Below are 461373 nucleotides of genomic sequence, written 5' to 3'. Positions count from 1 at the left end.
ATTCAACGCCCCAGTCGATTCAAAACTGCGGGAACAAGATTCGCACGACGTCGGTGAGTGTCTCGCGTGCGTGCGCGGCGCTGATGTCGCCGACGGCGGTGGTCAGCGAGGTGTCGGGGTAGTCCGGCTCGGCGTCACCGTAGTTGAGATCCTCCCGGGACACGACGACCAGGATGTACCGGTCGTCGGGGCCGATGACGCCGGTCGACAGGTGCAGCCACCGGCCGCCGCTACAGCACATCCACCCCTGCTTGACTGCGATATCGGTCGCGCCGGGAAGCCCCGCGGGGATTCCGAAACTCTGGTCGTATCCGTCCGCCGCGATCGGGGTGAAGTTGTGCAGGTAGCCCATCAATTCGTCGCGGTGCGGAGCGTCCAGACCGCCGCGACCGGTGAGCATGGCCGAGTAGTAGTCGACGAGGTCGCGTCCGGTCGTCGTCGTGTTCCACCAGCGTCCGTCGTAGGGAACCGCGGTGGCGGCGAGCTGGTACCGCACAGCGACGTCGTGGACGATGTCTGAGGTGCCGTACTTGTTCCAGAGTTCGGTGGTTGCGAAGTCGTCCGAGGATTCGAGCATTCGCGCGACGAGGCGGTGTTCGCGGGCGGTCAGACCCAGTTCCGTGTTCTCCTCGCGGTAGAAGAGGTCGTCGGCGATGAACAGCTTCGCCAGCGAAGCGGTCGGGAACGGTACGGCGTCCCCGAACGATTCGTAGTGGCCGTCGTGGCGGTCGAGGAACGCGATCGTGACGTCCGCGCCACGTTCGGCGGCCGCGAAAACCGCCTGGTCGATGTGGCCCGCGAGTCTGAGCGGGGCACGTTCGACCGGTGCCGTTTCTGGTTCGGTGGAGCTGGGACTGCCTACGGTGGTGTCGTCCTCGGACGGTGTGGTGCCGACCGCGATCGCGGTGGCCGTGAGAGCGACGATCGCGAGGCCTCGTATCAGTCCGATCATCGGAGCCACCACCAATCTTGCAGCCGGCCGCGTACCGGCCCCGGACACCGCTGCGTCGGGTGGGCTGACGGTAGGGTCGTTCGCCGTGACGACTGCTCTAAACTCCGTAAACCAGCGTATATCCGAAGAGCTCGACATACGGGAGGGGCAGGTCGCCGCGGCCGTCGACCTTCTCGACGGCGGCGCCACGGTCCCGTTCATCGCCCGGTACCGCAAGGAGGTCACCGGAGCCCTCGACGACGCCCAGCTGCGCCGGCTCGAGGAGCGGCTGCGGTACCTGCGCGAACTCGACGAGCGGCGCGGTGCGGTCCTGGAGTCCATCCGTTCGCAGGGCAAGCTCGACGATCGTCTCGAGCAGCAGATCCTGCTGGCCGACACCAAGGCGCGGCTCGAGGACGTCTACCTGCCGTACAAGCCGAAGCGGCGCACCAAGGCGCAGATCGCGCGTGAGGCCGGTCATGAACCCGTCGCCGACGCCTTGCTGACCGATCCCACTCAGGATCCGGCTCAGTTCACCGCCGAGCAGCTCGAAGGCGCCCGCGCGATCCTGGTCGAGCGGTTCGCCGAGGACGCCGACCTGGTCGGTGAGCTGCGCGAGCTGATGTGGAACCGTGGCCGGCTCGAGTCGAAGGTGCGTGCCGGCAAGGAAGACGCCGGCGCCAAGTTCGCCGACTATTTCGAGTTCTTCGAGCCGTTCGGGAAGTTGCCGTCGCACCGCATCCTGGCGATGTTCCGAGGCGAGAAGGAAGAGGTCCTGTCGCTCACCCTGGCACCCGATCAGGAGCCGCCGGGGCAGGGAGAGACCAGCCTGTACGAGGCCCGGATCGCCACGCGGTTCCAGATCGCCGACCGCGGACGTCCCGCAGACCGCTGGCTGCTCGACACCGTCCGTTGGGCTTGGAAGACCAAGCTGCTCATCACGCTTGGTATCGACACCCGTATGCGGCTGCGACAGGCCGCCGAGAAGGACGCCGTCGACGTCTTCGCGGCCAACCTCAGGGACCTGCTGCTCGCCGCACCGGCCGGCACCCGCGCGACGATGGGCCTCGACCCCGGATTCCGCACCGGCACGAAGGTCGCGGTCGTCGATGCGACCGGCAAGGTCGTCGCGCACGACACGATCTACCCGCACCAGCCTCACAACAAATGGGACCAGTCCCTCGCGACACTCGCCGCCCTGGCAGCCAGGCACGGCGTCGAGCTCGTCGCGATCGGCAACGGCACCGCATCCCGCGAGACGGATGCGCTCGCGGCAGCGCTGATCGAGAAATTCCCCGAGGCCGGGCTGACGAAGGTCGTCGTCTCCGAGGCCGGGGCGTCGGTGTACTCGGCGTCGGCGTACGCGTCGCAGGAACTGCCCGATCTCGACGTGTCGATCCGGGGCGCGGTGTCCATCGCGCGACGCCTGCAGGACCCGTTGGCCGAACTCGTCAAGATCGATCCCAAGTCGATCGGCGTCGGCCAGTACCAACATGACGTATCCGAGACGATGCTCGCGCGTTCCCTCGGAGCCGTCGTCGAGGACGCGGTGAACGCGGTCGGCGTCGACGTCAATACCGCGTCGGTTCCGCTGCTGTCGCGGGTGTCGGGCATCACCGGTTCGCTCGCGGAGAGCATCGTCGCTCACCGGGACCGCACCGGCCCGTTCCGCAGCCGCAAGAGCCTCCAGGACGTGCCGCGGCTCGGACCCAAGGCCTTCGAACAGTGCGCCGGCTTTCTCCGGATCCCGAACGGCGACGATCCGCTCGACGCGTCCGCCGTGCACCCCGAGGCGTACCCGGTGGTGCGCCGGATTCTCGAGGCGTCAGCCGGATCGGCCCCAGGTGTGGGGGAACTGATCGGCAACACCGCGGTCCTGCAGGCGCTGAACCCGGCCGACTTCGCCGACGAACGGTTCGGTCTGCCGACGGTCACCGACATCATCGCGGAACTCGACAAGCCGGGCCGCGACCCGCGGCCGGAGTTCAAGACTGCGACTTTCACCGCCGGTATCGAGAAGGTCGCCGACCTCGCGCCCGGCATGATTCTCGAGGGCGTCGTCACCAATGTCGCGGCGTTCGGCGCGTTCGTCGATGTGGGCGTTCACCAGGACGGATTGGTCCACGTCTCGGCGATGTCGCGCAACTTCGTCAGCGACCCGCGCGACGTCGTGAAGTCCGGTGACGTCGTCAAGGTCAAGGTGCTCGAGGTCGATGTCGAACGCCAGCGCATCGGGCTTACATTGCGTCTCGACGACGAGGTCGGTGCCACGAAGCGCTCACGCAGCGATCAGGGCGGCGGGCGGCGTCGCCCGAGTGGGCAGGCCGCCAAGCGAACGGCTGGTCAGGGGCGGGACCGTCGCTCCGATTCCGGCCGAGCGAACGGCTCGATGGCCGACGCCTTGCGGAAGGCGGGTTTCGGTAAGTGAATACCTGAGTGAACTCGTGGTCGGCGTCCCGGTCTCGGCCGGGGCGCCCGCCGAGTCAGTCGCTGATGCCCCGGCCGATCAGCGACACACCGATCACCAGTAGCAGCACTGCCATCACCGCCGCGTTGTTGGTGATCAGCCACGCCTTCAGGTCGTTCAACCATCCGGTCGCCCGTTCACGCAGGGTGAAGTAGCCGATCACCGGCACGGCGACAGTGCTGGCGGCGAGCACGGTGAACACGATTCCCGCGACCACGATCGCAGCGCCGCCGACGCCGAGCTGGGTGACCGCCACCGCGGCACCGACGATCATCAGCAGGTTCTTCGGGTTGACCGCGGACAGCCCGACCCCCAGCGCCAAGGCTTTCGCCGGAGTGACCTTGTCCATCGCGGCGAGCCACCGTGGCAGCGCCGGCTCTTCGCCCGGCGCCGGGCGACGCCGCCATTGCCTGACGGCCAGGATGAGCAGTACCGCACCGAGGGCGACCCGGACGACCGCGGTGACGGAGTTGCCGTCCGAACGTGAGGACAGGTCCGCGACGCTGCCGAGCACCACGAAAATGGTGTACCCAACGGCGATACCGAGCACCCACCCGGCCAGGAAGGTCGTCGCGGTGGTGGCCGCTCGGGGGGTGAGCAGCATCAGGATCGTCGCGATGATCGGTATCGGGCTTATCGCGACGCCGATCGAGAGGGGGAGTACCTCCCCGACGGCCGGACCCATGGAGGCATCGTGGCCGTGCAGACGCCGAAGGTCCCCACCCGTAGCGGGTGAAACGCCGGGTGCGCTTTCGCGTTCGCGGCGGTTCGGCGGGTGGAAAACTGTGATCCATGCAGCCGATCCCGCAGCGCGCGGATCCGTCCCGCGCGCCGAAGAACATGGTGTGGGTCCCCGGTGGGGCGTTCTGGATGGGATCCGAGGACTTCTATCCCGAGGAGCGTCCGGTCCACCAGGTGACCGTGGACGGCTTCTGGATGGACGCCCACCAGGTCACGGTTGCCGAGTTCCGGCGGTTCGTGAAGGACACCGGCCACGTCACGACCGCCGAGATCGCGCCGGACCCCGCCGACTATCCCGACGCCGATCCGAGCCTGCTGGTGCCGGGTTCGCTCGTGTTCACCCCGCCTGACCACCCGGTGCCGCTCGACGACTACCGGCGGTGGTGGTCCTGGGTGCCGGGCGCGGACTGGCGTCATCCGGAGGGGCCCGGCAGCAACGTCGGTGGACGCGAGCGGCATCCCGTCACCCATGTCTCGTATGCGGACGCGCTCGCGTACGCATCCTGGGCGGGCAAGGAATTGCCGACCGAGGCCGAATGGGAGTTCGCCGCTCGCGGCGGCCTCGACCGCAAGACTTACGTCTGGGGCGACGAGTTCACGCCGGGGGGAAAGCACCAGGCCAACACGTGGCAGGGCCAGTTTCCCTGGCAGAACCTCGTCGAGGACGGATACGTCGGTACCGCGCCGATCGCGAGGTTCCGGCCCAACGGGTACGGCCTGGCGGACATGGCCGGCAACGTCTGGGAGTGGACGTCGGACTTCTACACCCCCGACCACAGCGCGTCCGGCAAGAACGTCGCACCGGCATCCTCGTGCTGTGTTCCCCGCAACCCGCGCGTCGAGGCTGGGGAAGCTCGCGACGACGAGGTGTACCCACGGCGCGTGATCAAGGGCGGGTCGCATCTGTGCGCACCGAACTACTGCCTCCGGTACCGGCCCGCGGCCCGGCAGGGGGAGACCGAGGAGACCTCGACCTGCCACATCGGTTTCCGGTGCATCGTGCGCGGTCCCGGGCCGTCCTGACGGATTCCGGCGGTCTTCTTACCGATCGGCCCGTCGATCTACATCAGCGCAGGAGTTGCCGCGCGGAGCCGTCACCACCGATTTCCTCGCATGGTGCGGTGTCTGGCACAATGGTCGGGTTGCCCGGTGAGGGTGACGGAACCTGATCTGAGCACGAACCAGTCGAGCAACAGCCGCTCGGTTCCTCTGCTCCGGCGATGAACGCAAGGATGGAACAACCGATGAACACCTTGGACTTTCTGGACGCCAAGTCCCTCCGCGACGATATCCCGGAGTTCCGTCCCGGTGACACCCTGGATGTGCACGTCAAGGTCATCGAAGGCTCCAAGGAGCGCGTGCAGGTCTTCAAGGGCGTCGTGATCCGCCGCCAGGGTGGTGGCGTGCGCGAGACCTTCACCGTCCGCAAGGTCTCGTTCGGTGTCGGTGTCGAGCGCACCTTCCCGGTCCACAGCCCCAATCTGGCGAAGATCGAGGTCGTCACCCGTGGTGACGTCCGTCGCGCCAAGCTGTACTACCTCCGCGACCTGCGCGGCAAGGCTGCAAAGATCAAGGAAAAGCGCTGAGCTTCGACGCTCCGAGTTCGATCGATTGGCCCGGCACCGTTTTCGCGCGGTGTCGGGCTAGTCTGTCTCAGTGGCAGACTCACCGCAGGACCCGGCCGTGACGCCGGGCATGAATGACGGAGACAGCGCAGGAAAGCACCGTGCCGGGGGCGCAGACGAGGAGACTGCGGGCAACTCCCAGGCCGAGAAAGAGAGCTCCCAGGCCGAGAAAGAGAAGAAGCCACGCTCCTTCTGGCGTGAGCTCCCGATCCTCATCCTCGTCGCGCTGGTGCTGAGCTTCCTGCTCCAGACGTTCATCGGTCGGGTCTACCTCATCCCGTCGGAATCGATGGAGCCGACGTTGCACGGCTGCCCCGGGTGTACGGGCGACCGCATCGTGGTCGAGAAGATCAGCTATCGCTTCGGTGATCCCCAGCCAGGTGATGTCGTCGTCTTCCGGGGACCGGAGTCGTGGTCGGAGAACTACACGTCGAGGCGCTCGTCGAACGCCGTGATCCGCGGCGCTCAGGAACTCGGCTCCCTGGTGGGGCTGGTGCCGCCGGACGAGAATGATCTCGTGAAGCGTGTGATCGCCACTGGCGGACAGACCGTGGAGTGCTGCGACGATCAGGGTCGGGTCCTGGTCGACGGCGAACCGCTGACGGAGCCGTACGTCACGATGGACTACCCGTTCACCCCGGGCGTCCAGACATGCGATACGGCGCTCAAGTCCGGTCGCTGTTTCGGTCCGGTCACAGTCCCGGAGGGCAACCTGTGGGTGATGGGCGACAACCGCAGTAACTCGGCCGATTCACGCTTCCATGTCTACGACGAACTCCAAGGCACCATTCCGGTCGACAACGTGATCGGCAAGGCGACGTTCATCGTGCTTCCGCCGACGCGTTGGGGCACCATCTCGTCTCCCGATATCCAGCAGCAGTGAGTACCTGGCCACCGAGAACAGTCATTCGCAGGGCGTCCGGTTTGCGGACGATGGAGTCTGCCCTGATGCGGTGCGGGCTCGGTCCCGTCGCCGGCGTCGACGAGGCGGGGCGCGGTGCGTGTGCGGGGCCCTTGGTCGTGGCCGCGTGCATGCTCGGGTCCCGGCCGAATGCCGCGCTGGCCGGGCTCGACGACTCGAAGAAGCTGACCGAGAAGACCCGTGAGGAGCTGTTCCCGATCATCACGCGGCTTGCGGTCGCGTGGAGCGTGGTGGAGATCCCGGCGGACGAGGTTGATCGGCTCGGCGTGCACGTCGCGAACATCGAGGGGATGCGCCGCGCGGTCGCGGGTCTGTCGGTGGCACCGGGCTACGTCCTCACCGACGGATTCCGGGTTCCGGGTCTGCGGGCGCCATCGCTGCCGGTGATCGGCGGCGACGGTGCGGCAGCCTGCATTGCGGCCGCGAGCATTCTCGCAAAGGTGGCGCGAGACCGGACGATGGTCGCACTGGACGAGGAGTTCCCCGGCTACGGGTTTGCGGCGCACAAGGGCTACAGCACTCCGGTGCACGCGGCGGCCCTGAACGAGTTCGGTCCGAGCCGCGAGCACCGGATGTCCTACGCGAATGTGGCCGCGGCGAGCCGCGCGTCGGGTTCCGCGGCGAGCCGAGCGTTCGAACGCGCAGCAGTCGGTGCGCGATGACGGGTGTTCACAACAAGATAGGAGGACGTCGAGGCCGATGAGTGCCGAGGATCTCGAGAAGTACGAAACCGAGATGGAGTTGTCGCTGTACCGCGAATACCGGGACATCGTCGGCCAGTTCTCGTATGTAGTGGAGACCGAGCGCCGGTTCTATCTCGCGAACACTGTTGAGTTGATTCCGCACAGCGCGGAGGGCGAGATCTATTTCGAGGTGCGGATGTCCGACGCCTGGGTGTGGGACATGTACCGCCCGGCACGGTTCGTGAAGTACGTGCGGGTCATTACGTTCAAGGACGTGAACATCGAGGAGCTCGAGAAGTCGGATCTGCGACTGCCGGATAGTGGACTGGACTGAGGCATTCCTAACTGAGACACGGCCGCTGAGACACGGCCGCTGAGATACGACTCTGTGGAACCGCACACCACCGTGGTGGTGTGCGGTTCTGTGCTCTGGGGCCGTTCGCTCTCACGATGTTTCCTGGCACTTGTCCACAGCTCCTCGCCCATCCACAGGGCAACTTGTCGGCGCTGGTCGGGAGGATCGCGTCGCCCTTCCCTTGCGGCACAGTGGCCTTGACCGGCGGGGTGTGCCCCGCGGAGGACGGGAGGGCCTGGGATGGGGCGGAATCTCGCGCTGGGCGCGATGGGGGAGGACCTGGCCGCACAGCGGCTGGTGGAGGCGGGGCTGCGGATCGTGGACCGCAACTGGCGGTGTCGGCACGGCGAGCTGGATCTGGTTGCCGTTGACGGTGACACCGTCGTGTTCGTGGAGGTGAAGACCCGCTCCGGGCTGGGGTACGGGAGCCCGGCCGAGTCGGTGACGTACGCAAAGCAGCGCCGCATCCGGATGCTGGCGCAGCGGTGGCTGTCCGAGTCTGAACGACACTGGCCGCATGTGCGGTTCGACGTCGTGTCGGTGCTCGTCGATCGAGGGCGAGACCCGCAGGTCACCCACCTGCCGGCGGTATTTTGATGGCGCTCGGGCGCGCCCATTCGGTGGCGGTCAGCGGGGTTGACGGGCAGATCGTCGAGATTGAGGCGGATATCGGGCGGGGGTTGCCGGGTGTGCACCTGGTGGGGTTGCCGGACACGGCGCTCCAGGAGTCGAGGGATCGCGTGCGCGCGGCGGTGACCAACTCGGGTGCCAAGTGGCCTGACTCGCGGGTGACGCTGGCGCTGTCGCCGGCGACACTACCCAAGGTCGGCAGTGTCTACGATCTCGCGCTCGCCTGCGCGGTGCTCGACGCGGCCCGTCAGGTTCCGCGCGGGCGGCTCGAGAAGACCGTCCTGCTGGGGGAACTGGCGCTCGACGGCCGATTGCGGACGGTGCGCGGTGTGCTGCCGGCGGTGCTCGCCGCGAAGAAGGCCGGTTGGGCGACGGCGGTCGTGCCGATGCATGCGCTCGCCGAGGCAGGCCTCGTCGACGGCATCGAGGTACTCGGCGCGGATCGGCTCGCCGCGGTCGTCGAATGGCTGCAGGGCAGTGGCCAGCTCCCGAGTCCGGAACTCTTCAACCCCGAGAGTGCCACGACGCGAGCTGATCTCAGTGAGGTAGTCGGACAATCGGACGCACGCTGGGCGATCGAGGTCGCGGCAGCCGGTGCCCACCACCTCATGTTCACCGGACCGCCCGGCATCGGGAAGACAATGCTGGCACAGCGACTGCCGGGGATCCTCCCGGCACTGTCCGAGTCGGAGGCGTTGGAGGTCACGGCAATTCACTCGGTCGCGGGACTGCTCACGTCGGACCGTCCCCTTATCACCGAACCCCCTTTCATCGCGCCGCACCACACGTCGTCGGTGAGCGCCCTGGTCGGTGGCGGTAGTGGATTGGCCAAACCCGGGGCGGTGAGCCGGGCGCATCGCGGGATTCTCTTCCTCGACGAGTGTGCCGAGATGGGTACGAAGGCGCTCGAGGCGTTGCGGACTCCGCTCGAGGACGGCGAGGTGCGTATTGCCCGTCGGGACGGCGTCGCGCGGTACCCGGCACGCTTCCAGTTGGTACTGGCGGCCAACCCGTGCCCGTGCGCGCCGGCGCGTGAGGCCGACTGCGTGTGCGCGCCGGCCGTCCGGCGCCGCTATCTCGGGCGTCTGTCCGGGCCCTTGCTGGATCGCGTCGACCTGCGGATCCGGATGCGAGCAGTCGCGACGGGTGTGTTCATGGACGGGGTGGGGGAGAGTACCGAGGAGGTGCGGTGTCGGGTGGCGGCCGCGCGTGCTGCCGCGGCCGAGCGCTGGCGGCCGTTCGGTTGGCACACCAATGCGGAGGTTCCGGGTCCGGCACTGCGCCAACGCTTCCGGCTCTCCCGTGATGCTCTGGCCCCGCTCGAACGTGCCCTCCGCCGGGGGTCCGTCACTGCGAGGGGAGCCGACCGCGCGCTCCGGGTCGCGTGGTCCCTCGCAGACCTGGCCGGCCTGAGCTCCCCGGGTTCCGGCCAGGTAGGGGCCGCGCTCGGGTTTCGCGACCGCGGTGCCCCGTGACCGGGTACGACCCGCGACTGTTGGCGTGGGCCTATCTGTCGAAGGTGGTGCAGGGACCGTGCCCACCGCTGTCGCAGTTGGTCTCGGCCGTAGGGCCGGAGGAGACCGCGCGTGCCGTCCGGGAGCGAGATCTGTCGAGTTTCCTCGACCGGCGAACGTCAGCAAGGGCGCACCTCGACACCTCCGCCCGCGACTTGGACCTGTTGGCGTCGATGGGAGGGCGACTGGTGACACCGGACGACGAGGAGTGGCCACGCTGGCGGTTGCTGGCGTTCGATGCTCTCGGCGAGGCCCGCGACGACGGCGGCCCGGTGGCGCTGTGGGTGCTCGGCAGTCGTTCGGTAGACGAACTGGTGTCTCGGTCGGTGGCGGTGGTCGGCACCCGCGCCGCGAGTTCCTACGGCGAGCACGTGACAGCCGAGATCGCCGGCGACCTGGCAGCCTCCGGTTGGACGATCGTGTCCGGTGCGGCGTTCGGTATCGATGCGGCCGCGCACCGGGCCGCTCTCGGGACGGGCGGGCTCACTGTCGCGGTTCTCGCGTGCGGAGTGGATCGTGCGTATCCGGCGGGGCACGGTCGGTTGCTGCAGCAGATCGCGGCAGACGGAGCCGTAGTCAGCGAGTATCCGCCCGGAACGACGCCGGCGAGGTACCGCTTCCTGGCCCGGAACAGGTTGGTGGCGGGGTTGTCGGGCGGTGTCGTGGTTGTGGAAGCGGGCTGGCGCAGCGGGGCACGGAACACCGCCGCGTGGGGGCGTCGCCTGGGGCGCCCGGTGCTGGCGGTACCGGGGCCGGTCACATCTGCTGCCTCTACTGGGTGCCACCGAATGATCCGGGAGGGTGAGGCGCTGTTGGCGGCGAGCGCGGCGGATGTAGTGCAGGAAGCAGGACCGATGGGGGTGGATGGCGACAGCGGTGATCTGGCCCGAGATCTCGACGTTCTCACTGGTGACGCCGCCGCGGTTTACGAGGCGTTGCCGGCCAACGGCACGCGCGGCACCCGGGAGTTGTCGGTGGATTCCGGTGTTCCGATCGAGCGGGTACGGGCCGTACTTCCGGTCATGGAACTGGAGGGATTCGTCGACTCGGATGAGACGGGTTGGTTTCGAGCGAGGTGATCCCGTCGGGTCTCACGGCTCACACCCAGGGTGCGGTACGCCGTGTGGGTAGCCGATGCGGTGGAAGGCGTAGCTCGATTGACCGTCGTACGGGCGCGGCAAGGCGAGGCCCCGGTTCTCGTAGGTGGGAGCCGTTTCAGGAACGCGCGGTTCGGCCGCTGCGGGCCCAGAAAAGGACAGGTATGAGAACCAACGCCAGGATTCCGCCACTGAGGGAGAGGGTTTCGTAGTTGGCCGCCGACACCACCACACCGGACAGGGCTCCTCCCCCAGCACCGGCGAGTGCGATGAGAACGTCGATCTTTCCCTGAGTTCGGGCCCGGTTCTCGGGGACCGTGGCATCGACGATGAGGGCAGTACCGGCGATGAGGCCGAAGTTCCAGCCGATACCGAGTAGAGCCAGCGCCACGATCATCAGGATGAGCGACTCACCAGGCGCAAGCGCAGCGACGATGCCGGCGAGCAGCAGAGTCAATCCCGAAGCGGCCGCCATGGGTAGACGTCCCAGCTTGTCGACGAGGACACCCGTAATCAGTGAGGGCAGATACATTGCCCCGACATGGATGCCGATCACCAGCCCGACGTCCCCGAGTCCGTGATGGTGGGCCGCCATGTGCACAGGGGTCATCGTCATGATCGCGATCATCGCCACCTGTGTGAGGAACATGACGGTGGCGCCGACGTACGCACCCACTCCGACTTTCGCGGCGACAGCGCCCACGGAGGTCGTGGTCGGGGCACCGACTTCGATTCGGCGGGCCAGTAGGAGCGGGTCCGGGCGCAGCAGGGTGACCAAAGCAGCGCCGGCGCCCAGATAGGCGACCGCCGCTAGGAGGAACGGTCCTGACAACGCCGGCAGACCGAGCCAGGTCGCGAGGTCGCCGAGCGGCTCCACGAGATTCGGCCCTGCGACGGCGCCGACGGTCGTGGATACCAGCGAGATACTGATCGCGGTGCCTCGCCGTTCGGGAGGCGCGAGATCGGTTCCGGCATAGCGCGCCTGGAGATTGGCTGCGAACCCGGCGCCGTACACGAAGAGCGAAATGAACAGCAGGGGCACGCTCTCACTGATCGCGGCCAAGACCACCCCGATGGAACCGACACCGCCGGCGCCGAATCCGAGCCCGAGTCCGATCCTTCGGCCGTGTGTCTGGGAGAAGCGACCGATCAGGAACGCCGCCAGCGCAGAACCGAGAGTGAACAACGCGGTCGGCAGACCCGCGAGGGTGTCCGAACCGAGCATCTGCTGCGCCAGGAGCGCACCGACCGTGACTCCCGCCGTCAGACCGGCACCACTGAGGACCTGACTGACGACGACAACGATCAGGGTGCGCTTCTGTACTCGGCGGCGCTCGGCTTCATCGGGCACGATCACGTCCGCGACCTGTGCGTCATCACGTGACACCGAGATCGACCTCCCTTGCTCACGCGCCACTCGACGGCGCCTTCGTCCACGGCCCTGACATCGACACCGCGGTCGCACTGAATGCACTCACAGGAACTCCTCTGTGGTCGGGCGAATTCCTCAACGCTGCGTGGCCGCGATCATTCGGTCGGCGGCATTGGCGATGTCGGAGATAGTCGTATAGCGGCCGATTCCGAGCCGAACGGTTCGGGCTGCTTTGTCGCCGTCGAGTCCGATCGCCACGAGAACCGGTGATGGGGCCGGGTCTGCGGTATGGCATGCGCTCCCCGCGGAAAAGGCCAGCGCTGGGGTTCTGGACATCAGCTCGGATGCAGTCACCGTCGGGATGGTGAGGCTGAGGTTTCCAGGCAAGCGATGCGTGAGCGATCCGTTCACAATCAGCTCCGGCAACGCCGTGGTGAGACGATCGAGCAACCGATCCCGAAAGCTAAGGATGCGTGCGGAATCACTCGGCTGGGCTGTCCGCGCGATGTTGGCAGCCGCACCGAGACCGACGATGCCGGCCACATTCTCCGTCGACGCGCGCAGTCCGCGCTCCTGGCCGCCTCCGACGAGCTGAGGCTGCGGTGCCGGGCACCCATCACGGATGTACAGTGCTGCCACTCCTTTCGGCGCATACATCTTGTGACCGACGAGGGTGAGCAGATCGACGCCGAGTGCCTCGACATCGACTGGGATGGTGGCAGGGCCCTGTGCTGCGTCGGTGTGCATCACTATTCCACGCTCATGCGCGATTCGAGAGATGGCTGATATCGGCTGGATGGTTCCTATTTCGTTGTTGGCCAGCATGATCGACGCCAAGACGGTGTCCGGGCGTGCAGCTTCGGCGAAAACTTCGGGGTCGACCAGACCGTCTGGACGGACGGGGAGCCGAGTGATCTCGAAGCCATCATGCTCGAGTTGGTCGCACGTGGCTTGGGTGGTGGGGTGTTCGATCGCGCTGATGATGATGTGATGTCCGCAGCCGCTGGACCTCAAGGTGTGTGCGGTCCCGGTCAGTGCAAGATGGTTGCTTTCTGTTCCCGATGCTGTGAAGACGATCTCATGAGGCTGGGCACCAATGAGACCCGCAACTTGCGATCGTGCACTCTCGACGGCGGCTTTGGCCTTGGCGCCATAGGCGTGATCACTCGACGGGTTGCCGAAATGCGTTGTCAGGTAGGGCAGCATCGCGTCGATGACACGCGGATCAATGGGGGTGGTGGCCTGATAGTCGAGGTAGACGGGTCGATCGTCCGGAGGTGCTGCGGAAGGTGTCCTCTGATTGGTTACCGGGTGGGGCATGGTCATCCTTCGGCGTTGCAGGTTCGGATCGGGCCGATCGGCTGCCATCGGAGAGCCGGCCAGCAGGTATCGATGTCAGGGTCGCAGTGTCTCGGGGTGTGGCCGCCATGATGGCGAGTGCCAGCGCCGAGAGCCGATTGTCGGGTGGCGGGCGTCCGGTGAACATGCCGTCCACAAGCTCTTCTGCACAGACGTGGACAGCTGCCCGGCGAAAGTCTCCCAGGTCGCCGACCTGCGCGAGGTGACCACTGGAGACCAGGATATGGGCTACCGCGTGCGGCCAGTAGCCGAGCCGGCGTACGTGGTACTCCGCCGTCTCCGACGGACTCCTCGGTGGGAACACGATCTGGAGGATCGGTGCCCACGAGCACCAGCTCACGTCCGGTATCGATCAGCATGCAACGACGCGAGATGGAGACGGCGGCCGTACATCCACGCGAGAGGTGGCAAGCGAAGCGATGCACCTCCACAGGACGGCCTCGCCGATCAGGTGCGCGCGTTCCAGCGCGCGAGCCACTCACGTTCCTGCAGTTCTTTCTCGGTCTGGCAGTCGGATCGGCCCGCTGTCAAACCACACGGTGCGGGTGCCGGTATCGATGCCGGGAAGGCTCGCACGACGTTCTGGGGCTGCAGTCGAACCGCCGACACCCGAGCCGAGCACCACAACGGTTCTAGTCATCACATTCGCTTCCTCGGCCTCACAGCGTGATGACTTGGTCGGCCCAGGCCGTCCACTGCGCCAACTCTGCCATGGATGATCTATGCACCCCGTCGATCAGGCGGTCGTCGGTCAGGCCGCGGGCGTCCATGCAGGCGCTGCAGTTGCCGATGACCCCACCCTTCTCAACCAGCGCCGACGTCATCTTGGCCAGGTTGTAGTAGCCGGTGGGAACCTTCTGCCCGGCACTGACCGATATCACCGCGTCAGCGAAGTTGAATACCCGAACCTCGTTGCCCGGATCGCTCTCGAGCATCTGACGGGCCCATCTGATCCCGTTGAATGTGCGTTCGGTTCCGTAGGGTGGATCGTTCAAAACGAAGAGGTACTTCACCAGTTCCCCTGGTAGCCGACGTCTGTGGTCCGGTGATCGCAAGCAGCGACTGAACAGGCTGGCAGCCAGTCGCGTGCCCTCGGCGACACCGATACGTTAGTCCATGAAGTATTGGATAAGCAAGGTGGGTGACATGCCCGATCGCAAAGCGACAGCCCTCTACGACCAGATCGCACGGGTCGGGACGGCGCTCGGCCACGGCGCCGATTGCAGATCCTCGATCTTCTGGTCAAGGCGAGCGCACGGTCGACGCGATCGCCACCGCTACCCCTTCCGGTCATGGGACTGGACGGATTCGTCGGCTCGGACGAGACGGGTTAATTTCGAGCGAGGTGATCTGTTCGGGTCTCACGCCTCACGCCTCTCGCATCATCACGTCCTTGATCCGTCGGATGCGGTCCGGATCCTGGTCGGTTCCCGCCCGTCCGACGAGTGTGGTCAATGATGTCACTACAGGTTCACCGGCTTCGTCGGTGACGAAGTTCTTCGTCACGAAGATGTCGGTGCCGGCAGTCTGCCGGAATGATTCGAGGGAGACGTCGACCGTCAGGCGGTCGCCGGCGAACAGCGGCCGGTGGAAGATCAGTTTCTGGTCGGTCTGGAGGATCTGGCTCAGATCGAACCCGGTGATGATCTGCTCGAGCAGGTATTTCTGGGCGATTGCGCCGATGACCGAGATGAAAGTGGGGGGTACGAGCAGCGTGGGATAGCCCAGAGCGTGGGCAGCCTCTTCATCGTAGTGCGCCGGGTGATCGTTCTGTATGGCGGCGGCGAACTCTCGCACTTTTTCTCTGCCCACCTCGTAGTAATCGGGCATGCGGTAGCTGAAGCCGACCAACCGCCGGGCGCGACTCGCCCGGTCTTCCGTCGATTCCACAGATCGCGTCACGAGTCGAGTGTGACGGAAGATCGGCTTCAGCGGCCGATATCGGGTAGAGAACGATTCAGTGGAAACAATCGTTTCCGATTGGAAACGCTTGGTTGTCCATCGGTCAGCAAGGCGTCCCGCATGTGATCCTGTGATCGCTTACAGTCGCGTCATGGCTACCGTCTGGACCGTTCCCGAAGACATCACCCGTGTGCTCCTGGCCGCTCCTGGTATCCGTGACTTCCTCACGAACGACGAGGGTCGCGGAGCGGCGAGCGATCCCAAGGTCCGCCTCGTGGAGTTCACCGCGGTGGTCAACTCCCTGCATTTGAACGCGGGCCGGACATTCACGTCCGTGCGGGACGCGGCAGCGGTGTTGTTCGATGGCCCCGCGATCGGTAGCGTCGTCGTCTCCGACGCCTTGCGTCTGGCGGTGATGCGCGTGATCACCGCAGAGTCGCGCGAACGCAAGCCCGCACCGAACCCGCTGTCCCCTCGCGTGGTCGAGAATCTCGGTCTGTACGTATATGCCCTGCGGGATCCGCGCGATCGTTCGATCTTCTACGTCGGGGTCGGGCGAGGGAACAAGATCTACTCGCTCGATTGGGATGCCTTGGGTGAGGCGGGAACTCTCGACGGGGAGGGGGTGGGTGACACTGATCGCGACGAGACACGTGCCGCCTGGATCCAGCGCATCCGAGACATCTACGCGGCCGGACACTCGGTCGACCACATCGTGCTTCGGCACCGAATCGACGCCGTTCACGGTGCCGAGCCCGCCGCAAAGGAGCTCACGCACGTTGTGGTCGACGCGCTGCGTCTACTCGAACACCACCCGGGCCATCCGGTACTCACCAACCTCGCCGGCGAACCGGACGACCGCGAGAACAGGGCCATGTCGGTCATGGAGTTGTCGGCCCAGTACTCCGCGCAGGAGGCGCCGGACCTCCCGGTCCCGGGCGCGTTGATCCGCGTGCCGGCCGCCGCCGGCCGAGGGCTGACAGCAGAGGAACTGTACGCCCTCGCCCGAGGGCCCTGGCGCGCCGGGGCCGCGGCGCGAAACGTCGCCGACCTGCCGGTGATCGTTTTCGCGGACAACATCGTTCGCGCGGTCTATCGCGCCAGTTCATGGGAAGCGGTGGGTGCTGCGGGAGAGCAGGAGTGGCGCTTCACGGGCGCCGTCGACCCGGAGCTCGAGGGCCGCTTCGTCGGAACCCGCGTCACTCCTGACCGGGCAGGGCTGAAAGCGTGGCCCGCGCACGGCTGGGTCCAGCGCCTGACGCTGGCACGTCCGCACGGGCGCTGACGGCGAATGTCGTGAGTGCCGCCCCGAGCCCCGAGCTGACGTCCGCATTGCGGGCGCACCTCGACGATTACGCCGAGTATCTTCGCCTCGAACGGGACCGTTCGGTGCACACCGTGCGCGCGTACCTCGCGGACGTGACGAGTCTGCTCGAATACCTCTGCACCGACTGTCCCGGCGCGACTCTCGAGGAACTCGACCTGCGGACGTTGCGCAGTTGGCTCGGCGGGCAGGCCACCGCAGGGGTCGCCCGAACCACACTCGCACGGAGGACATCGTCGGCCAAGGGATTCACCGCCTGGGCCCAGCGGACCGGTCGGATTGCAGTCGACCCGGGGATCCGGTTGGTGGCCCCGAAGGCGCACCGCACGCTGCCGCCGGTGTTGCGGCAGGAACAGGCTGCAGATGCGATGGCAGCCGCAGAATCCGGTGCTGCACAAGAGGATCCCGTGGCGCTGCGGGACCGCCTGATCGTCGAAGTGCTGTACTCGACCGGGATACGAGTCGGTGAACTGTGTGGCCTCGACGTCGGGGATGTCGACGGCTGTCGGCGCGTCCTGCGGGTGCTGGGCAAGGGGAACAAGGAGCGCGTCGTCCCCTACGGGCGTCCCGCGGAGGACGCGATCACCGCGTGGATGCGGAAGGGGCGCCAAGCGCTCGCGAACGAACGGTCTGGTGACGCTCTGCTCCTCGGACGGCGTGGAGGTCGCCTCGATCAGCGTCAGGCACGCAGGGTGGTTCACGAGGTCGTTCGCGCGGTGCCGGGTCTGCCGGACCTCGCGCCTCACGGGTTGCGGCACTCGGCCGCGACCCACCTTGTCGAAGGTGGTGCCGACTTGAGGGTGGTGCAGGAGGTACTCGGACACGCGAGCCTGGCCACGACGCAGCTGTATACGCACGTATCGGTGGCGCGATTGCGGGCGGCGCACGACCAGGCTCATCCGCGAGCCTGACCGGTACCGGTCGGAAGCAGGCGAATGGGAACGGCCCGAACCAGGGGCAGGGGATCGAGGTACTCGCGATCCCGGCGAAGCCCCCAGTGCAGGCAAGCGGTCGCGGCGCATTCGGGATGACCGACAATCACGGTGCCGAGCAGGTCACCGCGGCCGACTCGGCGCCCCGCGGTCACGCTCGGCTCGACAGGCTCGTACGTTGTCCGCAGCCCGCCGGGGTGATCGACTGAGACGACGGGTCTGCCGGCGACCGCTCCAGCGAACACGACGGTACCGGCGCCGGCTGCCAGCACGCGCTGCCCCGGCGCGGCAGCCAGGTCGACTCCGCGATGTCCGGGCAACCAGTTCTGTGCGGGCTTGTCGAAGGACCGTACGACCCGCGGTCGCGGGTGTAGGGGCCAGTCATACGTCGCACGGACAGCGTCACCGGGAAACGCGACGACTTGCGGGGGAGCAGGCGCGCGGGCCGGCCCGGCGGCGGCAGGCGAGGAGCTGACGACGACGGCCGTCAGCACGACGCCGATCCGGGTGATGATGCGAGAAGCAGACCCCATGAGCGGACCCTCCCGCATCCCGGTCGGACGTAGCCGGTGGTGACCCGACCTGTGGACCGGATAGCGCTCTGTCCACACAGGCCCGGTTCGCGCCGCGGTGTCGGTGCACCTGTGTATCTGCGGCTGCGGGCGTCGAGTCCGGCAGGCGGCGGGTTAGGTGCGGGCACGTCGAGGCCGTACACTTGTCGGGCGGTCTGTGCATGCACAGTCCGACTTCGCGCGTCCGCGCATAGAACCGGTCGTCGGCTGGTCCCGTCCTCATGCGGGTCCGACACCGGGCGGGCGCCAGGGTGGGGATCACCGATTCCCACGACAACCGGCACACGAAAGACGAGGTACACAGCCATGGCTGTTGTGACCATGCGGCAGCTGCTCGACAGCGGCGCACACTTCGGGCATCAGACCCGCCGTTGGAACCCGAAGATGAAGCGGTTCATCTTCGCCGACCGCAACGGTATCTACATCATCGACCTGCAGCAGACGCTGACCTACATCGACAAGGCGTACGAGTTCGTCAAGGAGACGGTCGCGCACGGCGGCACCGTTCTGTTCGTCGGCACCAAGAAGCAGGCCCAGGAGTCCATTGCGGCCGAGGCCACCCGCGTCGGGATGCCCTACGTCAATCAGCGTTGGCTCGGCGGCATGCTCACCAACTTCTCGACCGTCCACAAGCGCCTGCAGCGCTTGAAGGAACTCGAGTCGATGGAGCAGACCGGTGGCTTCGAGGGTCGTACCAAGAAGGAAATCCTCATGCTCACGCGTGAGAGGACCAAGCTCGAGCGCACCCTCGGCGGCATCCGCGACATGGCCAAGGTTCCGTCGGCCATCTGGGTGGTCGACACCAACAAGGAGCACATCGCCGTCGGCGAGGCGCGCAAGCTGAACATCCCGGTCATCGCGATCCTGGACACCAACTGCGACCCCGACGTCGTCAACTACCCGATCCCGGGCAACGACGACGCGATCCGCAGCGCCGCGCTGCTGACCAAGGTCGTCGCCTCCGCCGTCGCCGAGGGCCTGCAGGCCCGTGCCGGTGTGAGCGCCGACAAGGACGCCAAGCCGGAAGCCGGCACGGGTGAGCCGCTCGCGGAGTGGGAGCAGGAGCTCCTCGCTCAGGCCGCACCGGCCGCCGAGGCCGAGACTGCCGCGGACGCTCAGCAGTCCTAGTCGATGCGGCCCCGACCATCTCGATCGGGGCCGTTTCACTCACCTGTTTCGCCAGGCTCCGACGGGATCCGCTCGAGGCTGGCATCGAAACTCATCCGAGGAGGATCGCCCCCAATGGCGAACTACACCGCCGCTGATGTCAAGCGGCTCCGCGAGCTCACCGGCTCCGGAATGATGGACTGCAAGAACGCGCTCACCGAGACCGAGGGCGATTTCGACAAGGCCGTCGAGCTCCTGCGCATCAAGGGCGCCAAGGACGTGGGTAAGCGCGCCGAGCGCACCACGGCCGAGGGCCTTGTCGCCGCCAAGGACGGCGTCATGATCGAGATCAACGCCGAGACCGACTTCGTCGCCAAGAACGCGGAGTTCCAGGAGCTGGCCGACAAGATCGTCACCGCGGCTGCTGCCGCCAAGCCCGGCGACCTCGAGGCGCTCAAGGCTCTCGAGGTCGACGGCAAGACCGTCGACACCCTGGTCCAGGAGCTTTCCGCCAAGATCGGTGAGAAGCTCGAGTTGCGTCGCGTCGTCTCGTTCGATGGTGCTGTCGCGACCTACCTGCACAAGCGTGCTTCCGACCTGCCGCCGGGCGTCGGCGTGCTCGTCGAATACTCGGGCGAGGGCGAGGCCGCTGCCGAGGCTGCCCGTGGCGCTGCCATGCAGGTCGCGGCTCTGAAGGCCAAGTACCTGACCCGCGACGACGTCCCCGCGGACATCGTGGAGAACGAGCGTCGTATCGCCGAGCAGACGGCCAAGGAGGAGGGCAAGCCCGAGGCTGCGCTTCCGAAGATCGTCGAGGGTCGCGTCAACGGCTTCTACAAGGATGTCGTCCTGGTCGAGCAGTCCTCGGTCACCGACTCCAAGAAGACCGTCAAGGCACTCCTGAGCGACGCCGGTGCCACGATCACCCGCTTCGTGCGGTTCGAGGTCGGCGCCAGCTAGTCACGGTCTGACACATCGGCCCCGCCGGCCGGATGGGTGCAGTCGATTCCGGGTCTCCCGAACCGGCAGTCCGCCCGTTCCGTTCCGTGCGGGGCCGACCTCTGCGGCGGGTGGGGCACGTGGGTCGACCACCGTCGGATGAGGCAGGATGACAGTGCGTGCTCCGGGCGCCTCGCCGTCCTGCTGAAGCGGCCGCGGACCCGGGGACTCGCTCGCCGAGCTGTAGTACTTCTAGAACCGAACGATCGCAGAACCGAGGGAGAGCCATGACCGCAGCGGCCGACGAACGCCCAGGATTCCGACGCGTGCTCCTCAAGCTCGGCGGTGAAATGTTCGGCGGCGGCAAGGTCGGTCTCGATCCGGACGTCGTGACGACGGTTGCGGAGCAGATCGCCGAGGTGGTCCGCTCAGGGGTGCAGGTCGCCGTCGTGATCGGTGGCGGCAACTTCTTCCGTGGAGCCGAACTGCAGCAGCGAGGTCTCGAGCGTGCGCGCTCCGACTACATGGGCATGCTCGGAACGGTTATGAACTCCCTTGCACTGCAGGACTTCCTGGAGAAGCAGGGTGTCGACACCCGGGTGCAGACCGCCATCACCATGGGACAGGTCGCCGAGCCGTACATTCCGTTGCGGGCCCGTCGGCACCTCGAGAAGGGCCGGGTCGTCATCTTCGGTGCGGGCATGGGAATGCCCTACTTCTCCACCGACACCACCGCCGCACAGCGCGCCCTCGAGATCGGCGCCGAAGTGGTCCTCATGGCGAAGGCCGTCGACGGTGTCTACTCCGCGGATCCGCGCGTCAATCCAGATGCCACGTTGTTCACCGAGATCACCCACCGCGAGGTCATCGAGAAGGGGCTCAAGGTTGCCGATGCCACGGCGTTCAGCCTCTGCATGGACAACCAGATGCCGATCATGGTCTTCAACCTCCTGTCCGAGGGCAACATCGCGAGGGCAGTCTCCGGTGAGAAGATCGGGACATTGGTCAAATCATGATGTCGTGCAGGACGATCATTATGTGGGACGTATTCGAGCTTGACTGGAATGAGACGGAGGAACAGCCGTGATTGATGAAGCTCTCTTCGAGGCCGAGGAGAAGATGGAGAAGGCCATCACGGTTGCGAAGGACGACCTCAGCACGATCCGGACCGGCCGTGCGAACCCGGCCATGTTCAACCGGATCGTCGTCGAGTACTACGGTGCGCCGACTCCGATCACACAGCTCGCGAGCATCAACGTGCCCGAGGCGCGGCTTGTCGTGGTCAAGCCGTACGAGGCATCGCAGCTCGGTCCGATCGAGAACGCGATCCGCAACTCCGATCTGGGCGTCAACCCGACCAACGACGGCTCGCTCATCCGCATCTCGGTTCCGCAGCTGACCGAGGAGCGCCGCCGCGAGTTCGTCAAGCAAGCCAAGGGCAAGGGCGAGGACGCCAAGGTCTCCATCCGCAACGTGCGCCGCAAGACGATGGACGAGCTCTCGCGGATCCAGAAGGAGGGCGAGGCCGGGGAGGACGAGGTCGTGCGGGCGGAGAAAGAGCTCGACAAGACCACCTCGCGGTATGTCGGCCAGGTCGACGAGTTGGTCAAGCACAAGGAAGCAGAATTGATGGAGGTTTAGCGGTGGGGAAAGCTGACGGCGCTTCTGCGGCGACCGCCACTCCGGCCCCCAAAGCGGGCCGCAACCTTCCTGCAGCGATCGCCGTCGGTGGTGGTCTCGGCGCGGCGCTGGTTCTGATACTGGTCTATGTGCCGCTGGTCTGGATCGGGGTCGTCGCGGCCGCGATGGCGATCGCGACCTGGGAGGTCACCAAGCGTCTACGCGAGGCCGATATCAGCATCCCGCTGATTCCGCTTCTGCTGGGCGGACAGGCCATCATCTGGCTCAGCTGGCCGTACGGTCCACAGGGCGTGCTTGCCGCATTCGCGGGCACTGCCCTGGTGACGATGGTATGGCGTCTGTTCGAACACGGGCTCAAGGCCACCCCGCGCAACTTCCTGCGCGACACCGCGATCGCGGTGTTCGTGGCGGCCTGGATCCCGCTGCTCGCGTCATTCGCTACGTTGATGGTCCTGCAGGACGGCGGGGCGGGCCGGGTGCTCAGCTTCTTGATCGTCGTGGTGTGTTCGGACGTCGGTGGTTATGCCGCCGGGGTGTTCTTCGGCAAGCACCCGATGGTGCCGGCGATCAGCCCCAAAAAGACCTGGGAGGGCTTCACCGGCTCACTGCTGTTCTGCGTGATCGGTGGTGTTCTGTCCGTCACGTTCATCGTGGGTGCGAACCCGCTCGTCGGCGTACTGCTAGGTGTCGTGTTGGTGCTCACCGCCACCCTGGGCGATCTGATCGAGTCCCAGGTCAAGCGTGAACTGGGGATCAAGGACATGGGAACCCTGTTGCCCGGTCACGGCGGCATCATGGACCGGCTCGATTCGCTGCTGCCGTCGGCCTTCGTCACCTGGCTCGTCCTGACCGTCCTGGCCTGAGTGAGGTCGACGAAGCGAGACGGGCTCGCCGGACCGATCCCGAGCCCGAACATCTGGTACTGGCCCCACCTGTACGAGATCGAGAACCGGGCGCAGGACGTCGACGGCGTCGTCTTCGACACCCTCGCTGAATTGGTGGACTGGCGCGGACGGGACGTGCTCGACGTCGGGTGCGGTGCGGGGTTCCACCTTCCCCGGTTCGCTGAGGCGGCGCGATCGGTCGTCGGGGTCGAACCGCATCTTCCGCTCGTCGCTGCCGCTCGCGAACGGGTGGAAGGCTGGGCCTCTGTCAGCGTCCTGCCCGGCTCGGCCGAGGCAGTTCCGCTACCTGATGGCAGCATCGACGTGGTTCATGCGCGTACCGCGTACTTCTTCGGTCCGGGCTGTGGACCCGGCATTCGCGAGGCGATGAGAGTGCTGAGGCCCGGCGGGGTGCTCGCGATCGTCGACCTCGATGCCACCGTCGCACCGTACGGGACGTGGATGCGGGCCGACCTACCGCACTACGATCCCGTCGCTGTCGAGTCGTTCTTCGCTGCTCAGGGTTTTGCGATGCAGCGAGCTCGGACCCGCTGGGAGTTCGAGGACCGCGAGGCGCTGCGATCGGTGCTCGGGATCGAGTTCTCGGCGCGAACGGCAACTCGGGCGTTCACAGAGGTCACAGGGCTCGGTCTGGAGGTCGGATATCGCATCCACACCAGATCGGCGCCCAACGGGCTCATCCTTTGACGGGTTCGTGATACCCGCGGTATTGACAACAGCCGTGCCCGTCGTGTGATGTGTGTCACATGGCTATTCCGCGATGGGGTCAGGGAGCCGCTCTAGTTTTGGGCGTCTGCCTTGCGGTCGTGACCGCCGGCACCGCGTCGGCTGAGTCCGCGCCGGCCGCGCCGGCCAATTCCACACCGGCCGACTTCTACGCCGTGCCGACCCCCCTTCCTGCGGGCGCGCCGGGTGACGTACTGAAGTCCGAGTCGTATCCGCCCGCGCTGGCCGTGCCCGACCAGGTCGGCCCGTGGCCGTCGGGTGCACAGCGAATCATGTACCGCAGCACGAATGCCCACGGGCAGGCCGTCGCGGTGACCGGAACCTACTTCGATGCGAGTGTGCCGTGGAGCGGCGGCGGTCCCCGGCCGCTGGTGGTCCTCGCGCCCGGGACGCAGGGCCAGGGCGACCAGTGTGCACCGTCGAAGTTGTTCGCCGAGGTCGTCCATTACACCCCGCCGCTCGATTTTTCGGTGGAGTACGAGACCATTCAGGCGTATGCGCTGCTCTCTCGCGGTATGGACGTCGTCGTCACCGACTACGAGGGGCTCGGCACCCCCGGGGTGCACTCGTACATCGACCGGCGCGCGGAGGGATACGCCGTACTCGATGCGGCGCGGGCGGTGACCAGGTTGCCCGGTAGCCGGATCGGCGGCGACAACCCGATCGGACTGTGGGGGTACTCGCAGGGCGGGGGAGCGGCCGCCTCCGCGGCCGAGTTGCAGGATTCGTACGCACCCGAGCTGAACATCCTCGGCACATACGCGGGCGGTCCGCCCGCAGACCTGCGCGCCGTGGCGCAGACAATAGACGGCTCGCTGGGCACAGGATTTCTCGGATATTCGGTCAACTCCATCTACGCCGGTTACCCGCAAACTCGCGCCGAAATCGACGAAATCCTCAGCCCGTACGGGCGTGAGGTACTCGATGACATCGCGACCCAGTGCACCTCCGAGACGATCGCACGCTACGGACTGCACCGGACCTCGGAGTGGACGCGCGACGGTCGCAGCTTCGCCGAACTCATCGACACGTTGCCGAACGTGGGGGCTGTCGTCGACGAGCAGCGCATCGGGCGTTTGACGCCTCGCAGTCCGGTCCTGATCGCGCAGGGCCGCAATGACGATCTGGTTCCCTACGCGCAGGCTCGGACGCTCGCCGACGACTGGTGCCGACTCGGTGCGACGGTCGAGTTCAGCATCCAGGAGATCCCACCGATCGCGCCCGGATTCGTCATCGGGCACGTGCTGCCAGCGGGCACCGTGCTGCCGTACGCGCTCAACTGGATGACCGATCGATTCGCAGGGGTTCCGGCGCCGTCGACCTGCAACGTGTGACGCTCAGTGCAGGCCGAACTTTGTCAACGGTCTTCGCCTGATCGGGGTGCAGGCAGAGTTTGCCAGTGCGCCCGTGCCCACCGGACACATCCCTTGGCGGGTTCGTGATACCCGCGGTATTGACAACAGGTCTCCCCGTCATGTGATGTGAGCCACATGGCTATTCCGCGATGGGGTCAGGGAGCCGCTCTAGTTTTGGGCGTCTGCCTTGCGGTCGTGACCGTCGGCACCGCGCCGGCCGCGTCGGCTGAGTCCGCACCGGCCGCGCCGGCCAATTCCACACCGACCGACTTCTATGCCGTGCCGACGCCTCTTCCTGCGGGCGCGCCGGGTGACGTACTGAAGTCCGAGTCGTATCCGCCCGCGCTGGCCGTGCCCGACCAGGTCGGCCCGTGGCCGTCGGGTGCACAGCGAATCATGTACCGCAGCACGGACGCCTACGGGCAGGCCGTCGCGGTGACCGGAACCTACTTCGATGCGAGTGTGCCGTGGAGCGGCGGCGGTCCCCGGCCGCTGGTGGTCCTCGCGCCCGGGACGCAGGGCCAGGGCGACCAGTGTGCACCGTCGAAGTTGTTCGCCGAGGTCGTCCATTACACCCCGCCGCTCGATTTTTCGGTGGAGTACGAGACCATTCAGGCGTATGCGCTGCTCTCTCGCGGTATGGACGTCGTCGTCACCGACTACGAGGGGCTCGGCACGCCCGGGGTGCACTCGTACGGCGACCGGCGCGCGGAGGGATACGCCGTACTCGATGCGGCGCGGGCGGTGACCAGGTTGCCCGGTAGCCGGATCGGCGGCGACAGCCCGATCGGACTGTGGGGGTACTCGCAGGGCGGGGGAGCGGCGGCCTCCGCGGCCGAGTTGCAGGATTCGTACGCACCCGAGCTGAACATCCGCGGCACGTACGCGGGCGGTGTGCCCGCAGACCTGCGGGCCGAGGCGGTAACTCTGGACGGTGGGCTGGGCACAGGTTTTCTCGGATATGCGGTCAACGCCATCTACGCCGGTTACCCGGAAACCCGCGGCGAGATCGACGGCGTAACGAGCCCTTACGGGCGTGAGGTACTCGACGACATCGCGACCCAGTGCGTCACCGAGACGATCGCACGCTACGGACTGCACCGGTCCTCGGAGTGGACGCGCGACGGCCGCTCCATCGCCGAACTCATCGACGCGCTGCCGAACGTGCGTGCAGTCGTCGACGAGCAGCGCATCGGGCGTTTGACGCCTCGCAGTCCGGTCCTGATCGCGCAGGGCCGCAATGACGATCTGGTTCCCTACGCGCAGGCTCGGACGCTCGCCGACGACTGGTGCCGACTCGGTGCGACGGTCGAGTTCAGCATCCAGGAGATCCCACCGATCGCGCCCGGACTCGCCGTCGGGCACGTGCTGCCGGCGGGCACCGTGCTGCCGTACGCGCTCAACTGGATGACCGATCGATTCGCAGGGGTTCCGGCGCCGTCGACCTGCAACGTGTGACGCTCAGCGCAGGCCGAACACCTTGGCCAGATGGGTGAGTTTCTTCGCCTTCGCGAGCCGGGGGAGGTCACTGCCATCGCGCACTCGTTCGCCGTCGGCGCCGAGGTCGTCGATCACTTCCTGAGCCCAGGTGATCTCGTGGGTACTCGGGCTGAGTACCTTGTTGACGGTCTTTGCCTGATCGGGGTGCAGGCAGAGTTTGCCAGTGAGTCCGAGCGAGACGGTCGTCTCGCAATCCCGTTGCAGGATAGTGTCGTTCGCGGAAATGGTCGGTCCGTCTATCGGGCCGCCGGCAAGTCGCGCCGCTCGGCTGGTGATCACTAGCCGAGCCCGTGGGTAGGCCATGGACATGGCGTCGTCGCTCATGCCGGTGTCGCGGCGGAAGTCCCCGCTGCCGAACGCCATTCGGAAGGTGCCCTCCGCCCGTGCGATCTCGGGGGCCGCCTCGAGTCCCATCGCCGACTCGATCAGCGGGATGATCGGAGTCCCCTCCTCGAGCCGTTCGCTGGTCGACTCGATCTGGCCTCCGCTCTCGGTCTTGGCAAGCATCACCCCGGCCAGCCCCGGCAGCGTGGAGATCGCCTCGAGGTCGTCGGTCCAGTGCGGCGTCGTTGCGTCGTTGATCCGGACCCAGGCGGTGCCCTCTCCGCTCAGCCACTCGACCACCGCCTGACGCGCACCGGGTTTGTCGTCAGGTGTGACGCCGTCCTCGAGGTCGATGATCGTCGCATCTACCTCGGTGGGGCGTCGAAAGTTGTCGGGTTTCGTGGCCGGGATCAGGAGCCAGGACCGGGCCAGATCCGCGTGGACCTCGGAACCAGCTGATCGCTGTGCGCTTGTCGTCACGGGGCAGCTCCTCATCTCGAAGGCATACGCGTGTCGTGACTTCCATCCTGCCCCGGCCGGCGTGGCGCAGCCACCCGCGTTGCAAGTGGTTGGTTGCGCACTTGCGCACAGCGTGCGCGCATCGGTGCGTCCGTGCTGCCAGTGCGACCGGAGGGATGAAAAAGGCAAATGGGAGAATCCCGGCACTATGGCTGCGATCTCCGGTTCCCTTCCCCTCGTCTTCAACGCGCCGCGCCGCGGAATGCCGCCGCGCCACCTCGCTGACCTCGACGCCGAAGCGCGCAAGGAGGCGGTCAAGGAGTTGGGTCTGCCCGGATTCCGTGCCGACCAGCTGGCCCGCCAATACTACGGTCGGCTCGAGTCCGATCCGGAGAAGATGACCGACCTTCCCGCCGCGATGCGCGATCAGGTCGGATCTGCCCTGTTCCCGCAGCTGCTTACCGTCGTGAGGCATGTCGTCTGCGATGCCGGACAGACCCGCAAGACCCTCTGGAGGGCGAACGACAGCACGTTGCTCGAGAGCGTCCTGATGCGCTACCCGGATCGGGCGACCCTGTGCATCTCCAGCCAGGCGGGTTGCGGCATGGCCTGCCCGTTCTGCGCGACCGGCCAGGCTGGGCTCACCCGCAACCTCTCGACCGCCGAGATCGTCGACCAGGTGCGCGCCGCAGCGGCGGCGCTGCGTGACGGCGAGGTGGAGGGCGGCCCCGGACGCCTGTCGAACATCGTCTTCATGGGCATGGGGGAGCCGCTCGCGAACTACAAGCGGGTCGTCGCGGCGGTGCGGCGGATCACGTCTGCAACGCCGGACGGGCTGGGTATCTCGCAGCGTGCGGTGACGGTCTCGACGGTCGGACTCGCACCGGCGATCCGCAAGCTCGCCGACGAGGAACTCTCGGTGCGCCTGGCGGTGTCGCTGCACACCCCGGACGATGAGCTGCGCGACACCCTGGTCCCGGTCAACAACCGTTGGCCCGTGGCCGAGGTCCTCGACGCCGCGCGCTACTACGCCGACAAGTCGGGCCGTCGCGTGTCGATCGAGTACGCGCTGATCCGTGACGTCAACGATCAGCCGTGGCGTGCCGACATGCTCGGCAAGAAGCTGCACAAGGCGCTCGGGCCACTGGTGCACGTCAACCTGATTCCGCTCAACCCCACGCCGGGCAGCAAGTGGGACGCCAGCCCCAAGCCGGTCGAGCGTGAGTTCGTGCGCCGCGTCCAGGCGCAGGGCGTCTCGTGCACCGTCCGAGACACCCGGGGTCAGGAGATCGCCGCGGCCTGTGGGCAGTTGGCCGCGGAGAACTGACCGGATGCCCGCAGCGACGAAGGCCCCGCACCTTTCGATGGTGCGGGGCCTTCGCCGGAAGTGTCGACGCGACGTATGGGCGGTGTCGGCGCCGGATCTGTAGGTCGGAAAGACTACCGGGGCTTGCGCCGCAGGATCATGTCACGCACCAGCACCAAGACCATCAGGCCGGCGAAGCCGACGAGGAACCAGTCCTCGACCCGACCCTCATGGTTGCCGATGATCATCAGCAGCAGGAAGCCCGCGAAGAACCAGCCGGCGAAACGGAACAGCCGCGGGGCCTCGCCGCTCCAGCCCCATGCGGCCGAGGGCACCTCGGCGGTGTCGACGTGCCCGGCAACGACGGGGTCGTACGAGGTGGGGTCCAGCTCGGTACCGGCCACGGTTCGATCCTCCTGATCTTGCGAATGCGCTATCTCCGCATATCGTGGCATACGACCGCGCGTCGTACGAAGCGGGGTCCCAGCGTCGTCGCGTACCCGCTCTGCTGTGATTCTCTCAGGTTCCATCAGGAACAATAGGAGCGTGGCAGACACTCAACCGACTCGCGTCCTGCTCTTGGGCAGTACCGGTTCCATCGGCACCCAGGCCCTCGAGATCATCGCCGCCAATCCCGACAGGTTCGAAGTGGTCGGGCTCGCGGCGGGTGGAAGGAACGTCGACCTGCTCGCTCGCCAGATCCGCGAGACCGGGGTGACCCGGGTCGCCGTGTCCGATGCGGCCGCCGCCGCCCAGCTGGATCTGCCGGGCGTGCTGTCCGGTTCCGGTGCGGTCACCGAACTGGTTCGCGAGACCGAGGCCGACGTCGTGCTCAACGCGCTCGTTGGTTCCCTCGGTCTCGAACCGACGCTCGCTTCACTCGAATCGGGCGCCCGACTCGCGCTGGCGAACAAGGAGTCACTCGTCGCGGGCGGTCCGTTGGTCACTGCGGCCGCCGCACCGGGCCAGATCGTGCCGGTGGACTCCGAGCACTCGGCGCTCGCGCAATGCTTGCTCGGTGGACGCGCCGAGGAGGTCGAACGGTTGATCCTCACCGCGTCTGGTGGACCGTTCCGCGGATGGACGGCCGAGGCACTCGAGGACGTCACACCCGAACAGGCCGGCGCGCACCCGACATGGTCCATGGGGCCGATGAACACACTGAACTCGGCGTCGCTGGTGAACAAGGGGCTCGAGCTGATCGAGGCACATCTGCTGTACGGGATCGACTACGACCGGATCGACGTGACAGTGCACCCGCAGTCGATCGTGCACTCGATGGTCACGTTCGTCGACGGCTCGACGTTGGCGCAGGCCAGCCCGCCGGACATGAAGCTGCCGATCGCGCTCGCACTCGGTTGGCCGAACCGGGTTCCGGGGGCTGCCCCCGCCTGTGACTTCTCCACGGCGTCTACGTGGACCTTCGAGCCGGTCGACGCAGCCGTGTTCCCGGCCGTCGACCTGGCCCGGCAGGCAGGTAAGGCGGGCGGCTGCATGCCCGCGGTCTACAACGCCGCCAACGAGGTCGCCGCAGAGGCATTCCTCGACGGGGCACTGCGCTTCCCCTCGATCGTCCGTACCGTCGAACGGGTTCTCGCGACGGGCGGGGAATGGTCGGCGCCTCCCGCTAACGTGGACGACGTATTGGCAGCCGACGGATGGGCTCGAGCACGGGCGCGTGAACTCGTGAAGCAGGAGGGCTAGAACGCGATGGTCTTCGCTCTCGGGGTCACGCTGTTCGCCCTCGGCATCGGCTTGTCGATCGCGCTGCACGAGGCCGGTCACATGTGGAGCGCCAAGGCGCTCGGCATGAAGGTGCGCCGCTACTACATCGGATTCGGCCCGAAGATCTTCTCGTTCCGCCGCGGCGAGACCGAGTACGGCCTCAAGGCCATTCCGGCGGGCGGCTTCTGCGACATCGCCGGCATGACCGCGATCGACGAACTCGCGCCCGACGAGGTCGACCGCGCGATGTACAAGCAGAAGGCGTGGAAGCGCATCGTCGTGATGTCGGCGGGCATCGCGATGAACTTCGCCCTCGGGTTCATGCTGATCGTCGTATTGGCCGTCGGCTGGGGTCTGCCGAACACGGAGACCCGCGCCGTGGTGGAGAGCACGACGTGTGTGTCTCCGACACAGGCGGGCAGGGACGACGACTACGCGCTCTCCGAGTGCTCGGGAGTCGGACCGGCCGCCGAGGCCGGTATCCGCGTCGGTGACGTGATCACCGCAGTCAATGGCCAGGAGACGGCGACGTTCGGCGACCTCGTGGACGCGACACAGCCGCTGTCGGGGACGGCCGACTTCACCGTCGACCGAGACGGGCAGACGCTGGTGATCCCGGTACAGATCCAGCAGGCGCAGCGCTGGGTGAATCCTCCAGGGTCCACCGTGGAGGATCCGCTGCCGCCGGTGTCTGCGGAGGTGGGCGCAATCGGGGTCGGGGGTCCGCCGCGGACCGTGCAGTACGCGTTTTTGCCGGCTGTCCCGGCGAGCCTTTCCTACACCGGTGACCTGTTCGTCCAGACCGCGCACGCGCTGACCCAGATGCCCGGCAAGGTTGCCGATCTGTGGACCGCGGTGACCGGGGGCGAGCGCGCGATCGACACCCCGGTCAGCGTGGTGGGTGCCTCCGTCATCGGTGGTGAGTTCGCCGAGCGGGGGATCTGGGAAGCGTTCGTCCTGCTGCTGGCGACGCTCAACTTCTTCCTCGGCATGTTCAACCTGCTGCCGCTGTTGCCGCTCGACGGGGGCCACATCGCGGTCACGGTCTATGAGAAGTTCCGCAACTCGATCCGGAAGGTACGAGGCCTGGCGGCCGGTGCTCCTGTCGACTACATGAAGCTGATGCCGCTCACCTATGTGTTCGTCGTCCTCGGTGGCGCATACATGATCCTGGCCCTCACCGCTGACATCGTGAACCCGATCCAGCTGTTCCCGTGACGCGGCTCCGGCAAGTGCTCGAACGATAGACTTGCTCCGTACCAACGAAAGAAGGCGAAACGTGACCAGCCCGGTCGGTTTGGGGATGCCCGAAGTCCCCGCGGTTCTTGCGCCGCGACGCAAGACGCGTCAGTTGATGGTCGGGGGCGTCGGCGTCGGCAGCGACTACCCGGTATCGGTGCAGTCGATGTGCACCACCAAGACGCACGACGTGAACGCGACACTGCAACAGATCGCCGAGCTGACGGCATCCGGATGCGACATCGTCCGGGTCGCCTGCCCACGTCAAGAGGACGCGGACGCGCTCGCGACGATTGCGAAGAAGAGTCAGATTCCGGTGATCGCCGACATCCACTTCCAGCCGCGGTACATATTCGCTGCGATCGACGCCGGGTGCGCTGCGGTCCGCGTAAACCCCGGCAACATCAAGGAGTTCGACGGCCGCGTCAAGGAGGTCGCGAAAGCGGCCGGTGATGCCGGTATCCCGATTCGCATCGGCGTCAACGCCGGTTCGCTCGATCCGCGCCTGATGCAGAAATACGGCAAGGCCACCCCGGAGGCGCTCGTCGAGTCCGCGCTCTGGGAGGCGAGCCTGTTCGAGGAACACGGCTTCGGCGACATCAAGATCTCGGTCAAGCACAACGATCCCGTCGTCATGGTCGAGGCGTACCGGCAGCTCGCGGCCCAGTGCGACTACCCCTTGCACCTCGGTGTGACCGAGGCGGGCCCGGCGTTCCAGGGGACGATCAAGTCGGCAGTCGCGTTCGGAGCGTTGCTGTCCGAGGGGATCGGCGACACGATCCGGGTCTCGCTGTCGGCGCCGCCCGCCGAGGAGATCAAGGTCGGCACGCAGATCCTGCAATCCCTGAACCTGCGCCCACGAAAGCTCGAGATCGTCTCGTGCCCTTCGTGCGGGCGCGCGCAGGTCGATGTCTACACGCTCGCGAACGAGGTCACCGCGGGCCTCGAGGGCATGGAGGTCCCGCTGCGGGTTGCCGTCATGGGCTGCGTCGTCAACGGTCCCGGTGAGGCGCGGGAGGCGGACCTCGGTGTGGCGTCCGGCAACGGGAAGGGCCAGATCTTCGTCAAGGGCAAGGTCATCAAGACCGTCCCGGAAGCCCAGATCGTCGAGACGCTCATCGAGGAGGCAATGCGGATAGCGGAGGAGATGGAAGGTGGGGAGGCGAGCGGAGCACCGGTTGTCACCGTCAGCTGAAATCTCCCCACCTCGGGGCCCTTCGTGGCAGTGTGGTTCCCGGATCGGGCGAGGTGCGGATCCGCTGACAGGCCTACGCTGACGGGCCAGCACGCAGAGCGGTGTCAACGGACGGGCACGGGGGCGAAAGGGGTGCGCAAGTGCTCAAACTCCTCGGAGCGAGGCAGCTGGGAGGTCGGGACATCTCCCAGGTCTTGCGGGTGCTCGAAACCGACCCCGTCGCGGCGTGCATGGTAGCCGCCCGTGTTCAGCAGTCCGGCCTGGACCCGCGTGTGCTGCAGGGCGAGATGTGGAGCCGCGGGGGACCCGCGGAGTCGCTGTGTTTCGCTGGGGCAAACCTGATTCCACTGCTCGGTGGCACCGACGACCTTCGTGCATTCGCCGACCGTGCCAGCAGGTTCCCTCGAATGTGCTCTTCCCTCGTCGGCCGCGCCGAGTTGACGCTGCCGCTGTGGGACGTCCTCGAGTCGGAATGGGGTTCGCCGCGCGAGATCCGTTCGGAGCAACCATTGCTCGCGCTCGATGCCCGTCCCAGGGTGCGGCCCGATCCGCATGTGCGCCAGGTCCGGATGGGGGAGATCGACGCGTACCTGCCCGCCGCGATCGCAATGTTCATCGAAGAGGTCGGGGTCGATCCGCGAGCCGGCGACGGTGGGCACAGCTACCGCCGGCGGGTGGCGAACCTGATCTCGTCCGGACGGGCGTGGGCACGGTTCGAGGACGGCCGAGTGGTCTACAAAGCCGAGGTCGGTTCCATGTCGGCCGCTGTCGGGCAGATCCAGGGGGTCTGGGTCGATCCGGCCCGTCGGGGTGAGGGATTGGGTGCTGCCGGAACGGCGGCCGTGGCACAGGCCGTCATGGCACGGGGGCGGGTGGCGAGCCTCTATGTCAACAGCTACAACGAGCGGGCGCGACGAGCCTACGCGCGGGTGGGATTCACCCAGGTCGCGACGTTCGCCACCGTCCTGCTCGACTGAGTCGTTTCAGGCTCCGGTCCGCCAGCTCAGGTAGGCACGCCCGAGTGGTTCTGCTGCGACCACGCCGACGAGTGCTGCCGCGATCATGTAGGGCCCGAAGGGGATTGTTGTCCCGACGAGCGCGCGTCGGGTGATCAACAGCACGGCTCCGGCGATCGCCGCGAACACGAACGCGAGCAGTGCACCGAGCACGAAGGCGCCGTACGAAACGAAGGCGAGAACAGCCCCGATGACACCCGCGAGCTTGACGTCGCCCAAACCCATGCCGGCGGGGTGCACGAGCGCAAGGACGAGGTAGAACCCGAAGAGCGCAGCCGCCCCGACAGCGGCCCGCAGCAGTGCCGGCCAGTCACCCTGTACGGCCGCCGCGAACGCCAGGAGAGTGAAGACCGCAGGATACGACGGCAACACAAGGAAATTCGGCAGACGTTTGCAGTCGATGTCGATCACGGTGAGTGCGACAGCGACGGTAGCGAAGTACAAGTAGGCCGGCAGCGCCGGGAGCAGGTCGAGAGACACCAAACGCACCGTCAGGACGACGAACAATGCCGCGGTCGACAGTTCCACCACCAACGGACGCAGGCGCTGGCGTCGCCCGCAACACGCGCACGTCCCGCGGTGCAGAAAGGTATCGACCACTGCGACCGGGATGCGCCTGTCCGTGACGAGTGGGGAGGGTGGATCCAGTTGGCATCGGCAGCGTGGATCGGCATCCGGTTGCGCTGTCTCGCGTTGCATCCGATCGATCGCGCGGTTGGCGAGCGTGCCGGCGACGATGCCTGCCGCGCCGACCGCGAGCAGTGGAGCGATGGTGGTCACCATCGTCAAGCTACCGCCTAGAGCCTCTGGGGCCTCTTCCTGAGCGCCCATTTCTTGCCTGTTTCTCCTGAATTGTGCCGATCGGAGCGAAGAATGGGCGCTCAGACCGAGAGTGTTGCGAAAGCCCTTGGTGCACAAAAGCCGTCGTGTGACACGGGCCCACTGAAGGCCGGCCTCGAGCCTGGCCGAACACCACCTAGTGCGGGGCAGGTGCGGGATCTGTTAACCAAACTGCCTGGGATCACCACCAAGCAGACACGTCGTCGCCCCGTCAGGGTGCCGGTCTACCCTGGACCCATGTCTGTTCGCACCGCCCTCGTTCCCGGAACCGTCTCGCCGACCCTCACGGTGCCCAAGGGGATCGAGCGGCCCGAGTACGCATGGAAGGCGACGGCCCGCGAGGGCAACGAGCCGTGGGTGCAGACGCCCGAGACCATCGAGAAGATGCGAGTGGCCGCGAAGATCGCCGCACAGGCTCTGCAGGAGGCCGGCAAGGCGGTCGCGCCCGGCGTGACCACCGACGAGCTGGACCGTATCGCGCACGAGTACATGTGCGACCACGGCGCCTACCCGTCGACGCTCGGATACCGGGGCTTCCCGAAATCGTGCTGCACGTCGCTCAACGAAGTCATCTGCCACGGCATCCCCGACTCGACCGTGATCCAGGACGGCGACATCGTAAACATCGACGTCACCGCCTACATCGGCGGCGTCCACGGCGACACCAACGCGACCTTCCTCGCCGGCGGCGTCTCCGAGGAGAACCGCCTGCTGGTCGAGCGCACCCGCGAGGCCACGATGCGTGCGATCAAGGCGGTCAAACCGGGCCGCGAGCTCAACGTGATCGGCCGCGTCATCGAGTCCTATGCCAACCGTTTCGGCTACGGCGTCGTGCGGGACTTCACCGGCCACGGCATCGGCGAGACCTTCCACAACGGCCTGGTGATCCTGCACTACGACCAGCCCAATGTCGATACCGTCATCGAACCGGGCATGGTGTTCACGATCGAACCGATGATCAACCTCGGCACCGTCGACTACGACATCTGGGAGGACGGCTGGACGGTCGTGACCAAGGATCGCAAGTGGACCGCCCAGTTCGAGCACACCATCGTCGTGACCGACGAGGGCGCCGAGATCCTCACGCTCCCGTAATGCCGGGGCCCGCCGCTGCCATGAGTTCGGGACCTGCCCCGGGCGTGAGCGGGGCACTGCTGGTCGCGGGCACCACCTCCGATGCCGGCAAGAGCGTCCTTGTCGCAGGGCTGTGCCGAATGCTGGCACGACGCGGTGTGCGGGTGGCACCGTTCAAGGCGCAGAACATGTCGAACAATTCCGTCGTCACCCTCGACGGCGGGGAGATCGGCCGGGCCCAGGCCTTGCAGGCGCGGGCGTGTGGGCTCGAGCCGAGCGTGCGGTTCAACCCGGTGCTCCTCAAACCCGGCGGTGACCGCACATCGCAGCTGGTGGTCCGGGGGAAGGCGGTCACCACGGTCGGTGCCCGCGACTACATGACCCACCGCGAATGGCTGCGCGGTGTGGTCGCCGACGAGCTCGAGGCGCTGCGTGACGAGTTCGACGTCGTGATCTGCGAGGGTGCAGGCTCACCCGCCGAGATCAACCTGCGGGCCACCGACCTGGCGAACATGGGGCTCGCGCAGGCCGCACGGTTACCGGTGATCGTCGTCGGAGACATCGACCGCGGGGGAGTTCTGGCCCACCTCTTCGGCACCGTCGCAGTTCTCTCGCCGCAGGACCAGGCCCTGATCTCCGGATTCGTAGTCAACAAGTTCCGCGGGGACGTGAGCCTCCTCGGGCCGGGACTCGACCAACTCGAGGCGCTCACCGGTCGCCCTACCCTCGGTGTGATCCCGTTCGCCGACGGCCTGTGGCTCGACGCCGAGGACTCGCTGGGTGTAGTCGGCGACGCCCCCGTCGGCCGGCCCGAGCCGCCGGTCGGCGAGGAGTGGCTGCGGGTCGCGGCAATCCGGCTACCGCGCATCTCCAATTCCACCGACGTCGAGGCGCTCGCGTGCGAGCCTGGTGTCTCGGTGCACTGGGTCAATGAACCCTCGCGCCTGATCGACGTCGACCTCGTCGTCGTTCCTGGTAGCAAGTCCACCGTCACCGACCTGGAGTGGTTGCGGCGCAGCGGAATCGCCGACGCACTTGTCCGGCGCGCCGCGAACGGCGGCGCCATCCTCGGTATCTGTGGCGGCTACCAGATGCTCGGCGCGGTGATCGACGACACTGTCGAATCCGACGCGGGTGCGGTGCCGGGGTTGGGCCTGCTCGACCTCGAGATCGAGTTCGCGGCTGACAAAGTGCTTGCGCGGGTCGATGGTGACTCAGATGGAATCCCGTTGTGTGGCTATGAGATTCACCACGGGCGCGTCCGGCGCAACGGTGACGCCCCGCTACTGTGCGCGGCCGATGGCAGCAAGGAGGGCAGCGTCCGGGGAAGCGTCCGGGGAACGCACTGGCATGGGTTGCTCGAAAACGACCGCTACCGACGCCGCTTCCTCGCCGACGTTGCGGAGGACGCCGGTCGGCACGGATTCGTCGTCGCCCCCGACACCGATGTCGCGCGGATCCGGGAGGCCCAGCTGGACCTGTTGGCGGACCTCGTCGAACAGCACCTCGACGTCGCCGCCGTCCTCTCGATTCTCGAGGCCGGCGCACGTCCGGGTCTGCCGACCATCGCGTCCTCGCTGGGCTCGAGGCACGAGACGATCAAACGCGGGTCAACCGAAAGTGATGGTCCGTAGGGCGTTTCGCCGCTTTCGCGCGCGTACGAGGCATCCGCCCTAGGATCCCTTACGTCACCGGCGACCGCGCCGACAAGGAGGAAGCGACATGCGTGCTGCCTTGAGGAGAGCTTCGACCGTCCGACTGATCGGCGCAGTGGCGCTGTCCGCGCTCGTGATCGCGGGATGTACGTCGACCGAGTCGAGTGAGGAGACCACACCCGCGACGGAGACGTCTCCGACAACCGCGCTGCGGGACATCGACACCGAGACCCTGAACGGGCTGGTTGAAGACGTGGCGCGAGAGTTTCAAGTGCCCGGGGCTGTCGTGATCCTCAGGACGCCCGACGGCGCCCATACTGTGCAGTACGGCACCGGGACCCGAGATGAGGACATCCCGGTGGACGCCGTCGACCATGTTCGCATCGGGTCCAACACCAAGACCATGATCGGCACGGTGATCCTGCAGCTCGTGCAGGAAGGCAAGATCGCGTTGACGGATCCGGTGTCGAAGTACCGCACGGACGTCCCGAACGGCGACAACATCACGATCGAGCAACTGCTCGACATGCGCAGCGGGCTCTTCAACTACACAGAGACCCCGGAATTGAACGAGGCGCTCGACAACGACCCGCAGAGGCAGTGGAAGCCCGAGGAACTGTTGGCACTCGCGTTCGCTAATCCACCGTACTTTCCGCCGGGCGAGCGCTATCAGTACTCCAACACCAACACCGTGCTCCTCGGCCTCATCGCTGAGAGCTTGGACGACAAGCCGCTGCCGCAGATCTTGCAGTCGCGACTGTTCGGCCCGCTGGGACTCAGCCAAACCTCGTTTCCCGACATCGCCGACAGTTCGATCCCGGCGCCCTACCCGCAGGGCTACATGTACGGGACGAACATGCAGACCATGACCGACCCGGCGCTACCCGAGGACGTGCAGGACGCCGTCGAAGCGGGCACACTCGCGCCCACCGACGTCACCGACACCAACCCGTCATGGGGGTGGGCAGCCGGCGCCGCCATCTCCACCGCGAACGACCTCGTCACGTGGGTGCAGGATTTGGTGGGCGGCCAGTTGCTCAACGCGGACCTGCAGGCCGATCGTCTGGGTAGCGTGCAGCCCACCAGCCCGGATAGTGATGCTGCCGAATATGGTTGGGGGATTGCCAAAGTCGGCCCGCTATACGGGCACGCCGGCGAGATTTCGGGATTCAACTCGTTCATGGGGCACGATCCCGACAACAACGTGACGCTGGTGGTGTGGACCAACCTGGCGCGGGCCGCGAACGGGCAGGGCCCGGCGACCACCATGGCGCGGGCGATCATCGACAGGATCTATCCCTCCTAAGCGGCCGATTTCGTGACATGGAGCGCGTACCGTTTCCAGGCATGGAGTCGACGAGCGTTGCCGTGGGGAGCGGGACCGTGAGGGTCCGTGTCGGGGGTCCCGAGAGTCGGCACGCGGTGTTGTTGCTGCCCGACGCCGGCGACCCGGTCGACGTGTTCGACGCCGTCTGTGCGCGACTGCATGATTCGGACCTGCGGACCGTCGCCATCGAGAGCATCTACGGACTCGACGAGGCGTCGGTTATCGCGCTGCTCGACAAACTGAAGTTGCCGTGGGTCAATCTCGTCGGTGCCGGCGCGGGGGCGGAACTCGCGTGGCGGTTGGCCGCGAAGACGTTCGGGCGGTTTGCGAGCCTTGTCGTCGCGGACCGTGGACATCCGGCCGTTCCCGATGTGGACGGGGCCGTGCTCGACGCGGTGTGCCCCGCCGTCGAGCTACCGACCACCGTCGTCGTCGGCAGCACGCTCGGTCGGCCGTGCGCCGAAGCCAGCGGTCGGTACGCCTACTCGGAGTTCCGGATCGTCCAACTCGACGGTATCGAGAACGTCCCCGCGAAGGCGGCCGCCGAGTTGGCGAGCGAGATCGTGCTCAGGACCGGGTCCTGGTGACCTCAGTGGCCCTCGCCGAGGTGACCGGAGAGCCTGGCGTGACGGTCTGCCGAGCCCACGTTTAGTCCGCGGAACTCAACGGACTTGCCGTGCGTGGCGTACTTCGCCTCGATGGCATCGAGTGTGGCGACGGTGGACGCGTCCCAGATGTGAGCTTCGGAGAAGTCGACGATCACGTGGGCTGGGTCACCGACGTAGTCGAACTGGTAGATCAGATCGTTGCTCGAGGCGAAGAACAATTCGCCGCGCACGCGGTAGGTCCGGCTGTCGACCGTTCCGTCGTCATCGATGTCGATCTCGGTGACTCGCTCGACCGAGGTGACGTGAGCGACCCGGCGCGCAAACAGCACCATGGCGGTGATCACACCGACGATCACCCCGTACGCGAGGTTGTGGGTGACCACCGTGACGGCGACCGTCGCCAGCATGACGCCGGTCTCGCTGCGGGGCATACGCCGCAACGTCTTCGGGGAGATCGAATGCCAGTTCATGGTGCCGACGGACACCATGATCATGACCGCGACGAGCGCCGCCATCGGGATCAGCGCGACGACATCGCCGAGACCGACCACGAGAATCAGCAAGAAGACGCCGGCCAGGAACGTGGAGATGCGTGTTCGGGCACCGGAGACCTTCACGTTGATCATGGTCTGCCCGATCATCGCGCATCCACCCATGCCGCCGAAGAATCCGGTGACGACGTTGGCCACACCCTGGCCCCAGCCCTCACGGGTCTTGTCGGAGTGGGTGTCGGTGATGTCGTCGACGAGTTTGGCGGTCATCAACGATTCCAGCAGCCCCACCAGCGCCACGGCCAATGCGTACGGGGCGATGATCCGTAGCGTTTCAACGGTCAGGGGTACGTCGGGGAAGAGCAGGGCCGGCAGGCTCGACGGAAGCTCACCCTCGTCGCCGACATTCGGTACGCCGAGTCCGAGTACGACGGTCGTCGCGGTCAGCATGACGATCGCGACCAGGGGTCCAGGCACCGCGGCGGTGATCTTGGGCAGGAACACCATGATGGCCAGGCCGAGCGCGACCATGGGATACACCAGCCACGGGACATCGATCAGGTATGGCAGCTGAGCTGTGAAGATCAAGATCGCGAGCGCGTTGACGAACCCGACCATCACGCTGCGGGGTATGAACCGCATCAGCCGCGCCACGCCGAGCACGGAAAGGAGGATCTGGAGTACCCCGGCCAGGATCACCGCCGCGATCAGGTAGTCGAGTCCGTGTTCGTGCACCAACGGTGCCACTACCAGCGCGACGGCTCCGGTCGCGGCGGAAATCATCGCCCGGCGCCCGCCGACTATCGCGATCGTCACCGCCATCGTGAAGGAGGCGAACAGGCCCACTCGGGGATCGACCCCGGCGATGATCGAGAATGAGATCGCCTCCGGGATCAGCGCCAGTGCCACGACCAGGCCCGCGAGTACCTCGGTCCTGAGACGTCGCGGACTCCGCAGCGCCGCCAGGGTCGACCCGTCGCGGGCACGATCCACCTTCATTGCGACGTCCGTCATCGAACTCCGTTCCAGTGAGGCAGAACACCTCGATCGTGTGTGTTCGGTCATCGGTACCGGGAAGAGGTCGTGTGTATTCGGTCATCGGTACCGGGCAAAGGGCATACGCCACCGAGCGGTGCACGCTACCTTCACGCGAGGCTGGGCGCAAAACGGCGTTCGTCGTTCGTCGCCGTGGGCGAATCTCGGACTTGAACTCTCGGTGGCCGTCGCGCTAGCCTCCATCGCCGACATGCCACACCCCCCGGGGTGTCGGTACACGATTTCGTCCGGAAAGGACGCCAATGCGCAGCCCTGCAACGCCTGACGTCACGACGCTCATGCGTGGTCGTTGTTGTTGCATGCGTTGGCGCTGAGACGAGACAGGTTCGCGCGACGGCACTTCAACGGCCGTCCCGCATCCTTTTGTGAACTTTCTCCCATCGGGCATCCAAATGTCACAGCGCCTGTTGTCCTACGTGCCCGTTGGGAAAGGACCCGCTCATGTCCACCGGAAGGTATTTCTCGATGTTTCTACGCCGCACCGCCGCACTCTCTGCCGCCGCACTGCTCAGCGTCGGCCTGGCCGCCTGCTCGACGGGCAGCGACGAGGACACGCTGACGATCTCCGCGTCGAGCACCCCGCACGTCGAGATCCTCGAGCACATCGTCGACTCCGGTGTTCTCGGTGACGTCGAGCTCGACATCAAGCCGGTCACCGGTGAGATCGACCCGAACGAGCTGCTCGTCGCCGGCGACGTTCAGGCCAACTTCTTCCAGCACGCCCCCTACCTGGCGGACTGGCAGCAGCAGAAGGGCGTGAGCGACCTCGTCTCCGTCGCCGACGTCCACCTCGAGCCGATGGGTCTGTACTCGGAGAAGGTCACGGCTGTCGACCAGATCGGCGACGGGGCGAGCATCGCGCTGCCGAAGGACACCACCAACTTCGCCCGCGGCCTCTACCTGCTCGAGTCCGCCGGTCTGATCGAGATGGACAAGCCGTTCGACGACGCCGACCTGTCCGTCATCACCCAGGCGAACGTCGAGGCGAACCCGAAGAATCTGAAGTTCGTCGAGATCGAGCGCCCGCAGCTGGCCCGCAACCTGGACGACCCGCAGATCACCGCCGCGATCATCAACTCCAACTACGCGATCGAGGCAGGACTGATCCCGGCGGAGGACGCGCTGTTCTCGGAAGAGGTGGAGGGCAACCCGTTCTCGAACCTGTTCGTCGTCCGTTCCGCCGACGCCAACGATCCTGGCGTCGAGGCTCTCGCCGAGGCGCTCGTCTCCCCGGAGACCGCTGCCTGGATCGAGGAGAATTACTCCGGTTCCGTGGTCCCGGTCAACCCAACCAACTGATGATCGCCACTAACTGATGATCGACATCGAGAACCTGGTCAAGACCTTCCCCGCCACCGGCGGGGCGGGGGAGGTCGCGGCTCTGCGCGGGGTCGATCTCGAGGTCGCCGAGGGGGAGATCTTCGGGATCGTGGGACCGTCGGGCGCTGGCAAGTCCACGCTGCTGCGGTGCCTGAACCTGCTCGAACGTCCCACCAGCGGCCGAATCGTGTTGCGGGGTGACGATCTGTCGCAGCTGACTGGTGCGGGTCTTCGTGCCGCGCGCCGTCGCATCGGCACCGTGTTCCAGCAGTTCAACCTGCTGCACGCGCGGAGCGTGCGAGCCAACATCGAGTTCCCACTGGAGCTGGCCGGTCTCGACCGCGAGCAGCGACGGGCCCGCGCCGACGAACTGATTGATCTCGTCGGCCTCGGAGGCAAGGAAAAGGCCTTCCCGTCGCAGCTGTCCGGCGGACAACAGCAGCGGGTCGGCATCGCCCGCGCTCTCGCGTCCGAGCCGGACGTACTGCTGTGCGACGAGGCGACCAGTGCTCTCGACCCCACCACCACCGACCAAGTGCTGGATCTGCTGGCCGAGCTCAACCGGTCGATCGGCGTCACCGTTGTGCTCATCACACACGAACTGGGTGTGCTGCGTCGCATCTGCACCTCGGCGGCCCGGCTGGCGGACGGCCGGATCGCCGAAGCCGGCAGGATTCTCGACCTGGTGAGCGAACCCGGATCGGTGCTGGGAGACGCGATCGTTCCGGTCGGTGTCGGTCCGTCCGAGGGGGACGGCACCGACACCGCGGTCGTCACCACTATCGGCGACGAGGCCCGCGGGCCATGGCTCGCGCAACTCGTCCGCAAGCTGGACGCCGACATCTCGGTCGACGGCGGGCGGGTCGAGCAGGTCGCCGGGGTCACCGTCGGCCGGCTGTGCCTTCGCTTCGGTCCCGGTGTGGCCCGCGCGGACGTCGACGCGTTCGTCGACGCCCAGCCGAACGTCACGCTGTCCTGGGGCTCCGACGCCCGGGTCGACGGACCGAACTGGGCCGGCACAGCCACCGGGGGTGTCGTCGCATGAACAAGATGTCCTGGTACGACTCGCTTCCCGAGGTGTGGGAGGCGACGCAAGAGACCCTCTACATGGTGGGAATCTCGTTCGTGCTCACCGTCATCGGTGGTGTGCTCCTCGGCGTGGTGCTGCACGTGACCTCGCCCAGCGGGCTGTGGCCGCAGCGCGTAGTCAACGCGGTACTCGGCGCGATCGTCAACGTCTTCCGCTCGCTGCCGTTCCTGATCCTGATGATCGCGTTGATCGGGGTGACCCGGTTGATCGTCGGCACCGCGATCGGCCCGGACGCGGCGATCGTGCCGTTGACGATCGGTGCGATCCCGTTCTACGCGCGTGTCGTCGAGGCTGCGCTGCGCGAGGTCCCCGTCGGGCGCGTCGAGGCCGCTCAGGCGATGGGTGCGACCAACGGTCAGATCGTGCGGAAAGTGCTTCTGCCGGAATCGGTTTCTGCGCTGGTCGCCGGCGCAACGCTGACTGTGGTTCTGCTCGTCGGATATTCGGCAATGGCCGGTGTCATCGGCGGTGGGGGGCTCGGTGACTTCGCGATCGTCTACGGCTACCAGCGGTTCAACACACCGGTGCTGCTGGTCGCGGTCGTCGTGCTCATCGTGATCGTGCAGATCCTGCAATCGATCGGCGACGGCGTCGTGCGGGCGCTGTCTCACCGCAAGTAGTAGGTTCGCGCCGCCGGCCCACGTAGATTCGCGGACATGCTGAACGCGATTCGGGCGGGGTGGATCGTTGTGGCGTGGATCTGCGCCGGGCTGGGCGTGCTCGCAGCGACGAGCCCGATGCTCTCGATCACGTCGTGCGAGCTGGGTTACCCGAGCAACGGGGTCATGCCCGGCGCAGAGTGCGAGGAATCGGTTGCGGGCCGCTACGGGCCGCCGATCGTGGCCGCGTCGGCGGTTCCGTCGTTGCTGTGTTTGCTCCCCGCGGTCTTTTCTCGGCGCTGGCTCGCGGGGCTCGTCGCCGCTGTGCTCGTTCTCGGCTCTGTCGGCTCGTTCGTCGCGGGCGCTCCGCAGAACGTGTTCGTCTACTTCATCCCTGCCGCGCTGTTGGCGGTGGGTTTGGCCGGGTGGCAGGCATGGCTGCCCGACTCCGTCGGTGCCTGGCACACCAAGCGCTGGTACTGATCTCGGGACCCGAACTTCTGGTCCTACCTTTAGTGACTCTCAATAAAGTCTGTGCCAGAGTGGCCACATGGTTGTGGCGGAAACGCAGGGTCAGCCGGCCGAACGCAAGTTGTTCGGACATCCGGTGGGCCTGACCAACCTGTTCCTGGTGGAAATGTGGGAACGGTTCTCGTTCTACGGGATGCTGACCATCCTGGGGTACTACCTCTACTACAACGTGAGCCTGGGCGGCCTGGAGCTGCCCAGAACCACCGCCACCGGCATCGTGGGTGCCTACGGCGGGTTGGTTTACCTGTCGACGGTGCTCGGCGGCTGGATCGCCGACCGGCTGCTCGGTATGGAACGCACGATGCTCTATGGCGGCGTCGTGATCATGTGCGGTCACATCTCCCTGGCCGCCATCCCGGGACTGACTGGCGTGGGTGTCGGCCTGGTGCTGGTGGCCCTGGGCTCAGGGGCACTCAAGGCCAACACATGGTCGTTGCTGGGCGCACTCTATGACAAGAGCGACGCCCGCTCCGACGGTGGGTTCACCCTGTTCTACCTGGGCATCAACCTGGGCGCCTTTACCGGACCGTTGGTGATGGGGCTGCTGCAGACGCATATCGGTTTCCGCTACGGCTTTGCAGCGGCGGCGATCGGCATGGCGCTGGGACTCGGGCAGTATGTGGTATTCCGGCGCAACCTGGGCACCCATGGCCGCACTGTGCCCAATCCTCTGTCGCGAAGTGCCATCGGCTGGGTGATCGGTGTGGTGGCGGCGGTGGGGGTGATGATCGTGGTGGTGTTTGCCACCGGTCTGGTCAAGCTGGCCAACCTGTCCGAGGTCACCACCATTGTCCTCGCCATCGCATCGGTGATCTACTTCGCGATTATCCTGGCCAGCTCCAGGGTGAGCTCCCTCGAACGCACTAGGGTGCGGGCGTTCATCCCGCTGTTCATCGCCAATGTGGTGTTCTGTTCGCTGTTTCAGCAGATCTTCACCGTATTGGCTGTCTACTCCGATCAGCGGATCAACTGGTCCATCTACGGCTGGCACGCGCCGCCCAACTGGATCGGCTCCGTCGAACCGGTCTGGAGCATTGCACTCTCAACCCTTTTCGCGATCATGTGGACCCGGCTGGGCAACCGCGCCCCGACCACCCCGCGCAAGTTCGCCTACGGGGTGATCGGTATGGGTGTGGCGTTCCTGTTGTTCCTGCCTATGGCCGGCACCACGGGTCAGACCGTGCCCGTGTTGTCGGTGGTCGGCATCCTGGCGGTGTTCGCGATCTGCGAACTGACACTCGTGCCGATTGGCCTTTCGGTGACCACGAAGCTTGCGCCGGAGGCCTTTCGGGCCCAGATGATAGCCCTGTTCTTCTTCTCCACCGGTCTGGGCACCGCGATGTCGGGTGTCCTGGCCCGTTTCTACGATCCTTCCCGTGAATTTGCCTACTTCGGGATCACCGGCGCGATGGCAGTCTTGGTTGGGGTGGGCCTGTTCGCACTCGCCCCCACGGTGAGTCGACTCATGTCGGGCGTCCACTGACCACCTCGAGTACGTTGCTGATCGCGGCACGCTGACCTCGGTTTGCGGTCCTGTCGGTGATCGGCGAAAAGCACCAAACCGCCCAACTCTCCCAACTCTATTCGGGTTCGGGTCATCACCCCGGGAGTGAGGAAAGCCAATGAAACATCTGAAGCGCGCATTCGCAGGCGCCGCATCGACGCTGCTCGCGATGTCGAGCGCGGTGTTCGGTGCCAACAGCGCGGCGCCCGCCGGCTCCGAACGCGACATCCAGCAAATCGTGCAAAGCGGCACGATCCAGATCTGCAGCACGGGCGACTATCTTCCCTTCACTCATCTCGATCTACAAGGGAATTGGAGTGGCCTGGATATCGACATGGCCCAGACCCTGTCGCAAGACCTTGGCGTCAGGCTAGATCTGGTGCAGACGACGTGGGCAACCCTGATGCAAGACTTGGGCGCCAAGTGTGACATGGCGGTGGGCGGGATCACCATCACCCCGGATCGTGCGCAGCAGGCGCTGTTCAGCGCGCCCCTGCTCGAGGACGGTAAGGCAGCGATCGTGCGCTGCGAGGACGCCTCGCAATACACATCCCTGGCCACCATCGACCAGCCAGGTGTGCGAGTCGTAGTAAACCCCGGCGGAACGAATTATGACTTCGACCGGGCGAACATCAAGCAGGCCCAGATCTTGGTGTACCCGGACAACAACACAATCTTCGAGCAGCTGACGAACGATCAGGCGGACGTCATGATCACCGATGCCAGCGAGATTCGATACCAGACCAAGAACAACCCCCGGCTATGCGGCGGTGGTGACACGGTGGACCACCCGTTCACTTCTGAACAGAAGGCGTACCTGATTCCGCAGGGCAACCAAGGCTTGCAGCAACGGGTGAACCAATGGCTCGCGAGAGCGGAGAATGATGGCACGTACGCCAAGATCAGCGAGAAATGGACGGGCAGCGCCTTGACACCGTGACGAGCCGGTGAGCGCCGGCACCGCGATCGGCCCGGACGCGGCGATCGTGCCGTTGACGATCGGTGCGATCCCGTTCTACGCGCGTGTCGTCGAAGCTGCGCTGCGCGAGGTCCCCGTCGGGCGCGTCGAGGCCGCTCAGGCGATGGGTGCGACCAACGATCAGATCGTGCGGAAAGTGCTTCTGCCGGAATCGGTTTCTGCGCTGGTCGCCGGCGCAACGCTGACTGTGGTTCTGCTCGTCGGGTATTCGGCAATGGCCGGTGTCATCGGCGGTGGGGGGCTCGGTGACTTCGCGATCGTCTACGGCTACCAGCGGTTCAACACGCCGGTGCTGCTGGTCGCGGTCGTCGTGCTCATCGTGATCGTGCAGGTCCTGCAGTCGATCGGCGACGGCGTGGTGCGGGCGCTGTCTCACCGGAAGTAGGCCACACCGCCGATCCGCGTTGGATTCGTGCACATGCTGAACGCGATTCGGGCGGGGTGGATCGTTGTGGCGTGGATCTGTGCCGGGTTGTGTCTGCTCCCCGCAGTGGTTCCTCGGCGCTGGCAGGCGTGGCTACCCGACCCGAAGGCGGCCTTGGCAATACACGAACCGCCATGGCTGGTACGGTAGCCGACATGACTCGGCAGAAAGGCGCATGAGCGCCGATCCTCAGCGCAGATTCCTGCGCCCACGCAGTGTGTTCTTCTCTTCCGGCCACGTATGGGTGGTCGATGAGACCCAACCGGTCGCGGCGTTGTACGACCCATACACCGAGCGGTTCGGGCATCTGGTGTCGTGGACCGATCTTCCTCCAGGCCCACAGGGTGCGAGGCAACGAAAGATCGAGGCCGACGGTGTATGGGTCCAGAACCATCGAGACGGGCCGTTGGTGCGGGTCGGTGTCGACGGCATCATCCATGCCGAGTACACCCAAGGCCACCAACTGATCTGCGCCGGGCAGACCGGCGCATGGTGCTCGAGCAGTACGCGACGGCGTCGCGACATTGCATCCACACCCGACGTCCCGCCGCGCCGCTCGCCGCGGCCACCGACGCTGCTGGTTGCACTGCCCGAAGGCGGTACCCGCCGTGTTGTCATTGACGCTGCGGCGACGGTGTCGTTCGAGTTCGACGAGTCGTCGCTGTTCGTCGGGGTCGAGCACGATCCGTGGGAGCGGGTTCCGACGTCGGCGATGAGAAACCTCGGGGCCGGGTTCGAGGTTCGGTACAGCTCCTCGGTGCTGCAGGTGCCGCTGGACGGGACGATCCCGGAGCGAATCGGACCCGACACGCATCCGTGCCTGCAGGACCGCCCGGTCGAGTACACCAGCGAGTACGCCGACACCACGTACAACGAGGCGCACCGGCGCAAACGTGCCATGGACGCTGCGCTTCGTTGGCACTGGGGCACTGTCACGGCTCGCCCCGGCACCTCGATCGTGCGGGCGTACAGTCCCGACGCCTCGGTGCCGGCGACGGAGATCAACCTGTCCGGGATGCGAGTGACCGACGGCGCGGCCGCGGCCGGGCGGCTCTGGATGGTCACCACGCCGGAAACCCGGACCGGCCGCGGGCGCTCAGTGCTCACAGCAGGGGTGGACGGAAAGGTGCATCCGGTGGAGGTCGAGGGCATCGACATCACCGACCGGTGCTGGCCGGTAGGGCCCGAGCCGCTCGACCACGGCTCCTACGTGGCGCACTGCCTGCGCGGTCTGGACGGAGTGCGGTTCTCGGACAGCGTGGACGAGGTGTCCGCCACCTACGTCGGGCAGTGGCCGCACGGCCATGTCCAAGTCCGGTTCCGGCACGTCGACTACCCCGGCCTGACCCTGGTTGAGCGCCTGAGACTCTACGACGAGCAAGGCGCTCGGCTGGACAACTTCCTCGCCCACGTGCGGCCACTACTGATCGAGCAGGCCGACACCCGCGCGTATCCGCCGGCGTCGGATGCCGTCGGCGGAGTGCTGTACGTCTGAGCCCCGGCGACGTCTGAACCCTCGCGCATTCCCGGGGCCGATGTGTCCCCGAAAACGTACACGAACCGGAGGTATCAATGACCGAATGGGTGCAGATGCTGGTGGGCATGGCCGACGGGCCGACACAACCGGTCCACGGCGTTGTCCTTCCGTACCGGAACTCCGACAAGCCATTCCACTTCTACTACGCGACTTACGGCGAGGAACCTATCTTCCTGCCGATGCGCCGCGACGGGGTTCGCCTTTACCGGTGGGGCCGCCGATCCCGAATCGAATCGATCGACGGCGAAGTGTGGTTCGTCAGCGATGGCACCACAGCATGGGACTTCACCGCTGATCCGGCCCGGCCACGTTGTACGGAGGTGAGGAACGTGAGATCCCCCGGTCCCGGCCGCCACTTGGCCATCACCCCGCCGGTCACCCACTGGGTCGGTCGCCATCATGCCCGACCGACCGGACCCGTGACCGATCTCGAGTTCCTCGGCCGCCGTTGCTGGTCGGTGGATCTGGCCCCACGTGAGAGCCGCAACCTGCCGAAACCGTCACTACGCCTCATAGTCGACGCCCACAGCGGCGCCGTCCTCGGACAGCATTCCGGCGACGGTATCGACGGCGCTGCCTACACCGACGTCACCGTTGGTGAGCCTCTGGATCCGTCGCTGTTCACATGGGATGGCCCGGTCGTCACCGACGGCGAATCCCGCGCCGGCGCCGGACGCGGTGACACACCCGATATGGAGGCGACGCAGTGGTTCCGCGAGAACGTCACGGCAGAACCGATACACGTTCCGGTCATGACCGATTTCACTCCACGCTTCATCGATTCGATCGACCGACAATCAGGTGCCTTCTCGGCGACGCTCGGTCCGGATCGGTCGACCGGCTGGCTTATCCGACGGCCACGCTCGACCGAGCCGTGGACGGTGAAGACCTACGGGCGCCAAATCGCTTGGTCTACTGAGAGCTTCGATTGGGCGTGCCAAGTCCACGGTGACGGCACGCTGGACGCTGCTGGGATCTCGGCTTTGCAGCAGCAACTACACCCCGACGAACCGGTTATGGGGACACCGCAGCTCGTCTTCGGCGGCTCGGATGAGCCCTGAAGCGACTCGATCGGCCAACCCGGAACCGCAACCAAGGCCTGTGGCTGAGTCTTGCTCAGCCCTCGGAATGGCGCCTTCTCGAGGCTATCGGACACCCTGTGCGAGGGGTCCGGTGGTGGGAGGAACCCAGCCGCTGAGCAACAGCTCAGATATCGAGACCGAGCAACGCATTCTCGACGACTTCGGGCAACGCCGGGTGGATCCAGTACTGGCCGGTGGCCATGTCCTGTGCGGACAACCCGAAGCTCATTGCCTGGATCAGTGGCTGAATCACGGTGGGGGCCTGGGCTCCGATGACGTGCGCGCCGAGCAGTCGGCCGGTGCCGCGCTCGGCGATCACCTTACAGAAGCCCTCGTCGTCCTCCATCGCCCAGCCGTACGCGACGTCGCTGTAGTTCTGCACCTTGACTGTGATGTCCAGGCCGGCCTCGCGGGCCTGCTCCTCGGTCATTCCCACCTCGGCGATCTGCGGGTCGGTGAACACTGCCGAGGGTACGAATCGGTGATCGGTGCGGCGCAAGCGTGAAACCGAGTCGACCGCAGTGTTGTCCCAGGCGTCAGTGTCCTTCCAGGCGTCGTGCAACAGGTTGTGCTGGACCACCCGCATCTCATGGTTCGCAACGTGTTTGAGTTGGTAGGGCGACGAGACGTCGCCGAGGGCGAAGACCCCCTCGGCGGTGGTGCGCTGGTACTCGTCCACGATCACCCGGCAGGACTCGTCGACCGCGACACCACCGAGCGCGGCGTCGAGACGGTCGCCGTTCGGGGTCCGACCCACCGCAACCAGCAGTTCGTCACCGGCGACGACGGTGCCGTCCGATAGTTCGATCTGGATGCCGGCACCGCCGCGGTCAGCCGCCCGGGCGGCGACCATGGGGTTGCCCAGGTGTACGTCCCACTTGCGGTGTGCGAGTTCGGTGAACCAATCCGAGATGTCGCGGTCCAGATGCCGCAGCAGACGCTCGCTGCGACCGAGGATCGATACCTGGACGCCCAGCGCGGAGAACACGTGCGCGAATTCGGCCGCGATGAACCCGGATCCGAGGATCACCAGCCGCTCCGGCAGTGCCGGCAGGCGCATGATGTCGTCGTTGGTGTGATAGCGAACGCCGGCGTCGAGGATCTCGGCTGGGATGGTGGGCCGCGAGCCCGCCGCGATGACGACCTGGTCGGCGGTGATGACCTCACCGGTGCCGGTGTCGATGGTCCGCGCTCCGACGAACCGGGCGTGCCCGCGGTACACGGTCACGTTCGCGCAGTCGTTGGTCCGGTACCGCTCGCCGCCCGCCGAGATCGGGTCGATCCGGCCGAAGACACGCTTGACGATGTCGTGCCAGCGCACGTCGTCGAGGGTTGCGTCGACGCCGAGCTTCGACGACTCGGTGATCGTCCGCGCCACTTCTGCGGCGTAGACGTACATCTTGGTCGGGATGCAGCCGACATTGAGGCAGGTGCCGCCGAAGGTTCCTTCTTCGAGAATCGCGACCTTCTTGCGGTCGAAGCGTTCGTCGAGGATCGAGTTGCCGGATCCGGTGCCGATGATCGCGATGTCGAAGTGGGTCACGCGGAAGCCTCCGTCTCCCGGGTCTCGGCGTCCGTGAGGTGGTGCGCGTGCAGCCAGGCCAGCCACAGGTCCACTTCGTGGAACGCGGCGGCGAGCGGCTTCGCGGTGGACAGGAACACGTCGTGGCGGGCGCCTTCGATCGGCACGATCGTCGTGCGGTTGCCGAGGCAACCGGCCCAGCGCGCGATCTGGTCGACGTCGAGGATGGCGTCGGCCTCGTCGACGGTCGGGTGGTAGCTGGGCGCGCGCACCGTCTGTTTCGACCGCAGGATCAGTGACGGGACGCCGACATCGAGGCCCTGGTGCAGCCGCGCGTGGCCGCGCCGGATCGCACGCAGCCAGCCGAACGTGATCGGGAAGCCCTTCAGGGGCTTCCAGTCGAGGTCGTATTCCCATTCGCCGTTCGCGTCGACGTGCAGGCTCGAGCCGTAAGTGTCGAGCCTCTGCAGGGGGACGGGCCTCTTGCTCGACACTCGTCCGAGCGCGTCGATCGCCGCGGTGGTACCCGCGCTGCGCAAGACTGCGGGCCCGTGCAGGTCGAACCAAGGACTGTTGAGGATGAGTCCGCCCACACCTGCGCCCGCGGATCCGCCGGGCTTGCGCTCGAGCCGGTCCAGCCACAACGGCAAGATCAGGCCGCCGGTCGAATGCGCGACCAGCAGCACTTGGCCACCGCTGATCTGTTCACGCACCAGGCGAAGCGCCTCGTTCAGCTCTGCGTCGTACATCCTCAGGTCGGTGACGAAGTGCGGGGTTTGTCCGGGGCGCAGGGCACGTCCGCATTTACGCAGGTCGAGAGCGAAAAACGAGTAGCCCTGCTCGGCGAAGTGCTCGGCCAGATGCTGTTGGAAGAAGTAGTCGGTGAACCCGTGGACGTACAGTACCGCCCGGGTGCCGGTGATCTCGGAGGGCTGGTACCGGACCAGGGTGGCCTCGGCATCGCCCTCCCCGTCCGGATCGGCACCCAAGGGGATTGTCAGCTGCTGATATCCGTCACCCAGGACGTCGGGAACCCACGTAGTCACCATCACACTCTATTGGTCGAACGAAGCCGTGTGCGAGGGGCACAATTGGGGGAGGTGACGCACAGGTAACCTAAGCGCCACAAGCGCCCGAAATGCGGTCTGTTCCGGCTCCCGCTGAGCGGGCGATGCGTGCCAAGCAGGTCGCGTGTGAACAGACAAGGAAGTCGATTCTCCAGTGTCAGACCAGAACGTAGTGGCGAAGACCGATGTAGTGCTCGTGGGTGCGGGCATCATGAGTGCAACCCTCGGCGCGATCCTGCGTCAGGTGCAGCCCGACTGGTCGATCACAGCATTCGAGCGACTCGACGCCGCCGCCGCAGAGAGCAGTGATCCGTGGAACAACGCGGGTACCGGCCACTCCGCTCTGTGCGAGCTCAACTACACCCCGGTCAAGGGTAACGGTGTCGACATCAGCAAGGCGATCACCGTCAACGAGCAGTTCCAGGTCTCTCGTCAGTTCTGGGCATACGCCGTCGACAACGGGATCCTCACCGATCCCAAGGAGTTCATCAACCCGATTCCGCACGTGAGTTTCGTGCACGGCGCCGACAACGTGAAGTACCTACGCGCCCGCTACGACGCGCTCGCCGACCATCCGCTGTTCGCCGGCATGGAGTACTCGGAGTCCGAGGAGTTCTTCTCCGAGCGACTGCCGCTCATGGCCAAGGGTCGCGACTTCTCCGAGCCCGTCGGCCTCAACTGGACCGAGTCCGGCACGGACGTCGACTTCGGCGCCCTCACCAAGCAACTCCTCGGCTACGTCGGCGCATCCGGCGGTCAGGTGTTCTTCGGCCACGAGGTCCGCAACCTGACGAAACAGGCCGACGGCAGCTGGCTCGTGAAGGTGAGGAACCTTCGCACTGGCGCCAAGAAGACGGTCAACGCCAAGTTCGTGTTCATCGGCGCCGGTGGTGGAGCCCTGCACCTGCTGCAGAAGTCGGGCATCAAGGAGGCCAAGGGCTTCGGCGGTTTCCCGGTCAGCGGTCAGTTCCTGCGCTGCACCAACCCCGAGCTCATCGCGCAGCACCGAGCCAAGGTGTACGGCAAGGCCGCCGTCGGTGCACCTCCGATGTCGGTGCCGCACCTCGACACCCGCATCATCGGGGGCCAAGAGGGACTGCTCTTCGGCCCGTACGCCGGCTGGTCGCCCAAGTTCCTCAAGAACGGCAAGGTCACCGACCTGCCGGGCTCGGTAAAGCCGAACAACCTCACTTCGATGCTCGGCGTCGGCATCACCGAGTTGGGGCTGACCAAGTACCTCATCGGTGAGCTGATGCAGACGCCGTTCGACCGCATCCAGACTCTGCGCGAATTCGTGCCCCGCGCCACCGGCGGCGACTGGGAGCTCATCACCGCCGGTCAGCGCGTGCAGGTCATCCGCAGGAAGGGCGCCGGCGGCGTCCTCGAGTTCGGCACTGCCGTCGTCAATGCTGCGGACGGCACCGTGGCGGGTCTGCTGGGCGCGTCCCCCGGTGCGTCGACGGCGGTTCCCGCAATGCTCGACGTTCTGCAGCGCTGCTTCCCCCGCGAGTTCGAGACGTGGAAGCCGAAGCTCGAGCAGATGGTCCCGTCGCTGGGTGTGCAACTGTCGGACAATCCGGACCTTTTCCAGCAGGTCTGGGATTGGAGCAACCGTTCGCTCCTGCTCGACGGTGCCGACGCGACGCCCCCGACGGCCGAGCGCGTGGTCGAGTCCGCGTCCGCCTGACGGTCGAGCCCTCCGTCGAAGCCCGGTAGAAGCGAAGGGACTCGGTAGTTGCGTCACAACCCAGAGCCCGCAGGGTTCCCATTCAGTGCAATAGTCGGACAGGATCGGCTCCGGTTGGCGCTGATCTTGTGTGCCGTCCACCCCGGCATCGGTGGCGTGCTGGTCCGCGGGGAGAAGGGCACCGCGAAGTCCACGGTCGTGCGGGCGCTCACCGCGCTGCTACCCGAAGTCGAGCATTCGGGGGAGCGGCGCCGGGCCCGGCTGGTCGAACTGCCGGTGGGCGCGACCGAGGACCGGGTCGTCGGCTCCATCGACCTCGAGAAGGTGCTCCGTGACGGCGAGCACGCCTTCCAACCGGGCTTGCTCGCCGACGCGCATCAGGGCGTGCTCTACGTCGACGAGGTCAATCTCCTGCACGACCACCTGGTCGACGTCCTCCTCGACGCAGCCGCCATGGGCCGCGTCCACGTCGAACGCGATGGCATCTCGCACTCACACCCAGCTCGCTTCGTTCTCGTGGGCACCATGAACCCCGAGGAGGGCGAGCTGCGGCCGCAGCTGCTCGATCGCTTCGGTCTGGCCGTCGACGTCGCCGCGTCCCGAGATGTGGACGTGCGCATGGAGGTGGTGCGTCGACGCCTCGACTACGAGCGCGATCCCGACTTGTTCGCTGCACGCTACGCCGAGCAGGACGCCGACCTGGCCCGCCGGATCGCCGCCGCCCGGGTTGCCGTGGACGGCGTCGAACTGTCCGACACCGAACTGCGGCGCATCGCCTCGGTGTGCGCATCGTTCGACGTCGAGGGCATGCGTGCTGACCTGGTCCTGGCCCGGACCGCGACCGCACACGCCGCCTGGCGGGGTGCCGACGCGGTGGCCGAGGAGGACGTGCGGATGGCCGCGGAACTGACGTTGCCGCACCGGCGTCGGCGAGACCCGTTCGACGAGCCTGGGCTCGACCCCGAGCAGCTCGACGACGCGATGGAGAAGGCAGACAACGACGCCCGCGCTAACGAGGATGCCAACGAGGATGCCGACGAGGATCCCGAGCCCGATCCCGACGGTCCCGGTGGCGGCGAGAACCCCTCCGAGCCCCAGAACGAGGCCTCCAACGAGGCCCCCAAAGAGACACCGAAAAACGGTTCCAGCGAACAGGAGTCACGCGACAACGGTCAAGGATCGGAACGACGGGTCGGCGCGCCCGGTCCGCAGTTCCGGGCGCGGCTGCTCGAGATCCCTGGTGTCGGCGACGGGGCCCCGGGCCGTCGCTCCCGCTCCCGCTCCACCCGCGGCCGCACCGTCCGCTCGACGACCGAACGAGGCAGCGGTCTGCATTTGGTCGGCACACTGTTCGCGGCTGCCGGACATCAGTCCGCCCGCGGACGTGTGAACGGTCCGATGCGCCTGGCGCCCAGTGATATTCGCGGTGGTGTGCGGGAGGGCCGTGAGGGCAATCTGGTGTTGTTCGTGGTGGACGCGTCGGGTTCCATGGCCGCGCGCGACCGGCTGACCGCGGTGACCGGGGCCGTCGTGTCGCTGCTGCGGGATGCGTACCAGCGCCGGGACAAGGTAGCCGTCGTCACCGTCCGTGGCCGTGACGCCGAGTTGGTGCTTCCGCCCACGTCGTCGGTCGAGGTCGCGGTGCGACGGCTGCGCGCGATGAGGACCGGAGGCCGCACCCCCCTCGCCGAGGGGTTCCTGCGTGCTCGCAGCGTCGTGCTGCGCGAGCGGGTTCGGGATCCGCGTCGTCGGGCACTGGTGGTGTCGCTGACCGACGGGCGGGCGACTGGCGGCACGGATGCTGTAGTGCGCGCGAAGCGGGCCGCGGGCATGCTTGCCGACACGGGCGCCGCGTCGATAGTCGTGGACTGCGAAACCGGCATGGTCCGGCTCGGCCTGGCCGCCGAACTGGCAGACCACCTGCGCGGCGGCTACGTGCGCCTTGCGGAACTGTCGGCGCAACAAGTGGCCGGCGTCGTCCGCGCCGCCGCCTGACCCGCCAGCAGTCGTCGAGTCCGAGAAAGGGACCTGCACATGCCGAAGGGCGTACCCGAGAACGTGCCCGCGGACGGGCTCACCACCCGTCAGCGCCGCAATCAGCCGGTGCTGGCGGTCCACACGGGGCCTGGCAAGGGAAAGTCGACCGCCGCGTTCGGCATGGCGCTGCGCGCCTGGAACCAGGGTTTCGACATCGGTGTCTTCCAGTTCGTCAAGAGCGCGAAGTGGAAGGTCGGCGAGGAGGCCGCCTTCCGCGCGCTCGGCGAACTGCACGAGACCAGCGGCGTCGGAGGTGCGGTCAGCTGGCACAAGATGGGTGAGGGCTGGTCGTGGGCCCGCAAGCACGGGACCGAGGAGGACCACGCCGCCGCCGCGCTCGAGGGCTGGCGCGAGATCACCCGACGCCTCGAGGCCGAAACGCATCGCTTCTATGTGCTCGACGAGTTCACCTACCCGCTCAAGTGGGGTTGGGTGAACACGGAGGAAGTTGTCGAGGTGCTCCGATCGCGCCCCGGGAACCAACACGTCGTCATCACCGGCCGGGACGCACCGCAGGCGCTGATCGACGCCGCCGACCTCGTGACCGAGATGACGAAGATCAAGCACCCCATGGACGCCGGCCGCAAGGGCCAGCGCGGCATCGAGTGGTGAAGTCCGCTCCCGCCGTCGTCGTCGCGGCCCCTGCGTCGGGCAGCGGCAAGACGACCGTCGCCACGGGTCTCGTGGGTGCGATGCGCGCCGCCGGTGACCGGGTGGCGCCGTTCAAGGTCGGACCCGACTACATCGACCCCGGGTACCACGCGCTCGCCGCCGGACAGGCGGGGCGCAACCTCGACACCGTACTGGTGGGCTCGGACCGGATCGGTCCGCTCTTCCGGCACGGCAGCGACGGCAGCGACATCGCGGTCGTCGAGGGCGTGATGGGTCTGTTCGACGGGAAGATCGACCCCGGGTCGGCCGAGCCGTCGGCCGAGGGATCCACCGCACGGATCGCTGCGGCCCTCGGTGCTCCGGTGGTGCTCGTGATCGACGCTCGTGGCCACAGCCAGAGCCTCGCCGCCGTCCTTCAAGGGTTCTCCACCTACGACCCATCGGTCCGCATCGGCGGGGTGATCCTCAACCGCGTCGGCAGCGTCCGCCACGAGGCGGTGCTGCGGCAGGCGTGCGAGCGGGTGGGGTTGCCGGTCCTCGGGGCGGTGCCGCGCCTGGCCGAACTCGAGGTCCCGTCCCGGCACCTGGGTCTCGTTCCCGCCGTCGAGCACGGCCATGCCGCCCTCGACGCCGTCGCCGCGATGACCGAACTGGCTACCGCGCACCTGGACCTGACCGCGATCCGTGCGCTGGCACGATCGTCCGTCGTCGAGTCCGCGTGGGATCCGGTGGCCGAGGTCGGACCAGTTCCAGCCGGTTCGCGGCCGGTGATCGCCCTCGCCGGTGGTGTCGCATTCACCTTCGGCTACGCCGAACACCGGGAACTGCTCGAGGCCGCCGGCGCAGACGTCGTGACCTTCGACCCGCTCGCGGACGAACTGCCATCCGGGACAGCGGGTTTGGTGCTGCCCGGCGGGTTCCCGGAGGAGCACGCGGTGGCACTGTCGTCGAACACCGCTCTGCTGCAGCAGGTCCGGAAGCTCGCCGCTGACGGCGCGCCGATCCACGCAGAGTGCGCCGGGCTGCTGTACCTCATCCGCAGCCTGGACGGCCACCCCATGGCCGGTGTGATCGATGTCGACGCTCGCTTCGGGTCGCGGCTGACCCTCGGCTACCGCGAGGCCGTCGCCGTCACCGACTCCGTGCTGTTCGACGCCGGAGCCCGCGTGACCGGTCACGAGTTCCACCGCACCTCGGTCGCAGTCGACACCGCGTACGGCTATCAGCCCGCCTGGGGCTGGCGGGCATGGGCCGCTCGGTCCTGGGACACCGTGGCGACTCGTGAAGGCTTCGTCGGTGGGTCCGAGGGTTCGTCGGCCGGGGTGCACGCGTCGTACCTGCACACCCATCCCGCAGGCAACCCGCAGGCCGTCCGCCGCTTCGTGGAGGCCGCCCGTGGATAAGCCGCCCGTGGATATGCTCTGTGTCGGTGTGGGTGCCGGCAGCGGAGTCGCCGCCGACGACATCGTCGCCGCCGTTCTGGCGGTGTGCGGCGGTGCACCGGTCGCGGTACTGGCGACACTGGACCGGAAGGTGTCCGCGCCGGCGTTCGTGGAGGCGGCGGAGGCGCTCGGCGCTGTGCTCGTCGGTTACCCAGCCGACCGGCTCGCAGCCGTGACTGTGCCGAACCCCGAAGGTGGTGTCGAGAGTGCGGTCGGCACGCCTAGCGTGGCAGAGGCCGCCGCGATGCTCGCCGCGAACGGTGGCCCGCTGGTTCTGACCAAGCGAGTGACGAATGGCGTGACCGCCGCGGTCTGCATTGGCGGCACCGCCACGGGATCTATTGGCGGCACCGCCGCCAGCGCCCGTAGTGTTTCGGAATCTGTCGAGTGAACATTCGATCGGACATGCGATTGGATGAGGAGAACGGGGAGACGAGTGTCTGCTTCCGCCGGTGACGTGACCAGCTACCTAGTCGGACTCAACCTGACGGGCCGTCGCGTCGTGGTCGTCGGCGGCGGCACAGTTGCGCAGCGCCGGCTCGGCCTGCTGGTCGCGTCCGGTGCACGTGTCCATATCGTCAGCCGCCAGGTGACGCCTGCAGTCGAGGGCATGGCGGCGGCCGGGGAGGTCACGCTCGAACTGCGCGACTACCGCGACGGCGATCTGGACGGTGCCTGGTACGCGATGGCGTGCACCGACGAGCCCGAAACCAACGCCTCGATCGTCGCCGAGGCCGAGCGCGAGCGCATCTTTTGCGTCCGCGCCGACAACGCTCGCGAAGGAACCGCGGTCACGCCGGCCACCGGAACCTACGACGGATTGAGCATCGGCGTCCTCGCGGGCGGCGCGCACCGACGATCGGCTGCCGTCCGCACCGCGCTGCTAGAGGCGCTGCAGTCCGGCGCGGTCACCGACACCGATGAAGCGCCGGCGCCGGGCGTCGCTCTCGTCGGTGCGGGGCCGGGCGACCCGGATCTCATCACCGTCCGGGGTCGTCGCCTGCTCGCCCGCGCCGACGTCGTCGTCGCCGACCGTCTGGCCCCGCCGGAACTCCTCGACGAACTCGGCCCGCACGTCGACGTGATCGACGCTGCGAAGATCCCGTACGGCCGTGCGATGGCCCAGGAGGCGATCAACGCGGCGCTGATCGACGGCGCGAAGGCCGGCAAGTTCGTCGTCCGGCTCAAAGGGGGTGATCCGTACGTCTTCGGCCGCGGTTTCGAGGAACTCGAGGCGTGTGCGGCGGCCGGGATTCCGGTGACTGTTGTGCCGGGCATCACGAGCGCAATCTCGGTGCCCTCGGCCGCCGGGATCCCGGTTACCCACCGCGGCGTCACTCACGAGTTCGTCGTCGTCAGCGGGCACGTCGCGCCGGACCATCCGGACTCGCTCGTCGACTGGGCTGCGCTCGCGCGGCTGCGTGGGACAATAGTGCTGCTCATGGCCGTCGAACGGATCGAACAGTTCGCGACCGTCCTCGTGGATGGCGGACGCCGGGCGGACACCCCGGTCACGGTCATCCAGGAGGGCACCCGACGCACCCAGCGGGTGCTGCGGGCCGACCTCGCGACCGTCGCTACGCGGGTGCGGGAGGAGAACATCCGCCCGCCCGCGATCGTCGTCATCGGCTCCGTGGCCGGGTTTTCCGCCGACCCTCGGTAACGTGAACTCTCGTGTCTGACTCCACCGATGTGAAGTACCCCGTGACCACGCGGGCGTTCGGCCTCGCGATCATCGTCCTCAGCGGCATGCAGCTGATGATGGTGCTCGACGGCACCGTCGCCTCGCTCGCGCTCGCCAAGATCCAGGACGACCTCGGGCTCAGCGATGCCGGTCGCAACTGGGTCATCACGTCGTACGCCCTGGCGTACGGCGGACTGATGCTGCTGGGCGGACGCCTCGGCGATGCGCTGGGTCGCAAGCGGGTATTCATCGGCGGCGTCGCGTTGTTCACTATCGCGTCGCTGGCTTGCGGGCTCGCCAACAACGAGGCCACGCTCGTCGCGGCCCGTGCGCTTCAGGGCGTCGGGGCGGCGATCGCGTCGCCGACCGCGCTCGCGCTCGTGGCGACGACCTTCGCGCCCGGACCGGTCCGCAACCAGGCGATTGCGATCTTCGCCGCAATGACCGGCATCGGTTCGGTCACCGGATTGATCGTGGGTGGTGCCCTCACCCAGGTGTCGTGGCGATGGATCTTCCTCATCAACGTCCCGATCGGGCTGGTGATACTGGTACTCGCGATCGTTGCGCTCGCCGAGACCAGCTCCGAGCGACTCAAGCTCGACGTGCCGGGCGCGATCCTGGCAACCCTCGGCTGCACCGCCGTCGTGTTCGGTTTCACCGAGGGCCCCGAGATGGGCTGGGACAGCCCAGTGGTGCTCGTCGGACTGATCGGCGGGCTCGTCCTGCTCGGTGCGTTCCTGGCGGTCGAGCGTCGCGCCGAGAACCCACTGCTGCCGTTCTCGCTGTTCCGCAACCGCGACCGCGTCGCGACGTTCATCGCCCTCGCCCTCGTCGGCATGGTGATGTTCTCGCTGGCGCCGTTCGTCGCGCTGTTCGTCCAGGACATCCTCGGCTACTCGCCGCTGCGCGCTGGTCTCGCGTTCGTGCCGTTCGCCTTCGGGCTCGGTGCCGCTGCGTTCGTCGCGTCCAAACTCGCAGTCCGGGTTCCGCCGCGCTGGCTCGTCGGCGTCGGCACCCTCATCACGTTCGTCGGCCTGCTCTACGGCTCCACGCTCGATGGGTCGGCCACCTACGTCGGGAACCTGTTCATGCTCGTTGTCGGAGTCGGGTTCGGCGTCGGCCTCGCGGTTGTGCCGTTGCCGCTGTGCGCCATCGCAGGCGTCGGACCGCACGAGATCGGGCCGCTCGCCGCGATCGCGCAGGTCGCTCAGGTACTGTTCGGCCCGGTCGGCCTCGCGATCGTCGGCGCGATGGCGACGTCCAGGACGTTGTCCGAAGGCGGGGTGTCCGGGCCCGCCGCCGACATGACCGCATCTCAGCTCGACGCCCTCAGCCAGGGCTACACGTTCGCGCTGCTCGGCTGCGCGATCTTCGCCGCCCTGGCGACAGTCGTCGCGCTGTTCATCCGGTTCACGCCGGCGCAGGTCGCGCAGGCACAGGCCGCAGAGAAGGCCGCCCAGCAGGTGTAGCCGGCGTCCTGCCGCCCGCCTCTACAGTCCGCGATCTCTACAGTCCGCGATCGATCAGGTCGAGTATTTCCTCGCTGGTCGCGGAGCGAATCTTGTCGACCGCGTCGACATGCGCACCGTCGACCGCACCCATCTCGGCCAGCAGGTTCTTCAGCCGCTGTGCGATCTCCGACCGAGCGTCACCGTCATCGCTCAACTCGCCGATCGTCGCGTGCAGCCGGTCGACCTCGGCGAGGGCAACCGAGACCGGATCCGGAACGAGTTCTGAGCGCAGGAACTCCGCGATGGCACGCGGACTCGGGTGATCGAACACCACCGTGGGCGGCAACCGCAGCCCGGTGGCGGCATCGAGATGGTTGCGGAGGGCAACGGCGGCCAGCGAGTCGAAGCCGAGTTCCTTGAACGCCTGGTCGGGGTCGACCGAGTCCGAGGCGGTGTAGCCGAGTATCGCGGCCGCTCCGGCCCGCACCAGATCGAGCATCAGATGCCGCTGTTCGGGAATCGAACGGTCGGCAAGGCGCTCGGCCCAGTCTGTTGGCCCGCTCGAACCGGTCGCAATCGAGTCCGATCCTGCGTGCGGGCGCGACTGCCGGATCAGGCCACGCAGGGGGGCGGGAACGTAGGGTGCTGCCGAACTCGAGTAGTCGAACCGTGCGGCCACCACAGCGGGTGCATCAGCGGTCAACGCGCCGTCGAAGAGGTCGAGCCCGTCGGCAGCGGTCAGCGGAATCATTCCACTGCGGCGCGCTCGCACCAGATCGATTGCGCCGAGGTGGTCGGTCATGGCACTCGGCGGCGCCCACATGCCCCACGCAATCGAGAGTGCGGGTAGTCCGGCAGCGTGGCGGTGATGGGCCAGGGCGTCGAGGAACATGTTCGCGGCCGCGTAGTTCGCCTGCCCGGGCGCACCGAGGATGCCGGCGAGCGACGAGAACATCACGAAGGTCTGCACGTCGCAGTTAGCGGTCAGCCGGTGCAGGTTCCAGGCCGCGTCGACCTTCGGCCGCAGCACCGCGTCGAGCCGCTCGGGGGTGAGTGAGGCCAGGGTGGCGTCGTCGATCACCCCGGCCACGTGGAACACCGCCGACAGTGGGTGCTCCGACGATATGCGGGCCAGCAGCCCGGCCACGGCCGACTCGTCCGACGTGTCGCAGGCCGCGATGTCCACCTCTGCCCCCATATCGGTCAGTTCGCGGCGCAGTTGGTCGCACCCCTCGGCGTCGGGTCCGCGTCGGCTGGTCAACAGCAGGTGCCGTGCCCCGTATGCGGTCAGCAAGTGGCGAGCCACCAAGGACCCCAAGGTGCCGGTGCCGCCGGTGACGAGAACGGTGCCGCGGGGATCGAACGGTGCCGGGGAACCCTCAACCGGATCCAATCCCTCATCCGGGTCCATTCGCCGCAACCGAGGTGCAAGCAGCGTGCCGTTCCGGGCTGCCAGCTGCGGTTCCCCACTCGCCAACGCCGAGGCGATCACGGCTTCGGCGTCCGATCCGTTGTCGAGGTCGATCAGCACGAACCGATCCGGGTCCTCGTTCTGGGCCGAGCCCACCAGACCCCAAACAGCCGCGGCCGCAAGGTCGGTGCGTTCGTCTTGTCCGGCACCGTCGTCGGTGACCATCGCGTTACGGGTGACGATCACCAGAGGACAGTCAGCGAAACGGTCATCGCTCTGCCACTCCTGCAGCAGTCGCAGCACACGGGCGCACAGCTCGTGGGCCGCTTCCGGACCTTGGTCGCCCTCGGTGCCACACCCGACCAGTACCGTCCAGGGTCGCCGGTCGTCTTCGGTCGGTACGGACTTCACCGCAGTTCGCAGAGCCGCGATATCGGGATACCTCGGGAAAGTCGAGCCGATACCCTCATCGCCCAACCCATCAGCGCCCAGGACCACGACAGGACCGATGCTTCGCTCGTCCCCTGCGACCTCGACGCCGATCCAGGCCAGTCGGTGCAGTCGCCGTCCCGTCGAGTGGCCGTCCGCGTCCGTCGCCCTCGGCACCACCTGCAGCGCGTCGACGGTCAATACCGGCCGACCTTCGGGATCAGCTGTGCTGACGCAGTATTGCCCGTCCTCGCGCGCAGCGAACTGAACCGACACCGATTCCGCTGCGACGGTATGCAGACCGATTCCCGACCAGGTGCGCGGCCAGGCGTCCCTGCCGAGAAGGGGTTCGAGCGCCGCCTGCAGTAGTACCGGATGGATGCCGAAGCCGCTGGTGTCGGTACCTTCTTCGAGGCGCACTTCGGCGTCGGACTCAGCCGAGACATGTTGTGGTACAACAGCGGCCGGGCTGACGACATCGTTGATCGTCGCCGACGCGTTCCGAACCCAGCCATCCTGGTCGTCGGCCTCAGCGAGGTTCGACGAGATGGTGACCGTGCGACCGCCGTCGTTGTCGGTCGGCGACACGAGCACCCGAACAGATGCGAGCCCCGACGGCGGAACGACCAGGGGGTGGTGCAACGTCAGCTCGTCGATGCGGTCTCGACCGACGTGATGAGCGGCATGCAATGCGAGTTCGACCAATACCGTCGGCAACACCGTGCGTGTGTCATCGGGCGCCGGCGAATCGCCGTCCTCCACCGGAGATTCGCTTTCCCCCACAGGCGGTTCCAGGAGCCATGGATTCCGCTGGAGCGATAGCTGTCCGGTGAACAGTGTTGCATCGTCGTCGAGTCTCACGGCCGCACCGAGCAGCGGATGATCTGCCGAGCCGAGTCCGAGTTCGACCGGGTCGCCGGTGCCGAGGTTGGGCGACGATGGCCAGAAGGAACGCCGCTGGAAAGCGTAGGTCGGCAGCTCCACCCGACGCCGACCGGGAAGCACCTGGTCCCAGTCGATGGTCTGGCCCTGAACATAGGCGGCGGCAACTGCTTGCATGATTCCGTGCGCCTCGTCTCCCCTTCCGGGCAAGGTAGCGATCGCGTTCGGGATCATCTCGGCGGCATGGGCGGCCAGGGTCGCACCGGGACCGACTTCCACGCACCGGGTGACGCCGAGTTCGTCGAGGGCGCGAATGCCATCGTGGAAGCGCACCGGTTGCCGGATGTGCTGGGCCCAATAGTTCGGGGACATAAGCTCATCGGCACTTGCCAGGCTGCCGGTGACGTTGGAGACGATTGGAATCGACGGTGACTGCGGTGTCAGTGTGGACACGACCGTGGTGAACCGTTCGAGGATCGGGTCCATCAGGGTGGAATGGAACGCCCGCTCCACCCGCAGGCTCGTGGTCCTCATGCCGGCGGCGGACAACTCGGCCGCGACGGCCTCCACGTCGCGTTCGGCGCCTGCGAGAACTACCGATTCAGCGCCGTTGACTGCCGCGAGACCGACCCGGCCGGCGATCCGTTCCGAGACGTCCTCCGCACGGGCCCGCACGGCGACCATCCGACCCGGCTCGGTCGATTCCATCAACCTTCCACGTTCACCGACCAAGGCGACGGCATCGGACAAGTTGAACACCCCGGCGACGTGCGCGGCGGTGATCTCTCCGATGGAGTGACCGATCAGGTAGTCGGGGGTGATGCCCCAATCCCTGAGCAGTCGATAGAGTGCGACCTCGACAGCGAACAGCGCCGGTTGGGTGTACTCGGTGCGGTCGAGCCTCGCGCCCGAGTCTGCGGACTCTGCGGCGTCTCCAGCGCCTTCGGTTTCTCCGGGTTCGCCCCAGAGTACTTGCCGCACTGGGCTCTCCACGTGCTCGTCGAAAGCCGAGCAGACCTCGTCCAGAGCTTGGGCAAACACGGGGTAGGCGTCGTAGAGGCCGCGGCCCATCCCGATTCGCTGCGCCCCTTGGCCGGTGAACATCAGCGCAGTCTTCCCGCGCGTGCTCGTGCCGGTCACGACGTTTCCGCCCGGTCGGCCCTCCGCGATGCGGGCCAGTCCGTCACGCAGGTCCTCCAGGGTTTCTCCGATCACCGCGGCGCGATGCGAGAAGTCGGATCGGGTCGTCGCCAGCGAGTACGCGAGGTCGGCGAGGTCCGGGAGGTCGGCGTCGCTCTGCCCGGAGGGCTCGTCGGTATCGAGAAACTCGGCCAGACGTGCGGCCTGTGCGCGCAGTGCGTCGGGGGTCTTGCCGGAGATCACCCAGACCAGCGGCCCCGCCGACGGTTGCTGGCCGGTCGGCGCCGCCGACGGTTGTAAGATTTGCGGCGCGGAGGGGGTTGGCGACTGCTCGAGGATCATGTGTGCGTTGGTGCCGCTGATCCCGAATGACGACACACCCGCGCGACGCGGACGCCCGGTCTCAGGCCACGGAACTGGTTCCGCGAGTAGTGAGACCTCGCCCGCCGTCCAATCGACGTGCCGGGTCGGGGCATCGCCGTGCAGGCTCGGCGGCAGCACCCCGTGCCGCATGGCCATCACCATCTTGATCACCCCGGCCACCCCGGCGGCCGCCTGGGCGTGGCCGATGTTCGACTTGACCGAACCGAGCCACAGCGGCCGCCCCTCCCGGTCCTGGCCACAGGAGGCCAGCAGCGCCTGCGCCTCGATCGGGTCGCCGAGCGTCGTGCCGGTGCCGTGCGCCTCCACCGCGTCGATGTCGACCGGGCCGAGCCGGGCGTCGGCCAGCGCTTGGCGGATCACCCTCTCCTGGGACGGTCCATTCGGGGCGGTCAACCCGTTGGAGGCCCCGTCCTGATTGACTGCCGATCCGCGGATGACCGCCAAGACCTGGTGACCGTTCCGTTCCGCGTCACTGAGGCGCTCGAGCACCACCATTCCCGAGCCTTCGCTTAGCCCGGTGCCGTCTGCCCGGTCCGAGAACGGCTTGCACCGCCCGTCCGCGGCGAGCCCACGTTGACGACTGAACTCGACCAATACACCGGGGGTAGCCATCACCGTTGCGCCACCGGCCAACGCGAGGGAGCATTCGCCATCGCGCAGTGCCCGTGCCGCCAGGTGCATGGCGACCAGTGACGACGAGCAGGCCGTGTCGACCGTGACTGCGGGACCGGTGAAGCCGAGGGAATAGGCGATCCGGCCGGACGCCACGCTATTGCTGGTTCCGGTCATCAGATAGCCCTCAGCGTCGACACTTCGCTGGTTCATCAATTGGAAGCCGTAGTCGCCGCCCATCAGCCCGACGTACACGCCGGTGTCGGCGAGACCGGGCGAATCCGGTGGGATACCGGCCTGCTCCAGCGCTTCCCAGGCGCTCTCGAGGAGAAGGCGGTGTTGCGGGTCCATCGCGACCGCCTCGCGCGGGCTGATGCCGAAGAACGCGGCGTCGAATTCGTCTGCGTCGTAGAGGAATCCACCCGCACTCATGTACGTCGTCCCGTTGTGGTCCGGGTCGGGGTGGTACACCTCGTCGAGGTTCCAGCCGCGGTTGTCGGGGTACGCGCCTACGGCATCGCGGCCGTCGTGGACGAGCCGCCACAGATCCTCTGGGCGGTACACATTGCCCGGGTATCTGCAGGCCATCCCCACGATCGCGATCGGGTCGGAGTCTGCGCGAGAACGTGCCGCTCGGGTTGGCTGCGGAGTCGCGTTGTCGCCGAGCAGGCGAGTCAAGAGTTCCTCGGTGAGCGCGTCAGCCGTGGGATGGTCGAAGACCACCGTTGCGGCCAGCCTTACCCCGGTCGCGGTCGCCAGCTGGTTGCGCAGTTGTACCGCCGTCAGCGAGTCGAACCCGAGTTGCTTGAAGGCTCGTTCCGGGTCGATCGCCTCCTTTCCGTCGTGGCCGAGCACCGCGGCCACGTGGGTGGTGACGATGTCGAGCAGTCGGCCGTGACGGGCTCCGGGTTCGAGGGCACGCAGTTCGTCGGCCAGGCCGGTAGGGGACTGGGCGGCAGCGGCGCGGCGGCGGATGCCGAGGACTCGGCGCAGGATCGGTGGTGACGACTCGTCGTCGGATCGAGCCGAACGCATGGAGAGCCGGATCGGCACGATCAGCGGGCGGTTCGCGGCAAGCGCGGCGTCGAACAGGGACAGCCCCGACTCGGGGCTGATGGTGTCGATTCCGGTGCGCTGCAACCGGTCGAGGTCGGCCGCATTCAGATGGGAGGTCATGCCGCTCGGGCGGTCCCACAGTCCCCAGGCCATCGAGATCGCCGGCAGCCCACGGACGCGGCGGTGCTGCGCGAGTGCGTCGAGGAAGATGTTCGCCGCCGCATAGTTGGCCTGGCCGGCGCCACCGAGCACGCCCGCCGCCGAGGAAAAGAGCACGAACGCCGACAGATCACGGTCGCGGGTGAGTTCGTGCAGGTGCCAGGCGCCGTCCACCTTCGGGCGGAGGACGGCGTGCAACTGGTCCATGCTCAACGTCGCGGCAATACCGTCATCGAGTACTCCGGCGGCGTGGATCACGCCCGACAGGTCGGGAAGGTCCGACAGCAGGGCGGCCACCGCAGCGCGGTCGGCGACGTCGCAGGCGGCGGTGGTGACCTCGGCCCCGGAGTCGGCGAAAACTGCTTGCAGTTCGGCCGCGCGGTCGGCGTCGAGTTCCCGTCGCCCAGTCAGCACCAGTCGGCGTACCCCGTACCTCTCCACAAGGTGGCGCGCGATCAGCCGCCCGATGGTTCCTGTGCCACCGGTAATCAGGACCGTGCCGTGCGGGCCGAAGGGGGGCGTCGCCGAAGACGCGGCTCGGGGCCGCGTCATTGCGGTGAGCGTGGGAGCCAGTAGTACCCCGTCTCGAATCGCCAGTTGAGGTTCGTTGCTGGCCAACGCCATTGCCAGCAGCGTGGGATCGGAGAGCCTGCCGGCCTGCACGTCCAGGTCCACCAGGGTGATGCGGTCCGGGTGCTCGTTCTGCACCGCCCCGATCAGCCCCCAGACCGTCGCCGAGGACACGTCGTCGATCGGTTCGTCATCGCGGACCGACATGGCGAGCCGGGTCGTGACCAACAGCCGGGTTTCGGACAAGCGCTCGTCACGCAGCCAGGACTGGACCGCCTGCAACGTCGCCTCTGCGGCGGCGTGTGCCCGAGCAGGCGTGGCCCGTTCATCGCCGGGTTCGGCGGACAGCCACAGCACGCGACCTTCGTGATCCCCGCCGTCGAGCGCCTCCTCGAGCGGGATCAGATCGGCCCCGCCCGTAGTCCCTGCCCCGATGGGAATCCACTCCACGCGACAGAGCCTGTCGCCGACCTCGGCGGGCTGCACGCCGGTGTCACCGAGTGGCCGCAGTGTCAGCGACTCCGCGGTCAATACCGGGTCGCCTGCGGCGTCGTATGCGGCCACCCGGTACCGCTCGTGCCCGGTCGGGGCGATGAGCACTCGCAAGGCGGTCGCGCCCACTGCGTGGAGTTGCACCTTGTCCCAGCTGAAAGGCAAGCGGATGTCGCGTGCACCGGACTCGACGGCTCCGAAGGCAATCGCATGCAACGCCGCATCGAGTACCGCCGGATGGATCCCGTACCCCTCGACCGTCGCGGCCGGATCCTCACCGCCGAGCCGAACCTCGGCGTACAGCTCGTCACCGCGGCGCCAGGCTGTCCGCAGGCCCCGGAATGTCGGGCCGTACCCGTAGCCGGCCTCGTCGAGCAACTCGTACAGCCTGCGGGCGTCGATCGGTGCGGCATCGGACGGCGGCCACTGCTGGTCTAGGGGGGTGGCCGTGTTCGCGGCCGCTGTCAGTGTGCCGGTGGCGTGCCGGGTCCAGGGAGTTTCCGGCGGGACATCGGCCGGTCGGGAATGCACTGCCACCGCGAGATGGCCGGTGTCGCCGTCGGCGAGCACGCTCACCTGCACGGCGACCTCGCCCTCGGCGGGAATCGTCAGGGGCGACTCGATCGCGAGGTCTTCGAGCCTGCCGCACCCGACGCGGCTCCCGGCATGCAGGGCGAGTTCCACGAAGGCGGTCCCGGGCAGAAGAACGGTGCCGCTCACCGCATGATCGCTGAGCCACGGAAGACGTTGTGGCGACAGCAGGCCCGTGAAGACCACGCCCCGGCTGTCGCCGAGTTCCACCGAGGCGGCGAGCATCGGATGTCCGCCCACTTCCATGCCCGCTGAGGCAATGTCGCCCTGCGGCGCCGGACTGTCCAGCCAGAAGTGCCGGTGCTGGAAGGCGTACGTAGGCAAGTCCGCCCACTGTTGCCGATCATCGTTCCGAGCCCACCGCACCCGGTCCCACTCGATGCGTGCTCCCGATACCTGAGCCTCGGCGAGTGCGGTGGTGAACTGGCGCAGGCCGGCGCGGTCACGCCGGATGGTGCCGAGGGCTCGTCCCGCGATCCCTGCCGCATCGAGTGTTTCCTGCAACGGCACGGTCAGGACGGGGTGACTGCTCGACTCGACGAACAATCGGTATCCGTCCGCGGCGAGCGATCTCGTCGCCTGCTCGAACCTGACCGGGCGACGGAGGTTCCGGTACCAGTAGTCCGCGTCCAGGTCGGTGGTGTCCAACGCGCCACCGGTCACCGTCGAGTAGAACGGGATGCGCGACCGCCGCGGCGTGATGGAGGAGAGTGCGTCGAGAATCGGTTCGCGCAGTACGGAGACGTCAGCGCAGTGCGAGGCGTACTCGACGGCGATCCGCCTGGCCTGGATGCCGTCGGCCTGCAGCTGCGTGACCAGGTCGTCGAGGGCGTCGACGGGGCCGGACAGCACCGTCGCCGACGGCCCGTTGACGACGGCTACCTCGATGGCGCCTTCCCAGGGCTGGACCTTCTCCCGCGCAACGTCTTCCGGTAGTGCCACTGAGGCCATCCCGCCGCCGCGCCGGGCCGACGCGGCGATCACTTTGCTGCGTGCGGCAACGACCAGTGCCGCGTCGGCGAGGCTCAGTGCGCCGGCGACGTAGGCTGCGGCGATCTCGCCTTGGGAGTGTCCGACCACGGCCGCCGGTTCGATGCCGTGGGAGCGCCACAGTTGCGCCAGACCGACCATCACTGCGAACAGTGCCGGTTGGACTACGTCGATCCGGTCCAGCGAGTCCGGATCACGGTCGCGCAATACCTCGAGTAGCGAGAAGTTGGTGTACGGAGCCAGGGCGTCGGAGCATTCGAGCACACTGTCGGCGAACGCCGGCGACGAATCCAGTAGTTCGGCGGCCATCCCCACCCACTGCGAACCCTGGCCCGGGAACACGAACACCGGTCGGTCTCCGGCCTCCACGGCCACCCCGGTGACCACGTCTGAGCTGGGTGCGCCCCGGCTGAGCGCGTCGAGGCCGGCCAAAAGGGTTTCGGACTCGGAGCCGATCACAGCAGCGCGGTGGTCGAAGGTGGCGCGGGCACAGAGCAGCGCTCCGGCGACTGTCGCGGGTGGTAGATCGGGGTGGTCGGCGGCGTAGCCGCGTAGCCGACCAGCTTGGGCCTGCAGCGCGGTCTCGGTTTGAGCCGAAACAAACCACGCTACGACTTCATTTGGGGGAGTATTCGATTCGCACGTCGGGGGCTCGACCGGCGGGGGTTGCTCCAGAATGACGTGAGCGTTGGTTCCGCTGATGCCGAACGACGAAACCGCCGCTCGGCGGGGCCGATCGGATGCTGGCCAATCCCGATTCTCGGTGAGCAGGGACACCGATCCGGAGGACCAGTCGACGTGCGGGGTTGGTTGGTCGATGTGCAGCGTCCTCGGGAGGACGCCGTGCTGCATCGCCAGGACCATCTTGATCACCCCGGCGACACCGGCCGCTGCCTGGGTATGGCCGAGATTCGACTTCACCGAGCCGAGCCACAGCGGTCGGTCGGGGAGGTGATCGCGGCCGTAGGTGGCCAGCAGGGCGGACGCCTCGATCGGATCGCCTAGCTTGGTGCCGGTGCCGTGCGCCTCCACCGCGTCGACGTCGGCCGGGCCGAGCCCGGCGTTGGCCAGCGCCTGCCGAATCACGCGCTCTTGTGCCTGCTTGTTCGGGGCGGTCAGGCCGTTGCTGGCGCCGTCCTGGTTGACCGCCCCGCCCCTGATCACAGCGAGTATTCGGCGACCGTGGCGTTGCGCGTCGGAAAGTCGTTCCAAAGCGACCATCCCGGCACCCTCGCCCCAAGCCGTACCGTCAGCGGCGGTGGAGAATGCCTTGCACCGCCCGTCAAGGGCCAGCCCCCGCTGCCGACTGAACTCGACGAAGACCGCCGGAGTGGACATGACGGTAGCCCCGCCCGCCAGTGCCAGTTCACACTCACCAGCGCGTAGCGCCTGCATCGCGAGGTGGATCGACACCAGCGACGACGAGCATGCGGTGTCGACGGTGATAGCAGGTCCCGACAGGCCGAAGCTGTAGGCCACTCGTCCGGAGGCCACGCTCATTGCGTTGCCGGTGATGAAGTAGCCCTCGAGGTCTTCGGGTGGCTGCCCGCCGACTCTCGCCGCGTAGTCGATACCGGAGAGCCCGGTGAAGACTCCGACCTGTCTACCGTGCACTGACCGGGGATCGATGCCGGCGTGCTCCAAAGTCTCCCAACTGGTTTCGAGGAGGAGTCGCTGCTGCGGATCCATTGCGAGCGCTTCGCGCGGCGAGATTCCGAAGACCTCCGGATCGAACCCCGCAGGGTCGTCGAGAAAGCTCCCCTTGACTGTGTAGGTTTTGCCGGCCTGCTCGGCCTTCGGATCGTAGAGGTCCGCGAGTCCCCAGCCTCGGTCGTCCGGAAAATCGGAGACGGTATCCAACCCCGATTCCACCAAGTGCCACAAGTCCTGCGGTGACTGGACACCGCCGGGGAACCGGCACCCCATTCCAACTACAGCGATAGGTTCGCGGCTCAGACCTTCGGCCTGGCGGAGCTCCTCCCGCGCTTGGTACAGATCTGCGGTCACCCGCTTGAGATAGTCGAGGAGCTTCGCCTGATCGGCCATGAGAAAGCTCCAATCCGAACTCAGCTCCAACCCGGGAGCAGCCGCGCTAACTGCGGAAACCTGATTGTATCCGCGAACACGGCGCGGATGCAGAGTCGCAGGTCGGCGCCGCTGAGTGAGGCGGCGAGGGTGATCAGCCGGGCAAGTCGCGTGTTTTCAACCGCGCTCCGGTGTTGCAAACGCGCTCCGGGTGGCTGCGCCTCGCTGGGTCGCCGACCCCCGGTCACCCCTAGCGGATCGGCGTGAACTGATGCACGCTGAAGATTGAGTGTGGAGATTCTGCTCGACACATTGGGGGTTAGCATGGCTACCGATCACAAATCGACGTCGAAACAGCTTCTCGAACTCTGGGGTGACAACACCCCACACACGCCGGACGACTATCTGGCCGCGAACTACGTCAACCATCAGTTACCCGATGTTTCGGGCGGCACGTCGACGAAGTCGCTGGCAGAGTGGCACGCCCTGCTCGACGAGTTCCACAAGTCCTTCTCGGGCGTGGACCTCGAAGTGATGGGCCAGGTCCAGGAAGGAGACTTCGTCTGCTCCTTCTTCCGGTTGACAGGCAAGCAGACCGGCCTCTTCCAGGGCATCGCCGCTACTGGCAATACGAGTTCATGGACCGGGGTGCATACGGATCGCTACGAAGACGGCAAGCTCGTCGAGAGCTGGGTCAATTGGGACAAGTACAGCTTCCTGGAAGGCCTCGGGCTCGCTAACAAGTGACGGATGATTCTTGACGAGTCGCGGCAGTGGGGAAGTTCTGATCCGTCGTGGACGGTGTTGCGCAGGTCCTCAGGCATCTTGCGGCGTCATTGGAGATCCCCGAGGGCCCCGCACAGCACGTTGCTCACGAAGGCGCCGGTGACGGTTCGGAATCTCGTCGGCTTCCTTCGGATCTAGGACCTTTCGCTCGAGGTCGGTGACTCCTACCGCTTCTGACGCCTCGCGGCGGTGCCACGGGAGGCTCTCCCCGGGTCGACCAGGGCCTGTCTGAACCGGCTACTCGAGACCGGATGGCCGACCCTCCGGTAAACCCGGGCTGGATACGCCACGATGGTTCTATCCATCTGCATTGCAACGCATTTGGGAGACGGTGACCTAGCTGTCTTCGATCACCTGTGTCACCTTCGCGGTCAGTACGGCGTCAGAGCTCGGGGTGTCAATCCTTGAAGACTCGTCGTATCGCACGCGTGTCCCATCCACGGAGAAGTTCCCGATCTCGGGATCGTCACCGCCGATGATTTCGTAGACCACCTTGAAGCTTCTACCCTCGAGGTCATCGACAAAGCCCTTGAAGGATGGGTCTATTGCGTAGGTCACGCTGCATCCTGCCGAGCCGAAGCACTTCTTTTCCAAGACTGTGATGTCGATAGCGAAGTCAGCGGGGACGATCGGGCGTTTCGGTTCCGTCGTTCTGGCGACCGCAGCGTTGGAGTTGGTCGTGCGGTTGGAGCTAGTGGAGTCGGTGGTAGATGCAGCCGCCTTGCTTGGGCCGTTGTTCTGCGACTGACCAATCGCATAGCCGATACCCCCGGCCGTCACCAACGACAGGAGCGCGACTGAAACTCCGGCGATGATCGCCTTACGACGAGGGGGCCCCGTTCTTTCGACCGCCACTTCGTTCGTCGCGCCAATGTTCGGCTGCTGATTGGGCTGCATTCTCGGCCTTTCTCGAACTGACTCATGCGAATTGACTCGGCGCATCATCGCATGACTGGCCTCGATTGACCTATCTCTCCGTATGCAAGTCGTGTCCTAAGTGAGGATGACCAGTTCCGCGCCCGATGCCACCTCGACCCGCAGCCCCGCCTTGGCGGCGACTCGGGCAACGCCCTCGATGTCGTCCGGCTCGGCCCGGGTGACGGTCAGCGCCCGTGCGAGCAGACCCTTGTGGTGCTTGTTGAAGTGGCTCACTACCTTTCGGGTTCCGTCGGGCTGTTCGGTGAGGACTGTCGCGGATAGCGCACCCGGTACGGCACCCAGTTGTCGGTAGACGCCCGACCGCAGGTCGACAACCAGGCCGCCGTCGGCCTCGCCGAGCAGTGCGTCCGTCAGTTCCGGTTTCCACAACGACTGCAGCGTGCCGAAGCCCGGCAGCTTGGAGCCTCCGGACAGCCGATACGCCGGGATCGAGTCACCAGCCCGTACGGCCCCGAACAGGGCTGAGCCCATCGCGAGCCGACCTAGCGCCTTCTCTCGCTGCGCCTTCGTCAGCGAACCCGCGTCGAGGGCGTCGAAGAGCACACCCGTGTACCTCTCGAGGGCCGGACGGGTGGGGGAGACCCACAGCTTGGCGTTGCGCTCGATCTCGTCGGCCTGCTTGGGGCCGAGTCTCAGGGCAACGTTCGACGCCTCCGCGTCGGCCGACAGGTCGACGAGCGCCGTCACGAGCATCTCGCGGGTCTCGGTCAACTGCGGCATCGACAGCTCGCCCAGGTCGAGCGGCGCACCGTCGCCGCCGACGGACTTCGTCTCGGAGGGGGGAAGGAGCACCAGCACGATCGCCAACCGTACCGATAGCGCCGCGGATGCCTCGACTAGGCTGCTAGACCGTGATCACCCGCATGTCGCACCTGTTCCTACGCACCCTGCGCGACGACCCGGCCGACGCCGAGGTCGCCAGCCACAAGCTGCTGGTTCGCGCCGGCTACGTGCGTCGCGTCGCGCCCGGCGTCTACTCGTGGCTGCCGCTCGGTCTGCGGGTGTTGCGAGAGGTGGAACGGGTGGTCCGCGAGGAAATGGACGCGATCGGCGGCCAGGAGATCCTGCTGCCGGCGCTGCTGCCCCGTGACCCGTACGAGACGACCAACCGCTGGACCGAATACGGCGACGGACTGTTCCGGTTGCAGGACCGCAAGGGCGGCGACTACCTGCTGGGCCCGACCCACGAGGAATTGTTCGCCCTCACCGTCAAAGGTGAGTACAACTCGTACAAGGACTTCCCGGTCACCCTCTACCAGATGCAGACCAAGTACCGCGACGAGGAGCGTCCCCGCGCCGGCATCCTGCGTGGTCGCGAGTTCGTGATGAAGGATTCCTACAGCTTCGACCTCACCGACGAGGGTCTCGCGGAATCGTATCGGGCACACCGCGACGCGTACGAGCGCATGTTCCAGCGCCTCGGCGTCAGGTACGTGATCGTTTCCGCGACGTCGGGCGCGATGGGTGGTAGTGCATCGGAGGAGTTTCTCGCCGAGAGCGAGATCGGCGAGGACACCTTCGTTCGCTGTGTCGAGTCCGGATACGCCGCGAACGTCGAGGCCGTCGAGACCCTCGCGCCAGAGCCGACCCCGGTCGACGGCTTGCCGGAGGCCAAGATCCACGACACCCCCGGAACCCCGACCATCGAAGCGCTCGTCGAGTGGGCCAACCGGGCCGGCCTGGGCCGCACGATCACCGGCGCCGACACCCTCAAGAACATCATCGTCAAGATCCGGCAGCCGGGCGGCGAGTGGGGGTTGCTGGGTATCGGCATTCCCGGCGACCGCGAAGTGGACGACAAGCGCCTCGAGGCGTCGCTCGAGCCCGCAGAGGTCGCGATGCTCATGGATGAGGACTTCGAAAAGTATCCGTTCCTCGCTAAAGGTTACATCGGCCCGAAGGCACTGCTGGACAACGATGTTCGATACCTCGTGGATCCCCGCGTGGTGGACGGCACGGCGTGGATCACCGGTGCCGACGTCGTCGGCAAGCACTATGTCGACCTCGTCGCCGGACGCGACTTCACCCCGGACGGCACCATCGAGGCTGCCGAGGTTCGCGACGGGGATCCGTCGCCGGACGGTGCCGGCCCGCTGGTCTCCGCCCGCGGCATCGAAATCGGCCACGTCTTCCAGCTCGGTCGCAAGTACACCGATGCTTTCGCTGTAGATGTACTCGGCGAGAACGGCAAGCCGGTCCGCCCGACCATGGGTTCGTACGGCGTCGGTGTCTCGCGCCTGGTCGCGGTCATCGCCGAGCAGCACCACGACGACAAGGGCCTGCGCTGGCCCGCGGAGGTCACGCCGTTCGACGTGCACCTGGTGATCGCGAACAAGGACGATGCGGCCCGCGAGGGGGCCGAAAAGTTGGCCGCCGAGCTCGACAAGGTAGGCATCGAGGTCCTCATCGACGACCGCAAGGCCTCGCCTGGCGTGAAGTTCAAGGACTCCGAGCTGATCGGCGTCCCGCTCGTGGTGGTCGTCGGCCGCGGGTACTCCGAGGGCAAGGTAGAACTGCGTGACCGCTTCAGTGGCGAGTCCCGCGAGGTTGCCGCCGATGGTGCACTCGCCGAGATCCGCGCCGCCGTGGGGGGCTGATACGTTCCATGGCCTGGTCGGTTCGGGTATTCGGCGGCTCGGTCTCGTGACTCGGGCTCGACAAGTGCGGAAAATGCGGGGTGATCCGGACCGATCCGGAGGACAGTGGAATGTGACCCCGACCGGGGTCTATATGTTTACGTTTTGCGAAGGGTGAGGCCGGTGGAACGACTGCTACTGAATCCGCACGATTACGACCCAGCGCGGTTCGACCCGAACACGCGTAGGTTGTTGCGTGCCACTATCGACTGGTTCGAATCCAGAGGTAAACGCCGGCTTCTGCAGGACGATCTGCACGCGGTGTGGCCGCGGGACTTCCTGGACTTCGCGGGTGGCGAGAAGTTGTTCGCGACGTTCATGACCCCGGCCGCCAACGCCGGGGATGACCCCAACAAGCGATGGGATGCGGCCCGCAACGCAGCACTCAGCGAGATCCTCGGGTTCTACGGACTGGGGTACTGGTATGCGTGGCAGGTGACCGTGCTGGGACTGGGGCCGATCTGGATGAGCGAAAACGACTCGGCCCGCGAACGTGCCGCCGAGCAGCTCGACGCGGGCGGCGTCATGGCCTTCGGACTGTCCGAGCGCGAACACGGCGCGGACGTGTACTCGACCGACATGCTGCTCACGCCCGCCGAGGACGGGACCGTGGCCTTCCGGGCGAACGGCAACAAGTACTACATCGGCAACGGCAACGTGGCGGGCATGGTGTCGGTATTCGGTCGCCGCACCGACGTCGAGGGCACCGACGGGTACGTCTTCTTCGTCGCCGACAGCCGAAACCTGCACTACCGGTTGATCGACAACGTCGTGCACGGCCAGATGTATGTCAGCACTTTCGCGCTCCGTGACTATCCGGTGCGCGAGGAGGACATCCTGCACACCGGGGCCGACGCCTTCTCGGCGGCGCTGAACACGGTCAACGTCGGCAAGTTCAATCTGTGCACGGCGTCGATCGGGATGTGCGAGCATGCGTTCTTCGAGGCGATCACGCACGCACACAACAGGATTCTCTACGGCAAGCGGGTGACCGATTTCCCGCACGTGCGGGCGAACTTCGTCGACGCCTATACCCGACTGGTGGCGATGAAACTCTTCAGTGCCCGGGCCGTCGACTACTTCCGGAGCGCCGGACTGGAGGACCGCCGCTACCTGCTCTTCAACCCCATGACCAAAGCGAAGGTCACCTCCGAGGGCGAGCAGGTGATTGCGCTCCTGCACGACGTGATCGCGGCCAAAGGGTACGAGAAGGACACCTACTTCCGCGAGGTCAGTCAACTGATCGGTACGCTGCCGAAACTCGAGGGTACGGTGCACGTCAACGTGGCGCTGATCCTCAAGTTCATGCCGAACTACCTGTTCAACCCGGCCGAGTATCCGGAGATCGGCACCCGCATGGACGCCGCCGACGACGCGTTCTTCTGGGCGCAGGGACCCACTCGCGGCGCCGCGAAGGTGCAGTTCGAAGACTGGACCCGCATCTACAACGAGTACTCCGACGTCCCCAACGTCGCCCGCTTCCTCGAGCAGGCGCTCGCTTTGCGGGAACTGCTCGCGAGCGCCGGGCCGGACGACGCCCAACGGGAGGACCTCGACTTCCTGCTCACGGTCGGGCACCTGTTCGAACTCATCGTGTACGGGCAACTGATCCTCGAACAGGCCGGCATCGTCGGCCTCGACCGCGATCTCATCGGGCAGATCTTCGACTTCCAGATTCGTGACTACTCGCGGTATGCGGTTGAGCTGCATGGCAAGCCGTCGTCCACCCCGGAGCAGCAGAAGTGGGCGCTCGACGTGATCCGCAGGCCCGTCGTCGACACCGACCGGTTCGAGCGGGTGTGGGAGCAGGTCGTCGCCTACGACGGTGCCTACGAGATGGGCCCCTAGGCTGAAGCGATGGCTGACGACATCGAACGCGCGCACTGGGCCGAGGTCGACGATTATCTCGTCGAGACCCTGATCGGGTCCGACGACGACCTGGCGGCGGCGCTCGAGGCGAACGGCGCGGCCCAGCTGCCGCCGGTCGATGTCTCTCCGACGCACGGCAAATTTCTGAACCTGTTGGCGCGCATGATCGGTGCCACTCGGGTGCTCGAGGTCGGTACCCTCGGCGGCTACAGCACCATCTGGCTCGCCCGCGCCGTGGGCGACTCCGGACGTGTCGTGACGCTCGAATACGAACCCGCGCACGCTGCCGTCGCCCGCGCGAACCTCGACCGTGCCGGTGTCGGGCGCCGTGTCGACATACGGATCGGAGCTGCCCTCGACACGCTGCCCGGCGTCGACGCCGACGGGATGGGGCCGTTCGATCTCGTCTTCGTCGACGCCGACAAGGTCAACAACTCCAACTACGTGCGGTGGGCGTTGCGGCTGTCGCGTCCGGGCACCGTGATCGTGGTCGACAACGTCGTCCGTGGTGGATCGGTCTCCAACGCCGACCTCGACGACGACGCCGTTCGGGCCGGCCGGGAGGTCCTGGGCTTGCTGGCTACCGAACCGCGTGTGGACGCCACCGCGTTGCAGACCGTCGGGTCCACGGGTTGGGACGGGTTCGCACTGGCGCTCGTGGTGGAATGACTGGCCGATCCGGACCGCATTCGGTGGCGCTTCCGGGTGTCCGAGCGTGCGCGGCCGTAGCATCGTTGTCGTGGTGAATCCGACCGTCCGCTCCGAAGGTTCTGGCCAGCTGCGCGTGCTCGTCTACAGCAGCGCTGCCGCGACGCGTGAGCAGGTGATGCGCGCTCTCGGTACGCACCCACATCCCGACCTGCCTCAGATCGAGTACACCGAGGTCGCGACCGAGCCGATGGTGATCCGAAAGATGGACGCCGGAGGTATCGATCTTGCGATTCTCGACGGTGAGGCGGCGCCCGCGGGTGGCATGGGTATCGCCAAGCAGCTGAAGGACGAGCTCGACGCGTGCCCGCCTGTCGTGGTGCTCACCGGCCGCGTGGACGACCGCTGGCTCGCCGACTGGTCGCGTGCCGAGGCCGTAGTTCAGCACCCGATCGAGCCGTTCCGGCTTGCAGAGGCGGTCGTCCCGCTGCTGCGGCGCGCGTAGCGTATCGGTGTCCTCCCCCCGGGGTGCCTCCCCGGCGTTCTCTCCCGGGGGCCCTCCCCGGCGTCCTTCCCGAGTTCTTCCCGCGGGCGTTCCGACGCCCGAGCGACTCGCGGGTAAAACCGAACCCAAGTGCACGCACTATCCCGGTACGCTGAGCCGTAGATCACATTCGGCGGGTAGGTATTCCTGATTGCGTGATTGTGCGTCTCTCGTGGCTACCCGTCGTGCGTGCTCACCGTGCGGGTTCACAACTGTGGGCTCACGACGAGAGGAGCTGAGACGCAGTGAATGCGTACGTGCCGATTCTCGTGCTCGGGGCCATCGCCGTCGCGTTCGCGGTGTTCTCCGTGGTCGTCGCGTCGGTGGTCGGTCCCAGGCGGGCCAACCGGGCCAAGCTCGAAGCGTATGAGTGCGGTATCGAACCGGTTCCGCAGCCGGCCACCGGTCGGGCGGGCGGGCAGCGGATCCCGGTCAAGTACTACCTGACAGCGATGCTGTTCATCATCTTCGACATCGAGATCGTGTTTCTCTACCCGTGGGCCGTGCACTTCGATGCCCTCGGTTTGTTCGGTTTGGTCGCAATGGCCGTCTTCGTCTTTACCGTTTCGGTGGCCTACGTATACGAGTGGCGGCGTGGGGGATTGAGCTGGGACTGAGCGGTCCCCGCAGGAGGGAGGTGAGTCTGGCATGGGTCTCGAGGAGAAGGTGCCGAGCGGTTTCCTGCTCAGCACTGTCGAAACCGTTGCCGGTTACGCCCGCAAGGGTTCGCTGTGGCCGGCCACGTTCGGCCTCGCGTGTTGTGCCATCGAGATGATGGCGACGACGTCGGGGCGGTTCGACCTCGCGCGCTTCGGTATGGAGGCCTTCCGTGCGTCACCTCGCCAGGCAGACCTGATGATCGTTGCCGGACGGGTGAGCCAGAAGATGGCGCCGGTCCTCCGGCAGGTGTACGACCAGATGGTCGAACCCAAGTGGGTGCTGGCGATGGGAGTCTGCGCGTCATCGGGCGGGATGTTCAACAACTACGCGATCGTGCAGGGCGTCGACCACGTTGTGCCGGTGGACATTTACCTACCTGGTTGCCCGCCACGACCCGAGATGCTGCTCAACGCGATCCTGGAGTTGCACGAGAAGATTCAGCACATGCCGCTCGGTGTCAATCGCGAACAGGCGGTCCGTGCCGCTGAGGAGGCCGCACTCGCTGCGCGACCGGCGCATCCCGCGATCGACCTCGGGATGCCGGGACGAGACGCCGGGGCAGTGATGCGATGACGACCGATCGCGACAAGAACCCGCACGGTACCGACCCCGAGGCGACCGCCGGTCCGGAAGGCACGATCCCCCCCGAACGCGTCGCAGGCGGCGAGATGATCGGACTCCGCCAGGGCATGTTCGGGGTCTCCGGCACCGGCGACACCTCCGGCTACGGACGCCTGTTGCGCCCGGTGACGTTGCCCGGCCGGGCGTCCCGGCCGTACGGCGGGTGGTTCGACGAGGTCGTCGACACGCTCGAGACCGCACTTGCCGATGGCGACGACACCGGCGCCGTGCTCGACGACGCGGTCGAGAAGGTCGTGGTGTTCCGCAACGAACTGACGCTGCACGTGCGGCGGGAGTACCTGCCGCTGCTCGCACGATTGCTTCGTGATGACCCGGGCCTGCGATTCGAGCTGTGTCTCGGGGTGAGCGGCGTGCACTATCCACAGGACTCCGGTCGGGAACTGCACGCGGTGTATCCGCTGATGTCGATCACCCACGGTCGGCGGCTGCGTCTCGAGGTCGCCGTGCCGGACGCCGATCCGCGCATACCGTCGCTTTACCGGATCTATCCGACCACCGACTGGCACGAGCGGGAGACATACGACTTCTTCGGACTCGTCTTCGAGGGTCATCCTGCACTCACCCGGATCGAGATGCCCGATGACTGGGTGGGGCATCCGCAACGCAAGGACTATCCGCTCGGTGGCATCCCCGTCGAGTACAAGGGGGCGACGGTCCCACCACCGGACGAGCGGAGGGGCTACCAGTGAACCATCCTCGCGAAAACTTCGACCAGGACGGCAGTGGTGGTCTGGACGGCGCTGATGGTGCGGAATTCACCGTCGCGGGGCAGGACTGGGACGATCTCGTCGACGCCGCGACCGAAGCCCAGAGATCCGGCGCCGAGCGCATCGTCGTCAACATGGGGCCGCAGCATCCGTCCACCCACGGGGTGTTGCGGTTGATCCTCGAGATCGAGGGCGAGACCGTCACCGACGCCCGTTGCGGAATCGGATACCTGCACACGGGCATCGAGAAGAATCTCGAGTATCGCAACTGGACTCAGGGCGTCACTTTCGTCACCCGCATGGACTACCTGTCGCCGTTCTTCAACGAGGTGGCGTACTGCCTCGGCGTGGAGAAGCTGCTCGACATCACCGACCAGATCCCCGAGCGCGCCACTGTGATCCGGGTGCTTCTGATGGAACTCAACCGGATCTCCTCGCACCTGGTCGCGCTGGCGACCGGCGGCATGGAATTGGGTGCGATCACACCGATGCTCTTCGGGTTCCGTGAACGTGAACTTGTCCTCGACATCTTCGAGATGATCACGGGTCTGCGAATGAACCATGCCTACGTCCGCCCGGGTGGACTCTCTCAGGATCTGCCCGACGGTGCGGTGGAGAAGGTACGGGAGTTGCTCGACCTGATGCCGCGCCGGCTACGCGATCTGGAGAACCTCCTCAACGAGAATCCGATCTGGAAGGCTCGTACGCAGGGCATCGGCTACCTCGATCTCACCGGATGCATCGCGCTCGGCATCACCGGTCCGATCCTTCGAGCGACCGGGCTGCCCCATGACGTGCGCCGCACCGATCCCTACTGCGGCTACGAGACGTACGACTTCGACGTCATCACCGACACCGGATCGGACTGTTACGGCCGGTACCTCGTCCGCGTCCGGGAACTGGCCGAGTCGCTCAAGATCGTCGAACAATGCCTGGACCGGTTGCGTCCCGGGCCGGTCATGTTGGCGGACAAGAAGATTGCATGGCCAGCCGATCTCGCGCTCGGCCCGGACGGCCTCGGAAACTCGCTGGAGCACATCCGCCGGATCATGGGCACCTCGATGGAGGGTCTGATCCACCACTTCAAACTCGTGACCGAAGGGTTCCGGGTCCCCCCCGGGCAGGTGTACGTTGCGGTGGAATCCCCGCGCGGTGAGTTGGGCGTGCACATGGTGAGCGACGGAGGCACGCGGCCGTATCGGGTCCACTATCGCGATCCGTCGTTCACCAACCTTCAGGCAGTGTCGGCGATGTGCGAGGGCGGCATGGTGGCAGATGTGATCGCGTCGGTGGCCAGTATCGACCCCGTCATGGGGGGAGTGGACCGATGAGCGATCAGCGCGAGACGCCCGGACCGGTGTTCGTCGAACTATCGCCGCGACCCCAGGTACCGGCGCAGTTCCCACCGGACGTAGAGACCCGGTTGGCCGCCGAAGCCGGCGAGATCATCGCCCGCTACCGCGCCCGCGGCGGCGAAACCCGTTCCAGTGAACCCCCCGATACCGAGCGCTCCGCGCTGATGCCGCTGTTGCATCTCGTCCAAGCCGAGGAAGGCTATGTCTCGGCAGCCGGAATCGACTTCTGTGCAAGACAACTCGGACTGAGCCCGGCAGAAGTGACCGCGGTGGTCACCTTCTACACGATGTACCGCCGTAATCCCACGGGTACGTACCACGTGGGGGTGTGCACCAACAGCCTGTGCGCTGTGATGGGCGGTGATGCGATCTACGCGGCCCTGCGTGAGCATCTGGAGATCGCGAACGGCGAGACCACTGCCGACGACGCCGTGACGCTCGAGCACGTCGAGTGCAACGCGGCCTGCGACTTCGCGCCGGTCATGATGGTCAACTGGGAGTTCTTCGACAACCAGACGCCCACCTCGGCCATCGAGGTGGTCGACGCGCTGCGGGCGGGGAAGTCCGTGACCCCTACGCGTGGCGCACCACTGTGCTCCTTCCGGGACACCACGCGGATCCTGGCGGGGTTCCCGGACCCTCGGCCTGCTGCGCTCGAGGCGGGCGGCGGCGCGGGGCCGGCGACCGTCGCCGGACTGCAGGTGTCCCGCGAGGGCACGGCCGGCGCGTCGGACGGCCCGGCGTTGACGCCGGTCCTGAGCAGCCACTGGGACGACGCCCGGTCCTGGACCCTCCAGACGTACCAGCGGCACGAGGGCTACGACGCGTTGCACAAGACGCTGCGGATGAACCCGGACGAGGTGATCCAGACCGTCAAGGAGGCCGGGTTGCGCGGCCGTGGCGGTGCGGGCTTCCCGACCGGCATGAAGTGGTCGTTCATCCCGCAGGACCCGTCCAACAGCGTCGTCACGGGAACCGTCAAGCCGCACTACCTGGTCGTCAACGCCGACGAGTCGGAACCGGGCACCTGCAAGGACATTCCGCTGATGCTCGCAACGCCCCACGCGCTGATCGAGGGCGTGATCATCGCCTCCTACGCGATCCGAGCGTCACGGGCGTTCATCTACCTGCGTGGCGAGGTGGTTCCGGTTCTGCGCCGGTTGCAGGCGGCGGTGGCCGAGGCCTACGACGCCGGCTACCTCGGCGACGACATCCTCGGTTCCGGCTTCGACCTCGACGTCGTGATCCACGCCGGTGCAGGCGCCTACATCTGCGGAGAGGAGACCGCGCTACTCGACTCGCTCGAGGGCCGACGTGGCCAGCCCCGCTTACGGCCACCCTTTCCGGCGGTAGAGGGGCTCTATGCATGCCCCACGGTGGTCAACAATGTCGAGTCGATTGCCAGCGTGCCGCCGATCATCCTGCGCGGGCCGGAGTGGTTCCGCAGCATGGGAAGCGAGGCGTCCCCCGGATTCACCTTGTACTCACTCTCCGGCCACGTGACGCGCCCCGGCCAGTACGAGGCGCCGCTGGGAATCACATTGCGGCAGCTGCTCGAGTACGCGGGCGGTGTCCGAGCGGGACATCGGCTGAAGTTCTGGACGCCGGGTGGCTCGTCGACACCGATCCTCACCGACGAGCACCTGGACGTGCCGCTCGACTATGAGGCCGTCGCCGAAGCCGGATCGATGCTCGGCACCAAGGCGCTGCAGATCTTCGATGAGACCACGTGTGTCGTGCGAGTGGTGTTGCGGTGGACGGAGTTCTACGCGCACGAGTCGTGCGGCAAGTGCACCCCGTGCAGGGAGGGCACGTACTGGCTGGTGCAGATCCTCGAGCGACTCGAACGTGGCGAAGGCACCGAGGAGGACCTCGGCAAGCTGCTCGACATCTCCGACACCCTCCTCGGGAAGTCATTCTGCGCTCTCGGGGACGGCGCTGCCAGCCCGATCATGTCCTCGCTGAAGTACTTTCGCGACGAGTTCGTCACGCACTTCGAACACGGCGGATGCCCCTTCGACCCGGAGGACTCGGCGCTCGTCGCCAAGGTCGCGGCCCGACCGGAAGGGGAGAGAGCATGACCGTCAGCGCGGGAGCCGACGCGTCCGGCCAGCCGGTACCGTCCGACCGGGTGACGCTCACGATCGACGGCGTCGAGGTGACGGTGCCCAAGGGCACCCTCGTCATCCGGGCCGCCGAGGGGATCGGCATCCAGATCCCCCGATTCTGCGACCATCCGCTGCTCAACCCGGTCGGCGCCTGCCGGCAATGCCTCGTCGAGGTCGAAGGACAGCGCAAACCACTCGCATCGTGTACGACCGTGGCGACCGACGGCATGGTGGTGAGCACGCAGGTCACCTCCGAGGCCGCGGACCGGGCGCAGAAGGGTGTGATGGAGCTGCTGCTCATCAACCACCCGCTCGACTGCCCCGTGTGTGACAAGGGTGGCGAGTGTCCGCTGCAGAACCAGGCCATGTCGAGCGGTCGCGCGGAGTCTCGCTTCGGCGGGATCAAACGCACCTTCCCCAAACCGATTCCGCTGTCCACCGAGGTGCTGCTCGACCGCGAACGTTGCGTACTGTGCGCGCGCTGCACGCGATTCTCCCAGCAGATCGCGGGCGACCCGATGATCGAACTGCTCGAGCGCGGTGCGCTGCAACAGGTCGGGATAGCCGACGGGGAGCCGTTCGATTCCTATTTCTCGGGCAATACCGTGCAGATCTGTCCGGTCGGGGCGCTCACCGGCGCGGCGTACCGGTTCCGAGCGCGGCCGTTCGACCTGGTGTCGAGCCCGAGTGTCTGCGAGCACTGCGCGAGCGGGTGCGCGCAGCGCACCGACCACCGTCGCGGCACCGTGCTGCGCCGCCTCGCCGGCGACGATCCGCAGGTCAACGAGGAGTGGAACTGCGACAAGGGACGATGGGCTTTCGCGTACGCGACGGAACCGGATCGGATCGAGACGCCACTGGTGCGCGGTGCGTCCGGCGAGTTGAGGCAGGCTTCGTGGCCCGAGGCTCTGGCGCTCGCCGCTCGCGGTCTGTCGTCGGCATCCGGCGGTACCGGCGTCCTCGTCGGCGGCCGTGTCACTGTCGAGGACGCGTACGCCTACGCCAAGTTCACCCGGTTGGTGCTGGGCAGCAACGCGATCGACTTCCGGTCCCGCCTGCACTCGGCCGAGGAGACCGAGTTCCTCGCCTCCCGGATCGCCGGCCGCGTCATCGGCGCCGACCAGACAGCGGTCACCTACGACGATCTCGAGCACGCACCTGCCGTGCTGCTCGTCGCGTTCGAGCCGGAGGAGGAGTCGCCGATCGTTTTCCTCCGGTTGCGCAAGGCGGTACGCAAGGGGCGGACCGTGGTCATGTCGGTCGCTCCGTACGCCACCCGTGGGCTCGACAAGATCCCCGGGCGCCTCCTACGTGCCGTACCGGGCGATGAACCGGCGATCCTCGACGAGCTGACCGAGTCGGACTTCCTGCGACACCCCGGTGCGGTGATCCTGGTCGGGGAGCGGGCAGCCGGCATTCCGGGAACCCTGTCGGCCGTCGCGCGTCTGGCGGACGCTACCGGTTCTCGAATCGCATGGATTCCGCGGCGTGCGGGCGAGCGTGGCGCTCTCGAGGTCGGGGCGCTGCCGACCCTGCTGCCAGGTGGACGGCCCGTCGCCGATCTGGCTGCGCGGCAAGAGGTGGCCGCCGCATGGGGAGTCGATGAACTTCCCGACGGTGCGTGCCGGGACACGTCGGAGATTCTCGAGGCCGCCGCGGAGGGTGAGCTCGGCGCCCTGGTGGTCGGCGGCGTCGAACTCGGCGACCTGCCCGACCCGGACGCCGCGACCGCTGCCCTGGACGCGGCCGGATTCGTCTTGAGTCTCGAGCTTCGACGCAGCGCCGTCACCGAGCGGGCCGACGTGGTGTTTCCGGTGGCACCCACCGCGGAGAAACCGGGTGCGTTCGTCGACTGGGAGGGTCGGGTGCGCCCGTTCGAGACTGCTCTGCGCGACACCGGCGCCGTGCCCGACCAGCGAGTGCTGGACGCTCTGGCCACCGAGATGGGCGTCCCGCTCGGGTTGCCCGACGTCGTGGCCGCGCGCATCGAGATTGCGCGGATGGGCACGTGGGGCGGTGCGCGACCGCCTTCCCCGGACGTCGCCGCACGCTCGGCACCCGAACCAGGGCCCGGCGAGGCGGTCCTGACGTCCTGGCGAATGCTCCTCGATGAAGGTCGACTGCAGGACGGCGAACCGTACCTCGCCGGGACGGCTCGTCCGCCCGTTGTGCGTCTGTGCGCCGACAGCGCCGCCGAGATCGATGCACGGGAGGGCGATCCGGTGACCGTCGAAACCGACCGTGGTTCGGTCACCCTGCCGCTGGCGGTCACCGATTTGCCGTACCGCGTGGTGTGGCTGCCGCTGAACTCGTCCAGGTCGGCGGTCTACCGGCAACTCGGCGTCCGGCCCGGCGACATCGTCGGGATTCGCCGCGCCGAACCCGGCGACGAGGCTGCCGCGTCGGCCGGAACTTCGGGGGAGGCCCTGCGATGACCGTCCTCGCCGCCGCAGACCTGTCGATGTTCGGTCGCGATCCGTGGTGGCTGGTGGTCGCGAAGGCGTTGGCCATCTTCATTTTCCTGGTGCTGACGGTGCTGATCGCGATCTACGCAGAGCGCAAGGTGCTGGCTTGGATGCAGATGCGCGTCGGACCCGACCGGGTCGGCCCGCGTGGACTTCTGCAGACCCTCGCCGACGGCATCAAGCTCGCCCTCAAGGAGGGCATTGTTCCGAAGGGCGTCGACAAGCCGATCTACATCCTCGCGCCGGTCATCGCGACCGTGCCGGCATTCATGGCCTTCGCGGTGATTCCCTTCGGCCCCGAGGTGTCGATCCTCGGCCACCTGACGCCGCTGCAGCTGACGGACCTGCCCGTCGCGGTGCTGTACATCCTCGCCGTCACGTCGGTCGGGGTATACGGGATCGTGCTGGCCGGCTGGGCATCCGGGTCGACGTATCCGCTGCTTGGTGGACTGCGGTCGACCGCGCAGGTGATCTCTTACGAGGTGGCCATGGGGCTGACGTTCGCGGCGGTCTTCCTCGACGCCGGGACGATGTCGACCTCGGGCATCGTCGATGCCCAATACGGCACGTGGTACGTCTTCCTCTTGCTGCCGTCTTTCCTCATCTACGTGACATCGATGGTCGGCGAGACCAACCGCGCGCCGTTCGACCTGCCCGAGGCCGAGGGCGAACTCGTCGGCGGCTTCCACACCGAGTACTCGTCACTGCGTTTCGCGATGTTCATGCTCGCCGAGTACGTGAACATGGTGACGGTCTCGGCGCTGGCCGCCACGATGTTCCTGGGCGGCTGGCACGCGCCCTGGCCGTTGAACATGTGGTCCGGCGCGAACTCGGGTTGGTGGCCGCTGCTGTGGTTCGTCGCGAAGGTGTGGCTGTTCCTGTTCGTGTTCATGTGGTTGCGCGCCACCCTCCCACGCCTGCGCTACGACCAGTTCATGAACCTCGGATGGAAGATCCTGATCCCCGTCGCCCTCGGGTGGGTGATGGTGGTCGCGACCGTGCGGGGCTTCCGCAACGAGGGGTACGACGTGGGCTGGGTCATCCTGTTCGTCGGTGGAGCCCTCGTCGGGATCCTGCTCTTGGCGCTGTTGGGGCGCCGCTTTACGACCGAGCGTGCCTCGCCCGGTGAAGAGTCTGCCGCCGCTGCTCCGTTCGATCCGATGGCCGGCGGTTTCCCCGTCCCGCCACTACCGGGCCCTCCGTCGCGCACCGCAGCCGGCGTCGGGTCGTCGCAGGGCTCCCGAAAGGAGGATTTCGATGCCTGAGTTCCTCGACTCCGTCGCAGGTTTCGGTGTGACCTTCTCAACGATGTTCAAGAAGCCGGTGACCGAGTTCTACCCCGAGGAGAAGACGCCGACCGCGGGCCGTTACCACGGTCGGCACCAGCTCAATCGGCACCCGGACGGGCTCGAGAAATGCATCGGCTGTGAATTGTGTGCGTGGGCGTGCCCGGCCGACGCGATCTACGTCGAGGGCGCCGACAACACCGAGGAAGAGCGGTTTTCGCCCGGTGAGCGGTACGGCCGCGTCTACCAGATCAACTATCTGCGGTGCATCGGCTGCGGGCTGTGTGTCGAGGCGTGCCCGACACGCGCGCTCACGATGACGAATGACTACGAGATGGTCGACGACAACCGGACGGACCTGATCTACGAGAAGGATCGCCTGCTCGCTCCGCTGCAACCCGGCATGGAGGCTCCGCCGCACCCCATGGCGGCCGGCACCACCGACGAGGACTACTACCGCGGAACGGTGACAGGTGCGGCAGCCGAACCGGCGCAGGCTGAGTCGGGTGAAGCTGAGTCAGGGCAAGCTGAGTCGGGGCAAGCCGGGGAGGTGAGGTAGTGGAGGTAGTGACCGGGAACCAGGCTGCGCTCTTGGCCGCGGACCTGCTCACCCGGACATCCACCGCAGAGGGCGTCCAATTCTGGATACTCGGCACGGTCGCGGTGCTCGGCGCGCTCGGTGTGGTGGTCTCACCCAAGGCCGTGTACTCGGCGATATTCCTCGCGATGACCATGATCGTGCTTGCGGTGTTCTACGTCGCCCAGGGCGCGTTGTTCCTCGGTGTCGTGCAGGTTGTCGTCTACACCGGCGCGGTCATGATGCTGTTCCTGTTCGTGCTGATGCTCGTCGGCGTCGACTCGTCGGACTCCCTCGTGGAAACGCTTCGCGGACAACGCGTCGCCGTGGTGACGGCGGGCGTGGGCTTCGGCCTGCTGCTGATCGGCGGTCTCGGCAACGCCGCCATCGGTGTGTCCCGTGCAGGCGAGGTCGGATTCGTCGGATTCGGTCCGACCGGAGAGGTAGTGGAGGGGCGACCGGTCGGAAACGTCGAGGGTCTCGCCGAGATCGTCTTCCTCCGCTACGTCTGGGTGTTCGAACTCACCGGCGCCCTGCTGATCACCGCGACGATCGGCGCGATGGTGCTGGCGCACCGGGAACGGTTCGAGCGCCGCCTGACCCAACGGGAGCTGTCGCAGCAACGCTTCCGGGACTGGGGTGCAAGCGATCCCGAGGCGACCATCGCGACCCGCGTGACCCCACTGCCCAGCCCGGGCGTCTACGCACGCGGCAACGCCGTCGACATACCGGCCCGTTTGCCGGACGGGTCCGACTCTCGAGAATCTGTTTCTCGTGTCCTCGATCCGCGAGAGGCGCCGCCGTCGGGCGTACCGCCGAACGGTGAGGAGCAGCGATGAATCCAGAGAACTACCTGTACCTGGCCGCGCTGCTGTTCACGATTGGTGCGGCCGGAGTATTGCTGCGCCGCAACGCGATCGTCGTGTTCATGTGTATCGAGCTGATGCTCAACGCTTGCAACCTCGCGTTCGTCACGTTTGCACGCATGCACGGAAACCTCAACGGCCAGGTGTTCGCGTTCTTCACGATGGTTGTCGCGGCAGCCGAGGTCGTAGTGGGCCTCGCGATCATCATGACCATCTTCCGTACCCGCCGTTCGGCCTCGGTCGACGACGCTGACCTGCTGAAGTACTGACATGGACTGGGGGACGGGAATTCACGCGCTCATCTGGCTTCTACCGGTACTTCCACTCGTCGGTGCGGCGATCCTGCTGTTGGCCGGCCGGCGCAGCGACCGCTGGGGGCACCTGCTCGGCTGTGCCACCGCGCTTGCGTCGTTCGTGCTCGCCGCGGCCCTGTTCGTCGACATGCTCGGGCGCGACGGCGCCGACCGGATCGTGCACCAGAACCTGTTCAGCTGGTTGCCGGTCGCCGGACTCCAAGTCGATTTCGGCCTCCGACTCGACCCCCTGTCGATGTGCTTCGTGCTGCTCATCACCGGTGTCGGCTCGCTCATCCACATCTACTCGGTCGGCTACATGAGCCACGGACCGGATCCGTCGGGTCGGTCGACCGGCTCCGCGCCCGGTCGCCGACTGTTCTTCGCGTACCTCAACCTGTTTCTCGCCGCGATGCTGTTGCTGGTGCTCGCGGACAACTACCTCGGTCTGTACGTCGGCTGGGAGGGCGTCGGTCTCGCGTCGTACTTGCTGATCGGATTCTGGCAGTACAAGCCCACGGCGGCCACCGCTGCGAAGAAGGCGTTCATCGTCAACCGCGTCGGTGACATGGGGTTGATCGTCGCGCTCATGATCATGTTCGCGACGTTCGGATCGGTGTCGTTCGCGGACGTGTTCGGCGGCGCCGGGTCCGCGAGCGACGGCACCCTCACCGCGATGGGCCTGGTACTACTGCTCGCGGCATGCGGCAAGTCGGCGCAGGTCCCACTCCAGTCGTGGCTCGGCGACGCGATGGAGGGCCCGACACCCGTGTCCGCCCTGATCCACGCGGCGACGATGGTCACGGCCGGCGTCTACCTGATCGTGCGATCCGGCCCGATCTTCGAGGCGGCCCCGGCGGCCCAGGTCGCGGTCGTCATCGTGGGTGCCGTGACGCTGCTCTTCGGCGCGGTCATCGGCTGCGCGAAGGACGACATCAAGAAGGCGCTCGCGGCGTCGACCATGAGCCAGATCGGGTACATGGTGATGGCCGCCGGACTCGGCCCGGCCGGGTACGTGGCCGCGATCATGCTGCTGCTCGCGCACGGCTTCTTCAAGGCCGGGCTCTTCCTGGGTGCGGGATCGGTGATGCACGGCATGAACGACGAGACCGACATGCGTCGGTACGGCGGCCTGCGGACCCTGATGCCGATTACGTTCGTGACGTTCGGGCTCGGTTACCTCGCGATCATCGGGATTCCACCGTTCTCGGGCTTCTTCGCCAAGGACAAGGTCATCGAGTCCGCGTTCGAGTCCGGCGGCGCCGGTGGGGTCGCGCTCGGTGTGGTCGCGATGCTCGGGGCTGGTATCACCGCGTTCTACATGACGCGCGTGACGCTGATGACCTTCTTCGGCGACCGGCGTTGGGCGGCAGGAGCGGAGCCCGCGGAGCGACCAGAAAACGCAGGAGTGGAGCCTGCGGAGCGACCAGAACACACGGTCACCGACCCGCACGAGTCGCCGGGCGTGATGACCGTCCCCATGATCGTGCTCGCGGCGGGATCGGTCGCCGCGGGTGGCCTGTTGGCGATGGGAGGTGCTCTCGAGCACTGGCTCGAGCCCGTGTGGACCGAATTCGGGTCCGCTGCGGAACATGCCGCGCCGGCCGTGCCGGTCTGGGTGATCACCCTCACCACACTGGCCGTGGTCCTGGTCGGCGTCAGGATCGCGTGGAGGCAGTACGGCGCCCGACCCGTCCCCGTCGAGGCGCCCGTGGACGTGTCGGGGCTGACTGTTGCCGCCCGCCGTGATCTGTACGGCGATGACGTCAACGAGACGATCTTCATGCGGCCCGGACGGCGGCTGGTGGCAGGGCTGAAGGTGGTCGAGGACCGGGGGATCGACGGCGTCGTACGGATTGTTCCGGCGGTGCTCGGCTTCGCCTCGGTTGTGCTCAGACGGTTGCAGACCGGGTTCGTGCGCTCGTATGCGTTGTACATGTTCATCGGCGCGGCCCTCGTGGTCGCGGCCGTACTGGTGGGGAGGGTGTAGTGAACGGCTTTCCCTGGTTGACGGCGCTTTGGCTGCTGCCCCTCGCCGGCGCGGTTGCGACGATGGCGACGCCCGCGCACCGGCGCGGGCTGGCACGATCGATCGCGCTCGCCGTGGCTGTCGCAACCCTGGTCGTGGCGGTGGTGGTCGCGGTCCGGTTCGACCCGGCAGGCCCGCAGTACCAGTTCGTCGAGTCGCGTTCGTGGATACCGGCGTTCGGCACTCGATACGAACTCGGACTCGACGGCATCGCGCTGGCCCTGGTGCTGCTCACGGTGGTGCTGGTGCCGCTGCTGCTGGTGGCGGGATGGCGGGACGGTGCGTCGGAGGAACGGCGTCCACGCGCCACGCACACCTATGTCGCGTTGATCCTCGTCGTCGAGTCGATGGTGCTGATGTCGTTCCTCGCGCTCGACATCCTGCTGTTCTACGTGTTCTTCGAGGCCATGCTCATCCCGATGTACTTCCTCATCGGTGGTTTCGGGCAGCCGGGGCCCGGGCGGTCGAGGGCCGCGGTGAAGTTCCTGTTGTACAACCTCTTCGGCGGCCTGATCATGCTGGCAGCCGTCATCGGCGTCTACGTCGTGACGGCCGGGGCGGACAGTCCGTTCGCGTCGGGGACGTTCGATCTGCGGGCGATTGCCGCGGCGGTCGCGTCCGGCGACCTGACGATGAACGCGCCGGTGGCCAATGCGTTGTTCCTGGGCTTCATGTTCGCGTTCGCGGTCAAGGCCCCGCTGTGGCCGCTGCACAGTTGGCTCCCCGACGCCGCGGTACAAGCGACCCCGGTGAGCGCGGTGCTGATGATGGCCGTGGTCGACAAGGTCGGTACCTTCGCGATGCTGCGCTACAGCCTGCAGTTGTTCCCGGACGCCGCACAATATTTCGCGCCGCTCGTGATCACGCTCTCCGTGGTCAGCATCGTGTACGGCGCGTTGCTCGCGATTGCTCAGACCGATGTCATGCGGCTGATCGCGTACACGTCGATCTCGCACTTCGGGTTCATCGTGCTGGGGGTGTTCGCGATGACCAGCCAGGGCCAGAGCGGTTCGACGCTGTACATGGTCAACCATGGGATCTCGACCGCCGCGCTGATGCTCGTGGCCGGATTCCTTGTGTCGCGGACCGGTACGCGCGTGATCGCCGACTACGGAGGCGTCCAGAAGGTTGCCCCACTGCTCGCGGGCACCTTCCTCATCGCGGGCCTGGCCACGCTGTCGCTCCCGGGCCTCGCACCGTTCGTCAGCGAGTTCCTGGTGTTCGTCGGGACGTACACGCGCTATCCGGTCGCGGCGGTGCTCGCCACCATTGCGCTGGTGCTCGCCGCGCTGTACGTGCTGTGGCTGTACCAGAGGATGATGACGGGCCCGGTCACGGACGGCAGCAAGCACATTCGCGATCTCAGACGCCGTGAGATGGTGGTGGTGGCGCCGTTGATTGCCCTGCTGGTGGTCCTCGGTGTCTATCCGAAGCCGATGCTCGACGTCATTACTCCCGCAGTCGCGGGCACACTCACCACGATCGACCGGCCCGACCCCGCCCCGACGGCCGCCGAGCAGGACGGAGGCGCCCGATGAACCCCGACATGGACGCGGTGCTGCAGGCTCCGAGTATCGAGTACAGCCAACTGGCGCCGATGCTGATCGTGTTCGCGGTCGCCGTCGTCGGGGTGCTCGTCGAAGCCTTCGCCCCACGACGTGTCCGCTACACCACGCACCTCGGGCTCGCACTCGGCGGACTCGTCGCTGCCTTCGTCGCGGTGGTTGCGCTCTCCGGCACCCGCAACGCTGCGGCCGTGGGAAGCGTGGCCATCGACGGGCCGACCCTGTTTCTGCAGGGCACGATCCTTCTCGTCTCGATCGTCGCGGTGCTGCTCATCGCCGATCGCGGACTGGACCGGGCGGTGGCCGGTGCCGAGACGGCCGCCGTCGGGGCCGGGGTTGGAGTCGGGGCGGTGGACGCTTTCACCCCACGCGCTTCGGCCGTACCGGGCAGCGAAGCCGAGAAGGAAGCCGCCAGGGCCGGGGTGACGCAAACCGAGGTCTTTCCGCTGGTGTTGTTCGCCGTCGGCGGCATGTTGCTCTTTCCAGCAGCCAACGACCTGTTGACGATGTTCGTCGCGCTCGAGGTGCTCTCGCTGCCGCTGTACCTGTTGTGCGGGCTCGCGCGCCGCCGTCGTTTGCTCTCTCAGGAAGCGGCTCTGAAGTACTTTCTGTTGGGCGCGTTCTCGTCCGCGTTCTTCCTCTTCGGAGTGGCACTCCTGTACGGGTTTGCCGGCACGGTCCAACTGCCTGGAATCGGGCAGGCGATCGAACAGCGTTCAGGCGATGTCGTTCTCGCGCAGATCGGCCTGGCGATGCTGGCGGTCGGCCTCTTGTTCAAAGTCGGTGCCGTGCCGTTCCACTCCTGGATCCCCGACGTCTACCAAGGCGCGCCGACGCCGATCACCGCGTTCATGGCGTCCGCGACCAAGATCGCGGCCTTCGGTGCGGCGCTGCGCGTGTTCTACGTCGCGGTACCGGGACTCAGCGTCGACTGGCGCCCCGTCCTGTGGGCGGTCGCGATCCTGACGATGCTCGTCGGCGCGGTTCTCGCGATCACGCAGACCGACGTCAAACGGATGCTGGCGTACTCGTCGGTGGCCCACGCGGGTTTCATCCTCACCGGTGTGATCGCCGGGAACGACGCGGGGATCTCGTCGACCATCTTCTATCTGCTCGCTTACGGTTTCAGCACGCTCGGAGCGTTCGCGGTCGTGACCCTGGTGCGCGATGCGTCGGGGGCCGAGGTCACCGACCTGGCCCGGTGGGCCGGTCTCGGCCGCACATCCGCGCCCCTCGGCATCGCGTTCGCCCTGTTCCTGCTGTCGTTCGCGGGTATTCCGCTCACGAGTGGCTTCGTGAGCAAGTTCGCCGTCTTCCAGGCGGCGGCGTCCGGGGGAGCGGTGCCGCTTGTGATCGTCGGCGTGATCAGCAGTGCGATCGCGGCGCTGTTCTACGTCCGCGTCATCGTCCTGATGTTCTTCTCGGACCCGCCGGAGGACGCTCCTGCTGTGGTGGTCACCAGTGCCCCAACGGTCTCGGCCGTCACTATCGCCGGTGTGGTGACTGTCGCCTTGGGCATCGTGCCCCAACCTGTGCTTGATCTCGCGGAGAGGGCGGGCAGCTTCCTGACCTGACCGGAACTGATGTGCCCGATCAGCCTTCGGTGACGATGGTGCCCTCCGCGAGTGGTCGGGTCATCGACCACAACGTAATCGACTGACACTTCGACATCTTCCACTCGCCGTTCTCGACGACATACTCGTCGACGTACTCGATCGAGCGAACAGTCTCGGTGTTGTCGACGAGGTTGACCTGGCGAAAGGCGAGTGTCCACTTGCCGGAGGCCAAGTCGTCGCCAAGCAGTGTGATGTCGGGATGCAGCGCGTGGTGCATGTCGAGGATGACGTTCTTGCCGTCGACCTTCCGCAGGGCGATGTTGCGGAAGACCTCGGCGATCGCGTCGGCGTCGTCGAACTTGCCGAGGCGGCCGTAGTCGATCTCGGCGCCTTTGCTGATGAAGCACGAGCGGAAGGTGTCGGCGTCTTTCGCGTCGCAGGCGCGCAGGTATCGGTGCTTGAGAGCCTTGATGGCCTCGATCCGCTCGAGGTCGGCGAGGCGCTGTTCGATGGTGCGTTCCGTCATGGGGCGGTCCTCTCGTCGGAGTTCCGGGCGGGGCTCAAGGTTGTCCGGGAAACGCGTTGGTCGGGGGCTGGTAGCCGAGAATGTTCCTCCAGTTCGCTTCTCGTACAGCAGCTTCCGTGAGGGCGATGACGCCGAATTCGCGCGTGTGTTCGGACTGACTGCGTTCGATGACGGATCGCCACGCCGCCGCTGTGTCGGCTTCCACCTGGGCTGCCAGTCGAGCCGCGGACGCCGGGTCGGTCACCGCGAACGGCATCGTGTAGCCGGCCTCGGGTGGCGGTGCGTCGATGCCCCCGGCGGTGAGTGCGTCGATCGTCGCGTCGCGTCGGGCCCGGTGCGAAGCCGTGTTCGCGGCCACGAGGTCCGCCCGACGCGGGTTCGCAAACGCTGCCACCAGTCCGTACGCGAAGGTCGCGGCGTACTCGGCGCGCAGCGCGTCGATCAGGGCCTGCTGTTCGGGATCGGGGCTCGGGCTGGTCACTACAGCAGCACCGCCTGCTGCGCCGCGCACGCCGCGCTGATGGAGCCGAGTAGCCCGGCGCGGTACCCGGACTGGGTCCGTGCCAGTCGCGCGGCCTCCTTCTGTGAGTCGGCGAGGTCGCTTCGTAGCTGCTCGAGCGTCGGCGGTGACGTCACGGGTGGGGTCTCCGGCGAGGTGGGCGGCGTGCCGGTGTCGATACGAGCGATTTCGGCATCGAGCGCGTCGGCGTGGGCCTCGCGCTCGGCGGCCACCGTGCCGAGGGCGCCGGCACGGTCGGGGAACCGCGCGATCGCGGCATTCGCGGTCGCCGCGTCACGCCGCGCACGTTCGGCTTGTGTGGCAAGTTCGGCGATCTCCGCCAGCAGTTCGGAGCGTCCGGAGTTCGAGCAACCGGTCGTCAGCGCCACCGCAGACGCGCCCAGGGTGGCGCTACCGGCGACTCGCAGCGCCGCGCGGCGCGAGAACGGATGGCTGAGCAAGGGCGTTCGCACGTGATCATGGTGCCAGGTGTTCGCCCGATTCCGGGCACCGAGCAGGTCACGGCGCAGTGCCGCCGGCGGCCCGATTGGACCGGCTGGTCACAGTCGCGCCGAAACCGCGATACCCTGAAGTGTCCGCAGTCCACCCTGTGGTGAGTCGAGGCTTGCGTCGATCGAGTTCGTCCGAGCAGGTTTCGGTCGCCACACGTCAGTCATGGCCACAACTGAAGCGAGGAGCGTCCCAGATGCCGGTGCCATCGAGGGAGAGGGTGATCGAGCTTCTCGCCGAACCCATCGAGCGTGAGGGCTACGACCTCGAGGACGTGACCATCACACTCACGGGTCGGCACAGTTCCGTCCGAGTCATGGTCGACCGCGACGCCGGCCTCGAGCTTGACGAGGTGGCCAGGCTGAGCCACATGATCTCCGACGTATTCGACTCTGTATCGGATTTCGGGGAATCCCCGTACACACTCGAGGTGACCTCGCCCGGTATCGGCCGACCTTTGACCGAGGAACGTCACTGGCGTCGCGCACAGGGACGCAAGGCGCTGGTAGAGCTGGAAACCGAGTCTGTGACGGGCCGGATAGGCAGGCTCGGCGACGGTGCGGTGGACCTTGTTGTGACGGGCGGGGAAGGTCGAGGCGGTTTGACCGTGCGACAGGTGGAACTGAAGGATGTCAGGAAAGCTGTTGTGCAGGTTGAGTTCTCGCGACCGGATGCGAGAGAGCTCGAACTGTCGGGAGGAATCCCGGAGGGGCGTCTCACACCTGCAGACGCGGAAGCGTCGAACGAAGCAGAGGGGTCGGACAAGTGAATATCGACATCGCAGCGCTGCGTGCAATCGAAGCAGACAAGGGAATCTCCGCGGGGACGATCATCGCGGCGATCGAGACTGCCTTGCTGACCGCCTATCGGCACACCGAAGGTCACCAGCCGCATGCACGGATCGACGTCGACACCAAGACCGGCGTCGTCCGCGTCCTGGCGCATGAGGTCGACGCCGACGGCAACCGCGTCGGCGAGGAGTGGGATGACACCCCAGAGGGTTTCGGCCGAATCGCGGCCACGACAGCCCGTCAGGTGATCCTCCAGCGTCTGCGTGATGCCGAACACGAGCGCAACTTCGGCGAGTTCTCCACCCATGAGGGTGAGGTCGTCGGCGGCGTGATCCAGCGTGATACCCGGGCCAACGCCCGCGGCATGGTGGTGGTGCGGATCGGCAGCGAGGCCACCGGTGCGGAGGGGTTGATCCCGCCGGCCGAGCAGGTGCCGGGGGAGACCTACGAGCACGGCGACCGGATCAAGTGCTACGTCGTGGGCGTCTCCCGCGGTGTGCGCGGGCCGCAGATCACTCTCTCGCGAACGCACCCGAATCTCGTGCGCAAGCTGTTCGCACTCGAAGTACCCGAGATCGAAGACGGCTCGGTCGATATCGTCGCGGTCGCACGCGAGGCGGGTCACCGCTCGAAGATCGCGGTTCACTCGAGGGTTCCCGGCTTGAACGCGAAAGGTGCCTGCATCGGACCGATGGGTCAGCGAGTGCGCAATGTCATGAGCGAGTTGGCGGGGGAGAAAATCGACATCATCGACTACGACGAGGATCCGGCGAAGTTCGTCGGGAATGCCCTGTCGCCTTCGAAAGTGGTGTCGGTCACTGTCGTGGACGCAGAAGCGCGTGCGGCGCGTGTCGTGGTGCCGGACTTCCAGCTCTCACTGGCGATCGGCAAGGAGGGGCAAAATGCGCGCCTGGCTGCGCGGTTGACGGGGTGGCGAATCGACATCCGCAGCGACGCCGCGCCCGGTCCCGAGTCACAGGTCGGTCGCGAAACGACGGGCGCTTAGGAACGGGATGCGGGGTTCACGGCGATCCAGCGGTAGAGTGGTCGATGGTTCAGCGTGAACTGTCTGTGTCGACACGTGCCCGCGCCGGGAAGCCGGTGCGGACTTGCATTGGTTGCAGGCAGAAAGGGCTGGCCGCCGACCTGCTCAGGGTTGTGGCGCAGGAGTGCGAGTCCGGTGGATTCGTACTCAGGCCCGATCCGAAGCGAAGGCTCCCCGGTCGAGGTGCGTGGTTGCACCGCGATCCTCGGTGTCTGAGCGAGGCTGGCCGGCGCCGAGCATTCGGCAGAGCACTGCGGGTGTCCGGAAGTCTGGATTCCTCGGAACTCGACCAGTGGGTCGACGGAGCCGAGATTTCGACGTCGGTCACTCGAACCCCGTGGAAACGGGACAGTGATCACGCGTGACGCAGTACCACTCGGGACCTCTCGAGCTGCACCACACACTCGGGAACGACGAGCAGTACCTCAGAGAACAGGCACAAGCACTCATGAGCACACCGTGAAGCACCAGCGATGAACGTCCATCGGAGATAACCGAGGTCGTGCGGGCAGTAGCCGCTCGCTCGACCTCTCAGTAGAGGAGAGCAGTGGCAGGCAAGGCCCGCGTACACGAGTTGGCGAAAGAACTCGGTGTCACAAGTAAGGAACTACTCGCGCGGCTCAAGGAGCAAGGCGAGTTCGTGAAGTCGGCGTCCTCGACAGTCGAGGCACCCGTCGCACGTCGCCTGCGGGAATCGTTCCCGTCGGCGAAGGCGAAGCCCGAAGGCAAGCCTGAGGCTTCAGGGACTTCGGAGAGTGCCGAGAAGGCGCCACGTACAGCAGCGAAGCCCGGTGCGCCTGCGCCCAAACCCGGAGCCCCGCGGCCCGGGCCCAAGCCCGGTCCGGCTGCTCCCGCAGCTCCCGCGGCGGCAACACCCGCAGCTCCGGCAACTCCTGCGGCTCCGGCCGCCCCCAGCATCCCGGCAAGCCAGCCCCCACGTCCGGGGCCCACGCCGGGGCCGAAGCCTGCACCACAGGCACCCGCCGCGAAGGCCCCTGGCGCGCCTGCGGCCCCGCGTCCCAAGCCGGGCGCACCGCGACCCGGCCCGAAGCCGCCGCGCGTCGGTAACAACCCGTACACGTCGTCGGCTGCGCCCGAGCGTCCCGCTCCACGTCCGGCTCCAGGCGCACCGCGTCCCGGTGCCCCCCGGCCCGGCCCCCACGGCGGCGCTCCGCGTCCCGGCGCTCCGCGTCCGGGAGCAGGAGCCGATGGTGCGCGGCCGGCTCCCGGCCAGGGCGGGCCTCGCCCCAGCCCCGGCTCGATGCCCCCGCGCCCCAGCCCGGGTGCCATGCCGCAGCGTGCGGCACGCCCGGCGCCGGGTTCCGCTCGGCCCGGCCGCCCCGGCGGCCCAGGTGGACGTCCCGGTGGTGGTGGCGGCGGCTATCGCGGCGGCGGCGGCGGCGGTGGTGGTGCTCCCGCAGGCGCTCCCGGTGCAGGCGCACCGGGTGGATTCCGCGGTCGCCCCGGTGGCGGTGGCGGCGGACGCGGCCGTGGTGGTGCAGCGGGTGCGTTCGGTCGCCCCGGCGGCGCGCCGCGTCGTGGTCGCAAGTCGAAGCGGCAGAAGCGTCAGGAATACGATTCGATGCAGGCGCCCGCCGTCGGCGGCGTGCGGCTGCCTCGCGGTAACGGCGAGACCATCCGTCTGGCCCGTGGCGCGTCCCTGTCCGACTTCGCGGAGAAGATCGATGCGAACCCGTCGGCGCTGGTGCAGGCGTTGTTCAACCTCGGTGAGATGGTCACGGCAACGCAGTCGGTGAACGACGAGACCCTCGAGCTGCTCGGCGGCGAGATGAACTACAACGTTCAGGTTGTCAGCCCTGAGGACGAGGACCGCGAACTCCTCGAGTCGTTCGACCTGACCTACGGCGAGGACGCTGGTGACGAGGAGGACCTCGAGTCGCGGCCGCCGGTGGTCACCGTCATGGGTCACGTCGACCACGGCAAGACCCGGCTGCTCGACACGATCCGCAAGGCCAACGTCCGTGAGGGCGAAGCCGGCGGCATCACGCAGCACATCGGTGCCTACCAGGTGCTGACCGAGCTCGACGGGGCCGAGCGTCTGGTCACCTTCATCGATACCCCCGGTCACGAGGCATTCACCGCCATGCGTGCCCGCGGCGCGAAGGCGACGGACATCGCGATCCTCGTGGTCGCGGCCGACGACGGCGTCATGCCGCAGACGGTCGAGGCGATCAACCACGCCCAGGCGGCCGAGGTGCCGATCGTGGTGGCGGTCAACAAGATCGACAAGGAAGGTGCCGATCCCTCGAAGATCCGAGGTCAGCTGACCGAATACGGTCTCGTGGCCGAGGAGTACGGCGGCGAGACGATGTTCGTCGATATCTCCGCCAAGCAGGGCACCAACATCGACCATCTGCTCGAGGCCGTTCTGCTGACCGCGGACGCGGCGCTGGACCTGCGGGCCAACCCGGACATGGATGCCCAGGGTGTTGCGATCGAAGCGCACCTGGACCGTGGTCGCGGACCTGTGGCTACCGTGCTCGTCCAGCGCGGCACACTGCGGGTCGGTGACTCGATCGTCGCGGGCGATGCGTACGGCCGCGTCCGCCGCATGGTCGACGAGCACGGCGAGGATGTCGAGGAGGCGCTGCCTTCGCGTCCGGTCCAGGTCGTGGGCTTCACGTCGGTTCCCGGCGCGGGCGACAACCTGCTCGTGGTCGATGAGGATCGGATCGCTCGGCAGATCGCCGATCGGCGCAACGCGCGCAAGCGCAACGCGCTGGCGGCGCGCAGCCGCAAGCGGATCAGCCTCGAAGATCTCGATGCCGCGCTCAAGGAACACAACGAGCTCAACCTCATCCTCAAGGGCGACAACGCCGGTACGGTCGAAGCGCTCGAGGAGGCCCTCATGGGCATCGAGATCGACGACGAGGTGCAGCTGCGTGTGATCGACCGTGGTGTCGGCGGTATCACCGAGACCAACGTGAACCTGGCGTCCGCGTCCAACGCGATCATCATCGGCTTCAACGTCCGTGCCGAGGGCAAGGCGACGGAGCTGGCGAACCGCGAGGGCGTCGACATCCGCTACTACTCGGTCATCTACCAGGCGCTCGACGAGGTGGAGAAGGCCCTCAAGGGCATGCTCAAGCCGGTCTACGAGGAGGTATCGCTCGGCCAGGCCGAGATCCGTGCTCTGTTCCGGTCCTCGAAGGTCGGAAACATCGCCGGTTGCCTCGTGACGTCGGGCATCGTCCGCCGTAACGCGAAGGCCCGTCTGATTCGCGACAACGCAGTGATCGCGGAGACGATGACGATTTCCTCGCTCCGCCGCGAGAAGGATGACGTCACCGAGGTTCGCGAGGGCTACGAATGCGGTCTGACCGTCACGTACTCCGACATCAAGGTCGGCGACGTGATCGAGGCCTACGAGCTTCGCGAGAAGCCGCGCGACTAGTCGCACGCACTGCACGCGTCCCTCCCTCTGGCAGGCTCAGCCACGGGGAGGGACGCTGCTCACCGGAAGGAGAGCTGGTGTATCTCGGGTCGCTCGAGATGGACATTCTGTTCGGCGATGTGCGCTCGCTGAAGCAGAAGCGGTCGCTGGTGCGGCCGGTCCTGACCGAGTTGCGACGATACGGAGTGTCCGCTGCCGAAACCGGCGAGCACGACCGATACCGGAGGACCTTGCTCGGTGTCGCGGTGGCAAGTTCGGGGGTGGGACATGTCAACGAGGTGCTCGATCACTGCGAGCGACATGTCGCGGAGCGACCGGAACTGCAGCTACTTGCGGTTCGACGAAGAATTTTCGGTCCGGAGGATTGACGTCCGGGAGAGGAGACTGATTGCCATGGCAGATCCTGCACGCGCCCGCAGGCTGGCGAAGCGCATCAGCACGATCGTGGCGACGGCGATCGACCACGAAATCAAGGACCCGCGTCTGGCCTTCGTGACCATCACCGACGCGAAGGTCACGGCCGACCTGCACGACGCCACCGTCTACTACACGGTCATGGGTATGGACCTCGATTCCGAGCCGGATCTGGCCGGGGCCGCCGCGGGCCTCGAGAAGGCCAAGGGGGTACTCCGCTCGAAGGTCGGCGCCGGGACGGGCGTCCGTTTCACACCGACCCTCACGTTCGTCGCGGACACCGTGCCCGACACGGCGCGGCACATGGAGGAGTTGCTGGAGCGAGCGCGGGCTGCGGATGACGCGGTCGCGCGAGTGCGCAAGAACGCGAAGCCCGCGGGCGAGGTAGACCCCTACAAACAACCGCGCCCTGCGGTCGACGACGAATCTCCATCCGACGACTGACCGGGGCCGACGATGACTAACTGTCCGGACACCCTGCCCTCCACGAGTGCCCCGCACGAGGTGCAGTTGCAGCAGACGATCGAAGTGCTGGACGGCGCCACCTCGGTGACGATCCTGTGCCACGTCCAACCCGATGCCGACACGATCGGTAGCGGACTTGCTCTCGGAATCGTGCTCGCACGCAAGGGTGTTCCGGTGCAGGTCGCGTTCGCGTCGCCGGACCAGCTTCCGGTGTCGATGGAGGGGCTGCCGGGAACGGAACTGTTGGTACCCGCAGATGGCGTCGACGAGACCGTGGACCTGCTCGTCACTGTTGACTGCGGCAGCGCAGGGCGTCTCGGTTCGCTCGCGTCACGTCTCGGCGGTGCGCGGCAATCGCTGGTGATCGACCACCACCGGTCGAACACCCGGTACGGGACGCTCAACCTGATCGACGACAGTGCGGAGTCGACGACCGCGGTGCTGGTGAAACTCTTCGACTTGTGGGAGGTGCCGATAGACGCCGACCTGGCGCACTGCCTCTACGCCGGACTGGTAACCGACACGGGATCGTTCCGTTGGGCTCAGGAGGGCACTCACACGCTCGCCGAGCGTCTGCTCAGCACGGGTATCGACGGGGCCGCAATTGCCCGCAGTCTGCTCGACACCCACCCGTTCGGATGGTTGCCGATGTTGGGCTCCGTGCTCGGTTCCGCGGGGCTCGTTCGGGATGCCGTCGGTGGGCGGGGCCTCGTGCACGCAGTGATCCGGTGCTCCGACTGGGCGGGCCTCGGATCCGAGGAGGTCGAGAGCGTCATCGACATCGTGCGCACCACCGTCGAGGCCGAGGTTGCCGCCGTGCTGAAGGAGTCCGCTCCGGGCTCGTGGTCGGTGTCGTTGCGATCGAAGGGCGCGGTCGACGTCGCCGCGGTCGCGGAGCGGTTGGGCGGCGGGGGCCATCGTTTCGCGGCCGGCTACACGGCGAGCGGTGCAGACGATTCCGTCATCGCCGCACTACGCGAGGCGCTCGGCTGACTTGACGGCGACCACTGGCGGGCATGTTCCGTCGAGGACCGACGTGAGCCCACGTCGCGTCATCGGGCCGGTCGGAATCTGGACGGGGCTTACCGTGTTCATGGGTTTGCGGTCATGGGTTTGCGGTCATGGTTTTGCGTTCATGGGGTTGCGGATGATCGCCGGCACGGATCTGCAGATGCGACAGACGAAAGGGTAGGGGTGTGGCAGGCAAGCTGTTCGCGGTGAGCGACACGCACGTCGGACATCGGGGAAACCGACCGATTACCGAGGAGATCTTCCCGGAATCGCCCGAGGACTGGTTGATCGTCGCGGGCGACGTCTCGGAGAAGACCGACGACATCCGTTGGGCGCTGACGTTGCTGAAGAGTCGGTTCGCGAAGGTCGTGTGGGTCCCTGGCAACCATGAACTGTGGACCACGGCGAAGGATCCCGTGCAGATGCACGGCAAGGCGCGATACGACTACCTCGTCGACATGTGTCGTGAGATCGGTGTGCTGACCCCGGAAGACCCGTATCCGGTGTGGGAGGGCGAGGGCGGACCGGCCACGATCGTGCCGATGTTCCTGCTGTACGACTACACGTTCCTGCCGACCGGTGCCACCGGCAAGGAGGACGGTCTGCGCATCGCGCGGGAGAAGAATGTGGTCGCCACCGACGAGTTCCTGCTGTCGGCGGAGCCGTACGCTACGCGGGATGCGTGGTGTCGGGCCCGCCTCGAACAGACCCGGAAGCGACTCGACGCGCTCGATCCTTCGGTACCGACTGTCCTGGTCAATCATTTTCCGCTGGTCCGCCAGCCCACCGAGGTGCTCTACTACCCGGAGTTCTCGCTGTGGTGCGGCACCGTGGAGACCGCCGACTGGCACACCCGCTACAACGCTGTGTGCAGCGTGTACGGACACCTCCACATTCCGCGGACCACCTACTACGACGGGGTCCGCTTCGAGGAGGTCTCGCTCGGCTACCCACGGGAGTGGCAGCGACGAGGCCTGCCCGAGAAGCTCTTGCGCCAGATCCTCCCTGTGCCCGAGTATGCGCCTGGAACGCTCAACAAGTTCGGTGGGCACTTCAAGATCACAGCCGAGCAGGAAGCGGAGTACGAGCGCATGCGTGCTCAGCGCTGATCGTTGTCCCGGAAACACAGTTGTCCCGGAAACACAGGGGAGTTGGATTGATCGAGCAAATACTGCCAGCCGGGGTTGCCTCGTCAGAATTGTTCGAGGACCCTCCGGGGCTGCGGCCACACCCGCAGGAGGAGTCGCTGATCGCCCGTGCGGTCGACAAGCGCCGCCGGGAGTTCATCGGAGCCCGTCACTGTGCGCGAGTTGCGATGGCCGACCTCGGGGTGGAGCCGGGCCCGATTTTGCGGGGCGACAAGGGTTCTCCCGTGTGGCCGAAGGGAATCGTCGGGAGCCTGACGCACTGCGACGGCTACCGCGGAGCGGTGGTCGGCTATGCGATGCAGGTGCGTTCGGTCGGCATCGATGCCGAGCCGAACGCAGCGCTGCCCAACGGAGTTCTCGATGCAGTCAGCCTGCAGGAGGAGCGGGAATGGCTCGGCACTGTCGATCCGACGGTGGTGCACTGGGACCGACTCCTGTTCTGCGCCAAGGAGGCGACGTACAAGGCGTGGTTCCCGTTGACCGGTCGCTGGCTCGGATTCGAGGACGCGAACATCACGTTCACCGGCGGCACCGAGGGAGCTGACCGCACTTCGGGCTCATTCCGCTCGAAGCTGCTGGTGCCAGGCGAGACCACTGACGGTGGTCCGCCGCTGGCGAGTTTCGACGGCCGCTGGCTCGTGTCGGACGGGCTGATCGTCACCGCCATTTCGGTGAGCTGAGCCGCGGCTGGCAGAATTGGACCACGTGCCCAAGTCCAAGAATCCGTCCTCCGGCCTTGTCGGCGCCGGTCTGCTGATCGTCGACAAGGATCCCGGTATGACCAGCCACGACGTCGTCTCCCGGTGTCGGAAGCTGCTCAACACCCGCAAGGTCGGGCATGCCGGAACCCTCGACCCGATGGCGACCGGGGTGCTGATCCTCGGTGTGGAACGGGCCACGAAGCTGCTGGGTCTGCTGGCGCTGACCACCAAGTCGTACAGTGCCACGATCCGGCTCGGGCAGGCCACGACGACAGACGACGCCGAGGGCGAAACCCTCTCGGCGGCGGACGCGTCCGGGATCACCGGCGAGCAGATCGCGTCCGAGATCACCCGGCTCACCGGCGACATCGAACAGGTCCCGGCGCGGGTCAGTGCGATCAAGGTCGACGGCAAGAGGGCCTACGCGATGGTCCGTGCCGGCGAGGACGTGAAACTGGCTGCGCGCCCGGTCACCGTCTCCCGGTTCGAAGTCCTCGCACGACGTGATGTGCACGGCGCCGCTGAGAAATTCGTGGACCTGGACGTCGAGGTCGACTGCTCGTCCGGCACCTACATCCGCGCACTCGCACGTGACCTCGGCGCAGCTCTCGGCGTCGGCGGTCATCTGACCGCACTGCGCCGCACCGCTGTCGGGCCGTTCACGCTCGAGCAGGCTCGCACCCTCGAACAGCTCTCCGAGGACCCGAGCGTCAGTCTCGACATCGATCAAGCGGCGCAGACTGCGTTTCCGCATCGGCAGATCAGCGCGGGCGAGGCCGAGTCGCTCAGCCACGGGCGCTGGCTCGAACCGATCGGCATGAAGGGCATCTACGCCGCGATCGACCCGAGCGGACATACCATCGCGCTCGTCGAGGAACGCGGCAAGCGAGCGGGCTCGGTGATGGTGCTGCGACCGGCGACGCTGCAGTGAGTGACGCCCCGGTACTCGGCTAGATCCCGGGAATGAAGCCAGGGTAGACGAAGCGGCTCGGCCCACCGCCGGGCTGGCTCGACCCTGTCGAGCCCGGGTAATTGCGCGGTAGCTGGACCAACTTGTGGGGGTTGCCCTGACGGTCGGCCTGCCAGCAATCCAGCAGCACCCCGTGGAAGCTGGTGCACACGATGCGGGTACTCGTCCCGAAGGGTGACGTCAGCCGGTTCTGGTTGACGAAGGGATTCCAGTAGTCCAGATCCGTTGGGGTGAGGAAGCCGTCGTAGTCGTCCAGAAGCTCGGAAGTGCCGTGCGCACCGAGCCTAGACGAGCCAGATGGCCTGTGCGGCAGGGTTACCGAGGTCGACGGTGTCACAGGCGGGATCGGCGCCGAGCCGAATCGACACAGTGCCGGCGAAGTCGCGCCGCTCGACGACCGTGATCTCGGTGTCGAGCGCGATACCGACCGAGTCGAAGTAGCGGAGCATGGCCGGATCGGCGTCGGAGATGCGCGCGACGCGACCCGAGTCGCCGTCCTGAAAGTCGCTGAGCTGACGGGCAGGTGGCGTGGGCACCGAGCCGTCGGCTGCCGGAATCGGATCGCCGTGCGGGTCGCGCTCGGGGAAACCCAGCTTGACGTCCATTCGGTTGATCATGCGTTCGGAGACCGCGTGCTCGAGCACCTCGGCCTCGTCGTGGACCTCGTCCCAGCCGTAGCCGAGCTCGTTGACGAGAAATGTCTCGATCAGTCGGTGTCGGCGGACCATGGACACGGCGGCTGCTCGACCGGCGTCCGTGAGCGCGATCGATCCGTAGCGGGCGTGATCGACCAGGCCCTGGTCGGACAGCTTGCGGATCGCCTCGGAGACCGTGGACGCCGACACCCCGATCTTCTCGGACAGCAGCTTGGTCGAGACACGCTCGCCCGACCACTCCTGGACTGTCCAGATCACCTTGAGGTAGTCCTGTGCCACCGAGGACAGGGTCTGCGGGTGGGGCACCTCGCTCGGGGTGTGTGCGTCTGACTTCTGAGTTGCCACGCCTACGAGCTTAGGCAACAGCCACTCGGGACACACGTCAACTCCCGCTGTCTCGGGCGTGACCGGTCTGTCCCGGACGTGACCGGCCTCCGCGGTGGCCACTAGGCTGCCACCTGTGCAGAGATGGCGAGGTCTGGACGATGTGCCAGCAGACTGGGGGCGTTGCGTCCTGACGATCGGCGTTTTCGACGGCGTGCACCGAGGGCACGCGCAGTTGATTTCACGTGCGGTCGACGCTGCTGCGGAGCGTGGAATGTCCAGTGTCCTGATGACATTCGATCCGCACCCGGCGGAGGTGGTGCGTCCCGGCAGTCACCCAGCACAGTTGACGACCTTGCCGCGGCGTGCCGAACTGGTGGAGGCGCTGGGCGCCGACGTGTTCTTCGTAATGCCGTTCACGCCCGAGTTCATGAAGTTCTCCCCGGAACGTTACGTACACGAGATCCTGGTCGAACGTCTCCACGTCGCGGAGGTCGTCGTCGGCGAGAACTTCACGTTCGGACGCAAGGCCGCCGGTGACATCGACGTCTTGCGGGAGATGGGCGCCCGGTTCGGGTTCGCCGTCGACGGCGTCAGCCTGCTCGCCGAGCACGCGGTGACCTTCTCGTCGACCTACATCCGCTCGTGTGTGGATGCGGGTGACGTCGCGGCCGCTGCGGAGGCGCTCGGGCGGCCGCATCGCGTCGAGGGTGTCGTCGTGCACGGCGACGGCCGCGGCCGGGGTCTGGGCTTTCCGACTGCGAACATCGTGCCCCCGATGTACGCGGCGATTCCCGCGGACGGTGTGTACGCGGCGTGGTTCACCGTGCTGGGCTCGGGCCCGGTGGAGGGCACGGTCGAGCCGGGGCGGCGCTACAGGGCCGCGGTGTCCGTCGGCTCCAACCCGACTTTCTCCGGCCGCGCTCGTACCGTCGAAGCGTTCGTGCTCGACCACGAAGCCGACCTGTACGGCCAGCACGTCGCGGTCGACTTCGTCGAGCGGGTGCGGGGCATGGAGAAGTTCGACTCCGCCGACGCGCTCATCGAGGAAATGGGCCGGGACGCGGAGAAGGCGCGAAAGATCCTCACCGAGGCAGCGCCGAACTGACAGCGCCGAGGCAGCGCCGAACTGACAACACCGAGGCAGCGCCGGACTGAACGGTGTGGCGCACCTGGTAGCATCGCCTGCTGGTGTGTGCTGCGGTTCGCGGCGGCTGCACCCGTCGGGCATCCGGTCGTCACCGGTGAGCCGATTTCCATGCGCGCGGACGTCAGTTACAGGAGTGCATCAAGTGGCATTGACCACCGAGCAGAAGAAGCAGATCCTCGGCGAGTACGGACTGCACGAGACCGACACCGGTTCGCCGGAGGCGCAGGTGGCTCTGCTCACCAAGCGCATCGTCGATCTCACCGAGCACCTGAAGCAGCACAAGCACGACCACCACTCCCGCCGCGGCCTGCTGCTGCTGGTCGGACGTCGTCGTCGTCTGCTCAAGTACGTTCAGAAGGTCGACATCAACCGCTACCGCTCGCTGATCCAGCGTCTCGGTTTGCGCCGATAAGGCGGGCGGCATACGACAGTCCCGTCGAGTCCGGGTACGGCGGATCGATTCGCCGTACGCGGCCACACCGATAGCCAGCGAGGCTTGTACCCGGCTTGCACGTATTGATGCTTAGACTGGCCTCGTTGGCTATCGGTATTTGCACCACCACCACCGCCGCCCCGCGCTCACAGCCGTGGCGTCGGTCTTCGGTAGTGGCCCTCCGGATGTCGATCCGGCCGGCTTCGATCGACGGCCGCCTCCGCGATGTGCGGCGTGCGCAGCCGTGACCAGGACAGTCGCGCTGCCCGTGCGGACCGGCAAAGACGAGAGGGAAGAGAAGAAAAGCAGATGACAGACAATTCCGCAATCGAGGTCGAAAAGGGCGTGTTCGAATCCGTCGCCGTCATCGACAACGGAAGCTACGGCACACGCACCATCCGTTTCGAAACGGGACGTCTCGCGCAGCAGGCTGCCGGCTCCGTGGCCGCCTACCTGGACGAAGAGACCATGCTGCTGTCGGCTACCACGGCCAGCAAGCAGCCCAAGGAGCACTTCGACTTTTTTCCGCTGACGGTTGATGTCGAAGAGCGCATGTACGCGGCGGGCCGCATCCCCGGCTCGTTCTTCCGCCGTGAGGGCCGCCCGTCGACCGACGCGATCCTCACCTGCCGCCTGATCGACCGCCCGCTGCGCCCGTCCTTCGTCGACGGCCTGCGCAACGAGATCCAGGTCGTCGTGACCGTCCTGAGCCTTGACCCCAAGGACTTGTACGACGTCGTCGCGATCAACGCTGCGTCCGCGTCCACCCAGATCGCGGGCCTGCCGTTCTCCGGTCCCGTCGGTGGCGTGCGCGTCGCGCTGATCACGTCCGAGGAGAACAAGAGCGGTCAGTGGGTCGCGTTTCCCACCACCGAGCAGCTCGAGAACGCCGTATTCGACATGGTCGTCGCCGGGCGGATCGTCTCGGGCTCGGGTGACAACGCCGACGTCGCGATCATGATGGTCGAGGCGGAGGCCACCGAGAATGTGATCAGCCTGCTCGACGGCGGCGCGCAGGCGCCGACCGAGGCGATCGTGGCCGAGGGCCTCGAGGCCGCCAAGCCGTTCATCGCCCGCCTGTGCGAGGCGCAGCAGGCGCTGGCCGTCAAGGCCGCCAAGCCGACCGCTGACTACCCGCTGTTCCCGGCCTACCAGGATGACGTGTACGCCGCCGTCGAGAACGCCGGGTCCGCCGCGCTGTCCGACGCACTGTCCATCGCCGGCAAGCAGGAGCGCGACGACAAGACCGACGAGGTCAAGGCCGACGTCCTCGAGCAGGTCGGCCCGCAGTTCGAGGGCCGCGAGAAGGAGATCGGAGCGGCATTCCGATCGTTGACGAAAAAGCTTGTGCGCCAGCGTATCCTGCGCGACCAGTTCCGCATCGACGGCCGTGGGATCACGGACATCCGGTCGCTGTCCGCGGAGGTCGCGGTGATCCCGCGTGCGCACGGGTCCGCGTTGTTCGAGCGCGGCGAGACGCAGATCATGGGTGTTACCACCCTGGACATGGTCAAGATGGCGCAGCAGATCGACTCGCTGGGTCCGGAGACCACCAAGCGCTACATGCACCACTACAACTTCCCGCCTTACTCGACCGGTGAGACCGGGCGCGTCGGCTCGCCGAAGCGCCGCGAGATCGGCCACGGCGCACTCGCCGAGCGCGCTCTCGTGCCGGTTCTCCCGAGCCAGGAGGAGTTCCCGTACGCGATCCGTCAGGTCTCGGAGGCGTTGGGCTCCAACGGTTCCACCTCGATGGGTTCGGTGTGCGCCTCGACCCTGTCGTTGCTCAACGCCGGTGTGCCGCTCAAGGCTCCGGTGGCCGGCATCGCGATGGGCTTGGTCTCCGACGAGGTCGACGGCGAGACCCGCTACGTCGCGCTCACGGATATCCTCGGCGCCGAAGACGCCTTCGGCGACATGGACTTCAAGGTCGCCGGCACGAAGGAGTTCGTCACGGCCCTGCAGCTCGACACGAAGCTCGACGGTATCCCGTCGCAGGTTCTCGCCGGCGCGCTGAGCCAGGCGCACGACGCCCGCACCACGATCCTCGAGGTCATGGCCGAAGCGATCGCTACCCCGGACGAGATGAGCCCGTACGCGCCGCGGATCACGACCATCAAGGTCCCCGTGGACAAGATCGGCGAGGTCATCGGCCCCAAGGGCAAGATGATCAACTCGATCACCGAGGAGACCGGCGCCAACATCTCCATCGAGGACGACGGCACGGTCTACGTCGGTGCCGCCGACGGCCCGTCCGCGCAGGCTGCGATCGACAAGATCAACGCTATCGCCAACCCGCAGCTGCCCAAGGTGGGCGAGCGTTTCCTCGGGACGGTCGTCAAGACGACCGCCTTCGGTGCGTTCGTTTCGCTGCTCCCGGGCCGCGACGGACTGGTGCACATCTCCAAGCTGGGCAACGGCAAGCGCATCGCGAAGGTCGAGGACGTCGTCAACGTCGGCACCAAGATCCGCGTCGAGATCGCGGACATCGACAACCGCGGCAAGATCTCGCTGATCCCGGTCGAGGAGGACGCAGCCGAGGCTTCGGATGTGTCCGGTAGCTCGGGGCCCGCTGCTGAGTAGCCGCACCTAGCAGCAGGTGTATCCGGCCCCACACGGTTCGTCCGTGTGGGGCCGGAGTGCTGTCTCCGGTGTATCGTTGTTCGACGTTCATCACCCCGGGGATCATCCGGCCACGACACTTCCGGAAGCAAGGAAACACGCACCGCCATATGGCTCAATCCCTCCGCGAGAAGCCGCAACGCGGCTCCGCACTCGATACCCACCTCCGCACCGGTGTCCAGCGCACCACGCTTCCCGGTGGCCTCCGCGTCGTAACCGAACACCTGCCCGGCGTGCGCTCGGCATCGGTCGGCATCTGGGTCGGCGTCGGCTCCCGCGACGAGCAGCCCACAGTCGCCGGCGCCGCGCACTTCCTCGAGCACTTGCTGTTCAAGTCCACCCCGACGCGCTCGGCCGTCGACATCGCGCAGATGATGGACGGCGTCGGTGGCGAGCTCAACGCCTTCACCGCGAAGGAACACACGTGCTTCTATGCCCACGTCCTCGACGACGACCTACCGCTCGCGATGGATCTGATCAGCGACGTGGTGCTGCGAGGGCGTTGCCGCTCCGTCGACGTCGACGTCGAACGGCAAGTGGTGCTCGAGGAGATCTCGATGCGCGACGACGACCCCGAGGACCTGCTCGGCGACACGTTCTCGACCGCGCTCTTCGGTGACCATCCGGTCGGACGACCGGTGATCGGCAGCACGGGCTCGATCGAATCGATGACCCGGACCCAGCTGCACTCATTCCACATGCGCCGGTACACACCCAATCGGATGGTGGTCGCGGTGGCGGGCAACGTCGAACACGAACATACGGTGGAACTGGTACGACGGGCGTTCGCCGGACACCTCGACCGCGGCACGGTGTCCGTACCCCGGCGAGAGGGTGCGATCCGGTTGCGGACGGCGCCGACGTTGAGCCTGACGAAGCGGGACGTCGAGCAGGCCCACCTGACGATGGGAGTTCGAGCCTTCGGTCGGCACGAGGGGCACCGCTGGCCGTTGTCGGTTCTCAACGCCGCGGTGGGTGGCGGCCTGAGTTCCCGCCTGTTCCAAGAGATCCGGGAGGAACGCGGCCTCGCGTACTCGGTCTACTCGGGTGTGGACACCTTCGCGGACACGGGTGCGTTCTTCGTGTATGCGGGGTGCCAGCCGGAGAACCTCGGAGACGTGACGACGTTGATACGCGAGGTCCTTGCGAGTGTCGCATCGAACGGGATCACCGATGCCGAATGCGCCCGCGCGAAAGGGTCGTTGCGCGGGTCGCTCGTGCTGGGGCTCGAGGACTCGGGGTCGCGGATGAACCGGATCGGCCGTAGCGAGCTGAACTACGGTAATCATCACTCGGTTTCGGAGACCCTCGCCCGGATCGACGAGGTCACCACCGACGACGTGCGGGAGGTCGCCCGGGTGCTACTGCAGCGGCCGTTCGCGGCCGCTGTGGTGGGACCGTACCGGGGCAAGCGGGATCTGCCCGCCTCGGTTCGGGGGATCGTCCGGTAGCGGCCGGAGTGGCCTGGCGTCACTGCCGGTACACCGCGACCCGTACGACGTCCGTCGGGTCGACGAGATGGCCGTGGTCGTCGTCACCGACGTCGATCTGAACCCAGTGGATCCGACCGTTGAAGGCGTTGTCGCCGCGTGGGTAGTCCGGGGTGACGGTCGACTGGCTGTCGCGCCCGACGTCGGTGTATTCGTAGCCGAACCCGAGGGGTTCGGTCCGCTCGATCCTGCCCGAGCCCACCGTCGCGCCGTCCACGAGCAGGGTCACGTCGCCCCCCTTGCCCAGGCCGCCGCCGTCGTAGGCGAACTCGATCCGTAGCTGCCGGGTTCCAGGGGGTACCGGCTGGTCGCCGCGAATGTGCGTGCGGTGGATACCGAAGAGGTTGTAGCAGAACGTGACCCGGCCTTCCTTCAGGTAGAAGGCCCAGCCACCGGCGTGCCCGCCTAGGCTGAGGATCACCCCGCTGGCCCCGGCCGCCAGATCGCTGGGGATGTCGACCTGCGCCGTCAGCGACCAGGACCGATTGCGCCAATTCACGATGTGCATCTCGAGTAGCCCGCCCATCCCCGGTAGCAGGACCTGCCTGTTGCCCGGAACCAGACGGGGTTTACCGGAGATCCCCGGCAGGACTCGCTCGAACACCCGGTCGTCGAGCGGGAGGACGTTGTTGCGTGTTGCCTCGATCAGGAACAGCCGCTGGAGTTCGTGCAGCCGGTCGGGGTGTTCCTTCGACAGGTCGTCGGACTGAGTCCAGTCGGACGTGCAGTCGTACAACTCCCACACGTCGTCGTCGAACGCGACTCCGGCGGCGCCGACGGTCTGCCACGGGGTCCGGTGCTTGGTGACCGCGCACCACCCCTTGTGGTAGATCCCGCGGTTGCCGAACATCTCGAAGTACTGCGTGACGTGGCGGTCGGGCGCTTCGGCATCGTCGAAGGTGTAGGTCATGTCGACGCCGTCGAACGGATCCTGCCGCACACCCTTGACCATCGAGGGCGCCGGTAGGTGCGCCGCCTCGAGCACGGTGGGGACGATGTCGATGACGTGGTGAAACTGGTGGCGTAGCTCTCCGTGAGCGGCGAACCCGTGCGGCCAGTGGACGATCGTCCCGTTGCGGGTTCCGCCCCAGTGCGACGCTATCTGCTTGGTCCATTGGTAGGGAGTGTCCATCGCATGCGCCCACCCGACCGCGTAGTGCGGCGACGACTCGGGGCCGCCGAGCTTGTCGAGCTGGCTGGTCAGGAATTCCGGAGTCTCGATCTCGGGCATGCCGTTGAGATTGATCAACTCGTTGAACGTACCCTGCAGCGTTCCCTCAGCCGAGGCGCCGTTGTCACCGATGATGTAGTAGACGAGCGTGTCGTCCAATGAACCGAGTTCCTCGATGGCGTCGACGACCCGACCGACTTGATGGTCGGTGTGTGCGAGGAACCCCGCGTAGTTCTCCATCTGACGACGCAGGACAGGCAGCAGCGCCTCGTCCATGTCCTCCCAGGCCGGAATGACCTCGTGTCGTCGGGTGAGTTCGGCATTCTCCGGAATCACTCCGAGCTGCTTCTGCCGTTCGAATATCCTTTCCCGCAACGCGTCCCACCCGTCGTCGAAGAGGCCTCGATATCTGTCGGCCCACTCCCTCGGCACATGGTGCGGCGCATGCGTGGCACCGGGCGCGAAGTAGAGGAAGAACGGCTTGTCGGGCGTGAGCGCTTTTTGTTGCCGCACCCACGCGATGGCTCTGGCGGCCAGATCCTCGGTGAGGTGGTACCCCTCCTCCGGCGTGCCCCACGGTTCGACCCGGCGAGTGCCCTCGTGCAGCGTCGGGTACCACTGATCGGTTTCCCCGCCGACGAAGCCGTAGAAATACTCGAAGCCGTTGCCGGGTGACGGCCAGCGTTCGAACGGCCCGGCCGGACTCGTCTCCCAGATGGGGACCTCGTGACATTTGCCGACGTGCGCGGTCGCGTAGCCGTTGAGGGTGAGGATCTCGGCCAACGGCGCGCACGTGTCGGGGCGCACCGAGCTGTACCCGGGCGACGAAGTAGCCAACTCGGTGATGCCGCCCATGCCCACCCGATGATGATTGCGCCCGGTCAGCAACGCCGCCCGGGTGGGGGAGCACAGCGCAGTGGTGTGGAATCGGGTGTATTTCAGGCCGCCGCCGGCCAGTCTCTCCGCCGTCGGTGTGTCGACGGGGCCACCGAACGCGCTCGACGCCCCGAAACCGACGTCGTCGAGCAGGACGATGAGGACGTTGGGCGCGCCGGCGGGTGGACGCAGCGGGCGGATCGGGGGATACGTCGCGTCGGGGTCCTTGGCGTCGTACAGGATCGTGCCGGAATAGACCTCGGGTGGTATCGGCAGGATCTGCCGCCCGGTGTCGATGCGGTACCTCTCGCCTTCCGAACCCATCGGGACATCCATCGCGGACGACCTCCCTCGAGGCGCGCGCACCAGTGGCGCCCGGCATGAGCGAGTGCGCACCTGACTTGACGGTACGTTCAGGCCGGCGTTCTTCGCAGCGGAATCTCAGCCGCGCCTGCATCGGTGCAGGAGTAGCCTGGAACGTACGGTCGGGCTTGTGGAGTAGCAGATCCCGGCCCGGGTAAGGCTGTTGAGGTGGTGTCGAGAACCGTTGGCCGGCAACCGTTTAGCGGCACCCATTATGTCCTGGACATCGCAACCGAACGAGGTGCGAAATGAACGAACTGGCGGAATGGGACATCGTGACCGGGGTCGGGATCACAGCGCTCGCAGTGGCTGCCGGCAGATCGATCGAGACCAACCGCGACGACGCGCTGGCCGCGGATCCATATGCCGAAGCATTCGTGGAGGCCGCGGCACCGCCGATGCCGATGCCGACCCGTCTCGAGGACGTCGACGACATCGAGAAGTCGTGGACTTGGCTGGCGGACTACATCGGCGTACGGACGCGGTACTTCGATGACTACTTCGCCGAGGCAAGTCGGGCCGGGATCGACCAGATGGTGCTGCTCGCCGCAGGTCTCGACGTGCGCGCCTACCGGCTGGACTGGCCGACCGGGACGACCGTCTACGAACTCGACGCCCCCAAGGTCTTGGCGTTCAAGGACGACGTCCTGGCCGTCGAGAAGGCTGGGCCCCGCGCGGATCGTCGGGCGCTCGCGGTAGACCTTCGGGAGGATTGGGCGGTTCCGCTGCAGAACAAGGGCTTCGATCGCTCCAAGCCTTCCGCGTGGTTGGCAGAGGGATTGCTGCCGTTCCTCCCGAACGCCGCGAAGGAACGATTGTTCCAATTCGTGACGGACCTGTCCGCACCCGGCAGTCGCCTCGAGCTCGAGCACGTCGACGACGCCCAGGCCATGCTGCAGGAGGATCAGTTCCAGCAGCTGAGTGAGCGTTTCGGCATCGACATGGCGGCCCTGTGGCCCGAGGAGGACGACCTCCACCCGGTTGAATGGCTCAGAGACCACGGCTGGGAGGTCGAGATCGCGTACTCGAGAGAGGTGGCCGAGCGATTCGGGCGCCCCCTCTTGAACCCTGACGGTGGCCCCTCGCGGTCAAGTGAGTTCATTACCGCCGTCCGCGTGTGACGCCGAGCGTCGGATACGGGCGGTCGAGTCGCGCACCGTAGGCTTACGTCGAGAACGAGCAGGGTTGCAAGGATTTCGGACGGAGCGGGTACGTGACTTCAGCAGCACCCATCAGGGTCGGTGTTCTGGGCGCGAAGGGCAAGGTCGGGCGCGCGATGTGCGAGGCCGTCGAGAAGGCTGACGACCTCGAACTGGTGGTCGGCGTCGACCAAGGCGATCGGATCGAGGGCATCGTCGACCAGCGGACCCAGGTCGTCATCGACTTCACCCACCCCGACGTGGTGATGGACAACCTCCACTTCCTGATCTCGAATGGCATCCATGCCGTCGTCGGGACCACCGGCTTCGACGACACCCGACTCGCGCAGGTGCAGTCCTGGCTGGATGCGAACCCGGGTGTCGGGGTGTTGATCGCGCCGAATTTCGCGATTGGAGCCGTGCTGTCAATGCGTTTCGCGGCGGCCGCGGCGCGCTTCTTCGACTCGGTCGAGGTGATCGAACTGCACCATCCCAACAAGGCCGACGCGCCGTCGGGTACCGCCTACCGGACCGCGGGTCTCATCGCCGAGGCACGGGAGAAGGCCGGTCTCGGGGCCAGTCCCGACGCGACGACCACCGAACTCGAGGGTGCGCGTGGTGCCGACGTGAGCGGGGTACGGGTGCACTCGGTGCGACTGGCCGGCCTCGTGGCGCATCAGGAGGTGCTCCTGGGTACTCAGGGGGAGACGCTGACGATCAGGCACGATTCGATCGACCGGAATTCCTTCGCCCCCGGCGTCCTGCTCGGCGTACGTGAGATCGCGCAGCGCCCCGGGCTGACCGTCGGCATCGACCCCCTGCTGGACCTGTGAAGAACCCGTCCACCCGCATTGTCGGCGCGATCGCGGCGATCGTCGCCGTTCTCGCGTTCTACTTCGTGCTCCTCGGCCAGCGGGGCGTCTCGTTGATCCAGGACGGCCGGGCTGTTCCGGTCGGGCTCGGCCTCGCGGTCCTGGTGCTGCCGGTGCTCGGTGTTTGGATGGTCGTGGCGACCATCAGGTCAGGTCTGGCGCACCAGCACCTCGCCCGCCGAATCCACCACGAGGGCCTCGAGTTGGATGTCTCGGACCTGCCGCGGCGACCCTCAGGCCGCATCGATCGCGGTGCCGCCGATGCGCTGTTCGCGCAGGTCAAGCAGGAATGGGAGGGCGATCCCGACAACTGGCGCAATTCCTATCGGTTGGCGAGAGCCTATGACTACGCCGGTGACCGCGGCAGGGCCCGCGAGACGATGCGGCGCGCCGTCGCACTCGAGAAGCTCGAGCGGGAAGGCTGACCGAGATGGCCGACGAGCCGCCGGAGAAGACCCAGAAGACGCTTCTGGTGGTCCACCACACGTCGTCTCCGGCGACCCGTGAACTACTCGAGGCCGTGCTGGCCGGTGCGCGTGATCCCGAGATCACCGGCGTCGTAGTGCGTTCCGTGCCTGCGCTGCACGCGACGCCGGTCGATGTGCTGAGCGCCGACGGTTACCTCTTCGGGACGTCCGCGAACTTCGGGTACATGTCCGGAGCGCTCAAGCACTTCTTCGACACGGTCTACTACCCGTGTCTCGACACCGTTGCCGGCCGCCCGTACGGGCTGTGGGTGCACGGCAACAACGACACCGCGGGTGCGGCGAAGTCGGTCCAGAAGATCGTCGGCGGACTGGAGCTGGCGCAGTCCGCGCAGATCGTCGAGATCGTCGGCCCCGTCGGCGCGGCCGACCGGGAGAGCTGCTACGAGCTCGGAGCCACGATCGCCGTCACCGTCGCCGGCGACCTCTGAGCCGGCCACCTCTGACAGGGGTCGTATCGGCGGCCTACTTGCCGCCGACGAACTTGGTCAACCCCTGACTGGCGGTGTCGAGAGCCATGTTCCGTGCCTTCTTCAGCATGAAGCCCGGCAGCGGGATCTTCGGGTCGATGGTCAGTTCGAACTTGACGAGTGTGCCGTCACCCTTGGGGGTGAGGGTGTACGACCCCTGCTGGCTGTTCTGCTGAGTGCTCTCGACCAGTGTCCACGACATGTATTTGTCGCCGTCCCACGAGTAGTCGACGACCTGCTCGTCGTTGATTCCCAGGATCGACACATTCATCCGCACCCGATTTGCGCGACCGTCCGGGTGCGTGCTCTCGACGACGACTTTCTTGTGAGGGGACGACCATTCGGGAAGGCGCTCCACGGCCGCGATGGCCGCCATGACATCGGCTGGCGCGGCCTTTACCTCGAACTCCTTTGCCCCGGAAACTGCCATTTGCACTCCTCTGCCTGGTGAACGATGAGATGCAATTAGATCATTTCGGAAGCGCAGGTTCCGGCAGGTGAACGGACGGGACGATCAGGAGTCGTCGGGGTCGGGACGGTTGTGGCGCATCTGGTCGTGCAGTGCGCCCTGAACCGCCTGCGAGACCCACGAGTTGAGTGACATTCCGTCCCGCAGGGCGGCCTCCTCGGCGCGCGCCTTGATCTGGTCGACCAGCCGCAGCGTCACGCGACTGATGTCGCCGGTGACGTCCTCGAGCGTGCGGTAGGGGTCTGCAGCGTCGTCCGAACTCGACGTGTTGTGCGAGTTCGACGCCGTGTTGTGCGAGTTCGACGGGGACTCGTCGGAAGAGGATGGGCGTCGGACCGTCTCGACGCTGGCGGCGGTGCCGTCGAACCGCACGTGGAGTGTGCGGTCGCCCAGTTCGTCTGACGCCTCGCGGGCCAAGTCGGACAGCGCCGACACGAGCATGAGCTGAGCCGACCGCTCGACCGCACCCCCGAGGGCCTCGGCGATGCGCTGGGTGTCGGCGTCACCGAGGGCTGCTGCGGCCGCGACGTCGTCGCGCAATCTGCTGGTGTAGTCCGTGAGTTCCATGACGTCATTCTGACGTCATCATGGCGTCACCGCAAGGGGCAGTGACGTCATTCTTGATGTCACAACCGGGGCGAGTAGCCGAAATCGTAAGTGTCTTGGCCGCCGCGAAGATGCGCGCGGCGAGTTCCGACCGTGCAGCGTCGACCGAGAGGCGGCGATCAGGCGGCGGCGATATGGTGCGCACCGGGGATGAGAGGCGAGATCGGGAGGAATCGCGATGCGGAATGCGGCATCTTTGAACGTTCAACTTATTGCGAAGACGGAGTTCGTCCCGCCGACTGACGTCCCGTGGCAGACCGACGCGGACGGCGGCGAAGCACTCGCCGAGTTCGCCGGCCGGGCTTGCTACCAGAGTTGGTCCAAGCCGAACCCGCGCACCGCCTCCAATGTCGGATACCTGCGGCATCTACTGGAAGTGGGCCACCTGTCGGTTCTCGAGCACGCGAGTGTGAGCTTCTACATCACCGGGATCTCACGCTCCTGCACACACGAGCTGATCCGGCACCGGCACTTCTCGTACTCGCAGTTATCGCAGCGGTTCGTGCGCGAGACCGATGCCAACTTCGTCATCCCGCCCGCGATTGCCGGTGACGAGCAACTCGAGGCGTTGTTCGAGAAGGCCGCCGACGCGAGCCGTGAAGCTTATGCGGAGTTGCTGGCCGCGCTCGAGGCGAAGCTCGCCGACGTGCCGAACGGACCGATCCGGAACAAGCAGGCCCGCCAGGCCGCTCGCTCGGTGCTGCCCAACGCCACCGAGACCCGCCTTGTGGTTAGCGGCAACTACCGCGCGTGGCGCCACTTCATCGAAATGCGTGCCACCGAGCACGCCGACGTCGAGATCCGTCGCGTCGCCGTCGAATGCCTTCGGCAGTTGCAGGGCTGCGCCCCGAATGTGTTCGGAGACTTCGAAATCGCCGAACTGCCGGATGGTTCGGAAATCGCCACGAGCGAGTTCGATAGGGTCGGCTGACTGCGGCGACGCCCCGGGGGTGCCGTCGGTTCAAGTCTGCATCGGTGACCGGGTAGCCTTCTGACCATGACTTACGGTGATTCAGCTGGTTCCGTCGAGCGTCCGTTCGGCACCGTCCTCACGGCGATGGTGACTCCATTCACCAAGGACGGGAAGCTGGATCTGGACGCGGGTGTCGAGTTGGCTGCCCACCTCGTTGACAACGGCTGTGACGGATTGGTGCTGGCCGGTACCACGGGCGAGTCGCCGACCACCACCGAGAACGAAAAGCTCGAGTTGTTGCGCGCGGTCGTGGACACCGTCGGCGACCGCGCCCGGATCGTCGCCGGGGCCGGCAGCAACGACACAGCACACAGTATCGAGCTCGCGCGGGATGCCGCGCGGGCCGGCGCCCACGGGCTCCTCGTCGTGACGCCCTACTACTCGCGCCCGCCGCAGGCGGGCCTGTACGCCCACTTCACCGCTGTCGCCGACGCCACCGATCTTCCGGTGATGCTTTACGACATTCCGCCGCGCTCCGTGGTTCCCATCGAGACCGAGACCATCCGCGCTCTCGCCGACCATCCGCGCATCCTCGCGGTCAAGGACGCCAAGGGCGACCTCAACGCGGGTGCCGAGCTGATCGGCACCACCGACCTCGACTTCTTCTCGGGTGACGACCCACTCAACCTGCCGTGGCTGTCCGTCGGCGCGATCGGCTTCGTAAGCGTCATCGGCCACCTGGTGCCGCAGCGTCTGCGTGCGCTGCACACCGCGTTCATGGAGGGCGACCTCGCGACGGCGCGTGAGATCAACCTGAGTCTCGTGCCAGTGAACCGCTCCGTGGCCCGACTCGGCGGCGTAAGCGCTTCGAAGGCCGGACTGCGACTCCTGGGCATCGACGTCGGCGACCCGCGACTGCCGCAGGTTGCCCCCACCACCGAGCAGATCGACGTCCTGGCGGCGGACCTGCATGCCGCGGGGGTGCTCGCATGACCCGTCCGACCCGCCGTCGCAGTGCTTTCCGTCAGGCCGGCCCGCCGAGCACCGCAGCCGAACGTTCCCAGTCGTCCGAGTCGGCTGCGCCGGCCGTCGAGCGCACCGAGAGTCCGGCGGCGCGACGGGAGGCGGCGGTGAAGGAAGGCGGCAGGAAGCCGCAGTCCCGCCGCTCGGGGAGCGCCAAGTCGCGGCCGGCTCGAGCCGGCGGTGCCAATGCGCCGTCCGTTCGGGCCGCCGGTGACCCGACCGATCGTCTCGGCCTGCCACCGAAAGCACCCGCGAAGGGCCTGCGGGTGGTCGCGCTCGGTGGCATCGGTGAGATCGGTCGAAACATGACCGTCTTCGAGCACGAGGGCCGACTGCTCATCGTCGACTGCGGCGTGCTGTTCCCGGAGGACCAGCAGCCCGGCGTCGACCTGATCCTCCCCGACTTCCGGTACATCGAGGACCGGATGGACGACGTCGAGGCGATCATCCTCACGCACGGCCACGAGGATCACATCGGCGCTGTTCCGTTCCTGCTGCGGCTGCGACCCGACATCCCGGTCGTCGGTGCCAGGTTCACCCTCGCGCTCGTCGCCGCCAAGTGTCGTGAGCACCGTCTTCGTCCCAACCTCGTCGAGGTCGCCGAGGGTGGCGGCACCGCCCACGGCCCGTTCGACTGCGAGTACTTCGCCGTCAATCACTCGATCCCGGACGCGATTGCCGTCGCCATCCGCACGTCGGCAGGTCTGGTACTGCACACGGGCGACATCAAGCTCGACCAACTGCCACTCGACGGCCGCCTCACCGACCTCGCGGGCTTCTCCCGACTCGGCGACGAGGGCGTCGATCTGTTCCTCGTCGATTCGACCAACGCCGAGGTACCGGGCTTCGTGACCCCCGAACGGGAGATCGGCGGCGTGCTCGACCACGTCATCGGCAAGGCCACTCAGCGGGTGATCGTTGCGTCGTTCGCAAGCCACGTGCACCGGATCCAGCAGGTCGTCGACGTCGCCGAGCGGTACAACCGTCGGGTCGCGTTCGTGGGCCGCTCGATGGTCCGGAACATGCAGATCGCGCAAGATCTCGGCTACCTGTCGGTGCCGGACGGCTTGGTAGTCGACATGGACACCGCGGCGAGTCTGCCCGACGACAAACTCGTCCTCGTTTCCACTGGATCCCAGGGCGAGCCCCTGTCGGCGCTGTCGCGGATGGCGCGGGGAGAACACCGCCAGATCAACATCCGTGCGAACGACCTCGTCGTGCTCGCGTCGTCACTGATCCCCGGCAACGAGAACTCGGTGTTCGCGGTCGTCAACGGCCTCGCCAAGCGCGGCGCAACCATCATCACGCAGCAGAACGCCAAGGTTCACGTCTCCGGACACGCGTCCGCCGGTGAGCTGTTGTACTTGTACAACGCGGTACGGCCCACCAACGCGATGCCGGTGCACGGCGAGTGGCGCCACCTGCGGGCCAACGCGGCACTGGCGAAGGCCACGGGCGTCCCGGAGGATCGGATCGTGCTCGCCGAGGACGGCGTGGTCGTCGACATGGTCGACGGTCTCGCCGAGATCGTCGGGCGGGTCCCGGTCGGGCACGTGTACGTCGACGGCAACTCGGTCGGGGACGTCGGTGACTCGACGCTGTCGGACCGTCTGATCCTGGGCGAGGGCGGGTTCATTTCGATTTCGCTCGCGGTCGATTCGGCCACGGGCCGTGCCGTCAGCACTCCCGAGGTGGCCGGTCGCGGCTTTTCCGACGATCCCGCCGCACTCAAGGAGGCTGCGACGCTCGTCGAGTCCGAACTCGTGCGATTGGCGAGCGAGGGTATCGATGACACTCACCGCATCGCGCAGGCCGTGCGCCGGGTGGTGGGACGATGGGTGGCGGAGAAGTACCGGCGTCGGCCGATGATCGTGCCGACCGTCATCGGGGTGCCGTAGCCGGAGGTTGTGGGCAAGACGGGTGAGGAGGTTGTCCCGTCATGGTCGAGCGCAAGCCGCTGCGTGCCACGTTCGAGTCGTGGGTCGAAAAGCAGATCCGGGGCGCGTACGAGCGCGGTGAGTTGGACAACCTCGAGGGGGCCGGCAAGCCGATCCCCGCCGGTGGTGGCGAAGACTGGTGGGTGCGCGGGTATCTCCGGCGTGAGGGGCTCTCAGCCGACGACTTGCTGCCCGAACCCCTGCGGCTGCGCAAGGACATCGAGCGGCTGCCGGCGGCGGTACGGCGCGACCGCACCGAGCGCGAGGTTCGGGACGAGGTCGCTCGCCTCAACCGGAGGATCGTGACGTGGCTGCGGAACCCGTCCGGCCCCCATGTCCCCATCGGGCGGGTCGACGCCGATGAGGTGGTCGAGCGGTGGCGCGCCGAACGGGCTTCGACGTCATACGCGGAGGCCGCCGGGATCGACGAGGAGCAGCGCAGAGCCCGTCGGGTTCTTGCGCGCGCCGCGCTGGCCGAAGCCGGCTACCGCGAGATCCGTCGGAGGGAAGTGCGGTTCGGCCGCCGTCGTCGCCTCGTGTGGCCGTTCCGGCGACGACGCGGCACTCGCTGAGGCTCAGGGAGGCTCAGGACTCGAGCTTCCCGTAGTCGACGGTGTACCACCGCTCGGGTCGCATCCGGATCAGGACGGCCTTGTCGTTGAACGACTCGCTGATGAACGCTCGCGCCTCGGTTTCGGGCAAGTATCTGCGCACGAGCGGGAGGACGTCATCGGGGTTGACGGCGTCCTGGAACGTGGCAGCCCCCTCCACGCTGACGTACCGGTACGGCGGCGCCTCCTGCTGTGCACAGAGGCTGAACCTGCCGTTTGCCCGAATGAGTCGCTCCTTGACGGTGCCGCGGTTGGTCCACACGACCACGTCGCCGCCAGGGGAGTAGTCGTACCAGATCGGTACCGCGAGGGGCGCCCGGTCGTCTTGCTCCGCGGCGATCACCCCCACGTGTACGTCGGCGAGGAACTGCTCGCGTTCGTGCTCGGTCATGGTGATCGTCGACATTTGTGGCTCCTCACACGAGAGTCCGGTCGATTCCTGCTCCGGTCGATACCTACGGTACGACTCGTCGCAAGACCCTCGCCCGTTCGAGTCGAGGTCCGGCTACGGTTGGGTGTGCCTTTTGCCCGCGATGAACGCCATGCCCTGGTCGACACGATGCGCATGATCGGACCGGATGCGCCCACGCTTTGCGGTGACTGGACCGTGCGGGATCTCGCCGCCCACATCGTGCTTCGCGAGCGTCGATTCGACGCGAGCCCGGGGATCATGGTGTCGGCGCTGTCCGGGTACGCCGATCGGGTCCAGCGTGGCATCGCCAGGAGGGACTGGAACGCCTTACTCGACGACGTCCGGTCGGGTCCGCCGGTCTGGTCCCCGCTTCGGTGGGTCGACGAGCAGGCCAATCTCGCCGAGATGTTCGTCCACCACGAGGACGTCCGGCGCGCCCAAAAGCACTGGTCGGTGCGCGCGTTGCCCGATCGGTTGCAGGACAAACTCTGGGCCGTCGCGACCGGGATCGGCCGGCGCAGCTACCGCCGGTCCCCGCTGACGGTCGTCCTCGAGCGACCCGACGGGAAGCGTGCCACGGTGCGGTCCGTCGGTGCCACCTCGGTGACGCTCCGCGGGGAGCCCGCCGAACTGCTGATGTATGCGTTCGGACGCGATCAGGCGCAGGTGGAGTTCGAAGGAAAGCCCGAGGACGTGGCGGTGGTCGCCGGACTCGACCGCAATGTGTGACCGTCTCCCGTTGCCGCAGCCGTGTCAGAGCACGTGAACGGGTGTGGCGTGTGTTGTGGATGGTCCGGATGGGGTCGTAGCGTCTAACCTGACCTGTATGGCAGGGAAGACAAGCGCCCGTGGATCGAGTTCGAAGGCTTCCACGTCGCGGACCCGAGCGCGCTCAGCCTCTGCTGCGCGCGGCGCATCGTCTCGCACATCTCGCGCCGCGAGCCGCAGCGGTTCCGCGGCCGCGGCGCGAACCTCCGCGTCGCGCAGGTCCTCCACGGCTCGCGGTTCGGCCAGGCGTAAACCCGCCGCCTCGCGTGCGGGTTCGGTCCGTCGCAGACCGAGCAGGAAGACGCATCGAGGAACCAATGCGTTCGCCTCGGTGGGCCGTCGTATCGGCGCCGGTTGGTCCATGGCCACCAGGGGACTGGGCGCGACCGCCCGGACGATCGGCAAGGCCACCGATGTCGCGCACGGCCACCGCCGAGACGGGATCGCGCTGGGGCTGATCGCGGTCAGCGTCGTTATCGCGGGAGGGATGTGGTTCTCAGCCGGCGGCCCGGTGGGGCAATGGATCGAAACCTGCGTGCGCGCAGTCGTCGGCGCGGTTGCTGCGGTCCTACCGATCGTCGGAGTCGTCATCGCAGTCGTACTGATGCGGACCGCACCGAAGCCCGACGACCGGGTCGGCTTGATCTGGGGCTCGCTGCTCGTTGGGTTGCCGGCCGTCGGGCTGTGGCACCTCGCGTCAGGCTCGCCGACATCGTCGACCGGTTGGCCGGAGGGTGCCGGGGTGGTCGGCTACCTCGTTGCCGGCCCGCTCACGAGGGGCGTCACCGAATGGTTGTCGGTACCCCTTTTGCTGATGGCGATGTTCTTCGGTGTCCTACTGCTGACCAAGACCACGGTGCGCGAGGTCCCGGAACGGTTGCGGTCCTGGTTCGGTGCCTCGTACCGCGGCGACGACTACGACGAGTACGGCCACGACTCCGACCCCGACTTCCGGGATGGCTACGGCCACGGTCCGGACGAGGACGATCCGAGCCTGTTCGACGTGGACGGCTACCCGGTCGAGGGTGTCGAGACGGCACGGCTGTCCCGCCGCACACCGCGCCGCCATCGTGGCACCCCGGAGGAGAACTATCCCACCGACGAGGTCCACGAGGGCGCCGCGACCGAGGTGCTCGGGTTGTGGGATCCGGGTGATCTCGACGGTGTGCCGGTCCCACCGGAATCGGAGTCTGCATCTGAGTCCGACTCCGAGCCCGAGTCGGGGCGGCCCGGGTCCGCCGCATCTGTCCGGCCCGGATCGCGCGCTCGCAGCACCCCACCGCCCACTCCGGAGCAGGAAACCGCCCCCACACCGGAGGAGGATGTCTTCGTCCCGGACCGGATCGTCGAGGGCGACTACGTGCTGCCGCCGATGTCGCTGCTGCTCGAGGGCGACCCGCCGAAGCTGGGCAGCAAGGCCAACGATTCGATGATCGAGGCGATCACCGAGGTCCTCGAGCAGTTCAAGATCGACGCGGCTGTGACCGGGTACACCCGCGGTCCCACGGTCACGCGGTACGAGGTGGAACTCGGCCCCGGCGTAAAGGTGGAGAAGATCACCGCCCTCACCCGCAATATCGCCTATGCGGTCGCCACCGACAACGTGCGACTGTTGGCACCGATCCCGGGCAAGTCGGCCGTGGGCATCGAGGTGCCCAACTCGGACCGTGAGATGGTGCGCCTGTCCGACGTGCTCGCCGCGCCACCCACCCGCAAGGACCACCATCCGCTCGTGATCGGTCTCGGCAAGGACATCGAAGGCGATTTCGTGAGCGCCAACCTTGCGAAGATGCCGCACCTGCTGGTCGCGGGCTCTACCGGATCCGGCAAGTCGAGCTTCGTGAACTCCATGCTCGTGTCGCTGCTTACCCGCGCGACCCCGGACGAGGTCCGGATGATCCTCATCGACCCCAAGATGGTCGAGCTCACCCCCTACGAGGGCATTCCACACCTGATCACGCCGATCATCACCCAGCCCAAGAAGGCGGCGGCGGCACTGGCGTGGCTCGTCGAGGAGATGGAGCAGCGTTACCAGGACATGCAGGCGAGCCGGGTCCGGCACATCGACGACTTCAACACCAGGGTGAAGTCCGGAGAGATCACCGCGCCGTTGGGCAGCGAGCGCGTGTACCGGCCGTACCCGTACATCCTTGCGATCGTGGACGAACTCGCCGACCTGATGATGACGGCGCCTCGGGATGTCGAGGAGGCGATCGTCCGGATCACACAGAAGGCCCGTGCTGCCGGCATCCATCTCGTGCTCGCGACGCAGCGACCGTCCGTCGATGTCGTGACTGGTCTGATCAAGACCAATGTGCCGTCGCGGCTGGCGTTCGCGACGTCGTCGCTCACCGACTCCCGGGTCATCCTCGATCAGCCCGGTGCCGAGAAACTCATCGGCATGGGTGACGGGTTGTTCCTGCCGATGGGTGCGGGCAAGCCGATCCGGATGCAGGGTGCGTTCATCAGCGACGAAGAGATCGCCGCGGTTGTCGACTTCACCAAGAACCAGGCCGAGCCCGAGTACACCGAGGGCGTCACGTCAGCCAAAGCGGGCGAGAAGAAGAACGTCGACCCCGACATAGGCGACGACATGGATGTGTTCCTCCAGGCCGTCGAACTGGTCGTATCGAGCCAGTTCGGATCGACGTCGATGCTGCAGCGCAAGCTGCGCGTCGGTTTCGCCAAGGCAGGTCGGCTGATGGATCTGATGGAGACCCGTGAAATCGTCGGGCCGAGCGAAGGCTCGAAGGCTCGGGAGGTGCTCATCAAGCCCGACGAACTGGACGGTCTGCTGTGGTCCATCCGCGGTGGTGGCCCCAACCTGGCCGAGAGCGTCGACTGAGCGATTCGTCACGGTCGTTCGGCCCAGGAAGTGCCTCTGTGGTTGAATAAGGGGCACTTTGGAGGGGAGTATCCCCGTCCCCGCGACAGGCTCGTCAACACGAGCGGCACCGTTGCTGCTCCGGTTCTGTCGACCGATCCGCTCGTGGTGAAGCGGGTAGGTGGGAGAGACCTCCGGTGGTGGCGTACCTACCGGAGGTCAAATATCGATGGCTGTCTCCCCGCTTGTCTGGATCATCACGTGCTTGGTGATTCTCGGACTGTTCGTCTTCGACTTCTTCGCCCACGTGCGCACTCCGCACGCCCCGACATTCCGTGAGTCGGCGTTCTGGTCGGCGGTGTACATCGCCCTGGCGATCGCTTTCGGCATCTTCGTGATCGCGGTCTGGGGGACCACGTTCGGCGGCGAGTACTTCGCGGGGTACGTGACGGAAAAGGCGCTGTCGGTCGACAACCTGTTCGTCTTCGTGATCATCATGTCGACGTTCGCGGTGCCGCGCGAGTATCAGCAGAAGGTCCTGCTGATCGGCATCGTGATGGCGCTCGTCATGCGCGGTGCGTTCATCGCGGTCGGCGCGGCCGCGATCAACGCATACAGCTGGGTGTTCTACCTGTTCGGCGCGTTCCTGATCTACACCGCAGCAATGCTGATCAAGGACGCCGGCCACAGCCCGGAGGCCGAGCAGGAACGCGAGAACAAGATCGTTCGGCTGGTAAAGCGGTTCCTTCCGACATCCGAGGAGTACGACGGCGACAAGCTGATCACCAAGGTCGACGGCAAGCGCATGGTGACGCCGTTGCTCGTTGCGCTCGTCGTCATCGGCTTCACCGACGTGCTGTTTGCGCTGGACTCGATCCCCGCGATCTACGGCCTGACCCAGGAGCCGTACCTGGTGTTCACGGCCAACGCGTTCGCATTGATGGGTCTGCGGCAGTTGTTCTTCCTGATCGGAGGCCTGCTCGAGCGCCTGGTGTACCTCTCGTACGGCCTGTCGATCATCCTGGCCTTCATCGGCGTCAAGCTGGTTCTGCACGCCCTGCACGAGAACACCCTGCCGTTCATCAACGACGGCCAGCACGTTGTCGTGCCCGAGATCTCGACAGCCGTGTCGTTGAGTGTGATCATCGGCGTTCTGGTGGTGACGGCGGTTGCAAGCCTGATCAAGACCCGGAACGGTCCCGCCGGCCAGGACGGCTCCGACCTCGACGCCCAGAAGGACGCGCAGCGGCAGAAGTAGGTCAGCGAGGCAGGGCCGGCTGCCCGTCTGCTACCTGGCGAAGGCTCCGAAGACCGGGATCCATTCGCGAATGGTCACTTGTTCCAGCAAGTTGGCCCTTGCGAATGGATCCTGGTCGAAGAAGGAACGAAGCTCGTCGAGGTTCGACGCCTCGGCCACCATCAGCGCACCGCTGCCGTCGGCAAACGGCCCGTAGGAGTGCAAGGTGCCGCGGCGTTCCAGATCAGAGAGCCAAGCCCGGTGATCGGTCCGGTGGTCGTCGCGCTGCGCGGACTTGTCGGGGGCGTACGTGTACTGGACGAAGAACAGCGACATGATTCCTCGATCCCCGGTATGAAGCCACCGGTGTGGAAGTCATCGGAGTGTCAGCAGCATGCGGGTATTACCCAGCGTATTGGGTTTGACGTAGCTCAGGTCCAAGAACTCCGCTACGCCGGTGTCGTAGGAACGGCACATCTCCGCATAAACCTCTGCGGTCACTGGCGTGCCGTCGATCTCGGCGAAGCCGTGTTTCGCGAAGAACTCGACCTCGAAGGTGAGCACGAATAGCCGTTCGAGGTCGAGTTCGCGAGCCACCTCGATCAGTTTCGCGACGATGAGGTGGCCTGCACCCCTGCCCTTCACCCGGGGGTCGACAGCTATGGTGCGCACCTCGCCCAGGTCGGACCACAGCACGTGCATCGCACCGCAACCGACGACGGTGTCGGCCAGTTCGACCACCCAGAACTCCTGCACAGACTCGTACAGCGTTACGAGGTTCTTCTCGAGCAGGATCCGTCCTGCGTAGATGTCGATGAGCCTTTTGATCTCCGGCACATCCGAGGTGCGCGCACGTCGCACTTTCAGTCCTTCGGCCTCGTCCGTTCCAGCTACCGGAGTCCCAGAAGTCATGTGGTGCACAGTAGTCACCGACGGAACCGATATTGTGAGTAGCGTGCCGCCCCGATCCGACGCCCGCGACCGCTTCTCGTCCGCTGGCGTGCCCGGGCGAACCGCCGGATCGGTTCTGTCATGAACACGCCGCGCCGCGAAGTGGCCGCCGCCGACGCTCTTCCCGCCGACGGCGTGCCGGCACACACCCCGGTTCCCCTGCTCAACATCGCGAACGTCCTGACGGTTCTGCGCATCGTGCTGGTGCCGGTGTTCCTCGTCGCGCTGTTCGCGGATGGAGGTCATTCGACCTTTTGGCGGATCACGGCCGCGTCGATTTTCGCGCTGGCCGCGATCACCGATCGCATCGATGGGCAGCTGGCCCGGAAACATGGTCTGGTCACCGACTTCGGGAAGATGGCTGACCCGATCGCTGACAAGGCGCTCATCGGCGCCGCGTTGGTTGGCCTGTCGATCCTCGGGGACCTGTCGTGGTGGGTGACCGGCGTCATCGCGGCGCGCGAACTCGGTATCACGTTGGTGCGCTTCGCGGTCCTGCGGCACGGTGTGATCCCCGCGGGCCGCGGAGGCAAGCTCAAGACTCTCGTCCAGACACTCGCCATCGGGCTGTATCTGATTCCGCTGCCGGATGGATTCGCACCGGTCAGCGCGACGCTGATGGGGCTGGCGGTCATCCTGACGGTCGCGACCGGGCTCGACTATCTGATTCAGGCAATACGGCTGCGGGCCGGTGTCGGACACACGGGCGTCGGACACACGGGCGCCGGAAACGCGGGCGCCGGAAACACGAGCGCCGGAAACACGGACGCATGACCGATCCGCTGACGGTGGCGGTGCCCGTCCGTGAACTCGTCGAAGCCCTGATTCGTCGCGGCGAGACGATTGCGACGGCGGAGTCCGTGACGGCGGGCCTGCTCGCCGCGACTCTGGCCGGTGTCCCCGGGGCGAGCAACGTGTTGCGTGGCGGGCTCGTCGTCTACGCCACCGACCTCAAGAGCACGCTTGCCGGTGTCGATGCCGAGGTGCTGGCGGAGGATGGGCCGGTCGCTCCTCGAACTGCGGCGCAGCTTGCGGAGGGCGCGGCGCGGCGTTGCTCAGCGGATTGGGGTGTCGGTGTCACGGGCGTGGCCGGCCCTGACCCGCAGGACGAGCACTCGCCCGGCACCGTCTTCCTGGGGGTCTCGGGACCGGGTGGAACCGAGGTCTCGGAGCTCGACATCAGCGGAGATCGGTGGGAAGTGCGACTCGCTTGTGTCCACGCGGCGGTGTCCGGTTTGCTCGAACGTTTGGCGCGATAGAGTTTGGGAACCAATCACTTGCGCTCATGCGTTTGAAACACAAGCGGGGTATCGGACAGAGGAGGAGCGAGATGGCGCTGCTATTGCGTGAGGCAATCGGTGACAGTCTTCGGCGCACACGCGTTTCGCAGAGCCGAACCCTGCGTGAGGTGTCGAACAGTGCGCGGGTGAGCCTGGGCTACCTATCCGAGATCGAGCGGGGGCGCAAAGAAGCATCGAGCGAGTTGCTGGCGGCGATCTGCGAGGCGCTCGACGTCCCGCTGTCCGAGGTGCTGGTCGATGTGAGCGAGACGATGGCTGTCGGCGCGGCTCCGGCCATCGGCGAGCGTGGCAAGGAGCGGAAGAACGTCACCACGGATGCCGCAGTCAGCGGGCGTATCGCGCAGGAGACCAGGGTCGTCATCCCGGCGCCTTCGACACAGGCGCTCGCCGCGGCGTAGGCGATGTCGGTGTTCCACCCCGGCTGGTGTCGCCGGTCCGCATAAGCAGATAGATTCGAAGTGAAGATCACGGGGCGTCGAAGCGGTGTCCAAGCTGAGGCAACCGTGAACGGATGAGTAAGTAGGGACAGAACCGAGTTCGATGCGCGACGGTCGCGCATCTGGTCGCGCGACGCGCGGCTCAGCAGATGGAGGCAGGATCACCCAATGGCTAATCCTTTCGTCAAGGGATGGAAGTACCTGATGGCGCTCTTCAATTCCAAGATCGATGAGAAGGCCGACCCCAAGGTTCAGATTCAGCAGGCGATCGAGGAAGCCCAGCGTCAGCACCAGGCCCTGTCCCAGCAGGCCGCGTCGGTCATTGGCAACCAGCGTCAGCTCGAGATGAAGCTGAGTCGCCAGCTCGACGAGGTCGAGAAGCTCAACGCCAACGCCCGCCAGGCGGTCACGCTCGCAGACCAGGCCGCTACGGCCGGCGACACGGAGAAGGCGACCCAGTACACCAATGCTGCTGAGGCGTTCGCGGCTCAGCTGGTCACGGCCGAGCAGTCCGTGGAGGACCTGAAGGTGCTGCACGATCAGGCGCTGCAGGCTGCCGCGCAGGCCAAGAAGGCCGTCGAGCAGAACGCCATGACGCTGCAGGCAAAGGTTGCCGAGCGCACGAAGCTGCTGAGCCAGCTCGAGCAGGCGAAGATGCAGGAGCGTGTCTCCGATTCGCTGCGTTCGATGGACACAACGCTTGCCGCGCCGGGCAACACACCCAGCCTCGACGCGGTCCGAGAGAAGATCGAGCAGCGCTATGCCACCGCACTCGGTGCTGCGGAGCTGGCGGGCAACTCTGTGCAGGGCCGCATGATGGAGGTCCAGCAGGCGAGCGTTCAGATGGCCGGTCACAGCCGCCTCGAACAGATCCGCGCCTCGATGAAGGGCGACGCCCTGCCGTCCGGGGACAGCGCGGCTGCCCCCGCCAAGCCTGCTGCAGCTCCACAGCAGCCGACGTCGTCCAACGGCGAGACATCCGCGCAGTAGGTAAGGCGCACAGTAGGCAAGGTCCGGCGAACACGGAGACGGTTCGATGAGTGGCACGAGAGGCGGTCGGCCCGGGAAGAATTCCCGGCCGACCGGCTCCGTCTTCGGGGACGGGACCGGGTTCGCCGCGAGTGCGGCGTCGGCGCTGGATACCGCGCAGTCGGTTTTTCGCGATGTCGGCGGTACCGTCGCCGACACGATGCGCCGTTGGACCGACCCTCGCGAACGCATGCTCCGCAAGCGCCGACGCGCCCGCAAGCACGCAGCCAGGTTCGGAATCGCGTCCGGGGCGAGCGCCGTCGCAACCGCGTCACTCGCGGCCGCGTCAGCTCCCGACTGGACGATGGTCGCGACCGGTGGCGCCGCGGCTCTGTTCGCTATTCCGGCGGTGGCAGCGGTTGGGGCCTACCGTCGCCTCACCGCGATCCCATTGCCGCCCGCGGCGCCGTCTCGACAGCCATTGCCGCCGGTTGGTTCGGCATCTCGCGGGCCGATGGAGCGGCTTGCGCACTCCGAGAGCAGTCTCCACCAGCTGCTGGGTGTTCTCAGCCGGTCGGCGAATGTGGACGCCGCGGAGCTTGATCGCACGGCCGAGACGGCGCGTTCGGCTTCTACCGCACTGCGCGCGGTTGCCGCCGACGTCGTGGCGATGGAGAGCGCCGGCCGTGGGACGGCTGCCGCAGCGACGCATCTCGAACGATCGATTCAAGCTGCGATCGGCCAGCTCGGCGACGGCGTCGCCCAGTACGAGGGCCTCGTCACCGCAGCGGCGAGGATGACGGAGTCGTCGCAGTCGTCGCAGGCGCTGTCCGATCAGCAGCAGGAGGACCTGCAGTCGGCGTCCGACCGGCTCCTAGGCTGGGCCCAGGCGCTCGGCGAGGTGAACGAGATCGATCGTCGATTCCGCTGAGATTCGGTAGCGGTGCTGCGCGATCGCGGTCAGCGGCACGGTGAGAGGCTCAGGGTGAACCCCCATCTTTCCCTGATTTTGCCAGTGAGCTGGTGATTTGCTGTCCGTCGCATGCCACGATCGAGGTGTCGGCGGTCGGTAGGATCGGCGGTGAGCACCCAAACAGGAGGACATCGTGTTCTGGAAGATTGTCGGCATCGTGGCGCTGGTCTGGATCGCGCTCTGGCTGATCGGGATCCTGGTGAAGGGGTTGTTCTGGATCCTCGTGGTGAGCGCGATCGTCTTCGGCCTGTACATGCTGTTCAAGGCCAAGTCGGGTAGTTCGCACAGCTCGCGCGGCAGGGACAAGACCAGGTTCTAGCGGGAGATGCCGGGTCGTTAGATGCCGGGCGCCAGATGCTGCAGAGCGTCGGTTGACGCTCGTCGGAGCAGGAACTCGAGGGTGATGGTCGAATGCCAACTTGGCTTCGACCATCACCCTCAGTGTCCTGAGGTCGGCTCGATCCCGTCCTGGCGGCGCTGCCCTGCTGGATCGATGTCCGAGTGTCGGCCCCCGAGAAGGCGGTCCGTAGGGGCATGCTGATGTCATGGAGTCGATCCCCGAGGACTGGCAGCGAGGGCTGGTGATCGCCGCCCACCCCGACGACATCGAGTACGGTTCCGCCGCCGCTGTGGCCCGATGGACCGGTCAGGGCAAGGACATTCGGTACGTCCTGGTCACGAGTGGCGAGGCAGGGATCGAGGGCCTACACCCCCGGCATTGCGGGCCGCTTCGCGAGACCGAGGAGCGTCGCTCCGCCGCCGCCGTCGGGGTGTCGAAGGTCGAGTTTCTCGGCTACCCCGATGGCCGAATCGAACACGGGCCCGACCTGCGGCGGGATCTCGCGCGCGTGATCCGGCTGCACCGGCCGGAGATGATCGTCACGATGAACCATCGTGAGACGTGGGGTCCGGGCTTCCTCAACAGCGCCGATCACCGGGCCGTCGGGCTCGCAGTGCTCGACGCCGTCGCCGACGCTGCAAACGAGTGGATCTTCGCCGAACTCACGGAGCCGCCATGGACGGGTGTGCGGTGGGTTGCGGTCAACGTGCTGATGGGCCTCACACATGCCGTCGACGTCACTGCGACGGTCGAACGGGCCGTCGAGTCCCTGTGTGAGCACAGTGCGTATCTCGAGGCGCTCAGCGACGAACCCGTCCTGGACCAGGCGGCCCGGCAGATCGAGATGTCCACCGGGCCCAAGCCTGGGTTCGACGCTGAGCGAGCCGTCGGCTTCGAGTTGTACGTCTTCGGCGGCTGACCGCTATTGCAGCGGTTCGCTGACGATGACCCGTCCCGCCCCGGGCACGGCCTCGACTTCGATCGGAAGTTGCCCCACGAACTCGCCGTCGGCGTATGACGTGACGGGCGCGTCGCGGACGGAGTGGACGGAGCGACCCGGAATTGACGCTTCCAATCGGAGTTTGCGGGTGCGGTAGGTCTGCACCTCATCGAGCTCGACGTGCGTGCCCTTGTACACCGTGGGGAACAGGCGCACGAGTTTGAACCGTCCGTGCGATCCCACGACGGTGATGTCGAGCAGACCGTCGTCGAGCTTGGCGTTCGGGGTGATGAGCATCCCTCCGCCGTACGAGGTGCCGTTGCCGACCGTCACCATCGTCGCGTCGACTTCGATCGTGCGGTCGTCGAGGGTGATCCGGTACGGGATCGGCTTCAGCTGAGCCAATTCGACCAACATCGCGATGTAGTAGCGCAGCGGCCCCTGCGGCCATCCCATCCGATTGGCTCGGTCGGTGGCCAGGGCGTCGAACCCGCTCGACAAGACGGTGCCGAACCAGCGTTCTCCGGCTCGGGCCAGGTCGATGGTGGCGATCTGGCCGTCGACCACGATGTCGGCGGCCGCGACCGGGTCGCCCACCGGGATGTGGAACAGCCGGGCGTGGTCATTGCCGGTGCCGCCGGGAATGATGCCGAGCGGGGTCCCGGTCTCTGCCAGCGCCTGCCACGCAATGCTGACCAATCCGTCGCCGCCGGCGACGACAAGCGCGTCGGTGCCGGCGGCGACGGCCTTGCGGGCCAACTCCAGGGCCTCCTCGGCGTCGCGGCCCTCGATCTCGGTGACCGTGACGCCGCGCTCCCGCAGGCGAGCGATGGCGGCGGCAGCAGCGGCGGGCGCGCTCCCGCCGCCTGCGGTGGGATTGGTGAGGACAGAAACCGACTTCGTCATGGGATCAGCTTGCCAGGGTTGAGGATTCCGGAGGGGTCGATTGCGTCCTTGACTGCGCGCAGGACCCGTGCGCCGAGTTCACCCACCTCGCTCTCCATCCATGGACGGTGGTCGCGGCCGACGGCGTGGTGATGGGTGATAGTGCCACCCGCGGCGACGATCGCATCTCCCGCGGCGCGCTTGGCAGCCATCCACTGCGACAGCGGGTCGGCGGCCTGGGCGCACGCAACGGTGAAGTACAGCGAGGCACCCGTCGGGTAGGTGTGCGAGATGTGGCACATCACGATCGCCGGAGTGCCCTGGGCGGTAAGCGATTCGGTCAGCGCAGTCGTGACGGAACTCTTGAGGTTCGCGAGATTCGACCAGGTCGTCGCGGTTTCGAGGGTTTCGACGATCGCACCGGCGTTCAGCAGGGCGTCGCGAAGGTACGGAGCATCGTAGCGGCCGTGCTCCCAAGCCTCGGCAGGTGCCTCACCCAGAGCGCTACCCCCGGCAGCGGCGAGCAGAGCGATTACCTCGTTGTAGCGGGCCTGGGCGTGCGCGTCGGTGCCTTCGAACGTCGTGATCGCCAGGCATCCGGATGCCGCCGGGCTGTCGCCGCCGATGTTGCCGGCGAGGGCGAGGTTGAGGCCGGTCTCGGCCTCGTCCGACAGACGCATCACCGTCGGCGCCGAACCGGACTGTGCCGCCGCTCGCAGCGCCGCGGCGCCGGTCTCGAAGTCGGGGAAGGACCACGCCTGGTACAGAGTGCGCTCCGGGACCGGGTGCACCCGCACACCGACCTCGGTGATGATTCCGAGTGTGCCCTCGGAACCGACGAACAGCTCACGCAGATCCGGTCCGGCTGCCGACGCGGGACCGCGACCGAGATCGATTGTGCCCGAAGGTGTCGCGACTCGAAGGGACTCGACCATGTCGTCGAAGCGACCGTAGCCTGCCGAGGCCTGTCCCGACGACCGGGTGGCTGCGAAGCCTCCGATGGTCGCGAACTGGAAGCTCTGCGGGAAGTGTCCGAGGGAGAGTCCGTGCTCGCCCAGTAGTTGCTCGGCCTGCGGGCCTGTTGCTCCCGCCTGAAGGGTTGCGATACCCGACACCGGGTCGAGGCTGACGAGGGCATTGAGTCGGCGCAGGTCGATTGCGACGACGGATCCGAAACGGCCCCGCGTCGGATCCACGCCGCCGACGACGCTGGTGCCGCCACCGAAGGGCACCACGGCGATGCCTTCGGCCGCACACAATTGCAGCAGTGCCTGCACCTCGTCATGCGTGCCGGGCAGCAGCACAGCATCGGGTGCATCCTGCTCTCCGGTCGACCTGCGGCGCAGCAGGTCCGGGGTACTCTTGCCGCCGGCGTGACGCAGTCGCGTCGCGGCGTCGGTGCGGACATTGTCGGCGCCGAGGAGGTCCTCGAGCGAACCGATGAGCGAGGTGCCCAGCGTGCTCTCACGCAGGGTCGTGTTGGCTTCGGTGGGCGGCGCGGACTGCTCTTCCGACACACCCAGGGCTTGTTGGAGTAGCGACTTGATTTGCGGTGACAGCTCACGGCGGGACTCGCCGACGCCCCAGGCGTCCCACTCCATGGTGGGCGCCTCGATGGCGGGGAACTCAGGGACGAATGCTTCGGACATGCGTTACAGTGTTACATACGATGTCTAGTTGTAACGAGGGTTCCGATCAGTCTACCGTCGATGACCTCATCCTCGACGCGGCACGCTCGTGCGTGCTGGACTTCGGCCTCCGTCGCACGACGCTCGCGGAGGTTGCCCGTCGCGCCGGTGTGAGCCGGCCAACCGTCTACCGTCGCTGGCCGGACACCCGCGCTGTGGTCGCCGACCTGTTGACCCGGGAGATCCACGTCGTGATCCCTGGCATTGTCGGTGATGAGCCTGCGCGCATCCAGTTGGTGCGGGCGGTGGTCGAGGTCGCGACCGGGATGCGGGAGCATCCGCTGTACATGAAGATTCTGCGATCGGATCCGGATCTGATAATGACCTATGTCATCGAGCGGCTCGGGACGAGCCAGCGCGAGATCGTCGAGCGGGTGTCACTTGCGGTAGCGGCGGGACAGGTCGATGGCTCGATCCGCGTCGGTGATCCCGCCCACATCGCGGCGATGGTCCTGCTGATCGCACAGTCCACGGTCCAATCAGCCGGGATGGTGGCAGAAGTGCTGCCGGCGGACGAACTCAGCGCCGAGCTGCAAATCGCCATCGACTCGTATCTCGCTCCCGAACTCGCACCGAGCCTGGCGCAGTGACAATCGACCCCGCCGACGATTCAACCCGCTGACGATCAATTCCACTGACGATCAACCCCATTCAGGAGGAACAGTGCACGACAATTCGCAGTCGGCGCTCAACGCGGACCGGCGCCGCCGGGAGCTTTCGGAACTCGGCGACCACGCTTCCGTAGACGTTCTCGTGATTGGTGGCGGTATCACCGGCGTCGGGACCGCGCTCGACGCCGCGTCACGCGGGCTGCGCACGGTCCTGGTCGACAAGCACGACCTCGCGTTCGGCACCAGTCGCTGGAGTTCCAAGCTGGCCCACGGTGGTCTGCGCTACCTCGCGACCGGCAACGTCGGGATCGCCAGGGAGAGCGCCGTCGAACGTGGCATTCTCATGACTCGCACCGCCCCGCATCTCGTGCGCGCCATGCCGCAGTTGGTGCCGTTGTTGCCCTCGGTCGGCTTCTTCGAGAAAACACTGGTCCGGGTTGGATTCCTGGCCGGTGACGCACTGCGGATCACGGCCGGGACCCCATCGTCGGTGCTGCCACGGTCGCGGCGTGTCGGTGCCGCCAGAGCGGAACAACTCGCGCCCGCGGTCCGACGGGAGGGGTTGCGCGGCGGCCTGCTCGCGTACGACGGACAGCTCATCGACGATGCCCGGCTCGTTGTCACCCTCGCCCGAACTGCCGCGGCGCACGGGGCGACGGTGCTGACCCGCGTCGGCGCGTACGACGTGACCGGCGATTCGGCCACGCTGCGCGACGAACTGACCGGGGAGGAGATGACGATCCGAGCCCGCTCGGTGGTGAACGCGAGCGGCGTATGGGCGGGGCAGGTCGATCCCGACATCCGCCTCAAGCCGAGTCGCGGAACCCACCTGGTGCTCCCGGCGGAGTTGCTCGGCAATCCCACTGCGGCGCTGACGGTTCCGATCCCGGGAGAGATGAACCGATTCGTGTTCATGCTGCCGTCCCAGCTCGGACGGGTCTACCTGGGACTGACCGACGAGGCCGTCGACGGCGCGATCCCGGATGTACCGGTTGCGTCGGACGATGAGATCGACTTCCTGCTCGACACCGTCAACACCGCGCTCGCGACCCCGGTCACGCGATCCGATGTGCTCGGCACGTTCGCCGGCCTTCGTCCGCTCCTCGACACCGGCGGCGGCAAGACGGCCGACCTGTCCCGGAACCATGCCGTGCTGCGCTCGTCGAATGGCGTCATCAGCGTCGTCGGCGGCAAGCTCACCACCTACCGCAAGATGGCGGAGGACGCCGTCGACGCCGCCGTCAAGGCGGGCGGACTGACCGCGCGTTCGTGCGTGACGACCGACCTGCCCGCGGTCGGCGCAGCGCGGACCCCGTCGCAGGACTTGCCGCCGTCACTGGTCGCGCGGTATGGCGCCGAGGCCGGTGCCGTCGCCGCCGCGGGCGAACTGGCCCCGATCGCAGACGGTATCGACGTCACCCACGCCGAGTTGGCGTTCGCGGTGAGCCACGAGGGTGCGATCGACGTCGACGACATTCTCGACCGACGCACCCGTATCGGACTGGTCCCCGCTGACCGGGAGCAGGCGCTGCCGGCCGCTGAGCGTGCGTTCGAAGGAGTATGAGCTCGATCACCTGTGCGTGACGATCCCGGCGGTGGGCGATGACGATTGGCCCACCGTCGGGTAACGCGATGGGAAACGGGACGAGTTCCGTCGTGTGGGAATCCAGCTGCGGGCGTAGCGTCGGTTCACGTGAGTATTCGACTGGGGTATCAGATTCCGAACTTCAGCTACTCGGCGCCCGTACGCGACCTTTTTCCGACCGTCATCGCACAAGCTCGTGAGGCGGAAGCGGCCGGGTTCGACGCGGTGTCGGTGATGGATCACTTCTATCAACTGCCGGGCCTCGGGAGGCCGGACGAGCCGATGCTCGAGGCGTACACCGCGCTCGCGGGAATCGCCACGGCGACCGAGTCGATCCAGTTGTCCGCACTCGTCACCGGCAACACCTACCGGAACCCGGCGTTGCTCGCCAAGGCGGTGTCCACGCTCGACGTCGTCAGCGATGGCCGCGCCGTTCTGGGTATCGGTGCCGGGTGGTTCGAGCTCGAGCATGAACAGATGGGTTTCGAGTTCGGCAGCTTCACCGACCGGTTCGCACGGCTAGCCGAGGCGCTGCAGATCATCGCTCCGATGCTGCACGGCGAGCGCCCCACGTTCGACGGCAAGTGGTACCACGTCGAGGACGTGATCAACGAACCGCGCATCCGCGACGACCTGCCGATCTTGCTCGGTGGTAGCGGCGAGAAGAAGACCTTCGCGCTGGCGGCCCGCTATGCCGACCACATGAATGTCGTCTCGAACGCGGCCGAACTGCCGCGCAAGCTCGAGGCGCTGGCGCAGCGATGCGAGGAAGCCGGACGTGACCGCTCCACGCTCGAGACGAGCTTCCTGGCGTTCGTCTTCATCGACGAGGACGGCGACAAGGCCCGTGAAATGCACCACGAGTTCCTGCTGGCGCGCGGTATCGACCTGTCGTTGCTGTCTGCGGCCGAACGCACCCTGTCGACCGACCGGCACTTCGTCGGGACCCCCGACGACGTCGCCGATCAGGTCAAGACGCGAGTGCTCGACGCAGGAATCGACGGGCTCTTCATCAATCTCGCCGCCAACGGGCATCAGCCCGGAATCGTCGAGCTCGCCGGACACACTCTCGGACCACTTGTGCACGGGTGAGCGTTCGGTGCCCCGACGGCACGGAACTGACGGGCCGCGGGGGTATGGCACGCTGAGTGGATGCGCGTAGCTGTCGTCGCCGGACCCGAGGCCGGGCATGCCGTGCCGGCCCTTGGGCTGTGCCGGAAATTTGTTGCTGCGGGCGATGATCCGGTATTCGTCTCCGATGGCCGGTGGCTCGACGTCGCCCGCGACATCGGGGTCGAGGCACGTAAGCTCGGTGGCCTCGCACCCCGCGATTTCGACGACGACTCCGATTCCGGAGCAAAGCTCCACAGCCGGGCTGCGCATGTCTCGACGGCGCTGCTGCCCGACCTGCGCGATGTCGCTCCCGATCTGGTGGTCTCCGATGTCATCACCGTCGGGGGCGGGATGGCGGCCGAGCGGTTGGACATTCCGTGGGTGGAACTGTCACCGCACCCGCTGTACTTGCCGTCGAAGGGGTTGCCGCCCATCGGGTCCGGGCTTGCCGCGGGTACCGGGGTACGCGGACGGATTCGTGACGCGATGCTGCGCGCCGCCACCGCACCGCATATCCGGAAGGGGCGCGCGCAGCGGAGCGAGGCACGTCTGAGCGTCGGTCTGCCCGCGAAGGACCCGGGACCGGCGGCCCGCATGATCGCGACGCTGCCTGCGGTCGAGGTGCCGCGCCCGGACTGGCCGTCGAATGCCCACCTCGTCGGCCCGCTCGTGTGGGAGCCGTCGGAGAACGTGCTCGAACCCCCGCCCGGGGACGGGCCTCTCGTCGTCCTCGCGCCGTCGACGGCTTCGACGGGGGCCGGCGGCATGCTCGACACCGCGATCCAGGCGCTCGACGGCCTCGGCGTGCGGATGCTCGTCACACTGTTCGAGACCCCTGAGACCGACCTGCCCGACTGGGTTCGCGCCGGTTACGGCCGCCAGGACGAGATGCTGCGTCACGCGTCCGCTCTGGTCTGCGGTGCCGGGCACGGCGTCCTCGCCAAGGCCCTCCTGGCCGGGGTGCCCCTCGTGACGGTGCCCGGCGGCGGGGACCAGTGGGAGGTCGCCAACCGTATCGCCCGACAGGGCAGTGGCGTCCTGATCCGGCCACTGAGCGTCGACGGTCTCCGGGACGCCGTGCGCCGTGTGCTCGATGACCCGGCGCACAGTGCTGCAGCCCGGGATGCTGCGGCCGGGATCGCCGACGTCGAGGACCCGGTCGCGGTCTGCCGCGCCGTTCTCGCCTGAGTGTTGCCCTGAGTGTTGCCGCAGCGGGCGGTCGGCCCCGCGGTTCCGCTAACGTGACGGGTGTGCGACTGACCCAGTTCCATGACCTCGTCCGAGAAGAGTTCGGGCAGGTTCGCGGCGACTCCCTCCTCGTCGACCACGTGATTCCCGCATTGGGCGGCAAGACCGCAGCGGACGCGATCGAGGACGGCATCGACCCGCGCATCGTCTGGCGCGCTCTGTGCGACGAGTACGACGTGCCGCCGCAGCGGCGCTAGCGGGGCTCGGTGCGTTCTCGTAGGAACCTCTAACCCTCTTGTCCGGTGCCGATCGCCGGAGTCTTCGGCGGTTCCCAGGTTTGGATCTGAGCCAGTTGTCGGCGCAACGTGCGTTGAGGCGTCGAACGTAGTAGGAGGTTCCTGAGCTTGCGGGTGGTACGGCCGCGAACCTGGGAGAGCTGTCCCATCGTTCGGGAGCGCTGTGCGATCAGCTGAGCACGTGGAATCGAGTTGATGAATCCGACGCCATGGTCTTCCAGCAGGTTGTTCTCGACCTGGCGCCGGGTGCCGGCGGCAGTGGGGGAGTCGGCGGCAGTCGAGGGGTCATCGAGAGCTACCTGCGTGGCATCCTCAGTTCTGAGCGTTGTCATTGCTGGGCGTCATCCCGCCCGGTGTCCCTGTGCTGCGTCAAGAAGTCGTCCGGGTCTTCTGCTCGTTCTGGTCTGCTCGCAGGGATAATCCGACGGTGACTCAACCTGGGTATGACGCTGTGGCAGATCTCTATTCGGAGGCGCTTCCGACTCCATACCAAACCCCGCTCGAGCGTCACGTCGTCGGTGCCTTCGCAGACCTTGTACTGGAACGCCCGCTCGAGGGCATCGTGCTGGATGTCGGGTGCGGGCTCGGACACGTCACCGCGGACCTCGCAGGGAGGGGACTGGACGTCGTCGGCATCGATCCCAGTCGAGAGATGCTAGGGATCGCCCGGCGCAACTACCCCGAGCTGCGGTTTGTCCACGACGATGCCCAGCTCGAGTCCACCGATCTCGGCGGACAAGGCGTTGCGGCGGTCGTGGCGAGATTCAGCCTGATTCACCTGCCGCCATCGGATGTCCCGAACGTCCTGGCGGGTTGGGCCGCCAGGATGGCCCCTGGCGCACTCGTAGCGGTCGCCGGCCAGACCACCGACACCGTGGGCGAGGTTTCCGAATTCGATCACGCTGTTGCACAGGCGTGGCGCTGGCACCCCGACCGCCTCTCCGAGGCACTCTCGGAGGCAGGTTTCGAAGAAGTGTGGCGGACGATCAGCCGTCCCGACGCCCAACACAGGTTCCCCGAAGTCCATCTCGTGGCCCGTCGCCGGTACCAGGTCTGACACGGCTGGGTCCGACACGGCGAACCTAATTGACTCGAACACGTGTTCGCCTATACTGGGTCTACCCGTTGTCATACCGGCGTTCCGGGCGGGCACGACAAGTTCGGATCAGACAAGTTTGGATCATTCGGGTCGACGAAGTTGTCGGTGCCGGGCTCTAACCTGAACCTCAGATTGCTGGATGAGACTTCCAAAAGGGGGACCACGATGGCACCACAGGCGTACGACCGTGATAAGGCGCTCGAACTTGCCCTGGCCCAGATCGACAAGAGCTTCGGCAAGGGCTCGGTGATGCGGCTCGGTGAGGAGGCTCGTCAACCCGTTGCTGTGATCCCCACCGGATCCATCTCGCTGGACGTGGCGCTGGGCATTGGTGGTCTCCCGCGCGGGCGCATCGTCGAGATCTACGGTCCGGAGTCCTCGGGCAAGACGACGGTCGCCCTCCACGCGGTCGCGAATGCTCAGGCTGCCGGCGGTGTCGCGGCCTTCATCGACGCCGAGCACGCGCTCGATCCGGAGTACGCGCGCAAGCTGGGTGTCGACACCGACGCGCTGCTGGTCGCACAGCCAGACACCGGCGAGCAGGCCCTCGAGATCGCCGACATGCTGATTCGCTCCGGCGCACTCGACGTCATCGTGGTCGACTCTGTCGCCGCGCTCGTGCCCCGCGCCGAGATCGAGGGCGAGATGGGCGACAGCCACGTCGGTCTGCAGGCACGACTGATGAGTCAGGCGCTGCGCAAGATGACGGGTGCGCTCAACAACTCGGGCACCACCGCGATCTTCATCAACCAGCTGCGCGAGAAGATCGGCGTGATGTTCGGTTCACCCGAGACCACGACCGGTGGCAAGGCGCTGAAGTTCTACTCCTCGGTCCGTCTCGACGTCCGCCGAATCGAGACCCTCAAGGACGGTACCGATGCGGTCGGCAACCGCACCCGCGTCAAGGTCGTGAAGAACAAGGTGTCGCCGCCGTTCAAGCAGGCCGAGTTCGACATCCTCTACGGCCAGGGCATCAGCAAGGAAGGCTCGCTGATCGACATGGGCGTGGAGCACGGGTTCATCCGCAAGTCCGGTTCCTGGTACACCTACGAGGGCGATCAGCTCGGCCAGGGCAAGGAGAACGCCCGCAAGTTCCTGATCGAGAACGCGGACATCCGGGACGAGATCGAGAAGAAGATCAAGGAGAAGCTCGGTATCGGTGCGGCACTGACCGACGAGGCCGTCGAACCGGTCGAGTTCTAGCCCATGAGCCGCGGGCGGAGAGTCGGACCAAACGGCGAGTCGTTCGAACTGCAGGGCTCACCCGAAACCCTCGAAGCGCGGGCCAAGGATGTGTGCCTGCGGCTGTTGACCGATCGCGCTCGCAGCCGTGCCGAACTCGAACAGGCGCTCGCGCGGAAGGGCTATCCCGAGGCGGTCGTCGGCCGGGTCCTCGACCGGCTCACGGGGGCGGGTCTCGTCGACGACGCCGCGTTCGCCGAGCAGTGGGTGCACTCGCGGCACACCTACTCAGGACGCGGTCGTCGCGCGTTGGCGACGGAACTGCGCCGTAAGGGAATCGACCAGCAGATCTCCGCCGAGGCGCTGTCGCACATCAGTGCTGACGACGAGCGCGAGCGGGCAGCGGAACTGGTCCGCAAGAAGCTCGCCCGGACCACCTCTGACGACCTCGCCGACCGCAACGAGCTCGAACGGTTGATGCGCCGTCTCGTCGGCATGCTGGCGCGGCGGGGATATCCGTCGTCCATGTCGTTCGCGGTGGTGAAGGAAGAATTGGGGGACCTCGGCTGCAGTGTCGAACCCGGACCGGCATGACGGTGTGGGCGGACGCAGCAGGGCTCGCTAGCTGTACTGACCCGAGACGTTGATTGATCGCCTCACTCACCTCGGCTCTGCACGGACCTTGCCGTCGCGGGGGGAGTGCCAACCTCCTGAACACTGTGGCCACCACAGGGAATCTTGGTCACGCTGGCGTGCTCGATTCGCGTCACGAGGAACCACCGGATATCGCTGCGTAACCGACACCAGCCGATCAGGTACCAGCGGCCGTTTGTGGATGCGAACATGATCGGCTCGACGTCACGGGTCGTCTCGCTGTCGTCACGCGAGATGTAACGGATACGCACGACGCGTTGCTCGGCCATCGCTTCTTCGAGTGCCGATCTGACCGCGCGAACGGAAGACGATGGTGTGTCCACCCAAACGCGACTCGCGAGCTCGTCGGCTTTCGTTCGGGTCCTGGGGTCGAGGACGTCCAGGATCTTCCGAACGCCAGCGGAGGCCAGGTCTGCATAAGGGGCGTCGGACGCAGCTGAGACGGCCGCAAGTAGCGCCACCGCCTGCGCGGGGCTCAGGCTGACCGGCGGGAGGCTCGCCCGAGCGGCTAGACCGTAGCCGCCGCCAGGCCCGGGGCGCGACCAGATCGGCACACCGCTGTTCTCGAGGGCGGTGAGATCTCTCTTGACTGTCCGCACCGACACGCCGAACTCCGCCGCCAGGCGCTCAGCAGTGCATCCACGGGAACCAGCCCGGCGCAGCATCTCGGACAGTGCGTGGAGCCGCTCCGCCCGCTTCATTTCTGGGCCCCAGCGAAAATCATGTCAGAAATGGTGACACACTCTTGTCCAAGGGGCATGTGAGCATCGCAGCATGACGACCAACACGAGCGAACCAACCATCATCCTGATCGCTGGCCACTGGCTGGGGGCGTGGGCGTGGGACGAGGTGGTGGAACACCTGACCGCTGCCGGCCGGCGAGCCATCCCAATGACTCTTCCCGGCCTGGATGAGGGCGACCGCGAACGAGCGTTCAGGACACTCGACGACCAGGTAGCGGCGATCGAAAAGGCCGCCGCTACCGAAGAGCAGGCGGTGGTCATCGTGGCGCACAGCGGAGCCAACGCCCCGGTAAGCCTTGTGCTCGATCAGCACCCCGAGCTCGTCCGCCGTGTGGTCTGGGTTGACAGCGGGCCGGTAGCGCCCGGAAGCGTCTTCGCTCCAGACATGCCGGACGATCTAGACGAGCTGCCCCTGCCACCCTTCGACGCGCTCGAGGAGCAGGCCAGCCTTGAAGGCTTGAGCAGTCACGTTCTCGAGCGCTTCCGGGCACGGGCCGTCCCGGAGCCCGGTTCCGTGCTTCGCCAGCCAGTGGAACTCACCAACGATGCACGTCTGAAGATCCCGACCACGGTGGTGTGCTGCTCGATCCCGAGCGCGCAGCTGATGGAGCTGGCCAACGCCGGTCACCCAATGTTCGCCGAGGTCGCGAACCTTCAGCACCTTGACCTCATCGATCTCCCGACTGGCCACTGGCCCATGTGGAGCCGCTCCGACGACCTCGCACAACTCATCGCCGCCGAAGCAACCGGCTCAGTCACGTCGACCGCGCTACCGGTGAGCCCGTGCGCCGCTACGAGTACCCGGGCCCAGGCTCGCTCGTCCATCTCGACGTAAAGAAACCGGGAACATCCCCGACGGCGGAGGCCGGCGCTACGTCGGCCGCCGCCAGGGAGGCAAGAACCGCGCAGCCACATCGGGCAAAGTCCAACCACCGCGGACCGAAGATGGGTCATGCCTTAGTCCACACCGTGATCGATGACTATTTCCGCGTCGCCTATGGGCGCCTACCGCTCCCATCTGTGGCGGGATACCTGCACCGCTCTTGGTATCGAGCCGAAGCGAACACGCCCGTATCGGCCCCAAACGAACGGCAAGATCGAGCGCTCGTGTCGATCAACGCGGCGGCGGTTGCTGCTGCATGACATCGCTGAAGTCGTCGACGCCCGGCGCGCCGTCGAGTTCTGTGGTGTCGATCGGGACCATCTCCGGCCGCCGGCCCCTCTTGCTTCCGGTACGCAGTCGCTTCTCGAGCCAGGTCGCGAACCATGCAAGCCCGAAGTTGATGGCAATCATGATCACCCCGACCACGACCAGTGCGGCGAAGAAGTTGCGGTAGTACGACGCTGCCTGCTGGCCACTGCGGATAAGTTCTATGTATCCGATCTGGTAACCGAGCGCCGAGTCCTTGAGCGCGACAACCATCTGTGAGACCAGGGCCGGCAGCATCGCGGTGATTGCCTGCGGCAGCAGGACTATCCGCATCATCTGACTCTTGCGCAAGCCGAGGGCGACAGCCGCCTCGGTCTGGCCCCTGGGCAACGACAGGATTCCGGCCCGCAGGATCTCTGCCATCACCGAACCGTTGTACAGCGTCAAGCCCACCACGACCGCGGCCAGAGCCAACTGGCTCGACGGGAAGACACCGTACTGCGCGAACGCCTGGTAGGCGAAGATCATCAGGATCAGCACGGGGATCGCGCGGAAGAACTCGACGAACGAGCCGCTGATCCAGCGTACGGATCGGTGAACCGAGAGCCGTCCGATGCCGAGGATCGCGCCGAGGATGAGTGCGAACACAATAGACAGGGCGGCCGCGAGCAGTGTTCCCCGCAAGCCGGGCAGCAGGTATGTAGACCAGGTCAAGTGGTCCAGGAACGGCGACCACTTTTCCGCTTCGAGTTGACCGTTGTCGGCCAGCACTTTGAGCACGTACAGCGCGACCACGACCAGGGTGACGCCGAAGACGATCGCGATCAGTCGGTTTCGGACTCGGGCTCGGGCACCAGGGATGTCGAAGAGAACGCTGGCCTGCTGAGTCATCGCTTCACCGCCAATCGCTTGCCGAGGTAGCCGAACAGGAACCCGATCGGCAAGGTCAGGACCATGAACCCGATGGCGAAGATCCCGAAGACGAGGAACAGCCTGTCGGCCTCGTTCTCGATCATCGTCTTCATGAGGAGCGACGCCTCGGCCACGCCGATTGCCGAAGCGATCGTCGTGTTCTTCGTCAGAGCGATGAGCACACTGCCCAGCGGGGCGATGACCGCGCGGAATGCCTGAGGCAGCACGATCATGCGGATGCTCTGGGTGAAGGACAGACCCAGCGAGCGTGCCGCCTCGGCCTGACCGAGGGGGACGGTGTTGATCCCCGATCGCAGCGACTCGCACACGAATGCCGAGGTGTAGAGGATGAATCCGAGTACCGCGAGCCGGAAGTTGTTGTTGTCGATGAACGTCGGGGAGTCTTCGGGTGCGAAGTGGACGCCGAGGTTCTGGTAGAGGCCGATCGAGCAGAACACCACGATCAGCGTCAGCGGCGTGTTCCGAAAGATATTGACGTACCAGCTCGCGAAGACTCGCAGGATCGGTACTGGAGAGACCCGCATGGCCGCCAGGATGGTGCCCCAGATCAGGGCGCCGACCGCGGACCAGAAGGTGAGCTGCACTGTCGTCCAGAAGGCGCTGACGAGCTGGTCACCGTAGGTGTCGAGCAGTCCCATGTCGCCTTCCTCCGCGTCAGTACCGGTAGACCGTCGGGGACGGCGGCAGCGCGTACCCGGACGCGCCGACCGCCTCCTCGAGTGCTCGCTGCCATGCTCCTGTCGCCACCATGTCCTCGATCGCGTCGTTGATCTTCTCGCGGGCGGCGGTATCGCCCTTGGGGAGGCCGATGCCGTACAGCTCGGTGGTGAACGGTTCGCCGGCGAGCTTGAACTCACCGGGGTACTGGGACGCATAGCCGGCCAGGATGATGTCGTCGGTGGTCAGCGCGTCGACCTTGCCGCGGTACAGCGCTTCCACGCATGACGAGTAGCTGTCGAACTCCTGCAGCTGTACGCCCGGGTACGACCGCTTGATCTCCTGTGCCGGCGTCGAACCGGACACCGAGCAGAGCTTCTTCCCGTCCTGCAGTGACTCGGCGCCGGTGATCGAGTCGTCATCGGCGCGGACGAGCAATGACTGGCCGGCGATGAAGTACGGCCCGGCGAAGTCGACGACCCTCTTGCGGCTGTCGGTGATCGAGTACGTGCCCGCTATGAAGTCGACCTCGCCGTTCCTGATCAGGTTTTCTCGCTGCCCCGACGGTGATTCACGCCAGGTGATCCCGCTCTCGGGGACCCCTAGGTAGTTCGCGACGTACCTGGCAACCGCGACGTCGAAGCCGGTCATCGTCCTGTCCGGTTCGCGCAGTCCCAGCCCGGGCTGGTCGTACTTGGTGCCGATCGTGAGGTGACCTGCCGCGGCATCGGCCAGGACATCCCGAGGTTCGCTGCTGCCGCACGCGGCCGCGGTGAGCGCGACGGTCGTCAGCGCGGCGACGGCCCCCAGCAGACGGGGGAATCGGGTTCGCATGCGGATCACCTTCTTTCTTTCATCCCAGTTCAGTGGCCGTCGATTTTGTCGGTGGCCGTGGATCTTGTCAGTGGCCGAGGATCTTGGCGAGGAAGTCCTTGGCGCGGTCGGACGTCGGTGCGGTGAAGAAGGTCTCCGGATCGGTGTCCTCGAGGATCGAGCCGTCGGCCATGAAGATGATTCGGTCGGCGGCCTTGCGGGCGAAGCCCATCTCGTGGGTCACGACGATCATCGTCATGCCCTCCTTGGCAAGATTCACCATGACGTCGAGTACCTCGTTGACCATTTCGGGGTCGAGCGCGGAGGTCGGCTCGTCGAACAGCATGACCTTCGGGTCCATCGCGAGGGACCGCGCGATCGCCACACGCTGCTGCTGTCCGCCCGACAGCTGGGCCGGATACTTCTCAGCCTGCTCTCGGATACCGACGCGCTCGAGGAGCGCGAGTGCGCGTTCCTTGGCCTTCGTCCTGTCGATCCTGCGGACCTTGACCGGCGCGAGCATCACGTTCTCGAGGACGGTCTTGTGCGCGAAGAGATTGAAGCTCTGGAAGACCATGCCGACATCGGAGCGCAACCGGGCGAGCGCCCGGCCCTCTGCTGGTACGGGCACGCCATCGATCGCGATGGTGCCCTCGTCGACGGGCTCGAGTCGGTTGATCGTCCGGCAGAGCGTCGACTTGCCGGAGCCAGACGGGCCAAGCATCACAACGACCTGGCCTGTGGCGATCTCCAGATCGATGTCGCGCAGAACGTGCAAGTCGCCGAAGTGCTTGTTGACCCGCTTCATCGAGATCATCGACCGGGCCCCGGCGATTGTTCCGGTTATCTCACCCTGCGTCATAACAGCCAACCATATATGCACCATATAGGTGTGAGACAGGATCTTGGCCGGTCCAAATTAAGACAATCTTGAACGATCCAGTTCCGGTCCGTGGTCGGGCCGTGGTCGGGCCGAGTGTTGTGGCTGGAACTGACGGTTTTGCGTCGGGCCGTACCCTTGGATTCGTGGAGATGAACGACCAGAACGCCGGACGCAGTTACGAGGTCCGCACGTATGGCTGTCAAATGAACGTGCACGACTCCGAGCGGTTGTCGGGCCTGCTCGAGGATGCCGGTTACAACAGGGCGGCACCGGGGGAGCAGGCGGACCTGGTGGTCTTCAATACCTGCGCCGTGCGCGAGAACGCGGACAACAAGCTGTACGGCAATCTCAGCCATCTCGCTCCGGTGAAGGAGCAGCGGCCGGGGATGCAAATCGCGGTCGGTGGGTGCCTCGCCCAGAAGGACCGCGACACCGTTGTGAAGAGGGCACCGTGGGTGGATGTCGTGTTCGGAACCCACAACCTCGGCTCGCTCCCCGCGCTGCTCGAACGCGCCCGGCACAACAAGAGCGCTGAGGTGGAGATTCTCGAATCGCTCGAGGCCTTCCCGTCGACGCTGCCCGCCAAGCGCGAGTCCGCTTACGCGGGGTGGGTATCGATCTCCGTCGGCTGCAACAACACGTGCACGTTTTGCATCGTGCCCTCCCTGCGCGGCAAGGAGGTCGACCGTCGGCCCGGCGACATTCTCGCCGAGGTTCAGGCTCTGGTGAACGAGGGCGTTCTGGAGGTGACCCTGCTGGGCCAGAACGTCAACTCCTACGGCGTCTCGTTCGCGGACCCCGGTCAGCCGCGCGACCGCGGCGCCTTCGCGAAACTCCTGCGTGCATGCGGCGGGATCGAGGGACTCGAGCGGGTCCGATTCACCTCCCCGCATCCGGCGGAGTTCACCGACGATGTGATCGAGGCGATGGCGACCACTCCGAACGTGTGCCCACAACTGCACATGCCGCTGCAGTCCGGTTCGGATCGCGTCCTCAAGGCGATGCGTCGGTCGTACCGGAGCGCCAAGTTCCTCGGGATCATCGAGAAGGTCCGCGCCGCGATGCCGCACGCCGCCATCACGACCGACATAATTGTCGGCTTCCCCGGCGAGACGGAGGAGGACTTTCAGGCCACGCTCGAGGTGGTCCGGCAGGCGCGGTTCACGAGCGCTTTCACCTTCCAGTACTCCAAGCGTCCCGGGACGCCCGCCGCGGAGATGGAGGATCAGATCCCGAAGGCGGTTGTACAGGAACGATACAACCGTCTCATCGCACTCCAGGAGAAGATCACCCTCGAGGAGAACAGCAAGCTCGTCGGCGCCGAGGTCGAGTTGCTGGTGACCACCGGTGACGGCCGCAAGGACGCCGAGACCGCGCGTATGAGCGGCCGGGCTCGTGACGGACGCCTGGTCCACTTCCGGCCTGAGGGCAACCTCGACGGTGACTTGCGCCCCGGTGATGTCATCACGGTGGTCGTGACCGACGCTGCCCCGCACCACCTTGTCGCAGACGATCCGATCGTCACTCATCGACGCACTCGTGCCGGAGATTCGTTCGAGCGAGGGGTCACCCCCAAGACCCCGCCGATCGGTGTCGGATTGGGACTGCCCCAGGTGGGCGTCCCTGCACCGATGCCCGTACAGATGGGATGCAACGCATGACCGACAGGGGCGACTTCGCCGACGATGGGAACACTCCGGACCCTATGCGCGAGTACGAGAAGGACTTCGAGGCCGCGGAGAAGAAGATCGCCGGCGAGATCGACCCGGGGATGCGGGCGGTCGTGGTCGCGGTGTGCGTGCTGCTACTGCTGCTCTCGTTCACGCTGCCGCACGCCGGATCGGCGAACGGCTGGGAGGTTCTCGTAAACGCGGACGCGGCGGTCGACGAGCACATCAAGCTGCCGTCGCGGATCTTCGTGTGGCTCGCGGTCGTGTTCGGCGGTGTCTTCTCGATTCTGGCGCTGGTGACCCGGCGTTGGGTGCTCGCGTGGATCGCGCTGGCCGGGACGGCGGTGTCCGCGGTGTTCGGGATGCTGGCGATCTGGTCCCGGCAGACTCTCTTGCCCGGCGAGTACGGTGCCGGCCCGGGCATTGGTCTGGTGCTCGGTTGGATCACCGTCATCGTGCTCACGTTCCACTGGATCAGGGTGGTGTGGAGCAGGACCGCGATGCAGCTTGCAGCAGAGGAGGATCGGCGCCGGGCCGCCGAGGGCGAATCCGGCCGCGACGAGTGGACCGTGTGATTTCCCGACAGAAGTTGCCCCAGTGACGAGCGAGGGGTGCGACGCCGAATGGCGTCGCACCCCTCGCTCGTGAATCGGGCGACTCAGCGTTCGCCCACAGCCCCCTCTGCGGCCTCGGCCCATTCTCGCCATTGCTGGGCTTGGGCGAGTGCCTTCTCGGCGTCCTTGGTTCGGCCGGCCGCGGTCGCCTTTGCAGCCTGCTCCTCGAACTGGGCAACGCGCTCGCGGAACTGTGCGGCGCGGGCCAGCGCCTCGGGATCGGTTCGGCGCCACTCGGAGTCGGCCGCGTCACGAACGCGCTTTTCGATCGCGCGCAGCTTGCCCTCGAGGTCATGCATGCGCTCGCGGGGAACCTTTCCGATCTCGTCCCACTTCTCTTGTAGTTCACGCAGTGCCGCGCGTGCCGCATCGAGGTCCTTCTCGGGGTCGATGTTCTGCGCGCCCTTCAGTAGTTCCTCCTTGGCAAGGGCATTCTGTGTGAACTCGGCATCGCGTTCGGACGCAGCAGCGTTTCGAGCCGCAAAGAAGACGTCCTGCGCCTCCTTGAACCGTCGCCACAGGGCGTCGTCGGCCTCGCGGGGTGCGCGTCCGGCAACCTTCCACTCGGCGAGCAGGTCCCGGAATCGTGCGGCGGTCGGTCCCCAGTCGGTGGACGTGGACAACTCCTCGGCCTGGGCGATCAGTTCCTCTTTGCGGGTCTTGGCACTTGCGCGTTCGCGATCGAGTTCGGCGAAGTGGGTGCCGCGCCGCCGATTGAACGACTCCCGCGCCTTCGAAAACCGCCGCCACAAGGCGTCGTCGGTCTTCCGGTCGAGACCGCGGATCGTCTTCCACTCGTCGAGGATCTCCCGCAGCCGATCTCCCGCGACCTTCCACTGCGTGGACTCGGCGCCTATCTGCTCCGCCTCGGCGGCCAGCGCCTCCTTACGGGCGGTCTGCTCCAGGCGATTCTGCTCCCGGTCCTGCTTGGCCCGCTCCTCGGCGTGCACCGACCCCTCGATGATGGCGGTCAACCGGACGCGGAGAGAATCGATGTCGCCGATTACGGCGGCCGTCGGCAGCGACTCCGCGAGCGCCTCGGCGGCCGCCCGGGTCTTCTTGGCGTCTCCCGTTCCGGACGCGAGACGGGACTCGAGAAGTGAGACCTCGGTCGCCAGGTCGTCGTAGCGTCGACCGAAGTGTGCGAGGCCTTCGGCAGCGTCGCCCGCCTGCCACGAACCGATTTGACGTTCGCCCTCGGCCGTCTTCACCCATACGGTGCCGTCCTCGTCGACTCGGCCGAACAGACTCGGATCGCTGGCCGCGACCACAGGTTTGGCGTGGCTCGGAGCCGGACCGGGCTTGGGTGAGCTCGATCTCGTGGCACCCGGCTTGGCGCCGCCGGGCTTGGGGACACCCGGCTTCGGGGTACCCGGCTTGGGTGCGTTGCTCTCGGTCATAGCTCCTCGTCTCTGCCGCGCGTCACGGCTGCCTGATCGCATTGTCGCCTCCCGCTCGCCCCCGATCGTTAGTTCGGGGGCGAGCGGGAGCCTGCAGCGACTGCTCAAGACTATTGAAACAGGTACGACACCGATAGGGCGTGACCCCGGGTCGACTACCGTTGCTCAGTGTGTTGACCGCTGCCGCTTTCGTGCCCTCGCCGCCGCTGTTGGTGCCGCAATTGGCGGGCGACGCGGCACGGGAAACCGACCAGTTGCGTCGATCGGCTCTGGCAGTCTCGTCCCGACTGGGTGAGTCGTGTTCGGAGTGGACGGCAATCGGAGTAGCCGAATCCGGTCTGCCGTTCGTCGCCGAAGTCGGCCCCGAGTCGAGTGGCACGTTCGCCGGATTCGGCGTCGACGTGCGAGTGTCCTTGTCTCCCGACGCATCCGGCACCGACGTCGATCCGTCGATGCCCCTCGCTGCGCTCATCGCCGCGTGGTTGCGCGGTCAGGCCGCGCCCGCGTCGCAAATCCGGGTTCGACTCCTGGCCCCCGACACCCCGGCCGAGGAATGCGCCCAGCTGGGTGCGGCGCTGCGACGCGAACTCGACGCACGTCGGTCGCCGCAGGCACTGCTCGTCGTTGCCGACGGGGCGAATACCCTGACCGAGAAGGCGCCCGGTGCGTTCGACCCGCGCTCCGAGCAGGTACAGGCGTCGCTGGACACGGCCCTCGCGGAGGGAGACTGCGGCGCGCTCGACCGCCTCGACGCCGCGCTGTGCGGTTCGATCGGACTCGTCGGCCGTGCTGCTTGGCAGACGCTGTCGGCGGTGTTCGGAGGCCAGGCCGGCGGTCCGCGCAAGTCCGAGTCGCTCTACGTGGGTGCACCGTACGGTGTCGGCTACCACGTCGGGATGTGGCTGCCGTGACCGCTCCGGCCCCGGTCGCGGTCATCGGCCCCACGGCAACCGGCAAGTCGAGCCTCGCTCTCGATCTCGCGGAGCGGCTCGGCGGCGAGATCGTCAACATCGATGCGATGCAGCTCTACCGCGGGATGGACGTGGGCACCGCCAAGCTCACTCCGAAGGAGCGCCGCGGCATTCCGCACTACCAACTCGACGTGCTCGACGTGACCGAGACCGCGACCGTGGCTCGCTATCAGGAGTCGGCGTCCCGCGACGTCGAGGACATCCGAGCGCGGAGCGCGGTGCCGATCATCGTGGGCGGTTCGATGATGTACGTGCAGGCGCTGTTGGACGAGTGGGCATTTCCCGCAACCGATCCCGACGTTCGGGCGCGGTGGGAGGACGTGCTCGCCGAGGAGGGGGTTGCGGCCGTACACGCCGAACTCGCGCGTGTCGATCCGGATGCGGCGGCGACGATTCTGCCGACGGATGGGCGACGCATCGTCCGCGCACTCGAGGTCGTCGAGATCACGGGTCGTCCCTTCGCGGCCTCGGCACCGAAGATCGGCGAACCACGGTGGGGCACAGCCATCATCGGCGTTGATCGGGAGACCGCGGCGCTCGACGACCGGATCCGGCTGCGCACAGACTGGATGTTCGAGAACGGGCTTGTCGACGAGGTTCGGGGGTTGGTCGAAGTAGGCCTCCGCGAGGGTGTCACAGCCCAGCGGGCCATCGGCTACGCGCAGGTTCTGGCAATGTTCGACGGTGAATACGACATTGCGGAGGCCCGCGAGCGAACCTTCACCGGTACTCGGCGGTACGTGCGTCGCCAGCGGTCCTGGTTCCGCCGCGACCCGCGCGTGCACTGGGTCGACGGCGCCGACCCGGAGCTGGTCGACACGGCGTTGCGCCTGGTGGAGGGGCGGTGACGCACAGGAGCGCGTGATCGCCTCGCTAGAGTGGGTTCATGGAGTTCAGCAAGGGCCACGGCACCGAGAACGACTTCGTGATCCTCCCGGATCCGGACGCCGAACTTGCTCTGCCGGAGCATCGGGTTGCGATCCTGTGCGATCGTCGTCGCGGGCTCGGCGCCGATGGCGTGCTGCGGGTGGCGCGAGCCGGAGCACTGGCCGCGGTGGGCGTCTTGCGCGATCTTCCGGTCGGTGTCGGCGCGGACGACTGGTTCATGGACTATCGCAACGCCGACGGATCGATCGCTGAGATGTGCGGCAACGGCGTTCGGGTGTTCGCCCACTACCTGTGTGCGACCGGTCTCGAATTGCGAAGTGAGTTCGTCGTCGGCAGCCGGGCCGGCGGGCGTCCGGTAACCGTCCATACCGCCGACCATGTCCATGGCGATGTCACCGTCGACATGGGGCAGGTTCGGGATCTCGGTCCGTCGACCGCGACGGTCGGTGGGCGTGTGCTGGCCGGAATCGGTATCGACGTCGGAAATCCGCACCTTGCGTGCGTCGACCCGGAGATGACACCGGCTGCACTTGCGGCGCTGGATCTGACGGTCTCGCCGGGGTTCGATCCCGGATTTTTTCCCGAGGGCGTCAATATCGAGATCCTCACCGCACTCGACGGTGGATCGGTCGACATGCGTGTACATGAACGCGGCGTGGGAGAGACCCGCTCGTGCGGTACCGGAACTGTGGCGGCTGCGGTCGCCGCGTTGCGTGCGAACGGTGGCAGCGACGGCAAAGTCGAGGTGCGGGTGCCCGGCGGTTTGGTCGAGGTCACAGTCGAGGGCGACCGAGCGGCATTGCGGGGCCCGTCCGTGCTGGTGGCGGCCGGCCGCGTCGACGATCGCTGGTGGACGGAGCCGGTCTGATCGTCCCGGGCGAAATCCGTGTGCGCACCCCTCACGGTTCGTGGGACCATGAGGGTGTATGACGAAACCACAACCCACCAAGTTCCCGTCCGTGCCGGAGTCCACCGAGACACCGGAGTTCCCCGCTCGATCGGTAGCGTTCGAGCGCGAAGAGTATCTCGAAGACGCCTATCTCGAAGACGCTTATCTCGAAGACACTGCTGCACCATCTGTCGGTGAAATGCAGCTCGACGAGCGCAGCGCGCTACGTCGCGTTGCGGGACTGTCCACCGAACTCACCGACGTCACCGAGGTCGAGTACCGACAGCTACGGCTCGAACGCGTGGTCCTGGTCGGTGTGTGGACCCATGGGACTGTCGCGCAGGCGGACGCGAGCATGGCCGAACTCGCAGCACTCGCCGAGACTGCGGGCTCGGAAGTTCTCGAAGGCCTGGTGCAACGACGGGACAAGCCGGACTCCGCCACCTACATCGGCTCCGGCAAAGCTGACGAACTTCGTGAGGTCGTCCTCGCGACCGGTGCGGACACCGTCATCTGTGACGGCGAGCTGACGCCGGCGCAGCTCACGGCCCTGGAGAAGGTCGTAAAGGTCAAGGTCATCGACCGGACCGCGCTGATCCTCGACATCTTCGCTCAGCACGCCACCTCCCGGGAGGGCAAGGCCCAGGTCGCGTTGGCGCAGATGGAATACATGCTGCCGCGGCTGCGCGGTTGGGGCGAGTCGATGTCCCGACAGGCAGGTGGCCGCGCCGGCAGCAACGGCGGTGTCGGTCTGCGCGGTCCCGGTGAGACCAAGATCGAGACGGATCGTCGGCGTATCCGCGAGCGGATGGCGAAGCTGCGGCGTGAGATCAAGGGGATGAAGTCCGCCCGCGACACCAAGCGCAGCCACCGGCTGCGCAGCGAGATCCCTTCGATCGCGATCGTGGGTTACACGAACGCCGGCAAGTCGAGTTTGCTCAACGCCCTTACCGGCTCGGGTGTGCTCGTGCAGGACGCCCTGTTCGCCACCCTCGACCCCACTACTCGACGGGCCCGGTTCTTGGACGGGCGCGAATACGTCCTGACCGATACCGTCGGGTTCGTCCGGCACCTGCCGACCCAACTGGTCGAGGCGTTTCGGTCGACACTCGAGGAGGTGTCGGATGCCGATCTGCTGCTCCACGTCGTCGACGGTTCGGATCCGCTCCCGACCGACCAGATCAAGGCCGTCCGCGAGGTGATCACCGAGGTGATCCGCGAGAGCGATATGCCCGCTCCGGCCGAGTTGATCGTGGTAAACAAGATCGACGCGGCGGACCCGGTGGTCCTGATGCAGTTGCGTGGTCTCCTGCGCGACGCCGTGTTCGTTTCCGCCAGCACCGGGGAAGGTGTCGATGAGCTTCGAGCACGTTTGGGTGAGATCGTCCGTCGCCCCGAGGTCGAGGTAAATGTTCTTGTCCCCTACTCGCGAGGCGATCTCGTCGCCCGGATCCACTCGGACGGTCAGATTCTTGATACGACGCACGAAGAACAGGGCACCCGGATGCGGGTGCGGGTGCCTGAGTCGCTTGCATCCGCCCTCGTCGACTACGCCGGACGTGGGTAACGCCCGCACCATCCTGCGATTCTCATTGGCAGCGGTTGTGATGGCCGCGTCGAGCCTGCTAGTTGCGGCGCCCGCGGCCTCCCAAAGCGCCGGATCCTCCGGAGTCCTGGCTCCCGGAGCTCGGTTCGAGCAGTGGTGCACCCCCACCGATCCGGCACTGCGCGAACTGTCTGGGCTTGCTGTCATCGACGGCACGATGTACGGCGTCGGTGACAGCGGGACCGATGACACGGTCGCCGTGCTGGGCGGGGACTGCTCCGTGACCAGCACGCTGTCGGTGCCCGTGGATCCCTACGACATCGAGGACATGGGTGTCGGGCCGGATGGTCGCCTGTGGCTCGCCGACATCGGCGACAACAATCGGGTTCGTTCGACAGTCGCGCTGACGAGCCTCGACCCCACGTCCGGCGAGGGGAATCTGCACCGGCTGACTTATCCGGACGATGCACACGACGCGGAGACGCTGTTGGTCCAGCGCGACGGGGTCCCGCTGATCGTCACCAAGGAGATCCTCGTCGCCAACGGGATCTATCGTCCCGTCGGTGGTTCCGCACTCGACGACCTCGAGTCGCCCGGGCCCACACCGCTCGAGCGCGTCGGCGAAGTACGCCTCGGTCCCACCCCCACGCCGGGAGGCCCGGTGCCGGTGGGCGGGTCCACGCTGGTAACCGGCGGTGCGGTCAGTGCCGACGGCACGGTCGCTGCGCTGCGTACCTACACCGACGTGTACTTGTATTCGGCCCCCGACGGTGACCTGGTCCGAGCGATCACGGCAACCACTCCCGTCCGAGTGGAGCTACCGAATGAGCCACAGGGCGAGGCCATCGCGTTCACCCCGGACGGTGACCTGATTTCCGGCTCCGAGACCGCCGGGGGACCGCCGCCGCCGCTTCGAATCTTGCGGGGAGCCAACGAACTTGCGCGCAGCGGGGGGCAGTCAGTGAATCTGCCGTCAGGGGATCCGGTCGCGGTGTCGGCGGAGATCACTGGCTCTGACGAACGACCCGCCGAGCAGGGCACGGATGAACACCGGTCGGCGGGCGGGCCGACTTCGGTTCTGATCGGTGGTGCCGTTGTCGCGGGACTCGCGAGCTACGCGCTCGTCCACCGTCGCTCACGCGCGGCTCGGCGCCGCCGGGCGGCGGATTCGGGAGCCGATTGAGCGTCAGGACGCTTCGTCCTTCCGCGGCTACGACTTCACGGTCCCGGCGCCGTGAGCGCCACCGGTTCCGGTGCGGGTAACGGCTACACCTACTATCTCGTTTCGTGATTGAGCTGGAGAGAACCGAATCCACGACGAGGGGGCCGGCCCGCGCCTGGTCCTGGGCTGTCCACGGTGACGGCCGAAGAATCAGTGACGGCGCGGTGGTGGCACCGCACGAGCGGCTGTCATGGCCGCGCACCATCGGTATCGGCATACAGCACGTGATCGCGATGTTCGGTGCCACGCTGCTGGTGCCGACGATCACCGGATTCCCGGTGACCACGACGCTGCTCTTCTCCGGCATCGGCACGGCACTCTTCCTGCTCATCACCCGTGGACGCATACCCAGCTACCTCGGTTCGTCCTTCGCCTTCATTGCGCCGCTGAGCGCCTCCGCGGGCGAGGGTCCCGCAGCTCAGCTCGGCGGCGTCGTCGCGGCGGGTGTGGTGCTCATGCTGGTCGGCGCCCTCGTGAAGGCGGTAGGCGCCCGTGTCATCGACGCCGTCATGCCGCCTGTCGTGACGGGTGCAGTCGTCGCGCTGATCGGCCTCAACCTTGCTCCAGTGGCCACAGGATCCTTCCAGGCGCAGCCGCTGATCGCTGCGGTCACGTTGTTGGCCATCATGCTCGCGACCGTGGTCGGCCCGGGCATCCTCGGTCGACTCGGCATTCTGATCGGTGTCGCTGTCGGCTGGGTATTTGCCGCCGTCACGGGCGGTATCGCCGACGAGCGGGTCGACGCACTGAACGAGGCGGCGTGGTTCGGCGTCCCGGACCTGCAAGGCCCGACCTTCGAGCTGTCGGTGGTCCTGCTCGCACTGCCAGTCGTGATCGTGCTCGTCGCCGAGAACGTCGGACACGTCAAGGCCGTCGCTGCCATGACCGGGCGTTCACTCGACGACCAGGCCGGCAACGCGCTTTTCGCAGACGGGCTTGCCACCACGTTTGCCGGTGTGGGCGGCGGTTCGGGTACCACCACATACGCCGAGAACATCGGCGTCATGGCGGCCACCCGTGTCTACTCCACCGCGGCCTACTGGATCGCCGCGGCCACAGCGGTCATCTTGTCCTTCTCGCCCAAGTTCGGTGCGCTCGTGTTCACCGTGCCCGAGGGCGTCATCGGCGGCGCGACCCTCGTGCTGTACGGCCTGATCGGTGTTCTCGGCGTGCGGATCTGGTTGGACGCGAAGGTCGATCTCACCGACCCCGTCAACCTGACCGTGGCCGCGACCGCCCTCGTTGCGGGCGTCGGCGACCTCACCTTGTCGATCGGATCCGTCGAACTGGGCGGCATTGCGTGGGGCTCGGTCGGCATCCTTATCGCCTACCCTGTGATGCGGCGGCTCTACGCACAGCGCCGCTGACCTCGGCCGAGCACTGTTCGTTTCTGCGATACACGGTCACGAATCGTGCTCGCCTCGGTCATGGATCGACGCTGACCGGCGCCCTACGGTCGTGTCGAGGAAGCACACCCGCTTACCCACCGGTGGACGTAGACACGAGGAGAAGTAGTGGAACGCACGCTGTTCGAACCGGAGCACGAACTATTCCGAGAGTCCTACCGCAAGTTTCTCGACCAGCACGTCGCGCCCTTCCACGATCAGTGGGAGGAGCAGAACATCGTCGATCGCTCGGTGTGGGTAGAGGCTGGCAAGCAGGGCTTCCTCGGCATGGCGGTGCCCGAGGAGTACGGCGGCGGGGGAGTTGACGACTTCCGCTACAACATGGTCCTCACCGAGGAGACGACCCACGGCGGCTACTCAGGCCTCGGCTTCATGCTGCACAACGACGTTGTCGCGCCGTACCTGATCAACCTGACCAACGACGAGCAGAAGCGGCGGTGGCTTCCGGGGTTCTGTTCGGGTGAGCTCATCACCGCTATCGCGATGACCGAACCCGGCACCGGCAGCGACCTGCAGAACATCAAGACCCGTGCCGTGCGTGACGGAGATCACTGGATCCTCAGCGGCGCCAAGACTTTCATCACCAACGGCATCAATGCTGACCTCGTCATCGTCGTCGCGTGCACCGACCCGGAGAAGGGGGCGCAGGGCTTTTCGCTGTTCGTCGTCGAGCGCGGAATGGAGGGTTTCGAACGTGGGCGAAACCTCGACAAGATCGGACTGAAGGCCCAGGACACGGCTGAACTCAGCTTCACGGATGTGCGGGTGCCTGCCGAGAACCTGCTCGGCGAGGAGGGGATGGGCTTCATCTACCTGATGCAGAATTTGCCGCAGGAACGTATGTCCATCGCCGTGGTCGCCGCCGCTGCCATGGAATCCTGCCTCGAGATGACGATCCAGTACTGCCGCGATCGCAAGGCTTTCGGCAAGTCCATCGGTAGCTTCCAGAACACCCGATTCGTGCTTGCGGAGCTGTCCACCGAGGCGACGGCTGTGCGGGTCCTCGTCGACCGTTTCACCGAGCAATTGTGTGCCGGCAAGCTCACGGTGCAGGAGGCGGCGATGGCCAAGTGGTGGACGACCGAGGCTCAGGTCAAGCTCATCGACCGGTGCCTTCAGTTGCACGGCGGCTACGGTTACATGCGCGAGTACCCGATCGCCAAGGCGTACATGGATTCTCGCGTCCAGACCATCTACGGTGGAACCAGCGAGATCATGAAGGAAATCATCGGCCGGGGTCTCGACCTGAACTGATCGATGGCAACGAGACGGGCGGGCCGGCGGTGAAACCGCGGCCCGCCTGTTTCGTCTCAGAGCTTGCGCATCACGGTGACAACCTTGCCGAGGATCGCGGCGTCGTTGCCGGGTATGGGGTCGAACAACCGGTTGTGCGGCATGAGCCAAACGTCCTTGCCGGTGCGCTTGAACGTCTTCACCGTGGCTTCCCCGTCGATCATCGCGACCACGATGTCGCCGTTGTCGGCGACGTTCTGCTGGCGCACGACCACCCAGTCGCCGTCGCAGATCGCGGCGTCGATCATGGACTCACCGACGACCTTGAGCAGGAACAACGAGCCCTGCCCGACCAGTTCGCGAGGCAGGGGGAAGACGTCCTCGACGGCTTCCTCGGCGAGGATGGGGCCACCGGCGGCGATCCGGCCGAGTACCGGGACAAGCGTCGGTGTGGGCAGTTCGTCAGCGGGCGAGATGGTCGTCGAGGCGCCATCTACGCTCTGGAACCCCTGGCTCGTGTCCGTGGCAGGACCGTCCAGACCGCGTACGTCGACGGCCCGGGGGCGGTTCGGGTCGCGGCGGAGGAAACCCTTACGTTCGAGGGTGCGCAGCTGGTGTGCGACCGATGACGTCGATGTCAGCCCCACCGCGTCGCCGATCTCGCGGATGCTCGGAGGGTAGCCGCGCTCGGCGACCGAGGCTCGAATGACCTCGAGAACCTTGCGCTGACGTTCGGTGAGGGTGCCGGCGTCGACGGACAGCTCGTTCCCGGTTCTGCCCGCGGTACGCGAGGTGTCGTCCTTCATGTCCGTTCGCCTCCTTGCGGCTCCGCCGCGTCCGCGCCGGATTTGTGGTGCCGGTCTTCCATTTCGCCTGCATGCATCCGCCTGTTTGCACAGCAAATGTATCCCGATCATCTCTCGACTTCAAACATCAGTTCGACTTGTAGGTCGATTATTGCTGACTTTTGCTCGGGCACGTGGTAGAAATCGAATATGTGTTCTATCGAACACATGAGCGAAGAGTTGGAATTCGAACGACTTGTATTGCGTCAGGCAGGCGAAATCGACTCGGTGGGAGGGTTCGGATGAACGTGGCACTCTCGGGGAACGGCGAGGCGCGGATCAGCGCGACACAGATCGGGGCGATGCAGACCGGACGGAGGCCCGCCTACCGCGCCGACAGGACTCGTCCCTCAGCCGGCATCGTCCGCTACGACGAGATCCCTCGACGCGGGGTGTCTCGAACGCGTGCGGCGCAGACTCCGTGCGCGTCGCACGGTCGGGGCCGTCGGCGCGCGTGGTCGGCCGGCTTCACGAGTGTGGTTGCGACGGTCGTGGTCACGGCCGGCGTCGTTGTCGGCATGGACACGCTCGCGAGGCTGGCGGCGGCGCCGGACGGGATCCCAACGGGGACTGCTGCAGTGCAAGTGCGTGATGGTGAGACCCTGACCGCTGTCGCGTCACGGGTCGCGCCGGGCGCGCCGGTCGGCCGGGTGGTCGACCGCATCATGGAGTTGAACGACATGCCGGGTGTGAGCGTCCGGGCCGGTCAGACACTGCTCGCACCGGTCTCGCTCGCTAGCTGAGCTCGGCCACAGGCCAGGAATGGAGGAGGCGCTCGATCATGGCGCTGCCGCCACAGCCGGACTCGGTGCTCGCTCGTCTAGGCACCGGGGAGTCGCTGCCGATCTGGGAGAGGCGGGTATTCTCGAATCCTGTCAGTCACACCACATCAAGTGGTCGCGTCGAGTTCGTTCCTGCTGTGCGTGCGCCGGTCCCACTGGAACCGGCTGCGGTCGAGAAGCGACGCAGCGGCCACAACGGCTACGAAGGACGCACCATGCATTGCCCGTTCTGTCGGCACCCTGATTCCCGCGTGGTCGATTCCCGTGAAGCCGACGAGGGCGCGGCAATCCGTCGGCGGCGTGCGTGCCCGGAGTGTGGACGCAGGTTCACGACCGTCGAGACTGCGGTCCTCGCGGTGGTCAAACGCAGCGGTGTCACCGAGCCGTTCAGCCGAGAGAAGGTCGTCCGTGGCGTGCAGCGGGCCTGCCAGGGGCGGCAGGTCGACAACGATGCGCTGTATCTGCTGGCGCAGCAGGTCGAGGACACCGTGCGTGCGTCCGGGTCACCGGAGATCCCCAGCCACGAGGTCGGATTGGCCATTCTTGGTCCCCTTCGCGATCTCGACGAGGTCGCATACCTGCGTTTTGCGTCGGTGTATCGGTCCTTCAGCTCGGCCGAAGACTTCGAGCGGGAGATCAACGACCTGCGGACTCACCGCGAGAGCCGCGCGGCCGAACTCGCGGACGCCGAGTCGGCAACCGAGTAGCTTCTCGGCCCACCGCACTGCGGTGCCGAGGCGGCTCAGCGGCGGATTGCGTCGATCGCCTTGAGGATCCGCTTCTCGGACACCGGAATTGCGGTGCCCAGTGTTTGTGCGAACAGGCTCACGCGTAGTTCCTCGATCTTCCACAGGATTTCGTCGACATCGGCGTCGCTGCGGCGTTCATCCGGAAGTGCCGAGATCATGCGGTCGTACGCTGCGTACACGCGGTCGAGTGAGTCCATCCCGGTGCGGTCGCGCTGGCGACTAGCCGGTAGGGACTCGAGGCGCATTGCCGCTGCCGCAAGGTAGCGGGGCAGGTTCTCGAGGCGGCTCGAGCCGAGCCGGGTCACAAACCCGGGGAACAGCAACGACTCCCGCTGTTCCCGTACGTCGTCGGCGGCCTCACCCGTAGCTTGATCGAGGAGGACGGCCAGTCGGTGCGCCGCGGCGAGCGCGGGCAGCAGTAGTCGCAACAGCCGTGCGACCCGGGTCGTGAGCTGTGAACGGACGGTGGCCTTCAGTGTCTCGAACGAGACCGGATCCCGAACGGGGCCTCCGTTCTCGGCGATCAACTCGTCGACAGCACAGGCTCGACAGTCAGCTAGGAGGGCGTCGAAGCTGCCGTTCGGATTCTGTCCGAGCGCCAGCCGGTCGCCGTTGCTCATGCCGCGCGTCACCGAGTTGGCCGGGGTTGGAACGGCGCGCAACAGGAGGTCGCGGGTGCCGTCGTGCATCGCGGCACGCTGCGCCGCGCGGGTGGTCAGTACCCGCACCGCGACCCCGGACTCCTCGGGAACGAGCGCCGGGAATCCCGTGACCTTCTGGCCGCTGACCGTGTGGGTCACCGATTCCGGCAGCGTGCCGAGAGTCTGCTCGGTCCACTCGACCGCGGGCCGTCGCTCGGTGTCGGAGGTCGCCTTGGCTACTTCCGCCTCGACCCGTGGAGCCAGTTTGCGGCGCAAGGCGGTGAGATCCTTGTCCTTCCCGAGGATGTTTCCCTTCTTGTCCACGGCGGCGAACGTCATCCGCAAGTGCGCGGGCAGAGAGGTGATGTCGAAGTCCGTCGGTTCGATCCGGCACGAACCGAGCCGCGAGAGCTCCCGCGCCATTGCATGGACGAGCGATTCGGACCGTGGTTTCACCGCGGCGAGTGCAGCGGCAGCGAAGTCGGGCGCCGGCACCACTTGGCGTCGTAGCTGTTTCGGCAGAGTCTTTATCAATGCAGCGACCAGTTCGCTGCGCATGCCGGGTACCAGCCAGTCGAAGCCGATAGGGCGAACCCCGGCCAGCAGGGCGACCGGGATACGTGCGGTCACACCGTCATCGTCCTTGCCTGGCTCGAACTGGTAGGTGAGAGGGAACTGTATATCGCTCTGCCGCCACGCATTGGGATAGTCGCCCTCGAGCACGGCGGCCGAGTCTGCGTTCACGACCGTTGCTGTCGTGAAGGTCAGTAGGTTCGGGTTCTGCCGGCGCGCCTTCTTCCACCATGTGTCGAAATGCCTGGCGGACACTACCTCCGGGCCGATCCGTTCGTCATAGAAGTCGAACAGCGTCTCGTCGTCGACGAGGATGTCACGGCGGCGGGCTCGGTGCTCGAGTTCCTCCACGTCGTCGAGCAGTGCTCGGTTGGCGTGAAAGAACTCGTGGTGCGTCCGCCACTCGCCCTGCACCAGTGCATGCCGGATAAACAGCTCGCGTGACGCATTCGGGTCGATCGAGCCGTATGTCACCGGGCGTCCGGTGACCAGCGGGACGCCGTAGAGGGTGACGCGCTCGTAGGCCATCGCGCAAGCTCGTTTGGTCGACCAGTGCGGTTCCGAGTAGGTGCGCTTGACCAGGTGTGGGGCGAGCTTCTCGGCCCACTCGGGCTCGATGCGGGCGGAGATACGAGCCCACAGGCGCGACGTCTCGACAAGTTCGGTGGCCATGACCCAGCGCGGCGGCTTCTTGAACAACCCCGACCCGGGGAAGATGGCGAACCGGCTTCCGCGGGCGCCGAGGAAGTCCCGCTTGTCACCCTCACGGAGCCCGATGTGGGAGAGCAGACCCGCCAGCAGGGACTGGTGGATCGCGGTCTCGGTCGCTCCGGTATCGGCAACGGCGGATTTCATTGTTTCCCATCCGAGCCCGCGGGTGATCTGACGGAGTTGTCCGTGTAGGTCCTGCCATTCGCGGATCCGCAGCCAGTGCAGGAACTCGTTCCGGCACATCTTCCGGAACTGGTTGGAGCTCAGATCCTTCCGCTGAGCGCGGAGGTAGTCCCACAGCCTCAGATAGGCGAGGAAATCGGAGTTCTCGACGTTGAACCGGGCGTGCTTCTCGTCAGCGGCCTGCTGGAATTCGGTCGGTCGTTCACGCACGTCCTGAATCGACAGCGCCGAGACGATCACGAGCATCTCGCGCAGGCAGCCGTTTCGGTTCGCCTCCACCAGCATCCGAGCCATCCGTGGATCGACCGGGAGTTGCGCGAGTTCACGTCCAGTCGACGTAAGCTGCGGTCCCCTCGGCGCCGGGGCGCCACCCGCTGCCTGCTTGCCCGTCGCGATTGCGCCGAGTTCCTCGAGTAGCGCGATGCCGTCACGGATCGCCCGCGGGTCGGGTGCCTCGACGAATGGGAAGGCCTCGATGCTGCCGAGACCGAGAGCCGCCATCTGCAGGACGACCGACGCCAGGTTCGTACGCAAGATCTCCGGTTCGGTGAACTGCGGCCGCGACTCGAAGTCGTCCTCCGAGTACAGGCGAATGCATATGCCGTCGGCGACACGGCCGCATCGGCCGGCACGCTGGCGGGCCGAGGCTTGTGAAATGGGTTCGATCGGCAGCCGCTGCACCTTGGTCCGTACCGAGTACCGCGAGATGCGTGCGGTGCCGGGGTCGACGACGTAGCGAATGCCAGGCACGGTCAGGGACGTCTCGGCGACGTTCGTCGAAAGCACGACGCGGCGACCGGTATGCGCCGTGAAGACCTTGTGCTGCTCGGCGGCCGACAGCCGTGCATACAGGGGGACGATCTCGGTATTCCGGAGCTTGCGGTCCCGCAATCCATCGGCGGTGTCACGGATCTCGCGTTCGCCGGACAGGAAGACCAGGATGTCCCCGTCGCCCTCCCCGCACAGCTCCTCGACGGCCTCGCATACTGCGTCGACGGGATCGCGGTCGAAGGTCTGGTCGCCGACCTCGACGGTGAGCGGCCTGTACCGCATCTCGACCGGATACGTGCGCCCGGACACCTCCACGATCGGAGCGGGAACGCCGTCGACTGCGAAGTGTTGCGCGAACCGCTCGGGGTCGATGGTCGCCGAGGTGATGATCACCTTGAGGTCGGGCCGGCGGGGCAGCAGCTGTTTGAGGTAGCCGAGGATGAAATCGATGTTGAGGCTGCGCTCATGGGCCTCGTCGATGATGAGGGTGTCGTAGCGGCGCAACATCCGGTCGCGCTGGATTTCCGCGAGCAAAATGCCGTCGGTCATCAGCTTGACGAGGGTGGAGTCCGAGACCTGGTCGGTGAAGCGGACGGTGTAGCCGACGGTGTCCCCGAGCTCTCGGCCCACCTCCTCTGCGATCCGTTCGGCGACGGTGCGGGCGGCGAGCCGGCGGGGCTGGGTGTGCCCGATCATGCCGCGGATGCCCCGGCCCAGTTCGAGGCAGATCTTGGGGATCTGGGTTGTCTTGCCGGAGCCCGTCTCACCGGCGACAACCACGACTTGGTGCGATTCAATCGCGGCGGCGATGTCGTCGCGGCGTGCGCTGACCGGCAGTGTCTGCGGGTACTCGATGGCGGGGACACTGTCCCGGCGGGCAGCCAGGCGAGCGTGTGCCGATGCGATCGCGTCGGCGAGAGCGGCCATTGCCTCGGGAGTCCGGGCCCGATCGAGTCGTTTCCGAAGCCGGTGTTCGTCGCGCAGAGCGAGCTCACGCAGGCTGTTCTTCAGATCCCGGCGGCTCGGAGTTGTCGTGGACATGCTGGCAACAGGGTAGCCAAACCCGCTCGTCGCGCTGCGATGCGGCTGCAAGTGATGCCCTCGACGGCTCATGACCAGCTGGTCGCGGAGTTTGTTCAACGCACTGGAGCGGAGCGCTGTAGGTTCGTTGGGAGGTCGAATCGATTCCTGGTCATGGACGGGGGTCGCGTGGCGCCGACTGCGGCGGAGAGGGGCCCGGCGAAACCCCAAGGAGGCCGAACATGACATCCGCGCGGCCGCCAGACCCTAGGGAATCCGTCCCACCAGGTGTCTTGCGGCGGGCGGTCGCGGCGTCGGCGATGGGCAACGCCACCGAATGGTTCGACTACGGCATATACGCGTTCACCGTGTCCTACATTTCCGTGACGTTCTTCCCCACGGAGGGCGGTTCGGGCACGCTGTACGCGCTGCTCGTGTTCGCGGTGTCCTTCTTGGTCCGGCCGCTCGGCGGGCTGGTGTGGGGGCCGCTGGGTGACCGACTGGGACGCCGGCAAGTGCTCGCCCTCACGATCGTCCTGATGGCGGGCGCGACCTTCTCCATCGGCCTGCTGCCGGGATACGACACCATCGGGTGGTGGGCGCCCTTCCTGTTGGTGCTGTTGCGAATGGTGCAGGGGTTCTCGACCGGCGGTGAGTACGGCGGGGCCGCCACCTTCATGGCTGAATACTCCCCGGACCGCAAGCGCGGCTTCTACGGGAGCTTTCTCGAGTTCGGCACCCTCGGCGGGTACGCGCTCGGTGCGATCGTGGTGCTGGGAGTCGACCTGGCGTCCACGGACGCGTTCATGCAGACGTGGGGTTGGAGACTGCCGTTCCTGATCGCCGGCCCGCTGGGCCTCGTGGGTCTGTACCTGCGGACCAAACTCGAAGACACGCCGGTGTTCCGGGAACTCGAAGAAGAGGGTGCCCTGGAGCACGCGGCAACCACCGAGTTCAAGGACCTCGTCACCCGGTATTGGAAGCCGATTCTGCTGCTGAGCGGGCTGGTGGTCGCACTCAACATCACCAACTACACGTTGCTCGGCTACATGCCCACATACCTCGAGACTCAGATCGGTCTGACGTCGACGGAGTCCCTGACGCTGTTCACCGTCGGTCAGCTGGTCATGATGACCATGATCCCGTTCGCCGGCGGACTGTCGGACCGGGTGGGGCGAAAGCCACTGTGGTTCACATCTCTGATCGGTCTGTTCGTGTTCGCGATCCCGATGTACCTGTTGATGCGCCAGGGCTTCGGGTGGGCGATAGTCGCGTTCGGGATCCTGGGGACCCTGTATCTGCTGCAGTTGTCGACCATCTCGGCCACGTTCCCTGCGATGTTCCCCACACACGTCCGGTTCGCGGGGTTCGCCATCGCGTACAACGTGTCGACATCGCTGTTCGGCGGCACGGCGCCCGCCGCCAACGATTTCCTCATCGACTGGACGGGAAACACCCTGATGCCCGCGTTCTACATGATGGCTGCCTGCGTCGTCGGCCTCGTAGCGCTGCTGTTCGTCACCGAGACAGCGGGAGCGTCGATCCGCGGGCGCGGCATTCCAGGTGTGGACACCGAGGCACGGCCGACCGCCTTCGCCCACAAGTAGCGCCGGTCGGGGAGTCCGGAAAGCGGTGACTCGTGATCCAGTGGCATAGTCGCCTGCAGCGGTTTTTTGAACCTGCGGTGGTTTTGAAGAAGGGACGAAGATGACTTCGGCACTGTGGCACGGTTTCGCGGACATGGGAGCGGTGCAGCGCGACGGCGCGTTCGTCGTGACCCGGGGTGAGGGTGCTTACATCTGGGACGATCGCGGGGCTCGATATCTGGATGCGACTGCCGGCCTGTGGTTCACCAACGTCGGGCACGGACGTACCGAGATCGCCGACGCCGTCGCGGCGCAGTTGTCGAAAATGGCACACTTCTCGAACTTCGGCGATTTCACCTCCGACGTCACGTGCGCGCTGGCCGACCGGTTGGCCGAGATCGCGCCGGTGCCCGGTTCGAAGGTGTTCTTCACGTCGGGTGGCTCCGACTCCGTCGACACGGCTGCCAAGCTGGCCCGCCGGTACTGGACCGAAGTCGGGCTGCCGTCGAAGAAGCTGATCGTGGGCAGGCAGAAGGCGTACCACGGCATGCACGTCGCAGGCACCGCTCTTGCCGGTATCCCGGTCAACCGTGAGGGGTACGGCGAGCTGATGCAGGACACGCGCACCGTGCAGTGGGACGACGCGAAGGACCTGCTCGATCTGATCGAGCGTGAGGGCGCCGACACTATCGCCGCATTCTTCTGTGAGCCGATCATCGGTGCCGGTGGTGTCTTTCTTCCTCCTGCGGGCTACCTGACCGAGGTGCGGGATATCTGCCGCGAGCACGGCATCCTGTTCGTCGTCGACGAGGTCGTGACGGGGTTCGGTCGGATCGGCGGGTCGTGGTTCGCGTCCACCCGTTTCGATCTTCAACCCGACATGGTGACCACCGCGAAGGGACTCACCTCGGGATATGTTCCGATGGGGGCGGTCCTGGTCGCGCCGCGCGTCGCCGAGCCGTTCTTCGGCGGCGGAGTGTGGTGGAGGCACGGCTACACCTACGGCGGGCACGCGGGGGCGGCGGCCGCTGCTATGGCCAATCTCGACATCATCGAGCGGGAAGGCCTGCTCGCGGAGTCGAAGCGGCTGGAAGCGTCGCTGCACGAACATCTGTCTCCGCTCGTGTCGCACCCGCGGGTCGCGGAGGTGCGTAGCGGACTCGGCGCGGTCGCGGCGGTGCAATTGGCCGATCCCGCCGAGGCGCTGTCGTTCGTGAAAGCGCTGCGGGAGGTCGGGATCTCGGGTCGTGCCGCCGGGCAGGGCGCCATGCAGTTCTCGCCGTCGTTCGTAATGACCGACGATCAGATCGCCGAGATGGCAGCGGGAGTGGCCAAGGCGCTGGGCTGAGCACCACGGCTCCAGCGCCGGCGCAGCGGCATCGGCACAGCCGGCTCAGCGGCGCCTGCGCAGTCGGCGCGACACGCGTTGCAGCAGGGGTGGTTTCACCTCGACAAGGTCGACTGTGGCGCGGTCGGCGGCAGCGGACGCCTCCGCGTAGCGGGCGTGGAGCCGGTCTCGGACCTCGTCGGCACTGTAGGCCCGTCGCCGCCGGTCGGCTCGTACCACCAGGACACCACCGGCGGCGACGCCCACGGCGCCGGCCAGACCTAGGGCTTTCCACACGCGTCTGCTGTCCAAGCGCATCGCCTTAGGCTAGGTGTATGAGTCGGCGGAAGCACGTATCTCAGGTGGATCTGGATGACGCGGTGGATATAACCCGCACCGGAGACATCTGGATCTTCCGTGGGCAATCCGGGGCCGATCGTGCGATCCAGACACTCACGAACAGCCCCGTGAACCATGTCGGGATGTCCGTCGCCCTCGACGATCTGCCACCGCTGATGTGGCATGCCGAACTAGGGCATTCGCTCCCGGACATGTGGAGCGGCAGGTTCCAGCGCGGCGTCCAACTGCACGACCTGCGCGCCGCCGTCCAGGTGTGGGGTAAGCGTTACGGCCAGCGCGCGTGGCTGCGGCAGCTCGAGAGCCCTGTCACCCGTGAGCAGGAGGACGCGCTTCTGCGGACCATCGCCCGGCTCGATGGCACGCCCTTCCCGTCCACGGCGCGGTTGGCGTCGCGGTGGGTCGGCGGGCGGTTGCCGAATTGGCGTCGGAGCCGAGATCGCGGCGAAGCGCAGCAGGGTGCCGGTGTCGAGAGTGTCTATTGCGCCGAGGTTGTGGCGTCGACCTACGAGGCGATGGGACTACTCACTTCGGAACGCAAGGTCAACTGGTACGACCCGGGCCGATTCTGGAGCGGTGACCGTCTTCCGCTGGCTCCGGGCGTCAGGATGAGCGATGAGATTGCGGTACTCCTCGGCCCGGACGGCCCCGCCGCAGACCTTCCCCGACCGTGATGAAGTGACTTGATGCCTGAATCGACTGTGGCGAGTATCAGATGGTGATCGTGTGTTCCGCGTGGACCAGTCCGCCGATCTCGACCCAGCCGTCGGCATCGAACTTTGTGTGGATCCGAGAGCCTCGTCCCTGGTTGATGAGCAGCGACCGCCTCAGGTGGGCAGTGATCCGCACTGCCGCCGATCCGGTGGCCTCATCTTCGGTAATCCCGAGTTTCGGCGCGAACATTCGTGACCGGATCCGTCCCTCGAGTTCGTCCTCCCATGCCCAAATGTAGTGCTGCCCGTCGGTGAAGTCCTGCGCTCGTGCGTGTTTGACATTGTTGACGTGCTGCATCGGGTGGAGTGCGAAGTCGGGAGCCCATTCGGGTCGGGTGCGAACCCATGCCGCGCCGTGCCGGATGCAGATCTCGACGCGGCCGGCCGGTACTTCGATGGCCTCGACGGCGAAGCCGTTCTGATCCAGCCACCAGGTCAGGCCCACGGTGGGGTGCCCCGCGAACGGGAGTTCGGACATGGGGGTGAATATGCGTGCGCGGACGGTGTGCGCGCCGGGCTCGGGCATTTCGACGAATACCGTCTCGCTGAATCCGAGACGCTTGGCGATCGCCTGACGTTCGGACTCGTCGACGGCGGCCGCGTCGACTATTCCGAGCGGATTGCCGTGCTTACCATCGGAATCGGTGAACACACGAACGACATGGACGTCGATGGTCATACGGACCAGGTTATCGCTGAAACGACCGAAGGCCCCCGAGATGGCAAGACCATGTCGGGGGACCTCGATGCGCGTGGAGAGGTCAGGCGGTCGCGAGGATATCGTTCACGACCAGCGCCTGGGCGACACCCTGGAGGGTGGCAGCGACCTTCACGGCCTCCCAGACCTGCTCCTTGGTGAAGCCCTCCTTGCGGACGACGGCGTCGTGCGCGGCGGTGCAGTCGTGGCAGCCGTTGATCGTGGACACGGCCAACGACCACAGCTCGAAGTCGGCCTTCTCGACACCGGGGTTGCCGATGATGTTCATACGAAGACCCATGCGCACCTGGGCGAACTCGTCACCGAGGAAGCCCTTGGCACGGTAGGCGACGTTGTTCATGCCCATGATCGATGCGGCACCGAGGGCTGCGTTGTACGCCTCGGCCGACAGCACATCGGCGGCCTCCTCGGCGATCTCCCGCAGCACCGAAGCCGACCTGGTGGCGGCTGCGCACGCGAGGAAGGTGCCCCACAGTTGCTGCTCGTTCAGTTCGGTCGTGCGCGCGAGCGAGCCGAGGTTGAGCTTGAGGTCCTTGGCGTACTCGGGAAGCGAGTTCTTGAGATTCTCGACTGACATATCAGACGCCCTCGGTCATGAGAGCGCCGGCGTCGATCGTCGGGTCGCCCTTCTTCCAGTTGCAGGCGCACAGCTCGTCGGACTGCAGGGCATCGAGGACACGCAGCACCTCGTCGACGTTGCGGCCCACGGACCCGGCGGTGACCGAGACGAACTGGATCTCGTTGTTCGGGTCGACGATGAAGGTGGCGCGGTCGGCGACACCGTCGGCATTCAGGACGCCGGTGGCCTGGGCGAGCTCGCGCCCCAGGTCCGAGAGCATCGGGAAGGGGAGGGTCTTGAGGTCCTCGTGCTGGGCACGCCACTGGAAGTGGACGAACTCGTTGTCGACGGAGGCGCCGAGCACCTGGGTGTCACGATCGGCGAACTCGTCGTTCAGCTTGCCGAACGCGGCAATCTCGGTCGGGCACACGAAGGTGAAGTCCTTGGGCCAGAAGAAGATGACGCGCCACTTGCCGGCGTAGTCGTCGCTGGTGACCTGGGTGAAGTAGTCGTCGGGCTGCTTGGCGTCGACCTTGGACAGGTCGCCACCGATCACGGCGGTCAGGTTGTAAGCCGGGAACTGGTCGCCGATCGTCAGCAGAGCCATCTGTCGTCGTCCTCCTACTTGATTCATGCATCTTGATGCGCGGGCACGCACCGTGGATTCAGTGCTGCGCGCTACCCAGAGCGGGTCTGCGAACCGGATTCGTCGCGGCTTCACGTCCTGCGCTGTTCGGGTGGATCCGATACTGCCCGAAACATCTCAAAAGGTAAAATCGATAGGTGGCACTACACTGATAGGTATGGCTGATGGGACTTATCAACCGACACTGTCGCAGCTGCGTGCCTTCGTTGCGGTGGCCGAGTATCGCCACTTCGGAACGGCCGCATCACGCTTGAATGTGAGTCAGCCCACGTTGTCGCAGGCGCTCGCGTCACTCGAGAACGGCCTCGGAGTGCAGCTGATCGAGCGCAGCACCCGGCGTGTGCTGGTGACCGCCGCGGGCGAGCAGCTGCTCACCCAGGCCAAGCTGATCCTCGATGCCGCGGACGGTTTCGTCGCCGCCGCGGCCGGGGTGGGCGATTCCCTCGTCGGCCCCCTGCGCATCGGATTGATCCCGACCGTCGCGCCCTACGTGCTGCCGGCAGTGCTCTCCGCGCTCGGGCGGGAGATGCCAGCCCTGGTGCCGCAGGTGATCGAGGACCAGACCGCTCGCCTGCTCGAGTCGCTGCGGGCCGGTGTGATCGACGTCGCCGTCATGGCGCTGCCGTCGGAGACATCCGGACTCATCGAGATCCCGTTGTACAAGGAGGATTTCGTGCTGGTCCTGCCGAGTGGTCACCCACTCGCGGGCCGCGGCGACCTACCGCTCGACGTTCTCGACGAACTACCCCTACTGCTCCTCGACGAGGGTCACTGCCTGCGTGATCAAACCTTGGACCTGTGCCGGTCGGTCGATGCGCACCCGCTGTCCGGGGACACCCGCGCGACGTCGCTGGCGACCGTCGTGCAGTGTGTGGCAGGGGGATTGGGCGTGACACTGGTGCCCGACTCGGCCGTTCCGGTCGAGACCCGACGCGGTGATCTCGCTTCCGCACGATTCGCCGAACCGGTCCCTGGCCGGACGATCGGCTTGGTCTTCCGGGCGTCGAGTGGGCGCGCCGAGGAGTACCGGAAGCTGGTGCAGTTGCTGCGCGGCGCGGCACCGGCCGGTGTCGCCGCTGTCGAGGGCTGACCAGGCGAGCACCGTCCCGCGGTCAGCGGCGTCTGCGCCCGCCTGTCCTCGGCTTCGACCCCGACTTGCCGGCAGCGCGGCGCCGGTCTCGTGTCCTCGGCTTGGCGGCCTGAGTCTTTTCGCGGGGCGCGGGTTCAGTGCTTTTCGATGTCTTGCTCTTGGGTGTCTCGTGCGGGTTGCGGCCACGCGAGCTGTTTGCGGTTCGGCCGCGGACGATCCCGATGAACTCGTCAACGAGGTTCGTCGTCCGGTCCTCCACCCACGACAGAGCAACGCGGGACTCCGGTGCTCCGTCGAGGGGCCGGTACGTGAGGTCCTTGCGGTGATGCAAGCGCGCGAGTGACTGCGGAACAACGACGACGCCGACGCCCGCGGCGACGAGCGCGATCGCGTCGCCCGTCGAGGCCGGGCGGTCCAGCGCGGGGCGCCCCGGGAGTTGGTCCCACACCAGTGGGGTGTCGAGCGGGTCGAGGACAAGTTCGTCGGCGAGATCGGCGAGCGTGATCTGCTCGGCGGCGGTGAACACGTGGTCCTTGGGCACGACGACGACGGGTACTTCCGCATAAAGCGGGATCATGCTGAGACCGTCGCGTTCGATCGGGAGGCGCAGGAGCGCGGCGTCGGCGCGGTCCCCCCGCAGGGCCGCCGCGGCGTCGGCGGCGTCGACTGCGATCAGTTCGAGCGGCGACTCAGGCATCCGCTCGCCCCAGATGCGAACCCACTTCGCCGGCGTGACACCGGGGACGTACGCGAGCCGGAACGGTCGGGCTTCGGTCGACTCGGTCACCGGGTCAGGCTACCCGCCGGGTCCCTGAGCCGCCGGTGCCGCCGGGTGCTGCCTGCTCGTTACCCTTGACGCATGACGTCGCAGAAGAGCCCCCAGACGATGAAGCCGGCCACCGCCGCCAAGAAGCTGGGTGTATACCTCCAGGCCACCCCTGCCGAGTTCCAGGCCGGCGTGGTCTCGCGCGACGAGCTGAACGAATGGCAGACCAACCCGCCGGAGTGGCTCGCCACGCTGCGTCGCGAAGGTCCGCACCCCAAGGACGTCGTCGCCGCCAAGCTCGGTGTGTCGATCTCCGGTCTCTCCCGTGGCGGCGTCACCGAAGCGCTCACCACCGCAGAGATCGAGGCCCTGCTGGCCGACCAGCCGGACTGGCTCGTCGCCGAGCGGGCCAATCTCGTCGAGGTCCGCAAGGAGGAGAAGCGGATTCGGGAGCAGCAGGCTGCCAAGCGTGAGCAGTCCAACCGCAGGCCGCGTAACGCCGGGCCGTTCAAGCCGTCGACCTAGGGTGCCGGGCTCGAGCCCCGCGGTCGCGACTCAGGCCGGCGCGTGACTCAGGATGTGCAACGCTGACGGAACCGCCTCGATCGTCACTGGGAGAGGCCCGACCCTGTCGCCGTCCGCATAGGCGGGGATGCCCTCGCACTGCAATCGCACGCTGCGTGAACGGTAGGTCTGCACGTCGGGTAGCTCCACGTGCGTGCCCTTGTAGACCCGCGGGAACAGCCGGATCAGCCTTGATCGACGACCGTGCTCGACGACCGTCACATCGAGCAGACCGTCGGTCCTGTCCGCCTTCGGGCAGATCAGCATCCCGCCACCATACGAACGGCCGTTGCCGACTGCGACGAGCGTAGCGTCGACGTGAACGGTTTCCTCGTCCAGTTCGATGCGGTGGCGCAAGGGCTTGACCTGCGAGAGTTCCACGAGCATCGCCAGGTTGTACCGCATCGGGCCCTTCGGCCACGACATCCGGTTGGCGCGATCCGCGACCAGCGAATCGAAACCGCTGGCAACGATGGTGCCCGCCCACACGACCGAACCGTTGCCGAGCGTGATCCGAGCTAGGTCGGACTCCTGCACCTCACCGTCGGCGATCACATCCGCCGCCGCGACAGGGTCACCACGGGGGATACCGAACTCGCGCGCGTGGTCGTTGCCGGTACCCGCCGGTATCAGCCCGATTGGCACCCCGATCTGCGCAGCCGTCTGCAACCCGATGCTGATCGCACCGTCGCCGCCGGCCACGACGAGGGCGTCGGTGCCCTCGTCGATGGCCCGCCGGGCCAGCTTGCGGGCGTGATCGGCGTCCGTACCGATGATCTCGGTGACGGCAACTCCCCGCTCACGCAGGCGTACGACCGCCTTGCGGCCGGCGGTCAGTCCGTTGCCGTGCCCGGCAAGCGGGTTGATCAGGACGGTGACCTTCTCGATCACCTTCTGTGTGCTCACGGAATCAATTTGCCGGGGTTGAGGATTCCTGCGGGGTCGACGGCGTTCTTGACCGCACGCAGGACGGTCACACCCAGGTCGCCGATCTCGTCCCGCATCCACGGGCGGTGATCGACTCCGACGGCGTGGTGGTGCGTGATGGTTCCACCGGCGGCGATGATCGCGTCACCGGCGGCGGTCTTGGCCTTGCTCCACTGGTCGATCGGGTCTTCCTTCTGCGCACACACGATGGTGAAGTACAGCGACGCGCCCGTCGCGTAGGTGTGCGAGATGTGGCACAGCACCAGCGGCGGGGTTCCCTGCCCGGACAACGACTCGGTCAGCGCCTTCGTGACCGCGGCACGTAGGGTCGCGAGATTGCTCCAGGTGGTCGCCGTCTCGAGGGTCTCGACCAGCGCACCCGCATCGAGCAGGGCGTCGCGCAGGTAGGGCGCGTCGAAACGGCCTCGTTCCCAATTGTTTCCGGGCCCCTCGCCCAGCGATGTCGCGCCGTGAGACTGCAGGACCGCGCGAGCCTGGGCCACCCGCTGCGCGGTGTGGTCGGTGGTGCCCTCGAACGTGGTGATTGCGAGGCAACCACCGGTTACGGCTTCCTTGCCGATCTTGTCGTGGGTCGCGAGATTGACTCCCGTTTCGGCCTCGTCGGACAGCCGCAGCACGGTCGGGACAGCGCCTTCGTGCCGCAGTGCGCGCAGTGCCGCCGTGCCGGTCTCGAAATCCGGAAAACGCCACCCCTCCCGGACGACGGACTCCGGAACCGGATGCACCCGCACACGGACCTGGGTGATGACGCCGAGCGTCCCCTCCGAGCCGACGAACAACTCGCCGAGATCCGGACCCGCCGCGGAGGCCGGCGCGCGCCCGGTGTCCAGGATGCCCGCCGGGGTCACCACCCGCAGGCCCTGCACCATGTCTTCGAACCTGCCGTAGCCAGCGGATGACTGCCCCGAGGAGCGGGTTGCCGCGAAGCCGCCGATGGTGGAGAACATGAAGCTCTGCGGGAAGTGCCCAAGCGAGAAGCCGTGCGCGCCGAGCCGCTCCTCGACCCTGGGACCAGGCAGGCCCGCTCCCAGGGTCGCGATACCCGAGTCGGTGTCGAGGTCGATCAGCGAATCGAACCGGCGCATGTCCAGCGAGAGAACCGCGTCGAACCGGTCGCGCACCGGGTCGAGTCCGCCCACGGCGCTGGAGCCACCGCTGAACGGCACCACGGCGATCGAGTTGTCGGCGCAGTAGTCGAGGATCTCGGCGATTTCGGCCTCGGTGCCCGGGATGACCACGACATCGGGTGCGTTCTGTTGTTCGGTGCTGCGGCGGCGCAGCAGGTCGATCGTGCTCTTGCCGCCCGACCGCAGCAGTCGATCATAGTGAGCGGTACTGCAGAATCGTTCGCCGACGATCGCGGCGAGAGCGGCGAGTTGGTCTTCGGACACCGCGCTCGCGGCCAGGACCACGTCCTCCGCCGCACGTTCGGGCGTCTGACGAGTCGTGACGCCGAGGGCCTGCTGCAGCAGGCCCTTGATGCCGTCCGAGAGGGTCGTGCTCTTCTCCGCCAGGCCCCACGCGTCCCACTTCATCGGGGGTGTAGCCGCGACGGACCGATCTTCCACTCGCTCAATACTCATGCGTTGCAGTGTCACACATCACACAAGAGCGAAACTAGCCCTCGGCCACCTCGAACTCGTCGAATACCACTTCACCGGCCGCGTCCGACTCGGCGAGGTTGACCTCACCGAGCAGGGCCCAGCCGTGGTCGCCTTTGGGGTCGTCGAGGACCTGCCGCACCCGCCACAGCTTCGGCTCGACGGTTACCTGGAAGAGCAACGGTCCACGGGCCGACGGGCCGGTTCCTATCTCGTCGTACTCGTCGAAGTAAAGCTCCATGAGGTCGGCCCAGTCGTCGGCGTCGAGGCCGTCCCCGAGCTCTCCCAACTCCTCCCAGCGCTCCCGCGCCGCCAGTTCGATGCGACGGAACATCGCGTTGCGGACCATCACCTTGAAAGCGCGGGTATTCGCGGTGATAGGACGGGGCGCGTCGGCCCCGAACGCCACCTGCTGGTCGTCGGACTCGACGCCCGGGTTCGTCAGCTGCTCCCACTCGTCGAGCAGGCTCGAATCCACCTGACGGATGAGCTCACCCAGCCACTCGGTGAGATCCTCGAGCTCCTCGGTACGGGCCTCCGCCGGAACCGTCTGCCGCAGTGCGCGGTATGCGTCCGCGAGGTAACGCAGCACCAGTCCCTCGGACCGAGCAAGGCCATAGTGGCTTATCAGTTCGGCGAACGTCATCGATCGCTCCACCATGTCGCGCACCACGGACTTGGGCGAGAGGGTGAACTCGCTCATCCACGGATGACCCGCTCGATAGGTCTCGAACGCGGGGAAGAGCAAGTCCGCCAATGGCTGTGGCCACGTGATCTCCTCGAGGAGTTCCATGCGCTCCTCGTACTCGATTCCGTCGGCCTTCATCTCGGCGATCGCCTCACCGCGCGCGGCGTGCTGCTGGGCCATGAGGATCTGTCGTGGGTCGTCCAGCGTCGACTCGATCACCGACACGACGTCGAGTGCGTAGCTGGGGGATTCGACGTCGAGAAGTTCGAGTGAGGCGAGCGCGAACGGCGAGAGCGGCTGGTTGAGCGCGAAGTCGCGCTGCAGGTCCACCGTCAGGCGCGCCAGACGACCGTGCTCGTCGGGTTCGTCGAGTTGCTCGACGATGCCCGCCTGCAACAGCCCCCGGTACAGCCGGATCGCCTTGAGGATGTGCCGACGCTGCGCCGGGCGCTGCTCGTGGTTGTCCTCGAGCAGATGTCGCATCGCCCGGAAACCGTTGCCGGGCCTCGCGATCACGTTGAGGAGCATCGAATTGCTCACCGAGAACCGGGAGACGAGCGGCTCGGGGGACGCGGCGGTCAGCTTCTCGAACGTCCCCTCGCCCCACGACACAAAACCTTCCGGGGGCTTCTTTCGCTGTACTTTCCGCCGCTTCTTCGGGTCGTCTCCGGCTTTCGCCAGTGCCCGCACGTTTTCGATCTCGTGCTCGGGTGCCTGGACCACGACATTGCCGAAGGTGTCGTAGCCGGCGCGGCCGGCACGGCCGGCGATCTGGTGGAACTCGCGCGCCCGCAACTGGCGGGTGCGGGCGCCGTCGAACTTCGTCAGGCCCGTCAGCAGCACCGTCCTGATCGGCACGTTGATGCCGACACCGAGCGTGTCGGTGCCGCAAATGACCTTGAGCAGGCCGTCCTGTGCCAGCCGCTCTACAAGCCGCCGATACTTGGGCAGCATGCCCGCGTGGTGGACGCCGATACCGTGACGGACCAAGCGCGACAGTGTCTTCCCGAACCCGGTTGTGAACCGGAAGCTGCCGATGGCCTCCGCGATCGCGTCCTTCTCCGAGCGAGTGCACAGGTTCACGCTCGTCAGTGCCTGCGCCCGCTCGAGTGCTGCGGCCTGCGTGAAGTGCACCACGTAGACGGGAGCCTGGTGGGTGGTGACGAGTTCCGCGATCTCCTCGCCGATCGGGGTCTGCGAGTAGGAGAAGTGCAGTGGCACCGGTCGTTCGGACCCCGACACCTCGGCCGTCTCCCGGCCCGTCCGCCGGGTGAGGTCCTTGCGCAGGTAGGTGACGTCACCGAGAGTCGCGGACATCAACAGGAACTGGGCCTGTGGCAGTTCGATCAGCGGAACCTGCCATGCCCAGCCGCGGTCCGGCTCGGAATAGAAGTGAAACTCGTCCATGACGACCTGTCCGATGTCGGAGTCCGGACCCTCGCGTAGCGCCAGGTTCGCGACGATCTCGGCAGTCGCGCAGATGATCGGGGCCGACGAATTCACCGACGCATCGCCGGTCATCATGCCGACGTTGTCCGCACCGAACACATCGCAGAGCGCGAAGAACTTCTCACTCACCAGCGCCTTGATCGGCGCGGTGTAGAACGTACGCCGACCTTCCGCGAGCGCGAAGAAGTGCGCACCGAGCGCGACCATCGATTTGCCCGAGCCGGTGGGGGTGGCGAGGATGACGTTGGCCCCGGAGACAAGCTCCATGAGCGCCTCCTCCTGCGCCGGGTACAACTGCAGGCCGCGGTCACTCGTCCACGAGGTGAACGCGTCGAACAGGGCGTCGGCGTCGATGCGCGTGGGGTGGCCAGTTCCGGGGAGCAGATCGGGCAGCAGCACCGTTACAGGCTAGAGCCTCGCGGAGGCATACGGGCATTCCGGACCTAGGTGGGCGGTCCTCAGGTGGCGCTGCGCTCGTCCGACCCCATCGCGTCGAGCACCGCCATCCGGGTTTCCGGCGTGCCGGTGATCGTTCCCTCGCCGACTCCGTGCATGAGCAGATCGCGCCAGCGGTTCGCATCGAACTCGAGCGGCGCCGTCGATTGCAAGAAGTCCTCGACGACCTTCAGGAACCTGATCGGATCGTCCCGGAACGGGAAATGTCCTGCGTTCTCGAAGATCTCGAGGTTCGAACCCGGCATCGCGGAGTGCGCAAGATGGGCGTGGCTGACCGGGATCACCGAGTCGCGCTGACCCCAGATGAGTTGGACCGGCAGATTCTCGGTCAGATAACACCGATCGAGTATGGTCACCACCTGACCGCGCCAGTCGACTACGGACCGCAACGTTCGCAGGTATGCCTCGTACGCCGTGGGATCGGGCAGGTCACCGAGTACCCGCACCAGGTCCGGGGTGTCGTGCAGCATCGCGCCCGGCCGCAACGGCGAGCCATGCACGGTGGCGACGATCTCGCTCGCGGCCCGGACAGCAGCCATCGCACCCGGAATGCGCAGCAGTTTGAGGGCCTCGTTGACCACGGGCATGGAGATGAGCCGCAGCAACGGATGCACATCCTTGGTCACTCCGCCGGCCGACACCAGGACCAGGCGGTCGACCATCTGGGGGAACTGGTACGCGAACTGCATCGCGACCCCGCCGCCCAAGGAGTGCCCGACGACGGTGGCCTTGTCGACATCCAGGACCGACAGCAGATCCCGCATGCCGTTCGCATAGGCGGCGACCGAGTAGTCTGCGCGGGGCTTGTCCGAACGCCCGTGGCCCAGCAGATCCGGAGCGATGACGGTGTGGTGTTGAGCCAGGTGCGGGATGATCTCACTCCACGTCGAGGAGTTGTCGCCGATCCCGTGGATCAAGAGGAGGGCGGGACCCTCGCCGGCGATGCGGAACGCCCGGCGGTAACCGTGGATGGTCCGGAAGACGAGCCGCGGTTCTGCATCCGGTACCGGGCGGAGCCTACGCGTGCGAGTGTCCATATCGCCTCCTGAAGCCGCTGCCCGGCTCGGGCGCTGCTCAGATGTTGATCATGTGAGTATATCCGTGCACCGAGAGGGAGCCGTGCACCGAGACCGTAGGTGCTCTCTCGCTGTGAGGGTTACTTCGGATAACGGAAAGGTATCGTTAACAACCGTACAACGGAATACAAACAAATGACCGGCTAATTGCAAACACCAGAACCCGCCGACGCTCCTGCAGGCGTCGTCTAGTCGTCGTCGCCCCGCGATTGCTCGGCCAGGAAGCGTTCGAACTCCGCACCCAGTTCCTCACCGCTCGGGAGATCGTCGTCGGTCGCGAGGAGCGAGGACTGTTGTTCCTGGGCCGCGACGTACGAGTCGTACTGGCCCTCGAGCGCGCGCACCACGGTCTGGATCTCCTCGTTCGAGGCGACGTGCTCGTCGATCTGCTCGCGAATGCGCGCCGACGCCTCACCGAGCGCGACCAGCGGCAGCTCGAGGTTCGAGATCTCCATGACGTTCTCGAGCAGCGTCTCGGCGGCGGCTGGGTACTCGGTCTGCGCGAGGTAGTGCGGAACGTGCACGGAGTAGCCCATCGACTCGTGGCCGTGCTGGCTCATCCTCAGTTCGAGCAGCGACGACGCGCTCCCTGGAACGCGGAGTTCACCCGACCAGCGGTGATGACCCTTGATCAGCTCCTTGTTCGTCGAGTGCGCGGTCACGCTCAGCGGGCGCGTGTGCGGAACCGCCATCGGAATGGCGTTGATCCCGATGGTGCGGCGCACTCCCAACTGTTCGGCGAGCAGTCTGACCGCCGTAGTGAATCGCTCCCAGCGTAGATCCGGCTCCATGCCGGCCAGGAGGAGGAAAGGTGTGCCGGCCGTGTCACGCAGGGCGTAGAGGTTCAGCTCAGGCGACTGGTAGTCGGAGAAGTGGTCAGCCTTGAACGTCATCGTGGGTCGTCGAGACCGGTAGTCGATCAGCTCGTCGACCGCGAACGACGCCACCAGCTCGGACTCGAGGCTCTCCCGTAGGTGCTTGGTGGCCAGCTTCACCGCATGCCCGGCATCGGAGAATCCCTCGAGGCCGTGAACCAGGACCGGGCCCAGGCCGTCGGCGGTGGACAGATGCGGCGCCGGGAACTCCAGCTCGTACATCTTCGACTGCTCGTCCATGACGGCTCCCTTTCATTTCGATTGTCTGTTTCCAGTGTCCCTCACCACCTGCCGGCAACCGAAACCGGAGACACTGGACGAGGTGCTGGGCGCCGACCGTGATCATTGCCCGGCGCTCCCAGAAGGCCAACACCGGATGGGCGAAGTACATTCCGAGGGCCGCCCGAGGCGAAGGGGGCGGGCCTTCGGTCCGGTTCGCGAGCATGGCGGCAGCAGGTGTGTCACGCTGAGCGGTGGATCGCAACGACCCAACGGTGGGAGGGCCGGGTATGTCGACGCGGACACGCCTCGCGCCGGTGCTCATTCCGGCGTCGGTCGTGTTGGCCGTCGGCCTGCTAGCCCTCGGGTGTTCAACGAAGGTGGACGGTGCTGCCCATCCAGTCGCTGACCATCCCACGAGTTCTCGGGTTCTCGCCGAACTGCTCCTCGAGCCGTCCCTCTTTCCGCCGCGGTATTCGGCCATCGTCCTTCCTCCACAGGCAGTTTCGCAGGCGGCACCTGATCTGACGGGTGTCCCGCCGGGTGCGCGAGTGGACCCGGCGGGATGTAAGCCGCCGGTGCAGGACTACGGGACCGATGGCACGGCCATGATGGTCGGCACCGACAACGTGAACCGCTCCACGATCACGATCGAACTCGTCCGGGTCAGGACGCCGCTCGCCGAACTCGGCGCACAGATCGCCGAGTGCCCCGAGGTGACGGCCACCCGCAACGGAGTCGAATCCACCGTGGCGACCGTGCTGACCCCGCCGCCACCGATGGACGCCGACGAGACCCTCGCCCTGCATCGGACGGTGAACTCGGGGCGGGGCGGGCAGGATGTCACGCAGTCGATGGTGACCCTCTTTGCCCAGGTCGGCGATGTGCGCGTGCAGGCGACGTCCATGTCGTTCGGAGCCGCCCACGACACCGCTACCCTCGACGATCTCTTCACATCCGCGGTTCTCAGGGTGCGGGCCGGCTGAGCCCGGAAGGTAGCACGCAGGTCCGACCCACCCCCGAGGTCCGGATCGCTCGACTCACCGGTTGTACACAGTCCAGGGCGCGATCCACAGATTCGAGAAAACCCCTGGTGAGTTCGGATTCGGACACCGCTGTGCGAGGCAGGGTCGAGACATGACGACCTCAGCATCGCGACACGATTCGCACCTCCCTCAGGGCTCCGACACCATCTCGCCGTCGAGCGCGGGCACCGACGTTCTTTGCGCAGTCCGGATCTCCGATCCGGGCACGTTGATCAGTGCGGTCCCGGCGTTACTCGGATTCCATCCGCGCCGCTCGCTCGTCGCGATCTGTCTGGCCGGTACCAGCGTCGGCGCCGTGATGCGCCACGACCTGCTCCTGACAACCGTCGGGCCGGACGCCGAAGTCATGGAACTTGTACTTGATCAGTTCGCCGCCGTCGCCGCTCGGGAGGGGGCCGATCAGATGGTGGTCGTCATGGTCGACGACCGGATTCCGTCTCGGCCCCAGGCAGCGGACCTGAACCGGTACGCAGGTATCGCCGACAAGTTCCGGGAGGTGCTACGCCGAGGAGGAACCGAACTCGTTGCCGTGCACGCCTGCTCGAGCATCCAGACCGGCGCGCCCTGGCGAGATCTCTTCGGGGCGGGCCGAGGAGTGCTTCCCGACCCGACCGCCTCCGAGGTGGCCGCCGCCCAGGTCCTGGGAGGGCGTCCGATTCGCGGATCTCGTGAGGAACTCGAAGCTGTTCTCGATCCGGTTTCCCCGCACGACCAGGTGCGTGTCGCCGACGTGATCGACGCAGCGCGCGAAGAGCGTGCAAGAGACGCCGCCCTGGCCCGGGCGGCCACCGACGATGTCGGAACTCATCGGCGGAGCCTGGAGCGGGTACTCTCCCAGATCGCACAGCTCGAGTCCGGCGACGAGCCGACCACAGCGGAGTGCGCAGAGTTGGCGCTCATGCTCGAAACCCCGAGTGTCCGAGACTCCCTGCTCGCACTGTCGGCGAGCGAGCAGGCCGACGCTGCCGAGCAGATGTGGATTCACTTGGGCAGAACCCTGCCCGACCCGGAACGTGCCGAGCCGTTGGCGCTCCTGGGATACAGCGCGTACATACGTGGTGACGGGCCGATGGCGGGGGTCGCGCTGTGCGCCGCCCTCTCGGCCGACCCGGGTCACCGCATGGCGAAACTGCTTGACGACGCCCTTCAGGCCGGCGTCAGGCCGGACGCTCTCCGCGACCTCGCGATCGTCGGTCACCAGGTCGCGCGCGATCTCGGCGTGCAGCTGCCATCGGTCGAGTCGCTACCGCCTCGCGGCGTGTGAACGATCACCGAGACCCTGCAGGTACGTCCAGGCGTCGGAGACGATTTCGTCGAGGTCGGTGTGCTGTGGTCGCCAGCCCAGCTCGTCGATCGCGCGTTCGCTCGAAGCTATGAGTACAGCGGGATCGCCGGCCCGGCGGGGCGCGTCCTCGGCTGCGATGGTCAGTCCCGTGACCTTCTCGCACGCCGAAATGACTTCGCGAACAGTGAATCCGGCGCCGCTTCCGAGGTTGTAGATCCTGTGGTGGCCTGGTTCGGACGACTCCAGCGCCAGTAGATGGGCCCCAGCGAGGTCGAGCACGTGGATGTAGTCCCGAACCGCAGTGCCGTCCTTGGTCGGCCAGTCGGTCCCGAACACCGAGATCTTGTCGCGCTGACCGAGCGCGACCTGGAGCACGAGGGGGATGAGATGGGTTTCGACGACTCGGTTCTCCCCGGCACCCTTGTATGCGCCCGCAACGTTGAAGTAGCGCAGGCTCGTTGCGGCGAGTCCGTGGGCCTTGGTGTACGACGTGATCGCGTGATCGATTGCGAGTTTGGTGGCGCCATACGGGTTGGTGGGACGGGTCGGAGCGTCCTCAGTGATCGGAGTCCGTTCGGGCTCACCGTAGGTCGCCGCCGTCGACGAGAAAACCAGCCGTGGGGTACCGGACAGTCGCATCGCCTCGAGCAGAGCCAACGTCGTGACGACGTTGCCCTGCCAATACTGCTCAGGCTTCTCCACGGACTCGCCGACGAGCGACTGCGCGGCGAAATGCAGGACTCCGTCGAAACGCCGTGCGCTGTCGCCTGACCCAAGGACGGACCGGGCGACAGCAGCGATATCGCCCTCGATGAACTCGGCGTCCGTCGGCACGGCGTCGGCATTGCCGGTCGACAAGTCGTCGACGACAACGACCTCGTGGCCGCGTTCGAGCAGGACCGTGCTGCACACGCTGCCCACGTAGCCGGCGCCGCCGGTAACCAGAAGTCTCACCGTTTGTCTCCTCGCTCGCCGGATCCGGCGAGCGAGGAGTCAGACCTGCTTCACCTGGACGGCGTGGGCCATATCCTCGGGAAGTTCGAATTCGTCATGACCAGATGCGGTGATCGTCACCGAACCGGGCCTGGTTTCGACTGTAACCCGCGCGTCGGGGACCACGCCTGCCGCACGGAGCTGGCCGATCAGCTCGGGATCGGACTGCACGTGCTCGGCGAGACGGCGGACGACGACAGCTGTCGGCTTGTCGGCGGGGATGTCGGTGAGTCGGATCAGCGACTCCGAGTTGCTGACCGGACCTTCGAGGCCCAGTTCGGCGAGGCCGGGAATCGGGTTCCCGTACGGGGACGTCGTCGGATTGTTGAGCACCTCGACGAGTCGCCGCTCGACCTCCTCGCTCATGACGTGCTCCCAGCGGCAGGCCTCTGCGTGCACCTGGTCCCAGTCGAGGCCGATCACGTCCACAAGCAACCGCTCGGCGAGGCGGTGCTTCCTCATCACGGCGACCGCGAGGCTGCGGCCCTTCTCGGTCAGCTCCAGATGCCGGTCGCCTGCAACCTGCAGTAGTCCGTCGCGTTCCATGCGGGCAACGGTCTGACTCACCGTCGGCCCGCTCTGGTCGAGCCGCTCTGCGATCCGTGCGCGCAGCGGAACGACCCCCTCTTCTTCCAAGTCGTAGATCGTTCGGAGGTACATCTCCGTGGTGTCGACCAGATCTTTCACTCTCACACCCCTTCGTCTGAAGAGGATTCTACCGGGCGAACTACCCACGGACCTCGCGTCCGGGTCCAGCGCGTTGTCGTCCTCGATCCTGGCCGCCGACATCAGCGCGGTGGCCTCGCGCGGGTCACATGGTGGAAGTAACTTGAGTTCATGAGCGCGCGGACTGGTTCTGTCGAGGATGCCCCGGCTTCCGGAGTCGGACGTGTCGTGGTGTGGAGCCCGGACTATCTCAGCTACCGGTGGAGTCCACAGCACCCCATGAACCCGACCCGGCTCGAGCTGACGATGGATCTCGCCCAGGGGCTTGGGCTCGTCGAGGGCGTGGAGGTGCTCCGGCCCGACCCGGCATCCGATGCCGAACTGCTCCGTATCCACACACCGGCATACATTGAGGCGGTCAAGCAAGCAGGCTCCGAGGCCGACGGCGACCTGCCTCCGGAAATCGCGGCGCGGCACGGCCTCGGTACCGAGGACAATCCGGTGTTTCAACGGATGCACGAGGCCAGCGCGATTCTCGCTGGTGGAACCCTGGCTGCGGCACGGCAGATCGCGTCGGGTCACGCACGACGCGCTGTCAGCGTCGGCGGCGGAATGCACCACGCGATGGCGGACTGGGCGTCGGGCTTCTGTGTGTACAACGATGTCGCGATCGCCATTTCTTGGTTGCTGGACAACGGATTCGACCGTGTCGCCTACATCGACATCGACGCCCATCACGGCGACGGCGTACAACACGCGTTCTTCGGCGACCCTCGGGTGCTGACGGTCTCCATCCACCAGCATCCGGCGACGCTGTGGCCGAACACCGGGTGGTCGAGCGAGATCGGTGCCGGCGCTGCCGAGGGCACCGCGATCAATCTTCCGGTGCTGCCCGGCACAGTGGATTCGCTGTGGCTGAGGGGGTTTCACGCCGTGGTGCCGGCAGCGATCGCAGCGTTCCGGCCGCAGATCGTGATCAGCCAGTGCGGTGCCGACAATCACCGTGAAGACCCGTTGGCGGACCTCGCGCTCACCGTCGACGGACAACGTGCCGCGTACCTGGCGATGCGGGATCTCGCGGATCGGTACGCGGAGGGACGATGGCTGGCCGTCGGCGGAGGCGGATACGGACTCGTGCGTGTGGTGCCGAGATCTTGGACCCACCTGATCGCATCGGTACTCGACCGCGAGATCGACCTCGTCACCGCTACCCCCGAAGCGTGGCGCAAGAAGGCACACGCGATCGCGCCGAGTGTCGATCCACCTGCGACGATGGGCGAGGGCGCCGACACGTCGTTCATGCGGTGGGACGGACCAGGGGGCACTCCGGAGACCGGCGTCGCGTCGATGGACCGGGCGCTGACCCGGATCGACGCGGCCGTCATCGCGACCCGCCGTGCCACGTTCCCGCTGCTCGGACTCGATCCGGAGGACCCCCGTGACTGATGGAACGACAACGGGCGCCGACCTCGAACGCGCCCACAACTTTCCTCCTCACTGGCTGGCCGACGTGCTCGCCTCGGACGGTGGGGTCGTGCATCTGCGGCCGATCGTTCCCGAGGACGCCGACAAACTCGTCGCCTTCCACGGCAAGCTGTCCGAGCGCACCCGCTATCTGCGCTACTTCGGCCCGTACCCGACGATGTCAAAGCGCGACATCGTCAACTTCACCACCGTCGATCACCACAACCGAGTGGCGTTGGTGGCGATCCTCGGCGACGAGATCATCGCGGTCGGCCGCTACGAGCGCCTCGTCGATGTCGGCGATGGCAGATCGGCCGAGGTCGCGTTCGTCGTCGCGGATGCTCACCAGGGCCGGGGGCTGGGGCCGATCCTGCTCGAGCATCTCGCCGGCGCGGCCGCTGAGAACGGCTTGAACATGTTCGTCGCCGAGGTTCTCGCCGAGAATCGCAACATGGTATCGGTGTTCCGAGAGGCCGGATACCAGGTCAGTCGCAGTTTCGAGGACGGCCTGCTGCGACTCGAGTTCGCTATCGATCCCACCGAAGCCCTTCTGTCCGTGCGGAACTCGCGTGAGCGGGTGGCAGAAGCGCGAAGCGTGCGCAACGTCCTGAGTCCCCGTTCGGTCGCGGTGATCGGCGCCTCCACCGACAGCTCCAAGGTCGGCAACGCGGTGCTGGTGAACCTTCTGAGCGGCAACTTCACCGGGCCGGTCTACCCGGTCAATGCCGAACACCGCTCGGTCCGCGGAGTCCGCGCCTACCCGACGGTCCGTGACATCCCCGACGACGTCGACCTAGCTGTGGTCGCGGTCCCGGCGGAATCGATCGACTCGGTCCTCGACGACTGCCTCGCCAAGGGCGTCAGGGGACTCGTCGTCGTCTCTGCCGGGTTCAGTGAGTCCGGCCCACCCGGACGTGACTCGGAGCGCCGACTGGTCCACGCGGCGCGGGCTCACGGCATGCGGTTGATCGGCCCCAATGCACTCGGCGTCGCGAACAACGACGTGGCGGTGTCCTTGAACGCGACCCTCGCACCGGTGCTCCCGAAGCGGGGCAACGTGGGCTTCTTTTGTCAGTCGGGTGCGCTGGGTATCGCGATCCTCGATCAGGCCGCCAAGCGGCGCCTGGGGGTGTCGACGTTCGTCTCCGCCGGAAACCGCGCCGACGTCTCCGGCAACGACCTGCTGCAGTACTGGGATACCGACCCCGAGACCGAGGTCGTCCTGCTCTATCTGGAGAGCTTCGGCAACCCCCGCAAGTTCTCCAGGATCGCTCGACGCGTGGCCCGGACCAAGCCGATCGTCGCCGTGAAGAGTGGCCGGCATGCGGTCCCCCCCGCGCTCGCCGTCACTGGTGTCGCGATGGACGATTCGATCGTCCGGGCGTTGTTCGAGCAATCCGGTGTCGTACAGGTCGGCTCGATCTCGCAGCTGTTCGACTGCGCGCTGCTGTTCGGGTACCAGCCGCTTCCGGCAGGCCCCCGGGTAGCTGTGGTCGGTAACTCGAGTGCGCTCGGTGTGCTTGCGGCCGATGCGGCGCGTCGCGAGGGGCTGCAGGCGGGAGAGCCGGTGGACCTCGGGGCGCAGGCCAGCCCCGAGGTGTTCGCCGACGCGGTCTCGACGGCACTGGAGTCGTCGAACGTCGATGCCGTGATCGCCGTGTTCGCGCCGCCGGTCGCCGTGGCCGTCGAGCCGTACGCACGAGCCTTGCGTGAGGCGGTCGTCGGGGCCGGCAAGCCGATCCTCACCACCTTCCTCGCGGCCGAGGGCATCCCGGACGTACTGGCGGTGCGTGGGACGGGCGGGAACCCGATGCGCGGTTCGGTGCCGTCGTTTCCCGGACCGGAACGGGCGGCGTTGGCACTGGCCCGGGCGTGGCGGTACTCCGCGTGGCGTGAACGTCCGGCCTCGAAGGTGGTCCGACCCAACGGTATCGACCCAGACAGGGCCCGGCGGCTCGTGGAAGGCTGGCTCGGCGGGTCGAACGGGCGCTGGCTGTCGGACTTCGAGGCGGCACAGCTGCTCGAGTGCTACGGAATCCAAGTCGTCGAGTTCCGAGCGGCCACCACCGCGGACGAGGCGGCCCTGGCAGCCGACGAACTCGGCTATCCGGTCGCGGTCAAGGCGACCGGCGAGCTGTGGCGACATCGGCCCGATCTCAGCGGCGTCCGACTCGACCTGGTTGGCCCCGATTCGGTACGGACGGCGTACCGGGATCTGGCGTCGGCTTCTGGCGAGCCGCTGCTGCACGTCCAGAAGATGGCAACCAAGGGGATCGGCTGCGTGGTCGAGGTCCAGGACGATCCGTCTTTCGGTTCGCTGATCTCGTTCGGACTGGCCGGGGTCATCTCCGATCTGCTCGGAGACCGCGCTTACCGGGTGCTTCCGCTAACCGAGGACGAGGCCGTGGAACTGATCGACGCGCCGAAGGCGGCCCCGCTGCTGTCCGGGTACCGCAGTGCCGTCCCCGTCAACAAGCAGGCGCTCGTCGACCTGGTGCGGCGGGTGTCGACGCTGGCCGACGACCTGCCGGAGGTTCGTGCCCTCTCCTGTGAACCGGTTCTGGCATCTGCAGAGGGTGCACAGATCACCGATGCCTGCGTGCGGATCGGGCCCGAACCGAGCGTGGCGGACGGCGGTCCGCGACGCCTACGCGAGTGGTGAGTGAGCCCACAGGAAACGAAAAACCCGGCCGGATGCGGATCCTGAGGGGGGAAGGATCCGCATCCGGCCGGGGGCTAGGGCGAGCCAGGTCAGCTCGCGTAGGCGCGGAGGCGGTCGGCGCGCTCACCCTGCCGGAGCTTGCCCATGACCTCACGCTCGATCTGGCGAACCCGCTCACGGGACAGCCCGAACAGCTTGCCGATCTGGTCGAGCGTGCGTGGCTGCCCGTCGTCGAGGCCGTAGCGCAGTCGGATCACCTGCTGTTCACGCTCGTCGAGCGTGGCGAGGACGCTGCGGACGTCGCTGTGCAGCAGGCCCGCGATGACCGCGTTCTCTGCCGAGGTCGCCTCGGAGTCTTCGATGAAGTCACCGAGCGGAGCCTCCTCGTCGTTGCCGACGGGCATGTCCAGGCTCACCGGGTCGCGGCTGTGGTCGAGCAGGTCCGCGATCTTGTGCACGGGGATGCCCGACTCGTGCGAGAGTTCCTCGTCGGTCGCCTCACGGCCGAGCTGTTGATGCAGTTCGCGCTTGATCCGGGCGAGCTTGTTGACCTGTTCGACGAGGTGAACGGGCAGCCGGATGGTGCGGCTCTGGTCGGCCATGCCGCGGGTGATGGCCTGGCGGATCCACCACGTCGCGTAGGTCGAGAACTTGAAGCCCTTCGCGTAGTCGAACTTCTCCATGGCGCGGATCAGGCCGAGGTTTCCCTCCTGGATCAGATCCAGCAGCGGCATGCCACGCCCGGTGTAGCGCTTGGCGAGAGACACGACGAGGCGGAGGTTCGCCTCGAGCAGGTGGCGCCGTGCTGCCTCGCCGTCGCGGACGATCGCGGCCAGATCGCGCTTCTTCGCGACCGAGAGTCGCTTTTTCTTCTCGAGCACGTAGGCCGCGTATAACCCAGCCTCGATCCGCCGCGCCAGATCCACCTCGTCCGCTGCGGTCAGCAGAGCGGTGCGGCCGATCCCGTTCAAATAGACGCGAACGAGATCCGCGGCCGGGCTCTGGCCGTCCAGGTCGGAGTCGGTGATGCGGGGTCGAGTGGTGCTGGGGCTTGTCATGACGTGCCTCCTCGTCAGGGTGTCTCATATGCCTCAACGCCCCGACGGACCGGGAAAGTTCCCGGCGGCGTTCGATTCGATGGTCCGCGACCTGCGGATTTCCGCAGTTCCCCTGAGAAGTTCCTGAGAAGGGGAGGTTGGGAACGGGCGTCAGGCCGGTTCGACCAGCCGCGTTCGATCAGGCCGGTTCGATCAGGCCGTGTCGAACAAGGGAGTGGACCAGCAGTACGGCCGTGGCCGCGAGTGATTCTTCGTCCTCGTCGTGTGCGCACGCGAGAAGCGTGACGAGGTCTTCCAACGGCAACCCGTTGGGGCGCATCCCCGCGAGTAGGGCCGCAGCGAGGTCGTCGACCTCGTGCTGCCACCGCGGCCCGTGGCCGCGGTGCACCCGCGCCACCACCTGGCGCCAGCCGTCCTCGTCGGGCAGATATACCCGTTCGAGTGCCGTCTCGGTCCGGACCTCGAACCGCGCCGAAAGGACGTCGTTGTCGCGGAGCCACGCGAGGCGATCGAAGTACGCGAGAGCTTCGTCGCCGAGTGGATCGTCGAAGCCGTGACGGAGGTCCTCACACAGAATGTCCGACGGCGCGTCCGTGCGTCTCAGGTACACGAATCCGAATCCGATGCCCACGACGTCCGCCCCCTCGAGATGGTCGAGCCACGCATTCGCGCGCGCTTCCACGGCGGGGTCCCGGGGGTCCGACCCGCCGTCGCGTAGCCACGTCCCGACGTACAGGGCGGGATCGGCGACGTCCCGTTGGACGATCCAGGCGTCGATCCCGTGCGCCGGTAGCCACGACGCGACCCGCTGACGCCAGTCCTCACCGTCGACATGCAGCCACGACGCGAGCAGCGCCGCCGTGCCACAGGGCTCGAGATAGTCGACGGCACCGGAGATCATCAACTCGCTCGCCCCGTCGAGGTTCAGACCGGAATCACGGTAGGTGTGTGTGACGCGTGCCTCACCGACTACGAACGGCGGATTCGCGACCACCTGGTCGAAACGCCGGCCGCTCACGGGTTCGAACCACGATCCCTCGAGGATCTCGAAGTCGAGTCCGTTCAGCGCCGCGGTAGCGGCGGTGAGCGCCAGGGCACGTGGGTTGATGTCGGTGACGGTGACCTTGCCTGCATAGTCGGCGGCACGTAGTGCCTGGATTCCGCATCCGGTACCGACGTCGAGCACGGTGCCGACCGGGCGGGTCGGGGTACCCCGTAGCAGTGACAGCGACGCCTCTCCGACGCCGATGACGTGGTCGTCGCCGCTCTCGCGGGGACGCATTGCGCCGTCGAGGTCGGCCAACGTCCACCGGTTTCCGCTGCCCAGATCGAGGGGTCGCAGGTCCAGCTCGGCGCGAACGGTGTCGTTATCGCGGGAGAGCAGGCCTGCGGCAACCGCGGCGTCGAGGTCGAGCGGCCGCAACGCAGTCGCGACGTCGGCCGCCGGGCAGTCGTCGCCCAGAAGGAACAGCCGGACCAGCTGGCCGAGTTCGCCGCCGTTCTCACTGGCTCTGCGGACGGGAACAGGCTCGTATCTTCCGAGTGCCGCGTGCGCGTCGACGCCGAGGAGGTCGACGATCGAGTCGATGTCGTACCGCGTGCGCGTCAGCGCGTCGCGTAGCGGACCACAGATGGACAGCAGGAGGTCACGATTCACCCGAGCATTGTCGCAGCCGTCGGCGAGCAGACGGCCCGGCGAGTCAGCCGTCGATGGTGCGGTGCATCCGGGACTCGAGCGCGCGGGCTGCGTCGCGGTGGTCGTACCGGCTGGGCTCGTCCTTCGACCGGGGAGGCCTGTCATTTGCGATGAGGACAGCGATCCAGGGCAGCGGAATGGACACTGCGATGATGCCCACCGAGATCCAGGGATTCCCGAAAGCGCCGTACGCGATCGCTGCGAGAACCAAGGCCGGGATCCGGAAAGACATGATCGTCAGGTACTTCCTGACGCGCGCCCGGTGTTGATCCTCGATGGACTGGGCAGCCTCGGTGATCAACGCCGGGTGGCGAGGTGTACCGCTCTCGGCATTCTCGCCGAACCCCGAAGTTCTTGCCATGGTTCTACTGTTGCACCTTCGGAAGTCAAATGCACATGACGGTGCGGCTCCATACGACAGTGGGGCCGCATATGACGCTGGTGCGCTGATGTGCGGCATCATGGTTTCGTGAGCACTTCCACAAAGGAACTTCCCGATACCACCACCGACGAGACCACCGACGACGACACACCCAAGTTCTTCCACTACGTGAAGAAGGACAAGATCGCCGAGAGCGCGGTGATGGGCACCCACGTCGTCGCGCTGTGCGGCGAGGTCTTCCCGGTCACAAAGTCCGCGAAGCCCGGTTCTCCGGTATGCCCGGAGTGCAAGAAGGTCTACGACGGGCTTCGCAAGGGCGACTGAGTCCCCGGGTCTTCGGATTGAGCTGTGGGTGCGTCGACGTCGTGTGTGCCCACCGCCGCGTCGTCGTTCGATTCTGACGGATCCGACTGTGACGGATCCGGAATGGATCGATCCGACCTGAATCGGATGGGGCCCGTGGCCAGGCGCCGGGTCAGATTGGTGACCCGGCTGCCATCCTCGGACTCATCGACCGCAGACTGAGCCGCGATCCAATCGCGTACCTGCTCGATTCGGGTGGCCCTCGCCGGCCAGAATTCCTGAATCGTGGCGTTGAATTCGGCCCCGAGCACGATCGCGAACCCCAGGAAGAACGCGAACAGCAGGAAGGCGATCGGCGTCGCCAGCGCCCCGTAGGTGTACCCGGTGCCGGTCACCCAGGTCAGGTAGCTCCGAAGGACCGTGCTTGCCGTCAGGAAGAACACGCCGGCGAGCAGCGCTCCACCGAGCAGGCGGTGCCATGGCAACGACTTGGGCAGTGCCACCTTGTAGAGGGTGGTCAGTCCCACGAGGAGCATCAGCCCGACCGCCGGGTAGTAGAAGGCGTCGACCATCTCGGCTCCAACGGTGTGCCAAGACTCCGGAAGAACCCGACCGATCATCGTCGGGCCCAGCGCGACGAGGGGGAGGGTGAAGACCGACAGGATGAGGAACCCCACGTAGAGCAGCAAGGCGAACACCCTCTGCCAGACAGGGTGCCGGGCGTCCTGCTGTCCGTGTGCCGCGACGATCGAGTCGACGAAGGTCGAGATCGCCGACGACCCAGCCCACAGTGACAACAGGAAGCCGGCAGAGATGATCCCCGGCCGCCCCCGCACGAGAACGTCCGAGACGGTCGGCTCGATGATTTGGTCGACGATGTTCTCGCTGAACACTGTCTGGCTGAACGTGACGATCTTCGACTGGATGATCTCGACCGTGTTGGGGCCGAACCATCCGCCGACGTAGCCGAGACTGCCGAGCAGTCCCAGCAGAAGTGGCGGCAGCGACAGGGTCTGCCAGAACGCGGCGGTGGCGGACCTGCCGAAGATCGAGTCGCTCCACGCCTTCGAGGCTGTGCGACCGCCGACCCGCATGCACAACCGAAGCGGGTGGCGCCTCATGGCGGACGGCGTTTCGCTCATCGTGATCCCAGGATTCCTGACGGCGCGATCGAATACCCGCTGTGGCCCCCGACGTGCCCCGACCGATTCTGCCACCAAGGCGCGATCGGCGGTCGAGGTGACGCAGAGTGTCGTCGGTCCAGGACACCCCGGGTGGGCGTGGGCGATGCGAAATCGGCCGGTTCAGGGCGCTAGGCTCCTCCGCGGGCGTCGCCGAATTTCGTGCCGGAACCGAGCGGCCGGCAGCCGACGACAGTGAAGCAAGAAGCAGTGGGGAAGCAAGGAGTGGGAACAATCGTGCGAAGCCAGTGGCGAGGTGCGAAGTGAGCGCTGAACCCGGAAGTCTCGATCGTGCACCTGTTCCCACCAACTTGCTACGCGGGTGGCAGCGGCGCGCTCTGACGAAGTACCTGGCAACCAAGCCGCGGGACTTCCTCGCTGTTGCCACACCGGGCGCAGGCAAGACCACGTTCGCTCTTCGGGTCGCGTCCGAGCTGTTGCGAGACCGCACTGTGGACCAGATCACCGTGGTCGCCCCGACCGAGCACCTCAAGCATCAGTGGGCCGAGGCGGCCGCAGGCATCGGCATCGCCCTGGACTCGCGCTTCTCGAACTCGACGGGTCAGACCTCGTCGGACTACGACGGCGTCGTCGTGACCTATGCGCAGGTCGCGTCTCACCCGTTCAAACACCGCGCCCGAACCGAGGCGCGCCGCACCTTGGTGATTCTCGACGAGATCCACCATGGCGGCGACGCGAAGAGCTGGGGTGAGGCGATTCGCGAGGCGTACGGCGACGCCACCCGCCGGCTCGCCTTGACCGGAACACCCTTCCGCAGCGACGACAGCTCGATTCCCTTCGTGACGTACGAGCCTGACAACGAGGGCCACATGCGTTCGAAGGCGGACCATGCGTACGGCTACGCCGACGCCCTTGCTGACGGTGTGGTCCGTCCGGTCGTGTTCTTGGCGTATTCCGGTGAGGCCCGCTGGCGCAACAGCGCGGGCGAGGAGTTCGCCGCCCGCCTCGGTGAGCCGCTCAGCGCGGAGCAGACGGCCCGAGCCTGGCGCACGGCACTCGACCCGGCCGGTGACTGGATCCCGTCGGTGCTCACCGCCGCGAACACGCGTCTCGGTCAGCTGCGTGCCGGTGGGATGCCGGACGCCGGGGGGCTGGTGATCGCCACCGACCAGGCAGCGGCCCGCGCCTACGCCGGCAGGCTCGAGGCGATCACCGGCGAGGCACCGGCGTTGGTCCTGTCCGACGACCCGACTGCGTCCAACCGGATCGCCGAGTTCTCCGAGAGCACCCAGAAATGGATGGTCGCGGTGCGCATGGTGTCCGAAGGCGTCGACGTGCCCAGGCTGGCCGTCGGTGTCTACGCCACGAGCGCGTCGACCCCGTTGTTCTTCGCGCAGGCCGTCGGTCGATTCGTGCGTTCTCGGGTCAAGGGAGAGACGGCGAGCGTGTTCCTGCCGTCCGTCCCGATTCTGCTCGACCTCGCCAGCCAGCTCGAGGCTCAGCGCGACCACGTCCTCGGCAAGCCGCACCGGGAGAAGGATGGGCTCGACGACGTCCTGCTGGCTGCCGCGAACAAGCAGGAGGACGAACCCGGCGAGGAGGAGAAGGCGTTCACGTCCCTGGGCGCCGACGCCGAGCTCGACCAGGTGATCTACGACGGCTCTTCCTTCGGCACGGCTACCTTTTCCGGATCCGACGAGGAGGCCGACTACCTCGGTCTGCCCGGGCTGCTCGATGCCGAGCAGATGCGGGCTCTGCTGCGGCAGCGGCAGCAGAAGCAGCTGGACAAGTCTGCTGCAGCCTCGGAACCGGTGGCCGTCCCGGCGGCGCAGGCGGTCACCGAGCGAGTCGCGGCCGCCGGGCAGCTCGCGAGTCTGCGGCGCGAACTCAACTCCCTTGTCGCGATGCATCATCATCGGACCGGCAAGCCGCACGGCGTCATTCACGGTGAACTGCGCCGGATGTGCGGTGGCCCGCCGACAGCGATCGCCACCGTCGAGCAACTCACCGACCGCATCGCGATGCTGCGTCAGTGGTAGGCCAACGCCGCGCCGCGATCTTCCGGGTGGCGGAAGCCCGGAGCGCATCTGTCTGCAGGAGCACTGTCTGCAGGAGCACTGTCTGCATGAGCACTGTCTGCAGAAACACAGAAGCGGGCGACCACAGATCGTGGTCACCCGCTTCGGTACCGGGGACGGACGGTGGTCCGCCCGGAAGGCTGACGCGCTAGAGGGTCGCCTCGGAGTCGTCGACGATTGTCGCGTTCATCTCACGGAGACGGCCGGCGTGCTCGTTGGCGTGGTGCTGGCAGAAGAGAAGTTCTCCTCCGCTGGCAAGCACGGCGCGCACACGGGCTCCTGCGCTGCACCGGTCGCACCGGTCGGCAGCGGTCAACGGGGTGCTGGTCAGTGTTCCGGGCATGACTCCTCCGAACTGATGGTGGGTTCGCACCCACCACCTGGGGTCTTCCGCCGCGTCGGGGATGACGCGGTAGGTCCACAATGTCAGACGTTCAGCTGGATTGGGTTGTTCCCGACGTATTGTCGGTGTGTCCTTTTCAACAGTTACGGCTCCAACAGGTGCAGGGGAGGGTACGCATGTCGGCGCCCTTGAACGAACCGCCCTCGAGCGAACCGCCCTCGAGCGAACCGCCCACGAGCGGACCCGGACGGCGGCTCGTCCACATGTGCACCAAGGACGAGTGGGTGGCCGCGCAGCGGGACGGCCAGCGCATCCCGGCCGGATTCGCCACCGACGGCTTCGTGCACTTGTCCACGCCCGAGCAGGTCCACCTCCCCGCCAACCGACTCTTCGCGGGCCGGCGCGACTTGGTGCTTCTGCATCTGGATCCGGACCTACTCGGTGCCGACGTTCGCTGGGAGCCCGGGTCCCCATCGGACCCCCCGTCGATGAGATTCCCGCACCTGTACGGCGCGTTGCCAACGGACTCGGTCATCGAGGTAGCCGACTACCAGCCCGACGCGACCGGGGTGTTTGCGCCGCTGGAGTGAGCGGGCTCCGGTCGGGTCGGCATCGGTCGGGTCGGCATCGTCGGGAATTCCGGGGGTATTGGTGGTTGCGTCGGCTCATGGCGCTAACGTTGAACCATGAACGTGGAAGTGACGCCTCTGCCAGGTATCGGCGTCCGCAAGGACTTCGTACTCGCGACGGGTCGACGCATTGGTGTTGTCACTCACCGCGACGGTCGCACCGACCTGATCATCTCCAAACTCGATGACCCAGACGCCTGCACGGCGTCTATCCCCCTCGAGTCGGAGGAGGTGTCGGTACTCGCGAATCTCCTCGGCGCCCCTCAACTCGTCGCGCAGTTGCAGCAGGAGCACCGCGACCTGCCCGGGATCAGCACACGTCAGCTGCCGATCACGGACAACTCCCCATGGGATGGCCGCACGCTCGGGGAGACCGCTATGCGTACCCGCACCGGAGTGTCGATCGTCGCAGTGATGCGGGCCGGCCAGGTCATGCCTTCTCCGGGCCCGGACTTCCTGTTCACCAATGGTGATCTTCTCGTAGTGGTGGGCACCCAGGACGGCCTCGAGCAGGCCGCCAAGATCCTTGCGCACGGCTGATCCCGACGCAGCGAATACGTGGAGATGACAGGTACCGCACTGGCCCTCGTCCAGCTCGGCGCGATCTTTCTCGTGCTCGGCGTACTCGGTCGTCTGGCCGGCCGAGTCGGCATGTCGCCGATCCCCCTCTATCTGATCGCAGGCCTGAGCTTTGGTCAGGGCGGCTTCATCCATCTGGATGGCATCGATGAGTTCAGTCATCTTGCAAGCGAGATCGGCGTGGTCTTGCTGCTGTTGCTACTGGGTTTGGAGTACACGGCCGCAGAACTGGTGACGGGCCTGAAGAGGTCCAGGCTCGCGGGCGTGGTCGATCTGGTGCTCAACTCGGTGCCCGGCGCTGCGTTGGCCTTGATGCTCGGATGGGGTCCGGTCGGCGCGCTCGTAATGGGTGGGGTCACCTACATCTCGTCGTCGGGCATCGTCGCGAAGGTTCTCGGTGATCTCGGGCGCCTGGGTAACCGTGAAACCCCGATCGTGCTTTCGATCCTCGTGTTCGAGGACCTCGCGATGGCCTTCTACCTACCGATCCTCACCGCGGTGCTCGCCGGCGTGAGCTTCTTGGCCGGGTTGCAGTCCGTCGGGATCTCGTTCGCGGTCATCTCCGTCGTGCTGCTGGTCGCGCTGCGCTACGGAAACGTCGTGTCCGCGCTCATCGACAGCAAGGATCGGGAGGTGTTCCTGCTCAAACTGCTCGGAGCCGCGCTGCTGGTTGCCGGGCTGGCGTCGGCCCTGCAGGTATCTGCCGCGGTCGGTGCGTTCCTCCTGGGCATTGCGATTTCCGGATCCACGGCCCGCAACGCGACACGACTGCTCGAGCCGCTGCGGGACCTGTTCGCGGCGATGTTCTTTCTCGTGTTCGGCCTCAACACCGACACGGCAACGATTCCGCCGGTGTTGTTGCCCGCAATCGGTCTCGCGGTCGTGACGACGGCAACCAAGGTGCTGACCGGCTGGTGGGCTGCAGGGCGCCAGGGAATCGGCCTGATGGGTCGGGCGCGTGCCGGCACAGCGCTCATCGCGCGCGGTGAGTTCTCAATCGTCATCGCTGGACTCGCGGTCGCGTCGGGCGCTGTGGAGGGCGAACTTGCCGCGCTGGCAACCGCTTACGTGTTGCTGATGGCGGTTCTCGGACCGATCGGCGCACGTGCGGCGGAACCCCTTGTCAGGCTGTTCCAGCGGCGCCGGCCTCGCGAGGAAGAGACCGTGGACTCTTTCCCCGCGAGCTGACCGGCGCGAGAGCTTCGCTAGTGCCAGGTCTTGCCAACAGTCTTGCTGGTCGGTGACTGGTCTTGCTAGCTACTTGCTAGCTAGTCGGTGGCGTCAGTCCAGGTAGTCGCGCAGCACCTGCGAACGCGACGGGTGACGCAGCTTCGACATCGTCTTCGATTCGATCTGGCGGATCCGCTCACGTGTCACGCCGTAGACCTGGCCGATTTCGTCCAAGGTTCGCGGCTGGCCGTCGGTGAGACCGAACCGCAGGCGCACGACACCGGCCTCGCGTTCGGAGAGCGTCTCGAGTACCGACTGCAACTGATCCTGCAACAGTGTGAACGAGACAGCGTCGACCGCGACGACTGCTTCGGAGTCCTCGATGAAGTCACCGAGCTGGCTGTCGCCCTCGTCTCCGATCGTCTGGTCCAAAGAGATGGGTTCACGCGCGTACTGCTGGATCTCCAGCACCTTCTCCGGCGTGATGTCCATTTCCTTCGCGAGCTCTTCCGGTGTGGGCTCACGGCCCAGATCTTGAAGCAGCTCGCGCTGAATGCGGCCGAGCTTGTTGATGACCTCGACCATGTGGACGGGGATACGGATCGTGCGGGCCTGGTCGGCCATCGCGCGCGTGATCGCCTGGCGGATCCACCACGTGGCATAGGTCGAGAACTTGTAGCCCTTGGTGTAGTCGAACTTCTCGACGGCACGGATCAGGCCCAGGTTGCCTTCCTGGATCAGGTCCAGGAAGGCCATGCCACGTCCGGTGTAGCGCTTGGCGAGCGAGACGACCAGACGAAGGTTCGCCTCGAGGAGGTGGTTCTTCGCGCGGTTGCCGTCGCGGTGGATCCAGCTCAGGTTCCGGCGATCCGTCGGGGAGAGCTTCTCGCCCTTCTCGGCTGTCTCTGCCAGCTTGTAGGTCGCGAACAGACCGGCCTCGATGCGCTTGGCGAGCTCGACCTCCTCCTCGGCGTTCAGCAGCGCGACCTTGCCGATCTGCTTCAGGTAGGCGCGTACCGAGTCGGCGGAAGCGGTGAGCTCGGCGTCCTTGCGGGCCTGGCGGAGCGCCTCGGACTCCTCCTCGTCCCAAACGAAGTCGCCGGACGCCTTGTCCTTCTCGGACGGCTCGGCGGTCTCCTCGTCACCCTCGACGACGACCTCCTCGTCGATGAGCTCTCCGGCGGCGACGTCGAGTTCGGCCATGTCGATGTCGTCCTGCTCGGCGCCGTCATCGCTTGGCTTCTCCGCCTTGGTGGTGGCCTTGGCGTTGGTCTTCTTGGCAGCAGTCTTCTTGGCGGCGGTCTTCTTCGCCGCCTTCTTCGCCGGTGCCTTCTTGGCGGCGGCCTTCTTCGCCGGTGCCTTCTTGGCGGCGGCCTTCTTCGCCGGTGCCTTCTTGGCGGCGGGCGCGCTATTGGCAGTCGCCTCGGCGGTGGATTCAGTGGTCGCTGATTCGGGAGTGGAATCTGCGGTCTGACGCATTTCGGTGGCTGCCACGTACGCCCTTTCGTGACGGTGTCGTGCGGCGTCACGCCAGAGTGGAGTTCCGGCGGAGAGGTCTGTCGGGTTCTCGCCGACTCACAGCCGGCCCTGCCCATTGTAACGACAGCTTCGAAATTGTTACGGAGAGATGCCCTTTTGCAGGCGATTCGTCGCGGTCAGCGCGGCGCCGACAATGCCGGCTGTGTTGAGCAGAGCAGCCGGAACGACCGGTGTGTGGTTCTCGAGTCGAGGAATCCACTTGTCGTGCTTTCGGCTGATGCCACCGCCCGCGATGAACAAGTCGGGCCACAACAGCTCCTCGAATCGACGCAGTACCCGGGTCACCTCTGCTGCCCACTCCTTGTACGACAAGTCCTTCGTGTCCTTGACCGAGGCCGCGGCCCGGTGCTCGGCCTCCTTCCCGTCGACCTCCATGTGCCCGAACTCGGTGTTCGGGAACAGGACACCATCGTGGATGAGCGCCGACCCGATCCCGGTTCCGAACGTCAGCAGGATCACGACACCTTCGGCGTCCCTACCCGCCCCGTAGCGGTCTTCCGCCAGGCCGGCGGCGTCGGCGTCGTTGAGAACGGCCACCTCACGACCGCCGAGAGCGGTCGAGAACAGCATGCGCGCGTCCGTCCCGATCCACGTCTTGTCGATGTTTGCGGCCGTCCGCGCGACTCCAGCCTTCACCACGGCCGGCAGCGTGACCCCGACCGGACCCTCCCACCCGGCCCGCGCCACGATCTCGGCCACCGTCGCAGCGACCGCGTCGGGCATCGAAGGTTGCGGTGTCTCGATCTTGATTCGATCCTCGATCAGTTCGCCGGTGTCGAGGTTGACGATCCCACCTTTGATGCCGCTCCCGCCGATGTCCACACCGAATCCGAGCGCGCCCATCGTTTGTCTCCTTCCGCGAGCCGAGGTCAGCGCCGACAGTAGTTGGTTTCCGGGCGTTCGGCTTCGCGATTCGGGGGGCGGAGTGAACTCCGCATGTGGTGCGATACGTCCATGGGTGTTATCCACAACTCCACCACCGACCACGCCGCCGCCACTTCCAGCGCCCCGAGCGTGCTCCGGGAGGTCGCGGTGACCGTAGCGGAAGCCGCCGCAGCGCTGGTGCGAGCGCGGCGCCCGGAGGTGTTCGGAGTGATGGGTGCGCAGGTGCGCGCCCGCGCCGGCAATTCGGTGCAGTCCAAGAGCACGCCCACTGACCCCGTGACGGTGGTCGACACAGAGGCCGAGCAGCTCATCCGGACGCGTCTGGCCGAACTCCGCCCGCAGGACGCCATCCTGGGCGAGGAAGGCGGCGGTGAGAACGGCATCGGCGGGACGCGCTGGGTGGTCGACCCGATCGACGGGACCGTCAACTTCCTGTACGGAATCCCTGCCTACTCGGTCTCGGTGGCCGCACAGGTCGACGGCGTCTCGGTAGCCGGAGCGGTCGTGGACGTCGCCGGCGGTATCACGTACTCCGCGGCGGCGGGGGAGGGTGCGACGTTCACCGACGCCGACCACTCCGGTGTGCTGTCTTGCAATCCGGTGACCGACTCGTCCCTGGCCCTGCTTGCGACCGGGTTTGCGTACAGCGCGCAGCGCCGCAGCGCGCAGGGCCGACTACTCGGCAAGGTGCTGCCGCACGTCCGCGACATCCGCAGGATCGGGTCGGCCGCGCTGGATCTGTGCATGGTCGCATCGGGGCGGGTCGACGCGACCTTCGAGCATGGACTCAATCCGTGGGACTGGGCGGCAGGCGCGTTGATCGCCAGCGAGGCGGGCGCCCGGGTACACCTGCCGACACCGGATACCCGCGGTGCGGCGGGTGAGGTGGTCATCGCGATGGCCCCGGGGATCGCCGACGACCTGGAGGCGGTGTTCCGGTCGGCGGGTGTGTACGACCCGATTCCCTGAGCCGGCCCGGGTCGGCCGTCAGCAGCGTGCGTTGCGAGCGGCGCTGAGCAGGCCGGGATCGAGCGGCGCCGGAGCGGTTCCGGCAAGCGGATCCCTCAACGTGCTGAGGACTTCCTGGGCGTCCGCGTTCGGAGTGATGCTGTCCGCGAAGTAGGTGCCGAGTGCCAGGTCGACGGTGTCGTCGGTCCGGCCGTCCTCGATGAGTTCGGCGCACGGTGCCACCAACCAGAGCGTGCTCGCGGCGGACAGTCCGTTAGGGCCGAACCGAATTTGCCCGTGGCACTGCAGGTTCTGATCCACGTACACGGGGTCGTTGCCCACCTCCACGTCGGGCGCGCTGGCGAACCCGTAGTCGCGCAGCTGGGTGGCGACATCGGCCGCCTGTCCGCGTTGGCCGTTCGCGTTGTAGACGCGGACTCGGGTCTCGGACAGTGGGGCTGGGGCGACGTCGAGCAGCGTGTCTCGGTCGACGACCTCGCCCAGCGGCTGTGGCGTGGGGGCGTCCGGGGAATTCGGCATCACCGGGGGGTTGCAGTCGACTGTTGTGGCGTACACCTCGGTTTCGGTGAGGATTTTCACCCACACCATGACCCCGAGCAGGGCCAGGACCGAGATCAGCGCGATCACGGGCAGGGCGCGGCGGCGGCGAAACGGGCGGCCCCGATCGTCGGTCGAGCTGCCATTGGTGATCAGTGAAACCACGGTGTGTGACCTCTCCGTCAGGTATGCGGGTGGGATGTCCGCCGAAAACAAGGAAAAGAGTTGGTGTGGTTCCGGCCACGATCGCACTGGTCGCCGCCGTCCCGTAGCCAACTGTAGATCCCCGTTCGGTCACCCCCCGATACCTACCCGGCCAGGAATGTCTCGACTTGCTCAGTGGTTGATGACGATTGACGGACAGTTTTCGACCGTGTCCGGTCCAGTTGCCACTTTCGCTGAGTCGTCGGCTATTGTCTGGCGGCCCCAATCGTGAAACCACACGATTTCGAGAGGGCCCGGAGGAAACGAAAGTGAGGTGTAGGTCATGTTTTCGGAAGACGTCATGGGCACTTCCGAGTGAGCTGATGCGTTGTTACAGCCACAGGAACGGATCTACATCACTGTCGGGTTCCGAGGATCGCCGTCACCGTGGGGTTTCGGCAGCCCGGGTACCGGGGATACACGCAAGAGGACGAGGGGAAAAGAAAATGGCAACCGACTACGACGCACCCAGGCGCTCGGATTCCGACGAGGTATCCGAGGATTCCCTGGAAGAACTGAAGGCACGACGCAACGAGGCGCAGTCGGCGGTCGTCGACGTCGATGAGTCCGATACCGCGGAGTCGTTTGAACTACCTGGTGCGGACCTGTCGGGCGAGGAACTGTCGGTACGGGTGGTACCCAAGCAGGCGGATGAGTTCACCTGCTCGAGTTGCTTCCTGGTTCACCACCGCAGCCGTCTCGCCAGCGAGGAGAACGGCGTCATGATTTGCGTGGACTGTGCCGCCTGACGAAACGGTTGCGCAGCAGACGGACTAGCCGCTTGCGGAAGTCCCGCGGCCGATGGCGGCCAGCAGTTCGGCTGGCCGCCTCGTGCTGACCAACCAATACGGCGTGGGATCCTCGGGGTCCTCGAGGACGATCAGGACCGTGTCCTTGACCCAGGACTTGTTCTGGACGAACGCCGCCGGATCGAGTTGGCGGCCGAGCGCGGCGCTTTTCGCCGACGGCGGAATCGCCGCAGTTCGCGACACCACCGACAGTGGCAGGTGCGCCCGACCGACCCTGAGTTCTGGGTTCGGCCCGCCGTACACCTCGACCCGCTGGCGTGAGACCCACAGCAGCAGCCACACCGGGAACGGGAACAAAAGGACGTACGGAAGCCACTGCCGGATGCCCGGAGAACCCATGTGGACCTCCGCGGCCAGCAAACCGGCGACGAACAATCCGGCAGGCCACCACCACCATGGAACCCACAGGCGCTCGGAGTAGACCGGCTCTCGGGCGTTGTCGGATGTGGTCGGTGCTGGCTGAGACGATTCGGGCACGTATGCCAGGGTAGGGCACGTGTGCCAGGTAGTCTCGGTGCACGTGAGCGATCTCCCTGCCATCGCATTGAAGCGACTGGACCCCGGTATCCCGCTGCCTCGGCGTGCCCACGAGGGCGACGCCGGAGTCGATTTGTGCACCACGACCGACGTCACGATCGAGCCCGGACGCCGGACCCTGGTCGGCACGGGCGTCGCGGTCGCGCTTCCTGTCGGCACTGTCGGCCTCATCCATCCCCGGTCCGGGCTGGCCGCCAAGACCGGTCTGTCCGTCGTGAACACTCCCGGCACCGTCGACGCCGGGTATCGCGGTGAGATCAAGGTCTGCCTGATCAACCACGATCTCGAGACGCCGATCGAATTGCGTCGCGGCGACCGGATAGCGCAGCTGGTCGTGCAGAAGGTCGAACTCGTCGATTTCGTGGAGGTTGATTCCCTCGATGAAACCGTCCGTGGCACCGGCGGTTACGGGTCGAGTGGCGGACATGCAAGCCTGGTGGCGCGCGATCAGGATTTTGACGATTTCGTTGGTACGGAAGGCCGCCCGCACGAATTGACGCGGTTGCCGAGGGAAGGGGCCTGATCCATGTTGGGACGTCGGAAGAAGAAGGGCACCGCTCCTGGGCAGGTGTCGGAGTACGTCGAGGAGGTCGATGCCCCGGACGGCTCCGGACTCGATGTCCCCTTCGATGACGTCGAAGGTGGCCCTTACGACGTGAGTGATCTCCCCGAGGGAGTGGAGCCGGCGGCGACTCGGTTGGACCTCGGTTCGGTGCTGTTCCCGATCCCCGAGGGGGCCCAGCTTCAGGTGGAGATGTCGCCTGACGGAACACCGCAGGCGGTCCACCTGGTCACCCAGTTCGGTCGCATCACCGTCTCCGCCTACGCTGCGCCCAAGTCTCCGGGACAGTGGCGCGAGGTGGCGTCCGAGCTGGCGGAGTCGCTCCGAGGCGACAACGCGGAGGTCGGCATCGAGAGCGGGCCGTGGGGCCGTGAGGTTGTCGGTGTGACGCAGAACGCGGATCTCCGGTTCATAGGCGTGGAGGGGCCCCGCTGGATGATCCGGTGCGTAGTCGCCGGCCCGTCCGGCAACGTCGCGGTCGGTTCGCCGCTCGTGGAGATTGCGCGGACCGTCCTGGACGACACGGTTGTGAGGCGCGGCGACGATCCGCACCCCGTGCGGACCCCGCTGCCGGTCGTTCTGCCACAGGCGCTCGCCGAGCAGCTCGCGGCGGCCCAGCAGCAGGCGGCGGCCCAGCAGCAGGCAGCGGCCCAGCAAGCCGCACAGCAGGGACAGCAGCCGCAGCAGGGACAGCAGCCGCAGCAGGGACAGCAGCCGCAGCAGGGACAGCAGCCGCAGCAGGGACAGCAGCCGCAGCAGGGACGGCAGCCGCAGCAGGGACAGCAACCACAACAGGTACAGCAGCCGCAACAGCCGCAGAACAGGCCCGAGCCGCCACGTCGCGGTGAGTCGGGCTCGGCGATGCAGCAACTCGGGCTCTAGGGGCTCGTTACTCGATCCGCTCGATTGCGGCGAGGCATGCCCTGCCGAGGGCGGCGGGATCGGTGCCGACCGCGTCGAGGGTTAGCTCCGACATCTCTGCCCGGGGCAACATCGACGCCCACTCCTTCGCCACAGTGAACGGATGGACGGCGTCATCGATGGCGGCCGCGATTCCGACCGGGACTCGGACACGGGTGAGCACCGCACTGTCGGGAGCGTGGTAGGTGGCCGCCTCCTCCAGTGCCGACGGCAGATGCGGCCACTGCGCGCGCCATGAGCGAGTCAGTTCGTCGGCCAGCCACGGCGGACTCGATGCGGTCATCTCGGCGGTCACGGCCTCGAGACCATGGATGCGAAGTTGCGCGGCCGTGAAGTTGGCGCTCGCGGCGGCCGGAGCCCCGACCGGCGACCCGGTCCATGCGGGCAGGGCCGCCAGGACTGCCGCGACGCGATCGGGGTTCGCGGCGGCCCACTCGATCGCGACCGCGGCACCGATCGACACGCCGCCGACGACGATACGGCCGTGGATGTCGGCGGCCCGGTCCATCGCGGCACGGTAACTCTCGACGACTCGCTGCGGGTCCGGCTCGACCGCTACCGTGTCGACCGCCACCTGAGTCAACGCCTCTCGGAAAGCGCGGTCGGCGAAATCGGCGTCGGAGCCGGTTCCGGGTAGGACAACGGCCACCGCGGGCCACGTGGGTTGCTGCATGCGTAGATCTTGCACTGTCCGATTTAGACCAATACCGCATGGCTGTGGTTGTCAGGTCACTTTAGGGTTACAGTGACATTCAGATGACCAGTGCAGGGCCTCTAACGGGCCCCGCGAAAGCCTTGTTGTACGGCGCAAGACCTGCGTCGTCACGTGTCCAGGAGCTCGCTATGGCACCCGCCGCGGCAGGTTACTTTCGTCGGCTGACTCGCAGACTCACCGAAGATCTCGAGCAGTTGGACGCGGAAGAGATGGTGGAAACCGCGCAGGCCTCAGGCGCGACGCGCGCCTGCGATTGCTCGCGGGGTGAAGAGGTCACGATGCTCGGCCGCCTGCGGAGTGTCGAAGCGTGTCCGAAAGCGGCGAACGCCACTGTGCAGGCCGAGTTCTTCGACGGCACCGACCCGGTGACGCTGGTGTGGATCGGTCGGCGGCGTATTCCGGGAATCGAGCCGGGCAAGAAGTTGCTGGTGCGTGGTCGCGTAGGTGACCGAGGCGGGCAAAAGGTCATCTTCAATCCGTACTACGAGCTACGTGGTGATTCCTGACTGGTCCACAGTCCCCGGTTGGGACGCCCTCGCGCCGGATATGGCACTCTCGTCCCGTGACCGAAACGAAGCAGCAGACGATTCTTGACCAGCTCGGGGGACTGAGCGGGCTGGTCTACTCGACATTGCCGATCGTTGCATTCGTTCCGGCGAACAGCATTTGGGGCCTGGTTGCGGCCATCTGGATCGCTCTGGGTGTGGCGACCGGAATCCTCTTGTGGCGTATCGTGCGCCGTGGACCGATCCAGCCCGCGGTTTCCGGATTCCTCGGCGTCGGTGTTTGTGCGTTCATCGCGTATCAGACCGGTGATGCGAAGGGCTACTTCCTGTTCGGCATCTACACGAGCCTGGTGTACGCGGGCGCCTTCGTTGCCTCGATCCTCGTGAGGCGACCATTGGTCGGTGTGGTCTGGGGATATCTGAACGGTCATGGCAATGCATGGCGCGCCCACCCTGTGGCAGTGCGTGCGTACGATGTCGCGACCGCCGCATGGGCCCTGGTGTTCGGTGCGCGCTACTTCGTCCAGTCCGAGCTCTACGACGCCGACCAGACCGGTTGGCTGGCGGTTGCCCGCATCGGCATGGGGTGGCCCCTCACCGGTTTGGCTCTGCTTGTGACCATCTGGGCCGTCCGACGCGCGGACCGGATCGTGGAACCCGCTCCGGAGCCCGCGGACCTCGAGACGGCACCATCGGCAGCAGCCGGCAAGGAGACCGACGTCGCCCGCGAGAGCGGTCAGGAGGAGGCCGGTGAAGGATCCGCTCCAAGCCGGCGAACCGACTCAGATGTCGATCGCGGCGCGTAGCTCGTCCTCGACATCGACCGCGGCAACGAACAGCAACTCATCGCCGCCCTCCAACGGATCGTCCGGCTGCGGGGTGATCACACGTCCACCCCGCAAGATGGTGACGAGTGCCGCGTCGCGAGGTAGTCGCAGCTTGCGAACCGGCTTGCCCGCAAGGGGGGTGTTGTCAGGCAGGGTGACCTCGACGAGGTTGGCCTGACCTTGACGGAAGGTCATCAGCCGAACCAGGTCGCCCACCGAGACGGCCTCCTCGACGAGCGAGGCCAGCATTCGCGGTGTCGACACCGCTACGTCCACACCCCAGGACTCGTCGAACAGCCACTCGTTGCGTGGATCGTTGACGCGCGCCACCACCCTGCCCACACCGAACTCGGTCTTCGCGAGCAGGCTCAGCACGATGTTGGCCTTGTCGTCTCCGGTCGCGGCAATCACGACGTCGTACGTCTCCAGGTTCGCTGCCTCGAGCAGACTGAGCTCGCACGCGTCGGCGTGTACCCACTCTGCTTGGGGAATGGAGTCGGCCTCGACGTGTTCGATGTTGCGCTCGAGCAGCATGACGTGGTGGTCGCTGCGGACGAGTTCGCGGGCGATGGAGCGGCCTACGGCGCCGGCTCCTGCGATGGCCACTCTCATCGGAGGCATCCAATCGGGTAGTCGATCAAGGCGATCGAGAAGGGAGTCATGACCGGTGGGACGTCAGTCGTCGGACGGTGGAGGGCTTCCCGCGAGGGCGACTGCCTCGGCAACGGTCCCAGCCACCGCTGCGATGTACACCTGGTCCTGGGACTGGAACACGGTCCTGCGGTCCGGGAGGATCCCGGTCCCGAATCGGATGATGAACGAGACACGCGACGATGTCGCGGACTCGAGTTCGGTGATGCGGCGACCGACCCAGTCCTCGTGCAGAGACAGCTCGGTGACGACGACCGTGCCCGAGGGATCGCGCCACTTCGAAATCTGGTCGTCCTGTTGGAGGGCGAGCATGAAGCGGTCGGTGGTCCATGGCACGGTCGCGATTGTCGGGATTCCGAGCCGCTCGTACACGGCGGCGCGTTTGGCGTCGTAGATACGGGCGACCACCCGTTCGACGTCGAACGTCTCTCGCGCGACTCGCGCGGAGATGATGTTCGAATTGTCACCCGACGATACGGCCGCGAATGCTTGCGCGCGTTCGATTCCGGCGCGCACCAGCACCGCGCGGTCGAATCCCATCCCGACCACCGTGTGCCCGGGGAAGTCCGGACCCAGGCGAAGGAACGCGCTCGGGTCTCGGTCGATCACGGCCACTTCGTGGCCGATCCGGCTCAGTGCGGTAGCTAGGGACGAGCCGACCCGGCCGCATCCCATGACGACTACGTACACCCGTCCTCTCCATTTCTCGCTTCGGGGACATTTCTCGCTTCGGGGACCGACGGAATGCCGTCGGTATCGAATCGAACGGTACAGCGCGCGCGTACAGGAACAAGCACGACCCGAAAATACGTCGGATGGCCGCCCTGACGCCGCGCATGGGCATGGACGGCATACGCTTTTGCGGTGTCGAAGGTTTCCACCGCTGCGAAGCGGCTGATTCTGGGGCGGCCGTTCCGGACCGACAAGCTCGGGCACACTCTGCTGCCCAAGCGGATCGCGCTGCCTGTTTTCGCGTCGGACGCGATGTCATCGGTTGCTTACGCGCCGGAAGAGATCTTCCTGATGCTGTCGATCGCGGGCATTACCGCGTATGTCTACGCGCCGTGGATCGGTCTGGCCGTCGCCATCCTGATGGCAGTTGTGGTCGCGAGCTACCGACAGAATGTGCGCGCGTACCCATCCGGGGGCGGCGACTACGAGGTCGCCACGGTGAACCTCGGACCCAACGCGGGGTTGGTCGTCGGTAGCGCGTTGATGGTCGATTACGTGTTGACGGTAGCGGTGTCGATCTCCTCGGCGGCGTCGAACATCGGGTCGGCGGTGCCGTTCGTCGCCGAGCACAAGGTGCTGTTCGCGGTCGCGGCGATCGCCATGCTGACGGCGATCAACCTGCGCGGCGTCCGGGAGTCTGGGACCACTTTCGCCATTCCGACGTACGCGTTCATCTTCGGCATGTTGCTCATGCTGGCTTGGGGTTTTGCGCGTATCTACATCTTCGGTGAAGACGTCCAGGCCGAGTCGGCGGCGTTCGATCTTCAGGCCGAAGATACGCACCTGTACGGCATCGCGTTCGCGTTCCTCATTGCGCGGGCGTTCTCGTCCGGCTGCGCTGCGCTGACCGGCGTCGAGGCGATCAGCAACGGTGTACCGGCGTTCCGGAAGCCGAAGGCTCGAAACGCTGCCACGACATTGGCACTGCTCGGCGCCTTCGCCATCACGCTGCTGATGGGCATCATCATCCTGGCCGAGAAGATCGGTATCGTGTATGCCGCCGACCCGGCGGACCAACTCGTCGGCGCACCCGAGGGCTACCAGCAGAAGACACTGATCGCCCAGCTCGCCGAGACGGTCTTCTCCGACTTTCCGGTCGGGTTCTTCTTCATCACGACTGCGACGGCGCTGATCCTGGTGCTCGCGGCGAACACCGCTTTCAACGGGTTTCCGGTTCTCGGATCCGTTCTCGCGCAGAACCGGTACCTTCCGCGCCAGCTTCACACCCGCGGTGACCGACTGGCGTTCAGCAACGGCATCCTGTTCCTGTCCGGTGCGGCAATCGCGTTCGTAGTCGTCTTCGAGGCCGAGGTCACCAGGCTGATCCAGCTCTACATCGTCGGCGTGTTCGTCTCGTTCGTGTTGAGCCAGACCGGCATGATTCGGCACTGGACCCGGCACCTGAGGACGGAGACAGATCCCGGTCAGCGCACGCGGATGATGCGTTCACGCGTGATCAACTCGGTGGGCCTGGCGATGACCGGTGCGGTGCTGGTGATCGTGCTGCTTACCAAGTTCCTGGCAGGGGCGTGGATCGCGATCGTAGCGATGATTGCGATCTTCGTCCTGATGAAGTCGATCCGACGCCACTACGACGGGGTTTCGGCAGAACTCGACGAGCAGGAGTGGGATGGGGTCCTGCCGAGCCGTACCCACTCGATCGTGCTGGTCTCGAAATTGCACACGCCGACAATGCGGGCCCTTGCATACGCGCGGGCCACCCGCCCGGACACTCTCGAGGCGATCACAGTCAACGTCGACGAGTCCGATACCCGTGCCCTGGTCCGGCAGTGGGAGAAAACCGACATCTCGGTGCCGCTGAAGGTGATCGAGTCGCCTTACCGCGAGATCACCAAACCGATCCTCGACTACGTGCGCCGGGTGCGACGCGATTCGCCTCGCGATGTCGTCACGGTGTTCATCCCGGAGTACGTCGTCGGCCATTGGTGGGAGCAACTGCTGCACAACCAGAGCGCGCTGCGACTGAAGAGTCGGCTGTTGTTCCAGCCCGGTGTGATGGTCACAAGTGTGCCCTGGCAGCTGACTTCATCGGAGAGGATCAAACGCGAGCGCGCCGACCAGGCGCCCGGCCATGCGCCCGGCGCAATCAGACGTGGGTTCGATGAGGAAGGCAAGACCGGCAGGTGAGCGTGAACTGGTCCGGACGTCGGTTCGAAGTCGAGTTGGGCAAACCTGGCCATGGTGGGTTCTGCGTCGCCCGCCATGAGGGTCGGGTGCTGTTCGTGCGACACGGACTATCAGGTGAGCGGGTGATCGCGGAGGTCACGGAGGACCGCGGGGGATCGTTCTGCCGCGCTGACGCGGTCGAGATCCTCGAGTCGTCCCCGGATCGCGTCGCGGCACTGTGCCCGATCTCCGGTCCCGGCGGTGCGGGCTGCTGCGACTACTCGCACGCGACTCTGAGCGCTCAGCGCGCCATGAAGGCTGCCGTCGTCGCCGAGCAGCTTCTGCGCATCGCCGGGGTGGACGTAGGCGTCGATGTCGAGGAATTGCCCGGCACCGCAGACGGGACCGGTTGGCGTACTCGGGTGCGGCTCGCTGTCGACGCCGACGGGCGTCCCGGTTTCCACCGCTTCCGCAGCCTCGATATCGAGACCTGCCTGGCGTGTCCGCAGATCGATCCCGTCGCCTACTCCGGCCTCGCTGAGCGGTCGTGGCACCCGGGTGCCGAGGTGCAGGTGGCGTTGGACGCGCTCGGGCAGCGGCACGTTGTCGAGATGGCACCGCCCAAGGTGTCGCGTACAGGTCGCCGCAGCCCGGGCCGGCGCGGGGCGACGGCCAGGCGGGCAGCATCGGCGGAAGTTCGAGCCGAGCGAGTGGTGATCGGTTCCGGCCGAGCCGTCGAGCGTGTCGGTGAGCGGGAGTGGTCGTTGTCGGCAACCGGCTTCTGGCAGGCTCACCGTGGCGCGGCATCGACGTATTCGGCAGTGGTCGGGGAATGGGCCCAGGCGTCGAACGGCGCCGCAGTGTGGGATCTGTACGGCGGTGTCGGGGTCTTCGCGGCTGCCCTGGCCGATCAGGTGGGCCCGCTGGGGCGGGTCGATTCCGTGGAGTTCTCACGGCAGGCCGTGGCCGATGCTTCCGCAGCCATGGCCGATCTGCCGCAGGTGCACCTGCACGCCGCTCGCGCCGGGCGGGCCCTGCGGGACCTGCCTGCACCGGAGGTGGTCGTCCTCGATCCGCCGCGTGCGGGCGCGGGCAAGGAAGTCGTAGCCCTCATCGCCGCGGCCGACCCAGAACGCATCGTGCACATCGGGTGCGATCCGGCGTCCTTCGCGCGCGACATCTCCCTCTACCGAGAGCACGGCTTCCGGCTGGAGAAGATACGCGCGTTCGACGCCTTCCCGCTCACTCACCACGTCGAGAGTCTCGCGCTGCTCACTCGCTGAGTTCGCGCACGTTGTAGGTGGTCCTGGTCACATCCAGGGCCTGGGATCAGCCCGATTCGCCAGGTCGTGGCCACCCATATCCGGGTCGCTTCGCGGAAGCAATTGCTTAACGTCTGCAACTAAGTATATAGTTGCGATCTGCAAGTAACCCTTATTGAGGATTCGGGGTATCCGATGACCGTCCAGGCAGATCCCGTTCAGGCTGATCCCGTTCAGGGGCTGGTCGACGCGATCTTCCTCTTCGGGCGGTCACTCAAATGCGCGATCAAGAGTGGTGAGGGCGATCCGATCGCCCCCGCCCTGGCCGGAGTGCTGTTCGTGTTGTCCGTTCATGGCCCGTGTCGCCAGAACGAGCTCGCGTCGGTTCTGCACGTGAGCGAGTCGGCGCTCAGTCGACAGTTGAGCGAATTGGTCGACGCCGGCCTCGTCGAGCGACGCTCGGACCCCCACGACAAGCGGGCGTTCCGTGTGCAGGTCTCGGTCGAGGGGGAAGAGATTCTGCGCACCACGAATGAACGCAGGTCCGCGCGTCTGCGCAGACTGCTCGCCGGATGGAGCCACGAAGAAGTGGTGGCCGCGTTGTCGACCATCGAACGACTCACCGACTCGCTCACGGTCCGCCCGGAGCCGCATCACGAGCAGTATCTGCATCACTAGCAGCATCCGCACCACTAGCAGCCGATCAGTGTGGGAGAACACTTCTATGAAGAGATCAGCACCAGCGACGACCTCGGTTGGGGTGACATCAGTTGGGGAGAGCAGGACGGCCGACGGCCACGAGGCGATGACCCATCGCCAGATCCTAGAGGTCCTCGCAGGCCTCATCGCGGCGCTGTTCACCGCGCTGCTCAGCACGACGATCGTCACCACGGCACTGCCTACGATCATCGGGGACCTGAAAGGCTCCCAGACGCAGTATGCGTGGGTGATCACCACAGCGCTGCTCGCGAACGCGGCGTCGACCCCGATCTGGGGGAAGCTCGCGGACCTGTTCAACAAGAAGGTCCTCGTCCAGACCGCCATCGTGCTCTTCGTCGTGGGGACGGGCATCGCCGGTTTCGCCCACAACGTCCCGGTCCTGTTGGCGGGGCGCGTCGTCGAGGGCATCGGCATGGGCGGCGTGACCGCGCTGGTAGTGGCGATCATCGGGAGCATCATCCCGCCGCGCGACCGCGGCCGCTACGCCGGGTACACCGGTGCCGCGATGGCGGTGTCGATGTCGGGTGGCCCGCTCCTCGGTGGCGTGATCGTCGACAGCCCACTCGGCTGGCGTTGGTGCTTCTTCGTGTGCCTGCCGCTCGCAGTGGTTGCCCTCATCCTGCTGCAGCGCACCCTTCGAATCCCGACCGAGCGCAAGGACGACGTCTCCATCGACTGGTTGGGCGCTACGCTGCTCGCCGCAGGCGTCAGCGTCCTGTTGATCTGGGTGTCGTTCGCCGGCAAGGCCGGGTACTACGACTTCATCTCCAAGGAGTCCGCGCTGTACGTCGGGGTCGGCGTGGCGCTGCTGATCGCAATGGTGATCGTCGAGACCAAGGCGAAGTCGCCGATCATCCCGCTGCACATCGTCACCGAGAAGACCACCGGCCTGGCAATCATCGCCTCGGTAGCTGTCGGTGTTGGCCTGTTCGGTGCGACGACTTTCCTCGGCCAGTACTTCCAGACTGCGCGTGGTCACAGCCCGACCATCGCCGGCTTCCTGACCATTCCCATGGTGGCGGGCATGCTGATCGCCTCGATCGGCTCGGGTCGGCTGATCACCCGTTTCGGAAAGTGGAAGCCGTTCATCGTCGCAGGCGCGGCCCTGCTCGTGATCGGATTCGGTCTGCTCTCCACGATCGATCACGCCACCAGCCTGGAGTTGGTGGGCGTCTACATCGCAGTTGTCGGCGTCGGCGTCGGCTGCTTGATGCAGAACCTGGTGCTTGCCGTACAGAACACCGTGAGTGTCAAGAACATCGGTGCCGCGAGTAGTTCGATCGCGTTCTTCCGCACGTTCGGTGGCGCGATCGGGGTGTCGGTCCTGGGGTCGATCCTCGCGTCCCGCGTCACGACGTTGTCAGCCGAGGGCTTCGCCCGCCTCGGAATCGACACTCAGTCGGCGGGCGGTGGCAATCTCGATCTGAATGCGTTGCCCGCGCCGATCGCGATGATCATCCGCACCGCGTACGGCGACGCGACGGGACGGTTGTTCCTGGTTGCGTGCCTGTTCGCGGTGATCACGCTCGTTTGCGTGATCCTGATTCCGAACGCGCCGCTACGGACGACGATCGACGTCGAGGAGCCTGCCGAGGCCGGTGAGCAGAAGACCGCCGAGGTCGGTGAGCAGGAGCCTGCTGTGGTCGGTGAGCGGAGTGAGGCTGCCACCGAAACCGTCAAGGTCTAGCGGCAGGAACAGGGATGAACAGTGGCCCACGACCGTTCGGTAGTGGGCCACCGCCACGTTCGCAGGGCCTGGGCACGTCTGCAGGGCTAGTTCCGCCTGCAGGGCTAGTTCCGTCTGCAGGGCCAGCTCCGTCTCCTGGGGCTATGTCTTGCGGTTGTAGAGCCGCATCGTGAGGGGGCCGAAGACGACGATGAATCCTGCGCACCAGAGGAGCACCACGGTCAGCTGACCGAACTCGAACGATCCCTCTGCCAGGTCCCTCAGTGCCGTCACGAGATGGCTGATCGGGTTGGCATTGACGAAGGCCTGCAACCAGCCCGGCATGGTCGACGGGTCGACGAAGATGTTGCTCGCGAATGTGAGCGGGAACAGGATGAACATCGATACGCCCATGACGGCCTGCTCGGTACGCATCAACATCGCGAACATCGTCCACACCCACGACAGGCTGAACGCGAACAGCAGAAGCAGAACGACCGAGGCGACAACCCCGACGAAACCGCCGGCGGGGCGGAAGCCGATGATCAGTCCGAGGGTGAGCACGATTACCGATGCGATCGTGTAGCGCACGATGTCACCGAACAGTGCGCCGACGAGAGGCGACGGCCGCCAGATGGGTAGCGATCGGAAGCGGTCGAAGACGCCCTTCTGGATGTCCTTGTTCAACGTCAGACCGGTGTACATCGTGATCATGACGACGGTCTGCACGAGGATGCCTGGGATGAGGAACTGCACATAGGCGCTGGTCGAACCAGCCAATGCCCCACCGAACAGGTACGTGAACATCAGCGTGAACATGATCGGGAACGCTGTCACGTCGAACAGCTGCTCCGGAACGTGCTTGATCTTGAGCAGCGAACGCCAGCCGAACGACAGTGACGTCGACAGCGCATTCGGGCGTGGGGGGCGCGGACCGGACGTCTGCAGGACATTTCCCACCGCCTGTGGCGAGGTGGTGATGGTGTCGGTCACGATGCGTCCTCCTTGAATGTGTCGGTGCCGAATGTGTCGGTGCCCGGTCCGCTGCCCGGAGGCCGTTCGGCGCCATGTCCGGTGAGGGCGAGGAATACCTCGTCGAGGCTGGGCTGGCCGAGGGCGAACGTCGTAACGGCGAGGTGTTCGTCGTCGAGGGCGGCGAGAGCTCGGGCTACCCGTTGGCGGTCGTCGATGCGCACGGTCAGAGCCGCCGGGTCGGACTCGAGCACCACCGGCACTCGCAGTTCTCGCTCGAGGACGGCAGCCGCATCGCGGCGGCGTGGCGGCTCGGCAACCCTCACGTGAAGCGCCCCGGAGCCCACGGAGGACTTGAGTTCTCCGGTGGTTCCCTCGGCTATCACCCTGCCGTGGTCGATGACGGCGATCCGGTCTGCGAGCTGATCGGCCTCGTCGAGGTACTGGGTGGTGAGTAGTACGGTCGTGCCGCCGGCGACTAGCGCCCGGACGATCTCCCACACCTGGTTGCGGCTGCGGGGGTCCAGGCCGGTGGTCGGCTCGTCGAGGAAGATCAACTCGGGGGTCACGATGATGCTCGCGGCGATGTCGATGCGCCGCCGCATGCCGCCCGAGTAGGTCTTGACCTGCCGTCCACCGGCATCTTCGAGGCCGAACGCGTCGAGGAGTTGTTCGCACCGCGCCCGGGCGGCGGCGCGGGAGTACCCGTACAGCCTGCCGAGCAGAACCAAATTCTCGGTGCCTGTCAGATCCTCGTCGAGTGACGCGAACTGGCCGGTGAGAGACACCTTGCTCCGCACGGTCTCGGCTTCCCGGGCGACGTCGTAGCCGAGCACGCGTGCGCTTCCACCGTCGATCGGTAGGAGAGTCGCGAGCATCCGGATGGTTGTCGTCTTTCCGGCACCGTTGGGCCCCAGCACGCCGTAAACACCGCCCGAGGGGACGGACAGGTCGACGCCCGCGACCGCGGTGTTCGAGCCGAACCGTTTGATCAGCCCAGTAGTCTCGATCGCGAGTGCGGTGTCGGGTTTCATCGGCCCCCCTGGTCTGGTGTGTACGAGGTCGGTCTGGTGTGAATGAAGTCGCAACTCGATCGCTGTCCCAGACTGTCGGATCGGTCGGGTCGGCGCAATTGCTTTTCGCGGGCGGTGTCCGCGCCCCAGATGACATCACGATCGTCTGACATCCGGATCGTTCGGCCTCCGGATCGACCCTCTTGTGACCGACGTGACGAACTCGTCGGCTACCTCGGCGAGGAGCAACAGTAAGATGATCGAACAGTCTGGGTTGTGCGATCGGGTGCCTCGGCGCGCTCGGTTCAGAGGCCGTTGGGTGCCGCATCCGGTCGCTCCGTAGACTTGCCGGGCTGTTGCGTGACAGTCCGTGAACTTGCTGGAGGGAGCGATCTCGTTGGGTGTCCTCGACCACATCCAGACGCCTGACGACCTGCGTGGGCTCGATGCCGCGCAGATGAAGGAGCTCGCCGCGGAGATCCGCGAGTTCCTCGTCCACAAGGTGTCCGCCACCGGTGGCCACCTCGGCCCCAACCTCGGTGTGGTCGAGTTGACGCTCGCGTTGCATCGGGTGTTCGATTCGCCGTCCGACCCGATCATCTTCGACACCGGCCATCAGGCCTACGTCCACAAGATCCTCACCGGCCGCAAAGACGAGTTCGACTCGCTCCGCAAGCAGGGTGGGTTGTCCGGGTACCCTTCACGCGCCGAGAGCGAGCACGACTGGGTCGAGTCGTCGCACGCGTCGGCCGCGCTGTCTTACGCGGACGGGATGGCCAAGGCGTTCGAGTTGTCCGGGCAGCGCCACCGTCACGTGGTCGCCGTCGTGGGCGACGGCGCGCTGACCGGCGGTATGTGTTGGGAGGCGCTCAACAACATAGCTGCCGGCAAGGGCCGGTCGGTCGTCATCGTCGTCAACGACAACGGCCGTTCGTATGCGCCGACGATCGGGGGTCTCGCCGACCATCTGGCCTCGCTGCGCCTGCAACCCGGCTACGAGCGCATCCTCGAGGGCGGTCGGCGGATGGTCAGGGAGACGCCCTGGGTCGGACACGCCGCCTATCAGGTGCTGCATGCGATGAAGGCCGGACTCAAGGACGCGGTCAGCCCCCAGGTGATGTTCACCGATCTCGGGATCAAGTACTTCGGTCCGGTCGATGGGCACGACGAGGTTGCGATGGAGTCGGCGCTGCGGCGTGCGAAAGCCTTCGGTGGTCCGGTGATCGTCCACGCGGTCACCCGCAAGGGCATGGGGTATGCACCCGCCGAGAACCACGTCGACGACCAGATGCACGCCACCGGTGTCATGGATCCGCTCACCGGCAAGTCTCGCGGTGCGTCCGCACTGGACTGGACGTCGGTGTTCTCCATGGAATTGATCGAGCATGCCGACCAGCGGGACGACATCGTCGCGATCACCGCCGCGATGCCCGGCCCCACGGGCCTGGCCGCTTTCAGGGAGCGCTTCCCGGAACGGATGTTCGACGTCGGTATAGCCGAACAGCATGCGGTCACCTCGGCCGCCGGTCTCGCCCTCGGCGGGATGCACCCGGTGGTCGCCGTCTACTCGACGTTCCTCAACCGTGCGTTCGACCAGTTGCTCATGGACGTCGCGCTGTTGAAGCAGCCCGTCACGATCGTGCTGGACCGGTCCGGCATCACAGGTTCGGACGGCGCGAGCCACAACGGCGTGTGGGATCTGTCCCTCCTGGGCATCATCCCGGGCATTCGGGTCGCAGCCCCTCGTGATGCGGCGACGCTGCGTGAAGAGCTGCAGGAGGCGCTCGCGGTCGACGACGGCCCGACGGTGATCCGATTCCCCAAGGGCGCGGTAGGCGAGGACGTCCCCGCGGTTCACCGGCTCGACGGCGTCGTGGACGTGCTGCAGATGCCAGAGGGTGACCGTGGTGATGTCCTGTTCGTCGCGGTCGGTTCCTTCGCGGCCACCGCGCTCGAGACGGCGGAGCGGCTGAGCCAGCACGGCATCACCGCCGCGGTGATCGATCCGCGCTGGGTGCTGCCGGTGCCCGAGTCGGTGGTCAAGCTCGCCGAGAACTTCAGGATGGTCGTCACGATCGAGGACAACGGCCTCCACGGCGGCATCGGATCGACGGTGTCGGCGGCACTTCGCGCGGCGGGCGTGAACACGCCGTGCAGGGATCTGGGCGTGCCGCAGCAGTTCCTCGATCACGCGTCGCGCCAAGAGGTGCACCGCGAACTCGGCCTCACCGCGCAGGACATCACCAGGCAGGTAACCGGGTGGGTGGTCGGGCTGGACCGTGTCGAGACCGGCGGCGGCCTGGACAAGGTCGACGGCTCCAACCCGAGCGTCGGGTAATCCGAGCGTCGGGTAAAGGCTGCTAGCGAAACGCCGCTTCGAGTGCCTTGACGCCCACCTTCGGGTCGAGCAGGCCGTGGTAGATCGGCGGGATGGGTGCGGTGACGTCGAACAGGGTGTAGACGGCGAGCATCGCTCCACGCACCGAGTATTCGACGGTGAACACGACGTCCTCGGGCAGATTGGTGAACTGACCGAGGAACGCGAAGTTCTCCGCACCGTCCGGGATCACCTTGGGGCGGTCCTCGGGCACGCGCCGGCTCAGCAGTGCCGACGCGTAGGGCATCATCACCGTCGTGACATCGGTGGTGGCGAGCACCTCGTCGAGTAAGTCCTCGAAGCCGTACTGGTGGATGAGTTCGGTGAGGATCTCCTTCCCGGTGGCCTCGGACATCTTCTTTCTCACGTAGTCGCCGTCACTGTCGATGTCGAAGCCGCATCCCCACAGCGTGTAGATGCCCTTGGGCTGCTCGGGGAAGTGTGGCTGGTGAGCGACGACGGCGGACAGTGTCCATCCCGATTCGAACCAGGTTGTCAACCCGCCCGTTCCCGGCTGGTTTCCGGTGTACACGGCGATGCGGCGAAGGAGCGCATCGCCACGCATCGTGAGCGTGAATGATTTCCACTTGTTCTCGTCGATGTTGCCGTAGAAAGTGTTGGGCCGGCCGAAATCCGTTGCCTTCTTTGCTATCTCTTCCCAAAGCGACCAGCCGTGGTCCACGCGGTCGCGGACGAGGGCGGGCACATCATCGTTGCCACCGTAGGTGGTGTCCGAGGTGATCGAGCCGAGCCCGACGAACGCAAAGTCGTTCTCGCCGAGTTCGATCGTGGACCTTCCGTTCGCGTCCTCGATGTGCAGCCTGGTCGCTCGGCGCAGCCTTCCGGTCTGTGCGAAATCGACATCGAGTACGCGGGTCGCGAAACGAACATCGACGCCACGCGCCCACATCCAGCGTTGCAGGGGGACGACCATCGAGTCGTACTGGTTGTAGACGGTCCGGCGGGCGCCCGAGAGCGTGTGGATCCGAGGGAAGTCCTGGACGAAACGCAGGAAGTAGCGGCGAAGTTCGGCCGCCGAGTGCCACTTCTGGAACGCGAACGTGGTACGCCACATGTGCCAGAAATTCGTCGTGAAGAAGTGGCCACCGAACATCTCGTCGATCCGTCGCGCCCCGAGAGCGCGTTCGGGAACACTCAGCAGCCGCACCATCTCGAGCCGGTCCCGACTGTCGAGGCCGAGCTTCGATGCGTCGATGATGTTGTGTCGTGAGTCAATCAGGCGTGCCTTCTCGTTCGTTTTGACCCTCGCGCTGAAGTCGACAATCTCCTGGCGGACGCTGATGTCGGGATTCTCGAGCGACGGGATCGACTCGAACAGGTTCCACGTGCATTGGTAGGCATCTTCCTCGAGAATGCGTCCACCACGGCTGACCCATCCGTCGGTGACGGCAGGGGAGCGGGCACCGTCGAGCGAGCCGCCCTCGATGTCGAGTTCTTCCAGGATGTGGATGTTCTCGCCGGGGAGTCCGGCATCCCGGATTGCGAAGGCAGCGGCGGCCATTCCGGCGATACCGCCACCGACGATCCAGAGGCGGGCCTGTTTCGGGTCGACGCTCACATCGGTTCCTCCGGACGCGGCGGTGGGCCGATTCTCGAGTGGTTCAATGCGGACGACGCGGCACCATTCCAGCGGCACGCTGTGCGGACACGCCCCGGCGACGCCGGGTGCCGCACGGTACAGCGTCGCGAGGATCCATGACCAGTGTCGGCCGGGCAGTCCCGAAGCGTCAACCGCCTCTCGGTCAGCCGGCCTGTTCGAGAGTGCGACCCCGCGTCTCTTTGACGAACTTCTGAACGATGAAGATCGAGAGCAGCGCCATCACGGCGTATCCGGCATACGTGACCGACAGATTCCAGTCGGCCAGCGACGGAAATGTAGCCGACACAAGGAAATTCGCCACCCAGTTCGATGCGGTCGCGACTCCGACCGCCGCGGCGCGGGCCCGGTTGGGGAACATCTCGCTGATGAGGACCCACACGACGGGGCCCCAGGACAGAGCGAAGAAGAAGACGAAGGAGTTCGCGCCGATCAGGGCGACGGTGCCGTTGGCGCCGGACAGCGTGGCCACGGACTCGCCGATGTCGTTGGTCGTGACGGTTGCCGAACTAAAACAGACCGCTGCGGTGGCGAGGGAGACCGCCATGCCGACCGAGCCGATCAGCAGCAGTGGCTTGCGTCCGATCCGGTCGATCACCGCGATGGCGACGAATGTGCCGAGGATGTTGACCAGGGCACTGACGACGCTGATGAGCAGCGAGCGATCCTCACCGAACCCGACCGCCTGCCACAGCGTGTTCGAGTAGTAGAAGATGACGTTGATGCCGACGAACTGTTGCAGCGCAGCCAGCGTGATGCCGACCCACACGAGCGCCGCAACGCCGGACGACTTGGAGAACAGTGCCCTTTCACCGATATGGACGTGTTCGGCCCCGAAGGTGTTGTAGATCTCCTGGATCCGGTGCGCCACGACCTCGTCGTTGCCTCCCTCGATCTCGGCGATGATCTTGCGTGCTGCATCTTCGCGGCCGCATCGCACCAGGTGCCGGGGTGATTCAGGGATGGTGAGGGTCATGACGAGGTAGAGCAGGGCCGGCACGGCTTCGATCGCGAGCATCCACTGCCAGGCCTCGACTCCTAGCAGTTCCCCGCGTGCGCCGCCCGCGGTCGCCGAGATCGCGTAGTTCATCAGCTGAGAGATCGCGATGCCGAGCACGATCGCCAGCTGGTACATCGACCCGAGTCGCCCGCGGATTGCGGCAGGTGCAATCTCCGCGATGTACGCCGGCGCAATCACCGACGCGAAACCGACGGCAATACCGCCCAAGATTCGCCACAACGTCAGGTCGACGACGCCGAAGGGAAACGCGGACCCGAAAGCACCCACGATGAACAGCACGGCGGCGATCTGCATCACCTTGATGCGGCCGAGCCGGTCGGCAATGCCTCCGGCGACCCACGCGCCGGCTGCGCAACCGAGCAGCGTCAGCGACACCGTCAACCCGGTCGCGGCGGCGCCGATGTCGTACTTGTCGCGAATCGCACCCACCGCGCCGTTGATGACTGCGGTGTCGTACCCGAAGAGGAAACCGCCGAGCGCTGCTGCCGAAGAAAAGAGAACGGCCAGTCCGACGGCCGCGTGAGCGGCCGGGGGCTGGCCGGTAGTGTCGAGATTCGACATTTGCGTGCCTCCCGTCAGGAGAATCGTCCAGACCGCACGCTACGCCGAATTCGTTTCGTTGCGTACCATAAAACTCTTGGGTTTGCGAGGTCGCGCGATGCCTGCGACGATCTGGCCTCCCACCAGCTACGATTCGCCTGCTTGGATGCCAAAGGGGGCGCACCCCCCGACGGGAGTGCGCCCCTTTTTGGGCCGAGTCAGACCCATTCCTGAATTGCGTCAGACGCTCGCGACACCCTTGGCCAGGAACGGGGTGCCGTTCACCGCGGCCGACGTGCCGGTGCGGTCCAGGTACGGCGTGATACCGCCGTTCCAGAAGCCGAAGCCACCGCCCAGGATCAGGCACAGATCGATGTCTTCGGGAGCGGCGACCACGCCCTCCTCGAGCATGATCCGGATCTCCTCCGCGAATGCGCGCCGGGTGCGCTCGAGCACCTCCTCTGCGGTCGACGGCTGGTCGCCCTGCTGCCACAGCGCCGCGACCTCGGGGTCGATGACCTGGCCCTGGTCGGTCCAGGTCCATACACCAGTCTTCCGGGCCTCGACGATGGCCTGGAGTCCCGGCGACGGCTTGAACCGCTCCGGGTAGGCGGCGTGGAGGGTCTCGCCGGTGTGCAGCGCGACCGCGGGGCCGACGAGAGCGAGCAACGCGAGCGGCGTCATCGGCATGCCGAGTTCGGTGATCGCGTTGTCGGCGACGTCGAACGGGGTGCCCTCGTCGACGGCGTTCATGACCTCGCCGAGTGCGCGAGTGAGCAGGCGGTTGAACACGAACCCGGGCAGGTCCGCACACAGTACGGCCGACTTCTTCAGCGACTTCGCTGTGGCGAATGCCGTTGCGAGAGTTGCATCGTCGGTCTGCTCGCCCTTGATGACCTCGAGTAGCGGGAGCACGGCGACGGGGTTGAAGAAGTGGAAGCCCACGACCCGTTCAGGGTGCTCGAGGTCCGCAGCCATCTCGGTGATCGACAGCGACGACGTGTTCGTAGCCAGCACGGTCTCGGGGGAGATGTGCTCCTCGAGCTCGGCGAAGACCTTCTTCTTGACGTCCATGTTCTCGAAGACGGCCTCGATGACGAAGTCGGTCTTTGCGAACGCGGCCTTGTCGAGCGAACCGGTGACCAGTGCCTTGAGGCGGTTCGCGCCGTCCTGGGACAGGCGGCCCTTGGCGAGGAGCTTGTCGATCTCGCTATGGACGTAGCCGACACCCTTGTCGATGCGCTCCTGATCGATGTCGGTGAGGATCACCGGCACCTTCAGCTGCTTGACGAACAGCATCGCCAGCTGGCTCGCCATCAGGCCCGCGCCCACGATGCCGACGCCGGTGATCTTGCGGGCCAGCGACTTGTCCGGTGCGCCGGCCGGACGCTTGGCCCGCCGGTTCACCAGATCGAACGCGTACAGCCCAGCACGCAGCTCGTTGGTCATCAGTAGGTCGGCAAGCGCCTCGTCCTCGGCGGCGAAACCGGCGTCCAGCGACTTCGGGTCGGAGAGGTCGGTGGTGCGGGCGAGTTCGAGCAGCTCGACCGTGCGAACCGCGCCGGGGGCGTTGTTCTTGGTCTTGCCCTCGACAATCGCCTTCGCGCGGGCGATGGCATCGTCCCAGGTCTGGCCACGGTCGATCTCCGGACGAGCGGGGGTGATCTCACCGGCGAGCACCTTCGCGGCCCATGCCAGGGACTGCTCGATGAAATCTGCCGAACCAAGCACGACGTCGGCGATGCCGACCTCGAGCGCCTTCTTCGAGTTGATGACCTTGCCGTTGTTGAGCGGGTTCTCGATCGCGACGGTGACGGCGTTGGACGGCCCGATCAGGTTGGGCAGCAACTGCGTTCCGCCCCAGCCGGGTACCAGGCCGAGCATCGCCTCGGGGAGGCCGAGGGCGCCGACGTTGTCCGCGAACGTGCGGTAGTGGCAGTGCAGGCCCACCTCGAGTCCGCCACCGAGTGCGACACCGTTCACGAAAGCGAAGGTCGGCACGGTGGACTCGCGCAGGCGGCGGAACACGCGGTGGCCGAGGCGGCCGAGCTCGAGGCCCTGCTCGCGTGCGGAGATGCTCGGAACGCCCTTGAGGTCGGCGCCCGCGGCGAAGATGAACGGCTTGCCGGTGACAGCGATCGCGCTCGGCTTGGCGTCGAACGCCTCGTCGAGCGCCTTGTCGAGGGCCAGCAGACCGCGCGGGCCGAAGGAACTCGGCTTGGTGTGATCGAAGCCGTTGTCGAGCGTGATCAGTGCGACCGGGCCATCGATACCGGGAACCGACACCAGCTTGGTGTAGGCGTTGGTGACGACCTCGTCGGCGAAAGCGTTTGCGATGTCGGTCATTTACTTGGCTCCCGCCTCGTAGTCAGCGTGGTTGGGGTTCTCCCAGATGACGGCGCCGCCCATTCCGAGGCCGATGCACATGGTGGTGAGGCCGTAGCGGACGTCGGGGTTCTGTGCGAACTGACGCGAGAGCTGCGTCATCAAGCGCACACCGGAGGACGCGAGCGGGTGGCCGCAGGCGATCGCGCCGCCCCACTGGTTGACACGCGGGTCGTCGTCGGCGATTCCGAAGTGCTCGAGGAACGCGAGCACCTGCACCGCGAATGCCTCGTTGATCTCGAACAGGCCGATGTCCTCGATCTTCAGGCCGGTGCGGGCCAGCAGCTTCTCGGTGGCCGGCACCGGGCCGATGCCCATGACGGCGGGGTCGACACCCTGGAAGGCGAAGCCGACCATGCGCATGCCGACCGGGAGGCCAAGTTCGGTGGCAGTGTCCTCGCCCGCGAGGAGGCAGGCGGTGGCACCGTCGTTGAGGCCGGCAGCATTACCGGCGGTGATCCGGCCTGCCGGACGGAACGGCGTCTTGAGCTTGGCGAGGTCCTCGACGGTGGTGCCGGGGCGCGGCGGTTCGTCCTCGGTGGCCAGGCCCCAGCCCGCCTCGGAGCGGGTCGCGACCGGCACCAGCGTGTCGGCGATCCATCCGGCCTTCTTGGCAGCCTCGAACTTGTTTTGCGACGCGACGGCGTAGGCGTCGGTGCGCTCCTTGGTGATCGACGGGAACCGGTCGTGCAGGTTCTCGGCCGTGTTGCCCATCACGAGTGCGCTCTGGTCGACCAGGCGGTCGGCGAGGAAGCGCGGGTTCGGATCGGCACCCTGGCCCATGGGGTGCCGGCCCATGTGCTCGACGCCGCCGGCGATCACGACGTCGTACTGGCCGAAGCCGATGCCGGACGCGGTGGTCGTCACGGCGGTCATGGCGCCGGCACACATACGGTCGATCGCGAAGCCGGGCACCGTCTCGGGCAGCCCTGCAAGGATCGCGGATGTGCGGCCGATGGTCAGGCCCTGGTCTCCGGTCTGGGTGGTTGCAGCGATGGCGACCTCGTCGATCTGCGCGGGATCGAGCTGGGGATTGCGGCGCAGCAGTTCCCGGATGGACTTGACGACCAGGTCGTCGGCACGGGTCTCGGCATAAATGCCCTTCTGTCCGGCTTTGCCGAACGGCGTGCGGATGCCGTCGACGAAGACGACTTTTCTTTGAGTAGCGGAAGCAGCCACGCTGGATTCCTCCTGGCGACAATGATGTGGTCACTGCGGGTGCTGTGACCCGGCACGCACCACTCTAGCGCTATCTACCGGCCAGTAACATACGGCGCAGTGGTTGGCCGGTTTCCGCTGTTCAGGGCTGTGTCCGGGCGGCCTCGGCAAGGATCGGTACGGTCAGCTCACGTTGCCACGGACGCGCGCCGGCGGCCGCGAGGATCTCGTCGATGACCACGGCCGTATCCCGCTCGGTGGCCGGGGGGTCCCAACACACGCGCCGCACCAGTTCCGGGCTCAGTAGATTCTCGACCGGTACGTGGACGCGCTCGCTCAGGCCCGTGATCTCGGCCTTGGCGGCGCTCAGCCGGGCGGCGGCGTCGGGGTTGCGCTTCGCCCAGCGGCTGGCCGGCGGGGGACCGGTGAACGGTTGGTTAACCGGGGGGAGTTCGTCGTCGGGAAGCGCGCGGGCTCGCTCGAGCGCCGCGAGCCAGAGCCGAGAAGATCGGCGCTGACGCGGTCCGCCGAACACCGGCAGGGCGCGCAGGGCCTCGAGACTGGTCGGGTCGGCACTTGCGGCCGCTACGATCGCCGAGTCCGGCAGGATGCGGGTGGGTGAGATGTCCCGCTTGCGAGCGACTTCGTCACGGGTCGTCCACAGTTCACGGACCGCGGCGAGCTGGCGGGGGTTCTTGAGGCTGTGGATCTGCGAGGTTCGTCGCCAACGGTCGGGTTTGGGCTTCGGGGGTCCGGTCTGGCGGACGTGCTCGAACTCCTGCTCAGCCCACTCGGTTTTGCCTTGCGCTGCAAGCTCTTTCGTCATGGCGCCGCGCAACTCCAGGAGAACCTCGACGTCGAGCGCGGCGTAGTTGAGCCATGCTTCCGGCAGCGGTCGCGTGGACCAGTCGGCGGCACCGTGCCCCTTGCGCAGTTCCAGCCCCAGGGTGCGCTCGACGATCGCCGCCAATCCGACGCGCTCGAAGCCTGCGAGTCTTCCGGCCAGCTCGGTGTCGAACAGCTTCGCTGGTTGGAGACCCAACTCGGCCAGGCACGGCAGATCCTGATCGGCCGAGTGCAGAATCCACTCGAGGTCGTTGATCGCATCCCGTAGCGGTGCGAGGTCCGCGGCCGTCGGGATCGGGTCGAGCAGGAAGGTCCCAGCACCTGCCCGCCGCAGCTGCACGAGGTAGGCGCGGGGCGAATAGCGAAAACCCGATGCCCGCTCGGCGTCGACGGCAAGCGGACCGCTGCCCGCAGCCAATCGCTCGGCGGCGTCACGGACGTCGGCGCCGCCGCCGATCACCGGTGGCACCCCGTCGGCCGGAACCAGCAGTGGTACGGGTTTGGAGGCGCGCTCGGTGCTGTCTGGCATAGCCAAAAACTCTACGTGGGTTTGGCGGGGCAAGCCCGGGTCTGCGCTGGGACGTCCTTCCTCTGGGGATCAACCGGCTGGGGGGGATCAACGAGCGGCAGGTCGCGCAGAGGCTGCGCGCCGCTTCTGCTTCCGGGTGTGCGCCCGCGCGGCCTTGACGAGTTCGGCGAGAGCTTCCGGGAACGCATCGGCGAGATCCCACAGGTGCGGCGCGAGTTCCTTGCAGGCGACAAGGCCGACGTCGAGGCGGCCGTTGAGCGACATCACCGTCACGTTGAGGCCGGCGCCGTGAAAGACCGGTCCGAGGGGGTACATCTGCTTGATGCGCGCGCCCATGAAGTACAGCGGCAGTGGGGGACCGGGCACGTTCGAGACCACCAGGTTGTGCACCACGGGGTGACGCTCGGCCAGCTTCAACGAGGCGTACACCCGCATCGCGCTCCCGAACACGGCCGGCGCGGCGAACTGCGCCCAGTCTTGTAGGAGCGTCGCACCGAGCGCTTCGTTGTGGTCCTTGTTGATCGTGTTGCGTTCCGCGATCATGTACAGCCGCTCGACCGGATCGGCGATATCGGTGCCGAGTTGGGTGAACATCGCCGAGATCTGGTTCGTCCCGGGGCGATCCGACTTGTCGTGTACCGAGACCGGGACGATGGACACCAGCGACTCATCGGGCAGTTCGTCGCGGTTCTCGAGGTACTTGCGCAGCGCGCCCGCGCACATCGTCAACACCACGTCGTTGACCTTGACTCCGAAGGTGTTCTTGACGAGCTTGACGTCGTCGAGGCTCAGTTCTCCGTACGCGATGCTTCGGTGTCCGGTTATCGCACCGTTCAGCGAGGTGCGCGGAGCAGTGAACGGTGCCGGCATGGCCTCGCCCTTGCGAGCCCTTTCGATCCAACGGGGCAACAGGGCCAGGCTGCCTGGCAGCATCTTCGCAATCCTCAACGGTCGTGCGACGAATGCCAGCATGCCGTCGACGGCGATGTCGAGCGAGCTGGCGGTGCCGGCTCCGTTGGGAATGTGGTCGAAGTCGGGTCGGGGAGCGTCGGGTTCGAGGCTGCACAGCTGAGACATCAGGTTGGCCCCGGTGACACCATCGACGTTCGCGTGGTGCATCTTCGACATCACCGCGATCGAGCCGTCCTCTAGACCTTCGATGAAGAACATCTCCCACAGCGGGCGCGCGCGATCCATGGGCTGGCTCGCGATCGATCCGCACAGCTCGGCCAGTTCCTCCCGACCGCCCGCGGGGACTGCGATCCGGTGGACGTGCCGCTCGATGTCGAAATCGGGGTCGTCGACCCAGACCGGATGGTCGAGGTTGAACCGTGTGTCCGCGAGGCGTCGTTTGAAGCTCGGCATCGCCTCCACACGAATCGCGAGTTCGTCGCGCAGTTTCGCGAACGAGTAGCCACCGGGGATCGTGGACCCATCCATGATGATCAGACCGCAGACATGGAGCATCTGTGTCGGGGTTTCGAGGTAGAGGAAGCTGGCGTCCATTCCGCTGAGTCTCTCCATGTAGTTAACGGTAGAACTGGTTCTAACTACTCGCTCGTGATGTGACAAAGGTCATGGTTGAGTACATTTGGAAGTGTCAGGTTACGTTCTTGTTTCGACGACTGGTTACTGCCAGGCGCACAGCGGGTGAATGCAGTGGCGAGCGTCCCGGGCACGCCGCGCCGGGACGAGTTTCGGTACGATCGGTCAGTGGTCGGAGATTGCTCCGCAGTTGCTCGCTGCCCCGACCGATCCCAAGATGACCGATCCCAAGATCCAGAAAGCTTGTCAGCGGCGATGTCCAGAGGCGGGGCTGCGCGAGCTTGTGCTTCGAGCGCCGTCGGGACACGTGTAGCTAGCGGCCCCGTTTGTCGGCGGCCCCGTTTGTCGAGTTCGGTGACTCCTGCGGGCGGGAGACCCGCGGCGTCGGCGAGGACATCGCAGTATGCCTCGACGTGCGGAGCCAGATCGGTCGACGTCGGGGTCCACGACGCCCGCAACTCGAGTTGGTGCGAGCGCGGTGGACCGGCGATGTCGCCGTATCGCACCGAAGTGGTCGAGGTGACCGTGCCGCCCAGCGCGACGATCTCGTCTGCCTTCGCCTCGAGCGCATCGACGAGCCAACTCCATGCGACCTCGGGGAGCAGTGGGTCGGCGGCGAGAGCGGGCTCTAGGTCGGCTTGGATGTACGCGACCAGTCGCATGGTGCCGTTCCACGCCTCGTCGCCATTGGGGTCGTACAGCAGGATCAGACGTCCGAACGCCTCCGCCTCGGATTGCTCGGCAGCGGTACCGATGTCGGGGTGGCGCACCTCGGCACCGATGGCGTAGCTGTACGGCGCGAGTCGCTGTGGCGGGCGGATCGGACCGACGGCTATCTCCGGGTGAACCACGGCGGAGTTCATGGCGTCGACGGCGGCGCGGAACGGCGCGGGTTCGCTGGATAATCCCGGGGGTGTCACACCGCGGACGTTAGACGCCGCACCTGGTAGCGCGGTGGAGGCGCGCCGATTCCGCCCCGGCGCGGCGTCATGGCAGCATGGAGCGCGATGAGCGGCTTGGAAGATACGAATGCAGGCATGGCCGGACGGACCGAGTACCCCGCTCGACGGGTTCTCGACGACGCGCCATTGTTGACCGCGGCCATCGGCCGCCCGGCGAAGCATCGACCCGTGTGGTTCATGCGCCAGGCCGGACGTTCGTTGCCGGAGTATCGGAAAATACGGGGAGGGATCGGGATGCTCGAATCCTGTTTCGACCCGGAACTCGTCTGTGAGATCACGATGCAGCCCGTGCGGCGGCACAAGGTCGACGCAGCGATCCTGTTCTCCGACATTGTCGTTCCGCTCAAGGCAGCCGGCGTCGACCTCGACATCGTGGCCGGCGTCGGACCGGTTGTGGCGAATCCGGTTCGATCGAGGGCCGACGTCGAGGCGCTGCCCCGGCTGGTCCCCGACGAGGTCGGCGCCGTCGCGCACGCGGTGCGCTTGCTCACCGCGGAGCTGGGCCCAACACCGCTGATCGGTTTCGCCGGTGCTCCTTTCACGCTCGCGTCGTACTTGGTCGAGGGCGGTCCGAGCCGTAACCACGAGCGGACCAAGGCGCTCATGCACGCCGACCCCAAGACGTGGCACTCGCTGCTGGGCCGAATCACCGACATCACCATCGCGTTCCTGCAGGCGCAGCTGCACGCCGGAGTCGACGCGCTGCAACTGTTCGACTCCTGGGCCGGTGCGCTGTCGTTGGCCGAGTACCGCGAGTTCGTGCTGCCGCACTCCGAGCGGGTGTTCATCGAGGTCGAGTCCGCGCGGGTTCCGCGCATCCACTTCGGTGTAGGCACCGGTGAGCTGCTCGGTGCGATGGGCGAAGCCGGTGCCGACGTCGTCGGCGTGGACTGGCGGATCCCGCTCGACGAGGCGGCGCGTCGCGTCGGACCGGGCAAGTCGCTGCAGGGCAACCTGGATCCGGCCGTGCTGTTCGCGGGCTGGGACGCGGTGGAGAAACAGGTCCGGCGCATCTGCCGTGAGGCAGACGCCGCAATCGCGGCCGGTGCAACCGGGCACATCTTCAACCTCGGACACGGGGTTCTTCCGGAGACCGATCCGGCAGTACTGACCGACGTCGTGGAGTTGGTGCATTCGCTGTGACCGGTCGGCGTCTCTCGGTAGGGGTCGTCGGCGGCGGCGTCACCGGTTTGGTCGCGGCGTACCGGCTGCGCCAGCTGTTGGGTGCCGACGCCGAGATCACCATCGTCGAGGCGGAGTCCCGATTCGGTGGCAAGCTGCGCACGGTGCCACTCGGGGACGGCCTGGTTGACGTCGGCGCGGAGGCGTTCATAGCCCGACGGCCCGAGGTGGCCGACTTGATCGTCGAGCTCGGCCTCGAGGACCAGTTGGTCCATCCGGCCGGACGGCAGCCGCTCATCTGGTCCGGAGGGCAGCTGCACCCCTTGCCCGCCCGCACCCTCATGGGCATCCCGGCGGCGGCGGAATCGGTAGCCGGGCTCGTCGACGCCGACACCCTCGCGCGGATCGCCGCAGAACCGTCGGTGCCTTTCGAGTGGGACGACGTCGCAGACGTCGACGTCGCGACCTTGGTCGCCGGTCGCTTCGGCGAGCAGGTGGTGCGCCGCAGCGTCGACCCACTGCTCGGTGGCGTCTACTCGGGCCTGTCCGACTCGATCGGCGTGAGGGCCGCCCTCCCGGCGCTTGCGGCCGCGCTCGACGCAGGTGCGACCAGCCTCACCGCCGCGGTGCTCGCGGCTCTGCCGACACCGTCACCTGGTCCCGTGTTCGGAACCTTGCGCGACGGCTACGGAACACTGCTCGAGGCGCTTCGCTACGCCGCCGGCCCGCGCGAGATCCTCGACGCGCCCGTCACGGGGCTGCGCCGCGACGAACGGGGCTGGTGGCTCGAGCCGGTCGGTCACGTCGACGGTGTGGTCCTCGCCGTACCCGCCCCGGACATGGTCCGACTGGTCGCCGAGCCTGCCCCGCGACTCGCTGCGGCTGCCCGGGACATCGAACTCGCATCCTCTGCGGTCGTGGCACTGGCCCTGCCTCGCGACAAGGCCACTGAGACGGGGATTCCGGAGAACTCCGGCATCCTCGTTGCGACGGGAGAATCCCTGGGGGCCAAAGCATTCACGCTGTCGAGCCGCAAGTGGCCGCACCTCGCCACGCGAGACGTCGCGCTGGTGCGCGCCTCGTACGGCCGGTTCGGCGACGCGGCCGTGGTCGATGCACCAGACGCCGACCTGATCGCGATGGCGCGGGGGGACCTCGAGACGGTCACCGGCGTCCAGGCCGAGCCGGTCGAAGCGTTCGTCCAGCGGTGGCACGGCGGGCTGCCGCAATACGCGCCCGGCCACCTAGACCGGGTCGCGGCGATCGAAGCCGCGGCCGGTGAGATCGACGGTCTCGAGGTCGCCGGCGCCTATCTGCACGGGGTCGGGGTTCCGGCGTGCGTGGCGTCGGCGACCACGGCCGCGACACGCCTCGCGGCGCGAGTGGCAGGATGAGGCCATGGCACGCCTCGACTACGACAAGCTCAACTCCACCCTTCGCTACGCGATGTTCTCGGTCTTCCAGGTTCAGCCCGGCGTTCTCGGCGAGGACCGCGCTGCCGCGGTGAAGAACGCCCAGGACTTCTTCGACTCCTTCGAAGACAGTGACGTCGTCGTGCGCGGCATCTACGACGTCGCAGGCGTCCGGGCCGACGCGGATTTCATGATCTGGACGCACGCGGAGCGGCTCGAGGACCTGCAGAAGCTGTATGCCGACTTCCGTCGCACCACCGACCTGGGTCAGGCGAGCGATCCGGTGTGGTCCAACGTCGCGCTGCACCGCCCGGCCGAGTTCAACAAGAGCCACGTTCCAGCATTCATCGCGGGCGAGGATCCGGGCAACTACCTCTGTGTGTACCCGTTCGTGCGCTCGTACGAGTGGTACCTGCTGCCCGAGGCGGAGCGCCGCAAGATGCTCGCCGACCACGGCAAGGCCGGCCGTGGCTACCCGGACGTGCGTGCCAACACCGTTCCCGCGTTCGCGCTCGGTGACTACGAGTGGATCCTCGCGTTCGAGGCGCCCGAGCTCGACCGCATCGTCGACCTGATGCGCGACCTGCGCGCCACCGAGGCGCGCATGCACGTGCGCGAGGAGACCCCGTTCTTCACCGGCCCACGCGTGTCCGTCGAGCAGTTGGTCAACTCGCTGCCGTAACCGCAGCCCGCGGGCGAGTGGCGAAGTAGCGGGCGAAGGTGGCCGTCGCGGCGAGGACGACGGCCACGGCTGTGATGACTGAGATGAATGTCTCGGGTTCGGTTGTGAATCCGAGTACCCGCGCAACCCCGACGCCCGCTGCCGTCGCCACCGCGGCGCCGGCCTGCAGGGTGGCAGCGAGCCACTTGGCGGTGCTTCCTGAGCGTGGATCGCGCACTTGGCGCAACGTCATGAACTGGGACGACCAGCAGAATGCGTAGGGATCGTCCGGACAGCCCGCGTTCGTCGGCCCATGCCCGTAGGGTGTGCTCGGGGTCTTCGCCAATGACCGTGCTGGCAGGCAGCCCAGCCGCGCCGGCGGCGGTCAGTTCGGCCGACAACTCGGCGAGCAGGACACGGCGGTCCGCGGGCCGCACCGCTGCCCTGAGCCATATGCGGGCAGCTTGTCGCAGGATCCGCGGGTCGGCCTCCGGTTGTGACGGTTCGGTCGGTTCGTAGTTGTCCTCGTTCACGAGTGTTCCTCCCCTGATGTGGTTTCCGGATTCGGACCCAGTAGTGCATCGACACTCTTGGCCACCTTGAACCATTCGGCTGTTCCCTCTGTGAGTGCCTTTCGGCCGTCGGCGGACAACGAGTAGTACTTCCTCGGCGGACCCGATTCGGAGCGGCGGCTCTCGGATTCGACCAATCCGGCCTTCTCGAGGCGGGCGAGCAGTGGGTAGGACGAACCTCCCGCTACCAGCAGGTCCTGCTCGGCCAGTCTCTCGGTGAGTTCGTAGCCGTAGACGGGTCGTTCCCGAAGCACGGCGAGCAGGCAGAGATCGAGCACTCCTCGCAGGATCAGGCTGCGGCGTTCCACCGATGGACTCATGCACAACAAGGTAGCAGTAACTTGGTAAGCAAGCTACTACATTCGAGAAGGTGCCCCAGCGGCCGACTGGCCGCCAGGGGGTGGAGTTCTAAGAGCCGTCCGCGGACTGCAGTCGCAGCGAGATGCTGTTGATGCAGTAGCGCTTGTCGGTCGGGGTCGGGTACCCCTCGCCCTCGAATACGTGACCGAGATGGCTGTGGCAGTTGCTGCACACGACCTCGACCCGTCGCATCCCCAGGGAGTTGTCGGGGCGCAGGATCACGGCATCGGAGTCGGCCGGATCGAAGAACGACGGCCACCCGCAGTGCGATTCGAACTTCTCGGTGCTGCGGAACAGCTCGGCGCCGCATCCGCGACACGTGTACACGCCCTCGGTCTCGGTGTTCGTGTACTCGCCGACGTGCGGTCGTTCCGTTCCGGCTTGCCGCAGCACGTGATACTCCTCGGGAGTCAGGTGCGCTCGCCACTCGGTGTCATCGCGACGGAACTTCGGTTCGGGGAGACCGGAATCCTGTGTCGAACTCATGCCTCCACGCTAATACGTGCCGCCGTAGGCGGCGTCACAGCTTGGCCGGTGTGGGTGTCGGCGCCGGCCCGTCGGAGACGAGGAAATCGGGGTCGATGCCGCGGTCGAGGCGACCCTCACGTCTTGCGAAGAGGTACCGGTTCACCAGCACTGCGAACACGACGAAGAGCAGCAGGCTCCACCCCAGCGTGGGCTTGAGATACTCGGCGGCTCGACCGGCTTGCAAGAACCGGTGCGAGATCCAGTCGTCGGCGCTGAGGATGCCGTAGAGCGCGAGCCACGCCGGCCAGTTGCGAATCACCGAGTTGCGTAGCACCACGGTCATCACGAGCGGGAAGAGCAGCATCGAGTAGTACAGCTGGCCGAGCGAGCCGAGCAGGAACGATGCCGTAAGCAGCACCCCCGAGCTGGTCGCGATGAAGAACAGCTCGTCGTTGCGGTAGTACCGGTAGAGCAGCCACAGGGATACCGCGACCATTGCGGCGAACCCGATGCGCAGTACCCAGATCAGCGCGACGGGCAGCCCGTAGTACGTTCCGTTGCCGACGATCGCACTGTTGAAGTAGTCGCGCGACTCCGTCAGGTAGGGCACCGTGTGCTGGATGAACGCCATCGGGTCCACCGACAGTGGCCACGCGATGGCGGTCAGTACGAGCGGGACGCCGATAGCGGTGACGAACACCTTCCACTGACCTCGTACGAGAGGCAACAACATCAACGGCGCCAGAATTGGCTTCACCGCGAAGGTCAGACCGATTGCCGCGCCCGACCACAGGTCTTTGCGGCGGAGCATCAACAACAGGAAGGCGATCTCGCCGAGCAGAACGAGCCCGTTGATGTTCGTGAATACCAGTGTGTTCGTCACCGTCTCGGTGGAGAAGGCGGCGAACAGCGTGATGGGTGCCGCGATGGAGTTCAGGGCCAGATTGAACATCTTGAGCAGCAGATACAGCGCGATGATTACGGCGATCGCGTTGACCAGGATGAACAGCCAACGGGACTTCTCCGGATCGATGATCGCGATCGGTGCCATGAGCAGCGTGCCGCTCGGTGGGTAGAGATAGTGCGGGTCCACCGAGTTGAAGTTGGCGGTGTAGACCTCACGACGATTGAGGAATGCCAGGGCGGCCTGATAGACCGGCGCAAAGTCGTCCGTGACGGATCCGTTGACCGCCCTGATGACCACTCGATGGATCACCGTCATCACGGCGATGGGCCACAGCGCGAAGTTGATGACCTCGGCGGTGGTGCGGCCGGTACGCGGCTCGAATCGTCGAAGGAACACGACGGCACGTTACACCGTTGGTCGAGCGCACTGGGCCGGGCACCCCCAGCTCAGGCCGGACACGCGCTGCCGTTCGGCGGCAGTGTTGCCGAATCCAGGTACCGGTCGAGAGCCTGACGCGCGCAATCGGAGTGCGTGACGACAGGGTGTCCGTATCCCTCCCAGGTCACGCTTGACCACATGGCACCCGCGCTCGTCAGGCTGCCGGTGACAGTCGCCATCCCGCCATTGCCGATCACGGGATCCGCCGCGCCGCTGAACACGAGGACGGGAACCGGGATCGTGCTGGGTAGCGGTGGTGGTGCCATCGTCGGCCAGGCGGCACACCGCATCAGTGCCACCGCGGCGTCGGCGCCGAAGACCGGGTACTTCTCCGCCCATGTCTGCTGTAGGTCCTTCGCGCGTCCCGGACCGGGCCATTGCTGGCCGTCGCTGCACCGCGCCACGAATTGGCCGTCGGTGCCGACCGCCGTTTCCGAGGTTTCGATCAGATCTTGCAGCGGCGCGACGTCGCCGCCCTCGGCGGTCGCCAGGATGTCCGCCAACTCGCGGACCCGTGCGGCCTGGTCACCCCTCGGCGACCCGATGAATGCCGAGACGGCGGTGAGTAGGGAACTGGACGACACCGCCTCGAGTCTCCCGGCAGCTGCTTGGTCGCGCAGTGCCGTGATCGTCGCGGTCGGGTCCGGACCGAGAGAGCAGTTCAACGCCGCACACCGGCGGCTGAAGTCGGCGAGCGCCGCTTCCTGCCCCTGGACTCGCTGTTCGGCGGCCGTTGCAGCGTCGACAGTGGTCGCCGGGGGTGCATCGAGTACCAACCGCCCCACATGTGCCGGGTACTTCGCCGCGTAAGCGAGGGCGACGGCAGCACCGTTGCCGGTACCGAGCAGGCCCAGGCCGTCAACCTGCCATAGCTGGCGGAGTTGCTCGAGGTCGTCCGCGGCGTGCGAGGTGTCGAAGTCGAGTTCGTAGGGCTGCAGTTCGTCGGTGCATTCGACCGTCGCGTCCCGCCCCAACGCGGCCACTTCGTCGACGGTGGATGCGTCGCCTGCCGTGAACTGCCCGAGATCTGCGAGTGCTCGACGGTCGACCCTAGGACCGCAGTCCAGCGGCGTCGAAGTGCCGATGCCGCGCCGGTCGATCGCGACGATCGGCTGCCGTTCGAGCAAACTTGCGCTCGGGCCGGTCGCCAGCGCGGCTAGGGTGCTCGTCGAGGCCAGGTCGGAACCCGACGTGAGAACCAGAGGTGCGACATTGTCGGGAGTCTGTGGCAGCCGAGCACGCATCGCGCCGATCTGGATCACGTGTGCCCTGCGTTCGGACGCGTCGACGGATGTGGTGAAACGAGCGCACTCGAGCGACAGTCCCGCCGGACCCGCCCCGAGGCCCAAGGGCCCGAGGGTCGAGTCTTTGCAGTCGGCCCAATCGAGATCTCGCACCGGGGTCTGCAGTTGTGGAATGTCGGGGGTCGTTTCGGTCGTCGGCGCGGAACCACCGCCTTGTTCGACGACGGCGACCTCGGGTCGATCGGAGGGCCCGGCACCGCACGCCGTGCTGACAGCCAGGACGATCGCGGCCACCCCGATTCTGCGCATGCCGAACAGCCTGCCAGGTCGCTCACTCATCGCGGGTCCGTACCCATCGGGTGAGCAGGGTTCCGTCGCCGTCGCCGAGGACGTGCACGCGGGTCATCGGTGTCGGACAAGCGCTGGGGGAGACGGCGATCCGTCCGGCGCCGCCGGCCACCAGTTTCGGCGACGTCGTAAGGCAGAGTTCGTCGACGACACCGTCGGCGGTGAGTGTGCCGAAGAGCCCCGGTCCGCCCTCACACAGCACTCGGTGAAGCCTCCGACGCTGGAGGGCGGCGACGATCGCGAAACCGGTGATCGCGTCCTCGGAGACGACCTCGACGTCGGCGCCCGCGGCGCGCAACCGACCGAGGCCTCCGACGTCTACCCGGGCCGACGTCAACACCAGCGGCGGCACGGCCGTATCGGTGAACAGCCTCGACGTCGGATCGAGCCGTCCGCTCGCGGTGACAACCGCGATCGGTGGGACCTCGGCGAGCCCGCGCTCGCGGCGTCGGGCAGCCAGTGCACCACCTGTGCGCGCGCCGCCGTAGTTCTCGGCCCGGACTGTGCCGGCGCCGACGACGATCACGTCGGCGAGCTCGCGAAGCACCCCGAACACGCGCTGGTCGGCGGGTGTGCCCAGCCGCGCGCTGGTGCCGTCGACGGTCGCGGCTCCGTCGATGCTGGAGATGAAGTTGACACGCACCCAGGGCCTGTCGAGCGGCGTCGGATAGCCGTACAGTGACCGCAGGTCTTCGTCGCGCAACTCGGCCGGCCAGTCGCCGCCGGTCTCGTCCCGTGTGAGGTAGCTCGCATTATCCAGGCGGTGCACGTGTTCGATCACAGCACGTCTATACGCTCGGTGCATGTATGCGCGTCTTGTCGATCGCAATCCGGTGGTGCCGGCCGATCAGTTGGTAGCTCAAATGGTGCCCCCGGCGATGTTCGACGAGGTCAGTTTCGCGTCCTACATTCCCGACCCCAAGGAACCCAGTCAGGCCACCGCGGTTCGCACGGCCGAGGAGTTCTCCGCAAAGGTCGCCAAGATCCGTAGTGGTGGCCGACGCGGCCTGTTCGGGCGCAAGACTCAGGCGACGGGCGCCGGCCTGTACCTCGATGGTGGCTTCGGCGTCGGCAAGACTCACCTGCTCGCATCGATCTTCCACAGCTCGCCGTCCCCCAAGGCATTCGGAACGTTCGTCGAGTTGACGCACGTGGTGGGTGCCCTCGGCTTCAACCGGGCTGTCGAGGAGTTGTCGTCGCACAGTGTGCTGTGCATCGACGAGTTCGAACTCGACGATCCGGGTGACACGATGCTCATCTCCCGACTGTTGACGGAGTTGTCCGTACGCGGGGTCTCGATCGTCGCGACGTCGAACACCTTGCCCGGCCAGCTCGGCGAGGGCCGCTTCGCCGCACAGGATTTTCTGCGCGAGATCAAGAAGCTGGCCTCGATTTTCGAGACCATCCGCGTCGACGGCCCCGACTACCGCCACCGTGACCTGCCGCCGGCGCCAGAGCCCACCGACGACGCCGACCTGATCGAGCGGGCGAAGTCGATCGACGGCGCCACGCTGGACGAGTTCGACGAGCTGTGCACGCACCTGAGCACCCAGCACCCCTCGCGCTACGGCAAGCTCGTCGAGGGGATTCCGGCGGTGTTCCTCAAGGGTGTGCGCCCGGCGGAGGACCAGTCCGTCGCGCTTCGTCTGGTCGTCCTCGCCGACCGCCTGTACGACGCCGGTATCCCCGTCACGGTGTCCGGTGCGAAGCTCGACGAGATCTTCACGCCGGAGATGCTCGCCGGCGGTTACCGCAAGAAGTACCTCCGTGCCACGTCGCGTCTTCTCGCTCTGTCGCGGTTCGAGGTCGCTGCCTGACCGACCCGGGTATTGCCTCGGGACGATGCTTCGGTCAGCTGCGTCGTCGGTCAGATGCCGTTTCGCATTCAGATGCTGCGTTGCTTTCAGATGCTGCGTTGCTTTCAGATGCTGCGTTGCATCACGAAGTCGTGGTGCGTCTGCGCGCCCACTTGGAAGGTCTTCGTGCCGACTTTCTTGAAGCCGTTCTTGACGTAGAACCTTTGCGCACGCTCGTTCTCCTGGTTGACGCCCAGCCACACACCGGCGCAGTTCGCGTTGCGCGCGTAGTCGACCACGGCATGCATGAGTGCCGAAGATACTCCCGCGCCGTGCTTGTCGGGCAGCACATACAGTTTGCTGATCTCCGTTGTCGGAAGCAGCGACACCGCAGACCGGACGTCCTCGTCCTCGGGTGCGCCGTCGATGAGCATCACGTAGCCCACGATCTCACCGTTGCTGGTTGCCTTGAGGACCGTGCGAGTCGGATCCGTGAGGTACTCGCTGAACTTTTCCACCGAGAGAACGTTGTCGATGAATGCTGCGATGTCTTCCTTCGTCGCGTGCGGTGGGCAAGCGAGCGGGAAGGTCGCCGCAGCGACGTCAGCGAGTGCCTCTGCGTCCCAGAGTCCGGCGCGGTCCACGGAAATCGTCACAACCTCACCTCGAGTGCATCGTCGTCCGTCCCGGTAAGTACACCACTGTCCGGGTCGGACGCGTTGGCACTGTCCGGGTCGGACGCGTTGGCACTGTCCGGGTCGGACGCGTTGGCACTGTCCGGGTCGGACGCGTTGGCACTGTCCGGGTCGGACGCGTTGGCACCGTCCGGGACGGACGCGTTGGCACCGTCCGGGTCGGACCTGTTGGCACCGTCCGGGTGTGCCCGGTCAGGACGTGGTGGACCTCGATTTCGTCTCGGTGGCGGCGGTAGAAACCTGCCTCGGCGCGAACGCGGGCGCGAGCAGGAACAATGCGGCTGCGAACAGCAGCGGCGCGATGAAGCCGATACGTAGATCGGTGGCCCACGCCAGGCCGCCGATCACTGCACCGCCGATCACGGTGCCGGCGTAGTTGAACATGTTGATCCGCGCGATGACGGCATCGGTCTGGTCCGGTGGTGCGAGCCGTCCTGCCGCGCTGAAACACAAGGGAGCGACGACCGGGGCGCCGAGGCCTACTACGAAGAACCCGGCGAGGGCGACGGCGGGGGCCTGCGCAAGCACGACGACGAGCAAACCGACGACGCTGACCGTTGCGCCGACGCGAACGACGGCGATCTCGCCGAATCGGCGCACCCAATAGTCGCCCGTCAGACGGGAGATCAGGGCTGTGATCTGGTACGCGGCCATCGCGAGGGCGGCGGTGCTTGCATCGGACAGCAGCACTTCTTTGAGGTACAGCGCCGACCAGTTGCCGATTCCGAAGTCGATCGCATAGAAGAGCACCATCGCGGCCCCGAGCGCGAGGAACGGCCACAGGGGAACCGACAGGGGTCCGGCTGGCATGTCGGATGTTCGCTGATGTCCTGTATGCAGCAGGCGCGGCCCGATAGCCCAACATCCGAGTGCAACGACCGCGGCGGCGATCAGCACGCACACTTCGACGGAGAGTCCAAAGCCGGAAAATGCCGAAACGAAGAGCGCACCCAGGATCGCGCCGACGCTCCATGCCGCGTGGAATGACGACAGGATGACTCGTCCGTAGGCGTGCTGGATGGAAACCGCCTGCATGTTGGCGGCGGCGTCGACCATGCCCAGTCCGATCCCGTAGAACGCGAACGCCGCAAGGAATGTCGTTGTCGAGGAAGCGAATGCAATGAAGACGGCGGCAGCAGCGATGACGAGCAGGCCGACCCGCAGCGTGGTTCGACTGGAGGTGGCCTTCGCGAGTTGTTCGGCGACCACGCTTCCAACCCCGGCCACGATGGACACACCGACCACCGCGCCCACCACGAGACTGTCGCTGAATCCGAGGTCGTCCTTGAACTGCGGGAGCTGCGTGAGTAGGGCGGCCAGCATGAACCCTTGGAGACCGAAGGCGACCGCTGCGGAAACTCGCGCTCGGCTGAGGGTGTTCGCGTTTCGATTCACTGGACGAGTGTCCAACATTCAGCTCTGTTTCGTGGCGTGTTTGGTCCGCTGTTCATCGCGGTGAAACAGCAATCGCCGTACCGGCGTTGGGCGACGGACTGGGAGTGGCGCCCGCGGCGGCGTACCAAGATCTCGGCGCTGAAGAAGCCTGGAACAGAAATGAGCCCCAGCCGTGGATGGGGGGTCTTGGCTGGGGCTCCGCACCATCGGGGGGATGGCACCGACGACAATACATGAGGAATCCCTCACGTTCGAGTCTGCTGGATCAGTCGAAGATGGATCCGCCGCGCAAGAAAACGGGGCACCTCCGCGTGGAGGTGCCCCGTTCGTTGGTGCGCGATACTGGGATTGAACCAGTGACCTCTTCCGTGTCAGGGAAGCGCTCTCCCGCTGAGCTAATCGCGCGGGTCTCTTCATGCGAAGCCCCCAGAATCCTGGGGGCTTCGTGGTCGGCCTTTTCGAGGGCCGACCCTGGAGCGGATGACGGGATTCGAACCCGCGACCCTCACCTTGGCAAGGTGATGCGCTACCAGCTGCGCTACATCCGCATGTTGTTCACTCGAGCTCCTCGGCAGCATACCGCCTCGAAACTTGGTGCGCGATACTGGGATTGAACCAGTGACCTCTTCCGTGTCAGGGAAGCGCTCTCCCGCTGAGCTAATCGCGCGAGGTGGAGACGGGAATCGAACCCGTGTGCACGGCTTTGCAGGCCGTTGCCTCACCACTCGGCCACTCCACCATAAAAGGTCGAGTCCAACCTCTCGAGCGGATGACGGGATTCGAACCCGCGACCCTCACCTTGGCAAGGTGATGCGCTACCAGCTGCGCTACATCCGCATTTGCTCCGGTGGGCGGCGTTTCGTCCCCGGTGCGGAGAGAACATTAGCGGACCACTCGAGAAAGGCACAAACCCGCTGGTCAGAATTGGGACGTGCGCACTTGCCGGCATTTGCGTAAGTGTGCGAGCGGACCGATTCGAGACGCCGTAGCCGTCGGCCATCGGACGTCGGCGACCACCAAATCCAGCTGTTCGCGGGGTCCCCTCGACGGCGATCTCGACCCTCATTCGTGCTTCGGGACTTGGGTTCTCCGTTGTCCCCAGATCGATCATGGTCAGGTGTGGATCGATCGAAGCGAATTACAACCAGGGGATTCGTACTCGGGTGCGGGTGCGTGTTAGTGTTTCGTCTCGTTCGGCCGCGAGGTGTTGTCGTGGCTCGGTCCCGTGGCTCAGTGGAAGAGCGTCCCGTTCACACCGGGGAGGTCGCTGGTTCGATCCCAGCCGGGACCACAACAGGAAGAGGCTCCGTCCGATGTATCGGACGGAGCCTCTTCCGTTCCTTGTACTTTCGATCCTTCCCGCTCTCGGCGTGATTCGCGGGTGCAGGGTCGGTCAGCGGATCTCGTACGTCACCGCGACGTGCACGTCGAGTTCCTGCGAACCGGGCTCGATGGGAACCGCGTCCATCCTGGCTTCGGGCGAGGCGTACGGCGTCGGCACACCCGGGGAGGTCTGGGGGATCTCCACGATTGACCGCACTTTGCCCAGCGTCACCCCGGCGGCGTCCGCGATCTGTCGGGCCTGCGCCTGGGCCTGCTGCACCGCCTGTGCGCGTGCCTCGGCGCGCAGTTCACCGTCGTCGGCGATGGAGAATGTTGTCTGTTGTATCCGTATCGCGTCACCGACTGCGCTCGCCGCGGCGTCGATGAGTTCTCCAGCCGCAGGGATGTCGTGCAGGGTTGCAGTCACCTGATTGGTGACTCGGTACCCGTTGATGCGGGCACCGCCCTGTTCCCAGGTCGGGTTCACGGCAAGATTGCTCGTCTGGATGTCTTCCGCTGCCACCCCGCTGGTCTTCAGAGTGTCGATCAGGGCAGTGGCCTTCTCGGAGTTCTCGGCAAGCGCTGCCTGCGCGCTTGCGGCTTGCGTTTGGACGCCTAATACCACCGTGAGGGTGTCGGGGGTGCCCGTTACCGTGCCGGTGCCCTGGGAACTGATTCCAGCGGGTTGACCATCCGCGGGGTCCGACGGACCCCGCGAGCATCCCGTGATGACCAGGATCGACACGGCGGTCGCGCCGGCAGCCATGAGGACCCGGCTCATTCGTTGTCTGTGCATTGGCTCACTATCCATCAACGCCCACGGCGACACGCCCGGATCGTCCGGATCGATCGAGCTTGCGCGACTCGGATACGTGCGGGGCGTAACAGTGGTGACGCCCCGTGCCTCGGTACGCTTGAGGTGTGCCGGCATGTCGGTCGGCGTGGACGTCTAGAGGGTGCGGACATGGGGGATCGGCCGGTGAATGAACATCCCCGCGAGGGACGGCAGGCGGCCGTCGAGTCGATGGAGGACGGATTCCACCCGATCGAGGCTCTCGAGGAGGTCGAGCACAGGTGGAAGCGGCGTCGCGCAAGGATTGCGGCGAACCCGTCGATGAACCTGGCGTACCGACTCGGCGTGGGTGTCGTAGGGGCGGCCGTCCTCGCGGTGGGGATCGTGGCGATTCCGTACCCCGGTCCGGGATGGCTGATCGTCTTCGCCGGTCTGGGTATCCTCGCGTCGGAGTTCGCATGGGCACATCGACTGCTGCACCGGGTCCGCGTGCGATACGACAGGTTCATGGCGTGGTTCTCGCGGCAATCCGCCGTCGTCAAGGGTTTGGGCGTGCTGTTCACCACGATCGTCGTCCTCGCGACTCTGTGGGTGCTCGGGACGTTCGAGTTGCTCGGAACGTGGGTGGGGCTCGACCAGCCGTGGCTGGAGAGCCCGCTGTAGCGGCCGATCCCACCGACGGTGGGATGGCTCCACTGGTGACGATGCGACCCCGATAACATGAGATCGCCCTTATCCGAGGGCGCACCCTCGCACCTAGGAGCGCATCGTCGTGACCACCGCCGCATCCGTCACCCCAGCCGCACGTGTCAAAGTGCCTGCCGGGAGTACTGCGGGCACGGCGGTGCGTGAGGCCGGGCTTCCTGGCAAAGGGCCCGATGCGGTCGTCGTCGTCCGCGATGCAGATGGGCAGTTGCGGGATCTGTCGTGGGCGCCGGACGCCGACGTGGAGATCGAGGCCGTTACCGCGGACACCGAGGATGGTCGCAGCGTGATCCGGCACTCGGCCGCGCACGTCCTCGCGCAAGCCGTCCAGCAGGAGTTCCCCGAGGCCAAGCTCGGTATCGGCCCGCCGATCAAGGACGGCTTCTACTACGACTTCCGTGTGGACCGTCCCTTCACGCCGGAGGACCTCTCGAGGCTCGAGAAGCGGATGAAGCAGATCGTCAAGGGCGCCCAGCGGTTCTCTCGTCGCGTCGTCGAGGACATCGAGGACGCTCGTGCCGAACTTGCCAATGAGCCGTTCAAGCTCGAGCTGATCAGTGACAAATCGAGAAGCGACGAGTCGCTCACCGACGACCCCGAGGTGATGGAGGTCGGTGGCAATGAGCTGACGATCTACGACAACCTCGACCCGCGCACCGGAGAGCGGGTGTGGGGCGACCTGTGCCGCGGCCCGCACATTCCCACCACCAAGCACATCCCGGCTTTCAAGCTGACCCGCAGCTCAGCCGCCTATTGGCGCGGTGACCAGAGCCGCGAGGACCTTCAGCGCATCTACGGCACAGCGTGGGAGTCGAACGAGGCGCTCGACAGGCACCTCGAGCTGCTGGCCGAGGCCGAGCGTCGCGACCACCGCAAGCTCGGTGCCGAGTTGGACCTGTTCTCGTTCCCCGACGAGCTCGGCTCGGGGCTGCCGGTGTTCCACCCCAAGGGCGGAATCGTCCGTCAGGAGATGGAGGACTACTCGCGAAGGCGACACGTCGAGGAGGGCTACGAGTTCGTCTACTCTCCGCACATCACCAAGGGTCATCTGTACGAGGTTTCCGGTCACCTGGACTGGTACCGCGACGGCATGTTCCCGGCGATGCACATCGACGAGGAACTGAACGAGGACGGCACCGTCCGCAAACCCGGCCAGGACTACTACCTCAAGCCGATGAACTGCCCGATGCACAACCTGGTGTTCGCGTCACGGGGACGTTCCTACCGCGAGCTGCCGCTGCGCATGTTCGAGTTCGGTTCGGTGTACCGCTACGAGAAGTCCGGCGTCGTGCACGGCCTCACTCGCGTCCGCGGCATGACGCAGGACGACGCGCACATCTACTGCACCAGAGAGCAACTGCGCGACGAGCTGACCACGGCGTTGCAGTTCGTGCTGGGCCTGCTCGCGGACTACGGACTCGAAGACTTCCACCTCGAGCTGTCGAGCAAGAACCCGGACAAATTCGTCGGCGACGACGCGCTGTGGGAGGAGGCCACCGAGACCCTGCGTGAGGTCGGCGAGGCATCGGGTCTGGATCTGGTGCCCGACCCAGGCGGGGCGGCGTTCTACGGCCCGAAGATCTCCGTGCAGGTGCAGGACGCGCTCGGTCGCAGTTGGCAGATGTCGACTATTCAGCTCGACTTCAACCTGCCCGAGCGTTTCGATCTCGAGTACACCGGCCCCGAGGGCACCAAGCAGCGCCCGGTGATGATCCACCGCGCACTGTTCGGTTCCATCGAGCGGTTCTTCGGCGTACTCACCGAGCACTATGCGGGCGCTTTCCCGGCGTGGCTCGCACCCGTTCAGGTCGTGGGCATCCCGGTCGCCGAAGCGCACCAAGACCACCTCTTCGAAGTCGTGGGGCAACTCAGAGCGATCGGTGTACGTGCCGAGGTGGACGGGAGCGACGACCGCATGCAGAAGAAGATCCGCACCCATACCACCCAGAAGGTGCCGTTCATGCTGCTCGCAGGTGAACGCGACGTCGAAGCCGGTGCGGTGAGCTTCCGTTTCCGCGACGGCACGCAGATCAACGGCGTCGCCGTCCCCGAAGCAGTCAATATGATCAGCGAGTGGATCGCGCGACGTGAAAACGCCTCGCCCACAGCTGAATTGCTCGGTGGTGCGCGGTGACCGGTCAGCCGAACGACAACATCGAGAACGGCGCCCTCGTCGACACGGGCCCGGGCGATCCCGACCGGCTGCAGCGGTTGTGGTCACCGCATCGGATGTCGTACATCGCGGAAGCCATCAAAACCTCGAGTTCGAGTGAGGGGCCGTTCAGCGAGATCCCGAAGATGAGCGACGAGGAGGGATTGATCGTCGCTCGGGGCGAGTTGGTATACGCGGTGCTCAATCTGTACCCGTACAACCCGGGCCACTTGATGGTCGTGCCCTATCGTCGCGTTTCGGCGCTCGAGGATCTGACAGTCGAGGAAAGCGCCGAGTTGATGGCGTTCACACAGCAGGCGATCCGCGTCATCAAGCGGGTCTCTCGCCCGGACGGTTTCAATGTCGGTCTCAACCTCGGTGCGGCCGCCGGTGGATCGCTTGCCGAGCACCTGCATCAGCACATCGTTCCGCGCTGGGGCGGTGACGCGAACTTCATCACCGTACTCAGCGGCGCGAAGGTGATGCCGCAGTTGCTGCGCGAGACGCGGGCACTGCTCGCGGGGGCCTGGAACGAGTGATTCACGAAGGTCGGCTGGCTCGCAGCGTGGGAGGATTGGGCTCTGGGTCCGAGAAGGCCCGGCACCGCGACTTGAACAGGGAGGGGGGAGTGGAATGCTGAGTTTCTTCGGGCGTGCCTCGGTATCCAAGGTGACAGCGCCGATGGGCCGCGCCTTGGTGAGGACTGGGCTGACCCCGGACGCGGTCACGGTGATCGGCACGGTCGCGAGTATCGTCGCTGCGCTGACCCTCTTCCCGTCTGGGCATCTGTTCTGGGGAACCATGGTGATCTGGTTCTTCGTGATGTTCGACATGCTCGACGGCGCCATGGCACGCGCCCGTGGTGGCGGCACGCGATATGGCGCGGTGCTCGACGCGACATGCGACCGCATCGCCGACGGTGCGATCTTCGCGGGCCTGGCGTGGTGGGCCGTCTACCACGAGAACAGCAAGAGTCTGCTGGTCGCGACGCTGATCTGTCTCGTGACATCGCAGGTGATCTCGTACGCGAAGGCACGTGCGGAAGCGAGCGGGCTGTCCGCGGACGGCGGTCTCATCGAGCGTCCGGACCGGCTGATCATCGTGCTGGTGGGTGCCGGCCTGACGGGTATCGCAGGCTATTTCGGCATCGGATGGCTGCATTGGGCGGTGTACGTCGCGATGTGGATCCTCGCGGTGGCGAGCATCATCACGGTGTTCCAGCGCGTACTCGCCGTCCGCAACTCGTCCGGCGCGCGTGACCTGCTTCCGGCCGCACCCCGTGCCGAGCAGAACCACGGAGCAGGGGAAGGCCCGTGACGTTCTCCGAGCGGGCCACCGATCTCGGCTACGCGGCCGGGTGGCGGATCGTGCGGGCACTGCCGGAGCGACTGGCGGTCGCGGTGTTCGATGCCGGCGCGGATTTCGCCGCCCGGCGGGGCGGGGGCCCGCAGCAGTTGCGCCGGAACCTTGCCCGGGTGCTCGGGGTCCCTCCGGGGCAGGTACCCGACGACCTGATCCGGGATTCGCTTCGTTCGTACGCACGCTATTGGCGCGAGGCGTTCCGGTTGCCGTCGATGGACTTGGCGGCGACCACGGCGACAATCGACCCCTTCGTTTCGGGAGTCGAGTACCTCGACAAGGCTATGGCCGACGGCAAGGGCGCCATCCTGGCGCTGCCGCACAGTGGCAACTGGGACATGGCCGGGGTGTGGTGCACGCAGACGTGGGGCGGGCTGTCCACGGTCGCCGAACGCTTGAAGCCGGAGTCGCTCTACCAGCGATTCGTCGAATATCGTGAGGGCCTCGGCATGGAGATCTTCCCTCTCAGCGGTGGTGAGCAGCCGCCGTTCGAGGCACTGACGACGCGATTGCAGGAGAACAAGGTGGTGTGCCTGCTCGGTGAGCGGGATCTGGCGGCGAAGGGCGTGCCCGTGACGTTCTTCGGCGAACCCACCCGAATGCCGGCGGGCCCGGCAAAGCTCGCCATCGACACCGGTGCGCCACTACTGCCGGTGCACTGCTGGTTCACCGATGACGGGTGGGGCTTTTCGATCGACCCGCCGATCGACGTCTCGGACGGGCTGGCGTCGGCGACGCAGGCACTGGCCGATCGCTTCGCCGCGAACATCGCCGCTCATCCGGCGGACTGGCACATGCTCCAGCCGCTGTGGCTCGGCGACCTGTCCGAGGCTCGTCGCGCACGTATGGAGTCGCCGTGAAGATCGGCATGGTGTGCCCATACTCCTTCGACGTGCCCGGCGGAGTACAGGCGCACGTCGTCGAGCTTGCCGAGACCCTCATCGAACGGGGGCACAAGGTCAGTGTCCTCGCACCGGCGTCCGACAGAACCGTGCTGCCGGATTTCGTCGTCTCGGCGGGCCGTGCCGTCGCTATCCCCTACAACGGGTCCGTCGCCCGCTTGACGTTCGGACCGTTGGCCTATGCGCGGACCAGGCGCTGGATCGCCGAGAACGACTTCGACGTCCTGCACATTCACGAGCCGAACGCGCCGAGTCTGTCGATGCTCGCGATGAAGATCGCGGAAGGCCCGATCGTGGCAACGTTCCACACATCGACGACGAGGTCGTTGGTTCTCAGCACCTTTCAGGGCGTACTCCAGCCGTACCTCGAGAAGATCAGCGGGCGTATCGCGGTGTCCGCGCTGGCGCGCCGCTGGCAGGTCGAATCGCTCGGCTCGGATGCGGTGGAGATCCCGAACGGTGTCGACGTCCCAGCCTTCGCGAACGCAGCACCGCTGCCCGGCTACCCACGCCCGGGCAAGACGGTGTTGTTCCTCGGCCGGTACGACGAGCCCCGCAAGGGCATGGCGATACTGCTCAGTGCGTTGCCTGAACTCGTCGAGAAATACCCCGATCTCGAGATCCTCGTGGTCGGTCGCGGCGACGAGGACAAGCTGCGCAGGGAAGCGGGGCAATACGCAAGACACCTGCGCTTGCTCGGACAGGTGAGCGATGCGGAGAAGGCGTCGGCACTGCGTAGCGCCGATGTGTACTGCGCCCCGAACCTAGGTGGTGAGAGCTTCGGAATAGTGCTCGTCGAGGCGATGGCGGCGGGAGCACCTGTCGTCGCCAGCGAACTGGACGCCTTCCGGCGCGTCTTGCGGGACGGCACGGCGGGGTTGCTCGTACCGGTCGGTGACTCGGCGGCTCTAGCGGCCGCGATCGATACCGTGCTCGGTGACGAGGACCGACGTCGGGCGCTGACAGATGTTGCGGGCGTTGTGGTGGGCGAGTACGACTGGCCGGTCGTGGCGGAGCAGATCCTGCGGGTGTACGAGACGGTCACGGTCGGTTCTGACGGTGTGAGAGAGGTAGGCGCATGACCTTCTCCGCCCTGACGATTCTGATCGTGGCGTTCGTCGCCGCCGTGATCGCGGTGATGGGTGCGTGGGCGTATGCGAGTGCGAATCGACTCGACCGGCTGCACGTGCGTTCCGATCTGTCGTGGCAGGCGCTCGATGCGGCGCTCGCGCGAAGGGCCGTGGTCGTGCGGGCGATCGCGTCGTCCGTGGCGTATGCATCTATCGAAAGCAAACGACTGACGGCGCTCGCTGACCAGGCTGAACGGGCGAACCGCGCGCAACGTGAGGCGGCCGAGAATGCGTTGTCGGGGGCATTGACGACCCTCGACAACACCAGTCTCCCGCCGCAGCTGGTCGCCGAGCTGGCGGATGCCGAAGCGCGTGTGCTGATCGCTCGACGGTTCCACAACGACGCTGTGCGCGACACCCTCGCCCTGCGTACCCGGCGTCCGGTCCGGTGGCTGCACCTGGGTGGAACGGCACCGCTGCCGACGTACTTCGAGATTGCCGAGCGGACCCAATCACAAGGCCCGGAACTCGACGAGGTTCGAACGTCGGCCCGGGTCGTGATGCTCGATCAGAGCGGTCGGGTGTTACTGATGCGGGGGCACGATCCCGAGACACCCGAGGCAGCGTTCTGGTTCACCGTCGGTGGTGCCGTCGAGACGGGTGAGACACTCCGCGCTGCGGCTGTGCGCGAGATCCGTGAGGAGACCGGCCGGGCCGTGCCTACCGAAGCGCTGCGGGGCCCGTTGTGGCGGCGGGTGGCGGTGTTTCCGTTCGCGGGTGAGCTGATCCGGTCCGAGGAGTTGTTCTTCGCGGTACGGACCGACGAGTTCATGCCGCATCGTGACGGCTTCACCGAATTCGAGCAGCAAACGATCACCGAACATCGCTGGTGCACCGCGCCGGAGATCCGGGAGATACAGCGGAAGGGTGAACCCGTGTACCCGCAGGATCTGCCGGATCTGCTCGACGAGGCGAATCTCGCGGTCGTTCGTCACGAGGAGCCCGAGGTCCACGCGATCCGCTGATATGACGCATGCCACAGCGGTTGGCTATCCCGGCACTGGATATCGGGACCGTCGCCGCCGCGTCCTAGAATTGCCAATGCACCGAATCACCAATGCACTGCGGGGCCGTGCGGAACCGTAGGCGCCAGACCGTCAGAAGCCGGCGAGAACCCAGGAGTTTGCTGTGAGCACCCCCGACACCACCCCCATGACCGGCACTGCGCGCGTGAAGCGGGGCATGGCCGAGATGCTCAAGGGCGGCGTCATCATGGACGTGGTCACCCCCGAGCAGGCGAAGATCGCCGAAGACGCAGGCGCTGTTGCGGTCATGGCCCTCGAGCGGGTCCCGGCCGACATCCGTGCTCAAGGCGGTGTCTCGCGCATGTCTGACCCGGACATGATCGACGGCATCATCCGCGCCGTGTCCATCCCCGTCATGGCCAAGGCGCGCATCGGCCACTTCGTCGAAGCCCAGATCCTGCAGTCCCTCGGCGTGGACTACATCGACGAGTCCGAGGTCCTTACGCCCGCCGACTACGAGAATCACATCGACAAGTTCGCCTTCACGGTCCCGTTCGTGTGCGGTGCCACCAACCTCGGAGAGGCCCTGCGCCGGATCAACGAGGGAGCGGCGATGATCCGCTCCAAGGGCGAGGCCGGTACCGGCGACGTCTCCAACGCCACCACTCACATGCGCAAGATCCGCCAGGAGATCCGCCGCCTGACCTCCCTCCCGGAGGACGAACTCTACGTCGCGGCGAAGGAACTTCAGGCGCCCTATGACCTGGTCGTAGAGGTGGCCAAGGCCGGCAAGCTCCCGGTCACCCTGTTCACCGCCGGTGGCATCGCGACCCCTGCGGACGCGGCGATGATGATGCAACTCGGCGCCGAGGGTGTGTTCGTCGGCTCGGGCATCTTCAAGTCCGGCAATCCGGCAGAGCGCGCGTCCGCAATCGTGAAGGCCACCACCTTCCACGACGACCCCGACGTGCTCTCCAAGGTCTCTCGCGGCCTCGGTGAAGCCATGGTTGGCATCAACGTCGACGATCTCCCCGCCCCGCACCGGCTCGCCGAACGCGGCTGGTGATCTGAACCCGGTCGATTTGAGAGACCCCGCGGAGGTGGTGGGGACCCGATACGGTCCCCACCACCTCCGTCTCTCGCTCGTTGCTAGCCTGAGCGAGCGTCCCCGTAGAAGGAGTCTCGTCATGGCGAAGATCGAGCAGATCCTGGAACTCGAGCGGCTCGAGAAGGACATATTCCGGGGGATCGCCATCGAGACCATGCTGCCGCGAACCTTCGGTGGCCAGGTCGCCGGACAGGCACTGGTGTCTGCAGTCTGCACCGTCGACAAGCACTTCAACGTCCATTCGCTGCACGGCTACTTCCTCCGCCCGGGCAATCCTGCGATGCCGATCGTCTACCTGGTGGACCGGATCCGGGACGGCCGCTCGTTTGCTACCCGCCGGGTGACGGCTGTTCAGGACGGGCAGGCGATTTTCACGATGTCGGCGTCGTTCCATGTATTCGACGAGGGCATCGTGCACGCAGACGAGATGCCGCCCGTGCCGGCGCCGGAGGACCTGCCCGATGCGTCGACGTTGGTCTCGGAGGAGATTTCCTGGGAGTTCCGCGAGTGGGCGGACTGGGATCTGCGATACGTTCCGGCCGACCGGATCGCTCGCAAACCCAGTGTCACCGTCCAGCAACAGGTTTGGTTCCGCTCGCGCGAGGCACTTCCTGACGATCCGGTCTTCCACGTCTGCACGCTCGCGTACATGAGTGACATGACCCTGCTGGGGTCGGCCAGTACCATTCACCCCGACGCGCAGATCCAGAGCGCGTCGCTCGACCACGCCTTGTGGTTCATGCGGCCCTTCCGCGCCGACGACTGGTTGCTCTACGACCAGACCTCGCCGTCCGCGGGATTCGGGCGCGCGCTGACGCAGGGACGGATCTTCGATCGCAGTGGCAACCTCGTTGCGGCGGTAGTGCAGGAGGGGCTGACCCGCCTGCTGCGGCAGGACTGATCGCATGCCCCTGCGCACGCGGCCCCCTCACCTGGATGTTGTCCGCCGGACAGGTCTGGATGGTGTCCGCCGGACAGATCTGGATGGTGTCCGCCGGACAGTGGGCAACGGGACCGTGGGCGCCTGCTGATAACGTTTTCGTGTCAGAGGCGTCGAGCAGTTCAGGACTTTCATCAGTGGCAAACCAACCGACCGTCGGCGTACTCGCTTTGCAGGGAGACGTTCGTGAGCACCTCGCGGCAGTCGAATCCTGTGGGGCGCGGGGCATCGGCGTGCGGAGGGTGTCGGAGCTCGAATCCGTGGATGGACTTGTGATTCCGGGCGGCGAATCGACGACTATGAGTCGTCTGCTGACGGTTTTCGATTTGCTCGAGCCACTGCGCGCCCGGTTGAAGGCCGGCATGCCCGCGTACGGGTCGTGCGCGGGAATGATCCTGCTCGCGAGCGAGATTCTCGACACCCGCCCGGACGCCGAACACCTCAACGGGCTGGACATCACCGTGAGACGGAATGCGTTCGGCCGTCAGGTGGACTCGTTCGAGGCGGATCTGGATTTCGCCGGCATAGACGGAGGTCCAGTGCGTGCGGTGTTCATCCGAGCACCGTGGGTCGAGCAGGCGGGGGCGGGCGTCGACGTGCTTGCGCGGGTGCCGGAAGGTCCCGCCGAGGGGCACATCGTGGCCGTTCGGCAGGATGATGTTCTCGCGACCTCGTTCCACCCCGAGGTCACCGGCGACCTCCGAGTTCACCGTCTGTTCGTGGACATGGTGCGGGGTAACTGACAGCCGCACCCGTCACCACTGGGCGTTCAAGACCACTGGGCGTTCAAGACCACTGGGCGTTCAGGACCACTGAGCGTTCAGGGCGTGGAGGATCTGCGGGCGTGCCTTCCACAGCTCTTCGGCCCAATACGCCCAGGAGTGCGTTCCGGCATTGGTGAAGTCGTATGTCGCAGGGATGCCGAGCGAGTCCATCTTCAGCTGGAACGCCCTCGTGTTCGCCAATGCGATCGCCTCGAGGCCCATCGCAGTCGAGGTGTTGAATGATCCGACGAAGCCGACCGGGTTGTCGAACTCGCCCATGAGGCCGTTACCGGACGAGATGTACAGCGAGGTCCCACGAAGCAGTGGGGCGAAGACGAACGGATCGTTTCGAAGCCACGCAGTGCTCCACGGCGGACCCCACATCGAGTCGACGTTGAAGCCGCCGGCGTCCAGCATGGCGACACGGATCGCCTCACGCATGCCGGGTGCAGAGATGTTGAGATAGCCGGAGAAGGAGCCCGCGAACTTGAACTGATCCTTGTGGTATGCCGCCAGCGTCAGTGCGGCCGAGCCGCCCATCGACAGACCCACGACGGCGTTGTTGGACCGGGAGACGCCCCGGGTCGCGAGGTAGGCAGGCAGTTCCTCGGTGAGGAAGGTCTCCCACTTGTAGGTGATCTTCTGTCCGTTGATATTGCTGGGTGCGTACCAATCCGAATAGAAGCTGGACTGGCCGCCGACGGGCATCACGAGCGTGATGTTGTCCCTGCGGAATTGCTGGAGAGCATTCGTCTCGAACGACCACGCGTTCTTGTCGTCGCGGGCGCGCAGGCCGTCGAGCAGATACAGGGCAGCATTGCCGCCGCGGGCGGCCCACTGGATCTGCACCTTGATCGGCCCCATCGTCGAGTCGACGAAGACCTCCTCGTAGCCGCCCTTGGGAACGGCGCCGGCCATCGAGGTACCGCTGACGACCGCGAGAGTGGGGAGCAGGAGAGTCGCCGCCGCAATCGCGATCAATCGCTGCCGCAAACGTCTGGTGAATCCTGGTCGCTGAATGCGCATTCGCTCGCCTTCCCCCCAAAAAACGATCTCCGCGTTCGCATTTCCGCATGCCCCCGCACGCAAGAATGCCTTTCCGCCGTACTCGAGGTCACACCAGGGCTGTTCCTGGAAGGCTGCATTGCGCCGGATCAGCTGTCCTCGAAACACCGCAACTTCAACCAGATCGTGACCTCCCCGAGGATACGGCGTACCCGGTGGCTGAACGCAGACAGGTAGCATCGAGCCTCCGACAATTGTGCAGTCGTTTGCCGTGGGATTTGTCGTATCTGCCCACGGGATGCTGCAGGAAGGGGCTCCCACGAATGAGCGGCCACTCCAAATGGGCCACCACCAAGCACAAGAAGGCCGTGATCGACGCCAAGCGCGGCAAGATGTTCGCAAAGCTGATCAAGAACATCGAGGTGGCGGCACGCACGGGTGGCGGCGATCCGGCGGGTAATCCGACGCTGTTCGACGCCATCCAAAAGGCCAAGAAGAGCTCGGTCCCCAATGACAACATCGAGCGGGCCCGTAAGCGCGGTGGCGGTGAGGAAGCCGGCGGCGCCGATTGGCAGACCATCATGTACGAGGGCTACGGGCCGAATGGCGTGGCGGTTCTCATCGAGTGCCTCACGGACAATCGCAACCGCGCTGCCGGCGAGGTGCGGACCGCGATGACCCGCAATGGTGGCAACATGGCCGATCCCGGTTCGGTCTCCTATCTGTTCACCCGCAAGGGCGTCGTGATGCTCGAGAAGAATGGTCGCAGCGAGGACGACCTCTTGGAAGTCGTGCTCGAGGCCGGCGCCGAAGAGATCAATGATCTTGGCGAGTCCTTCGAGATCGTCTGCGAGGCCGGTGACCTGATTCCGGTTCGTACCGCACTCGTCGAGGCAGGCATCGAGTACGAGTCGGCTGACCCGGACTTCCGAGCATCCGTCGAGGTGCCGGTCGATGCGGACGGCGCGCGCAAGGTGTTCAAGCTCGTGGACGCGCTCGAGGACTCCGACGACGTCCAGAACGTCTACACCAATATCGACGTCTCGGACGAGGTCCTCGCCGAACTCGACGCCTAGTCGCAGGCGGTGCACCAACTGCGTGTTGGTCGGCGATCATGCGCCCACCTCCGCTATGATCGAACAGCTGTTCGGAGATAGTGCGAGAGGTGGGCGCGTGCGTGTTCTGGGTGTCGATCCCGGTCTTACGCGGTGCGGTTTCGGTGTCGTGGATGCTGGCCGGGGGCGTGACGTCAAGCCGGTCGCGGTCGACGTCGTGCGCACTCCGCCGGACATGGAACTCGCGTCTCGCCTGCTACGGATCTCGGATGCGGTCGATGACTGGCTCGACCGGTACCGGCCCACCGTCGTCGCGGTCGAGCGGGTGTTCTCGCAGCACAATGTGCGGACAGCGATGGGTACCGCGCAGGCAGGCGGGGTCGTGGCGCTCGCAGCCGCCAAACGGGGGATTCGGGTGTGCTTCCATACACCGAGCCAGGTCAAAGCCGCGGTTACAGGTAGTGGAGGCGCCGACAAGAAGCAGGTCACCGCGATGGTCACCCGGATCCTGGGACTCGACGCCGCGCCAAAGCCCGCCGACGCGGCCGACGCGCTCGCGCTTGCGGTCTGTCATTGTTGGCGCGCCCCGATGCTCGATCGGATTGCTGCCGCGGAGGCCGTAGCGGCCGAGCAGAAGCGGCGATACGAGATGCGGCTCAAGGGCACCAGGGCGGACCGCGGTGGCAAGTCGGCCGGAAAGGCAGGGACAGATGATCGCTTCGGTACGAGGTGAGGTTGTCGAGATCGGGTTGGACCACGCGGTGATCGAGGCTGCAGGCGTCGGCTACCGGCTCAACACGACTCCCGCCACGCTGGCGACGCTTCGCCGAGGGCAGGAGTCCCGCCTGTTGGCGTCGATGATCGTCCGCGAGGACTCGATGACGCTGTACGGCTTCGCCGACAACGAATCGCGGGAGCTGTTCGGCCTCCTGCAGACGGTCTCCGGCGTCGGTCCGCGGCTCGCGATGGCAATCCTTTCGGTGCTCGAGCCGGAGGCACTGCGTAGCGCGCTTGCCGAGGGCAACGTGACCGCCCTCACCAGGGTCCCGGGCATCGGCAAGCGCGGTGCCGAGCGCATGGTCGTCGAACTTCGGGACAAGGTCGTCGCGGAGCCCGGCGCGGGCGAGATGCCAGGGGCGGCGTCGGGCACGTCGAGTGCGGTGCGCGGTCAGGTCGTCGAAGCGTTGACGGGACTGGGTTTCCGTCTCGATCAGGCCGAAAAGACCACGGACACCGTCGTTGCAACCAACCCGGATGCCGCGACGGCCACGGTGCTGCGATCGGCACTCGCACTGCTGGGTAAGACACGATGAACTTCGATACGGAGTCGGGGGACGAATCCGCCGTCACGGCCGACTTCGTCGCGTCGGACGGTGAGATCGAGGCCAGTCTGCGGCCGAAGGACCTGGACGACTTCATCGGTCAACCGCGCGTGCTCGAGCAACTCCAGTTGGTGCTGGCGGGCGCGAAGATGCGTGGCGGCACACCGGATCACATTCTCCTGTCGGGCCCGCCCGGTCTCGGCAAGACGAGTATGGCGATGATCATCGCCGCCGAACTCGGGACCTCGCTGCGGCTGACCTCGGGTCCGGCGTTGGAGCGGGCCGGCGACCTGGCTGCGATGTTGAGCAACCTGGTCGAGGGCGACGTGCTGTTCATCGACGAGATCCACCGGATAGCTCGGCCGGCCGAGGAGATGTTGTACCTCGCGATGGAGGACTTCCGCGTCGACGTGGTCGTCGGCAAGGGGCCGGGTGCGACGTCCATTCCGCTCGATATCGCGCCGTTCACGCTCGTCGGTGCGACAACTCGGTCGGGTGCGCTTACGGGCCCTCTGCGCGACCGTTTCGGGTTCACCGCCCACATGGACTTCTACGAGCCGGGGGAGCTGCAGCGGATTCTGCTGCGCTCGGCGGGCATTCTCGGTGTCGATCTCGGTGAGGAGGCCGGCGCGGAGATCGCGAGTCGATCACGCGGCACGCCCCGTATCGCGAACCGGTTGTTGCGTCGTGTGCGGGACTACGCAGAGGTTCGTGCCGACGGCGTCGTCACCCGCGACATCGCGAAGGCAGCTCTCGCGGTGTACGACGTCGATCCGCTTGGACTGGATCGTCTGGACCGCGCCGTTCTCGGCGCCTTGGTTCGTAGCTTCGGTGGTGGTCCGGTCGGGGTGTCGACGCTCGCGGTCGCGGTCGGGGAAGAGCCGAGCACGGTGGAGGAGGTGTGCGAGCCGTTCCTGGTGCGCGCCGGAATGATCGCCCGCACTCCACGTGGCCGGGTCGCGACGGCGGCGGCGTGGGCCCAGTTGGGGCTGACCCCGCCTCCCGACGCCGCGATGGGGGGTATAGAAGTGCGCCCACGCGAACCGCAGTTGGATCTCTTCGACGGGGAGCGGCCAGAATCCTGAGGCCCCGCCGCTGGACGAGCGCGTTCTGGCCGTGTTCGATATGAGCGAATGTTCGATATGAGCGAAATGGGATCGTTGACTATCTTCCTTTCCAGTGGGCTCCAGGTGGCACACTGGGAGGAGCACGGTACCGCCCCGGGCCGTGCTCGTAGTTGTGTGTAACGCCCTATGTGACGAAACCGAGGACTGACTTCCAGATGGAATTGCTCTTTCCCCTTCTCATCCTTGCCCTGCTGGTGCCGATGTTCCTCGGCATCCGCCGCCAGAAGAAGGAGATGCAGAAGACCGCCGAACTTCAGGACTCCCTGCAGGTCGGTGACCGCGTGATGACGACTGCAGGCCTGCACGCCACCGTTGTGGGTCTCGACGACGGGACCGTCGATCTCGAGATCGCGCCTGGTGTGGTCACCACGTGGACGCGCATGATCGTCCGTGAGCATCTCGTCGATGACACGGCCGACGACGCCGATGACGACTACATCGACGAGACGCCGGACGAAACGCAGCGTCGTCTGAACGGAGAGTAGTGCGGTAGTCGCCCTCGTCGGCAGGTCGCCGAACCTGTCTCGACGAGGGCGCGTTCGCGCCTGGCTGGTTCGAGCGCCACCACCCTTCTGCGTCATCACCCTTTTGCGTCACCATCCGAACCGCACGTATCGAGGAGACAGACAAACCGTGGCACCTTCGACAGGATCGGTGCACCCAGTGCGCTCGCTCACCGTATTCGCGGTGATCGTCGCGACGCTGTATGCGCTGGTCTTCTTCACCGGCGACAAGTCCCCGACCCCGGAACTGGGGATCGATCTGCAGGGTGGGACTCGCGTCACCCTCACGGCTCGCACGCCGGACGGCAGTACGCCGAGCCAGGACAGCCTCCGTCAGGCCCAGCAGATCATCGAGTCCCGCGTCAACGGGCTCGGCGTATCCGGTTCGGAGGTCGTGGTCGACGGTGACAACCTCGTGATCACGGTTCCGGGTGAAGACAGCTCGCAGGCACGGTCATTGGGGCAGACGGCGCGGCTCTACATCCGGCCCGTCCTCGGTTCGCAAGCAGCGGCTGCTCCGGGGGCCCAGCAGGCGCCGGTGCAGAATCCCGCGACGCAGGCTCCGGTCCCGTCCGAGCCCGAGGCGACTCCCGCACCGCAGCAGCGCCCCTTCCCGGCGCAGAATCCCCCGGCTCCCACACCTGCTCCGGCACAGCCGTCCGAGGCGCCAGCGGCAGAGCCGTCCGAGGCGCCAGCGGCAGAGCCGTCCGAGGCGCCGGTGCCCGGATCTCCTGAGGCCGCGGCCGCCGAGATCGCGAAGGCCAAGGAAACCAGGCAGAGCGAGGACCCCGCAGTCCAGCAGCAGACGATGGCGACCCTCGACTGCTCTGCTCCAGATCCGCTGCAGGGTAACGACGACCCGAACCTGCCGCTCGTGGCTTGCTCGACCGATGGCACCGGGGTCTATTTGCTCGGCCCGAGCATCATCGACGGCCAGGAGATCTCGGATGCGAGCTCCTACTTCAACACCCAACAGTCCCGCTACGAGGTGAGCCTGAGCTTCAAGTCCGACGGCAGCTCCACCTGGGCGCAGTTCACCTCGACGAACATCGGCAACCAGGCTGCCTTCACTCTCGACTCCAAGGTCGTGAGCGCACCCGTCGTGCAGGGCGCGACTCCCGTGGGCAGTGCGACCTCCATCACCGGCCAGTTCTCGCAGAGCCAGGCTCAGGAACTCGCGAACACCCTCAAGTACGGTTCGCTGCCGTTGTCGTTCCAGGCGTCGGAGGCCGAGACCGTCTCGGCAACTCTCGGCCTGGCGTCGCTCGAGGCCGGCCTGATCGCGGGTGCCGTCGGCCTCGTTCTGGTTCTCATTTACTGCCTGATCTACTACCGCATGCTGGGTCTTCTCACCGCCTTGTCGCTGCTCAGTTCAGGCCTCGTCGTTTACGCGATTCTGGTTCTGCTCGGGCGCTACATCGGCTTCACCCTCGATCTCGCCGGCATCGCCGGTCTGATCATCGGTATCGGCATGACGGCGGACTCGTTCGTCGTGTTCTTCGAACGGATCAAGGACGAGATGCGTGAAGGCCGCAGCTTCCGCTCGGCCATTCCCCGTGGCTGGGCCCGCGCCCGTCGCACGATCCTCTCCGGCAACGCCGTCAGCTTCATCGCGGCCGCCGTGCTGTACACGCTGGCGATCGGGCAGGTCCGGGGCTTCGCCTTCACGCTGGGACTGACGACGATCCTCGATGTGGTCGTCGTGTTCCTGGTGACTTGGCCGCTGGTGTACATGGCATCGAAGTCCCGGTTCTGGTCCAAGCCGAGCGTCAACGGACTCGGCGCGGTCCAGGAGGTCGCCCGCGAACGCAAGATGGCCGCCGCAGCGGTCTCCGAGGAGGCATGAGCATGAGTGAGTCGAACACCTCCGCGGTGACCCAGGCAGAGGCCGTCACCGAAGTCGGCGAAGACCGAACGGCGCTGCCGCACCACAGCTGGCTGCAGCGCCTGTACACCGGAACCGGGGGCTTCGAGGTCGTCGGCCGACGCAGGTTCTACTACTTGCTGACCGGTTCGATCGTCGCGCTGTCGCTGCTGAGCATCCTTGTGCGGGGCTTCACGCTCGGCATCGAGTTCGAGGGCGGTACCCGAGTTCAGTTCCCGACTCCAGCGGACGTGAGCACCACGCAGGTCGAGAGGGTGTACTCCGACACCCTCGGCGAGAGTCCGGTATCGGTGCAGACGGTCGGCTCCGGATCGGGTTCGTCCATCGAGATCCGTTCCGAAGCGCTCGACGCCGGGCAGGTCGCCGCACTGCAGGACGCGCTGTTCGACGCCTTCCAGCCGCAGAACACCGACGGTGACGTGTCCAGGAACGCCATCAGCGTCGCCGATGTCAGCGAGACGTGGGGTGGTCAGATCACCGAGAAGGCACTCATCGCACTTGTGGTGTTCCTGGTGATCGTGAGCATCTATATCGCGATCCGGTTCGAGCGTGACATGGCGATAGCAGCAATCTGCGCGCTGTTCTTCGACATCCTCGTCACGGCCGGTGTGTACTCGCTGATCGGATTCGAGGTCACTCCGGCAACGGTGATCGGCCTTCTCACGATCCTCGGTTTCTCGCTGTACGACACGGTCGTCGTGTTCGACAAGGTCGAGGAGAACACGCGTGGAATCCTGCACCTGAACCGGCGTACCTTCGCCGAGCAGGCCAACCTCGCGGTGAACCAGACGTTGATGCGTTCGATCAACACCACCGTCATCTCGGTCCTGCCCGTCGTGGGTCTGATGGTGGTCGCGGTGTGGCTGCTCGGCGTCGGCACCCTCAAGGATCTTGCGCTGGTACTGCTCGTCGGCATCGTCGTCGGCGCCTACTCGTCGATCTTCTTCGCAACGCCGCTGCTGGTCTCGATCAAGGAGCGGTGGGGCCCGGTGGCGGCACACACCAAGAAGGTCCTCGCCAAGCGGGCCGATGCTGCGGCCGGCACTCAGCACGCCGCAGCCGGGCGCCCGGCGCCGCGCGTTCGCGCGGCCGCCGGCTCGGCGCCGCGGCCGGGGGCTCAGCCGGTGGGGAAGCGGCCGGTGGGGAAGCGCAGCAAGAAGAGGCACTGAAAGAGGCGCTGAACGAATGAATACCCCACGCCGATCCGGTCGCCGCGTGGCCAAGGCGATCGGTGCCATGACTGTCGCGGCTGCGGTGGGGGCGGGCGCCGTAGCCTGCGCCGGATCCGCCAACCAGGTGCCGTCCCTCGGGTACGCGATCGACAACGTCGTCACGACCTACAACGCCAACACAACGGAGGGGGCAGCAACCGGCGCGGCTGCGGCCTTCGGTCGGGTACTGACTGGGATGAACTACATCGGCCCGTCCGGGACACCCTTGACGGACACCGATTTCGGTTCCGCCAGCGTCGTCCCAGGCGACGCACTCACCGTCGAGTACCGGCTGAACCCGGCGTCGGTGTACTCCGACGGTGTTCCCGTCGTGTGCGACGACCTGGTCCTCGCCTGGGCGGCCGGCAGCGGGCGCTTCACGTGGCCGACGGAGAACGGGCCTGTGCCGATGTTCGACGCCGCGACCCGGGCCGGCTATGCGGATATCGACCGCGTCGACTGCGAGCCGGGTGCCAAGGATGCGACGGTGGTGTTCAAACCGGGCCGGTCCTTCCTCGACTGGCGCTCGTTGTTCGGTGCCACCGACCTGATGCCAGCCCACGTCGCCGCACAGGCGGCAGGCTTGCCGAACGTGGTCGGCGCGATCGTCTCGGGTGACAACGACGCGGTGGGACGAATCGCGGACTTCTGGAATACCGGCTGGCGGCTCGTCCCAGGCGAGCTGGACCTGACGAAACTGCCGTCGTCTGGCCCGTACCGGATCGACTCGTACACCGAGGACGGCGGGCTGGTGCTGGTCGAAAACGAGCGCTGGTGGGGGAACAAGCCCTCGACGTCCAGGATCGTGGTGTGGCCCAAGGGCTCGGACGTGCAAGCACGCATCGATGACGGTGATATCGACGTCGTCGACGTCGGTGCAGGTTCGATCGCCGGCCTGGACCTGGGCGATAGGTTCGATGTCGTTGATGAGCCTTCGCGCAACGTCGAGCAACTCGTGCTCGCGAACCATGGGACGTTCGGTGCCGTCGAAGCGCGTCGGGCGTTCGCCTTGTGCCTGCCCCGACAGCAGCTGTACGACGAGTTCGGACATCCCGGCTTCGAGGTGACGGGCGGCCTGGGCTCGGGCGTCGTCGACTCCCGGATCACCGCGCCCGACACGATGTTCTACCAGTCGGCGGTCGCGGCCGAGGGCGGCATCTACACCGACCCGGATATTCCCGGGGCAGAAGCGGCCCGGGAGTCGATCGAGCAGCCGAACCTGACGGTGCGCATCGGCTACCTCGGTCCCGACGAGCGGCGCGCTCAGACGGTCCGCGAGATCGCGGCATCGTGTGCGGGTGCGGGCATCAACGTCGTGGATGTCGCTTCACCGGAATTCCGGCCGAGCGCCCTCGGCGCCGGTCAGGCCGATGCCGTACTTGCCGGCACGGCCTCCGTTTCGGGGGCAGGCGGCTCGAGTGTGCCAACCGACGCGTCGTTCGCACTGCGGTCCGGCAACGGTGACAACTTCGGTGGTTTCTCGCACCAACGGTTCGACCAGATCGTCGACCAGCTCGCGGTCGACGGGTCGCTCGCGGCCCGGATGTCGTTGTTGGGCGAGGCCGAGGCGATCCTGTGGAACGAGATGCCGACGATACCGCTGTTCGACCAGCCTCGGACCACCGCGTATTCGAAGGGGACGAACGCGGTGGTGCCCAATCCGACGAGGTCCGGTGCGGGCTGGAACATGGACAAGTGGATACTTCTCAGGTGATTTCTCCGATGGATGCCCCCGAAGACGCGAACCCCACACGCGGCGACGCGCTCGAGCAGGCCGAGGGGGCGGTGTCCCGGCTGACCCGGTGGTGCGACGACTTTCCGACGCCGGGTGTCCGCTTCGCCGATCTCACCCCCGTCTTCGCGGACGGTCCCGGCTTTCGTGCGGTGATCGAGGGGCTGGCGGCGGTCGGAGTCGGTGCCGAGATCGTGGCCGGCGTCGATGCGCGCGGGTTCCTCCTTGGTGGCGGCGTCGCGATGGAACTCGGGTGCGGGGTGCTCGCCGTTCGCAAGGCCGGCAAGCTGCCCCCTCCGGTGCACTCGCAGAGCTACTTGCTCGAGTACGGCACGGGGACGCTCGAGATTCCGAGTGATGCGCCAGATCTCCGCGGGCGACGCGTCTTCGTGATCGACGACGTGCTCGCGACCGGCGGCACACTGCTCGCGGCCGCTGAGCTGCTCACCAGAGCGGGAGCGGAGGTCGTGGGTGTTGCCGTCGTTCTCGAGATCGAGGAGCTCGGTGGCCGGGCGCGCCTCGATCGATACCCGGTCACGTCGCTAATCCGGGTCTGAGGACTACAGTTGTGCCTGTTGGTGTACCAGCACTACCGGGTTCCGAGTAACCGTCCGCAACATCGGGGCAGGAGGTGACACAGGCATGACGCAGCATCTTGATGGGCCCCAGAACGATCTGGACCGGTCCCAGAGCAAGAGTGTGGTGAGTACCGGCGCGACGTCTCCCGCCGACAAGCCGGCGTCAGCGTCGACGTCGCGTCGTGTCCGGGCCCGCCTCGCCCGCCGGATCACCGGCCAGCGGAACGCCCCGATCAGGCCGGTGCTCGAACCGTTGGTCGCGGTGCACCGGGAGCTGTACCCCAAGGCAGACCTGTCGTTGCTGCAGCGTGCATACGACGTCGCCGAACAGCGGCACGCGATGCAGTACCGGAAGTCGGGCGACCCGTACATCACCCACCCGCTGGCGGTAGCAAACATTCTGGCCGAGCTGGGCATGGACACCACAACTTTGGTGGCTGCGCTGCTGCACGACACTGTCGAGGACACCGGCTACTCGCTCGAGGAGTTGACGGCGGAGTTCGGCGAGGAGGTCGCACACCTCGTCGACGGTGTCACCAAGCTCGACAAGGTGGTTCTCGGGTCCGCCGCCGAGGGCGAGACGATCCGCAAGATGATCATCGCGATGGCTCGCGATCCGCGCGTGCTGGTGATCAAGGTCGCGGACCGTCTGCACAACATGCGGACCATGCGATTCCTGCCGCCCGAGAAGCAGGCTCGCAAGGCCCGCGAGACACTGGAAGTGATCGCCCCGCTCGCGCATCGGCTCGGTATGGCGACCGTCAAGTGGGAGCTCGAAGACCTGTCGTTCGCGATTCTGCATCCCAAGAAGTACGAGGAGATCGTGCGGCTGGTTGCGGACCGGGCGCCCTCACGCGATACCTATTTGGCGAAGGTGCGGGCGGAGATCAACGCGATGCTGTCGGCGTCGCGGATCAACGCCAATGTTGAGGGCCGGCCCAAGCACTATTGGTCGATCTACCAGAAGATGATCGTCAAGGGCCGCGATTTCGACGACATCCACGACCTGGTCGGAGTGCGGATCCTGTGCGAAGAGATTCGTGACTGCTACGCGGCGGTGGGTGTCGTGCACTCGCTGTGGCAGCCGATGGCGGGCCGGTTCAAGGACTACATCGCACAGCCGCGGTTCGGTGTGTATCAGTCGCTGCACACCACCGTGATCGGACCGGAGGGCAAGCCCCTCGAGGTGCAGATTCGCACGCGGGACATGCACCGCACCGCGGAGTTCGGTATCGCCGCGCACTGGCGCTACAAGGAGACCAAGGGAAGGCACTCCGGAGACGCCGCCGAGGTCGACGACATGGCGTGGATGCGCCAGCTGCTCGACTGGCAGCGCGAGGCAGCCGACCCCGGAGAGTTCCTCGAGTCGCTGCGCTACGACCTCGCGGTCAAGGAGATCTTCGTCTTCACCCCGAAGGGCGACGTGATCACGCTGCCGTCCGGGTCGACGCCGGTCGACTTCGCGTACGCCGTCCACACCGAGGTGGGGCATCGCTGTATCGGTGCACGCGTCAACGGCCGTCTCGTCGCGCTCGAGCGCACGCTCGAGAACGGTGAAGTCGTCGAGGTCTTCACGTCCAAGGCCCCCAACGCCGGGCCGAGCCGGGACTGGCAGTCGTTCGTGGTGTCGCCGCGGGCCAAGACGAAGATCCGCCAGTGGTTTGCGAAGGAGCGTCGCGAAGAGGCACTCGAGGCCGGTAAGGACGCGATCGCAAAGGAGGTCCGTCGCGGCGGACTTCCGTTGCAGCGCTTGATGAATGCCGAGTCGATGTCGGCGATCGCGCACGAGTTGCGGTACGCAGACGTGTCGGCGCTGTACACGGCGGTGGGCGAGCACAACACATCGGCCCAGCACGTGGTGCAGCGTCTGGTTGCGCACCTCGGGGGCGTCGGTGCGGTCGAGGAGGAACTGGCCGAGCGGTCCACGCCGTCGACCATTCCCACCAGCCGCCCCGCCACGGGTGATGTGGGCGTTCTGGTGCCCGGCGCACCCGGGACGGTCGCCAAACTCGCGAAGTGTTGTACGCCGGTTCCCGGCGACGAGATCATGGGCTTCGTGACTCGTGGTGGTGCGGTGAGCGTGCACCGCACGGACTGCACCAACGCGACCTCACTTCGGCAGCAGTCGGAGCGGATCATCGACGTCGAGTGGGCGCCGTCCCCGTCGTCGCTGTTCCTCGTGGCGATCCAGATCGAGGCCCTCGACCGGCACCGTCTGCTCTCGGACGTGACGAAGGCGCTCGCGGACGAGAGGGTGAACATCCTGTCGGCCTCGGTGACCACGTCGGGTGACCGCGTCGCGATCAGCAAATTCACGTTCGAGATGGGCGATCCGAAGCACCTCGGTCACGTGCTCAACGTCGTGCGCAACGTCGAGGGCGTCTACGACGTCTATCGCGTCACGTCCGCGGCCTGAGCCCAGGCAGGGTACGGTCGCTACTCGTTGATCGAGTTGGCGTGGCTCAGGCCTCGTCGTGCTTTTCCCAGAAGCGTGAACGCAACCGGTACCGAACCCCCTCGTCCAAGTCGTAGTTCTGCATCACCACGGCGGCATCCAACAGAAGCGCGCGATCGATGTCGCGGGGAATCGAGGGCCTCGCGCGCTTCAGTTCCAGCTTGTCATCAGAGGTAGCGCTCTCCTTGAACGATGCGAGGACCCGCATCACGACCTCATCGATCAATCGATCCTGCTCGCCGTCGCCGTCGCCGTCGCCGTCGCCGTCGCCGTACCCAGGTAGCGCTCGGCCGGGAGATCCGGTCGAGGTGCTGTAGGCGAGCACACTTGCAGGGCGTGGCGCGGCTGGACCTTGGGGAATGGCGGCGAGGTCGAGAGGGGTCCGGACGACCGACCGAGCCACCGTGACGGTGGGCCGAGTCGGCGCAGCAGTCGGTTCTGGCGGGATCCGCTCAGGCAGGGGCTGGCGATCGACCTTCATCACTGCAGCATCGACCGCCGCGTCGTCAATGCTGTCGAGCTCGTCGGCGGCCCGGATCAGGTGCCGGCTCACGCCATGCGGTTTGCCGTCGACGGTTGGCACGGCGAGTAGCACGACCTGGACTCCGTGTACCTGAGCCTCTTCGACCGCTTCGGTGAGATCGTCGTCGCCCGACACGAGGAAGAACACATCGGATGCACCATTGCGTGCGTGGGCCACTAGGTCGAGGCCGATGCGGAGGTCGACTCCCTTCTGCTCGCCATTGACGCCGAACCGCCCGAGCCGGAGCTTGACTTTGGAGAGCTCGCCAATGCGCTCCTGCTGTGCATCGGGGACGCCGTTCTTGGCTGAGTCGTACCAGTGCACCCGGAGCAATGGCAGGCCCGACCGGGCCTCAGCGGCGGCCACGAGTGAGCTGATCAGCGGGGAGTATTCGACGTGGATCCCGCTGCGTAACGAGGTGCCGGTGACGCGGGTCGCAGCAGAAGCGAGCAGGTACCCGGTATCGATGTAGAGGGAGCAGGTCGACCGCATCCAGTCACTATGGCATGCGCGACCCGCAGCTTCGGGGATGCCTTGATCAATGCGGGGATTCGTTGTCGCCCGTGCCCTTTCGTCGGTGCCCTTTCGCTGATGTCCTTCCGCCGATGTCCCTGGCACGGCTGAAGGGGTCCCTCGAACGCGGAGAGCGTACGAGGGACCGCTTCGGAGGGACCTTGGGTCAGCCGACGGCCGCGGTCTCGATGGTCACCGGCGTATTGGGCGCGCCGCCGCCGGCGGCCATCGAGCCGTCGTCGCCGGCCTCTGCGATCTTCTCGATCGTGGCCAGGCCCTCCTCGGAGATCGTGCCGAATACCGTGTACTGGGGCGGCAGCAGGGAATCGGCGTAGACGAGGAAGAACTGGCTGCCGTTGGTGTTCGGCCCGGCGTTGGCCATCGCGATCGTGCCGCGTGGGTACACCAGCGGTTGCTGGGCAGCCGGGTCCGTCGGCGAGTAGAGGTTGGTCGGATACTCGTTGGCGTAGGCGTATCCGGGTCCGCCGGTACCCGTGCCGGACGGGTCCCCGCACTGGAGGATTTGCAGTCCAGGGTCGGTGGACAGGCGGTGGCAGGGCGTGTCGTCGAAGTATCCCTGCTCGGAGAGGCTGACGAAACTGTTGACGGTGCAGGGGGCGGCCGCGCGGTCGAGCGTCAGCCCGATCGGGCCCTCGTTCGTGGTGAGGGCAATGTCGATGGTGCCCTCGTCGGAGATCCCGCCGCTGTTCGGCGGCTGAACCGGCTTCGCGGGCGGGCCTGCAGCGGTGTCGTAGCTGCAATCGACCGACGGCACGGTCGGCGTCGGTACGGCGGGCAGCGAGCCGAACCGGGACATGTCGACCGACGGTGCGGCGGGGGTCGTCCACATGCTCGACGTGGTCGGCGAACTCGCAGCCTCGGACGAGTCGGCGTTGTCGTTCGAGCAGGCGGTCAGTGCGAGGGCGACGCCGAGTCCGGCCGCCACGAGTGCTGTGCGCTTCATCAGTCCAGCCTCACGCTCGTGATCTCGACGGGCAAGTTGGGCTTGCCGTCCCCGGTCGAATTCGATCCATCGTCTCCGGCAGCCGCGATCTTGTCGAGCGTCGCGAGTCCGGTCTCGTCGACGGTGCCGAACACCGTGTACTGCGGAGGCAGCGTCGAATCACCGTAGACGAGGAAGAACTGGCTGCCGTTGGTGTTCGGACCGGCGTTGGCCATCGCGACCGTGCCCCGAGGGTACGTCGCGGGCATCTGTACGTTGGGGTCGTCGACGGCGTACTGGTCGGTGGGGAACTCGTTGGCAAACTGGTAACCCGGTCCGCCCATGCCGGATCCGGTGGGGTCACCGCACTGCAGAACCTTCAGGGAATCATTGGTGGTGAGTCGATGGCACTCGGTGTCGTCGAAGTACCCCTGCTGCGCGAGGCTCACGAAGCTGTTCACGGTGCAAGGCGATTCGGCGTTGTCGAGGGTCAGTCCGATATTGCCCTGCGAGGTCTCCATGCTCGCGCTGACGGTGGTGACGGTGGTGTCGATGCCTTCGCTGCGAGGCGGCGTGTTCGGCTTGGCGGCGTCACCGGTCGTCGTGTATGTGCAGTTGACGAGGTTCGGCAGTGCCTCGGCGCGGGCAGTGGGAAGCGCGGCGGCAGTCGGCGTCTCGCCGGGGTTCTCGGTCGCACCCCCCTTGTCCTGTTCCGAGAGCACCACGACGACCGCTCCGACCGCGACGACGACGATGACGCCGACGATGGACCCGACGATCGCCAACTGCTTGCGCTTGCGTGCGCGTGCGGCGCGCCGTTCGAGCTGGCGTTCCAGCTTCCGTTTCGCCGCCTCCCGGCGCTGCTGATTGCTCGGCACTGCAGTCGTCCTCCCGTACGTCTGGTTCGGTTTGTTTCCGTGATCTCGCGTAATCGGACGCGTGGCGTCCGCCACTGTCCGTGAGCCCGACAAAGTCTGCCACTCCAACCTGAGAAGATGCTTCAGGGGCGAACGCCTAGGCTGTATTCGATTCGTTTCGGTCCCGAGATCGACCCGTACCCTAGGAGCTGACAACGTGCTCGTCACCGGATTCCCGGCCGGAATGTTCCAGACCAACTGCTACATCCTCGCGCACGACGACGCGAAGGAGTGCGTCGTCGTCGACCCGGGGCAGGACGCTGTCGAGCCGTTGGCGCAGTTCCTGTCCCAGTCGGACCTCGAACCCAAGGCAGTCCTGCTCACGCACGGTCACCTGGATCACACGTGGTCGGTGTCGCCGGTGTGTGAGCGCTACGGGATCCCGGCATACATTCACCCCGAGGACCGCTACATGCTCACCGACCCCGGTCGTGGCATCGGTCCGACGATGAACCAGTTCATTGCCGGGATCGAGTTCCGTGAGCCGGCCGAGGTGATCGATCTGGGTGACAGCACCGAGTTCTCCACGGCCGGTATCGATTTCGTCGTCGACCACACGCCGGGTCACACGCAGGGTTCCGTGGTGCTGCGAACCGAGATCGCCACCGAGGACGGTCCGTTGCAGATCGCGCTCACCGGCGACACCTTGTTCCAGGGGTCGATCGGCCGTAGCGACCTGCCCGGTGGCAACCACGAGCAGTTGCTGCGGTCGATCGCGCGGAAGCTCCTCGTCCTCGACGACACGACCGCGATCCTGCCCGGGCACGGCGGTGCGAGTTCGATCGGCCAAGAGCGCGCCACCAATCCGTTCCTCGTTGGACTGACCGCCTCCTAGTAAGGAAAACTGAGCCAGTGAGTAAGCCAGGCGTCAGCACCTTCTCGGCCCCGAAGGGCATTCCCGACTACGTGCCGCCGCAGTCTGCGGAGTTCGTCGCGGTCCGCGACGGGCTGATCCGCGCTGCCGCACTGGCCGGATACGGGCACATCGAGCTACCGATCTTCGAGGACACGGGCCTCTTCGCGCGCGGTGTCGGTGAGTCGACCGACGTCGTCTCGAAAGAGATGTACTCGTTCGCAGACCGCGGCGACCGCTCGGTGACGCTCCGTCCCGAGGGCACTGCGGGCGTAATGCGGGCCGTGATCGAGCACGGCCTCGACCGCGGCCAGCTACCGGTGAAGTTGAGCTACGCCGGCCCGTTCTTCCGGTACGAGCGTCCCCAGGCGGGCCGCTACCGGCAGCTGCAGCAGGTCGGTGTGGAGGCAATCGGTGTCGACGATCCGGCACTCGACGCCGAGGTGATAGCGATCGCCGACGCCGGATTCCGCGGGCTCGGGCTCGACGGGTTCCGTCTCGAGATCACCTCACTCGGTGACGACACGTGCCGTCCCCAGTACCGGGAACGACTGCAGGAGTTCTTGTTCGGGCTCGATCTCGACGAGGTGACTCGTCGCCGCGCCGAGATCAATCCGCTGCGCGTGCTCGACGACAAGCGCAAGGACGTCCGCGAGATGACGGCGGACGCGCCGCTGATGCTCGACTACCTGTCGGACAGCGCGAAGGCACACTTCGATCAAGTGCTGGCGCACCTCGATGCGCTCGGGGTCCCCTACGTGATCAACCCGCGTATGGTCCGAGGTCTGGATTACTACACCAAGACGACGTTCGAGTTCGTGCACGACGGCCTGGGCGCGCAGTCCGGTATCGGCGGGGGCGGACGATACGACGGCCTGATGGCCGATCTGGGTGGCCAGCCACTGTCGGGCATCGGGTTCGGTCTCGGCGTGGACCGGACGGTCCTGGCCCTCGCGGCTGAAGGCAAGTCCGCGGGAAACCCTGCGCGTTGTGAGGTGTTCGGCGTTCCGCTCGGTGATGCCGCCAAGGCACGGATGGTGACGATCGCGCAGGAGTTGCGGACAGCGGGGATCCGGGTCGACATGGTCTACGGCGCCCGGGGCATCAAAGGCTCGATGAAGGCCGCCGATCGCTCGGGTGCACGCTTCGCGCTCGTGCTCGGCGACCAGGATCTCGAGGCCGGCACCATCGGCGTGAAGAACCTCGGGACCGGTGAGCAGGTCTCGGTGCCGTTGGAGGACGTCGTCGCGCAAACAGGGCTACTCCTTGGCGGGGCCTGACTTGCCGGGTTCGGATGCCGGGGGCCGGGACCGGGAAGAGTACTCCCTCGACCTCATCCCGGCGTCGATGCTCGTCCCGCGCATGCGGCGGGTCGCGGTGGTCGCGATCCTGATCGGCCTCGTGGTGGGCGGTGTCGTCGCGGCCTTCGCTGGGGTACCGGTCGCTCTCGCGGTCGGTCTGGTGATTGCCCTGCCCACCTCGGTGTCGGCATGGCTGGCAACACGCCGTCGGATCTGGTTGGACGGAACCGTGCTTCATGCCTCCAACGGTCTGCGTCACCGTCGTGTGCAGCTGTCGCGTGCGGTGACAGTCGAGTTCGTTGTGCGGTCGACGCGAATCAGTCAGGTAGCGATCCGGCTGGGCGACGGTCGAGCCACTCAGACCGTGCCGCTCGCGTTGTATGCCGCCGGCGGAGGACGCGAACTCGACGTGCTGGGGTTACGCAAGCTCGCCGACGCACTCTCGGCCAGTGAGCTTGTCCCCGCCGCCGCGGCCGCGTCGGTGCTGATCGAGCAGTTGCGAGCCGAGGCTCGCGGAGCGGGCTTGGAGGAACGTCCGCTGTACCGGGCTGTGGCACTGATTCGTGACGCCGGACGTACCCCGCAGACCACGCTCACGGATCAGGAAGTGGCCTCGCTCGCGGACTGACACGGACTGACCGTGCGGTAACTCCCTGGTTGCGTGTTCGGTCGATCACTACGCACTGTCGCCACAGAGGATTATCGTTCGAAGCATGGTCGGTCTCTGGCCCGTCCTGGATCGCAGAGCCGCTTTCCGGGACGCAGAGGAACTGCTCCGCGACGGCAAGTCCTGCGGGGTGGTCCTGGTTGGTTCCGCAGGAGTCGGGAAGACGACCATGGCTCGCGAATTGGTCGGCTCGTTGACCGGTGACGCGCGCTGGATAGTCGGAACCGAATCGACGCAGAACATTCCCCTCGGTGCCTTTGCGCCGCACCTCGCGCGGACGACGTCACGTGACCCCGTCGTCGCGCTCCGCGCGGTGCGAGATGTGCTCGCCGACGACGGCCTCGCTCCAGACGGCGGGGTGGGCATCGTCGGGGTCGACGATGCCCACCTGCTTGACGAGTTCTCCGCGGGGCTGGTCCACCAGTTGGCGGTCGGCCGCGATGCGCGGCTGGTGGTGACGGTCCGCAGCGGAGCAGCCGTGCCGGGGGCCATCGAGGCGCTCTGGAAGGACGGCCTGCTCACACCGTTCGTCGTGCAGCCGTTCACGCGCGAGGAGATGGACGAAGAGCTGGCCGCCGTGCTCGGGGCACCGGTCGAACGGTTCAGCGCCGACGCGATCTGGGAGGAGTCGGAGGGAAATCCGCTTTTCCTGCGTCATCTCGTCGAAAGCGCCCTCGATGGTGGGACGCTCCGCAAGTCCGGTGGGGTGTGGCAGCTGCGGGGCCGACCGGGTATCTCTCCGGCACTCGCGTCGCTGCTCGAGTCGCGTTTCGCGCGCACCCCGCAAGATGCGCTCGACGTCGTCGACTATCTCGCCTTCTGTGAGCCACTCGAGCTGGAGGTACTCAGCGAGCTGGTCAGTCGGCGGTCCATCGAGGAGGCCGAGCGGATGGACCTCGTGAGGGTGCGCGACGTGGGTCACTCCCACGTCGTGCGGCTCGCGCACCCGCTGTTCGGCGAGGTGATCCGCGACCGTACCGGGTTGCTCGCCTCGCAACGCATCAAGCGGCGCCTCGTCGAGGTGCTGCGGGTGTCGCCCGACCCCGGTGTCGTGACTTCGATGCGGATCGCCGAGTTGGCGATGGAATCGGGCGTCGAACCCGACTGCGACCTGTTGGTCCGGGGCGCCGAGGACGCCATTGCGATGTGCAGCCTCGAGCAGGGTGCCCGCTTGGCGGCTGCCGCGGTACGGCTCGGTGCCGGGTTCGACGCGTCGTTCGCGCTGGGGCGGGCCCTGATGTGGCAGGGGATGGGCGTCGAGGCCGAGGCGGTGTTCGCCGCGGTCGACCCGAATGACCTGTGCGAGTACGACGTGGCACGGTGGTTGCTGACGCGAGTGGCCAACCTCTATCTCGAGGCGGGGCGCCCCCGCGACGCCGTCGCGCTGTTCGAACGCGAGCGCGGGCGGATCACCGATCCGGTGCTTCGAGTGTCGGTGGTTGCGCTCGACGCTGTCCTGCACCTGTACGACCGCCGCCTTGACGGGGCGATCGCTCTCGCGCGGGAGGTCGGCGCCGCTCCCGAGGCGCACCCGTGGGCCCGTTCGAGTGCCGTTTTCGCCGGTGTCGCCGCGCTCACCGTGTCCGGGCGAGGCTTCGAGGTAGGCGCGCTCGCCGCCTCGGCTTGGGAAGCGATCTCGCACGGCGACGGCCTGCTGCGCTTCCACATCGGATACTTCGAGGTGCAGGCCCTCACGGTCGTCGGACGGCTCTCCGCAGCGCAGGCCACCGCGGCCCGCTACCGCGACCTCGCGGCCGGCCAACCCAACAGCGCGGCGCTGGCCGACGTGGCCTCCGGAATCGTGGAGTTGATGGGTGGCCGCCTCAACGACGCTGCCGCACACCTGACGGAGGCGTTGGCCGTCCTCGACCGCGAGACACGGTCGGAGTGGGTGCTGCTCGCAGCCGTCAGTCTGTGCCAGGTGCGAGCCGCGCAGGGCCGGCCCGATGATGCCGCTACCGCCCTGGCGATTGCGGAACGGCATTCGGGACCAGAACTGGCGTTTTTCGATCCCCTCATCGATATCGCTCGTGCCTGGGTGGTGGGAGCTTCCGGGGAGGTGTCCGCGGCGGCGCAGGCGGCGCGGCGAGGCGCCGAGCTGGCGGCGGCGTCCGGTCAGTTCGCGGTCGAAGCCATCGCGCTCGACGTCGCGACGACGTTCGGTGACTACTCGACCACCGAACGGCTCCGCGACCTCGAGTCACTCGTCGACGGCCCGTTCGCAAAAGTTGCGAGCGCACGGGCGCGGGCCCTGATGAAGGCAGACGGCCCGGTCCTGGACGGGCTGGCGGCCGAGTTCGAACGGGTCGGAGCGCTCATCGCGGCCGCCGACACCTATGCGCAGGCGGCAACCGCGTACTCGCGGTCGAACGATCGGCGGGGCGAACTCACCGCGGCAGCGAGGGCGCATTGGCTCGCCTCCCGCTGTGATGGTGCCACCACACCGGCTCTCGCGAAGGCCGCCCGCCCGCTTCCGTTGACCGATCGTGAACGCGAGATCGCTGTGCTGGTGGGCCGAGGGCTGTCGAACAAGGACATCGCTCGCCGGCTGGTTCTGTCGGTGCGAACGGTCGAGGGACACATCTACCGCGCATGCGAGAAGCTCTCGCTCAGCCACCGAAGCGAACTTGCGAAACTCGTTCAGGTGTGAGAATCGTTCAGGTGTGAGGCACCCCAGTCGGTGCGGACATCCGAGATGCCCTCAGCGCAGGTTGTCGAAGTCGATATCGTCCGGACCGATGTCCCCGATTACGGCGGGAGCCACGAGCGGCAGGTCGCCGACGACTTCGTGGCTCGGTCCGGTGTCCAGCAGCACCTTCGCACCGCTGCGATCGACGGAGTCGTCGTAGCCGTGTCGAGCGGCCGGTGGCATCATCCCGGCGTTGGCCGGAGCGCCTGGCACGGTGCTCGGTATGCCCGGTCCCGTTGTGGCCGTGACCGGTCGGGTCGGCGTCCCCGCTGCGGGGGCTCCTGCCGACAATTGGGCAGCCGAGGCGCCGCGCTCGGCGGAGCCCGCCGTGAGTCCGGTGCCGGAGTTCGCAGTCAGCGACGCCGACAGATCTCCGCCGGCGGCTGCAGTGAAACCGGCCGCAACGGTCTGTGCGGGCGTGCCATCTGCACGGGTCGTGCCCACGGACTCGAGTAGGGAGGCTGCAATCGCGATCGGTGACGGGCCTCCGCTGTTCGCCAGTCCTGGCGCCGGGGTCGGTGCGGCGGGCACCGGTATCGGCGTACCCAGCGCGGCCATTGCGGCCTGGTGCTGGGCGAGTTCCGCCCTGGTTTTCGCCACCACGGACAGGGCGCGCTGCAAGTGGTCCGCGGCGGCGGCGATGATCATCGTCTGACCGGGAGGCGTCAGCACCACCGGTCCGGCGGCGACGACCGTCGCGACGAACGATTCGACGACGGCCACGAGTTCGGCGTTGCCGCGGGACACGGTGCTCACCGCTTCCTGGGTGACCGCAGCGATCTCGTTGCCGCGTCGGCTCAGTTCCTCGCCGGCAGCCTGGGTCTGCTGTCCCTGCGTCTGCGCAGCGAGAGCGGCGGGGCCGTCCCAGGCGCTGTCGAGGGCCCGCAACCCGGAGATACCCATCGACAGGGCAGTGTCGATGATCGAGGACGACTGCTGCAAGAAGGCTGTCGGATCGACACCTCCGATCGCGCCGGTACCGAACGCACCCGCGAGGTTGGAGATTGGCTCCAGCAACTGCTCGATTCCGGGCAGCGGTGGTAGCGGTGGCAACGTCGGAAGCGGTGGCAGCGTCGGAAGCGGTGGCAGCGCATTCGCCGCGATGTCGGTGAACGGCGTGTCCAGCAGGGGCCCGAGTGGCGACGCCTCCAGCGCCTCCATCGGGGTACGGGGGACCGGCATGTCCAGGATCGGTCCGACAGGCGAACCCTGCAGCAAATCCAGCACCGTCGGCTGGTCGCCCTCTGGCGAATTCGCGTCCGGCATCGTCATGCGTTCTCCCCCAGAGCAGTTTGTGCGGCACCGAGCACGGTGCTGATGTTCCGGTCCGCAGAGTCGTATGCGGCGGCGATGGCATGCGCGACCGATCCGGTCCCGGCATACGAGTGCGCGAGCGCGGCAACCGATCCCGCATGGGTCGCCTGTGTCGTGGCGTACGTCGCGAGGAAGTCGGCGCCGATCACGCCGAACACCGGTGCCAGTGCCGCGACGTTGGCCGCGACGTCCAGCCCTTCCGTCGCGGCGATGTGAGCGGCCGCTCCCGCCGCAATGTCGCCGTATGCGCGAATCTCATCGGGCGCAGCCCTGAATCCGTCCAACATGACCCCCAGTAAGTTGAATTCGGGTGCCCGAATCTGAGCACACTCTAACCAATACGTGGTGGGCGCCCCACCTCACGGGCCGGGCTGTGGACAACTCTCGGCCAGCTGATCGAGCAGAACGACCGCGCTGTGCGCAATCGGCTCGGTCGGACCGGACCATCCGAGGGTGCGCAGGGCGGCGGCAGCGATTGTGTGCGGTGTGAGCGCGAACGCCCGGGGGCTGATCGCGTCCGAGCGCGCACCGATCATCGCCTCGACCAGTCGGAACGGTAACTCGGGAGTACCTGGACCACAGTCGCTCCCCCCGTTCGCCCTCAGGGCGTCGACGGCGAACGAGGAATAGCGAACCATGAGTTCGTTGCGCAGCCTCCGGAAGTCGGCGAAGCGATCGGTGGAAACCTCCGGCAGCAGATACAGGGCACCGAGGTTCCAGCGCGACGCCGCGAGCTGGCTCGCGTCGAACAGCGCGAGGGCGTACATGCGGACCATCGGGTCCTCACAGTTGATCCGGATCTGCTCGGCGCGCTCGACGGGTCCCGCCACGGTCCCGAGCAGAAGCGTCGCGAGGATGTCGTCCTTCGTGGCGAAGTGGTGGTACATCGATGCCTGCCGGATGCCTACGGCGTCGGCGATCATCCGCGTCGAGGTGCCGGTGAACCCCCGTGTAGTGAACAGTTCGGCCGCCGCGTCCAGGATTTCCTCACGTGCGGTCGCTCCAGGCCGCCTGCGCGTCGACAGTCGCGGTCGGCCAACACCCGTCGCCGTCATGCCCCCATCCTTACAGGAATGTGCCACCGCACAGGAGTGCCACGGCGTGTGGCACGAGCGCTGTCCGGCCGTGTGAGTTGCGGGTATCGGCTCGCAACAGGTGACAGCCAAGCCGACGAGGGCCGGATAACCGGGCGAATGGTACCGATGTGGGCGTAATCAGTACCAACCGGTCGCTGAGCGCTCTCGACGGTGTTACGGTTCGCCGCACGGACACAGCCAGGACTGGTGCGCGGGGGCGCCATAAACCGAGAGTTCGACCCGCGCGATGCGTTTGATACCCATCGGGTCCGCCCGGCGGGTGCAGGTACCGACCGGGGAGGCGGTTCTCTTGCGGCGGTAACAGATTGCGCCAGGTCTTCTTCGGATACAGCTCGTCGTCCTGTGCTGCCACCGATCGAGTTAGGACTGGGATCCGACGTTCGAGAGGGGATGTGGGGATGGGTAGTACGAAGCAACGGTCGCGGTATCAGCGGTCGATCGCGGGCGTGCTTGCGGCGGCTGGGTTGACGGCGGGGCTGGCAGTCGTCTCGGGTCCGACCGCGTCGGCGCAACCTGCCTTGCCGATCGGGTTGGGAGAGGTGGCGCAATACCTCGACACCGCAGCGTCGGCCTTGGACAGCTTTGCGGGAGCGGTGCAGAGTCTCAGGACCGGTTCGGATGGGGGATTTGATCTCGGCAGTCTCGGCAGTCTTGGCAGCCTCGGAAGTCTCGGTGGCGCGGCACGTCCGGCTTCCGGCCCGATCTCCCAGCAGTACGGTGGCGCCCACCGGGGGATCGACATCGCGGCACCGATGGGAGCACCGATCCTCGCCGCCGCCAGCGGCACCGTCATCGATTCCGGTCCAGCCTCGGGTTTCGGTCTGTGGATACGTATCCGCCACGACGACGGCAGCGTCACTACCTACGGCCACCAGGACGTCAACCTCGTCTCGGTGGGGCAGCGTGTGTTCGCCGGCCAGCGCATCGCCAACGTCGGCAGCCGTGGCAACTCGACGGGCCCGCACCTGCACTTCGAGGCCGATCTTCCCGGTGGCGTGAAGATCAACCCCATTCTTTGGCTGGCCACGCGCGGAGTGTTCATGTTCTGAGGCGCACGTACGGTCCCGCGCGAACAGCCCCACATCGAGCAGTTCACCGAGATAGCCGCTCGGCGTCTCGGTGTGGGAGTTGTTCCGGCCGTGGCAGACCGGTTCCCGACTGGGATCGTCGAATCTGACGGACGTCGTGATCCGGTTTGTCTCGAACGGGTGATCGGTCAGTAGTCCCTCACGGTCCTCACAGTAGGCGTCGACCCACTGCAGTGTTGACATGAAATTCGCACGCGTGTTCGACTTGAATCATGAGGTGGCAGGGTCAGGCGCTCGATGCGAAGGACGACGCTCTCCCGGGACTGGAACGGGCCGGGTTGATGCGCAGCGTCCGGACTCCGGAGTTCGACGGGATCACGTTCCACGAGGTCCTGTGCAAGAGTGCGTTGAACAAGGTGCCCGAGGGTTCGGCGCTGCCGTTCCGGTTTACCATCAACACCTTTCGTGGTTGCACGCACGCATGTCGGTACTGTTTCGCGAGGCCGACGCACGAGTACCTGGATCTGGATTCCGGACGGGACTTCGACAGCCAGATCGTCGTGAAGATGAACGTCGCGGCGGTGTTGCGGAAGGAGCTTGCCCGACGATCGTGGAAGCGGGAGAACGTCGCGCTCGGCACCAACACCGACCCGTACCAGCGGGCCGAGGGCCGCTACCGTTTGATGCCGGCGATCATCGGGGCACTCGCGGAATCACGCACCCCTTTCTCGATCCTGACGAAAGGGACTTTGCTGCAACGAGATCTGTCGCTGTTACGTCAGGCGTCGGAGCAAGTCCGCGTGGGCATCGGCGTGTCGCTGGCCATCCATGACCACGATCTGCAGACGGCGATCGAGCCGGGTACCCCGTCCCCTCGGGCGCGTCTGGAACTGATCCGCGAGGTCACCGATGCTGGGCTGCCGTGCAACGTCATGGTTGCGCCGGTGCTCCCGTACCTGACCGACTCGACGGCGCACCTCGATGGTCTACTGTCCGCGATTTCGGAGGCGGGCGCTACGGGAGTGACGATCTTTCCGCTGCACCTACGCGGCAGCACTCGTGGCTGGTTCCTCAGCTGGCTCGGATCCGAGCACCCCGCTCTGGTGCGCCGATATCGCAGGTTGTACGGGCGAGGCGCCTATGTCACCCCCGAGTACAAGGCCTGGCTGCGGGCGCGTGTGGAACCGATGGTCGAGTACTACGGGCTGGGGGGACGATCCGAGCTCGGGGACTCGGTGGCGCGCAGCGATCCGGGCCCCGTCGAGAAGGAGCCGGTGCCGACACTGTTCTGACTGTCGCCACGCTGACGCACCGAATGGCGTTCCCGCGGTAGGTTCCGCGGTAGAACACGAACGATCGCGGGGCGGAGGATGCGATGGGTGGGGACGACTCTACGGCCGACTCCGGCGCGCCGGCCGACTCGGGCGCGCCCACGTCAGTCGATGCCGAGAGCCGGAGGACGAATCTGCGTTGGCTCCGGGTGGCAATCGTCTACGTTCTCCTCGCGGTCGCCGCCTACCAGATGGCGGGCTGGCTGTTCGTCAACATCCGCGGGTTCCTCGGCACGCTGTTTCTGGCGTGGCTTGTGAGCGTGACCATCGAACCGGTGGTGGACAAGCTCGAACGTGCAGGGTTGCGGCGCGGCGCGGGTACCGGCCTGGTTCTGTTCGGGTTCTTCGCGTTCGGGATCGGGTTCGTCGCGCTCTTCGGCACGTTGCTTGCCGAGCAGCTCGCGCAGTTGCTCGGCACGCTTCCGGACGCGCTCACCCGTGCTACCGAATGGGCCAACCGCACGTTCGGCACCGACTTCAATACCGAGGACCTGATCTCACTCACACCCGAGAACATCCGCGACCTCGCGGACAGGTACGCGCCCAGCGTCCTGGGCGTCGTGTCTTCCGTGGTCGGTGTCGTCTTCCAGGCGCTGGCGTTGGTGCTGTTCGTCTTCTACATGTCCGCCCAAGGGCCTCAACTCCGGCGCACCATTTCGAGCTGGTTCCCGGCGCGGCAGCAGCGGGTCATTGCGACCGTCTGGGAAATTTCCGTTGAGAAGGCCGGCGGATACGTGGTGTCCCGACTCATTCTCGCCGCGATCAGCGCCGTTGCGACGGGACTGTTCCTCATGGTGATCGGAGTCCCCTACTGGCTACCGCTCGCGATCTGGACCGGTGTCGTCTCCCAGTTCGTCCCTACCCTCGGGACCTACCTTGCCATCGCGCTACCGGCTCTCATCGCCGCCGCGGCGGAGCCGATCGAAGGGGTGTGGGTGGTGCTGTTCGGAACTGCCTACCAGCAGATCGAGAACTACGTCCTGCATCCGCGTATCACGTCCCGCACAGTGTCGATCCACCCGGCGGTCGCGTTCGGGTCGGTGATCGTCGGCGCTTCGCTGTTCGGGGCCATCGGCGCGCTGGTGTCGGTGCCGGTGGTCGCGGTGATCCAGTCACTCGTCGAGACGTACGGTCGCCGTTACGAACTCGTTCAGGAACGGCAGGCGGACACTGGGCCGGAGCCTGAACCGGACGACTGAACGTGTCCCCGCGGCGATCTCCGACCCAACGGTGTCACGTTCGAACCTAGGGCCGGAGCTACGTTGCCGGCGCAGCAAACGTTGCCCGCAGGCTTCTCTTGGCGAGCTTGCCCATTGCGTTGCGCCCCAGATCGTCGCGGAACTCGATCGTTCGGGGCACCTTGTAACCCGCCAACACGGTGCGACAGTGCTCGACAAGGTCGGTCACCGCCGGGATTTGTCCGTGCGGCACCACCAGAGCCACAACCGACTCGCCCATGTCCCCGTCGGGCACACCGATCACCGCGACGTCGGCGACGTCGGGGTGGGTGACGAGCACGTTCTCGATCTCGGCGGGATAGATGTTCACACCTCCCGAGATGATCATGTCGGTCTCACGGTCGGTGATGAACACGAACCCGTCTTCGTCGACGTAGCCGACGTCGCCGAGTGTGAACAGCCCCGGGCGGATCAGCGCCTCGGAGGTCTTCTGCGCAGCACCCAGATAGGTGACCGATCGGCCGTCCCGTTCCTCGAACGCCAGCCTTCCCTCGACACTCGTCGGCAATTCGTTCCCGTCGGAGTCCACGGCGACCGCACGTACGAACGGCGGCCGTACCCGCCCGACGCTGCCCGGCCGCCGCAGCCACTCAGCGGACGAGATCCCGCACAGTGGACCGGTTTCGCTGCCCCCGTACGAATCGAACAGCACCGGTCCGAACCAGTCGATCATCGCTCGCTTGACGTCGGGTGGGCACACCGCGCCGGTGTGCGTGACCAGCTCCAGCGAACCGACGTCGTAGCGGGCGCGCACGTGGGTGGGCAGCGACAGCAAGCGACGGAAATGCGTCGGCACCATCAGTGACGTCGTGATGCGGTACCGATCGATCGTCGCGAGCACCGTCTCGGCGTCGAACCTCTCGAGCACGGTGACGGGCATCGCGCACGCGAGGAGGCGCACACTCACGAGAGGGCCGGTGTGGTGGAGCGGGCCGACCACGAGATGTTCCGGCCACTGCGCGAGAGGCAGTGCCCGCATCGAGCGCACGTACTCGTCCACCGTCGAACCGGGGGCGGGGCTGCCCGCAAGTGCGTTGACACCCTTGGGGGTTCCTGTCGTGCCGGATGTGTAGCACAGGAACGGCAGGGCAGGGGCGTCCGACGGCGGGTCATCCCCCGAGGCGGCGTCGAGCCACTCGTCCCACGCGGTGACCCCGTCGGCATCGACGCGCCAGCCGACCACCAGCGGCACCCCGGCCAGTTGCGCGGCCTGCACGCCGTCGGCGGCGTTCTCCGGGCCGACGAAAAGGGCCGCGGCACCCGAGTTCTCGAGGACGTACGCGAGCTCAGGTGCCGTCAGATGAAAGCTCGCGGGCACGGGGGAGCAGCCGGCGTAGATGATTCCGACGTGCGCGAGGATGGTCTCTGCCGAGTTGCGTGCGAACACCGCGATCCGTCGGTCGGGGCCGAGGTCCAGTTCCCGCAGCGCATTCGCCACCCGATTCACCATGCGGTCGACGTCGGTCCACGACATCTCGACGCGGCTGTCGCGCAGGGCCACCTCGTCGCGTGCTTCGAGGGCGCGGTCGCGGTGGACGGTCGCCACAGGTGGCCTCCTCTGGGTGTCGACAGCTCCGTCGTCGGAAACAGCTCTGTCGTCGTGAACGGGAACCTGAAAAGGCTAAGCGTCGGGGCTCGGGCGTGGTGCAGGGGAGGGCGGTAGCTGCTGTCCGAGACCGTCCGGGCTGGGTGTTGGCTGGTTGTTACCGAATTCCTGCAATCCGGGCACAGGTTTCCGATCGAGCGAGGTGCCTCCGTAGGATCGCAGCCGACAGAAACTTGTGCCGGAAGCTTGTGAAAGGAATCCCGTGCTGCGCACTCATCTGGCCGGTTCGCTACGACCCGAGCATGCTGAGCAGACCGTCACCCTCACCGGTTGGGTGGCGCGACGGCGTGACCACGGCGGGGTGATCTTCATCGATCTCCGCGATGCGTCAGGTGTGTCGCAGGCGGTCTTCCGCGCAGGTGACGTGCTCGAGCAGGCGCACCGTCTCCGCGCCGAGTACTGCGTGAAGGTGACCGGTGTCGTCGAGGTTCGCCCCGAGGGCAACCAGAACTTCGAGATCCCGACCGGTGCGGTCGAGGTCAATGCGGTCGAACTCGAGGTGCTCAACGAGAGCGATGCATTGCCGTTCCAACTCGACGACCAGGTTGGCGAGGAAGCCCGTCTCAAGTACCGCTACCTGGATCTTCGCCGCGAGGGTCCGGGACACGCGATCCGGCTGCGTTCCAAGGTCAACGCTGCGGCGCGCGCGGTGCTCGCACACCACGAGTTCGTCGAGGTCGAGACCCCGACGCTCACCCGCTCCACTCCGGAGGGTGCACGCGATTTCGTGGTCCCTGCTCGTCTGCAGCCCGGGAGCTTCTACGCACTGCCGCAGAGTCCGCAGCTGTTCAAGCAGTTGCTCATGGTCGGCGGCATCGAGCGTTACTACCAGATCGCACGGTGCTACCGAGACGAGGACTTCCGCGCGGACCGCCAACCCGAGTTCACTCAGCTCGACATCGAGATGAGCTTCGTGACTCAGGAGGACGTCATCCTGCTGGCCGAGGAGATCCTGCACGCGGTGTGGAGGCTCGTCGGTCACGACATCACCACCCCTATTCCGCGCATGACGTACGCCGAGGCGATGCGACGCTTCGGCACGGACAAGCCGGACCTGCGGTTCGACGTCGAGCTCGTCGAGTGCACCGAATACTTCAAGGACACCACGTTCCGCGTCTTCCAGGCACCGTACGTCGGGGCCGTCGTCATGCCGGGGGGCGCAAGCCAGCCGCGCAAGCAACTCGACGCGTGGCAGGAGTGGGCCAAGCAACGCGGCTCGAACGGGCTCGCCTACGTCCTGGTCAACGAGGACGGCACTTTCGGGGGACCGGTAGCGAAGAAGCTCCCCGACGCCGAACGCGAGGGCCTGGCCAAGCATGTCGGCGCGAACCCCGGCGACTGCATCTTCTTCGCCGCCGGCGCCGTCAAGACGTCCCGGGCAGTGCTCGGTGCCGCGCGCGGTGAGATCGCCCGTAAGCAGAACCTCATCGACCCCGACGCCTGGGCATTCGTGTGGGTCGTCGACGCGCCGCTGTTCGAACCCACCGACGAGGCCACCGCTGCCGGCGACGTCGCTCTCGGCTACAGCGCGTGGACCGCGGTCCACCACGCCTTCACCTCGCCCAAGCCGGAGTCGATGGACACGTTCGACACCGATCCCGGGTCCGCGCTTGCCTACGCGTACGACATCGTCTGCAACGGCAACGAGATCGGCGGCGGCAGCATCCGTATCCACCGCAAGGACGTGCAGGAACGCGTCTTCAAGGTGATGGGCATCTCGCACGAGGAGGCAGAGGAGAAGTTCGGCTTCCTGCTCGACGCCTTCGCCTTCGGGGCGCCCCCGCACGGCGGTATCGCGTTCGGTTGGGACCGCATCGCCGCGCTGCTCTCGGGCACCGACTCGATCCGTGAGGTCATTGCGTTCCCGAAGTCCGGCGGCGGCATGGACCCGCTGACGGATGCTCCCGCGCCCATCACCGAATTGCAGCGCAAGGAGTCCGGCATCGACGTCAAACCGGAGCCGCGGGCGTGAACGACGAGCGGGCGTGAACGACGAGTAGGACGCCGCCGGGCGCCGGTTCGGGTCGCTTGTGAGCGAGTGTGTGTGTAGTTTTGCAGTTGTAACACTAGGGCACCGGTCGTGACCGATCTGCAACCTTTGGTTTTCCCAGTTGAGGGCGTCCGGTGCTGCATCGACAGTCTTGAATGCCCGACTTCGGGTGTCTGGGCCAGGTAGGTTGGTGTCCGATGACCGCGATATTGGCGGAACCCCTCTCCGAGGTTGTTGCCGCAGCAGAGAAGTTGCTCACCCGTCGTACCGGCGCACCGGTACGACTCGTCGACCCAATCGACCTCGGAGGAAGCGGTCGGACTGTCGTGCTTCGCGTCCGCGTTGCCGAGAACCCGTTCTCGCTTCCGCGGACGCTGGTGATCAAGCAGTTGCTGGAGACGCCGCACCAGACCGGGCCCTCACGGCGCATCGAGTTGGGCTTCCCGGAGCATTCGACGGGCGAAGTCGCCTTCCTCCGGGAGGCCGTCTCGTACCAGTTCGCGACCGCGTTGGCGACCGAGACGCGCCCCGGAGCGGCGTTGCTGGCCCACGACATGGAAGCCCGGCTCCTCGTGCTCGGGGATCTCGGCGACTCGACGCCGTTCGCGTCGCTGCTCAAGAACGCCGATCCCGATACCGTGACGAATTCGCTCATGGCGATGGCGCAGGCCCTGGGCCGGATGCACGCTGCCACTGTCGGCCGGGAGGAGGACTTCACGGCCCTGTTGCGTCGGGCGGAGGTCGCACACCACGGCGACATGCTCGTCGAGCAGGCGGCGGCGTCGTTCGAGGCGGTTCCCGCGCTGCTCGCCGAGCACCTCGGCGTCGAGGTGCCGACGGACGTGCTCGATATTGCCGCCCGTGCCTCGAAGCTCTTCGGCGGTGGCCGATTCCGAGCCTTCAGCCCATCGGACTTGTGCCCGGACAACATCATCGTCAACGACGAGGGCGTCCGGTTCTTGGACTACGAGTGGGGCGGCTTCCGAGACGCGACACTCGATCTGGCGTTCGCGCTGGTCTCATTTCCGGCCTGCCTGTGCAGCATCGACCTGTCGTACGAGCGCGCCCGCGCGATGGTCGAGGCGTGGCGTGCAGAGGTCGTGGGTATGTGGCCGACGCTCGCAGACGACGATTTCCTCACCGAGCGGGTGCTCGACGCCCAATTGGCCTGGGTCTGGTTGAGCACCGCTCTGTTCCTGCCCGAGGACTACACGCGGGTCGCCGCCGTCCGTGAGCATCAACTGTCCGCACCGCGCGCTGAGGCCCTACTCGCGCGGTGGGAGGGCCTGTCGACATTCGCGGAGCGGTCCGGCCACGATGTCATCGCCGAGCACGCGTCGCGGGTCGTCGCGCGGCTGCGGGAACGTCTCGTCTAGTCGGACCCTGCCGATAGGGGTCTAGCGGATACAGCTCTGTCGATACCGATCCCTGCCGATAGCGACCACTCGGTTATCGACAATCCGGTAGTTCGTCGCGTCGTGAGGCCGGGTGCGCGACACTGTGATTGTGGCGAGTGAAGGGAGCTCGGTGTGGATGACACGGCCGGCAACCTGAGGCTGCGGGAGGTGGCCTCCCGGGGGCCGGTTCTCGCGGTCGTGGCGCATCCCGACGACGAGAGCTTCGGCCTCGGGGCAGTTCTTGCAATGCTCGCGTCCGAGGGTGCCGAGGTGCGTGTGCTGTGTCTGACTCGCGGTGAGGCCAGCACGCTCGGCTCGGCGGTGGACCTCGCACAGGTGCGGCGTGAGGAACTGGCCGCGGCAGCCGACCTGCTGGGCGTCCGCGATGTCGTTCTCCTCGACCATCCCGACGGTGGTCTGCATGAAGTCGATCCGGCGATGCTGGACGCTGCGGTGCTCGACGTGCTCGGTGCTGCGGCGACCCTAGTGGTGTTCGAGGGCAATGGGGTCACCGGGCATCCGGATCATCGCGCCGCTACGGCAGCCGCGTTCCGCGTAGCGGCAGATCAGGGTCTGAACGTGGTCGAGTGGGGTGTCGCCCCCGCAGTCGCGGATTCGCTCAACGCCGAGTTGGGTACCGAGTTCGCCGGGCTCGACGGCGAGGGTGCCGTTGACGTGGATGTGGACCGGAAGGTGCAGTCCGAGGCCATCGCCTGCCACGAGAGTCAGGCTACGGACAATCCCGTGTTACTCAGGAGGCTCGCACTCTCCGGGTCGGTCGACCGCATCAGGATTCACACCGCAACCGGGGTCTGAAAGATCGTGCGATAGCGGCCTGAAAGGCAGTGCACCCCGCGATGGAGCGGCTCAGCGTGTGGATCTCGGGAGTATACCCGGGTGGGTACGATCGAGGCTCCTGCAAGCCACCTACGAGGAGCCGTCCCCGTGTGCTACCCAGTCACCTGCCGTATCTGTTCGAAGACCACGTGGGAAGGCTGCGGCCAGCACATCGCCGACGTCATGCGGGCGGTACAACCTGCGGACCGGTGCACGTGCGAGAATCCGGGGCGCTGAGCTCGCCGTGATCGACACTCGTTCCGTCGAACGAGTCGGTGGCGGCTAGTAGCGTCGAGGCGTGACTGATTTCTTCGGCGACACCGGTTTCTTCGGAGATGCGGACACCGCGGGCGAGTCGGCGGGGCTGTTCGAGGCACCGGCCGCCGAATCCGAGCCCGAGCCGCTCACGTCGGTGACGCGTCACGCACCGACGCCGAACCCCGGCGCACCGCTCGCGGTCCGTATGCGGCCGGCAACGCTCTCGGAAGTCGTCGGCCAGCAGCACCTGCTGGGGCCGGGCGCGCCGCTCCGGCGTCTTGTCGAGGGCTCAGGGGCGTCGTCGGTGATGCTCTACGGGCCGCCCGGGACGGGCAAGACGACCCTGGCGTCACTGATCTCCGGTGCCACGGGCCGCAAGTTCGAGGCGCTGTCCGCGCTGTCGGCCGGCGTCAAAGAGGTGCGCGGCGTCATCGAGTTGGCTCGGCGACGCCTGCTTCAGGGCGAACAGACCGTGCTGTTCATCGACGAGGTCCACCGATTCTCCAAGACCCAGCAGGACGCCTTGCTCGCCGCAGTCGAGAACCGCATCGTGCTGCTCGTCGCGGCGACCACCGAGAACCCGTCCTTCTCGGTGGTCTCACCGCTGCTGTCGCGGTCACTGGTGTTGCAGCTGCAGTCGCTCACGGCCGACGACATCCGGCTGCTCATCGAGCGCGCCCGCGTTGACGAGCGCGGCCTCGGTGGGTCCATCGAGATAGCTGACGACGCGTTCGAGCATCTTGTCCGGCTCGCCGCCGGTGACGCGAGGCGAGCACTGACGGCGCTCGAGGCAGCGGCTGGGACCGCGCTCGACCGGACCGACGAGCGTCCCGCGATCCTCGACCTCGAGACCGTCGAGTCCAGCATCGACAAGGCTGCCGTGCGCTACGACCGGGACGGCGACCAGCACTACGACGTGATCAGTGCATTCATCAAGTCGATCCGTGGTTCCGACGTCGACGCCGCGCTGCACTACCTCGCGCGGATGATCACCGCGGGAGAAGATCCCCGCTTCATTGCCCGCCGTCTCGTCGTGCACGCCAGCGAGGACATCGGCATGGCCGACCCCACGGCGCTGCAGACCGCGACCGCAGCTGCGCAGGCGGTCCAGTTGATCGGTATGCCGGAGGCTCGCCTCGCCTTGGCGCAGGCCACGATCCACCTCGCGACCGCACCCAAGTCGGGCGCCGTCATTGCTGCGTTGGGTGCCGCGATGGCCGATGTCGCGGCCGGCAACGCCGGGCTGGTGCCGGGGCACCTGCGGGATGGTCACTACGCGGGCGCCGCGCAACTGGGCAATGCCGTCGGCTACCGGTATCCGCACGACCATCCGGATGGCGTGCTGGCGCAGCAGTATCCGCCGGACGAACTCGTCGGTGTCGACTACTACGAGCCGACCACCCACGGCGCGGAGCGCGAGGTTGCCGGCCGGGTACCGAAGCTGCGCCGGATCGTCCGCGGCGGTTGAGCCCGCGGACGATCCCCGGGTCGGATCGTGGCGTGCGTCACATCGTGGGCTGCGTGGCGAGCCACTGCTCGACCCGGCGCTGCGCCTCCTCCTCGGTCACGTCCTCGACCCGAGTGAGGATCGCCTAGCGGTGTCCGAACGGATCCACGATGGCCCCGAACCGGTCGCCGGTGACGAAGCCTGACGGACCGCACGTTGCAGCGGATACTGCGCCGCTATACCGGGATCACCGCTAGCTGGCTCATCAGTCGGTACCGGCTGCTCGACACCCTCGATGCGCTGCAGTCGGATCCGCGGCGCGACGTCGCGGAATTGGCTGTGGTGCTCGGCTGGTACGACCAGGCGCACCTCACCCGAGAGTTCACCGCGGCGGTCGGTGTCCCGCCCGCCCGATATGCCCGCGCGTTGGTGAATGAGATCGACGGGTGATCATGGTCGTCGGCTCGACCGCCTCGCGCCGTGCGTCACATGCGGCGAATAATTGGTGCGTAAGAGGACGTTAAGCTTGCCAATGGCTGATTCGCATTTCGGAAGCGACATTGGCGGCTGAACACTGCGACATGCGAAGGACAAACACAGGTGCAGACCCACGAGATCCGTAGGCGCTTCCTCGACCACTTCGTCAAGGCGGGCCACACCGAGGTGCCCAGCGCCTCGCTGATTCTCGACGACCCGAACCTGCTGTTCGTGAACGCCGGCATGGTCCAGTTCGTTCCGTTCTTCCTCGGCCAGGAGACGCCGTCCTACGACGCTGCAACCAGCGTGCAGAAGTGCGTGCGCACCCTGGACATCGAGAACGTCGGCATCACGACACGTCACAACACGTTCTTTCAAATGGCCGGTAATTTCTCATTTGGTGCCTACTTCAAGCGCGAAGCCATCCGGCACGCGTGGTCGCTGTTGACCAGCAGCGTCGATGACGGCGGCTACGGCTTCGACCCCGAGCGGCTGTGGGTCACCGTCTACCTCGACGACGACGAGGCGCGAGAACTCTGGAAGGAAGAGGCCGGCATCCCCGACGAACGCATCCAGCGCCGGGGCATGGCCGACAACTACTGGTCGATGGGCGTCCCCGGGCCGTGTGGTCCGTGCTCGGAGATCTACTACGACCGTGGCCCCGAGTACGGCAAGCCAGGCGGACCGGAGGCCGACGAGGACCGCTACCTCGAGATCTGGAACCTCGTCTTCATGCAGAACGAGCGCGGTCTGGGGTCCGGCAAGGACAGCTTCGAGATCCTCGGCCCGCTTCCGAAGAAGAACATCGACACCGGCATGGGCGTCGAACGCGTCGCGTTCCTCCTGCAGGGTGTCGACAACGTCTACGAGACCGACCTGGTTCGCCCGGTCATCACCAAGGCGGAGGAACTGTCCGGCCGTACCTACGGCACCGACCACGAGGCAGACGTTCGGTTCAGGGTCATCGCCGACCACGCCCGCACCGCCGTGATGCTCATCGCCGACGGCGTCAATCCCGGCAACGAGGGTCGCGGCTACGTGCTGCGTCGGCTGTTGCGTCGCATCATCCGGTCCGCGAAGCTGCTCGGCGCCGAGAAGCCGAGCATGGGCGAATTCGTCACCGTCGTCAGCGACACCATGGCGCCGTCGTATCCGGAGCTGGCGACCGACTTCGAGCGCATCTTGGCTGTGGCCGTCGGTGAGGAGACGGCGTTCCTCCGGACCATCGCGGCCGGATCGAAGATGTTCGAGGCCGAGGCCGAGCAGGTCAAGGCGGCCGGCCGGAAGGTGTTCGGTGGCAACGAGGCATTCGTGCTGCACGATACCTACGGTTTCCCGATCGACCTGACACTCGAGATGGCTGCCGAAGCCGGACTCGCGGTCGACGAGGACGGCTTCCGCTCGCTCATGGCGGAGCAGCGCAAGCGTGCCAAGGACGACGCGCAGGCCCGCAAGCACGCGCACGCCGATCTGAAGGTCTACAAGGAGTTCGTCGACCGCGGTCCCACCCAGTTCACCGGATTCAACGAACTCGTCTCCGAGGCACACGTGCTGGCGCTGATCGCGAACGGTGTCCGGGTGCCCACCGCGAAGGCCGGCGAGGACGTGGAGGTGATCCTCGACCGCAGCCCGCTGTACGCGGAGGCCGGCGGCCAGATCGCCGACCGCGGCATGATCACCGCGGCCGGCCTGCGGGTGCAGGTCAACGACGTGCAGAAGATCGCCAAGAAGGTGTGGGTGCACAGGGTCACGGTCAACGAAGGCCAGATCACCGAGGGCGACATGGTCCTCGCGCAGGTCGATCCCGAATGGCGCAGGGGTGCAACCCAGGGTCACTCGGGCACACACATGGTGCATGCCGCGCTCCGACAGGTGCTCGGCCCCAACGCCGTTCAGGCCGGCTCGCTGAACAAGCCGGGCTACCTGCGGTTCGACTTCAACTGGCAGGGCCAGCTCTCGGAGTCTCAGAAGCAGGAGATCGAGGCTGTCACCAATGAGGCCGTCGCCGCGAACCATCACGTCAACACCTTCGTCACCGATCTCGCCAAAGCGAAGCAGATGGGCGCACTTGCGCTGTTCGGTGAGAACTACGGCGACGAGGTCCGGGTCGTCGAGATAGGCGGGCCGTTCTCGATGGAACTGTGCGGCGGCACCCACGTGCAGACGTCGGCGCAGATCGGACCGGTCACCCTGCTCGGCGAGTCGTCGGTCGGCTCCGGTGTGCGCCGCGTCGAGGCGTTCGTCGGTCTCGACTCGTACCGCTATCTGGCAAAGGAGCGCGCGCTGCTCGCGGGTATCGCGTCGTCGTTGAAGGTGCCGTCCGACGAGGTGCCCGCCCGCGTCGAGGCACTGGTCGAGCGACTGCGTGCGGCTGAGAAGGAACTCGAAGCCACCAAGGCGGCGGCAGTCCTCGCGTCCGCCGGAACGTACGTCGACCAGGCTCATCGCATCGGTGACGTGCTGCTCGTCGCCGAGCAGGCTCCGGACGGCGTGGCCGGAAACGATCTGCGCGGCCTCGTCAGTGACGTCCGGGGACGCTTCGGCACCCAGCCTGCCGTGGTGGTGCTGCTCGGGAATGCCGACGGAAAGGTGCCGTTCGTCGTAGCGACGACGAAGGCCGCCCAGGATCTCGGTATCAAGGCCGGAGACCTGGTCTCGAGCTTCGGCCCCCAGATCGGCGGTCGCGGCGGTGGCAAGGCGGACATGGCGCAGGGCTCCGGCTCCGATGTATCGGGTATCCCCGCGGCCCTCGAGGGCGTACGCGGCCGCGTCGCCGAGTTGACCGGGAACTCCTAGCGGTGCCGTCGGCGGAGTCGGGTCCCAACCGCCCCATTCTGTCCGGGCCGGATCGGCCTGGGGCCGACGACCCCGGTCCTGGACGTCGGATCGGCATCGATGTCGGCAGCGTGCGGATCGGGGTGGCGTCCTCCGATCCCGGCTGCATCCTCGCGACGCCGGTGGAGACGGTTCCCCGCTCGAAGGAAAGGGGGCCCGATGCGCCGGACATCCGACGCATTGTCGCGCTGGTCGAGGAGTACGAGGCCGTCGAGGTGATCGTCGGATTGCCGCAGACCCTGCGCGGCGAACGTGGGAAGGCTGCCGATCTCGCATCCGCGTTCGCACGACGACTGCAGCGCGGCATCGACCCGATCCCGGTGCGGATGGCAGACGAGCGACTGACGACCGTCACCGCATCACGGGCACTGCGCGAAAGCGGAGTCCGAGCCAAGGGGCAGCGGCCGATGATCGACCAGGCCGCGGCGGTGGCGATCTTGCAGGGATGGTTGGACGAGCGGAGCAGAGCGGTGAACGTGACGGACCTCGATGGCAAGGGACGACCCACGGAGGACGGCTTGTGAGTGATCATCGGAAGCCGACGGGGCGCCGCCGAGATGAGCCGACCGCCGGCCGCGCGGGTGATCACCGCTTCAACGACCACACAGGCTACGGCGCCGTGCCGAACCACGGACACCGGAACGACCACGGACACCGGAACGACCACGGACACCGGAACGACCACGGACACCGGAATTCGCCAGAGCACCGCCAGGGTCGCGGACGACAAGACCACGCTTACACCGACCATGGTTACACCGACCATGACTACACGGATCAAGGCCACACCGACCAGTACTGGCAACCGGACTACGACCGGTACCCGTACGAGGACCCGCGGCGACATGCGCCGCCCGCGGCTGTCGGTACACGCCCGACCAGCCACCGCGAGCCCTCGCGCCCGCACCTGGCCGCAAGCCGCAAGCCCAAGCGTCGTCGGGGCCGGATCATCGGCGTTCTCGCCGGTGCCGTCCTCCTCGGAGGCGTCGGAGCTGCCGTGTACGACTGGATGACCGAGGTACCCGACTACTCCGGGCCGGGCGGTCCCGAGGTCGTCATCCAGGTGCACCCCGGCGATACCGCCGATGACATCGCGGATGAGATGGCGATCAAGGACGTCGTCAAGAGCGAGACCGCGTTCTACCGCGCCGCGCTCCGCAACGACCAGATAACTTCGGTTCGGCCCGGTTTCTATGCGATCGCGACCCAGATTTCGGGTGCGGACGCGGTATCGGCGCTCGTGGGTCCAGATGCTCGAGTTGGAGCGTTGGTGATCGCGGAGGGACGCCAGCTACACGACACTCGCGACGTGAAGACCGGTGCGGTCAAGAAGGGCATCTACAGCCTGATCGCCGACGCCAGCTGTTTGGGGCCCGCGGATGCGAAGAAGTGCGTTACCTATGACCAGCTCAACCAGGCAGGAGCGGGAACCGACCTGGCGGCGCTCGGTGTTCCCGGCTGGGCTCGCACTCAGGTCGCGAGTGTCCCGGACCGCGGCCGCCAACTGGAGGGGATGATCGCGGCCGGCAGCTGGAACTTCGATCCCACGCAGACTCCCACGGAGATCCTACGACAGCTCGTGAGCGCGAGTGCCGACAGCTACGCGAAGACCGGAATCGAGACTGCTGGTGCGAATGTGGGTCTGACTCCGTACGAGATCCTCGTCGTCGCCTCGCTCGTCGAACGTGAGGCATTGCCTGCAGATTTCGACAAGGTCGCACGGGTTGTGCTCAACCGCCTCGCCGTGAATCAGCCCCTTCAGTTCGATTCCACCGTGAACTACGCCCTCGACGAGGTCGAGGTCGCAACCACGGACGCCGACCGTGCTCGGGTCACGCCGTGGAACACGTACGCCACGCCGGGCCTGCCTGCATCGCCGATCGCGGCGCCGAGCATCAATGCCCTCAAGGCGGCGGAGAACCCGGCCCCCGGGGACTACCTGTACTTCGTGACGATCGACAACAACGGCACCACGCTCTTCACCCGTAGCTACGAAGAGCACCTGGCGAACATCGAAATGGCGCACCGCAGCGGCATTCTCGACAGTGGAAGGTGATCGACGTGTCCGCGCGTAAGGCCGCAGTTCTCGGCAGTCCCATCACGCACTCCAAGTCCCCGCAGCTCCACCTTGCGGCCTACCGGGCGTTGGGGCTGACCGAGTGGACGTACGAGCGCCTCGAGTGCACCGGTGAGCAGTTGCCCGGCCTGGTCTCGGGCCTCGGGCCCGAATGGGTCGGCCTATCGGTGACGATGCCCGGCAAGGTCGCGGCGCTCGAATTCGCGGCCGAGCGCACCGAACGCGCCGTCACGGTGGGGTCGGCCAACACCCTCGTGCGCATCGACGACGGATGGCGGGCCGACTGCACCGACGTCGACGGTGTCCGTGGTGCCCTCGTCGACGGCGGCGTCAGCGACCTGTCCGGGAAGTCGGCGGTGGTGGTCGGGGCCGGCGGCACCGCTCGACCCGCCCTGGTCGCCCTGGCTGGCCTGGGTGCTTCTTCGGTGACCGTGGTGGCGCGCGACGCCGACCGTGCCCGCGCCACGCTCGACTGCGCGGAAGCGATGGGGCTGGCCGTGCGGCACGTGACGTTCGACAGCGATCTGCTCGGTGCGCTCTGTGCGGGCTCTGCCGCGCTGGTCAGCACAGTTCCAGCAGCGGGTGCTGCGCCGTACGCGGAGGTGCTCGGCGGCGCACCGTTCGTTCTCGACGCCATCTACGACCCGTGGCCGACCCCTCTTGCCGAATCGGTCGAGCGCTCCGGGGGCACGGTCGTGGGGGGACTGGCGATGCTGCTCAATCAGGCCTACGGGCAGGTGGAACAGTTCACGGGGATGCCTGCACCGCGCAAGGCGATGGCAGCTGCCCTCGACTAGATGGGGCCCTCGGCTGGATCGGGGCGGCTGGATCTGCGCGGCTGGATCGGGGCGACAACCGCGCCTGCGCCCTGGCGCCTGCGGCGGTAGCGATGCGACGACCCGGGGTGGCCCACTGTCGAGGCGGAGGCCACCGACGTGGAAAGATGCTGCATGTGTTGCGCTGGATAACTGCTGGAGAGTCCCATGGTCCCGCCCTCGTTTCCATGCTCGAGGGGATGGTTGCCGGCGTCGAGGTGACGTCCGACGATATCTCGGCGCAGCTTGCGCGCCGACGTCTCGGCTACGGTCGCGGCGCCCGCATGAAGTTCGAGGCCGACAAGGTCACGATCATCGGCGGCGTCCGGCATGGCCGCACCTTGGGTGGTCCGGTCGCGATCGAGGTCGGAAACACCGAATGGCCCAAGTGGGAGACCATCATGTCCGCGGACCCCGTGGACGAAGCCGAACTGGCCGGCCAGGCACGTAACGCGCCGCTCACTCGGCCCCGCCCCGGCCACGCCGACTACTCCGGCATGCTCAAGTACGGCTTCGACGACGCCCGCCCGGTCCTCGAGCGTGCGAGCGCCCGCGAGACCGCGGCCCGCGTGGCGGCCGGCACCGTGGCCCGCCAGTTCCTGCGCCAACTCTTCGGCGTCGAGGTCCTCTCACACGTCATCTCCATCGGCGCCTCCGATCCGTACGTCGGTCCCGGCCCGCTCGCAGGCGACCTCGAGGCGATCGACGCCAGCCCGGTGCGGGCCTTCGACGAAGCAGCCGAATCCTCGATGATCGCCGAGATCGAGGAGGCCAAGAAGGACGGCGACACGCTCGGTGGTGTAGTCGAGGTGATCGTGCACGGGCTGCCGGTGGGCCTCGGTTCGTTCGTCAGCGGCGCCGACCGTCTCGATTCCCGTCTGGCGGCGGCCCTCATGGGTATTCAGGCGATCAAGGGCGTCGAGGTCGGCGACGGCTTCGAGACCGCGCGGCGGCGCGGTAGCGCCGCGCACGACGAGATGCGTCCCGGCCCCGACGGCGTCCTGCGCTCGACCAACCGCGCCGGTGGTCTCGAGGGCGGCATGACCAACGGCGAGGCGCTACGTGTTCGAGCCGCGATGAAGCCGATCTCCACAGTTCCGCGCGCCCTTTCCACCATCGACATGGCGACAGGTGAGGAAGCCGTCGCGATCCATCAGCGCTCCGACGTATGCGCGGTCCCGGCCGCCGGAGTGGTCGCAGAAGCGATGGTTGCGCTGGTCGTCGCGCAGGCCGCGCTCGACAAGTTCGGCGGTGACTCGATCGCCGAGACCCGCTCGAACTTCCAGCGCTATGTCGACGGCATCGCGGCCCGTCCGCCGCGGTGATCGGATGACACCACGCGCCGTGCTCATCGGGCCGCCCGGCGCGGGCAAGTCGACCATCGGTCGGCGGCTCGCGAATGCGCTCGAACTCGAACTGCTCGATACCGACGTCGAGATCGAGCGTCGGGTCGGACGTACTATCCCGGAGATCTTCGCGGCCGAGGGGGAAGAGTACTTCCGGGAGGTCGAGGAGCAGGTCGTGGCGGAGGCACTCGAGTCGCATGCCGGAATAGTGTCTCTCGGCGGCGGGGCGATCCTGTCCGATCGCACCCGTTCCCGGCTGGCCGGGCATACCGTGGTGTATCTGGAGATCAGTGTTGCGGAGGGGCTGAAGCGGACCGGCACGAATACGGGTCGGCCACTGCTGACCGGTGGTGACCCCAAGGCGCGGTACCAAGCTTTGATGCGCCGCCGTCGGCCGCTGTACCGGCAGGTGGCGAGCATCAAGGTGCGCACCGACGCTCGCAGCCCGAGCAGGGTGGTCCAGCAGTTGGTGAAGAAGTTGACCGATGGATCCGGATCAGGCGGTTCGACACGAAACGACCTGACCCGAGACGACCTGACACGAGACGACACAGAAGCGGAGCAGTAGAGCAGTGACGGAACCGGTACGCGTCGAAGTGGCAACGGCCGACCCCTATCCGGTGATCATCGGACGGGGCCTGCTCGGCGAGCTCGTCGAGGAACTCGCGGGCACCCGGACGGTGGCGATCTTCCACCAACCCCCGCTCGCGGAGACGGCGGAGGCGGTGAGAACGGCTCTTGCGGAGACGGGAATCGACGCGCACCGCATCGAGATCCCGGATGCCGAGGATGGCAAGGAACTCGCGGTGGCGGGCTTCTGCTGGGAGGTGCTCGGCCGAATCGGCCTGACGCGCACCGACGCGGTTGTCAGCCTCGGCGGCGGTGCCGCAACCGACCTCGCGGGGTTCGTCGCCGCGACGTGGATGCGCGGAGTTCGGATCGTGCACGTCCCCACCACGCTCCTCGCGATGGTCGACGCCGCAGTGGGCGGCAAGACCGGCATCAATACCGAAGCCGGGAAGAACCTGGTCGGCGCCTTTCACGAGCCGTCCGCAGTCCTGGTCGACCTGGCGACGCTCGAGACGGTGCCGCGCAACGAGATAGTCGCGGGCATGGCGGAGGTCATCAAGACCGGATTCATCGCCGATCCCGTCATCCTGGACCTCATCGAGGCCGATCCCGAGGCCGCGATGGATCCGACCGGGACCGTCCTTCCCGAGTTGATTCGTCGCTCGGTCGAGGTCAAGGCCAAGGTGGTCGCGGCGGATCTACGTGAGTCGAGTCTTCGCGAGATCCTCAACTACGGGCACACACTCGGTCACGCGATCGAGCGACGTGAGCGCTACCGCTGGCGTCACGGTGCCGCAGTGTCGGTCGGCTTGGTCTTCGCCGCCGAACTCGGCCGCCTCGCCGGTCGCCTCGACGATGCGACAGCCGACCGGCACCGCTCGATCCTCGAGCTCGTCGGCCTGCCCACCACGTACGACGGCGACGCGTTCGCGCAGTTGCTCGAGGGCATGCAGACCGACAAGAAAAGCCGCGCCGGCATGCTCCGTTTTGTCGTTCTCGACGGTCTCGCCAAGCCGGGCCGCCTCGAGGGCCCTGATCCCACGTTGCTCGCCGCCGCGTACTCGGCCGTCGCGCGGGACGAGAGCCCGAGCGGAGGGGCGGTGCTGCTGTGAGGATTCAGGTCATCAACGGACCCAACCTGGGTCGTCTCGGCAAGCGCCAGCCCGAGGTCTACGGGTCCACCACCCACGACGACCTCGTCGCTATGTGCGAGCGCACCGCGGCCGAACTAGGAGTCGAGGTCGTCGTCCGTCAAAGTGACAGCGAGGGCGAACTGATCGGGTGGGTACACGAGGCCGCGGATGCCCGCGAACCGGTGATCCTCAACGCCGGTGGCCTCACCCACACGTCGGTGGTCCTGCGTGACGCCTGTGCGGAACTGACGGCCGGCCTCGTGGAGTTGCACATCTCGAACGTCCACGCACGGGAGGACTTCCGCCACCACTCGTACCTGGGCGCAGTAGCGACGGGCTCGATCGTCGGGCTCGGCGTCGCGGGCTACGGCCTGGCGCTGCGCTTCCTCGCGGAGCGAGGCTGACGGCCGAACTCGCGCAGCGCGGCTGAAGGCCGGAACGAGGCCCGGCCCGCCTCGCCTCTACTGTTCAGCGCGATCTGCGCCGTCCGGCCGGCGGTCCTTGTCGACCGCGGGGAACACCTCGGTGTCGGTGTTGTCGGCCCTGGTGTTGTCGGCCCTGGTGTTGTCGGCGCCAGTGTTGTCGGGGTCGCCGGTCTCCTGGGAGCCGGCGTCGGAATCGTATCCGCTCTGGGAACCGTGCTCGTACGACCACTCGCTGCCGGCGTAGGACTCGGCGGCGGCGTCTTCGAAGTCCTCGCCGGGCACGCCGGACTTGCTTGTCTCGCGCGCGACGAAGAGCCGACCCAAAGCGACCGCAATTGTCGCTGGGACGAAGACCAGGAGAACAGTGAACGCCGCTGCCGAGGTCACCTCGAAGAACAGTCCGCCGTTCGTGATCGCGATGTCGAGGAGGATCTCGACGAACCAGGACAGGGCGCCCGCGAGTACGCCGGTGACGAACGCGGCCTTGAGCCACATCATCGTCAGGTCGGCGCCGTCGTCTGGGTCGGGGTAGGCCCGACGGTCACGGATGCCGTCGAGCGCCCCCCAGGCGAACGCCGCGAGGATCACGAGGATCAGCGCGAACCACCGCATGATGCTGCCCTGTTGCGGCCACTGTGTAACCGCGGCACCGAGAAAGGTGCGCACCACCACGTATGCCAATGCGAGACCGAGACCGCGTACGACCCACCCATTCATGTGGCACAGCGTAGCCAGCGGGATTTCGAGTCTGTGTCCTAACCCACACGAACCAGCCCGAGCGGTCTCCGACACGATCGGGTACGCACATTCGACACGGTGCCCTCGGTGTGCCGTCTCGGGAGGTCAACGGTAGTTTCGAGGCATGTCGATCGACCCTGCGACCGCTCCGACTTCCGCTCGCCGCTCCAAGTTGCGTGAGGCGCTGCGCGACCGCGGCCTCGACGCTCTGCTGGTCACCGACCTGCTCAACATCCGCTACCTCACCGGATTCACCGGATCGAATGCGGCACTGCTGGTGTCGGCCGCCGACGAGACGGACGCCGAGGACCACACCGTCATCTCCACCGATGGGCGATACCTGGTCCAGGTGGCAGAACAGGTTCCCGACCTGCGGGCCGAGATCGCGCGGGCGAGTGGCCGGAAGCTGTTGGAACTCGCGCTCGCGTCGGGTATCGGCAAGCTCGGTTTCGAGAGCCACGTCGTGACCGTCGACCAGCACGCCGTGTGGTCCGACGCAGCGGACGGAATCGTGTTCGTGAGGACACCCCACATCGTCGAGGAGTTGCGCGAGGTCAAGGACGAAAGCGAGATCGAGCTGCTGCGGCGTGCGTGCGCCGTCGCTGATCGCGCGCTCGCGGACCTTGTCCAGCGCGGCGGGCTACGGCCCGGGCGCACCGAGCGAGAGGTCGGTCGGGAACTCGAATCGTTGATGTTCGATCACGGAGCGGACGGTATTTCGTTCGAGACGATCGTTGCGGCCGGAGCGAACTCCGCGATTCCGCACCACCGACCGACCGGAGCGGTCCTGCAGTCCGGCGACTTCGTCAAGCTGGACTTCGGTGCCCAGGTGGGGGGATACCACTCGGACATGACGCGCACCTACGTCCTGGAACGGGCGGCGTCTTGGCAGCGGGATCTCTACGACCTCGTGGCTCGGGCACAGGCCGCAGGGTGTGCAGCATTGGCGCCGGGCGTCGATGTCGGGTCTGTCGATTCGTCGGCGCGGGCGGTCATCGACGACGCCGGATACGGCGACCTGTTCCTGCACGGACTAGGCCACGGGGTCGGTCTGGAGATCCACGAAGCGCCGGGGATCGGCAAGCTCGGCACCGGTACACTGCTACGCGGTGCGGTGGTGACCGTCGAACCGGGTGTGTATCTCTCCGGGCGCGGTGGCGTCAGGATCGAGGACACGCTCGTCGTTCGTGAGCAGGAGCCCGAACTCCTCACTCTCACCAGCAAGGACCTCGCAATCGTCTGAAGGAGACGCGAAACCAAGTGGCAGATACCAGCGATTTCAAGAACGGACTCGTGCTGAAGATCGACGGTCAGCTGTGGCAGATCCTCGAATTCCAGCACGTCAAGCCGGGTAAGGGGCCGGCCTTCGTCCGTACGAAGATCAAGAACGTGCTCTCCGGAAAGACCGTCGACAAAACCTGGAACGCGGGCGTCAAGGTCGAGACTGCCACGGTCGACCGTCGCGACATGACCTACCTGTACCACGACGGCTCCGACTACATCTTCATGGACGGCGAGACCTACGACCAGATCTCGATCGGCGAGGACACCGTCGGCGATGGTGCGCGCTTTATGCTCGAGAGCATGCAGGTCCAGGTGGCTACGCACGAGGGCGAGCCGCTGTTCGTCGAGCTTCCGGTCACCGTCGAACTCGAGGTCAAGCACACCGATCCGGGTCTGCAGGGCGACCGCTCCACAGGTGGGACCAAGCCGGCGACGCTCGAGACCGGCGCCGAGATCCAGGTTCCGCTCTTCATCAACATCGGCGACAAGCTCAAGGTCGACTCGCGTGACGGCAACTACCTCGGGCGCGTGAATTCCTGAGTGTCGGGTACGCGAAAGAAGCTCGGAGCACGCCACAAGGCCCGCAAGCGGGCCGTGGACTTCCTGTTCGAGGCCGAGGCGCGTGATGTCGACCCGGTCGAGCTTTCGGAGGAGCGATCCGAGCTGGCCGGGCATGACGAATCGGTGGCGCCGGTGGCGAACTACACCACGACGATCGTCGGGGGAGTGGCCGAGAATCTGGACCGGCTGGACCAGGTGATCTCGTCTCACCTCGAGGACTGGACGCTCGAACGGCTTCCCGCCGTGGACCGAGCGATCTTGCGGATCGCGGTGTGGGAGCTGTTCCACGCGACGGACGTTCCGCCGGTGGTGGCCGTCGACGAGGCCGTCGAGCTCGCGAAGGAACTGTCCACCGACGACTCGCCGGGCTTTGTGAACGGTGTACTCGGCCAAGTCGTCCTGGTTGCCCCGCAGGTGCGCGCCGCTGCAGCCGCGACTTCGCAGCGAGCGCGGTCGGACGCCGCCGCGGCTACCGCCGCCGACGCTGTGGGCGGAGAAGATTCCGAGTCCTGAAATCATGCGCTGCCGCCCACCCCGAATCGGGGTGGGCGGCAGTGTGTTCGGGGTACCTCGCGACCCTGTCTACCCTTGATCTGACGCTACCCTGATTCTGGCGCAGGGCTCGCTGCTGATAAGCTCGGCCGCGTCAGACATCCTTTAAAGATCCGTCCAGAGAGGCGGAGAAGGAGGTCGCCGAATGCGTGTGCCTGAAGGATCTTCATCCGGTCTTCCCGCAAACGCTCGCGAACTGCTGTCCCCGGCCGACGTCGGTAGGACCATCGCTCGTATTGCCCACCAGATCATCGAGAAGACCGCGCTCGACGCGGTCGAAGAACCCGACGGCGCCAGTTCCTCACCGCGCGTCGTTCTGATCGGCATCCCGACCCGCGGCACTACTCTCGCCGCTCGCCTCGCCGACAAGATCGCGGAGTTCACGGGTGTCCGGCCGCCAGTTGGTTCCCTCGACATCACGCTCTACCGCGACGATCTGCGGACCAAACCACACCGACCGCTCGAGCGCACGTCCGTCCCGGAGGGCGGCGTCGACAACGCGCTCGTCGTCCTGGTCGACGATGTCCTGTTCTCCGGCCGCACGGTCCGCTCCGCACTCGACGCACTGCGCGACCTCGGCCGTCCGCGTGCGGTTCAGCTGGCAGTGCTCGTCGACCGCGGACATCGCGAGCTGCCATTGCGCGCCGACTACGTGGGCAAGAACGTTCCCACTGCACGCACGGAGGACGTGGCCGTGCGACTCGCCGAGCACGACGGGCGCGACTGTGTCGTGCTGTCGAGCGGGCCGATCTCGGACCAGGTCCCCGCCACCAGGGTTGACACAGAGGAGACCGGGCACACAGAGGAGAACGACAAGTGAAGCACCTGCTCTCCGTCGCGGATCTGACCCGGGATTCGGCGACCGCGTTGCTCGACGATGCCGAACGGCTGGAGCAGGCGCTGCTCGGACGCGAGGTCAAAAAGCTACCGACGCTTCGTGGGCGGACTGTCATGACGGTCTTCTTCGAGAACTCGACCCGCACCAGGGTGTCGTTCGAGGTGGCCGGCAAGTGGATGAGCGCGGACGTTATCAACGTCAGCGCGTCCAGTTCGTCGGTGTCGAAGGGCGAGTCGCTGCGCGATACTGCCCTGACGTTGCGCGCAGCCGGTGCCGACGCGCTGATCGTCCGGCATCCCGCGTCCGGTGCGGCGAACCAGATCGCTGCGTGGACCGGCGCCGGCGAGGACGGCGGACCCGCGGTCGTCAACGCTGGTGACGGCACCCACGAGCATCCGACACAGGCTCTGCTCGACGCGCTGACGTTGCGGCAGCGACTCGGTGATATCGAGGGTCGCCGCATCGTGATCGTCGGTGACATCCTGCACAGCCGGGTGGCGCGCTCGAACGCGCTGCTGCTCGCGATGCTCGGCGCCGAGGTGGTGTTGGTCGCTCCGCGCACACTGCTGCCGGCCGGGGTCGGGACGTGGCCCGTCCGGGTGTCGCATTCGCTCGACGCCGAACTACCCGGCGCAGATGCGGTGCTGATGCTGCGGGTGCAGGCCGAGCGGATGAACGGCGGATTCTTCCCGTCGCCACGCGAGTACGCGATCACCTACGGCCTGTCGGAGAAGCGACTCGGGTTGTTGGCAGACCACGCCGTCGTACTGCACCCCGGACCGATGCTGCGCGGCATGGAAATCGCCTCGTCGGTTGCGGATTCACCGAAAGCTGCTGTGCTGCAGCAGGTCACGAATGGTGTTCATGTGCGAATGGCGGTGCTGTTCCGCCTGCTGGTGGGTACGGAAGAGGTCGCGTGAGCGGCCGGCACGAAACGAGAAACGAGAAGGTGGCGCCGCAGATGTCCGCAAGCGGGAACGTGTTGATCAAGAACGTTCTGGTGTACGGCGAGGGCGAGCCGACCGACCTCCTGCTCGGCGACAACCAGATCCGCGAGATCGGCACCGGTCTCACGGCCACTGCGGACACCGAGGTGATCGACGGCTCCGGCCAGGTCCTGCTTCCCGGTTTCGTCGACCTGCACACGCACCTACGTGAGCCCGGCCGGGAGGACACCGAGACCGTTGACACCGGCTCCGCCGCCGCCGCGCTCGGCGGCTACACCGCGGTGTTCGCGATGGCCAACACCGACCCGGTCGCCGACACCGCGGTCGTCACCGACCACGTGTGGCGCCGCGGCCAGGAGGTCGGCCTGGTCGACGTGCATCCTGTCGGCGCCGTCACCGTCGGGCTCGAGGGCAAGCAGCTAGCCGAGATGGCGACGATGGCTTCCGGTGTCGGCCGGGTCAGGATGTTCTCCGACGACGGCCACTGCGTCGCGGACCCGCTCGTCATGCGCCGCGCGCTCGAATACTCGAGCTCGCTCGGCGTCCTGATTGCACAGCATGCGGAGGAGCCGCGACTGACTGTCGGGTCGGTCGCCCACGAGGGCCCGACCGCGGCCAGGTTGGGTCTGACCGGCTGGCCGCGCGCGGCCGAAGAGTCGATCGTCGCCCGCGACGCGCTGCTCGCCCGCGACGCCGGTGCCCGCGTGCACATTTGCCATGCCTCGACTGCGGGCTCGGTCGACCTGGTGAAGTGGGCCCGAGGCCAGGGCATTGCCATCACCGCGGAGGTCACCCCGCACCACCTGCTGCTCGACGACTCGCGGCTCGAGACGTACGACGCGGTCAACAAGGTCAACCCGCCGCTGCGTGAGGCGTCGGACGTCGCTGCGCTGCGCAAAGGGCTCGCCGAAGGGACCATCGACTGCGTGGCCACCGATCACGCGCCGCATGCCGAGCAGGACAAGTGCTGCGAGTTCTCGCAGGCTCGCCCCGGCATGCTCGGCCTCGAGACGGCCCTGTCGATCGTCGTGGAGACCATGGTTCGGCCAGGGCTGCTCGACTGGCGTGGCGTCGCCCGCGTGATGAGCGAGCGTCCCGCCGAGATCGTCGGTCTCGACGATCAGGGCCGCCCCATCGAAGTGGGAGAGGTGGCGAACCTGGTGCTGGTCGATCCTGATGCCGAGTGGACGGTGCACGGACCGGAGTTGGCCAGCGTTGCGAACAACACGCCGTACGAGGCGATGACCCTGCCCGCGAGGGTGACGACCACCGTGCTGCGCGGTCGCATCACCGCCCGCGATGGCAAGGTGCGGCCCATCGGAGGGGAAGGCTGACAATGGAGCGACTTCTGTGGATCGTCGGATGCGTCGTGGTCTGGGCGCTCCTGGTGTTCCTGATGTACCGCGGGTGGAAGGCACGGGCAGCACGCCAGGCTGCGCGGATCGGTGAACTGCCCACGGTCCCTACCGATCTCGGTGACCAATGGATCGCGCCGAGCACCGGGCTGTACGTGGGCAGCACGCTGGCTCCCAGCTGGCAAGACCGGGTCGCGGTCGGCGACATCGGATACCGGGCGACCGGCCGGATCAGCCGTTGGACGCACGGCATCCTCCTCGAGCGTGACGGCGCGTCCCCGATCTGGATCCCGGATGAGTCGATTCGCGCGATCCGGACCGAGCGGGGTCTGGCCGGAAAGGTGATGACGAAGGACGGGCTCCTGGTCATCCGGTGGGAGTTGCCCACCGGCACCGAGATCGATACGGGATTCCGTGGAGACGACAAGACCGTGTACCCGCACTGGGTACGCGATTCAGGCAGCTATCACACAGCGAGTGCGTCGGACTCTGGTGAGGTCGAGCAGAACGGAGAAGACGCATGAGCGGCTTTGACACCAACATGGCGGTCCTGGTTCTCGAGGACGGCCGGGTCTTCCGGGGAACCACCTTCGGGGCCGTGGGACAGACGCTCGGTGAAGCGGTCTTCAGCACCGGGATGACCGGGTACCAGGAGACCCTGACCGACCCGAGCTACCACCGTCAGATCGTGGTGTCCACGGCGCCGCAGATCGGCAACACCGGCTGGAACGACGAGGACAACGAGTCCGTCGGCCCGACCGGCAAATCCTCCGAGTCGCGGATCTGGGTCGCCGGCTACGTCGTGCGCGACCCCTCACGGCGCACGTCGAACTGGCGGGCGACCGGCTCACTGCAGGATGAACTGGTGCGCCAAGGGATCGTCGGTGTCGCCGGCATCGACACTCGCGCGCTGGTGCGCCACCTGCGTACCCGCGGATCGATGCGTGCGGGCGTCTTCTCCGGTGAGGCGCTCGCCTCGGCGCGCGGAGGGACCGGGAACGTGCTCGACGTCGACGTCCTGCTCGACCGGGTCAGGAGCCAGCCGACGATGCTCGGTGCCGACTTGGCCGGTCAGGTGAGTACCCCGAACGGCTACATCGTCGAGCCCACCCGCGACGACGCCCGATTCACCATCGCGGCGATCGACCTGGGCATCAAGACCAACACGCCGCGGATGTTCGCCGAGCGCGGCATGCGAGTGCACGTGCTGCCGTCGACCGCGACCCTGCACGACATCCTCGACCTCGGCGCCGACGGTGTCTTCCTGTCCAACGGTCCGGGCGACCCGGCCACCGCCGACGGCGCCGTCGACCTCACCAAGGAGGTGCTCGGGCGGGGGCTGCCGTTGTTCGGCATCTGCTTCGGCAACCAGATCCTCGGCCGGGCGTTGGGCCTGGGTACCTACAAGATGAAGTTCGGACACCGCGGCATCAACATCCCGGTCGTCGAGCACGAGACCGGCCGCATCGCCATAACTGCGCAGAACCACGGCTTCGCGCTCGAGGGCGAGGCAGGCCAGGAGTTCGACACCCCGTTCGGCCGCGCCGTCATCAGCCACACGTGCGCCAACGACGGCGCCGTCGAGGGGGTGCGGCTGCTCGACGGGTCGGCATTCTCGGTGCAGTACCACCCCGAGGCCGCCGCCGGCCCGCACGACGCCGCCTACTTGTTCGACCGTTTCGCCGCCATGCTCGAGGGAGTCAAGAAGTAATGCCACGTCGTACAGATCTCGAGCACATCCTGGTGATCGGCTCCGGGCCGATCGTCATCGGACAGGCCTGCGAGTTCGACTACTCGGGCACGCAGGCGTGCCGGGTCCTCCGCGAGGACGGACTGCGGGTGAGCCTGGTCAACTCGAACCCGGCCACCATCATGACCGACCCGGAGTTCGCCGACTCCACCTACGTCGAGCCGATCACCCCCGAGTTCGTCGAGAAGGTCATCGCGGGGGAGGCGGAGAAGGGCAACAAGATCGACGCCGTCCTGGCGACGCTGGGCGGCCAGACAGCCCTGAACACCGCCGTCGCTCTGCACGAGCGCGGCATCCTCGAAAAGTACGACGTCGAGCTGATCGGCGCCGACTTCGACGCGATCCAGCGCGGTGAGGACCGGCAGAAGTTCAAGGACATCGTCGACAAGTGTGGCGGTGAGTCCGCCCGCTCGCGGGTCTGCTACACGATGGAGGAGGTTCACGAGACCGTCGCCGAACTCGGCTACCCGGTCGTGGTGCGCCCGTCCTTCACGATGGGGGGGCTCGGTTCCGGCCTGGCGTACGACGAGGCGGACCTCGAGCGGATCGCCGGTGGCGGTCTGGCCGCGTCGCCGACCGCGAATGTGCTGATCGAGGAGTCGATCCTCGGTTGGAAGGAGTACGAGCTCGAGCTGATGCGCGACGGCCGCGACAACGTCGTGATCGTCTGTTCGATCGAGAACGTCGACCCCGTCGGCGTGCACACCGGTGACTCGGTGACCGTTGCCCCGGCGATGACGCTGACCGACCGCGAGTACCAGAAGATGCGGGACCTCTCGATCGCGATCTTGCGTGAGGTGGGCGTCGACACCGGCGGGTGCAACATCCAGTTCGCGATGGATCCACGCAACGGCCGCCTGGTCGTCATCGAGATGAATCCGCGCGTGTCGCGGTCGTCGGCGCTCGCGTCGAAGGCCACCGGCTACCCGATTGCGAAGATGGCCGCCAAGCTCGCCATCGGCTACACACTCGACGAGATCGTCAACGACATCACGAAGGAGACGCCGGCCTGCTTCGAGCCGACGCTCGACTACGTCGTCGTCAAGGCGCCGCGTTTCGCGTTCGAGAAGTTCCCGGGCGCCGACGGCACGTTGACCACCACGATGAAGTCGGTCGGTGAGGCCATGTCGATCGGCCGCAACTTCACCGAGGCGTTCGGCAAGGTCATGCGCTCCTTGGAGACCAAGCGGGCCGGCTTCTGGACCGGACCGGAGTGGGCGGGAGGTGTGGCCGGGGATGTCGCGGGCGCGGCCACCGACCTCGGCGTGGTGCTCGAGGAGCTGAAGGTTCCGCACGATGGCCGCATCTACGGTATCCAGAAGGCGTTCGCGCTGGGCGCCACCGTCGAGCAGTTGTACGCCGCGACCGCGATCGATCCGTGGTTCCTCGACCAGATGCAGCAGATCCACGAGCTCGGCGAACGGATCCGCGGCGCGGAGAAGGTCGACGAACAGCTGCTGCGTCACGCCAAGTACCACGGCTTGTCCGACCGGCAGATCGCCGCGCTGCGCCCCGAATTCGGTGATGGTCAGGCGGCAGAGGACGCGGTGCGCGGGCTGCGCGACGAGCTGAACGTGCACCCGGTCTACAAGACGGTCGACACCTGCGCCGCCGAGTTCGAGGCGAAGACCCCGTACCACTACTCGACGTACGAGCTCGATCCCAGCGCGGAGACCGAGGTCGCTCCCCAGACCGAGCGCCCGAAGGTGCTCATCCTGGGCTCCGGCCCCAATCGCATCGGCCAGGGCATCGAGTTCGACTATTCCTGCGTCCACGCCGCGCAGACTTTGTCGGAGGCCGGGTACGAGACCGTCATGGTCAACTGCAACCCGGAGACCGTGTCGACCGACTACGACACCGCCGATCGCCTGTACTTCGAGCCACTGACGTTCGAGGACGTGCTCGAGGTCTATCGCGCCGAGTGTCAGTCCGGCACGGTCGCCGGTGTCATCGTCCAGCTCGGCGGCCAGACGCCGCTGGGCCTGGCGAAGCGTCTCGAGCAGGCCGGCGTGCCAATCGTGGGCACCAGCCCGGCAGCCATCGACCTCGCCGAGGACCGCGGCGAGTTCGGTCGCGTGCTCACCGAGGCCGGTCTGCCTGCTCCGAGGTTCGGCACCGCCACCACCTTCGACGGCGCCCGCGACATCGCGGCGAGCATCGGGTACCCGGTCCTGGTCCGCCCGTCGTACGTCCTGGGCGGGCGCGGCATGGAGATCGTCTACGACGAGAAGTCGCTCGCGGGCTACATTTCCCGAGCTACCGAGATCTCCGAGGATCGGCCGGTGCTCGTCGACCGCTTCCTCGACGACGCGGTCGAGATCGACGTGGACGCGCTGTGCGACGGCACCGAGGTGTACCTCGGTGGCGTGATGGAGCACATCGAGGAAGCCGGCATCCACTCCGGTGACTCGGCGTGCGCGTTGCCCCCGATCACCCTGGGGCGCGCTGACCTCGAGAACGTTCGCCGATCGACGGAGGCGCTGGCGAGGGGGATCGGGGTCAAGGGCCTGCTCAACGTCCAGTACGCGCTCAAGGACGACATCCTGTATGTTCTCGAGGCCAACCCCCGCGCATCGCGGACCGTGCCGTTCGTTTCGAAGGCCACCGCGGTACAGCTGGCGAAGGCGTGCGCGCGGGTGATGATGGGCGAGTCGATCGCCGAGCTCCGGGGCAAAGGCATCCTTCCGCCTCAGGGCGACGGTGGCAGCGCGCCGCTCGACGCGCCGATCGCGGTCAAGGAGGCGGTGATGCCGTTCAACCGGTTCCGCCGCGCCGACGGCACCGGCATCGACACGCTGCTGAGCCCCGAGATGAAGTCCACTGGTGAGGTCATGGGCATCGACGCTGACTTCGGTACCGCGTTCGGGAAGAGCCAGACCGCCGCGTACGGCTCGCTTCCGGCGAGCGGGTCGGTGTTCGTCTCGGTCGCCAACAAGGACAAGCGCTCGCTGATCTTCCCGGTCAAGCGCCTCGCAGACCTCGGATTCCGGATCCTCGCCACCGAAGGCACCGCCGAGGTCCTGCGCCGCAACGGCATCACTTGCGAACAGGTTCACAAGCAGTCCGGCGAGGACCTACCCGAGGGTGCCCGCACGATCGTCGACCAGATCAAACAAGGCGAGGTCGACATGATCATCAACACCCCTTACGGCAACTCCGGTCCGCGCATCGACGGCTACGAGATCCGCGCGGCGGCCGTGTCGGCCAGCATCCCGTGCATCACCACGGTGCAGGGCGCCTCTGCGGCCGTGCAGGGCATCGAGGCCGCCATCCGCGGGGACATCGGCGTCCAGTCGCTGCAGGAGTTGCACGCCCGGCTACGGGATTCTCAGCAGTGACACCGGGGACCAGGCCGACGCACGGGGCCAGACGGCACGAGGCGTTCGGTACGCGGCTCTACGCGGCGCTGGACCGCTTCGGACCGCTGTGCGTCGGCGTGGACCCCCACCCCGGTCTTCTCGAAGCGTGGGGACTCCCTGGGACGGTAGACGGCCTCGAGGAGTTCTCCGAGATCTGCGTGGAGGCGTTCGTCGGCCGGGTCGCCCTGGTCAAGCCGCAGGTCGCGTTCTTCGAGGCGTACGGCTCGGGTGGTTTCGCGGTCCTCGAGCGCACCATCGGCGTGCTTCGCGAGGCCGGCACACTCGTCGTGGCCGACGCCAAGCGTGGTGACATCGGCTCGACCATGAGCGCATACGCCGACGCATGGTTGGGCGAGGGCTCACCGCTCGAATCGGATGCGGTGACGGTGTCGCCGTATCTCGGGTTCGGGTCGCTCGATCCGATCCTCGACCTTGCCGAACGCAACCACGGTGGCGTTTTCGTGCTCGCGGCGACCTCGAACCCCGAGGGCGGTCAGGTGCAGCTGTCGACCGGCGTCGACGGCCGGCATCTCAGCCAGGTGATGGTCGATGAGGCGGCGGCTCGCAATGCTGGCGCCGCCACCCTCGGATCGGTCGGTGTCGTGGTCGGCGCGACTCTCGCGGATGCGCCGGACCTCGGGGGTCTGCACGGACCGATCTTGATGCCGGGAGTTGGCCATCAGGGCGGCACCGCCGACGACGTCCGCAGGCTGGCAGGGGACGCCCTGCGCTCGGTCGTGCCGAGCGTCTCGCGCGAGGTGCTGAGGGCTGGGCCGTCGGTTACGGCCCTTCGGGAGGCGGTATCCCGGTCTGTGGAGGCGTTCGCCTTCCTTCGGAGCTAGTGGCCCCGGGGCCCTCGGACCCGGGGTGGTTGGCGCGCGACACGCACTGACGCACGGAAGTTTTCACGAATTTTTTGCTCCCACGTGCGCGATTCGGCGAATTGTGTGTCACGCCACGTCGAATGGCTCCGCAGCTCCGCGTCACCGTCGCCAAAAAGGGGCCGTGAGCTGGGCATATGCCGATCGCATCGAGATGTCGCAAGGATGGCGCGCACAGCGCCGCAGGAGCGTCGACTGGTCTTCGAACGCACCATCGAACAACTACATAACCCACCCGAATCGGGCGGTGACGTCCGGGGGTGGGTTAGCAATCGGCGCCGGGCGTGAGTACGGTCGCTATCGCCCCTGGTTATCCGGGGGATGTAGACCATTTAGCACACGACGAGACGGAGGAACCGTGGCCCTTCCCCAGTTGACCGACGAGCAGCGGGCCGCTGCATTGGAGAAGGCGGCTGCCGCCCGCAAGGCCCGGGCTGAGCTCAAGGAGCGCCTCAAGCGCGGCGGCACCGACCTCAAGCAGGTTCTGAAGGATGCCGAGGAGGACGAGATCCTCGGCAAGATGAAGGTGTCGGCTTTGCTCGAGGCCCTGCCGAAGGTCGGCAAGGTCAAGGCGCAGGAGATCATGACCGAGTTGGAGATCGCTCCGACTCGTCGCCTGCGTGGCCTTGGCGATCGGCAGCGCAAGGCTCTGCTGGCTCGGTTCGATTTCGAGGCCTGAGCGCGAAAAGGTGATTGCTGACCCACAACAGGTGTCAGGTGGTGAACCCACTCCGGCACCGGTCGACAGTGGCGACGCGGCGCAGAGGGGCCGGCTGGTTGTACTAGCCGGCCCCTCCGCTGTCGGCAAGTCCAGCGTCGTCCGCCTACTACGTGAACGCATGCCCGAGGTCGTCTTCAGCGTCTCGGTGACAACCCGGGACCCACGACCCGGCGAAGTGGACGGACAGGACTACCACTTCATCTCGCGGGACGAGTTCGACCGCATGATCGCGGCCGGTGAGCTGCTCGAATGGGCCGAGATCCATGGTGGGCTGCAGAGGTCCGGCACCCCGGCAGGACCGGTGCGCAAGGCCCTCGCGCAGGGCAAGCCGGTCTTGCTCGAGGTCGATCTGGCGGGTGCGCGCTTGGTGCGGTCGGCGATGCCCGAGGCGCTCCTGGCATTCATGGCGCCACCGAGTTGGGAGGTGCTGGTCTCCCGTCTGACCGGGCGAGGAACCGAACCGGCCGACGTCGTCGAGCGCCGGTTGCAGACCGCGAAGATCGAGTTGGCCGCGCAGGACGAGTTCGACAACGTCATCGTCAACGAGGACGTCGGACGCGCCTGCGAGGAGTTGGTATCCTTGTTGGCTGAACGCAAACCGTAGTTGCCGTTCCTAGTTCCGACATCCCATTTGCAGTTCCCATCCCAGTTCAGGAGAAACCGAGTGAGCAGCATCGAAGCAGCAGTGTCCGACTCCGCAGGTCGTGGCGCCCTGCACTCCTATGACACCCCGCTCGGCCTCACCAACCCGCCGATCGACGAGCTGCTCGAGCGTACGTCGTCGAAGTACGCACTGGTCATCTACTCGGCCAAGCGTGCGCGCCAGATCAACGACTACTACAACCAGCTCGGTGAGGGCATCCTCGAGTACGTCGGCCCGCTTGTCGAGCCGGGTCTGCAGGAGAAGCCGCTGTCGATCGCCCTGCGCGAGATCCACGGTGACCTGCTCGAGCACACCGAAGGCGAGTGAGCGGAGGGGTACCGTGCGAATCGTCGTCGGAGTCGGCGGCGGCATCGCCGCGTACAAGAGCTGCGCGCTGATACGCAGCTTCACCGAGAGCGGACACAGCGTCCGGGTGATACCCACCAAATCGGCCCTGCAATTCGTCGGTCGGGCCACCTTCGAGGCGCTGTCGGGGAATCCGGTCCAGACCGGCGTGTTCGCCGATGTGCCCGAGGTGGCGCACGTACGTCTGGGGCAGGACGCCGACCTGATTGTCATCGCTCCCGCCACCGCGGACCTGATGGCCCGTACCGTGGTCGGGCGGGCGGACGACCTGCTGACTGCAACGTTGCTGACGGCCCGCTGTCCGGTGATGTTCGCGCCCGCGATGCATACCGAGATGTGGGAGCACCCGGCGACCGTCGCGAACGTTGCGACACTACGCGAGCGCGGCAACATCGTGATCGAGCCGGCGTCGGGTCGACTCACCGGCAAGGACACCGGCGCGGGCCGGATGCCGGAGCCGGAGGAGATCTTCGCGCATGCGACGCTGCTGCTGGAGCGGGCCTCGGCGTTGCCACGTGACCTCGAGGGCCGGCGCCTGGTGATCTCGGCCGGTGGGACACGCGAGCCCATCGACCCGGTCCGCTATCTAGGCAACCGGAGTTCTGGCAAGCAGGGGTATGCGATCGCCCGTCTCGCGGCCCAGCGCGGTGCCGAGGTGACGCTGGTGGCCGGTGCCACGGCCGACCTCGCGGACCCGGCCGCCGTCGACGTCGTGAACGTTCGTACCGCAGAGCAGATGCGCGAGGCGGTCATGAAGCAGGCTGCCGATGCGGACGCGGTGATCATGGCGGCCGCCGTGGCGGACTTCCGTCCTGCCGCGGTCGCGGGTAGCAAGATCAAGAAGGGCACCGACGAGCCGGCGTCGATTCCGCTGGTCAAGAACGACGACATTCTCGTCGGCCTCGTGCAGGCTCGGCGGGACGGGATCCTCGCTCCCGGTACAGCGATCGTAGGGTTCGCGGCCGAGACGGGGGACGCGTCGGGAAGCGTCCTCGATCATGCGCGAACGAAATTGGCGCGCAAGGGTTGCGATCTTCTGGTCGTGAACGCGGTCGGTGAGGGCAAGGCATTCGAGGTGGACCACAACGACGGCTGGTTGCTCGGTGCCGACGGCACGGAATCAGCGATCGAGCCGGGTTCGAAGGCGCTGATGGCCAGCCGCGTGCTCGACGAGGTCGCGAATTTGCTGTCCAAGAGGTAGGTACACCGAAATTGGGACGCCGTGTCGGGGACGCCTTCCTGGCACCGGCATCACGTGCGGTATTGAATAGAAGCACTAGACAGAAGTAGAAACTGAGCATCAGCGCAGGTGTCGTATCGGGACCGTCCTTTTCGAGAATGCGAATTCGAACGGAGTCGGCCCGGACAGAACGTCGAGAGGGAGATCTGTGAGCACGTCCGGCAAGCGGCTATTTACGAGTGAGTCCGTGACCGAGGGGCACCCGGACAAGATCTGTGATGCCATCAGCGATTCCATTCTCGACGCGATGCTCGAGAAGGATCCGCGCAGCCGGGTCGCGGTCGAGACCCTGGTGACGACCGGGCAGGTCCACGTGGCGGGTGAGGTGACCACGTCCGCGTACGTCGACATCCCCAAGATCGTGCGCGACAAGGTTCTCGAGATCGGATACGACTCGTCCGCGAAGGGCTTCGACGGCAACTCGTGCGGCGTCAACATCGCGATCGGCGCCCAGTCGCCCGAGATTGCCCAGGGCGTCGACCACTCGCACGAGGCGCGGGTCGACGGCATGAGCGATGACGAGATCGACCGCCAGGGGGCGGGCGATCAGGGTCTGATGTTCGGGTTCGCCTGCACCGACACACCGGAATTGATGCCACTGCCGATCGCGCTGGCGCACCGACTCTCCCGGCGTCTGACCGAGGTTCGCAAGACCGGTGTGCTGCCGTATCTGCGACCGGACGGCAAGACCCAGGTGACGATCGAGTACGACGGCGATCGTCCGGTCCGGCTCGACACGGTCGTGATTTCGACGCAGCACGCAGCCGACATCGACCTCGACAATCTCCTGACGCCGGATCTGCGGGAGACGGTCGTGGGCCACGTGCTCAACGAACTCGACCTCGAGCTGAACACGTCCGATGTCCGCCTGCTGGTCAACCCGACCGGCAAGTTCGTCCTGGGTGGTCCGATGGGTGACGCGGGCCTGACCGGCCGCAAGATCATCGTCGACACTTACGGCGGCATGGCCCGACACGGCGGGGGCGCGTTCTCCGGCAAGGATCCGTCGAAGGTGGACCGTTCCGCGGCGTACGCGATGCGCTGGGTTGCCAAGAACGCCGTCGCGGCCGGGCTTGCGGACCGCATCGAGGTGCAGGTCGCCTACGCAATCGGGAAGGCCGCGCCCGTCGGCCTGTTCGTCGAGACCTTCGGCACCGAGAAGACGGATCCGGAGAGGATCCAGAACGCCATCAACGAGGTCTTCGACCTGCGTCCGGGCGCGATCATCCGCGACCTGGACCTGCTTCGCCCGATCTACGCGCAGACCGCCGCGTACGGCCACTTCGGTCGTACCGACATCGACTTGCCCTGGGAGCGCACCGACCGGGTCGAGAAGCTGCGCGCAGCGGCCGGTCTCTGACCGAGAAAGCGGCTCTCTGACCGCCACCGACAAGACGGCGGCAGCACTCGCTCCGGTAGCGCGAGTGCTGCCGCTGCTTCCTGTCGCTCATCTGGACCGGGCGTTCGACTACCTGGTGCCGTCTGAACTCGACGAGCAAGCCCGTCCGGGCGTTCGTGTCCGTGTCCGGTTCTCCGGGCGGCTCGTCGACGGGTACCTACTGGAACGGCTCGACACGAGTGAGCACGACGGGAAACTCGCGTGGCTCGATCGCGTCGTCTCGGCCGAGCAGGTCCTCACCGCCGAGGTCAGAGGACTGGTAGACGCAGTCGCGGAGCGGTACGCGGGGAGGCGGGCTGATGTTCTGCGTCTCGCGGTCCCGCCGCGGCACGCGAAGGTCGAATCCGAGAAGAGCGCACCGGTACCGTCACCCGGATCACCGGAGGTCGATCGCGACGTGTGGTCCGCGTATCGCCACAGTGTCAACTTCCTCGAGGCACTGGCGGGTGGACGTGGTCCGCGAGCCGTATGGCAGGCCCTGCCCGGCGAGGACTGGTGCGCCCGACTTGCCGAGTTGGCTGGTGCGGTGGCGGCGTCCGGGCGCGGAGTCGTCCTCGTCGTACCGGACCAACGCGACCTCGATCGGTTGGTGCGGTCCTGCGAAAGCTTGATCGGCGCCGAACATGTGGTCGGCCTCGCCGCCGGCCTCGGGCCGTCTGCACGTTACCGGCGGTGGTTGGCAGCGCTTCGGGGGACGGCGAGGGTGGTCGTCGGCACCCGCGCGTCGGTGTTCGCGCCCACGCCGGATCTCGGCCTGGTGGTCGTGTGGGACGACGGCGACAGCAGCCTGTCCGAGCCGCGTGCACCGTACCCGCACGCGCGCGAGGTCGCGCTGTTGCGTGCCCACGCGACCGGGTGCGCGATGGTCCTCGCGGGTCACTCCCGGACCGCGGAGGCTCAGGCGCTCGTCGACTCCGGGTGGGCGCACGATCTTGTCGCCGCGCGCGACGTCGTGCGGGCCCGGGCTCCGATGATCACTGCACTAGCGGACAGCGAGCAGGCGCTCGCCCGCGACCCGGGCGCCCGCGCTGCGCGACTGCCCGCCATCGCGTTCGGTGCGGCCCGCCAGGCGTTGTCAGCGGGAGCCGGTGTGCTGGTTCAGGTTCCGCGTCGTGGCTACATCCCGTCGCTGGCGTGTGCCAAGTGTCGGGCGCCGGCGCGGTGCCGACGATGCAATGGTCCGCTGTCCCTGCCGGCAGGTACCGGATCCGACATCGCCGGATCCCCGACGTGCCGGTGGTGCGGTGTCGCAGACGCCAATCACCGGTGCCATGCGTGTGGCGCGCGGGCACTACGTGCAGTCGTCGTCGGCGCGGGTCGCACCGCCGAGGAGTTGGGCCGCGCGTTCGCGGGTTTCGAAGTGCACACTTCGGGCGGATCGGACGTGAAGAGCGAGATCACATCTGGCCCCAAGCTTGTCGTGTCGACGGTCGGCGCCGAGCCGGTGATGCCCGGTGGGTACGGAGCGGCCCTGCTGCTCGACGGGTGGGCTCTGCTGGGGCGCGCGGATCTGCGCGCGGCGGAGGAGACGCTCCGACGTTGGATGACGGCATCGGCGCTCGTTCGTTCGCACGGCGACGGCGGACAGGTCGTGGTCGTCGCCGACTCCGGGTTTCCCACCGTCCAGGCGCTGGTGCGCTGGGATCCCGTGTGGCACGCACGAGCTCAACTCGCAGAGCGGGCCGAGGTCGGGTTTCCCCCGGCCGTGCACATGGCCGCCGTCGACGGCAGCGGGGCGGCGATCGCCGAATTGCTCGAATTGGCTGTGGTGCCCGATTCGGCCGAGATTCTGGGGCCGGTGCCGTTGCCGCCGGGGGAGCGGTTGCCGTTCTCGAGCGACGAGCCGGAGCCGGAGAACGTGGAGCGCATGCTCATTCGGGTGCCGCGAACTGCCGGGCGAGCACTGGCGAAGGGGTTGGCCGAGGCGCAGGCGGTCCGCAGCGCCCGCCGCTCCACGGGGCCGGTACGCGTGCAGGTGGATCCGCTGCGGATCGGCTGACTCGCGCACCGATCGTGACGATGTACACGATCGTTATACATTCCTCCACCCATTGGCGCTCGAGTGGTGCTGTGATTGACATGCCTCGAGGTTCCCCTGGAAACGGGAGGTACACATGCGGCGATCGATGCAAACGGCCGCCGTCGGTGCGGTCACAGTCGTGATGACCGTCTTCGGTTCGTTCGGACACGCGGCCTCTGCAAACTCGGCCGGCGTTGGACGGGGACCGGGTTCCAAGCCACTGACGTACGTCGCCCCGAGTTCTCCTGGACCTGTCCAGATCCGGCACGACGAAGCCCTGCGATATGCAGAGCAACACCCGGACTCGGTTCCCTTGGGTGCAAACGACTTCGACTGCCGACCAGGACCACGACACCCGAATCCTGTTGTCCTCGCGCACGGGAGCGACTCCGACGCGTACACGGACTGGGCTGCGCTCTCGCCCATGCTTGCCGCGCAAGGCTTCTGCGTGTTCGTGCTCAACTACGGGGCAGACGGTAAGCCCGGCAAGTATGGGCGCGGCGACATGGCAAGCAGCGCGGGCGAAGTCGCGGACTTCGTGGAACGAGTTCGGGCATCGACGGGCGCGGATCGGGTCGACCTGATCGGATATTCGCAGGGCGCGACCGTGACGCGGTACTTCGTCAATCGACTGGGTGGCGCTGACGTGGTGAATCGGTGGGTCGGAATGGCATCGCCGACCTACGGCGGAACGATGTTCGGGATAGTGCCGCTTTTGCAGTTGTTGCCGTATTCCGACCGGATTGCCGAATTCCTGACATCCAAAGCGGTCAGCCAGCACATGCGCGGTTCGCCTTTCCTGACTGCGCTGAACGCCGGCGGCGACACGGTGCCCGGGGTGCAGTACACGACGATCGGGTCCCGCTACGACGAGATGATCCAGCCGTACACCAACATCGCACTGCGGGGCCCTGGTGCGGTGAATCTGGTGGTCCAGGATTTGTGTGCGGAGGACCAGGGCGGGCACTTCAGCATGGTGTACGACCCGTTCGTGCTCGGACTCGTGGTACAGGTGCTCGATCCGTCCGCGCCCTCACCAGCGTGCGTACCGGTCCCGCTGGGCTACGGAATCCTCGACATGATGATCGCGAGCAATTCGTGACAAACGCCGGGTGTGCCTGTCAACGCCCGTCTTGTCCGTCAACCCGAACCGGTTCCACCCGCGCGGCGTGCGGATCCTGCGGTCGGATGGATAGTCCGATGCGTACACCGCACCGGCGCAGGTGGCGCCGAACGGGAGGGGAGCGCTCCGTAGAATCTCGTGGATGAACCCCCTTCCGGCGCCGCCGGGATTCGACGCACCGGGAGCCGTCCTCGTGAACTCTTCGCCCGCCCGTCCCGTTCGAGTGGAGGTCCGTCTCTGATGCGGATCGTCTTCGCGGGGACCCCCGAGCCGGCCGTGCCGTCGCTGCGGCGGCTCATCGCTTCCGAACGCCATGAGGTCGTCGCGGTGGTCACCAGGCCCGACGCGGTCGCCGGGCGTGGCCGAAAGGTGGTGCGTTCGCCGATCGGGCAGCTCGCGGACGAACACGGCCTCGAGGTGCTCACGCCGAAGTCTGCGATGGATACGGAGTTCCTTGCTCGGCTGCAAGATCTCGCGCCCGACGCCTGTCCGGTCGTCGCATACGGCAATCTGCTGCCCCGTGCCATCCTCGACGTCCCGCGCCACGGGTGGATGAACCTGCACTTCTCGCTACTTCCGGCGTGGCGCGGTGCCGCTCCGGTACAGGCGGCGATCAATGCGGGCGACGAGATGACCGGCGCGACCGTGTTTGCGCTCGACGAGGGCATGGACACCGGCCCCGTCTACGGGGTGGTGACCGAGTCGATTCGGACCACGGACACCGCCGGCGAGCTGCTCGGTCGGCTTGCCGAGAGCGGGGCAGTGCTGCTCGAGAACGTGCTCGACGGCGTCGAGGACGGCGCGCTGCATGCTGTCCCCCAACCGCGTGACGGTGTCTCGCACGCACCGAAGATGACTGTCGAATCGGCCCGAATCCGTTGGGACCAACCCGCTCTCGCGGTACACCGCCACATCCGATCGGTGACACCCGCCCCGGGCGCATGGACGATGATCGGGGATCTGCGGGTCAAGATCGGTCCGGTGACTCTTGTGGAGGAGACACTGCTCCCACCCGGCCGGATCGAGATCCGTAGGAACGGCTTCTTGGTCGGCACCTCCACGACCGCGGTCCGGCTCGGACAGGTTCAGCCGCAAGGCAAGAAGCAGATGGCGGCGCTCGACTGGGCGCGTGGGGCCCGCCTCGACGGAGAGGTTCGGGCACATTGAACGAGGCGAAGCGACCAGGACGGCGGTCCGGAGGAACAGGCCGCCGAGGTGGACGCCCCAACAGCCAGGGCGGTAGGGGCGATCGCAGCAGGCGCCCCCGCCAGGCAGGGCGCCCCGCTTCCGCGCAGGCGCCGGTCGACGAACCGAGGCGCGCGGCCCGGGACGTGCTGCGGGCGGTCCGTGAACGTGACGCGTACGCGAATCTGGTTCTACCGGGACTTCTTCGGGAGCGGGGGCTCGAGGGTCGCGACGCGGCCCTGGCCACCGAACTGACGTACGGCGCGGCGCGCGCTCGGGGCCTGCTCGATGCCGTCCTCGCGCGATGCGCGGGCCGGGCTATCGAGGAGATCGACGGTCCGCTGCTCGACGTCCTCGAACTCGGTGCCTATCAACTCCTGCGTACTCGGATCGCACCGCATGCGGCCGTCGCGACCTCGGTCGATCTCGTGCGAGCCGAGGCGGGTCCGGGGCAGGCCGGATTCGTCAACGCCGTACTACGCCGGGTCTCGGAGAAGACCGAGGACGAATGGGTGGCTGAGCTAGCTCCCGACGTGTCCAGCGACCCAGTCGGGCACCTGGCGTTCCGATACGCCCACCCGCGATGGATCGCGCAGGCCTTCGCGGATGCTCTCGGTGCCGACGCCGGTGAGCTCGAAGAGGCCCTGATCGCCGACGACGCACGCCCGGCGGTGCACCTGGTGGCACGGCCCGGAGAGATCTCCGCGGAAGAACTCGCGCTCATCACCGGTGGCGAGGTCGGTCCGTATTCGCCGTACGCGGTGCATCTCGACGGCGGCGACCCAGGCCTGCTCGACGTCGTCCGCGAGGGACTGGCGGGTGTCCAAGACGAGGGTAGCCAGCTGGTGGCGCGGGCGCTGACGCTCGCGCCACTCGACGGTCCGGATAGCGGGCGCTGGCTCGACCTGTGTGCGGGCCCGGGCGGTAAGGCCGCTCTCCTCGGCGCGCTCGCGGACATCGAGGGCGGGCGTGTCGACGCGGTCGAACCGCTCGAGCAGCGCGCCGACCTGATTCGCAAGACAACCCGAGGGTTGCCGGTCGACGTCCACGTCGTGGACGGCCGTGATCCGGGGCTGGGAGGTGGCTTCGACCGCGTCCTCGTAGACGCCCCCTGTACTGGTCTCGGCGCGCTGCGTCGGCGTCCGGAGGCTCGATGGCGTCGGCAGCCCTCGGATGTGGCCGGGTTGGTGAAGTTGCAGCGCGAGTTGCTCGAGTCGGCGTTGAAGCTCGTCCGGCCGGGCGGCGTGGTGCTCTATTCGACATGTTCGCCGCATGTCGCGGAGACTGTCGGCGTGGTCACCGATGCGGTGCGCCGGCACGGGGCGATCCCGCTCGACACCCGCGAGATGGTGCCCGGTGTGCCCGGACTGGGAGACGGTCCGAGCGTCCAGTTGTGGCCGCACCGCAGCGGCACCGATGCCATGTTCATGGCGGCCCTGAAGCGACCCACGGACAGCTGAACCCAGGGGCTGACCTCACACCGATTCGGGCCAGATCCAGTTGCGGACCTCCGGCATGTCTTCGAGGTGCTCGCGCACATAGGCGTGGTGGCGTTCGAGCATCCGTTCGCAGTAGCCGACAAGGTCGGCGGCGCCATCGGGCGCCCGACGGCTGCGCCGCAAGGCCTCGATCGCCAGGTGGTAGCGGCTCATGTGGTTGAGCACCACCATGTCGAACGGGGTCGTGGTCGAGCCCTGCTCGGTGTATCCGCGGACGTGGAAGCGGTCCGGGGCGGGCCGCCCGTGCAGCAGTTGGTGGAACGCGCGGGCGTACCCGTGCCAGGCGACGACAACATCGACGTCCTCGGTGAACAGTCCGGTGAAGTCGTCGAGCGAGCGCCCGCGCGGGTGGGCGTCGGGTGGCGCCATCGACATGAGGTCGACCACGTTGACCACGCGTACCCGCAGATCCGGGACGTGCCCACGTAGCAGTGCCGCGGCAGCGAGCGTCTCCTCGGTCGGGACGTCGCCGACGCACGCCAGGACGATGTCGGGTTCCCTCGCCCCGGAGGCGTCGTAGCTCTCGGTGCCGGCCCAGTCCCACACCGACGCACCTGCCGCGAAATGGTCCCGCGCCTGCTCGAGCGTCAGATACTGCGGATGCGACTGCTTGTCGACGACGAGCAGATTGACCCGGTCGCGGGAGGTGAACACTTCCTCGGCGACGATCAGCAGCGAATTCGCGTCCGGGGGTAGGTATACCCGCGTGACGTCTCCCGACAGGGACAGCACAGTGTCGATCAGCCCCGGTCCCTGGTGGGAGAACCCGTTGTGGTCGTTGCGCCAGCAGGTCGACGTCAAAAGGATGTTCAGGCTCGCCACGGGCGCTCGCCAGCCCAGTGAGCGGGCTCGCTCGAGCCACTTGGTGTGCTGGATCGTCATCGACGCGCTCACCATTGCGAACGCCTCGTACGTCGCGAAGAGGCCGTGGCGGCCGGTGAGCAGGTAGCCCTCGAGCCAGCCCTGGCAGAGATGCTCGGACAGCACCTCCATCACCCGTCCGTGGTGCCCGACGTGATCGTCGCCAGGAATGAGAGAGCCGACGAAACAGCGGTTGGTGACCTCGAAGACGGCGCCCAGGCGGTTGCTGTTGGTCTCGTCGGGACAGAACAGCCGGAAGTTGTCGGGGTTCGACGAGTAGACGTCTCGGAGGAATTCCCCGAGTGGCCGGGTGGTTTCGTGATGGACCGTGCCGGGCGTGGGGACGTCGACCGCGTACCCCTCGGGCGCGGGCAGGGTCAGGGCGCGCAACACTCGTCCGCCGTTTCCGTGCGGGTTCGCACCCATCCGAGCATCGCCGCTCGGTGCCAGGGCGGCCAGTTCGGGTCGCAGGCGGCCCTGCTGATCGAACTGCTCCTCTGGTCGGTAGGACCGCATCCACTGTTCGAGCATCCGGAGGTGCTCGCGGTTGGCCCGCACGTCGGCGATCGGAACCTGGTGGGCGCGGAACGTGCCCTCGACTTCGAGGCCGTCGACGATGTCCGGCCCGGTCCAGCCCTTGGGTGTGCGGAGCACGATCGCCGGCCACCGCGGTCGGTCCGTCGCTGCCGACTCGCGAGCGTCACGCCGAATCCTGGTGATCGCGGTGTGGACACGATCGAGTGCCGCCGCGAGGTCCCGGTGGACCTGCACGGGATCGTCCCCGGCGACCACCTCGGGATCCCAGCCGTGTGCGTGCAGCAGCGCCAGAACCTCGTCGTCCGAGCGCCGGCCCAGCACCGTCGGGCCCGAGATCTTGTACCCGTTGAGATGCAGGATCGGCAGAACGGCGCCGTCGCGTGTCGGGTCCAGAAAGGACGGAGCCTCCCAGGACCCCGACAGCGGTCCGGTCTCCGCCTCGCCGTCCCCGACGACGCATGCGACGATCAGATCGGGGTTGTCCAACGCCGCGCCGGTGGCATGGGCGAGCGAGTAGCCGAGTTCACCGCCTTCGTTGATCGACCCGGGGGTCTCGACACCGGAGTGGCTGGGAATCCCCCCAGGCGTCGAGAATTGTCGGGCCAGCCGTCGCAGACCCGCTTCGTCGGGCGTGACGTCGGGGTACAGCTGCGAGTACGCGCCCTCCAGATAGGTGTTCGCGACGACGGCCGGTCCGCCGTGCCCGGGCCCGGCGATGTACACGATGTCTGCGCCCGTGCGGCGGATGAGCCGGTTCAGATGCACGTACACGAGCGAGAGACCGGGACTGGTTCCCCAGTGTCCCAGGAGCCGTGGCTTGATGTCGGGTTCCGTCAGCGGTCTGCGCAACAGCACGTTGTCGCGGAGGTAGATCTGCGCGACCGTCAGGTAGTTGGCCGCCATCCAATACCGGTGAAGCAGGTCGAGGTCTTCGCTCGTGGCGTCCGGTCTGGTCGTCACTTGGTTGGCTCCTCCGTTCGGGCGAAGGTGCCTCCATCCTCGCGGCGCCGGGCGTCAGCCGCCAGACTTTTTGCGAGTCGTGACCGGTTGCTCCGGTTCCCACTTGTTGCGAGCGCGTCGAACCAGGCATCCTGGAGAGAGCGACAGCGGTATCGCCCTGAGGTGCCGAGCGCGAGGCGCGTAGTCGCTCCACGACGAAGTGTGGACCAGGTATGCGGACGGAAAACTCGCGGACCTCGCGAACCATGACGCCGACCACGACAATGCGGGCGTGGCGGACAACGAGGCCCGGGCCGTTGTCGGACCGGCCGCTGCAGATGAGACGTGAACTGTTGCCCAGGCCCACCAGCAAGGATCTGTTGGTCCGCGTGCTGGCATGCGGCGTGTGCCGGACCGATCTTCACGTCGTGGAGGGCGACCTGCCGCCGCATCGCCTGAATGTGATCCCCGGACACGAGATCGTCGGCGAGGTCGTGGGAGTGGGGGAGGAAGCGGGCGGACGGTTCGCGGTGGGTCAGCGCGTCGGTATCGCGTGGCTGCGGGGCACGTGCGGGCACTGCCGGTACTGCGTCCGCGGCGACGAGAACCTGTGCCCGTACTCGACCTACACCGGGTGGGACGCCGATGGCGGTTACGCCGAATACACGACGGTCCCCGCCGACTACGCGCTCGAACTGCCCACCGGGTACCCGGTCGTCGAACTGGCGCCACTGCTGTGTGCGGGCATCATCGGATATCGCTCGCTGGTGCGGGCGGACCTGCCCGACGGCGGTCGACTCGGCATCTACGGTTTCGGTGGCAGCGCACATCTGACTGCGCAGGTCGCGCTCGCCAGAGGTGCCCGAGTCCACGTGATGACCCGTGGCGAGGAAGCCCGTCAGTTGGCTTTCAGTCTCGGTGCGGCTTCGGTGCAGGGCGCCTCGGATCCGCCGCCTGAACCGCTCGACTCGGCGATCTTGTTCGCCCCGGCCGGCGATCTCGTGTTGCCTGCCCTCGAGGCGCTCGACGCGGGTGGCACGCTCGCGCTCGCCGGAATCCACCTCAGCGACATCCCGGCTCTCAACTACGAGCGACACCTGTTCCGTGAACGCCAGATCCGTAGCGTCACCGCGAACACTCGGCAGGATGCGAAAGAGTTCCTCGGCATAGCGCAACAGCATCGGTTGCGGGTGAGCGCCCACCGGTATCCGCTCGACTCAGCGGACAGGGCGCTCGTGGACCTGGCCGGTGGAGTATTCGGCGGTGCAGCCGTTCTCGTGCCGTGACGGCTCCGGTGTCCTAGCGTGAACTGCGGGGCCCCGTCCGCTCTGTAGGTGATTGGGCCCTGTAGGTGATTGGGCACTGGAGGTGACTGGGCCCGCACGCGACTGGGAGGTACCGAGGCCGTGATAACCCACCCTGCCTTCACCGTCGAACCCTGGAGTCTGCGCGCCACCAGCCTGGACTTCGGGGTGTTGGCCCAAACCGAATCGCTGTTCACTCTCGCCAACGGGCACCTCGGCTGGCGGGGCAATCTCGACGAGGGTGATCCGCACGGGCTGCCGGGCAGTTACCTGGCGGGTGTCTACGAGGTCCGACCGATGCCGTACGCCGAACCGGCGTACGGCTATCCCGACTCGGGCGAGACGATCATCAACATCACCGACGGCAAGGTCGTTCGCCTGCTCGTCGATGACGAACCGTTCGACGTCCGGCGCGGAGACATCCTGAAACACGAGCAGGAACTGGACCTGCGAGCCGGGGTCCTGCGACGGACCGTGGAGTGGCGTTCGCCGGCCGGCCGGACCGTGCGGGTGGCCACGACCAGGCTGGTCTCGTTCACACAGCGTGCCATCGGCGCCATCCGCTACGAGGTGACACCGCTGGATGGACCAGCGAGGGTGGTGCTGCAGTCCGAACTTGTCGCCAACGAGCCGATGCCCAAACCGGAAGCGGATCCCCGCGCGGCGGCGGTACTGTCGGAGCCCCTGAACTCCGAGGAGAACTTCGTCCACGGCACGGGGGTGCAGCTGATCCACACGACCGGGGAGAGCGGTCTGCGGATTGCGGTCGCGATGGACCACGAGGTGTTCGGCCCGCACGTACACGTCGAAGCCGACAGCTATCCGGACCTGGGTCGGGTCACGGTCGCGTCCAAGCTCGCATCCGGTGACTGCCTGCGGATGGTCAAGTACGTCAGCCACGCCTGGTCCGCGCGGAGGACGGCTCCGGCGATGCGGGACCAAGTGGCCGGTGAGCTGACACTTGCACACGAGAGTGGTTGGGACGGGCTGGTTTCCGAGCAGCGGGAGTACCTGGACGCATTCTGGGAGCGCGCCGACGTCATCGTCGACGGCGACCCCGAGGTGCAGCAGGCGGTACGGTTCGCGCTGTTCCACATCTTGCAGGCGTCGGCCCGCGCGGAGGGTGTTGCGATCGCGTCCAAGGGGCTCACCGGGCGCGGGTACGACGGACACGCATTCTGGGACTCGGAGATGTTCGTCCTGCCGGTCCTTGCGTTCGTGGCTCCCCACGCGGTGGCGGACGCCTTGCGGTGGCGCCACTCGACCCTGGACAGGGCACGGGAACGCGCACGCCAACTCGGCCTGACTGGTGCGGCGTTCCCGTGGCGGACCATCACCGGCAGGGAGTGCAGCGGGTACTGGCCGGCCGGCGCGGCCGCGTTCCACGTCAACGCCGCCATCGCGCGGGCCGTGATCGGGTACCTGCGGACGGACGGAAACACCGAATTCGAGCGCACCATCGGACTGGATCTCCTCGTCGAGACCGCGCGCCTTTGGCGCTCTCTCGGCTACTTCGACGAGGACGCCAGGTTCCGTATCGACGGCGTCACCGGACCCGACGAGTACAGCGCACTCGTCCGGAACAACCTGTACACCAACCTCATGGCCCGGGAGAACTTCACCGCTGCGGTAGCGGTCGTCGAACGCCACCCCGACCGAATGCCCGACCTCGGCGTCACCGACGAGGAGGTCGGTGGTTGGCGCACCGCCGCCGACCGCATGTACGTGCCGTACGACGAGCGCCGCGGCGTGCATCCGCAGTCCTCCGGGTTCACGGATCGGCAGGTGTGGGACTTTGCGGCGACACCTCCGGAGCACTACCCGCTGCTGCTGCACTACCCGTACTTCGACCTGTATCGAAAGCAGGTCGTCAAGCAGGCCGACGTCGTGCTGGCGATGCAATGGGTACCGGACGCGTTCACCGCGGAGCAAAAGGTTCGGAACTTCTCGTACTACGAGCGGTTGACGGTCCGCGACTCGTCCCTCTCCGCGTCCAGCCAGGCGGTGGTCGCCGCGGACGTCGGTGCACTCGACCTCGCGTACGACTACCTGGGTGAGACCGCGCTGATCGACCTGCGTGATCTCGAGCACAACACGAGCGACGGATTGCACCTCGCGTCGCTCGCCGGCATCTGGATCGCGCTGGTCCAGGGATTCGGAGGCGCGCGACGGCGGCGGGCGGGGCTTACGCTCCGGCCGACCCTCCCGCGAGGCATCGACAGGCTCGGGTTCGGCGTCGCGGCGGCCGGGTGTCAGTTGCGGGTCGAGATCGGACCGGACGAGACCCGCTACCGGCTCGTCGAAGGCGACGAGCTGACCCTGTACCACGACGGCACCGAGCTGACATTGCGCGGTAGCGAGGTTCGCGTGATGCCGACCGTGCGCCCGCCGGCGGGACCGATCGTGACGCAACCCGCGGGCCGCGAACCGGCCCGGCGCTACCCCGGTAGCGCCGGGAGGTCGGCTCCCTCCGACTAAACTCACCTCTGTGGCAACCCCGATGATCGCTCCGTCCATTCTGTCCGCCGACTTCGCGCGGCTCGCCGACGAGGCCGATGCCGTCGCCGGTGCCGACTGGCTGCATGTGGACGTCATGGACGCCCACTTCGTACCGAACCTGACGCTCGGTCTGCCCGTCGTCGAGAGCCTGCTGCGGGCCACCGATATCCCGCTGGACTGCCACCTGATGATCGAGGACCCGGGCCGGTGGGCGCCGCCATATGCGGAGGCCGGGGCACACAACGTCACCTTCCATGCCGAGGCCACCGATGATCCGGTCGCCGTGGCCCGCGACATCCGTGCCGCCGGCGCCAAGGCGGGCCTGAGCATCAAGCCGAACACCCCACTCGAGCCGTACCTCGAGATTCTCCGGAGCGTCGACACGCTGCTCGTGATGAGCGTCGAACCCGGCTTCGGCGGTCAGTCGTTCATTCCGGGCGTCCTCGACAAGGTCCGTGCCGCCCGCAAGCTGGTGGATGCGGGTGAACTCCGCCTCATCGTGGAAATCGACGGCGGTATCAACGCCGACACGATCGAGCAGGCGGCCGAAGCCGGTGTCGACTGCTTCGTCGCCGGGTCGGCGGTCTACGGGGCGGCGGACCCCGCGGCCGCCGTCGCCGGACTGCGCCGGCAGGCCGCGAAGGCGTCCCCACACCTGACGCTGACGACCTGACGAGCCAGTCGTGACTTCGTCTGCGCGCGCCCACGAGGCCGCGATGCGACTCGCGATCGATGCCTCCCAAGGCGTACGAGGGACCACCAGCCCCAACCCTCCCGTGGGGGCTGTGGTCCTCGACGCCTCCGGTGAGATCGTCGGCATCGGTGCCACCAATCCGGTCGGAGGTCCGCACGCCGAGGTCGTCGCCCTCGCCGAGGCCGGTGAGAGAGCCCGGGGCGGCACCGCGGTGGTGACCCTCGAACCGTGCAACCACCATGGCCGGACCGGTCCCTGCGCGCAGGCGCTCGTCGATGCGGGAATCGCGGCTGTGCACTATGCCGTCCCCGATCCCCACCCGATGGCCGCTGGTGGCGCCGACACGTTGCGGGCGGCCGGTGTCGCGGTGTCCGTGGGGCCGTTCACCGCCGATGTCGAACGCGGCCCGCTTCGAGCGTGGCTGCACCGGCAGCGACATGGTCGCCCTCACGTGACGTGGAAGTTCGCCGCCACCATCGACGGCCGCAGCGCGGCCGCTGACGGTACGAGCCAGTGGATCACCGGACCCGAGGCACGGGCCCGGGTGCACGCCGACCGCGCGCGCCTCGATGCGATCGTCGTGGGGACCGGGACGGTCATCGCGGACGACCCGTGGCTGACAGCCCGGCTGCCCGATGGGTCGCTCGCGTCACATCAACCGTTGCGCGTCGTCGTGGGGACTCGAGAGATCCCATCGACCGCGAAGATCCTCGACGACGCGGCACCGACCCTGGTGCTGCGCACGCACGACATCGACGAGGTACTTGCCGCGCTGGCGGACCAGGACGATGTCCTGGTCGAGGGCGGACCGCGGCTGGCAGGCGCCTTCCTCGCCGCCGGACGGGTCGACCGGATCCAGGCGTACCTCGCGCCTGCGCTGCTGGGCGCAGGATCCCACGCGGTGGAAGACGCGGGAGTGCAGACCATCTCCGAGGCGTTACGGTTTCGGCGGGAGAGCGTCGAGACGATCGGCGACGACTTGTTGTTGAACCTGATCCCAGAGAAGTGATCCCGGAGTAGTGATGCCGGAGCAGTCAAGGACCCCGCGGCTCCGGGATCCGGGCTCCGGGATATGAAGGAGTGAGACGAAGACATGTTCACCGGAATCGTCGAGGAACTCGGCGAGGTCGTCGCCGAGGAGAACCTGACGGACGCGGCGCGCTTCAGCGTGCGCGGGCCGATCGTCACCGCCGACGCCCGCCACGGCGACTCGATCGCGGTCAACGGCGTCTGCCTGACGGTCGTCGAGGTGCTCGACGGTGGGGTGTTCACCGCGGACGTGATGCACGAGACCCTCCAGCGATCGAGTCTCGGAACCCTCCAGGTCGGCAGCCGCGTCAATCTCGAACGAGCGGCGGCGGTCGACAGCCGCTTGGGGGGGCACATCGTCCAGGGGCATGTCGACACCGTCGGCACGGTCATGTCGCGAAATCCGTCGGAGAACTGGACTGTGGTGAGGATCTCGCTGCCGTCCAGCGTGTCGCGGTATGTAGTGGAGAAGGGCTCGATCACGGTCGACGGCGTCTCGCTGACGGTGTCCGCGCTCGGCGGCGAGCCCGGTGACGAGTACTTCGAAATCTCCCTGATCCCGACGACCCTCGCGCTCACCACCCTCGGTACAGCGGAACCGGGGACCCCGGTCAACCTCGAGGTCGACGTCATCGCGAAGTACGTCGAACGCCTGCACTACGCCGCCGGCCGACAGCCGGAATAACGATCGGGAATCGACGGGCCGTACTGTTGAGTTGCACCCGAGCGGATGCACCGGGGCATACTCGAGCAGAGCCGTTCAAGATTTTGGAGCCCAAACACGTGACCAGGTTCGACAGCATCGAGCGCGCAGTCGCCGACATCGCCGCAGGTAAGGCGGTCGTGGTCGTCGATGACGAAGACCGCGAGAACGAGGGCGACCTCATCTTCGCAGCGGAAAAGGCCACTCCTGAACTCGTGGCGTTCATGGTGCGCTACACCTCTGGCTACCTGTGTGTCCCCCTCGACGGCGAGGATTGTGACCGGCTCGGTCTCCCGCCGATGTATGCGACCAACCAGGACAAACACGGCACCGCGTACACGGTCACGGTCGATGCTCGTGACGGAATCGGCACCGGCATCTCGGCGTCGGACCGGGCCGCGACGATGCGTCTGCTGGCCGACCCGACCACCGGCGCCCAGGACTTCACCCGTCCCGGCCACGTTGTGCCGTTGCGGGCTAAGGAGGGGGGCGTCCTGCGTCGTCCGGGCCACACCGAGGCCGCCGTCGACCTGGCCCGCATGGCGGATCTGCGACCGGCCGGTGTGATCTGCGAAATCGTCAGCCAGAAGGACGAGGGCCACATGGCCAAGACCGACGAGCTGCGTGTGTTCGCCGACGACCACGGCCTGGCCATGATCTCGATCGCCGACCTGATCGCGTGGCGTCGCAAGCACGAGAAGCATGTCGTGCGCGTCGCCGAGGCCCGGATCCCCACGCGGCACGGCGAATTCACAGCCGTGGGATACCGCAGCATCTACGACGACGTCGAGCACGTCGCCCTCGTCCGGGGCAACATCGCCTCCGACGACGGCCGTGAGGTGCTCGTTCGCGTGCACTCCGAGTGTCTCACCGGTGACGTGTTCGGCTCGCTTCGCTGCGATTGCGGCCCACAGCTCGACGCGGCGCTCGACATGGTCGCGCAAGAGGGCCGCGGTGTGGTCCTGTACATGCGTGGCCACGAGGGCCGGGGCATCGGCCTGATGCACAAGCTGCAGGCCTACCAGCTCCAGGACGCCGGCTCCGACACGGTCGATGCGAACCTGCAGCTGGGCTTGCCCGCCGATGCGCGGGACTACGGCATCGGCGCGCAGATCCTCGTCGACCTCGGCATCAGGTCGATGCGCCTGCTGACCAACAACCCCGCCAAGCGGGTAGGCCTGGACGGCTACGGGCTGCAGATAACCGAGCGGGTCGCGATGCCGCTGCGTGCCAATGCCGAGAACCTCACCTACCTCCGCACCAAACGTGACCGCATGGGTCACGACCTGATCGGTCTCGACGAGTTCGAGCGCGGGGACGCGCTGTGAGCGGGGTCGGACGCCCCGACCTGCAACTCGGAATGGCGAAGGGCCTCGAACTGGCAATCGTGGCGGGCCAGTGGCACCCGGAGATCAGCGAGGCGCTGATCGCCGGTGCCAAGCGTGTCGCCAAGCAGGCACAGATCGACGAGCCGACACTCGTCCGGGTTGCCGGCGCGATCGAACTGCCAGTTGTTGCACAGGAACTCGCGAGGTCGCACGACGCCGTCGTGGCGCTCGGCGTCGTGATCCGCGGCGGCACGCCGCACTTCGAGTATGTGTGCGACGCGGTGACCGCGGGCTTGACCAGGGTCTCCCTCGACGAGTCGACGCCCGTCGGAAACGGAGTGCTCACCACCGACAACGAGCAGCAGGCACTCGACCGGGCGGGGTTGCCCGGGTCGGTCGAAGACAAGGGCGGTGAGGCGTGTGCCGCGGCGATCGATGCCGCTGTCACGCTGTCCGAGCTACGACGCAAGTCGACGGGGTCGACGCCTCGATGAGCGATCACCGCGACGAGTGGGATTTCGAGGTCCGATCGAAGAAGTCGGCGCGATACGCGATGGTCGCCGCCGGCGTCCTGGTGATCGTGCACGTCGTCCTGGCGCTGCTGCTGCGGACGTCCGCCACGGGCGTCTACTTCCGTACGATCGACCAGTTCGCGATGGCTGCCATCGGGCTCCTGCTGGCAGGTGGGGTCCTGATGTTGACCCGGCCGCGGCTGCGAGTGGGCCCTCGGGGCATCGGCGTGCGCAATGTTCTCGGTGAGCGTGTCGTGGATTGGGATTTGGACCGGGGTCTGTCGTTTCCCGAGGGTGCCCCGTGGGCGCGTATCGAGCTGCCGGACGACGAATACGTGCCGGTGATGGCGATCCAACTCAATGACGGCGACCACGCTGTCCATGCAGTCCGTAGGTTCCGCGAACTCGAGGCGAAGTACACCGGCTCGCGCACCGAATGAGTCTCGCGCATCGAATGAGTACCGTCGGCATCGCCGACTAGCCTTGAATCGTGCCTGATCCTTCGACGTATCGTCCCGCGCCCGGAACCATCCCGGTGGAGCCGGGGGTCTACAAATTCCGCGATCCGCACGGGCGGGTCATCTACGTAGGCAAAGCGAAGAGCCTTCGTTCGCGGCTGGGCTCGTACTTCGCCGACGTCTCGTCGCTGCATCCACGGACCCGACAGATGGTCACCACTGCAGGCAGTGTCGAGTGGACCGTCGTCCGCACCGAGGTCGAGGCGCTCCAGCTCGAGTACAACTGGATCAAGGAGTTCGATCCGCGGTTCAACGTCCGCTACCGCGACGACAAGACGTACCCGGTGCTCGCAGTGACGCTGAACGAGGAGTTCCCGCGACTGTTCGTCTATCGCGGACCTCGCCGTAAGGGTGTTCGGTACTTCGGTCCCTACTCGCACGCGTGGGCCATCCGGGAGACGCTCGACCTGCTACTGCGGGTCTTCCCGGCCCGCACCTGCGCGGCGGGAGTATTCAAGCGACACAATCAGATCGGACGGCCCTGCCTGCTCGGCTACATCGACAAGTGCTCGGCCCCGTGCGTGGGCCGGGTGACCGCGGACGAACACCGGCAGATCGTCGCGGACTTCTGCGACTTCCTCGCCGGTCGGACCGACCGATTCGTACGCCAACTAGAGGCACGGATGCAGGAGGCGGCCGAGGAGCTCGACTTCGAGACCGCAGCGCGCCTGCGCGACGACGTCGGCGCGCTGAAGAAGGCGCTCGAGAAGCAGGCCGTCGTCCTCGGTGACGGCACCGACGCCGACCTGGTGGCGTTCGCGTCCGACGAGCTCGAGGTCGCCGTGCAGGTCTTCCACGTCCGCGGCGGTCGTGTGCGCGGTCAGCGTGGCTGGGTGGTCGAGAAGGCCGGCGACGTGATCGAACGTGATGCCGTACTCGAGGACACCGCCGACTCTTCTGAGGCGGGAGGTGACACCGGACCGGACACCGAACTAGCGATCCTGGTCGAACAGTTCCTCACCCAGTTCTACGGCGAGCAGGCTGCGCTCGACGCCGCGGCGGGCCAGTCCGAACCGGCCAACACCGTTCCCCGCGAGGTCCTGGTGCCCGTGTTGCCTCGCAACACCGTCGAGATCCAGAACTGGCTCTCGACGCTACGCGGATCGGCGGTGAAGCTGCGGGTACCACAGCGCGGCGACAAGAAGGCACTCGCCGAGACGGTCGAGCGGAACGCAAAAGAAGCACTGGCTCAACACAAGATGAAGCGCGCCGGCGACTTCACGTCACGATCGGCAGCTCTGCAAGGCATCCAGGAAGCGCTTGACCTCGATTCCGCGCCGCTGCGAATCGAATGCGTCGACATCAGCCACGTGCAGGGAACCGACGTCGTCGCCTCGCTCGTCGTGTTCGAGGACGGACTTCCGCGCAAGTCCGACTACAGGCATTACGCCATCAAAGAGGCGGCCGGCGACGGTCACAGCGACGACGTCGCGAGCATTGCGGAGGTGACCCGCCGCCGGTTCCTGCGACACAACCGCGATGGTGCAACCGGGGGTGCGATGGATGGCGACGGCGGCGATCTCTCGCCGGAATCGGCGCTCGACCCGCAGACCGGTCGGCCGCGCAAGTTCGCCTACCCGCCGAATCTCTTCGTCGTGGACGGCGGCGCCCCCCAGGTCGCGGCGGCGTCCGAGGTTCTCGACGAACTCGGCATCACCGATGTCGCGGTCATCGGCCTGGCCAAGCGCCTCGAGGAGGTGTGGGTGCCGGGCGAGGAGGACCCGGTGATCCTGCCTCGGACCAGCGAGTCGCTCTACCTGCTGCAGCGAGTCCGCGACGAGGCACACCGGTTCGCGATCACGTTCCACCGCAGCAAGCGGTCGCGCCGGATGACGGCGTCCGCGCTGGATTCGGTCCGAGGTCTCGGGCAGGCGCGGCGCACGGCGCTGGTCAAACACTTCGGGTCGGTAGCACGGCTGCGCAACGCGACCGTCGAGGAGATCACCGCGGTGCCCGGCGTCGGCGTCGCAACCGCCCGCGCAGTGCTGACCGCCCTCGGCGGCGCAGAAGCAGAAGATAACGTGGGGTCGGATGTGACTGCGCGAGAGCCGACAGTAGGGGATGATGTGACGGGCATGGGCGCACCAGAACGAACAGGACAGAGTCGCGAGTGAACGACCAGCTGAAGCGGGACGAGGGCGGCATGGAGGTCGCGCTCGTCACGGGCTTGTCGGGAGCGGGGCGCAGCACGGCCGCGAAGGTCCTTGAGGATCTCGGATGGTACGTCGTCGACAATCTGCCACCCGAACTGATCACACGCATGGTCGACCTCGGCGTCGAATCCGATCCACCGATCCGCCGGCTCGCCGTTGTGCTCGACGTCCGCAGCCGGCCGTTCTCGGGCGATCTCGGGCGAGTCGTCGCCGAGCTCGAGGAGATGCCCGTACAGATGCGGGTGCTGTTCCTCGAAGCGAACGATTCGGTGCTGATCCGTCGCTTCGAGCACGTGCGACGCAGTCACCCGCTGCAGAGTGACAGCAAAGAAGGCACCCTGTCCGACGGGATCGCTGCTGAGCGCGCGAGCCTGGCCCAAGTGCGAGCCGCCGCCGACCTCGTTGTCGACACGTCGTCCCTCGCGGTTCGCGAGCTACGCGAGAAGATCGAGACCGCGTTCGGTGGCGAGTCCAGCGGCGAGATCCAGGTCACGGTGCAGTCTTTCGGATTCAAACACGGGCTTCCGATGGACGCGGACGTGGTGTGCGACGTCAGGTTCCTGCCGAATCCATACTGGATCCCGGAATTGCGTGTGCACACCGGACTGGAGGAGCCGGTACGGGACTACGTGCTGTCCCGGGACGGAGCCGATGAGTACCTCGGCACCTATCTGCGCCTGCTGGAGCTGACGACGGCGGGATACCGCCGGGAGGGAAAGCGCTATATGACGATCGCGGTCGGGTGCACCGGCGGCAAGCATCGCAGCGTCGCCATGTCGGAGGCGCTCGCGGGACGACTGCGGATGCAGGCCGGCCTCGCCGTCCGTGTCGTCCACCGCGATGTGGGGCGCGAATGAGCGACGAGCGACGCAGCGGAATCGGTCGTGTGCCCCGAATCGTCGCGCTCGGCGGCGGCCACGGCCTGTACGCGACGCTCAGCGCGGTTCGGCGACTGAGTTCGGACGTCACAGCGGTGGTAACTGTCGCCGACGACGGCGGATCCTCGGGTCGACTGCGCAACGAACTCGGGGTCATCCCACCCGGCGACCTGCGGATGGCGCTGGCCGCATTGGCAGCACGCGAACCTCGCGTCCAGTCGTGGACCGACGCTGTCCAGCATCGCTTCGGCGGTACCGGCGCGCTCGCCGGACACTCCGTCGGCAACCTGATCCTCGCCGGTCTCACCGAGGTCCTGGGTGACCCCGTCGAGGCCCTCGATACGGTCGCTCGGCTGCTCGAGGTCGAGGGCCGAGTGCTGCCCATGTCGCCGGTCGCGCTCCAGATCGAGGCTGACGTCGTCGGGCTCGAATCCGATCCCCGAGTCAGTCGTTGCATCCGTGGCCAGGTAGCGGTCGCCACGACGCCCGGCAAGGTCCGGCGCGTGCGACTGCTCCCGGCGAACCCGCCCGCCTGCCCCGATGCACTCCAGGCGATCGACGCCGCGGACGTTGTCGTGCTCGGGCCGGGGTCGTGGTTCACGAGCGTGATTCCACACGTATTGGTCCCTGAGTTGCTCGACACGATGATGCGCTCGCCGGCACGGAAGGTGCTGATCCTCAACCTCGCGCCGGAGCTGGGGGAGACCGCCGGATTCTCCACCGAGCGTCATCTGCACGTGCTGTGCCAGCACGCGCCGGATTTCCGGGTGGATCATGTAGTCGTCGATTCGGCGTCGGTTCCGGCGGGCCCTGAACGTGACGACGTATGTCGCGCAGCGAAACAACTCGGTGCACAAGTCGTCTATGCCGACGTCGCCGAGGAAGGCACCCACAAGCATCATGCGGGAAAACTCGCGGCTGTTCTGGAACGTCTCGCCGAGCGCGAGACGGCGGAGGCCAGGCTGGTCGAGGTACACGGTGGGAATGACGGCCGTGGGAATGCCAGCTGTGGGAATGACAGCGGCGGGAATGACAACACTGCGGAACGGACGGTCGGGGGAAGGGAGAGCGCCTCGTGGCAATGACAGCCGAGGTCAAGGACGAGCTGAGCAGAATCACGGTGACGCAGGTCAGCTGCCGGAGGGCGGAGGTGTCGTCGCTGCTCCGGTTCGCGGGCGGCCTGCACATCGTGGGGGGTCGCGTGGTCGTCGAGGCCGAAGTGGATCTGGGATCGATCGCGCGACGGTTGCGCGGCGAGATTCTCGACCTCTACGGCTATCACTCCGACGTGCACGTTCTCAGTGCCAGCGGTCTGCGCAGGGGCTCGCGCTACGTGGTGCGGGTCGCGAAGGATGGTGAGGCGCTCGCCCGCCGGACCGGGCTGCTCGACATGCGGGGGCGGCCGGTTCGCGGACTCCCTGCCCACGTCGTCGGCGGCAGTGTCGGCGACGCCGAGGCGGCATGGAGGGGGGCGTTCCTGGCTCACGGATCCCTGACCGAACCCGGTCGTTCCTCAGCGCTCGAGATCAGTTGCCCCGGCACCGAGGCGGCGCTCGCTCTTGTCGGAGCCGCAAGGCGGCTCGGCATCACAGCCAAGGCCCGCGAGGTCCGTGGCACCGACCGCGTAGTCGTGCGCGATGGTGAGGCGATCGGTGCCCTGCTCACTCGGATGGGTGCGCAGGACACTCGCTTGACGTGGGAGGAGCGCCGCATGCGGCGCGAGGTGCGGGCGACGGCAAACCGGCTCGCGAACTTCGACGATGCCAACCTGCGGCGTTCGGCGCGCGCGGCCGTCGCCGCCGCGGCACGCGTGGAGCGTGCCCTCGAGATCCTCGGCGAAGACGTCCCGGACCATCTCGCGGCGGCCGGCACGCTGCGCGTCAAGCACCGTCAGGCGTCACTCGAGGAACTGGGGCAGCTCGCCGACCCGCCGATGACCAAGGATGCGGTGGCGGGCCGGATCCGCCGGCTGCTGTCCACTGCGGATCGCAAGGCCAAGGAGCTCGGAATCCCCGACACCGAGTCTGCGGTCACCCCGGAGTTGCTCGACGAGGCGTGAGCACTCCGAACGGGCGAGTCACTCGACCGAGAACAGCCGGGCCGCGTTGTCGTGGCACACCGCCCGCAACCACGCGTCACCGAGGTCGAATCGGGTAAGCCCCTCGAGCCCGTCCAGGTACGGATACGGAATGTTGGGGAAGTCGCTGCCGAACACGATGCGCTCCTGCAGGTCTTCCAGTCGATAGACCTGATCACGTGGAAAGGGCGATAGTTCTTCGGAGTGATCGGTGAACGCCATGGTCGTATCGAGGTAGACGTTGGGATATTTCGCAGTCAGCTCCAGGAAATCCCGATACTCAGGCAGGCCCATGTGGGCGATGATCAGAGGCAATCCTGGGTACCTCGCCAGCAACTCGGAGATCGGCTCAGGACCAGTGTATTTGCCGGGTGCAGGGCCGGAGCCGCAGTGGATGACGATGGGGACCCCGGACTCCTCGAGCAGTCCCCATACCGGGTCGAGGAGCGGGTCGTTGGGAGAATAGTCGCCTACCTGGATATGCGACTTGAAGACCCGAGTACCCGACTCGATCGCTTCCGCTACGTAGGACGCCGCGGACTTCTCCGGGTAGAACGTTGATGTCCGCAGGCAGTCGGGTGTGTGTGCCGCGAACTCAGCCGACCATTGGTTCAGCCACGCAGCCATGTCCGGCTTGTGCGGATAAATCATCGACGTGAAGCGTCGAACACCGAACCTGCGGAGTTGTTCGATGCGGACATCCTCATCGTGTCGGTAGCGAATCGGCCAAGGACGGCCGGTGAGCGGCCCGGCCGAATCGAAGTAGCTCCACACCTTCTCCATTACGTTCGCGGGCATGAAATGGGTGTGCACGTCAATGATTCCGGGCAGCCCCAGACTGCGCCAGAACTCTTGCACGTGTGGATCCTCGGACACCGGTTCTCCTTCTACACTTCATTCGACTCGTCTCTCTCGACGACGAGGCGGTTCAGAACAACGTACGCGCCTCCTCGAGCTCGGTACCGGGCGGTTCGCCTACCCCGCGCCAACGGAACGCCACTTGGTTGCTGCCACCGTCCAGATGCCCGCGCTTCCCGAGGTCTACCGCGCCGGTTTCGGCAACATGGACATTCTGCCGATCGAAGAATTCCGGGTTCTGGCGTTTCTACCGTCTGACTGCGCAGTTCGAGTCGGGTACCTCATTTCACAGGCGATTCGCGGAAATACCGAAAATTGAGATACCTACGAGGGAAGATGTTCGAGAGAAGGCGGGTTACGGGCGCTCTAGCGGTCGAGTAACTGCGGCGGGCCCCAGATGGTGCTGTGTCACTGCGGGAAGCGATTCCGGGAGGCCTATGACTTAGCTGCGACACGGGGAGCATCACTGCGCACCCACATATTCATGTAACCGTTCGGTTTCCAGCGAATATGGTCCACGCACAAGATGTTCGGTGGGCTCAGGTGAGGTCCGTGTTCGCACTACGACATGGTGGGAATTCGATGAAACTCTTCAGAAGTTTGACGTTGTCCGTATTGGTCGCCTGCGCGGTGGTCGTCGGTGCTGCAACGGCGCACGCCGAACCCGCACCTCAGGGAGCCGATCCTGCACCCCAGGAAATCGACTGGTCTCAGCCCTTGCTGACCCCGACCCCCGAGGGCAACAGTCAGGCGGCCGAGCAACTCTTCCCGGGCAACGATGCCAAGCAGGACGCCTTCGACGACATGACCAACGAGCTCAATATCGGCTGGAACAACGGGGGCATGACCGCCGTGCTGATCGGTGCCAACGTGGGCATGCTTGTGGGGTGCGTGTCGATCTTCCCGAACATGTTCGCCGGCTGCATTGTCGGCACGGTCGTCGGCACAATTGCGGGTGCTGTCATCGGTATCGATGAGGGAAATCCGAATGCACGGCCCGCAGTTGAGGAGTTCTTCGCCATACCCTGAGTGGTAGCGAGCTGCTGCCCCGGTCCCACTCGGGCCGGGGCAGTAGCGCGTCTTTGGTCAGCTGGGTGACGGCCTGGGCTAGATGTACGGCGCGGAGCGGCTGCATACCTACGCGCCGCCGGCAGTACTGCGCCGTCGGGCCGACACTGCGCCGTCGGCAGCAACGTTCCCGTCAATCGCTTGATCAACGCACCGGGGTGCTGCAACCAGATCGCGAAACGGTCTCACTTCACCCGTCGGAAATCGCTCCCGGACTCGGTGGCAGGGTCAGATGAGCAGTGGTGTGGGCAGGCGCACTAGTGTGGAGCCACATCGACCGAGGAATCCCGCGTTTCGGTTCGATCGTCGTGGGCATCAACGTGCCCGCGGGATTTTGTGCGGGCGCAAACTGGCACAACAGAGTAGATGGGCAAAGGAGCTAATTGTGACTGTCCGGGTAGGCATCAACGGCTTCGGTCGTATCGGACGAAACTTCTTCAGGGCGGTTGATGCGCAGAAGGCGCTCGGCACGACCGACATCGAGATCGTGGCAGTCAACGACCTCACGGATAACGCGAGTCTGGCTCACCTGCTCAAGTACGACTCGATCCTGGGTCGTCTGCCGCACGACGTGTCGCTCGACGGCGATGACACCATCGTCGTCGGCGAGACCAGGATCAAGGCCCTCGAGGTCAAGGAAGGCCCGGCGGCGCTGCCGTGGGGCGACCTGGGTGTCGACGTCGTCGTCGAGTCCACGGGAATCTTCACCAACGCCGCGAAGGCCAAGGGCCACCTCGACGCGGGTGCCAAGAAGGTCATCATCTCGGCGCCGGCCACCGACGAGGACATCACAATCGTGATGGGCGTCAACGACGACAAGTACGACGGCAGCCAGAACATCATCTCCAACGCGTCGTGCACCACCAACTGCCTCGGCCCGATCGCCAAGGTTCTCGATGACGAGTTCGGCATCGAGAAGGGCCTGATGACCACGGTTCACGCGTACACGCAGGATCAGAACCTGCAGGATGGTCCCCACAAGGACCTTCGTCGCGCCCGTGCCGCGGCCCTGAACGTCGTTCCGACCGGCACCGGTGCCGCCAAGGCCATCGGCCTGGTCCTCCCGCAGCTGCTGGGCAAGCTCGACGGCTATGCGCTGCGAGTTCCGATCCCCACCGGTTCGGTCACCGACCTCACCGCTGACCTGCGCAAGTCTGCTTCCGTGGCCGACATCAACGCCGCGATGAAGGCTGCCGCGGAGGGCCCGCTCAAGGGCATCCTCAAGTACACCGAGGCGCCCATCGTGTCGTCGGACATCGTGACCGACCCGCACTCGTCGATCTTCGACGCCGGCCTGACCAAGGTCATCGACGATCAGGCCAAGATCGTGTCCTGGTACGACAACGAGTGGGGCTACTCCAACCGTCTCGTCGACCTCATCGGCCTCGTCGCCAAGTCCCTCTGAGGGGAGTGGAACCCGTGACTGCGCCCGCAGGATCTGCTCCTGTCAGGACGTTGAAGGACCTACTGGACGAGGGCGTCGAGGGTCGCACCGTGTTGGTGCGGTCGGACCTCAATGTCCCGCTGGATGGCGGTGCGATTACCGACCCTGGTCGCATCGTCGCGTCGGCGCCTACCATCTCGGCGCTCGCCGAGGCCGGCGCCAAGGTCATCGTCATGGCACACCTCGGCCGCCCCAAGGGCGAGCCCGATCCGGCGCTGTCGCTGGCCCCGGTTGCGGCGAAGCTCGGCGAGGTGCTCGGCCGCAACGTGCAACTCGCCGGCGACGTGGTCGGGCAGGATGCGCTGGCACGCTCCGAGGGCCTGACGGACGGCGATGTGCTCCTGCTGGAGAACATACGTTTCGATCCGCGTGAGACCAGCAAGGACGATGCCGAGCGCGAAGCTCTCGCCAGAGCACTCGTCGACCTCGTGGACGGTGACGGCGCCTTCGTTTCCGACGGCTTCGGAGTGGTGCACCGCAAGCAGGCGTCGGTCTACGACGTCGCGAAACTGCTCCCCAACTACGCAGGCACACTGGTCGCGGCCGAGGTCGACGTGTTGGCGAGGCTGACGGACAATCCCGAGCGCCCCTATGCGGTGGTGCTGGGTGGTTCGAAGGTGTCGGACAAGCTCGCGGTGATCGAGGCATTGGCCCCCAAGGTCGACACCCTGGTCATCGGCGGCGGCATGTGCTTCACCTTCCTTGCGGCGCAAGGGGTGCCGGTCGGCGCCTCCCTCCTGCAGGAAGAGATGATCGACACCTGCAAGGGACTGCTCGAGCGGTACGCGGACGTCATTCACATCCCGCGCGACGTGGTGGTCACCGACTCGTTCTCGGCCGACGCCGAGTCGAAAACGGTTTCCGCGCTGGACATTCCGGACGGCTGGATGGGTCTGGACATCGGTCCGCAATCGGTGAAGCGTTTCGCCGCGATCCTGTCGGGCGCCAAGACCGTGTTTTGGAACGGCCCCATGGGCGTGTTCGAGTTCGAGAAGTTCTCGGCGGGAACCAAGGGTGTCGCCGAGGCGATCATCGAGGCCACCGGGAAGGGCGGGTTCAGCGTCGTCGGTGGTGGCGACTCGGCGGCGGCCGTCCGCTTGCTGGGCTTGCCTGAGGACGGTTTCTCGCACATCTCGACCGGTGGTGGCGCGTCCCTCGAGTACCTCGAGGGCAAGACCCTACCTGGCATCAGCGCTCTCGAGAGTGGGGCGGCCCTCGAAGATCGCGCGCAGGAGGGCTGAGGCATGGCACGCAAGCCTTTGATCGCCGGCAACTGGAAGATGAACCTCAACCACCTCGAGGCCATTGCGCTGGTGCAGAAGATCGCGTTCTCGCTGCCCGCGAAGTACTTCGAGAGGGTCGACGTGACGGTGATTCCGCCGTTCACCGACCTGCGCAGCGTGCAGACACTGGTCGAGGGCGACAAACTGCTCCTCACCTACGGTGCCCAGGACGTCTCGCCGCACGACTCCGGCGCCTACACAGGTGAGGTCAGCGGTTCGATGCTGGCCAAACTGGGCTGCACGTTCGTCGTTGTCGGCCACTCCGAACGGCGCACGCTGTTCGGCGAGTCCGACGAGATCGTGCTCGCCAAGACGAAGGCCGCGCTGAAGAACGGGCTCACCCCGATCGTGTGCATCGGCGAGGGTCTAAACGTCCGCGTGGCGGGTGAGCACGTGGAGTACAACATCGCGCAACTCCGGGGCTCGCTGGCAGGGCTGTCGGCCGAAGACATCTCCAAGATCGTTGTCGCCTACGAACCCGTGTGGGCCATCGGTACCGGCAAGGTGGCCTCCGCCGCCCACGCGCAGGAGGTCTGCAAGGCGGTACGTGAGGAGTTGGCCCGGCTCGCTTCTCCGGAGGTTGCCGCCGGTGTCCGCGTGCTGTACGGCGGTTCGGTGAATGCCAAGAACGTCGGGGAGATCGTCAACCAGAGCGACGTGGACGGTGCCCTTGTGGGTGGCGCATCGCTGAAGGCGGACGAGTTCGCGACCCTGTCGGCGATCGCCGCCGGCGGGCCGCTGCCGTGACAACGGCCGATGTTGCTGCCGTGACGGGTGGCAAAGTCGACTGAGCGAAGGCGGGGCGCCACGACCGTGAAGTCGGGTGCCCCGCTTTTCGCGTTCCGTACCGCCGAGACCGGGCGTTGAACTCGGGCCGATGCGCCGGAATAGCCCGGCTGATGTCGAGCCCTGGCTGTCAACAGGTAGGCTGGTCAGGCTAGTGACCGAATCCGTCGTGCGTGAAGGGCAGCGAATACCGAAATGGCACTGTTCCTGGACATCCTGCTGGTGATCACCAGTCTGCTGCTGATTCTGCTGATCCTGCTGCACCGCGGCAAGGGCGGCGGTCTGTCCAGCCTCTTCGGCGGCGGCGTCCAGTCCAGCCTGGCGGGGTCCAGCGTCGTTGAGAAGAACTTGGACCGGGTCACGATCTTCACGGCGGCGATCTGGGTGATCGCCATCCTCGGCATAGGGCTCGAGATCAAGTTCGGCTGACGAGGGCGGGGCCGCCGTAGGCGATCTGGACACGCTGCCGGTCCGCGACCTCCAGATCACACCGTCCGCAATCTTGTCGTGCGACGGACGGCGCATGGTTCGATAATTGGGTGATGACCGGGATCCCTGTGTCGTCGTCCACCGGCGCCCTGTCGTCTGCCGAGCTGCGGGCCGCTATCGAACCACTCCGGGAGGACATCCGTCTGCTCGGCGGAATGCTCGGCGAGATCGTCCGAGAACAGTCGGGTGACGACATCTTCACCCTCGTCGAGCGGGCGCGGGTCGAGTCGTTCCGGGTCCGAAGGTCCGAGATCGACCGCGCACAGCTCGAGGAGATGTTCGCGCAGGTCGACACTGCGGATGCGATCCCGGTGATTCGCGCGTTCAGTCACTTCGCGCTACTCGCGAACGTCGCCGAAGACATCCACCGTGAGCGCCGTCGTGCGATCCACGTGCGGGCGGGTGAGCCGCCGCAGGACAGCAGTTTGGCTGCCACGTACGCGAAACTCGACGCGGCGAATCTGGACCCGATATCGGCCGCCCGGGCGCTCAGGGGCGCGCTCGTGGCGCCGGTGATCACTGCACACCCGACTGAGACGCGGCGGCGGACCGTGTTCGAGACGCAGCACCGGATCACGGAGCTGATGCGACAGCGCGAGTGGGTGTCGGGGGACCCGGTCGAGACAGAGGCGGTGGACCAGCAGCTGCGTCGCCAGATCCTCACGTTGTGGCAGACCGCGCTGATTCGCCTGCACCGCTTGCGGATCCAGGACGAGATCGAAGTCGGATTGCGGTACTACGACGCCTCGCTGTTCGGGGTGGTGCCGCAGATCAACGCCGAATTGCGTGATGCGCTGCGGTCGCGCTGGCCGGACACCGACGTCCTGTCGAAGCCGATGCTGCAGCCGGGATCGTGGATCGGCGGCGATCGGGACGGGAACCCGTTCGTCACAGCCGACGTGGTCAGGCGGGCGACGCACCGCGCTGCGGAGACCGTGCTCGAGCACCACCTCGCCGAACTAGAGGCGCTCGAGCGGGAATTGTCGATGTCGGCGCGAGTGGTGTCGGTGACAGCTGATCTGAACCGCCTCGCCGACGCGTCTGGGGACGATTCGGCGTTCCGAGCGGACGAACCCTACCGTCGCGCGGTTCGCGGATTGCGGCTCCGACTGACCGCGTCGGCCGCTCGGATTCTCGGACATCGGCCGACTCACGCCGTCGACGGTGACCTTCCCGGGTACGCGCTGCCGGCCGAGTTGTTGCGGGATCTCGAGATCATCGACGCATCACTGCGTTCCCACGGCGACGGCACGGTCGCAGACGACCGTCTGGCGCATCTACGAAACACTTTGGAGGTCTTCGGATTCCATTTGAGTGGGCTGGACATGCGGCAGAACTCCGAGGTCCACGAGACGGTGGTCGCGGAACTGCTCGCGTGGGCCGGGGTACACCCGGACTATCAGTCACTGACGGAGGACGAGCGGGTGCGGTTGCTCGCCGGCGAGCTCGCCACTCGTCGTCCGCTCGCGGGCCCACAGGCCGAATTCAGTGAGTTGACAACGAAGGAACTGGGCATTCTGCGAGCGGCGGCGGACGCTGTGGAGCGGATCGGACCTGAGGCCGTCCCGAACTACATCATCAGTATGTGCGACTCCGTCAGCGACATGCTCGAGGTCGCGATCCTGCTCGCCGAGGTGGGCTTGTTCGACCCGGACGGCGAAGACGGCCCCTACTGTGCTGTGGGCATCGTCCCCCTGTTCGAGACTATCGACGACCTTCGACACGGGGCGGAAACCCTCACTGCCACCCTGGAAGTGCCGATCTACCGGGCGTTGGTCGCAAACCGGGGCGAGTGCCAGGAAGTGATGCTCGGATATTCCGACTCCAACAAGGACGGTGGCTACCTCGCCGCCAACTGGGCGCTGTACCGAGCGGAACTGGATCTGGTCCGAGCGGCGCGCAAGTCGGGAATCCGGTTGCGGCTCTTCCATGGCCGGGGTGGCACAGTTGGTCGCGGTGGTGGCCCCAGCTACGACGCGATTCTGGCGCAGCCGCCCGGCGCGGTGGAAGGGTCGTTGCGGATCACCGAGCAAGGGGAGATCATCGCGGCCAAGTACGCCGAGCCGCGTCCCGCGCGCCGTAACCTCGAGGCCCTGGTCTCCGCGACTTTGGAGTCGACACTCCTCGACGTGGAGGGTCTCGGCGACGACGCCGCGCCGGCCTACGCGATTCTCGACGAGCTCGCTGAAATCGCCCGGGTCGCCTACGCCGACCTCGTGCACGACACGCCAGGGTTCGTCGAGTACTTCAAGGCGTCGACTCCGGTCGCGGAGATCGGTGCCCTGAACATCGGGAGTCGCCCGGCGTCACGTAAACCGACCGAGTCCATCTCGGATCTGCGAGCGATTCCGTGGGTCCTGTCGTGGAGCCAGGCGCGGGTGATGTTACCCGGCTGGTACGGCACCGGCACCGCGTTCGAGACGTGGGTCGGCGGGGACGCGGATCGCCTCGCGGTACTGACCGATCTGTACGAGCGGTGGCCGTTCTTCCGGACCGTGCTGTCGAATATGGCGCAGGTGCTGTCGAAGTCCGACATGGGCTTGGCCGCACGGTATTCCGAGCTCGTGACCGACGTAGCGCTACGCGAGGAGGTGTTCGGCAAGATCGCCTCCGAACACACTCGCACCATCGCGATGTACCGTGCGATCACCGGCCACGACAACCTGCTCTGGGACAACCCAGCGCTCGAGCGTTCGGTACACAATCGCTTCCCGTACCTCGAACCGCTCAACCACCTGCAGGTCGAGTTGCTGCGCCGCTACCGCAGCGGCGAGGACTCCGTCGGTGTTCGTCGGGGAATCCAGTTGACGATGAACGGACTGGCCACCGCGTTGCGGAACAGCGGCTAGGGATACCCACTCGAGCGGGCCCGCAGGACCTTCGAGTTCGGAGGCGGCCGCGATCGACAGGTTTCTCGTGCGATTGGGGAGACCTACTCCTGGGCTCGGTGTGATGACCGTCACTGCCCTTCTGCTACGGTCCGGTAACTCGTTCGGCGGGGCGTCGGTCTGTCTGCGCTCCGGTCCTCGGAAAGTGAGCTAGAGGTGCGTATTCAGGGGAGGGTCTCGAGAATGTGGCGACAGCTACGAACCAGCCGGAAGAAGCGTCTGGGGGCCATGGTCGTGACGACTTGCGCGGCCATGACGGTGGGGACTTCGTTGTTAGTCCCGGCATCCGGCGCGACACCGGTGGACGACTTCTATGTTCCTCCAGTGCAATTTGATGCGACACCGGGAACGGTGGTACGGACCGAGCCTTTGGCGGTCTTCGCGACCGTTCCGGCATCGGACGGGGCATGGCCCGTCGCGGCGGAAAAGGTCTTGTACACCTCACTGACGCAGGATGGCGACCCCGTCGCGGTCAGCGGCACCTTCATCGACTCCGCTCATCCCTGGGAAGGCGACGGGGACCGGCCGACTGTCGTGATCGCTCCTGGCACCGCCGGGCAGGGGGACCAATGCGCGATGTCCGTGGCGTTCTCCACCGGCCTGTATGCCGATCCGGCGGAGTTGTCGTTGTCGGCGAACCAGGAATTGGTGTCGGCGTCGACGTGGAGTGCTCTCGGTGCCCGCGTCTTCGTGACTGACTACATCGGTCTGGGCACGCCCGGGATACACACTTACGCCAATCGGGTGGAGCAGGCGCATGCAGTGCTCGACGCTGCCCGTGCTGCGAACGCGCTGGCCGACGCCGGCCCGTCGGCCCCGGTGGTGTTCTGGGGCTTCTCACAGGGTGGCGGCGCGGTCGCGGCGGCGGCGGAGATGCAGCCGACTTATGCGCCGGAACTCGAACTCCGCGGCACATGGGCCGGGGCTCCGACCGCGGATCTCATGTCCGTGCTCCCGTTGATCGACGACAGCAATCTCATCGGAGGTGCTGTCGGCTACGCGGTGAACGGATTCGCGGAACGCAACCCGCAGATGCGCGAGTATGTCGACGAACTGGTCACGCCTACGGGCAGGGAACTTCTCGAATTCCTCAGCGTCTCGTGCATCGCCGACGTGATGGTAAAGCACCCTTTCATGCAGTCGGGTGACCTGACCGTTGACGGCCGGCCGTTGCTCGAGCACCTGGACGAGATCCCCGACGCTGTCGAGCTGCTCCGGCAGCAGCGCATCGGCACCGTGGCTCCGTCCAGCCCGGTCCTGATCACCAGCGCACTCAACGACGACACGGTGCCCTACGGCCAGGCCCGACAGCTCGCCGAGGACTGGTGTGCCCAGGGTGCGACGGTCACCTTCCGTACGAACCCCCTGCCCCCGATCCTGTCCGGAGCGGCCCTTCCGAATCACCTGGCTCCGGCGTACATCGACGGATACGGCCCCGACAGCGCCATCAGCTACCTGCTCGATCGGCTCAACGGGGTGCCACTGTCCGGGTGCACCTTTGACTGACGGCATTGTCGCTGACGTGATCAAGGCTGTAGATTCCTCGAGACGGGAGTGAACAAACAGCCGGACACCCGATGCGGGTCCGGTCACGCGATCTTCCGCCCGTACGCGGATGACGAGATTCCGTGGGGGACTTCACACATTGCGCTGACACGGCTGGAAGCGGTTGTGATCGGCCTCTATGGAGGGGTGAGTATTGAGGCATTCCCGGTTCGAAGCGATCGGCGGGTACCTACCAGAGCGGGCGGTGACAACCGACGAGTTGATCGATCGTCTCGCTGAGAAGCCGAGCTTCGATTTCGCAGCAGTCACCGGTGTTCGGGAGCGCCGTGTACGAGCCACGTCGCCGGAGAACTACGAGGACTCGTTCACGCTCGCGATGAATGCGGCCCGCGACTGCCTGTCCCGGTCCCGCTACCGCGCCGAGGATCTCGATGCGATCGTCTCGGTGTCGATCACCAGGAGCAAGGATGGTGAGAAGTTCTACTTCGAGCCGTCCTTCGCGTCGATGATTGCGAAGGAACTCGGCGCACGCCAGGTGATTCACTTCGACATCTCGAATGCCTGCGCCGGCATGCTCACGGGGACGTTCTTGCTGGACAGGATGATCCGTTCCGGGATCATCCGAAACGGCATGGTGGTCAGTGGGGAGGCGATCACCCCGATCGCCGAGACCGCGGTCAAGGAACTGTCCGGTGGCTACGATCCGCAGTTTGCGTCGTTGTCGGTCGGCGATTCCGGCAGTGCGGTGATCATCGACGTGTCGGAGGACGAGCGCGACCGGATCCACTACGTCGAGATGATGACCGCATCGGAGTTCTCGGACGCGTGTATCGGGATGCCGAGCGACCGCACCCAGGGCATCGCCCTTTACACCGACAACCGGCGGATGCACAACGAGGACCGGTTCAAGCTGTGGACCGACAGCCAGCGCTCCTTCCTGGCGGAACAGGGCCGCACGTTCGCCGACGAGGACTTCGACTACGTCATCCACCACCAGTTCGGGGCGTCCGCGGTGACGTTCCTCAACGGGCTCGGCGAACGTGAGTTCGCCCAGCCGATGCCGCCGCCGCTCAATGTCATCGACAAGTACGGAAATACATCGTCGACGTCGCATTTCGTTGTCCTTCACGACCATCTGCGGCAGCGCAACATCCCACCCGGTTCGAAGGTGCTGATGGTGCCCGCCGCGTCCGGCGTGGTCACCGGATACCTGTCGGCCACGATCTCGAGCTTGGAGGCCTGATATGGGTGTAGTCATCACCGCCACCGGTGCCAGTCACAACACGGACACGGCAAGCGTCGTCGAACACTCGTCGAGGGCGGCCCGCGCCGCCCTCGCGACCGCGAAGGTCGGGCCTGAAGAGGTCGGAGTGCTGATCAATACCGGCACCTATCGGGACTCGAACACGGTCGAACCGGCGGTCGCCGCACTGATCCAGAAGGCGGCAGGGATCGGCCTCGACTATGGCGAAACCGATCCGCGGTCGTTCTCCTTCGACCTGATGAACGGCGCGTGCGGTGTGCTCAATGCCGTTCAGGTTGCGTCCGGGCTCCTCGAGGCCGGTACGACCGCGCGTGTTCTCATCGTGTCCGGGGATACCCATCCGTCGATGACGGGTTCGAGCGCTCCGCAGGACTTCCCGTACACGACGTCGGGCGGCGCAATGCTTCTCGAACACGTGGACGGACCGGAGGGATTCGGACCGGTGCACGTCGATCTTCTCGACGGCGACCCTGCCGTCGAGGGGTTCGTCGACAGCAGCACGATGGGAGTCACCGGGCGTTCGGCGATGACCGTGGCCCGCGACGACGGCTTCGAGGTTCGTGTCCTCGACGCGGCGATCTCGGCCGCCTCCGCGGCTCTCGGCGCAGCAGAGATCGATCCGGCCACCACAGTGCTGATCTCCTCACGTCCGACCCCGGACTTCCAGGCCGCGTTGGCGGCCAAGCTCGGTATCCGCGCCCTCGATGACGACCCCGAGGGCCCGCTCGGCGGCGACATGCACACCGCCGCATTGACGCTCGCATACCACCATGCAGCGACAGCGGACCGGATCGGGGACGCGACCAGCGTGCTATTCGTTGCCGCCGGTTCCGGACCCAGTGCGGCGGCGGCGGTGTACCGGATCCCGGGCCGGGCGGCCTAGTGACCTCCGCCTGGGTCACCTCGTGGCAGGACCGACTGCCGGATACTGCTCGGCGCCGACCCGACGCGCCCGCGGTGACCTTCGCCGACGGTCCGAAAACTGCTCTGCCCAGCTACACAGATCTGACGTTCGCCGAACTGGACGCGTGGTCGGAGGAATTGGCTGAGCAGTTCGCCGCTGACGGGATCACTGACGGCACCCGCACGATCGTGCTCGTCAACCCAGGCCCTGAGTTGTACGCCATCCTGTTCGGACTGTTCAAGGCTGGTGCAGTTCCTGTGGTCATCGATCCGGGGATGGGCCTGCGGCCGATGTTGCGATGCCTGGCCGCGGTCGATCCCCAGGCGTTCATCGGGATCCCGCAGGCCCACGCCGTACGGGTGCTGTTCCGGCGCGCGTTCCGGAACGTGCGAGCGACGGTCACCGTCGGGCGGCGATGGGGGTGGGGTGGCCGCACTTTTTCCTCCACCGGTCGCACCCCCAAGCGCCCAGCGCAGTCCCGAAAGCCGGTCGCCGCCGCCGACGATCTGCTGATGATCGCGTTCACCACCGGCTCGACCGGACCGGCGAAGGCAGTCGAACTCACGCACGGCAACCTCGAGGCGATGCTCGCGCAAACCCAGTCGATGACCGAGGCCACCGAGGACGAGACCGCATTGGTGACTCTCCCGATGTTCGGCATGCTCTACCTGCTCCTCGGCGCGCGGATCGTTCTGCCACCGTTGATTCCCAGCCGGGTCGGTGCCACTGACCCACTGCACGTGGTCAACGCGATCAATCGGTTCGGTGTGGCCACACTGTTCGCCTCACCCGCCGTGCTCGGACCGCTACTCGAGCATGCGCGCACTCACAAGTGGACGATGTCCACCGTTCGAGCCGTGTTCTCCGGTGGCGCCCCGGTCCCCGACAGCGTCATCACCGGGTTGCGCGACGTGCTTCCGAACAAGACGCAGATCCACGCCGGTTACGGAGCGACCGAGGCGATTCCGATATCGTCGATCGAGTCTCGAGAGCTGCTCGCGGGGCTCACCGACCGGGCCCGCGACGGCGCCGGGACCTGTATCGGCCGACCGGTCGACGGAGTCGAGGTACGCGTCATCGAAACGGTCGACGAGCCGTTGCCCAGGTGGAGCCAAGCGCAACCCCTGGACGACGGCGTGGGCGAGCTCGTGGTCCGCGGCCCGAATGTCAGCACCCGCTACTTCTGGCCCGACGTCGCGAACTTGACCGGAAAGATCAGCGAGGGAGACCAGGTCTGGCATCGCACGGGTGACCTCGGATGGATCGACTCCGATGGACGAATCTGGTTCTGTGGACGCAAGTCCCAACGTGTCGATACCGAGTCCGGCGTTCTGTATCCGGTACAGGTCGAGCAGGTCTTCAGTGCCGTCGAAGGTGTCGCGCGCACCGCGCTCGTCGGGGTCGGGGTGCGCCCCCACCAGCGTCCAGTGCTGTGCGTCGAACTCGTTTCCGGCGCAGATCCCGACGCGACGATCGCCGCCGTACGGGCCCGCGCCACCGAGAATCCGCTGACTGCCGGGATCGAAACCGTCCTGGTCCATCCACGCTTCCCCGTCGATATCCGTCACAACGCCAAGATCGGTCGCGAACAGCTCGCCGTCTGGGCCACCACCGAACTCGACCGGCGCCAGGAGGGCACACGATGAAACCTGCACTGCTGAGAGCTATCCCGATCGCGGGCTGGATCTACCTCGCTTATGGCGGGATCCGCGCAGCCCGCGGACGGCCCATCGAGCATCCCGTGGCCCGCGCGGCGTGGTGGATCGACGCAGTCCTCAGCACCGTCGGGCACGCTGTCCAGATCCCGTCGGCGATCCGTGCCGCCGGACCGCACCGGTCGCCGGTCGCCACCGCTGCCCTGACCATGGCGTTCGGCATGACCTGGCGGACGGCCCAGAAGCCCACGAAGGAGAACTCCGCGTGAAGATTCTCGTCACCGGAGCATCCGGGTTCCTCGGCGGCCGGCTCGCCCGCCGCCTCGCCGACGACGGCGACTGCGACGTGTCGATCCTCGTGCGGCCAACCAGCCGCCTTGTCGACCTCGGTGACCTTTCGGCGATGCGGATCCTGTACGGAGACCTCACCGATTCCGCTTCCCTCGAAGCCGCCACCCTCGGCGTCGACGTCGTCGTCCACAGCGCCGCTCGTGTCGACGAGCGCGGAACCCGCGCCCAGTTCGAGCGGGAGAACGTCGAGGCAACCCGGGTGTTGCTCGCGGCGGCGAAGGCCAACGGAGCCAGCCGTTTCGTGTTCATCTCGAGCCCGAGCGCGCTGATGAGCTACGACGGCGGCGATCAGATCAACCTCGACGAGAGTGCCCCCTATCCCTCGAGGTTTCTCAACCTGTACTCGGAGACGAAGGCCGCGGCCGAGCAGCTCGTCGTGGCCGCGAACGCCGACGGGTTCACCACCTGCGCGCTGCGTCCGCGAGCGATCTGGGGCCCCGGCGACCGATCGGGCCCGATCGTCCGGCTCCTCGGCCGCGCGCGGGCTGGAAAGCTACCGAATCTATCCGGCGACCGCGATGTGTACGCCTCACTGTGCCACGTCGACAACATCGTCGACGCGACCGTCAAGGCTGCCAAATCCGGCAGTGACGTTGGCAAGGCGGTCGGTGGCAAGGCGTACTTCATCGCCGACGCCGAGGTCACCAACATTTGGCCCTACATGGCCGAGGTCGCGAAGGAGTTCGGGTTCACGCTGCCCGACAGGAGCGTGAACCCGCGCGTGGTGTCGGCGATCGTGAAAGTCCTCGACCGCGTGTGGACGCTCCCGTACCTCGCTGCTCGCTACTCGCCGCCGCTGTCGATGTATGTGCTCGCACTGATGACCCGATCGGCGACATTCGACACCAGTGCCGCCGAACGCGATTTCGGGTACACGCCCGTCGTCGACCGTGTGACCGGAATGCGCCAGTTTCGGGAGTGGGTCGAATCGCAGGGCGGCCTCGCGGAACTGACCCGCGACCTGCCCTGATCAGATCCACCCTTCCGCGAAGAGGATCCCGTGACCATCGACGCCCCATTCCAGCGCCCGATCTCCGCAACCGAGCGGCTCTACATCACGACGCAGTCGCTCGCCCCGCCGTTCGCGATCCAGCTCGTCGTAACCGGCAGCGGCGAGATCGATCCCGCCGCTCTCGAGGTCGCCGTCGACCAGGCATCCGCGGCGTGCCCCGGCGCCAGGCTCAGGCGCAACGGCCGGAATTGGGTCGACAGCAGGCGTGCACCGCAGGTGAAGATCGTCGACCATGCCATCGATTTCGCTGACCTCGACGACGATCCCATCCTGCAGAGCAGCCTCGGTAGCGACGATCTCGCCACGACTGAGGTCGTCGTCGCGCGCGCAGCGTCGGAGACGAGTGTCGTCTTCCGAGCATTCCACGGCGTGATGGATGCGAAGGGCCTGCAAACGTGGGCGTCGGAGATCTTCCGGGTTCTGCGGGGACAGGAACCTATCGGTGCCCCCGATGTGACTGCCGACCACGACCTCGTCGCCCGTGTCGGGACCACAAGCAAGCCCACGACACTGCTGCCCACCCGGCGCGCACCACTCGGTGCCGCCGGCCGGCCGCCCCGCACGGGGAAGTTCGTGTGGCGGCACCGCGCAATTCCCAGCACGACGCCGGCCGTGGTGGCCCGGATCTGTGCGGATCTCGCCGACGTGGTCGGTTCCGCAGCGCGGTTCATGGTCCCGGTCGATCTCCGGCGGCATGATCCCGCGATTCGCTCGACTGCAAACCTGGCCTTGCCATTGTTCGTCGACGTCGACCCCGGGGTCACGTGGCAGCAAGTTCATGCCCAAATCCTGACCCGTCTCGCCGACCGCCGAGAACTCGCGGAGATGGACAACGGCGGCCTCGCACGCCTCCCCGGACCGGTCACCCGCGCCATCGTCACCGCCGCCCACCGAATCGGCGCCCGGATGGATCGAAACCTGGTGTCGGCTATCGTTTCCCACGCAGGCCAGATCGATCTCGAGGATTTCTCGACGCCCGGCTTCACCGCCGCGACCATACGTGCGCTACCCGTGCACACCGGGCTCGTCCCGATGTCGTTCGTGATCGTCGAAACCGGTGCCAGCACGGAGATCACAGTGTCTTGCCGTGCCGGTGATGGCGTCAATGAGCAACTGGATGCACTCCTCGACCGGCTCACCGTTGCACTTGCCGCGCCGGCCGCGGCGCCGCTCGACCCTGTCGAACCGGCTCTGCCGATACCCGAGGCCATGTCAGGTGTGGACACCGCGGCGAGGGGGGATACCGCCGACAGCCGGTTTCGGTACCACGCCGAGCGCACCCCCGAGGCGATGGCGGTCAGCGGCCCGGACGGCGAGCGAACCTACCGTCAACTCGACGACTGGGCCGATGCGATTGCGGCCCTTCTGATCAGTCACGACGTCGGTCCCGGTTCGATAGTCGCGATCCTCGCCGGACGCACTCCTGCCGCAATGGCCGGCCAACTCGGCGTCATGCGAACCGGTGCAGCTTTCCTGTCCCTGGATCCGAAGCACCCGACCGACCGGCTCACCGCGATCCTCGAGGACTCGAGGGCCCGGATCCTGCTGACCGCCGGCGAGCATTCGCACCTCGTTCCCACCGACACCCCGACCATGGTCCTCGAAGACCTCCCGAGACACACCGATACACCGGTGACCGCGCCGATCAGCGGTGACGACATCGCGTACGTCACCTACACGTCCGGGTCGACGGGCCGACCGAAGGGGGTTCTCGTCCCGCACCGCGGCATCGTCAACTTCGTCGATGCCGCCATCGAATGGTGGTCTCTGGGGCCCGACACCAGGTTCGCGCACCACCACACCCCGGCCGCTGACATGGCCTGCGCCGCATTCTTCAGCTCATTGCTGGCTGGTGGCTCGATAACGCTTGTGCCCGAGGATATCTCGCACCTGTCGTTACGCGCGATGCTGGTCGATTCCGGTGCCAACACCTTCCTGCTCACCCCGAGCCTGCTCGAGGTCGTCCTCCGCCTGGACATCACCCGACCCACTGCGCGGACGGTCATCATCGGCGGCGAACGCCTCCTGCCCGGGCTGGCCACGAGAGCACGCGGCTTCTTCGGCGCCGGAACCCGACTGCTCAACAGCTACGGGCCGGCGGAACTGGCCGTCGCCTGCACTACACACATTGTCGGCCCCGCCCCCGACCCGGATGCTCCGTCGGTGCCCATCGGCCGCCCCGCCGTCAACACCCCCGTATTCCTGTTGGACGATCAGCAGCGGCCGGTCGCTGCCGGTGAGATCGGTGAATTGTGCTTCGGCGGCCCGCAGGTGGCCCGTGGGTACCTTGGTCGTCCCGAGTTGACCGCTGGGCGGTTCATCACCCTGCCCGGCGGCGAACGCGTCTACCGCACCGGCGACCTCGGGCGGGTGTTGCCGAACCAGAGTCTCGATTTCGTTGGCCGCGTGGATGATCAGGTCAAGATTCGCGGCAATCGCGTCGAACCAGGAGAGGTGCAGGCAGTGCTCGAGCAGATGCCTGGAGCCGGCCAAGTCGCAGTCGTCGCCCGCCCGACTGAGGCCGGCGGCAACGCCCTGGTTGCCTACCTCGTCGCCGATGACGACGTCGACATCTCCGCCACGCGCGAGTATCTGAGGGAGCATGTGCCCACCTACATGATCCCCGCCGCGTTTCACACCGTCGACGCTCTCCCTCTCACCGCCAACGGCAAGATCGACCTTGCCCGCCTACCTGGCATCCCGGACACGGGTCTGGACGTACCCACCGTGGCGCAGCCATCCCAGGGGGCTGATGCCGAGGGAACGGAGGTTGAACGGATCGCCACGATCTGGGCGTCGATCCTCCAGATCACCCCCGGCGAGGTGACACCGGACGCCGACTTCTTCGCGCTCGGCGGAGACTCTCTCGCCTCGTTGGAGATGCTCTCCCAGGTCTCGACCACCATCGTCGGACCCGACGGCGAGGCGCGGTTCGTCGAACAGCTCGAGGGCCTGATCAACGACATGACCCTGACTCGGGTCCACGCCGCCGCAGTTGCCGCACGAGGAGCCGCGGCGTGATCTTCATCGGCGAAGGAGCCCTGCTCTGGCGTGCGGTGCGGGCTGCCACCGCGGACGGATACCGCGTGGATCTCGTCTGCACCCGCTCCGACCAGACCACACCCGACCACGTCCCGGTCCTGCATACCCGCGACGTCAACGCCGACGCCGCTCGAATCCAGTCCGCGTGCAGTGACGGGCTCGTCTGGTCGATCAACAACCCGACGATTCTCGAGGCACCCCTCCTCGACTCCGGACTGCGAATCTACAACATTCACAACGGGCCGCTACCCGCCTACCGCGGGCGCCCCGAGATTGCGATCACGTATGCGCTCCTCAATGGTGAGACCCGCTACGGGGCAACCCTCCACGAGGTTGACAAGGGCGTCGACACCGGCGCCGTCCTCGACGTCGAAGAGTTTCCAGTCCGCCCACGGGACCGGTTTCAGGAGGTGATGATGACCGGACTGCGCGCCTGTCACACCCTGTTCGAACGCAATCTCGAAGCCGCGGTGACCGGACCTCTCTCTCCGATCACGCCGTCCTCGGACGGTGGCGGCTACTACGGACGCGAACGCCTCGACGAGCTTGCCGGTCATCGCGATAGCCCGCACTACCACCGGGCCGGCCACCTGGGCGTGTTCACCCCTCTTTACCCGGACCTGGCTGCCGCGCTGGCAGATCCGGCCGCGACCGAAAGCGCACACTCGTGAGCCAGTGGGCGTCGACGATCTTCCGCCGCAGATGGACGGTGCTGCTGAGTACCATCGCAGCGATCCTGATCGCCGGAGCATGGGGATCGTCCGTCATGGACAAACTCGGAGCCGGTGGCTACTCCGACCCAGGTAGTGAGTCCGTCCACGTCGATCGCGTCGTGGAGCAGCACTTCGGTCGACACACACCAGATGTGGTGGCCGTGTACACAATTCCGGATGACAGAACCATCGATGACGTCGGTGAAGAAGTACATCGGAGCCTCGAGGGAATCGACCCGGCGCTGTTGGACCGCCCAGTCGTCACCTATTGGAACACCCCGGCTGGCGCAGGATTTCTGCGTTCCGAGGACGGCAACAAGGTACTGGCGCTGGTGTTTGCCGCTGGAGACGAGAGCGCGCGCATCGCGGCGTTCGGAGACATCGCCCCACACCTGACCGTGCCCGGCATCGACAGCCAAATCACCGGGCTCAGCGCTCTCGCTACGGAAATCAACGAACAGTCCCAACGCGACCTGGTATTCGCGGAGATGCTGTCGCTGCCTGTCACCCTGGTGGTCCTGGTCACGGTCTTCGGCGGCCTGGTGGCCGCGTCCTTGCCGGTAGCAGTGGGATTGCTGTCCATTCTCGGCTCGCTGGCATCGTTGCGGCTGATCTCCGAATTCACCGAGGTCAACGTCTTCGCCGTCAACATCGCGTCACTACTCGGCCTCGGGTTGGCCATCGACTACGGACTGTTCATAGTCAGCCGGTTCCGTGAGGAACTCGCCCGTGACGGCGCCGACGTCGAAACGGCACTCACCCGAACCCTGGGCACGGCCGGACGAACCATCGCATTCTCCGCGCTGCTGCTGATGTGTGCGTTCGCTGGAACATTGGTGTTTCCGCAGCCCGTCCTCAAATCGCTCGGGTTCGGGGCCATGTCGGCCGTCGCCGTGGCCGCAACGATGTCGCTCACAGCACTTCCTGCGGCGCTCGCCCTGGTCGGTCACCGTATCGGCAAGTGGAGTTGGCGGCAGAACACCTTCGAACGGGGCGAGGCTCGAGCGCAACGGTTCTGGGGCCGGGTCACCACCGCGGTCCTTCGTCGTCCAGGCATGGTCGCCTTCGGAATCGTCTCCGTACTCATGCTGATGGCAGCACCGGTCGTCGGTGTCAAGCTCGGCGACGTCGACCACACCGCGTTCGCCCCGGACAGTTCCGCCAGACTCGGAGCCGAAACGATCGCCGCGGAACTGCCTGGCGCCAACAGCGGGGTCCTCATCCTCGGTACCGGTGTTGATGGCGCCGCGCCCAGCCCCAGTGCGGTCGCGAAGTTCCGCCATGCTGTGACGGGTATCGACGGCGTCACGGACGTTGCCGTTCTCGGCAGCAAGGACGACGTCGTCATCATGCAGGCGCGCTTGTCCGTTCCGGATCGTTCGCAGGGCGCGGTGACGGCTGTCGAGGAGATACGCGGGCTCGGCGAACCGGACGGAATGAGTGTCCAGATCGGCGGACTGACCGCGATCACCGTGGACGGTGTCGACGCCATCATCACCTGGATGCCGGTGATGCTCGCTGTCATGGCCGCCGCCACGCTGTTGCTGATGCTGTTGGCGTTCGGTTCGATCGTCCTGCCCATCAAAGCGGTCGCAGTGGCGTTCATGAGCCTGGCTGCGACATTCGGGATCCTCACTCTGGTGTTCTACGACGGCCATCTTGCCGGTGTCCTGGGCGTCAGCCAGGGTCCGCTCCCAGCGGGGATGGTGGTGCTGGTGATCGCCGTCGTGTTCGGGTTGTCCACCGACTACGAGGTGTTTCTCATCTCGCGGATGGTCGAGGCGAGACAGGCCGGTGCCACCACAGAAGAAGCGATCCTCGTCGGCGCCACCCGCACTGGCCGTGTCGTGACTGCCGCAGCAACGCTGCTGATTCTCGTGACCGGGGCGTTCACACTCTCGGAACTGACGCCCATGCGTTTTATCGGGATGGGGATGATCATCGCGCTCGCGCTCGATGCCACCTTGGTCCGGATGTTGCTCGTACCCGCCTTGGTCAAGCTCATGGGTGAAGCCAACTGGTGGGGTCCTGCGTTCCTTCGGAGGCGGACCAACGACAGTAGGCCAGTGTCGGCTGAACAACGTGTGGCGGTGTGAGCGGTATCTGTTGATCAGCATGGGCCGTGCCCGTCAGAGGATCAGCCCATCCACTTCGCGCAGGAACCGATCCGTCTTTCTGGACGTCCAACTGAGCAAACGGAACTGATAGCGGACCGGAAGCGCAGGGAGAGGGCGAATGGATCGGTGTCTGAGAGCAACCACGAATCGTGGGCCGGTTTCTCGTGGGTCGGGTGGGCCTCGTAGCATCGGCCCACTGTCGCACGGGTGTCGGCGACGGCCGGACGTGACCGACGGTGGTGGGCATCCGCAGCCGTTGCGGCCAGACGAATCCGCGTCCGACGGCGGTGAGCCGGAATGACGGATGGCGATCCGACCAGTGCATTTCGCAACATGTGCGTACGGTCCAAACGCTCGAGCGTCCTTTGCGTGTCCTGACAGAGATGTGAATCGGCTCAGTGGTTTCCGACGTTGCCGCACGGTCGGAGGCGAGCAACTCGCAGCGTGGACGGGGTAATGGCTGCTTCTGCGATGGTGTCGGTATTGCCGGGATGGGAGCCGAAGGCGCGGGGGCGGACACCGTCATCGTTACTATCCCGGTCGAGGCCGTCCCTCAAGGGGTGGCGGTGACCCCGGACGGCTTGCGTGCCCACGTTGCTAACGGAGCCGATGGGACGGTGTCGGTGATCGCCATCGAGGAGTGCCTCGGGTCGCTGTGCATCGACTTCGGTTCGCTGGTCGACTTCGGTTCGCTGGTGGGCGGCGGATCCACGGGCAGCGCCGGCAGCTGACACCCACACCGAGGTGAGTCACGGCGCCGCCACCAACGATCGTGTCGGTGGCGGCGTCGTGCGGTCTGCGAGCCGTGTGTCTGTTTCGGTGAGTCGGGCATCTGATCCGGTTTGTGGTTGTTAGCCTCCTTTGGGCTGGTGGTCGGGTCTGGCCGCTGGTTGTCTCGCTGCATGGCCTGTCCGTTGTGTTCCTCTGATGTAGGAGAGAAATGTGAATCGGCTCAGTGGTTTTCGAGGTCGCCGCACGGCTGGGAGCCGCGCCGCACGTGCGATGTTCGGGGTGGTATCTGTTTCTGCGATGGCGCTGGGTGTGGCGGGAATGGGGGCGGGTGCCGCGTCGGCGGACACCGTCGTCGACACCGTCCGGGTGGGGACAGCCCCGTTCGGGGTAGCGGTTAGCCCGGACGGGTCTCGCGCCTACGTCACCAACGTTGTCAGCGATTCTGTGTCGGTGATCGAGACCGCCGGCAACGCGGTGATCGGCAGCATCGGAGTCGGGGACGCCCCGGCTGGGGTGGCGGTTAGCCCGGACGGTTCTCACGTCTACGTCACGAACCAGTTGGAGGACACGGTGTCGGTCATCGAGACCGCCGGCAACACCGTGATCGACACCATCGAGGTCGGGGACACCCCGGTTGGCGTGGCGACGACTCCGGACGGACTTGGCGTCTACGTCACCAACAACGGTGATGACACGGTGTCAGTGATCGAGACCGCCGATAGGACGGTGGTCGAAACCATTGGGGTGGGGAATGGCCCGCAGGATGTGGCGTTCACCCCAAACGGGTCTCGCGCGTTCGTCACGAACGCTCTCGAGGACTCGGTGTCGGTGATCGAAACTAGTGAGAACACTCTGGTGAACACCATCAGGGTCGGCGACTACCCGCGAGGGTTGGCGGTGACTCCGGACGGGCTCCGCGTCTACGTCGCCAACGGTGGTAGCGACACGGTGTCGGTGGTCGATACCGCCACGGACACCGTGGCCCAGACGATTCCGGCCGAAGATTTCCCGTGGGGGTTGGCGCTGACCCCGGACGGGTCCCGCGCCTACGTCACCAACCTCTATGACGCTTCGGTGTCGGTGATCGACACCGCCACGAACTCAGTGGTCGAGAGGATTCGAGTTGGGAACTACCCGTACGGAGTGGCGGTGAGCCCTGACGGATCCCCGGTCTACGTCGTCAACCATGAGGCCTCGATGGTGTCGGTGATCGCCGACGAGACCTGCTCCGGATCGTTGTGCACCTCCTGATCGCTGACTGGCGGTAGTTCGCCGGCCTGATGCGGGTCGGCGGGCAGCGCCCGAAGCTGACAACCAAATCGAAGTGGGAAGGACGCCGCCGCCGACGACCGTGTCGGTGGCGGCGTCGTCGTGCGGTCTGGTGGGTGAGGGGCCTTTTCGGCGATTCGGGACCTGATCCGGATTGTGGTTGTTAGCCTCCTTTGGGCTGGTGGTCGGGTCCGGCCGCCGGTTGTCTCGCTGCATGGCCTGTCCGTTTTGTTCCTCAGATGTAGGAGAGAAATGTGAATCGGCTCAGTGGTTTTCGCGGTCACCGCACGGCCGCGGGGCGCGCCGTGCGTCTGGTGTTCGGGGTGACGGCTGCTTCTGCGATGGTGCTGGGCATGGCCGGGGTCGGTGCGGGGGCCGCGGCAGCGGGTACCTTCATGGAAGCCATTCCTGTCGGGAACGGCCCGGACGGGGTGGCGGTGGTCCCGTCCGGGGCACGTGTCTACGTAGCCAACTTCGGAGACGACTCGGTGTCGGTGGTCGAGACTGCCGGCAACACCGTGGTCGACGCCATCAACGTCGGGGACGGCCCGCAGGGGGTGGCGGCGAGCGCGCGCGGTTCCCGCGTCTACGTCACGAATTCCCTGGACGACACGGTCTCAGTGATCCGCACAGGCACCAACGCTGTAGTTGACACCGTCGATGTCGGAGACAACCCGCGTGGGGTGGCGGTGAGTCCGTTCGGTTCCCGCGTCTACGTAACCAACTTCTCCGATGATTCGGTGTCGGTGATCGACACCCGCACGAACGAGGTGGTCGAGACCATCTCGGTTGGGGACGGACCGCAGTTCGTGGCGGCAAGCCCGCAGGGTTCCCGCGTCTACGTCACCAATACCCTGGACGACACGGTGTCGGTGATCCGCACCGGTAGCAACACCGTAGTCGACACCGTGAACGTCGGAGACGCGCCGACCGGGGTGGCGGTGCACCCGGACGGGACCTACGTCTATGTGAGCAACAGTGCCGACGGCACGCTATCGGTGATCGAAATGTTCAGGAACTCCGTGGTCGACGACATTACGGTCGGGGACGCGCCGTTCGGGGTGGCGGTAGCCTCCGAAGGGTCGAGCGTCTACGTGACAAACGAGGTGGGGGACTCGGTATCGGTGATCGAAACCTCCAGGAACACAGTGGACGACACAATCGAAGTAGGGGACGGCCCGCGTGGGGTGGTGGTGACCCCGGGCGACTCCCGAGTCTACGTGGCCAACAACCTGGGTAACACGGTATCGGTGATCGCCGTCGACACGTGCTCCGGATCGTTCTGCATCGGCTCCGGATCGCTGGGATCGCTGGGATCGCTGGCGGGCGGTAGTTCCCCAGTCGGCTTCGGCTCGACGGGCAGCATCGGCAGTTGACACCCACATCGCGGTGAGTTTATGGCGCCGCCACCGACACGATCGTCGGTGGCGGCGTCGTTCGGTCTGCGAGCCGTGTGTCTGTTTCGGTGATTCGGGCGTCTGATCCGGTTTGTGGTTGTTAGCCTCCTTTGGGCTGGTGGTCGGGTCTGGCCGCTGGTTGTCTCGCTGTATGGCCTGTCCGTTGTGTTCCTCTGATGTAGGAGAGAAATGTGAATCGGCTCAGTGGTTTTCGAGGTCGCCGCACGGCTGGGAGCCGCGCCGCACGTGCGATGTTCGGGGTGGTATCTGTTTCTGCGATGGCGCTGGGTGTGGCGGGAATGGGGGCGGGTGCCGCGTCGGCGGACACCGTCGTCGACACCGTCCGGGTGGGGACAGCCCCGTTCGGGGTAGCGGTTAGCCCGGACGGGTCTCGCGCCTACGTCACCAACGTTGTCAGCGATTCTGTGTCGGTGATCGAGACCGCCGGCAACGCGGTGATCGGCAGCATCGGAGTCGGGGACGCCCCGGCTGGGGTGGCGGTTAGCCCGGACGGTTCTCACGTCTACGTCACGAACCAGTTGGAGGACACGGTGTCGGTCATCGAGACCGCCGGCAACACCGTGATCGACACCATCGAGGTCGGGGACACCCCGGTTGGCGTGGCGACGACTCCGGACGGACTTGGCGTCTACGTCACCAACAACGGTGATGACACGGTGTCAGTGATCGAGACCGCCGATAGGACGGTGGTCGAAACCATTGGGGTGGGGAATGGCCCGCAGGATGTGGCGTTCACCCCAAACGGGTCTCGCGCGTTCGTCACGAACGCTCTCGAGGACTCGGTGTCGGTGATCGAAACTAGTGAGAACACTCTGGTGAACACCATCAGGGTCGGCGACTACCCGCGAGGGTTGGCGGTGACTCCGGACGGGCTCCGCGTCTACGTCGCCAACGGTGGTAGCGACACGGTGTCGGTGGTCGATACCGCCACGGACACCGTGGCCCAGACGATTCCGGCCGAAGATTTCCCGTGGGGGTTGGCGCTGACCCCGGACGGGTCCCGCGCCTACGTCACCAACCTCTATGACGCTTCGGTGTCGGTGATCGACACCGCCACGAACTCAGTGGTCGAGAGGATTCGAGTTGGGAACTACCCGTACGGAGTGGCGGTGAGCCCTGACGGATCCCCGGTCTACGTCGTCAACCATGAGGCCTCGATGGTGTCGGTGATCGCCGACGAGACCTGCTCCGGATCGTTGTGCACCTCCTGATCGCTGACTGGCGGTAGTTCGCCGGCCTGATGCGGGTCGGCGGGCAGCGCCCGAAGCTGACAACCAAATCGAAGTGGGAAGGACGCCGCCGCCGACGACCGTGTCGGTGGCGGCGTCGTGCCTTCTGATTGGTGTGTGGCCTCTTCGGTGCGTCGGCGCCCTGATACGGATTGTGGTTGTTAGCCTCCTGTCGGCTGGTGGTCGTCTCCGGTCGCTGGTTTTCTCACTGCATGGCCTGTCCGTTTTGTTCCTCTTATGTAGGAGAGAAATGTGAATCGGCTCAGTGGTTTTCGAGGTCACCGCACAGTCGGGAGGCCCGTCGCGCGTCTGACGTCCGGAGTAGCATCTGCGTGCGTCGTGGTGCTGGGAATGGCCGGGATCGGAGCGGGGGCCGCGGTAGCGGATACCGTCATCGACACCGTCCCGGTCGTGAATCCGGTCGGGGTGGCGATCACCCCGGACGGGTCCCGCGTCTACGTCACCAACCAATCGGAGGATTCGGTGTCGGTGATCAACACCGGCACGAACATGGTGGTCGATAGCGTGGCGGTCGAGGATTTCCCGACGGGGGTGGCGATCACCCCGGACGGGTCCCGCGTCTACGTCACCAACCGTGACGACGATTCGGTGTCGGTGATCGAGACCGCCGGGAACACCGTCATTGAAACAGTGGAGGTCGGGAACAGTCCGGTAGGGGTGGCGGTCACCCCGGATGGGTCCCGCGTCTACGTCACCAACAGAGGCGATGATTCGGTGTCGGTGATCGACACCGCTACAACCACGGTGTTCGACACAGTGGCGGTCGGGAGCAGTCCGCGTGGGGTGGCGGTCACCCCGGATGGGTCCCGCGCCTACGTCACCAACAGAGAAGATGATTCGGTGTCGGTGATCGACACCGCCATCACCACGGTCGTCGACACAGTGGCGGTCGGGAGCAGTCCGCGTGGGGTGGCGGTGTCCCCGGATGGGTCCCGTGCCTACGTCACCAACAGAGGCGATGATTCGGTGTCGGTGATCGAGATCGCCACTACCACGGTGGTTGAGACTGTGGCGGTCGGGGACGGTCCGCGTGAGGTGGCGGTCACCCCGGACGGGTTCCGTGCCTACGTCACCAATACCGACGGTGATTCGGTGTCGGTGATCGACACCATCACCACCACGGTGGTCGAGACCGTCCCTGTCGGGGACTTCCCGTTCGGGGTGGCGGTCACCCCGGACGGGTCCCGTGCCTACGTCGCCAACATTCTTGACGACACGGTGTCGGTGATCGGCGTCGACAGGTGCCTCGGGTCGTTGTGCATCGCCACGGGTTCGCTTGTGGGCGGTGGTTCGACGGGCAGTGGAGGTGCCGGTTCGCTGGTGGGCGCTGGTTCGTTGGCGGGTGTGGGGTCGGCGGGCAGCACCGCCAGCTGAAACCCGAGCTGTGGTGAGTTAGGGGCGCCGCCACCGGTGGTTCGTGTCGGTGGCGGCGTTGCGTTTCTTGGACGTTGTGTGGCCTCTTCGGCGATTCGTGGGCCTGATGCGGATTGCGGTTGTTAGCCTCCTTTCGGCTGGTGGCCGTCTCCGGGCGCTGGTTGTCTCGCTGAATCGCCTGTCCGTTTTATTCCTCTTGCGTAGGAGAAAAATGTGAATCGGCTCAGTGGTTTTCGAGGTCATTGCACGATCAGGGGACGCGCGGGGCGTGCGGTCCTCGGGGTGGCATCTGCTTGCGTCATGGTGTTGGGTATGGCCGGGATCGGCGCGGGGGCCGCGGCAGCGGACACCGTCATCGACACCATTCCGGTCGGGGAGTTTCCGAACGGGGTGGCGGTCAGCCCATTTGGGTTCCGCGCCTACGTCGCCAACGCCGTCGACGATTCGGTGTCGGTGATCGACACCGTCACGAATACTGTGGTCGACACCGTGACAGTCGGGGACTTCCCGCTGGGGGTGGCGGTGTCCCCGGACGGGTCCCGCGCCTACGTCACCAATCGTGACGACGATTCGGTGTCGGTGATCAACACCTTCACCAACACGGTGGTCGACACCGTGACGGTCGGGGACGACCCCTTCGGGGTGGCGGTGACCCCGGACGGGTCCCACGTCTACGTGACCAACACCACCGGTGCGCCTTCGGTATCGGTGATCCAGACCGTCGACAACACCGTGGTCACCACAGTCGGCGTTGGTACCTTCCCGATCGGGGTGGCGGTCACCCCGGACGGGTCCCACGTCTACGTCACCAATACCGGTGGCGATACTGTGACGGTGATCCAGACCGTCGACAACACCGTAGTCACCACAGTCGGGGTCGGGAACGGCCCGCTCGGGGTGGCGGTCACCCGAGACGGATCGCGGGTCTACGTCGGCAACAACGATGACGGTACGGTGTCGGTGATCGAGACTGCCGGGAACACCGTGGTCGATACCGTCGTCGGGGTCGGAGTCGGTGCGGCCGGGGTAGCGGTGACCCCGGACGGGTCCCGCGTCTACGTTGCCGACGTCGGTGGCGACGCGGTGTCGGTGATCGAGACTGCCGGGAACACCGTCATCGAGACCATCCCTGTCGGGGGCGCCCCGTCCTTTGTGGCGGTCACCCCGCTTGGGTTCCGCGTCTACGTCACCAACAGCGATGATGACACGGTGTCGGTGATCGCCGTCGAGCGGTGCTCCGGATCGTTGTGCTTCGCCACCGGATCGCTGGTGGGCGGTGGTTCGGCGGGCAGCGGAGGCACCGGTTCCCTGGCCGGCGGTGGTTCGCTGGCGGGTGCTGGTTCGGCGGGCAGCGTCGGCAGCTGACACCCGCACCTGCGGTGAGATGCGGCGCTGCCACCGACGAGCAGGTGTCCATGGCGACGCCGTGGCTCGCCCGTTCGTCTCACCGCATGGCCTGTCTATTCAATTCCTCTGGTGCAGGAGGGAAATGTGGACCGAATCAATAGGCTTCGAGGTCGCCGAGTGGTTGAGGGGCGCGCCGGACACGTGATGTTCGGGATGGTATCTGCTTGCACAATGCTGCTGGGTATGGCCGGGATCGGTGCGGGGGCCGCGGCAGCGGATACCGTCATCGACACCATTCCGGTAGGGAGCGGACCTGTCGGGGTGGCGGCGTCCCCGTTCGGGTCGCGCGTCTACGTCGCCAACACCCAAGACGACTCGGTGTCGGTGATCGAGACCATCGGCAACACGGTGATCGATACAGTCGGCGTCGGGGACGGCCCCTTCGGGGTGGCGGTCACCCCGAACCGATCGCACGTCTACGTCACCAACAGATTTGACGACACGGTGTCGGTGATCGACACCGGCACAAACACGGTGGTCGACTCTGTCGCGGTCGGGGACGTACCTCATGGGGTGGCGGTGTCCCCGAACGGGTCCCGCGTTTACGTCTCTCATTTGTTCAACTTCACGATGTCGGTGATCGACACCAGCACCAACAGCGTGGTCGACATCGTTGCGGTCGGGAACGGCGCGTCCGGGGTGGCAGTAACTCCGGACGGGTCCCACGTGTACGTCGTCAATGCTTTCGAGGGCACGGTGTCGGTGATCGAGACCGCCGGAAACACCGTGGTCGACACCGTTACGGTCGGCGACGATCCGTCAGAGGTGGCGGTGACCCCGGACGGATCCCGCGTCTACGTCACCAACACCCTGGACGGCTCGGTGTCGGTGATCGAGACCGCCGGAAACACCGTGGTCGACACCGTTGCGGTTGGCGACAGCCCGTTCGGGGTGGCGGTGACCCCGGACGGGTCCGGCGTCTACATCACCAACACCGGCGAGGGGACGGTGTCGGTGATCGAGACCGCCGGGAACACGGTAGTCGAGACCGCTACGGTCGGGACCGGCCCAGCCGGGGTGGCGTTGGGCCCGTTCGGGTTCCGCGTCTACCTCGCCAACTTTTACGATGATGCCGTGTCGGTGATCGCCGCCAGGAAGTGCTCCGGATCGTTGTGTATCGCAACCGGATCGTTGGCGGGCGGTGGTTCGACTGGTAGTGGAGACAGCGGTTCGCTGGTGGGCGGTGGTTCTCTTGCGGGTGCTGGTTCGACGGGGAGCGCCGGCAGCTGACATCCACGCCGCGGTGAGATAGGGCGCCACCACTGGTAATCGCGCCGGTGGTGGCGTCGTGCATCGTGGTGGGTATTCGGCTCTCTTCGGTGCGTCGGGGGTCTGATCCCGTTTGTGGTTGTTAGCCTCCTGAAGGCTGGTGGCCGGGGTCGCCGGCCGGTTGTCGCGCTGTATCGCCTGCCCGTTGTGTTCTTCTGAAATAGGAGAGAAATGTGAATCGGCTCAGTGGTTTTCGAAGTCATCGTACGGTCAGGGCTCACGCCTCGGGTGTGCTATTCGCGGTGGCATCTGTTTGGGTGATGGTGTTGGGTATCGCGGGAACGGGGGCAGGGGCCGCGGCAGCGGACGCCGTCATCCGCACGGTCGCGGTGGGGGATGCCCCGCTCGGGGCGGCGGTGACCCCGGATGGATCCCGCCTCTACGTCGCCAACGTTGTCGGCGATTCGGTGTCGGTGATCGAGACCGCCGGCAATACCGTGGTCGACACCATCGAGGTCGGGAACGGTCCAACTTTCGTGGCGGTGGACCCGGACGGATCTCGGGTCTATGTCACCAACGGGTCGGAGCGCACGGTGTCGGTGATCGAGACCATCGGCAATTCGGTGGTCGACACCATCGACGTCGGAGAAGCCCCTGCCGGGCTGGCAGTGACCCCGGATGGGTCACACGTCTACGTCGCCAACTTGGGGGACGGCACGGTGTCGGTGATCGATACCGCGGCCAACGCGGTGGTCAGCGCCGTCCCGGTGGGGAGCCTCCCGCAAGACGTGGCGGTGGCTCCGGACGGGTCCGGCGTCTACGTCACCAACATTCTTGACGGTACGGTGTCGGTGATCGAGACCGTAGGGAACACCCTGGTGAAAACCATAGGGGTCGGCGACGGCCCCATCGGGTTGACAGTCACCCCGGACGGATCTCAGGTATACGTCGGCAACAACAACGACGGCACGGTGTCGGTGATTGAGACTATCGGCAACACCGTTGTCGGTACTGTCGTGGCCGGGGCCGGTCCATCCGGGGTGGCGGTGACCCCCGACGGATCCCGTGCGTATGTCGCCGATAATGGCGACAACGCGGTGTCGGTCATCGAGACGGCCGGCAATACCGTGGTCGAGACCATTCCGGTCGGGAACGGCCCGATCTTCGTGGCGGTGACCCCCGACGGATCCCGCGCCTACGTCGTCAACAATGAGGACGACACGGTGTCAGTGATCGCCGTCGAAACGTGCTCCGGATCGTTGTGCATCGCAACCGGATCGCTGGCGGGCGGTGGTTCGGTGGTCGGCGGCGGTTCGACGGGCAGCGGAGGCACCGGTTCCTTGGCGGGTGTTGGTTCGACGGGCAGCGCCAGCGGCTGACACCCGCTCTGGTGTGACGGCGGGCGCCGCCACCGGCGATCGGGTCGGTGGCGGCGTCATCCGGTCTGGTGGGTGTGGGTTCTTCGGTGAGTCGGAGGTCTGATGCGGATTCTGCTTGTTAGCCTGCCTTCGGCTGGTGGTCGGCTGCGGCCGCCGGTTGTCTCACTGCGTGGCCTGTCCATCTTGTTTCTGTGACGTAGGAGAGAAATATGCACTGGCACAGTAGTTCTCGCAAATTGTCTATGGTCAAGGGAAGCGCCGCGCGCCTCTCACTCGGGTTGACCGCGACTGGTGCTCTGGTGCTTGGGATGATCGGTATTGGGGCGGCCACGGCGGATGCGGATACCGTCACGGAGACCATCTCTCTCGGGGCCGACCCGGCTGGGGTGGCGGTGACCCCGGACGGATCCCGGGTGTACGTAGCGGTCGACATCAATGCGGTGTCGGTGATCGATACGGCCACGAACGACGTGACCGCGACCATCCCGGTCGGCGACAGCCATTCCGGGGTGGCGGTCCATCCGTTCGAGTCCCGCGCTTATGTCACAAACACTTCCGGCGATTCGGTGTCGATTATCAATACGGCCACGAATGATGTGGTCGAAACCGTCCCAGTCGGTGCGAGGCCGTACGGCGTCGCGGTGACCCCGGACGGATCGCAGGTATACGTCGCCAACATCGACGACGATTCGGTGTCGGTGATCGACACCGCTACCAATTCAGCAATCCATATCGAGGCGGTTGGGGACGGACCGATCGATGTAGCGGTGACCCCGGACGGAACCCGCGCCTACGTCGTCAGCAGCAACGACCATTCGGTGAAGGTGATCGACACAGCGTCCAACACTGTGTCCGCCACCATCGAGGTCGGGGACGATCCGGCAAGAGTGGCGGTCGCCCCGACTGCAAACCGGGCGTACGTCACCAACAGACAAGACGGTGCGGTCTCGGTGATCGACACCGTCATCAACGACGAGATCGCAACCATTGACGTGGGGCAAGACCCCATCGCGATCGCGGTGACCCCGGACGGATCCCGGCTGTACGGCACCAACTTCGATGACGGTTCAGTGTCGGTGATCGACACAGCCACCAACACTGTCCTCGAAACCCTGGATGTCGGGGAGGGCCCGGAGGGGGTGGCGATCACCCCGGACGGATCCCGGGCCTACGTCACCAACAACAATGACGGTTCGGTGTCGGTGATCGACATCGACAATGCCCAGTGCACCGCGTCGCTGTGCATTGACTTCGGTTCGCTGGCCGGTGATGGTCCGCTGGCTGGCGGCGGTTCGACGGAGAGCGTGGGTAACGGTTCCACGGTCCGCGGTGGTTCGCTGGCGGGTGCTGGCTCGACGGGCAGCGCCGGAAGCTGACAACCGCGCAGGGGTGGGGCAGAACGCCGCCACCGGCGAACGCGCCGGTGGCGGCGCCCTGCGGTTCACCGATTCCCGCAACGGGAGAAGCCGAGCGTTGCGCGCACTCGTTGGGTGGAGGATGCGTCAGACCGATAGTTGTGATGCGGCCGCCTGGTCGAGCAGCCACCGGGTGGCAGCTTGACCGCACGCACCGGCAGCGGGGATCTCGACCGGGGGAGCGCCACCAACCGCAGCCGCCACTGCCTCGGCCTTCGCTTCCCCGGATACCACAAGCCACACCTCGTTCGCGCTCCGGATCGCGGGCAACGTCAGTGTGATCCGAACCGGGGGCGGCTTTGGTGAATCGGTAACCGCGACGACGTACTGGTGTTCTTCCCGCACCGCATCGGTCTGAGGGAAGAGCGAATTCACGTGTCCCTCTCCGCCCATGCCTAAGAGGTGGACGTCGAACAGAGGGCCGGTTCGGTCGGCGGCGAACACGTCGATTACCTCCGCGTAGGCGGCGGCCGCGGTCACCGGATCGCTACCGTACGCGCCATCCGAGGCAGACATGACGTGAACCCGGGCCGGGTCGATCGGAACATGGTCGAGCAACGCCTGATGGGCTTGCACCTCGTTGCGCTCGGGATCGCCTGCGGGAAGGAACCGCTCGTCACCGAAGAACACATCGAGGGCATCCCAGTCGATCGCACCGGGGTTGTCGCGCACGTGCTCGAGCACGGCGATGCCCGTGCCGCCGCCGGTGAGGACCACCGCCGCGGAACCGCGTGCATTCTGCGCCGTGACGACGGCGTCAACGAAGCGCTCGGCCGTCGCACGGACGAGTTCTGCCGTGTCGGTGAAGCGGTGAATCTCGTTCCGGCTTGAGGTATCAGACATATTCCACCTTCGACAGGCCGGTCAGGGCAGCCTCGTAGATCTGGTCGGGATCGAGTCGTCGTAGTTCCTCCGCGAGGCAGTCGCGGGTCTCGCGGCGGGCAAGGGGTACAAGGGCATCCGGTTGACCGGTTCGGCTGAGCGTCGCCGTCATCTCCGCCTGTGGTCGGCTGATCGCGATACGGTCGCCGTTCGCCAACTGCAGTTCGGCGAACAGTTCTCCGGTCTGCCGTCGGACGGTGCCCTCGATTCGGTCGGCGAGCCACCCCGCCAGAACATCGAGCGCGGGTTCGCACGCCAAACCGGACACCGTCGCGGACACGACCGGTGCGTGGGGCGGCTGGTCCAGAGCCGAAGTCAGCAGGGCACGCCAGTAGGTGATCCGGCTCCACGCGAGATCGGTATCTCCCGCCGTGTAGGAGCCGAGCCGGCTCTTGATCGTCGCAGTGGGGTCCTCGGCACCTGTAGCATCGGTGATCCGTCGAATCGCCAACCTTCCCACTGGATCCAGCGCGGGTACCGCAGGTGCGTTCTCGGGCCACCACGCGACCACCGGGGTGTCGGGCAGTAGGAACGGCACGACGACACTGGCCTCGTGATCGGCTAGTTCGCCGTGCAGCCGCAAGACGACGACCTCGGAGGCGCCCGCATCGCCGCCCACGCGGATTTCGGCATCGAGATGTGTTTCCCCCGAACGGGATCCGCGCGTCACGACGATCACACGACACGGATGTTCGCGGCTGGCCTCGTTCGCGGCGTCGATGACGTCCTCAGCGTTGTCGCTCTCGCGGGTGCACACCACGAGCGTCAGCACCCTGCCGAGGGTGACCGCTCCACCCGTCTCACGCAGTTCTATGAGCTTCTTGTTGATGGTGCCAGTAGTGGTCGAAGGCAACTCGATGATCACGGTCTCCTCCATTCACGACCGGTGCGGCGCATCATTTCCTCCGCCGACGGCGGACCCCAGGTTCCGGCCTCGTACGGTTCGGGCATTCCCTGCCTCGCCCAGTGCTCGAGGGCCGGATCGAGGATGGTCCACGACAACTCGACCTCAGCGTTGACCGGGAACAGTGACGGCTCGCCGAGAAGCACGTCGAGGATCAACCGCTCGTACGCCTCCGGAGATGAGACCGTGAACGCCTGTCCGTAGCTGAAGTCCATGTTCACGTCACGGACCTCCATGCTCGAGCCCGGCACCTTCGAACCGAACCGCATGGTGACGCCCTCGTCGGGCTGAACGCGGATCACCAGGGCGTTCTGGCCGAGTTCCTCGGTCATCGTCGCGTCGAACGGCAGGTGCGGTGCGCGTTTGAAGACGACCGCGATCTCGGTGACCCTGCGGCCCAATCTCTTTCCGGTCCGCAAATAGAAGGGGACACCGGCCCAACGCCGAGTGTCGACCTCGAGGGTGATCGCTGCGTAGGTCTCGGTGGTGGAGTCCTTCGCGAACCCTTCCTCATCGTGGAGGCCGACGACTTCGAGGCCGCCTTGCCAACCACCCGCGTACTGTCCGCGGGCGGTGGTCTCATCGAGCGGCTCGGCCAATCGCGTCGCCGACAGGACCTTGATCTTCTCGGCTTGCAGCTCCGACGGCTCGAAGCTGACCGGTTCCTCCATCGCGGTGAACGCGAGCAATTGCAGCAGATGGTTCTGGATGACGTCGCGGGCGGCGCCGATTCCGTCGTAGTAGCCGGCGCGTCCGCCCAGGCCGATGTCCTCGGCCATGGTGATCTGTACGTGATCGACGTAGTGCGAATTCCAGATCGGGTCGAACAACTGGTTCGCGAAGCGCAGTGCCAGGATGTTCTGGACGGTCTCCTTGCCCAGGTAGTGGTCGATGCGGAACACCGTGTCCTCGGGGAAGACCTTGTTCACCACCGCGTTGAGTTCACGCGCACTGTCGAGGTCGTGGCCGAACGGCTTTTCGATGACGACGCGCCGCCACTGGCCGTCCACCGACTTCGCCAGTCCCGACTGCGACAGCTGCTGGCACACCGTCGGGAACTGAGCCGGAGGAATCGACAGGTAGAAAGCATGATTACCGCGGGTGCCGCGTTCGCGGTCGAGCGTGGCGAGGGTGTTCTTGAGTTCGGTGAACGCGGCCGCGTCGTCGAAGCTGCCCTGCACGAAGCGGATGCCCCTCGACAGCTGCTCCCACACGTGTTCCCGAAACGGGGTGCGCGCGTGCTCACGCACCGCGTCGTGGACGATTTTCCCGAAATCCTCGTCCGCCCAGTCACGCCGGGCGAACCCCACCAGAGCGAACCCGGGCGGCAACAGCCCCCTGTTGGCGAGGTCGTACACGGCCGGCATCAGCTTCTTGCGTGCCAAGTCGCCGGTGACACCGAAGATCACCAAGCCGCAGGGGCCGGCGATGTGCGGTAGTCGCCGGTCCCTGCTGTCCCGGAGCGGGTTGATCCAAGCGTCCGCCGTGGGCCCGCTCACGGATCAGCCCTCTCGAGCAGCGGCTAGTTGCACCGTGATCGCGTCGAGGAGTTCGTTCCACGACACCTCGAACTTCTTCACACCCTCCGACTCGAGTTTGTCGAACACGGCCGGGATGTCGATGCCGACGGCTGCGAGCTCGTCGAACACGGCCTGTGATGCCCCGGCCCGACCGGCGACGGTGTCACCGGTGACGGTGCCGTGGTCGGCGACCGCCTCGAGGGTCTTCTCCGGCATCGTGTTGACGGTGTTCGGGGCAACGAGGTTCGTCACGTACAGCGTGTCGGGGTAGACGGGGTTCTTCACACCTGTCGACGCCCACAGGGGACGCTGCAAGCGGGCACCCGCCGCCGCGAGCGCCGCCCACCGGTCGCCACCCTCGAAGACCTTCTGGTAGGACGCGTATGCCAGGCGGGCGTTCGCCACACCGGCCCTGCCCCGCAGCTCGAGAGCGGCATCCGTACCGATCTTCTCGAGCTGTGCGTCGATCTCGGTGTCCACGCGGGAAACGAAGAACGACGCCACCGAGTGAATCTTCGACAGGTCGTGTCCGGCGGCCTTCGCAGCCTCGAGCCCGGCGAGGTAGGCGTCGATCACCGCCTCGTAGCGCTTCACCGAGAAGATCAGCGTGACGTTGACGCTGATGCCCTCGGCGATCGCGGCGGTGATAGCGGGTAGCCCCGCCTTCGTACCCGGAATCTTGATCAGCAGGTTCTCGCGGTCGACGAGCTTCCACAACTCGATCGCCTGCGCGACGGTGGCGTCGGTCTCGTGGGCAAGACGAGGGTCGACCTCGATCGAAACCCGGCCGTCCACGCCGCCCGTCGCGGCGGATACCGGCGCAAGCACGTCACATGCATTGCGGACGTCGTCGGTGGTGAGCGCGCGGACGACCTCGTCGATGCCGGCGCCCTGTGCGGCGAGCTCGTGCAGTTGCCGGTCGTACGCCTCACCCTTGGTGATGGCACCCTGGAAGATCGTCGGATTCGTGGTGACGCCGACGACACTGCGGGTGGCTACCAGTTCCGCGAGGTTACCGGTCTCGAGTCTCGTCCGGGACAGGTCGTCGAGCCACACGGACACGCCCGCCGCGGACAGAGCCGCGAGGTTGGTGTTCTGGGTTGCTGTGTCAGTCATCGTGATTCATCCCTTTGCAGCATCGTTGGCGCGAGCGAGAGTGCGGCGGGCCGCTGCGGTGACCGCATCGGCGGTGAAGCCGAACTCACGGAACAGTGTCTTGTAGTCGGCGGAAGCGCCGAAGTGCTCGATCGATACTGCTTCCCCGTCGCTCCCGATGATCTTGTACCACGGCATCGCGATACCAGCCTCCACCGAAACGCGGGCGCGCACCGACGGCGGGAGGACCTCGTCGCGGTACGCCTGGTCCTGCTGCTCGAACCAGTCGAGGCAGGGAACCGACACGACGCGCGTCGCGATGCCGTCCGCCTCGAGCTCGTCGCGGGCCGCGACCGCCAGCTGTAGTTCCGAGCCGGTTGCGAGGAGGATCACCTCGGGGCTGCCGCCGGACGCCTCGGCCAGGATGTATCCGCCGCGGGTCACGCCCTCGGCTGCCTTGGCCCGGGTGCCTTCGAGGACCGGGATGTCCTGACGGGTCAGTGCCAGTGCAGTGGGGCCGGTCTTGTGTTCGAGTGCGGCCTTCCACGCCTGGGCGGTCTCGTTGGCGTCGCCCGGACGGATGACGGACATGTTCGGAATGGCACGCAGCGCCGCGAGGTGCTCGATCGGCTGGTGGGTCGGGCCGTCCTCGCCGAGGCCGATCGAGTCGTGCGTCCACACGTAGAGCGCAGGAGTCTGCATGAGTGCGGCCAGACGGACCGCCGGACGCATGTAGTCGCTGAAGACCAGGAACGTGCCACCGTAGGCGCGGGTCGGGCCGTGGAGCACGATGCCGTTGAGGATCGAACCCATCGCGTGCTCGCGGACGCCGAAGTGCAAGGTGCGGCCGTAGGGCTGAGCCTTCCAGTCCTTCGTCGAGATGGACGTGGGGCCGAACGAGTCGGATCCGTCGATCGTGGTGTTGTTGCTGCCGGCGAGGTCGGCCGAACCGCCCCACAGCTCCGGCAGGATGGGACCGAGCGCGCCCAGGACCTTGCCCGAGGCCTTGCGGGTCGCGACTCCCTTCGCGTCTGCGCCCCACGACGGCAGATTGTCCGCCCACCCCTGTGGGAACTCGCCGGCGTGCATCCGATCGAACAGCGCCCTGCGTTCGGGCTCACGCGTGGCCCACGCGTCGAAGCCGACCTGCCACTGCTGGTGCGCGCGCTCTCCGCGGTCGGTCACCTGGCGGGCGTGTGCCAGGGCGGCGGGATCGACGTCGAAGTTCTTCTCGGGATCGAAACCGAGCGCCCGCTTGACCGCGGCGACCTCGTCGGCACCGAGCGCGGCGCCGTGCACGTCGCCGGTGTTCATCTTCGTCGGAGCCGGGTATCCGATGATGGTGCGCAGCAGAATGATCGACGGCTTGTCGGTGACGGCCTTTGCGGCGGCGACGGCGTCGAGGATGGCGGAGACGTTCTCGCCACCCTCGACGGTCTGCACGTGCCAGCCGTACGCCTCGTAGCGCTGCCCGACGTCCTCGCCGAGCGCGATCGCGGTGTCGTGTTCGATCGAGATCTTGTTGTCGTCGTAGAAGACGATCAGGTTGCCGAGCTGTTGGACTCCGGCGATCGACGACGCTTCGGAGGTGACGCCCTCCTCGATGTCACCGTCGGAAGCGATGACGTAGATGTGGTGGTCGAACGGGCTCGTGCCGGCGGGGGCCTCCGGGTCGAACAGGCCGCGCTCGCGTCGCGACGCCATCGCCATGCCGACCGCCGAGGCCAGACCCTGACCGAGCGGACCGGTCGTCATTTCGACGCCGACGGTGTGGCCGTACTCCGGGTGGCCAGGTGTCAGGGATCCCCACGTGCGCAGTGCCTCGATGTCGGACAGCTCGAGGCCGTAGCCCGACAGGTACAGCTGCAGGTACAGGGTCAGGCTGCTGTGTCCGCACGAGAGAACGAAGCGGTCCCGTCCGACCCAGTCCGGGTTCTTCGGGTCGTGACGCAGTACACGCTGGAAGAGCGTGTAGGCCAGCGGCGCCAGACTCATCGCCGTGCCCGGGTGGCCGTTGCCCACCTTCTGGACGGCGTCCGCGGCGAGAACCCGGGCGGTATCGACGGCCTTGGTGTCCAGGTCGGTCCAGTCGTCGGGGTGGACCGGTTGCGTGAGGTCGCGGATCTCGTCTGTGATCGACACGGGCAGATGTCTCCTGACATGGTTGACGTGGAGCCGGAGGGTGCTATGGGTGCTGGCGCGCCCCTCGTGCGCCTCCAGCCTAGTGTGCCGCCTAGTTCGGGTCGATTCGGTTGGCGGATAAGGGACGTCTACCATCGGTCGTAGTAGTGCAGGCGTAGGCGAGGATGTAGTCGCGTGGGGCAAGGAGACAGCGTGCGTACAGGGCATAGGCCGAGCGGACACGGCTTCGGCAGCCCGGGCGGCGCATCGGCTTCCGATTCGAACATTGCGCGGGACACGTCCACGCTGCGCGGACGAGTCGTTTCGACCATCCTGGCGTACGTCGCGCTGACGAAGCCGCGGGTGATCGAACTGCTCCTGGTCGCAACGATTCCGGCGATGCTCCTCGCCGACCGCGGCCACATCGACCTTGTACTCATTCTCAGCACTCTGTTCGGTGGATGGATGGGTGCCGCGAGCGCCAACGCCCTCAACTGTGTCGCCGACGCGGACATCGACAAGGTGATGAAGCGCACGGCGCTGCGCCCGCTGGCGCGCCAGGCGGTTCCGACCAGGAACGCGTTCGTCTTCGGCATCACGCTCGGTATCGCGTCGTTCCTGTGGTTGTGGTGGCGCGCGAACCTGCTTGCCGGTTTGCTTGTGGTCCTCACGATCGCGTTCTACGTGTTGTTCTACACGATGGTGCTCAAACGCCGGACGTGGCAGAACGTGATCTGGGGTGGCGCCGCGGGCTGCATGCCCGTGATGGTCGGCTGGGCCGCGGTCACCGGATCGCTCAGCTGGGAGCCGCTGGTGCTGTTCCTGGTGATCTTCTTCTGGACGCCGCCGCACACCTGGGCACTCGCTATGCGCTACAAGGAGGACTACAAGGCCGCCGGCGTGCCGATGCTCCCGGTCATCGCGTCCGAACAGCACGTGACCAAGCAGATCGTGCTGTACACGTGGGCCACCGTCCTGGCATCGCTCGCGCTCGTGCCCGCGGCCGGATGGATCTACGCGGCCGTCACACTCCTGGCCGGCGCCTGGTTCCTGTTGGTCGCCCACCAGCTCCACAACGGTGTCCGTCGGGGTGCGTCCGTCAAGCCGCTGAAGCTGTTCCTGCAGTCGAACAACTACCTCGCCATCGTGTGCTGCGGCCTGGCCGTCGACTCGATCCTGGGCTGGGCCACCATCTCGAGCTACTTCTGACCGGGCCTGAGCTACTTCTGACCGGGCTGACCTACTTCTGGCCGGGCTTGGGGCACCAACACGATCGAGCCAGTTGTTTTCCGGCCCTCCAGGTCACGGTGTGCCCGCTCGGCCGCGTCCAACGGGTAGCTCGCACCGACCCGCAGCCTGAGGGTTCCCGCGGCTATCGCGTCGAACACAGCGCGGGCGCGCCACGTCAACTCTTCGCGATCTCGCACATAGTGCGCGAGCGTCGGCCGAGTGACGAACAGTGAGCCGCCCGCGTTCAGTCGCTGGAGGTCGAGCGGCGGAACCGGGCCGCTGGCCGCACCGAACAATACGAGCGTTCCCCGGATCCGCAGCGACTCGAGGCTTGCGTCGAAAGTGTCCTTGCCCACACCGTCGTACACGGCGGCGACGCCCTCGCCGCCGGTCAGTTCCCGCACCTTCCGCGACAGCTCCGCACCGTAGCGCAGGACCCGCCAGGCGCCGGCCTCACGGGAGAGCGCCTCCTTCTCGTCGGTCGAGACGGTCGTGATCACCTTCACGCCCTTCGCGGCCGCCAACTGAGTCAGGAGCAGCCCGACACCACCGGCCCCGGCATGGACGAGGACCGTCTCGCCCGGCCGGGCCGGATACGCGGACTCGATCAGGTAGTGCGCAGTCATGCCCTGCAACAGCGCCGACGCGGCCTGCTCGGGCGCGACACCGGCGGGGACGTCCACAGCCACGGCTGCCGGCACCGCGACCTTCTCCGCGTAGCTACCGGGCGCCGCCGCCCACGCCACCCGGTCGCCCACCCCGAACTCGGTGACGGCGGATCCGACCTCGACGACGACGCCCGTCCCCTCTTCACCGGCAACGTACGGAAGGTCACGAGCGTAGAGCCCGGTGCGGAAATAGGTGTCGATGAAGTTGACCCCGATCGCCTCGGTTGCGACCAGCAGGTCATCCGCTCCAGGTAGCGGATCGGCCACCTCCGCGGGAGCGAGAACCTCCGGGCCACCGTTCTCGGACACCACGATTGCACGCATGTCCCTGTTCTACACCGCGGTCTCACACCGCGTGGCGCGTCTCACTCTGTACGCCCCGGCGGTCGCCGGGCTACCACCCAGTAGTCTGACCCCATGAGCACCGATACCCAGAGCACCGCTACGGACTCGGCCCTGCCCTCGGGCACGGTCGCCGCCATCCGGAAGTTCCTCTCCGAGCACGGCGGATCCGCGAGCGCGGTCATACAGCCGGTGGGGCGTGCGGGCGTGCGGATTACCCTCGTCGGTGCCGACGGTGTCCTCGGTGACCAGGTGGTCGACAGTGTCGCGGTCGCGAACGCGGTCGTCGCCTCGTTCGACGAGATCAAGGCCTCCGAGTGGGATCGAGAGCTCACCAGCGTCGTGACCCCGCGCCAGGGCCACTTCGCGCAGATGGCCGGCTGGGTCGCCCGCCAGACACGCTTCCCCAAGGCGCGCAACGAGCGCTGACGCGCATCGACTCAGGCGGGTGACGGCGCCGGGATGAGGTAGCGGCGGGTCAGACCGCGACTTTCACCGGCTGCTGGACGGTCTCGCGAACCCGACCGGCAGCCCACACGGCCGCGGTAGCCGCGGTGCACACGCCCGCGCCCGCCACGTGTATGGCCACCAGGGCCGCGGGGACGTCGGTGAAGTACTGGACGACACCCACCAGGGCCTGCGCCACGACCAGTCCGATCAGCACGAGCAGGCGCTTCTTGACCGCTGCGGGGGCTGCGACCGCGTACAAGCCGAACGCGAGCCCGATCAGCAGGGCGAGGTAACCGACGAGCATCTCGGCGTGCAGGTGGACCAGCGTGGTGATGTCGAGTTCGAGGCGGGGGACCGGATCCTCGGCGCTCTTGTCGCCGGCGTGCGGGCCCGCACCGGTGACCATCGTTCCCGCGACGAGGACGCCGGCCAGGGCGACGCCCGACAGCGCCGTCAGCCAACGCAGCGGCTGGGGCACGGTCTGCGTCTCGACACCGTCGTCGGGCTCGCCGACCTTGACGAAGAGCAGCACCGCGAGCCACACCATCAGCATCGACACGAGCAGGTGGATCGCAACGGTCCACCAGGCGAGACCGGTGAGCACCGTGATGCCACCGATCACGGCCTGCAGGACGGTGCCGGCCGGCATGAGCCACGCGTAGCCGATCACCTCCCGGCGGCGTCGTGCTCGGGTCACCGCCAGCACTACTGCGGCGGCCGCGAGCACGACGACGAACGTCAGCAGCCGGTTACCGAACTCGACCACCTGGTGGAGCGTTTGTACGCCGCTCGACACCCCCACCGGCACGAACGATCCGGGGAAGCATTGCGGCCACGTCGGGCAACCGAGACCGGACGCCGTCACACGCACGACCGATCCGGTTACCGCGATGCCGCCCTGCGTGAGGATCACGATGAACGCGATTACCCTCTGCGCGGCAGGGGACGGGAAGGGAAGACGGTCGACAAGGCTCAGGAACCCGCGATACAGCACGCCCCGATGTTAGATGGCCGTCAACTACGCTCTGTCGTTGGCCCGCCTAGGAGTCGGCCGACGTCCCCGATGAGTCATCCGAGCCGCCGCTGCCGGCACTGCCCGGATTGACGGAGACGATGCCCGAGATCGTTCCCTGCATGTACCGGCCGTCGTCCGTGATCAGTGCCGCCATCTGCAACGTGTCGCCCAGGAGTGAACTCGAGATCGGGTGGGTCATCAGCAAGTCCCCGGTCTCGGGGTCGATGACCGCGTACGCGAATCCGTCCAGCGGGGTGGTCGCGTCCAGCCCCTCACGGACCGCCGTGTAGATGTTCCCGTCCGCGATCGACAGTTGCGGCACGGCGGAACTGCGGACCTCGTTCTCCCACACCGTCGTGCAGCCCTCGCCGTCGGCGTCGACGTCGACGCGTGTCATGCCCCCGTTGAACGGTGCGGAGGAAGGCACCGCTTCGCCGGCCCCGGCCGGAACCGTCGGATACGGGTATCCGTAGGTGCCCGCGACGAATACCGACCGTCCGACGGCGATCGGGGAGTTCTCACTGCCGCTGCCGCCGGCCCCGAGGCTGCCCGAAAGACTGCCTGAGCCCCCGGCCAGGCTGCCTCCGCCACTGGGCGGCAGGACCGGTTCCTTGCAGACCTCCTCACCGGTGGCGGAGCGGTACACCAGCAGGTTCACCTGGCCGTCGGCATTGTCGACGATCGTCAGGTACTCGGAACCAGCGGTGGGGCCGAAGTAGGTGGGTGTCGAACCGGTGCCCCAGCTGAGCTGTCCCGGCTTGCGGGCGGAGCCGCGGTCGTAGGGCTGTCGCCAGTCGATCTGCGGCTCGAAGTCGGGTCCCGCGCTCAGCTGGTATGTCGCATAGGTCGATGCGACCGCGGTTCCCTCGACGGATGTCGAGATGCTGTTCTGCACCTCTTCCCCCTCCGGAAGGCTGACGGTCCGTGCGTTCCCGTCCGCGTCGACAGTGCCCACGATGCCCCCGCCGGTCGCGAACCACACGATGCCGTCCAAATCGGGCGCCAGGCCCGTGACATTGTCGTCGTCCGGGATCGCCGACGTCAGGTCGGTGCTCTCGTCCACGCTCAGCGTCCACTTGCCGTCCTGGGCCTGAGTGTGCCCGATCCGCAGCAGGTGCCGGGTGCCGTCCACCACGACGAGTCGGTCCTCGGAGTCGAGGTAGGCGTACACCCCGCCCAGCAGGCTTCCCTTGGTGAGCTCGAGTTTGGCCAGTGTCCCGGAATCCGCCGGGTCGAGCAGGTACACCGTCGGGTTCTGCCCGATCATCGTCGTGCACAGAGACACGACGAGACCGTCCGAACCCTGCAGCAGGGTCGGACATGCCGACGCGAGGTTGTACGTCACAGTCGAGACGTCGCCGGTACCCGGGCCGGCGAGCGGCGTGGCGTCGGACGACTCTGCGTCGCCGTGCATGGTCGAGGTTCCCTGAGGTCCCAGGTGCGGGTTCGGCGGTGCCAGCGGACCCCACGCAGGTGCCGCGCCGGCGGTCATCGGAGTCAGTGCGAGGGCGAGTGCGCCGCACGCAGCGAGGGAGGTCCGTCGGAGTGTGGTGATGGGCGAGGTAGACACGGCGGCGATTGTGTTACAAAACGGTCAGGCGCGGAGGTGTTTTGCCCGACTTATTAGGTGATGAACGAATACTCGTTTCAGGTGAACTTGAAAGTCCTGGTCGCGACGAATCCGGACACAAGTGCCCACCCCGCGAGGACCGCCACGCACATGACGTTGACGCTGCCGCCGGTGGCATCCTCGAGCGCCTGCGCGAGGGCCCCGGAGGGGATCAGTTGTGCGCCGATCCGTACACCGCTGTGCAGTTCATCGGCGAAGATGACGCTGCCGATGCCGGCCATCGCGAACCACAGGATGTTCGCAAGAGCGAGGACTATCTCGGCGCGCAGTGTCCCGCCGAGCAGCAGGCCCATCGCCGCGAACGTGACGGTCCCGAGAGCGATGACGACGGCACCGAGAACGAGACCGAGAACGCTGGGGCGCCACCCCAGCGCGAAACCGATCGCGCCGAGCAACACTGTCTGCAAGGCGACGACGATGACGACCGCCGCGCTCTTGCCGGCGATGATGCCCCAGCGGGGAAGTGGCGTCGCCCCCAAGCGTTTGAGTGCTCCGTAGCGGCGGTCGAAGCCGACGGCGATCGCCTGTCCGGTGAACGCCGTCGACATGATGGCCACCATCATCACAGCCGGGACGATGGTGTCGACCCGGTCGCTGCCGAAGTCACCGATCGGGAGCATCGTAAGGCCGATCAACAGGGTGATCGGGATGAACATGGTGATCAGCAACTGCTCGCCGTTGCGTAGTAGCAGGGTGAGTTCGAGCCTGGTCTGCGCGGTGAGCATCCGTCGGGGCGATGCAGGCCGCGGGCGCGGGGTGAACGTGCCGTCGGCGAACCGGTTGTCGGCCAAGCGGTCGTGGTGCGTCACGCTCATCCCCTCAGATCCCGTCCTGTGAGTTCGAGGAAGACGTCCTCGAGTCGACGTTGGTCGACCCGGATCTCGGTGGCCAGCGCTCCCTGTCCGGCGCACCACGATGCCGCGGCCGCGACGACGTGTGGATCGATCGTGCCGCGCACGACGTAGTCCCCGGGTGAGGCCTCCTGCACCTGAAATTCGTCCGGCAGCGCCGCGCGCAGTGGTGCGAGATCCAGCCCGGGCGGGGCGACCAGGCTCATCCGGCCGTCCGCGCCCGTGCGGGTGACCTCCGACGGTGTTCCGGACGCGACGATCCGGCCGTGGTCGATGATCACGAGTTCGTCGGCCAGTTCCTCGGCCTCGTCCATCAGGTGTGTGGTCAACAGGACGCTGACGCCGTCGCGGCGCAGGGCGTCGATCAGCTCCCAGACGAGCAGTCGGGCCTGGGCGTCGAGACCGGCGGTCGGTTCGTCGAGGAACACGAGTTCGGGGCGACCGACAAGCGCGCAAGCGAGCGACAGTCGCTGCTGCTGTCCACCCGACAGGCGACGGTAAGGGGTGCGGCGGGCGTCCTGCAGGCCGAGGCTGCGCAGCAGCCATTCCGGATCGTGCGGATCCGCAGAGTACGACGCGACGAGGTCGAGCATCTCGCCTGTCCGCGAACCGGGGTACGCGCCGCCGCCCTGGAGCATGACACCGATCCGTGGACGTAGTGCCGCAGAATCCGCGACCGGATCGAGTCCGAGGACCCGGACCGATCCGGCATCGGGGGAGGAGAAACCCTCGCACATCTCGACGGTCGTGGTCTTACCTGCACCATTCGGGCCGAGCAGGGCCAATACCTGCGCCTGTTCGAGGGTCAGATCGAGCCCGTCGACGGCGCGGACGTCGCCGAAGGTCTTCACGACGCCTTCGAGGTGCACCGCGGACTCGCCCCTGCGGGGCGTCGCTTCCGACGCGCTGACAATCACGAAGATCCAGCCTAGGCCCCGACGGAATCGGTTTGTCCGGTGGTACTGGGTTGCGGGCGCCACGGCAGGCGATTGCGGGTGACGAAGATGAGCGCGATACTCACGATGGTCGTGGCGATCGCGGCCTGAACGATCATGAACGGCTCGTACTCGGCTCCGTTGGGCATGAGGATGACGCTCACGAACGACGAGAAGGCGATGGTCGGGATGCGGAAGACCGGGCGGGTGGCCCACGCCGCGAGCGGAATCACCGCCCATAACAGGTACCAGGGCTGAACGACCGGGAAGAGCAGCACGATCGCCCCGAGTGAGACGCCCAGGGCCCCCACGGGGTGGATTCGACCCACAAGCACGGCGATCAGCATGCGCAGCGTGATGAAACCGGCGATCACCGATGCGATGGGGCGAGTAAGGCTGAGCACCGCCGTGGTGTGGTCTCCGAGTCCCAGCAGCACGCCGACCAGGCCGGTACCCAGGCCGAGCAGTGTGGGGATCGACATCCAACTTCGAACCTCGGTCGCGGTGCCGAGCGTTTGCGTCCAGCCCATTCCGAGCCCGCTCGCGGTGCTGACGAAAACGGTGACCGCGACGGTCACGGCGCCGAACAGAACCGCTGCTGATACGAGTGCCTTGAGGTTGGCGCCCCATCTGCGAGCGAGGGCCATACCCACGAAACCGAGCGCGAGCAGCGAGGGGATCTTGATCGTCGACGACAGCGCGATGAGGGTCGCACCTGCGAGTAGCAGCAGCAGGACTCGCCCACGTATCGGCTCGGTGCCCTCGACGGCTCGCAACGCGATCTCGACGCCCGCCAACATGAGCCCGATCATCAGGGCCTCGTTGTGGATGCCGGCGACCAGGTGGAACAGCACAAGTGGATTCGCAGCGCCGAGCCAGAGCGCGCTGACGCCCGATACGCCGCACCGACGCGCGAGGCGAGGAAGCGCCCACACGATCATTCCGACGCCGGCGAGCGCAAGGAGCCGGTGCAAGAAGATCCCGGCGACGATGTTCTCCCCGGTCAGCCACGTGATTCCCCGGCCCATCCACAGGAACAGCGGACCGTACGGCGCGGGGGTGTCCCGCCAGATGTTCGGGACGGTCCGGGTGAGGACGTTGTCGACGCCGAGCGCCCCGGCGGGCCCGATCGCGTACGGGTCGAGGCCGCGAGCGGTGATCTCGCTCTGCGCGAGGTACGAATAGACGTCGCGACTGAACATCGGCGGTGCGACCGTGAGGGGGATCACCCACAACAGCAGGGTCCGGTCGAGTTGGGAGCGGCTCAACTGTCGGGGTGCGTGCCCGCCGCGCATGTTTCCGATCGCGAACCGGCCGAGCAGGAGCCATGCGAGTACGACCATGACGGTGCCGGTCAACGTCATGCTCAAGGTCGCGCTCGTCATGCGGGCGGGCAGTCCCAGCAGGCGTAGCCCCTGGACCGGGTTCTGGAGGACCGGTTGGGCGCCGGCGCCGAGCGCGCCGATCGCCATCAGCACTGCGCCGGTCGCGCCGAACAGTCGGATCCAGTGCAGTTGGCGGGTCTCGTGGACATTGAGGCCCGGGGCTTCGGTCTCGTCGCCGTGGAGTGCGTCGGCTACCGACGGCCGCGGGGAACGCCCGTCGATACCGAGCACTCGTTTGACGAAGGCGCCGGCCTGCTCGACCCGAGACCGGGCCGGAGCATCCGACTCGTGTTCTGTCTCGGTCTGCGGCACACGGTGCAGCGTAGCGCTGCGAACGGGGTGCTCAGTCCACCCCGACCCGGCCCGCCCTGCGGGGTGTGGCGCCGATTACACAGGGCACCCTTCGTGGACCGATGCCCCGAATTCCGTCACACTAGTGTTGTGAAATTGGAAGCGGCACGACCTTCGAACGGAGAAGGCGCAGGTCACGTACCTGTGCACCCCTCCGGTGGATCGCCGCTGCCCGTTGCCGGTGGACACGAGGGGCACACGAGGGCCGCGGTGGTGCAGTTACTCGTCGAGGAGGGGCCCATCACAGCCACCGACATCGGTGCGCGACTCGGTCTCAGCGCGGCCGGTGTCCGGCGCCATCTCGACGCGCTCATCGAGGCAGGCGAGGCGCAGGAGGCCAGTTCGGCCGGCTGGCGGCAGCGGGGACGGGGGCGACCGGCGAAGCTGTTCCAGATCACCGCTGTAGGCCGAGGCAAGCTCGGTCACACGTATGACGACCTGGCCAGCGCCGCGATGCGGCAGCTGCGTGAGATCGGTGGCGAGGAGGCCATCGAGGACTTCGCCCGGCGTCGAGTCCAGTCCATCGTCGGTGACGTCCCGCCCGTGAGCGTCGACGAGCCGGAAGCGGTCGAGTCGACCGCCGACGCGATCGCGGACGCGTTCACCTCGGCGGGGTTCGCGGCGTCGACTCGTCCGGTCGGCAACGGCGTGCAGATCTGCCAGCACCATTGCCCGGTCTCGCACGTGGCCGAGGAGTTCCCGGAACTGTGCGAGGCCGAACGGGAAGCATTCACCGAACTACTCGGCCGGCACGTCCAGCGTTTGGCGACGATCGCGAACGGAGATTGCGCCTGCACGACCCACGTCCCGCTCGCCCTACCCCCGAAGACCCCATAGATGTTCTCCCCGGTGGACAGCCCACACCGGTACGTAACAAGACTCCGGAAGGAGCCCGCATGACCGTCACATCAGACCAGGTGACACCCGAGGCGCCACTCTCGCAAGAGGAGACGATCGCCTCGCTGGGCAACTATGAGTACGGCTGGTCGGACTCCGACCTTGCCGGTGCCAGTGCCCAGCGAGGACTGTCCGAGGACGTCGTGCGGGACATCTCCGCGAAGAAGAACGAACCCGAGTGGATGCTCGACATCCGCCTCAGGGCGTTGCGCACCTTCGACAAGAAGCCGATGCCGCAATGGGGTTCGAACCTCGAGGGGATCGACTTCGACAACATCAAGTACTTCGTGCGGTCCACGGAGAAGCAGGCCGAGAGCTGGGAGGACCTGCCCGAGGACATCAAGAACACCTACGACAAGCTGGGCATCCCCGAGGCGGAAAAGCAGCGGCTGATCGCAGGTGTGGCCGCGCAGTACGAGTCCGAAGTGGTCTACCACCAGATCCGTGAGGACCTCGAGTCCGAGGGCGTGATCTTCCTCGACACCGACTCCGGTCTGCGAGAGCACCCGGAGATCTTCCGCGAGTACTTCGGCACGGTCATCCCGGCCGGCGACAACAAGTTCTCCGCGCTGAACACCGCCGTCTGGTCCGGTGGATCGTTCATCTACGTGCCGCCGGGCGTGCACGTCGACATCCCGCTGCAGGCCTACTTCCGGATCAACACCGAGAACATGGGCCAGTTCGAGCGGACGCTGATCATCGTCGACGAGGGCGCTTCGGTGCACTACGTCGAGGGTTGCACCGCACCGATCTACAAGTCCGACTCGCTGCATTCCGCGGTAGTCGAGATCATCGTCAAGAAGGGCGGCCACTGCCGCTACACGACGATCCAGAACTGGTCGAACAACGTCTACAACCTGGTGACCAAGCGCACCAAGGTCGAGGCGGGCGGTTCGATGGAGTGGATCGACGGCAACATCGGTTCGAAGGTGACGATGAAGTACCCGGCCGTGTGGATGATGGGCGAGCATGCCCGCGGCGAAGTCCTCTCGGTTGCCTTCGCGGGTGAGGGGCAGCACCAGGACACCGGCGCGAAGATGCTGCACCTGGCACCGCACACATCGTCGACGATCGTGAGCAAGTCCGTCGCCCGCGGCGGAGGTCGCGCGTCGTACCGCGGCCTGGTGCAGGTCAACAAGGGCGCCCACGGGTCGAAGGCGACCGTAAAGTGTGACGCCCTGCTGGTCGACCAGATCAGCCGATCCGACACCTACCCGTACGTGGACGTCCGCGAGGACGACGTGACGATGGGCCACGAGGCGACGGTGTCGAAGGTCAGCGACGACCAGTTGTTCTACCTCATGAGTCGCGGTCTGACGGAGGACGAGGCCATGGCGATGGTGGTGCGAGGGTTCGTCGAACCCATCGCCAAGGAGCTGCCGATGGAGTACGCCCTCGAGCTCAACCGCCTGATCGAACTGCAGATGGAAGGGGCCGTGGGTTAGTGGCGAGCGAAGCGACCGCAGAGATGGCATCGAGCAAGCCCGTGACCGGGGTGCAGGGCGCAGCGGCCGGCGAGAACGCCGTCCCCGCCACAAACAAAGGTGAGGTCTTCACCTCGTTCGACGTGAACGCGTTCGAGGTGCCCCGTGGCCGTGACGAGGCGTGGCGATTCACGCCGCTCCGTCGTCTGCGCGGCCTGCACGACGGCACCGCAGTGACGCAGGGCGTGGTGGAATCGGCGATCATCGAGGTCGACGGCGACGTCACCGTCGAGACAGTCGGTCGCGACGACAAGCGGCTCGGCCAGGGTGGTGTTCCGTTCGATCGAGTTGCCGCGCAAGCGTACTCGACTTTCGAGTCTGCGACGGTCGTATCCGTCGGCCGGGAGACCGAAGTGGCCGCCCCGGTTCACATCACGGTGACGGGCCCGGGTGAGGGCAAGGTGGCGTTCGGGCACCTGCAGATCCGCCTCGAGGAGTTCGCGAAGGCGACCGTCATCCTCGACCAGAACGGCAGCGGAACCTACGCGGAGAACATCGAATTCGTGCTCGGCGACAGCGCGTCGCTGACGGTCGTCGTGCTCCAGGACTGGAACGACGACGCGGTTCACACCGCGGCGCACCACGCGATGCTCGGCCGTGACGCGGTGCTGCGACACACGTCGGTCAGCCTCGGCGGCGACTTGGTCCGCATCACGCCGACCGTGAAGTACTCCGGCCCGGGCGGTGACGCCGAGATGCTCGGCCTGTACTTCGCCGACGCCGGCCAGCACTTCGAGCACCGCCTGCTCGTGGATCACTCGCAGCCGCACTGCAAGTCCAACGTCGTGTACAAGGGTGCCTTGCAGGGTGATCCGGCCTCGGATACTCACTCCGGCAAGCCGGACGCGCACACCGTGTGGGTGGGCGACGTGTTGATCCGTGCCGAGGCCGAGGGCACCGACACCTTCGAGCTCAACCGCAACCTCGTGCTCACCGACGGGGCTCGCGCGGACTCGGTACCGAACCTCGAGATCGAGACCGGCGAGATCGTCGGCGCCGGGCACGCCAGCGCCACGGGACGTTTCGACGACGAGCAGTTGTTCTACCTACGGGCCCGGGGCATTCCCGAGGACCAGGCCCGACGGCTGGTCGTGCGTGGCTTCTTCCACGAGATCATCAACCGCATTGCCGTCCCCGAGGTGCGTGAGCGTCTCGAGGCCGCCGTAGAGGCCGAACTGGCCGCAGTCGGCGTGTGATCCGGCCGGCCGCCCGTCCACCAAGAACTCCCAGATACCCGCATTAGGAAATCGAATGTCTACGCTTGAAATTCGCGACCTGCACGTCAACGTCGCCAACTCGGACGCCAGTGCCGAGCCGATCAGCATCCTCAAGGGCGTCAACCTGACGGTCAGCTCGGGTGAGACCCACGCGATAATGGGCCCCAACGGTTCCGGTAAGTCCACGCTCTCGTACGCGATCGCCGGGCACCCCAAGTACGAGGTGACCGGTGGTTCCATCACGCTCGACGGTGAGAACGTTCTCGAGATGAGCGTCGACGAGCGCGCTCGCGCGGGCCTGTTCCTGGCGATGCAGTACCCCGTCGAGGTGCCCGGCGTCTCGATGTCGAACTTCCTGCGCACCGCCGCGACCGCGGTCCGTGGCGAGGCCCCGAAGCTGCGTCACTGGGTCAAGGAGGTCAAGGAGGCCATGTCGGCGCTCGAGATCGATCCGACCTTCGGTGACCGCAGCGTCAACGAGGGCTTCTCCGGCGGTGAGAAGAAGCGCCACGAGATCCTGCAGCTGGGACTGCTCGACCCGAAGATCGCGATCCTCGACGAGACTGACTCCGGCCTCGACGTCGACGCTCTGCGCGTGGTGTCCGAGGGCGTCAACCGTTACAAGGAGCACCAGGACGGCGGGATCCTGCTGATCACCCACTACACCCGAATCCTGCGTTACATCAAGCCCGACTACGTGCACGTGTTCGTCGACGGTCGGATCGTCGAGTCCGGCGGCCCGGAACTCGCCGACGAGCTCGAGGCCAACGGCTACGTGCGATTCACGCAGGCGGCGTCCGGGGCAGGGGCGTGACAGCATGACCACCACGGCGGCCGAGCTGGACGTCACCAGGATCCGGGAAGACTTCCCGATCCTGGGACGGACCGTGCGTGACGGAAAGCCCCTGGTGTACTTGGATTCCGGGGCGACCTCGCAGCGTCCGGTGCAGGTGCTCGACGCCGAGCGTGAGTTCCTGACCACATGCAACGCAGCTGTGCACCGCGGTGCGCATCAGCTGGCCGAGGAGGCCACCGACGCGTACGAGGGCGCGCGTGCGGCGATCGCCGCGTTCGTCGGGGCCGATCCGGGCGAACTGGTCTTCACCAAGAACGCGACCGAGGCGCTCAACCTGGTCGCGTACGTCTTCGGCGACGACCGATTCGACAAGGTCGTCGGCCCGGGTGACGAGATCGTCGTCACCGAACTCGAACACCACGCGAATCTTGTCCCGTGGCAAGAGCTTGCGCGCCGGACCGGTGCGACGTTGCGGTGGTACGGGATCACCGACGACGGCCGCATCGATCTGGATTCGCTCGAGCTGAGCGACAAGGTCAAGGTCGTCGCGTTCACGCACCAGTCGAACGTGACCGGCGCGATCTCCCCGGTCGCCGAGTTGGTGCAGCGGGCGCGGGCCGTGGGCGCGGTCACGGTTCTCGACGCGTGCCAGTCCGTTCCGCACATCGCCGTCGACTTCCGTTCCCTGGGTGTGGATTTCGCGGCATTCTCCGGGCACAAGATGCTCGGCCCGTCCGGCGTCGGTGTCCTGTACGGTCGCCGCGAGCTGCTGGCGTCGATGCCGCCGTTCATCACCGGCGGCTCGATGATCGAAACCGTCACGATGTCGGGCAGTACCTACGCGGCGCCCCCGCAGCGGTTCGAGGCCGGTGTGCCGATGACCTCGCAGGTCGTCGGTCTCGGTGCGGCCGTGAAGTACCTGGACGACATCGGGATGGATGCGGTCGCACGACACGAGCACCTGCTCGTGTCGGCTGCGCTCGAGGGGCTTGCCGGGATCGAGGGCGTGCGGATCGTCGGGCCCGCCGACACCGTGAATCGCGGTGGCGCTGTGTCTTTCGTCGTGGACGGTATCCACGCGCACGACCTCGGCCAGGTTCTCGACGACGACGGTGTTGCCGTGCGAGTCGGCCATCACTGCGCGTGGCCGATGCACCAGCGGTTCGGCATCGCCGCGACCGCGCGCGCATCGTTCGCGCTGTACAATACCCTCGACGAGGTCGAGGCGCTCATCGCCGGCGTCCGGCGTGCGCAGGACTTCTTCGGCGTGCGAGAAGGTGCCTGACGGTGCGCCTCGAATCGATGTACCAGGAAGTGATCCTGGACCACTACAAGCACCCGCACGGTCGGGGACTGCGGGAGCCGTTCGGCGCCGAGGTCCATCATGTCAACCCGACGTGCGGCGACGAGATCACGCTGCGGGCACACCTCGCCGTCGGCGAGGACGGCCGTTTCGTCGTCGACGACATCTCGTACGACGGCCAGGGCTGCTCGATCAGCCAGGCGTCGACCTCGGTGCTCTACGACCAGATCGTGGGGATGCCGCTCGATGAAGCACTGCGCACCGTCGAAGAGTTCAACCTTATGGTCAGCAGTCGCGGTACCGTCGAAGGCGACGAGGATGTGCTGGGAGACGGCATCGCGTTCGGCGGGGTGTCGAAATACCCGGCTCGCGTCAAGTGCGCACTGCTGGGATGGATGGCTTTCAAGGACGCGGTTGTTCGTATCGTCGAGGACCCCGATCGTGACGGCCCTGCTGAAGACGACGTCGCTCGAACAGAAGGACAAGCATCATGACCGACACCCAGGCCGAGCAGACCCAACCGGAGAACGAGGCCCCGGCCGCAGACTACGGCGTGACCTTGACCCCGGAGCGCCTCGACGAGCTCGAGGAGGCGATGCGTGACGTCGTCGACCCCGAACTCGGCATCAACGTGGTCGATCTGGGTCTGGTCTACGACTTCAAGGCCGAAGACACCGACGGCGTCGACACCGTCACGCTCGACATGACCTTGACATCGGCGGCGTGCCCGCTGACCGATGTGATCGAGGAGCAGTCGCGTCGCGCACTCGTCAACTCCGGGCTGTGCGACGAGCTGAAGATCAACTGGGTCTGGATGCCGCCGTGGGGTCCGGACAAGATCACCGAGGATGGTCGCGAGCAGCTACGCGCCCTCGGGTTCACGGTCTGAATGTCCGCCCGGGTCGCCCGGGAGCTGACCTACCCGGAGATCGGTGCCACCGCAGGTGAGCTACCTGCCGGATACCGACACGTCCGGCAATCGATCCATCTCGGACGCGGTGAGGACACGTTCCTCGCCGCGTCCGATGCGTTACTGGGGTGGGACATTCATCGCCGCGCGGGGATGCGGGTGGACGCGGACGCCCCGACTGCCGAGTCCGGAAGCGACGTGATTCTGCGTTGGTTCGGATTCACCATCCCGTGCCGTGTCGTCTACGTGGTCGACGAGCCCGACCGTCGCGGATTCGCGTATGGGACTCTGTCCGGGCATCCGGAATCCGGGGAAGAGCGATTCTGCGTCGAGCGGGGTGCCGACGGGGCCGTGCAGGCGACCATCACGGCTTTCTCGCGGCCCGGGCGGTGGTTCACCCGGCTGGGTGATCCGATCGCCCGCGCCGTGCAGCGGCTGATGACCAGGCGCTATCTGGGGGCCTTCTCCGGCTGACGGTTCAGGCGCGCTTTCGGCGGGTCTTCCTCGCGGTTGCGGGCTTGGTTTCCCCTCCGGCCGCATCGAGGCTGCGTTGCAGGGCCGCGACGAGATCGACGACCTCGGCGTCCGCGCCGGCCTCGGTCTGCTCGGCCGCCGGGATGACCTTCTTGCCGCCGCTCCGGATCGCCTCGTCGAGCAGTTGCCGCAACTGGATTTGGTAGTCGTCGGTGTACTCCGTCGGATCGAAGTCGTCGGCCATGCTCTCGACGAGCGTGCCCGCCATCTTCAGCTCCTTGGCGTGAGGATCCTGGGCGTCGTCCAGCGACGGGAACTCGGCCGCACGGACCTCGTCAGGCCACAACAGGGTCTGGATCACCAGCACACCATCACGCTCGCGCAGCGCAGCGAGACGAGTCTTTTGCCTTAGCGTGAAGTGCACGAGTGCGATGCGTTCCGTCTGTGCAAGCGTCTTCGCCAGCAGCACATACGCTTTCGGTGACGGCGAGTCCGGTTCGAGGTAGTAGCTCTTCTCGAACAGGATCGGGTCGATCTGCTCGGTGGGGACGAACTGCAGTACCGGGATTTCGTGCTTCTCGGCCGCCGGCAACTTCTCGAAATCCTCGTCGGTCAGGATGACGCGGTCACCCTCCTCGGAGTCGTATGCCTTGTCGATATCGGCGAACTGCACCGTTTGCCCGCACTCGCTGCACACGCGGTTGTACCGGATCCGTCCGCCGTCCTTGGCGTGGACCTGGTGGAAACGGATGTCGTGGTCCTCGGTCGCCGAGTACACCTTGACCGGCACGTTGACCAGCCCGAACGCGATGGAGCCCTTCCAGATCGATCGCATGCCCCACTATCACGCAGATCGGTGCCGCGTGTGACCGAGGTCCGAAGATCATCACCATCTCGAGATGTTCGGTTGCCGCAGGTCAATTACCTGAGAAGCCAGTTGTGTCCGGTTCCGGAGGGTGGGCGGCTATCTGTCCCGGTGTCGACGAGCGCCTTCCTGACGCGCTCTTCGAGCTTGTCCACCAGTACCGCGGTGGTGGCCGAACGTAGCCGCACGAGATGGTCTGTGTAGTAGAGGTAGCGTCCATCGCCGGCGACGTCGAACCAGGTCATCGAGTCGAGGATGGGATCGTAGGCACCCTGCCACGGACGGTGCAGGCAGATGTAGCCGGCGGCGGTACGGCGAGCCAGGATCCGTTTCAACAAGGGTGCCCCGGCAATGGTGGCGTTGTGCAGAACGCCGTTGCCGCCGGATTCGGCCTGCGGATCGTTGGCGCGCAGATCGTCGGGGTAGACGTCGACCGCGGAGGTACGTCCCGCCGGCACCTCCGGAAGTTCGTGGAGTAGATCGCGAGCGAACTGCCGGACGTCGGGTGCACGTGATGCGGGTCGGATCTGGATGCGTAGGTCGCCGGTTCCGGTGGTGGCGGGCAGTTGATCGGCGACCACGGTGACTCCACGGCGAATGGCGCCGCGGCGCAGTACGGGAGTGGCACCGGGGGAGTAGACGCTGACGGAGACCTCGGGATGACGAAGGACCCCAACTGCTTCCCGGAGCTGGTGGACGGGTTGCTCGGAACGCCACCGGTCCAACCGTTGCCGTTCGACGTACAGTTCGCTTTCGAGGCGCGCCTCGGTACGGTGCTCGAACGGGTGCGGCATCCTGTCGAGATCCGTTGCCTCCCACAGGTGCATGAACTGCGCGGAGGAGAGCTGCCCGTTCATGCTCCGAGCACCGGGGGAGCTACCGGGTCGAGGTCGCCGATCAAATCGTTTCCGTTTTCCATGTTGATGAGATAGTCGGGCGTCTTGTGCTCCGTATCGTCACCGGTCCCGGCGCCGCGTCCACCCATGGGCATGCCCATGCCCATTCCCGCGCCGGGACGGGTGGCTCCTGCTCCTGCTCCGGCTCCGGTGGCTCCTCCGGCGGCAACACGCGGTGCGGCTGAGCCGGAAGCCATAGCAGCGCTGGGGCTGTCGAATTTCGGCTGGCCTGCGCTGCCGTTTGCGACACCACCGCCAGCGATCCCACTTGCGCCGCCGCCCGCACCGCCGCTGCTGGGCACGCCGCCCTGTGGCCCATTGGCATTCGCGGCGAATGTCGACACCGGTGAATTGGCCTTGCCCTGAGAGTCGGGTGGAATGCCCTCCCCCGCAACGGTCGCAGCGTCCTCCGTGCCGGTCGCCTGTGTTGATTCGGTGTCGTCCACTCCGGGGCTGGCCGGCTCGTCCGAGTCGGTGGAGCCCGTACCCGAATTTGCAGCGCCACCTCGGGTCGGGGCAGCGGTCCCGGTCCAGCCGCCGGTTTCGAACCCCTGAACGCCGGGGATCGTTGGCGGGGGCAGGATCGCGGGGACATTCGTGCCGGCTTCGATGAAGCTGGGCTTGTAGATTCGCTCGAGGATCTGGGCCGCTTCGCGCCGCTGCTCTTCCTGCTGCGCTTTCGCCTCGACAGCACTCGTGGCGCTGGTCAGGAGTAGCAGGGGCTGCATGTCAGCCAGGAGACTTTGCACCCGCGGTTTCACATCGCTCGCGGCGCTGCTCGCCTGCTGGAGCTTGAGGCTGATTGTTCGGATCGACGCATGAGTGTCGTTGACCGGGTCCATCATCCGTTCGATCGCAGCGTTCGCGGCGTCCGCGGCGGCGCCCTCCCAATCGGTACTACCGGTGATGCGCTTCAGGTTCGTCAGACCCCAGACGATGTTGAACGCGCTTGCCACGGAGAGGTACCTGTGTGCAAGGTCCATGATCATGCCGGCATCGAGGGCAGAGACCTTGGCCGCCATCTCTTCACGACTCAGCCCCACGAATACATCCGGGTCCGTTACGTACGGGGCATCGACTTCCAGATCGACGGTGTCGCCGATTTGCTCGATGCTGGTGTCCAAACGCTCGCGTTCGATCGCACCGGCGCCGCCGAGTGGCGCCGCCAAAAGGTCGAGTAGATCCTTGCTGCTCATGTCAGTCCCCCAGATAGATGGCGTGCGATGACCTCGCGGCGTCCGGATACCGGCGCACCGATCTCGCTCCCTACGTCCCCTCAGGTAGATAGCGGGCGATGATGCTCGCGGTTTCCTCGATCCCGATGCACCGCTCTTCCTCGGTGTTCTGGTCCGATCGCGTGCGGAAGAAGACGCGGGAAACACCCAGGATGCCGTAGCTGGTCTCGATACTCACCGCGCAGTTGAGCGAGCTTGGTACCTCGAGCAGGGCCCGGCGCCCGTTGAGCATGATCGGCGTTGCGTAGTCCTTCGACTTCTCCTGCTGCTCGGCGAAGGTGATGTTCCCCGAGAGCAGGCTCAGCCCGTACTGCCGTTCTGGGGTATCGAACCCGCAGATCAGGAAGGTGTGATAGTCGGCGGCGACAACGTCTTCGTCCTTGGACTGCGGGTCGTATCCCGCCTCCACGAGCGCTTCATCCGGGATGTCGAGACAGGGATCGAACGTCACCCACGGTCGGTCCGACTGATCAACATGACGCGGGACCCGGACGGTTGGGGACGGCGACACCGGTTCCGACGCGGAAGCCACCTCCGGTGCAGTGGCGGGAGACCCACACGCGGTGAGAATCGACGCAAGCACCAAAAGCGTGCCTACGGAGGAGTGGCGCAGCTTCACTGATCGACCCCCGAGTCGAGACTGCCCAGTGCCCGGGTAAGCTGCCCGTCGGCGTCGGCGAAGGCCTCTCCACCAGCTGCGAATGCCTCCCGCATGGCCAGGATGACAGTTTCGTATTCCTCGAGCCGCTTGGTGACCGTCCCTGCCTTGCGGGTGTACCCGGCGGCGAGTTGGTCACCTATCCGGAAATCACCGAAGCCGTCCACGTACTGAAGGTCGCTCGCTTCCCTGAGTGCGTCACTAATCGAGTCCAGCATCTGATCGCAGATGCGCACGCACCGCTCGATAGCGTCAGGTTCGAGGTGCAGCGTCATCGATCCCCCCGTCATGGACGTGGCTCCCTCGGCCGCCCACGGGAATGGTACGTGGGTCTTGGAACTGCCCGAGCAGCGGGCTGAGTTTGCCGTAGCCCGAACGTCCTAAGCCGAAGCATCGCTGACCGTTGGCGCCACCCCTATCCCTCCGGATGCTCAAAGGCTGTGCAGCAAGCGATTCCGCGACAGTTGCAGGGCGTCCTTATCCGGCAGATCCTGGGTCTCGACCGAGCGATACCCGTCGGACGCCGGCGCGTACCAGCGTTCTTCGGATGGCCGGGTCCGAGGTGCGGAACAGCTCCCACATCGTGCGCATCGTCCCGGACGCGTCGGTGCGACGAGACAGATACGCGCGCTGGCGTTCCACCGGCAAGGCGAAGAAAGCGTCGAAGAACCTCGCGGCGTGGGCGGGATCGAGCTGGAGAAGTGCGGACAGCCCGACCTCCCGCAATGAATGGACTAGGCCAGCGTTCCACGGCCACAACGCCTTTGCGGGATCCCGGCCAGAGACAAGGGCTCGGACGACGTCGTCGACCGCTTCCAGGGAGGCCGCGACGCTGTACCCGGTGGCAGGGTGGGTCAGGCCCGCCCGCGCCCCGAACGCGAACCCCTCGGAGCGGGAACGTTCGGCTTGCACCGGGAACCGGACCCGCTCCACCCTGAGGTTCGCGGCCGGGTCGACCCCGCGGTTGGCCAGGCGGGTGTCGAGCCGTCTTCGGAGTTCGTCGACGGGTAGACCGGGACGGCCGACGAGGCAGGTTTCCTCGACCAGGACGGCGTCATCGCTCAGCGGCACCGCATACAGGAACGACGGCGGATCGCCAGGCGCGGTGCCGTTGTCGCGGCGCCAGTCCATGAACCAACAGGAGGCGCTGCCCAGGGCGGGGTCCGCCGCGGCGGTGGGCAGCACGAGTCCGAAGGCAGTCTGCTCGGCCAGCGTCGGGTCCGGGCGTAGTCCGCGGGCGTCGACCACCTGGGCCGCCAGGATCTCGGAGCCGTCGCGCAACGACTTCCAGATCGACGGTGTCGCCGATCTGCTCGATGCTGGTGTCCAAACGTTCGCGTTCGATCGCACCTTGGCCGCCTAACGGCGCCGCGAAGATGTCGGCTAGATCCTTACTGCTCATGTCAGTCAGTCCCCCACGTAGAGAGCGTGCGATAACCTCGCGGAGCCCGGATACAGGCGCGCAACTATTGCTCCCTACGTCCCCTCAGGCAGATAGCGGGAGATGATGCGAGCGGTGTCCTCGATCCCGACGCACTGCTCTTCTTCCACGTTCTGGTCCGACCGAGAGGGGAGGAAGACGCGGGAGACGATCAGGATGCCGTAGCCGGTTTCCATGCTGATGCCGCAAGTACCCTCGGATGGAATCTTGCGCAGGGCGCGGCGGCCGTCGAACTCGATCGGTGTGGAGTAGTCCTGCACCTTCTCCTGTTCCTCGGCGAAGGTGATGTTCGACGAGTACAGACCCAGCCCGTACTGGCGTTGCGGGGTGTCGAAGTTGCAGATTAGGAAGGTGTGGTAGTCCGCACGGACGACATCTTCGTCCTTGGTCCCCGGGTCGTAGCCGGCCTCCACCAGTGCCTCGTCCGGGATGTCGAGACACGGATCGAACACCACCAGTGGCCGATCCGACTGATCCACGTAGCGCGGCACCCGGGTGGTCGGGGACGGTGACACAGTGTCCGATGCCGACACCGCCTCGGGTGCGGCGGCGGGAGACCCGCAGGCGGTGAGGATCGACGCGAGCACCAGGGGCACGGCGACCGACGCGTGTCGCAGTATCATCGGTCCACTCCCTGGTCGAGGCTGCCGAGCGCCCGGGCGAGCTGCCCGTCGGTGTCGGCGAACGCCTCGCCACCGGCAGCGAAGGCCTCCCGCATGGCCAATATGACGGCTCGATAGTCCCTGAGCCGCTGGTCGACCGTCTCTGCTTTGCGGGTGTACCCGGCCGCGAGTTGGTGCGCGATCTGGAAATCACCGAAACCGCCGACGTTGTGAAGACCTTGCGCCTCTTTGATTGCGTCGTCGAGCGAGTCGAGCATCCGATCGCAGATGCGCACGCACTGCTCGATGGCTTCCGGTTCGAGGTGCAGCCCCATCAATCCCCCCGTCGTGACCGTGACCCACCACCGTGACGTCCACGGCCGCATGCGGGATGCTACGTGACCACAACCTCCCAGCCGCGGGCAGGGTTTGACCCACCCGGACCGAGCCTGCCGAACGCGAATTCGATCCCCAGATCGGAAGCCCCCGAGCTTGTTTCCTGCTTCACTTGCCCGCGACGAAGCCCAAGGCTGCGGATCGTCGAACACCGACGCGCACCAGCGTTCGGCGGATGGGCCGTGCCGCGGTACGGAACAACTCCCACATCGTGCGCATCGTCCCGGCCGCGTCGGTGCGGCGGGACAGATACGCGCGCTGGCGCTCGATCGGCAAAGCGAAGAAGGCGTCGAAGAACTCGGCGGTGTGGGCGGGTTCGAGCTGGAGAAGTGCGGCTAGACCGACCTCCCGCAACGACTGGACGAGGCGAGCGTCCCACGGCCACAATGCCTTTGCGGGATCCTGGCCGGAGACAAGAGCTTGGACGACGTCGTCGACCGCTCCCAGCGAGGCCGCGACGCTGTACCCCGTGGCTGGGTGGATCAGGCCTGCTCGCGCCCCGAACGCGAACCCGTCGGAGCGGGAACGTTCGGCTTGCACCGGGAACCGGACCCGCTCCACCCCCAGGTTCGCGGCCGGGTCGACCCCGCGGTTGCCCAGGCGGGCGTCGAGCCGCCCACGGAGTTCGTTGACGGGTAGACCGGGACGGCCGACGAGGCAGGTTTCCTCGACCAGGACAGTGTCATCGCTCAGCGGCACCGCGTACAGAAACGACGGCGGATCGCCAGGCGCGGTGCCGTTGTCGCGGCGCCAGTCCATGAACCAACAGGAGGCGCCGCCCAGGGCCGGGTCCGCTGCCGCAGCGGGGAGCACGAGTCCGAAGGCGGTCTGCTCGGCCAGCGTCGGGTCCGGGCGCAGCCCGCGGGCGTCGACCACCCGGGCCGCGCGGATCTCGGAGCCGTCGCGCAACTCGGCGGCACCTGAACTGATCTCGGTGGCGACTCCCCGGATGACGCGGACGCCGTCGAGGTCGAGTCGACGGTGCAGCGCGGAGTTGTCGAGCACGCAGTAGGGGCGATCGACGATCCTTTCGCACCCGGCCCAGACGCGGGGATCGGGCGCCGTCGTCCGAAGCACGTCGGAGCCGAGCCACCCGGGTAGTTCGTCCACCCACGCCGCGTACGTCGACGCCCACGGCCGGTCGGGGTTCGGATCGACACCGACGACCTTCAGTCCAGCGCGGGCGGAGCGGTGCGCGAGAGCGCGGCCGGCGGGACCGAGCCCGACGACAGCGACATCCGCCCTCAGGCTCAGAACGAGCCCGTCGCGAGCAGTCCTCCGTCCACCCGGACCGTCTCACCGGTGATCCACGCGGCGGCGTCGGAGACCAGGAATCCGACCAGGCCTGCGACGTCCTCGGGTGTCCCCAGTCGCTTCATCGGGTAGATCGACGACGCCTGATCCTCTCCGGCGGCGACCAGCGCCGCGGCGAACTTGGTCTTCACCACACCCGGGGCAACCGCATTGACGCGGATGTTCGGGCCCAGCTGCCACGCGAGTTCCTCGGTGAGCCGGATGAGAGCGGCCTTCGATGCGCCGTACGCGGCGATGACGCCCGTCGACCGTATACCCGCGACACTCGCCAGATTCACGATGGAGCCGCCGTGTTCACCCATCCACGCCCGGTACGCCTCCTGCACGTACCCGAGCGCCGCCACGACGTTGACGTCGAAGATCTTGCGGACAGCGTCGAGGTCGGCTTCGATCAGTGTCCCGAAAACGGGGTTGATGCCGGTGTTGTTGATCAGAATGTCGAGGGAGCCGAGTTCGGACACCGTCCGCGCGACCGCATCGCGGCGGGCGTCGGCGTCACCCGAGTTGCCGGCCATCGCGATGACCTGACCGCCGTGTCCGAGTGCACGCAGTTCCTTCGCGGCCTCGTCGAGCGGATCGGGCTTGCGGGCGGTGACGACGACGTTCGCTCCACGGGCGAGGAGTTCGGCTGCGATCCCCTTGCCGATGCCACGGCTGGCGCCGGTGACGAGAGCGTTGCGTCCCTGCAGGTCCTTCTCACGAGTCATGCCATCGAACGTTAGCGGAGTCACTTAACCGGTGCGCATCGGCGGGTCAGGACCAGGCTAGACTCGAGTTTTCGTGTGCTCGCCGCCGGCACTGCGGTGCCCGCGGATCGCGCCCGCCGCGCCCGAGCCGTTCCACTGCTTGTTCGTTCGAGGAGTCTTTCTTGATTACCGCCACCGACTTGGAAGTTCGCGCCGGTGTCCGGACGCTGCTTTCGTCTCCTGGATCGGCGCTGCGAGTGCAGGCGGGTGATCGGATCGGCCTCGTCGGGCGCAACGGTGCCGGCAAGACGACCACCCTGCGGATTCTCGCGGGCGAGGCGGAGCCCTACGCGGGTGCCGTCGTCGGAAGCGGCGACGTCGGGTACCTGCCGCAGGACCCCAAGGAGGGTGACCTCGACGTGCTCGCGAAGGACCGGGTGCTCTCGGCGCGCGGGCTCGACGAGATCCTCCAGAGGATGGAGAAGCAACAGGCCATCATGGCCGAGGCCGTCGACGATGCGCAGCGTGACCGGGCGGTCCGAAAGTTCGGCAACCTCGAGGAACGCTTCTCCGCGCTCGGCGGATACGTCGCCGAGTCCGAGGCCGCCCGCATCTGCCACAGCCTGGGCCTGCCGGACCGGATTCTGAACCAGCAGCTCAAGACGCTGTCGGGCGGGCAGCGCCGGCGCGTCGAGCTGGCGCGCATCCTCTTCGCGGCGTCTGATGGGTCGGGTGGCAAGTCGAACACGACCCTGCTGCTCGACGAGCCCACCAACCACCTCGACGCCGACTCCATCACATGGCTGCGCGGCTTCCTGCAGAACCACGACGGAGGGTTGATCGTCATCAGCCACGACGTCGACCTGCTCGGGGACGTCGTCAACAAGGTCTGGTTCCTCGATGCGGTGCGCAGCGAGGCGGACATCTACAACATGGGCTGGAAGAAGTACCTCGATGCCCGCGCCACCGATGAGGCGCGCCGTCGCCGGGAGCGAGCCAACGCCGAGAAGAAGGCCGGCGCGTTGCGTGCCCAGGCCGCGAAGCTCGGCGCCAAGGCCACCAAGGCGACCGCAGCGCAGAACATGGCCAAGCGTGCCGACAAGCTGATGGCCGAACTCGACGATGTGCGAGTCGCCGACAAGGTCGCGCACATTCGGTTCCCCGAGCCCGCTGCGTGCGGCAAGACCCCGCTGATGGCCAAGGAACTCACCAAGGTCTACGGATCACTCGAGATCTTCACCGGTGTCGACCTCGCGATCGATCGCGGCTCGCGTGTGGTCATCCTCGGGCTCAACGGCGCGGGCAAGACGACGCTGCTGCGCCTACTCGCGGGCGTCGAGACCCCCGACCTGGGCGAGTTGGTGCCCGGCCATGGTCTCAAGGTCGGCTACTTCGCGCAGGAGCACGACACCCTCGACGACGATGCGTCCGTGTGGGAGAACATCCGGCACGCGGCACCGGACGCGGGGGAGCAGGACCTGCGAGGACTGCTGGGCGCGTTCATGTTCACCGGACCGCAGCTCGAGCAGCCCGCCGGGACACTGTCCGGTGGCGAGAAGACCCGCCTGGCGCTGGCCGGGCTGGTGTCGTCGGCGGCGAATGTGCTCCTGCTCGACGAGCCGACCAACAACCTGGACCCCGTCTCACGTGAGCAGGTGCTCGACGCGCTGCGCAGCTACACTGGTGCGGTCGTTCTCGTCACGCACGATCCGGGCGCCGCGGAGGCCCTGAACCCGGAGCGCGTGATCCTGCTGCCCGACGGCACAGAGGACCATTGGTCGCAGGAGTACCTCGAACTGATCCAGCTCGCGTAAATCGTCCAAATCCGCTGGCAGGGAAGATTTCCGTGGTGTTGAAGACCTGTCCGTGGGTGATCTAGCCTGGAGGGCGGGACTCGTTCAGCCGACCGGAGGACGCCATGGCGGAGACCACGGGGATCTCGAGGGGGGCCCGAATCACCGGGGAATCGCGTGACAAGCTCCGCGAAGATTTGAAGGAACAGTACGAAGCGGGCGCGAGCATCCGCACGCTCGCCGAACAAACGGGCCGCTCGTACGGATTCATCCACAACGTCCTCGTCGAGGCCGACGTGACCCTGCGGCGGCGGGGTGGGCCCAACAGGCGCAAAGCCACGGGGTAGGTCCTGGGCACGCCGACTGGCCGCGCGCCGCATCCGACGCGCGGTCACCCTCGCCGTCGAACCGATTCCTCCACGAGATCGAGCACGGCCGCTAGATTCTCCGCGCCGTGTCCGGAGGCGATGCGCGCGATGAGCCCGTCGAGGACGAGGTCGAGGTAGTCCAGCAGGACGTCGGTGGGCAGATCCTCGCGGAGCCGTCCGGCGGACTTCTGATGCTCGAGCCGGCGCACCGTGGCCTCGGTGAGTTCGACGCTGCGCTGGGTCCAGTCACGCGCGAACTCGGGATCGGTGCGCAGGCGCCGGGCGATCTCGAGGCGGGTTCCGAGCCAGTCGAACTGCTCGGGCGAGGCCAGCATGTCGCGCATCACCTGGACCAGACCGCCCTCGGCGACGACGTCGGCCATCCGCTTGGCGTCCTCGTGGGCGAGCGCTAGGAACAAGCCGTCCTTGTCCTTGAAGTGGTGGAAGATCGCCCCACGCGAGAGCCCGGTGGTCTCCTCGAGTCGGCGCACGGTGGCGCCGTCGTAGCCGTACCGCGCGAAGCACTGGCGAGCCCCGTCGAGGATCTGACTCCGTCGCGCCGCGAGATGGTCTTCACTGACCTTCGGCACAGCCGACATCCTTTCGTCCGATACCGCTTTCGTCCGATACCGCAACGGCGGGCCCGAGACCGACGTCCCGAGCCCGCCGTCAACGCACTGGGTGATCGCTGATCACACGATCGGGTGACTAGCCCCGGATCATGTTGCGCAGCACGTACTGCAGGATGCCGCCGTTGCGGTAGTAGTCCGCCTCACCGGGGGTGTCGATGCGGACGACCGCGTCGAACTCGACCTTACTGCCGTCGGCCTTGGTCGCGGTGACACGCACCGTACTCGGCGTGGTGCCCTCGTTCAGCTTCTCGATGCCCTCGATGTCGAAGACCTCGGTGCCGTCCAGGCCGAGCGACGCAGCCGACTCACCGGCCGGGAACTGCAGCGGGATGACGCCCATGCCGATCAGGTTCGAGCGGTGGATGCGCTCGAACGACTCGGTGATGACGGCCTTGACGCCGAGGAGGCGGGTGCCCTTGGCGGCCCAGTCGCGGGACGAGCCGGAACCGTACTCCTTGCCGCCCAGGACGACCAGCGGGACGCCGGCCTTCTGGTAGTTCTGCGACGCGTCGTAGATGAACGCCTGAGGCGCTCCCTCCTGGGTGAAGTCGCGGGTGTAGCCACCCGAGACGCCGTCCAGCAGCTGGTTCTGCAGGCGGATGTTCGCGAACGTGCCGCGAATCATCACCTCGTGGTTGCCGCGGCGCGAGCCCAGGGAGTTGTAGTCCTTGCGCTCGACACCGTGAGAGTCGAGGTACTGCGCAGCCGGGGTGCCAGGCTTGATCGGGCCGGCCGGGCTGATGTGGTCGGTGGTGACCGAGTCGCCGAGCAGCGCCAGCACACGCGCCCCCTTGACGTCGGTGACCGGGGCGGGCTCCATGGTCATGCCGTCGAAGTACGGCGCCTTGCGGACGTAGGTCGAGTTCTCGTCCCACGCGAAGGTGTCGCCCTCCGGGGTGTCCAGGTTCTGCCAGCGGTGGTCGCCCTTGAAGACGTCCGCGTAGGACTTGCGGAACATGTCTTCGCTGATCGCCGACTTGATGGTGTCGTCGATCTCCTGGGCCGAAGGCCAGATGTCCTTCAGGAAGACTTCGTTGCCGTCCTTGTCCCGACCCAGGGCGTCGTTCTCGAAGTCGAAGTCCATCGTGCCGGCCAGCGCGTAGGCGATGACGAGCGGCGGGGACGCCAGGTAGTTCATCTTGACGTCGGGGGAGATGCGTCCCTCGAAGTTGCGGTTGCCCGACAGGACCGCGGTGACCGACAGATCGTTGTCGTTGACGGCCTTCGAGATCTCTTCCGGCAGCGGGCCGGTGTTGCCGATGCAGGTGGTGCAACCGTAGCCGCCCAGGTAGAAGCCGAGCTTCTCGAGGTACGGCCACAGGCCGGCCTTCTCGTAGTAGTCGGAGACGACCTGCGAACCCGGGGCCATGTTGGTCTTGACCCACGGCTTGGTCTCGAGGCCCTTCTCGACCGCGTTGCGGGCGAGCAGCGCGGCACCGAGCATCACCGACGGGTTCGACGTGTTCGTGCAGGACGTGATTCCCGCGACCACGACGGCGCCGTGGTCGAGTACGAAGTCGCCGCGCTCGTCGGAACGGACGCGAACCGGGTTGGACGGACGGCCATTCGTGCCGTTCGCGGCAGACGGAACCGCGGCGTCATCGTGCGCGGTCGAGTGTTCGACCGGATCGGACGCCGGGAACGACTCCTCGACGGCCTCGTCGAGCGCGGAGTGCGCCGCCTCGGCACCGTTGGTGACGTAGGTGACGAGGTCGCGCCGGAAGGCGTCCTTCGACTCCGACAGCAAGATGCGGTCCTGCGGGCGCTTCGGGCCGGCGATCGACGGCACGACGGTGCCCAGATCCAGCTCGAGGTACTCGGAGTACGCGGGCTCGTGGTCCGCGTCGTGCCACATGCCCTGTTCCTTGGCGTACGCCTCGACGAGCGCGAGCTGCTCGTCGCTGCGGCCGGTCAGACGCAGGTAGTTGATCGTCTCGCCGTCAATCGGGAAGATCGCCGCGGTCGAGCCGAACTCGGGGCTCATGTTGCCCAGCGTGGCGCGGTTGGCGAGCGGAACCTCGGCGACACCGTTGCCGTAGAACTCGACGAACTTGCCGACCACGCCGTGCTTGCGCAGCATGTCGGTGACGGTGAGCACGACGTCGGTGGCGGTCACGCCCGGCTTGATCTCACCGGTCAGCTTGAAGCCGACCACGCGAGGGATCAGCATCGAGACCGGCTGGCCGAGCATGGCGGCCTCGGCCTCGATGCCGCCGACGCCCCAGCCCAGCACACCCAGGCCGTTGACCATCGTGGTGTGCGAGTCGGTGCCGACGCAGGTGTCGGGGTACGCCTGGCCGTTGCGGGTCATCACCGTGGGTGCCAGGTATTCGATGTTGACCTGGTGGACGATGCCCATGCCCGGGGGGACGACCTTGAAGTCGTCGAACGCGCCCTGGCCCCAGCGAAGGAACTGGTAGCGCTCGCCGTTGCGCTGGTACTCGAGGTCGACGTTGCGCTCGAGTGCGTCGGCGCGACCGAAGACGTCGAGGATCACCGAGTGGTCGATGACCATGTCGGCGGGGGAGAGGGGGTTGACCTTGTTCGGGTCGCCGCCGAGCGTGGTGACGGCCTCACGCATGGTCGCGAGGTCGACGACACAGGGGACACCGGTGAAGTCCTGCATGATCACGCGTGCAGGCGTGAACTGGATCTCGACGCTCGGCTCGGCCGAGGGATCCCAGTTCGCGATGGCCCGAATGTGATCGGCGGTGATGTTGGCGCCGTCCTCGGTGCGCAGCAGGTTCTCGGCGAGAACCTTCAGCGCGTACGGCAGCTTCTCGGTGCCGGGCACGGCCGAGAGGCGGAAGATCTCGTACGAGTTGTCTCCGACCTCTAGCGTTCCCTTGGCGCCGAACGAATCAATACTGGTGGTCACGTCAGCTCCACTCATCTTTGAGGTTCGCCGTCGACGGGGCTGTGACGACGGCTGAAGCGAGGCACGCGAACAGTGCCCGGTTCGGTCGGCGGACCGAACCCGACGGCTACGCGGGCTTCTGGATGGCGAGTCTAACGGTACGCTTGTCCTGTGAGACTGCGGGGTCTGGCCCTCAGAGTCGCCGACTGTCGGGTCGGCTCGCGCCGTCCCAATCCTCACGCAGTCGGTGCACGGGCGCAACGGAGGGCGGCGCTGCGGTGGCGAGTCGTCGCGTACTGTGATTCAGGCTGTACCCGCGCATTTCCGACAGCCACCGATACCGACCACCCCGATACCGACAGACACCGGATAAGAGATGCTTGCTCACATCGCGCCCGCCCGACTGCCGCTCGCTGCGACGATCCCCGACGACGTGTCCGTCGACGCGGTGCTCGCGGACCTCGCGGCCGACCGCGTCTCGGCGCCTGATGCCGACATCGCCGGCCTGCGTGACGTGGTCGCCCGCGCGCAGGAGCACGGAATCGATCTGAGCGTCGTCGTGCTCGACCGAAATCCGGCCCGGCCCGAGCAGTTGCGTGACCTGGCGACCGAGGTGGGCATGGTCGAGGGCGGCACGGTCCTCGTTCTCAGTCCGTCGGCACCGGGCACCTACAGCGACTCCATCAGCAGGGTCGTGCTCGAGGGCGCGCAGGACCACACCTACACCGGCAACGCCGTCGTGTCGGCGAACAACTTCCTCGACGACATCACCGCCCCACAGGAGCCGTGGGGGCTGATCACTGCTCTGTTGGTGCTCGTCGTTGCCCTCGTGGCTGGAGTGTCGTACGTGGCCAAGGTCCGCCGGGGGCCGTCCACGCCTGGCGTCGACTCCGGGTCCGGCGACCCGGGCGCCGGGCCCGGCGATGAACGCGCCCCCTCGGTCGACTGAGCGGAATCCGCACACCTCTCGATGCCCTGGCGGCCACGAACCGCTCTCGGTTCCCCGCGGTCGAATCGCGTCCTACTTTGTGACAAGAGTCCATCAGAGGGACACAAGATGTCGTAGTGTTTTCGATGACACTTTTGGGGAAACAGTGTCGCAGGAGCTGCTATGACAAGTGATGTGACGGCTGCGCTGTGATGTGAATCTGCCCGCCATCCTCGGTGGCATTGCTGGTGGTACCACCCCGCGTGGATCGGTCCGACGTCCGACGTCGGTCGCAGCCGTAGGGAGGGTGTTGTGGGGCGAAGGGGTTCACGCGCAGGCGTGCGACGTCCGGGTTTCCCCCGCGCGCGGTCACACCTGGCAAAGGTCCTCCTCGGTGTCAGCCTCGCCGGCACGCTCGTTGCGGGTATGCCCGGCGCCGCCCCTGCGGTTCCGCCGCCACCTCCCAATCCGTCCGATGCCGAGCTCGAGAGTGGACAGGCCCAGGTGTCGGCCGGAGTTGCGCAGGTCAGTGATCTGATCAACCAGGTGGCCAGTGCCAATCAGGAACTCGCTCGACTCGACGACGAGGTCGCGATCAAACGCGAGGACGTCAACCGTGCGCTCGTCGACCTCCAAACCGCGCGCGACGAGGCCGACGCCGCAGGAGAGCTCGTGAACCAGAGTCGGCAGGCGATGCGAGACGCGGACGCCCGGATCGAGCAGGCAAAAGACCGCCTCACCAACTATGCCGTCGAGAGCTACACGAAGGGCCGCAACGCCGCGTCGCTGGTGTCATACCTCGGGGCCGAGGGCCCCGAGGACATCCTCGAGCGCGCACTGATCATGCGCCGCCTGGCTGCCGGTCAGAAGGCGGTCCTGGACAATCTGCAGCGGGCACGAACCGAGCAGGCCAACCGGGAGTCGGCCGCGCGCGAGGCCAAGCGGCGTGCCGACGCCGCCAAGGACACGGCGAATGCGAAGAAGGTCGAGGCCGAGCAAGCGATTGCCGGCGTTCGCGCTGCCTTGGAGGAACAGGGGTCCCGAAAGGCGGAGGTGGAGGCCGCCCGTGACGCTGCGCAGGCGCAACTTGCCGCTGCGCGCGACAACGTCGCTGGGCTGCAGGGGCAACGCGACGCCTACATCGCGTGGGACAACCAGCGCAGGGCCGAGGAAGCCGCCGAAGCAGCTGCCGCCGCCGCGGCAGCGGAAGCAGCGGGCCGGGTGGCGGAGGACCGGGCCGCGCAGGAGCGTGCAGCCCAACTCGCCGAGGGCCAGCGACCACACACCCAACTCGACGACGAGGATTCCGGCGGGTGGACGCCACCCGTCCAGCCGGCGCCGAGCCCGGTGCCACCCTCCGTGTCGGGAAGTGACGCGATCGAGACCGTGATCGACCGTGGTATGTCGCAGCTCGGCGTGCAGTACGCGTGGGGCGGCGGCAATGCCAACGGCCCGACGCTCGGCATCCGAGACGGCGGCGTCGCCGACAGTTTCGGAGACTTCAACAAGGTCGGGTTCGACTGCTCCGGACTGATGATCTACGCATTCGCCGGCATTGGGATCTCGCTGCCGCATTATTCGGGCTACCAGTACACGGCGGGTACCCAGGTGCCGTCGTCGCAGATGCGCCGCGGCGACATGATCTTCTACGGCCCCAACGCGAGCAAACATGTCGCGCTGTACCTGGGGGGCGGACAGATGCTCGAGGCGCTGCAGTCGGGCACGGTTGTCCGGGTTTCCGCGGTGCGATGGGACGGGATGACCCCCTACGCTGTTCGTATGGTGTCCTAGCTCACGTCGTCCGCGTGCCGGGGTGTGCAGGTTCCTGAGATAGTTGAGCGGACAGGCAAGTCGATCCGATCGATCTAGTTGGAAGCGGGGATTCTCGGTGACCTCACGTGACGGTGCTGTGGCTGGATCCAGCTCGGAGGGGGCGGCGCACGGCAGTGCGGGGTCACCGGCGGCTGATCTCGCTCAGGACGTGCACACCCTCGAGCGGGCGATCTACGAGGTCAAGCGTGTGATCGTAGGCCAGGACCGTTTGGTCGAGCGCATGCTCGTGGGAGTGCTCGCAAAGGGGCACGTCCTGCTCGAGGGCGTTCCCGGTGTTGCGAAAACCCTCGCCGTCGAGACGTTCGCGAAGGTCGTCGGAGGTTCGTTCTCCCGCGTCCAGTTCACCCCCGACCTCGTCCCGACCGACCTGGTCGGTACCCGCATCTACCGGCAGGGACGTGAGGAGTTCGACACCGAACTCGGACCGGTCGTGGCGAATTTCCTGCTCGCCGACGAGATCAACCGTGCCCCCGCGAAGGTGCAGTCCGCACTGCTCGAGGTCATGGCAGAGCGGCACGTGTCGATCGGCGGCAAGACATACTCGATGCCCGAACCCTTCCTCGTGATGGCCACCCAGAACCCGATCGAGAGCGAGGGGGTGTACCCGCTGCCGGAAGCCCAGCGCGACCGCTTCCTGTTCAAGGTGCTCGTCGACTACCCCTCGGTCGAGGAGGAGCGCGAGATCGTCTACCGGATGGGGATCGCGGCGCCGGAACCGAACCAGATTCTCGACACCCAGGAACTCGTCCGGTTGCAGTCGGTCGCGAGCAATGTGTTCGTCCATCATGCGCTGGTGGACTACGTGGTGCGGGTGATCACCGCGACGCGGACACCCCGCCAGTTCGGGATCGAGGACGCCGCGGGATGGATCGCCTACGGTGCATCGCCGCGTGCGACGCTCGGCATCATCTCGGCGGCGCGTGCACTCGCGTTGCTTCGGGGCCGCGACTACGTCGTCCCGCAGGACGTGCTCGAGATCATCCCCGACGTGCTGCGGCACCGCCTCGTGCTGTCCTACGACGCCCTCGCCGACGAGGTGTCGCCCGAGGCTGTCATCAACCGGGTGCTCCAGACCGTCGCGGTGCCGCAGGTCGGGGCGCAACCGGTGGCTGCGCCGATGGCGCCCACGTTCGATCCCGGCCCCATGCCCGCAGCAACGTCGGGCTCCCCGCAACAGTGACGCGGCGCAAGGGCGCGGTGCCGTCGTTCCGTTCCGGGTCGCTGCGCGACCCGGAGATGGCGGCAGCGTTGCGGACCCTCGAACTGACCGTTCGCCGCCGCCTCGACGGCGTCCTGCACGGCGATCACCTCGGCCTCATCCCGGGTCCCGGTTCCGAGCCCGGGGACGCTCGCGAGTACCAGCCCGGCGACGACGTCCGGCAGATGGACTGGTCGGTGACCGCGCGCACGACGCACCCGCATGTGCGGCAGACCGTTGCAGATCGCGAACTCGAGACGTGGCTCGTGGTGGATCTGTCATCCAGTCTGGACTTCGGCACGGTGGGCTGCGAGAAGCGTGACCTCGCAATCGCGGCCGCGTCCGCGGTGACATACCTCGCCGGCAGCAGCGGGAATCGGATCGGAGCGATCGTCGCCACCGGTGATCGGACCAGGCGGATCCCGGCCCGGCCCGGTCGGGTGCACTCCCAGGCCATGCTGCGCCGCATCGCGTCCACTCCGCACGCCGCCGACGGCGTCCGCGGCGATCTTCGCAGCGCTCTCGAATCCCTGCGCAGACCGCAGCGCCGACGGGGCCTCGTCGTCGTCATCAGCGACTTCCTCGGCCCGATCGACTGGGAACATTCACTCAGGGCGCTGTCTGGGCGGCACGACCTCCTCGCCGTCGAAGTCCTCGACCCGCGTGACCTGGAACTGCCCGACGTCGGCGATGTCGTCCTGTTCGATCCGGAATCCGGACGCACGCGGGAGTTCTCGACGACGCCCAAGTTGCGGGCCGATTTCGCGCGCGCGGCGCAGGCCCACAACGCGGACGTCGACGCCACACTTCGCCGGTGCGGTGCGCCGCGGCTGAGCTTGCGCACCGATCGGGACTGGATCGGTGACGTCGTGCGATTCGTTTCCGCTCGGCGGCACACTTTCGGCGCACCCGGCAGTCGGGTGGCGCGCGGATGAGCCTGTCGCAGTTCACGTCCCCGTGGTGGCTGCTGTTCGTACTGGTCGTCGCTGCGCTGGCGGTCGGGTACGTGGTGATCCAGCGTCGCCGGCAGAAGAATGTCCTGCGGTTCGCGAACCTGGACCTGCTCGAGAAGGTTGCGCCGAACCGCCCGAACTTCACCCGTCACATCCCGACGGCGCTGCTGCTCGTCGGCCTGCTGTTTCTCACCGTCGCACTCGCCGGGCCGACCGCGGACCAGCGGGTCCCGCGCAATCGGGCGACCGTTGTGCTCGCCATCGACGTCTCGCTGTCGATGAAGGCGACCGACGTCGAACCCAGTCGCCTTGCCGCCGCCCAGGAGGCGGCGAAGTCGTTCGCCGACGGCCTGACCCCGGGTATCAATCTCGGCCTCGTCGCGTTCGCGGGTACCGCGTCGGTGCTGGTGTCGCCGACGCCGAACCGCGACGAGACCAAGGCTGCGATCGACAACCTCCAGCTCAGCGAGCGCACCGCAACCGGCGAGGCGATCTTCACCTCGCTGCAGTCGATCGACACCCTTGCCGCTGTGCTCGGCGGCGGCGAACAGGCGCCGCCCGCACGGATCGTGTTGCTCTCCGACGGCAAGCAGACGGTTCCCGAGTTCTCCGACGACCCTCGCGGCGCCTTCACCGCGGCCAGGCAGGCCAAGGAGGAGGGTGTCCCGATCTCCACGATCTCGTTCGGGACCAGCTACGGCTCCGTCAACATCGAGGGGGACCGGATCCCGGTCCCGGTCGACGATCCGTCGTTGCGCGAGATCGCGACCCTGTCCGGGGGCAACTTCTTCCGGGCGACGAGTCTCGAGGAACTGCGCGATGTCTACGACACTCTCGAGGAGCAGATCGGCTTCGAGAATGCCCGCGGCGACGCGAGCCGGCCGTGGCTGGTCCTCGGCGTGTTGTTCACCGCGACAGGCATGGGGACGGCGCTCGTGCAGCGGCAACGCCTCCCGTGAGCGCTCGCGTGCCGATCCAGTCCGTCTCGAAGTTTTGCACCTGTGCCCGTAATCCACAGTCGAGCAGATAGGTTGATCGCATGTCGAATATCAGCAAATCGCCCCGTTCGGTGCTCGTGACCGGAGGCAACCGCGGCATCGGACTCGCCGTGGCGCGGCGCCTGTCGGACGATGGCCACAAGGTCGCCGTCACACACCGCGGATCCGGAGTTCCCGAGGGGCTGTTCGGGGTCAAGTGCGACATGACCGATTCCGAGTCTCTCGACCGTGCGTTCAAAGAGGTCGAGGAGCACCAGGGCCCGGTGGAGGTCCTGGTGGCCAACGCCGGAATCACCGACGACACGCTGCTCATGCGGATGAGCGAGGAGCAGTTCTCGCGAGTCCTCGACGCCAATCTGACCGGCGCGTTCCGGTGCGCCAAGCGCGCCAATCGGGCCATGCTGAGGGCTCGCTGGGGCCGGATGATCTTCCTGGGTTCGGTCGTCGGTCTCGCGGGCCAGGCCGGCCAGATCAACTACGCAGCATCCAAGGCCGGCGTCATCGGGATGGCCCGGTCGATCACCCGGGAGCTGGGCTCGCGTTCGATCACCGCGAACGTGGTGGCGCCGGGCTTCATCGAGACCGACATGACCGCGGATCTGTCCGACGACCTACGCGACACCGCCAAGAAGTTCATTCCGCTGCAGCGCCTGGGCAAGCCCGAGGACGTCGCTGCGGTGGTCAGCTTCCTCGCTTCCGACGACTCGGCGTACGTTTCTGGTGCCGTGATCCCCGTGGACGGTGGCATGGGTATGGGCCACTAGCCCGGCTCGAGCCGTCACGCACCCACTGAGCACACAGAGACTTTCATTTACAGGAGGACCACCACCCATGAGCGGATTGCTCGAGGGCAAGACCATTCTCGTCACCGGCATCATCACCGATGCATCCATTGCGTTCCACGTCGCAAAGGTCGCGCAGGAGCAGCGCGCGACGGTGCTCATCACCGGGTTCGACCGGCTGCGTCTGATCGACAGGATCGCGCAGCGTCTTCCGCAGCCGGTACCGCCGGCGATCGAGCTGGATGTGCAGAACCCCGAGCATCTCGCGACGCTCGCCGACCGGGTTCGGGAGTTGGCCCCCAACGGGATTGACGGTGTGGTGCACTCGATTGCCTTCTCACCGCGGTCGGGTCTGGGTAGCCCGTTCCTGGACGCTCCGTGGTCGGACATCTCGACAGCACTCGAGGTCTCGGCGTATTCCTACGCGTCGCTCGCGAAGGCACTGCTGCCGGTGCTCAATGACAACGGTTCGATCGTGGGCATGGACTTCGATCCCTCGCGTGCGATGCCGTTCTACAACTGGATGGGGGTGTCCAAGGCCACCCTCGAGGCCGTCAACCGCTACGTCGCGAAGGAAGTCGGCGGGCGTGGCATCCGTTCCAATCTTGTTGCGGCAGGTCCGGTCAAGACTCTCGCCGCGAAGGCGATCGCGGGCGACGCGACCGGTTCGGGTGCGGAACTGAACAAGATGAACACCGCGTGGGACGAGGTCGCCCCGATCGGGTGGGATGTCGACGACCCGACGGCCGTCGCCAAGAGCGTCTGCACACTGTTGTCGGACTGGCTGCCGGGCACCACCGCGTCGATCGTCTATGTCGACGGCGGCTTCCATGCGATGGCCGGCTGACCCGTTGGTCGTTGCCGTCCGGGGACTGGCCACAATGGGAGCATGAGCGGTCAGCAGGAAACGGAATTCGACGCACTACTAGTGCTGTCCTTCGGCGGCCCCGAAACGCCGGAGGATGTGCGGCCGTTCCTCGAGAACGTCACCCGCGGACGTGGTGTCCCACCGGAGCGCCTCGACGCGGTCGTGGAGCACTATATGCACTTCGGTGGCCGGTCCCCGATCAATGCGCTCAACAGGGACATCATCGAACGCGTCGAGAACGAATTGCGTTCGGCCGGAATCGATCTACCTGTGTACTTCGGAAACCGGAACTGGCATCCCATGGTCGAGGACACCGTCGCTCGCATGCGCGACGACGGAGTCCGCAATGCGCTGGTGTTCCCGACGTCAGCGTGGGGTGGCTATTCAGGCTGCCGTCAGTACCACGAAGACATCGCCCGCGCCCGCGCCGCGGTCGATGCCGCTCCGGCCATGACGAAGCTGCGACAGTACTACGACCACCCGCTGCTGATCGGGGCGTTCGCGGATGCGATCCACAGTGCGCGGGAACAGCTCTCGCCCAGTGTGCGCGACCGCGCGAGGCTGGTGTTCACGGCGCATTCGGTGCCGGTGGCGGCCGACGCCGCCGCCGGCCCGGCGAGCGACGGCGGGCATCTCTACAGCCGACAGGTCGCCGACGCCGCACGCCTGTGCGCGGAGGCGTGCGGCGTCGACGAGTTCGACCTGGTGTGGCAGTCACGGTCCGGTCCGCCCCAGGTGCCGTGGCTCGACCCCGACATCTGCGACCACCTCGAGAGCGTCGCCGCGGCGGGTACCTCGGCAGTGATCGTGTGCCCGGTCGGATTCGTGTCCGATCACCTCGAGGTGGTGTGGGACCTCGACACCGAAGCCCGGGACAAGGCTGCCGAGCTGGGGATCGAGTTCGCCCGGGCCGCAACGCCGGGCACTGACCCGCGGTTCGCTCGCCTGGTGGTCGAGCTCGTCGAGGAGCGTCGCTCCGGCACGATGCCCGCACGTCTCGGCCGAGAACCGTTGCTCGGTGCCACCGCAAACGGCAGGCCGTGCGCGGTCGATTGCTGTGTCCCGGTCAGACGCCCCGACCCGAACTGACCGGTTCATCGCTCTTACCCGTTCGGGCGCCACGGACGACGCTTCGATGCCCGTTGCCGAGTAGCGCCTCGAGCGCCTGTGCTTGTTTCGACGAGGCTGTGGCTTGCAGATGCCATCTCCGGCGGGGCCGACCTCGGTAGGGCGGGTCGTTCGTGTCGAATGTCTTTCCTTCAGCTTGCGCGATGGCCGTCGAGGAAAGTCTCGACAAGTGCGTTGGGGTCGAACTCTGCAACGATCGATTCGGCTCCACTGCGTGCCAACATGCCGAACAGCATCAACGGTGCGAGGAGGATCAGAAGCTTCTGTACGGGGTCACCTGGTGCGAGTTGTCCTCGATCTTGGTGTGTTGCGATCACGTGCACCGCATTGAGCAGATTCGGCATGAACGTAGCCGTCGCGGCGCGTAGCTCCGGGTGGCGTTGCATCTCGACCAGCAGTGTCCCGACAGCGCCGCCGTGCATGCGGTTGGTCTCGGCAAAGGCCGTAGCTAGGGCGACAAGATCTGCGGTGACGTCGTCGGTCGTGGTCACGTGGGCGAACGGAGCTTTGGCCAGAACCTGTGTCAGAGCCGTGCTGATCAGGGTGGCCTTGTCGCCGTAACGGCGAAACAGCGTCGCCTCGTTGACGCCGGCTCGACTGGCGATCTCCTGCGTTGTAGTGGCTCGGTATCCGCGTTCGGCGAAGACCGCGACTGTGGTGTCGAATAACCCACCAACGTCTATATACCTGGGCATATGCCTCCGAACTCCGCACACGGTTCCGATTCGAACCAGACGTCCACTTAATGCAAGTATATACTTGCATTAAGTGGGTACCGGGACAGGAGGTCGGTGATGACCAAGCCGGAACAGCTCCCTCGCGACCATGACAGTTACCCGACCGCGAGATCGCGGCGTTCGAGGTTGTGGCGGTTGAAGATACGGCTGCAGTTCACGGGCTGGCTTCAATACCTCATCGCCGTCAACGTCGCGATCGTGTTCCTCGTCGTCTCGGCTGCCGGATGGCTGATCGGAATCTGGCAGCCGCTGTTGTTCTGGTTGCCCCTGGCGATCGGCCTGCTGTTACTCGCTACCGCGATTTTCGATGTCATCACCCTGAAATGGGGCCTGCGCCCGACCGAGTCGATGCCAGAGCGCAAGGATGACCTCGACACCTTCGACCTGATCCGCTCGAGACGCTCCTGTCACTCCTTTCAGCGCCGCGATCTCACCGAGGCCGACCGAGCCGAGCTGATGCGAGCAGTCGAGGAATACACCAGACGGGACCGCCTGATCGGCACCGGCCCGATCCGACTCGAGTACGTCGCAGCTCCATTGACCATCTGGCCGGGAGTGGGTGCGCACGAGTTCCTCGTCGCGATCGCTCCATACAGCTACGACCGCCTGGTGCTTGTCGATGTCGGCCGCAGTCTGCAGAAGGTGGTGTTGCAGGCCACTCGTATGGGGGTGAGTACCTGCTGGATCGGCCCGGGTGCCGACCAGAGCAGCGTCGTCGAACACCTGGGTAGCCGTTTCGATCCGGAGAAGGATCATGTGGTCTGTGTCTGTGCGGTGGGATACCGATCACGCCTCGAGCCCTTGTTCGTCCGCGTGATGGAATGGATAGCTCGTCGCCGCCTGCCGCTGGAGTCGCTGTTCTTCTCCGATCCGCACTGTGAGGTGCCGCTGGCAGTCGACAAACCGCCCTTCTCGTCGTTCGGCCGCTGCTTTGAGGTGTGTCAGTGGTCGCCGTCGTCGTACAACGCGCAGACCACCCGATGCGCGGCGGTGACAGAACTGGTAGGGGGCGAACAGAAGGTGGTGCGCTTCGACTTCTATGCCACCACCGCATCGCGGTTCTATGCGCCTGTGGCGGTGGGAATCTGGTGTGCGAACTGGGAAACCGGCTGCGACGCGCTGGCCATCCCGGGCCATTTCGCGGTCGTGCCGGAAGATGCGCGCAGCACTGGCGACGTCCCCGAACTGCCCCGGTACGACGTGAGCTGGATCGCCGACCCGAAGAAATAGCGTTCGCACGTCGTGGCCAATTCAGGCCGCCCGGAATGCTGCCGCCTGGTAGTACCAAACAATGACTCTCACCTGCTGTGGATCAACTCATGGGGTCCGGTCACGTGCGATGTAGGAGGTACCCGGTGAAGCGCTATGTCAGTGAGACTTGGCGTGCAGTCCCGCGGAGCGGCCTGAACGGTGCAGCCCCGATCGTCTTCGTCACGACGGGTATCACGTGGGGCGCCCAGGGCTTCGGCACGGCCGTGGGTGTCTTCGTGGCGGGCGTGACCGGTGCGGCGGTGGTTCTGCTACCTGCGGCCCGCGCATCGGTGAACTCGGCGGCGCGCGGTTCCTGACGCCGACGGGTTCAGGCGCGGTGCGCGGACCGAGCGCAGGCCGTAACGGCCGCAACACGGGCGGTTCGCACCGCCGTCCACAGAGGACGCAGAAGGCGCTCGTGGGCTGCGGTGCTCGATGCGGAAGTGCCCTCCGTAGGTGAATCCTGTTCGGCAACAGTAAGAATGGCAGCCACCCGGTCAGCGGAGTCGAGGATGCGAAGCGCGCGGGTCGGCACGGAGCCGGGGTACCGGTGGCGTGCGCGATCTTCGAGTGCCTCGGATATGCGGCGATCCGGGTCCGTGCCGGGTCGCCCGGTGCGTACGGACGACAGCTGCAGAAGGGCGTCGGCGGCGTCTCGGATTGCCTCGCGCATCGCGCGCTCGGCCTCGCCCAGTCCGCTGTGTTCGGTGATCATGGGCAGGGTCGCGACCGGAAGAACCGTCCACCGCAACACATCCGGGCCCTCGACCGTAGGAACGATTCCGATACCCGGACGACCGGGCTCACCGACGAGCACACCCTCGCCGACGTCTAGCGCCGATCGGGCGAAACCGGTCCCTACCGGAAGCCCACGGACATCACCAGGCACAGGCAATACCAACCGCACCTCGGCCATAGGGGACTCGGTGGCCTGCCGCACCAGCTGGAGCAGGATGGGCGCCGCTCCGTCCTGCACCCCCGGCCAGTCCAGGCCGGTGGACAGCGCGGTCTCTGCATCGGACGCCCCGACAATATGCATGGGCGCCCACTGGTGGAGAGCGTCGATCACGTCGTCGGGTGCGCTGTCGCCGGCGAGCCAGGAACCGGCCCAGACGGTCAGCGTCTCGCTGGGGGAACTCACGGTTAACGAGCATAGGACGGCGTGGCGGGATCCGCGCTCACCTCGTACTCGCCTAGCGTGAGGTGCCGTGAACGCGAGCAACGTGTACGGCGACATCTTTGCCGGTCACCCGCGGACCCGGAAGCCCCGGGCGCCGGAGGTGGCCGCCGATCGAGACTTGGTGGTGGAGGACGCGGAGACCGGATTCTGCGGGGCCGTGGTCGGGATCGAGCGCACCTACGACGGGGACTTCGTACGCCTCGAGGACGCCGCTCGCCGCACCCGGTTGTTCGCGATGCGTGAGGCGGCGTTCCTGATCGACGGTCGTCCGGTCACCTTGGTGCGCCCGAGCCCGCAGGCGCAGAAGGCTCCGCAGCGGACCGCGTCGGGGTCGACACGCGTCGAGGGGTTGCGTGCCCGCACCGCCCTGCCCAGTCGGATCTGGGTCGAGGGCGTACACGATGCGGCGCTCGTCGAGCGTGTGTGGGGCCATGACCTGCGGGTGGAGGGGATCGTTGTCGAACACCTCGAAGGCCTCGACAACCTCGCCGACCGCCTGGCCGAGTTCCGGCCCGGCCCAGGCCGCAAAGTCGGGGTTCTCGTCGATCACCTCGTTACCGGTTCCAAGGAGGAGCGGCTGACGCAGGGTCTGGGCCCGCACGTGATGGTTACCGGCCACCCGTACATCGACGTGTGGGAGGCGGTACGGCCCAGGGCCGTCGGCATCGAGGCGTGGCCGGACGTTCCGCGTGGTCGGGACTGGAAGGAGGGCGTGTGTGCCGCGCTCGGATGGGGAACGGCGCAGGAGGGATGGCGCCGCGTCTACGGCGCTGTGGGCAGCTTCCGCGACCTCGAGGCGCCGTTGATCGGTGCGGTCGAACGCCTGGTTGACTTCGTGACGGACGACTGAACGCGGCCCTTCCGCAGATCCTCGCGTTTCCGGCCCGGTCGCATGCCAGTTCGGCAAGCCGCGTTTCTGGTTAGATGGTTGTGTGGCGGCTTTGATTTGGCTGATAGCAGGGGTGTTGTTGGCGTCTGCCGAGGCATTGGTCGGGGAGTTCTTCCTGCTGATGCTCGCCGGCGGGGCGTTGGCGACAGCCGGCTTCAGCGCGGTGACCGACTTCCCGGTGTGGATCGACGCGGTCGTGTTCGGCGTCGCATCGTTGGCGCTCGTGCTCGGGGTACGTCCGATGCTGTTGCGGCGTTTCGGCACCCAACCACTCGAACTGACCAACGTTGCTGCACTGACCGGCAAGACGGCGCTGGTGCTCGAGGAGGTCGCCGAACACAGCGGTCAGGTCAAGCTCGAAGGTGACGTCTGGACCGCGCGTCCGCTCGACGTCACCGAGGTGTATTCGCCGGGGACGACAGTCACGGTGATGGAGATAGACGGCGCCACTGCCGTCGTGTGGAGGGGACCGTAGAAGACATGGAAGCACTCATTGTTCTGGCAGTACTGGTCGTACTCGTCGTGATAGTGGTCGCAAAGTCGGTGGCGCTGGTGCCGCAGGCTGATGCGGCTGTGATCGAGCGTCTGGGCCGCTACATCAAGACCGTGTCCGGTCAGCTGACGTTCCTGGTGCCGTTCGTGGACCGCATCCGGGCCAAGGTGGACCTGAGGGAGCGGGTCGTCTCGTTCGCGCCTCAGCCGGTGATCACGCAGGACAACCTGACGCTGTCGATCGACACCGTCGTGTACTTCCAGGTCACCAACCCGCAGGCGGCGGTCTACGAGATCAGCAACTACATCGCCGCCGTCGAACAGCTCACGATCACCACGCTCCGCAACGTCGTCGGCGGCATGACCCTCGAGGAGACCCTCACCTCGCGTGACTCGATCAACGGTCAGTTGCGCGGTGTACTCGACGAGGCCACCGGTCGCTGGGGTCTGCGCGTCGCCCGGGTCGAGCTCAAGAGCATCGATCCACCGCCGTCGATCCAGGAGTCGATGGAGAAGCAGATGAAGGCCGACCGCGAGAAGCGGGCGATGATCCTCAACGCCGAAGGTCATCGCGAATCGGCGATCAAGACGGCGGAGGGCGACAAGCAGAGCCAGATCCTCGCAGCTGAGGGTGCCAAGCAGGCGGCGATTCTCTCGGCCGAGGCTGAGCGCCAGTCCCGGATCCTGCGCGCGCAGGGTGAGCGCGCCTCCAAGTACCTGCAGGCGCAGGGTCAGGCGAAGGCGATCGAGAAGGTGTTCGCGGCCATCAAGTCGGGCAAGCCCACCCCGGAACTGCTTGCGTACCAGTACCTTCAGACGCTTCCGCAGATGGCGCAGGGTGACGCCAACAAGGTATGGCTCGTGCCCAGCGACTTCGGTGATGCGCTCAAGGGGTTCGCGAAGACCCTCGGCGCGCCCAGTGAGGACGGAGTGTTTCGGTACGAGCCGAGCCGCACTGAGCACGAGGACCTCCCGCGGCCCGAGGACGACTCCGAAGAGGTCGCCAGCTGGTTCGAGACCAAGACCGACCCGGAGGTCGAACGGGCCGTGCGTGCCGCGGAGGCGGTCGCCCGCAAACCGGTCGAGAGCCCGCTGACCCAGGAGCACCTGCTCGGGGCCGGTGACCAACGCGAGGAGTTGCCGCCCGGGCAGGCGTAGGCGACGCCCGACGGCCCGAAGCCGACTGCCGCCGCCCGAGCAGCGAGCTGTGCGAGCGGGTCCGCTCAGGTGACCAGAGCCCAACCGACGCCTGCCACGGCGATCGCCCACAGCACACTCGTGAAGGTGCCGATGATGAACTGCTCGGACGCGTGGGGTTCGCGGAGTTCGGGGTAGCGGGCGAGACCTTTGACGGCGAGGACGACTGCGATGCCTTCCGGCCAGCCGGCGAGGACGGCGACTGCCACGGCGGTCCGCTCGAGGAGGCCGATCACCCGGCCGCCCCGTAGCGGGCCGTCGTCCGGTTCAGGTCCGGCGTCGGGTTGGCGTTGCGCGAACCGGAAGGCGGCCAGCACCATTGGGGCTCCTCCGGTGGCTGCTGCGGCCACGGTCAACACGTAGACCATGGCGAGAGTGAATCCCTGCGCCGGTGGCACCGTAGTCGCCGCGAGAGCCGATCCGGCGAGCCCAGCCACCGCGACGATCGGGGCGGTCCGGGCGACGATCCCGCGCTTGCTGGGGCCGATCCCCAGCCGCCCGGCGGCTGTCCCCACCAGCGCCGCGATCGCGACGAGTATCAGACTGAGCGCGGTCATCGATCGGCCCTCCCGAGTAGTCGTGTGGCCAGGCGCCTGCCTGGGCCGTCGGCGTGCCACCCCGCGGCCGCGAGGCGTTGCGAGACTGCCTGCTTGCTGATGCCGAGTTCGGCGGCTGCCTCGGACTGGGTGAGCCCGCGCTCCATCAGGTCCACCGCGGCCTGCCCCTGCGGGGACCGTCTGGCGACCACGAGTGCGATCAGTGTCAGTGCGGTATCGGCGTCCAGGGCGGTATCGACGTCCGACGCCTCGACGGCCACCGCGCCGGGAGCCTTCTTCGCGCGATCGACGGCTGCTCGCGCGGCTTCGAACGCCGGGCCCCGGCCGGCGCGCGTCTGAGCGGGCAGGGGCTGTTCTACCTCCCCGACGCCGATACCGACGCTCCAGTGGCCGCGGCGGACCAGGTCGAGAGCGACGTCGACGACCGCCTCGGGATCGTCGGTGACGGCTTGCACCTCGTCTCCGGCGGTTCTCTCGAATTGGCGCAGGAGTGGTCGACTCCCGAGGTCAGTGAGAAGCGGCGCTACTCGGTCGACGTCGTTTCGGCTGTCGCGCTGGTCCACGGTCAGGACGAACATGGAGAAAGGCTAAGGCCTTGACTCACAAATATCAAGCCTTAGAGCTTTACTACGTCGGGTTCGGGTTCAGCCCTTGACTGGGGTACGGGCGTCGAAGACGAGGCCCAGGAGACCGATCAAGATACAGATTGCCGAGAGGACGAGGAGTGCTGGATCGGTCTGGCCGGTCAGTACATCTGCGAGGAGGACGACACCGATTGTGCCGGGAAGGATCCCGACGACTGTGGCCAGGGTGTAGGGCAGTGTGCGGACCGACGACACGCCAGAGCAGTAGTTGACGACCGCGAACGGGATCGGGGCGATCAGCCTGAGGGATCCGACCGCGAGCCAGCCGCGTCGCGCGAGTCGATCGTCCACCGCCCTGGCGGTGGGGTGGGTCAGGCGGGCAGCGAACGTATCACGTCCGATCGCGCGAACCAGTAACAGGGCGAGCACGGCGCTGATCGTCGTCGCTGCGACGGCGACGGTGATACCGGTGGCGGCACCGAACAGCACGCCCGCGCTGACGGTGAAGATCGTGCGGGGGATCGGCGCCACCGTCAGCACCACGTGCACGACGAAGAACACCAGAGGAAAGGCCGGGCCCACCCCGTCGGCCCACGTTCGAACCTCCTCGATCGACGGACGCGGCACCATCGCCGCCGCCACGAACAACGCGCCCAGCCCGATGAGAGCTCCGAGAACTCGGGGATCCCTCAGTCGCGCAATCACAAGCGATCACGATACGCGGAAGCGAATGGCGCGACCAGCCGAGACGGGTCAGTCGCAGCCGGGCGTCTCGACCGGCGAGCTCGGCCGTCGGCACGTGACCGTCGCGTATGCACAGACACGCCCGTCCGCCCCGGTACTGACGACGCGAGCGACCGCCATGGACCGGCCTGCATGAACGATCTCGGCGGTGAACTCGACGTCTCCGTCGATGGGTGTGGGCCGGAAATAGTTGATGCGCATCGAGGCGGTACGCATCGGAGCTTCCGGCGAGCTGACGGCGGCGTTGCCGGCCAGGTCGATGGCGCACGCCTGGACGCCGCCGTGCATCACCCCGAGCTTGTTCGCCAGCGCAGAATTGGGAGGAACGACGAGCCGAGTGCCGTCCCCCTCCGCGAACAGTCCGCCGATTCGCGTCAGCGGCGAGACCGATGCCGGGGGGATCGAAGCCGGGGGGATTGAAGCCGGGGGGATTGAAGCCGGGGGCTCGAGCGGGCGCTCGACGCCGTTGCCGGGGCTGGGATCGGGGCCGGGGCCGGCGTCGACGAAGTTGCCCCACGCGGTTCCGGTGGCGATCAGATTGCCGGCGCTGTCGTGTATTGCCGTACTGCTGACCCCGCCGTCCCGTGTGACCGAGACGACGCGACCGTCGGCGTGCAGCTCCGGGCCGAGCCAACCTGTCGGCGTGACGAAGTCGAGCGACAGGTCGGTCGTAACCAGGCCGGCTCGTTCGCCTCGGCGGTCCCACAGCGTGAAACCGAGGATGTCGTCGGCGAGGACGCCCAACGAAGCGGAGTGAGAGGCGGCCTGGGGGTCAACGGCCTGGGGGTCAACGGCCTGGGGGTCGAGTCCGTCGATGTCCATGGTGAGGCGGTTGAAGCCGTCGAGTCGCTGTGGCCGACGCATTCGGAACAGCCGTTGAGGGGTGATCGGCTCACCTTCTTCCAGCACGTTCGCAATGCTCATGAATGGAGGCTAGCGAACCGAGGGTAGCCTGACGTCCGCGTTGCGGCGGATGCGGTTAGCATCACAGATCAGAGGATCGTAATCGTCCCATTTGTTTACCCGATTGGAAGTCCGTTCGCGATAGGTGAACGCCAGGAGAGTGAGAGGGAGCCGCCCCGTGTCACCAGCTTCAGAGGCCGAGGACGCCGCGCGCGCCTACACGGAATGGCAGCAGGCCGTGGCCGGCGTGCTCGCCAAGTCTCGTCGCGTGGACGCTGCCGAGCTGGGCCCGGAACCGCAGAAGCTTCTCGAGACAACCACGTACGACCGTGTCACCGTCTCGCCGCTGTACACCAGGCGGGACGAGCTTCCCGAGGCCCCGCTGCCGGGCCAGTTTCCCTTCGTCCGTGGCGCAGACGGCACCCGCGACGTCAACTCCGGCTGGCTCGTCAACGCGCGTTTCGGTCAGGACGGACTGGACGCCGCCGATGTCAATCGCGCGATCCTCGACGGACTCGAGAACGGTGTGAGCGCCGTGTCGCTGTCGATCGGTGGCAAGAACCTTCCCGTCCCCTCACTCGACGCTCTGCTCGAGGGCGTGCTGCTGGATCTGGCGCCGCTGACCCTCGACGCGGGTGCGGACACCGTCGCCGCGGCGCAGCAGCTCTACGCACTCGTCGACGAGCGTGTCGGCGCGAGCGGCACCGACCGTGCCCGGATCCGGGTCGGGCTGGGCGCGTCCCCGCTCACCGATGCGTTCTCGGGTGCGGCCGGTATCGAGCTCGACGAGGCCCTCGCTCTCGCGGACACCGCCGCGTCCCGCGAAGAAGCCGTTCGTGCGATCACGGTGGACGGCACCGTATTCCACAATGCGGGTGCCGGCGATGCCGAAGAACTCGGCGCGTCGATCGCGGCCGGTGTCGACTACCTCCGAGCGCTGACCGGGCAGGGGTTGACGATTTCGGCAGCGTTGGCCCAGCTCGAGTTCCGGTTCGCCGCCACCGACGACCAGTTCCAGACCATCGCGAAGTTCCGTGCCGGACGCCAGGTCTGGGCGCGTGTGGCGCAGGTGTGCGGCGCCGCCGAGTTCGGTGGCGCGGTCCAGCACGCGGTCACCTCGGCCGCGATGATGTCGCAGCGTGATCCGTGGGTGAACATGCTCCGCACGACCCTCGCCGCATTCGGTGCGGGCGTCGGCGGTGCCGACTCGGTGACGGTCCTGCCGTTCGATGTCGCGCTGCCCGCCGGTGCCGCCGGTGTCTCGAAGTCGTTCTCCGAGCGGATCGCCCGCAACACCCAGCTGCTGCTGCTCGAGGAGGCCCATCTCGGTCGCGTTCTCGATCCGGGTGCCGGTTCGTGGTACGTCGAGCAGTTGACCGCGCAGGTCGCCGAGAGGGCGTGGGAGTTCTTCCAGCAGATCGAGGCCGTCGGCGGCTACCGTGCCGCGCTCGCGGCCGGCCTTGTCGCCGACCGGATCGCCGCCACGAAGGCCACCCGCGACTCCGACATCGCGCACCGTCGAACGGCTGTCACGGGTGTCAACGAGTTCCCGAACCTCGATGAGAAGCCGCTGCCCGCCGATGCCGCAGAGACCGGTGCCACCGTCGCCCGCTACGCTGCCGCGTTCGAGGCGCTTCGCGACCGCTCGGATGCGTTCCTCACCGCGAACGGCGCTCGGCCGCAGGTGCTCCTGGCGCCGCTCGGTCCGGTCGCCGAGCACAACGTGCGGTCGACCTTTGCGGCCAACCTGCTCGCCTCCGGCGGCATCGAAGCCGTCAACCCGGGTCCGCTCGATCCGACCGACGGCAGCATCGCCAAGGCCGTCGAGGAGTCGGGCGCGAGAATCGCGGTCCTGTGCGGCACCGACAAGCGCTACGGCGAACAGGGTGCCGTGGCCGTCGCCGCGCTCCGCACTGCCGGAATCGAGCGGGTGCTGCTGGCCGGCCCCGAGAAGACCTTCAAAGATGCCGAGGGCGGCCCCGCCGATGGGCGTCCCGACACATTCCTGACCGCCCGCATCGATGCAGTCGCAGCGCTGACCGAACTGTTCGATGCAATCGAAGCTGGGAGCATCAAGTGACAACGAACGAGGTCGAGCACCTCATCGGCAGCTTTGCCGATGTCGCGTTGACGGACCCGGAGTTCCCGCAGCCGGCCGCCCCCACCGCGGAGCAGAGCGACGCGCTCGTCGAGAACGTCGCTACTGCGAACAACTACACCACCGATGAGGTGGTGTGGTCGACGCCCGAGGGCATCGACGTGCGTCCGGTGTACACCAAGGCCAACCGGGATACGGTTGAGGCCGAGGGGTACCCGCTCGGCAGCTTCCCGGGCATCGAGCCGTTCGTGCGCGGCCCGTACCCGACGATGTACGTCAACCAGCCGTGGACGATTCGCCAGTACGCGGGTTTCTCCACCGCTGCGGAGTCGAACGCCTTCTACCGCCGCAACCTTGCGGCCGGGCAGAAGGGCCTGTCGGTCGCGTTCGATCTCGCGACGCACCGGGGCTACGACTCCGACCATCCACGGGTGCAGGGTGACGTCGGCATGGCCGGTGTGGCGATCGACTCGATCCTCGACATGCGACAGCTGTTCCACGGGATCGATCTTTCGCAGGTGTCGGTGTCGATGACGATGAACGGCGCGGTGCTTCCGATCCTTGCGCTGTACGTCGTGGCGGCCGAGGAACAGGGTGTGGCCCCCGAACAGCTGGCCGGAACCATTCAGAACGACATTCTGAAGGAGTTCATGGTCCGCAACACGTACATCTACCCGCCGAAGCCGTCGATGCGGATCATCTCCGACATCTTCGGCTACACGAGCACGAAGATGCCGCGGTTCAACTCGATCTCGATCTCCGGCTACCACATCCAAGAAGCCGGCGCGACAGCCGATCTGGAGCTGGCGTACACCCTCGCCGATGGCATCGAGTACATCCGCGCAGGTCTCGACGCGGGCATGGACATCGACAAGTTCGCGCCACGGCTGTCGTTCTTCTGGGCGATCGGCATGAACTTCTACATGGAGGTGGCCAAGCTGCGGGCAGGCCGCCTGCTGTGGGCCGAGCTCGTCGACAAGTTCTCCCCGAAGCTGGCCAAGTCCAAGTCACTGCGCACCCACTCGCAGACGTCCGGTTGGTCGCTGACTGCGCAGGACGTGTTCAACAACGTGGCGCGGACATGCATCGAGGCGATGGCCGCGACGCAGGGGCACACCCAGTCTCTGCACACCAACGCGCTCGACGAGGCGCTGGCGCTGCCGACCGACTTCTCCGCCCGCATCGCCCGCAACACTCAGTTGCTGATTCAGCAGGAGTCGAACACGGTCCGGCCGATCGACCCGTGGGGCGGGTCGTACTACGTCGAGTGGCTCACCCACGAGCTCGCGAATCGAGCCCGCAAGCACATCGCCGAGGTCGAGGAAGCCGGCGGCATGGCACAGGCGATCGGTGAGGGGATCCCGAAACTCCGCATCGAGGAGGCCGCGGCCCGCACCCAGGCACGGATCGACTCGGGTCGTCAGCCGGTCATCGGCGTCAACAAGTACCAGATCGACGAGGACCACGAGATCGAGGTCCTCAAGGTCGAGAACTCGAAGGTGCGCGCCGAGCAGATTGCCAAGCTCGAGCAGTTGCGCGCCGAGCGCGACGAGTCCGCCACGCAGGCCGCGCTCGCCGAGCTCACCCGGGCGGCCGCGTCGTCCGAAGGCGGCATGGAGAACAACTTGTTGGCCCTCGCGATCGACGCTGCCCGCGCCAAGGCGACCGTCGGTGAGATCTCCGATGCGCTCGAGAGGGTCTACGGGCGCCACCAGGCCGAGATCCGGACCATCAGCGGTGTGTACCGGGACGAGGCCGGAAAGGTGAGCAACATTTCCAGAGCAACCGAACTCGTCGAGAGGTTCGCCGAGCTGGAGGGCCGCCGTCCTCGTATCCTCGTCGCGAAGATGGGCCAGGACGGTCACGACCGAGGGCAGAAGGTGATCTCCACGGCCTTCGCGGACATCGGCTTCGACGTCGACGTCGGACCCCTGTTCCAGACCCCCGAGGAGGTCGCCGCACAGGCGGCCGACAACGACGTACACGTCGTGGGCGTGTCGTCGCTGGCGGCGGGCCACCTCACCCTGGTGCCCGCGCTCCGGGAGGCGCTCGCCGCGGTCGGCCGCCGGGACATCATGATCGTCGTCGGCGGCGTGATCCCCCCGGGCGACTTCGACGAGCTGTACGAGGCCGGGGCCGCGGCGATCTTCCCCCCGGGCACGGTCATTGCGGACGCTGCCACCGGGCTCCTCGAGAAGCTGGCCGCCCAGCTGGGTCACGACCTGTAGCGGCATGGGGAGGCCACCTGTCGACGTCCAGACCCTGGCTGCGGCGGTGCGCAACAACGAGCGCGCCGGGTTGGCCAGGGCGATCACACTGGTCGAATCGACCCGTGCCGATCACCGGGAGCAGGCTCAGCAGTTGCTGTTGAAACTGCTCCCGGATGCCGGGGGAGCGCTCCGGGTCGGGATCACCGGTGTTCCCGGTGTCGGAAAGTCGACCTTCATCGATGCGCTCGGAATGTATCTGATCGGGAAGGGACATCGCGTCGCGGTCCTCGCAGTCGACCCGTCGTCCACCCGCACCGGTGGGTCGATCCTCGGCGACAAGACACGGATGGCGAGGCTTGCGGTCGAGAAGAGCGCCTACATCCGGCCGTCCCCGACGGCAGGCACACTCGGCGGCGTCGCGAAGGCGACGCGAGAGACGATCGTGCTGCTCGAGGCGGCCGGGTTCGACGTGATCCTGGTCGAGACGGTCGGCGTCGGGCAGTCCGAGGTGACCGTCGCGAACATGGTCGACTGCTTCTGCTTCCTGACGATCGCCCGAACCGGTGATCAGTTGCAGGGCATCAAGAAGGGCGTGCTCGAGCTCGCGGACCTGGTTGCGGTCAACAAGGCCGACGGAAAGCACCAGCTGGAGGCGAAGGCCGCGGCCCGCGAACTCTCGGGTGCGATGCGATTGATACACCCACACGATGCGATCTGGAAGCCTCCGGTGATCACCATGAGTGGTCTCGAGGGCACCGGGCTCGACGACTTCTGGCGCACGGTCCTGAAGCATCGCGACGTCCTGACCGAGGCCGGGCAGTTCGAGGAGAACCGGCGGCGCCAGCAGGTGGACTGGACCTGGACGATGGTGCACGACCAGCTGCTGCGACGACTCGAGTCGAACGAGCGGGTCGGGAGGATCCGGGGAGAGATCGAGGCGCAGGTACGTGACGGCTCGATCACCGCGGCCCTGGCTGCGCACCGAATACTCGACGCGTTCGACGGAACCGAATAGCAGCGTCCCGCAAGGAGGCTCGAATCCGGGAAGGTCTACACCTCGGGGTCTCGCCTCGCCGATTGGTTCATGGTGCTCGCGAAAGCGGCCACCCGACCGACGAGGTCGTCGAGAAAAGCATCGGGATCGGTGTCCCACGCCACCCGCGCGTTCGGCGGTCTGCCCCACAGCCCGAACCAGTCCGCGACGGTTTGGCCGCGCGTGATCCGTCCCTCCGTCTCGACGTCCACGGTTGCGGGGCGGTACTGGGCGAGGTCGGGGTCGAGCGCGACCGCGGCCGCGAACGGGTCATGCATGTGGGCGATGAACCCCTGTCCGTGGTCGCGGTGGAACTCGAAGTAGAAGCGCACAGCGTCGGACAGGTGACGCACAACGGGATTCGACGTCACCGACCGCGTCGACGGGGCATCGTCGGAGCGGATGGTCTCGGCGGGCGTGCTGCCGGAGAGTTCGGCGAGACGGCGCAGGTGCTCGGGACGCAGGACGATCCGCTCGGTCACGTCGAGTCCGCACACGATCGGGGCACGGTCGACGGGAACCGCGGAGAACGCTGCGAACACTTCGGCGGCCGCCTCGGGATCGACCGAGATGTTCCATTCCGCAACGGGAGTCGTGTTGCCGGGATGATGGAAGGCGCCACCCATGATGACCAGGCGCCGGAGTCGGGCGGGGAGGCCGGGATCGGTACGGATCGCCAGGGCGAGGTTGGTGAGGGGGCCAGTGACGAGCCCCACCATCTCCCCGGGACGTTCCCGGGTGAGGTCGACCCAGGCCTGTGTCGCGGTCCGGTCGGACGGACGATGCGTCGGCGTCGGGAGGATCGCGTACCCGATGCCCTGCGGTCCGTGCGTGTCCTCGGTAGTGCGCAGCGGCGCGGACAACGGACCGTCGGCACCCACCGCCACCTCGACGTCGGTTCGACCGCACAGTTCGAGCCATGCCAGGTTGTTGTTCGCGACCTGGGCGGTGGGGACGTTGCCTGCCGTCGACAGGACCGCCACGATGTCGGCGTCGTCGCGGGCGAGCAGGTAGAGCAAGGCGAGTGAATCGTCGATGCCGGTGTCGACGTCGACGATCAGTGGTGTCCGCGCGGTCACCGGGGACCGCTACCGACGGACGCGTACGTGCAATGGGGCACAGGATGTTTGGCCGAACGTCTGCTGAGGTAATTGGCGTGGGCGGCTAGGTGTTCGGTCACGGTTCCATGATGACGGACGTAGCCCGATCCTGCGATCACCACCGGGGTGGGTCGGTTCCCCAGGCGCGGGCGGGGAACGGATAGTCGTCGAATTCCGTGAGGGCTGGGCGGGCCGTGGTGATCCCGTCGTGGGTGACAACGGTATCCGCTCCCGGGAGTAGCGCCGGGCGCGCGGACGCGCGACGGTTCGGGCGCTCGAGCAGCCACGCCGCGGTCCGTGCGAGTGAGACGCGGACGTCGCGGCCGGCTCCGTCAGCTCGAGCTTCGACGAGAGCATCGATCACGCCGGACGCCAGCAGGTAACCCGAGGCATGGTCGAGCGCCTGGGCCGGCAGTGCGCCGGGCCGACCGTCGCTGCCCTCGATCATCGCGATGCCCGAGGCGGCCTGGACGATGCTGTCGAACCCGCGCCGGTCCGCCCAGGGCCCCGACCGGCCCCACGCGCTGACCCGTCCGTGGATCAGTCCGGGTTTGACCGATCCGGGGGTCCCGACCAGGGCCTCGAGCGCGCCGGGCCGGTACCCCGTCACGAGGATGTCGGCATCGGCGAGCAGGGTCCGGAACTGCGCGAGCCCGTCGGAGGCTCGCAGATCGATGAGCGCGGACCTCTTGCCCTGCCCGCTCTCGCGGTGCTGCCATTCGATCTCGGGCATCTGCGGGGGGTCGATTCGCAGGACGTCGGCGCCCAACAGCGCCAGCGAACGCGATGCGACCGGACCGGCGACGACGCGGGTCAGGTCCAGCACCCGCACGCCCGCGAGCGGGGCGTCGCCGGCGGGCATCCGCAATGGCCCGTGATCGGACCGGACCTGCACGCTGACCAGGTCGTCGGATGCGGCGGCGACGCCCGGCCCGGAGGCCGCCCATTCACTCTCGGTGCGGACGCGGACTGCGATCGCGCCCACGTCCGCCGCAAGGTCCTCGACTTCCGATGCCGACATCCGCGCGAGTCGGGTGGCGAACCGGTCGCGATCGGTGTCCTCGGGCAGCCCGACAGCCCCTAGGATTCGACGCCGGTGATGCGGATAGTTGGCGTGGGTGCGTACCCAGCCGTCCGCGGTCGGGAAGAACCCGGACAACTCGGCGAACGCGTCAACCCGCGTGCCGTTCCAGCGGAACATCCTCTCGCCGGCGAACGCGGCCGCGATCCGCTCCGCCCGGATCGGTCGGCCGGCGGGTGGGAGTCCGGCAGCATCGCGCAATCGGCCGGCAGCCGCCCGGAACGTGGTGACCGCGGTCCACGCCAACTCGTCGGTCGGCAGACACGACGACAGGTAGCCCCCGAAGTCGATCACCGCGGCGCGGTAATGCGCGCATCAGGAGCCGAGCCCCGGGTCACAGACGTCGTGCCTCGATGGTGAATCCGGCGCCCCGGAGGCGGTCGACGAGCACGTCACCCAGCGCGGTCGCCGGTGTCAGGACGCCACCGGGTGACTCTGGGAGATCGTCGCGCTGCAGCGCAAGCGAGAGTGCGGACTCACCGAGCATCACCGCGGTCGCGGCATAGCCGGGATCGCCCTGGGCGGAGATCCGGGACATGTAGCGCGCCCCGGACGTCGTGCGGGTGTACGCATCGGTGGTGAAGTATCCCTGCTGACGGCTCTTTTCGTTCGGCCCCTCGCCGGGCTTGGGCAGCACGCGGTCGAGCACCCACCTGGTGGGCGCGAACGACAACCCGGCCATGAGACCCCCGAGGACGGCCCCGACGCCGACGGCGATTGCGGGAGTAGCGAACGACGATCCGACGCTCATCACCTCCCGATACCGGAAATCGCGCCCGTACGCCCATCCGCTGAGGGCGTTGCTGCGGCGGACGACGCGGGTGTTGAACGGAGCCATCACGAACGGGGCCTTCCACCCGTTCAGTTCTGGTGCTATCTCGGAGCCGCGGACCATCATCGTCATGTCGGGCTGCCTACCGAGGTCCGGCTCGGCCGAACGATCGGGGCTCAGCGAGTACGGCGATGCCGCGAGGCGCCGCAGCTTGGCGTCGTGCTTGGTCACGTCCAGTTGCGTGCGCATCGAGTCGATGGTGCCTCCGCTGACTCCGCCACGCATCTTGACGACCAGGGTCGTGTCGGTCAGGGTGCCCTCTCCGTCTGCCTGGACCTGTTGGTTCAGCACGTGGACGCCGAGATCGGACGGGATGGAGTCGAATCCGCACGAATGCACGATGCGCGCGCCGGTGGACCGGGCCGTGTCGTGGAAGCGGTCGATGCTCTCCCGGGCGAAGAGCACCTCGCCGGTGAGATCGACGTAGTCGGTTCCGGCTTCGGCGCACGCGCGCACGAGGGGGAGTCCGTACTTCGCATACGGCCCGACCGTGGTCGTGATGACATGAGCGGCGGCCGCGAGGTCCCGCAGCGAGGACTCGTCCGTTGCATCGGCCCGGAGCAGCGGCCAGTCGGCAGCGGCCGGCCCGAGTTCGGCGCGGACTTGTTCGAGGCGCTCGACGGATCGTCCGGCAAGACCGATGCGAGTGCCCTCCGGCGCGTGCTTCGCAAGGTACTCGGCTGTGAGGCGGCCGACGAAACCGGTGGCTCCGTATACAACGACGTCGAGATCGCGTGAGCGTGAGGTCATGGCTCAACGTTACTCGAGAGTAGGGCCTGAGCGACATCGGGGACCGGCGACATCGGGGAAGGTCAGGTCAGACCGCGGCATGGCGCCGGCGGCGAAGCCAGGGAAGGACAAACCCGGCCCACGACACGAGCACGGCCACCGCGACGAGCGTGCGTACGAGATCGACCGAACTCTCGGGATATACCACGCCGGTCAGGTAGTGGTCGATGAAGCCGCTCGACGGCAGCATCGCCTCGCCGCCCCGCTCTCGGGCCCAGTTCTCGAGGTGGGTCAGGGGGCAGTCGAAGCCGAACAACACGGTGCTGAAGCCCCAAGTGACGGCGATGACGTGCAGCCAGATGGTGCGCCTCCAGCGCCACGCGAGGAACCCTCCCACCACGACATAGCCGAGGAAGGCCAAGTGGGTGACCACTGTGGCGTCCGCCAACATCCGATACAGCACTTCGACACCTCCCACCGCGGGGACGTGACCTCATCCAATACCAGATTACTGCGGTTGTTTGACCACGAGTACCGGCACGTCGACCTCGAGCAGAAGACGCTGCAGAGACCGTTCGAGGAGGAACTTGCCGATCGGCGTCATCCGACGCCCGCCCGCGACGAACAAGCCGGCGCCGCTGTCGGCAATCAGATCGACGAGTGCCCCGACAGGGTCACCGCTGTGCTCGGAGGTTCGCAGCTCCCATGGGGATTCCCCCACACCACCCTCGTCGAGTACGCACTGCACAGCGGTTCGCGCCGCGTCGGCCTGCGCAGTTGTCGACTTGTCGTCGACGATCTGAAGCACGAGGAGTTGCTCCCGCCGTCGCATCGCCTCCCGGGCGGCGTGCACAACCGCCCAACGGCTCTCGGGAGTGTCGCTGAACGCAACAGCGATGGCCATGAAACCTCCCGGGAAACATCGGTGTCGGGTGGGCCTGTCCAGTATTGCCGGTCCGGAGCGGAATCCGACGGCGCCACGCGTCGCCTTTCACCGCCCGGATTATCACCAGGGAGAAGGCTCGTAGTCCTTCAGGAAGCATCCGTGCAGGTCGACGCCCCGCTCGCCCTGCACGATCGGGTCGTACACGCGAGCGGCGCCGTCAACGAGGTCGAGTGGGGCATGGAAGCCCTCCTCCGCGAGTCGCAGCTTCGTGTAGTGCGGCCGCTCATCGGTGATCCAGCCCGTGTCCACCGCGGTCATGAGGATACGGTCCGCCAGCATCTCCTTGGCGCTCGTGTGGGTGAGCATGTTCAGCGCTGCCTTCGCCATGTTGGTGTGCGGATGGCCGGGGCCCTTGTAGGCGCGGCCGAACTGGCCCTCCATTGCCGAGACATTGACCACGTACTTCCGTCGGGCCACCGCCGCAGCCATTGACGCCCGGAGGCGGGAGACGAGGATGAACGGGGCCACCGAGTTGCACAACTGCACCTCGAGCAGCTCGATCGGATCGACCTCTTCGACGGTCTGCACCCAGCTGTTGGTGTGCGCAAGATCGGGCAGCAGGCCGCCCGCGTCGATCGCGACACCCTGCTCGATGCGGGCCGGCGTTGCGGACCCCGCGACGAGTGCGAGCGAGCTGACCTCGTCCGCCGAGAGGCTCGCCGACGCCGCCAGAGAAGTCGAGAGCGAGCCCGCCAGCGCTGCCGGATGTGCTTCGCTGGTCTTGCCGAACGTCACGACCTCGGGCAGCGCGCCGGCGGGTAGGGGGCCGGACTCGGCATCGACCAGGGCGCCGTATGCCCCCGCCGAGCGGCGGACGGTCTGCGCGGCGTTGTTGATCAGGATGTCGAGCGGGCCCTGCGCGGCAACGGAATCGGCCAAAGCCACCACCTGTGCGGGATCGCGGAGGTCGATACCGACGACGCGGAGGCGGTGGATCCAGTCGGCACTGTCCTCCATTGCTTTGAACCGTCTGACGGCGTCGTTCGGGAAGCGCGTGGTGATCGTCAGGTGCGCGCCATCGCGCAGCAGACGCAACGCGATGTACATGCCGATCTTGGCGCGACCGCCCGTCAGCAGGGCCCGGCGCCCGGTGAGATCCGTGCGTTGATCCCGCTTCGCGTGGCTGCGCGCGGCGCAATCCGGGCACAGCTGGTGGTAGAAGGCGTCGACCTGCGTGTAGCGCTGCTTGCAGATGTAGCACGGGCGTGGACGGATGAGAGTGCCCGCGGTCGCGCCGGCGGCGGTCGACGTCAGTGGGATCCCGGCGGTCTCGTCGTCGATCCGATCGGGTGAGCCGGTCGCGGTCGCGGCGACGACGGCACGGTCCGCCGCGGAGATCGCGTCGCGGGCCTCCTTGCGACGCAACTGCTTGAGTTTCTTGAACATGTTGCCGACTGCGCGTTGCACGACAACGGAATCCGGGTGATCGGCGTCGAGTTGGGATGCCTCCGCCAGCACCCGTAGGCAAGTCTCCAGGTCGGTGGGGTCGATACCCGTCATCGGTTGTGCCATCGGTGGGTAACTCAGTCCTGATCTCGTGCGGGTACCTGACCCGGAGTGGGCCGACGCCCGAGTCTACCGACCGGTTGAACCCGGTAGTTCGGGGTGCCACGCGGGTGACACGACGCTTGCGCGGGAGGACCATTCTAGGTACCAGGGGGATTGCCCCCGGGCAACCCCCCACTCGAGCGACAACCCTCGAGGAGGGTGATGACAATGAACGAGTCGAAGGGGTCGTCCGGTCAATCCGGGGCGGACGACGCAGGCGGCGCCCCAACAGGCAGCGCCGTCGGAACTTTCGAAATGTTGCATGCGGAATCGGTGGTGCCGGTCGAACCTCCGTTGCAGAAGGAAGGGCCGTTCCTTCCCGAACTGACCGAGGTGGACCTGCTGGTGCGGGCGCCGGAGGCCCGGCGTGACTTCAATGTCTCGGGATCAGGTGTGACGGTGGCGGTGCTCGACACCGGACTGCGGACCAGCCACGTCGACTTCGCGGGCCGGGTTGTGCCGGGCCGCAACTTCACCGCCGACTACGGCGGCGATCCCGGGGAGGTCGCCGACGGTCACGGGCACGGGACCAGCGTGGCCGGGATCGCCGTCGCGGGAAGGATCCACACCGGCGTCGCCCCCAGCGCGAGGATCGTCCCGGTGAAGGTGCTCGCCAATGACGGCACCGGCCGCTTCGCCGACATTCGTGACGCGCTGGACTGGGTGCTCGATCGGCGGGCAACGCTGGGGATCTCGGCTCTGTGCCTGGCGACGGGCGCTGCGGACAACCGTACGACGGATACCGACATGCCCGGCGACATGATCGGCGCGCTGCTGCAAGAACTCACCGACGAGGGCGTGTGTTGTTGTGTCGCCGCAGGCAACGACTACTACGCGCACGGTGGCATGCAGGGAATGTGCTACCCGGCGGTCTTCCGGCAGACGATCAGTGTCGGCGCCGTGTACGACGCGGACGAGGGCAGTTTCCGGTATCGCTACGGCGCGAAGGCATTCGAGTCGGACTCGGATCGGCTGACGCCGTTCACGCAACGGCTACACCGGACCGTGGGTGGCCCGAGCGCAACCGACACGTTCGCCCCCGGCTCCCCGATCACGTCGTCCGGGATCCTCAACGACACCGCGGAGTCGATCCAGTACGGGGCCAGCCAGGCAACGCCGGTCGTGCTCGGGGTCGTATCGCTGCTGCAGTCGTTCTACCTGCGGACGAAGGGTCAGCTACCGACGGTCACCGATGTCAAGCGGTGGATACAGCGCGGTTCGACCGTGGTCTTCGACGGCGCCGACGACCACGACAACGTCAACCACACCGAACTGACCTTCCCCCGGGTGAGCGCCATCGGTTCGCTGCTGGCATGTGCGAAGGATCTTGCGGTGCGCGAACTTTCGAAGGCGGACCGCGCCGGGCTCGGAACGGAGGCGATGCGGGACTGAGCATGCGGTCACACTTGCCGAACGAGAGGTCCCCCCGGCTCGAAGGAGCCGGGGGAACCTCTCGTCTGTCTCAACTCAGAGTGTCCGAGGGGGGACTTGAACCCCCACGTCCGTTAATAGGACACTAGCACCTCAAGCTAGCGCGTCTGCCATTCCGCCACTCGGACTCATTCGTTGCTCGCACGTTCGCGAGATATTCGGTTGTCTATCGTTTCGCCCCGCTCTCCGCGGTGCCAGGAAAGATTATCCGATATTGACCCGTGTCCCTAATCGGCTGGTCAGAGGGCATTTGTGTCTTATGTGTACCCGAATGTCGGACCGCGAGCCGAGCGCCTGACGGTGGTAGGAAAGTGATGTGGCATCAATCGAAGAATCTGTGGCAGTCGGTCGCGCCGAATCCGAGGTCGTCGACCTCGTCAGCGCACTGATCCGGTTCGACACCTCGAACACCGGTGAACTCGAAACCACAAAGGGGGAGCGGGAGTGCGCCCTGTGGGTGAAAGACAAGCTCGAGGAGGTCGGGTACGAGACCGAGTACGTCGAGTCCGGCGCGCCCGGCCGGGGCAACGTCTTTGCGCGGCTGCGAGGCGCGGACCCGACACGCGGGACGCTGATGGTGCACGGACATCTCGATGTCGTTCCGGCCGAACCCGCGGACTGGAGCGTGCATCCCTTCTCCGGTGCGGTCGAGGAAGGCTACGTGTGGGGACGTGGCGCCGTGGACATGAAGGATATGTGCGGCATGATGCTGGCGCTCGCGCGCCAGTTCAAGATCGAGGGCACAGTACCGCCACGTGACATCCTGTTCGCCTTCGTCGCGGACGAGGAGGCCGGCGGCAAGTACGGCTGCCAATGGCTGGTCGACCACCGTTCAGACCTGTTCGACGGCGTAACCGAGGCGGTCGGGGAAGTCGGTGGTTTCTCCCTGACCATTACGCGAGGGGATGGCACCGAAAAGCGTCTCTATCTGGTAGAGACGGCGGAGAAGAGTCTCGGCTGGATGCGGCTGACCGCAAAAGCCGCCGCGGGGCACGGCTCGTTCCTGCACGACGAGAACGCCGTCACGATGCTCGCCGACGCGGTCTCGCGTCTTGGAAACCATACGTTCCCGCTCGTGCTGTCGGACTCGGTGGCCGAGTTCCTGACGGTGCTCGCACAGGAGGCCGGAGTCGAGTTCGATCCGGACTCGCCCGACATCGACGGCGCGCTCGCCAAGCTGGGCTCGATCGCCCGAATCGTCGGTGCGACCCTCCGTGACACCGCGAATCCGACGATGTTGCGCGCCGGCTACAAGGCAAACGTCGTTCCGCAGACCGCGGAGGCGGTCGTCGACTGCCGGGTGCTGCCGGGCCGTCAGGCGGCCTTCGAACGCGAAGTGGACGAGTTGATCGGCCCGCACGTGACCCGCGAATGGATCACCAAGCTCGACTCGTACGAGACGACGTTCGACGGCGCACTGGTGGATGCAATGAACGCGGCCGTTCTCGCGCACGATCCGAATGGACGTACGGCCCCGTACATGCTCTCCGGGGGAACGGATGCAAAAGCGTTCGCACGATTGGGGATTCGCTGCTTCGGGTTCGCCCCGCTGCGGTTGCCTCCGGAGCTCGACTTCGCCGCACTGTTCCACGGCGTCGACGAGCGGGTGCCGGTGGACTCACTGCACTTCGGAACTCGTGTGATGGAACACTTCTTGCTGCACAGCTGATCCCGAGGAAGGAATCTCATGGCTCACGACCCGTACGACGGACTGCCCGCCCTGCCGTCCTTCACACTGACGTCCGACGACGTCACCGACGGTGCGCCGCTGAACAATGATCAGGTCAGTGGGATCTTCGGTGCCGGCGGCCACGACATCTCACCGCAACTGTCGTGGTCCGGCTTTCCCGCCGAGACGAAGAGCTTCGCCGTGACCGTGTTCGATCCGGATGCACCGACCGCATCCGGTTTCTGGCACTGGGCGGTCGCCAACATCCCGATCACCACGACATCGCTGCCGGCCGACGCAGGTGACGGCACCGGCTCCGGGCTACCCGCGGGCGCGGTCACACTACAGAACGACGGTGGTCTTGCCCGCTTTCTCGGCGCCGCCCCTCCGAAGGGCCACGGTCCGCACCGCTACATGATCGCGGTCCACGCTGTCGACGTCGACAGGCTCGACGTGACAACCGAGTCGAAGCCGGCGTTCCTCGGTTTCAACCTGTACTCCCACGCGATCGCCCGCGCCGTTATCACGGGAACCTACGAGCAACGGTAGGCCTCGGAGGTCGGGACATCGTGAGGTGATAGCTCAGGGCACGTGGAGTTCGGGGCAGGGGGTCAGGTGCGCGCGCCCGCACCTATCGCCTCACTGATCGAGCGGAAGCCGTTCTCGCGAACCTTGCGCGCCAGCCCCTTGTGCAGCCTGCGGGCATAGAAGGGACCGCCGTAGATGAATCCGGTGTAGCCCTGAACCAGCGACGCGCCCGCGAGGATTCGTTCCCACGCCTGGTCGGCGGTCTCGATACCGCCGACGGAGATGAGCGCCAGTTTGTCGCCGACGCGGGCGTGCAGACGCCGCAGCACCTCGAGTGAGCGCACGGCGACGGGCGCGCCGGAGAGCCCACCCGCTCCGATCTCGTCGATACGGGACCGCGGGGTGCGTAGACCGGACCGTCCGATCGTGGTGTTGGTCGCCACGATTCCGGCGAGCCCCAATTCGACCGCGAGATCGGCGACGGCGTCGACGTCCTCGTCCGACAGGTCGGGAGCGATCTTCACGAGCACGGGGACCCGGACGGTGTCGAGAACGGCCTGCAGCAGCGGCCGCAACGACTCGACCGCCTGTAGGTCACGCAATCCCGGCGTGTTCGGGGAACTCACGTTGACCACGAGGAAGTCGGCGAGCGGCCCGAGCAGGCGCGCGCTCTCGGTGTAGTCCGCGGCGGCATCCTCGGCAGGAACGATCTTGGTCTTGCCGATGTTGGCGCCGATCGGCACGTCCGCGCGCCGGTGCCGCAAGTAGTTGGCTGCGTTCCCGGCGCCGTGGTTGTTGAAGCCCATGCGGTTGATCAGCGCCCGGTCGTCGGGGAGCCGAAACAGACGCGGCGCCGGATTGCCCGGTTGCGGTTGCGCGGTGACGGTGCCCACCTCGGCGAAGCCGAACCCCATGGGGCCCCACGTATCGACACCGGTGGCGTCCTTGTCGAATCCGGCGGCCAGCCCGACCGGTGCGGGGAAGTCCACGTCGAATGCCCGGACGCGCAATACGGGATCGTCGACCACGAGCACCCTGGCGACCAGGGCACGGATCGGCGCGAAGCGGGTGACGAGGCGCATTGCGGCGAACGCCAGGTGGTGGATGCGTTCCGGGGGCACCCGGAACATCAGACGCAGTAGCAGGTAGTACACGAATCTCCCTAGATTCCAGGTGCCGGAACGTGGTGGGTGGTCTTGCGCCGGCGGAGCAGGATCCGGCGGCTGCCATCGGTGTAGAGGCGCACCCGGGACAGTTCCCAACCACCGAACTCGGCCTGCAGCGCCAACCGCAAGGAGGCGCTGACACGGGTCACGTCACGGGGCAGTCGCAGCGGGAGGTACTCGAACTCGTCAGAGTCCGTCTCCCACTCGAGAGGGATTCCGCGGAAGCGACGCGACACGGCGGATCACCGGGCCGGCAGCGGGATCCGCTGCAGGCCATCTCCAGTCGCTGAACCGACGAGCAGCGTTCCGTCGGCGGTGTCGACCGCGACGGAGTTGGGCTGGCGGACCGTGAAGTACCGGGCTTCCTCGACCGGAATACCGGTCGAGATGTCGAAGCCGACCACGGCGTTTTCTTCGGTCAGCGTGACCCACACGAGGCCGGTCCGCTCGTCGTAGGCGACTCCGTAAGGGGCACCCGGGACCGGGTAGCGCTGCCGCATGATCAACGGGTCGGTGGTGAAGACCAGCAGTTCGTTGCCGGTGGTGTCCGTGACGAGGATTCGACCGAACGGGTCGGTCGCGAGTTGGGTAGCGCCCTCTCCGGCCCGCAGCGCCATGCCGAGCGAGGAGTCGTCGAGATCGATTTCGGTCACCGAGGTCTGGCGTCGATCCAGGGCGGTCAGGTCGCCGTTGGTCAGTGCCAACGCATCTACCGACGCGAGACCGGAGACCGTCTTCGTGACATCGCCGGCGGTGTCGATCACCTGGACCTCCCCGCTGGCCAGACCGACCGCCAGCGTGCCGTCCGGGAGGAAGACCGCAGAGCGAGCGTCACCGTCGACGGTGATCGAGGTCTTCTCGCCGGATGCGGTGTCGACGATCTGCACGCGACCGTTCATCGGGAGCAGCACCCGCCCGTCAGGCGCAGTGGCGATCTGCGTGGCGGCCCCGTCGAGGACGACGTCCCGCGGTTGCGAACCCTCGGACTGCAACTGCAGGCGCGTTTCGTCGTCGGTGAGGATCGCAACGGTGTTCGTGGTGGGGTCGAACGCGAGTGCGTCGATCGAGACGCCGAGGTTCTGCACGGTACCGTCCGGCGTCGCGCCACTCGGGGACACGGCCGGGGTGGCGGGTTCGATCGTCGCGAGGTTGTCACCGCCCGTCACGGATGCGCACCCGGCCAGCAGCAACGCGGTGCCGATAGCGGTGGCGATGGTGCGCGGTGCGGGTATTCGCATTGGTGTGCTCCTGGAAACTGGTGCGGGATACTGCATGTTCGCTGTGTTCGCTCGCCTCTAGCATCCATGATCGACCGGACCGGCCGGAATTCGAGTCACCTCTTCGCGCGATGAGCGACTCTCAGGGGGTGCCGGCTGGATCGCCGCGTCGCGGCAACACCAGCATCGCGCCCGACCGCGGGTGTGGGAATACCTCGACCGGGTGCCCGTACACGTCGCTGAGTAATTCCTCGGTCAGGACGTCCGCCGGTGGACCGTCGGCCACCGCCCTCCCGCCGTCGAGCACACAGATCCGGTCGGCATAGGCGGCGGCGAGGCCGAGGTCGTGCAGAACCACCACCACGGCGGCACCCTCGCCGGCGCGGTCGCGGACGATTCGCATGACCGCCTCCTGGTGGCCGAGGTCGAGCGCCGCGGTCGGCTCGTCGAGCAACACCGTCTCAGTGGACTGGGCGAGCACGCGAGCGAGGGCGACCCGGGCCCGCTCGCCACCCGAGAGGACGCTGAACGGGCGACCGGCAAGGTGCCGGACGTCGCACATGTTCAGGCATTCGTCGATACGCCGGTCGTCGTCGGCCTCGCGACTGGTTCGGTGCCACGGAGATCGGCCCATTCGGACGACCTGTCGGGCGGTGAAGGAGAAGCCGACGGTGTGCTGTTGCGGCAGTACCGCTCGCCGCCGGGCCATCTGGCCCGGCGACCAGTGTGCGAGCGGGTGCCCGTCGAGTTCGACTGCACCCGATGCGACCGGCTGATCACCGGACAGAGCGGCCAGAAGGGTCGACTTGCCGGCGCCGTTGGGGCCGACCAGCGCGAGCACCTCTCCGGCGTGGACCGCAAGACTCACTCGGTCGAGGACGGCGCGGCCGCCACGTTCGACCCTGACATCGGTGGCGCGCATCGTCACCGTGCCCCGCTCGTTGAGGGCGGGAAGGTCGGATCCGCGCGTGAACAGGCGGCGGGAGCGGTCGAGCAGGAAGGCCATCACGCCCATCCGCCTTGGCGCGAGCGGGTTCGACGCAGTAGCCAGAAGAAGAACGGTCCGCCGACGAGCGAAGTGAGCATGCCGAGCGGCAGATCGGCATTCGGTACCAACGTGCGGGCGCCGAGGTCGGCCGCGAGCAGGACCACTGCGCCGCCGAGCACGCTGGCCGGAAGCAGCAGTCGGTGTCCTGGGCCGACGAGCATCCGCATGACGTGCGGAACCACGAGGCCGACGAACAGGATGATGCCCGTGAACGCCACGCTCGACGAGACCAGTACCGCCACGATCACGATCGCGATCAGCCGCAACTTCTCGACGTCGACGCCCAGATGCCGGGCCGCGCTCTCGCCGAGCGCCAGCAGGTCCAACCTGGGCGCGATGAGCATCGACGCGGCGATACCAGCGATCGCCATCGGGGCGACGATCGCGACTGCGTTCCAGGTCGCGCCGTTGAGGCTGCCCAACTGCCAGAACACGATCTGGTCGCGGGCAGCTGGGCTCGCGACAAAGGTGAAGAAGGCGATGAGGCCGCCTGCGAATGCGTTGACGGCGATACCGGTCAACACCAAGGTCACAACCTCGGTGCGCCCCTCCGCACGCGCCAGCAGGTAGACAAGCGTCGTCGTGATCAGCCCCGCGATGAACGCCGACGTGGCCACGGCCGGCCCGGCGGTGAACGCGCCACCGAGGACGATGGCCGCGCTGGCACCGACAGCGGCGCCCGCGGAGACACCGATGACGCCTGGCTCGGCGAGTGGGTTGGAGAACACACCTTGCAGGAGAGCGCCGGCGCAGCCGAGAGCGGCGCCGACCAACATCGCGAGAATGACGCGGGGGAAACGCACCTGCCATAACGTCACTTCACCGCTGGGATGTGACGGCATCGGGCCGATGTTCAGCCCGATCCGGTGTGTGAGGCTGCCGAGGACCTCGGCCGGGCTGGTCGGGACCTGACCGATGGTGGCGGAAGCGAGGGCAAGGAACGTGAGCAGGATCACCAGGCCCGTGATGACTGTTCCGGCGCGCACTCGGGGACGAGCTCCAATGACTGGGCTCGAGGGCCGCTGGTCAACGCTCATTCCGCGGTGGGACGGTAGATCGCATCGGACAGGGCCGAGAGGATCTGGCCGGTGTCGGGTCCGAAGCTGAGGAGCACGCTGTCGGACATGTCTACGACCCGCTTGTTCTGCCCCGCCGGGGTCTGCGCGAGGCCGGGGATGTTCTCGAGCCCGTCGAGCCCGCCGATGGATTCGAGTCCGCCGGTCATCATCAACAGGACGTCGGGTGCTGCCGCGATCATGGCTTCGGTGGTGACCGGCTGGAATTGCTGGGTGAGACCGGAGGCGGTGCCCGCATCCGTAGCCCCGAGGGCCTCGATCAGCGCATCCGCGCCGGATCCGGGGCCGCCGAGGATCATGATCGCGGGACCACGAAGGTAGAGGAATGCGATCTCGAGCCTGTCGCGATCCTGCGGAACCGAAGCCTCGGCGTCGGCGATCTCCTGTTGGGTGCGCGCGACCAGCTCCGCCCCTTGCGCCTGTACCCCGAGGGCCTGCGCGACGGCGGTGATCTGCCCGGGGACGCCTTCGAGCGTACGGGCGGGATCGAAGAACACGACAGGGACGCCCGCGGCGCGGAGTTGGTCCTGGACGGCCTTCGGGCCGATGCTGGTGTCGGTGAGGACGACGGTCGGGGCAAGGTTCAAGATCGCCTCGGCGTTGAGCGACTGCCCGCCGGGTGTGATGTCGGGGATGCCCTCGGCGGCCGGAAACGCCGATGCGGTGTCCCGGCCGACGACGTTGTCGCCCAGGCCGAGGGCGAACACCGTCTGAGTCAGAGTTCCGTAGCGGTCGGCCGTCACGATCCGGCTGGCATCGGTGACCGTCACCTCGACGCCGTCGAAGCCTCGCACGGTTGCGGGCAGTTGTGGTGTCGGCTTGTCCGCGATCGGGCGAGGATCGGTGTTCGCGACCACCGCAGTGGTGCGGCCTCGCTGGTCGGTGTCGCCAGTCGTGACGGAAGTGCAGCCGACGAGGGCGACGGCCGACGCGATCGCGGCCGATGCGGCGAGAAGTCGGGGGAGGTATCTCATTTCACAAGGTAGCGATCTATGTCGGCTTCGAGGTCTGCGAACAGAGCACCGTTGAGTCCGTAGGCCAGGTTGACCTCGTCGATGAACCGAGCCTGCTCCTTGGCGGTCAGGGGCGCCCTGTCGAGCTTGGCGCGGTACTCGTCCTTGAACACCTTGGGCTTGGCGATCTGGTCGAAAATGTAGAAGCGCAAACCGTCGACCTCGTAACCGTAGGCGCGCTCGAGCATACGACGGATGATCTGGCCACCGGAGAGATCACCCAAGTAGCGCAGGTAGTGGTGCGCGACGAAGTCGGCTGGGGACGTGAACGCAACCTCCTCGAGGCGCGCGACGTAGCGTGCGGTCGCGGGTGTGGCGATGACCTGCTCCCGCCACTGCGGTCCGCGTAGGAACTCGAGGTCGGCGGCCAGGGACGGCAGGCGGATGAGTTCGGGTGCGATGAACGGAGCCGCGAGGGCATCGCCCGCATGGATCTCGCCTGCGCGTTCGAGTGCCTCGTACACGAGGTACGTCTGCGTGAGAAGTGCGGCGTAGCCGTCCTCGAGGAGCCTGCCGGCGAGGAGATCGCCGACGAACCGGGACTGCTCGGTCGCGCGGTGAGCCGCGTCGGTCTCGGTCTTGATCCGCTTGGCGAAGCCGGCGGATCCGTCGACCGGGGACTGCCGATCGAGCATGTCCATGTGATCTCCTTCAACGGTGACAACGGGGCGATAACTGGTACGAGGTTAGCCTATCCTTCTATTGCCTTCGCTCCGCCACCCAAACTTTCGTCCAGCACGCGCGCGGTTCGGTGTTCAAGCACTCACATCGTCGAGCGCGGCCGCGATTGCCGGCGGCAGTTCGAGTTCCTCAGCCGCCAGCACGCCGGTGAGCTGTGCGATATCTCGTGCACCCACCACTGCACTCGACACTCCGGGCCGGTCCCGGGCCCACGCGAGAGCTACCGCCAATGGTGAGGTGCCCAGTCCGTCGGCCGCGGTGAGGACGGCGTCGACGACCCGGACCGATATTTCGGTGAAGTAGCTTTGGACCTCAATTGCACGGTCGTCGTCCGCCCCACGCGAGTCGGCCGGGATCCCGTCCCGATACTTTCCGGTCAGTATGCCGCCGGCCAGGGGGATCGCGGCGAACACGCCGATCCCGTGGTGTGCGGCCGCGGGGAGCAGTTCCTCTTCGACACCACGGGCCAGCAGGGAGTACTCGGCCTGGGTTGCGACCAGCCGGCCGGGACCGTGTCTGTTCGCCGCCGTTGCGAGTTGCCACCCGAGGTAACCGCGAACTCCGGTGTAGCGGACGCGGCCGCTGCTCACGGCGTAGTCGAGCGTCGACGCGATCTCGTCCACGGGCGTCAGCGCGTCCCACGTTGCCACCTGCCACAGGTCGAGGTGATCGGTGCCTAGCTCGCGCAGTGTTGCGTCGAGCTGCGTCAACAAACCACGGCGGGAGCAGTCCACGCGCTGCCCACCCGAGGCGAACGGGTTGATTCCGGCGCTGCCGCCCAAGATGAGGTCTTCGCGCGGCACCACGTCATCGAGCAGCTCCGCAAGAATGCGCTGAGCCTTGCCGTCGCCGTAGGCGGGCGAGGTGTCGACGAGCGTGCCGCCCGCGTCGACGAACGCCGACAACTGTGCAGCGGCCTCGTCGCCATCGGTGTCCCGTCCCCAGTACAGGGTGCCCAGACCGAGCCTCGACACCCGCAATCCGCTCGTCCCCACCGCTCTGTTTTCCATAACCGCCCACGTCTCGACGCTGAGAATTCTGGTCGGCGGATCACGTCCACCAATCGAAAACACTAGTGCCGCCCACGGTGCGCCTGGTACAGCCACGCCGAGTACCGTCTCCCCGGTGAAACTTGGACCCTACGTGTGTAATCCGAATACACCGCTTCTCGCCCGTCGGTTTGCCCCTGTACCGAGTGGCCCGGGGTTGCACGCGTGATCGGGGAGTCGATGACCTGGCTTCAGGCAATCGTCCTGGGTGCGGTGCAGGGTCTGACGGAGTTCCTCCCGATCTCGTCGTCGGGCCACATGAGAATCGTCTCGGAGATCTTCTTCGGCACCGACGCCGGTGCATCCTTCACCGCCGTGACTCAGCTCGGCACCGAGGCGGCGGTTCTGGTGTACTTCGCTCGCGACATCGGCCGCATCGCGACGGCATGGTTCCGCGGCCTGTTCCACGCCGAGCATCGCGGCGGCCTCGACTACCGCATGGGCTGGTACGTCATTCTCGGCACAATCCCTATTGGCGTGCTCGGATTCCTGTTCAAGGACCAGGTCCGCACGAGCGCGAGGAATCTGTGGTTGATCGCCTCGGTGCTCATCATCTTCGCGTTGGTGATCGCGGTCGCCGAACACTATGGCCGCAAGAGGCGTCCCATCGAGGACCTGCGGCTGCGCGACGGCATCGTGATGGGTTCGGCACAGGTGCTCGCGCTGATCCCGGGCGTCTCGCGCTCCGGTGCCACCATCAGCGCGGGGCTGTTCCTCGGACTCACCCGTGAGGCGGCCGCGCGCTACTCGTTCCTGCTTGCCATCCCGGCGGTGGTTGCCTCGGGCTTGTTCAGTCTCCCGGACGCATTCGAACCCGTCGGCGAGGGACTCAATGCGTCTGGACCGCAGCTGTTCCTGGCAACGCTCATCGCCTTCGTGATCGGATACGCGTCGATCGCCTGGTTGCTCAGGTTCGTCGTGAACCACTCGATGTATTGGTTCGTCGGCTACAGGATCATCCTCGGAACCCTCGTTCTCGTGCTCCTGGCCACCGGGACTGTCTCGGCGACGTGACCGGTATCGGGCGCGCTACACAACTAGGCTGGGGCGCATGACGGTCATCCTGTTGCGTCACGGCCGGTCGACGGCAAACACGTCCCGAGTCCTCTCCGGCCGTTTGCCCGGTGTCGCCCTCGACGAAGTCGGCATCGAGCAGGCCAAGGGCTTGATCGACCGTCTGGCGGGAGTCGCGATCGAGGAGATCGTGCATTCGCCTCTGCTGCGTTGCGAACAGACCGTGGCTCCGCTCGCCGTCGACCGTGGTCTGACGCCACGCGTCGACGAACGGTTGATCGAGGTCGACTACGGGCGGTGGACCGGGCGCACACTGAAGGAGTTGCTCGACGAACCGGTGTGGAAGATCGTCCAGCATCAGGCATCGGCGGCTGTCTTCCCGGATGGGGAAGGCCTGGCGCAGGTGCAGGCCCGGGCAGTCGCCGCTGTCCGCGAACACGACCGTCGACTCGCGGACTTGCACGGACGGGACGTCGTGTGGCTCGCCTGCAGTCACGGTGACGTCATCAAGGCAGTGGTCGCCGATGCGGTGGGCTGCCATCTCGACGGGTTCCAGCGCATCGTGGTCGAACCGGCGTCGATCAGCGTGATCCGGTACACCGACTTGCGGCCGTACGTCCTACGGATGAACGACACCGGGAGCGATCTCGCCGGCATCGACGGTCGCGGTAGGGAAGTGGACAGTGGGCAATCGGTTCCCGGAGGTGAGGTCGGTCCTGCTCGGTAGGCGGATAATGATGAAGCGGAATGGATAGTCGAGGAGGTGCAATGCCACGCGCAATACACGTTTTTCGCACCCCTGATCGATTCGTTGCGGGGACGGTCGGTGAGCCCGGTGACCGCTCGTTCTACCTCCAGGCTGTGCACGACGCCCGGGTGGTGAGCGTGCTGCTCGAAAAGCAGCAGGTGCAAGTGCTGGCCGACCGTATGGGGCTGTTGCTCGACGAGGTCCATCGTCGGTTCGGAACAGACGTGCCCCCGGAGGGCGGCGAACTCGGTGACCTCAGCCCCCTCGTCACGCCGCTGGACGTCGAGTTCCGGGTCGGAACGATGGGCCTGGGGTGGGATGCGGAGGCCGAGGCGGTCGTGGTCGAGTTGCTCGCGGTGAGCGAGACGGAGTTCGACGAGTCGGTGGTCCTCGACGATGCCGAGGAGGGCCCGGATGCGGTCCGAGTGTTTCTCACGCCGATGCAGGCCCGTGAGTTCGCGTTGCGCTCCGAACGCGTGGTAGCTGCCGGACGGGCGCCGTGTCCGCTGTGCGGGGAACCGCTCGCGGCCGATGGGCACGTGTGCATCCGCACCAACGGCTATCGGCGTACCGCGGGATTCGATTCATCCGTCGAGTTCGGAGAAGAGCTCTGAAGACGGTGCCGGTCGACCCGCCGGACTCTACGGCCCGCAAGCTGCTCTCCGAGGGAGAGTTGACGCTGGTCGGCCGAATCGTTCACGCCAGCAACGCCACATTGGTATGTGAGGCGTCATCCGATGGACGGTCGATTCGATGCGTGTACAAGCCCGTAAGGGGCGAGCGGCCGCTGTGGGACTTTCCCCACGGAACCCTCGCGGGACGTGAGGTCGCCTCGTACCTGATCTCGGAGGAACTCGGATGGGGGGTGATTCCCCGCACCATCCTCCGGGATGGCCCGCTGGGCCCCGGCATGGTCCAGCAGTGGATCGATACACCGGATCGGCACCCGGAATCCGGCGGACAACTGGATCTGATCGACATCTGCCCGCCAGAGGAGGTGCCTCCGGGGTGGCTCGAGGTACTGCGCGCGCTCGACGTTCAGGGCGCTGAGGTCGCTTTGATCCACGCCGACGACCCCCGCCTGCAGCGGGTGGCCGTGCTCGACGTGCTGCTCAACAATGCCGACCGAAAGGGCGGTCATGCGCTCGAGGGAATCGACGGGTCGGTATACGGAATCGACCACGGTATCTGCCTGCACGAGGAATACAAGCTGCGCACCGTGCTTTGGGGATGGTCCGGGCAGCCGATCGGCGATGACCTGATGGTGGATATCGAGTCGTTCGTCAAGCGGCTCGGAGACGAGTTTGTCCCGGTGCTCGCCGAGTACATCACACTGCGGGAGATCGACGCCCTGCGCGGTCGTGCGAAGGCACTTCTTCACGACCCGGTGATGCCACATCCCGTCGGGTCTCGGCCGATTCCCTGGCCGGCGTTCTAGCGCCGCGTCCGACCGCGAGGGCGGATCGGACTCTCCATTAGGCTCATGGTCATGCAGTCTTGGTCCGAAATAGCTGTCCCGTCCGTGCCCGGTCAGGGCCCCGCCCTCCGGCTCTACGACACAGCGGACCGACAGGTCCGGCCAGTAACTCCTGGCCGGACCGCGAAGATGTACGTGTGCGGCATCACTCCGTACGACGCGACGCACCTCGGTCATGCCGCAACGTATCTGACGTTCGATCTGGTGAACCGGATCTGGCGGGATGCCGGGCACGACGTCCACTACGTGCAGAACGTCACCGACATCGACGATCCGCTGTTCGAGCGCGCCGAACGCGACGGCGAGGACTGGGTCGTCCTCGGCATGCGTGAGACGGCCCTCTTCCGCGAGGACATGGAGGCGTTGCGGGTCCTGCCGCCGCGCGACTACATCGGTGCCGTGGAATCGGTCAATGAGGTCGTCGAACTGGTCGAGAAGTTCCTCGCGTCCGGCGCGGCCTACATCGTCGACGATCCCGAGTACCCGGATATCTACTTCCGCGCCGACGCGACCAGCCAGTTCGGGTACGAATCCGGCTATGACCGCGCGACGATGGACCACCTGTTCGCCGAACGCGGCGGCGATCCGGAGCGTCCGGGCAAGGAGGATCCGCTCGATGCCCTCGTGTGGCGAGCGGAGCGTGCGGGAGAACCGTCGTGGCCGTCGCCGTTCGGGCCGGGTCGGCCCGGATGGCATGTCGAGTGCGCCGCCATTGCGCTCAACCGCATCGGTTCGGGATTCGATATCCAGGGCGGCGGCAGTGACCTCATCTTCCCGCACCACGAATATTCGGCTGCGCACGCTGAATCGGCCGCCGGTACAACGCGGTTCGCGCGCCACTACGTTCACGCCGGCATGATCGGCCTGGACGGTGAGAAGATGTCGAAGAGCCGTGGCAACCTCGTGTTCGTCTCCAAGCTACGTGGCGAGGGCGTCGACCCGGCCGCGATCCGGCTCGGGCTCCTGGCCGGGCACTACCGGACCGACCGCGCGTGGACGAATGAGCTGCTGGCCACCGCGCAGGAACGACTGAGCCTGTGGCGCAAGGCTGCCGGCCTGGGATCGGGGCCGTCCGCGGAAGACACGATCGCTCGGCTACGGCAGCATCTCGCTGACGATCTCGACACCCCCAAGGGACTCGATGCGATCGACGGCTGGGTGCGCCGGGCTCTGGACCACGGCGGGCCGGACGCCTATGCGCCGAGTGCAATCGCTACCGCGGTTGACGCACTACTGGGCATCGACCTGCGCTGATCGCGGTGCAGCACCGGCAGTGTTCCTGGCTGTCTGACGTTCCTGGCCGTCTGACGTTCGTGGCTGTCTGACGTTCGTGGCTGTCTGACGTTCGTGGCCGTGTGATGTTCACAACCGCGTGAACAGGTTGCGGTCTTCCTCGAACTCGCTGAGGAGTTCGGACGTCAGCGTCGGTCGGGTCTCGCCAATCGCGGCGAGATAGTCGTCGGTGGCCGCCGGTCGACCCGAGTTGTCGGGGACGTCGCGTTCGAACGCGGCCTGGGATCCCTTCCGGGCAGCAAACTCGATGTCGGCAGGCGTGAATCGCTCACTGGCGGCGACCAATCGGTCGAGATCGACGTGTTCCGCCGCATTGCCCAGGTATCGCTTCCACACCGCGCGTCGGGCGGGCGCGTCGGGTGGACCCACCGGGATGGTGTAGTCGAACCGCCCCGGGCGCAGGAACGCCGAGTCCAACGAGTGCACGGCGTTCGTCGCGCACACCAGAAGGCGATGCTCGCTTTCACGGAACGTCGGTATCAGTTTGAGTAGTTCATTGGTGACGCCGTGTGCCGGGTTCGTTGCGAGTCCGGTTCGGGTGCTGGCGATTTCTTCGACCTCATCGATGAACAGCACAACCTCGTCGAGTTCGGCGAGGTCCGCGAACACCTCCCTGAGGGCGGCTGCGAGACCACCGGGTTCCGTTGCCGCGAGGCGAGACGGGAACAGTTCCACGAACGGCCATTCGAGCCGGGATGCGATGGCCTTTGCAAAGCTGGTCTTGCCGGTTCCCGGTGGCCCGAACAAGATCACGGCCTTGGGTGGTTTGACCCCGTATCGGTCGGCGACGTTCGGGTGCTCGAGCGGCAACACGATGCGTCGCTCGATGATGTCCTTCACGGACTCCATCCCGGCCATCTTGTTCCAGAGGCCGATCGGCATCAGGCGTCCGCCGAGTTCGCTGAGCAGAGTCTGGTCGGGGCCGGGTGGTTCGAGCAGTTCGTAGTAGACCAGTCCGTCGCGGCGCACATATCCGGAGTGTTCGAGCGCGGCCGATCCGGTGGCGCCCTCGGGGAGAACAGCAGAGATCCGGCGCACACCGGAAGCGCTCAGTCGGCGCTGCAGATGGGCGAGCAGGTCGCTGCCGATGCCGCGATTGCGCCACCGGCCACCGAGCGCCACCAGCAGAATCCATGCTCGTTCGCCGTGTACCTGGGCCACCGCCATGCCCACGAGTTCGTTGCCCACGACCGCGACGACAGAGGGTGCGCCCGACCGGGCGGCGGCCACCACCTCGGCAAGAGTGAACACCGGTTCGGGGGAGCCGGGCGCTCGGCTCTGATCCCAGATCTCGATCGCTTGGTCCAGATCGTCGTTCTGGAAGTCTCGCAATCGCCACACCGGCATCTGCTCACCTCTATCCGATCGTCGGACCCTTCCAGTAGACACCGCGATCAACGTGCTGTCAGTCATGGCGTCAGGACGCGTACCCGAACGCGGTCGCCGGCGCGGTCGGTTGCGTGGGCCGGCCAGCGAACGGGTGCTGGGTCGGGTGGGAGCTCGGTACTATTCGCGCTGGGGGCCGCACTGCGACGCTGTGGAGGCGAACGGGCGATGGCACCGGACGAACTGGCACCGGACGAACTCATGAACGAGGCCTGTCGTCTGGCCATCGAGTCGGTCCGCAACGCCTGGGGTGGGCCGTTCGGGGCCGTGATCGCCCGCGGCGGCGAGATTGTTGCGCAGGGACAGAATCGGGTACTGCTGACCGGCGACGTCACCGCGCACGCTGAGATCGAGGCCATACGCAAGGCGGTGCAAGTTCTCAACCCGGAAGCGCCGACCATCGCCGTCGAGCACCGCAACCAATCGACCCTGGCGATGGTACCGGCCCCGGAGGGGACGCAAGATCGGTTCCCCCAGCGTGCCCGGATGCTGGTGGGGATGGAGATGTACACCACGGGCATGCCGTGCTTGATGTGCATGAGCGCGATCTATTGGGCGCGTCTCGACGCCGCCTACTTCGCGAGCGACCTCGCCGCTACCCGCAGCCTCGGTTTCGACGACGCGATTCAATACGAGGACTTCACCAAACCGTTCACGGAGCGGTCCGTCAAGATCGAACAGCTCCGACCGGACCTCGGCGCAGCCGCCTACGCCGCCTGGTCCGATAATCCGGACAATCATCCGTTCTGACCGAAGCGAAGAGTTTGTGCTATCGGCTGGGGTGCAAGATAATTCAGGTCGGAGTGATCGCTTGCGGAACCGGTGTGGTCTCGCCGAGAAGCTCCGGCTCCGATGCGCGGATCCGAGACGCGCTGCCTAGCCGAGAACGGCGAGAGCCCGCTTGAAGCTGGCCACTCGCTTGGACATCCCGTGCGTGCCACCGTTGACGATTCGCGAAACTCTCTCGATGCTTCCGGTGTCCGAGACGGCGTTGAGGTTGCGAGACTGCCAGTACCACGCCGCGGTGTCGAATGCGTTCTCCGGCGTGGCCATCAGCTCGGGATTGGCGACGAAGTCGATCCCGAGATCCTTGCTGACGCTCTGGTAGTTGTATCGGCCGGTGACCTGAATCGCTCCGCGCCCCTTGTATCGAACTCCGTCGCCGGGGACCACGTTGCCGAGATCGGCACGCCCCTCGTAAGCGCGACCGGATGCGTATTCCTCGAATGTGCGGAACGAGTCCGACTCGACGACGAGCTGCGCGATGAAGGCGGCTTTGCGGACGGGAGTATCGATTGTCGCCATCGTGAGAGCTTCGTTGAGCGGCGTGACGTACTCGGCCAGCTTCGCGGACGCCACATGCGGGATGATGCGCACGAGTTCGTCCAGCGTCACCGACGCCGGATTCGGAGGGGGCGGCGGCGGTGGGGGTGGCGGTGGTGGCGCGGGGTCGACCTGGGTGGCGGGAGCCGCTCCGGGCGCGGAGTCGGGCATGTCCAGGGCCTTCGCCAGGTTCTTCGTGTCGAGGAACTGGGCCGGTGCCGCCTGCGCGGCCGGCAGGGACTCGGCTTGGCTGGACGCGAATGGTCCGAGCACGACGTTCCCGATCCAGAGTCCGGCGGCGGCGAGGGACGCCACGCCCGTGAAGCGGGCTCGTGAACTGAACCGAGACCGGGAGGTCGACGATTGGTTGCCGAACGAGGTTGTACGCGACTCGTGCATGGTTCGTGCTCCAGCTTTCGGGCTGCAGACGCGGCAGCCTTCGAACGTGAGCACCGGTAGAGTCGGGAGACGACGTTGTTCCGACCGTTGCATCACCCGGTGGTCACGGCAAGGTCACAACCAGATAACAGCGCAAAGGTTGGAAGTTTCAAGCAAAACGGACGAGCCTCACAGTCGGGCTATATCGTGTTCTGCGTCACCATTCGGCGATGGTGTGACGCGGCACTCACTGCCCGCCCCCGGTCATCTGGACCTCGGCGAATTCGAACTCAGCCTCGGACGCGGCAGGCACTCGTCGTCGCATCGGTGAGCCGAGCGCGCGGGACAGGCTGCCGCCGGCGTGTTCAGCGAGGAGTTCTCCCCCGGACCACACGAGCAGGGCCGCGCTGACAGTGTGTTCAGCGGTCGAGTGCGCGAGGTCGTAATGCGCACATCCCGGCACACCGGCATACGTGATCCACAGGTCGTATCCGGTCATGAACAGGTCCAAATCGAACTGGACACTCAGTCCCAGGAGTTCACTGCGCCCGTTGTCGTCGACGCCGGCGAATGCCTCGTCAAGCCCGAGTAGCCGTGGTGAGTGCGGATCTGCTGACGACAGCATGACGTGTGCGGCGGCGAAGAGCGGCAGGTGCAGAGATACCGACTGCTCACCGCCCGACAGCGCACTGTGCCGAGCCACGGTCAGCCGGTCCTCGCTGCCGTCGCCGCCGACCAGGGTGAACGAGAACACCCGCCAGCGTCGGTAGTCGAGCGCGGCAGCGAGAATCTCCGGGTAGGACCGCTCGGGATGGGCTGCACGGGCCAGACGTACCCGGGATGCGAAATGTGCGCGGATGGTAGCCAATTCGTCTGCGCTCAGTGCCGACGGATCCCGCTCCAGCAGTTTCGAGACCGCCCGAGAACTGTCGTCGAGGTTGTCAGCGAGCACCCAATGGACGCCGATCGTGCTGCCCGACGACATGCGCCGCTCCCGCATCTCGGCGCCCATCTGCCCGATCAACTCACGCGCGTCGGCGGTGCGCTCGTGGATCTGCTGGGCGAGACCGGTCAGGAGCGCATCCTCGAGAATTCGTCGTTCCGAATCCGTCAGCAGCATTTCCTGATCCAGGCGTGCGGCCCGGATCCGTGATGCGAACTCGCCAATTGACGAGTAGCCGTGATCGTCCTGCACCGACACGACGGTGAGCCCGTCCGGTGCGTCCCACTGCAGTCGGTAGCCCTGGCCCGACGCGGCCAGATCGGCGTCGAAATCCTGCAATGCAGCCGTGAGCGCCGAGCGTGTCGACTTCCGCGCGCTCTCACTGGTCCTCACCGATGCCGTGGCGGCGTCCACAGCACGGTAGAGTGCATCGACCTCGGGCGGCAGGATCGGGGTGCGCCGATCTCCCTCGGTCGTCATTCGATACACGAGTTGCTCGGGAGTCATCCAGGCTGCGGAGCTCTGTGGCCACGAATGGTCGGTCTCGACGCCGAGCAGGTGTAGCAGATCGCGGTGCGCATACGGTGCGAGTCGGTCTGCGTCCGTCCGGGTTTCGGTCAGCGCGCTGAGGAGCGCGTCGACGGCGGCGGTGTGTGCTCCCTCCGCCTTGCCGATTTCTTCGACGGCAGCATCGTAGGTCTTTCGTGCCGTGCGCTGTTCGGTCTTGCACGTCTCGATTCGAGCCCGGGCCTTCTCGGGATCCGCGTCGATCTGTTCGGAGCTCGCTCCCAGCGTATCCCGGAGGGTGTCGAGGCGGCAGAGTTGTTGCCCGTAGTTCTCCTCCGCGATAGCGGCTTCCTCGACGAACTCCTCGGTGTTGCCACGGGCTTCGTCGAGCCGGTCTGCTGCCTCACGGTGGTATTCGAGTTCCTTGTCGTGCTCACGCCGGCATCGCAGCAACTGCTCCCCAAGGCTTTCGAAGTGTCGGATCACCGCAGCGAGAGTGTCGATCTCGCGGGGTCGGTGGGGGGTGCGGTGTTCGGCGGCCACGACGCGAAGCTGCTTCTCCCTTGCCGTGTGGTCCGCGATCGCCCGATCAAGTTCCTCGCCGGCGCTCGCGGTCGACTCCGAACGGGTGCGCAGGGCACCGGCCGCCTCCGACAGCCTCTTGATTGCGGCGAGTATGCCCGCCGTGCGCGGCAACGCCTCGGAGGCGCTTGCGAACCGATCGATGACCGTAGCGGCCTGAGCCTCGGCGTCGCGGGCTGCGGCGAGAGCACTCTCGACAGACGCGATTTCCCGGTCGAGTTCGTCCAGGCGCTGGGCACGACGACGTTCGCGGGCCGTCGATCCGATGTACTCGGCGTCCGCCTTGACGTGGCGGCCGCGCTGGATGCCCTGCCAGAAACGGCCGTCCACACCCACCCCGACGGTGTCGGGGGTGTCGGCACCGTCGTGAACGAGCGCCACCGATGCGAGGATCGCCGACACCGCGGACTCCGGGACGTCGGCACCGGGTTCGGCCTCGAGAACGTCTGCCAGCGTCGGTCCTCGAGGCCGCCGGCGCTCCGGTAGCGGAGCGAGAAACTGCTCGGAGGTCACGCGTGGCTCCGGTCCGTCGCCACCTAGGACCCAGGCGTCGAGAAGGTTCGCAGCGGCCAGAGCCGATTCGACGCCGGCGGCGACGGAGGGCTCCACGCCGTCGCGGAATCGCACCAGTCGCCACAGTGGGGCCCCGGGGAGACCACTGCGGTCGCCCGCACGGAATGCGAAACCTGCTGGAGCATCGTCGTGTTCGTCCGCGACCCGCTTTCGGTCGGCCTGCAGCTCGGCGATCCGTTCGGTGCTCGAGGACTGGTCGGCCTGCGCACTGCGGCACAGGGCGCGTTGTTCGTCGAGTGCGGACTGCGTGTGCTCGTGCAGTACGGTCGTCAAGCTGGGGGAGTCGGCCTCGCCGACCTGCGCGAGGGCCGCGTCGAGCGCGGTGAACAGGGCTGTGGTCACCCCCGCCGATCGGTAGTCGTCGGAGTGTTCGCTCCACCAACTCCGCAGGGCGGCCACGCAGTCCGCGCGGGCGAGCTCGACGGACGACCCGGCCTCGGCAACCATGGCCTGGCTCGCTTCGAGGAGATCACGGCTCCTGTCGGCGGCACGGCCGGCACGATCACGTTCCGTGCCGGCCTTCTCGACGGCCGCGAGTGCGAAGCGTACAGCCCGCAGGTCGCCGTCACGTTCCTCGGCGTGACCCCGGACGGCGGTCGTGATCTGGTCCGATCGCGCGGTCTCATGCAGAGGTGCCCACACGATTCCCGCCTGCTCAGCCGCTTCGGCCAGTTCCTCCTCGGCGCGCACCAGCGCCGCGTTCGCGCGGCCGACCGCGTCCGCCGCGCGGGAAGCCTCATCGATTCGCTGCTCGAGGGTCGCCTGGGCCTTGCGTGCCTTGTCGGCCTGCTGTGTGGTCGAGAGTTTCAGCTGCTCGACGGCGGTCGCGAGATCGTCGAGCTGTTGCTTGCCCTCGTAGGCGCCCGATCGCTGGAGGGTGTCGAGGTCGGCGCGGGCTTCTTCGAGAGCGCGCTCAGCCGCGGTGAACCGGTCTTCGGCGAGAACGCGTTCCTGCTGCCTCGATGCCTGCAGTGACAGCGTCTCGTCCAGGATCGTCGTCGCACGGTCCACCGATTCGAGCCGACGAGCGACCTGCTCGACATCCGTTCGTGCCTGCTGAGCCAGGTACCTCGAGTACACCGTCACGAAACTCTGTGCCGCCTGGTCGGCGGCCGTGAGTCCCTCGAGTGCCCGGCCCACCTCCTCGAGGTCACTGAAGGAGCGGGCCGCCTCGAGGACGAGCTGATCGTCGAGCGGGCGCAGACCATCGGTGAGGGCCTGCGACAGGCCTTTCGGATCCAGATTCTTGGCCAGCTGTGGGCGTCGTAGCGTGAGGATCAAGTTGATCAACTGGTCGTAGCGCTGTGATCCGAGCCCGAACAGACGGGCGTCGATCGCTCCGCGGTAGTCGATGGGGCGGTCGGTGATGGTGTCGCTGCCGATCTGCTCGGCGAGTTGCTTCTTGGTGAGCGGTCGGTCGTCGCCGCCGAGCAGCGAGAAGTCGATACCCACGCGACCGTCGGCGACGAAGTACCAGCGGGTGACCTTGTCGTTGTGCCGGGTGGCGCGCATCCCGACACCAACGGTGACCGCTTCGGGGTCGTCCGCCGGTCCGCGACTGAATTCCATCCAGACGTACGAATGAGCCGAGTCCTGGCCTCGGTAAAGCAGATTCGACTTCATCGTCCGCTCCTCGCCCGCGAACGGGTTGAGGCGGCGAGGCTCGATACGACCGTCGAGCACGAACGGAAACAGCACCTCGAGGGCCTTGGTCTTTCCTGAGCCGTTGGGCCCGCGCAATACGAGGCGGCCGTCGGCGAACGTGAACTCCTGGTCCCGGTAGTCCCAGAGGTTGATGATCCCGGCGCGGGTCGGCTTGAAACGCGCGTGTGTCATGCGAACGGTGCCCCTACTTCTCTACCGGTCGATTGCCGTCGGTTCGGCCGGTGACCGGTTCGTGGAACAGATCGGACTGTGCGTTGCGGTGCCGGATGTTGACCACGACACCACGGAAACGGGCGATGGCCGGAAGCGCCAGGACACCGTCGTCGACTTCCCTGATCAGGTCGA

At 66.7% G+C, this 461373-nt stretch carries 413 protein-coding genes, 7 tRNA genes and 3 pseudogenes (1 of these 423 cut by a window edge); 277 read left to right on the top strand and 146 right to left on the bottom strand.

Annotated elements, in window-relative coordinates:
* Nucleotides 1-19: 19 nt before the first annotated feature.
* Nucleotides 20-952, bottom strand: a complete 933-nt coding sequence (locus EF834_RS11235) for a serine hydrolase family protein (protein WP_206615239.1) — start codon at nt 950-952, stop codon at nt 20-22.
* A gap of 85 nt (nt 953-1037) precedes the next feature.
* On the opposite strand from EF834_RS11235, the gene EF834_RS11230 reads away from it, so the two are divergent.
* The gene (locus EF834_RS11230; RefSeq protein WP_127947260.1) at nt 1038-3359 is read left to right on the top strand and encodes a Tex family protein; all 2322 of its coding nucleotides are present in this window, start codon (nt 1038-1040) and stop codon (nt 3357-3359) included.
* A gap of 55 nt (nt 3360-3414) precedes the next feature.
* Here the strand turns inward: EF834_RS11230 and EF834_RS11225 are convergent, their stop codons facing one another.
* Entirely contained in the window at nt 3415-4083 is a 669-nt protein-coding gene (locus EF834_RS11225) for a GAP family protein (protein ID WP_127947259.1), read from the bottom strand.
* A 155-nt stretch (nt 4084-4238) separates the two neighbouring features.
* Here EF834_RS11225 and EF834_RS11220 point away from each other — a divergent pair, with 155 nt between their 5' ends.
* From EF834_RS11220 to dprA, 8 genes are all read left to right on the top strand, one after another.
* Nucleotides 4239-5162: a formylglycine-generating enzyme family protein gene (locus tag EF834_RS11220; RefSeq protein WP_127947363.1), complete on the top strand. Its 924-nt coding sequence runs from the start codon at nt 4239-4241 to the stop codon at nt 5160-5162.
* 221 nt (nt 5163-5383) lie between these two features.
* Nucleotides 5384-5725, top strand: a complete 342-nt coding sequence (gene rplS, locus EF834_RS11215) for a 50S ribosomal protein L19 (protein ID WP_127947258.1) — start codon at nt 5384-5386, stop codon at nt 5723-5725.
* A gap of 109 nt (nt 5726-5834) precedes the next feature.
* A complete protein-coding gene (gene lepB / locus EF834_RS11210) occupies nt 5835-6647 on the top strand; it encodes a signal peptidase I (RefSeq protein ID WP_127947362.1) in 813 nt (270 codons plus the stop codon).
* Nucleotides 6644-7348 (top strand): ribonuclease HII, encoded by a 705-nt coding sequence (locus EF834_RS11205; protein WP_127947257.1) that lies wholly within the window; start codon nt 6644-6646, stop codon nt 7346-7348. Before lepB ends, EF834_RS11205 begins: the two co-directional genes overlap by 4 nt.
* A gap of 37 nt (nt 7349-7385) precedes the next feature.
* Nucleotides 7386-7703 (top strand): DUF2469 domain-containing protein, encoded by a 318-nt coding sequence (locus EF834_RS11200; protein ID WP_127947256.1) that lies wholly within the window; start codon nt 7386-7388, stop codon nt 7701-7703.
* Between the two features lie 261 nt (nt 7704-7964).
* On the top strand, nt 7965-8321 hold the full coding sequence (locus tag EF834_RS11195; RefSeq protein ID WP_127947255.1) for a YraN family protein: 357 nt from the start codon (nt 7965-7967) through the stop codon (nt 8319-8321).
* The gene (locus tag EF834_RS11190) at nt 8321-9829 is read left to right on the top strand and encodes a YifB family Mg chelatase-like AAA ATPase (protein WP_127947254.1); all 1509 of its coding nucleotides are present in this window, start codon (nt 8321-8323) and stop codon (nt 9827-9829) included. The genes EF834_RS11195 and EF834_RS11190 overlap by 1 nt, the downstream gene beginning before the upstream one ends.
* Complete coding sequence (dprA, locus tag EF834_RS11185; protein ID WP_127947253.1) at nt 9826-10947, top strand: DNA-processing protein DprA; 1122 nt, start codon at nt 9826-9828, stop codon at nt 10945-10947. Before EF834_RS11190 ends, dprA begins: the two co-directional genes overlap by 4 nt.
* A gap of 136 nt (nt 10948-11083) precedes the next feature.
* Here the strand turns inward: dprA and EF834_RS11180 are convergent, their stop codons facing one another.
* The 4 genes from EF834_RS11180 to hadA all read right to left on the bottom strand — a co-directional run bounded on the left by EF834_RS11180 (nt 11084) and on the right by hadA (nt 15598).
* Nucleotides 11084-12352: an MFS transporter gene (locus tag EF834_RS11180; RefSeq protein ID WP_206615238.1), complete on the bottom strand. Its 1269-nt coding sequence runs from the start codon at nt 12350-12352 to the stop codon at nt 11084-11086.
* A gap of 120 nt (nt 12353-12472) precedes the next feature.
* Nucleotides 12473-13657 (bottom strand): cysteine desulfurase family protein, encoded by a 1185-nt coding sequence (locus EF834_RS11175; protein WP_127947251.1) that lies wholly within the window; start codon nt 13655-13657, stop codon nt 12473-12475.
* 698 nt (nt 13658-14355) lie between these two features.
* Nucleotides 14356-14709 (bottom strand): DsrE/DsrF/TusD sulfur relay family protein, encoded by a 354-nt coding sequence (locus EF834_RS11170; RefSeq protein ID WP_127947250.1) that lies wholly within the window; start codon nt 14707-14709, stop codon nt 14356-14358.
* Between the two features lie 355 nt (nt 14710-15064).
* Nucleotides 15065-15598, bottom strand: a complete 534-nt coding sequence (gene hadA / locus EF834_RS11165; RefSeq protein WP_127947249.1) for a (3R)-hydroxyacyl-ACP dehydratase subunit HadA — start codon at nt 15596-15598, stop codon at nt 15065-15067.
* 151 nt (nt 15599-15749) lie between these two features.
* On the opposite strand from hadA, the gene EF834_RS11160 reads away from it, so the two are divergent.
* On the top strand, nt 15750-16883 hold the full coding sequence (locus tag EF834_RS11160) for a GIY-YIG nuclease family protein (RefSeq protein ID WP_127947248.1): 1134 nt from the start codon (nt 15750-15752) through the stop codon (nt 16881-16883).
* An 11-nt stretch (nt 16884-16894) separates the two neighbouring features.
* The gene (locus tag EF834_RS11155) at nt 16895-17833 is read left to right on the top strand and encodes a tyrosine recombinase XerC (protein ID WP_235871107.1); all 939 of its coding nucleotides are present in this window, start codon (nt 16895-16897) and stop codon (nt 17831-17833) included.
* On the opposite strand, the gene EF834_RS11150 is transcribed toward EF834_RS11155, so the two are convergent.
* Nucleotides 17818-18387, bottom strand: coding sequence for a M23 family metallopeptidase (locus EF834_RS11150; RefSeq protein WP_127947247.1), 570 nt, complete (start codon nt 18385-18387; stop codon nt 17818-17820). The two genes, EF834_RS11155 and EF834_RS11150, sit on opposite strands and share 16 nt — an antisense overlap.
* A gap of 345 nt (nt 18388-18732) precedes the next feature.
* On the opposite strand from EF834_RS11150, the gene rpsB reads away from it, so the two are divergent.
* The 8 genes from rpsB to EF834_RS11110 all read left to right on the top strand — a co-directional run bounded on the left by rpsB (nt 18733) and on the right by EF834_RS11110 (nt 26557).
* The gene (rpsB, locus tag EF834_RS11145; RefSeq protein ID WP_127947246.1) at nt 18733-19554 is read left to right on the top strand and encodes a 30S ribosomal protein S2; all 822 of its coding nucleotides are present in this window, start codon (nt 18733-18735) and stop codon (nt 19552-19554) included.
* A 114-nt stretch (nt 19555-19668) separates the two neighbouring features.
* Nucleotides 19669-20493 (top strand): translation elongation factor Ts, encoded by an 825-nt coding sequence (tsf, locus tag EF834_RS11140; protein WP_127947245.1) that lies wholly within the window; start codon nt 19669-19671, stop codon nt 20491-20493.
* Between the two features lie 266 nt (nt 20494-20759).
* Nucleotides 20760-21488 (top strand): UMP kinase, encoded by a 729-nt coding sequence (gene pyrH / locus EF834_RS11135; protein ID WP_127947244.1) that lies wholly within the window; start codon nt 20760-20762, stop codon nt 21486-21488.
* Between the two features lie 67 nt (nt 21489-21555).
* Nucleotides 21556-22113 (top strand): ribosome recycling factor, encoded by a 558-nt coding sequence (gene frr / locus EF834_RS11130; RefSeq protein WP_127947243.1) that lies wholly within the window; start codon nt 21556-21558, stop codon nt 22111-22113.
* A gap of 2 nt (nt 22114-22115) precedes the next feature.
* Nucleotides 22116-22976 (top strand): phosphatidate cytidylyltransferase, encoded by an 861-nt coding sequence (locus tag EF834_RS11125; RefSeq protein ID WP_127947242.1) that lies wholly within the window; start codon nt 22116-22118, stop codon nt 22974-22976.
* On the top strand, nt 22977-23705 hold the full coding sequence (locus tag EF834_RS11120; RefSeq protein ID WP_127947241.1) for a class I SAM-dependent methyltransferase: 729 nt from the start codon (nt 22977-22979) through the stop codon (nt 23703-23705).
* Between the two features lie 59 nt (nt 23706-23764).
* Entirely contained in the window at nt 23765-25078 is a 1314-nt protein-coding gene (locus EF834_RS11115; protein ID WP_127947240.1) for an alpha/beta fold hydrolase, read from the top strand.
* A gap of 156 nt (nt 25079-25234) precedes the next feature.
* On the top strand, nt 25235-26557 hold the full coding sequence (locus EF834_RS11110; RefSeq protein ID WP_127947239.1) for a lipase family protein: 1323 nt from the start codon (nt 25235-25237) through the stop codon (nt 26555-26557).
* A gap of 3 nt (nt 26558-26560) precedes the next feature.
* Here the strand turns inward: EF834_RS11110 and EF834_RS11105 are convergent, their stop codons facing one another.
* Nucleotides 26561-27403, bottom strand: coding sequence for an HpcH/HpaI aldolase/citrate lyase family protein (locus EF834_RS11105; protein ID WP_127947238.1), 843 nt, complete (start codon nt 27401-27403; stop codon nt 26561-26563).
* 196 nt (nt 27404-27599) lie between these two features.
* Here EF834_RS11105 and rlmN point away from each other — a divergent pair, with 196 nt between their 5' ends.
* Complete coding sequence (rlmN, locus tag EF834_RS11100; RefSeq protein ID WP_127947360.1) at nt 27600-28709, top strand: 23S rRNA (adenine(2503)-C(2))-methyltransferase RlmN; 1110 nt, start codon at nt 27600-27602, stop codon at nt 28707-28709.
* Nucleotides 28710-28822: 113 nt separating this feature from the next.
* On the opposite strand, the gene EF834_RS11095 is transcribed toward rlmN, so the two are convergent.
* A complete protein-coding gene (locus EF834_RS11095) occupies nt 28823-29092 on the bottom strand; it encodes a DUF2631 domain-containing protein (protein WP_127947237.1) in 270 nt (89 codons plus the stop codon).
* A 142-nt stretch (nt 29093-29234) separates the two neighbouring features.
* Between EF834_RS11095 and dxr the strand changes: the two genes are divergently transcribed.
* The 4 genes from dxr (at nt 29235) to EF834_RS11075 (ending at nt 33824) form a co-directional block, all read left to right on the top strand.
* Nucleotides 29235-30392: a 1-deoxy-D-xylulose-5-phosphate reductoisomerase gene (gene dxr, locus EF834_RS11090; RefSeq protein ID WP_127947236.1), complete on the top strand. Its 1158-nt coding sequence runs from the start codon at nt 29235-29237 to the stop codon at nt 30390-30392.
* Between the two features lie 6 nt (nt 30393-30398).
* On the top strand, nt 30399-31631 hold the full coding sequence (locus EF834_RS11085; RefSeq protein WP_127947235.1) for a M50 family metallopeptidase: 1233 nt from the start codon (nt 30399-30401) through the stop codon (nt 31629-31631).
* Nucleotides 31632-31692: 61 nt separating this feature from the next.
* On the top strand, nt 31693-32847 hold the full coding sequence (ispG, locus tag EF834_RS11080) for a flavodoxin-dependent (E)-4-hydroxy-3-methylbut-2-enyl-diphosphate synthase (protein ID WP_127947234.1): 1155 nt from the start codon (nt 31693-31695) through the stop codon (nt 32845-32847).
* Between the two features lie 140 nt (nt 32848-32987).
* Nucleotides 32988-33824: a GNAT family N-acetyltransferase gene (locus tag EF834_RS11075; RefSeq protein WP_127947233.1), complete on the top strand. Its 837-nt coding sequence runs from the start codon at nt 32988-32990 to the stop codon at nt 33822-33824.
* A gap of 6 nt (nt 33825-33830) precedes the next feature.
* Here EF834_RS11075 and EF834_RS11070 read toward each other — a convergent pair whose 3' ends face one another.
* Nucleotides 33831-34643, bottom strand: coding sequence for a prepilin peptidase (locus EF834_RS11070; protein WP_235871104.1), 813 nt, complete (start codon nt 34641-34643; stop codon nt 33831-33833).
* Between the two features lie 297 nt (nt 34644-34940).
* On the opposite strand from EF834_RS11070, the gene map reads away from it, so the two are divergent.
* The 4 genes from map (at nt 34941) to EF834_RS11050 (ending at nt 39346) form a co-directional block, all read left to right on the top strand.
* Nucleotides 34941-35798, top strand: a complete 858-nt coding sequence (map, locus tag EF834_RS11065) for a type I methionyl aminopeptidase (RefSeq protein ID WP_127947232.1) — start codon at nt 34941-34943, stop codon at nt 35796-35798.
* Nucleotides 35798-37411 (top strand): cobyric acid synthase, encoded by a 1614-nt coding sequence (locus tag EF834_RS11060; RefSeq protein WP_235871103.1) that lies wholly within the window; start codon nt 35798-35800, stop codon nt 37409-37411. The genes map and EF834_RS11060 overlap by 1 nt, the downstream gene beginning before the upstream one ends.
* An 88-nt stretch (nt 37412-37499) precedes the next feature.
* On the top strand, nt 37500-38738 hold the full coding sequence (locus tag EF834_RS11055; RefSeq protein ID WP_127947230.1) for a serine hydrolase domain-containing protein: 1239 nt from the start codon (nt 37500-37502) through the stop codon (nt 38736-38738).
* A 41-nt stretch (nt 38739-38779) separates the two neighbouring features.
* Complete coding sequence (locus EF834_RS11050; protein ID WP_127947229.1) at nt 38780-39346, top strand: alpha/beta fold hydrolase; 567 nt, start codon at nt 38780-38782, stop codon at nt 39344-39346.
* Nucleotides 39347-39348: 2 nt separating this feature from the next.
* Here EF834_RS11050 and EF834_RS11045 read toward each other — a convergent pair whose 3' ends face one another.
* Entirely contained in the window at nt 39349-40872 is a 1524-nt protein-coding gene (locus tag EF834_RS11045) for a SulP family inorganic anion transporter (protein WP_127947228.1), read from the bottom strand.
* A gap of 483 nt (nt 40873-41355) precedes the next feature.
* Here EF834_RS11045 and EF834_RS11040 point away from each other — a divergent pair, with 483 nt between their 5' ends.
* The 9 genes from EF834_RS11040 to EF834_RS11000 all read left to right on the top strand — a co-directional run bounded on the left by EF834_RS11040 (nt 41356) and on the right by EF834_RS11000 (nt 49959).
* Nucleotides 41356-42213, top strand: a complete 858-nt coding sequence (locus EF834_RS11040) for a MetQ/NlpA family ABC transporter substrate-binding protein (protein WP_235871102.1) — start codon at nt 41356-41358, stop codon at nt 42211-42213.
* A gap of 16 nt (nt 42214-42229) precedes the next feature.
* Nucleotides 42230-43279: a methionine ABC transporter ATP-binding protein gene (locus EF834_RS11035; protein ID WP_127947227.1), complete on the top strand. Its 1050-nt coding sequence runs from the start codon at nt 42230-42232 to the stop codon at nt 43277-43279.
* Nucleotides 43276-43944: a methionine ABC transporter permease gene (locus EF834_RS11030; RefSeq protein WP_127947226.1), complete on the top strand. Its 669-nt coding sequence runs from the start codon at nt 43276-43278 to the stop codon at nt 43942-43944. Before EF834_RS11035 ends, EF834_RS11030 begins: the two co-directional genes overlap by 4 nt.
* A gap of 36 nt (nt 43945-43980) precedes the next feature.
* Nucleotides 43981-44406, top strand: coding sequence for a hypothetical protein (locus EF834_RS11025; protein WP_127947225.1), 426 nt, complete (start codon nt 43981-43983; stop codon nt 44404-44406).
* A 67-nt stretch (nt 44407-44473) separates the two neighbouring features.
* Nucleotides 44474-45937 (top strand): peptide MFS transporter, encoded by a 1464-nt coding sequence (locus EF834_RS11020; RefSeq protein WP_127947224.1) that lies wholly within the window; start codon nt 44474-44476, stop codon nt 45935-45937.
* A gap of 139 nt (nt 45938-46076) precedes the next feature.
* Nucleotides 46077-46898: a transporter substrate-binding domain-containing protein gene (locus EF834_RS11015; RefSeq protein ID WP_127947223.1), complete on the top strand. Its 822-nt coding sequence runs from the start codon at nt 46077-46079 to the stop codon at nt 46896-46898.
* A 7-nt stretch (nt 46899-46905) separates the two neighbouring features.
* Nucleotides 46906-47322: an ABC transporter permease subunit gene (locus tag EF834_RS11010; protein WP_235871101.1), complete on the top strand. Its 417-nt coding sequence runs from the start codon at nt 46906-46908 to the stop codon at nt 47320-47322.
* Nucleotides 47323-47536: 214 nt separating this feature from the next.
* Complete coding sequence (locus EF834_RS11005; RefSeq protein ID WP_127947222.1) at nt 47537-48856, top strand: hypothetical protein; 1320 nt, start codon at nt 47537-47539, stop codon at nt 48854-48856.
* A 77-nt stretch (nt 48857-48933) separates the two neighbouring features.
* Nucleotides 48934-49959: a hypothetical protein gene (locus tag EF834_RS11000; protein WP_127947221.1), complete on the top strand. Its 1026-nt coding sequence runs from the start codon at nt 48934-48936 to the stop codon at nt 49957-49959.
* 145 nt (nt 49960-50104) lie between these two features.
* Here EF834_RS11000 and mtr read toward each other — a convergent pair whose 3' ends face one another.
* Nucleotides 50105-51523, bottom strand: coding sequence for a mycothione reductase (gene mtr / locus EF834_RS10995; protein WP_127947220.1), 1419 nt, complete (start codon nt 51521-51523; stop codon nt 50105-50107).
* Nucleotides 51520-52548 carry an alpha/beta hydrolase gene (locus EF834_RS10990; RefSeq protein WP_206615237.1) on the bottom strand — a complete coding sequence of 343 codons (1029 nt, stop codon included), beginning with the start codon at nt 52546-52548 and terminating at the stop codon, nt 51520-51522. The genes mtr and EF834_RS10990 overlap by 4 nt, the downstream gene beginning before the upstream one ends.
* Before the next feature lie 175 nt (nt 52549-52723).
* Between EF834_RS10990 and mqo the strand changes: the two genes are divergently transcribed.
* The 7 genes from mqo (at nt 52724) to EF834_RS10955 (ending at nt 61500) form a co-directional block, all read left to right on the top strand.
* Nucleotides 52724-54256: a malate dehydrogenase (quinone) gene (gene mqo, locus EF834_RS10985; RefSeq protein ID WP_206615236.1), complete on the top strand. Its 1533-nt coding sequence runs from the start codon at nt 52724-52726 to the stop codon at nt 54254-54256.
* Between the two features lie 48 nt (nt 54257-54304).
* Complete coding sequence (locus EF834_RS10980; RefSeq protein ID WP_127947218.1) at nt 54305-56251, top strand: magnesium chelatase subunit D family protein; 1947 nt, start codon at nt 54305-54307, stop codon at nt 56249-56251.
* A 39-nt stretch (nt 56252-56290) separates the two neighbouring features.
* Entirely contained in the window at nt 56291-56905 is a 615-nt protein-coding gene (gene cobO / locus EF834_RS10975) for a cob(I)yrinic acid a,c-diamide adenosyltransferase (protein ID WP_127947217.1), read from the top strand.
* On the top strand, nt 56899-58308 hold the full coding sequence (locus EF834_RS10970; protein WP_127947216.1) for a cobyrinate a,c-diamide synthase: 1410 nt from the start codon (nt 56899-56901) through the stop codon (nt 58306-58308). The genes cobO and EF834_RS10970 overlap by 7 nt, the downstream gene beginning before the upstream one ends.
* A complete protein-coding gene (locus EF834_RS10965) occupies nt 58301-58738 on the top strand; it encodes a cobalamin biosynthesis protein (RefSeq protein ID WP_235871099.1) in 438 nt (145 codons plus the stop codon). The genes EF834_RS10970 and EF834_RS10965 overlap by 8 nt, the downstream gene beginning before the upstream one ends.
* Nucleotides 58739-58783: 45 nt before the next feature.
* Nucleotides 58784-60010 carry a uroporphyrinogen-III C-methyltransferase gene (gene cobA / locus EF834_RS10960; RefSeq protein WP_127947214.1) on the top strand — a complete coding sequence of 409 codons (1227 nt, stop codon included), beginning with the start codon at nt 58784-58786 and terminating at the stop codon, nt 60008-60010.
* A gap of 86 nt (nt 60011-60096) precedes the next feature.
* Entirely contained in the window at nt 60097-61500 is a 1404-nt protein-coding gene (locus tag EF834_RS10955) for an MFS transporter (protein ID WP_127947356.1), read from the top strand.
* A 37-nt stretch (nt 61501-61537) separates the two neighbouring features.
* Here the strand turns inward: EF834_RS10955 and EF834_RS10950 are convergent, their stop codons facing one another.
* The gene (locus EF834_RS10950; RefSeq protein WP_127947213.1) at nt 61538-72244 is read right to left on the bottom strand and encodes a type I polyketide synthase; all 10707 of its coding nucleotides are present in this window, start codon (nt 72242-72244) and stop codon (nt 61538-61540) included.
* Nucleotides 72245-72514: 270 nt separating this feature from the next.
* On the opposite strand from EF834_RS10950, the gene EF834_RS10945 reads away from it, so the two are divergent.
* Nucleotides 72515-72970 (top strand): ester cyclase, encoded by a 456-nt coding sequence (locus tag EF834_RS10945; protein ID WP_127947212.1) that lies wholly within the window; start codon nt 72515-72517, stop codon nt 72968-72970.
* 375 nt (nt 72971-73345) lie between these two features.
* Here EF834_RS10945 and EF834_RS10940 read toward each other — a convergent pair whose 3' ends face one another.
* Nucleotides 73346-73906 carry a hypothetical protein gene (locus EF834_RS10940; protein WP_127947211.1) on the bottom strand — a complete coding sequence of 187 codons (561 nt, stop codon included), beginning with the start codon at nt 73904-73906 and terminating at the stop codon, nt 73346-73348.
* A 96-nt stretch (nt 73907-74002) separates the two neighbouring features.
* On the bottom strand, nt 74003-74746 hold the full coding sequence (gene yaaA, locus EF834_RS10935; protein ID WP_127947210.1) for a peroxide stress protein YaaA: 744 nt from the start codon (nt 74744-74746) through the stop codon (nt 74003-74005).
* Between the two features lie 53 nt (nt 74747-74799).
* Between yaaA and EF834_RS10930 the strand changes: the two genes are divergently transcribed.
* From EF834_RS10930 to nuoN, 17 genes are all read left to right on the top strand, one after another.
* Nucleotides 74800-76545 carry a proline--tRNA ligase gene (locus EF834_RS10930; protein ID WP_127947209.1) on the top strand — a complete coding sequence of 582 codons (1746 nt, stop codon included), beginning with the start codon at nt 74800-74802 and terminating at the stop codon, nt 76543-76545.
* 162 nt (nt 76546-76707) lie between these two features.
* Entirely contained in the window at nt 76708-78432 is a 1725-nt protein-coding gene (locus tag EF834_RS10925) for an acyl-CoA dehydrogenase family protein (RefSeq protein ID WP_127947208.1), read from the top strand.
* A 9-nt stretch (nt 78433-78441) separates the two neighbouring features.
* Nucleotides 78442-79122, top strand: a complete 681-nt coding sequence (locus EF834_RS10920; RefSeq protein WP_127947207.1) for an O-methyltransferase — start codon at nt 78442-78444, stop codon at nt 79120-79122.
* 70 nt (nt 79123-79192) lie between these two features.
* On the top strand, nt 79193-79606 hold the full coding sequence (locus tag EF834_RS10915) for an Rv3143 family two-component system response regulator (protein WP_127947206.1): 414 nt from the start codon (nt 79193-79195) through the stop codon (nt 79604-79606).
* Nucleotides 79607-79890: 284 nt separating this feature from the next.
* Nucleotides 79891-80262 carry an NADH-quinone oxidoreductase subunit A gene (locus EF834_RS10910; RefSeq protein WP_127947205.1) on the top strand — a complete coding sequence of 124 codons (372 nt, stop codon included), beginning with the start codon at nt 79891-79893 and terminating at the stop codon, nt 80260-80262.
* 31 nt (nt 80263-80293) lie between these two features.
* Nucleotides 80294-80878 carry a NuoB/complex I 20 kDa subunit family protein gene (locus EF834_RS10905; RefSeq protein WP_127947204.1) on the top strand — a complete coding sequence of 195 codons (585 nt, stop codon included), beginning with the start codon at nt 80294-80296 and terminating at the stop codon, nt 80876-80878.
* Nucleotides 80875-81636 (top strand): NADH-quinone oxidoreductase subunit C, encoded by a 762-nt coding sequence (locus EF834_RS10900; RefSeq protein WP_127947203.1) that lies wholly within the window; start codon nt 80875-80877, stop codon nt 81634-81636. Before EF834_RS10905 ends, EF834_RS10900 begins: the two co-directional genes overlap by 4 nt.
* A gap of 41 nt (nt 81637-81677) precedes the next feature.
* Nucleotides 81678-82985 (top strand): NADH dehydrogenase (quinone) subunit D, encoded by a 1308-nt coding sequence (gene nuoD, locus EF834_RS10895; protein WP_127947355.1) that lies wholly within the window; start codon nt 81678-81680, stop codon nt 82983-82985.
* Nucleotides 82982-85090 carry an NADH-quinone oxidoreductase subunit NuoF gene (nuoF, locus tag EF834_RS10890; protein ID WP_127947202.1) on the top strand — a complete coding sequence of 703 codons (2109 nt, stop codon included), beginning with the start codon at nt 82982-82984 and terminating at the stop codon, nt 85088-85090. The genes nuoD and nuoF overlap by 4 nt, the downstream gene beginning before the upstream one ends.
* Complete coding sequence (locus EF834_RS10885) at nt 85087-87552, top strand: NADH-quinone oxidoreductase subunit G (protein ID WP_127947201.1); 2466 nt, start codon at nt 85087-85089, stop codon at nt 87550-87552. Before nuoF ends, EF834_RS10885 begins: the two co-directional genes overlap by 4 nt.
* Nucleotides 87549-88847, top strand: coding sequence for an NADH-quinone oxidoreductase subunit NuoH (nuoH, locus tag EF834_RS10880; protein ID WP_127947200.1), 1299 nt, complete (start codon nt 87549-87551; stop codon nt 88845-88847). Before EF834_RS10885 ends, nuoH begins: the two co-directional genes overlap by 4 nt.
* Nucleotides 88840-89427, top strand: a complete 588-nt coding sequence (gene nuoI / locus EF834_RS10875; protein WP_127947199.1) for an NADH-quinone oxidoreductase subunit NuoI — start codon at nt 88840-88842, stop codon at nt 89425-89427. Before nuoH ends, nuoI begins: the two co-directional genes overlap by 8 nt.
* Nucleotides 89427-90284, top strand: a complete 858-nt coding sequence (locus EF834_RS10870; protein ID WP_408014496.1) for an NADH-quinone oxidoreductase subunit J — start codon at nt 89427-89429, stop codon at nt 90282-90284. The genes nuoI and EF834_RS10870 overlap by 1 nt, the downstream gene beginning before the upstream one ends.
* The gene (nuoK, locus tag EF834_RS10865; protein WP_127947198.1) at nt 90281-90580 is read left to right on the top strand and encodes an NADH-quinone oxidoreductase subunit NuoK; all 300 of its coding nucleotides are present in this window, start codon (nt 90281-90283) and stop codon (nt 90578-90580) included. The genes EF834_RS10870 and nuoK overlap by 4 nt, the downstream gene beginning before the upstream one ends.
* A 1-nt stretch (nt 90581) precedes the next feature.
* Nucleotides 90582-92594, top strand: a complete 2013-nt coding sequence (gene nuoL, locus EF834_RS10860) for an NADH-quinone oxidoreductase subunit L (RefSeq protein WP_127947197.1) — start codon at nt 90582-90584, stop codon at nt 92592-92594.
* Nucleotides 92594-94171: an NADH-quinone oxidoreductase subunit M gene (locus EF834_RS10855; protein ID WP_127947196.1), complete on the top strand. Its 1578-nt coding sequence runs from the start codon at nt 92594-92596 to the stop codon at nt 94169-94171. The genes nuoL and EF834_RS10855 overlap by 1 nt, the downstream gene beginning before the upstream one ends.
* Complete coding sequence (nuoN, locus tag EF834_RS10850) at nt 94168-95772, top strand: NADH-quinone oxidoreductase subunit NuoN (protein ID WP_127947195.1); 1605 nt, start codon at nt 94168-94170, stop codon at nt 95770-95772. The genes EF834_RS10855 and nuoN overlap by 4 nt, the downstream gene beginning before the upstream one ends.
* Before the next feature lie 19 nt (nt 95773-95791).
* On the opposite strand, the gene EF834_RS10845 is transcribed toward nuoN, so the two are convergent.
* The 3 genes from EF834_RS10845 to EF834_RS10835 are packed head-to-tail and all read right to left on the bottom strand — an operon-like array spanning nt 95792 to nt 97252.
* A complete protein-coding gene (locus EF834_RS10845; RefSeq protein WP_127947194.1) occupies nt 95792-96280 on the bottom strand; it encodes a nuclear transport factor 2 family protein in 489 nt (162 codons plus the stop codon).
* A 34-nt stretch (nt 96281-96314) separates the two neighbouring features.
* Complete coding sequence (locus EF834_RS10840) at nt 96315-96761, bottom strand: ferritin-like domain-containing protein (RefSeq protein WP_127947193.1); 447 nt, start codon at nt 96759-96761, stop codon at nt 96315-96317.
* Entirely contained in the window at nt 96761-97252 is a 492-nt protein-coding gene (locus EF834_RS10835) for a hypothetical protein (protein ID WP_127947192.1), read from the bottom strand. The genes EF834_RS10840 and EF834_RS10835 overlap by 1 nt, the downstream gene beginning before the upstream one ends.
* Before the next feature lie 233 nt (nt 97253-97485).
* On the opposite strand from EF834_RS10835, the gene rimP reads away from it, so the two are divergent.
* The 10 genes from rimP to truB all read left to right on the top strand — a co-directional run bounded on the left by rimP (nt 97486) and on the right by truB (nt 107210).
* Nucleotides 97486-98058 carry a ribosome maturation factor RimP gene (gene rimP / locus EF834_RS10830; protein ID WP_127947191.1) on the top strand — a complete coding sequence of 191 codons (573 nt, stop codon included), beginning with the start codon at nt 97486-97488 and terminating at the stop codon, nt 98056-98058.
* Entirely contained in the window at nt 98055-99086 is a 1032-nt protein-coding gene (nusA, locus tag EF834_RS10825; RefSeq protein WP_127947190.1) for a transcription termination factor NusA, read from the top strand. The genes rimP and nusA overlap by 4 nt, the downstream gene beginning before the upstream one ends.
* 44 nt (nt 99087-99130) lie before the next feature.
* Nucleotides 99131-99490 (top strand): YlxR family protein, encoded by a 360-nt coding sequence (locus tag EF834_RS10820; RefSeq protein WP_127947189.1) that lies wholly within the window; start codon nt 99131-99133, stop codon nt 99488-99490.
* Nucleotides 99491-99672: 182 nt separating this feature from the next.
* Nucleotides 99673-102540, top strand: coding sequence for a translation initiation factor IF-2 (gene infB, locus EF834_RS10815; RefSeq protein ID WP_127947188.1), 2868 nt, complete (start codon nt 99673-99675; stop codon nt 102538-102540).
* Nucleotides 102541-102617: 77 nt separating this feature from the next.
* Complete coding sequence (locus tag EF834_RS10810; protein ID WP_127947187.1) at nt 102618-102908, top strand: DUF503 domain-containing protein; 291 nt, start codon at nt 102618-102620, stop codon at nt 102906-102908.
* Nucleotides 102909-102933: 25 nt separating this feature from the next.
* Nucleotides 102934-103398, top strand: coding sequence for a 30S ribosome-binding factor RbfA (gene rbfA, locus EF834_RS10805; RefSeq protein WP_127947186.1), 465 nt, complete (start codon nt 102934-102936; stop codon nt 103396-103398).
* A 12-nt stretch (nt 103399-103410) separates the two neighbouring features.
* Complete coding sequence (locus EF834_RS10800; protein ID WP_127947185.1) at nt 103411-104412, top strand: DHH family phosphoesterase; 1002 nt, start codon at nt 103411-103413, stop codon at nt 104410-104412.
* A gap of 203 nt (nt 104413-104615) precedes the next feature.
* Complete coding sequence (locus EF834_RS10795; RefSeq protein WP_127947184.1) at nt 104616-105539, top strand: metallophosphoesterase family protein; 924 nt, start codon at nt 104616-104618, stop codon at nt 105537-105539.
* A gap of 47 nt (nt 105540-105586) precedes the next feature.
* Nucleotides 105587-106258: a 4'-phosphopantetheinyl transferase Npt gene (gene npt / locus EF834_RS10790; protein ID WP_127947183.1), complete on the top strand. Its 672-nt coding sequence runs from the start codon at nt 105587-105589 to the stop codon at nt 106256-106258.
* A gap of 25 nt (nt 106259-106283) precedes the next feature.
* A complete protein-coding gene (truB, locus tag EF834_RS10785; RefSeq protein ID WP_127947182.1) occupies nt 106284-107210 on the top strand; it encodes a tRNA pseudouridine(55) synthase TruB in 927 nt (308 codons plus the stop codon).
* A 19-nt stretch (nt 107211-107229) separates the two neighbouring features.
* Here truB and EF834_RS18505 read toward each other — a convergent pair whose 3' ends face one another.
* Nucleotides 107230-107586, bottom strand: a complete 357-nt coding sequence (locus tag EF834_RS18505; protein WP_408014495.1) for a hypothetical protein — start codon at nt 107584-107586, stop codon at nt 107230-107232.
* A complete protein-coding gene (locus EF834_RS10775; RefSeq protein ID WP_164874121.1) occupies nt 107534-108211 on the bottom strand; it encodes a metal-dependent transcriptional regulator in 678 nt (225 codons plus the stop codon). Before EF834_RS10775 ends, EF834_RS18505 begins: the two co-directional genes overlap by 53 nt.
* Nucleotides 108212-108365: 154 nt before the next feature.
* On the opposite strand from EF834_RS10775, the gene EF834_RS10770 reads away from it, so the two are divergent.
* The 4 genes from EF834_RS10770 (at nt 108366) to EF834_RS10755 (ending at nt 113885) form a co-directional block, all read left to right on the top strand.
* Complete coding sequence (locus tag EF834_RS10770; RefSeq protein WP_127947180.1) at nt 108366-109337, top strand: bifunctional riboflavin kinase/FAD synthetase; 972 nt, start codon at nt 108366-108368, stop codon at nt 109335-109337.
* A 184-nt stretch (nt 109338-109521) separates the two neighbouring features.
* Complete coding sequence (rpsO, locus tag EF834_RS10765) at nt 109522-109791, top strand: 30S ribosomal protein S15 (protein ID WP_127947179.1); 270 nt, start codon at nt 109522-109524, stop codon at nt 109789-109791.
* A gap of 330 nt (nt 109792-110121) precedes the next feature.
* Nucleotides 110122-112395, top strand: a complete 2274-nt coding sequence (locus tag EF834_RS10760) for a polyribonucleotide nucleotidyltransferase (RefSeq protein WP_127947178.1) — start codon at nt 110122-110124, stop codon at nt 112393-112395.
* Between the two features lie 149 nt (nt 112396-112544).
* On the top strand, nt 112545-113885 hold the full coding sequence (locus EF834_RS10755) for a M16 family metallopeptidase (RefSeq protein ID WP_127947177.1): 1341 nt from the start codon (nt 112545-112547) through the stop codon (nt 113883-113885).
* 19 nt (nt 113886-113904) lie between these two features.
* On the opposite strand, the gene EF834_RS10750 is transcribed toward EF834_RS10755, so the two are convergent.
* Nucleotides 113905-116268, bottom strand: a complete 2364-nt coding sequence (locus EF834_RS10750) for an arylsulfatase (protein WP_408014499.1) — start codon at nt 116266-116268, stop codon at nt 113905-113907.
* Between the two features lie 314 nt (nt 116269-116582).
* Here EF834_RS10750 and EF834_RS10745 point away from each other — a divergent pair, with 314 nt between their 5' ends.
* From EF834_RS10745 to EF834_RS10730, 4 genes are all read left to right on the top strand, one after another.
* On the top strand, nt 116583-117455 hold the full coding sequence (locus EF834_RS10745) for a class I SAM-dependent methyltransferase (RefSeq protein WP_127947175.1): 873 nt from the start codon (nt 116583-116585) through the stop codon (nt 117453-117455).
* Between the two features lie 92 nt (nt 117456-117547).
* Nucleotides 117548-118306, top strand: coding sequence for a 4-hydroxy-tetrahydrodipicolinate reductase (dapB, locus tag EF834_RS10740; RefSeq protein ID WP_127947174.1), 759 nt, complete (start codon nt 117548-117550; stop codon nt 118304-118306).
* Complete coding sequence (locus EF834_RS10735; protein WP_127947173.1) at nt 118303-118770, top strand: hypothetical protein; 468 nt, start codon at nt 118303-118305, stop codon at nt 118768-118770. Before dapB ends, EF834_RS10735 begins: the two co-directional genes overlap by 4 nt.
* 5 nt (nt 118771-118775) lie before the next feature.
* Nucleotides 118776-119261, top strand: coding sequence for a flavodoxin family protein (locus EF834_RS10730; protein ID WP_127947172.1), 486 nt, complete (start codon nt 118776-118778; stop codon nt 119259-119261).
* A 34-nt stretch (nt 119262-119295) separates the two neighbouring features.
* On the opposite strand, the gene EF834_RS10725 is transcribed toward EF834_RS10730, so the two are convergent.
* Together EF834_RS10725 and EF834_RS10720 are read right to left on the bottom strand one after the other, a co-directional pair.
* The gene (locus tag EF834_RS10725) at nt 119296-119730 is read right to left on the bottom strand and encodes an SRPBCC family protein (RefSeq protein ID WP_127947171.1); all 435 of its coding nucleotides are present in this window, start codon (nt 119728-119730) and stop codon (nt 119296-119298) included.
* 84 nt (nt 119731-119814) lie between these two features.
* Nucleotides 119815-120336 (bottom strand): hypothetical protein, encoded by a 522-nt coding sequence (locus EF834_RS10720; RefSeq protein WP_127947170.1) that lies wholly within the window; start codon nt 120334-120336, stop codon nt 119815-119817.
* Nucleotides 120337-120553: 217 nt separating this feature from the next.
* Here EF834_RS10720 and thyX point away from each other — a divergent pair, with 217 nt between their 5' ends.
* From thyX to EF834_RS10700, 4 genes are all read left to right on the top strand, one after another.
* Nucleotides 120554-121306: an FAD-dependent thymidylate synthase gene (gene thyX / locus EF834_RS10715; protein ID WP_127947169.1), complete on the top strand. Its 753-nt coding sequence runs from the start codon at nt 120554-120556 to the stop codon at nt 121304-121306.
* Between the two features lie 66 nt (nt 121307-121372).
* Nucleotides 121373-122281 (top strand): 4-hydroxy-tetrahydrodipicolinate synthase, encoded by a 909-nt coding sequence (gene dapA, locus EF834_RS10710; protein ID WP_127947168.1) that lies wholly within the window; start codon nt 121373-121375, stop codon nt 122279-122281.
* A complete protein-coding gene (locus tag EF834_RS10705; RefSeq protein WP_127947167.1) occupies nt 122278-124209 on the top strand; it encodes a ribonuclease J in 1932 nt (643 codons plus the stop codon). The genes dapA and EF834_RS10705 overlap by 4 nt, the downstream gene beginning before the upstream one ends.
* A gap of 41 nt (nt 124210-124250) precedes the next feature.
* Nucleotides 124251-124820, top strand: coding sequence for a DnaJ family domain-containing protein (locus EF834_RS10700; RefSeq protein ID WP_127947166.1), 570 nt, complete (start codon nt 124251-124253; stop codon nt 124818-124820).
* A 13-nt stretch (nt 124821-124833) separates the two neighbouring features.
* Here the strand turns inward: EF834_RS10700 and EF834_RS10695 are convergent, their stop codons facing one another.
* Nucleotides 124834-125265, bottom strand: coding sequence for a pyridoxamine 5'-phosphate oxidase family protein (locus EF834_RS10695; protein WP_127947165.1), 432 nt, complete (start codon nt 125263-125265; stop codon nt 124834-124836).
* Between the two features lie 111 nt (nt 125266-125376).
* Between EF834_RS10695 and EF834_RS10690 the strand changes: the two genes are divergently transcribed.
* Nucleotides 125377-126000 (top strand): TIGR03085 family metal-binding protein, encoded by a 624-nt coding sequence (locus tag EF834_RS10690; RefSeq protein ID WP_127947164.1) that lies wholly within the window; start codon nt 125377-125379, stop codon nt 125998-126000.
* A 24-nt stretch (nt 126001-126024) separates the two neighbouring features.
* Here EF834_RS10690 and EF834_RS18500 read toward each other — a convergent pair whose 3' ends face one another.
* A complete protein-coding gene (locus tag EF834_RS18500; RefSeq protein WP_164874113.1) occupies nt 126025-126402 on the bottom strand; it encodes a hypothetical protein in 378 nt (125 codons plus the stop codon).
* On the opposite strand from EF834_RS18500, the gene EF834_RS10685 reads away from it, so the two are divergent.
* A complete protein-coding gene (locus EF834_RS10685) occupies nt 126401-128884 on the top strand; it encodes a DNA translocase FtsK (protein WP_127947163.1) in 2484 nt (827 codons plus the stop codon). The two genes, EF834_RS18500 and EF834_RS10685, sit on opposite strands and share 2 nt — an antisense overlap.
* A gap of 208 nt (nt 128885-129092) precedes the next feature.
* A complete protein-coding gene (locus EF834_RS10680) occupies nt 129093-130121 on the top strand; it encodes a TerC family protein (RefSeq protein WP_127947162.1) in 1029 nt (342 codons plus the stop codon).
* A gap of 30 nt (nt 130122-130151) precedes the next feature.
* Here EF834_RS10680 and EF834_RS10675 read toward each other — a convergent pair whose 3' ends face one another.
* Together EF834_RS10675 and EF834_RS10670 are read right to left on the bottom strand one after the other, a co-directional pair.
* A complete protein-coding gene (locus EF834_RS10675; protein WP_127947161.1) occupies nt 130152-130436 on the bottom strand; it encodes a YciI family protein in 285 nt (94 codons plus the stop codon).
* A 39-nt stretch (nt 130437-130475) separates the two neighbouring features.
* Nucleotides 130476-131012: an amino-acid N-acetyltransferase gene (locus EF834_RS10670; RefSeq protein ID WP_206615233.1), complete on the bottom strand. Its 537-nt coding sequence runs from the start codon at nt 131010-131012 to the stop codon at nt 130476-130478.
* 120 nt (nt 131013-131132) lie between these two features.
* Between EF834_RS10670 and pgsA (EF834_RS10665) the strand changes: the two genes are divergently transcribed.
* The 7 genes from pgsA (EF834_RS10665) to EF834_RS10635 all read left to right on the top strand — a co-directional run bounded on the left by pgsA (EF834_RS10665) (nt 131133) and on the right by EF834_RS10635 (nt 135990).
* Nucleotides 131133-131825 carry a CDP-diacylglycerol--glycerol-3-phosphate 3-phosphatidyltransferase gene (gene pgsA / locus EF834_RS10665; protein ID WP_127947160.1) on the top strand — a complete coding sequence of 231 codons (693 nt, stop codon included), beginning with the start codon at nt 131133-131135 and terminating at the stop codon, nt 131823-131825.
* A complete protein-coding gene (locus tag EF834_RS10660) occupies nt 131822-132310 on the top strand; it encodes a CinA family protein (RefSeq protein WP_127947159.1) in 489 nt (162 codons plus the stop codon). The genes pgsA (EF834_RS10665) and EF834_RS10660 overlap by 4 nt, the downstream gene beginning before the upstream one ends.
* A gap of 71 nt (nt 132311-132381) precedes the next feature.
* Complete coding sequence (locus tag EF834_RS10655; RefSeq protein WP_127947158.1) at nt 132382-132750, top strand: helix-turn-helix domain-containing protein; 369 nt, start codon at nt 132382-132384, stop codon at nt 132748-132750.
* A gap of 207 nt (nt 132751-132957) precedes the next feature.
* Entirely contained in the window at nt 132958-133779 is an 822-nt protein-coding gene (locus EF834_RS10650) for a PspA/IM30 family protein (RefSeq protein WP_127947157.1), read from the top strand.
* 145 nt (nt 133780-133924) lie between these two features.
* Entirely contained in the window at nt 133925-134689 is a 765-nt protein-coding gene (gene pspM / locus EF834_RS10645) for a phage shock envelope stress response protein PspM (protein ID WP_127947352.1), read from the top strand.
* A gap of 175 nt (nt 134690-134864) precedes the next feature.
* A complete protein-coding gene (locus tag EF834_RS10640; RefSeq protein ID WP_127947156.1) occupies nt 134865-135050 on the top strand; it encodes a hypothetical protein in 186 nt (61 codons plus the stop codon).
* 226 nt (nt 135051-135276) lie between these two features.
* Nucleotides 135277-135990: a PIG-L deacetylase family protein gene (locus tag EF834_RS10635; RefSeq protein ID WP_127947155.1), complete on the top strand. Its 714-nt coding sequence runs from the start codon at nt 135277-135279 to the stop codon at nt 135988-135990.
* A gap of 3 nt (nt 135991-135993) precedes the next feature.
* Here EF834_RS10635 and EF834_RS10630 read toward each other — a convergent pair whose 3' ends face one another.
* Both EF834_RS10630 and EF834_RS10625 read right to left on the bottom strand, forming a co-directional pair.
* Nucleotides 135994-136917 (bottom strand): diacylglycerol kinase, encoded by a 924-nt coding sequence (locus EF834_RS10630; RefSeq protein ID WP_127947154.1) that lies wholly within the window; start codon nt 136915-136917, stop codon nt 135994-135996.
* Nucleotides 136914-138545: an FAD-binding oxidoreductase gene (locus EF834_RS10625; protein WP_127947153.1), complete on the bottom strand. Its 1632-nt coding sequence runs from the start codon at nt 138543-138545 to the stop codon at nt 136914-136916. Before EF834_RS10625 ends, EF834_RS10630 begins: the two co-directional genes overlap by 4 nt.
* Nucleotides 138546-138565: 20 nt before the next feature.
* Here EF834_RS10625 and EF834_RS10620 point away from each other — a divergent pair, with 20 nt between their 5' ends.
* From EF834_RS10620 to EF834_RS10600, 5 genes are all read left to right on the top strand, one after another.
* Nucleotides 138566-139174 carry a TetR/AcrR family transcriptional regulator gene (locus tag EF834_RS10620; RefSeq protein ID WP_127947152.1) on the top strand — a complete coding sequence of 203 codons (609 nt, stop codon included), beginning with the start codon at nt 138566-138568 and terminating at the stop codon, nt 139172-139174.
* 73 nt (nt 139175-139247) lie between these two features.
* A complete protein-coding gene (locus EF834_RS10615) occupies nt 139248-140759 on the top strand; it encodes a glycerol-3-phosphate dehydrogenase/oxidase (RefSeq protein WP_127947151.1) in 1512 nt (503 codons plus the stop codon).
* Nucleotides 140760-140888: 129 nt separating this feature from the next.
* Nucleotides 140889-141872, top strand: a complete 984-nt coding sequence (locus EF834_RS10610) for an LLM class F420-dependent oxidoreductase (RefSeq protein WP_127947150.1) — start codon at nt 140889-140891, stop codon at nt 141870-141872.
* 60 nt (nt 141873-141932) lie between these two features.
* A complete protein-coding gene (locus EF834_RS10605; RefSeq protein ID WP_127947149.1) occupies nt 141933-143081 on the top strand; it encodes a glycosyltransferase in 1149 nt (382 codons plus the stop codon).
* Nucleotides 143082-143143: 62 nt separating this feature from the next.
* Nucleotides 143144-143338, top strand: coding sequence for a DUF3046 domain-containing protein (locus tag EF834_RS10600; protein ID WP_127947148.1), 195 nt, complete (start codon nt 143144-143146; stop codon nt 143336-143338).
* Between the two features lie 29 nt (nt 143339-143367).
* Here EF834_RS10600 and EF834_RS10595 read toward each other — a convergent pair whose 3' ends face one another.
* Nucleotides 143368-143709: a hypothetical protein gene (locus tag EF834_RS10595; RefSeq protein ID WP_127947147.1), complete on the bottom strand. Its 342-nt coding sequence runs from the start codon at nt 143707-143709 to the stop codon at nt 143368-143370.
* Nucleotides 143710-143804: 95 nt separating this feature from the next.
* Here EF834_RS10595 and EF834_RS10590 point away from each other — a divergent pair, with 95 nt between their 5' ends.
* The 3 genes from EF834_RS10590 (at nt 143805) to recX (ending at nt 146252) form a co-directional block, all read left to right on the top strand.
* Nucleotides 143805-144434: a class I SAM-dependent methyltransferase gene (locus EF834_RS10590; protein ID WP_127947146.1), complete on the top strand. Its 630-nt coding sequence runs from the start codon at nt 143805-143807 to the stop codon at nt 144432-144434.
* A 207-nt stretch (nt 144435-144641) separates the two neighbouring features.
* On the top strand, nt 144642-145679 hold the full coding sequence (gene recA / locus EF834_RS10585; RefSeq protein WP_127947145.1) for a recombinase RecA: 1038 nt from the start codon (nt 144642-144644) through the stop codon (nt 145677-145679).
* Between the two features lie 3 nt (nt 145680-145682).
* On the top strand, nt 145683-146252 hold the full coding sequence (gene recX, locus EF834_RS10580; protein WP_127947144.1) for a recombination regulator RecX: 570 nt from the start codon (nt 145683-145685) through the stop codon (nt 146250-146252).
* Between the two features lie 62 nt (nt 146253-146314).
* On the opposite strand, the gene EF834_RS10575 is transcribed toward recX, so the two are convergent.
* The gene (locus EF834_RS10575; protein ID WP_127947143.1) at nt 146315-147013 is read right to left on the bottom strand and encodes a helix-turn-helix transcriptional regulator; all 699 of its coding nucleotides are present in this window, start codon (nt 147011-147013) and stop codon (nt 146315-146317) included.
* 73 nt (nt 147014-147086) lie between these two features.
* Here EF834_RS10575 and EF834_RS10570 point away from each other — a divergent pair, with 73 nt between their 5' ends.
* Nucleotides 147087-147890, top strand: a complete 804-nt coding sequence (locus EF834_RS10570; RefSeq protein WP_127947142.1) for an alpha/beta fold hydrolase — start codon at nt 147087-147089, stop codon at nt 147888-147890.
* A pseudogene (locus EF834_RS18300) lies at nt 147773-148175 on the top strand (IS481 family transposase); the annotation flags it as partial. The gene EF834_RS10570 and the pseudogene EF834_RS18300, both read left to right, overlap by 118 nt.
* Here EF834_RS18300 and EF834_RS10560 read toward each other — a convergent pair.
* From EF834_RS10560 to EF834_RS10545, 4 genes are all read right to left on the bottom strand, one after another.
* Nucleotides 148170-149096, bottom strand: coding sequence for an amino acid ABC transporter permease (locus EF834_RS10560; protein WP_127947141.1), 927 nt, complete (start codon nt 149094-149096; stop codon nt 148170-148172). The pseudogene EF834_RS18300 and the gene EF834_RS10560 overlap by 6 nt on opposite strands.
* On the bottom strand, nt 149093-149776 hold the full coding sequence (locus tag EF834_RS10555; RefSeq protein ID WP_127947140.1) for an amino acid ABC transporter permease: 684 nt from the start codon (nt 149774-149776) through the stop codon (nt 149093-149095). Before EF834_RS10555 ends, EF834_RS10560 begins: the two co-directional genes overlap by 4 nt.
* Nucleotides 149777-149792: 16 nt before the next feature.
* Nucleotides 149793-150629 carry a glutamate ABC transporter substrate-binding protein gene (locus tag EF834_RS10550; RefSeq protein ID WP_127947139.1) on the bottom strand — a complete coding sequence of 279 codons (837 nt, stop codon included), beginning with the start codon at nt 150627-150629 and terminating at the stop codon, nt 149793-149795.
* A 67-nt stretch (nt 150630-150696) separates the two neighbouring features.
* On the bottom strand, nt 150697-151425 hold the full coding sequence (locus EF834_RS10545) for an amino acid ABC transporter ATP-binding protein (RefSeq protein ID WP_164874120.1): 729 nt from the start codon (nt 151423-151425) through the stop codon (nt 150697-150699).
* A gap of 215 nt (nt 151426-151640) precedes the next feature.
* On the opposite strand from EF834_RS10545, the gene miaB reads away from it, so the two are divergent.
* Nucleotides 151641-153152: a tRNA (N6-isopentenyl adenosine(37)-C2)-methylthiotransferase MiaB gene (miaB, locus tag EF834_RS10540; protein ID WP_127947351.1), complete on the top strand. Its 1512-nt coding sequence runs from the start codon at nt 151641-151643 to the stop codon at nt 153150-153152.
* Entirely contained in the window at nt 153140-153736 is a 597-nt protein-coding gene (locus EF834_RS10535; RefSeq protein WP_408014494.1) for an Rv2732c family membrane protein, read from the top strand. The genes miaB and EF834_RS10535 overlap by 13 nt, the downstream gene beginning before the upstream one ends.
* Nucleotides 153737-153819: 83 nt before the next feature.
* Here EF834_RS10535 and EF834_RS10530 read toward each other — a convergent pair whose 3' ends face one another.
* Nucleotides 153820-155175: a DUF349 domain-containing protein gene (locus EF834_RS10530; RefSeq protein ID WP_127947136.1), complete on the bottom strand. Its 1356-nt coding sequence runs from the start codon at nt 155173-155175 to the stop codon at nt 153820-153822.
* 170 nt (nt 155176-155345) lie between these two features.
* Between EF834_RS10530 and EF834_RS10525 the strand changes: the two genes are divergently transcribed.
* The 7 genes from EF834_RS10525 to EF834_RS10495 all read left to right on the top strand — a co-directional run bounded on the left by EF834_RS10525 (nt 155346) and on the right by EF834_RS10495 (nt 163351).
* Nucleotides 155346-156086 carry a class III extradiol ring-cleavage dioxygenase family protein gene (locus EF834_RS10525; protein WP_127947135.1) on the top strand — a complete coding sequence of 247 codons (741 nt, stop codon included), beginning with the start codon at nt 155346-155348 and terminating at the stop codon, nt 156084-156086.
* Nucleotides 156083-156994 carry a tRNA (adenosine(37)-N6)-dimethylallyltransferase MiaA gene (miaA, locus tag EF834_RS10520; RefSeq protein WP_206615252.1) on the top strand — a complete coding sequence of 304 codons (912 nt, stop codon included), beginning with the start codon at nt 156083-156085 and terminating at the stop codon, nt 156992-156994. Before EF834_RS10525 ends, miaA begins: the two co-directional genes overlap by 4 nt.
* A gap of 38 nt (nt 156995-157032) precedes the next feature.
* Nucleotides 157033-157902: a diaminopimelate epimerase gene (gene dapF / locus EF834_RS10515; RefSeq protein ID WP_127947133.1), complete on the top strand. Its 870-nt coding sequence runs from the start codon at nt 157033-157035 to the stop codon at nt 157900-157902.
* A 58-nt stretch (nt 157903-157960) separates the two neighbouring features.
* Nucleotides 157961-159490, top strand: coding sequence for a GTPase HflX (hflX, locus tag EF834_RS10510; RefSeq protein WP_235871098.1), 1530 nt, complete (start codon nt 157961-157963; stop codon nt 159488-159490).
* Nucleotides 159483-160652, top strand: a complete 1170-nt coding sequence (locus tag EF834_RS10505; RefSeq protein ID WP_235871097.1) for a hypothetical protein — start codon at nt 159483-159485, stop codon at nt 160650-160652. Before hflX ends, EF834_RS10505 begins: the two co-directional genes overlap by 8 nt.
* Before the next feature lie 104 nt (nt 160653-160756).
* Nucleotides 160757-162058 (top strand): uracil-xanthine permease family protein, encoded by a 1302-nt coding sequence (locus EF834_RS10500; RefSeq protein WP_408014493.1) that lies wholly within the window; start codon nt 160757-160759, stop codon nt 162056-162058.
* A gap of 147 nt (nt 162059-162205) precedes the next feature.
* Entirely contained in the window at nt 162206-163351 is a 1146-nt protein-coding gene (locus EF834_RS10495; protein WP_127947132.1) for an acyl-CoA dehydrogenase family protein, read from the top strand.
* A gap of 56 nt (nt 163352-163407) precedes the next feature.
* On the opposite strand, the gene lexA is transcribed toward EF834_RS10495, so the two are convergent.
* Nucleotides 163408-164136, bottom strand: a complete 729-nt coding sequence (gene lexA / locus EF834_RS10490; protein WP_127947131.1) for a transcriptional repressor LexA — start codon at nt 164134-164136, stop codon at nt 163408-163410.
* Nucleotides 164137-164417: 281 nt separating this feature from the next.
* Between lexA and EF834_RS10485 the strand changes: the two genes are divergently transcribed.
* Together EF834_RS10485 and nrdR are read left to right on the top strand one after the other, a co-directional pair.
* Nucleotides 164418-164918 carry a LysM peptidoglycan-binding domain-containing protein gene (locus tag EF834_RS10485; RefSeq protein WP_127947130.1) on the top strand — a complete coding sequence of 167 codons (501 nt, stop codon included), beginning with the start codon at nt 164418-164420 and terminating at the stop codon, nt 164916-164918.
* A 254-nt stretch (nt 164919-165172) separates the two neighbouring features.
* Nucleotides 165173-165664, top strand: a complete 492-nt coding sequence (gene nrdR, locus EF834_RS10480; protein WP_127947348.1) for a transcriptional regulator NrdR — start codon at nt 165173-165175, stop codon at nt 165662-165664.
* A gap of 35 nt (nt 165665-165699) precedes the next feature.
* Here nrdR and hrpA read toward each other — a convergent pair whose 3' ends face one another.
* Nucleotides 165700-169626, bottom strand: coding sequence for an ATP-dependent RNA helicase HrpA (hrpA, locus tag EF834_RS10475; RefSeq protein WP_127947129.1), 3927 nt, complete (start codon nt 169624-169626; stop codon nt 165700-165702).
* A 221-nt stretch (nt 169627-169847) separates the two neighbouring features.
* Between hrpA and EF834_RS10470 the strand changes: the two genes are divergently transcribed.
* Together EF834_RS10470 and EF834_RS10465 are read left to right on the top strand one after the other, a co-directional pair.
* The gene (locus tag EF834_RS10470; RefSeq protein WP_127947128.1) at nt 169848-171212 is read left to right on the top strand and encodes an MFS transporter; all 1365 of its coding nucleotides are present in this window, start codon (nt 169848-169850) and stop codon (nt 171210-171212) included.
* Between the two features lie 100 nt (nt 171213-171312).
* On the top strand, nt 171313-172539 hold the full coding sequence (locus EF834_RS10465; protein WP_127947127.1) for an aminotransferase family protein: 1227 nt from the start codon (nt 171313-171315) through the stop codon (nt 172537-172539).
* Between the two features lie 45 nt (nt 172540-172584).
* Here the strand turns inward: EF834_RS10465 and EF834_RS10460 are convergent, their stop codons facing one another.
* Nucleotides 172585-172836, bottom strand: a complete 252-nt coding sequence (locus EF834_RS10460; RefSeq protein ID WP_127947126.1) for a hypothetical protein — start codon at nt 172834-172836, stop codon at nt 172585-172587.
* 17 nt (nt 172837-172853) lie between these two features.
* Here EF834_RS10460 and EF834_RS10455 point away from each other — a divergent pair, with 17 nt between their 5' ends.
* Entirely contained in the window at nt 172854-173549 is a 696-nt protein-coding gene (locus EF834_RS10455; RefSeq protein ID WP_127947125.1) for a hypothetical protein, read from the top strand.
* 37 nt (nt 173550-173586) lie between these two features.
* On the opposite strand, the gene EF834_RS10450 is transcribed toward EF834_RS10455, so the two are convergent.
* The 3 genes from EF834_RS10450 to EF834_RS10440 all read right to left on the bottom strand — a co-directional run bounded on the left by EF834_RS10450 (nt 173587) and on the right by EF834_RS10440 (nt 175472).
* Entirely contained in the window at nt 173587-174267 is a 681-nt protein-coding gene (locus tag EF834_RS10450) for a PhzF family phenazine biosynthesis protein (RefSeq protein ID WP_127947124.1), read from the bottom strand.
* Nucleotides 174268-174349: 82 nt separating this feature from the next.
* Nucleotides 174350-174883 carry a carboxymuconolactone decarboxylase family protein gene (locus tag EF834_RS10445; RefSeq protein ID WP_127947123.1) on the bottom strand — a complete coding sequence of 178 codons (534 nt, stop codon included), beginning with the start codon at nt 174881-174883 and terminating at the stop codon, nt 174350-174352.
* 1 nt (nt 174884) lies between these two features.
* Entirely contained in the window at nt 174885-175472 is a 588-nt protein-coding gene (locus tag EF834_RS10440; RefSeq protein WP_127947122.1) for a peroxiredoxin, read from the bottom strand.
* 196 nt (nt 175473-175668) lie between these two features.
* On the opposite strand from EF834_RS10440, the gene EF834_RS10435 reads away from it, so the two are divergent.
* Nucleotides 175669-176601 (top strand): hydrogen peroxide-inducible genes activator, encoded by a 933-nt coding sequence (locus EF834_RS10435; protein ID WP_127947121.1) that lies wholly within the window; start codon nt 175669-175671, stop codon nt 176599-176601.
* A 22-nt stretch (nt 176602-176623) separates the two neighbouring features.
* Here EF834_RS10435 and EF834_RS10430 read toward each other — a convergent pair whose 3' ends face one another.
* Nucleotides 176624-177388: a LysR substrate-binding domain-containing protein gene (locus EF834_RS10430; protein ID WP_127947120.1), complete on the bottom strand. Its 765-nt coding sequence runs from the start codon at nt 177386-177388 to the stop codon at nt 176624-176626.
* A gap of 72 nt (nt 177389-177460) precedes the next feature.
* Here EF834_RS10430 and EF834_RS10425 point away from each other — a divergent pair, with 72 nt between their 5' ends.
* Nucleotides 177461-177892, top strand: coding sequence for a DUF5997 family protein (locus tag EF834_RS10425; RefSeq protein ID WP_127947119.1), 432 nt, complete (start codon nt 177461-177463; stop codon nt 177890-177892).
* A 30-nt stretch (nt 177893-177922) separates the two neighbouring features.
* Here EF834_RS10425 and EF834_RS10420 read toward each other — a convergent pair whose 3' ends face one another.
* The 5 genes from EF834_RS10420 to EF834_RS10400 all read right to left on the bottom strand — a co-directional run bounded on the left by EF834_RS10420 (nt 177923) and on the right by EF834_RS10400 (nt 185264).
* Nucleotides 177923-178837: a diacylglycerol kinase gene (locus tag EF834_RS10420; RefSeq protein WP_127947118.1), complete on the bottom strand. Its 915-nt coding sequence runs from the start codon at nt 178835-178837 to the stop codon at nt 177923-177925.
* Nucleotides 178834-180462: an FAD-binding oxidoreductase gene (locus EF834_RS10415; RefSeq protein WP_408014492.1), complete on the bottom strand. Its 1629-nt coding sequence runs from the start codon at nt 180460-180462 to the stop codon at nt 178834-178836. Before EF834_RS10415 ends, EF834_RS10420 begins: the two co-directional genes overlap by 4 nt.
* A gap of 34 nt (nt 180463-180496) precedes the next feature.
* Nucleotides 180497-183016, bottom strand: coding sequence for a DEAD/DEAH box helicase (locus EF834_RS10410; RefSeq protein ID WP_127947117.1), 2520 nt, complete (start codon nt 183014-183016; stop codon nt 180497-180499).
* A 59-nt stretch (nt 183017-183075) separates the two neighbouring features.
* Nucleotides 183076-184110 (bottom strand): alpha/beta fold hydrolase, encoded by a 1035-nt coding sequence (locus tag EF834_RS10405; RefSeq protein ID WP_127947116.1) that lies wholly within the window; start codon nt 184108-184110, stop codon nt 183076-183078.
* Nucleotides 184111-184337: 227 nt separating this feature from the next.
* The gene (locus tag EF834_RS10400) at nt 184338-185264 is read right to left on the bottom strand and encodes a proteasome assembly chaperone family protein (protein WP_127947115.1); all 927 of its coding nucleotides are present in this window, start codon (nt 185262-185264) and stop codon (nt 184338-184340) included.
* A gap of 269 nt (nt 185265-185533) precedes the next feature.
* Here EF834_RS10400 and EF834_RS10395 point away from each other — a divergent pair, with 269 nt between their 5' ends.
* Together EF834_RS10395 and EF834_RS10390 are read left to right on the top strand one after the other, a co-directional pair.
* Nucleotides 185534-186229: a DUF5642 family protein gene (locus EF834_RS10395; RefSeq protein ID WP_127947114.1), complete on the top strand. Its 696-nt coding sequence runs from the start codon at nt 185534-185536 to the stop codon at nt 186227-186229.
* A gap of 151 nt (nt 186230-186380) precedes the next feature.
* Complete coding sequence (locus tag EF834_RS10390; protein WP_127947113.1) at nt 186381-187553, top strand: DUF4192 domain-containing protein; 1173 nt, start codon at nt 186381-186383, stop codon at nt 187551-187553.
* Here EF834_RS10390 and galE read toward each other — a convergent pair.
* A complete protein-coding gene (gene galE, locus EF834_RS10385; RefSeq protein ID WP_127947112.1) occupies nt 187533-188528 on the bottom strand; it encodes a UDP-glucose 4-epimerase GalE in 996 nt (331 codons plus the stop codon). The genes EF834_RS10390 and galE overlap by 21 nt on opposite strands.
* A 39-nt stretch (nt 188529-188567) precedes the next feature.
* Nucleotides 188568-189254 (bottom strand): metal-dependent transcriptional regulator, encoded by a 687-nt coding sequence (locus EF834_RS10380; protein WP_127947111.1) that lies wholly within the window; start codon nt 189252-189254, stop codon nt 188568-188570.
* Nucleotides 189255-189404: 150 nt separating this feature from the next.
* On the opposite strand from EF834_RS10380, the gene EF834_RS10375 reads away from it, so the two are divergent.
* Complete coding sequence (locus EF834_RS10375; protein ID WP_127947110.1) at nt 189405-190679, top strand: acetoin utilization protein AcuC; 1275 nt, start codon at nt 189405-189407, stop codon at nt 190677-190679.
* Complete coding sequence (locus EF834_RS10370; protein ID WP_127947109.1) at nt 190672-193359, top strand: bifunctional acetate--CoA ligase family protein/GNAT family N-acetyltransferase; 2688 nt, start codon at nt 190672-190674, stop codon at nt 193357-193359. Before EF834_RS10375 ends, EF834_RS10370 begins: the two co-directional genes overlap by 8 nt.
* A gap of 89 nt (nt 193360-193448) precedes the next feature.
* On the opposite strand, the gene EF834_RS10365 is transcribed toward EF834_RS10370, so the two are convergent.
* From EF834_RS10365 to EF834_RS10355, 3 genes are all read right to left on the bottom strand, one after another.
* The gene (locus EF834_RS10365; protein ID WP_127947108.1) at nt 193449-194417 is read right to left on the bottom strand and encodes a sigma-70 family RNA polymerase sigma factor; all 969 of its coding nucleotides are present in this window, start codon (nt 194415-194417) and stop codon (nt 193449-193451) included.
* Nucleotides 194418-194595: 178 nt separating this feature from the next.
* The gene (locus EF834_RS10360) at nt 194596-196074 is read right to left on the bottom strand and encodes a DUF7782 domain-containing protein (RefSeq protein ID WP_127947107.1); all 1479 of its coding nucleotides are present in this window, start codon (nt 196072-196074) and stop codon (nt 194596-194598) included.
* 43 nt (nt 196075-196117) lie between these two features.
* On the bottom strand, nt 196118-196474 hold the full coding sequence (locus tag EF834_RS10355; RefSeq protein ID WP_127947106.1) for a DUF3099 domain-containing protein: 357 nt from the start codon (nt 196472-196474) through the stop codon (nt 196118-196120).
* Nucleotides 196475-196582: 108 nt separating this feature from the next.
* Here EF834_RS10355 and EF834_RS10350 point away from each other — a divergent pair, with 108 nt between their 5' ends.
* On the top strand, nt 196583-196819 hold the full coding sequence (locus EF834_RS10350) for a DUF3039 domain-containing protein (protein ID WP_127947105.1): 237 nt from the start codon (nt 196583-196585) through the stop codon (nt 196817-196819).
* On the opposite strand, the gene EF834_RS10345 is transcribed toward EF834_RS10350, so the two are convergent.
* Nucleotides 196792-197940: a YihY/virulence factor BrkB family protein gene (locus EF834_RS10345; RefSeq protein WP_127947104.1), complete on the bottom strand. Its 1149-nt coding sequence runs from the start codon at nt 197938-197940 to the stop codon at nt 196792-196794. The genes EF834_RS10350 and EF834_RS10345 overlap by 28 nt on opposite strands.
* A 302-nt stretch (nt 197941-198242) precedes the next feature.
* Between EF834_RS10345 and EF834_RS10340 the strand changes: the two genes are divergently transcribed.
* A complete protein-coding gene (locus tag EF834_RS10340; RefSeq protein WP_127947103.1) occupies nt 198243-199979 on the top strand; it encodes a DEAD/DEAH box helicase in 1737 nt (578 codons plus the stop codon).
* 187 nt (nt 199980-200166) lie between these two features.
* Here EF834_RS10340 and EF834_RS10335 read toward each other — a convergent pair whose 3' ends face one another.
* Entirely contained in the window at nt 200167-200361 is a 195-nt protein-coding gene (locus EF834_RS10335; protein ID WP_127947102.1) for a DUF7455 domain-containing protein, read from the bottom strand.
* A gap of 263 nt (nt 200362-200624) precedes the next feature.
* Here EF834_RS10335 and EF834_RS10330 point away from each other — a divergent pair, with 263 nt between their 5' ends.
* The 3 genes from EF834_RS10330 to EF834_RS10320 all read left to right on the top strand — a co-directional run bounded on the left by EF834_RS10330 (nt 200625) and on the right by EF834_RS10320 (nt 202757).
* A complete protein-coding gene (locus tag EF834_RS10330) occupies nt 200625-200951 on the top strand; it encodes a DUF952 domain-containing protein (RefSeq protein ID WP_235871127.1) in 327 nt (108 codons plus the stop codon).
* Nucleotides 200952-201047: 96 nt separating this feature from the next.
* Nucleotides 201048-201530, top strand: coding sequence for a cation:proton antiporter regulatory subunit (locus EF834_RS10325; RefSeq protein WP_127947100.1), 483 nt, complete (start codon nt 201048-201050; stop codon nt 201528-201530).
* A 24-nt stretch (nt 201531-201554) separates the two neighbouring features.
* Complete coding sequence (locus EF834_RS10320; RefSeq protein ID WP_127947099.1) at nt 201555-202757, top strand: cation:proton antiporter; 1203 nt, start codon at nt 201555-201557, stop codon at nt 202755-202757.
* 93 nt (nt 202758-202850) lie between these two features.
* Here the strand turns inward: EF834_RS10320 and EF834_RS10315 are convergent, their stop codons facing one another.
* Together EF834_RS10315 and ppgK are read right to left on the bottom strand one after the other, a co-directional pair.
* Nucleotides 202851-204233, bottom strand: a complete 1383-nt coding sequence (locus tag EF834_RS10315; RefSeq protein ID WP_127947098.1) for an RNA polymerase sigma factor — start codon at nt 204231-204233, stop codon at nt 202851-202853.
* A 123-nt stretch (nt 204234-204356) separates the two neighbouring features.
* Nucleotides 204357-205121, bottom strand: coding sequence for a polyphosphate--glucose phosphotransferase (gene ppgK, locus EF834_RS10310; protein WP_127947097.1), 765 nt, complete (start codon nt 205119-205121; stop codon nt 204357-204359).
* 111 nt (nt 205122-205232) lie between these two features.
* Here ppgK and EF834_RS10305 point away from each other — a divergent pair, with 111 nt between their 5' ends.
* Nucleotides 205233-206132 carry an inositol monophosphatase family protein gene (locus EF834_RS10305; RefSeq protein ID WP_127947096.1) on the top strand — a complete coding sequence of 300 codons (900 nt, stop codon included), beginning with the start codon at nt 205233-205235 and terminating at the stop codon, nt 206130-206132.
* A gap of 18 nt (nt 206133-206150) precedes the next feature.
* On the opposite strand, the gene cei is transcribed toward EF834_RS10305, so the two are convergent.
* Complete coding sequence (gene cei, locus EF834_RS10300) at nt 206151-206834, bottom strand: envelope integrity protein Cei (protein WP_127947095.1); 684 nt, start codon at nt 206832-206834, stop codon at nt 206151-206153.
* A 485-nt stretch (nt 206835-207319) separates the two neighbouring features.
* Between cei and EF834_RS10295 the strand changes: the two genes are divergently transcribed.
* Nucleotides 207320-207622, top strand: a complete 303-nt coding sequence (locus EF834_RS10295; RefSeq protein WP_127947094.1) for a DUF4193 domain-containing protein — start codon at nt 207320-207322, stop codon at nt 207620-207622.
* A 24-nt stretch (nt 207623-207646) separates the two neighbouring features.
* Here EF834_RS10295 and EF834_RS10290 read toward each other — a convergent pair whose 3' ends face one another.
* Nucleotides 207647-208159 carry a DUF3093 domain-containing protein gene (locus tag EF834_RS10290; RefSeq protein WP_235871096.1) on the bottom strand — a complete coding sequence of 171 codons (513 nt, stop codon included), beginning with the start codon at nt 208157-208159 and terminating at the stop codon, nt 207647-207649.
* Nucleotides 208160-208196: 37 nt separating this feature from the next.
* On the opposite strand from EF834_RS10290, the gene dut reads away from it, so the two are divergent.
* Together dut and EF834_RS10280 are read left to right on the top strand one after the other, a co-directional pair.
* Nucleotides 208197-208742, top strand: a complete 546-nt coding sequence (gene dut, locus EF834_RS10285) for a dUTP diphosphatase (RefSeq protein ID WP_127947092.1) — start codon at nt 208197-208199, stop codon at nt 208740-208742.
* 3 nt (nt 208743-208745) lie between these two features.
* Entirely contained in the window at nt 208746-209663 is a 918-nt protein-coding gene (locus tag EF834_RS10280; RefSeq protein ID WP_127947091.1) for a DUF3710 domain-containing protein, read from the top strand.
* A 7-nt stretch (nt 209664-209670) separates the two neighbouring features.
* Here the strand turns inward: EF834_RS10280 and EF834_RS10275 are convergent, their stop codons facing one another.
* Nucleotides 209671-210375, bottom strand: coding sequence for an alpha/beta fold hydrolase (locus EF834_RS10275; RefSeq protein WP_127947090.1), 705 nt, complete (start codon nt 210373-210375; stop codon nt 209671-209673).
* A 170-nt stretch (nt 210376-210545) separates the two neighbouring features.
* Between EF834_RS10275 and EF834_RS10270 the strand changes: the two genes are divergently transcribed.
* On the top strand, nt 210546-210923 hold the full coding sequence (locus tag EF834_RS10270; RefSeq protein ID WP_127947089.1) for an OB-fold nucleic acid binding domain-containing protein: 378 nt from the start codon (nt 210546-210548) through the stop codon (nt 210921-210923).
* Nucleotides 210924-210979: 56 nt separating this feature from the next.
* Complete coding sequence (locus tag EF834_RS10265) at nt 210980-211729, top strand: DUF3159 domain-containing protein (protein WP_127947088.1); 750 nt, start codon at nt 210980-210982, stop codon at nt 211727-211729.
* Here the strand turns inward: EF834_RS10265 and EF834_RS10260 are convergent.
* Nucleotides 211706-212362 (bottom strand): potassium channel family protein, encoded by a 657-nt coding sequence (locus EF834_RS10260; RefSeq protein ID WP_127947087.1) that lies wholly within the window; start codon nt 212360-212362, stop codon nt 211706-211708. The genes EF834_RS10265 and EF834_RS10260 overlap by 24 nt on opposite strands.
* A 63-nt stretch (nt 212363-212425) precedes the next feature.
* Complete coding sequence (locus EF834_RS10255) at nt 212426-213091, bottom strand: potassium channel family protein (protein WP_127947086.1); 666 nt, start codon at nt 213089-213091, stop codon at nt 212426-212428.
* 174 nt (nt 213092-213265) lie between these two features.
* On the opposite strand from EF834_RS10255, the gene EF834_RS10250 reads away from it, so the two are divergent.
* The 4 genes from EF834_RS10250 to EF834_RS10235 all read left to right on the top strand — a co-directional run bounded on the left by EF834_RS10250 (nt 213266) and on the right by EF834_RS10235 (nt 218929).
* A complete protein-coding gene (locus EF834_RS10250; protein WP_127947085.1) occupies nt 213266-215281 on the top strand; it encodes an APC family permease in 2016 nt (671 codons plus the stop codon).
* Nucleotides 215278-216543, top strand: coding sequence for a class I SAM-dependent RNA methyltransferase (locus EF834_RS10245; RefSeq protein ID WP_127947084.1), 1266 nt, complete (start codon nt 215278-215280; stop codon nt 216541-216543). Before EF834_RS10250 ends, EF834_RS10245 begins: the two co-directional genes overlap by 4 nt.
* A 174-nt stretch (nt 216544-216717) precedes the next feature.
* Nucleotides 216718-217200: a MarR family winged helix-turn-helix transcriptional regulator gene (locus EF834_RS10240; RefSeq protein ID WP_127947083.1), complete on the top strand. Its 483-nt coding sequence runs from the start codon at nt 216718-216720 to the stop codon at nt 217198-217200.
* Between the two features lie 127 nt (nt 217201-217327).
* The gene (locus EF834_RS10235) at nt 217328-218929 is read left to right on the top strand and encodes an MDR family MFS transporter (protein ID WP_127947346.1); all 1602 of its coding nucleotides are present in this window, start codon (nt 217328-217330) and stop codon (nt 218927-218929) included.
* A 141-nt stretch (nt 218930-219070) separates the two neighbouring features.
* Here EF834_RS10235 and EF834_RS10230 read toward each other — a convergent pair whose 3' ends face one another.
* Both EF834_RS10230 and EF834_RS10225 read right to left on the bottom strand, forming a co-directional pair.
* Nucleotides 219071-219901 (bottom strand): ABC transporter permease, encoded by an 831-nt coding sequence (locus tag EF834_RS10230; protein ID WP_127947082.1) that lies wholly within the window; start codon nt 219899-219901, stop codon nt 219071-219073.
* Nucleotides 219898-220914 carry an ATP-binding cassette domain-containing protein gene (locus EF834_RS10225; RefSeq protein ID WP_127947081.1) on the bottom strand — a complete coding sequence of 339 codons (1017 nt, stop codon included), beginning with the start codon at nt 220912-220914 and terminating at the stop codon, nt 219898-219900. Before EF834_RS10225 ends, EF834_RS10230 begins: the two co-directional genes overlap by 4 nt.
* A gap of 376 nt (nt 220915-221290) precedes the next feature.
* Between EF834_RS10225 and dxs the strand changes: the two genes are divergently transcribed.
* Complete coding sequence (dxs, locus tag EF834_RS10220) at nt 221291-223231, top strand: 1-deoxy-D-xylulose-5-phosphate synthase (protein WP_127947345.1); 1941 nt, start codon at nt 221291-221293, stop codon at nt 223229-223231.
* Between the two features lie 22 nt (nt 223232-223253).
* Here dxs and EF834_RS10215 read toward each other — a convergent pair whose 3' ends face one another.
* From EF834_RS10215 to EF834_RS10185, 7 genes and pseudogenes are all read right to left on the bottom strand, one after another.
* Nucleotides 223254-224849 carry an oleate hydratase gene (locus tag EF834_RS10215; protein ID WP_127947080.1) on the bottom strand — a complete coding sequence of 532 codons (1596 nt, stop codon included), beginning with the start codon at nt 224847-224849 and terminating at the stop codon, nt 223254-223256.
* Between the two features lie 184 nt (nt 224850-225033).
* Nucleotides 225034-226470 (bottom strand): sugar porter family MFS transporter, encoded by a 1437-nt coding sequence (locus tag EF834_RS10210; protein WP_127947079.1) that lies wholly within the window; start codon nt 226468-226470, stop codon nt 225034-225036.
* A gap of 219 nt (nt 226471-226689) precedes the next feature.
* Entirely contained in the window at nt 226690-228795 is a 2106-nt protein-coding gene (locus EF834_RS10205) for a 3-hydroxyacyl-CoA dehydrogenase NAD-binding domain-containing protein (RefSeq protein WP_127947078.1), read from the bottom strand.
* Nucleotides 228796-230013, bottom strand: coding sequence for a thiolase family protein (locus tag EF834_RS10200; protein ID WP_127947077.1), 1218 nt, complete (start codon nt 230011-230013; stop codon nt 228796-228798).
* 121 nt (nt 230014-230134) lie between these two features.
* Entirely contained in the window at nt 230135-231367 is a 1233-nt protein-coding gene (locus EF834_RS10195) for a ribonuclease D (RefSeq protein ID WP_127947076.1), read from the bottom strand.
* An 87-nt stretch (nt 231368-231454) separates the two neighbouring features.
* Nucleotides 231455-232891, bottom strand: coding sequence for a WS/DGAT/MGAT family O-acyltransferase (locus EF834_RS10190; protein WP_164874112.1), 1437 nt, complete (start codon nt 232889-232891; stop codon nt 231455-231457).
* Between the two features lie 359 nt (nt 232892-233250).
* Nucleotides 233251-233832 (bottom strand): annotated as a pseudogene (locus EF834_RS10185) (DUF3000 domain-containing protein); the annotation flags it as partial.
* Nucleotides 233833-233919: 87 nt separating this feature from the next.
* Between EF834_RS10185 and hemE the strand changes: the two are divergent.
* The 3 genes from hemE to hemQ are packed head-to-tail and all read left to right on the top strand — an operon-like array spanning nt 233920 to nt 237090.
* Entirely contained in the window at nt 233920-235017 is a 1098-nt protein-coding gene (hemE, locus tag EF834_RS10180; protein WP_127947075.1) for a uroporphyrinogen decarboxylase, read from the top strand.
* Nucleotides 235014-236390, top strand: a complete 1377-nt coding sequence (locus EF834_RS10175) for a protoporphyrinogen oxidase (protein WP_127947074.1) — start codon at nt 235014-235016, stop codon at nt 236388-236390. The genes hemE and EF834_RS10175 overlap by 4 nt, the downstream gene beginning before the upstream one ends.
* 4 nt (nt 236391-236394) lie before the next feature.
* Nucleotides 236395-237090, top strand: a complete 696-nt coding sequence (gene hemQ, locus EF834_RS10170) for a hydrogen peroxide-dependent heme synthase (RefSeq protein ID WP_127947073.1) — start codon at nt 236395-236397, stop codon at nt 237088-237090.
* Here the strand turns inward: hemQ and EF834_RS10165 are convergent.
* From EF834_RS10165 to EF834_RS10140, 6 genes are all read right to left on the bottom strand, one after another.
* Entirely contained in the window at nt 237074-237307 is a 234-nt protein-coding gene (locus EF834_RS10165; protein ID WP_127947072.1) for a hypothetical protein, read from the bottom strand. The two genes, hemQ and EF834_RS10165, sit on opposite strands and share 17 nt — an antisense overlap.
* Before the next feature lie 291 nt (nt 237308-237598).
* A complete protein-coding gene (locus tag EF834_RS10160) occupies nt 237599-237961 on the bottom strand; it encodes a PadR family transcriptional regulator (protein ID WP_127947071.1) in 363 nt (120 codons plus the stop codon).
* Between the two features lie 88 nt (nt 237962-238049).
* Nucleotides 238050-238487, bottom strand: a complete 438-nt coding sequence (gene msrB / locus EF834_RS10155; RefSeq protein ID WP_127947070.1) for a peptide-methionine (R)-S-oxide reductase MsrB — start codon at nt 238485-238487, stop codon at nt 238050-238052.
* 34 nt (nt 238488-238521) lie between these two features.
* Entirely contained in the window at nt 238522-239772 is a 1251-nt protein-coding gene (locus EF834_RS10150) for a glycosyltransferase family 87 protein (protein WP_127947069.1), read from the bottom strand.
* Between the two features lie 50 nt (nt 239773-239822).
* Nucleotides 239823-241397 (bottom strand): alpha/beta fold hydrolase, encoded by a 1575-nt coding sequence (locus EF834_RS10145; protein ID WP_235871095.1) that lies wholly within the window; start codon nt 241395-241397, stop codon nt 239823-239825.
* Nucleotides 241390-242187, bottom strand: a complete 798-nt coding sequence (locus EF834_RS10140) for a pyrimidine reductase family protein (RefSeq protein ID WP_127947068.1) — start codon at nt 242185-242187, stop codon at nt 241390-241392. Before EF834_RS10140 ends, EF834_RS10145 begins: the two co-directional genes overlap by 8 nt.
* A gap of 22 nt (nt 242188-242209) precedes the next feature.
* On the opposite strand from EF834_RS10140, the gene zapE reads away from it, so the two are divergent.
* Nucleotides 242210-243223: a cell division protein ZapE gene (gene zapE / locus EF834_RS10135; RefSeq protein ID WP_127947067.1), complete on the top strand. Its 1014-nt coding sequence runs from the start codon at nt 242210-242212 to the stop codon at nt 243221-243223.
* A 104-nt stretch (nt 243224-243327) separates the two neighbouring features.
* Here zapE and EF834_RS10130 read toward each other — a convergent pair whose 3' ends face one another.
* The 7 genes from EF834_RS10130 to EF834_RS10100 all read right to left on the bottom strand — a co-directional run bounded on the left by EF834_RS10130 (nt 243328) and on the right by EF834_RS10100 (nt 246129).
* A complete protein-coding gene (locus EF834_RS10130) occupies nt 243328-243858 on the bottom strand; it encodes a GNAT family N-acetyltransferase (protein ID WP_127947066.1) in 531 nt (176 codons plus the stop codon).
* A 231-nt stretch (nt 243859-244089) separates the two neighbouring features.
* On the bottom strand, nt 244090-245310 hold the full coding sequence (locus EF834_RS10125; protein WP_127947065.1) for an MFS transporter: 1221 nt from the start codon (nt 245308-245310) through the stop codon (nt 244090-244092).
* A gap of 312 nt (nt 245311-245622) precedes the next feature.
* Nucleotides 245623-245697, bottom strand: a tRNA-Val gene (locus EF834_RS10120).
* A 67-nt stretch (nt 245698-245764) separates the two neighbouring features.
* Nucleotides 245765-245840, bottom strand: a tRNA-Gly gene (locus tag EF834_RS10115).
* A 44-nt stretch (nt 245841-245884) separates the two neighbouring features.
* Nucleotides 245885-245959 (bottom strand) — tRNA-Val (locus tag EF834_RS10110).
* Between the two features lies 1 nt (nt 245960).
* Nucleotides 245961-246031: transfer RNA gene (locus EF834_RS10105), tRNA-Cys, on the bottom strand.
* Between the two features lie 25 nt (nt 246032-246056).
* A tRNA-Gly gene (locus tag EF834_RS10100) sits at nt 246057-246129 on the bottom strand.
* 382 nt (nt 246130-246511) lie between these two features.
* Here EF834_RS10100 and EF834_RS10095 point away from each other — a divergent pair.
* Nucleotides 246512-246583, top strand: a tRNA-Val gene (locus EF834_RS10095).
* A gap of 102 nt (nt 246584-246685) precedes the next feature.
* Here EF834_RS10095 and EF834_RS10090 read toward each other — a convergent pair.
* Nucleotides 246686-247396 carry an SIMPL domain-containing protein gene (locus EF834_RS10090; protein WP_235871094.1) on the bottom strand — a complete coding sequence of 237 codons (711 nt, stop codon included), beginning with the start codon at nt 247394-247396 and terminating at the stop codon, nt 246686-246688.
* 243 nt (nt 247397-247639) lie between these two features.
* Here EF834_RS10090 and EF834_RS10085 point away from each other — a divergent pair, with 243 nt between their 5' ends.
* The 10 genes from EF834_RS10085 to pdxT all read left to right on the top strand — a co-directional run bounded on the left by EF834_RS10085 (nt 247640) and on the right by pdxT (nt 257412).
* Nucleotides 247640-248071: a TIGR02611 family protein gene (locus EF834_RS10085; protein WP_127947341.1), complete on the top strand. Its 432-nt coding sequence runs from the start codon at nt 247640-247642 to the stop codon at nt 248069-248071.
* Nucleotides 248072-248180: 109 nt separating this feature from the next.
* Entirely contained in the window at nt 248181-250247 is a 2067-nt protein-coding gene (gene thrS / locus EF834_RS10080) for a threonine--tRNA ligase (RefSeq protein WP_127947064.1), read from the top strand.
* Nucleotides 250244-250804 (top strand): HIT family protein, encoded by a 561-nt coding sequence (locus tag EF834_RS10075; protein WP_127947063.1) that lies wholly within the window; start codon nt 250244-250246, stop codon nt 250802-250804. Before thrS ends, EF834_RS10075 begins: the two co-directional genes overlap by 4 nt.
* Nucleotides 250805-250898: 94 nt before the next feature.
* Nucleotides 250899-251582, top strand: coding sequence for a phosphatidylinositol phosphate synthase (gene pgsA / locus EF834_RS10070; protein WP_127947062.1), 684 nt, complete (start codon nt 250899-250901; stop codon nt 251580-251582).
* The gene (locus tag EF834_RS10065) at nt 251579-252484 is read left to right on the top strand and encodes a phosphatidylinositol mannoside acyltransferase (RefSeq protein ID WP_127947061.1); all 906 of its coding nucleotides are present in this window, start codon (nt 251579-251581) and stop codon (nt 252482-252484) included. Before pgsA (EF834_RS10070) ends, EF834_RS10065 begins: the two co-directional genes overlap by 4 nt.
* On the top strand, nt 252481-253608 hold the full coding sequence (locus tag EF834_RS10060; protein ID WP_127947060.1) for a glycosyltransferase family 4 protein: 1128 nt from the start codon (nt 252481-252483) through the stop codon (nt 253606-253608). Before EF834_RS10065 ends, EF834_RS10060 begins: the two co-directional genes overlap by 4 nt.
* Nucleotides 253605-254621 (top strand): NUDIX hydrolase, encoded by a 1017-nt coding sequence (locus tag EF834_RS10055; protein ID WP_127947059.1) that lies wholly within the window; start codon nt 253605-253607, stop codon nt 254619-254621. The genes EF834_RS10060 and EF834_RS10055 overlap by 4 nt, the downstream gene beginning before the upstream one ends.
* A 163-nt stretch (nt 254622-254784) precedes the next feature.
* Entirely contained in the window at nt 254785-255687 is a 903-nt protein-coding gene (gene pdxS, locus EF834_RS10050) for a pyridoxal 5'-phosphate synthase lyase subunit PdxS (protein WP_328590555.1), read from the top strand.
* A 121-nt stretch (nt 255688-255808) separates the two neighbouring features.
* A complete protein-coding gene (locus tag EF834_RS10045) occupies nt 255809-256630 on the top strand; it encodes an acyl-CoA thioesterase (RefSeq protein WP_127947058.1) in 822 nt (273 codons plus the stop codon).
* 176 nt (nt 256631-256806) lie between these two features.
* Nucleotides 256807-257412: a pyridoxal 5'-phosphate synthase glutaminase subunit PdxT gene (gene pdxT / locus EF834_RS10040; RefSeq protein ID WP_235871093.1), complete on the top strand. Its 606-nt coding sequence runs from the start codon at nt 256807-256809 to the stop codon at nt 257410-257412.
* 60 nt (nt 257413-257472) lie between these two features.
* Here the strand turns inward: pdxT and EF834_RS10035 are convergent, their stop codons facing one another.
* Nucleotides 257473-258459 carry an alpha/beta hydrolase gene (locus EF834_RS10035; protein WP_127947057.1) on the bottom strand — a complete coding sequence of 329 codons (987 nt, stop codon included), beginning with the start codon at nt 258457-258459 and terminating at the stop codon, nt 257473-257475.
* A 302-nt stretch (nt 258460-258761) separates the two neighbouring features.
* Here EF834_RS10035 and EF834_RS10030 point away from each other — a divergent pair, with 302 nt between their 5' ends.
* From EF834_RS10030 to EF834_RS09985, 10 genes are all read left to right on the top strand, one after another.
* Entirely contained in the window at nt 258762-259514 is a 753-nt protein-coding gene (locus EF834_RS10030; RefSeq protein ID WP_127947056.1) for a YebC/PmpR family DNA-binding transcriptional regulator, read from the top strand.
* Nucleotides 259515-259611: 97 nt separating this feature from the next.
* Nucleotides 259612-260226 carry a crossover junction endodeoxyribonuclease RuvC gene (gene ruvC / locus EF834_RS10025; RefSeq protein ID WP_235871092.1) on the top strand — a complete coding sequence of 205 codons (615 nt, stop codon included), beginning with the start codon at nt 259612-259614 and terminating at the stop codon, nt 260224-260226.
* Nucleotides 260204-260806, top strand: a complete 603-nt coding sequence (gene ruvA, locus EF834_RS10020) for a Holliday junction branch migration protein RuvA (protein ID WP_127947055.1) — start codon at nt 260204-260206, stop codon at nt 260804-260806. Before ruvC ends, ruvA begins: the two co-directional genes overlap by 23 nt.
* Entirely contained in the window at nt 260803-261900 is a 1098-nt protein-coding gene (ruvB, locus tag EF834_RS10015; protein WP_127947054.1) for a Holliday junction branch migration DNA helicase RuvB, read from the top strand. The genes ruvA and ruvB overlap by 4 nt, the downstream gene beginning before the upstream one ends.
* Nucleotides 261901-262097: 197 nt before the next feature.
* Nucleotides 262098-262427, top strand: coding sequence for a preprotein translocase subunit YajC (yajC, locus tag EF834_RS10010; RefSeq protein WP_127947053.1), 330 nt, complete (start codon nt 262098-262100; stop codon nt 262425-262427).
* 148 nt (nt 262428-262575) lie between these two features.
* Nucleotides 262576-264291, top strand: coding sequence for a protein translocase subunit SecD (secD, locus tag EF834_RS10005; protein WP_164874111.1), 1716 nt, complete (start codon nt 262576-262578; stop codon nt 264289-264291).
* The gene (gene secF, locus EF834_RS10000) at nt 264288-265499 is read left to right on the top strand and encodes a protein translocase subunit SecF (protein ID WP_164874110.1); all 1212 of its coding nucleotides are present in this window, start codon (nt 264288-264290) and stop codon (nt 265497-265499) included. Before secD ends, secF begins: the two co-directional genes overlap by 4 nt.
* A gap of 16 nt (nt 265500-265515) precedes the next feature.
* On the top strand, nt 265516-267255 hold the full coding sequence (locus tag EF834_RS09995) for an ABC transporter substrate-binding protein (RefSeq protein ID WP_127947051.1): 1740 nt from the start codon (nt 265516-265518) through the stop codon (nt 267253-267255).
* An 8-nt stretch (nt 267256-267263) separates the two neighbouring features.
* Nucleotides 267264-267830, top strand: a complete 567-nt coding sequence (locus EF834_RS09990) for an adenine phosphoribosyltransferase (protein ID WP_127947337.1) — start codon at nt 267264-267266, stop codon at nt 267828-267830.
* Nucleotides 267831-267915: 85 nt separating this feature from the next.
* Nucleotides 267916-270267, top strand: coding sequence for a RelA/SpoT family protein (locus EF834_RS09985; protein WP_127947050.1), 2352 nt, complete (start codon nt 267916-267918; stop codon nt 270265-270267).
* 46 nt (nt 270268-270313) lie between these two features.
* Here EF834_RS09985 and EF834_RS09980 read toward each other — a convergent pair whose 3' ends face one another.
* The 3 genes from EF834_RS09980 to EF834_RS09970 all read right to left on the bottom strand — a co-directional run bounded on the left by EF834_RS09980 (nt 270314) and on the right by EF834_RS09970 (nt 273163).
* Nucleotides 270314-271321, bottom strand: a complete 1008-nt coding sequence (locus tag EF834_RS09980) for an NYN domain-containing protein (RefSeq protein WP_127947049.1) — start codon at nt 271319-271321, stop codon at nt 270314-270316.
* Nucleotides 271322-271508: 187 nt separating this feature from the next.
* The gene (locus EF834_RS09975; RefSeq protein ID WP_127947048.1) at nt 271509-272306 is read right to left on the bottom strand and encodes a peptidylprolyl isomerase; all 798 of its coding nucleotides are present in this window, start codon (nt 272304-272306) and stop codon (nt 271509-271511) included.
* Nucleotides 272306-273163, bottom strand: coding sequence for a peptidylprolyl isomerase (locus tag EF834_RS09970; RefSeq protein ID WP_127947047.1), 858 nt, complete (start codon nt 273161-273163; stop codon nt 272306-272308). The genes EF834_RS09975 and EF834_RS09970 overlap by 1 nt, the downstream gene beginning before the upstream one ends.
* Before the next feature lie 196 nt (nt 273164-273359).
* Between EF834_RS09970 and EF834_RS09965 the strand changes: the two genes are divergently transcribed.
* The 4 genes from EF834_RS09965 (at nt 273360) to EF834_RS09950 (ending at nt 278673) form a co-directional block, all read left to right on the top strand.
* On the top strand, nt 273360-274037 hold the full coding sequence (locus EF834_RS09965) for an MBL fold metallo-hydrolase (protein ID WP_127947046.1): 678 nt from the start codon (nt 273360-273362) through the stop codon (nt 274035-274037).
* Nucleotides 274038-274054: 17 nt separating this feature from the next.
* Complete coding sequence (gene hisS / locus EF834_RS09960) at nt 274055-275335, top strand: histidine--tRNA ligase (RefSeq protein ID WP_127947045.1); 1281 nt, start codon at nt 274055-274057, stop codon at nt 275333-275335.
* Nucleotides 275336-275402: 67 nt separating this feature from the next.
* On the top strand, nt 275403-275984 hold the full coding sequence (locus tag EF834_RS09955; RefSeq protein ID WP_127947336.1) for a hypothetical protein: 582 nt from the start codon (nt 275403-275405) through the stop codon (nt 275982-275984).
* An 85-nt stretch (nt 275985-276069) separates the two neighbouring features.
* Nucleotides 276070-278673 carry a helix-turn-helix transcriptional regulator gene (locus EF834_RS09950; RefSeq protein ID WP_127947044.1) on the top strand — a complete coding sequence of 868 codons (2604 nt, stop codon included), beginning with the start codon at nt 276070-276072 and terminating at the stop codon, nt 278671-278673.
* Nucleotides 278674-278724: 51 nt separating this feature from the next.
* Here the strand turns inward: EF834_RS09950 and EF834_RS09945 are convergent, their stop codons facing one another.
* From EF834_RS09945 to EF834_RS09935, 3 genes are all read right to left on the bottom strand, one after another.
* Complete coding sequence (locus EF834_RS09945; protein ID WP_127947043.1) at nt 278725-279984, bottom strand: hypothetical protein; 1260 nt, start codon at nt 279982-279984, stop codon at nt 278725-278727.
* On the bottom strand, nt 279981-280313 hold the full coding sequence (locus EF834_RS09940; protein WP_127947042.1) for an ESX-1 secretion-associated protein: 333 nt from the start codon (nt 280311-280313) through the stop codon (nt 279981-279983). Before EF834_RS09940 ends, EF834_RS09945 begins: the two co-directional genes overlap by 4 nt.
* A gap of 72 nt (nt 280314-280385) precedes the next feature.
* Nucleotides 280386-281081, bottom strand: a complete 696-nt coding sequence (locus tag EF834_RS09935) for a TetR/AcrR family transcriptional regulator (protein WP_127947041.1) — start codon at nt 281079-281081, stop codon at nt 280386-280388.
* Between the two features lie 440 nt (nt 281082-281521).
* On the opposite strand from EF834_RS09935, the gene EF834_RS09930 reads away from it, so the two are divergent.
* The 3 genes from EF834_RS09930 (at nt 281522) to EF834_RS09920 (ending at nt 284681) form a co-directional block, all read left to right on the top strand.
* Nucleotides 281522-282172: a M23 family metallopeptidase gene (locus EF834_RS09930; RefSeq protein WP_127947040.1), complete on the top strand. Its 651-nt coding sequence runs from the start codon at nt 281522-281524 to the stop codon at nt 282170-282172.
* 251 nt (nt 282173-282423) lie between these two features.
* Entirely contained in the window at nt 282424-283443 is a 1020-nt protein-coding gene (locus EF834_RS09925) for an Rv2578c family radical SAM protein (protein ID WP_127947039.1), read from the top strand.
* 83 nt (nt 283444-283526) lie between these two features.
* On the top strand, nt 283527-284681 hold the full coding sequence (locus tag EF834_RS09920; RefSeq protein WP_127947038.1) for an AI-2E family transporter: 1155 nt from the start codon (nt 283527-283529) through the stop codon (nt 284679-284681).
* Between the two features lie 58 nt (nt 284682-284739).
* On the opposite strand, the gene EF834_RS09915 is transcribed toward EF834_RS09920, so the two are convergent.
* Nucleotides 284740-286266: an AMP-binding protein gene (locus EF834_RS09915; RefSeq protein WP_127947037.1), complete on the bottom strand. Its 1527-nt coding sequence runs from the start codon at nt 286264-286266 to the stop codon at nt 284740-284742.
* A 262-nt stretch (nt 286267-286528) separates the two neighbouring features.
* Between EF834_RS09915 and aspS the strand changes: the two genes are divergently transcribed.
* The 4 genes from aspS to EF834_RS09895 all read left to right on the top strand — a co-directional run bounded on the left by aspS (nt 286529) and on the right by EF834_RS09895 (nt 292276).
* Entirely contained in the window at nt 286529-288298 is a 1770-nt protein-coding gene (aspS, locus tag EF834_RS09910) for an aspartate--tRNA ligase (protein ID WP_127947036.1), read from the top strand.
* Nucleotides 288299-288513: 215 nt separating this feature from the next.
* Nucleotides 288514-289692: a phosphotransferase family protein gene (locus EF834_RS09905; protein ID WP_127947035.1), complete on the top strand. Its 1179-nt coding sequence runs from the start codon at nt 288514-288516 to the stop codon at nt 289690-289692.
* Between the two features lie 153 nt (nt 289693-289845).
* Nucleotides 289846-290529: a PIG-L deacetylase family protein gene (locus EF834_RS09900; protein WP_127947034.1), complete on the top strand. Its 684-nt coding sequence runs from the start codon at nt 289846-289848 to the stop codon at nt 290527-290529.
* A gap of 319 nt (nt 290530-290848) precedes the next feature.
* On the top strand, nt 290849-292276 hold the full coding sequence (locus EF834_RS09895; protein ID WP_235871091.1) for a replication-associated recombination protein A: 1428 nt from the start codon (nt 290849-290851) through the stop codon (nt 292274-292276).
* 37 nt (nt 292277-292313) lie between these two features.
* Here EF834_RS09895 and EF834_RS18495 read toward each other — a convergent pair.
* Nucleotides 292314-292463: pseudogene (locus EF834_RS18495) on the bottom strand (VOC family protein); the annotation flags it as partial.
* A gap of 8 nt (nt 292464-292471) precedes the next feature.
* On the opposite strand from EF834_RS18495, the gene EF834_RS09885 reads away from it, so the two are divergent.
* From EF834_RS09885 to aroQ, 9 genes are all read left to right on the top strand, one after another.
* On the top strand, nt 292472-292705 hold the full coding sequence (locus tag EF834_RS09885; protein ID WP_164874109.1) for a helix-turn-helix domain-containing protein: 234 nt from the start codon (nt 292472-292474) through the stop codon (nt 292703-292705).
* A gap of 150 nt (nt 292706-292855) precedes the next feature.
* Nucleotides 292856-295528 carry an alanine--tRNA ligase gene (alaS, locus tag EF834_RS09880; protein ID WP_127947032.1) on the top strand — a complete coding sequence of 891 codons (2673 nt, stop codon included), beginning with the start codon at nt 292856-292858 and terminating at the stop codon, nt 295526-295528.
* Between the two features lie 35 nt (nt 295529-295563).
* Complete coding sequence (ruvX, locus tag EF834_RS09875) at nt 295564-296091, top strand: Holliday junction resolvase RuvX (protein ID WP_127947334.1); 528 nt, start codon at nt 295564-295566, stop codon at nt 296089-296091.
* Nucleotides 296088-297623, top strand: coding sequence for an endolytic transglycosylase MltG (mltG, locus tag EF834_RS09870; protein WP_235871090.1), 1536 nt, complete (start codon nt 296088-296090; stop codon nt 297621-297623). The genes ruvX and mltG overlap by 4 nt, the downstream gene beginning before the upstream one ends.
* A complete protein-coding gene (locus EF834_RS09865) occupies nt 297620-298441 on the top strand; it encodes a shikimate dehydrogenase (RefSeq protein ID WP_127947030.1) in 822 nt (273 codons plus the stop codon). The genes mltG and EF834_RS09865 overlap by 4 nt, the downstream gene beginning before the upstream one ends.
* Nucleotides 298442-298596: 155 nt before the next feature.
* The gene (gene aroC / locus EF834_RS09860) at nt 298597-299784 is read left to right on the top strand and encodes a chorismate synthase (protein WP_127947333.1); all 1188 of its coding nucleotides are present in this window, start codon (nt 298597-298599) and stop codon (nt 299782-299784) included.
* Nucleotides 299785-299788: 4 nt separating this feature from the next.
* Nucleotides 299789-300373, top strand: coding sequence for a shikimate kinase (locus EF834_RS09855; protein WP_127947029.1), 585 nt, complete (start codon nt 299789-299791; stop codon nt 300371-300373).
* Nucleotides 300374-300377: 4 nt separating this feature from the next.
* Nucleotides 300378-301487: a 3-dehydroquinate synthase gene (gene aroB / locus EF834_RS09850; protein ID WP_127947028.1), complete on the top strand. Its 1110-nt coding sequence runs from the start codon at nt 300378-300380 to the stop codon at nt 301485-301487.
* A complete protein-coding gene (aroQ, locus tag EF834_RS09845) occupies nt 301484-301912 on the top strand; it encodes a type II 3-dehydroquinate dehydratase (protein ID WP_127947027.1) in 429 nt (142 codons plus the stop codon). The genes aroB and aroQ overlap by 4 nt, the downstream gene beginning before the upstream one ends.
* A gap of 57 nt (nt 301913-301969) precedes the next feature.
* Here the strand turns inward: aroQ and EF834_RS09840 are convergent, their stop codons facing one another.
* A complete protein-coding gene (locus tag EF834_RS09840; protein WP_127947026.1) occupies nt 301970-302650 on the bottom strand; it encodes a B-4DMT family transporter in 681 nt (226 codons plus the stop codon).
* A gap of 145 nt (nt 302651-302795) precedes the next feature.
* On the opposite strand from EF834_RS09840, the gene EF834_RS09835 reads away from it, so the two are divergent.
* The 19 genes from EF834_RS09835 (at nt 302796) to EF834_RS09745 (ending at nt 324355) form a co-directional block, all read left to right on the top strand.
* Nucleotides 302796-303914 carry a M24 family metallopeptidase gene (locus tag EF834_RS09835; RefSeq protein WP_127947025.1) on the top strand — a complete coding sequence of 373 codons (1119 nt, stop codon included), beginning with the start codon at nt 302796-302798 and terminating at the stop codon, nt 303912-303914.
* A 17-nt stretch (nt 303915-303931) separates the two neighbouring features.
* On the top strand, nt 303932-304495 hold the full coding sequence (gene efp, locus EF834_RS09830; RefSeq protein WP_127947024.1) for an elongation factor P: 564 nt from the start codon (nt 303932-303934) through the stop codon (nt 304493-304495).
* The gene (nusB, locus tag EF834_RS09825) at nt 304496-305029 is read left to right on the top strand and encodes a transcription antitermination factor NusB (RefSeq protein WP_127947023.1); all 534 of its coding nucleotides are present in this window, start codon (nt 304496-304498) and stop codon (nt 305027-305029) included.
* A gap of 184 nt (nt 305030-305213) precedes the next feature.
* Nucleotides 305214-305888, top strand: a complete 675-nt coding sequence (pyrR, locus tag EF834_RS09820; protein ID WP_235871089.1) for a bifunctional pyr operon transcriptional regulator/uracil phosphoribosyltransferase PyrR — start codon at nt 305214-305216, stop codon at nt 305886-305888.
* On the top strand, nt 305885-306826 hold the full coding sequence (locus EF834_RS09815; protein ID WP_127947022.1) for an aspartate carbamoyltransferase catalytic subunit: 942 nt from the start codon (nt 305885-305887) through the stop codon (nt 306824-306826). Before pyrR ends, EF834_RS09815 begins: the two co-directional genes overlap by 4 nt.
* 41 nt (nt 306827-306867) lie before the next feature.
* Nucleotides 306868-308187 carry a dihydroorotase gene (locus EF834_RS09810; protein ID WP_127947332.1) on the top strand — a complete coding sequence of 440 codons (1320 nt, stop codon included), beginning with the start codon at nt 306868-306870 and terminating at the stop codon, nt 308185-308187.
* Nucleotides 308188-308189: 2 nt separating this feature from the next.
* Nucleotides 308190-308732 (top strand): PH-like domain-containing protein, encoded by a 543-nt coding sequence (locus tag EF834_RS09805; RefSeq protein WP_127947021.1) that lies wholly within the window; start codon nt 308190-308192, stop codon nt 308730-308732.
* Nucleotides 308729-309919, top strand: a complete 1191-nt coding sequence (gene carA / locus EF834_RS09800; protein ID WP_127947020.1) for a glutamine-hydrolyzing carbamoyl-phosphate synthase small subunit — start codon at nt 308729-308731, stop codon at nt 309917-309919. Before EF834_RS09805 ends, carA begins: the two co-directional genes overlap by 4 nt.
* Entirely contained in the window at nt 309919-313296 is a 3378-nt protein-coding gene (carB, locus tag EF834_RS09795; RefSeq protein ID WP_127947019.1) for a carbamoyl-phosphate synthase large subunit, read from the top strand. The genes carA and carB overlap by 1 nt, the downstream gene beginning before the upstream one ends.
* The gene (gene pyrF / locus EF834_RS09790) at nt 313293-314159 is read left to right on the top strand and encodes an orotidine-5'-phosphate decarboxylase (RefSeq protein WP_127947018.1); all 867 of its coding nucleotides are present in this window, start codon (nt 313293-313295) and stop codon (nt 314157-314159) included. Before carB ends, pyrF begins: the two co-directional genes overlap by 4 nt.
* A gap of 397 nt (nt 314160-314556) precedes the next feature.
* On the top strand, nt 314557-314877 hold the full coding sequence (gene mihF, locus EF834_RS09785; protein ID WP_007535578.1) for an integration host factor, actinobacterial type: 321 nt from the start codon (nt 314557-314559) through the stop codon (nt 314875-314877).
* A gap of 94 nt (nt 314878-314971) precedes the next feature.
* Nucleotides 314972-315523 (top strand): guanylate kinase, encoded by a 552-nt coding sequence (gene gmk / locus EF834_RS09780; RefSeq protein WP_235871124.1) that lies wholly within the window; start codon nt 314972-314974, stop codon nt 315521-315523.
* A 60-nt stretch (nt 315524-315583) separates the two neighbouring features.
* A complete protein-coding gene (rpoZ, locus tag EF834_RS09775; protein WP_127947017.1) occupies nt 315584-315889 on the top strand; it encodes a DNA-directed RNA polymerase subunit omega in 306 nt (101 codons plus the stop codon).
* Between the two features lie 13 nt (nt 315890-315902).
* Nucleotides 315903-317129, top strand: coding sequence for a bifunctional phosphopantothenoylcysteine decarboxylase/phosphopantothenate--cysteine ligase CoaBC (gene coaBC, locus EF834_RS09770; protein ID WP_206615228.1), 1227 nt, complete (start codon nt 315903-315905; stop codon nt 317127-317129).
* A gap of 187 nt (nt 317130-317316) precedes the next feature.
* On the top strand, nt 317317-318528 hold the full coding sequence (gene metK / locus EF834_RS09765; RefSeq protein ID WP_127947015.1) for a methionine adenosyltransferase: 1212 nt from the start codon (nt 317317-317319) through the stop codon (nt 318526-318528).
* Between the two features lie 16 nt (nt 318529-318544).
* Entirely contained in the window at nt 318545-320566 is a 2022-nt protein-coding gene (locus EF834_RS09760) for a primosomal protein N' (protein WP_206615246.1), read from the top strand.
* A 115-nt stretch (nt 320567-320681) separates the two neighbouring features.
* Nucleotides 320682-321689 carry an esterase/lipase family protein gene (locus EF834_RS09755; RefSeq protein WP_328590554.1) on the top strand — a complete coding sequence of 336 codons (1008 nt, stop codon included), beginning with the start codon at nt 320682-320684 and terminating at the stop codon, nt 321687-321689.
* Between the two features lie 261 nt (nt 321690-321950).
* Nucleotides 321951-322877 carry a methionyl-tRNA formyltransferase gene (gene fmt, locus EF834_RS09750; RefSeq protein ID WP_127947013.1) on the top strand — a complete coding sequence of 309 codons (927 nt, stop codon included), beginning with the start codon at nt 321951-321953 and terminating at the stop codon, nt 322875-322877.
* The gene (locus EF834_RS09745; RefSeq protein ID WP_127947012.1) at nt 322874-324355 is read left to right on the top strand and encodes an RsmB/NOP family class I SAM-dependent RNA methyltransferase; all 1482 of its coding nucleotides are present in this window, start codon (nt 322874-322876) and stop codon (nt 324353-324355) included. The genes fmt and EF834_RS09745 overlap by 4 nt, the downstream gene beginning before the upstream one ends.
* Before the next feature lie 15 nt (nt 324356-324370).
* On the opposite strand, the gene EF834_RS09740 is transcribed toward EF834_RS09745, so the two are convergent.
* Nucleotides 324371-326752: a phosphoketolase family protein gene (locus tag EF834_RS09740; RefSeq protein WP_127947011.1), complete on the bottom strand. Its 2382-nt coding sequence runs from the start codon at nt 326750-326752 to the stop codon at nt 324371-324373.
* A gap of 263 nt (nt 326753-327015) precedes the next feature.
* Between EF834_RS09740 and EF834_RS09735 the strand changes: the two genes are divergently transcribed.
* From EF834_RS09735 to whiA, 12 genes are all read left to right on the top strand, one after another.
* Complete coding sequence (locus tag EF834_RS09735; protein ID WP_127947329.1) at nt 327016-328017, top strand: zinc-binding alcohol dehydrogenase family protein; 1002 nt, start codon at nt 327016-327018, stop codon at nt 328015-328017.
* Between the two features lie 120 nt (nt 328018-328137).
* The gene (locus EF834_RS09730) at nt 328138-330513 is read left to right on the top strand and encodes a glycoside hydrolase family 65 protein (protein WP_127947010.1); all 2376 of its coding nucleotides are present in this window, start codon (nt 328138-328140) and stop codon (nt 330511-330513) included.
* A 10-nt stretch (nt 330514-330523) separates the two neighbouring features.
* On the top strand, nt 330524-331207 hold the full coding sequence (rpe, locus tag EF834_RS09725) for a ribulose-phosphate 3-epimerase (protein ID WP_127947009.1): 684 nt from the start codon (nt 330524-330526) through the stop codon (nt 331205-331207).
* A 10-nt stretch (nt 331208-331217) separates the two neighbouring features.
* Nucleotides 331218-332237, top strand: a complete 1020-nt coding sequence (gene ribD / locus EF834_RS09720; protein WP_268960983.1) for a bifunctional diaminohydroxyphosphoribosylaminopyrimidine deaminase/5-amino-6-(5-phosphoribosylamino)uracil reductase RibD — start codon at nt 331218-331220, stop codon at nt 332235-332237.
* Between the two features lie 84 nt (nt 332238-332321).
* The gene (locus EF834_RS09715; RefSeq protein WP_127947008.1) at nt 332322-332942 is read left to right on the top strand and encodes a riboflavin synthase; all 621 of its coding nucleotides are present in this window, start codon (nt 332322-332324) and stop codon (nt 332940-332942) included.
* 98 nt (nt 332943-333040) lie between these two features.
* On the top strand, nt 333041-334288 hold the full coding sequence (locus EF834_RS09710) for a bifunctional 3,4-dihydroxy-2-butanone-4-phosphate synthase/GTP cyclohydrolase II (RefSeq protein WP_127947007.1): 1248 nt from the start codon (nt 333041-333043) through the stop codon (nt 334286-334288).
* The gene (gene ribH, locus EF834_RS09705) at nt 334285-334782 is read left to right on the top strand and encodes a 6,7-dimethyl-8-ribityllumazine synthase (protein WP_127947006.1); all 498 of its coding nucleotides are present in this window, start codon (nt 334285-334287) and stop codon (nt 334780-334782) included. Before EF834_RS09710 ends, ribH begins: the two co-directional genes overlap by 4 nt.
* Nucleotides 334779-335240, top strand: a complete 462-nt coding sequence (locus EF834_RS09700; RefSeq protein WP_127947005.1) for a PH domain-containing protein — start codon at nt 334779-334781, stop codon at nt 335238-335240. The genes ribH and EF834_RS09700 overlap by 4 nt, the downstream gene beginning before the upstream one ends.
* 50 nt (nt 335241-335290) lie before the next feature.
* Nucleotides 335291-337432, top strand: coding sequence for an excinuclease ABC subunit UvrC (gene uvrC / locus EF834_RS09695; protein WP_127947004.1), 2142 nt, complete (start codon nt 335291-335293; stop codon nt 337430-337432).
* A gap of 29 nt (nt 337433-337461) precedes the next feature.
* A complete protein-coding gene (rapZ, locus tag EF834_RS09690; protein ID WP_127947327.1) occupies nt 337462-338328 on the top strand; it encodes an RNase adapter RapZ in 867 nt (288 codons plus the stop codon).
* Nucleotides 338325-339434 carry a gluconeogenesis factor YvcK family protein gene (locus EF834_RS09685; RefSeq protein WP_127947003.1) on the top strand — a complete coding sequence of 370 codons (1110 nt, stop codon included), beginning with the start codon at nt 338325-338327 and terminating at the stop codon, nt 339432-339434. The genes rapZ and EF834_RS09685 overlap by 4 nt, the downstream gene beginning before the upstream one ends.
* The gene (whiA, locus tag EF834_RS09680) at nt 339431-340408 is read left to right on the top strand and encodes a DNA-binding protein WhiA (protein ID WP_206615245.1); all 978 of its coding nucleotides are present in this window, start codon (nt 339431-339433) and stop codon (nt 340406-340408) included. Before EF834_RS09685 ends, whiA begins: the two co-directional genes overlap by 4 nt.
* 18 nt (nt 340409-340426) lie before the next feature.
* Here the strand turns inward: whiA and EF834_RS09675 are convergent, their stop codons facing one another.
* Nucleotides 340427-341302 (bottom strand): amidohydrolase family protein, encoded by an 876-nt coding sequence (locus EF834_RS09675; protein ID WP_127947001.1) that lies wholly within the window; start codon nt 341300-341302, stop codon nt 340427-340429.
* A gap of 564 nt (nt 341303-341866) precedes the next feature.
* On the opposite strand from EF834_RS09675, the gene EF834_RS09670 reads away from it, so the two are divergent.
* The 24 genes from EF834_RS09670 (at nt 341867) to EF834_RS09555 (ending at nt 373220) form a co-directional block, all read left to right on the top strand.
* Nucleotides 341867-342313 (top strand): hypothetical protein, encoded by a 447-nt coding sequence (locus EF834_RS09670; RefSeq protein ID WP_127947000.1) that lies wholly within the window; start codon nt 341867-341869, stop codon nt 342311-342313.
* 424 nt (nt 342314-342737) lie between these two features.
* The gene (gap, locus tag EF834_RS09665) at nt 342738-343757 is read left to right on the top strand and encodes a type I glyceraldehyde-3-phosphate dehydrogenase (protein WP_127946999.1); all 1020 of its coding nucleotides are present in this window, start codon (nt 342738-342740) and stop codon (nt 343755-343757) included.
* 14 nt (nt 343758-343771) lie between these two features.
* Nucleotides 343772-345037, top strand: coding sequence for a phosphoglycerate kinase (locus tag EF834_RS09660; RefSeq protein WP_127946998.1), 1266 nt, complete (start codon nt 343772-343774; stop codon nt 345035-345037).
* A 3-nt stretch (nt 345038-345040) separates the two neighbouring features.
* Nucleotides 345041-345826 (top strand): triose-phosphate isomerase, encoded by a 786-nt coding sequence (gene tpiA, locus EF834_RS09655; RefSeq protein WP_127946997.1) that lies wholly within the window; start codon nt 345041-345043, stop codon nt 345824-345826.
* 234 nt (nt 345827-346060) lie between these two features.
* The gene (gene secG, locus EF834_RS09650) at nt 346061-346294 is read left to right on the top strand and encodes a preprotein translocase subunit SecG (protein WP_127946996.1); all 234 of its coding nucleotides are present in this window, start codon (nt 346061-346063) and stop codon (nt 346292-346294) included.
* A gap of 113 nt (nt 346295-346407) precedes the next feature.
* Complete coding sequence (gene ppc, locus EF834_RS09645; protein WP_127946995.1) at nt 346408-349203, top strand: phosphoenolpyruvate carboxylase; 2796 nt, start codon at nt 346408-346410, stop codon at nt 349201-349203.
* Between the two features lie 222 nt (nt 349204-349425).
* Entirely contained in the window at nt 349426-350748 is a 1323-nt protein-coding gene (locus EF834_RS09640) for an alpha/beta fold hydrolase (RefSeq protein WP_127947326.1), read from the top strand.
* Nucleotides 350749-350941: 193 nt separating this feature from the next.
* Nucleotides 350942-351991 carry a 3-oxoacyl-ACP synthase III family protein gene (locus EF834_RS09635; protein WP_127946994.1) on the top strand — a complete coding sequence of 350 codons (1050 nt, stop codon included), beginning with the start codon at nt 350942-350944 and terminating at the stop codon, nt 351989-351991.
* 1 nt (nt 351992) lies between these two features.
* Nucleotides 351993-352895, top strand: a complete 903-nt coding sequence (locus tag EF834_RS09630) for a beta-ketoacyl-[acyl-carrier-protein] synthase family protein (RefSeq protein ID WP_127946993.1) — start codon at nt 351993-351995, stop codon at nt 352893-352895.
* The gene (locus EF834_RS09625) at nt 352895-354562 is read left to right on the top strand and encodes a fatty acid CoA ligase family protein (protein WP_127946992.1); all 1668 of its coding nucleotides are present in this window, start codon (nt 352895-352897) and stop codon (nt 354560-354562) included. The genes EF834_RS09630 and EF834_RS09625 overlap by 1 nt, the downstream gene beginning before the upstream one ends.
* Nucleotides 354559-354840, top strand: a complete 282-nt coding sequence (locus EF834_RS09620; protein WP_127946991.1) for a hypothetical protein — start codon at nt 354559-354561, stop codon at nt 354838-354840. The genes EF834_RS09625 and EF834_RS09620 overlap by 4 nt, the downstream gene beginning before the upstream one ends.
* Nucleotides 354837-355892: an NAD-dependent epimerase/dehydratase family protein gene (locus EF834_RS09615; protein WP_127946990.1), complete on the top strand. Its 1056-nt coding sequence runs from the start codon at nt 354837-354839 to the stop codon at nt 355890-355892. Before EF834_RS09620 ends, EF834_RS09615 begins: the two co-directional genes overlap by 4 nt.
* Nucleotides 355893-355922: 30 nt before the next feature.
* Nucleotides 355923-358955, top strand: coding sequence for a non-ribosomal peptide synthetase (locus EF834_RS09610; protein ID WP_127946989.1), 3033 nt, complete (start codon nt 355923-355925; stop codon nt 358953-358955).
* The gene (locus EF834_RS09605; RefSeq protein WP_127946988.1) at nt 358952-359647 is read left to right on the top strand and encodes a formyltransferase family protein; all 696 of its coding nucleotides are present in this window, start codon (nt 358952-358954) and stop codon (nt 359645-359647) included. The genes EF834_RS09610 and EF834_RS09605 overlap by 4 nt, the downstream gene beginning before the upstream one ends.
* Nucleotides 359644-361785 (top strand): MMPL family transporter, encoded by a 2142-nt coding sequence (locus tag EF834_RS09600; RefSeq protein WP_127946987.1) that lies wholly within the window; start codon nt 359644-359646, stop codon nt 361783-361785. The genes EF834_RS09605 and EF834_RS09600 overlap by 4 nt, the downstream gene beginning before the upstream one ends.
* A gap of 419 nt (nt 361786-362204) precedes the next feature.
* Nucleotides 362205-362537: a hypothetical protein gene (locus EF834_RS18680; protein WP_127946986.1), complete on the top strand. Its 333-nt coding sequence runs from the start codon at nt 362205-362207 to the stop codon at nt 362535-362537.
* Between the two features lie 211 nt (nt 362538-362748).
* Nucleotides 362749-363789, top strand: coding sequence for a YVTN family beta-propeller repeat protein (locus tag EF834_RS09590; protein ID WP_235871087.1), 1041 nt, complete (start codon nt 362749-362751; stop codon nt 363787-363789).
* Nucleotides 363790-364061: 272 nt separating this feature from the next.
* On the top strand, nt 364062-365183 hold the full coding sequence (locus EF834_RS09585) for a YVTN family beta-propeller repeat protein (RefSeq protein ID WP_127946985.1): 1122 nt from the start codon (nt 364062-364064) through the stop codon (nt 365181-365183).
* 212 nt (nt 365184-365395) lie between these two features.
* The gene (locus EF834_RS09580; protein ID WP_235871087.1) at nt 365396-366436 is read left to right on the top strand and encodes a YVTN family beta-propeller repeat protein; all 1041 of its coding nucleotides are present in this window, start codon (nt 365396-365398) and stop codon (nt 366434-366436) included.
* 369 nt (nt 366437-366805) lie between these two features.
* Nucleotides 366806-367849 carry a beta-propeller fold lactonase family protein gene (locus tag EF834_RS09575; protein WP_127947324.1) on the top strand — a complete coding sequence of 348 codons (1044 nt, stop codon included), beginning with the start codon at nt 366806-366808 and terminating at the stop codon, nt 367847-367849.
* Between the two features lie 312 nt (nt 367850-368161).
* Nucleotides 368162-369214: a beta-propeller fold lactonase family protein gene (locus EF834_RS09570; protein ID WP_235871086.1), complete on the top strand. Its 1053-nt coding sequence runs from the start codon at nt 368162-368164 to the stop codon at nt 369212-369214.
* Nucleotides 369215-369427: 213 nt separating this feature from the next.
* Entirely contained in the window at nt 369428-370486 is a 1059-nt protein-coding gene (locus tag EF834_RS09565; RefSeq protein ID WP_206615226.1) for a YVTN family beta-propeller repeat protein, read from the top strand.
* Nucleotides 370487-370767: 281 nt separating this feature from the next.
* Entirely contained in the window at nt 370768-371844 is a 1077-nt protein-coding gene (locus EF834_RS09560; RefSeq protein ID WP_127946984.1) for a beta-propeller fold lactonase family protein, read from the top strand.
* A 242-nt stretch (nt 371845-372086) separates the two neighbouring features.
* On the top strand, nt 372087-373220 hold the full coding sequence (locus EF834_RS09555) for a YncE family protein (protein ID WP_164874108.1): 1134 nt from the start codon (nt 372087-372089) through the stop codon (nt 373218-373220).
* A 126-nt stretch (nt 373221-373346) separates the two neighbouring features.
* Here the strand turns inward: EF834_RS09555 and pgl are convergent, their stop codons facing one another.
* Genes pgl through tkt form a run of 5 tightly spaced genes read right to left on the bottom strand, consistent with a single transcriptional unit; the run spans nt 373347 to nt 379802 of the window.
* Nucleotides 373347-374102, bottom strand: a complete 756-nt coding sequence (gene pgl, locus EF834_RS09550) for a 6-phosphogluconolactonase (RefSeq protein ID WP_127946982.1) — start codon at nt 374100-374102, stop codon at nt 373347-373349.
* Nucleotides 374095-375006: a glucose-6-phosphate dehydrogenase assembly protein OpcA gene (opcA, locus tag EF834_RS09545; protein ID WP_328590553.1), complete on the bottom strand. Its 912-nt coding sequence runs from the start codon at nt 375004-375006 to the stop codon at nt 374095-374097. The genes pgl and opcA overlap by 8 nt, the downstream gene beginning before the upstream one ends.
* Nucleotides 375003-376544: a glucose-6-phosphate dehydrogenase gene (zwf, locus tag EF834_RS09540; protein WP_127946980.1), complete on the bottom strand. Its 1542-nt coding sequence runs from the start codon at nt 376542-376544 to the stop codon at nt 375003-375005. The genes opcA and zwf overlap by 4 nt, the downstream gene beginning before the upstream one ends.
* A gap of 3 nt (nt 376545-376547) precedes the next feature.
* Nucleotides 376548-377681, bottom strand: a complete 1134-nt coding sequence (gene tal, locus EF834_RS09535) for a transaldolase (RefSeq protein ID WP_127946979.1) — start codon at nt 377679-377681, stop codon at nt 376548-376550.
* A 6-nt stretch (nt 377682-377687) separates the two neighbouring features.
* Entirely contained in the window at nt 377688-379802 is a 2115-nt protein-coding gene (tkt, locus tag EF834_RS09530; RefSeq protein WP_127946978.1) for a transketolase, read from the bottom strand.
* Between the two features lie 192 nt (nt 379803-379994).
* On the opposite strand from tkt, the gene EF834_RS09525 reads away from it, so the two are divergent.
* Entirely contained in the window at nt 379995-380990 is a 996-nt protein-coding gene (locus EF834_RS09525) for a heme o synthase (RefSeq protein WP_127946977.1), read from the top strand.
* A gap of 11 nt (nt 380991-381001) precedes the next feature.
* Here the strand turns inward: EF834_RS09525 and EF834_RS09520 are convergent, their stop codons facing one another.
* Nucleotides 381002-382003, bottom strand: coding sequence for a quinone oxidoreductase family protein (locus tag EF834_RS09520; protein WP_127946976.1), 1002 nt, complete (start codon nt 382001-382003; stop codon nt 381002-381004).
* 93 nt (nt 382004-382096) lie between these two features.
* Here EF834_RS09520 and EF834_RS09515 point away from each other — a divergent pair, with 93 nt between their 5' ends.
* On the top strand, nt 382097-382450 hold the full coding sequence (locus tag EF834_RS09515; protein ID WP_127946975.1) for a hypothetical protein: 354 nt from the start codon (nt 382097-382099) through the stop codon (nt 382448-382450).
* 49 nt (nt 382451-382499) lie between these two features.
* On the opposite strand, the gene EF834_RS09510 is transcribed toward EF834_RS09515, so the two are convergent.
* The 5 genes from EF834_RS09510 to mptB form a co-directional block, all read right to left on the bottom strand.
* On the bottom strand, nt 382500-383465 hold the full coding sequence (locus EF834_RS09510) for a COX15/CtaA family protein (protein ID WP_127946974.1): 966 nt from the start codon (nt 383463-383465) through the stop codon (nt 382500-382502).
* 46 nt (nt 383466-383511) lie between these two features.
* Entirely contained in the window at nt 383512-384978 is a 1467-nt protein-coding gene (locus EF834_RS09505; RefSeq protein ID WP_235871122.1) for a hypothetical protein, read from the bottom strand.
* Nucleotides 384979-385133: 155 nt separating this feature from the next.
* A complete protein-coding gene (locus EF834_RS09500) occupies nt 385134-385931 on the bottom strand; it encodes an ABC transporter permease (RefSeq protein ID WP_127946972.1) in 798 nt (265 codons plus the stop codon).
* Nucleotides 385928-386881 carry an ABC transporter ATP-binding protein gene (locus EF834_RS09495; RefSeq protein WP_408014498.1) on the bottom strand — a complete coding sequence of 318 codons (954 nt, stop codon included), beginning with the start codon at nt 386879-386881 and terminating at the stop codon, nt 385928-385930. The genes EF834_RS09500 and EF834_RS09495 overlap by 4 nt, the downstream gene beginning before the upstream one ends.
* Nucleotides 386882-386895: 14 nt before the next feature.
* Entirely contained in the window at nt 386896-388518 is a 1623-nt protein-coding gene (mptB, locus tag EF834_RS09490; RefSeq protein ID WP_235871121.1) for a polyprenol phosphomannose-dependent alpha 1,6 mannosyltransferase MptB, read from the bottom strand.
* Between the two features lie 264 nt (nt 388519-388782).
* Here mptB and EF834_RS09485 point away from each other — a divergent pair, with 264 nt between their 5' ends.
* Genes EF834_RS09485 through EF834_RS09450 form a run of 8 tightly spaced genes read left to right on the top strand, consistent with a single transcriptional unit; the run spans nt 388783 to nt 395719 of the window.
* On the top strand, nt 388783-389475 hold the full coding sequence (locus EF834_RS09485) for a helix-turn-helix transcriptional regulator (protein WP_408014491.1): 693 nt from the start codon (nt 388783-388785) through the stop codon (nt 389473-389475).
* Between the two features lie 59 nt (nt 389476-389534).
* The gene (gene sufB, locus EF834_RS09480) at nt 389535-390980 is read left to right on the top strand and encodes a Fe-S cluster assembly protein SufB (RefSeq protein WP_127946969.1); all 1446 of its coding nucleotides are present in this window, start codon (nt 389535-389537) and stop codon (nt 390978-390980) included.
* Nucleotides 390981-391003: 23 nt separating this feature from the next.
* Nucleotides 391004-392215 carry a Fe-S cluster assembly protein SufD gene (sufD, locus tag EF834_RS09475; protein ID WP_127947320.1) on the top strand — a complete coding sequence of 404 codons (1212 nt, stop codon included), beginning with the start codon at nt 391004-391006 and terminating at the stop codon, nt 392213-392215.
* A gap of 55 nt (nt 392216-392270) precedes the next feature.
* Nucleotides 392271-393050, top strand: a complete 780-nt coding sequence (sufC, locus tag EF834_RS09470; protein WP_127946968.1) for a Fe-S cluster assembly ATPase SufC — start codon at nt 392271-392273, stop codon at nt 393048-393050.
* A gap of 4 nt (nt 393051-393054) precedes the next feature.
* Nucleotides 393055-394317, top strand: coding sequence for a cysteine desulfurase (locus EF834_RS09465; RefSeq protein WP_127946967.1), 1263 nt, complete (start codon nt 393055-393057; stop codon nt 394315-394317).
* A gap of 2 nt (nt 394318-394319) precedes the next feature.
* Nucleotides 394320-394829, top strand: coding sequence for a Fe-S cluster assembly sulfur transfer protein SufU (sufU, locus tag EF834_RS09460; RefSeq protein WP_127946966.1), 510 nt, complete (start codon nt 394320-394322; stop codon nt 394827-394829).
* Nucleotides 394826-395224, top strand: coding sequence for a metal-sulfur cluster assembly factor (locus tag EF834_RS09455; protein WP_127946965.1), 399 nt, complete (start codon nt 394826-394828; stop codon nt 395222-395224). The genes sufU and EF834_RS09455 overlap by 4 nt, the downstream gene beginning before the upstream one ends.
* A complete protein-coding gene (locus EF834_RS09450; RefSeq protein ID WP_127946964.1) occupies nt 395225-395719 on the top strand; it encodes a DUF1990 domain-containing protein in 495 nt (164 codons plus the stop codon).
* Between the two features lie 4 nt (nt 395720-395723).
* Here EF834_RS09450 and ku read toward each other — a convergent pair whose 3' ends face one another.
* The 10 genes from ku to EF834_RS09400 all read right to left on the bottom strand — a co-directional run bounded on the left by ku (nt 395724) and on the right by EF834_RS09400 (nt 403833).
* The gene (gene ku / locus EF834_RS09445) at nt 395724-396554 is read right to left on the bottom strand and encodes a non-homologous end joining protein Ku (RefSeq protein WP_127946963.1); all 831 of its coding nucleotides are present in this window, start codon (nt 396552-396554) and stop codon (nt 395724-395726) included.
* Nucleotides 396555-396640: 86 nt separating this feature from the next.
* Nucleotides 396641-397441 carry an ESX secretion-associated protein EspG gene (locus EF834_RS09440; protein WP_127946962.1) on the bottom strand — a complete coding sequence of 267 codons (801 nt, stop codon included), beginning with the start codon at nt 397439-397441 and terminating at the stop codon, nt 396641-396643.
* Nucleotides 397438-398676, bottom strand: coding sequence for a hypothetical protein (locus EF834_RS09435; RefSeq protein WP_127946961.1), 1239 nt, complete (start codon nt 398674-398676; stop codon nt 397438-397440). Before EF834_RS09435 ends, EF834_RS09440 begins: the two co-directional genes overlap by 4 nt.
* A 70-nt stretch (nt 398677-398746) precedes the next feature.
* Nucleotides 398747-399298 (bottom strand): DUF3558 family protein, encoded by a 552-nt coding sequence (locus EF834_RS09430; protein ID WP_268960980.1) that lies wholly within the window; start codon nt 399296-399298, stop codon nt 398747-398749.
* 32 nt (nt 399299-399330) lie between these two features.
* A complete protein-coding gene (locus EF834_RS09425) occupies nt 399331-399663 on the bottom strand; it encodes a hypothetical protein (RefSeq protein ID WP_127946960.1) in 333 nt (110 codons plus the stop codon).
* A 187-nt stretch (nt 399664-399850) separates the two neighbouring features.
* Complete coding sequence (locus EF834_RS09420) at nt 399851-400723, bottom strand: lycopene cyclase family protein (RefSeq protein WP_127946959.1); 873 nt, start codon at nt 400721-400723, stop codon at nt 399851-399853.
* Nucleotides 400724-400849: 126 nt separating this feature from the next.
* The gene (locus EF834_RS09415) at nt 400850-401437 is read right to left on the bottom strand and encodes a DUF3558 domain-containing protein (protein ID WP_127946958.1); all 588 of its coding nucleotides are present in this window, start codon (nt 401435-401437) and stop codon (nt 400850-400852) included.
* Entirely contained in the window at nt 401434-401802 is a 369-nt protein-coding gene (locus EF834_RS09410) for a hypothetical protein (protein ID WP_235871085.1), read from the bottom strand. Before EF834_RS09410 ends, EF834_RS09415 begins: the two co-directional genes overlap by 4 nt.
* 118 nt (nt 401803-401920) lie before the next feature.
* Nucleotides 401921-403066 (bottom strand): lycopene cyclase family protein, encoded by a 1146-nt coding sequence (locus tag EF834_RS09405; RefSeq protein WP_127946957.1) that lies wholly within the window; start codon nt 403064-403066, stop codon nt 401921-401923.
* Complete coding sequence (locus EF834_RS09400; protein ID WP_127946956.1) at nt 403063-403833, bottom strand: SDR family oxidoreductase; 771 nt, start codon at nt 403831-403833, stop codon at nt 403063-403065. The genes EF834_RS09405 and EF834_RS09400 overlap by 4 nt, the downstream gene beginning before the upstream one ends.
* 161 nt (nt 403834-403994) lie before the next feature.
* On the opposite strand from EF834_RS09400, the gene EF834_RS09395 reads away from it, so the two are divergent.
* On the top strand, nt 403995-405626 hold the full coding sequence (locus EF834_RS09395; protein WP_127946955.1) for an ABC-F family ATP-binding cassette domain-containing protein: 1632 nt from the start codon (nt 403995-403997) through the stop codon (nt 405624-405626).
* Between the two features lie 104 nt (nt 405627-405730).
* The gene (locus EF834_RS09390; protein WP_127946954.1) at nt 405731-405952 is read left to right on the top strand and encodes a helix-turn-helix domain-containing protein; all 222 of its coding nucleotides are present in this window, start codon (nt 405731-405733) and stop codon (nt 405950-405952) included.
* Nucleotides 405953-405996: 44 nt separating this feature from the next.
* Here EF834_RS09390 and EF834_RS09385 read toward each other — a convergent pair whose 3' ends face one another.
* Entirely contained in the window at nt 405997-406563 is a 567-nt protein-coding gene (locus EF834_RS09385) for a TetR/AcrR family transcriptional regulator (protein ID WP_127946953.1), read from the bottom strand.
* A gap of 118 nt (nt 406564-406681) precedes the next feature.
* Complete coding sequence (acnA, locus tag EF834_RS09380) at nt 406682-409483, bottom strand: aconitate hydratase AcnA (protein WP_127946952.1); 2802 nt, start codon at nt 409481-409483, stop codon at nt 406682-406684.
* Nucleotides 409484-409838: 355 nt separating this feature from the next.
* Between acnA and EF834_RS09375 the strand changes: the two genes are divergently transcribed.
* From EF834_RS09375 to EF834_RS09340, 8 genes are all read left to right on the top strand, one after another.
* Entirely contained in the window at nt 409839-410411 is a 573-nt protein-coding gene (locus EF834_RS09375; RefSeq protein ID WP_235871084.1) for an Rv1476 family membrane protein, read from the top strand.
* Between the two features lie 318 nt (nt 410412-410729).
* The gene (locus EF834_RS09370) at nt 410730-412181 is read left to right on the top strand and encodes an NlpC/P60 family protein (RefSeq protein ID WP_408014490.1); all 1452 of its coding nucleotides are present in this window, start codon (nt 410730-410732) and stop codon (nt 412179-412181) included.
* A gap of 97 nt (nt 412182-412278) precedes the next feature.
* On the top strand, nt 412279-413403 hold the full coding sequence (locus EF834_RS09365) for an AAA family ATPase (RefSeq protein ID WP_127946951.1): 1125 nt from the start codon (nt 412279-412281) through the stop codon (nt 413401-413403).
* A gap of 56 nt (nt 413404-413459) precedes the next feature.
* Nucleotides 413460-414356 (top strand): DUF58 domain-containing protein, encoded by an 897-nt coding sequence (locus EF834_RS09360; protein ID WP_127947316.1) that lies wholly within the window; start codon nt 413460-413462, stop codon nt 414354-414356.
* Complete coding sequence (locus EF834_RS09355) at nt 414353-415333, top strand: VWA domain-containing protein (RefSeq protein WP_127946950.1); 981 nt, start codon at nt 414353-414355, stop codon at nt 415331-415333. The genes EF834_RS09360 and EF834_RS09355 overlap by 4 nt, the downstream gene beginning before the upstream one ends.
* An 80-nt stretch (nt 415334-415413) precedes the next feature.
* On the top strand, nt 415414-416136 hold the full coding sequence (fabG1, locus tag EF834_RS09350; RefSeq protein WP_127946949.1) for a 3-oxoacyl-ACP reductase FabG1: 723 nt from the start codon (nt 415414-415416) through the stop codon (nt 416134-416136).
* 67 nt (nt 416137-416203) lie between these two features.
* Complete coding sequence (gene inhA / locus EF834_RS09345) at nt 416204-417001, top strand: NADH-dependent enoyl-ACP reductase InhA (protein WP_127946948.1); 798 nt, start codon at nt 416204-416206, stop codon at nt 416999-417001.
* Between the two features lie 42 nt (nt 417002-417043).
* A complete protein-coding gene (locus EF834_RS09340) occupies nt 417044-418111 on the top strand; it encodes a ferrochelatase (protein ID WP_127946947.1) in 1068 nt (355 codons plus the stop codon).
* A 170-nt stretch (nt 418112-418281) separates the two neighbouring features.
* On the opposite strand, the gene EF834_RS09335 is transcribed toward EF834_RS09340, so the two are convergent.
* The gene (locus EF834_RS09335) at nt 418282-418845 is read right to left on the bottom strand and encodes a TetR/AcrR family transcriptional regulator (protein WP_127946946.1); all 564 of its coding nucleotides are present in this window, start codon (nt 418843-418845) and stop codon (nt 418282-418284) included.
* A 177-nt stretch (nt 418846-419022) separates the two neighbouring features.
* On the opposite strand from EF834_RS09335, the gene EF834_RS09330 reads away from it, so the two are divergent.
* Together EF834_RS09330 and EF834_RS09325 are read left to right on the top strand one after the other, a co-directional pair.
* Nucleotides 419023-420117 carry a nitroreductase family protein gene (locus EF834_RS09330; RefSeq protein ID WP_235871083.1) on the top strand — a complete coding sequence of 365 codons (1095 nt, stop codon included), beginning with the start codon at nt 419023-419025 and terminating at the stop codon, nt 420115-420117.
* 125 nt (nt 420118-420242) lie between these two features.
* Nucleotides 420243-420455: a hypothetical protein gene (locus EF834_RS09325; protein ID WP_127946944.1), complete on the top strand. Its 213-nt coding sequence runs from the start codon at nt 420243-420245 to the stop codon at nt 420453-420455.
* Nucleotides 420456-420466: 11 nt separating this feature from the next.
* Here EF834_RS09325 and EF834_RS09320 read toward each other — a convergent pair whose 3' ends face one another.
* Entirely contained in the window at nt 420467-421279 is an 813-nt protein-coding gene (locus EF834_RS09320; RefSeq protein WP_127946943.1) for a hypothetical protein, read from the bottom strand.
* A 67-nt stretch (nt 421280-421346) separates the two neighbouring features.
* Here EF834_RS09320 and EF834_RS09315 point away from each other — a divergent pair, with 67 nt between their 5' ends.
* The 3 genes from EF834_RS09315 (at nt 421347) to EF834_RS09305 (ending at nt 423857) form a co-directional block, all read left to right on the top strand.
* Nucleotides 421347-422168 carry a DUF3097 domain-containing protein gene (locus EF834_RS09315; RefSeq protein ID WP_127946942.1) on the top strand — a complete coding sequence of 274 codons (822 nt, stop codon included), beginning with the start codon at nt 421347-421349 and terminating at the stop codon, nt 422166-422168.
* A gap of 82 nt (nt 422169-422250) precedes the next feature.
* Complete coding sequence (locus tag EF834_RS09310) at nt 422251-422682, top strand: NfeD family protein (RefSeq protein WP_127946941.1); 432 nt, start codon at nt 422251-422253, stop codon at nt 422680-422682.
* Nucleotides 422683-422687: 5 nt separating this feature from the next.
* Entirely contained in the window at nt 422688-423857 is a 1170-nt protein-coding gene (locus tag EF834_RS09305) for an SPFH domain-containing protein (protein ID WP_127946940.1), read from the top strand.
* Nucleotides 423858-423922: 65 nt separating this feature from the next.
* Here EF834_RS09305 and EF834_RS09300 read toward each other — a convergent pair whose 3' ends face one another.
* The 4 genes from EF834_RS09300 to EF834_RS09285 all read right to left on the bottom strand — a co-directional run bounded on the left by EF834_RS09300 (nt 423923) and on the right by EF834_RS09285 (nt 426705).
* Nucleotides 423923-424453, bottom strand: a complete 531-nt coding sequence (locus EF834_RS09300) for a hypothetical protein (RefSeq protein WP_127946939.1) — start codon at nt 424451-424453, stop codon at nt 423923-423925.
* Nucleotides 424450-425031: a hypothetical protein gene (locus EF834_RS09295; RefSeq protein ID WP_127946938.1), complete on the bottom strand. Its 582-nt coding sequence runs from the start codon at nt 425029-425031 to the stop codon at nt 424450-424452. Before EF834_RS09295 ends, EF834_RS09300 begins: the two co-directional genes overlap by 4 nt.
* Nucleotides 425032-425097: 66 nt before the next feature.
* Nucleotides 425098-425742, bottom strand: a complete 645-nt coding sequence (locus EF834_RS09290) for a TVP38/TMEM64 family protein (RefSeq protein ID WP_206615224.1) — start codon at nt 425740-425742, stop codon at nt 425098-425100.
* Between the two features lie 48 nt (nt 425743-425790).
* Nucleotides 425791-426705 carry a PaaI family thioesterase gene (locus EF834_RS09285; protein ID WP_127946937.1) on the bottom strand — a complete coding sequence of 305 codons (915 nt, stop codon included), beginning with the start codon at nt 426703-426705 and terminating at the stop codon, nt 425791-425793.
* A 157-nt stretch (nt 426706-426862) separates the two neighbouring features.
* On the opposite strand from EF834_RS09285, the gene mutA reads away from it, so the two are divergent.
* The 3 genes from mutA to meaB are packed head-to-tail and all read left to right on the top strand — an operon-like array spanning nt 426863 to nt 432007.
* Nucleotides 426863-428764, top strand: coding sequence for a methylmalonyl-CoA mutase small subunit (gene mutA, locus EF834_RS09280; RefSeq protein ID WP_127946936.1), 1902 nt, complete (start codon nt 426863-426865; stop codon nt 428762-428764).
* Nucleotides 428761-431010: a methylmalonyl-CoA mutase gene (gene scpA / locus EF834_RS09275; RefSeq protein WP_127946935.1), complete on the top strand. Its 2250-nt coding sequence runs from the start codon at nt 428761-428763 to the stop codon at nt 431008-431010. Before mutA ends, scpA begins: the two co-directional genes overlap by 4 nt.
* A 4-nt stretch (nt 431011-431014) precedes the next feature.
* Nucleotides 431015-432007, top strand: coding sequence for a methylmalonyl Co-A mutase-associated GTPase MeaB (gene meaB / locus EF834_RS09270; RefSeq protein WP_127946934.1), 993 nt, complete (start codon nt 431015-431017; stop codon nt 432005-432007).
* Nucleotides 432008-432042: 35 nt separating this feature from the next.
* Here meaB and EF834_RS09265 read toward each other — a convergent pair whose 3' ends face one another.
* From EF834_RS09265 to EF834_RS09240, 6 genes are all read right to left on the bottom strand, one after another.
* On the bottom strand, nt 432043-433104 hold the full coding sequence (locus EF834_RS09265) for a nucleoside hydrolase (RefSeq protein WP_127946933.1): 1062 nt from the start codon (nt 433102-433104) through the stop codon (nt 432043-432045).
* A gap of 136 nt (nt 433105-433240) precedes the next feature.
* Nucleotides 433241-434500, bottom strand: a complete 1260-nt coding sequence (locus EF834_RS09260; protein WP_235871082.1) for a CoA transferase — start codon at nt 434498-434500, stop codon at nt 433241-433243.
* A 40-nt stretch (nt 434501-434540) separates the two neighbouring features.
* Complete coding sequence (locus EF834_RS09255) at nt 434541-435788, bottom strand: saccharopine dehydrogenase family protein (protein ID WP_127946932.1); 1248 nt, start codon at nt 435786-435788, stop codon at nt 434541-434543.
* A gap of 67 nt (nt 435789-435855) precedes the next feature.
* Complete coding sequence (locus tag EF834_RS09250) at nt 435856-436230, bottom strand: DUF2784 domain-containing protein (RefSeq protein ID WP_206615243.1); 375 nt, start codon at nt 436228-436230, stop codon at nt 435856-435858.
* Between the two features lie 45 nt (nt 436231-436275).
* Entirely contained in the window at nt 436276-436671 is a 396-nt protein-coding gene (locus tag EF834_RS09245; RefSeq protein WP_127946931.1) for a universal stress protein, read from the bottom strand.
* A 102-nt stretch (nt 436672-436773) separates the two neighbouring features.
* Entirely contained in the window at nt 436774-438225 is a 1452-nt protein-coding gene (locus EF834_RS09240) for an SDR family NAD(P)-dependent oxidoreductase (protein ID WP_127946930.1), read from the bottom strand.
* Nucleotides 438226-438429: 204 nt separating this feature from the next.
* Here EF834_RS09240 and EF834_RS09235 point away from each other — a divergent pair, with 204 nt between their 5' ends.
* Nucleotides 438430-439653 carry a S8 family serine peptidase gene (locus EF834_RS09235; protein ID WP_127946929.1) on the top strand — a complete coding sequence of 408 codons (1224 nt, stop codon included), beginning with the start codon at nt 438430-438432 and terminating at the stop codon, nt 439651-439653.
* Nucleotides 439654-439734: 81 nt separating this feature from the next.
* On the opposite strand, the gene EF834_RS09230 is transcribed toward EF834_RS09235, so the two are convergent.
* Nucleotides 439735-439820: transfer RNA gene (locus tag EF834_RS09230), tRNA-Leu, on the bottom strand.
* A 188-nt stretch (nt 439821-440008) separates the two neighbouring features.
* Between EF834_RS09230 and EF834_RS09225 the strand changes: the two genes are divergently transcribed.
* Together EF834_RS09225 and EF834_RS09220 are read left to right on the top strand one after the other, a co-directional pair.
* Nucleotides 440009-441361, top strand: coding sequence for a M20/M25/M40 family metallo-hydrolase (locus EF834_RS09225; RefSeq protein WP_127946928.1), 1353 nt, complete (start codon nt 440009-440011; stop codon nt 441359-441361).
* A gap of 18 nt (nt 441362-441379) precedes the next feature.
* Entirely contained in the window at nt 441380-441910 is a 531-nt protein-coding gene (locus tag EF834_RS09220; RefSeq protein ID WP_127946927.1) for a YbhB/YbcL family Raf kinase inhibitor-like protein, read from the top strand.
* 62 nt (nt 441911-441972) lie between these two features.
* Here EF834_RS09220 and EF834_RS09215 read toward each other — a convergent pair whose 3' ends face one another.
* The 8 genes from EF834_RS09215 to EF834_RS09180 all read right to left on the bottom strand — a co-directional run bounded on the left by EF834_RS09215 (nt 441973) and on the right by EF834_RS09180 (nt 449100).
* Nucleotides 441973-443043, bottom strand: coding sequence for a quinone-dependent dihydroorotate dehydrogenase (locus EF834_RS09215; RefSeq protein ID WP_127946926.1), 1071 nt, complete (start codon nt 443041-443043; stop codon nt 441973-441975).
* A gap of 8 nt (nt 443044-443051) precedes the next feature.
* The gene (locus EF834_RS09210) at nt 443052-443291 is read right to left on the bottom strand and encodes a DUF5703 family protein (RefSeq protein WP_127946925.1); all 240 of its coding nucleotides are present in this window, start codon (nt 443289-443291) and stop codon (nt 443052-443054) included.
* A 6-nt stretch (nt 443292-443297) separates the two neighbouring features.
* On the bottom strand, nt 443298-444293 hold the full coding sequence (locus EF834_RS09205; protein ID WP_127946924.1) for an NHL repeat-containing protein: 996 nt from the start codon (nt 444291-444293) through the stop codon (nt 443298-443300).
* Between the two features lie 121 nt (nt 444294-444414).
* Nucleotides 444415-445278 carry a heme ABC transporter ATP-binding protein gene (locus EF834_RS09200; RefSeq protein WP_127946923.1) on the bottom strand — a complete coding sequence of 288 codons (864 nt, stop codon included), beginning with the start codon at nt 445276-445278 and terminating at the stop codon, nt 444415-444417.
* A complete protein-coding gene (locus EF834_RS09195; protein WP_127946922.1) occupies nt 445278-446357 on the bottom strand; it encodes a FecCD family ABC transporter permease in 1080 nt (359 codons plus the stop codon). The genes EF834_RS09200 and EF834_RS09195 overlap by 1 nt, the downstream gene beginning before the upstream one ends.
* Nucleotides 446354-447370 carry a heme/hemin ABC transporter substrate-binding protein gene (locus EF834_RS09190; RefSeq protein ID WP_127946921.1) on the bottom strand — a complete coding sequence of 339 codons (1017 nt, stop codon included), beginning with the start codon at nt 447368-447370 and terminating at the stop codon, nt 446354-446356. The genes EF834_RS09195 and EF834_RS09190 overlap by 4 nt, the downstream gene beginning before the upstream one ends.
* Complete coding sequence (locus EF834_RS09185; protein WP_127946920.1) at nt 447367-448050, bottom strand: biliverdin-producing heme oxygenase; 684 nt, start codon at nt 448048-448050, stop codon at nt 447367-447369. The genes EF834_RS09190 and EF834_RS09185 overlap by 4 nt, the downstream gene beginning before the upstream one ends.
* A 114-nt stretch (nt 448051-448164) precedes the next feature.
* Nucleotides 448165-449100, bottom strand: coding sequence for an aldo/keto reductase (locus EF834_RS09180; RefSeq protein ID WP_127946919.1), 936 nt, complete (start codon nt 449098-449100; stop codon nt 448165-448167).
* A gap of 207 nt (nt 449101-449307) precedes the next feature.
* Between EF834_RS09180 and EF834_RS09175 the strand changes: the two genes are divergently transcribed.
* Genes EF834_RS09175 through mshC form a run of 5 tightly spaced genes read left to right on the top strand, consistent with a single transcriptional unit; the run spans nt 449308 to nt 453632 of the window.
* Nucleotides 449308-450153 carry an undecaprenyl-diphosphate phosphatase gene (locus EF834_RS09175; protein WP_206615242.1) on the top strand — a complete coding sequence of 282 codons (846 nt, stop codon included), beginning with the start codon at nt 449308-449310 and terminating at the stop codon, nt 450151-450153.
* 37 nt (nt 450154-450190) lie between these two features.
* Entirely contained in the window at nt 450191-450880 is a 690-nt protein-coding gene (locus EF834_RS09170) for a histidine phosphatase family protein (RefSeq protein WP_127946917.1), read from the top strand.
* Nucleotides 450881-450921: 41 nt separating this feature from the next.
* A complete protein-coding gene (locus EF834_RS09165; protein ID WP_127946916.1) occupies nt 450922-451515 on the top strand; it encodes a DUF3090 domain-containing protein in 594 nt (197 codons plus the stop codon).
* A gap of 5 nt (nt 451516-451520) precedes the next feature.
* Nucleotides 451521-452339, top strand: a complete 819-nt coding sequence (locus tag EF834_RS09160) for an SCO1664 family protein (protein WP_127946915.1) — start codon at nt 451521-451523, stop codon at nt 452337-452339.
* Between the two features lie 51 nt (nt 452340-452390).
* Complete coding sequence (gene mshC / locus EF834_RS09155) at nt 452391-453632, top strand: cysteine--1-D-myo-inosityl 2-amino-2-deoxy-alpha-D-glucopyranoside ligase (protein WP_127946914.1); 1242 nt, start codon at nt 452391-452393, stop codon at nt 453630-453632.
* Nucleotides 453633-453740: 108 nt separating this feature from the next.
* Here mshC and EF834_RS09150 read toward each other — a convergent pair whose 3' ends face one another.
* Entirely contained in the window at nt 453741-455084 is a 1344-nt protein-coding gene (locus tag EF834_RS09150) for an ATP-binding protein (protein ID WP_127946913.1), read from the bottom strand.
* Nucleotides 455085-455225: 141 nt separating this feature from the next.
* Between EF834_RS09150 and EF834_RS09145 the strand changes: the two genes are divergently transcribed.
* Complete coding sequence (locus EF834_RS09145; RefSeq protein ID WP_328590552.1) at nt 455226-455807, top strand: nucleoside deaminase; 582 nt, start codon at nt 455226-455228, stop codon at nt 455805-455807.
* Nucleotides 455808-455933: 126 nt separating this feature from the next.
* Here EF834_RS09145 and EF834_RS09140 read toward each other — a convergent pair whose 3' ends face one another.
* The 3 genes from EF834_RS09140 to EF834_RS09130 form a co-directional block, all read right to left on the bottom strand.
* Nucleotides 455934-456695, bottom strand: a complete 762-nt coding sequence (locus EF834_RS09140) for a glycoside hydrolase family 19 protein (RefSeq protein ID WP_235871081.1) — start codon at nt 456693-456695, stop codon at nt 455934-455936.
* A gap of 310 nt (nt 456696-457005) precedes the next feature.
* Nucleotides 457006-461199, bottom strand: a complete 4194-nt coding sequence (locus EF834_RS09135; protein ID WP_127946911.1) for a TIGR02680 family protein — start codon at nt 461197-461199, stop codon at nt 457006-457008.
* A gap of 13 nt (nt 461200-461212) precedes the next feature.
* On the bottom strand, nt 461213-461373 hold the 3' end of the coding sequence (locus EF834_RS09130; protein ID WP_127946910.1) for a TIGR02678 family protein. Its footprint extends 1252 nt past the window's final position; 161 of the gene's 1413 nt are visible here — the last part of the coding sequence; the start codon falls outside the window, past its right edge; its stop codon occupies nt 461213-461215.

The sequence above is a fragment of the Rhodococcus spongiicola genome (assembly GCF_004011835.1).
In the GTDB taxonomy this organism is placed as follows: Bacteria; Actinomycetota; Actinomycetes; order Mycobacteriales; family Mycobacteriaceae; genus Prescottella; species Prescottella spongiicola.
Note: the sequence above shows the minus strand (reverse complement) of the source record. Positions and strands in the feature narration are given on the sequence as shown.

What these genes read in the sequence shown, in the direction of transcription:
- EF834_RS11235 (WP_206615239.1), bottom strand. Translation starts at nt 952, where the DNA reads ATGATCGGACTGATACGAGGCCTCGCGATCGTCGCTCTCACGGCCACC.
- EF834_RS11225 (WP_127947259.1), bottom strand. Translation starts at nt 4,083, where the DNA reads ATGGGTCCGGCCGTCGGGGAGGTACTCCCCCTCTCGATCGGCGTCGCG.
- EF834_RS11220 (WP_127947363.1), top strand. Translation starts at nt 4,239, where the DNA reads ATGGTGTGGGTCCCCGGTGGGGCGTTCTGGATGGGATCCGAGGACTTC.
- rplS (WP_127947258.1), top strand. Translation starts at nt 5,384, where the DNA reads ATGAACACCTTGGACTTTCTGGACGCCAAGTCCCTCCGCGACGATATC.
- lepB (WP_127947362.1), top strand. Translation starts at nt 5,835, where the DNA reads ATGAATGACGGAGACAGCGCAGGAAAGCACCGTGCCGGGGGCGCAGAC.
- EF834_RS11200 (WP_127947256.1), top strand. Translation starts at nt 7,386, where the DNA reads ATGAGTGCCGAGGATCTCGAGAAGTACGAAACCGAGATGGAGTTGTCG.
- EF834_RS11195 (WP_127947255.1), top strand. Translation starts at nt 7,965, where the DNA reads ATGGGGCGGAATCTCGCGCTGGGCGCGATGGGGGAGGACCTGGCCGCA.
- EF834_RS11190 (WP_127947254.1), top strand. Translation starts at nt 8,321, where the DNA reads ATGGCGCTCGGGCGCGCCCATTCGGTGGCGGTCAGCGGGGTTGACGGG.
- EF834_RS11175 (WP_127947251.1), bottom strand. Translation starts at nt 13,657, where the DNA reads ATGCCCCACCCGGTAACCAATCAGAGGACACCTTCCGCAGCACCTCCG.
- EF834_RS11160 (WP_127947248.1), top strand. Translation starts at nt 15,750, where the DNA reads ATGGCTACCGTCTGGACCGTTCCCGAAGACATCACCCGTGTGCTCCTG.
- EF834_RS11150 (WP_127947247.1), bottom strand. Translation starts at nt 18,387, where the DNA reads ATGGGGTCTGCTTCTCGCATCATCACCCGGATCGGCGTCGTGCTGACG.
- rpsB (WP_127947246.1), top strand. Translation starts at nt 18,733, where the DNA reads ATGGCTGTTGTGACCATGCGGCAGCTGCTCGACAGCGGCGCACACTTC.
- tsf (WP_127947245.1), top strand. Translation starts at nt 19,669, where the DNA reads ATGGCGAACTACACCGCCGCTGATGTCAAGCGGCTCCGCGAGCTCACC.
- pyrH (WP_127947244.1), top strand. Translation starts at nt 20,760, where the DNA reads ATGACCGCAGCGGCCGACGAACGCCCAGGATTCCGACGCGTGCTCCTC.
- EF834_RS11115 (WP_127947240.1), top strand. Translation starts at nt 23,765, where the DNA reads ATGGCTATTCCGCGATGGGGTCAGGGAGCCGCTCTAGTTTTGGGCGTC.
- EF834_RS11110 (WP_127947239.1), top strand. Translation starts at nt 25,235, where the DNA reads ATGGCTATTCCGCGATGGGGTCAGGGAGCCGCTCTAGTTTTGGGCGTC.
- EF834_RS11085 (WP_127947235.1), top strand. Translation starts at nt 30,399, where the DNA reads ATGGTCTTCGCTCTCGGGGTCACGCTGTTCGCCCTCGGCATCGGCTTG.
- map (WP_127947232.1), top strand. Translation starts at nt 34,941, where the DNA reads ATGTCTGTTCGCACCGCCCTCGTTCCCGGAACCGTCTCGCCGACCCTC.
- EF834_RS11060 (WP_235871103.1), top strand. Translation starts at nt 35,798, where the DNA reads ATGCCGGGGCCCGCCGCTGCCATGAGTTCGGGACCTGCCCCGGGCGTG.
- EF834_RS11055 (WP_127947230.1), top strand. Translation starts at nt 37,500, where the DNA reads ATGCGTGCTGCCTTGAGGAGAGCTTCGACCGTCCGACTGATCGGCGCA.
- EF834_RS11050 (WP_127947229.1), top strand. Translation starts at nt 38,780, where the DNA reads ATGGAGTCGACGAGCGTTGCCGTGGGGAGCGGGACCGTGAGGGTCCGT.
- EF834_RS11045 (WP_127947228.1), bottom strand. Translation starts at nt 40,872, where the DNA reads ATGACGGACGTCGCAATGAAGGTGGATCGTGCCCGCGACGGGTCGACC.
- EF834_RS11040 (WP_235871102.1), top strand. Translation starts at nt 41,356, where the DNA reads ATGTCCACCGGAAGGTATTTCTCGATGTTTCTACGCCGCACCGCCGCA.
- EF834_RS11035 (WP_127947227.1), top strand. Translation starts at nt 42,230, where the DNA reads ATGATCGACATCGAGAACCTGGTCAAGACCTTCCCCGCCACCGGCGGG.
- EF834_RS11030 (WP_127947226.1), top strand. Translation starts at nt 43,276, where the DNA reads ATGAACAAGATGTCCTGGTACGACTCGCTTCCCGAGGTGTGGGAGGCG.
- EF834_RS11025 (WP_127947225.1), top strand. Translation starts at nt 43,981, where the DNA reads ATGCTGAACGCGATTCGGGCGGGGTGGATCGTTGTGGCGTGGATCTGC.
- EF834_RS11020 (WP_127947224.1), top strand. Translation starts at nt 44,474, where the DNA reads ATGGTTGTGGCGGAAACGCAGGGTCAGCCGGCCGAACGCAAGTTGTTC.
- EF834_RS11015 (WP_127947223.1), top strand. Translation starts at nt 46,077, where the DNA reads ATGAAACATCTGAAGCGCGCATTCGCAGGCGCCGCATCGACGCTGCTC.
- EF834_RS11005 (WP_127947222.1), top strand. Translation starts at nt 47,537, where the DNA reads ATGAGCGCCGATCCTCAGCGCAGATTCCTGCGCCCACGCAGTGTGTTC.
- EF834_RS11000 (WP_127947221.1), top strand. Translation starts at nt 48,934, where the DNA reads ATGACCGAATGGGTGCAGATGCTGGTGGGCATGGCCGACGGGCCGACA.
- cobO (WP_127947217.1), top strand. Translation starts at nt 56,291, where the DNA reads ATGCCGAAGGGCGTACCCGAGAACGTGCCCGCGGACGGGCTCACCACC.
- EF834_RS10955 (WP_127947356.1), top strand. Translation starts at nt 60,097, where the DNA reads ATGCAGCTGATGATGGTGCTCGACGGCACCGTCGCCTCGCTCGCGCTC.
- EF834_RS10950 (WP_127947213.1), bottom strand. Translation starts at nt 72,244, where the DNA reads ATGGCCGATCAGGCGAAGCTCCTCGACTATCTCAAGCGGGTGACCGCA.
- EF834_RS10940 (WP_127947211.1), bottom strand. Translation starts at nt 73,906, where the DNA reads ATGCAGCCCAATCAGCAGCCGAACATTGGCGCGACGAACGAAGTGGCG.
- EF834_RS10920 (WP_127947207.1), top strand. Translation starts at nt 78,442, where the DNA reads ATGGCTGACGACATCGAACGCGCGCACTGGGCCGAGGTCGACGATTAT.
- EF834_RS10905 (WP_127947204.1), top strand. Translation starts at nt 80,294, where the DNA reads ATGGGTCTCGAGGAGAAGGTGCCGAGCGGTTTCCTGCTCAGCACTGTC.
- EF834_RS10900 (WP_127947203.1), top strand. Translation starts at nt 80,875, where the DNA reads ATGACGACCGATCGCGACAAGAACCCGCACGGTACCGACCCCGAGGCG.
- nuoF (WP_127947202.1), top strand. Translation starts at nt 82,982, where the DNA reads ATGAGCGATCAGCGCGAGACGCCCGGACCGGTGTTCGTCGAACTATCG.
- EF834_RS10885 (WP_127947201.1), top strand. Translation starts at nt 85,087, where the DNA reads ATGACCGTCAGCGCGGGAGCCGACGCGTCCGGCCAGCCGGTACCGTCC.
- nuoH (WP_127947200.1), top strand. Translation starts at nt 87,549, where the DNA reads ATGACCGTCCTCGCCGCCGCAGACCTGTCGATGTTCGGTCGCGATCCG.
- nuoI (WP_127947199.1), top strand. Translation starts at nt 88,840, where the DNA reads ATGCCTGAGTTCCTCGACTCCGTCGCAGGTTTCGGTGTGACCTTCTCA.
- nuoK (WP_127947198.1), top strand. Translation starts at nt 90,281, where the DNA reads ATGAATCCAGAGAACTACCTGTACCTGGCCGCGCTGCTGTTCACGATT.
- nuoL (WP_127947197.1), top strand. Translation starts at nt 90,582, where the DNA reads ATGGACTGGGGGACGGGAATTCACGCGCTCATCTGGCTTCTACCGGTA.
- nuoN (WP_127947195.1), top strand. Translation starts at nt 94,168, where the DNA reads ATGAACCCCGACATGGACGCGGTGCTGCAGGCTCCGAGTATCGAGTAC.
- EF834_RS10845 (WP_127947194.1), bottom strand. Translation starts at nt 96,280, where the DNA reads ATGACGGAACGCACCATCGAACAGCGCCTCGCCGACCTCGAGCGGATC.
- rimP (WP_127947191.1), top strand. Translation starts at nt 97,486, where the DNA reads ATGCCGGTGCCATCGAGGGAGAGGGTGATCGAGCTTCTCGCCGAACCC.
- EF834_RS10820 (WP_127947189.1), top strand. Translation starts at nt 99,131, where the DNA reads ATGGTTCAGCGTGAACTGTCTGTGTCGACACGTGCCCGCGCCGGGAAG.
- rbfA (WP_127947186.1), top strand. Translation starts at nt 102,934, where the DNA reads ATGGCAGATCCTGCACGCGCCCGCAGGCTGGCGAAGCGCATCAGCACG.
- EF834_RS10800 (WP_127947185.1), top strand. Translation starts at nt 103,411, where the DNA reads ATGACTAACTGTCCGGACACCCTGCCCTCCACGAGTGCCCCGCACGAG.
- EF834_RS10760 (WP_127947178.1), top strand. Translation starts at nt 110,122, where the DNA reads ATGACAGACAATTCCGCAATCGAGGTCGAAAAGGGCGTGTTCGAATCC.
- EF834_RS10755 (WP_127947177.1), top strand. Translation starts at nt 112,545, where the DNA reads ATGGCTCAATCCCTCCGCGAGAAGCCGCAACGCGGCTCCGCACTCGAT.
- EF834_RS10745 (WP_127947175.1), top strand. Translation starts at nt 116,583, where the DNA reads ATGAACGAACTGGCGGAATGGGACATCGTGACCGGGGTCGGGATCACA.
- EF834_RS10730 (WP_127947172.1), top strand. Translation starts at nt 118,776, where the DNA reads ATGGCCGACGAGCCGCCGGAGAAGACCCAGAAGACGCTTCTGGTGGTC.
- EF834_RS10725 (WP_127947171.1), bottom strand. Translation starts at nt 119,730, where the DNA reads ATGGCAGTTTCCGGGGCAAAGGAGTTCGAGGTAAAGGCCGCGCCAGCC.
- EF834_RS10720 (WP_127947170.1), bottom strand. Translation starts at nt 120,336, where the DNA reads ATGGAACTCACGGACTACACCAGCAGATTGCGCGACGACGTCGCGGCC.
- thyX (WP_127947169.1), top strand. Translation starts at nt 120,554, where the DNA reads ATGCGGAATGCGGCATCTTTGAACGTTCAACTTATTGCGAAGACGGAG.
- dapA (WP_127947168.1), top strand. Translation starts at nt 121,373, where the DNA reads ATGACTTACGGTGATTCAGCTGGTTCCGTCGAGCGTCCGTTCGGCACC.
- EF834_RS10705 (WP_127947167.1), top strand. Translation starts at nt 122,278, where the DNA reads ATGACCCGTCCGACCCGCCGTCGCAGTGCTTTCCGTCAGGCCGGCCCG.
- EF834_RS10700 (WP_127947166.1), top strand. Translation starts at nt 124,251, where the DNA reads ATGGTCGAGCGCAAGCCGCTGCGTGCCACGTTCGAGTCGTGGGTCGAA.
- EF834_RS10695 (WP_127947165.1), bottom strand. Translation starts at nt 125,265, where the DNA reads ATGTCGACGATCACCATGACCGAGCACGAACGCGAGCAGTTCCTCGCC.
- EF834_RS10685 (WP_127947163.1), top strand. Translation starts at nt 126,401, where the DNA reads ATGGCCACCAGGGGACTGGGCGCGACCGCCCGGACGATCGGCAAGGCC.
- EF834_RS18500 (WP_164874113.1), bottom strand. Translation starts at nt 126,402, where the DNA reads ATGGACCAACCGGCGCCGATACGACGGCCCACCGAGGCGAACGCATTG.
- EF834_RS10680 (WP_127947162.1), top strand. Translation starts at nt 129,093, where the DNA reads ATGGCTGTCTCCCCGCTTGTCTGGATCATCACGTGCTTGGTGATTCTC.
- EF834_RS10675 (WP_127947161.1), bottom strand. Translation starts at nt 130,436, where the DNA reads ATGTCGCTGTTCTTCGTCCAGTACACGTACGCCCCCGACAAGTCCGCG.
- EF834_RS10670 (WP_206615233.1), bottom strand. Translation starts at nt 131,012, where the DNA reads ATGACTTCTGGGACTCCGGTAGCTGGAACGGACGAGGCCGAAGGACTG.
- pgsA (WP_127947160.1), top strand. Translation starts at nt 131,133, where the DNA reads ATGAACACGCCGCGCCGCGAAGTGGCCGCCGCCGACGCTCTTCCCGCC.
- EF834_RS10660 (WP_127947159.1), top strand. Translation starts at nt 131,822, where the DNA reads ATGACCGATCCGCTGACGGTGGCGGTGCCCGTCCGTGAACTCGTCGAA.
- EF834_RS10655 (WP_127947158.1), top strand. Translation starts at nt 132,382, where the DNA reads ATGGCGCTGCTATTGCGTGAGGCAATCGGTGACAGTCTTCGGCGCACA.
- EF834_RS10650 (WP_127947157.1), top strand. Translation starts at nt 132,958, where the DNA reads ATGGCTAATCCTTTCGTCAAGGGATGGAAGTACCTGATGGCGCTCTTC.
- EF834_RS10635 (WP_127947155.1), top strand. Translation starts at nt 135,277, where the DNA reads ATGGAGTCGATCCCCGAGGACTGGCAGCGAGGGCTGGTGATCGCCGCC.
- EF834_RS10630 (WP_127947154.1), bottom strand. Translation starts at nt 136,917, where the DNA reads ATGACGAAGTCGGTTTCTGTCCTCACCAATCCCACCGCAGGCGGCGGG.
- EF834_RS10625 (WP_127947153.1), bottom strand. Translation starts at nt 138,545, where the DNA reads ATGTCCGAAGCATTCGTCCCTGAGTTCCCCGCCATCGAGGCGCCCACC.
- EF834_RS10620 (WP_127947152.1), top strand. Translation starts at nt 138,566, where the DNA reads ATGTCTAGTTGTAACGAGGGTTCCGATCAGTCTACCGTCGATGACCTC.
- EF834_RS10605 (WP_127947149.1), top strand. Translation starts at nt 141,933, where the DNA reads ATGCGCGTAGCTGTCGTCGCCGGACCCGAGGCCGGGCATGCCGTGCCG.
- EF834_RS10595 (WP_127947147.1), bottom strand. Translation starts at nt 143,709, where the DNA reads ATGACAACGCTCAGAACTGAGGATGCCACGCAGGTAGCTCTCGATGAC.
- recA (WP_127947145.1), top strand. Translation starts at nt 144,642, where the DNA reads ATGGCACCACAGGCGTACGACCGTGATAAGGCGCTCGAACTTGCCCTG.
- recX (WP_127947144.1), top strand. Translation starts at nt 145,683, where the DNA reads ATGAGCCGCGGGCGGAGAGTCGGACCAAACGGCGAGTCGTTCGAACTG.
- EF834_RS10575 (WP_127947143.1), bottom strand. Translation starts at nt 147,013, where the DNA reads ATGAAGCGGGCGGAGCGGCTCCACGCACTGTCCGAGATGCTGCGCCGG.
- EF834_RS10570 (WP_127947142.1), top strand. Translation starts at nt 147,087, where the DNA reads ATGACGACCAACACGAGCGAACCAACCATCATCCTGATCGCTGGCCAC.
- EF834_RS10560 (WP_127947141.1), bottom strand. Translation starts at nt 149,096, where the DNA reads ATGACTCAGCAGGCCAGCGTTCTCTTCGACATCCCTGGTGCCCGAGCC.
- EF834_RS10555 (WP_127947140.1), bottom strand. Translation starts at nt 149,776, where the DNA reads ATGGGACTGCTCGACACCTACGGTGACCAGCTCGTCAGCGCCTTCTGG.
- EF834_RS10550 (WP_127947139.1), bottom strand. Translation starts at nt 150,629, where the DNA reads ATGCGAACCCGATTCCCCCGTCTGCTGGGGGCCGTCGCCGCGCTGACG.
- EF834_RS10545 (WP_164874120.1), bottom strand. Translation starts at nt 151,425, where the DNA reads ATGATCTCGATGAAGCGGGTCAACAAGCACTTCGGCGACTTGCACGTT.
- miaB (WP_127947351.1), top strand. Translation starts at nt 151,641, where the DNA reads ATGAACGACCAGAACGCCGGACGCAGTTACGAGGTCCGCACGTATGGC.
- EF834_RS10535 (WP_408014494.1), top strand. Translation starts at nt 153,140, where the DNA reads ATGCAACGCATGACCGACAGGGGCGACTTCGCCGACGATGGGAACACT.
- EF834_RS10530 (WP_127947136.1), bottom strand. Translation starts at nt 155,175, where the DNA reads ATGACCGAGAGCAACGCACCCAAGCCGGGTACCCCGAAGCCGGGTGTC.
- dapF (WP_127947133.1), top strand. Translation starts at nt 157,033, where the DNA reads ATGGAGTTCAGCAAGGGCCACGGCACCGAGAACGACTTCGTGATCCTC.
- hflX (WP_235871098.1), top strand. Translation starts at nt 157,961, where the DNA reads ATGACGAAACCACAACCCACCAAGTTCCCGTCCGTGCCGGAGTCCACC.
- lexA (WP_127947131.1), bottom strand. Translation starts at nt 164,136, where the DNA reads ATGAAGGACGACACCTCGCGTACCGCGGGCAGAACCGGGAACGAGCTG.
- EF834_RS10485 (WP_127947130.1), top strand. Translation starts at nt 164,418, where the DNA reads ATGAACGTGGCACTCTCGGGGAACGGCGAGGCGCGGATCAGCGCGACA.
- nrdR (WP_127947348.1), top strand. Translation starts at nt 165,173, where the DNA reads ATGCATTGCCCGTTCTGTCGGCACCCTGATTCCCGCGTGGTCGATTCC.
- hrpA (WP_127947129.1), bottom strand. Translation starts at nt 169,626, where the DNA reads ATGTCCACGACAACTCCGAGCCGCCGGGATCTGAAGAACAGCCTGCGT.
- EF834_RS10470 (WP_127947128.1), top strand. Translation starts at nt 169,848, where the DNA reads ATGACATCCGCGCGGCCGCCAGACCCTAGGGAATCCGTCCCACCAGGT.
- EF834_RS10465 (WP_127947127.1), top strand. Translation starts at nt 171,313, where the DNA reads ATGACTTCGGCACTGTGGCACGGTTTCGCGGACATGGGAGCGGTGCAG.
- EF834_RS10460 (WP_127947126.1), bottom strand. Translation starts at nt 172,836, where the DNA reads ATGCGCTTGGACAGCAGACGCGTGTGGAAAGCCCTAGGTCTGGCCGGC.
- EF834_RS10455 (WP_127947125.1), top strand. Translation starts at nt 172,854, where the DNA reads ATGAGTCGGCGGAAGCACGTATCTCAGGTGGATCTGGATGACGCGGTG.
- EF834_RS10450 (WP_127947124.1), bottom strand. Translation starts at nt 174,267, where the DNA reads ATGACCATCGACGTCCATGTCGTTCGTGTGTTCACCGATTCCGATGGT.
- EF834_RS10445 (WP_127947123.1), bottom strand. Translation starts at nt 174,883, where the DNA reads ATGTCAGTCGAGAATCTCAAGAACTCGCTTCCCGAGTACGCCAAGGAC.
- EF834_RS10440 (WP_127947122.1), bottom strand. Translation starts at nt 175,472, where the DNA reads ATGGCTCTGCTGACGATCGGCGACCAGTTCCCGGCTTACAACCTGACC.
- EF834_RS10435 (WP_127947121.1), top strand. Translation starts at nt 175,669, where the DNA reads ATGGCTGATGGGACTTATCAACCGACACTGTCGCAGCTGCGTGCCTTC.
- EF834_RS10425 (WP_127947119.1), top strand. Translation starts at nt 177,461, where the DNA reads ATGACGTCGCAGAAGAGCCCCCAGACGATGAAGCCGGCCACCGCCGCC.
- EF834_RS10415 (WP_408014492.1), bottom strand. Translation starts at nt 180,462, where the DNA reads ATGAGTATTGAGCGAGTGGAAGATCGGTCCGTCGCGGCTACACCCCCG.
- EF834_RS10405 (WP_127947116.1), bottom strand. Translation starts at nt 184,110, where the DNA reads ATGGACACTCGCACGCGTAGGCTCCGCCCGGTACCGGATGCAGAACCG.
- EF834_RS10400 (WP_127947115.1), bottom strand. Translation starts at nt 185,264, where the DNA reads ATGGACGAGCAGTCGAAGATGTACGAGCTGGAGTTCCCGGCGCCGCAT.
- EF834_RS10395 (WP_127947114.1), top strand. Translation starts at nt 185,534, where the DNA reads ATGTCGACGCGGACACGCCTCGCGCCGGTGCTCATTCCGGCGTCGGTC.
- EF834_RS10390 (WP_127947113.1), top strand. Translation starts at nt 186,381, where the DNA reads ATGACGACCTCAGCATCGCGACACGATTCGCACCTCCCTCAGGGCTCC.
- EF834_RS10375 (WP_127947110.1), top strand. Translation starts at nt 189,405, where the DNA reads ATGAGCGCGCGGACTGGTTCTGTCGAGGATGCCCCGGCTTCCGGAGTC.
- EF834_RS10365 (WP_127947108.1), bottom strand. Translation starts at nt 194,417, where the DNA reads ATGACAAGCCCCAGCACCACTCGACCCCGCATCACCGACTCCGACCTG.
- EF834_RS10355 (WP_127947106.1), bottom strand. Translation starts at nt 196,474, where the DNA reads ATGGCAAGAACTTCGGGGTTCGGCGAGAATGCCGAGAGCGGTACACCT.
- EF834_RS10345 (WP_127947104.1), bottom strand. Translation starts at nt 197,940, where the DNA reads ATGAGCGAAACGCCGTCCGCCATGAGGCGCCACCCGCTTCGGTTGTGC.
- EF834_RS10335 (WP_127947102.1), bottom strand. Translation starts at nt 200,361, where the DNA reads ATGCCCGGAACACTGACCAGCACCCCGTTGACCGCTGCCGACCGGTGC.
- EF834_RS10330 (WP_235871127.1), top strand. Translation starts at nt 200,625, where the DNA reads ATGTGCACCAAGGACGAGTGGGTGGCCGCGCAGCGGGACGGCCAGCGC.
- EF834_RS10325 (WP_127947100.1), top strand. Translation starts at nt 201,048, where the DNA reads ATGAACGTGGAAGTGACGCCTCTGCCAGGTATCGGCGTCCGCAAGGAC.
- EF834_RS10320 (WP_127947099.1), top strand. Translation starts at nt 201,555, where the DNA reads ATGACAGGTACCGCACTGGCCCTCGTCCAGCTCGGCGCGATCTTTCTC.
- ppgK (WP_127947097.1), bottom strand. Translation starts at nt 205,121, where the DNA reads ATGGGCGCGCTCGGATTCGGTGTGGACATCGGCGGGAGCGGCATCAAA.
- EF834_RS10305 (WP_127947096.1), top strand. Translation starts at nt 205,233, where the DNA reads ATGGGTGTTATCCACAACTCCACCACCGACCACGCCGCCGCCACTTCC.
- EF834_RS10295 (WP_127947094.1), top strand. Translation starts at nt 207,320, where the DNA reads ATGGCAACCGACTACGACGCACCCAGGCGCTCGGATTCCGACGAGGTA.
- EF834_RS10280 (WP_127947091.1), top strand. Translation starts at nt 208,746, where the DNA reads ATGTTGGGACGTCGGAAGAAGAAGGGCACCGCTCCTGGGCAGGTGTCG.
- EF834_RS10275 (WP_127947090.1), bottom strand. Translation starts at nt 210,375, where the DNA reads ATGCAGCAACCCACGTGGCCCGCGGTGGCCGTTGTCCTACCCGGAACC.
- EF834_RS10270 (WP_127947089.1), top strand. Translation starts at nt 210,546, where the DNA reads ATGGCACCCGCCGCGGCAGGTTACTTTCGTCGGCTGACTCGCAGACTC.
- EF834_RS10260 (WP_127947087.1), bottom strand. Translation starts at nt 212,362, where the DNA reads ATGAGAGTGGCCATCGCAGGAGCCGGCGCCGTAGGCCGCTCCATCGCC.
- EF834_RS10240 (WP_127947083.1), top strand. Translation starts at nt 216,718, where the DNA reads ATGACCGTCCAGGCAGATCCCGTTCAGGCTGATCCCGTTCAGGGGCTG.
- EF834_RS10235 (WP_127947346.1), top strand. Translation starts at nt 217,328, where the DNA reads ATGACCCATCGCCAGATCCTAGAGGTCCTCGCAGGCCTCATCGCGGCG.
- EF834_RS10225 (WP_127947081.1), bottom strand. Translation starts at nt 220,914, where the DNA reads ATGAAACCCGACACCGCACTCGCGATCGAGACTACTGGGCTGATCAAA.
- EF834_RS10210 (WP_127947079.1), bottom strand. Translation starts at nt 226,470, where the DNA reads ATGTCGAATCTCGACACTACCGGCCAGCCCCCGGCCGCTCACGCGGCC.
- EF834_RS10205 (WP_127947078.1), bottom strand. Translation starts at nt 228,795, where the DNA reads ATGACCGACATCGCAAACGCTTTCGCCGACGAGGTCGTCACCAACGCC.
- EF834_RS10195 (WP_127947076.1), bottom strand. Translation starts at nt 231,367, where the DNA reads ATGCCAGACAGCACCGAGCGCGCCTCCAAACCCGTACCACTGCTGGTT.
- EF834_RS10190 (WP_164874112.1), bottom strand. Translation starts at nt 232,891, where the DNA reads ATGGAGAGACTCAGCGGAATGGACGCCAGCTTCCTCTACCTCGAAACC.
- hemE (WP_127947075.1), top strand. Translation starts at nt 233,920, where the DNA reads ATGAGCGGCTTGGAAGATACGAATGCAGGCATGGCCGGACGGACCGAG.
- hemQ (WP_127947073.1), top strand. Translation starts at nt 236,395, where the DNA reads ATGGCACGCCTCGACTACGACAAGCTCAACTCCACCCTTCGCTACGCG.
- EF834_RS10160 (WP_127947071.1), bottom strand. Translation starts at nt 237,961, where the DNA reads ATGAGTCCATCGGTGGAACGCCGCAGCCTGATCCTGCGAGGAGTGCTC.
- msrB (WP_127947070.1), bottom strand. Translation starts at nt 238,487, where the DNA reads ATGAGTTCGACACAGGATTCCGGTCTCCCCGAACCGAAGTTCCGTCGC.
- EF834_RS10145 (WP_235871095.1), bottom strand. Translation starts at nt 241,397, where the DNA reads ATGAGTGAGCGACCTGGCAGGCTGTTCGGCATGCGCAGAATCGGGGTG.
- zapE (WP_127947067.1), top strand. Translation starts at nt 242,210, where the DNA reads ATGTATGCGCGTCTTGTCGATCGCAATCCGGTGGTGCCGGCCGATCAG.
- EF834_RS10125 (WP_127947065.1), bottom strand. Translation starts at nt 245,310, where the DNA reads ATGTTGGACACTCGTCCAGTGAATCGAAACGCGAACACCCTCAGCCGA.
- EF834_RS10090 (WP_235871094.1), bottom strand. Translation starts at nt 247,396, where the DNA reads ATGAGCCGGGTCCTCATGGCTGCCGGCGCGACCGCCGTGTCGATCCTG.
- EF834_RS10085 (WP_127947341.1), top strand. Translation starts at nt 247,640, where the DNA reads ATGGAGGACGGATTCCACCCGATCGAGGCTCTCGAGGAGGTCGAGCAC.
- pgsA (WP_127947062.1), top strand. Translation starts at nt 250,899, where the DNA reads ATGCTGAGTTTCTTCGGGCGTGCCTCGGTATCCAAGGTGACAGCGCCG.
- EF834_RS10055 (WP_127947059.1), top strand. Translation starts at nt 253,605, where the DNA reads ATGACCTTCTCCGCCCTGACGATTCTGATCGTGGCGTTCGTCGCCGCC.
- EF834_RS10045 (WP_127947058.1), top strand. Translation starts at nt 255,809, where the DNA reads ATGGCGAAGATCGAGCAGATCCTGGAACTCGAGCGGCTCGAGAAGGAC.
- EF834_RS10035 (WP_127947057.1), bottom strand. Translation starts at nt 258,459, where the DNA reads ATGCGCATTCAGCGACCAGGATTCACCAGACGTTTGCGGCAGCGATTG.
- EF834_RS10030 (WP_127947056.1), top strand. Translation starts at nt 258,762, where the DNA reads ATGAGCGGCCACTCCAAATGGGCCACCACCAAGCACAAGAAGGCCGTG.
- ruvA (WP_127947055.1), top strand. Translation starts at nt 260,204, where the DNA reads ATGATCGCTTCGGTACGAGGTGAGGTTGTCGAGATCGGGTTGGACCAC.
- ruvB (WP_127947054.1), top strand. Translation starts at nt 260,803, where the DNA reads ATGAACTTCGATACGGAGTCGGGGGACGAATCCGCCGTCACGGCCGAC.
- yajC (WP_127947053.1), top strand. Translation starts at nt 262,098, where the DNA reads ATGGAATTGCTCTTTCCCCTTCTCATCCTTGCCCTGCTGGTGCCGATG.
- secF (WP_164874110.1), top strand. Translation starts at nt 264,288, where the DNA reads ATGAGCATGAGTGAGTCGAACACCTCCGCGGTGACCCAGGCAGAGGCC.
- EF834_RS09995 (WP_127947051.1), top strand. Translation starts at nt 265,516, where the DNA reads ATGAATACCCCACGCCGATCCGGTCGCCGCGTGGCCAAGGCGATCGGT.
- EF834_RS09990 (WP_127947337.1), top strand. Translation starts at nt 267,264, where the DNA reads ATGGATGCCCCCGAAGACGCGAACCCCACACGCGGCGACGCGCTCGAG.
- EF834_RS09985 (WP_127947050.1), top strand. Translation starts at nt 267,916, where the DNA reads ATGACGCAGCATCTTGATGGGCCCCAGAACGATCTGGACCGGTCCCAG.
- EF834_RS09980 (WP_127947049.1), bottom strand. Translation starts at nt 271,321, where the DNA reads ATGCGGTCGACCTGCTCCCTCTACATCGATACCGGGTACCTGCTCGCT.
- EF834_RS09975 (WP_127947048.1), bottom strand. Translation starts at nt 272,306, where the DNA reads ATGAAGCGCACAGCACTCGTGGCGGCCGGACTCGGCGTCGCCCTCGCA.
- EF834_RS09955 (WP_127947336.1), top strand. Translation starts at nt 275,403, where the DNA reads ATGCTCGTCCCGCGCATGCGGCGGGTCGCGGTGGTCGCGATCCTGATC.
- EF834_RS09950 (WP_127947044.1), top strand. Translation starts at nt 276,070, where the DNA reads ATGGTCGGTCTCTGGCCCGTCCTGGATCGCAGAGCCGCTTTCCGGGAC.
- EF834_RS09945 (WP_127947043.1), bottom strand. Translation starts at nt 279,984, where the DNA reads ATGACGATGCCGGACGCGAATTCGCCAGAGGGCGACCAGCCGACGGTG.
- EF834_RS09940 (WP_127947042.1), bottom strand. Translation starts at nt 280,313, where the DNA reads ATGTTGGACGGATTCAGGGCTGCGCCCGATGAGATTCGCGCATACGGC.
- EF834_RS09935 (WP_127947041.1), bottom strand. Translation starts at nt 281,081, where the DNA reads ATGACGGCGACGGGTGTTGGCCGACCGCGACTGTCGACGCGCAGGCGG.
- EF834_RS09930 (WP_127947040.1), top strand. Translation starts at nt 281,522, where the DNA reads ATGGGTAGTACGAAGCAACGGTCGCGGTATCAGCGGTCGATCGCGGGC.
- EF834_RS09925 (WP_127947039.1), top strand. Translation starts at nt 282,424, where the DNA reads ATGAGGTGGCAGGGTCAGGCGCTCGATGCGAAGGACGACGCTCTCCCG.
- EF834_RS09920 (WP_127947038.1), top strand. Translation starts at nt 283,527, where the DNA reads ATGGGTGGGGACGACTCTACGGCCGACTCCGGCGCGCCGGCCGACTCG.
- EF834_RS09905 (WP_127947035.1), top strand. Translation starts at nt 288,514, where the DNA reads ATGACCGCGATATTGGCGGAACCCCTCTCCGAGGTTGTTGCCGCAGCA.
- EF834_RS09855 (WP_127947029.1), top strand. Translation starts at nt 299,789, where the DNA reads ATGACACCACGCGCCGTGCTCATCGGGCCGCCCGGCGCGGGCAAGTCG.
- EF834_RS09840 (WP_127947026.1), bottom strand. Translation starts at nt 302,650, where the DNA reads ATGAATGGGTGGGTCGTACGCGGTCTCGGTCTCGCATTGGCATACGTG.
- EF834_RS09835 (WP_127947025.1), top strand. Translation starts at nt 302,796, where the DNA reads ATGTCGATCGACCCTGCGACCGCTCCGACTTCCGCTCGCCGCTCCAAG.
- pyrR (WP_235871089.1), top strand. Translation starts at nt 305,214, where the DNA reads ATGCGTGTGCCTGAAGGATCTTCATCCGGTCTTCCCGCAAACGCTCGC.
- EF834_RS09810 (WP_127947332.1), top strand. Translation starts at nt 306,868, where the DNA reads ATGTCCGCAAGCGGGAACGTGTTGATCAAGAACGTTCTGGTGTACGGC.
- EF834_RS09805 (WP_127947021.1), top strand. Translation starts at nt 308,190, where the DNA reads ATGGAGCGACTTCTGTGGATCGTCGGATGCGTCGTGGTCTGGGCGCTC.
- carA (WP_127947020.1), top strand. Translation starts at nt 308,729, where the DNA reads ATGAGCGGCTTTGACACCAACATGGCGGTCCTGGTTCTCGAGGACGGC.
- carB (WP_127947019.1), top strand. Translation starts at nt 309,919, where the DNA reads ATGCCACGTCGTACAGATCTCGAGCACATCCTGGTGATCGGCTCCGGG.
- EF834_RS09755 (WP_328590554.1), top strand. Translation starts at nt 320,682, where the DNA reads ATGCGGCGATCGATGCAAACGGCCGCCGTCGGTGCGGTCACAGTCGTG.
- fmt (WP_127947013.1), top strand. Translation starts at nt 321,951, where the DNA reads ATGCGGATCGTCTTCGCGGGGACCCCCGAGCCGGCCGTGCCGTCGCTG.
- EF834_RS09735 (WP_127947329.1), top strand. Translation starts at nt 327,016, where the DNA reads ATGCGGGCGTGGCGGACAACGAGGCCCGGGCCGTTGTCGGACCGGCCG.
- EF834_RS09715 (WP_127947008.1), top strand. Translation starts at nt 332,322, where the DNA reads ATGTTCACCGGAATCGTCGAGGAACTCGGCGAGGTCGTCGCCGAGGAG.
- EF834_RS09700 (WP_127947005.1), top strand. Translation starts at nt 334,779, where the DNA reads ATGAGCGATCACCGCGACGAGTGGGATTTCGAGGTCCGATCGAAGAAG.
- rapZ (WP_127947327.1), top strand. Translation starts at nt 337,462, where the DNA reads ATGGAGGTCGCGCTCGTCACGGGCTTGTCGGGAGCGGGGCGCAGCACG.
- EF834_RS09685 (WP_127947003.1), top strand. Translation starts at nt 338,325, where the DNA reads ATGAGCGACGAGCGACGCAGCGGAATCGGTCGTGTGCCCCGAATCGTC.
- whiA (WP_206615245.1), top strand. Translation starts at nt 339,431, where the DNA reads ATGACAGCCGAGGTCAAGGACGAGCTGAGCAGAATCACGGTGACGCAG.
- EF834_RS09670 (WP_127947000.1), top strand. Translation starts at nt 341,867, where the DNA reads ATGAAACTCTTCAGAAGTTTGACGTTGTCCGTATTGGTCGCCTGCGCG.
- tpiA (WP_127946997.1), top strand. Translation starts at nt 345,041, where the DNA reads ATGGCACGCAAGCCTTTGATCGCCGGCAACTGGAAGATGAACCTCAAC.
- secG (WP_127946996.1), top strand. Translation starts at nt 346,061, where the DNA reads ATGGCACTGTTCCTGGACATCCTGCTGGTGATCACCAGTCTGCTGCTG.
- ppc (WP_127946995.1), top strand. Translation starts at nt 346,408, where the DNA reads ATGACCGGGATCCCTGTGTCGTCGTCCACCGGCGCCCTGTCGTCTGCC.
- EF834_RS09640 (WP_127947326.1), top strand. Translation starts at nt 349,426, where the DNA reads ATGTGGCGACAGCTACGAACCAGCCGGAAGAAGCGTCTGGGGGCCATG.
- EF834_RS09630 (WP_127946993.1), top strand. Translation starts at nt 351,993, where the DNA reads ATGGGTGTAGTCATCACCGCCACCGGTGCCAGTCACAACACGGACACG.
- EF834_RS09620 (WP_127946991.1), top strand. Translation starts at nt 354,559, where the DNA reads ATGAAACCTGCACTGCTGAGAGCTATCCCGATCGCGGGCTGGATCTAC.
- EF834_RS09575 (WP_127947324.1), top strand. Translation starts at nt 366,806, where the DNA reads ATGGCCGGGATCGGAGCGGGGGCCGCGGTAGCGGATACCGTCATCGAC.
- EF834_RS09570 (WP_235871086.1), top strand. Translation starts at nt 368,162, where the DNA reads ATGGCCGGGATCGGCGCGGGGGCCGCGGCAGCGGACACCGTCATCGAC.
- EF834_RS09565 (WP_206615226.1), top strand. Translation starts at nt 369,428, where the DNA reads ATGCTGCTGGGTATGGCCGGGATCGGTGCGGGGGCCGCGGCAGCGGAT.
- EF834_RS09555 (WP_164874108.1), top strand. Translation starts at nt 372,087, where the DNA reads ATGGTCAAGGGAAGCGCCGCGCGCCTCTCACTCGGGTTGACCGCGACT.
- pgl (WP_127946982.1), bottom strand. Translation starts at nt 374,102, where the DNA reads ATGTCTGATACCTCAAGCCGGAACGAGATTCACCGCTTCACCGACACG.
- tal (WP_127946979.1), bottom strand. Translation starts at nt 377,681, where the DNA reads ATGACTGACACAGCAACCCAGAACACCAACCTCGCGGCTCTGTCCGCG.
- EF834_RS09520 (WP_127946976.1), bottom strand. Translation starts at nt 382,003, where the DNA reads ATGCGTGCAATCGTGGTGTCCGAGAACGGTGGCCCGGAGGTTCTCGCT.
- EF834_RS09515 (WP_127946975.1), top strand. Translation starts at nt 382,097, where the DNA reads ATGAGCACCGATACCCAGAGCACCGCTACGGACTCGGCCCTGCCCTCG.
- EF834_RS09505 (WP_235871122.1), bottom strand. Translation starts at nt 384,978, where the DNA reads ATGACCGCCGGCGCGGCACCTGCGTGGGGTCCGCTGGCACCGCCGAAC.
- EF834_RS09500 (WP_127946972.1), bottom strand. Translation starts at nt 385,931, where the DNA reads ATGAGCGTGACGCACCACGACCGCTTGGCCGACAACCGGTTCGCCGAC.
- sufB (WP_127946969.1), top strand. Translation starts at nt 389,535, where the DNA reads ATGACCGTCACATCAGACCAGGTGACACCCGAGGCGCCACTCTCGCAA.
- sufD (WP_127947320.1), top strand. Translation starts at nt 391,004, where the DNA reads ATGGCATCGAGCAAGCCCGTGACCGGGGTGCAGGGCGCAGCGGCCGGC.
- sufC (WP_127946968.1), top strand. Translation starts at nt 392,271, where the DNA reads ATGTCTACGCTTGAAATTCGCGACCTGCACGTCAACGTCGCCAACTCG.
- EF834_RS09465 (WP_127946967.1), top strand. Translation starts at nt 393,055, where the DNA reads ATGACCACCACGGCGGCCGAGCTGGACGTCACCAGGATCCGGGAAGAC.
- EF834_RS09455 (WP_127946965.1), top strand. Translation starts at nt 394,826, where the DNA reads ATGACCGACACCCAGGCCGAGCAGACCCAACCGGAGAACGAGGCCCCG.
- EF834_RS09450 (WP_127946964.1), top strand. Translation starts at nt 395,225, where the DNA reads ATGTCCGCCCGGGTCGCCCGGGAGCTGACCTACCCGGAGATCGGTGCC.
- ku (WP_127946963.1), bottom strand. Translation starts at nt 396,554, where the DNA reads ATGCGATCGATCTGGAAGGGCTCCATCGCGTTCGGGCTGGTCAACGTG.
- EF834_RS09440 (WP_127946962.1), bottom strand. Translation starts at nt 397,441, where the DNA reads ATGAACGGGCAGCTCTCCTCCGCGCAGTTCATGCACCTGTGGGAGGCA.
- EF834_RS09435 (WP_127946961.1), bottom strand. Translation starts at nt 398,676, where the DNA reads ATGAGCAGCAAGGATCTACTCGACCTTTTGGCGGCGCCACTCGGCGGC.
- EF834_RS09425 (WP_127946960.1), bottom strand. Translation starts at nt 399,663, where the DNA reads ATGACGGGGGGATCGATGACGCTGCACCTCGAACCTGACGCTATCGAG.
- EF834_RS09415 (WP_127946958.1), bottom strand. Translation starts at nt 401,437, where the DNA reads ATGATACTGCGACACGCGTCGGTCGCCGTGCCCCTGGTGCTCGCGTCG.
- EF834_RS09410 (WP_235871085.1), bottom strand. Translation starts at nt 401,802, where the DNA reads ATGCGGCCGTGGACGTCACGGTGGTGGGTCACGGTCACGACGGGGGGA.
- EF834_RS09400 (WP_127946956.1), bottom strand. Translation starts at nt 403,833, where the DNA reads ATGACTCGTGAGAAGGACCTGCAGGGACGCAACGCTCTCGTCACCGGC.
- EF834_RS09390 (WP_127946954.1), top strand. Translation starts at nt 405,731, where the DNA reads ATGGCGGAGACCACGGGGATCTCGAGGGGGGCCCGAATCACCGGGGAA.
- EF834_RS09375 (WP_235871084.1), top strand. Translation starts at nt 409,839, where the DNA reads ATGCTTGCTCACATCGCGCCCGCCCGACTGCCGCTCGCTGCGACGATC.
- EF834_RS09360 (WP_127947316.1), top strand. Translation starts at nt 413,460, where the DNA reads ATGGCGGCAGCGTTGCGGACCCTCGAACTGACCGTTCGCCGCCGCCTC.
- EF834_RS09355 (WP_127946950.1), top strand. Translation starts at nt 414,353, where the DNA reads ATGAGCCTGTCGCAGTTCACGTCCCCGTGGTGGCTGCTGTTCGTACTG.
- fabG1 (WP_127946949.1), top strand. Translation starts at nt 415,414, where the DNA reads ATGTCGAATATCAGCAAATCGCCCCGTTCGGTGCTCGTGACCGGAGGC.
- inhA (WP_127946948.1), top strand. Translation starts at nt 416,204, where the DNA reads ATGAGCGGATTGCTCGAGGGCAAGACCATTCTCGTCACCGGCATCATC.
- EF834_RS09340 (WP_127946947.1), top strand. Translation starts at nt 417,044, where the DNA reads ATGAGCGGTCAGCAGGAAACGGAATTCGACGCACTACTAGTGCTGTCC.
- EF834_RS09335 (WP_127946946.1), bottom strand. Translation starts at nt 418,845, where the DNA reads ATGCCCAGGTATATAGACGTTGGTGGGTTATTCGACACCACAGTCGCG.
- EF834_RS09305 (WP_127946940.1), top strand. Translation starts at nt 422,688, where the DNA reads ATGGAAGCACTCATTGTTCTGGCAGTACTGGTCGTACTCGTCGTGATA.
- EF834_RS09300 (WP_127946939.1), bottom strand. Translation starts at nt 424,453, where the DNA reads ATGACCGCGCTCAGTCTGATACTCGTCGCGATCGCGGCGCTGGTGGGG.
- EF834_RS09295 (WP_127946938.1), bottom strand. Translation starts at nt 425,031, where the DNA reads ATGTTCGTCCTGACCGTGGACCAGCGCGACAGCCGAAACGACGTCGAC.
- EF834_RS09285 (WP_127946937.1), bottom strand. Translation starts at nt 426,705, where the DNA reads ATGAGCATTGCGAACGTGCTGGAAGAAGGTGAGCCGATCACCCCTCAA.
- meaB (WP_127946934.1), top strand. Translation starts at nt 431,015, where the DNA reads ATGGGGAGGCCACCTGTCGACGTCCAGACCCTGGCTGCGGCGGTGCGC.
- EF834_RS09255 (WP_127946932.1), bottom strand. Translation starts at nt 435,788, where the DNA reads ATGACCTCACGCTCACGCGATCTCGACGTCGTTGTATACGGAGCCACC.
- EF834_RS09245 (WP_127946931.1), bottom strand. Translation starts at nt 436,671, where the DNA reads ATGGCCATCGCTGTTGCGTTCAGCGACACTCCCGAGAGCCGTTGGGCG.
- EF834_RS09240 (WP_127946930.1), bottom strand. Translation starts at nt 438,225, where the DNA reads ATGGCACAACCGATGACGGGTATCGACCCCACCGACCTGGAGACTTGC.
- EF834_RS09235 (WP_127946929.1), top strand. Translation starts at nt 438,430, where the DNA reads ATGAACGAGTCGAAGGGGTCGTCCGGTCAATCCGGGGCGGACGACGCA.
- EF834_RS09220 (WP_127946927.1), top strand. Translation starts at nt 441,380, where the DNA reads ATGGCTCACGACCCGTACGACGGACTGCCCGCCCTGCCGTCCTTCACA.
- EF834_RS09205 (WP_127946924.1), bottom strand. Translation starts at nt 444,293, where the DNA reads ATGCGAATACCCGCACCGCGCACCATCGCCACCGCTATCGGCACCGCG.
- EF834_RS09200 (WP_127946923.1), bottom strand. Translation starts at nt 445,278, where the DNA reads ATGGCCTTCCTGCTCGACCGCTCCCGCCGCCTGTTCACGCGCGGATCC.
- EF834_RS09195 (WP_127946922.1), bottom strand. Translation starts at nt 446,357, where the DNA reads ATGAGCGTTGACCAGCGGCCCTCGAGCCCAGTCATTGGAGCTCGTCCC.
- EF834_RS09190 (WP_127946921.1), bottom strand. Translation starts at nt 447,370, where the DNA reads ATGAGATACCTCCCCCGACTTCTCGCCGCATCGGCCGCGATCGCGTCG.
- EF834_RS09185 (WP_127946920.1), bottom strand. Translation starts at nt 448,050, where the DNA reads ATGGACATGCTCGATCGGCAGTCCCCGGTCGACGGATCCGCCGGCTTC.
- EF834_RS09180 (WP_127946919.1), bottom strand. Translation starts at nt 449,100, where the DNA reads ATGGAAAACAGAGCGGTGGGGACGAGCGGATTGCGGGTGTCGAGGCTC.
- EF834_RS09170 (WP_127946917.1), top strand. Translation starts at nt 450,191, where the DNA reads ATGACGGTCATCCTGTTGCGTCACGGCCGGTCGACGGCAAACACGTCC.
- EF834_RS09165 (WP_127946916.1), top strand. Translation starts at nt 450,922, where the DNA reads ATGCCACGCGCAATACACGTTTTTCGCACCCCTGATCGATTCGTTGCG.
- mshC (WP_127946914.1), top strand. Translation starts at nt 452,391, where the DNA reads ATGCAGTCTTGGTCCGAAATAGCTGTCCCGTCCGTGCCCGGTCAGGGC.
- EF834_RS09150 (WP_127946913.1), bottom strand. Translation starts at nt 455,084, where the DNA reads ATGACTGACAGCACGTTGATCGCGGTGTCTACTGGAAGGGTCCGACGA.
- EF834_RS09145 (WP_328590552.1), top strand. Translation starts at nt 455,226, where the DNA reads ATGGCACCGGACGAACTGGCACCGGACGAACTCATGAACGAGGCCTGT.
- EF834_RS09135 (WP_127946911.1), bottom strand. Translation starts at nt 461,199, where the DNA reads ATGACACACGCGCGTTTCAAGCCGACCCGCGCCGGGATCATCAACCTC.